The following is a 461,373-nucleotide window of genomic DNA, read 5'->3' on the forward strand; positions in this document are numbered from 1 at the left end:
TTATTTTTAATATTATCATATTGTTTTAATAAAGCTGTTTTAGCTCGTTGAACATCCTGATCTGTATATTTAATTGTTGGTATCTTATCTAGTTCCGAACGCACCAAATTTTCCGTTGCCTTAATATCAGTATCATTTGGAATATTTGCTACAAAATACATGAATCCGGAATCACGTAATCGAAAATGATCAGTACTTATAGAGGCAATATTTTTTGTGTTTACCAGCGATTTATAAAGATATCCGGAGGGATCTGAAGTCAATATCTCGGACAATGCATCTAGTGCAGCATAATCTTTATCAGCATATGGAACCGTATGATAAACTGCCCCAAAGACCTTACTATCTCCTGCTCTTTTTAGCTCGACAAATCTTTCCCCATCCTGTGCTGGCTCTAATGTATAGGTCTTATCCAAAACTCTTGTGGGCTTTGGTATAGATCCGAAGTATTGTCCTATATATTGCAAAAGTTTAGGCTCATTAAATTTTCCTGCAACTACTAATATGGCATTATCTGGCTGATAATATTTTTCATAAAACTTACGTAGCCTGTCTGCTTTTACTCTTTCAATATCTTCTTTACTTCCAATTGTGCTGTTCCCATAGTTGTGCCACAGGTATGCAGCCGAAAGAATTCTCTCCCGTAAAACACCTTCCGGATTATTCTCTCCAATCTCAAATTCATTTCTTACTACAGAGAACTCTTTATCTAAATCTGATTGCAAAATTGTAGCATTAATCATCCTATCTGCTTCCATTTCTAATGCCCAGCGCAAGTTTTCTTCATTGAACGGAAATACTTCATAATAATTGGTCCTGTCATACCAGGTGGTTCCGTTAGCATTACCTCCTTTATCTGAAAGCATTTTCTTGATGTCTCCTAACTTTTTGGTACTCTTAAAAAGCATATGTTCCAGAAGGTGAGCCATTCCTTTCTCTCCGTAACCCTCATGTTTGGAACCTACATTGTAGACTATATTAACGACAACATTACTTTGTGAAGCATCGGGAACCAGAAGAACTTTCATACCATTATTCATGGTATATTGTTTCACACCTTCAATATTTGAGACAAATTTTGGTGTTTGTTGTGCCTGTGCATAAGTCACAACTGATCCTGAGACAGCAGTTGACAGTAGCATTGCCTTAAGTACAATTTTATTCATATATTTTGTGGTTAATCATTATAGATATTAAGTATTTCTTGCGGGGAAGAACTAAAAGACATGGTGCATAAATTATTTTGTTTTAATTGTATTTCGCATGACTAATAAGCTGAGGCAAATTTATTGAGGTGCCATAGTTGTTTTTTTAAAAACAAGCTAACAATTTTTAATAGACTCGCTAACATTATCTAATAGACTTGCCTGAATTATCTGTGTTAAAATTGTTTTAACGAAATAATAAATCATATTTGCTAATATTTAATTCAGGACTCAGTATTTTTAAATGAGAATAGCTGAATATAATAATGTTGCTGTTTTAAGCACGGTTCCTTCTAAACGAGGATTCAAACAGGGCAGATAAGCTTCTGAATAGGCAAGCCTTTCAGATATTTAAAGGTTTAAATCTTATGTAACAGATCGAAGAAAATAATACTAATTACTATATCAATATCTATTGAAGAGAAAAATATTTTATAATTTTAATAACTATAATTCGTGAAAAATATGAAGCCTTATATACCCTTTTTTTTGTTGCTCTCTATTCTTTTTTATTCACAAAATTCTAATGAGCAGATCATCAAAGAGAAAATTAAGGAAATTTCTGCTTTACAGGCAACAAGCAAAACTGAGGAAAAAAGAATCATTTCATTATCTAATGAGCTTTATTATATTTCTAAAAGTGCAGGAAATAAAAGAGGTATGCTTATATCTCTGGAAAGTCAGGCAGTTATATACATGAACAGAGGAGATGCTAATCAAACTTTAAAAGTTACAACTGAAGGGATTACTCTGGCGGAAGAATTAAAGAGTAACCCATGGAAGGCAAGATTTCTTCTTCTTAAAGCACAAGCTCTATTATTTGCTGGTGCTTATACTGATTCCCGTATTAATTTTTCAAAAGCGTATAAAATTACAGATTTAATAGATGATAAAAATATTAGGCACCTGCTAAAATCAATAATTTATACAAATCTTATAAAGTATGCCGAATTTGAATATGACAGAACCGGAAAGAACATATATAAAGACTCTATAGTATATTTTGCAAAAAAAAATTATGAGGAATCATTACAAATCTCAGAAAAAAAATATCCCCTAAAAAAAATCAGCGCTGGGGAGGCAGCAAGATTATTAGGGCAAGCATTTGTGGAGGATTCAAATTATATTGAAGGAGAAAAATACTTTAATATATCTGAGAAATTACTTAAAAATAGGGGTGACAACAGAGTACTGGCAGCATTATATAGTGGCAAGGGGCTATTGGAATTTGGAAAGGGAAATAATGAGAAGGCTTTGAACTACTACCAAATGGCTTTGGATTTGTCAAAGGATTTTCATTATACCGATCTTACCGTTGGGTTATATGAAAATCTTATACTACTTTATAAAAAAACAGGGGATACGAAACAGGAACTCTATTATATGGAAAAGAGCAAAGTTCTAAATGATAGTTTATCTAATATTCACAAAAATGCATTGATTACACAAGGTCGGGATGATATTCATTTGGCCAGAAAAGAACAACTCTCATATTATAAGAATTGGACAATATTTCTGATAATTGGAATCATTTTTCTTGCTTGCCTAATTTCATATTATATCTATAGAAAGAATAAAAGCATAAAAAAGAATGTAGCTAATTATATAGAACTCTCCCCGGAAAAAATTGATATCCATGAGAATAAAATTGCGTTATTACTGGAGATGGCTAAAAGTAATGATAAACAATTTTTAGTTTTTTTTCAGGAAGTATTTTCAGATTTGTATAAAGAACTTTTAAAATTCGATCAGCTTACATCTGCAGATTTAGAAATGTGTGCTTATCTGAAACTGAATATACAGACAAAAGAAATAGCGATGTATAAAAAGGTATCTATAGGGGCTGTAGATAACAGAAAATACCGCATAAGAAAAAAACTGAACCTGTTACCCGAGAGTGACCTGTATAAATGGATTAATACAATTAAATCATAAACGTATGTAAATTGGTATATTCTGATTAGATAGAATTTTTTTTCTATAATATTTACTAATAAGCATATTAAACCAGTATAGTTGCGGATAATTTTTAATATATTTAACTAACTGAAAATTATACCTCGAGTTAGGGAAAACGTGCGAACTATCAGGAGATTAATCTTTAAAAACAAGGTTCAGCTCTTTTTCTGTAAAGATACTTTTCTAAAAGTTATTTTTACCCTCCATATTCTTGTCAAAATTAGCTTTTACATTTTTGTCCTTTCTCGTTTAAAATAAAAATAAGTGGATTCATATGTCCCTATCTTCATTTGTTAATGACAGGAATTGCATTAAAGAAAACAACAACGTCTCTTTATTAAATTTAGAGAAGTAAATATTACAAAAACGAATCTAAGAATGAATCATCATTTGGTTAGGTTGTTTATTTTGTAATTTGTTGATTATCAACGATTGTTAGATATTGTTAGAGTGCTTATTATAAACTGTTATACTCATTTTTTTTAAGCCTTTAGTTTTTCAAATAATTTTGTCCGAGAATTTTAAAAATGGAAAGAAATAGAATTTCGCCAATGAAGAAAATATTATTTTCAATTACAGTTTTCATCTCAGGACTGCATTTTTCACAACAAATTAAATTTGAAGAATATGATCTGCCAAATGGATTACATGTTATTCTTCACCAGGATAATACAGTACCTGTAGTTACAACAGGGGTAATGTATCATGTTGGTTCTAAAGATGAAGTCAGAGGAAGGACTGGTTTTGCACACTTTTTTGAACACCTCTTATTTGAAGGGACGCCAAATATAAAAAGGGGAGAATGGTTTAAAATTGTGGCTTCAAATGGTGGAGATAATAATGCTTCAACCTCGAATGATATAACTTACTATTATGAAACTTTTCCATCTAATAATGAACGATTAGGGCTATGGATGGAAGCAGAGAGAATGTATAATGCTGTGATTAATCAAGTAGGGGTAGATACTCAGAGGGATGTTGTAAAAGAAGAAAAAAGAGTGCGTTTTGATGGGCGACCTTATGGAAATCTATTGATATCTGTTTATAATCATCTTTTTTCCAAGCATCCATATTCCTGGGTACCAATTGGATCAATTGAAGATCTTAATTCTGCAAAATTAGAAGAATTTAAGGACTTTTATGAAAAATACTATATTCCTAATAATGCCACTTTAGTGGTTGCAGGTGATATCAAACCGGAACAAACCAAAAAATGGATTGAAGAATACTATGGAGGAATTCCAAAAGGAATAGTATATCCCAAAAATTATCCTATGGAGGATCCTATTACCCATGAAAAAGAGGTGACTGTTGTTGATCCTAATATCCAGATTCCAGCTTACACTTTTGCATACAGAACACCAAATGGTAAAGAAAGAGACTCTTATATCATTGATATGCTTTTATCTTATCTCAGTATGGGGAGTTCATCAGTTTTATATCAAAAGTTAGTGGATAAGGAAAAAAAAGCGCTAAGTATTGATATTGCTAATACTGCCCATGAAGATTACGGCATACTTGCACTTTTTGTTTATCCAATGGGAGAGGTAACAAGAGCATCTTTACAGAGTGATATTGATGCAGAGATCAAAAAATTACAAACGACTTTAATTTCGCAGGAAGACTATGAAAAACTTCAAAACCAGTTTGAAACTCAGTTTATAAATGAAAACGCAAATCTGGAGGATATTGCGAAGACACTGGCAAAGAACCATATATTGAAAGGGAATACTAATTTAATTAACACAGAAATTGATATCTACAGATCTGTTACCAGGGAAGATATTCAAAAAGCTGCTAAAAAATATCTGAATTCCAACCAAAGAGTAATCATTAATTATATGCCTGAAAGAAAATAATCTTAAAAGGCTATGGTTTTTAAAATGATTAAAGCAATCAATTATACACTAATGAAAAAACAATTGACATATTTAGTAATAGTATTTTTGTTTTCAGGAACGTTTTCTGCACAAAAAAAAGGTACTAGTGCTATGCCTAAACCAGGACCAACACCCGTAGTTAACTTGGTTAAGCCAAAGGTATTCCATTTAAGCAATGGTCTTACAGTAATGGTTGTGGAAAATAGTAAATTACCAAGGGTAAGTTCTAACTTGTTGATATACAGGCCTCTTTTTTATGAGGGGGCATTGAAAGGAATAAGAGATATTATAGCGAAACAGCTTAATAAAGGAACAACAAATAATACTAAAGAGCAGTTTAATAAAAAAATTGATTTCTTAGGTGCTAATCTTAGTTTTTCTGCTAACGGAGCCTCTGCAGGTTCTCTTTCAAAATATTTTCCGGAGGTTTTAGGTTTAATGGCTGATGCAATTATCCATCCAAAATTCTCTCAAGAAGAAATTCAAAACTCTAAAAATAGAACAATTGAGGGTTTAAAATCTGAAGAAAAAGACACCTCTTTAATTATGTCCAGGGTTTCTAATGCTGTGCAATATGGAAAAAATACCTCTAAAGGACAATTTGTAAGTGTGGAATCGGTTAATAAAATTCAGTTAACAGATGTTCAGAATCTCTATAAAAAATATTATACCCCGGATCATGCCTGTTTAGTTATTGTTGGAGATGTAAAATATGAACAAATAAAACCTTTAGTGGAAAAGGTGTTTGATGGCTGGAAAAATTCAGATCCCATAGTTACAACTTTAGAGCGGGCTTCAAATGTGGCAAAAACCGAAATTAATCTTATCGATGTACCTTCTGCAGTACAATCGGTTATTTCAGTAAATAATCTTATTACACTCAAAAAGCAGGATCATAATTATTTTCCGACTGTTATTATGAATTATATTTTAAGTATAAGGCTTAATATGAATCTCCGTGAGAAAAATGGATTTACTTATGGTGCCGGATCCAATTTAAACGTAGATAAATATTTTTCCAATTTTTCTGCTGAAGTAAGTGTAAGAAATGAAGTTACTGATAAAGCGGTAAAGGAAATTATGCATGAGCTTAAAGCTATTGTTACTATAACGCCTGAGGAACTTGAGAATGCTAAAGTTTTGTTAAAAGGGGAATTTATAAGGTCATTAGGAAATCCTAAAATGATAGCTGCTTATGCATTAGAGCAAAAGCTCCTTGATCTTCCTTCAGATTTCTATAGCAATTATCTGAAATCTATTGATAGAGTAACAATGACTGATATTTCTAATGTCATAAAATATACGATTAAGCCAGATCGAAGCCGGATTTTTGTTGTAGGGAAAGCCTCAGATATTTCAACAGGGCTTAAACAACTAGGTTACTCCGTCAAATATTTTGATAAAGAGGCTAATCCTGTAAACAAGTAATGGTGGACTGTGTATTTAACTTTAAATATCAGTTTGGAAAAGTCTGTTTGACCAGAAAATATTATAGTCAGATATATGTTTTTATATACTGAAAATAAAAAAGGTCTACCAAACAAAATAATATAAAATGAAAACAAACGAGTTGATTAAAAAGCTGTTATTGTTTTTCGCTGTTCTGCTATTTATGTGTGGGAAAAGTCAATTTACTTTTTCGGGAAAAATAATAAATGATGAGGGACAAAAACAAAGTGAAGTACAAATACATAATATGAGAACAGGTTATTCTGTAATGAATGATTCAGATGGTAATTTTAGTATTGATGCCCTCCCCGGAGATGAAATAAGGTTAACTTCCAGTCGGTTTTTACGGACTAATATTGTATTAAAAGAAGGGCATTTTAAAAGTAAACAAACCATACAACTCAACCCTTTTGTAAAAGAAATTGCAGGAGTACAGCTCGATAAAAGATCCATGAAAGATAGAGTAGTGGTATTACAGAATAAAATAGGACTGCCCCCACCGCCTAAAAAGCCCCGGGAAGTCCCGCCACCTACTATGAAGCAGGTCGGTGCAATAAAATATTTGCGGAGTAATAGGAATCTCAATAATCTTTATAAAAACCTGTCTGGAGATGCCCGACGTATGCGATCCCTTTATCATTATGAAGATGCTGAAGAAAAGCTAGGTTGGATAAGAGAGAGTCTTGGCAACGATTTCTTTGAAGAAAACAGCATACCAAGCGATCGACAAAAAGAATTTATACATTTTGTAATGGGAAAGGAAGAATTACATATTCCTATTAAAGAAAAAAATATTGATGCTGTAAAATTTGCACTTTCCCGTTATGCACAAGATTTTATAAAATTAATTGAAAAGCATAATTCATAATAACCCTCTGTCATACTTCTATTTATTAGAATGTCGTATTGAAGTACATCTGTTTTAAGGTAAAATATGTGATGTTGAGTAAAAGAGATATGAATTGGGAAACTTAAAATAAGAGTATAAGTGCTGTAAAGCAAGTCCAACCCTAAATGACATTGCTATTCTTTGTAATGGGAATAGACATGTTAGCTGTAGTAATATAATATTTCAGGCATCATTTGTTAATAGGCAAACTCTATTTGGCTTGCCTATTAACAAAAATAATGAAACAAGTCTAATTTATAATTATGCTTTCTAAAAATTTTATATCCTAAGATTCTGGAATAATGATATCTGTACTATGAAAAGGTATTATCTGAAAAAAAGCACAATAAAAAAAAGAGATGAAAAAGAAATTAGCACACTTACAAGAAAGCTCCTTGAAGAAAGAGTATCTGCCTCCCAGCATTGAGGTGGATGTGATTGAACTGGAACAAGGAATAGCGGCGGGATCTGCAGTTGTAGTTCCTACAACTGTTAACGGAGATGTATCTCAAGAATGGGATACAGATACAGATACTACAGGAACATATAATTGGTAATTAAAAAGCAGTATTAATGAAAACACGAGTATTTATAGATCGAGAGAGTAGATTAGCATTTATATTGATTTTATTAAGTATTTTCTTTATATTTTCCTGCCGGGGTAGTGATACCGAAAGTAAACTTACCGAAGGTACTGCTGTTATTAAAGTCAACCTTAACGGTGAAGCTTTTGGAGATGAAAGCTCCTTAAAACAGGCAACTCTAGGAAATAAAGTGACAACACCATTGGAGACTATACAACGAAAAATAACTCCTTTTAATAAGGATTTTGATTTAGTAGCAGAATTATTACCGGTGAGTTCATCTTCATCGGTTAATAACGAGCAAGCCTCCCTGAAAGGGGCTCCTATGGCAATAACAGAAACTATTTTACTTGGAAGTAAAATTAAGTATAAAGTAGTTGTCTATAAGTCAACTGGAGAATATGTTACCGAAAGAGACTATATACATGGACAGGAATCAAGTACTGCAATATTAAATTTAGATGGAGGTAGTAATTATACTTTCATTGCTTATTCCATAAATAGTACTACTACTTTACCTTCAGTAACTTTTTCGGATCTCACAAACAAGACATTAAGTACTTCTATTCTTTCAGAAGTAAATGGTAGTAGTGATTTCATGTATTATCGAACAGATATGCAGGTATCAGGAAATAATCCAAATTATCTGAATATAGTATTGGTACATAAACTAAGTCAAATAACTGCTACAATAGACGCTTCCGCAACAGGGTATAATATTACAGCTGTAAATGCTGGCTTTGATTCACATTACCCTACATACGATGTAGATATAAAGACAGGAACTGTCAGTAGGAAAGGAGCTGTAGGTATTGCTCCTGTTGTATTTTCAACATTAGGAACTCCAGTTATAGTTGGACAGCCAACAATAGTTAATGGTTCTACCCTTACGGGTAACCTTATTCTGTCTTCAATTACAATAGGTCCGCTTGTACAATCCATTGCAAGTAATGCATTGACAGATCTAAAGATTATATCGGGAGTTAAATATAATTTAAAGCTATCAATTCAACCAACGGATATCTATTTGACTTATAATGGGCAAAGTGCAGCGCGTATCAATGGAAAAATATGGATGCGTTATAATCTTGGAGCAGACATGAACTCTAATCCAGACCAGAATCCAAGTGTTGTAGGGCTTCATGGTAATTATTATACATTTGGAAGGAGGCTTCCTATTGCAGGAAAAACGGATACTTCACCAAATAATGATTTTAATAGTTCTCCGGCATCTGATAATGCATGGAATACAGGTACTGAATCTAATCCAGCAAAAACTACAAATGATCCCTGCCCTACAGGTTATCGCGTTCCAACACAGACAGAGTTCCAGGCACTAATTGATGCGACACTTCAAAACAGTGTGGGAACGTGGTCAGCAAGCAATACCAATTATACTGCGGCAACAGTATTAACAAGTAAGAAGAATCGTAATGTAAAAATAGTTTTACCTGCCCAGGGATCATTTGGAGTACATACTTCCACATCAATATGGGGTGTAAAAACTTATACATCAAAATGGCTGGCTAATGATAGAGGATTAAGAGGAATTTATTGGACCAGTACCATTAATAACAATATTTCTTACTTTAGAGCATTAGCTGACGGAGCTTTAATAAGGACAGTCAGTGCAGGAAATGGAGATGTGAAATTTCCGGAAATTAAGCTTTTCGGCCATAGTATCCGCTGTACCTCTCAATAAACAATAATATTTTGATTGCAGACTCTGCAACATTTATTATAAAAAACCAAAACTGAATTATATAATAAATGATAGCTCTATAATATTTAATGTAGTTAAAATGTTATAACAATTGATTTTTTGTTTATAGAAGACAGACTAACTATGTATCATATTTTTATGAATTGACGATCTTATAGGTAGCCTCTAAGAATTAATATTTACGGGCTATCTTTTTAAATCAATGAATATAAAGGATAAGAAATTCACTGCTAATATAATACAACAGATTATATGTTAGAATAAATAGAGAATCTATATACTATTATTAATATTTCAATCATTTTAACCAATAGAAATACCCTTTTAAGAACTGTAATAATACATTTGGAATTAGTTAATCCAAACTATAAATTACAATTAAATATGGTTTAACCATATTATTAAAAAATAATAAAGAATCATCATTTGTTTGTTTGTGAAGGATTAGTAATCTTATGATATTTTTTCATCAGTATCATTTATCAGCTACTAATCTCTGGGAAAATCCTGTTGATTTATTTTCAACAGGTTCCCTTTTAATAATTAAAATAGAAAATGAATAAAATAATAATAAGCTTTCTGTTATTTTTTTATCGGATGTCAGATAAAGAACTAGCAAATCAGTATGTTTTTTCCTGAGTTTAGAGGAAAGAGCTATGACTTTATATTATTTCAGGGCTCAGAGCAGAAAACTATTTTCAGGGGGTAATCCCTGGTGGTGGTAAATTTACATTATCTGTTCCTAAAGAATATGCTCCTTTTAAAGGAATGGGGCGTTGGCTTATTACAGGAACAAAAGAAGGCGGAGGTCTGGATATGTATATTCCCGGGAATGACTTCTCTGTCAGTTGTGATTCGAATAAGCCTGATAATACCAATATTATCTACAAAAATAATTCTGGTAATGCAGAACTAAATGAGCTATTGAAAATACAGGAAAAAATCCTGAGCCGTTATGATTTGATGTTGGCGGCTAAAAATATTTTCACATCTAAAGATCATCATTATCCTGTCTTTTTGGACGAGTATGAAAAGCAAAAAAAAGATTATGAACTATTTCAGCGGTCATTAAATAAACGATCTGACTATATCAGTGAATTTATCCGGATTGTGAATATCACCAATGGTATAGGTACAATGCTTTACACCTAAGAAGAGGAAAAGGCGGATAATATTGCAAACTATATTGCTGAAAATCTGAATTGGGAATCATTGTATACCTCAGGGCATTGGTGGAGTGTAATTAATGGTTGGATAAGTATATTAGATGGTTTTGTTATGCAGATATAAAAATGGGGTTAGGTGCTATTATTATGAGTAGGAATAAGAACCGGATTAAAAGAATTATGAAAATATAAGAGATACAAATTAGAAAAATAATAAAAACACAAAATATCTAATGGAGATTAAAGAGAAAAAAGATTATTATCCTCCGGTAATAGAGATAACAATTATAGAAATGGAATGTGGAATTGCCGCTAATTCTGCAGCTGTTTCGCCTGTAACCGTCGACGGAAATGCAGATCAGGTTCAAACTGACTGGAACGGGAATGACGATACTATAATACACACAGAATATTAAAATAATCAAAGATGAAAAAAAATCTATATGTTACCACTGGTATTACACTACTTTCAGTATTATTTTTTAATGCCTGTCGTAGTACTGATGCAGATAATAGTATTACTAAAGGAGTTGCATCAGTGAATATTAATTTATTAGGGACGAATTTCTCCAACTCATCTTTGGCTCATAATGCTTCTCTGAGTAGAAGTGCAAATTCAGTAGCAGAAATCCAAACACATAGTGTATTGGTTAATCCTAATACGGTTATAATTGCAGAACTTGCACCATCCCTCGATTCTATTTCTACTTTGGCTAAAGTTTCTGATATAAAACCTATGGCGTCAGTATCCGGAAATTCACTTACCTCAGGAATGAAATTTAGGGTAATTGCCTACCGTCAGAGTAATGGAAATTATCATACTCATCAGGATTATACAGTAGGACAGCCAGCTATTCCTATGATGTTGGATAATGGAGCTGCCTATAATATTGTAGTATATTCATATGGGACAACAAGTCTTCCGGCAATTAGCTTAGGAGAACAGGATAATATCAGTAGTGCTTTTGTCAATTATGATGATAACAGCAGGGATTTTATGTATCAAAAAATAAGTTATACGCCGGTTAATGACAATAATAGTCTGGACATTACTTTAAGACACAAGGTAGCACAGATTACAACAATTGTAAAAAATAGCACAAGTCAATGGCCAGGTAATATATATTCTATAAGCGATGCTGTTATATCTCCACATTACAGTAATGGTATTTTTTCTTTAGACACAGGGAATATGTCCGGGCGTAGTCTGAGTACGAATGCTGCAATTACTTTTCCGAAACCAAATGGAACCTCAGTAACAGCAGCGCCGGTATTTGTAAATGCCGATACCAATGGAAAGCTTACCGGTACATTTTTTGCAAAAATAGCAAATGCTTCAGGACCTATCGTTGATGTTCTGGCCTATAATGCCTTTAAAATAACACCCGAAAACAAGAGTAATCTTACGATAAATCTAAGAACATGTCTTGCAAAATTGACCGCAAATTCATGGAGGGATTTAATGTGCCATAATTTAGGTGCAGATCAAAGCGCAGATCCTTTTACACCTTCTGCTGCTATTCATGGTGCGAAATATCAATGGGGAGCACAAACGGACGAAACAGGACGCTATTACTCTCAAAGTGATGATCAGAATCATAGTGAAGCTATTTTAGGCTGGAATACTACTGTAAAACCTGATGGTTCCTGGTCTGAAAGTAATAAAACTGCAAATGATCCCTGCCCTAAAGGTTATCATGTACCAACGCAGGGCGAATGGGAGGCGATTATTGCTCATAATGCGATAACCTATATAGGAAGTAACTGGACAAGCTCATCAACTAACTATAGTAATGGTATTAAAATTGGGAATGATTTATTTCTTCCTATTGCGGGTTTCCGCCGTTATAACAATGGACGGTTAGGAGGAAGAGGATTTAGCGGAGAATATTGGAGCAGTGGGACTTCAGGAGCTAACGGAAGAAACTTGTTAATTACTAATGGCAATAGTACAGCTAATGCAACTGGACCCAAGGCATTAGGTTTGTCTATTCGTTGTATTTCAGATAGATAATACAAACATCTAAGACTGTTTTCCTATAACTATAAGATAGTAAAAAATATTTCATATAAATTATTGTTTGTTCATTATGAAGTTGTCAATATTTAAAGATATCTATGTATATCGTGTTTTTGTGAATTGACAACATTTAGGGTAACCCCTGAATAATAATTCTTAGGGTTACCTTTCTAAAAAACTAATAATAAACCAGGCAATATCTTTGAATTATGTATCTAAATATACGGGTGCATTTCCTGACGCTTAGACGTAATTACTAGAGAAAAAGGATGGAGAATAGTATATAATTCTGTGGTTATTTCATAATTGTGAGAAAAAATATAGATCAGGTTCGAATTGACCCCAATGAAAATAATTATATAATAACATATATATAGAGATTAAGAAAATAAAAATGAAAAAAAATCTATACAGTATCACTGGTATTACAATACTTTCATTACTATTTTTAAATGCTTGTCGTAGTACTGATACAGATAATAGTATTACTAAAGGAGTTGCATCAGTGAATATTAATCTAGTGGGGACAGAGTTCTCCAGTTCCTCTCCTGCTCTTAATGCCTCCTTGAATAAAAATAAGGGTTCAGTATCTGAAATCCGGACACATAGCTTGCTAATTAATCCGGCTACTGTAGTAACAGCAGAACTTGCACCGTCCTCTGATGCTGTCCAGGCAATGGCTTCTGGTATAAGATCAATAGGAGCTATCCCGGGTAATAATCTTGTAACAGGAGTGAAATTTAGGGTAATTGCCTACCGTCAGAGTAATGGAAATTATCATACCCATCAGGATTATACAGTAGGACAGCCAGCTATTCCTATGATGTTGGATAATGGAGCTGCCTATAATATTGTAGTATATTCATATGGAACAACAGGTCTTCCGGCAATTAGCTTAGGAGAACAGAATAATATCAGTAGTGCTTTTGTCAATTATAATGATAACAGCAGGGATTTTATGTATCAAAAAATAAGTTACACTCCGGTTAATGACAGTAATAGCCTTAATATTACTTTAAGACACAAGGTAGCACAGATTACAACTATTGTGAAGTATACAGGTTCAGAGAACATCACTTCAATTAGTGGTAGTATATTAACACCTCATTATAGCGATGGTATCTATTCATTATTATCTGGGATGATGTCAGCTCGTACAATAGCCAGTCCTGAAACGATATTAAATTTCCCGAGTTCTGGATTTCCTGGTAAGATTCAAACTGCTTTTCCCGTATTTATTAATGCAGATACAGGTGGTTTTGCAACAGGTGGATTTTTGACAAATATAACAATAGGAGGAGTCAGTAAAACCATTAATTTGCCTAATTCTTTTAAAATTACTCCGGGAAATAAGAGTAATCTAACCATCAATTTAAACAAATGTGGAGTTTACCTAGGAGCTGGAAATACGCAATGGAATGATTTTATGTGTTATAATTTAGGTGCAGATCAAAGTATGGATCCTTTTACAGCTTCTGCACTTGTACATGGAGATAAGTACCAGTGGGGAGCACAGACCGGCGAAACAGGTTATTATTACTCTCAAAGTGATGACCAGAGCAATAGTGGTGCTATTTTGGACTGGAATACTGTTGGGAAACCCAATGGTTCCTGGTCTGATAGTAGTAAAACACTTAATGATCCTTGCCCTCCAGGGTACAGAGTACCAACCCGAACTGAATGGCAGAATATTATCAATAACAATAAAAATATAGAGCGGGTCGGTTCGTGGGCTAATGATGGAAATTATACTTCGGCGCTCTATTTTAGAGATGCTTCAAATATACGTACCCTAATGTTGCCTACTACAGGATTCCGTGATGCACTCAGCGGGACCCCTCTTTATCGTGGTAATACTGGTTTATACTGGAGCAGTAATGAAAGCACTACTTCTTTCCCTCTTGGTCAATACTCGTATGGACTTTACATAGGTCCCTCAACTTTAAGCACTAGTAATGTTAGTCGCGTACATGGTTTGGCAGTCCGTTGTATAGCAGGATAAATCCTAATGAATAATATTTATTTAATGATCTCAGATGTTCCGGATCCGGGGACTATATAGATAAAAAAGAATCATCATTTGTTTGTGAAGGATTAGTAATCTTATGATATTTTTTCATCAGTATCATTTATCAAATACTAATCTCTGGGGAAATCCTGTTGATTTATTTTCAACAGGTTCCCTTTTAATAATTAAAATAGAAAATGAATAAAATAATAATAAGCTTTCTGTTATTTTTTGTCGGATATCAGATAAAGAGTCAACAAATTAGTATGTATTTTCCTGAATTTAAAGGTAATAGCTATGATTTTGTATTATTTCAGGGCTCAGAGCAGAAGACTGTTTTTCAGGGGGTAATTCCCAACGATGGTAAATTTACATTATCTGTTCCTAAAGAATATGCTCCTTTTAAAGGAATGGGGCGTTGGCTTATTACAGGAACAAAAGAAGGCGGAGGTCTGGATATGTATATTCCCGGGAATGATTTCTCTGTCAGTTGTGATTCGAATAAGCCTGATAATACCAATATTATTTACAAAAATAATTCTGGTAATGCAGAACTAAATGAGCTATCGAAAATACAGGAAAAAATCCTGAGCCGTTATGATTTGATGTTGGCGGCTAAAAATATTTTCACGTCTAAAGATCATCATTATCCTGTCTTTTTGGACGAGTATGAAAAGCAAAAAAAAGATTATGAACTATTTCAGCGGTCATTAAATAAACGATCTGACTATATCAGTGAATTTATCCGGATTGTGAATATCACCAATGGTATAGGTACAATGCTTTACACCCAAGAAGAGGAAAAGGCGGATAATATTGCAAACTATATTGCTGAAAATCTGAATTGGGAATCATTGTATACCTCAGGGCATTGGTGGAGTGTAATTAATGGTTGGATAAGTATCCATACAAATGTATTAAAGGATCAGGAGAGGTTCATAAAAGACTTTGAAATTATAAGTTCAAAGCTTAAAAATGATGATCATTATAAGGACTTTATTTCTAAGGTGGCTTTCTTTCTAAGGGAGAAAAATAATGAAAATTATTTGAAAGTAATAGCACCATTGGTTAAACGTTCCGGTAGGATAAATAGCTATAATGGTTATTTGGAGGAGTATATTAAATACCAATAAAAACAAATTTTATAATACTTGATTATAACTGAATAGATATATGACGTATGAAAAGTCATAAAATTATAGATTTAATACAATTTTCAAAAGTATCAATCAATCCAAATTCATGTTTCAGAATACGATTGACTCTTTCTGCCACGGCATTTTCATAAGGATCCGAGTTTTCGGTCATGTTGATAAGAATATTATTTTTCTTTAGTATTTCTATATACTCTTTACTCTTTACTCTTTACTCTTTACTACAATATTGTAAACCTCTGTCTGAGTGATGAATTAAAGAATGCTTATAGATTCTGTTCTTTATAGCTTTCTTTAAGGCTTTCAATGTATAGCTCGTTTGTAGATTATCACTCAATTCATATCCTACAATTTTTTTCGAATAAGCATCAGTAATCAAATGGAGGTAATAATTTCTCTCTTTAGTTTTCAGATAGGTAATATCTGTTACCCATATCTTCTCTGAAAATTCTGACTCTTTTTCTTTGATTATATTAGAATATTTCTTCATTCAGTGTCTGGAATTCGTTGTTTTTTAATAACTATGCCTTCGAGGAATTAAAAGATAATTTGATTTTAGAATCTTAAATAATTGATCTCTTCCTATTATGAATATTCTCCTTATTAAAATCAGCCTTAAGTCAAACGTAAATTTTTCGGGTGTCTAACTTTGGCATCTTTTTACGAATTGATAAGACCAATTCTATAATCCTTTCTTGATTATTACAGAAGCTTGACTGCTTTGTTCTTTTATAATATGTTTGTTTACTGTATCCAAACAATCGGCAAATATCTTTAATTGAAAAAGTTGCGCATGGTATTATTTCCTGGATTGATTGGAACCAGACTTTCTTACGATTTCAATTTTCAGCACACATTCTGCTATTTCTATAAATTTCCGAAATACTTTAAGCTCCTCCTCCTTTTTGGATAAAGCTGCTTCAAGCTCTTTAATCTTTTGTTTTTATAGATCTTTCATTGGCCTGCTCTTACTTAGTTGCTATGAATAAGTAAAGTTACCATATTTTACTAACCAGCTGGGAATACAAGAATTGCCACGAATATTGTATCGGATTTGTAATTGTGATTTTGTAAATAATCCCGTTTGTATTCGGAAACAATTTGTCTTTTGAATCCCTAGCTGTATTTTGTACGAGGATAGAGTTTTTTTCATAAGAATAACTATTTTATGGTTTGTTACTCAACCTTTTTCAGAATGGTGCAGAGAGAGTTGATTTTAGCCAAATACTTCCTTCTAATTTCATACTTAAATTTTAAATAGTGTTAATCCTAACTTGATTATAACTCTATAAAAGGAGTTTAAACAGGTGAAGAAGAAAAGTTATAAGAGCTTTGAACGCTTAGATAAAACAGTTTTGGGAGAATCCCGTGTATTTATTAAAGAAAACGATTTAGAAGAAATCAGGAAATTAATTTCTGATTCGGAAAATGATATTAGTGAGGATGAGTTAAGAGGTATTGTTACTATTCTTAATACTATTATTCGTTTGGGAATGAAGGAATTTATAATCCGCTGATTTAGCAATGCTTAAAGATGTATATTTAAAAATTAATCAGTAAACCAATAAATTATGATTGTTGATTTGTATATAAGAGTTTCAACTGATGATCAGGCAGATAAAGGTTATTCCCAAAGAGATCAGAATGAAAGACTAAGAAAGTATTGTAAATTAAACAACTTTACCATAGGTCAGGTTATTTATGAAGATCATTCTGCTAAGAATTTCGAAAGGCCTGAATGGATCAAATATTTAAATTATCTAAAAAAGAGAAGCACTAAAACAAATATTGTATTATTTACAAAATGGGACCGCTTCAGTAGAAATGCAGGGGATGCTTATCAAATGATTGGGTTATTAGCTAAGCTTGGAGTAGAACCTCAGGCTATTGAACAGCCTCTCGATTTATCGGTGCCTGAAAATAAAATGATGCTTGCCATCTATTTAGCAACACCAGAGATAGAAAATGACCGTAGAGCTTTAAATACTTACAATGGAATGAGGCGGGCAAAGAAAGAAGGTCGATTGATGGGAAAAGCACCATATGGCTATATCAACAAAAGTAGAGAAGATGGAAGTAAGTATATAGCTTTAAAAGAACCTGAAGCGTCTAATGTGAGATGGGCATTTAATGAGATTGCTAAAGGTGTAATGGCTATTAGTCAGATTCGGAAAAAAATGAATGAAAGAGGAGGAAAAAGACTTGAGAAAACAGCATTTTATATGGCCCTTAGAAATCCCATGTACTGTGGCAAGATTTTCATTGAAAAGAATAAAGAAGAAGAAGCTTATTTCGTACAGGGGCAACATGAAGCATTAATAACCACAGCAGTATTTGATCAGGTTCAGTTTATACTGGATGGAAAAAAGGCAAAGAAGGTTACTAATACAAAATTTCTTTCTGATGAAAATCTACCTTTAAGAGGTTTTTTGATTTGTCCAAATTGTGGCGGTAATATAACAGGTAGTGCTTCAAGAGGAAGGCGTGAAAGATATTACTATTATCATTGCCAGCCTCCATGCAGATTTAGACATAGGGCTGATGCAGCTAATCTAATATTTTTAAACGGACTAAAAGATCTGGAGATTAAAGAATCGTTAAGAGAATATGTCAAAAAGAAATTCCTAGAGAATTATAAGGCTTCTTTAGTAAATCCAGTAGCAGAAAAGAAGAGAATAAGTAAAGAAATTGACATATTGAATAATAAAATTTCGGTTGCCCGAGATAAATTATTCTCGGAGATTATTGAAGATGAAGAATACCTTGAAATTAAGAAAGAGTGTAGAGAACAAATTGAAAAACTTGAGAATAAATTAAGTAAAGATTATGAGCAAACAGATTTAAAAAATATAAGTACAGAGAAACTTCTTGAAAAAGCATTTCATGGATTGATAAATGTCGGTTTTCTCTATGATAGTGGGGATATTGAAACTAAACGTGAAATAATTGGTTCGATATTTCCTGATAAATTAGTGTTCGACGGCATTAATTATCGAACCACTAAAATGGATATTTTAGCTCGTCATATCTTTCAGATTAAGAGTGACTTAGATAAAAATAAAAAAAGGAAAAGCGAACAAATAAGTTGCTTTTCCTGTTTTGTACCCAGTGCCGGAATCGAACCGGCACGCCTCGCGGCACTAGAGTTTGAGTCTAGCGCGTCTACCAATTCCGCCAACTGGGCCACTCGAAATTGTGAGTGCAAATATAGACATATTTTTGTTTCTGAAAAGAGTTTTTTTCAAAAATTAAAAAACAATTTCCTGTCCGTCAAAAGCCAGCTGGATGTGAGATGGCAGCTCTTGATTCATTTCGTCGTGAAAACCAATATGATGGCTCAGGTGAGTAAGGTAAGTTTGCTTTGGCTGAAGCTCCTCTACAAGTTCCAAAATCTGAGGCAAAATAAAATGTGCAGGATGTGGATTGTCCTTTCGCAGGCAGTTAATGATGAAATAATCGAGATTTCTTAGCTTGTCTTTCTCCGTATCCGATATAGCACTGGCATCCGTAATGTATGCTGTATTTTTGAATTTATAGCCGAAAATATCAATTTTATAGTGTGTAACTTCTATAGGAAGGATCTCAGTATCTAAAAGAGTAAAAGGCCTATTATCCAGAAAATGCATTTCAAAAGAAGGCGCTCCCGGATATTTTTCGTCGGAGAAAGCATACGGAAACCGTTTTTTTACTTCGTCTCCTGTACGTGGTCTGCAATAGATGGGCATATCTTTTTTGCTCCGAAAGATAATAGGGCGCATGTCGTCCAGACCAATTACGTGATCGTTATGTTCATGGGTGAGAAGTACAGCGTCCACATTATGCTCCTGTTGGGTAAGCATCTGCTGCCTGAAATCCGGGCCGCAGTCTATTAATATTTTTCTGTCATCATCTGTTGTTACCAAGACTGAAGACCGTAATCTTTTGTCTTTAGGATTCTCCGACAGGCAAACAGGATCAGTACATCCAATAGTCGGAACTCCCTGAGAAGTTCCTGTTCCTAAAAATTTAAGACGCATTTTTTGAAGATGGTATTTATTTTGATAAATTTACAAAAAAATAAAAATGTCCCTAATAAAGCAAATTCTTACCCCAAAGCAAAAGGCTTTAAACATAAACTTAGATCCGTCGGTGTACGGAACTTTCGCGGAAATTGGTGCTGGGCAGGAGACTGTTCGGCACTTTTTTAGGGCAGGTGGTGCATCTAATACGATTGCAAAGGCCATGTCTGCTTACGATAAAGATTTCAGTGATGCGATCTACGGAAAAGAAACAAAAAACAGGTATGTTACCCAGAATCGTCTTAGAAAAATGCTTCGTTATGAAGTTTCTTTGATTGAAGAACGTCTGGACAGAGAAAAAAATCCGGGAAGAAAATTCTTCTCCTATGCCAATACGGTAACAACCATCAATTACGATAAAACCCAAAAAGGACATGGTTGGGTAGGTATACGTTTTCAGTTACACGACAGTGAAGCTTATAACGAAATCGTTATCCATGTAAAATTCAGAGAAAACGATGCAACATTACAGCAGGAAACATTAGGTAATCTTGGTGTGAATCTTATCTATGGGGCTTTTAGATATTCCGATAACCCGAGAAGATTAATAGAATCTTTATACGACGATATCTCAATAGACAAATTAGAATTAGACATGATAGACTTTAGCGGGCCTGCATTTGAGTATGTAGATAACCGTCTAATGTCTCTTCAGTTAGTGAAGATGGGAATGACAGATGCTGTAATTTTCAACTCTGAAGGTAACAATATGCTTCCGGCAGATATTCTGTACAAACAGAATATTTTTGCGGTAAGAGGAAGTTTCCGCCCGGTAACACTGGTGAATGTAGATATGTTCGAGAATGGACTGAAAATGTTCCTTAAAGATAATAATACAACTATTGAAGATACAGAAGTTTTATTCGAAATTACGATTGCCAATTTACGTGCAGCCGGTGATATTGACGAACGCGACTTCCTGGACAGAGTAGACGTACTTGCAAAACTGGGGTACAATGTAATGATCTCCAACTTCTCCGAATACTACAGAATGGTCGATTACTTCAGCAACTATTCCAACGGGAAAATTGGTGTTGCAATGGGAGTAAATAACCTGTTAGATGTCTTTGATGAAGAGTTTTATGAACTACTTCCGGGAGGAATCCTTGAAGCCTTTGGTAAATTCTTCAAAAAAGGAATGCGTGTATACCTTTACCCGTACAAGGATACAACAACAGGAGACTTACTAAACTCTGAAAACCTTAAAGTACACCCGAATCTTAAAGAATTATATAAATATTTCAAATTAAACAAGCGTATTGTAGATATCAATAGCTTTAAACCAGAGTATCTGGAGATTTACTCAAGAGAAATCCTGAAGAAAATTGCCCATTGTGAACATGGTTGGGAAGAACAACTTCCAAATGGAGTTGTAGAGATCATCAAAGAACGCGGAATGTTTGGTTACAAAGAATTAGCTTTCGAAGAATAATGAAAAACTTGAAACAAAGACTTTCCTACTTGCTTGCAGCAGATGAAAGTGTAGAAAACAGACTGAAAAAAGTATGTGTATTACTGGATCAGGAAATAGCTTACTATAACTGGACCGGATTTTATTTCCGAAACGGAGACAAAGAAGAACTTGTATTAGGCCCATATGTTGGTGCTGAAACAGATCATACTGTAATTCCTTTTGGAAAAGGTATTTGCGGGCAGGTAGCTGTTTCCGGAGAAACTTTTGTTGTTCCGGATGTGTACAGTCAGGATAACTATTTGTCTTGCTCTATTGATACCAAATCCGAAATTGTAGTACCAATTTTTAAGGATGGTAAAAACATAGGACAAATCGATATCGATAGTCACACTGTTGATCCGTTTACAGATGAAGATACCGAGCTTTTGGAATGGCTTTGTGGAGAAGTAGCTAAAGTTTTGTAGAATAATAATGTTGGAACTCCGTACAATTTGTGAAAATTGTGGCAAAAAATTTCCACCAGATTCTGAGGAAGCCATGATTTGTACTTTTGAATGTACCTTTTGTAAAAACTGTGTTGAACAGGTTTTGGAAAATGTTTGCCCTAATTGTGGTGGCGGATTTGAGAAAAGACCTGTGCGTCCACGGAGTTTTTTAGAAAAATATCCGGTCAGTGAAAAGGTTATTTTTAAACCTGTTGATCCGGAGAAATTTAAAATTATGTTAGAAAAATACAGAGATATAAAACCTTCAGAAAGATAACGGGAATATTAATGTTTGTTCCATTTCTGTAGATTACAATATTCTTATTAAATATAATCCCCATAGCTTTTAATAGCTGTGGGGATATTTTATTCTGAATCTTATAAGATTGCCTTTAATGAGCTTCTATATCGTAGTGACAAGTTCTTTATAGTAAGCTTCGCATTTCGCAATATGAGTTCCGTACCAGGAGAAAGCTTCTCCGTCTACAATCATAATCTTTTTCTCTGGATATATAGCCCTGAATTCTTCCAGATGCTTTTCCTGAAAAGGGTAGGGCTCCGAAGATAGCATAATGATTTCAGCCTCGTCCAGATCCTGCATTTCGATAACAGGATAACGCTTTTGCTTGGAGAAAATATTTTCAAAACCCAACTGCTGAAGCAAATGATGGATGAAAGTATCACTTCCAATCGTCATATAAGGCTTTTTCCAGATCAAATAAGCGATTTTTATCCTTTTGTCGAGTTTGTACTGGTTGAAAATGTCATAGATCTTCAGATTGAATGCCTGAGCCTTTTCTTTCTGATTAAACATATTTCCAAGGTTTTTCAGAAAATAGTAGTTGTCCTCTATGGTCTCAATATTGGTAACCCATACTTTAAAATCAGGCATAAGAGCTTCAACCTGCTCTTTCATATTCTCTTCCTTGTTGGCGAGAATAAGATCAGGTTTTAAAGCTCTGATTTTTTCGAGATTAATGTTCTTGGTTCCGCCTATAACTTCGATATCTTTTACCTGATCTTTAGGATGGATACAAAATTTTGTCCGTCCTACAATATCCGGAATGCCAAAGTCTAAAAGACTTTCGGTAAGAGAAGGTACCAAAGAAATAATGCGCATGATTGGGTTTTATCCCAAATTTACAAAAGTTTTCCGGTTAGTAAGAGTCCGGCAACGGTGAAGTAAATAATCAATCCGGTAACGTCTACAAGTGTTGCTACAAACGGAGCAGAAGACGTTGCAGGGTCCAGCTTTAATCTCTTTAGCACAAACGGAATCATCGATCCTGAAAGAGTCCCCCATAATACAATAAGAACTAAGGATAAAGAAACACTAAGTGCTACATATAACCAGTGTATTCCGTAATCGAATAATCCTAAATGTTGCCATGTGTAAATTCTGATAAAACCGATTATACCCAAAATTGTCCCCAGACACAATCCGGAAATAATTTCTTTACGCATTACATACCACCAGTCTTTCAGGGTGATTTCTTGAAGTGCCATGGCTCTGATGATAAGTGTTGCAGCCTGAGAACCGGAATTACCTCCACTGGAGATAATAAGCGGTACAAATAAAGCTAATACAACGGCTTTCTGAATTTCATGATCAAAATAACCCATAGCAGAGGCTGTAAGCATTTCCGAAATGAAAAGAATAATAAGCCAGGTAGCCCTTTTCTTAATCATTTCTGTCCAGCTGGTTTGAGTATAGGGAAGATCTAAGGCTTCCAATCCCCCGAATTTTTGAATGTCTTCGGTGGTCTGTTGTTCTATTTCGTCGATGATGTCATCTATGGTTACAATGCCTACAAGGACACCTGCTTCAGTAATAATGGGTAAAGCAGCACGGTCATACTTTTCGAAATAGTGAATAGCATCTTCCTTTGTGGTTGTAGTTGTAATTGCAACAAAATGATTATCAATAAGCTCAGAAACTTTCTGATCCTCATCAGCAAGCAGTAGTGTGCCAATAATCATGTCATCGATTAATCTGTTGTGGTCGTCCACAACATATACGAAGTTCATGGTCTCAGCTTTCTGACCCACTTTCTTTATATGTTGAAAGCAATGCTTTACCGTCCATTCCTTTTTTACCTGAATGTAATAAGGTGTCATCAGACGGGCAATTGAATTCGATTTATAGCCCAGAAGTTTTAGTGCTACCGAACGCTCAGAAGGGTTAAGAAGATTAATAGAGTATTTAATGAGTTCGTCGGGAAAGTCCTCTAATAGCTGAGTTCTGTCATCCGGAGTCATTGCATTAAGAATGTCGGCAACATCATTGCTGCCGATACTGCGTATGGTCTCTTCCTGAAAACTGGGGTCCAGATGCGCAAAAACGTCAGCTTTATATTCTTTCGGAACTTTTAAGAACTCTAACAGTCTTTCATCTGCATGAAGTTCGCTTAGTTTTTCAGCTACATCAGCTGGATTTAGAATTGTTTCCATCACAGCAAAATTTTTCGCTGCAAAAGTAACGTGAATTTGTCAAAAAAGTACTATAATGGAATATTATTTTTCTGTAACCTTAGGAAATGTACACACCAAGCATCTTTCTCTTGCGAAATTCTTTGAACATTTTCTGGATAGCTCCGGTAGTTCCAATTTTCACAGAGTTTTCAGCAGAACCAACAAGTCGTCCGTTTCCGCTATAAGTGTCGTAAGCAACTTCCATTACAAAGTCTCCCATCTTATTATAAGCTTTCATGCTTACAACAACCTGATTGGAAAGTACATACTTTCCTAAACCTACTTTGAAGTATTTTACCTTAGGCACCACGATAAGATCGGCCATGTTGTTATTGCAGAGTGTTTTTAGAGTAGGCACATCTATAGTGTCATAAGGCATCGGAGTATCAATCTTGTTTACCTTTATATTGCCCATGCTGTACATTTTATCTGTTACAGCACTGAAAAATGCCTGGTAAGTAGGCTCCTCTATGCCTTCAAATTCCGGATAGATCTCGGGACTCAGGTAGACTATTTTACCAATCTTACCCAGCTTGATATCATTGTTTACATAACGCAGGCTGTCACCAAAGTTAGCACAGCTAACCAGTAGTCCTGTTGTAATAATCGCTAATGTCCCAAAAAGTAGTACTTTTTTCATCTCTTTTACAGAGTACAAAAATACAGCCAATTACTGAGTTTTTGATAAAAAAGTATAAAGTTTTTTGAATTATTTGAATTTTAATTTTAAAATAGAATCAGTATTGTAAATGAAGAAATTAGTCGTATATTTGCACCCGAATTACATAATAATCATTTAAATAATATTGGAATGTATTTAACTAAAGAAAAGAAGGCTGAGATCTTCGCAAAACACGGACAATCCGCAACTGACACTGGTAGCTCTGAAGGACAAATCGCTTTGTTCACTTTCAGAATCAACCACCTTTCTCAACACCTTAAAAAGAACCATAAAGATTTCGCTACTGAGAAATCATTGGTGAAATTAGTAGGTAAAAGAAAAAGATTGTTAGATTATCTTAAAAATACTGAAATTGAGCGTTACAGAGCAATCATCGCTGAACTAGGTATCAGAAAATAAGATACAAGAAATTCTGTTAAAGCAACTCGTAAGGGTTGCTTTTTTAATTTTGTAACAAAAACACATTTATGAATCTGACCAAAAACAATATAGAAAAACTTAGTGCTTTAGAGAAAATTGCCAACGGTGCAATGTGGTGGATAGGTTCTATACCTTCTCTTATTGTACATACTATTTTCTTTATAGTAAGTTTTGCATTGCCAATTCTGGGCATTGTAGATTTTGATAAAATGCTTTTGGTACTTACCACTGTTGTTTCTCTGGAAGCTATTTATCTCGCTATCTTCATTCAGATGTCTGTTAACAGAAGTTCAGAAAATATTGAAGATTTGAAAGAAGATGTTGAAATTATTCAGGAAGACATCGATGAAATTCAGGAAGATATTGAAGAAATTCAGGAGGATATCGATGAGATCCAGGAAGATGTTGAAGAGATTCAGGAGGATGTAGAGGAGATTAGTGAGGATGACGACGACGAAGATCATAATGGAAGAGCAAGAGCAGTAATGTTGAAAAGTAAGGTCTCCAGTAATAAGTCCGATATCAAAATTCTGAAAGATAAAATAACCGAATTAGAAAACCTTATTGAAAACCTGAAAAAAGAACAGGGGGAATAGTGTATATTTGGTTCTTTCAGAATCCGGTAATATTTGTTTAATGAATTGATTGAGACAGCTAGAAAAGTAGTATGGAAGGGGTGAAAGCTCTCAATAGTACTTATGTTAAGTTGTTGTTATATTGCACCAGCTTTTTCAGCTAAAACAAAACAAATTCATTACCTTTGCGAACGAAAATTTAAAGAGTTTAAATAATAACATACTCAATACGGAGTATAAAGATGTTTTTTTTATGAGTATACCTCAAGCAATTACAGAAAAAATTGTACTAAGAGATGGTCGCGAGATTACCATCGAAACCGGAAAACTTGCAAAGCAGGCAGACGGTTCTGTTGTCGTTAGAATGGGCGACACTATGCTAATGGCTACAGTTGTAGCAAACAAAGAAGCTAATCCAGGAGTGGATTTTCTTCCTCTTACAGTAGATTACAGAGAGAAATTTTATGCTGGTGGAAAGATTCCGGGGAACTTCTTCAGAAGAGAAGCAAGACCTTCGGATCAGGAAATCTTAACAATGCGTTTAGTAGACAGAGTTTTACGTCCACTTTTCCCTGAAGATTTCCATGCTGAGGTTCAGGTAATGATTTCCCTTATTTCTTATGATGGACAATCTATTCCGGATGATTTAGCAGGTCTTGCAGCATCTGCAGCTATTGCTATTACAGATATTCCTTTCAACGGACCAATGTCTGAAGTTAGAGTAGTAAGAATCGACGGAAAGCTTTCAGTTAACCCAAGCTACGAGCAGCTTTCAACAGCTGATATCGACATTATGGTAGGGGCCACAAAAGACTCTATCGTAATGGTAGAAGGGGAAATGAAGGAGATTTCTGAGCAGGAAATGTTAGAAGCGATTAAATTTGCACACGAAGAGATCAAAATTCAGATTGAAGCTCAGGAAAGATTAGCTGCTAAAGTAGGAAAAGCTTTCCCTAAAAGAGAATACAGCCACGAAGATCACGACGAAGAAATTCGTGAAAAAGTATGGAAAGAGTGTTACGATAAAGTATATGAAGTAGCTAAATCTCCATCTAACAAAGAAGAAAGAGGCGAAAAATTCAAAGCTGTTTTAGAAGAATTTTTAGCTCAATATACAGACGAAGAAGAATTAGGACGTGTAACACCTTTTGTTAAAGTATACTACCACGATGTAGAAAAAGAGGCAATGCGTCAGATGATTCTGAACGAAAATATCCGTTTGGATGGTCGTGATCCTAAAACTATCCGTCCGATCTGGTCTGAGGTAGATTACCTTCCGGGAGCTCACGGTTCAGCAGTATTTACAAGAGGAGAAACTCAGTCTCTAACAGCGGTAACTTTAGGTTCTTCTAAAGATGCTAACATGGTAGACAGCGTCATTACTCAACACGATGAGAAATTCTTTTTACATTATAACTTCCCGCCATTCTCTACTGGTGAAGCAAGACCTCTAAGAGGTACTTCCAGAAGAGAAGTTGGTCACGGTAACCTTGCTCAGAGAGCTTTGGCTAACGTTATCCCGGCAGAAGTTCCTTATACTATCCGTATCGTTTCCGATATTTTAGAATCTAATGGTTCTTCTTCTATGGCAACTGTTTGTGCTGGTACACTAGCATTAATGGATGCCGGTATTCAGATTTCACAGCCTGTTTCAGGTATTGCAATGGGATTGATTACAGATCCTAAGTCTGGTAAATGGACGGTTCTTTCTGATATCTTAGGAGATGAAGATCACTTAGGTGATATGGACTTTAAAGTAACAGGTTCAGAAAACGGAATTACTGCTTGTCAGATGGATATTAAAATCCAGGGACTATCTATGGATATCATGGAAAACGCCTTAATGCAAGCTAAAGAAGGACGTCTTCATATTCTTGGTAAAATCCTTGAAACAATTGACACGCCTAGAGCAGATGTTAAACCACACGCTCCGAAAATGGAAATGCTTGAAGTTTCTAAAGACTTCATCGGTGCTATTATCGGGCCTGGAGGTAAAAATATCCAGCAATTACAAAAAGATACAGATACTGTTATCTCTATTGAAGAAATCGGAGAGATCGGTAGAGTTGAAATCGCGGGTACCAACCGTGAGAAGATCAACGAAGCGATTGCAAGAATTAACGATATTACCTTCGTTCCTGTTGTAGGAGAAGTTTACAAAGGTAAAGTTGTTAAGGTAATGGATTTCGGAGCTTTCGTTCAGCTTAAAAAAGGTACTGAAGGTCTTCTTCATATCTCTGAGATCGAATGGAAGAGATTGGATACAGTTCCGTACAAAGAAGGTGATGAAGTAGAAGTGAAATTCATGGGTTATGACGATCGTAAGAAAATGAAGCTTTCAAGAAAAGTACTTCTTCCAAGACCTCCAAAGCCGGAAGGAAAGCCAAAAGCTGAAGCAACAGAAGCTAAAACTGAAGGTGACAAACCTGCAGAACAAGCATAAAAATAGAAATTACATCATAAATGTAGAAAAGGCTGAAATTTATTTCGGCCTTTTTTTGTGATCAATTAAACCACATAGAAGCATAGTCTTTTAGTATTAGATAATAGATAAAGGTATACTCTATATTAGCGTTGAATACTCATAGCCAATGGGTGAAAATTTATTTTCCTGTGTAAAATTTTTATATTGACATATTCTATGTAGCTATATGGTTTTTAAAACCTTACCATTCTTTTATTTTTTATTTGGCGTGAAAGTTGTACCTTATTGCTGAAAAACAAAATATTATGAAAAGAATAGTAAGAGCGGCTTTAGCCTTTTTGATCCCAATTGCAATTGAATTTGTTATAAAAAAGATTACTGAAAAACGTAAAGATAAAAGAGATCAGTCTCCGGCAACTTTACCCAATTCATAATTGATAAAATAAAAATAACTCCTGAAATTTTCAGGAGTTATTTTGTTTCAAAGAATTAATATTTCTTCTAATACTAACTAAATGAAATCATAGAATGTATTCTGTCTCGACAAGATTTTCTGATCATCGGCATTTAACCATTTCTTTAGAATAGTAGCATATACATTCCGGAAATCTTCGGTGTAGATAAGATCCCCGTCATTTAGTTTTTCCAAATTGGACAATGGATTTAGAAGACCCTTTTTCTTTAGTCCGCCGCTCATAAGAAACATCTGATTGGCTGTTCCGTGATCTGTTCCTCCGCTGGCATTCTGAGCTACACGTCTGCCAAATTCAGAGAAGGTAACCAGTAATACATCCTGAAATCTGCCATTGGCTTTAAGATCATTAATAAATGCTTTTACAGCATCATTAATCTGCGTAAATAGATTTTTTTGTGTCTGAAGCTGGTTAACATGAGTATCAAAACTTCCTACAGACAGATAGTATACTTGTGTGTTGATATCTGAATTTATAAGAGAAGCAATGGTTTTAAAATCTTTACCTAATCCTGTGGCAGGATAGGTAGATGAAGCAGGTTTTACCTTTGTATTCTCGAGAATATAAGATGCATTGCTAATGGTATTACCCAAAGTTTGATAGAGGTAATCCACCACCTGCTCATCATGAGAATGAGAATCGTTTAACTTTTTATAAAAAGCCTCATTACTCGAATTAAATAGTCTTTTGGGATCTGTAACCGCTATTGCTTTATTCTGTGAGCCTTTCAAAGCAAGACTCAGCATATCGTCTATTTCCAGAGCTTGAGTTGGATGCGCGCAGGTATGGCAGGCTTCGTCCAGGTAGCGGCCCAACCATCCGGTTTCCCAAAAATCTTTTGAACTGCTGGCAGATTGCCAGATATCCATACTTCTGAAGTGTGATTTGTCAGGATCAGGATAACCTACATTGTTCAGAGCTGCAAGTTCTCCATTATCATATAATTCCTTAAAGAATGTCAGAGACGGATGTATAGACGCTTCATCAGTTAAAGAGAGTGCATCTTCTTTGCGTATAGATATACCATTTCGGTTTTTATAGTACAGGTCATTCCTTACCGGTATAATTGTATTCAGTCCGTCATTACCTCCGCTAAGCTGGAGAACAACAAGTATCTTGTTTTGTATCGGGAGTGCCTGCGGCAATTCCATTGCTTTTAGAAATTTAGGCATCATAAGAGATGCACTGGCTAATGAGCTTATTTTAAGAAAATTTCTACGATTGATCAGCATGATGTCAGGAATTTAGCATAGTTGGTATTCAGGAACAGACATAAGATTGATAACATCTGCTTCAAATGATTTTCCAGAGTATTCTTTAATAACATTTGAAGAAGAAGCAACTTTTTTCTGGAGAAGCAGATCTGCAAGATTCTGATCTTTCAATATAGTCTCTGCCTGCACCCAGTTGATATTTGCTTTTGCATTTTTTAGATTAAAATGTTGCTTTTGCCCCATATAGGTATCATCGTCCTCTTTAGGTTTATATACCATAGGAATAATACCGCTCCATATTTGTGGTATCTGCATTCTTAGCAGTAGGGTACTGCTGTCTATCCAGTTGGTACCACTTGGCCACCCGGCAACATTGGGCGGACGGAAGATAACCTGCCCGAGCAGATTGCCATAATTAATGATAACCTCCGGTTTTTCAAAGCTTAGTGGTAAAGTACGTTGTATGCCTACAAATAATTCTATAGGCGATTTTATTCTGGTACCGATATTATTCTCATTATAGAACCATTTTGATGTGAAAATATGGTCAAATAATTTAGCAATATTATAATTGCTTTTATAAAAGACAGTGGCCATTTCGTCTACAATCTGATCGTTGGCTGTTTCATTCACAAAAAAACGATAGATTTTGGCCGCTATAAATTTGGAAGTCGCTTTTTGTTGCAGAATAATATTCAGGATATCATTTCCGTTAAAATTCCCGGTTTGCCCCAGAAAAATTTTCTCACCATCATCATGAAGCTTTGGTCTTTCCTGGAAAATTCCCATTTTATCATAACCCCATCCTGTGAAAGCTCTTGCAGCTTCCTTTATATCTTTTTCCGTATAATGGCCTCTACCCATTGTAAACAGTTCCATTACCTCGCGCGCAAAGTTCTCATTAGGATGTCCCTTTCTGTTTTGCTGGTTATTCAGGAAGCTTAACATAGATGCCGACTGGCTAATCGCTTTTAGCAGGTCACCAAAATTTCCCAAAGCTTTTTGTCGTACAATGTTCAGTAGATCCTGATTAAAATTACTGTTTTGTATACGGGATGCAAAATGTCCCATCCAGAAAAATGAAACTTTTTCCCGAAGTTGTTGTGGAGAATATGCCATTTTGTCTATCCAGTCCAGAGCGATCTGATTGGTTTGCATATTCAGCAGCTGGTTTCTGAGTTTTCTGGCTTCCGGATTGTTTTTAATATTACTATCTACAAGCAGATTGTTCTCGTCCACTACTTTTATTGCAGGGACATCAGCTTCTGTAGAATCTGCCATAATTTGCTGCCATAGTTTCAGTGTGTCAAAGCTGAGTAAATTAAGACTATCGCTTTTGGGTCCAAAGCCTGCCCGCCACAATAGATGCTTGTTTTTTACAAAATTTGTGAGCATATTGCTTTATTATTTTTGCTATAATTAATATTAAACGTTAAGGTTAAAGATTAAATTGCTTTAAGCTTTTATAAAAATATATAAAAAACAGGTCTTTTTTTAATACTTAAACATGAGTTGGAGCCTGATGTATAAGGGTTTTGTTAATGTTTTGTTAATTTTGGCACGCTTTTTACAGGTGTATGGTAGTAAAATTTAAAAAAATAAATGTTATGAAAATGATTAAGCAAGCAGCTTTAGTAGCTGGTATTTTCGCAGCAGGGTTAGTAAGTGCTCAGAATGCTGATATGAATAATATGCTTAAAGTAGGTGTTAACGGTGGTGTTTCTACCGGGGGTAACACTTCTGCAAACGTAGGGTTTGATTTATCTTACCAAAATATTGTAACTCCTGGTTTCGGATTAGGTATTGCGACAGGATACAACCAATTTTTCGGAAAAACTAAAACTTTTTCGCCAGGCGGAGATGTTAAATACAATGACTTCGGAGTAATTCCGGTTGCTGCATTACTAAGATATTACCCTGCACGTACAGGTTTCTATGGTGGGGCTGACTTAGGTTACGGATTTATTGTAGGTAAAGACAATGTTGCAAAAGATGGTTCTCCTTACAATGCTGAAATGCCAAATGGTGGTTTCTATTTGAAGCCAGAAATTGGTTATCACAACCAAAACTGGAACTTCTTTGTTCACTATACTAAAGTATTTACAGGTAGCAAAGGACAGATTGGTGATGTTAAATTCAACGCCGGAACAATTGGCGCTGGTGTAGCATACAACATTCCATTAGGTAAATAGTTTTTTAATATTTAATAGTAAAAGCTCTCCCTTTTTCGGGGAGAGCTTTTTTGTTGTATAAGAATAAATATGGCTTGAAATTGATTTTGGAGTATGCTGTAATTTGTTTGTAATCAATAATTTGTTTGCTTTTTTAAGGTATGATGTTTTTTTATATTATATGAACAAAATGTTAAGTGCTTTTTTTATATTTTTGGGAAAATAATTATTTAATATGGAGTTAATGAGGTTTCCATTGCACCTTCCTGGTTGGAAAAATGCTGATAATGACGGACTTTCGGTAATTGCAACAGATATTGGAGGTACCAAAACAAACTTAGGATGGTTTGTTTCTGAGAATCATAAAATGGTATTAAAAGAAGAAGCTACCTATCCATCAAGAGATTATAGCTCCTTTAGTGATATCATCAAAGACTTTATCAAAAATTATAAACTGGAACTTCCGGATGTTTTGTCAATCGGAGTTGCAGGACCAGTTGTGGATGGTAAATGTATTACTACAAATCTTCCCTGGTCTCTGGATGTATCGTTATTGAAAAATGAACTTCGTATTAACCGCGTTGAAATGATCAATGACCTAGAGGCTACAGCTTATGGATTAGCCGAGGTAAATGATGGTTATCTGGCAACAATTCACAAAGGAAATCCTAATATCGACGGAAATGTGGCTATTCTTGCTCCCGGGACAGGTCTTGGTGAGGCTGGGTTATTTTGGGATGGTAAAGCTTTAAGACCATTTGCGACAGAAGGTGGACATTCCGAATTTTCCCCAAGAAATAAAACAGAGGTTGAATTTTACGAATATCTGAATTCTATTTATGGTATCGTAAGCTGGGAAACTGTAATTTCAGGTCCTGGAATTTTTAATATTTACAGATTCCTGCGCGATGTAAAAAAACATCCTGAACCGGCATGGCTTACTCAGAAGTTTGAGGAAGAAGGAGACCCGTCAGCGATTATCAGCCATACAGCTATGCGTGAACTGGATCCTACATGTTCTCTTGCAATGGAGATGTTTGTAGACTTTATGGCACGTGAGGCGACTAACCTTGTATTAAAACTAAAAGCAACAGGTGGATTATTATTAGGAGGAGGTATTCCTCCGAAGATTTTTAATTTGCTGAACAAAGATAAATTTCACCAGAATTTTATCGTAAGTGATAAAATGGAACATATACTAAAAGATATTCCGATCTACTTAATCCTGAATAGTAAAACTGCTCTAATGGGAGCTGCTTACTATGGAGCTTATGGAAGAGCATAAAAGGGAAAAATGCAGTTTTTATAGTGATTGTTGAAAACTTATCATAGGATAAGGCAATCGTCTATAAAAAAGGTATACTTTTGCATCAACATAAATTCAATACATGAAAAAGATAGGTTTTCTATTATTAATGACAGCTGGTTTGGCATTTGGACAAACCAAAAAAGTAGTTGGTTCTGATATCCAGTGGTGGGGCTATAAAGTGATGAAGTCTGATGCTTCTTCGCATTATGGTAAAGTAAATCTGAAAAGCGGTAATGTCGTTTTGAAAAACAATCAGGTTGCAGGAGGTACTTTCGTATTAGATATGACGAGTATCAATGCTACTGATGTTGCTGGTGAAGATCAGCAAAAGCTAAACGGACACCTTAAAAATGGTGACTTCTTTGAGGTTGAAAAATTTCCGACTGCAAGCTTTACAATTACTTCTGTAAAAGCTAACAACGATAAAGTTTACAACTATGTAGTAAACGGAAACCTTACTTTAAAAGGTAAAACAGAAGCTATCTCTTTCCCTGCAAAGATTAATAATAGCAAAGGGCAAGTAAGTATCGTGTCTAACAAATTCTCTTTCGACAGACAGAAGTTTGGAGTAAACTATAAAGCTGGTATGAAAGATGTTGTTATCAAAGATGATATTGATATGCTTGTAAAAGTGACTGCGAGATAAATAAAATATAGTTAGTATTTTTAATGAAACGGGAAGTAGCCTCTACTTCCCGTTTTTTTATTATATTTTTGTAAACATGATGCTTACCAGACCACAATTATTGAAGTCGGGAGATACTGTTGCTACCCTTTCTCTTTCATGGGGTGGGGCAGGAACTTTTCCGCACAGATATGAAGCCGGAAAAAAACAATTGGAGGAAGTTTTCGGACTCCATGTTATAAAAACAAGAAATGCTCTGAAGTCAGCTGATTACATTTATAAAAATCCTCAGGCAAGGGCAGAAGATTTAATGGAAGCTTTCTCAGATTCATCCGTAAAAGCCATTATTTCCAATATTGGAGGAGATGATAGTATCAGAACACTGCCTTTTACCGATCTTTCAGTAATCCGTAATAATCCTAAAATATTTCTGGGATTTTCAGATACCACAGTTACCCATATGGCTTGCTACAAAGCAGGGTTAACTTCTTTTTACGGAACATCTGTATTGGTTGGTTTTGCCGAAAATGGAGGTATGCATCAATATCAGATAGAAGATATTAAAAGGACTCTTTTCTCACCAGAACCTGTAGGCCAGATTTTACCTAATCATGACGGATGGACGACCGAGCGTTTAGAATGGGGAGAACCAGAATTGCAGGAAACTGAGCGTAACCTTGTAAAAGATAGTCAATGGAATTTTCTGCAAGGCACAGGAAAGGTTAAAGGGGAGCTGATTGGTGGTTGTGTAGATGTTTTAGAATTTTTGAAAGGAACAGATTTTTGGTTTTCAGAATCTGACTGGGATGGAAAGATTTTATTCATGGAAACCTCAGAAGAGATGATGTCTCCGCTTCAGTTTCGTTGGGCATTAAGAAATTATGCTGCACAGGGTGTTTTCAATAAAATTAGTGGACTGATTTTAGGAAGGCCTTATGATAATAAATATGTTCAGGAGTATAACGAAATACTGTTGCAGGTTATAAGAGACGAGGAAGGTAGGGATGATCTGACTATTGTAACTGAAATGAATTTTGGACATACTTGCCCCGTATTTACAATTCCTTACGGTGTAATGGCAGAAATTGATAACCAAAGAAAAACATTTAGTATTTTAGAGAGCGGCGTAATCTTATAAAGGAGAAGCTTTCGGTTTATATTATATTTGTAGTTAAATGCAACCTCAGGATTCTAAAATAAAACTCTATATCATCAGCGGGCTGGGAGCCAATGCACGTGTATTTGACAAAATAACTTTTAAGGAAGATATTGAGCCTGTTTTTATCGATTGGCTAATGCCGGAAAGGGATGAAGATTTTGATCATTATATTTCCAGGATGGCAGAAAAGATAGACGATAGCAAAGAGTTCTATTTATTAGGTTATTCTTTCGGTGGTGTTTTGGTACAGGAAATTCATAAACTGAAACCTGCAAAAAAGATTGTTATTCTGGGGAGTATTAAATCATGTCATGAGAAATCAAGGTTCTTTAATTGGAATCAGCTATTGCGTTTATACAAAGTAGTTCCGATGAGTTTTTTCTCCAATAAGAAAGCTATTTCCTATGCTTTTTTCCGTAAAGCTAATGACAAAAGGATTGATAAGCTGTATGAATACTTTACGGTCAGACAGCCTTATTATCTAAAATGGTGTATTCATCAGATCTTAAACTGGAAAGGGGAGGAGCAAAAAGAAGTCGTTCAGATTTTGGCTGATAAAGATGTGGTATTCCCTGTAAAAAATTCTGCTCCGGATTATATTATTAAAGGAGCTTCTCATTTGTTCCCCGTCACCAGAGCGAAAGAATTATCGGATATTTTACGGGAAGTTTTTGGTTAATATCTTAGAAATTGATGAGCTTTTCATTGCTTTGATTTAATTATTTCCAAATTTTCAAATTCACCTGTTATAACCCATATTTATCATTGACTACCTGTAGATAAAATGCTAAATTTGTATAAATTCAGATTATGCAATCGATTAGTGTTTTTGAAATTATAAAAGTGGGTATAGGCCCTTCCAGTTCTCATACTATGGGCCCATGGAACGCAGCAGAAATGTTTCTGGATCATATCCGTCGCGAATATAAAATAGCAGATGTAAAAGAAGTTTTTGTAGAATTCTTTGGTTCACTAGCCAAAACGGGAATCGGACACGGTACCGATATTGCCGGAATGATGGGGCTGAGTGGTGAAGATTTTAAATTAATAGATACATCTAAAATAGATGATAAAGTAGCTGAGATAAAAGAATCTCAGAAGTTAAATCTTGGTGGAGAGCATGTGATTCCTTTTGTATATGGACATCACTTAATCTTGAATATGGAAAGAGCTCTGGATTTTCACCCTAACGGAATGATTTTTCGTGCCGTTTTCGATAATGGTGATGAAATATCCAAAGATTATTATTCTGTAGGTGGTGGATTTGTAGCGACGCAGGAAGAAAATTCAATAGAAAATAATTGTGTTCGTACACTGTATCCGTGTCACCATGCCGAAGATATTAAAAAGTATATCGACAAACTAAACCTTAACAGGATTTCGGATCTTATTCTTTTAAACGAAGAATCATGGAGATCAGAAGAGGAAACCCGCAAGCAGGCATTATATATCTGGCAACAGATTAAAGAATGTATTTACAAAGGAGTAAACCGTGAAGGTATTCTTCCGGGCGGATTAAATGTGACGCGTCGTGCTGCAGGTATTAACAGGAAGCTTTTAGGTGATAAAGTTTATAAAAATATAAACGAGTGGTTCCAGTTGGTTGTAGATGCTGAAGAAACATTCAGTACAATTAATAAATGGGTAAGCTGTTTTGCATTAGCAGTAAATGAAGAAAATGCTTCTTTCGGAAGAATTATCACTGCACCTACAAATGGTGCAAGTGGAGTAATTCCTGCAGTTCTGATGTACTCGCAATGTTTTACTGAGCATATTTCAGACGATGATATTGTAAGGTTCTTAGTTGTAGCCGGTGAAATAGGAACACTATTTAAAAAGAATGCAACTATTTCCGCAGCAATGGGAGGTTGCCAGGCAGAGATCGGAGTATCTTCAGCAATGGCAGCAGCCGGATTAACCGAAATTATGGGCGGCTCTCCAAAACAGGTATTGCAGGCGGCAGAAATTGCAATGGAGCATCACTTAGGACTAACATGTGACCCTATTGGTGGACTTGTTCAGATTCCATGTATCGAAAGAAATTCAATGGGAGCTATAAAGGCTATAACAGCCTCTAATATTGCATTGGAATCTAATCCGGATAATGCGAGAGTTTCATTGGATCAGGTTATTAAATCGATGTGGGAGACTGCTTTGGATATGAATACCAAATACAAAGAAACATCGGAAGGAGGGCTTGCTGTAGCAGTAAATGTAGCAGAGTGTTAATAATACAAAGAAGAAAATAATGATGAAAAGATTAAAAGGGGTATTGGTTCTGGCTTTAGGATTTACAGGACTACAGGTTTTTGGACAACAAAATCCTGATATTAAAATTGAAAAATTAAAAGAAAATTTATACGTTTATACAACCTATAATACATTCAAAGGAACTAAATATGCAGCTAATGCGGTATATATGGTAACTGATAAAGGAGTAGTGGTTATAGATTCTCCATGGGGAGAAGATAAATTTAAAAGTTTTACAGACGAGATTTATAAAAAACACGGAAAGAAAGTCATCATGAACATTGCTACTCATTCTCATGATGATAGAGCCGGAGGTTTTGAATATTTTGGTAAACTAGGTGCAAAAACTTATTCTACTAAAATGACAGACTCTATTTTAGCAAAAGAGAATAAGCCAAGAGCGCAGTATACTTTTGATAATAATAAATCCTTTAAAGTAGGTAAGACCGAATTTCAGGTTTATTATCCGGGAAAAGGTCATACAGCAGATAATGTGGTTGTGTGGTTCCCTAAAGACAAAGTATTAGTAGGAGGCTGCATTGTAAAAAGCGGTGATTCGAAAGACCTTGGGTTTATTGGAGAAGCTTATGTAAATGACTGGACACAATCCATACACAACATTCAGCAGAAATTTCCCGATGTTCAGTATGTCGTTGCAGGTCACGATGACTGGAAGGATCAAACATCAATACAACATACACTGGATTTAATCAGTGAATATCAACAAAAACAAAAGGCTTCAAATTAATGAAGCCTTTTTCCTTAATTTAAACTGAACGCTTAGCCAGACAACTATAGCAGCCTGGTTTGGCATTGTGAATATGGATATAGTCAATATCCGTATTTTCTAACCACTGATGCAAAACATTTTTAAGTTCTGTTCCGTTTATAACATCAGCTTGTATCATAGCTTCATTTTTATCATAAGCGCGGAGGGATAAGAGTCTTCTAGTGAGTATATCCGGAATTTCATTTTCCGCTATTTCTTTTGTCCGGGCATTTTCTCGAATAAAAATTGCACCTGCAGAATTATAGGGAGAATTGGTTTTTAAATGCTCAAATGATAATAATAGAACACTTTCTCCAATCTCAGCATCTTCCAGACTAATACGACAGGGAAAAGCATTGGCTTTATTAACTGTTTTTCGGACAATATTACGTTTTGCTAATTCTTCGTCTGACAAAGCAAATAATGGTGAAAATATTTCGTGATCTAGTCCCTGAATTTTAAAATTTGTATTCATTCTTTTTTCTTACAAATTTTGTCCAAAACAGAATGTTTTACAACCCGATTCTTGCTTATTTAGTTGTCTTTTGAAAGCTTTTAAATACTATTTCAGGATCCCTCTTATTTTATTTGCCTTAAGAATTAATTCCTCCAAATATTCATAATTCTCTTTTTCCAGCGCCGATTTGAACTTTCTCAGCTGAGAGATATGTTCATTGAGAACATCCAGCACATTCTCTTTATTTTGTCTGAAGATAGGTACCCACATTTCCGGATGTGATTTTGCCAGACGCACTGTACTTGAAAAACCTGAACTGGCCAGCTGAAAAATAGTATCTTCCTCTTTTTCTTTTTCAAGAACCGTATTGGCAAGTGCATACGAAGTAATGTGTGATATATGGCTGATATAAGCTGTATGGATATCATGATCTTCAGAATTCATATACAATAAATTCATTTCCAGAGCACCATACACTCTTTGTACCAATTCTACAGCATCTTCTGCAGATTCTTCCTGATTACAAATCACCGCCGCTCTACCGGTAAAAGCATCTGCCATTGCAGCAGTCGGGCCACTATTCTCGGTTCCCCACATAGGGTGAGTTGCTACATATCTGGGACGATTCAGATGATTTTTAATAGCCTTTACAATTCCGTCTTTAGTAGAACCTACATCCATTATTGTCTGCTTATCATTTAGCAGATCCAGTATATTAGGAAGAATTATTCGGGCTGCATCTACGGGGATAGCAACAATAATCAGGTCAGCACTTTTTACACCTTCATCAAAAGGAAGATAATCATCTATAATTCCTAATGATTTAGCTTCTTTTAAATGTTCTTCATTTTTGTCAATTCCAATAATTTTAGAGGCAAGCCCTTTCTGTTTTAATTTTAAGGCCATCGATCCGCCGATAAGCCCAGTTCCAATAATACTGATATTCATGATTCTGTTTTCTTTACTATACTAAAAAAATAAACCCTGTCTTATAAGGACAGGGTTTATTAATATTTTGACATATCATTCTTGTCCTAACGGTCGTTAAGATTAGAATAATAATATGCGTTGTTCATTTTCACGAGGCTAAATTAGAAATTAAGGATGAGGTGACAAAATTTTTTATTCAAAAAATATTAGTTCCTTTTAAAATCCGTTTAGAATTCATTTTTACCTGGTAAGATCAAAATAAGCAGCACTTATAAAATTTGAAATATCAGAAGCAACCAAAGAATGCGGATGTATTTTTTCTGTTGCTAAATCTCCGGCTAATCCATGTAAATAGGTGCCTAAAAGGCAGGCTTCGTGAGGTGAATAACCTTGCCCTAAAAGTGAAACAAGTATTCCAGAAAGAGTGTCTCCGGAACCTGCAGTCGCCATTCCCCAATTACCTGTGGAGTTGAAATAGCAATTGCCATCGGATAATATACTGGCGGTGTAAGCTCCTTTTATTAAGATATTGATTTCATATTTTAAGGTGGTAGCTCTTACCTTTTCAATTTTTTCAAAGTCATCCTTCCAATCACCAATCAATCGCTGTAGCTCTTTTGGGTGAGGTGTAAGAATAGCGTTTTTTGGAATATATTGAAAGGGCTTTTTCTGCTTTGACAGAATATTTAAAGCATCGGCATCAATAACAAAATATTGATTAGGATTATCTTTCAGACATTTTAATATTAGCTTTTCTGTTTCTTTGTGCTGACCTGCACCCATACCAATAGCTATAGCCTGATATGTGCTTAAATCCGGAGCTTTGGATAAATACTCTTCACTAGGATCTGTGATACACATAGCTTCTGTTATGCTATTCTGCATAATATTGTAACCACATCTAGGTAAATAAGTAGTGACAAGACCACTGCCAGTTTTTAGTGCTGCCAGGCTACTTAGAACTGTAGCCCCAATTTTTCCGTAGCTGCCCCCCATAATTAATACATGGCCAAAAGTTCCTTTGTGCGAAAATTTTGAAGCTGGTTTTAAGAGCTTTTTTACCATCCTTTTTTCGACGAAATAATAGAAAGAATCAAAACTATCCCGGATGTTTTTATCCAGGTCTATTTTAACAATGGAGAAATCGTCCAACCATTTTTGTGATACTGGGAACAGAAGACCTGCTTTTGGTATCTCAAAAGTAAACACATGATCAGCTTTCATACAGGGATAATCTTCATCCATTGCACGGTCAGCAACAAAGCCTGATGGCAGATCAACCGCAAAAATACTAAGAGGTGAAGAATTTGTAATCTGTTGGAAAACATCTTTCCATTTCTTATCTAAAGGAGTGTGTAAGCCATTTCCGAAAAGTGCATCTATCACTATGGTACCTTCATGAATATCAACAGTAGTGCTTTCATTGAAAAAAGTAACGTTGATACCCATATTTTTTAACCTTTTCTGGTTCTCCAGATTTTCTTTGGAATATTGCTCGGCCTGGAGCAGGAAGATGTTGACTTCGAAATTTTTTCTGAATAAAATTCTGGCTATTGCCAGACCGTCACCACCATTATTTCCTTTTCCACAAAATATACTGAAAACTGGTTGCTGGCCCTTTATTTTATCCAGAATAGCATCGGTGACTGCTTCTGATGCACGTTCCATTAGCTGCCACGGGGATATATTCTGAATCGCAATAGTTTCCTGATCTAGAAGTTTAATCTGATCGGAGTTTAGGATTTTCATAACCTAAAGGTAAGGATTACCTAAAGTAAATCAAATTTTTAATCCAATAAAGCATAGATAAGTTTTCTCAATTAATTGTAGAATTTAACCTGATCTCTTGAATTAAAGTGCCTTATGAAGGTGAGCATAATACTAAATATTAATTTTGACAAGGCTGGAGATTATAAATAAAAATGACCGGAATTTCTTCCGGTCATTTGTTTATGGTTAATTTATCTTTTTGATGTTGATAAACTGAGCATTTTCTTTGCATTTTTCGTACTGTACTTCGTATACAGGTTTTTTGGAAGGATAGAAAAGCAAGTACTTTGGGCAAGGCTGCTTTTGAGCTTCACTTCTGTCAAAGTCTATTTTTCCCTTGCTCACAATACTGTCCTTTAGGAATTTCTCATTCAGGTTTAATGCCTTTAGTTCTTGCTGAAAATCCGGAGAAAGAACAAAGTCTTTCGTAAGGGTTTCCGCAACCACACGGTCATTTGGAAAATAAGAACAACTGGTTCCTTTTTGGTTTAGAATAAAAAATACAATGATGATGCCCGGAATAAGGCCTATTAAATAAAATCTGAATCTCCGCATTTAGAAAATTAAAAGGTTGATATCGTGGTATTGCATTCCGAATTTGTTTGCAATAGCCTGCTTCGTAAGTCTGCCTTTATACATATAAAGGCTCTGCTTCATTTCACTATTTTTTACCAGAACATTTTCGAAACCGCCTTCCTGATCAAAATCCAGTAAGTAGCTTAAGAAGAAATTGCTTATAGCCTTTGTTGTTGTTCTGGACATGCGGGAGGTAAGGTTAGGTAATCCGCAATGGATAACACCGTGCTTTATAAATGTAGGCTTGGAAAGAGTGGTAAGTTCTGATGTTTCGACACTTTTGCCATTGTCTACAGTGACGTCTATAATTACACTGCCCTTTTTCATATGCATTACCATATCCTCGGTAACGATAGGGAACATATTAAGCCTTGGTAATGCTCCGATTACAACATCGGCGCGTCTCAGGCTCTTTTTTAATTCTTTTGGATCGATAATAGAAGTAGGTACTCTGCTGTCTACCATCACATTTAGCCTTCTTAGTTTGGATAAAGAATTATCGAATACTTTTACGCTGGCACCTAATCCAATAGCTGCTTTTGTTGCATATTCACCTACAATTCCGGCACCCACAATTACAACTTCTGTAGGTCTTACTCCTGTGATCCCGCCAAGCATTTGCCCGTTGGTCTGTGCAAGAAGTTCAGAAGAGTAAAGAATAGAAACCGTACCGGCAATCTCTCCGATAAGACGCACAAGAGAATACTGCTTATACTCATCCATAATATATTCGAACGCAATTGCATTGATTTTCTTTTCGGATAATTTCTTGAAGTATTCTTTGGAGCTCAGGTTGATCTGTAATGCAGAGATAATGTAAGAACAAGGCTTAAGGAATTCTATCTCCTCCAGTGTTGGCGGATTGATTTTCAGAATAATATTCTGATTAAATACTTCCTGAGTGTCTGTTGTCATTTCTGCACCTGCCTCAGCGTATTGCAAATCAGTAAAAAAAGAACCTTCTCCTGCACCATTTTCCATAATAATGCGGTGTCCGGCCTGTACTAATACCTGTACTGCATCTGGTGTAAGACATAGTCTTTTTTCGTCAAGACATGTTTCTTTCGGAATTCCGATGCTGAACTTTTTTTCCTTTCGTACAATTTCTAATTTCTCTTCCTTGGGGATGAGTTCTTTTTCTGTGAAAGGTGTAAAAATTGTTGTACCCATTTTCTAACTTTTATATCAATCCTTATAACAAAGATAGGACTATTTAAATTTTATTGTTCTTGTGTTATCAGAATTTGTGATTTCCATTTCGTGGTGCGGTAGATCAGAAATTTCATCCTGAAATATCTCAGGCCATTCAATAATACTAAGGAAGGCATTGTCCAAATAATCTTCGATGCCAATGTCGTATACTTCTTCTAAGTTGCGTAGCCTGTAAAGGTCAAAATGAAAAATTTTGCCTTTTGGGCTCTCGTATTCATTTACAATAGAATAAGTGGGTGAGGTAACTTCGTCGTTACTTCCCAAAGCTTTTACAAGCTGTTGTGTAAATGTCGTCTTTCCTGCTCCAAGATTACCTTTCAGAAACAGGATATTATGCTTCAGATGTTGCTTGATTTTCTCAGCAACCTCCTGCCATTGTTCTATGGAAGAAATTTCAATTTCCAGCATTTTTTATTCTTTAATCCTGCAAATTTGTATTTTTTAATGTTACAAAACAAAAAAGCCAGGTAAATAATTTAACTGGCTTTTATCATTTTGGCTGTAAAGGTGTTTGTTTACAGTATGTTTCGGTATTTTAAATTTTGTCTTGTTTATTTCGGTTCCAAAATAGCAATCGGAATAATTACTTCTTCCAGAGAAATTCCACCATGCTGATAGGTGTCCCTGTAATAGTTGACAAAATGATTGTAATTCTTAGGATAAGCTAAGAAAGTATTGTTCTTGGCAAAAATATATTTAGAACTAAGATTACCTTTTGGTAAGAATAGTTTCTCAGGGAAATCTATTGCCCATACATCTTTATCCTCGTATGTTAAGCTTTTTCCGGTTTTATAACGGATATTGGTAGACGTCTCACGGTCACCAATTACTTTACTTGGTTTTTTTACATAAATAGTACCATGATCCGTTGTGATAACCAATTTGAACTTGTTCTCCGCTGCAAGTCGGATAATCTTCATCAGAGAAGAATTCTCGAACCAGTGTTCAGTTAGTGAACGGAAAGTTTTATCATCACGAATAAGCTGGTCAACGATTACGTTGTCAGTTTTAGCATGAGAAAGAATATCGATAAAGTTGTAAACAATAACTAAAAGGTCATTGTTTTTATGCTGATTAAAATCCTCATAGATTTTTCTCTCAAAGTCAGCATTTAATATTTTTAGATACTTCAGATGTTTGCCGGAAAGTCCTAAACGCTTCATCTGATCTTCCAGAAAGTCTCTCTCATGTTCGTTTTTATTTCCTTCCTCATTATCATTAAACCAGTATTCGGGGAATCTTTTTTCTATTTCTGAAGGAAGCAGCCCCGCAAAGAATGAATTTCTTGCATACTGTGTTGCAGTCGGCAGGATACTGAAATAATAATCTTCCGATGTTTTGTTGTAAAAACGAGTAAACAAAGGCTCTATAACTTTCCACTGATCATAACGCAGGTTATCTATCATCAGAAGAAGTACTTTGTCTTTCTCAACCTCAGGTTTTACTTTCTCTTTAAACAAAGTATGCGACATTAATGGCTTTTCGTTAGAGTTTAGCCAGTCTGCATAGTTGTTCTCAATAAATTTAGCGAACTGAATATTTGCTTCCTCCTTTTGACTAAGTAAAAGGTCTGAAAACTCATTGTTCAGGACTTTATCGAATTTTATCTCCCAGTTCAGAATTTTCTTGTAATATTCTGCCCAATCCTGAAAACTGTTCAGGTAAGAAAGTTCCATACTAAGGTTTCTGAATTCCTGCTGGTATTCCAGTATGGTCTTTTGTTCCACAAGATCTTCGCTCTGAAGATTCTTTTTTAATGACAGCAAAATCTGATTGGGATTTACCGGCTTTAGGATATAGTCCGAAATCTGAGAACCAATAGCCTGCTCCATCAGGTGCTCTTCTTCGCTTTTGGTAACCATTACAATTTTGATAGTGGAGTCTATATTTTTAATCATCGGGATTGCTTCCAATCCTGAAATTCCCGGCATATTCTCATCGATAAGCACCAGCTGATATTTTTCTTTTTCCAGAATTTCCAGCGCCTCATTTACATTGTTTACCGGAGTCAGAGCATAGCCTTTAGCCTCCAGAAATACCATGTGAGGTTTTAGTAAATCGATTTCATCATCTACCCATAATATCTTTCCTGACATAATTTCTTTTTATTTCTTTTTTTATTCTAATAATCTTCTGTGATAGTTAATCTGCCCAAGGTGGTAGCTGAGGTGTGCCGTAAGATGAGTAAAGAAAAACTCGGTACTCATTTTATCTTCGAAAACAACAAGCGGATATTCTTTTTTTAGATAATCTTCATTAAGATTGTTCAGCGTACTCTCTATTACCAGAATGGTATTGTCTATCATCTCTGTTAGTTGAGTTCTTGGGACATCCTTCAGAGAAAATTCAGCTTCTCTATTTCTTATATAACCTGTTTTACCGCTAATAGCACCGATAAAATGGTTGAGGTTTCCTATAAGATGCAGACACAAATTACCCGCAGAGTTGCTGATATGTTGTGATATTTTCCAGATATTTTCTTCTGACTGATAAGATTCGATCTCAGTTTTCAGCTTCAGAAGATCTCTTTTGAAAAGTATTTGTAATGTCTCAATCATCATAACTTTTTTATGCTCTTCAAAAATACGACCAAAAGTTCTTAATTAATAGCTAAAATGACAATTGATTGCGTTAAAAACCGTTAACTCTGTATGGAATTGACTACATTTGTGTAGCTTTTTGATGCTAAAATTTTCTGAATGGTTAATAAACTGAAAATCGTTAATGATCCGGTACACGGATTTATAAAAATTCCTTATGAAATACTTTTTGATGTTATAGAGCATCCATATTTTCAAAGGTTACGCAGAATTTCGCAGACAGGATTACTTTCTTTAGTTTATCCGGGCGCTATGCATACCAGATTTCACCATGCACTGGGAGCAACACATGTAATGTTTACAGCTCTGGAAACTTTGAAAATGAAAGGAACAGAGATATCTCAGGAAGAAGAAAAAGCAGCTTTATTGGCTATACTTTTGCATGATGTAGGCCATGGTCCTTATTCTCATGCATTGGAATCTGTACTGATGAACGATTGCCACCACGAGCGTTTATCCATCCTTTTAATGGAGAAGCTTAATGAACATTTTAATGGTCAGCTGGATTTGGCAATACAGATGTTTCAAGGGAAATACCATCGTAAATTTTTTAATCAACTAGTTTCTTCCCAACTGGACGTGGATCGTTTGGACTATCTGAAACGGGATAGTTTTTATACAGGTGTTACAGAAGGGAATGTAAATACCCAGAGAATTATCTCTATGATGAATGTACATAAAGATGAACTGGTTATTGATGCAAAAGGGATTTATTCTATAGAGAATTTCTTAACAGCCAGGATGTTTATGTACTGGCAGGTTTATTTCCATAAGACATCTGCAGTTGCAGAGCATTTACTTATAAAAGTCCTGAAAAGAGCAAAAGAATTGGCTGCACAGGGCGAGGATCTTATTGCTACAGAAAATCTAAGCTATTTCCTGAAGAAAAATAAATTTGATAAAATGACTGAGGAAGATCTCAGACGCTTTACCGAGATGGATGATTCAGACATTATGTTTGGGCTTAAAAACTGGCAGAACCATTCAGATCTTGTACTTAGCCATTTATGTAAATCAATTACTCAGAGACATTTTCCTAAAAATATTATTTCGGAAAAAGCTTTTGACCAAAAGACTGTGGACAAAATTATCCAAAAGACCAATGAATTCTACGGAATAGATAATGCGGAATGGCTTGTGGATCAAATCGAAAGAACTTTGCTGCCATATGATACGAACAAGCAGCCTATTTTTCTGAAAAGTAAATCCGAAGATGTTTTTGCATTAGATAAGTCCGAAAATCAGATATTAACCCAGCATTTAAAGACGCCCAGCACTAAATATATCTTATCTTTTCCGAGAGAAGTTTTACCTGTTGTAATTCAGGATCTGAAAAGATAAAATTATTCACTTTTTTAGTATCTTTGCAAACTATGGAATTTACTGCAGAGCAAATTGCAAACCTAGTTAAAGGTAAAGTTATAGGGGATCCTGAGACAAAAGTGTCCGGATTTTCTCAGATTGAGGAGGGTAGGAAAGGTAATCTTTCTTTCCTTGCGAATGCTAAGTATTTACCCCTGATGGATAATACTGAGGCCTCGGTCGTTATTATTTCGGAAAATTTAATAGATAAAGATAAAAAATATCCGTCTGCCCTGATTGCTGTGGAAGATGGATATTTAGCTTTTCAGGTATTGATGAATCTGTATCAGGATTTACAGTCAAAAAAGACAGGAATAGAACAACCTGCTTTTATCAGTGAATCTGCTAAAATAATGGATGACGTCTATATCGGAGCATTTACCTATATTTCTCATAAATCTGTTATTGGTGAAGGTTCACAAATCTATCCACAAGTTTACATTGGTAAAAATGTAAAGATTGGTAAAAACTGTCAGATTGATAGTGGTGCCAGAATTTACGATGACTGTGTAATCGGGGACAATTGTGTGATCCATTCCAATACTGTAATCGGTGGAGACGGGTTCGGTTTCCAGCCTACAGCAGATGGTTTCAAAAAAATCCCGCAATTAGGAAATGTAATTGTTGAAGACAATGTAGAAATAGGCGCTGGCTGTACTATAGACAGAGCTACGATTGGTTCCACAATTATAGGTAAAGGAACTAAGCTGGATAACCTTATTCAGATTGCCCATAACGTAAAATTAGGTGAGAACAATGTAATTGCAGCTCAGGCAGGAATTGCAGGCTCAACAACTATCGGCCACTGGAATATGATTGGTGGACAGACAGGAATTGTAGGGCATATTAATATTGGGAACCAGGTGAAAATCCAGGCACAAAGCGGAGTTAATAGCAGTGTTAGCGATCACGAAGTCCTTTACGGATCACCTGCAATTTCGGCAACTGACTTCAGAAGAAGTTATGTACATTTCCGTAATTTCCCGAATATCGTACAAAGAATTAATAATTTAGAAAACATAAACTCAAAAGATAGCACTAATGAGTGATAAGCAAAAGACTTTAAAAGAAGAAGTAACCCTTTCGGGAATTGGACTTCATACCGGTAAGAATGTAATTATGACACTGAAACCTGCAAAAGAAAATACAGGTTTTGTGTTTGTACGTACTGATCTGGAAGGACATCCTACAGTAGAAGCAGATGTTAATTATGTTACCAGTACAGAAAGAGGTACTTCCCTTGAAAAGAAAGGAGTAAGCATTCATACTTCAGAGCACGTTTTAGCAGCGTTGGTAGGGATGGATCTTGATAATGTTATTATCGAACTGGATAGTTCAGAACCTCCTATTTTAGATGGATCATCTAAATACTTTATTGAGGCCATTGAATCTGTTGGCGTAGAAGAGCAGGAACTACAAAGAGATTACCTTGTTATTAAAGAGGTATTGAATTATGTAGATCCAGCTTCAGGCTCAGAGATCACAATAATCCCTGCAGACAACTACGAAATTACCTGTATGGTAGATTTCGGAACTAAAGTTTTGGGGACTCAGAATGCAAGTCTGAAACATATTTCTGAATTTAAAGATGAAATTTCCAGCGCAAGAACATTCAGTTTCTTACACGAATTGGAAATGCTTTTAGATCATGGATTAATTAAAGGTGGAGACATCAGCAATGCTATCGTATATGTTGATAAAGAATTAACACCTGAAACTATAGAAAAATTAAAATTTGCCTTTGGTAAGGAAGATGTTTCTATCAGGCCAAACGGTATATTAGATAATGTTACCCTTAAATATCCAAACGAAGCTGCACGCCACAAATTATTAGACGTTATTGGTGATCTTGCTTTAGTAGGTGTTAAAATAAAAGGTAAAGTTATCGCTAACAAACCAGGGCACTTTGTAAATACACAATTTGCTAAAAAATTAAACAGACAATATAAATTGCAGAAAAAGAAAAATGTGCCGGATTTTGATTTGAAGGCAGATCCTGTTTATGATATAAACGGGATTATGAGACTTCTTCCTCACCGTCCGCCATTCTTATTAGTAGATAAAATCTTAGAATTATCTGACAGCCACGTGGTAGGGTTGAAAAATGTTACCATGAATGAACCTTTCTTTGTAGGACATTTTCCTAAAGAACCAGTAATGCCAGGTGTATTACAAGTGGAAGCTTTAGCACAGGTAGGAGGTATTTTAGTATTGGCTAACGTGCCGGATCCGGAAAATTACTCTACATATTTCATTAAAATGGACAATGTAAAGTTCAAAAGAAAAATTGTTCCGGGAGATACCGTTATTTTCAAGATTGAATTAATGGAACCTATCAGAAGAGGAATTGTTCATATGCAGGGATATGGCTATGTAGGAGATACTGTAGCTATTGAAGCAGAACTAATGGCACAGGTAGCAAAAAATAAAACCGAATAAGTAAGTGATGATACATCAATTAGCCGCTGTAGATAAAAGAGCAAAAATAGGAAGTCAGGTTATTGTAGAACCTTTCACAACCATCGCAGGAGATGTGGAAATCGGGTCAGGAACGTGGATCGGACCAAATGTAACCATTATGGACGGGGCACGTATCGGGAATAATTGTAAAATTTACCCCGGAACTGTAATAGCTGCGGCTCCTCAGGATCTTAAATATGAAGGTGAAGATACACAGGTAATTATCGGAGATAATACCACTATCAGAGAAAATGTAACGGTTAACAAAGGAACAAAAGCACTAGGATATACCAAGCTAGGTAATAACTGTCTTATTATGGCTAATGTACATATCGCACATGACTGTGTCATTGGAGATCATGTTGTATTAGTATACGGAAGTGGTATTGCCGGTCACGTAGAAATAGATGATTATGCATTTATCGGTGGGCTTAGTGCAGTACATCAGTTCTCCAGAATCGGAAAACATGTAATGGTTTCCGGAGGTACTTTGGTAAGAAAAGATATTCCGCCTTATATAAAGGTAGCCAGAGAACCTATTTCGTATGCTGGTATTAACTCTATCGGTTTAAGAAGAAGAGGTTTTACGAACGAGAAAATCTATGAAATCCAGTCTATCTACCGCGCTATCTTCCAGATGAAGAAAAACGCTACTCAGGCAATAGAATATATTGAAAAAGAGCTTCTTCCTACTGCGGAGAGAGATGAGATTATTACTTTTATCCAAAACTCGCCAAGAGGTATTGTAAAAGGATATGGTAATTCTTCAAAAGACTAGAAAAAAGAAACAAAAAAAAATATAAAATACTCAATGGCAACAACTTCAGACATTAAAAAAGGTCTTTGTATTGAATTTAGCAATGATATCTATAAGGTAATTGAATTCCTTCACGTAAAACCAGGAAAAGGTCCTGCTTTCGTAAGAACAAAGCTGAAAAGTGTAACCAACGGAAAGGTGTTAGATAATACATTTTCTGCAGGACACAAGATCGAAGAGGTTAAAGTAATTACCAGAAAATTTCAGTACCTTTATGACGATGAAAATGGCTTCCATTTCATGAACAATGATGACTTCACTCAGATCTATATCAACAAAGAGATGATTGAAAATGCTCAGTTTATGAAAGCTGGTGAAGAGGTTACAATCGTTTTAAAAGAAGCAGATGAAGCTCCGTTATCAGCGGAAATTCCACCAACTGTAACTTTAGAAGTAATTGAAGCTGATCCGGGTGTAAAAGGAAATACAGCGACTAATGCATTGAAAAATGCAATCGTTGAAACAGGTGCAAGAGTACTGGTTCCTTTATTTATTGAACCGGGAGAAAAAATCAGAATCAATACTGAAGACGGTAGCTACATCGAAAGAATTAAATAAGATGAAACTTTGATAGAATGTAGTTGTTGATTACAACTTAACAACTACATTTTATCAGATCTTAAAAAAATATACGAATGAAATTTAAAAAAGCTCAGAACCTGAAGACGATTGCCGATCTTATCGGAGCACGCTACGTTGGTGATGCTGAATTTCAGGTTTTAGGCACTAATGAAATACATCGTGTTACAGCCGGAGATATTGTCTTTGTCAATCATCCAAAATATTATGACAAAGCTTTAAATTCAGCTGCTACTATTGTTCTTATAGATCAGGAAGTAGAATGTCCGGAAGGAAAAGCACTTCTTATTTCTGAGGATCCGTTCCGCGATTTCAACTTAATCAATACCCACTTTACCAGAACTCAGGACTTCAAAGAAGAAAGACATAATCTTGAAGTTGGAGACGCTACTATTATTCACTCTTCTGTAGTAATCGGAAACGATGTGAAAATAGGAGATAACTGTATGATCCATCCTAATGTGGTTATTGGTGACAGAACAGTTATTGGTAATAATGTGATTATCCAGTCAGGAACTGTGTTGGGAGGTGATGCTTTTTATTACCGTAAAACAGCCAAAGGTTTCGAAAAACTTCAGTCTGTTGGACATGTTGTTTTAGAAGACGATGTAGAGATTGGTGTTAACTGTACACTAGACAGAGGTGTTACTGATGTTACACTAATCAGAAAATCTACCAAAATAGATAATCAGGTACAGATAGGACATGATACCATTATTGGTGAACGTTGTCTTATTGCATCACAGGTAGGTATTGCCGGATGTTGTAATATCGGAAACGATGTTACACTATGGGGACAGGTAGGTGTTGCATCTTCTGTAGCAATTGAAGATAAAACAGTTGTTTTGGCAACCTCAGGTGTTTCTAAAGACTTGAAAACAGGTACATATTTCGGTGCTCCTGCTGAACCGGCAAAAGAGTTCTATAAAAAAGCGGTGAAGCTTAGCAGGCTTTAATTAAATTTCAAAAATCTAATAAAAAATATTAATTTTACAAAAAATCAACAATGTCAGTATTAGTAAACAAAGATTCGAAAGTAATCGTACAAGGATTTACCGGTAATGAAGGTACTTTCCATGCAGGTCAAATGATAGAATACGGAACAAATGTAGTAGGTGGTGTAACTCCAGGAAAAGGTGGTTCTGAGCACTTAGGAAAGCCTGTATTCAACACTGTTGCAGAAGCTGTAGAAAAAGCAGGAGCTAATGTAAGTATTATCTTCGTACCACCAGCATTTGCTGCTGATGCAGTAATGGAAGCTGCCGATGCAGGTATCAAAGTAATCGTTTGTATTACTGAAGGTATTCCTGTAGCTGACATGGTAAAAGTTAAGGACTATATCCAGGATAAAGATTGTCGTTTAATCGGTCCAAACTGCCCTGGTATCATTACTTCTGACGAGGCTAAAATTGGTATTATGCCAGGTTTCGTTTTCAAGAAAGGTAAAGTAGGTATTGTATCTAAGTCAGGTACTTTAACATATGAAGCAGCTGATCAGGTTGTAAGAGCTGGATTCGGAGTTTCTACAGCTATCGGTATTGGTGGTGACCCAATCATTGGTACTACTACTAAAGAAGCTTTAGAATTATTCATCAATGACCCTGAAACTGAAGCTGTAGTTATGATCGGTGAGATCGGTGGCCAGTTAGAAGGTGATGCTGCTAAATGGTACAAAGCTTCTGGTTCTACTAAGCCGGTTGTAGGTTTCATCGCAGGTCAGACAGCTCCTAAAGGAAGAACAATGGGGCACGCAGGTGCTATCGTAGGTGGTGATGATGACACAGCTCAGGCTAAAATGAAGATTATGGCAGAATGTGGAATCAACGTAGTAGCTTCTCCTGCTGATATCGGTATTACTGTAGCAAAAGTTTTAAACAAATAATTGTTTGCTAAAAACATAAAAAAAATCCCGAATTTTCGGGATTTTTTTATGCCCTATAGGCAGTGTAGTACATATGTGACAGTCAAAAAGCTTATGTAGTGAAAGTTTTTATTATATTTGCCTCATAAAATTAAAAAAAACAGAATTTTATGAAAAAATTACTTTTTACTTCTGCATTAGCAATATCTACACTTTCGTTTGCTCAGATCGACTTCAACAACACCAGATTTGGAGTTAGTGCAGGGCTTAACCGTTCAGGAGTGAGCAATGCACACAGACCATCAGGTGCAAGATATACTTTTCAGGCAGGTGGATTAGCTTTAATCCCAATAGGAACTGCTAATCAGTTTTTCTTACAGCCAGAGGTATTATTCTATGGTGCTGGTGAAACAGGAAAAGACAGCGATTTTAAAAACGGAGATCGTAATGCTAATGGTTACAATGCAGTATATGCAAATAACTACATCAGTGTTCCGGTATACTTCAAAGCTTATTTCTCTGAAGCACCATCTGAGTTTTTTGCAATGGCAGGTCCAAGATTTAACTTCCTGGTAAATCAGAATGTTAAAAATGTTCCGGCTGACAGACCTTATTATGATCCTGATTATAATGGGGCTAGCAACTTTAATGGTAAAGCGGCAAGTTTTAACTTTGGGATCGGATTAGGAATAGGTTATAGCCTTAAAAGAGAATGGGAATTCACAATTAAGTATGACTTAGGACTTACCAATACTTACAAAGGTTTAGTAAACGAACTAAGCTCTAAGAGCAAGTCTGAACAAGTAGCGAGCGTTGGTGTAAGCTATATCTTCAAATAAGACAAATAACATTAATACATAAAAAAATCCCGGATCACCGGGATTTTTTATTTTATAGACTTATCTGTTGAATTTCAATCTTTCTAACTTCATAATTAGGCTAGCTTCTGATCCATTTCCAAAGCTCTTTTACCGAAGCTTTGTTGCCATACATCAGAATACCCACACGGTAGATTTTCCCTGCTACAAAGATCATAAACAGAGCCGATGTGGCAAGTAATGCCATGGAAAGTAATAATTGCCACATAGGTACACCAAATGGTATTCTGGCAATCATAGCGACTGGTGATGTTAACGGAATTATAGACAGCCAAAAAGCCAGAGGGCCTTCAGGATTATTCATGATGCTAAAGCTGCCATAAAGGCTCAGCATTAGTGGTAAAATCGCAAATAATGTGAATTGCTGGGTTTCTGTTTCATTGTCTACGGCAGAGCCTACAGCTGCATAGATAGAGCTGTAGAAGATGTATCCTAAAAGGAAATAGAAGATAAAAACACCGATAATCGTTACATAATCCATACCTAACAGGCTGTGTGATACCATAGTAAAGATCTCCTGGATATTTCCTAATTTGTCCATTGGTCCGGCAGCAGCAACTGAGTATTTTTGATTGAAAAATATAGCGGCACTTACCGTCATAGCAATCCATATAACAAACTGTGTAAGGGCTACCAGGGTTACACCCAGGATTTTCCCCATCATTAGCTCAAAAGGTTTTACAGAGGAAATAATAATCTCCACAACACGGTTGTTTTTTTCTTCTAATACACTACGCATTACCCGTACACCATACATAATGATAAACATAAATGTAGCATACATCAGGATACCCGCTAATGCAGATTTTACTCCGAAAAGAAAAGCATCATCATCTTGCTTTTTCTCCTTAAGGTTCTCCGTATTCAGTGTGAAATTCTGATTAAGATTCAGGATTTGTGATTCTTTTATACCCAGTTGTTGTATTTTAAGCTTTCTGATTTCATCGGAAATAGACGAAGAAATTTCTTTACGGGAATCGAATCCTATCTGCTTATTTGTATACAGTCTGGTTTGTGTTTCCAGTTTGCTGTAATCATTGTCCTCCAATTTCGGAATTACCAAAATACCGTCTATAGCTTCTGTTTCTGTTAAGGTTTTCTTTATAGTTTCAGCGCTTTTTTCAGATACATACTGGAAAGTAATATCACCAGTATTTTTCATTTTAGAAAAGCCTTGGCTATTATCAGCTACTGCAATGTTATAATGGGTTTTGTTCGCTTTGAACATATAGGTAATTACAGCACCAAATAATAAAAGCAGGATAGGGGCCATAAGGGTAAGTATAACAAAAGATTTTTTCTTTACCTGTGTAAGATATTCTCTTTTGGTAATAAGTATAATATTTTTCATAAGTTCAGTTGTTGGGATGAAATTTGGTTCGGCAGAACCACTTCGTTGAGTTTAAGATTAGAAATTTACTTTACAGCATTAATGAATACCTCATTCATACTAGGGATTTTCTCTTCAAAAACTCTTACTTTACCCGTTTTCAATAGCTCTTCAAGCAGCTCGTTAGTATTGCTTTCATTACGGATCTGGAAGCTTATCAGTCCGTTTTCCTGAATAATACTATCTGGTGTATATCTTGCTTTAAAGCCCTCAAAATTTTCAGACTGGATATCGGTAAGCACTACGTTGAACAAGTTTTGTTTAAACTGCTCGCGAACATCGAATACCTTTCCGTCCAGTATTTTATTAGACTGGTTAATCAGGGCAACATAATCACACATTTCCTCTACAGATTCCATACGGTGTGTAGACAAAATGATTGTTGTTCCCTGCTCTTTCAATTGCAAGATTTTGTCTTTAATCAGATTCGCATTTACAGGGTCAAATCCTGAAAAAGGTTCATCCAGAATTAACAGTTTAGGTTGGTGTAGCACAGTTACAACAAACTGAATCTTTTGTGCCATCCCTTTTGAAAGCTCAGACAATTTTTTCTTCCACCACTGGTCTATGTTCAGCTGCTCGAACCAATATTTAGCCTGTGTAATGGCATCGTGTTTGGACATACCTTTCAGCTCTCCAAAATAGGTAAGCTGGTCGCCAATAGTCATGTTTTTATATAATCCACGCTCTTCCGGCATGTAACCAATCTTTTGAATATGTTCAGGGCTTAATTTTTGTCCGTCTATAAAAATTTCTCCGCTGTCTGGTTGCGTGATTTGGTTGATAATACGGATAAATGATGTTTTTCCGGCACCGTTAGGCCCCAGAAGACCGTAAATACTTCCTGTTGGAACCTCGATACTGAAGTTGTTGAGTGCTACCTTTTTTCCTGCATTATAGGTTTTGGTAACATTTATAGCTTTTAGCATTTTAATTTTTTCTTGTTAGTTTTCTTTTCAGAAATTGTTTCAGGGATTATTTGTAGATATATACTTCTACTTCGCCTTTATCGGTTACTGTTCCGCGGTACATTCCCTCAGTATTGAATGGCATTGCTACATTTCCTTCTTTATCCAGTGCTATAAGACCTCCGTTTCCACCCAGTTTACCAATTTCATCGATACTTTCCTGTGTTGCTTCAGCAACGGGTTTATGGAGATATTTCATACGGTCTGCGGCTGTTTTGGAAGCTACTGTACGGATAAAGAATTCTCCCCATCCTGTCCCGGAAATTCCTACTTGTTCATTGGCATAAGTACCAGCACCAATAATAGGTGAATCACCGATTCGACCATACTTTTTGTTGGTCATACCCCCTGTAGATGTTCCGGCAGCAATATTTCCATTTTTATCCAGTGCTACAGCTCCAACAGTACCAAATTTATGATCGATGATGAAATAGTCAGGATAGTTTTCTTTATTATTCTGACCTGTCTTTTTAGAAGATTCCATGGCTTTAGCTTTTTGCAGGCTGTTCCACGCTTTTTCAGTCCAGAAGTATTTAGGATCTACAATTTCCAGTTTTTGTTCTTTTGCAAATTTCTCTGCTCCGGGACCAGCCATCATAACATGTTCCGATTTATCCATAACAGCTCTTGCTGCCAGAATTGGATTTTTTATAGTGGTAACACCGGCAACAGCACCAGCTTTCTGGTCTTTTCCATTCATAATGGATGCATCGAGTTCATTTCTTCCTTCATTAGTAAAGACAGCACCTTTTCCGGCATTAAACAGAGGAGAGTCCTCCATAACCATAATAGCAGCGGATACTGCATCTAAAGAAGATTTACCGTTTTTGATCTCGGCATATCCCTTTTGTAAGGCTTCTGTAAGTTTTTCGCGGTATTCTTTTTCTTTTTCAGGAGAAAGGTTGGCTTTGGTTATTGTTCCGGCACCTCCGTGGATCACCATCACATACTTTTTCTGGGCAAATGTTAGTGTCCCGAAAACTAATAAAGGAAATATAAACTTCTTCATTATGTAATAAATAACTCCAAATTTACATGAAATTTTCTATTTCTAAAATAATAGGGGGGAGTAATTAATGACTATCTGAATAAAGAATTTCGGGGATCATATACAACCTGTCGGTTTTTTTCTATCTTTGTAGACGACTTTAGGGGTGTCTGCAAATATGCGGGCTGAGATTTTACCCTCAGAACCTGATCCGGATCATACTGGCGTAGGGAAAAGTAAAATGTCTTCATTGGTGCTTTCTGCACTTTTGTGGCCATTCCTGAAGTTTTATATCTAAAATTTTAACAGGAATGGAACTCACAATTAATCACGAGAAAAAACATTACACACATTTACCTTCCACATTGGAAGCGCTAATACATCTGGAAGCCCGCGGCAAGTCCAAAGGTATTGCTGTAGCTGTAAACAATCAGGTTATTCCCAAAACCGACTGGGGCAATACTATTCTTCAGGATAAAGATTCTGTTCTTATTATCACCGCAACACAAGGAGGTTAATACTAAGTAAATAATAAAAGACAGAAAAATGAAGACAATCACACAGGCATCGTTGCCTAATTCTAAAAAAGTATACATCGATGGTCAGCTTTTCCCAATTAAAGTGGCAATGCGTGAGATTTCACTTAGCCCGACCAAGCTTAGTTCGGGAGGTATAGAAGTCAACCCGCCGGTTACGGTATATGATACTTCAGGACCTTATACCGATGATCAGGCAGTTATAGATGTTCGTAAAGGATTACCCAGAATCCGTGAACAATGGATTCTGGACAGATCGGATGTAAAAGTACTGGAAGGTATAACGTCTGAATATGGAAAAAAAAGACTTGCAGATACTAAGTTGGATGATCTGAGATTTGAATACAGTCACAAACCAATGGTTGCCAAAGAAGGAATGAATGTAAGTCAGTTGTATTATGCAAAGAAAGGAATCATTACCCCTGAAATGGAATATGTAGCCATCCGCGAAAATCAGAAAATTGAGCAGTTAGAAACCTCTACCAAAGGAATGGCTGCACAGCACCGCGGCGATAGCTTTGGAGCTAATACTCCCAAAGGGAAAATTACCCCGGAATTTGTACGCAGCGAGATTGCTGCCGGAAGAGCAATTATCCCAAATAATATCAATCATCCTGAGAGCGAGCCTATGATTATTGGGCGTAATTTCCTGGTGAAAATAAATGCCAATATTGGTAACAGTGCTGTTACTTCCAATATCGAAGAGGAAGTAGAAAAAGCAGTATGGGCATGCCGTTGGGGAGCAGATACGATTATGGATTTATCTACCGGAAAAAATATCCACGAAACACGGGAATGGATTATCCGAAATTCTCCGGTTCCTATTGGTACCGTTCCTATTTATCAGGCGCTGGAAAAAGTAAAAGGTGTTGCAGAAAATCTTACATGGGAGATTTTCAGAGATACGCTGATAGAGCAAGCAGAGCAGGGTGTATCATATTTTACAATTCATGCAGGCGTATTGTTGCGCTATATCCATCTTACAGCCAGTCGTGTTACGGGGATTGTTTCACGTGGCGGATCTATTATGGCTAAATGGTGCTTGTTTCATCATCAGGAAAATTTCCTTTACACGCACTTCGAAGAGATTTGCGAAATTATGAAGCGTTATGATGTTGCTTTTTCTTTGGGCGACGGGTTGCGACCGGGTTCTATTGCCGATGCTAATGATGCTGCACAATTTGCAGAGTTGGAAACTTTGGGTGAGCTCACCAAAATTGCATGGAAACACGATGTACAGGTAATGATAGAAGGGCCTGGGCATGTACCGATGCACATGATTAAAGAAAATATGGAGAAGCAGCTTGAAGAATGTGATGAAGCGCCTTTCTATACACTAGGACCATTAACAACAGATATAGCACCTGGTTATGATCATATTACTTCAGCGATAGGTGCTGCCATGATTGGCTGGTATGGCTGTGCAATGTTGTGTTATGTTACGCCAAAGGAGCACTTAGGTTTACCAAACAAGAAAGATGTAAAAGACGGTGTGATTACCTACAAACTTGCGGCTCATGCTGCAGATCTTGCAAAAGGACATCCGGGAGCACAATATAGGGATAATGCGCTGAGCAAAGCCAGATTCGAATTCCGTTGGGAAGATCAGTTCAACCTATCTCTGGATCCGGACACTGCAAGAGAATTCCACGATGAAACTTTACCAGCAGATGGGGCAAAAGTAGCTCATTTCTGCTCGATGTGCGGACCTAAATTCTGTTCAATGAAAATTACTCAGGAGATTCGGGATGCTGCCGAACAAGGAATGAATGAAAAGTCGAAAGAATTTATAGAATCAGGTAAAGAAATCTATTTATGATCATTGTTTTCTCTCCGGAACAGGAAGCAGAACAAGAAACCTTCTGGATCAATGAACTTTTTGCCAATGGACTAAGTTATTTCCATATCCGGAAGTATTGGCTGTCTGATGTTGCCATGCGTGATTACATTAGCCAGGTTGATGAAGATTACAGACATCGACTGGTTTTGCATTCTCATCACAATCTGGCGGAAGAATTTGGTATTATAAGATTGCATTTCAGGGAAGAAAGCAGATTAAACGGAGAACATATAAACTTTCAGGGAAAGTATATTTTGTCTACCTCCACTCATTCTATTGAAGAGTTTAATGCATTGGGTACGGAATGGACTTATGCTTTCTTATCTCCTGTATTTCCGAGCATATCCAAGCAAGGTTATGGAGCTGAGCACAATATTCTGGATGATCTAGAACAAAGAACCAATAAAAATGTTCAGCTAATAGGACTGGGGGGAATAGATGAAAATAATATAGATATAGTATTAAAATCAAGAGCAGATGGTGTGGCTATGCTGGGGAATATCTGGCAAAGTCTACACCCGCTTCAAAGTTTTTTAAGATGCAAAAACAACCTTTAATTCAAATATAGAATTTATGCTGAGCAGATTGCAATATATATCACAAGGAGCTAATGCAGAAGAGCAAGAAAAGAATATCCTGAAAGCTTTGTTAAACGGAGCAGACTGGATTCAGGTACGCTGGAAAAATACTGATGATAAGTCTTTAGAAAAACTATGTGCTAAAATACGGAACTACTGTAGTGATTTCGGAGCTAAATATATTCTAAACGATCATGTTACATTAGCTAAAGAAACGGGTGCAGATGGTGTGCATCTCGGGCTGGCTGATACTCCGGTAGCAGAGGCCAGAAGTATTTTAGGAAATAATAAAATCATTGGGGGAACTGCCAATACAATTCAGGATTTACAACAGCGTATCGATGAGAAATGCGATTATATTGGTTTAGGCCCTTTTCGTTTTACTTCTACAAAAGAGAAACTTAGTCCGGTTTTGGGGCCGGAAGGCTATAAAAATATTTTTAAACATTTTCAGGATCAACAAATCATACTGCCACCAGTATTCGCAATTGGCGGAATTCAGCTGGAAGACATTAAACTATTGCAGGATATAGGCCTGTATGGCGTAGCTGTATCCGGACTGATTGCTAAAAATCCTGAACTAATTTCAACCATTAAAACAATATTCAATGAGTAACTTACAAATAGCAGACAGAATTTATACTTCCAGATTATTTTTGGGAACAGGAAAGTTTGGGAGCATGTCCCAAATGACAAAAGCTGTAAAAGCTTCCGAATCCGAATTGGTAACGATGGCACTAAAGCGTATAGACCATCAGTCGGATTCTGATGATTTATTAACTGCTTTACAATTGCCAAATGTTCATCTTTTGCCCAATACATCCGGAGCCAGAAATGCACAGGAAGCTGTATTGGCAGCACAATTGGCGAGAGAAGCACTGGAAACAAACTGGCTGAAGCTGGAAATACATCCCGATCCCCGATACCTATTGCCGGATCCTATAGAAACACTGAAAGCTACAGAACAGCTGGCTAAATTAGGTTTTATCGTAATGCCTTATATACACGCCGATCCGGTATTGTGTAAAAGGCTGGAAGATGCGGGAACAGCTGTAGTAATGCCCTTAGGCGCACCAATAGGTAGTAATAAAGGTTTGCGAACGTTGGATTTTCTGGAAATTATTATTGAACAAAGTAATGTACCTGTAGTAGTGGATGCTGGTATAGGAGCACCTTCGGATGCTGCAAAAGCAATGGAAATGGGAGCAGATGCCGTTCTGGTAAATACAGCAATTGCTGTTGCCGGTGATCCTGTACAAATGGCTATAGCATTCAAAGAAGCTGTTATAGCTGGCAGAAGAGGTTTTGAAGCCCAACTGGGGGATATACATTCCGGAGCAGTAGCATCCAGTCCGTTAACCTCATTTCTATAAGAACTAATGGCTGTAAGCATAACACGAAGGCACTAAAAGCAATGAATAGGATACTGTTTTTAGATATAAGAAAAACAGTAAACAGCATAGTATGGACAGAAAAATCTTTGATTTTTCCTTTGTGTCCTAAAAGCAATGTTGAAGGTTCATATTAAGTTGTGCCGTTGCGTTACAATTTTCTGAAGAAACTTTTGTGTTTATTACTCTGAATTATAAAAAACGAATACATGAAAACATTTAAAAATACTTTTCTGCAATATGACTGGGATCGGATAAAAGACAAAATTTATACGACTACAGAGCAGCAGGTAGAAAGTGTATTGAATAAGAGGAAAAGAACGATTGAAGATTTTTTGGTATTGCTTTCTCCTGCGGCCGCACCTTATTTGGAGAAAATGGCACAAATAACAAAAAATCTTACTCAAAAGAGATTTGGTAAAGTCATACAAATGTATGCGCCACTTTACCTGAGTAATGAATGTCAGAATATCTGTACCTATTGTGGTTTTAGTCTGGATAACAAAATCAAGCGTAAAACTTTATCCAATACAGAAATTATAATAGAGGCTATGGCACTGAAAACAATGGGGATAAACCATGTTTTATTGGTAAGTGGTGAAGCCAATAAAACGGTAGGAATAGAGTATTTTCTAAATGCTATAAAACTACTCCGCCCGTATTTTGCAAATATCTCTATTGAAGTTCAGCCATTATCGCTTGAAGAATATCAGGCATTACACGATGCCGGTGTGCATTCTGTACTCGTATATCAGGAAACCTATCATGAGGCTGTTTATAAAGAATATCATCCTAAAGGAAAGAAATCTAATTTCGATTTCAGGTTGGATACACCTGACAGGATAGGGCAGGCCGAGTTACATAAAATAGGACTGGGGGTTTTACTCGGGCTGGAAGACTGGCGTGTAGATAGTTTTTTTAATGCCTTGCACATAGACTACCTACAGAAGCAATATTGGCAGACCCGATTTTCAGTTTCTTTTCCCAGACTAAGGCCTGCAGAAGGAATTATCGAACCTAAATTTATTATGAGTGACAGGGATTTGCTACAACTAATCTGTGCTTACCGGATATGGAATGAAGATTTAGAAATTTCGGTTTCTACTAGGGAAAATGAGAACTTCAGAAATAATGTAATCTCATTGGGAGTTACCACTATGAGTGCTGCTTCTAAGACCAATCCGGGTGGTTATGCTGTAGATCCACAATCTCTGGAGCAGTTTGAAACCAGTGATGAAAGAAGCATGGAGGAAGTGAAACACATTATCAGTAATGCGGGATATGATCCTGTAATGAAGGATTGGGATAAAGTTTTTTGAAGTATGAAGTTAGAATTTAGAAGTACGAAATATTTGCATCGTAAATAAATTAAACCACAAAAGTAACAAAAGAACGAAGTTTTGAGTTAAGCTTGGTACAAAAGTTCAAAAAAGGAGATTGTTAATGTGTTCTATGTTTTTGTGCTCTTTAGGTTTTCCACTTTTTAGATAAAAAACTTTTGTAGCTTTTGTGGTTGATATTGATGTATCCCATAATTATTACAATTATTATATGAAAGAAGATTCTATAACCAATGAAGAATTTAACCGTTATAGCCGCCAGATTTTTATTGAAAAAATAGGCGTGACGGGACAGCGAAAAATAAAAAATGCTAAAGTGCTGATTGTAGGAGCAGGAGGTTTGGGAAGTCCGGTTATTCAGTATTTGTCGGCGGCAGGAGTAGGTACTATTGGTGTTGCAGATTTTGATGTTGTAGAATTGCATAATCTGAACCGGCAGGTGATTCATACCGAATCCAATATTGGAAAGTTAAAGACAGAAAGTGCAGCAGATTTTGTTGCAGCCTTTAATTCTTCGGTTAAGTTTATTACTATAAATGAAAAAATAGAACCTGAAAATGTACAGTCTATCTTTCAGGATTATGATTTGATTGTAGATGGCTCAGATAATTTTACCACCCGATATCTGGTGAATGATACCTGCGTAGCACTCGATAAAACTTTGGTTTACGGGAGTATTTTTGGATTCGAAGGGCAGATAGCTGTATTCAATTATAAAGGCAGTAAAAATCTACGGCATCTTTTTCCGGAGCCGCCTAATCCGGATGAGGTTCCCAATTGTGATAAAAATGGAGTACTTGGTCCATTGCCCGGAATTGTAGGAAGCATGATGGCGATGCAGACGCTGAAGATTATTGCAGATCTCCCGGTAATAACCAATCAGCTAACCATAGTAGATACCCTGAACTGGAATTTTTTGAAGATTGGGTTTTAGGAACTGATACAATAATTGATTGTAAACCTTGGCAAGGTTGTTTTAAGCAAAATGCTCCTGTGAATAAACAACAGGAGCATTTCTATATAATTAAGTAAAAATGATTTAAAAAGAGATATCCCAGATACCCGTTTTGCGTTCAAGTTCTATTAAGGCAGCAGCATTATCTGCAAGAGCCTGATAGTAATCTTTTCTTACATCATTGTAAGTTCTTTGTGCATTCAGAACCTCCAGAATAGAGCTTTCACCTCTTTTGTAACTGTAGATAATACCTTCCAGAATACTTTTAGCTTCTGTAAGCATTCCGTTGTGGAACTGCTTTACTTGCTTCTGGGTCGCCATATATTGCTGATAAGCCTGCATTACTTCCGCACGTATACTTTGTTCTACCTGCTGATATTCCAATTGGGACTGGGAGTGTGCCATTTCGGCAATCTTTAGTCCCGCATTTCGGTTATTGGAGAATTTTAACGGAATACTTACACCAAGTTTCACAGCATTTACAGCAGGAGAGGGGGCTATTTCATTTGTTGCTGTTGTATTATGTGATACTCCGGCAGAAAGCCCCAAATCTATTTTACGATTGGCTCTTTCCAGATTAATCTGGCTTTTTGCTACCTGTGTATTCTGGCGGGCAGCTAATAAATCGGCTCTGTCATTCAGTGCCTGTGTGATAAGATCCTCGACACCAAAATCTCTGTTAAAGGCATTGAAATCACCGTCAACATCTCTACCCGTAAGATTGTTATCACTCAGAAATACAGATAATCCTGTTATGGCTTGTTGCTCCGCACTTTCGGCCTGATAGACATCATTGAGAAGAGAAGCGGCTTCCAATTTACTTTGCTTGGAGGATACCAAAGAGATTGTCCCCAGGCGGTATCTGATACTGTCGGATTTTGACAGTTTTAGCATGTTTTTATAAGAATCCTGTTGTACATCCAGGAGAGCCTTGGTTCTTAAGGCCTCGATATAACCTAAGCTAGCGTCTGCACGGAGGTTTCTGAAGAAATCTGATAATAATATCTTACTCAGCTCAGACTGATTTCTGGCAAGGTCCACACGGGCTTTTCTTTTTCCACCCAGCTCCACAGTCCAGCCAAAAGATCCACCGAAAGTATATCCCATATTTTTGGAGATTCCATTGTTGGAGCCCTCCATATCAAATTGTGGATCCGGAAACATATTGGCTGTCTGAATAGAAGCTTCAGCCATGCTTACATTGTATTTCTGTGCAGCATAATTCAGGTTTTTCTTTCCGACAAGATTCAGGTATTCATTAAAGCTTAAAAGCTCTTTTTCCTGTGCTTTTACAATACCCGCCATGCTGAGTAATGTTGCTGTAACTATAGTAAAACGAATATTAAATTTCATCTGTCTCATTTTTAATACGCCGCTTCTCGGCTGGTTGTATAGGTCAGATAGAATGCTAAAGCCTATCATAACCAAGTTCGTTAGGTTTTTATTCAGGCATTTCATCTGTCTCTTTTTTCAAATTTTGTTTTTTTTCAAACCTATGTTCGGCCATATAGTAAATTGCCGGTAGTACAAATAATGTAAGAATTGTAGAGAACATTAGTCCGTACACAATTACCGTCGCCAGAGGACGTTGTACATCCGAACCTATTCCTGTAGCCATGGATGCGGGGAATAAACCTATTACCGCAACAGTAGCAGTCATTAATACAGGTCTGAAACGGTCTCTGGCTCCTTTAATCACGGATTCTTTTAGCTCATGTCCTTTCTTTCGGAGATCATTAATATGTGAAATCATAATAACACCGTTCTGAATAGCAACACCAAACAAGGCAATGAAACCTACCGCAGATGATACATTGAGTGACATTCCGCGTATATTAAGAGCGAGCATTCCGCCGAATAAAGCTAGTGGTACAATAGACATCAGTACCAATGCCTGCTTGAAGTCGCCGAATGCACCATACAATAACAGGAACATAATTGCCAGCGCCAATGGTACAATAAAGGCCAGTCTGGAGTAAGCCCGGTTCTGATTTTCAAACTGACCGCCCCACTTAATGTGGTATTTTTCGTGATCGTATTTGATGTCTTTTTCTATTTTAGCCTGAGCTTCCTTCAGGAAAGAAGAAAGGTCACGGCCTCTCAGGTTTAATTTTACCGTTAGATGCCGCTTGTTCATCTCACGTGTAATAGTACTTTCACCTGTACTTAGCTTTACTTCTGCTACCTGCGACAATGGAATCTTGGCTCCGGAAGCAGAGGTTAACATCAGATTGCCTATTTTATCAGGTGTATCTCTGCTTTCTTCCGTATAACGGCAGGAAATATCATAGACTTTGTTGCCAATGAAGATTTGAGATATGGCTTTTCCTCCTAATGCTACTTCGATAAGGTCTGCTACATCCGATACATTTAATCCGTACTGAGCAATTTTGTCCCGGTCAGCAATAATCTGAAGCTGAGGTAATGGCGGTTCCTGATCGATAGCTAAATCGGCAGAACCGGGAGTTTTATCCAGAGTTGACAATACATTTTCAGCAATTCTTCTGGTTTCCTTAAAGTCATCACCGTAAACTTTTACCACAAGCTCACTATGTGCACCGGATATTTTATCCATTACACCGTCAATCATAGGTTGGGAAAATCCAACAGTAAAGCCGGGCATATCTTTATAATCTTTCGCCAGCTCCTGAATAAGATCGGCTTTGGTTTTTCCTTTAGGCCATTCTTTGTAAGGTTTTATTCCTACAGAAACTTCAAAGTGAGAGGCTGTCCACGGATCGGTTCCGTCGTCATTACGCCCTGCCTGAACCATCATATAAGTGATCTCAGAATGCTTCAGCGTTCTGGCGCGTAATGTATCGCTCATTTCTTTTGCTTTTGCCAGCGATATTCCCGGTGGCAATTGTACCTGTAGCCAGATGGAACCTTCGTCCAGCTCCGGAAGGAAATCTTTTCCCACAGTGTAGGACAATACTCCTGCAGTTGCCAGAACAAGGCTGACTGGTAAAATAACCTTTTTAGGTGCCTGCATAATTTTTTCGATTCTCTTTCCGTAGGCAGTACTTATTTTCTCCAGCCATTTGTTGTGATAAAGCTTCTGAGGCTTTCTATAAATTACATACGCCAGTCCCGGAATAAGAAGAAGCGCTACAGCCAGTGCTCCGAATAAGGCATAACCAACTGTAAAGGCCATCGGTGTAAAAAGTTTTTTCTCTACTCTCTCAAATGCAAATAATGGGAGATAAGCTGTGATAATAATAATGGTGGAAAAGAAAATAGGTTTAGCTACCTCTATCACTCTTTTGGTAATGCTTTTTTCTTCCAGTTCTTCTTCCGGATCATCTTCTCTTTTCTTCAGGATTGTTTCCAGCATTACGATGGCTCCGTCTACAATAATACCGAAATCTATTGCCCCCAGAGAAAGAAGGTTAGCCGGGATATTGGTAAAATGCATTAAGATAAATGCAAATAATAATGAAAGTGGAATTGTGATGGCAACTAATAAAGCTCCTCTCCAGCTTCCAAGGAATATAATAAGAACTATAATAACCAGTACAATTCCTTCGGTTAAAGTATGAGATACAGTATTAAGAGTGGTTTTTACAAGATCCGTTCTGTCCAGGAAAGGATGTATTCTTACCCCTGGCGGAAGGGTTTCATTATTCAGCTCATCAACGGCTTCATGTACGCCTTCCAGTACCTGAGAAGGATTTTGTCCTCTTAACAAAAGTACAATACCTTCTACACTTTCGGAGTAATTGCGTTTTTTATCGCTATAGCCAAGTATACCTTTTCTTTCAAGATTACCATATTTTAGCGTTCCTACATCGTTCAGGAAAACAGGAACACCATTTTCTGTTTTTACAACAATTTTTCCAAGGTCATTCAGATCTTTTACCAGACCAATACCCCGGATAACATAGGAAAGGTCGCCACGCGGAAGCATACTTCCGCCGGCACTTATGTTGTTTTTGGAAATCGTTTCGGTAACTTCGGAAAGAGATAATCCGTATTGTTCCAGCTTATGTGGATCCAGTTCTATCTGAAACTGAGTTGTAATCCCGCCAAAGTTAGTTACATCAGCAATTCCCGAAACTTGCTTAATCCGTGGAATAATAACAAAGTTTTGCAGGTCTGTAAGCTCACGCAGACTATGGTTATCACTTTCGATAATATAACGGTAGACTTCCCCGATAGGAGAAGTGAGAGGATCTAACCCGGGTTGTGCCCCATAAGGAAGATTTACTTCGGCCAGTCTTTCCTGGATTCGTTGTCTTGCCCAGTAATCGTCCACACCATCTTCAAAAACCATTGTAATAATGGATAATCCGAAGGTACTCTTACTACGCATAACGTGCATTCCCGGAAGTCCGTTCAGAGATCTTTCTAACGGGATTGTGATTTGTTGTTCTACTTCTTCAGCTGCCAGTCCCGGAACCTGTGTTACAACCTGAGAGGTAACATCAGCAATATCGGGGTAGGCTTCTACAGATAGCTTGGTCCAGGAGTAATATCCGAAAAATCCCAGTAAAAGGAAGAGTGCCAACATCAGCCATCTCTTCTGTATAGAGAGTGTAAGTAATTGTTTCATGTTTTTAATTTTTGAACCTGATCCTGCAGGATCTGAATTTGACTATTCACCATTCATATATTCACAAGTAAATTGTGAAGGCTGAAAATAGTCTCATGATAAAGATGTTATAGGTTATTTTGCGTCCAGCATATAGATTCCGCCTTCGGTCATAATAACATCGCCAGGCTTTAAACCGGAAGTAATTCTTACCACTTTCTGGTCTGTTTCTCCTGCGACAACTGAACGTTTAGCAAACTGATTTTTACCGGTTTTTATCCATACATATTGGGAACTGTCTTTTTGCATAAGTGCCGTAACCGGAATCATAATAGAATTCACTGGTGTGGTAGAAAAGTTGACAGTAGCATACATTCCCGGTTTTAGTTTTCTATCCGGATTATCGCATTCAATAAGTACTTTTACACTTCGGGTAGCCTCATCTACAATTTCGTTAATATGGTAAACTTTTCCGGTAATGTTTCTGTCCGGATAGGCACTTACCTTTACGGAAACAGGATCTCCGGTATTTACAAAGCGGATATCCTTTTCTTTTACTTCTCCGCTAATCCATACTTTGGATAATTCGGCAATAATAACGACAGGATCTGCATCCCCTTTCAGGAACTGGCCATTAACGATCTGATTAGAAATAATCTCACCATTGATTGGAGACCTTACAATAAGGGGACTACCCAGGCTGCCACCTTTGCTGTTGTATACCTTTAGCGCAGAAGAAGCATTGGAGAGAGAAGTCTTTTTGTTTTTGAAGTCTGTTTCAGCCTCATCAAGTTCCTTTTGGATTCCTACACCGTGTTTCACAAGATCCTGCTGTCTCCGGTAGTTTTTTTCCGCAAGTTGTACATCATTTACAGCATCTGTATAATCTTTCTGGACCGAGAAATAGTCAGATGAAAGAATTTCAAAAATAGGGCTGCCTGCAGAAACATTTTGCCCAAGGCGAACAAATGATTTGGTTATCCTTCCTGAAAAAGGACTTGCAATTTCTGCATAATGATTTGGAATTGCCTGAATTGTACCAGCAGAAACGACACCGTCACTATGTTCCTGTTCGGAAACCGTTTCGGTTTTAATCTTTCTGAAGACAGGATTGCTTTCCGGAACGATAACATTATCGCCTTTTATGATGAGATCCTGATCCTGAGGAGTTTCACTTTTAGAGTCTTTGCAAGAGATTACGAACGCTAAAAGTGCCAATGTTAGTATTGTTCTTCTCATATTTAGTAGTTATTTGTAACAATAGATTGAATTTTTAAATTATCTAGCTTCAAATACCATCTTCAGAGTAACTAAGATAGTTTTTTTCGCTGTTGCAAAGGTATTTTCATCACTTAGAATACCTCGTTAGAAAATCTTTAGAATACTATTAGAAAACTATTAGAAAAAGCTCGTATTTCATGTTAAAACGAGTAGTTTTTATATATCGGCATTCATTCTCCGCAAATGAGATCTATTCGCAGTTTTTGTTTTTATGTTGATTATATAATTGATTTACGAAGTAAAAGATATCGGTGATAACAGAGGTGAGACTGATAAATGATATAAAAACAATCCCTTGTAATGAAGACTACAGGGGATTGTCCTAATATGGAAAGTAAATAAATAATTTTAGTTGATTAATCGTAAAAGGATAGTAAGATTTTAATATTCTGTAAAAACACATAGACGCATAGAGTAAAGCATATAAAATAAAGCTTGATATAGGAAAGTAAACTATCACACATACGCTATGTATGCTATGTTAGTATTGAAGATACCTCTATCTGAATTTTAAAGCTATGTATCTGTGTGGTTTAAGATTCCTTTTCTTTTCATGGAATATTTGACTTGTGACTATAACCATTGCTGGAATTTCCGGATAAACCATTGTTTCACAAACTGAGTCAGTATACAGTATCCGGTAAGAATTCCCAGAAGATAAGGGAAATAGGATAGTGGAAGTGGCTGCATTTTCAGGTATCCTGCTATCGGAGTAAAAGGAATGGAAATCCCAATAAGCATAATCAGACTGGTAAGTGCAACTACCGGAGCTGCTGCCCAACTCTGAATAAAGGGTATTTTTTTTGTTCTGATAATATGTACAATCAGCGTCTGTGACAATAGACCTTCTACAAACCATCCGGTCTGAAAAAGACTTTGGTGTTCCGGAGTGTTGGCTTTGAAGATAAAGAACATGACAGCAAAAGTTATATAATCGAAGATTGAACTTAAAGGACCTATATACAGCATAAATTTCTTGATACTGCCGGCATCCCATTTTTTAGGTTTTTCCAGAAAATCCTTGTCCATCGTATCCCATGGGATAGATGACTGGGAGATATCATAGAGCAGATTTTGGGTAAGTATTTGTAACGGAAGCATAGGCAAGAATGGTAAAAAGGCGCTTGCACCGATCATACTAAACATATTACCAAAATTGCTACTGGCAGTCATCTTTATATATTTGATGATATTTCCAAAAGTTCTTCTACCATAGATAACACCGCTCCGCAAAACCATCAGGTCCTTCTCTAATAATATAATATCGGCACTTTCTTTAGCAATATCAGCCCCGGTATCTACAGAAATACCTACATCAGCTTCCTTAATGGCCGCGGCATCATTAATACCATCTCCCATAAAGCCTACGGTATGTCCTTTTGATTTTAATATTTTTACAATGCGTTGTTTTTGCAATGGACTTACTTTTGCAAAAATTGAATAAAGATCCATATTCTTACTTAGTTCTTCATCTGAGATTTGATCCAGTTTTTCACCCAGCATTATATTGTTGATAGGAATTCCTACATCATGGCATATTTTTTTCGCCACAATATCATTGTCTCCGGTAATTACTTTTACCTCTACGCCCAATTTATGCAATGCTTTGATACTAGGCTCTGCGGAAGGTTTTGCAGGATCCAGAAACCCGATAAATCCAGTAAGGATAAGATTATTTTCATCAGCAACAGAGTAGTTTAGCGGATGATTTCCTTCAAATTCCCGAATGGCAACGAGCAATACACGAAGTCCTTCAGCATTTAGCTTTTCGGACATTTTGAGAATTTTTTGCTTCATAGCATCATCTAGCGGAACAATATTATCATTCTCAATATGCAGGCTGTGATCGTCTCCGGGATCTAAGGCATATTTACATAGAGAAAGCATTTCCTCTACGGCACCCTTAGAAATCATCAGGTGTTTGCCTTTGGAAGTATTCAGAACTACGGACATTCTTCTTCTTTCAAAATCAAAAGGAATTTCGTCCACTTTCATATATAATTCATCGGCTTTCATCAGATTATGTACTTCGGCATGATCCAGAACAGCCTGATCCAAAAGGTTTTTTAGACCTGTTTGATGGAAGCTGTTGAGATAAGCCCATTTTAGTACTTCATCATCATCCATTCCCCGAACGTTGAGGTGGGTTTCCAGTACGATTTTATCCAATGTAAGTGTTCCGGTTTTATCCGTACATAGGATATCCATTGCACCTATATTCTGAATAGCATTCAGCCTTTTTACAATAACTTTCTTTTTGCTCATGTTTACAGCACCTTTTGCAAGGTTAGCCGTAACAATCATAGGCAGCATTTCCGGAGTCAATCCAACTGCAACCGCAATGGCGAACAACAATGCCTGCATCCAATCATCTTTTACAAATCCATTGATCAGGAATATAACTGGCGTCATAATCAGCATAAACCGGATAAGAAGGAAGCTTACTTTATTAACACCAATATCAAAAGATGTTTCAGGTCGTTTTGAAACAAGATTTCTGCTGATGCTCCCGAAGTAAGTGAAGATACCAGTATTCGCTACCACTACAGTGGCAGAACCACTTACGACATTGGTACCCATAAAACATATATTCGGAAGAGTCAGCGGATTTTGCTCTTTAGCATCCCGTATCGCAAAGGCATTTTTTTCAACAGGAAGAGCCTCACCTGTGAGGATAGATTCACTAATAAAAAGGTCTTTACTTTTTAGTATTCTACAGTCCGCAGGCACCATATCACCGGCAGAGAGCAAAACAATATCTCCCGGAACAATATTAGCAATCTCTATCTCTTCGCTATCTTTAAATTTTCGTTTGGTAAGGCAGCTCGTTTTTACCATTTTCTTTAATGCTTCTGCGGCTTTGTTACTGCGGAATTCCTGAATAAATCTAAGAATCGTACTGAACAGCAGCATAATGGCAATAATAATGCAGGTGCTAAAGTCTTTCTCTTCGGAAGGAACTAGTATGGCATCGATGAATAAAGAAATGATAGCAATACAGGCCAGTATATAATTGAATGGATTGAAAAATGAATGGGTAAATTGCTTTAACCATGAAGGCGCTTTCTGTGTTGCAATTTCATTTTTACCATAGATTTTTACACGGTCTTTTACCGTGTTGTCGCTTAGCCCTTCTTCTGAAGTTTCCAGCATAGCATACACCATCTTTTCATTCAATACAGCTGCTTCTTTAAGCTTTACAAGTGCTGCTGAATTAAGATTTTTGTTTGTGGATCTTTTTAACATTGTCTCAGTGCTGTTTTTTAATGTTATAAATCGTTTTCGGTACCTATAATTTCCCAGCTTACCTTAATTACCTTGTCTTCTATAGTAAGTCTGCTGGCTGTTTTTTCCATAAAGCTGTCCTGTGGTACAGAAGCATGAACTTCTGCTGTGATAATAGCATTTTCGGGTGTTCCATTATCATCGCTGGTAAGGGATTTCAGCAGAACCTTGTCATTGCCGCCTAAGGACTGCATAAGGAGCACACGTATATGATTTTCAACCTCTGTTTTGCATTTAATACTAAGCAGGTATTCTGTATAATGGCTTCTGCTGCTGATATTTTTACTAAGTGTTATTCCTAATGGACGCAGAATTAAATGAGTGAGGATAATAAATCCACTGGTAATAGCTGCTTCAAACGGAAGTCCCATTGCACATAAAGCTCCAACTGAAGCCGAGCACCAAATGGTAGCAGCGGTATTAAGACCTCTTACGGTAAGCCCGTCTTTCATAATGACTCCACCACCTAAAAAGCCAATACCGCTAACGATGTATGATGCTATTCTGCCGGTAGCATCGCCACCTATTCTTATAGAGAGCAGTACAAATGCTGCCGATCCAAGACATACCAATGTATTGGTGCGGAGTCCTGCACTTTTCTGGCGCCATTGTCTTTCGAAACCAATGCTGGCTCCCAAAGCAAATGCAATAAAAAGACGAAGTGTAAATTCTAATGTGTTCATAACCTTTCTGTTTTAGCATCCGGCCCAGCTTACAGAAAAGTAAAGTGGCAGAATGCTTAGTTGTTGTAATAATGCGGATCGGTATCCATATCTGTTTTCTTTGCTGCAAAGGTAGTCTGGTGTTTTTGGAAAGGCCGTTAGAAAAATCTTAGAATGTAATTAGAAAACCATTAGAAAATAAAGGATTGTAATTTTTCAAAACTTAGTGAAAAATGTATATTTTTATCTGGGCTTAAGCAATAAAATTATGAACAGAACATATACGATATTGTCATTTCTTTTTACTGTATTATTTGTTAGCCATATTGAAGCTCAGAACAATACTGAACTTCAGAAAATGGCGGATGCTGATCAGAAATCAAGAATGTCAGGAGAGATAAACTGGAAAATCCTGAATAAAGAGGATAGTGTGAGAAGGGAAAGAATTTTCCAACTTATAAAGGAAAATAAAGTACAAACAGCAAAAGACCATCTGAATGCAGGAATTGTTTTTCAACATGGGAATGATACAATAGCCTCAAGGATGGCCGTTCAGAGTTTTGATAAAGCCATAAAACTGGATCCAAGCCTTAATAAATGGTGGTTTGCAGCAGCAGTTGACAGAGATTTGATGCGTCGGGGAAAACCTCAGATTTATGGTACTCAGTTTATAAGAAACAATACAACAAACGGTAAATGGAAGAGATATGATCTGGACCCTTCTAAGGTAACCGACGAACAAAGAAAATATTATAAGGTAGAAACAATTAAAGAGCAGGAAGAGAAAGAAAGGCTGATGAATCTAAAATCCGTTGGACAGTATTATACAAAGGAAAATCCTTCTGTAGATAAACTTGTATTACTGATTAAAGAAGAATTTAAGAAAGGAAAAAATGCTGAATATAATGTCAATGAAGATGAGATCAATAGTTTTGGTTATAAATTATTGAATGAAAATAAAGAGAATGAAGCTTTGGAGATACTTAAGCTGAATACCCAATTGTACCCTAAAGGATGGAATACCTATGATAGCTATGGAGAACTGCTTTTGAAAATGGGAAAAAAAGATGAAGCAAAAAAGAACTACCAAAAATCTCTGAAATTAAATCCTAAGAATGAAAATGCTATAAAAGTTTTAAAAGAGCTGAGCTAAGTAGCTCATATTGCTTAAATACAGGGGATTACTAAAGAATGCATAATTTTTCATAAATTTAATCATTGCTTTTACAGTTATGCAGACAATACACCTTAAAAGAGTTTATGAGAAGCCTTCTCCGGAAGATGGTTACAGAGTTCTGGTGGATAGATTATGGCCAAGAGGAATCTCTAAACCGGAAGCTGATATTGCCGAATGGGATAAAGATTTGGCTCCATCTACAGAGCTCAGAAAATGGTTCCATCATGATCCTGCACTTTGGACAGAATTTTCTGCAAAATATGAAGCCGAATTGCTGGATAAAAACCCTGGTGTTACGTTTCTGAAAAGGTTAGAAAAAGAAGAAGTAATAACCCTGGTATATGCTGCAAAAGATGAGAAACACTGCCATCCTTTAGTATTGAAAAAATATCTGGATGGTATTATCGCAAAAAAAGCTAATCAAAATAAACCACAGCCATAAATGACTGAACATATCGAAAGGATCCAGGCACTCGTTGAAAGTTTTGATGAAGAAACAATGAATGTAATGGATCAGTTAACGACAATTAAACACCTGAAGAAAGGTGAACTTTTGCTGCAGGAAAATGAGATTTGTCGGAAAAGTTATTTTATGGTAAACGGAATTGCCAGAAAGTTTTTTATTCTGGATAATAAAGAGATTACAACAGAGTTCTTTTTCGAAGATGATATTGCTGTATCATTTGAGAGCCTTGTGAATCAGAAACCAAGCAAAGAGGTTATTGAATGTTTGACAGATGTTACTGTTGAAGCAGTGGATTATAATGCTTTTCAGCAAATTAAGAGACAATATCCACAACTGATGGAATATGTGATTCTGATCACCGAATTATATGCTATCTGGCTGGAAGATCGTCTTTTTGATTTTCATGCACGCAGTGCGACAGATCGCTACCTTAATCTGTTGAAAAAATCTCCGGAATATATTCATCATATCAAACTCACCCATATATCCTCTTATTTGGGGATTTCTCTGGAAACCCTTAGCCGAATCAGAGCAAAAATATAATCAAAGATAATGGCAGCACTAGACTCAAACTCTAGCGCTACTATCGTTGCTTCTGCGGATATCAATACTGCATATAAAAACATATAGAAACATAGGATTAATTCTATAAAAGAGCTGATGCATAGGAAAATAAATTTTTACACATAAGCTATGTACTCTATATTAGTATCGAAGATACCTTCATCAGAGATTAGGAGGCTATGTTTCTATGTGGTTGAAAAGATTCTTTTTTGAACTTTCACTAGGTTTTAATCCGATATGTTATTCTTTTGTTTCTTTTGTGGTTATGAATTAAATCTTATAATTCCTGAATTTTTTGACATTTGTCAAAGGCTGGTTGGTTGGTAATCATGATTTTTGCTGCGGAATATTTGCAACATGAAGAAAAGGATTATCGGATTTGATCTGGCCAGGGCTTATGCTATTTTTGGGATGTTTATTGTGAACTTTAATATAGTCTTCGGGAAAGAAGATAATAGTTTCATGAGTAAGTTCCTGACCTTGTTTAGCGGACATTCCAGTACTGTATTTGTTATGTTGGCAGGTATGGGGGTAGCACTGATGACAAATCGGATTTCGGAATATACCGATGAAGACAGAAAAAGATTAAGAATAACAATTCTAAAGCGTGCAGCGTTCCTATTTGTTTTTGGAGTACTTTTTTATCTGTGGTGGCCGGCAGATATCCTGCATTTGTATGGTGGGTATATGAGTATAGGGGCTTTATTGGTATTCATGGATAAAAAGTACTACCTAATAGCTGCTGCTGTTACTGTAGCAGTCTTTCATATACTATTACTATTCATCCCATACGAAACAGGGTGGGATTTTGGAAATTTACAATATCTTGACTTTTGGACTATAAAAGGTTTTCTCCGGAATACATTCTACAATGGATGGAATCCTATATTTCCATGGTTTGCATATTTCGCTGTAGGCTTATATTTAGGGAGGCAGGACTGGACGCAAAAACGAATTCAACGAAAAATGTTTTTAACAGGGCTTGTACTATTCATTTTCATTGAGACAATTCGTTTTGTAAGCCCTTATCTTAATCTTAGTCCAAAGGTTATGGAATTTATCCATTCAGATTATATTCCGCCGTTTTTACCTTTTGTGCTCAATACCCTAAGCTTTGGTATGATGCTTATTGCAGCTTTTATGTATGTAAGTCTCTATATTTCGGATAAGCAATGGGCGATAGATTTGGCTAAAACAGGACAGATGACACTTACACATTATGTATCTCATCTTACGGTTGGTCTTGTTATATTAGCGCTTTTACGGGGTGATTATTATTCAGGAGAATTAGGAGGACAACCACCTTTACAGCCGGTTTATATTTTATTATTCTCTGCAGGTTATTTTATCATTAGTATTTATTTCAGCATCTTTTGGAGTAAGAAGTTTAAACAGGGACCTTTGGAAATGTTGATGCGAAAAATTTCAAACTAAAAAAATTAATGAAGAACGTATTTGATATACTTGAAAATTATATAAAAAAAGTAAAGTTTAATGGAAATATAATGATTGCCGAACGACGTAAGGTATTATACACAGGGGCGTTTGGCAATACTTATCATCCGGAAGAAAAAAGAGAACTGAGCAGAGCCTCAGTTTTTGAGCTTGCGTCTGTCTCCAAACCATTTACAGCTTTTGCCATGTTAAAGGTTTTGGATATATATCATTTGTCTCTGCATACCGACGTAAGGTATTTTCTTCCGGATTTTCCCTATGAAGGAATTTCCGTTTTTCAGCTACTCAATCATACTTCAGGATTGCCGGACTATATGGAATTGTTTGAAGAGTTTTGGGATAAAACGATTATCGCAGATAATAGTGATGTACTAGGACTATTAACAGCCATTCGTCCTAAAGCTTATTTTAATCCTGGCGAACAATGGGATTATTGTAATACAGGTTATGTAATACTAGCTGTAATTCTGGAAAAAATAACAGGATTTACTTTCCCCGAAGTACTACAGAAGTATATTTTCAGACCACTGGATATGAAAAGTACAATGGTATATAACAGGCGGAAAAATCCGCAATTAATTCCTGATTACGCGTTTGGTGTTTTAAGCGATCCGGAAACAGGAAAACTAAAGTTGCCAGATGAAATAAAAGGTGAAGAGTATGTTTATTATCTGGACGGTATACAAGGTGACGGAACGGTTAACTCTACATTGGATGATCTGTTGATATGGAATAATGCGATACTGGAACAGTATTTAGTAGATGAAAAATATCTGAATCTGATGTTTGAACCTACAGTAAATAATGATGGACAAGCATTTCCGTATGGATTAGGATGGGAGCTTGATGAAAAAAAGAACAGTGAAAAACAGGTATATCATACAGGTGGCTGGCCTGGATATTTTACCTATAATTCGTTATATTTGAATAGCGGAATATCCGTCATTCTGCTCTGTAATAAGCCTGACTCTGAAGATATTGAAAAGGAAGTACTTCAAAAGTTGGAAGATACAGTTTTCGGCAGAAAAAGAACCCGAACATTATATTCATAAATACTTTCCAATCGTGCAGCTCATCATAGAAAAATATAATTCTGACTGGAAAAAGCAGTTTGAAGAACTAAAACAGGAACTGGAAGAATTAACAGCTACAGTACATACAGATATTCAGCATATAGGAAGTACATCCGTAGAGGGACTTTCTGCAAAGCCAGTTATCGATATTATGGTAGGTGTTAATTCCGAAGAAGATTTAGATAAAATTCCACTTTTATTATCCGGGAAGCAGTATGTGTATTATGAGAAATATAATGAAGATATGCCTTACCGAAGATTTTTTGTGAGGCTAAAAGCCAAACCTTCCGAATGGTCTTTTCCTGAACAGATTAATAAAGGTGATGACATTCCGGAGAAGCTGCACGATCATCATTTAAGATTAGCCCATATACATGTAATACCTGTGGGCTCGGAACATTGGCTGCGTCATATCGCTTTCCGGGATTACTTGCGGACACATCCTGCTGTACTGACCAAATACCAGAAACTAAAAGAGGAGCTTGGAAAAAAAGAGTGGAAGGATGGGAATGAATATAATGATGCTAAAAATAATTTTATACAAGATGAAGAACAAAAAGCAATCCGCTGGTATAAAGAAAATAGTAACAGAAATTAAACCTTAATGAGGTTTCAAAAACGTAAAAAATGCATTTAGAAAAAGTAAATATACACGAACATAATTATACCCTCGCTATTGCTTATCAAAATGATAAGAAATTGAGAGGAGAACTGAACAGGCTTACACAGCAGGTTTGGGAATTTACCTTTGAAAACTATTATCAGAGTGGTTTTTGGGATGGTAGCTGTATTGCTTATTCCCTGTTCGAAGGAGGGAGGATCGTATCTCATGTTACGGCAAGTCTGTTTGATACTGAGATTAAGGGTGAGAAAAAGAAATTATTACAATTTGGAACTGTAATGACAGATCCGGAATATCAGAATAAAGGACTAAGCCGTTTTCTGATGGAACGGGTTCTGGTCGATTTTAAACAAAAAACAGGTGGGATGCTACTGTTTGCTAATGGTAGTGTACTTGACTTTTATCCGAAATTCGGATTCAGACCGGTAGCAGAATATCAGGCTTTTAAAAATATAACAAATAAAGATTTTTCTACGCCTGTCGGAATACGAAAACTAAACCTGGACAATCGGGAAGATCTGAATTTATTCACAGACTTGGTAGAAAATAATCTGACTAATACCGTTTTACCAGTCCAGGGCAAAGGAATATCATTATTTTATTGTTATGCTTATCCCGACTTTGGATATAAAGATGCTATATACTACATTGAAGAATTAGAAGCTATTGTAGTGGCTAATGTGAAAGAAAAAGTTCTGGAAATTACAGAAGTTTTCAGCAAAAATATGATTGCTCTACAGCAGATTATTGCTGCTTTGGCTCATGAAGAGTTTACTTCTGTACGATTGGGTTTTACACCATTAGAGGAAGGTTTTGAGTATGAGTTGCTGACAAAGGAAGATACGGTGTTGTATGTGTCTGAAGAGTTATATAGTATGTTCGAAGAACAAAAGCTAGTTGTTCCTTTTTTATCACATACATAGTCTCGGAAATAAATAACAGACTAAACGAAATACAGAATTTAAGAAGTAAGAGAAGATGAAGCAAAATATTTATGATAATCCAGAATTTTTTGAGGCTTATAAAGATCTACGGGATCAGGATAAAGGTTTGAACGAATTGTTGGAACAACCCGTTATGAAAAGGCTTATGTATAATGCAAACGGGAAAAGTATTCTGGATATTGGGTGTGGATTCGGACATCAGATTCAGTCTGTACTAGAGCAAAATCCATTTGTTGTTACCGGTATTGATATTTCTGAAAAAATGATAACTGAGGCTAAAAGAAGGCTGGACGATTCCAGAGTATCTTTACAATGTACAGCGATTGAAGACTATATAATAGAGCCGAAAACTTTTGATATTGTTATCAGTTCTATGACATTGCATTATATCGAAGATATCAGACCATTACTTCATAAAGTTTATAAAGGACTAAATAATAAAGGTCAGTTCCTTTTTTCGATAGAACATCCGGTTTGTACAGCTTCGCAAAATGGTTGGGCAGAGGTTAATGCTAGTCCGTCGTGGCTTCTGAGCCAATATGGTAAAGAGGGAATAAGGAAGCAGAATTGGTTTGTAGATGGTGTTATTAAATATCATAGAAAGCTAAGTACACTGGTAAATGAACTATCAGAAGTGGGATTTTGTATCAAAAATATAGAGGAACCAACCCCTGACGAAGCACTTCTTACATTGAGACCTGATTTCAGATTACATGTGGAACGTCCACCAATTGTAATTTTTAATTGTATAAAAGAATAACATTATGGATTTAAAAAAAATAGCACATCAATATGCCAAATCTAGAGTTCTGAATGATTTTATAGAATACGGAGGAGTTGCAGCTGCTATAAAAACATCTGCCGGAAATGTTTATACTGGTATTAGCATAGATACAGCATGCTCTATGGGATTTTGTGCAGAACATAGTGCTGTTGCAGAAATGCTAAAAAATGGAGAATCTGTTATTCAGGCTGTAGTAGCTGTGGACAACCATGGAAATGCTGTCCCACCATGTGGGCGTTGCAGAGAACTGATGAGTCAGCTCTCTAAACAAAACCTTGAAGCTGTTGTAGAAGTAAAAAATGGAATATATAAAAGTCTTGGTGAAATATTGCCGTATGACTGGAAAGAAGATTTAGAAAGAGAATGGTAATGATTACCAATAGATTAATAGAGATAAATGAAAAGAAAAATGCAGGTAACCAGAGAAATTAGCTTTACAGAATTTAGTGATATATACAACCGATATCTTGTGGAAGATTTTCCTGAAGATGAGGTAAAACCACTGTATGTAATAGAAAATGCATTTGTCGCTAATAAATATACTGCTTATGCATTGGAAGAAGATTCTAAGGTGAAAGCCTATGCCTCTTTTATGTGGAAGGATAAAGATTTGTTGTTATTAGATTATTTTGCTGTAACACAGGAAGCAGGCCGTGGAGGCGGGATAGGCTCTATATTTCTTCAGAAACTAGCTCAGAGTATAAAAGCGAAAGGTTTTATTATAGAATGTGAGGCACCGGAAAAAGCAATAAATGAAGAAGAGCGGTTGATAAGAGAAAAAAGAATTGCTTTTTATGAAAGAAACGGCGTGGAAAGGACAACTGTGACAGCAGAAGTTATGGGAGTAGATTTTCGCCTTTTGTATATGCCCATTGAGGCTGGCGTAGAGAGTATAGATATGGAAACAGATTTTCTTAGTATTTATCATAATCTGGATCCGAAAGAGTTCTACCACAAATTTGTGAAAATCATCTCCTAAAAATATAAAAATGTCCAAATCCTCCAATATAAAAGAAATCAGTAATCCACAGGAATTCAAAGAATTTTATCTGAACGATGCCCATCATTCCTTTTGTGAAGAATGTAGTACAATAGAGTATATATACGGGAATGGTTTTTTGGAAGTTATAGCACTGGAAGAGCTGAAGAAGATACAGAAGAAGACATTCGGAGACCGAACAAGAAGAAAGTTCTATAGTATTATATTGCTTACAGATGGAGAGACGGAAGAAACAATCGGGCACAAAAAATACCATTTTGGACCGGGATCTATGTACTTCATTTCTGAAAATCAGCTTTATTCTACAGAAAAATGGGATGAGAATGTAAAAGGTATACTGTGTATGTTCGATGTAGATTATTTTCTGTTATGCATTAAGCACCAGATTAAGCTAAATCAGTTTCCTTTTTTTCAGACAGATCAGAAGCCGTTTATTAAGCTTTCGGAGCGGGAAACCCTGATGATGGAACATCTTTTTTGGAAACTGAATAGTGAGAAGTGCCAGAAATCTACATTCAACGATGATCTTCTGGTAAGGATGTTTCTGAATGTTATTTTATTGGAAGCAGAAAGGATACATCGTAAAACATCTGCTGATGAAACCTTTAATCTTTCCAGACAGGAGCAACTGGTGGCTCAGTTTCAGCTATTTGTGAATCAGTATTTTCTGGATAAAAAACAAGTAAATGAATATGCAGAGCTATTACATGTCCATCCCAACTATCTTAATGATGTAGTAAAGGAAATCACAGGTTTTCCGGCAAGTCATTTTATACAGAAACAGCTTATTCAGGAGGCCAAATCACGTCTGGTACAAACCAGTGATACCGTATCCATGATTGCCACGGAACTTCAGTTTGCAGATGATTCTTATTTCGGACGGTTTTTTAAGAAACAAACTGGACTTACTCCATTACAATATAGAAAAAGACACAAACACTAAATATCTAAAAAACAAAGAATGAATAATTTTTCGAAGCAGGTGACTGCCTTCTGGAAAGAGGAAATGAACGGAGATCTTTGGTATAAAGACGATAGTTTTACACTTATGATTAATGAAGATCTGGAAGAAGACGGCCAGGTTATGTTGCTTGAAAGTGCAGATAAACAAAGTGTAAATGCAGTTGTAACACCTGCTATCATGAAGCGTATAGGCTTGACGGTAAATGATTCTTTATCAGAATCTGCATTCCTTCAACTGTTAAAAAATGCGGGAATATCTCTGCATGGAGCCGATTATATCTACTATTATCAGGAAGAAAATAAAAAGAAACTATTAGAAGCCGAAAGTATTGAAACCATTCGTCGGCTAAATGCTTTGGATGCCGAGGCTTTTGAATATTTTGTTTCATCAGCCTCAGAGCAAGATCTTGATGATGCCTATGTGGAACTGAATCATTGGGTTGTATTTGGCTCCTTCGAAGATGGGAAATTGGTAAGCGCTGCCAGTATGTATCCATGAGGAGATGATGTAAAAATTGCAGATCTGGGAGTACTTACACTACCTAATTACAGAGGAAAAGGACATGCCAGAAACCTGGTGCATACGATTTGTAAATACACTCTCCAGCAAGGTTATGAGCCTCAGTATCGTTGTCAGATTGATAATCATGCCTCTGTAGCACTTGCAGCTGCTTCAGGGCTTACACTATATGGAAAGTGGGATCTTATTGCTTCAGACAGTATTATCTAATTAAAAGAAAAATGAAAACATTAAACGATTGTATACAGGTATATAAAGAGCAACTCGCAAAAAAAGATATTCAGAAAGCCTATCATGGTCTGATGAAATATATGATGAGCCTGAAAGCCAGTTTATCCGGAGTATATGCAGACAGATTTAGCTTCGGAAATATTTCGTTTGGCTACATGGACTTTACTTATTTTCCGTTTCATAATGAATATCTGAGAGAGCAAAAATTACGCTTCGGCATAGTATTTAATCATGAAAAGATGAGGTTCGAGCTATGGCTGATGGGACAAAATGCAGGAGTACAGAAAGCTTATTGGGAGCTTTTGAAAAATACCAGCTGGAATAAGGATAAAAAGAAAATGCCAAGATATTCCATCTTAGAGACTGTATTATCGGATACTCCGGATTTTAATAACCTTAAAGAACTTACCCGGATTATTGAAGTACAGACAGAACATGCGTCAGAAGCTATTATAAAAGAATTGGAGAAACTGGATATAGAGCCTAAAGATTATTAAGGATAAATTTTTTTCTGTTTATAACGGTATCAAAAGGAACATCGATGATGTTGTATCCATAGCGGGTATAGATCTCTTTCATAATTTCGCAAGTGTTTACAGCCTCCTGCCAGCTTTGTTTGCGTTCAGTATCTGTTTCATAAATATCTTTCCAGGGCGGAAGCAAGAAAACGTTTATATGGTAGGGATTAGCACGTATAATTAGCTCAGTTTCCGGGGAGATCGGAATGTTTTCCAATTCCATATAGCCAATGGTGTCCGGTATTCCTCTATCGAAAAATACTAAAGAACCTGCTGATTCCTGAAGCATTTTTTGGTAAGCTTCCAGTGAAGATTTCAACATTAATGCTGCAAAAACAGGTTTATTCTTCCAGGGGAGACCTTCTCCTGCAGACTCAATCTGTTCTTTTATGATTCTGCGGCCTTCTTCTGGAACAGTAAGGTATCCGCTGTTATTTAACTCATTGATAAGGGATGTTTTACCAGAGCCAGGGCCACCGGTAATCACATGAAAATTATTCATTGCTGATAAATTTAAATTGTTTTTAGTTGTAATTAATGATTGTAAAGTATTGTCTGGGCAGATATAAAAGAATTATCTGATGATGCCGGAAATAAAGAAGCGAATAGCTTATCGAAGCACAGGCCAAATATACGATTTTATATTTTCCTATGCCTTAAAAGCTTGCTGGTGATATAATAATCAGTGCTTTTGTGTTTAGCATATGTAATATGTGATTTGTACCATTTTTCCTCCGATTTGTATCAGGATTGAGCCTTAACCTCAGCCTAATTTTGTAGGACTAAATTTTAAAACAATGAACAATACAGACAACAAAATTCAGGAAATTGATTCACTGACTTTATTACAGTTCTATGCGGAATGGTGTTATCCATGCAAGATGATGATGCCGGTTGTAAATACACTGAAAGATAAGCTGGAAGATTGGTTAAATGTACATCAGGTAGATGTGGATGAAGCACAGGATATGGCAATACAATATAGAGTCCGTGCGGTACCAACGTTTGTTGTTCTGAAAAATAACCAGGAGGTATGGCGTAGCTCCGGAGTACTTTCGGAAAAACAATTGGAAGAGCAGTTAATAGCATTACGCTAAAAAACAATTTGATATTTACCCATTTAATGAAGAAACTATGCAATTGATATTTTATGCCATTTTAGTAGGAGCGGGAGCAACCATTTTTATGGATGTTTATGCCGTTATTGTTAAGAAATTGTTTAATATACCTTCTTTGGATTATCGTCTGGTGGGCAGGTGGATTGGGAATTTTAAAAACGGAATATTCTCACACCAAAATATTATGCAGACAAAACCGGTACCGCATGAAAAACTCATCGGCTGGATGGCGCATTATGGAATAGGGATAGCATTTGCATTTGCTTTGTTACTTATCTGGGGGGTAAATTGGTTGGAACATCCTTCGCTTTTTCCGGCTATAATTATTGGTATTAGTACAACATTAGCTCCTTTCTTTATGATGCAGCCCGCATTTGGCTTTGGTATAGCAGCCTCCAAGACACCTAATCCGCGTATTGCAAGAATAAGAAGCTTGTGGGTACACTTTATATACGGTATAGGTTTATATGTTTCTGCTTTGCTTGTAAATGTGGTTTTAATATAATGTAGAAGCGTAAAAGATATGGATAATTTTTTTGATAAAATATATGCTCAGGAGGAATATGCCTATGGTAAAAAGCCCAATGAATATTTGAAAAAACAACTTCTGAAATTAAAACCTGGAAAAATATTATTCCCAGCAGAAGGAGAAGGCAGAAATGCTGTTTTTGCAGCTAAATTAGGATGGGACGTTTATTGTTTTGATATCAGCAAAAATGCTTATAAAAAGGCAATGAAACTGGCAGAGGAAGAGAGCGTAAGTATAAAATATGAAGTTTGTGATGTGGATCAGTTGACCTATCCTAAAGAGAGTTTTGATGTAATTGCATTAATTTTTCCACCGAAGATACAAAAACAGCTGATTTACTTCCTGAAAAACAAAGGATTCATTATCTTTGAGTCGTTCAGCAAGCGTCAGCTGGAATACAATACCGTAAATAAATTTGCGGGAGGTCCTGACGATATTAATCAATTATATTCAACTCAAGAACTGGAAGAAGATTTCAGAGACTTCCGGATTACAGAACTCCGGGAAGAAGAAGTTTTTCTACAGGAAGGTATTTACCATAACGGAGCAGGAAGTGTCATCCGTTTTCTGGGAGAATATGCAGGAAAATAATAAACTCTAATTATATATAATACTCACTAAAATTATGAATGCCAGAAAACTAATTCTTTACATCTCATGCTCTCTGGACGGTTATATTGCACAATCAGGCGATGACCTAAGCTTTTTGGAAAAAGTACAAAGAGAAGGGGAAGATTATGGCTATAATGATTTTACAGCTACAGTAGACGCTGTAATCATGGGAAGAAGGACCTATGACTGGATTCTAAATCAGGGAGTAGATTTTCCGCATTGGGACAAAGAGGCTTATATTATTACCAGAACAGAAAGACCTTCTGAAAATGGGGTAAATTTTTATAATGGAAACCTTAGAGATCTGATTATAAAATTAAAATCTGAAAACGGAAAAAATATATTCTGTGACGGGGGAGCAGAAATAGTGAACGAATTATTAAAAGAAAAGCTTTTTGACGAACTCATTATTTCTGTTATTCCTGTTTTACTGGGCAATGGTATTCGCTTATTTAATGCGGGAATACCTGCTCAGGATTTAGCATTAGTTTCCAGCAAGAGTTTTGAAAGCGGGCTAATGCAGCTACATTATAAAATTAATTAAAACTTTAAGATATGAGTGAATTAATAAGAGAGGCCAATTCGGAAGATTATGGAGATGTAATAAGGGTATGGGAAGCTTCGGTAAGAGCAACTCATCACTTTTTGGATCCTGAAGATATAACATTTTATAAGAGTATTATACCTGAGGCATTGCCCCAGGTAAAACTTTTCATTTATGAGATAGAAGGACAGGCAGCAGGTTTTATGGGAATTTCAGGAAATACACTGGATATGTTGTTTGTTGATCCGGACTATAGGAGAAAAGGAATTGGAAGTAAGCTGTTTCAATATGCACAATCAGCATTTCAGATATCAAGAGTAGATGTCAACGAGCAGAATCAACAAGCCGTAGATTTTTATCTGAAAACCGGATTTGTACAAACGGGCAGACGGGCAACAGATGATTTCGGAAAAGCTTATCCGATATTGGAAATGACCCTTGGTACCGAAAAATAAAAATCCCATGACAGAACACTTTATGAACGAAATAACCAGTTATGGCAAAAAAAGGCGATTGCATCCCTGAAAGTTGCAAATAATCAATAAGATATAAGCTTATTAAAGATAAAAATTAGTATATTTGAAGATAAACCTTTACACAATGAATTCAGTAGTAGTTTTTTAATGGATAAAAAAATAAAGTGCTAGTACACTTTTTCGAAACCTTGAATTTTTTTCTCAGGGTTATCTTTTTGTGAAATTAATAAACTATAAAAATGAAAAAAACAAATACAGCCATATCCGCCACATTATTAGCTATTATATGTGTACAGGGTGGGGCTTCCATTGCAAAACAGCTTTTTCCGGCTATCGGAGCCATAGGAACAGTTACTTTAAGAATAGTACTTTCTGCTATTATTTTAACGTTGATTAACCGGCCTAAATTTTCACAATTTACCCGACAGATGTGGATTTATTGTGGTTTTTACGGAACAGGGCTTGCTGTGATGAATCTTATTTTCTACATGGCTATACAGCGTATACCATTGGGCTTAGCTGTTACAGTAGAATTTGCGGGACCTTTATTTCTGGCACTGGCGCTATCGCGGAAATTATTAGATGTTATCTGGGCTTTATTAGCCTGTGTCGGAATATTACTGATTGTTCCATGGAATAATGATCACATTGATTTACTAGGATTAGGCTTAGCCTTTCTGGCTGGTATGTTCTGGGCATTGTATATTGTAATGGGGGGGAAAGTTGCCAAAATAATGGATGGTAAAGATGCCGTAACTACAGGTATGTTGTTCGCCAGTTTGGTTATTATTCCTTTTACAGTATGGGATGGTGCAGTTTTCAATATTACTCCGATTATCTTTCTGAAAGGTTTGGGTGTTGCTATTTTATCCAGTGCATTACCATTTTCTCTGGAGATGGTAGCCCTAAAGAAGCTGCCGGCGAAAACCTTTAGTATTTTAATGAGTTTGGAACCTGCATTTGCAGCACTTTCAGGACTTGTATTTCTGTCAGAAAGTTTAAGCTTTTTACAATGGATTTCCATAGCCTGTGTAATAATAGCCAGTATCGGAACTACAATTTTTAGTAAAGCTTCTAATCATTAATAAAAAGAAAAAAATGGAAATACAGACTATAGAAACAATAGATACATCACAGATTCTTCAGGTATTCAATGATTCATTTGCCGATTATATGGTGCCAATGAAACTTACTGAAGAACAGCTGGAGTTTAAAATGCGATCCGACAAAACCGATAAAAGTATGTCAGTAATGGTAAAAGACGGGGAAAAGCCTGTTGCTTTTATTCTGCATGGTAAACAAATGATAGACGGAAAATTAGTCGTTTATAATGGTGGTACAGGTGTTATTCCGGAAAGAAGAAAATCCGGATGGGTAAGAGAGATGTACGATCTTATTCTTCCTGTATTGAAAGAGAAAGGAGCGACAACATTAGTATTGGAAGTTATTACTGATAATGCTCCGGCTATCAAGTCTTATCAAAAGTTTGGTTATACCATTAATCGAAAACTTAAATGCTACCGCGGAGAGATTACTTCTGAGGCTGTGCGACAGGAAGCAAAAATCCGTGAAGTTGTAGATTTTGGCTGGAAGAAAATGAAGGCCTTCTGGGATATTCAGCCGACATGGCAGAACTCTGTAAATGTACTGGAAGAGATAAAAGAACATTGTAAAATATTGGGAGCTTTTATAGGTAGACAATTGGTAGGCTACCTTGTCTATAATCCGGAAGCTAAAAAGATATATCAGCTTGCAGTAGCTCCTGAACACAGACGGAAAGGAGTTGGTACACAATTGCTTTCTGTACTAAAAGAAGAAGTTGGTGCCAGTATTTCTATTATTAATGTAGATGAAAACTCAGCTGCTGCTAATAAATTTTTACAAAAATCAGGTTTAAAAGTCTTCATTGAGCAATATGAAATGACAAGAGCTGTATAATTTTGTTAAAACAGTATAATTTTAAATCCCTTTAGAGCCAGACTTTAAAGGGATTCTATTTTATATTTTCTGTATTCCTGGCGTGCAGAAAACAACTGTAAAGGTGGTTTTATGATGTGCCGATGTTACCTGTATTTCTGCATGATGAAGATGAATGACTTTTTCAGTAAGAAATAGTCCTATTCCATGGCCTTTTTCGGTTCTGGAATTTTCGCTTCTGTAAAAAGGCTCGAAAATATGTAGCAGATCTTCCTTTTCTATGGTAACACCTTTATTGGAGAAATCAATGTGCAGATTACCACAATTTATGGTAACATTTACTGCGCAGGAGTGCTCTGGAGAATATTTGCAAGCGTTATCGATAAGATTATTAAATGCTACGCGCAGCAGATATTCATTTCCCTGTAGAGTCAGTTGTTGCTCTTCAACAGCATCGTCGATATGAAGTGCTACTTTATACTTGGGATTTTCCTTTATTGTTCCTGAATAAGATTCCAGAAGAACTTCATCGAGGCGTACTTCAGAAAAACTGATCTCATTAGGGTCATAACTGGCTTTAGCCAAATCCATCAGACTATCGGACAAACGTGTCATATTACGGGCATCTTCCAAAGCAAACTTTATTGTCTGCTGGTATTCCTCCCCGCTAAGTTCCTTTTCAGAGGCCAGTTCCAGTTCTGCTATAATAGCTGCAAGAGGTGTCCGAAGCTCATGTGATATATTGGATACAAAATACTTTTGGGCATCGAAAGAATTCTCCAGCCGTTCCAGCATTCTGTTGAAGCTTTGTGCAAGTTCGTTTAATTCGTCTTTTTCTTTAGTTGTTTTTAGTCTTAGCTGAAGTTTCCCTGCGGTAATATTTTTTACCTGACTCACCATTTCACTTACCGGATTCAGCGCCTTACTTGCAAAGAATATACCTGCGAGATAAACCAGGATAAGGATAATGAAGAATGCGATAATACTAACTGTCAGGAGACTTGTAACATAGGCATGTCCATACTTGTCATAGGAAGCAGCAGTCACAGCATAAGTTTTCCCGGCATAATTGTATGTAATTCCAATAACCTGTAGATTGTCCAGAAAAAAGCTGGTCTTCTTCTTTTTAAAAATACCGGAAAGCATTCCACGGGTCTCCTTTACATAATCTACTTTTGCATCATCATGATAAATAAGATCATAGTCAGAGTCGTATATTGCTACCTGAACTTCATTTAGTGTCCTGTTGTTATTTCTGTATAATTTATGCATTTCCTGTTCGGAAAGTGAACTTTTAAAAAATAAATCAGCTTTGGCTATGGCTTCATTTTGCAATTCCCCATAGAAAGATTTCTCCCGGGCTTCTTTGGAAGAATAGTATACTGTAATACTATAAACACCCAGAAGCATTGCAGTAACCAGTGTGAAAAGTAAAGTAAGCCGGGTCCGTATTTTCATTTTAAAATGTTTTTATGAAATATCCGATTCATAATCTTTTTTCAGAATAAAGCCCATTCCGGCCTTTGTATGAATAAGTTTTACGGCAAAATCCTTGTCTATTTTTTTACGAAGATAGTTAATGTATACATCGATAAAATTGGTTCCGGTATCAAAGTGAGTTTCCCATACTTTCTCGGCAATTTCACTTCGGGAAAGTACACGCTCTGAATTTTCAAGCATAAACTTCAGAAGGTTGAACTCTTTTGGCGTTAGTTTGATCGAAATTTTATCCCTGTTTACAATTTTCTGTTCCAGATTCATTTCAATACCCTCATACCTCAATACAAATACTTTTTGCCGCTGCTGTTGTTGTGAAAAGCGTTTTAACAGTACTTTTATCCGGGCTACAAGTTCACGCATTTCGAAAGGCTTGGTAAGGTAATCATCTGCTCCGGCATCAAAACCTTCCAGCTTATCATCGGTAGTACCCAATGCTGTAAGCATTACTACAGGCAGATTAGGCTTCAATGTTTTTATTTCTTTGCAAAAATCCAAGCCATCCTTTTTAGGTAAAACGATATCGGTAACTACCAGATCAAAATCTTTTTGGGTGGCCAGCTTCATCCCAGTCATACCATCGTATGCCGTACTGACTTCAAACTCGGCTTCTTGTAAGCCTTTTGCTATCAGTCTGGAAAGTCTGTCATCGTCTTCTATGAGTAAAATGTTTGCCATAAGATTGTGGTTATTGTGTTACCAATATTGCAAATATCACAATTCAAAAAGAAAGAAACAAGGATCAAGCGTTCGAAGTTTAGATATAGCGTTGTATATATTTCCTTGTCAGAAATGGATTGTAATCAGGGCAAACTATTAGATTTGTTTGAAAGAGAAAAAAGCTACTGCTGATCAAAAAAATAAATGAAAGATTAAGTGTAAAATTTAGCAGTAGCCTTTGATATAATGCTATGGATATTTTATTCCTGATATTCCTGTGTGTTTCTCATAAACAAGAAGTCCAGAAAACGATCGCATGTTTTAAAAATATTATATACTACCATGAGTATAATTAATTTGAATATATTTTGTTTTTCTGTCATGATTCTGATTTTTAAGGTTATTAAACAGAAAGTTGTCAGACTATTTACTTCTTTTCAGGAACGTTTATTGTAATCTCTACATATTTACTACTTTGGTCACTATTTCTCCCTGCCCAAAACTTCCATGTATGTTCCCCTGCCTGAGTTGGACGAAAAGTAAATTCGTGCTTCTTCTCTTCTTTTTTGTCAGTACATTGTTTTCCATAAATCTGGGAACCAATTACTCCGATATTTGTTATATTATTCAGGTTCTTCAATATACGGAACTGATTGAACGACTGACAGGTATTACTGGTATTATAAGTAACCTGTAACTTGTTAAGTTCTCCTACGGGTTTTATTTCTGAGGCATTTACGTGCGTAGCAGCAAGATAACCATAGGTAATATTATCCCGTTTTTCGATGTCCGAGCAGCTTATAAAACATATACTTAAGTATACTGTAACAAATCCAGGTTTCAGGAGATTTAGCATAAGTGATTTGATGTTCTATTATAAGATGCATAGTTTTTCTAATGGTTGCGTCTGTATTTAAATTTATTAACCAGCATCTATATTAGCTATATTATTTCAGGTTTTAATATGAATTTTGTTTAATATACTTGGTGTTTAGATACTACATAGATTCTACATTTAGTATATACGGACAAATAATTAGATGATTTTTTTGCGTATTCTATATTATTTTCTAAATTTGATGTAGAAGAATCAATAAAAGTGGTGAAACAATAAAAAAATAATAATATGAAATAGAGAAACTAACAACCATCGAAAACTAAAACCAACCATGAAACTTAAAACCTGTATCACCTCTCTGGCTTTGCTGGAAGGTCTTGTCTGTATATCTGCACAAAGTGCTAGGATTATACCGGCTAATACTATTGCAATAGCTCCTACAGACAGTAAAGAGCTTATTATAGAAAAAGCAGCTCATGTAATTCCCACAAAAAATCAGCTAGATGCCTTACGCAATGAATTCATTGCTTTTATACATTTCGGGCCCAATACTTTTACACGTATGGAGTGGGGCAACGGAATGGAAGATCCCAAAATATTTGATCTGAAAGAACTGGATACTGACCAGTGGTGTAAATCATTAAAGGATGCCGGAATGAAAATGGTAATCCTTACCGTAAAACACCATGACGGATTTGTGTTGTGGCAAAGTCGATATACCAATCATGGCATTGCTTCTACCAACTTCAAAAACGGACAAGGCGATATTTTAAAAGACCTTTCCAAATCATGTCAGAAGTATGGGCTTAAGCTTGGTGTATATCTATCTCCTGCCGATTTGTTTCAGATCGAAAATCCAAAAGGACTTTATGGCAATCTTAGCCAGTACACCAAGAGAACAATTCCCCGGGAAGTTCCGGGAAGACCTTTTTCCAATAAAACCAAATTTGAGTTTGAGGTAGATGATTATAATGAATATTTTCTGAATCAGCTCTTCGAAATCCTTACCGAATACGGCCCAATACATGAAGTATGGTTTGATGGCGCTCATCCTAAAACAAAAGGCGGCCAGAAGTACAACTATGAAGCCTGGAAAAAAGTAATACATACACTAGCTCCTAAAGCTGTAATTTTTGGTCAGGGAGATGTCCGCTGGTGTGGCAACGAAGCTGGAGTTACCCGAAAAACAGAATGGAATGTATTGCCTTTTAACAATAAAGATTTAACGGAAATTACCGGATTAACGGATTGGGAAGAAGATAATATCGGAAGACGCGATCGTCTATACAATGGTCATTTCCTCCACTATCAACAGGCAGAAATAGATACATCTATTCGGGAAGGCTGGTTCTACCGGGACGACGTTTACCAGAAAGTAAGAAGCGCTGACGATGTATTCGATATTTATGAGCGTTCTGTGGGTGGTAATGCTACATTATTACTCAATGTTCCACCCAACAGAGAAGGGAAGTTTTCGGATCAGGACGTAAAAGTGCTGAGTGAAACAGGAAAAAGGATACGGGAGACTTATAGCAAAGATCTTTTGAAAAATGCTAAAGGTCCTAAACAAGTTCTGGATCATAATGACACTACCTATTCCTTACTCAATAATAATCAGCTTATCATAGAAACTCCAACCCCTGTAACATTTAACCGAATAGTGTTGCAGGAAGCAGTCTCTACACATAGTGAGCGTGTAGAGAATCATGCTGTGGACGCATGGATAGACGGAGCCTGGAAAGAATTGGCTGCTGCTACCAATATAGGATATAAGCGTATTCTGCGCTTTCCTGGAGTTACAACCCGAAAAATAAGACTACGCATATTGCAGGATCGTGGTAATGTTGCTATTAGTGGTATTTCTGCTCACTATTATAAGATGAGACCTCCACAACTCACTATTTCACAGGACAAAACAGGAAAGGTTTCTATAGAAGAAAAGAAGCAGCCTTTCGATTGGAAAGTTCAGGACAAAAAAGAAGCAAAGGAATCTAATAAAGATTTTGATATCTACTATACGACAGATGGTTCTGAGCCCGGTGTTAATTCATTGAAATATAATGGGCCATTTGAAAAAGAACAAGGAACAGTAAAGGCTGTTGCTATCTTGAAGGGAGAACAGGGAGCCGTACAAGCTGAGGCTGTTAGCATTGCTAAAAATAAATGGAAACTTGCCGAAGTCAAAGACGGAACAAAGAATCATACCGCTGAAGCAGCTTTTGATGCGGATCCCAAAACCTTTTGGCAATCGACCAGTCAGGCGCTTCCGCAAAACCTGAGTGTAGACCTTGGAAGTTTGTATACTTTAACTGGTATGGCATATACACCACAAACTGTATTTGGTGGCGGAATGATGGCTAAAGGTACCGTAGAAGTAAGTATGGACGGAAAGAAATGGGAGCCTGTATCTGCTTTTGAATTTGGAAACCTGGTGAATGACCCTTCCAAGAGGAGCCTTTATTTTAAACAGGCTGTTAAAGCCCGTTATGTAAGGGTGACAGCTCAGGAAGTTGCGGGAAATTCACAGGCGCTGACGATTGCTGAACTCGATTTCTTTTAATCCCAAAAACTGATTGTACAGAACAATATCTTCTTCTGTATAAAGCAAGCTAAATAAATCCGTTAGTATAAATACTAAGGAACATTACGAATGTTTATTTATGATATTCAGATTTGATGTCATAGCTGATGCTGCATCATTTCAGAAAATAATAAAACGATAATTTAAGAGGTGTATTAATGCTCTGATCAGTTATGATCATGGAGCACAGAAACGCTAGTCTTAAAAACTAAATACCAAACTCAAATACCAAAAATATGAAAACACTAACCTGTCGGGCTTCTTATAGCCCGGGGGTTGCTATAGCGTTTTTTCTGTGCTCCTTTGGCGGAGTACAGATGCTTAGCGCACAGCAAACCCCATCTAAAAAAGAAATTCAAAAAAAGAAAGATTCAACTGACAAAGCCAAAGACATCGACGAAGTCGTTATTGTAGGTTATGGTAAGCAGAAGAAGGTCAATCTTACCGGAGCAGTTGCTTCTGTTTCTGCAAAACAGCTGGAAAGTCGACCTATTGCCAATTTAGGGCAGGGACTTCAGGGCTTAATTCCCAACCTTAATATTAATGTAGGAAGTGGTAAGCCGGGACAAGGATCGAGTTTTAATATCAGGGGAACAACTTCTATTAATGGGGGAGATCCGTTAATTCTGGTAGACAATGTACAGATGGACCCGAACCTGATTAATCCTGCAGATGTAGCGACTGTAACAGTACTTAAGGATGCTGCTTCTACAGCTATTTATGGTGTGCGGGGAGCTTATGGTGTAGTATTGATTACGACTAAAACAGGTAAGAAGAATGCGCGTATGGCTGTCAGTTATAACTATGACTATACTTTGAGCCGACCAACAAAAATTTATGGCACCATGAATTCTGTGGACTATATCAAAAGTCACAGGGAAGCCAGTGCTACGGGAGCTGCGACTGGAGCAGGGGCTGCTTCTTCAGAATTTACTGCTGAAGATTTACGAAGAGCAGAATATTACTTACTACATCCTTCCCCTGAAAATGCTGTATATGTGGATCCTGGAAATCCAAGACTTTACAGGTATACCGGAAATACAGATTGGGTAAAAGCACTATTTCCCAGCTGGGCTCCACAAATGACACATAATTTATCATTAAGTGGTGGTAGTGATAAGACTACCTATTACGCTTCTTTGGGATATTTGGATCAAGCCGGAACTTTAGAAGCCTCTAAACAAAAATTTCAGAAATATAATGTGTCTTTTAAATTAGATTCTGAACTGGCTCCATGGCTGGATGTAAATACCAGAATTACTTTTAACAGAACTGATGATAATAATCCTACGGATATTACAATTGCCAGCTCAGAAAGAATTAGTACCGATTTGCGCCCGCTTATGCCTATCAAACATCCGGACGGACATTATTCCGGGCAAGGTAGCTTCACCAATCCTTTTGCAATTTTAGAATATAACGGACGAAATATTAAAAAAGACAACGATATCTGGCTTACCGGTGGAATCAACCTGAAGCCGATGAAGAATGTAAATATTATAGCTGATTATACCTGGAATAATTATACTTTGAACCGTACTACAAATTCTAAGGCATTCAATGAATATGGAGCTAATGGAGTTCTATTAGGGGTATATCCCTGGTCAACTCCAGCAAGGATAACTGAGGAGAATTATAATGACCGCTATCAGGCCATTAATGCATATGCGCAGTATGAAAATACTTTTGGTAAAAAGCATTATGTAAAAGCCATGGTGGGCTATAATCAGGAACTGAAACAGTTTAAGAGCGTTAATGTAAGTGTTAAAAACCTTGTTAACCAGGATTTACCTTCTATTAATCTGAATTATGATCCAAACCCTATAGTTAAAGGAGGAATTAATGACTGGGCAGTTGCGGGTTCGTTCTCCAGAATCAACTATGTATACGATGAAAAATATTTGTTTGAAGTAAATGGGCGTTATGACGGGACTTCAAGATTTGCAAGAGGACATCGTTACTCTTTCCAGCCTTCTGCGTCAGTGGGGTGGCGAATTTCTAAAGAAGGATTCTTCAATCCTTTGAAAAAAGTAATAAACGAGCTAAAAGTAAGAGCATCTTACGGAACATCTGCAAGCCAAAAACTGGATAGAAAAAGGGATGAGAATAATTATCCTTATCTGGCTACTATGGGGGTTAACCTTAGTGACTACATCTTCGGGACAGAACAGAAACCTTATATTGGCGCTCCGGGATTGGTAAGTCCTGATTTTACATGGGAGAAAGTCACATCTCAAAATATAGGCGTTGATTTCTCCATGCTAAATAACAGATTATCTGGTAGTTTCGACTATTACATCCGCGATACTAAAGATATGTTATATGCTGGGGATGCCTTACCAGCAGTATTGGGAACCGGGGTGCCTATCCGGAATTCTGTAGATTTACGAAATAAAGGATTCGAAGCCAGCCTTATTTGGAAAGATCGGTTTGGTGAAGATTTCCGGTATTCAGTAACATTAGGCTTGTCCGATTATCAGGCACGTATTACCAAATTTGGTCAAAATCCCAACGGAAATATAGGAACTTATTATGTAGGGCAAAAGATAGGTGAAATATGGGGTTATGAAACAGATGGCTATTTTAAAACAGATGCTGAAGCACAGAACTGGAATCAAAAATTTCTTTTCGGTGGACAATGGCTGGCCGGAGATATTAAGTTTAAAGACCTGAATGGTGATGGTAAAATAGATCAGGGAGATAATACGCTTTCTAATCCGGGTGACCGTAAGATAATTGGGAACACTACACCGAGATATCAGTACAGTATCAATTTGGATTTTCAGTATAAAAACTTCGATATGACTATCTTTTTACAAGGTGTAGGCCAGTCGGATCGTATGATGGGAGGGACTGCTTTTTGGGGATATACTAGTGAATGGGATGTTCCTACACAGGCACATACCGGACAGTACTGGACCCCAGATAATCCTAATGCTTATTTTCCAAGGCTTAGATTTGGTGGTGGTGGAAATTATCAGACCCAAACCAAATACCTTCAGAGTGCAGCTTATCTCAGAGCAAAACAAATAACGATTGGTTATACCCTTCCACAGGAAGTTCTGGAGAGTATAAAGCTTAAGTATTTAAGGTTTTATATTACCGGTCAAAACCTGTTTACGTTTACCAGTATGTTCCAAAACTTTGATCCGGAGCTTGTTATAACAGGTGGTACATATCCAATTAGTAAATCTATTTCATTCGGAGCTCAGCTTCGGTTCTAAAAATTTAATGTCATGAAACTATATAAAAAACAATTAATCCATACAGTAGTTATTGTAACACTTATTAGTTTGTCTTCCTGTAAGCAAGATGAATTTCTCGACAGATATCCGCAGGATAAATTAACTGAAGATGCGCTCTTCAAAACTGAGAATGATCTAAAACTATATGCTAATCAGTTTTATACAAGTTTACCTGTACAATATTCGGATCAGGACTCTCAGTCGGATAATCAGGTTCCAAATAGTATCAACAGCTTCCTGGCAGGAACAGATCAGGTTCCGGGGGAAAAAGGCGGCTGGTCTGCTGATGATTGGGCTGGTATCAGGGCTTGTAATTACTTTTTGAGAAAAAATGTGGATCCTCAATTAGACCAGAATATAAAAAATAAATACAATGCTGAAGTTCGTTTTTTCAGAGCAATGTATTACTGGGATAAAGTGGTACGATTTGGAGATGTTCCTATTTATGAAACCGATTTGAATAACTTATCACCAGAGCTATATAATCCAAGAGATCCACATAAAAAAGTGATGGATTTTGTATTAAAGGATCTTGATTTTGCTGTTGCCAATCTTCCGGAGGCTGCAGCCGAAAACAGGGTACATAAATATGCAGCTTTAGCCTTGAAGTCAAGAATAGCCTTATGGGAAGGAACTTTCAGGAAATACCATAGTTTGGGAGATGCAGAAACGTTCTTACAGGCTGCAGCAGATGCTTCGCTTCAGGTAATAAATTCAGGGAAATATGAAATCTATTCTACAGGTAAACCTGATGCTGACTACAACAGCTTGTTTATTCAGGAAGATCTGTCTAAAAACAAGGAAAGTATTTTGTCCAGAATATACATTACCAATATCAGTACAACCAATTATAGCAGAGGAGCAGGAAGCGGTAATGGTTATAGTAAGTCTTTAATTGAAAGTTATTTATGTAAAGATGGGAAACCTTTTGCAGTGTCACCTTTGTATGCTGGTGATGATACTCCGGAGAATGAAGTGAAAAACAGAGATCCCCGTTATCCACAGACGATTGCAACTCCAGGTTATATTATGACGATTAATGAAAATGGTTCTACAAGCCAACTGGAAAGACCTAATGTAGGGACCAATGCTACTTCTACAGGTTATCAGATTGTAAAGGGAAGATCCTCGGATGTGAAATTGCAAAATGCTAATCAGGATAATATAGACCGCTTTATTTTCCGTTATGCAGAGGTTTTGCTTAATTATGCAGAAGCCAAAGCAGAATTGGGGCAGCTTATTCAGGATGTGCTGGACATCTCTATTAATAAACTAAGAAAACGTGTAGGCATGCCGGATATGTCACTGGCTAGTCTTACTGCCGATCCCAATACATCTTTTCCAAGTATTAGCCTGCCACTTCAGGAAATAAGAAGAGAACGCCGTGTGGAGCTAGCTGGAGAAGGATTCCGTTTCAGAGATATCTTAAGATGGAGAGCCGGAGAGCTGATTAATAGTTCTAAAACAATAACGGGAATGAAGCTTACAGATGCTTATATGACTACCTATCCAAAAGATGCGAATGGCAAATCTCAGGTAGATAATGTACTGCGGGATGCACAGGGCTATGTTCGTGTATATCCTAATATTGCAACAAGAGCATGGGATAATAAAATGTATTTGTATCCAATGCCTAAAGATCAGTTGTTACTGAATAAGAATTTTAAACAAAATCCTGGCTGGTAGTTTAAACTCCAAAATTATAAAAGAAGGGAAGTAGGATTACTTCCCTTTTTATATACTACATATGTTCTACATTTGCTGTAAATGAACTTGTTAATTCTTTCGGGTATTATTTAGAGTTCTATTTATTTTTATTTTTGAAGAAAGATGTAATAAGTTCCGAAAAGTTCACCATGAATTATAGGTGAGTAGTATGCACCTTTGTAACACTAATTTCAAATATACATATGATGTCAAAAAATGATTTAAAAAACAAAGTAGTTTTAATAGCAGGTGGTGCTAAAAATCTTGGCGGTCTGCTAAGCCGTGATTTCGCTGCTAAAGGGGCAAAACTGGCAATCCATTACAATAGCGACAGCACCAAAACCGATGCGGAAAAAACGTTAGCCGATGTTCAGGCAGCAGGAGCCGAAGCATTTCTGTTTCAGGGTGACCTCACAAAAGTTGAGAATATTACCAAGTTGTTCGATGAGACAGTTTCAAGATTTGGCGGTGTAGATATTGCGATTAACACAGTAGGTATGGTACTGAAAAAACCATTTACCGAAACAACTGAATCAGAATATGATCAGATGTCCGATATCAATTCCAAAGTAGCTTATTTCTTTATTCAGGAATCGGGTAAAAAGCTAAACAACAACGGAAAAATCTGTACTATTGTAACTTCTCTTTTAGCGGCTTATACAGGTTTGTATTCCACTTATGAAGGGATGAAGGCTCCTGTAGAGCATTTTACCAGAGCGGCTTCCAAAGAGTTTGGAGACAGAGGTATTTCTGTAACGGCAGTAGCGCCAGGACCTATGGATACCCCTTTCTTCTACGGACAGGAAAGCTCGGATGCTGTTGCATATCACAAATCGGCTTCGGCTTTAGGAGGTTTAACGGATATTAAAGATATTGCTCCGCTGGTAGAGTTTCTGGTAAGTGATGGTTGGTGGATTACCGGGCAGACTATTTTTGCCAATGGTGGTTATACAACAAGATAACTAAACAGAACAGAGAATTCTTCAAGGTTAGTAAAAAGAATTCTCTGTTTTTAATTTCTGAAAATTATGCTAATAAAAATTATAAATTCAATTCTGATCTTGTTTGCCGTATTTATGGGCTTTAAACAAGGTTCTGCGATGCTTACAGGGAAACCTGAAATGTTAGAATTATTTGGAAAATGGGGTATAGGAAAATCCGGAGTAATGATAAACGGATTGGTCACTATACTATCTGCTGTATTAATTCTTTTTCCAAAAACTTTTATATGGGGAAACTTTCTGATGGGAGCAGGCATATTGCTTATTATCTGTTTTCAGATTTCAGAGAGAGATTTTAAAGGTGCAATTATAGAAGTACCATTCCTGTTGCTTAATCTTTTAATTATTTATTTGCAGCATCCGTTGAAAAATTGAAAACCCGGAAAATTATAAAGTTATGAAAGCTTTATTTGTTTTTAGTATGTGTCTTTCTTTAACAGGCTGTGCACAGCAACAGAAACCAGAATCGATTATAAAACAACAAAACCCAAAAACATACATGATGAATTTATCAATAATTACAAATCCAGAGGTAAGAAAAGCCATTGAAGCATTACAATCCGGTGATCAGAATTGGTATCAGTACTTTACAGATAATCCCAAAATGACGGATGATGGACATGATGTAGACTTTAAATCCTTTTTTGGAAAAGCACTGGGAAATGAAAAATTTCTGAGTATAGATAGAGTAGAGGATGATGGGAAAACTTTATATGGAAATTTTAAAGCCGGACAGTGGGGTACATTTCGTGTATTTTTTAAGTTTCATCAGAATGCCGCCGGAAAATTCGAAAGACTGGATATCGGCCAGGCAAATTAATTTTCGAGCAGCAGATAGGACAAATACACAGTGCTGTGTCTCAGATATTTTTCTTAACAGTTCTTAATGTCTCAAAAGTGAAAAATGAAAATTGAATAATTTTTGCATTCTGATTATGCCCTATTTTAGGGCTTTTTTATTGCTTATTTTTAAATTCTCTATTCAGGGAGATATTGGTTTTATATTAAATTTTTCTTAATACTATTGTGTATGTTAAAATAATTTGTACTTTTGAAGTGAATAAATTTTTTTTATAAAATTTTTTGTGATTTGGTAGGTCCCGGGCAACCGGGACCTTTTTATTTTCAGTCAGAGAAGGACTCTGTAATATTACAAAATCTTTGCTCTTGGGTTTTTATTAAAGGAACAATCCTATACTGTTTTGTATAGCAGCAGGTAAATATTGCATGAATGTATTGTTTTTGGCATTAAAGCACTCTATAATTCATGATCCAAACCAAACTGAATAATCTGATTAATCACCGGCAGTAATTTCTTTCCGGTTGGAGTTAAAGAATATTCTACACGTGGTGGTATTTCCGGAAAAGCATTCTTATTTACAATTCCTTTTTCTGCTAAAAATTTTAGCTGACTTATCAGCATTTTCTCACTGATTCCGACCAACGCTCTTTTCAGTTCACCATACCGGATAACCCGCTCGTTAATCTGATAAATGATGAGCATAGTCCATTTTCCACCAATAATTTCAAGCGTCTTTTTTAAAGGGCAGTTTTGATCCGAAATTTTTATTTCCATTTTATTGTTCTGATAATCAGTAATTTTTTACTCAGGGTTAGTACCTTACTTTTTGGTAAGTACTTGTTTTTTGGTATGTGAATATAGAAATTTGTAAGCAATTATAAAACCTTAAGAAACAGAAATGTTATGTCAAAAAATGTAGAAATTGTACAGTCATATTTTGATGCTGTATCCCGTGGTGATTTTGCAAAAGTAGATACTTTATTTGCGGACGAAATTGTATGGAATCAGCCAGGTAATGGAATTCAGTCGGGGATATATACCGGAAAAGAAGAAGTGTTCAGGCATTTAGGTAATTTTATGAAATGGAGTGCCGGGACTTTTGCTATAGATACTATTGATTATCTTACAGACAATGGATCTTTCGTCGCTGCATCGATTCATTTCGGTGCAGAGAAAGGAAATCAGAAGTTATCTATGAAGGGAATTGATCTGTTAAGGGTAGAGGATAATATGATTAAAGAAGTATGGTTATTTTCGGAAGATATTGAAGCCGAAGATGACTTCTGGAATTATACTGAGAAGAATACTGAAGAATAAAATCAGAATAACAAAGCCGGATACCTATTTTCGGTTTTTTACTTTCTTCTTACGTATCGGTTTATTTTTCACCTCTTTAGCCGGTGGGGCAATCGCTATTATCGAATCTGTCCGGGCTGCTGTTGCACTACTGATGGCGTCTATACCAGACGGAGCTTCCTCGTGTAAAGGACTTAGTTCCAAAATGTTATTGATTTCCTTAAAATAGTAAGATCCGGATAAATCTTTTGGCTCTTTACAATCCGGACTCATCGCCCCGTCACTAGTAACAAGTTCAATAATATTATTTTCTCTTACACGGTAAAGGCCTAAGGCATTGTAACATGAAATACCCGTCTGATAATTGAAATTATCTTCAAACTGTATAAAATGAAACTTAGCCCGCTCATTTGATAGATTAATCCATTTTGCTTTTACCAGAATAGCTTTGCCATTGGGCGCAATATGGTCTATTTTCCATGTCGTTTTTACAAACGGGTTATATTGTGCATAGCTTACAGGAAGTATAGCCAGTATGATTAATATAGTAGTTATGATACCTTTGTTCATAGTAATAGTATGTGAAAATAGCTAAACTTATTTACTTTCTCTTTACAGGGAACAATACCTTATTGCTCATTGAATCCTTATTATTAGAGAAATAAAGTCCCGAAGGTGTTGCTTCCAGCAAAAGTTCGGAAACAGAATAGCTGCCATCGTTGTTGCTGGAATTTATAGTATATACAATCTTACCTTCTGTAAATTTCGGATTTATGGTACAGTCCATATCTGTAATCTCATTTTTTCGCATGGTTTCGGGATTACCAGGTTCATTGATGCTAAAGTCTAATGTGAACTTTTGTGGATTAATGATAAATATAGCTTTTACAGGTTTCTCGGTTTTATCTTTTGTGAAAATCATTCTGTCCGAACTTAGTTTTAGCTCTTGTAGGCATTGCTTTGGATAAGTCTTTTCAGGTGTGGTATTTTGTGCAGACAGCTGATCAATTCCCGCGATGAGCAAGAATAATGACAGGGATTTAAAAAGGATATATTTCATAATAAATGTTTTAGCTGTAGCTAAAGTTAAGCAGAATTTTTTTCTGAACATCAGTAAAATAAAAAAGTCCGATTGTAGTAATCGGACTCCGGCTTCTAATTAGTTTCACATTCATATCAACAGAGAAAGCCTTAATTTTTTATAAAAGTGGCCGGCCTCCAAAAGTCAGCCAACCACTACAAACACAAATGAATGATGATATTTTTATTTCTAACCTTATAAATAATATCAAATATTCAGTAGGTTATAGAAATCCCCGCTCCATTGAAAAGATTTTATTACAGGTAATAAATTGATTATGAAAAAAATATAGCTGCTATACTCTATGTTGTATATATGCTGATTATTAGTTCGGAACGGGGAGAAGAAAATTTTAATTTGTTGGTTCCATATGGTTTACCTTAGTATGGATGATATCGTAGAATACGGGTGGGTTCGTAGCATCAGGTACAATTCTGTAAGTGAACTCAGCATTGGTAAGGACCAAAACTTCTACATCACGGTTGAAAGGAGCTCCTGTACCAGCAACTGTTCCGTTCAGGTTTCTGACTTTTCCGTCTGCGGACAAAGTCCATGCTCCGCTGGATCTTAGTACATCATCTAATCCGAAAATTGTAAACTGCCCGTTTCCTTTGAAGTAAGAATAGCCTACAAAACCTGCCACTCGTGGGTCATTCAGGGCTACAGAATTTCCTGCATTGTCTTTGGCTCCGGTAGTTTCCCAAGGCGTAGATGCCAAAGTTACCTGTCCGTTAGCCGGTTCTGCATGAGAAGTTCTGGTATGGATAATATCATAATAATTTGCAGGATCACTGCTGTCGCTATGGATCCTATACGTGAAAATATCTTTGTTTAGCTCTAGGATCTCTACATCGCGGTCTACAAGAACTCTTCCGTCAGGATTCAATACCTTGATATTTCTTGTTTTCCCTTGTGCATCTACAGTCCATGTTCCTAATGATCTCAGAACATCATTCAGCCCATAAATGGCAAAGTTTCCATCCGCTCTGAAGTAGGCCCAACCGACAAACCCGTTTACCCTTGGATCATTAAGGTCTACATTATTCCCGTTTCTATCCTTCGCTCCTGTAGTTTCCCACGGAGTAGAGGCCAGGATCTGACTTGGCGTTAACGGGATTTCCGGATTGTTATCGTTGTCACGCGAACATGAAATCAGGACCATGGCCAGCGCTGCTGTCCAAACTAAAAATAACTTCTTCATAGTTTTGAAATTTTAAATTGTTTTACAGAAAATGTATACAGCCTTTGCAGGCTATCGATTGTGTTTTTGTTTTACAAATATGTTGGTAATATTTATGGGTTTTGGTAACATTTGTTACAGAAAAGTACTTTTATTTACAAATTGTTTAATTTTATTGCCTTTAATGCGTGTATTTGTACTTGTGCTTCTGAGGAGCTTTATAAAAAATAAGAGAAAGATACTATAATGGTCCATTAATAATGTCCATGTATTATTTTTAGATTTGCTTTTTTTATCTTCGGATAAAATTGTATTTTCTTCTAAATGCGCTTTGTACAGTAAGCACCACAAGTCCTCTTTTTTTCTGTTTCTCATGATTTATACTTTATTGATATTTATAGGTTTAAATGCCATACTTAATCCGGAAAGCGTAAATAATCCACTATAGAATTCCGTATAATGCACATTGGGTAATAGCAATAATATCCCAGCTGTCAGGCTAAGGCTGCCAGTAATAAAATATTGGTAAACACTTTTGGCGACTGACTAAAAAGGGCAGCATAATACAACTGCCCTTAGGTAACTGTTAACAAACAAAAGATGATGATATTAAAATTTGGCTATGCCGTAAAAAGTTAACAGTTGAGGTGTATTTTAGAATTGGTTTGAAAAAACAGGCAACTATATAGTGTACAGTAAGCTAGCTGCCTGATAAAACTTTTACAAGTTTTTGCAAACAAACGAATGAAATATTTTATTGTGCAACACAACGGATACTTGCTCCAAATCCTATTGATCCACTAAGGCTTACAGTAGGTGTGGTAGTATTTAAACCTAGGTTATAATTAGTATTTCTGTCAATACCTGTTCTAGTACTTGATAAATATTTATAGGCTACACCTCGATTTTGAAAGGTATAAACATGTGGTAGATTAGTCCCCCCTGTTGGTGTAAAATATCCCTGAAGAGGTAACGTTAATTTAATACTGCTATTTCTCTTACTTGTTAAAACAAGTCCTGCAGTGTAATTAGTAGTACTATTAGTCCAACTACCGGTAGCACTTCCAGTGGTAGCATCTACTAAATTTTGCAATTCTGTTTGTGTTGGTACACGGTAACCTGTAGGGCATGGATCATTTGCTGTTTTTACTGGAGCAGCTTCTGTTCCACTATTCCAGGCATTAACAGGTGTGTCATAATATCCATAATAATTAGTGGATGTTGTTGCTGTTCCGGAGGCTATTGATGTACTACGCCCAAATTGATAATAATTTCCCATTGTAGTGGCCGAAAGATTATCGGGTGTTGTGGAAGTTGCCCCCAAATTATTTCGCATCCAAATCTTTCCGTTGATTCTGGCGGCTAACTGTCCTTGATGCGTCAAGAATGCATCGGTGGGATTAATGGTAATATTCAGGTTGTATTTTACTCCGGGAGTAATTTTTAAATTATTAAGTACTGTAAGATCAGTTTGAGTCACAGCGCCTATGGTAATAGATTTGAAAACCAATGTCCCTGTAGTTGTATTTGCATTCATTGTCATAGGCATTCCTGTTACAATTGGGGTATTGAGTCCGCTGGCAATATTGATTAAAGCTTCTGCTGTACCTCCTGATTGTGTAATACTTCCGTCAGACAGCTGTACAGTGGCGTTTAGAATATAAGGTCTTATCCATGCACTCAGTGTGGTAATATTATAACCGGTAGCTGAGGCATCTACTTTAGTGGTAATCTGGCTCTGTTTATGTTTCAGTACAATATCCAGATAATTAATACCCTTTCCCGAAACCACCATATCTTTCCTGAAATAAGTGACATCATCAAGCCCTCTTACAGTCAGGCTGGCTGTGGACAAAGTCTTATTTGAAGGATTAGAAAAAGTAATAACAGGGAGGGAGGGGGCATCCCATGCAGAATATGCAATAAAGGTATATTGGCTGCCACCATCCAATGATAATTCCGGAGTACTGGCTTCCTGTCCGTATTTATAATCTCTTTCTGTAACATAATTCCCGGATGCATCAAATACTGCAACTTTATAAGGTGTACCAGCCGGAAGATCTTCCGTATCAGTCGCATTAATGTTATTTTTATTTGAAGCTGTTTTTGTTTGTACTGAAGAAGTTTCAGGTACAAGTTCAGCTACCATTACAAGATCTTTATTCAACTGGATTTCATTTTTTTGTACTTGTAGTCCATTGTTAAAATTTTTATTAACAGAAGCTAAAAGTCCTGGCATTTCCTTTTCAAATTCAGTTCCATTCATATTCATTTTAACTACCGCTTTTCCGCCTTCAATAGGATGGTTTTCGGTATCCGAATTACGACAAGAAGTCAGAATAAGGAGTATCGTAAGCAGTATAATACTGATGTTTTGTATTTTCTTTTCCATAATGTTGGTTGTTATTTCTTCGTATTATTTATCTTTTTGTATTACCAGTCAATGCCTTCGTCTCTTTCAGGATCTGTATCCCATTCGTGGCTTATATTTCCGCTTAGGTCGCCTGGCTTTACCGTAGCAGACCCTGCGGCAATACCTTGTTCCATTCTGATCATTGTTACTTCTAAAGTCGGAGCCATATAAGCGCTCTTTTCTTGTGTTGTTTCGTTGTTGTTCATTTCCTTTTTCATTGTTGTTTATTTTGTTGTTTTATTGTAATACGTTTGTGTTTTTTTTGTTCCGTTTTTCTATGGCAAATCTACCAGCGTTCTGCCGAGAAACTTGTACTGCAAGTCTACTTCAATTTTATAAAATATTGATTTTCAGTTTATTGTATTGGTTATTGCAGTGTGGGTGAAGTGAGCTTAAAAATGATAATCCATCAATTTTTCACCCTGTTTGATACTTATTTTTATGGCTTGATTCTGTTTTTTGTATTGTTCGTTGGGCGAGATTAATCGCTAAATAAATAAGCCTGATCTGTCAGGGTAATTTTGTTTCTGCTCAGCTGTAACAATCCTTTTTCTTCTAACTGTTTTAGTAATCGGGATACAACAACGCGGGCAGTTAATAATTCTTTTGCCAGTTGCTGATGTGTAATGCTAATGGATCTGGATTGCGTGATCTCTGCTTTATTTTTCAGAAAGCTCAGTAAGCGTTCATCTGTTTTTTTAAAAGCAGAATCTATAACATTCAGCAGATCTTCATAGCGGTTCACAAACAGCAGTAAAACATAATCCATCCATTGTGGATATTCTCTTATAAAAAGCTTGGCTTTCTGAATCGGCAGAAAAAAGATTTCGGCCTCTTCTTCTACTTCTACTTTTACTTTGCTGGTCACATTGTACAGGCTGCCCCAGAAGGGCAGCACACAGGTTTCTCCTTTTTTGATGTAATAGAGCAGTATCTCGCGGTCTTCTTCTTCCTTTCGGATTACTTTTAGCAGTCCTTTGGTAACAATAGGAATAGCGTTGGCATAGGCGTTCTCTCTCAGGATAACGGTTCCGGCTTTATAGACTTTCTTTATGCTGTTTTGGTGTAACTGTTCTACAATCTCGGGAGTATATTTAAAGGCTGTAATCTTTCTTAAATTTTCCATGATTGCAGCATTTGTGTGAGTATTCTATTTCGGGTGGTACATTTTTTCTTTTCTTCTTTAGTGGTTTCATTAGTTCATCATATTTATTGTTCAATCTTTATTTGGAAAAATTGGCAGTGTTTTTTTTGCCTAAGCGGTCGCAAAGATGTGGTTGATTTTTAGCGTTGTTTGTAACAAATGTTACTTGTCATTGTTTTATTTTCATTATTTTTTTATGAAAATATATTATTGTGGCATTGGTGTTTTATCATTTGTTAAATAATAAGTGGCTGCTGTCAGAAGATTTTTCATCAAGCCATTCACCCACCAAAGAGAGCATAAGCAGGGTAATCCCTACCAATATGAGTTGGGCATAATTTTTCATTTGTATATGTTTTTTAGGTTTGTTTTTTCAGAATTCCGGGCAAATATTCCCGAAAGAAATGCCCGAAATATGACTAGTGTATCGCGGGATTATTTTTTATAAAATGAAGCTTTTTTATAGCAGAGAGATTCCTAATAACCATAAAAAAATAAAGCTTACACAGGTCAGGATAAATTTGGTATCATTTCTCATCGTATTTGTTATTTGGTTTATACACTAATTGATTTGATCGGTTTTATTTTCTGGTACAAATCTATTCGTGTTATGGAAGAAAGACATTACTGTAATTATACTCCATTGTTTTAATGTGTTGATTTTCAATATGTTTATAAGGGTATTGCAGTGTGTTTGCAGTATAGTGAAAAATGAATAACAGACTGGATTTTTAAACAAAAATTCTGTTTATCTTTAACAATAGTAAAATCATAATGAATGTTGCGTAAGATTTCCGGAGTGAAAATTTTGTTATTTTCATTCCTTTTGTTGGCTCAGAACTACAGGTCTCAGGACTTCTCATTTTTTCCGGAACCGATTAAAACATCTGCCGAATATTATAACAAAGGCGAATTTGCAAAAGCCATGGCTTTTAATGTAGAAGCTTTAAAAAAATATGAAGCACTAAAGGATAAAGAGGGAATGAGTGCTGCATATGCCAATATTGCTTCTTTGCTTTTTTCGGTTGGAAAACTAAAGGAAAGCATGCAGTATCTGGATAATGCCAAAGCGGAAATGAATAAGGATAATGCGCTGTCCCAGACTCGTTTTTATGGTGAATATGCCCGAATCTATACCAAGTTGGGGCTTCCGGATCAGTCGAATGATTATTTTGATAAGGCTTTGCACTATGCCGGGAAAATAAAAGATCCAAGACAACAGATGGTTTCTGTACTGTATCTTTATTTATGGAAACGGTTTAATTTCCTGAGTCAGGAAGATTCACTGCAGGCGATTGAAAAAAAGCTGATCAGAATAATGCCGAGCGCTATTACTTATAGTAAGATAGCTGATCGTTTTATTGAGAAAAAAACGCAGCTGGATTCAGCAGATTATTATCTGAACAAAGCTGTACAGACACCAGATTATGCTATTGTTACAGTACAGGGAATTGTTCAGTTTAGTTATGGTAATCTCTATAATGCAAAAAAGGAATACAGCCAGGCACTTGGTGCTTATCAACAATCATTATCCGCTTTTCAGAAAACAGAATACCGGACACAGATCCGCAATGTATACGATTCTATTGCCAGTACTTATCATTATCTGGATGATCCGAAAATGGCGAATGAATACCTGAAAAAGTACAAAGCCGTGAATGTTACGATTAAAAATGAAGAAAAAGAGGCGGTTACGATGGCTGTAAACAAGCTTTTGCAGGAAGAAAAACATGACAAGCAAAAAGAGAAAAAACAGTTGTACTTTATCTTTGCAGGCTGTATTGTCCTACTTCTTTTAGTGGTTTCCGGAATATTACGGATGCAGCGCTCGAAGCAGTTAAAAAAAGAAAGTCTGCTGGAAGAGCAGACGCTGGAAAATCTAAAACTGAAAAAGCAGCTGAATGCTTCTGCAGATCAGCTGATACAACTGGCGGAAATCAACAGTCCATCTTTTCTGGCGCAGTTTAAAGAAACTTATCCAGATTTTATAGAGCGCTTATTGGCACATGAGCCGGATCTTTCGGAATATGACCTGAAACTCTCAGCTAATATTAGGTTGGGGCTGAGCACAAAACAAATTGCTCAATACGAAATTATTGCTCTGAGAACGGCAGAGAGCCGAAAATACAGACTAAAAAAGAAACTGAAACTGGATTCTGATATCAGTCTGAATAAATGGATATTGGAATTGTAAATGGCAGAGAATCAACTGTAATAGCAGAAGTGTAACAATTGTTACCAAGTTTCCGGAATCTTTGGTTTAATTTTGCAGATGTCTGAAGCAAAGCATTTGCTGTTATATTGCTTTCTAATATCAGATAATTCTGTATTAACCTACCTATAAAAAACTTATAAAAACACAATAATGAATAAAACAGGAATTCTTTTTCTTTTAATATCCGTATTTTCCTTTGGACAACGCTTTCTTCTGGATTCGAAAATAAACGCTATTGTAAAAGATAAAAAAGCAACGGTCGGGGTTTCGGTACTGGGCTTTGAAAATGCTTTTGCTTATAACAAAAACGGGAACGAAAAGCTTCCGATGCAAAGTGTATTCAAATTCCATATTGCCAGTGCGGTTTTGGATCTTGTAGACAAGGGAACTCTTTCTCTGGATCAGAAAATTTTGGTTAAAAAGGAAGACCTGCTCGAAAATACATGGTCGCCATTACGCGATAAATATCCTGCCGGAAACGTGAATGTGCCACTAAGTGAGATTATTGAATATACAGTTGCATTGAGCGATAATAACGGTTGTGATTTTTTACTAAGGCTAATAGGTGGTATGGAGGCTGTTCAGAAATTTATGAATGGCAAAGGTGTGAAAGGTTTTCAGATTAAATATAATGAAGAAGATATGCACAAGGACTGGAACGCACAGTATGAAAATTACAGTACACCTAATTCCGCTGTACAGGTTTTGAAGAAATTTTATAATGGTAAATTGCTTTCCAAAACATCTACAGACTATCTGATGAAAGTTATGCTGGGAACTAAAACCGGATTGAATAAAATGGTTGAGCAGCTGCCCAAAGACACTCCGGTAGCCAGAAAGACTGGTTCTTCAGGTAAGAATAAAGACGGGCTTACAGGGGCTGAAAATGAGATTGGAATTATTACACTACCCAACGGAAATCATTATGCATTGGCTGTATTCGTAGTGAACTCTATGGAATCTGATACCGTCAACTGTAAAATGATTTCGGATATTTCCAAAGCTGTATGGGATGGCTTTAATAAATAGTTTTGGATAGAATGCTGATGCTTCAGTGAAATTGAAAATATTGATTTACAGAGATGTAATTGAAGCAGAATAAGATATATATCAGCGGAAAGCTGATGAGATTATGAGCCTCTGAATTTTAGGATTTGGAGGTTTTTTGTTTTTCTGATTTTAGATCAGACTTTCCGGAGGCGGAGAAAATATGGTGAGTAAAGGCGACAGATGAAAAGCATCATCTACCAGCACAAAAGCCTGGCCCTTTGAATTGGGCTCAAAAAACTTAAGGTAGTCAAAGACCTCCAGAGTTTTCGGAAGCATCTTTTCGTAGACAATAAGAGAAGCGGGATTGGAATGTGGTTCTTCTTCGTTTACCATTACGTCTGTTCTGGGGATTTCCCAGTCCATAACTGCAGCAATGCCGGGCAAAGCTGTAAAGTTCAGGAAACACATTAATGTAACAATACTCCAGAATTTCATCTCACATTCTTAAAAAAACTATTTGTTTTTTCTTCTCATCACCCAGTCCGAAGTCGTAAGATTATAGATCTTTTGGATATCCTTCAGTACTTTCTCGAAGTCTATTTCCAAATCGATAATTTTACCCGTCCTAAGGTCGAACACCCAGCCGTGTACAATAGGATATTCCTCTACAAGGTATCTCTCCTGTACGCAGGCCATTTTAGTCACATTAATACATTGTTCCAGAACATTCAGTTCTACAAGTCTGTCATAACGTCTTTTTTCATCCTCAATGGCATTTAGTTCCGCCTGGTGTAACCGGTACACATCACGGATATTTCTAAGCCACGGATTCAGAAGGCCCAGATCCTGAGGAGTCATTGCTGATTTTACACCGTCGCAGTTGTAATGTCCGCATACTACAATGTGTTTTACTTTAAGATGTTCCACAGCGTACTGAATAACTGCTGTAGAATTCATATCCAGAGTATTCACTACATTGGCTATGGTTCTGTGGATAAACACTTCTCCGGGTTTTACTCCCATCATTTCTTCCGCTGTAACTCTGCTGTCCGAACCACCGATATATAAAAACTCGGGATTTTGGGTTTTAGCAAGTTCCTGAAAGAAATTCGGATCTTCTAAAAGTTTTGATGCCGCCCACTTCTTGTTGTTTTCGAAAATAACTTCGTACGATTGTGTCATAATTTATTTATTAAAAGATTATTACGACGTAATTCGTTTGACTTATTTTCAAACTCAGCAGAGTGAATGAATAAGGCTACAAAATTATAATTTTTGGGTTAATTCTATAAAAAATTAATAGAGTTTATGATTTGTAAAATAATGATTGGATTTTTTTATACCGTCATAGGGAGAAATGTGGGGTGGCAATATCGAAAAAACTGATAACCTTAACGTAACCACTTTGTTCAAAACAGCTTCGGATGCAGACTTACATAATCTAATTTTGTAACAGAATTTAAATTATGTGTCACATGAAAGATGTAATAAAAGCCCATTTTTCGGGATTATTGTTTTACGTATTATTATTTATGAGCAGCCTTATATACGGGCAAATGCCTGCACCCTATAAAGTAAAAGTAGGAGATACAGAGGTAACTGCACTGTTGGATGGTGTGCTTCCTATAGATGCGGAGAAACTTTTCTTTACCAACGAACCCGGAAAGCCAACGCAGTTATTAGAAAATGTATTTATCAAAAACCCTGTAGAAGTTAGTATAAATGCTTATCTGGTAAAAACCAACGGAAAGCTGGTATTAATAGATACCGGGGCCGGAGGATTATTTGGAAATGCAGGCGGAAAATTGGTACAAAGCCTGAAACAAATTGCTGTAACTCCGGAAGAAATCACCGATATCCTGCTTACCCATATCCATGCAGACCATTCCGGCGGGTTACTTATGAAAGGAAAGGTAATATTTCCCAATGCTGTTATACATGTAAATAAAGCAGAAATGGATTTCTGGCTGAATGAAAAGAATGCTAAAAAGGCTGATGAAAAAGCGATGGGAGCAAGTCCACGTACCTTTTCAAACGCGAATGATATGCTAATCCCGTATCTGAAGGCGGGGAAAGTAAAAAGCTTTGAAAAAGAAAAACAGGAAATTGTGCCGCATATTTATACAATGCCTACCGGAGGACATACACCCGGACATACAGTATATGTATTGGAAAGCAAAGGAGAAAAAATGTATTTCTGGGGAGATCTGGTACACATGCAAGGCTTGCAGTTTGCAGAACCTACGCTGGAAAATCATTTTGATGTTGATCACAAATCGGGAATTGAAAATCGTGAAAGATACTATGATGATGCCGCAAAAAATAACTATCTGATCGGAGCTCCCCATATTTCGTACCCGGGAATAGGGCGTGTGAAAAAAGAAGGAAACAAATATGTATGGTATCCGGTACCCTTTAGCCTTACGGGGAGAACTCAGTAATATTGCTGATTAAATATACCTGAGCTGCTTAACTTGAAATTCTGGATTTTGGTTAAGCAGCTTTTATTTTGCTGAAGTATCTTCAGGATGATTGTACTTCATATTCCATAAAGAAAGCTGATTCAGTATTTTCAGAAGTTCGAGTCCTTTTTCACTGAGAAAGTATTCTACTCTTGGCAAAGTTTCTTCATATTCTTCCCGCAGTACAATACCATCTTCTACGAGTTCTTTCAGTTGTTCCGTCAGAACCTTCTTCGAGATAATATCCATTAAGGTGAAGATTTGTCCGAAACGTCTTCTTTTAAGGCCTATTGTATAAATAATAATAGGTTTCCATTTTGTTCCTATTGTAGCCATGGTACGTGTCATGGGGCAGTTGTGGCAAATGAAAATCTCTTTATTCATATTTTATTTTTGTTTTGCGTGGACTATATTGAGATAAGCTTTTGTATAGCCTGCAAGATGCAGATTGCATAATGAAATATGTATACAAAAATAAGAAATACTCCGGAGTTTCTCTGAATAAGAATATTGTATATTAAATTTTTATATCGTAATATTGCGATGTTAAAATAAAAGAATGGGAACTACCAAAACAGAAATTTATACAGATAAACAGAATAAACTGGCTTCCCTTTTCAAAGTCTTAGGCCATCCTGCCAGAATAGCAATATTACAATATATCATTAATCAAAAAGCTTGCATTTGTAATGATTTGGTAGATGAGTTAGGCCTTGCACAGGCTACTATTTCTCAGCATTTGAAAGAGCTGAAAAGTATAGGTATTATACGGGGGGCTATAGAAGGGAAATCGGTTTGTTACTGTATAGAAGAAAATATATGGAAACATTTCCAGGAAGAGTTCAATGCTTTTTTTGACCAAGAAGTTAAAATTAATCAATGCTGTTAAAAGCATTTTTTTAACTATTATTATCGTAATATTGCGATAATGATAACATTTATAAGCCATAGAAAAATATAAATATTATGAAGTTATCAGAAATTAAAGAAATTCTGCCTACACTGGAAAATGTTGAGTTTAAGTTAGAAAATGGAGCATTTGTTCCTGAACATTTTCATGTGACAGAGGTAGGGCAGATTATTAAAAACTTTATCGATTGTGGCGGAGTAATCCGAAATGAAAGAACAGTAAACTTTCAGCTTTGGAATGCAGATGATTATGAACATCGCCTGAAGCCAGATAAATTGTTACATATAATTAAGCTTTCAGAAGATGAATTGGGGATACAGGATGCTGAAATAGAAGTTGAATACCAGAGTGATACTATTGGTAAATACGATTTAGATTTTAACGGAAGAACATTTGTTCTGATAAATAAAACTACAGCATGTCTCGCTCAGGATGCTTGTGGTATTCCTCCCGTTAAACAAAAGAAGAACCTGTCTGACTTATCCGCGAACCAATCCTCTTGTTGTGCTCCGGATTCAGGATGTTGCTAAATTTATAATTGAATTCTCATGTACCAGTCACTATTAGAAAATATTCGAGAAATACAAAAGGTATATAACATTAATGAAGAACGGAAAAATGTATTATTGCCATTAATAAAATTTATTCAAAAGAAGATAAATGATAAACAGCGTATAAATATTAATTTTATCTGCACTCACAATTCCAGAAGAAGCCAACTGTGTCAAATATGGGCACAAACTGCTGCTGCATATTTTAATATTTCGGAAGTGCATTGTTATTCCGGCGGAACTGAAGATTCTCAACTCTTCCATAAAGTTGTGGAAACTATGAAAATTCAAGGATTTAATATTTTGAAAATCTCAGATAGTAATAATCCTGTATATGCTATAAAATATAGTGGCAATACTCTGCCTATCATTGGTTTTTCCAAAAAATATGATAATCCGTTTAATCCTGAAAATTCGTATGCAGCAGTAATGACCTGCTCGCAAGCGGATGAAGGTTGTCCCTTTATAGCTGGGGCAGAAGTCAGAATCCCGATTACCTATAAAGATCCTAAAATATCAGATAATACTCCGGAGCAGACTCAGGTATATGCAGAAAAGAGCTTACAGATAGCAGCAGAAATGTTGTATGTTTTTTCCATGATAAAAGCTAATTTATGCAACCAAAACTAAGACTTATAGATCGCTATATTAAAGATATTTCTTACAGTTTTTCAGAAATCAGTATTGGCTATTTTATACCGGAGGATTCAGGTTTAATAGATAAGTTAAATGTTGCAAAAAATAAGAAGTACAATTTTTAATATTGAAAGTTTAGCGAATAAGCCTACCTTTATTTTGTAAACATCAGAAACAAATAAATAAAAATTTATGAGACGTCATGCAACAGCCGTATGGAACGGTACCATCAAAGAAGGAAAAGGTAATATTACAACACAGAGTACAGTACTAAACCAGACTCAGTACTCATTCAGCAGCCGTTTTGAAGACGGAGTAGGAACAAATCCTGAAGAATTGCTGGCAGCTGCTCATGCTGGCTGCTTTACCATGAAGCTTAGTCTTGATCTTACACAAGCTGGTTTTACTCCGGAAACATTGGAAACTAAATCTGTGGTCAGCCTTGAAAACGGAAAGATTACAAAATCTGAACTAACGCTAACTGCCAAAGTGCCGGGAATATCTGAGGAACAGTTTCAGCAAATTGCCAAAGGAGCAGAAGAAACCTGTCCGGTAAGTGGAGCTTTCAGCTTCGAGATTACACTGAATGCTACCTTACAGAACTAATAGTTTGTAATAATCTTGATAAAAGCCCTGCAAAGATTTGGTCTTGCAGGGCTTTTTATTTCTAAATCTTATCGGATTCAGGCTTTTCTATAAGTCAATTGGCAGATATATAATACAATACTATCTATAATACTTAGTAGTAATTATTTAAATAATCAATCTGAATTCATCTGATGTTTTAATTAATACATCATATCTTTGTGCTATAATTTTTAATAATGGAAAAAAAAGAACGCTTGTCGGATGTTACTACAACCCGTATACAGGAGGATATTCTGAAAGGAAAATATCCTGTAGGGGAGAAGCTTCCCACGGAAAAGGAACTGATGGAAATCTATCAGGTAGGGCGCTCTACGATCAGAGAAGCTGTGAAGCAGCTATCGATATCTAAAATCCTAATCGTAAAGCAAGGCTCAGGAACTTACGTGAATAAAAGTCAGGTGCTAAGTCCTTCGGATATTCTGAAGAAAGCCAAGTTTGATGAGATAAATGATGTGAGACGTCTGGTAGAAGGAGAGCTTATTCAGCGCGCCTGTCAAACAGCAACCAAGAAACAACTGGAGGCTATTGACAAAAGTCTGCAGGAAAAAAAGAAAGCAATTCTGGCAGAGGATAAAGACAGCTGTATTCAGGCAGATATAGCTTTTCACCTGAATGTGGCAAAAGCAGCTAATCATCAGGTATTGCTGTTGCTGTATCAGGGGTTCACGGAAATGATAACCGATTTTTTCCACGAAAGAGAGCCAAAAGGCATCAGTTTTTTTGCCATGAGTTATCATCTGCACGAGCAATTATATATGGCTATCAGAGATAAAAAAGAAAAACAGGCAGCTAAAATTCTTGATAATATATTAAATAACAACTTTTCATTATGACCATTCTTGTTTTTACCCTTATACTGCTTGTCGGGGCTTATATGGCAGGTTTCCTGGGCTCTTTAACAGGCCTTGGTGGCGGTGTAATTATTATTCCACTGCTTACATTAGTTTTTCATGTAGATATACGTTATGCTATCGGCGCGGCATTACTGGCTTCTATAGCGACCTCGTCGGGAGCAGCATCCGCCTATGTAAAAGAAGGAATTACGAATATCCGTTTGGGGATGTTTCTGGAGATTGCTACGACAATAGGTGCTGTAGTGGGAGCTTTTATAGCGATCTATATGCCAACTAATGCAATTGCTGTAATCTTCGGAATGGTTCTTATTTTTTCTGCAGCCATGACGGTAAGAAAGAAACATGAAACAAAACTTACAAAAGGAAGTAAGCTGTCGGAGAAACTAAAGCTAAACAGTACTTATCCTGTTAACGGAGAGAAAGTAAGTTACCAGTTGACCAATGTAGCCGGAGGTTTTTCGCTAATGACGCTTGCAGGTGTTTTGTCTGGGCTTTTAGGCATAGGTTCGGGATCTTTAAAAGTTCTGGCAATGGACAGTACAATGAAAATTCCGTTTAAAGTGAGTACTACTACGAGTAACTTTATGATTGGAGTTACAGCAGCAGCTTCGGCTGTTGTCTATCTTCAGCGTGGATATATGGATCCGGGAATTGCTTTTCCCGTTGTTTTAGGTGTATTGGCTGGAGCCTTGACAGGAGCGAAGATATTGCCTAAGATAAATCCGAAAATACTAAGAGTTATTTTTGCTGTAGCCATAACAGCAGTTGCTATAGAGATGATTATAAACGGTATAAACCATAAATTCTGATGAAAAAGTATTTTTCTGAACATTACTGGGCAGACCAGGATATACAATTACTGGTTGGCAAGATCCTGAGAATGGGAGTTACAATAGCTTCTATTACAGTTTTAGCAGGGGGGATTATGTACCTTATTAATCATGGAGGTGAAGCACTACCTGATTACAGACATTTTGTTGGAGAAGGTAAATCTAATACAACGCTAAGTGGGATTGTATCCGGAGCATTTCATTTACAGGCTGCTCAGCTTATTCAATTAGGCGTTGTTTTCCTGGTAGCTACACCTGTATTTCGTGTCTTTTTCTCATTAATAGGATTTACCATGGAAAAAGATAAGCTATATATTATCATTACCCTTATTGTGCTGGGGGTTATATTCTTTAGTATTTTTAGTGGTGTAAAGGGTTAAGAATAAAACGATTTAATTTAAAAACCTCACAGATTATAAAAATCTGTGAGGTTTTTTATGCTGAAAATACTTACTCAGTATTATTTACAGACGGGCTTTACATCATTGAGAAGAGTAACGAGCATCTTTCCGGGTTCTTCCAACATGATCATATGTGCTGAGTTTTCGAACCATATTCCTTTTTTTACAGGTGCTTTTACTTGCTGCAGCCATTTATACGTAGGTTCGGTTGGTGTAGTATAATCATGTCGGCCCATAAACATAAATACAGGAATAGGGAATTTTTTAACAGAAGTAAAATCCGTATTTACAAATTCCGGAAGTATTTTGCTTAAGGTAAACAGGCTTCCTTTGCCAATAGCATCCGCATCTTGTTCTGTATATTCAGGTGCTAATAATGGAGCCTGAAAAAAGTAAACAGAATTATTCCTATAAGCCGTTAATCCTCCGTAATATTGAGGCCATTTTCGGGCAACAATAATTCTTTCTCTGGTAATAGGCTGCTTGCCGGGATAAGGCGCAATTGTGGCAAGTTCTTTTAAGGCTTTATCATTCTTTAATTTTGTTGCCTGCTCTATAGCATAATTATAACTCAGGCGTTCATTTTCCCGGGTGTTTATTACCTGACCTATTCCTACATAAGCATAGAACAAATCGGGTCTTTTTAGAGCTGCATGCATAGATACGATAGTTCCCCAGCTGTGTCCTACAAGAATAACTTTTTTCTTTTTATATTTTTTTATAATAAACTCAGCAAGCTTTATCGCATCATCAGTGTATTGCTCTATATTAATAGTTTTTCCCAAGGTAAGAGTATCATTGGCATTATAAGTTTTTCCAGCAGCTCTCTGATCGTAATTTACTACAGTAAAGTATTCCTCAATAGGCTTTTGAAACATCCACATTATAGGGGAAACAGGAGATGCCGGACCTCCGTGCACAAATAGTATTACAGGATTTTCTTTATTCTGACCACGAACATATACCCACTGTTTTATACCGCCAATATCTGCTTTGTATCTTTCCTGAATTCCGTTTGGAGAAACAATAGAATCAAGATCTTTGATGATTTCTCTGGCTTTAGTATATTCATTGGATTGCTGATTATTCTGCCCAAAACATATAAAAGAATATGTGAAGAGAATCAGCAGGAAAATATTGTTTCTCATATAAATTGTATTTGTGTGTTATGTGAATTCTATTCAAATATACTTAAATCGGGTTACAGCATATTTTAGTTAATTTGAAAAAAATCTTATCATTTTTATTTAAAGACAACAGTGGGTATTATAATGTTACATTTGGGAATGAAATTAACCAAAGGCCGCGCAGATTTTTAAATCTGCGCGGCCTTCTTCTATTATATAAAATGGAATAGATTACATCTAGTGGGGAAGCTTTTCCTGTAAGAATCCATAAACCCATGTTCCGGCAATGGCACTAAGAAGGGTAACAATAATGACTGTAGCTCCCATTCCGATTTGTGCGAAGAAAGATCCGGGGCAAGCTCCTGTTAGTGCCCAGCCAAGGCCAAAGATCAAACCACCATAGATCTGTCCTTTGCTGAATTTCTTTGGGGCTATGCTAATTGGACTTCCGTCGATTGTCTTTATATTGAATCTTTTAATAATTTGAACGGAAATAATGCCGGTTAATACTGCACTTCCAATTACTTTATACATGAAAAAAGATTGCAGGCGGAACATTTCCTGTATGCGGAACCAACTGATTACCTCTGATTTTATAAATATAATACCGAATAATATACCCACAATCAGATATCTGATATTGGTGGACCATTTATCTGCCGAAGAATTCTCCTTAACACATATCGGTTCAGTCAATTGTACTTTATTGTCTGTATTTTGTTTCATTGTATTTGTGTTTAAAGTGATAAGATGATAGGTAATATTAGATTAGCCATAATAAAACCGCCAATCATAAAACATATTGTGGCAATCAGTGAAGGCCATTGTAAATTAGATAATCCCATTATGGCATGTCCACTGGTACAACCTCCGGCATAGCGAGAGCCGAATCCAACTAAAAATCCACCCACAACTATCATCAGGAAACCTTTTAAAGTAAGAAGGGATGGCCAGTTCAGAATGTCTTCAGGAACCAGATTATTATAATTGGTGATACCATAGCCAGCAAGTTCGGCTTTTAGATCTGGACTGACTTCGATAGGGTGAGGATTGGCCAAAAATACTGAGGCAATTACTCCGCCGAAGAAAATTCCCATAACAAAAACCCAATTCCAGATTTCTTTTTTCCAGTCATATTTAAAAAACGGAATATTGGCCGGAATACAGGATGCACAAATATTACGTAATGTTCCGCTGATACCAAAAGACTTGTTTCCTAAAATAAGCAAGGCAGGAACAGTTAATCCAATTAATGGTCCTGCTATATACCATGGCCATGGTTGTTTAATAAGTTCTAACATTATTCTCTGTATTTTCGTTAATCAATTGAAAATTAATATTATTATTTTTCATTAAATTTATTTGAAATAATCTTCCTACAGTCCGGAACAAGATATTTCGGTCATTATATTATCCTGATCCCCAAGCCAGTCTTTCATACCTCCTGCAAAATTTTTGATGTTTCTAAAGCCATTTTTGACCAAAACGGAATAAGCAATTGCAGAACGGTCACCCGACTGGCAGTGAATAATGACCTGCTTGTCTTTGCTTATTTTATCCAGATTATCTGGTAATGTTCCCAAAAAAACATGATCTGCTCCGGCAATATGTCCGGCTTTGTATTCTGATTCGCTTCGTACATCTACAATCTGTATATCAGGCCGATGTATATATGTTTTCATTTCATCCAGAGAGACAATATCAACTGTTTGAAGCTCAATATCTAAATCATTGATGTTAGAAATATATCCATATATATTATCCAGTCCTACACGCATAAGCTTTCTGGTGAGGTCTTCTATTTGCTGATCATCACAAATCAGAATAAATTCTTCCTGATAGCTGAGTAACCATCCTGCCCATGTGGAAAAAGAGTTGTTTCCCTGAATGTTTAAACTACCGGGAATAAAACCCTGAGCAAAATCCATTTTATTTCGGGCATCTATAATGCTTATACCTTTTTCATAAGTATTTTTAAACTCCTCTTTGTTTAGTTTAGGATGTTTGGGTACAGATATCAGTAACGGACGTTCTGTTTTGTTCAAATGTTTCATCATGGCAAAATACTTCGGTGGTTCCGGCTGAGCATCTAAAAGATTCTCAGCAAATTTTTTTTCGTTTTCTCCATACTGAAATGCCCAGTTTCGGATTTTTTCATAGCCCACAGTAGAGTTATATACCGCTCCAAGAGCTTTCCCGCAGGAAGATCCCGCACCATGGGCCGGCCATACCTGAACGTAGTCTGGTAATGCTGAGAATTTTTTCAGAGACTGAAACATCTGTTGTGCTCCGGCTTCTTTTGTGCCTATAAGTCCGGCAGCCTTTTCCAATAAATCCGGACGGCCAATATCTCCCACGAATACGAAGTCTCCGGTAAATACCATCACAGGTTTCTCCGTAGCCGGATGATCTGTAAGCAAAAAGCTGATGCTTTCGGGGGTATGTCCTGGTGTATGCAATACTTCCAGAGAAAGATTTCCGACACGGATTACATCCCCTTCCTTCAGTCCTGTATGTGGAAACTGGTATTGCCAGTCTTCGCCGCCTTCATCCGAGAGGTACAGTTCTGCAGCTGTTACTTCTGCCAGTTCTCTGGAGCCTGAAAGAAAGTCTGCATGTATGTGGGTTTCTGTAATTTTTGTTATACGGAGATTGTTTTGTCCGGCAATATCCAGATAAATATCAATATCTCTCTGAGGGTCTATTACAATGGCTTCTCCTGTTGCCTGACAGCCGATGATATAGCTTCCCTGTGCTAAACTTTTGTCATAAACATGTTGAAAAAACATAACTTTTATTTTAGATCGTTAATGATTTATTTTTTTAATACTACAAATTTCGGAATAACAATTTCTCTGTACAGCTACTTTTGTCACATAAGCAATACTTAGTTCAGCAGGGCTTCTTTAATGATGATGTAAATACCCATTATCAGTATAAACCATCCAAAAGCGGGCTTTAGCTTTTTACCATCGATTTTAGTTGAAATGTAGCTGCCGACAATTATACCAATAATAGCAAGTCCTGTAATACTCAGGATAAAATTCCAATGAATATTGATGTGTGGCAAAGAAAATAAGAAACCTACCAGCGAATTGATGGCTATAATTACCAGGGATGTTCCGATTGCCGTTTTCATGGAAAGCTTCATAAAGTTAACCAGAGCAGGAATAATTAAAAATCCGCCTCCGGCACCGATAAGACCGGTAAGTATACCGATAAGTACACCTTCGGTAATTACCAAAGGATAACTGAACTGTATTTTCTGTGATGAGATTATTTCTTTATTCTTTTTAATCATACCATATGAAGCAAAAATCATAAGTATGGCAAATAACAGCAATAAGAAAATACTTTTTGTAATCATAAAATCTCCTATGTTAAGTATATTCTGCGGAATAACAGGAATAATATAGGTTCTTGTGAAAAAAACAGAAATAACAGACGGAATACCGAAAACGAAAACGGTTTTAAGATCTACCAGACCTTTTCTGAAATAGGACACGGAACCTGTAAGACTGGTAGCGCCTACGATAAAGAGAGAATATGCCGTTGCAGAAACAGCACCCAGATGAAAAAGGTATACCAGAACCGGAACGGTGAGAATGCTGCCGCCACCACCGATTAATCCCAATGATATTCCTATAAGAACTGAAGCTAAATATCCTGCTGTATCCATTTATTTTTAAGTTTGCTACTGCAAAATTGCATCAACTGGAAAACCTGTACAGCTACTTTAGTCACATAAGGATAATTTTGTTTCTCCCGAGTTGAAGAACACCATTGTCTTCAAGTTGTTTTAAGAGTCGCGAAACAACAGATCTGGCTGTTCCCAATTCATTAGCCAGCTGTTCGTGGGTAATGTTTAGGGTGTCTTTACCGGTAAGTTCTTTCTTTTTGTATAGTAGCGATAGCAAGCGCTCATCAACTTTTTTAAAGGCTATTGAGTTGATAACATCCAGTAATTCTTCAAAACGCTTATGATACAAACGAAAGATATAATCCAGCCACTGTGGGTATTCTTTAATAAATAGAGATACTTTGTCCATAGGCAGGAAAAGGATTTCTGCATCTTCTTCGACTTCAGCTTTAACTTTGCTGGGTTCATTATGCAGACCGCCTAGAAAAGACATAATACAACTTTCTCCGGTTTTGATGTAGTATAATAAAATCTCTCTGCCATCTTCCTCTGTACGGATTACTTTCAAGGTTCCTTTCATTACAATTGGGATAGCCTGAATACAGGAATTTTCATGAAGGATAATAGTTCCGGCATCGTAGTTTTTCTGCATGCCATATTCATACAGCTTTTCAACCAGACCGGGAGAAGACTTAAATGATATTATCTGTTCCAGAGATTCCATTATATTTTAATTCTTTTACAAAGATACTTAGTTTTTTTATGCTTTATCCATCGGCATCTACACAAAATAGTATCAGAAAAATTACAGAATAAACTGTTAATTGTCTTATATTCATTGTTTTCCTGATTTTATTTTCTATTTTTGCTGGCATAATATTCCTTCTGATAGATTATTCCGAAATATTCGCAGAAGTCGTTTATTTTTACAAACACAAACAAATGAACTTTTTACCCAACAATCCTTTCCCGAAAGAGTAGGCTCTTCTTACTATGGAGCCATCCGTGTAATTACGGAATAAAAACAGGCACTGCTTTCGCAGATGCTGTGTTTGCCATTGACTAACGATCAGATATCTGTATATGATAAATGCTGTTGAATTTTCCTGTCGTGCTGTTGGGTAGCATACCTGCTGTAATCATGCTCCATAAGTAATAATTCAAGATAAAAGTTCTATGAAATAAGCTTTAGATATTGATAAAAACACAAACAAATGAAAATGGAAAAACGAAAGACACAATTTATTCTGAAGCGTACAGGCTTTGGAATAACGATTAGTGCAAGCCTATTATTGATCTTATTTGCAATATTCTCTTGTCGCAGCAGCGATGCAGATAACAAAGTAACTGCGGGTGGCACTGCAAATGTGAAGATCAATATAGAAGGGGAAGCTTTTGATGATATTGCAGACCTTGGCGGACAGGCTTCTTTGAGCAAGAATATCTCGCAAGCGGCACCTCTTGTGCAGAGAAAAGAAATTCCTTTTAACAATGATTTTACGTTGGTAGCAGAACTGTCACCTGTGAAAACTTCGGTAAGCAATCAGGCTCAGGCTTCCTTAAGCGGTAATCTCATGGCAGCAACCGGACCAACACCTTTGGGCGCAGGGATCAGATATAAAGTAGTGGTTTTCCGGTCTACAGGAGAATATGTAACAGAGCGGAATTATATTCGAGGTCAGGAAAATAGTACAGCAGATCTTAATTTGGATGGAGGCAGCAGCTATACATTCATTGTTTACTCTGTAAAAAGTCAGACCAATTTACCAGATGTTACCTATACCAATACTTCTAATAAAACATTAGCAACAGCTAGTATTTCGGGATTGGCGAATACAGTAGATTTTATGTACTACCGAAAAGATACATCGGTATCCGGAGATCAGACTAATTATCTGAATGTTGTATTGTTACATAAGCTAAGCCTTATTACAACGACAATAGATGCTTCGGCTACAGGTTATAATATTACCGCTGTTACAGCCAATATAGATTCTCATTATCCATCTTATAATGTTCCTTTGTCGAGTGGTACACCAGCTCAGACCGGAACAGCCGGAACAGCTGCTGTAACATTTCCTACTTTAGGAACGCAGATTATTGTTGCGAATCCTGTCATGCTGAATGGGAATACGACTACAGGTAAATTTACTTTATCTACAATTACTATCGGACCACTGACCCAAACTGTATCGAGTGCAGCATTAACGGGACTTAAAATTACACCAGGGATTATGTACAACCTGAAATTTACATTGAGCCCTGCGGATGTTTATCTGGACAATTATAATGGTCAGAAAGCAGCGCGTATTAACGGAAAAGTATGGATGCGTTATAATCTGGGCGCTGATAACAGTATTAATCCAGATCAGGATCCTATTGTTTCAGGACTTCATGGAGGCTATTATCAGTTTGGGCGTAGTGCTTCTGTAGCAAATGGAACAGAAATATCTTTAAATTCTAATTTTAATGGAAATCCTGCAGCAGCTAATGCCTGGAATAGCGGAACTGAAGCAGCACCTGTAAAGACAGCTAATGATCCGTGCCCGCAAAACTATCGTATACCTACCCAAACTGAATTTCAGGGTCTATTGGATGCTACTGTACAAAGTAATGTAGGAACCTGGTCCACAAGTGATACAAATTATAGCGCTGCTAAAGTCTTAACAAGTAAGAAGAATAATAATGTAAAAATAGTTTTACCTGCTCAGGGGGCTTTTGGCGCCAGAGGTAACGGAGCTCCATATACATGGTTTTGGACTAATCAGAGAGGAAGTAGAGTAAGTTATTGGACCAGTACAAGTAACAGTAGTAACAATACCTCATACTTTGAGGGAAGCAGTACCAGTGCTACGGTTTTTGTTCAAACAGATGGTAATCCGAGTACAAAAGTTTTGTCTAAAACAATCCGCTGTATAGCACAGTAAGATAACTGTCTTTACGATTTAAAAAAACTTCTATAGAATAATAAATAAATGATGATAATGAAAAAACTAAAAACGCAATCTACTTCGGGCTTAAAAGGTTTTGGAGTAACAATAGGTATAACATTATTGCTGATACCATTGGTAATATTTTCTTGTCGCAGCAGCGATGCAGATAACAAAGTAACTGCGGGTGGCACTGCAAATGTGAAGATCAATATAGAAGGGGAAGCTTTTGATGATATTGCAGACCTTGGCGGACAGGCTTCTTTGAGCAAGAATATCTCGCAAGCGGCACCTCTTGTGCAGAGAAAAGAAATTCCTTTTAACAATGATTTTACGTTGGTAGCAGAACTGTCACCTGTGAAAACTTCGGTAAGCAATCAGGCTCAGGCTTCCTTAAGCGGTAATCTCATGGCAGCAACCGGACCAACACCTTTGGGCGCAGGGATCAGATATAAAGTAGTGGTTTTCCGGTCTACAGGAGAATATGTAACAGAGCGAAATTATATTCGAGGTCAGGAAAATAGTACAGCAGATCTTAATTTGGATGGAGGCAGCAGCTATACATTCATTGTTTACTCTGTAAAAAGTCAGACCAATTTACCAGATGTTACCTATACCAATACTTCTAATAAAACATTAGCAACAGCTAGTATTTCGGGATTGGCGAATACAGTAGATTTTATGTACTACCGAAAAGATACATCGGTATCCGGAGATCAGACTAATTATCTGAATGTTGTATTGTTACATAAGCTAAGCCTTATTACAACGACAATAGATGCTTCGGCTACAGGTTATAATATTACCGCTGTTACAGCCAATATAGATTCTCATTATCCATCTTATAATGTTCCTTTGTCGAGTGGTACACCAGCTCAGACGGGAACTGCCGGAACCGCAGCTGTAACATTTCCTACTTTAGGAACGCAGATTATTGTTGCGAATCCTGTCATGCTGAATGGGAATACGACTACAGGTAAATTTACTTTATCTACGATTACCATCGGACCACTGACTCAAACTGTATCGAGTGCAGCATTAACGGGACTTAAAATTACACCGGGGATTATGTACAATCTGAAGTTTACATTGAGCCCTGCGGATGTTTATCTGGACAATTATAATGGTCAGAAAGCAGCACGTATTAATGGGAAAGTATGGATGCGTTATAATCTGGGAGACAATAGAACAGACCCGGATACAGGACCTTTATTTGATCAGTCTAATTTTTATCAGTTTGGTCGTAGTACAGTTGTCGCAACAGGATCTACTCAGACTGCTGAAATAGCAGGGTGGAATACTACTGTGGCAGCAGATAATGCCTGGAATAGCGGAACTGAAGCAGCGCCTGTTAAAACCGGAAACGATCCATGTCCGCAAAATTACCGCATACCAACACGTACAGAGTTACAATCTTTATTAGATGGTACAACAAAAAGTGAGATAGGTACTTTTAGTGATTCACCAACAAATTTTAGTGCTGCAAAAGTTTATACAAGTAACAGGAAAAGTAGTGTTAAGCTTACGTTTCCTGCAATTGGTGCTCGTAATGCTGCTGCCGGAAGAGTAAATAACCGTGGAATCAGTCCGCATGTATGGACCAGTACTGCCAGTGATGCCAGCAATGCCTATGCTAACGGAAGAAATTCAATTGTTACCCATCCTAAAAATACAGGAAATCCAATTCGCTGTATAGCAATATAATATTTGCAAATTGAAATCAAACCAAATTACTTTAATAAAGAAGCTGCTTTAAATGCAGTTTCTTTATTTTTTTAATTACAATTATTATATAACTCTATTAATAGTTATAATTTATATATGCTTAGTCCTGTTTTAAAAGCTTTTCAATAGTATAATCCAGTTCTTTTATTATATTTGGTTCTAATCCTCTTTTAGATAAAGCTATAACTGAGTTTTTACCAATTATTAGATTAGTAGGATAAACGTTTATTTCATAATCATCAATAACTTTCTGTGCGTTGGGTACAATGTTATATTTAAACTTTTTTCGGGATAGAAATTTTTTTACAGCTTTTGGATTTTCAAAAGTCATTGCTAAAAAAACAACATTTTTATTCGAGTATTTGTCGGCAATTTTGTTTAATTCATCCAGTTTAATAATACAAGGAGTACATCTGGTGTACCAAAAATTGATAACTACAACTTTACCTTTAAGATCGTTTAGATTATAAGATTTATTTTTCATATCCACTATAGTGAAGTCTTTTGCTATAGCTCTTTGTAATTCAGATTTTTCAATTAATTTGTAAATATTGTTGCTTTTTATATTCAGATTTTTTTTTGAAATACAGATTTTTTTCGGGGTTTTTATTTCTGTATTTTGAAATATAATTGCAGAAATAGGATTTAATATAAAGATTAAGATCTTTAAAATACTTATTAGATTCATTGTAATTTTGTTTAAAGTTTATAATTTTAAAAGGCAGTATTAATATTCAGCTGTCCAGATTATATTTTTGTTAGATTTTGGAGCTTAATAAGCTTAAGATTTCTGAAGCAAAACTAAAAAAGTAGATTGTGGTATATTTATAACTATTGATAGAACCTCAATATGTAAGGATATAAAATCATTTAAAAATTGGTCACTAACAAATCATAATTGGCAATAGATAAATACTTGTTTGTCCATAATTAAAACTTATTTCAATTTTTTTTCTTGAATTTTGCTATAAATGAAAAATTGGTTAAATAAAAATGGAATTCGGATTGGGTTAAATATTATTCTATTGATAATAATATTTAAAGGACTGTATTCGGATGCGACAAAACCCTATTCGGATGGGAATCCCATAGTATCGAATATATATATAGTTAAAATTTTTTTATTAAATGCTGTAATGTTGCTGGGAGCATTTATAAATAATTTTTTCTTAATTCCCAGATACTTAATTCGTTATAGATGGGTGAAATATATAATATGCGTATTTGTACTATTTTTTTTAACAACTATTTTTAGTAGTGTTTTTTGGAATCATTTAATTAAAATGTATCCTCAAAGCTGCCAGTGTAATTACTCTATATTAGCTATATATATAAATAATAATGATGTAGTCAATCAGTATTTTCGTACTTATCCGAATATTATATTTTATATGCTTGTATTTGCTATAGGGTACTTTATCCAATATGGCTTTCAAAAAGTAATCACAAGAAAGCAAATAGAAGCCCATCAAAGAGAATCTGAATTAATGTTATTGAAATCTCAGGTAAATCCACATTTCCTTTTTAATATAATGAATACTATTTATTCTTTGTCGTTAAAAAAATCTGATAAAGCCCCTCATATTATTTTGAAACTATCAGAAATACTCAGGTATAATTTGTACGAAACCAATACTCCTTTTGTTTCATTGGATAAAGAACTTCGAATTATTGAAAACTATATAGATTTAGAGAAAGCCCGCTTAAAGTATCCTGAAAAAGTATCTTTTATTAATAAGGTAAAAGGAGAAGAAATTGAAATTGCACCATTATTAATTTTACCATTGGTTGAAAATGCTTTTAAACATGGGATTGATAGCAATATAGAGCAAGGATTTATAGAAATTATTGTTTCAGAAAATAATAATAGCTTTAACTTCCAATGTAGAAACAATTATAAAGAAAAAAAGAAAAAACAAGAGCCCGGAGGATTAGGCTTTAAAAATCTCAAAAAAAGGTTAGACTTAATTTATCCCAATCGTCACAGTCTCAATATTGATTCCTCTAAGCAAATTTTTGAAGTAATATTAAAAATACAACTAAAGTGATGAATTGTATTATCGTTGATGATGAGATTTTAGCTCAAGATGTTTTAGAAAATTATATTTCCAGAACACCCATTTTAAATCTTTTAGGAAAGTTTGAAAATGCTTTTGATTTATTTAAATTTTTACACTCAAATACTAACATTGATCTTATTTTTTTAGACATAAAAATGCCTGAAATGTCTGGACTAGAGCTAGTATCTTCTTTAAAAAACATTCCAAACATTATTTATACCACGGCATATCACGATCATGCTCTAGAGGCATTCAATCTTAATGCTATTGATTATTTGCTTAAACCATTTTCTTATGAAAGATTTTTGCAAGGTGTTTCTAAAGCAATGTCAACAAAAAACCTTAGTCAAGAAAATACAATAGCTGTAATGAAAGATGATAAAGTGTTTATTAAAAGTGATAAAAAACTCATTGGGATTAATGTAAATGATATACTTTATGTAGAAAGTCAGAGAAATTATTTTGTTATTTTTATGATTAATAAACAAAAGAGAGTCATTCATAATACACTTATCTATTTAGAAGATGCATTGCAAGGATATGATAATATAATAAGAGTTCATCGATCATTTTTTATAAATATTTCAATGGTAAAAGAGGTTGCAAATAATATTGCAACATTGGAACAGGATATTCATATTCCAATAGGACAAATATATAGAGATCAGGTAATGGCTAAATTAAAGATAATTTAGTTAATGGTCTTAGATAGAGGGTTTCCTTAATTAATATAGAGCATCATTTGGTATTGTGACCACAAGTCTAGAAAAGAGAGTATCTTAAAAATATTGATTTTTTTTATCCAACTATAGCAAGTTTACTATAACTTAATCAGAGTTTAAAACTCTGTTCATCTGCTTTGTACAAGGGCTGCGTATTTTTATATCTGGTAATATATCACATATGAAAAAACTAACTAACTATTTGCTTATCGCTGCAATTACAGGCGTATTCTTTTCATGTTCAGAAAACACAACGGAAAGAGATTCTGAAGGTCTTAAAGCCCAGCTAAATGCTACTGCCATTAACAAAGCTTCTTTAGCTTCAGTAGGAATTAGCAACTGGATGTCTGCTTTGCAGGATAATGTTTCTTTGTCACAAATCTCAGTACCTGGGACTCATGATTCCGGAGCCACAGTAGAATTTCCTTCGGGGACTGCAAAAACCCAGAATCTTACTATTGCCGAACAGCTTAATATTGGTGTTCGCTTTCTGGATATCCGCTGCCGACACATTGATGATTCTTTTGCCATCCACCACGGACCTGTTTATCAGAAGCTGAACTTTGATGATGTACTGAATGCAGTTTATGCATTTTTAGAAAGTCATCCTTCGGAAACTGTTATTATGTCTGTAAAGGAAGAGTATAATGCATCTAATACAACCAGAAGTTTTGAGAAAACATTTGATGCTTATGTTCAAAAAAATCCTTCTAAATGGGATCTGGGAAACAATATTCCTAAATTGGGAGATGTAAGAGGTAAAATAAGACTATTGAGAAGATTCCCTGCAGAAGCAAAGCCTAAAGGAATAGATGCTACAAACTGGGCGGATAATACCACTTTTGAGATCAGTAATGATTCCCCGGTTAAAGTAAAAGTACAGGATAACTATAAAGTAGATAATAATGATACTAAATGGTCTCAGATTCAGAGCGTTCTTAATGAGGCTAAAGCTGATACCAGCGGAAAGTTGTTCATTAATTTCACAAGTGGTTACAAACCTTTAATATTCGGGATTCCAAGTATTCCTACAGTTTCTAATGCCATAAATCCAAAGCTTAAAACCTTCTTTCAGAGTAGTACACAAGGCTCTTATGGCATTCTGCCGATAGATTTTATCAGCGCAGAACTGGCAGAGCCTATCGTTAAAACAAATTTTTCAAACAATCCTTAGAAAATCCCGAATTATTACAAAGCCCTCTTATGAGGGCTTTTTTATGTTATTTCAATAAATCCTTTTCGCTTAATATATTTGAAGCTGAAATTTCTAATCGCAAGTTTTCTCAAATCATTTTTACATAAAATCTGCAGTGTAGGTTCGCTGGTTTCACCTGTTAATACAATGTCCTGAACTTCCAGGATATTTGGTAACTCTATTACTTTTAATACAATTCTTTCTATTTGTTTTTTGTATTTGTAATACTCTTTTAGATTTTGTTTTAATAGCAATGTTCTGTCGAAGAAAGCTCTATTCTGATAATATTGAGGACTGTTTGGATACAAATCTTCAATAGGTTTAACCTTCAGCTGATACTTTTTAGAACTTATCTCTATTTGCTTGTACTTTAGTCCTCTGCCTTTCAGTAAATTCATTGTGTTTTTTATATCCTCTTTTCGTGCCTTTGCTCCGAATATAATGGACTTAACAGCGGTATGATTATAAGTGAGAAGTCCCCAATCTTCAAATGTTATTCTTAATTCATTTTCCTTTTCCCATGCAGTCGATTTATTGCCGATAATGCTTTGAATATTGAGCTGTCCGTTTAAAGCCTGCTGAATTATCTTTGGAACTCTGGAGGTATTGGTGTACTCGATGTCAAACATAAAAGCACAAGGAATATCGGCATTGAAGTTAAAGTCTTTCAGTAAAATATCTGTTTCATATTCAATGGCAAACCCTCTGTGCGAATCGGAATATAAAGCCCATAGAATTTCATTATCCACATCTTTTGAAAGGGAATATACACCTTGGGTTTTTAATAAGCGAACCACTTCCGAATAAGCAGCCTTTAGTTCAGCTTTATTGGTTAAATAGGGTAGGCTCTCAATGAATGACTCATCATTTATTGGATCCATAAACTGCATACTTTCAAATGGATCATTAAGATCTTCATATTTTGATGCGAATAGCTGATTACAGGTTAGTGTAATCAGGTCACGGCCGTAGTTACTTCTATATTTGAAAACTCTCATATAATAATTGACTTAATCTGGTATTAGATTGATTCCTTAAAATTACGTTTAACAATAGAAAATTAAAAAATAATTTTTGAATGCTTATTCTATGATGTTTTAATTATAATGAAAATATATTGAATAATTATTGATAGTATTTGTAATATTTTGGATTATAAATTCAGAATAATCATTTTTTATTTTAAATTTGATTAACACCAAAAAACAAAAACTTTAATATGGAAAACCAGGAAAATGAAGGTTATTCAGGGACAGAAGTAAAACACCCGAAGCAGGAATTTCAGGTAGAAAGGCTGGCTTTTTTCAGTGATGCTATTTTTGCAATAGCGATTACCCTTCTTATTATTGAGTTCAAAGTGCCACATGTGACTAGGGAAAGTACATACACTGAGATACTTGGAGAACTGTCGGAACTGAAGTATAATTTCCTGGCACTGATTTTTAGTTTTGGTTTAATCACAATGTTCTGGATTCGGCACCATTTCCTGTTCAAGCATATTCATAATTACAACGGACCAGTGATCCGGTTGAATATGTTAATTATGCTTACTATTATTTTTTTCCCTTTTACTACGACGTTTTATGCAGATTCGGTTGAAAATTTTGCTGTCTTTACATTGGCATTTCGATTATTTGCACTCAATAACATATTAGCAGCCCTTAGCATTTTTGCTCTTTCTTATTATGTTTTTGTATCGCATACAGAGCTTTCTTATAGTATTCCGGAGCATTATAAGCGTAAGTTTTTTTCAGACAACCTGTTTTTAGCAGGTATGTTTATTTTACTGATTGTACTAACGTTTTTTACAGATAGTACAAAATTGATAGGAGGGATTGCCTGTATTGTTATTCTTATAAAAAATGCTTTGGAGAGGATCTTAAAAATCAATCATGTAAAGTACTCTTGATTCTGAGTTTTGGATATTCTTGTATTTAGTTGTGAATCAATTGATTGTGTTCGGCTTTAAACCGTTTAATTATTTGTCCTTATATTTGCAGCGTAATTATAGTCTTTTCTATCACTATTAATTTCCCTTTTTAGCATACAGGTATTCAGCTGATTTTGCTGTACCGTTTTCTCGTATGTGCCAGGAAATTCCAGAACAAAGGCTCCATTTTTTTATATGTTCAGGTCTATATTCCGTACGATGGTATAAGGAATGTACCTGCTTTTTAACTAATACAATAATGATGAAATTTTCTAATTTTAAAACTACATTTAGTAAGGGCGTTACAGTCCCCAGTTTAATTTTTATAATTGCCGTCTGTGTACTTTCGGCTGTTTTTCCAAAACTTACAGAAGGACTTCTGAACAATGTAAAAGAATTTATTTTTGTTAAACTCAACTGGGTATATGTATGGTCGGTGACCATATTTGTTCTTTTTCTTATTTATCTTATGTTTAGTAAATACGGAAATATCCGGCTAGGCAGAAATGATAGCAAACCTAAATATTCTTTTTTCTCATGGATATCCATGTTGTTTGCTGCAGGTATGGGAATTGGGTTGATGTACTTTAGCGTTGCAGAACCTATGCAGCATTATTCCAACGATATATTTACCGGAAATAATCACATTAACAGAGCCAAAAATGCACAGTTGTATACCTTCTTCCATTGGGGGATTCATGCATGGGCTATTTATGGAGTTGTAGGTCTGGCTTTATCATATTTTGCATACCGTTACAGATTACCTCTTTCTCTGCGGAGCTGTTTTTACCCGTTACTGAAAGATAAAATAAACGGACGATGGGGAAATGCTATTGATGTTTTTGCCCTGTGTAGTACCTTTTTCGGTATTACTACAACATTAGGATTTGGAGTAGTGCAGATTAATTCCGGTTTGCAGACATTGCATATTGTACCCGAGAATAGTTTTATTTATCAGGTTATTATTGTAAGTGTTTTGGTTACTCTTTCTATTATCTCCGCTGTTACAGGAGTAGACAAAGGCGTAAAATTGCTGAGTAATATTAATGTTATCAGTGTAATTGTACTACTTGTATTTGTATTGGCTTTAGGGCCAACAGTCTACCTGATTGGTAGTTTTACAGAAGGATTGGGTAATTATATCAACAACTTCTTTAACCTTACATTCGGTACCCATGTTTACGAAGAAGAGACCCTGCCATGGTTTTATAACTGGACAATTTTGTATTGGGCATGGTGGATTTCATGGTCTCCGTATGTAGGATTATTTATTGCTAAAATATCGAAAGGGAGAACCATTAGAGAATTTATTGCAGCAGTACTTATCCTGCCTACTTTATTTAACTTTATCTGGATGTCCGTTTTCGGAAACAGTGCAATCTGGATAGACCTTCATACAGCCGGCGGAGCACTTAGTCAACTGGCTGGTGATCCGGATGCATTAATGTTCAGGTTTCTGGAGTATATGCCATTCTCCTCAATTGTAAGCTTCTTTGTAATATTAATCATTCTTATTTTCTTTGTTACCTCTGCTGATTCAGGGATGTTTGTGATGAATAGCATTGCGACAAAAAATGCCAAAGTTTCTCCGAAATGGCAAACTGTCTTCTGGGGAGTATTGCTTGCTGTATTGGCTTTATTATTACTAAATGCAGGCGGTCTAAAGGCATTACAGAGTATGACGTTGATTACAGCATTGCCATTCTCCTTTATTATATTGCTGTTTATTGTAAGCCTGATGAAGGCACTTATTATTGATAAAAATTACTACGAACGTGATTTCTCAGCATCTACAGCTCCGTGGTCAGGAGAATACTGGAAAGAACGACTGAAACAGATTATCTCACTGGACGATCGCCAGTCAATAGACCATTTTATAGAAACAACAGCTAAAACAGCTTTTACAGAGTTACAGGCGGAATTTGCGGAGAATGGAACCGAAGCAAAGATCAATACTTATGAAAATCCTACACGGATCGAAATAGAAATTCAGTATGACCTGGTGAATAACTTTGTATACGGAGTGAGAAACCAATCCAGAACAGTATCTGCTTATTTGCTAAATGAAGACAATTTACCAGATGCAGAAGATAACCAGGCGCATTTCCCGATATCCTATTTTGGTGATGCCCGTGAAGGTTATGATGTAAGGCTCTTTACTAAAAACGAACTGATATCTGATGTATTGAAGCATTATGAACGTTTTATAGAGATTATCTCGGAAGAAAGGAACGAAATGTTTATAAGCAGTAATGCAAACAAGAGAATGAAATAGAAGATATTCTATACAATAAAAAAAGCAGGTTATCCGAATAGCCTGCTTTTTTATATAACCAACGTTTTTAATCACTAATTTTTTATGCTGCTTTGGGACTTTATGAATTTTGCAGTCAGATATTTTCTCACAGGTATATCATAAAATTTCAGGCAGATATAAGCCAAAATAATACTGCCTATAACAACTGCTGCTGCTCCCGGAAATGACTGCTGAAATGTAAGGTTACCATTTTTTACCCATGCATAATACAGATAAATAAAAGGATAGTGTACCATATATAAAGGGTAGGAAAGATCTCCGAGGAACTTACAAATACCGTTTGTCAACTGGCTGGTACTTTTTTCCGAAGCTCCAAACCATACTAGAAGCGGAAAAAAAACAACGCAACATACTGTATCGTATAATCCATTCATCCAAAGATGTTCTGCTCCGCCTATACGAGGGATAGCCAGAAGTGTAACAAGAATTAAACTGCATATCCAGAATGCACCTTTTATTTTCAGCGGTTTGAAAATGCGGAAAAGAAGCAATCCGGCAGAAAATGAAAACATAAATCTCAAAAACCCTGCTGTAAATTCAGTTCCGGTTAAAGAGAATCCTGCACAGATATCACCATAAGGTCCAAATATGGCAAAAGCTCCCAGACCTAATCCTGCAGCAATAACCAGAGCTAAAAGTGCTTTTGTAGAAAATCTGCGGATAATTAGTGCATAGAGGATACTACCTATATATTCAAAAAATAAAGACCAGCTAGGCCCATTTAGCGGAAACATCTCACCAAGACCACGGACTTCGGTTCCCGGCGTTGCCGGAATTAAAAGAGCATTGAGAAGCGTTGCCCCAAACAATGATATAGCAGGTACTTTCGATACATCCCACACCGCACAAACCTGTGTATAGAACAAAATTCCACCAATTAAAGCACCCATTACTACCATTGGATGCAAGCGTATAATTCTGCGTTTAATAAAATCTTTAGTCGTCATTGTTCCCCAACGGTCACTATAGGCATAACCCATTACAAAACCCGAAAGAATAAAGAAAAAATCAACGGCAAGGTAACCATGATTAATACGCTGGTCTAAATGACTGGTAGCAAAAGCTTCAAAAATGTGGAAACATACTACGGTAATAGCTGCCACTCCACGCAAACCATCGAGAATATTGTAATGTGGCTTGGTGTCTGCAAAAGCAGCTGTAGAGGATTGAGTGTTTAACATGAAATAAGTTTTGGTTATTAGTTTTCTTTACTTCTCAAAGGTTGAATATTTGAGAACAATAGTAAAATAAACAACCATTTAACTGAAAAGATAAGCAATATATAAATAAAAGCCTGAATTTGAAAGGAAAGGAAAATAATGTACTTGTATGGTTATATCAATCAATGACCGAAATGAAACAAAATGGATTTGTAACAAAGATTCCCGAGCTGAATAAAGGTGAAAAATTACATATCCAATATCTGACGGCTTATGACAAAAGAGATAAAGAAAAGGTAAATACCTGGCTGGGTGTAGATGAGTCTAAAAGAAATTTGGAAAACCTAATAGGTATTTGGAAAACAACCTGAATATACAAAGCCTATCTTTGTACGATATAGAACATAAATACTCCAATTATACATGCTTCCGGATACACTACTCAGGCAAATAGACTTTATTAAAGAAATTGATAAGCTAAAATATATTCAGCGCAGAACAAAACTGTTCAATAGCGATCGTAATGAGAATGATGCTGAACATAGCTGGCATCTGGCTATGATGGCTATAATTTTGGCTGAACACGCTAATGAACCGGTAGATATACTGAAAGTTGTCAAGATGGTGCTGATTCATGATATTGTAGAAATAGACGCAGGTGATACTTTTATCTATGACACACAAAAGAATCACAGTAATACAGATGAAGAAAGGTTAGCCGCCCAGCGTATATTTGGCATATTACCCGATGAACAGACGAAAGAATTGATTGCAATATGGGAAGAGTTTGAAGCTGGTGAAACAGCCGAAGCAAAATTTGCCAGAGCAATGGACAGACTGGAACCTTTGCTGCAAAATACTTCTAATAATGGTGGTACGTGGAATACACCGGGAGTGAATTATACCAAAGTATATGCTAAAAAAGTTGCTATTAAAGACGGAGCTGAAAGCATATGGGAATATGCAGAAGGGCTTATTAATGATAGCGTAGAGAAAGGAATTTTAAAGAAAGAATAAGAAAAAAATCATTTGACTTTTTCAACCCAGATTTAGTATAATTAAGCTTCTTATATTGCATTGTTTGTCTGAGTAATTTTTTAGAAAAGCTCAGTGTAATATATTACAGGTAGCTATTTAATAAAATCAGCATACCAGTGTCCCGATGCTTTTACGGTGCGTTGCTGGGTCTGGAAATCTATATGTACCAAGCCAAATCTGGGATGATAACCTTCCGCCCATTCAAAATTATCCAGGAAAGTCCATACAAAATAACCATTTACATTTACACCTTCCTGTTTTGCTCGTAGTACCTGTTGTAATATATTTTGAATGTATTGCAGTCTTTTGGGGTCGTGTATTACATTATTTTGTAATGTATCCGAAAAGGCAGCACCATTTTCAGTAATAATTAAAGGCGGAATATTTTCGTAGGCCTGAAATTTTTTCAGAATATGATAAATAGATTCCGGATATATTTCCCATTCCATAGCTGTTATTTCTACTTTTCTGTCCTTGGCATTTACAATTTTTGCCTGCAGAAAAGGAACAAACATAGCATAGCGGATAATCTCACGTGTGTAGTTCTGGATACCAATAAAATCCATGTCGAATTTTAGATCTTGCTCGTCATTTTGTTTGATGTATTTCTCTATTCTTCTCAGGGTTTTAATTTCATTCACCGGATATCCCATACCCAGTAAAGGTTCTATAAATAGTCGGTTAAGCAAAAGATCTGCTTTTTTAGCCGCTTTAATGTCTTTTTCCCGATTTGTGTAAGGTTCAACATGTGAGCAGGAAAAAGTAGTACCTACATTGCTTTCAGGTTGTAATGCTTTAATAACTCTTGCTCCGTGGGCTTGTGCCAAAGCAGCATGGTGCGCGGCGGCTAAAAAACCTTCAATGCTTTTTCTGCCGGGAGCGTGTACGCCAAAAAAGTAACCCGCAGCACTGAATACTGTAGGCTCATTTAGTACCATCCAGTTTTTTACACGATCTCCAAAACTCTTTACACAAATAGCAACGTAATCACCAAACCAGTCCTTGACGTCTCTGTTGGTCCAACCGCCTTTTACTTCAAGGCTATGGGGTAAATCCCAGTGGTATAATGTAACCCATGGAGTGATCCCCAGTTCCAGAGAAAGATCAATAAGTTTGTTGTAAAAATCGATTCCGGCCTGATTGATTTGGCCTGTGCCTTCTGGCAGAATTCGGGTCCATGAAACGGAAAATCTGTAATTGCGGATATTCATGCTGTGCATGAGATACAAATCGTCTATATAACGGTTGTAATGGTCGCACGCAATATCGCCTGTATGATTACGGAATATTTTATTTCTTTTTTGTACAAATGTATCCCATACAGAAGGGCCCTTACCATCCAGATTATGTGCACCTTCTATTTGATATGCCGCAGTAGATACTCCCCAAATAAAATCTTTGCCAAAAGCTTCCTTTGTCAATAACATCTATTTGGAGTGGTTTAATAATAACATCTGCATTCCTCTCATTCAGCCGTTTAGTTTTTATGGAACTTCAACGGAGAATAAAACGAACTAAACTGTGTTAGAAACAAGCGGAAGAATAATCTTTGGAAGAAATGTACAATAGTTCTCATCGTGTTAATGTATTTGGTTGCAATACTATATTCACTTTCTACTATAAAATTACATCGTTTTAACTTGCTGTATATTAAGGGAATATTAAATTTTCCGTTATAAGAAATTTATAGGCTTATTGTTTGCAATTGTATTTAATTGGTAATAATTGAATATAAAAAAAGACCACTTTAAGTGGCCTTTCATTTTAATTATTTAGAACTTAACGGTTGCAATCTGCTGTCCACGTTTGTCCGTCTTTTGTATAGAAAATTCTTAATTTATTGCTGTCAATTCTGATATAAGAAGAATCACTAGCTCCTATACTAACTAAAGTATTGTCTCCCTTTTTTTCAAATTCAACACCGTTTAGATCCGGAATTTTATCTGAAAAAGTGAAATTATATCTTGTTCCACTAGCAATTTTAGTCACAAATACGCTTCCGTTGGTATTGTTAATAGTGGTGGAGTTAGTATTATTTCTGTAAGAAATGTTTCCTCTGTATGTTCCTGCAAAAAAATCGTTGTCAGCCGGATCATCACTTCGACTGCAAGAGTAGAAAGATACAATTGTGAAAGCTGTTAATAAAAATATTCCAGCTACTTTAAATAAATTTTTCATAACAATATTTTTTAGGTTAGACCTATAGTAGTTTACAAATAAAATGCCACAGGTAGATAAAATATTGCTATTTGCGATTCAGTCGGTGATTACAATGGTTTATAAATATGAAAAATAAATATATTATCTATTATCTATAAAGGAGCATTATTTTAGTAAGATTAACTATGCTGCTTCTTAATGTGGTTTTTGTTTGCTGCATCTATGGAGTGTGATTGATGGATGTTAATCTCGTTTTTGGTCATTTGTGCTAATGTTACAAAATACTGGTGTAGTTGGTCGAGTTCTTTTTCTGTAAGATCTTCAATATCTACCATTCGGTTGCTGGCATCCTTACTTGCTGCAATCAGTTCATTTAGTTTTAGCTGGATTGCTTTGCTGTCTTTATTTTGCGATTTCTGAATCAGGAAAACCATTAGAAAGGTAATAATGGTGGTTCCGGTATTGATAATCAGCTGCCAGGTCTCTGAGTAATTAAAAAAAGGACCGCTCAGAAGCCAAATGACAACAATAGTTAATGCTATTGTAAAAGCAGAAGAACTGCCTGTAAAGCTGGTTGCCTTATTGGCAAATGTTTCGAAAAAAGCCTTGAATTTCATAACTGGGAATAATTATTCGTTCAAAATTAGTGTTTTTGCAATCTACCTTAAATAGTATATATTAAAATATGAATGTTATGGAGTATTCTGCACTTTTGGAATTACATATAGAGTATTTACTCTATTGTTTTTATATTTAAGGAGGGCCTACTGTAAAAATTACCCGTGCCTGATAATTTGCCGCCGGAACAGTGACCGATACACCGCTTAGTCTTAGCTGTATTCCGATATTATTATAAGCTGCCAGCGCCAGTACAGCCGTAATGCGGAATAGCTCAATATCGGTTTGGGTAAGCGGAATGTAATTATCCTTTCCACCTGTAATGCTACACAATACACAGAGTGTCGTTCCGTCATCTGTGCGTTTGGCAGCTAAAGCTAGTGCATTGTTCCATGTAGGGTTTGGGACATAACGTACAGAAACCTTACCGGTTCCCAGTAATAAAGGAACGCTTATGGTAAGTAAGATCTGGTTGGTGAGACTTTCGTAGGTTCCTGCATAATTAGTTCCTGCTTCAGTAATATGAGGAATATTGACTGTCCAGTCATTGCCTCCAATAATTAAAGTTTGTGCTTTTGTATTATTTGCACCAAGTACTAAAATAAAGAGTAGGAAATATCTAAAGAAAGTTGTACGATGAAATATTGGTTGTGGATGTAATCTCATTTTTCAAAATTTTATTCAGTAATGGTATAAGTAATAACAACCGGTGTATTGCTTTGCGTTATAAGGTTGGAGTAAGTATTAATAACCAGTGATAATGTAAGTTGATGTCCATTGTTGGTTCCGTTACCTGTATAAGCCCCGCCAATGCCACTGATAATAGTAATGGGAGAGGTTGTAAGCGTTACTAAACCTGCAGAGGTTCCCATTGTACCGCCGCCTGCGCCAGTCGCTGCACCAGCTTGTAGTTTTATATCGACACCAGCGATAGTCTGGTTTACAGAAGCTGTTATTCTTCTGCTAAGGCCACCTGCTGCAATGGCAGAAGTATAGTTAATCCATTTAGAGGTATTAGCTGCCGGACTTACAATTGGCCTTCCTGCTTCTGTGGGTGGAACAAAACTAAGTGTAATGTTACCGGCTGGTTCTATATCCATTAAGGTAACAACTGGAAGTGTAACAATTGCTCCCTTGCTTCCTGTCGTTTGAGAGAAAACATGATCGGACATAATTATGGCAATGATAATGAATGAGCAACGGATGACTTTCATTTTGTTTTTTTCGTTTCGTTATACTCTACCTTTACAGCTTCCTGTTGATATCTGACTTCAGTCTGCTGCTTGGTGATATTAATATTAATTTCTTTAGCTTCTGAAGCTTTTAGCGTAAATCTGAAATTGTCTGAAGCTATTTTGTAGCGTTTATTCAGCCCGTTTCTGTATAATTTTACAACCCATTCCCCGGGACGAAGATAGGTGAAGCTAAAGTCTTCCCCTATAGCACACATTTTTCGATAAACCTGATCCCCGCTGGATGCTTCTATAATAATGCTTTCTCCTTTTTTCTCTGATTTTGGAGAGTCCGATACAGGTTGGCTGTCTTTATCGATTTCGTTTAGCCGTACATGTCCTCGAATGTTTGAGGCTCCGGTTAGTCCAAAGTTGAATATATTTTCTTTGTTTGTAAGACTTACGGCAGCTGGCAGATTGATATCGGATATATCATCTATATCCGTTGTGGAGCGGTCTATTTCAAGAAAATAATCTCCCGGGACAATATTTTTAAAGCTGAAATTTCCATCCTTGTCAGTTACTGATAAATGAGTTCCCAGCATAAGTCGTATACCGTCAGTCTTTTTTACACCCAGATTGCTGATATGTCCTGTTAGCGTTGTATATTCGGCAATCTTCTGAATAGGAATATTCATTCGGAGTGTATAACGCAGGGAGAATATAAAATCTTTATTTCCAAGCTCTCCGCGCTGCAGGGCGTAACGTCCGGAAATATCCAGATCGTGGTTGAGGAAAAGACGCTGATGAAAAAGAACTTCGAATAAATTTCGGTCTTTGAAGTACTCTTCCGGGATATAATTGTTCTGATAAAATAAGCTTAGATAATTATTATCTGTGAACCTGCTGGTGATTCGGGCCCCGTAATAAATTTGTCTCTGATTCTTTAAAAGATAACGGGAAGTTAATCCATAACTTCCGAATAGATTAAAAGAAGTCTTGAATTTTTCAAAACTGATATTGGCTGTGTAAAAACTAGAATTACCGCTGAAGCCTGTAAGGTAATTGTCGGTCTTGCCGAATTGTCCTTCCAGATTCAGCTGAAATATTCCTATTTGTTGGTCTATGCTGATTTTAAAGAACTTTTCGTTGTAGTTAAATTGCTTCTGTGGCAAACGATCTTCATATTTTTGAAAGCCATTATAAAACATAATATTTCCAGTTTTCATATAGCGATAATTCAGGCCATACTGGAAAAATTTACGATAAGGAGCTGCCATTAATAAAGTGTCCCGCTGAAAGTTTTTAGCATCCTGTATATAGCTGGCAAATAAATTGAATTTATTCGAAAACCTGTATTGCAGATTTCCATTTATGTTACTGGTGTTGTTGAAGTATCCTGCAAATTTAGGGCTAGCCCTCATGTACATTATACTCCCACTTACTTTTGCATAGTTGGCCTGTGCTTGTAATAGGTAACCTGTCCCTTCGGTAATACTGTTTTTACTGTAGGCAAATTCTCCCTGTAATTCAATATTTTTCAAAACAGTTAGCTTTCCTGCAAGATAAGGAAGATGAGTGTTAGACTCCAGAAGCATGCTACCTGTACTTGGACCCGTGTTGTCTTTTTGTGGTGTTTTATAAAGATAACCAGCAGTCAATTCTGCTGTTCTTTTGAATCTGAATTTCGTATAAATATTAAACTCATCTTTAATATCGCGGAAAAATCTGGGATGATTGTAAAATCCACCTATTGAAATATTTTTGAAATCATAACGAAGCTCTGCACCACGCCCATAACGTGCAAATTCCGTCAGAAAAGATGAGGAATAAGTTTTGTCACCTATATGAAAGAAAAGATTATCATTTTTATAATTAATAAAATATTCCTCATACTGAGTAAATGCACTAAATTCTACAGGGTTAGCAGTTACAGCACGGAATTCCAGTATATCTCTGTTTTCTTTACTCAGGCTGCCTTTTCCGTAGATTTCTCCCTGAAATCCATCGTTGTAAACTCCTCTGTTGCGCATTCCGATAAAGGATACCGAAGCAGATACCGGAAATCGGTAATAGATGTCATCTTCCACAGGATTTACCGATATAATCCTTGTTGTAGAATAGGCTGTGAGGTTCTGTGTATTAGCTGATCGTGCAGATAAGTTCAGGTTCAGGTATTCATTTTTTCCAAGTTTAGGATCAGTAATTTTACTTACAGTGACAATTTTACTTTCTCCCGGTTGTAAAGTCAATTTGGGATCTATATCCATTGTCGTATTCTGTGAGCAGGCAAGAGTTAAATTTTCAGTAACATTTCCATTATTTTTCAAAAGAAATGTAGCATTAACCTTTTCTCCAGCTTTTACAAATTCAGGAATGTTTAAGCTGGTAAGAGAGATTTTTCGCTGTTCAGAGATTACAATCTCTAAAGTCCTGACGAATTCATTATTGCCGGGATTGGTTTTGTCGGTGCCACGTATTGTAAGGGTGTAGACTCCTTTTGGTATTTCGGATGCAATCCTCAAAGCTACCAGATACAAGGAATGTTCTCCGGCATCAATACTCAGATTATCTTTAGTGGTAATGGGTGTGATATAAGGCGTAGAGGATTCGATCCCGATATCATAAACCTTATGTACAGAAGTATTATTTTCTATAGGAAAAGATACAGAGGTGGCTGTTCCCGGTAACAGACTATCTTTTTTATGAATAAATTCTTGAGTTTGTTTTTGTGAAAATAGAAGTGCCGGAAATAGAATGAGAAGATATAACAGTGTTTTTTTAATCATTCTTAATTTCTAATTCTACATTGAGGGCGAAAGCATTTTCATCCTCATCTGTTGCTATAATTGCAGCATTGTATTTATCGGGTGGCAGCTTACTGATATCTATATAAAATGTTTTAGAGGTATCTGGTAGTAATCCCATAGGAAGGCTGGAAAAATTACCTATTTTTTGGCCGCTCTTTTTACTGTATATATCAACAGAGGTTGCTAACTTGCAGTATAAAGCACCATTATTGGCTATAGCAATATTTAAAAAACGTTTATCTGCTTTTTTATCTACTTTTATACCTTCAAATTTAAGCTCCGGTTTTATATTTTCCGTTTTGTAATCCGTAATAATCTGAATAGCATAGCGTACTACTGATGTAATATTTACGCCCATTTTAGCATCACTGGGTTTTATATCGTCTATAGGTTCTACAATAAGAACACTCCAATAGCTGCCAGGATGCTGTATGTTGTCCGGGATCAGAATTTCATAATAAACATCTGTTTTTTCTCTAGCTTTTAGGGCTACTGTATTGGTATTGAGTTTTATCCAATCTGCGTTGGTCTTGCTGTTGGTGTGTATAGAACTATAAGTAATGGTTCCATCGGATTTGTAACTAAAATCCTGTGGAAATATTTTTACATTCTGAGTTGTATTACCTGTATTTTCTATTGCAATCTTTCCCTTGTAGATTTGTCCATTTTCTACTTTATAAGTATGGCTAAGTCCGTTGAGAATGACAAGTCCAGCCTGCATATATCCTAGGTGTAGGATAAAGGCAATAGTAAATAAGATACGCTTTTGCATAAAAAGAATATTAGGGTATATAAAGACATGAAAATTTTAGAAGAAATCGCTAGTGCTATTTCTTCTTGCTGGTGCAACGGAGTTTCTGGCTACTAGTTGTCGGAAATTGTATAAGTTACAGTAGCTACTACAGATGCTTTCGCTTCCAAGTCTCCATAAGAGGCTACTGAACCAGCTGTACTACCATAGTTTAAAGCATAAGTAAGGTTGTGGCCATTATTAACCCCGTCACCTGTATAAGCACTACCTATTCCGGAAATAATTGTTTGGTCTGTAGCACTTAGTATAAGCTGAGCAGCAGGAGTACCACGTGTGCCTCCACCAGAACCAGAGGCAGCTGCAGCTGTTACTTTAATATCAACCCCGGGAACTACTGCTGTCAGTTTTACCGTAACATTTCGGGTAGGATCGGCAATGGATTTTACTGATGAATAATTGAGCCATAAGGTAGTATTTGGACTTGGTGCAACAAGTGGCTGGCCAGCTTCGGTAGGAGCTGTAAATGCTAATGTTATATTTTTGCTTGCGGAAGGTTCTATATCCAGCAATGCTACTTCCGGGATAGTAATTCCAATAGTGTGATTATCAGTATTAGTATCCTGTGCTTTTACATTAACAGATATTGCAATAAGCACAATGGATAATGGTAAGGAATAATTCAGTTTTTTCATATTGTTTGTATTTGATTGTATTGTGAGGTGAATATAATTAATTTTTCATTAATAATTATTTTTTTTTAAATTATATATTCTTTTTTTACTTTATGTATTGTTTATTATTGTTGTGGTAATGTATTATGAGTAAAAATATATTAATTATTTTAGCAAAGGATAAGGAAGCTATAAGCTTTCTATCTGCCTGATCATCGTAGTCATAAAGGGTTGAAACTATATATGAAGCAAAATACCAACTTTTATAATTGCGAAATAAAAGTTCCCTAAAATAGTGGTACAAAAAGGTTATGTTGGAAATTATCCCTAATATTGCAGTACAATTCTGGTATAAGGCAGGCTTTTTCAGCTGCTTGAGATATGCCTGAAAAGAATTTTAATACTAACAATACCCATAAGGACATGCTAATTTAATTTCAATCAACTAAAACATAGAGTGAATCTACTGTTAAATCTATTGTTTAGCAGAAGCATTGCTTAATAATGTAGTGATTGTGAAATTAGTTTCCGTTATTCTGTTTTACCTGTAGTTTATTATTTCAGTTATATGTTTTTTGGTTCACCAATGCCGAAAATTATAATCAGCATTTCTCAGAATTTTATATAATATTTTTTATCAGGTATTCACAAGTACAGGTACTTGCTTTCACAGAAAATAGTACTGCAGATTAAGCTTTGCATTTATGAATAATCAAATCAAATTTTAAAATTCATTATTTAATGAAAGCATATAATAATAACAATAAATTAAGTGAAAATCATAATCAACAAGTATGGGATCAGCTATCCAGTATGGACTGCGAATGGTCCAGACCTGTAAGTTCCGAAATTATTAATGCAGCTCGTGAAGGAGAGTGGGAGGTACGTTTAACCCATGATCCGTTACCGGAAGGCTGGTTGGATAACGTAGTAGGAATGAAAATTCTGTGTCTTGCCTCTGCAGGTGGACAACAGGCACCGATTCTTGCAGCAGCAGGTGCTGAAGTTACTGTCTTTGATATTTCCGAAAACCAACTAGATAAAGATCGTTTGGTTGCAAAACGTGATCATCTTAACCTGGAAATAGTACAGGGAGATATGCGGGATTTGAGTATGTTTGAAAATGAAAGTTTTGACTGCATTTTCCATCCGATATCTAATCTGTATATTCCAGATGTACAGCCAGTATGGAACGAATGCTTCCGAGTTTTAAAGGCAGGAGGAAAATTGCTTAGTAGTTTTTACAATCCGATTTTGTTTGTGGCTGATCGTAATCCGGAATATCTGCAGCAAGGAGTGATAAAACCCCGGTATAAAATCCCGTTTTCAGACCTTACGGATATTGATGAAGAGGCTCTGCAAGCTAAGAAAGAAAAGAATGAAGCCTTAACTTTCGGACACAGTTTGTCCCAATTAATAGGAGGGCAGTTAGAATCCGGATTTCTGATCAAAGGTTTTCACGAGTCTTTTGCACCAGTGCCCAGATTTTTGATTGAGAAGTATATGCCTGGTTTTTTAGCAACCTGGTCTGTAAAGCTGTAAGTCTATACTCTGAGAAGTATATATTATAAAGAGGATGTCTTTTAAAACATCCTCTTTTTTATTAAGATCTGCTTGGATTAAATTTCGAATATAGCATTGAATTTGCTAAAAATCAAAATTGATACGGGCAAATAGATAACGCCCTCCAATACCAAACTGAGAAACCTGTCGGGACGTAAGGAACTGATTCCCGGCAGTAAGACTATTAATATTTGGGTTTTGTGTAGGCTGTATATTAAAAATATTATTGGCACCTACTGTTAACAAAACATTTTTGTTGAATTGATACCCGGCAGACAGATCTGTAACCAGCTTACCTCCCAATACTACGTGTTCATTAGGCCCTGTTACTCCATCCAGATTGGCATCTACAATATTGGCATCGGTAACCTTACCAAAGTAAGCATTTCGTACATAGAAATTAAATTTGTTGACTTTTAAATTATGACCAAGAATAGCTTTGAAACGGGGAACAGCCTCTTCAAAATATATTCTGTTTTCTTCAGAAAAATAGCTGTTTATTTGACTTTGTAGTTGCTCGGATGCTTTAATAGCGCCCACCTTTCGGGTCTGATTAAGATTAATTCCCAGATTGTTTTCCAAAGAAATTCCGGGAGCAAATCGGGAACGCTGAGATACTGTTATGTCTATTCCCTTGGTTTCTGTATCAATAGCATTGGCAAAGAAGTTTGCAGCTTCAGCTCCTACGGAATCAAATATCTGCTGTAGATTTCTCTCCGGAGTTCCGTTAGCAAAATTTCCTTGAGGTCTCGTGAATAAATCGGTAAGGACAACACGATTATCAATTCGCGTAAAGTAGGCATCTACCGTAAATAAAAGGTTTATAGAAGGTATTTTCCAATTGAATCCCGTGCTTACTGATTTAGAAGTTTCCTGCTTCAGCTGAGGAATACCCAATTGTCTTGCCGCATCCGAATCATTGCGGAACGTTCCTACCTGAGTCGTTTTTCCACCATTAATAAGAGTGGAAGTGGAGCTGTAATATAACTGTGCAAGAGAAGGAGCCCGGAATCCTGTAGATCCGGCAAAGCGCCAATTAACCGTTGGCGAAATTCGGATATTGGATGCGAGTTTGTAATTGAACGTTGAGCCAAAGTCTGTGTAGTTTTCATATCGAAGTGCCGCTTCCAGGAAAAGCCAGTCTGTTGCTTCCAATTCTGCGTCAAGATAAGCTGCTACACTATTTCTTCCTTTGGAAACTTCATTTTCGGGGCGATATCCCGGGAATACCTGTGCTCCTCCCGGCCGGGTATTACCGAAAAAGTCCGTAGGAATATCTTTTGCTGCTGTTCTTTCTGTTACCGGATTTCCAAATATATCATATTGCTGATACGAGTTTGCTTTTCCCGGAGTGATGTTGTATTTCTCATGTCGGTATTCACCACCGAAAGCCAAATTCAATCCTTTTAATACATCAAATTTTCTCTGAAAATCAAGATTTAATGTATTTTGAAGAAAGCCAAGACTTCCTGCTTCAAAATATGTTGGAGAGTTTTGCAGTAGCGAAGCATTAAGTGTATTAGCAACACCAAATTTAAAATTGTTTTGACCAAAAGTATTGCTCAGATTAATATTCCAGTCATTCCATTTACCTTTAATTCCTGCTGCAAGAGAATAATCATAAATAGTAGATTCTATTTGAGGCAAGAATCCATTAGGATAGAGGTTTGTAACTGCTCTCGGATTGTTTGGGAAGCGATAAAAGCCACCTGCATTCCCATTTCTCAGACTGTAGCCACCAAACGAGAATACTTTCCATTGATCACTGATTGGAACTTCTGTATTAAAATAGAGCTGAGCACTTCTCAATCGGGATTGCCCGATTCTCATGTTAAAGTCACTGCGTTCAAGACCACGATAAGCAAGTTCCTGAGTAGTATAATCTTTAGATAGTAATTGTTGGAGGGTAGATATGTTGTTAGAACTTTGAATTGCTTGTTTTTCTCCTGCAGAGAAATAATCGACCTTATTGCTGTATTGATGAATATAATTAATAATCTGGTTTGTATTCGGCGTATTGTTTATGTTTTTGTACAGACCATCTATGTTGATATTGTCCTGTGTAGCGCGATAGGATATAGCATTGTATCCATTAAAAAGGTCCGCTTGCTGTTCACCTGCTCTTGAATATGGATCGCGGTATTGTAAAGATGAGGTAAAATTGATAAAGCCTTTCTTGCCAATTTTGGTACCGTAATTAAGGTCTAAGCCTATATTCTCACCATCCACACCACCAGTATGGTTATTGGCAACAGAGGATGCATAACCTCCAAGATATACTTGTCCTGAAAAGCCCAATCGCTTTTTCAGTTCGAGGTTTATAACGCCTGCTATTGCATCAGAACCATATTGTGCAGAAGCTCCATCTCTAAGTACTTCAATCCTTTCTAATGCAAAGGCAGGGATTGCATTCAAGTCAGTGCCTACAGATCCTCTTCCGGGGGTTAGGGTAACATTAACCAGAGACGACTGATGTCTTCTTTTTCCGTTAAGAAGAACAAGTACCTGATCCGGGCCTAATCCACGAATCTGTGCAGGATCTACGAAATCGGTTCCATCATTTACAGTATGAGAGGTAGAGGTAAATGAAGGAACAATAAAATTAAGCGTACTGGATACCGAATTTTGTGGTACTTCTTTCAATGTTTTAGATAGTTCAATGATATCCACAGGTACCGGAGAATTTACAATTGTACGGCTGGAACTCCGGGTTCCGAGAAGTACAACTTCATTTAATGTTTTAGCTTTTTGTAAACTATCCTGTGCAAAGTAAATAGCAGATACAGATGTTAATGAAGTAATAATAGTTTTATGTAATAGTCGTTTCATAAAGTTGATAATAGTTAAGAACTCTCCGATATTTCAGAGCCGTTTTTGTATTGATGATTAATTGTAATGAAAGCCAACAGATATGAAATCAGGCTTTATGGCGCTACTTTTATAAGAAACAAGATAGATTTCCTGTAATGATGGTATGTAGCTTTGGATTTAATAGCAACAGCACATACTGTGCATTATTCCTTTTACTTTAACTAATCGAAGAATAGTAATAGTGCTTAAAAGCAGAGTAACTGGTGTGAAGAAAATACAAGAATAGTAGGGTGCTATAAAAGCTCCTAAAAGTATTAACTCGGTAAACGGAATAAGTAATCGAAGGTTTCTTTTTTGATATTTCATTAATGTGTTTTATTTAACACAAGAACTCAACAAAATGAAAATAGAATACAACATTTTTTCCGAAATATCGGCTTATCTATTTCAGCACCTTGCTTGTTGTTGCAGGTTGCTACTTCTCTTGAAGTTCTTGATAATTATGATGCAAATATATTTCTTTTTTTGAAATAAAAATGCATCATTGAAATAAAATTATACTTTTTTGATAGGATTTTAAGTGTTTGTGACTTTTGGAGTTGACTATCAGTACTTTTAAATATATTAGATTAACGGGAATATTGTTAAAGAGAGATAGGAAAGTACTTGAAATTTGTTACAATTTATTCACATGCTTTAGGTTGTAGATCGAAAATTTTGTGGCAAATTTTCACCGTATTATAGATCATTAAAAAGGCCAGTACTTTTAAAATATTTTGTTTATCTGGTGTCATATCAAAATTATTTAACGGATTAGTACATGGGACTATCCCAGTTTAAATAAGATGTAAAAGCCATAAAAAGGTTGCGTTGCCTGTCTGTAAAATATCTATAGTTTTATTTCTGTATAGATTTTATATATTCTTTAGTGTATTTCTCAGGATATTCCTTAAACCATTTTGAAACTGTTTTCTCACCACACAGCACATAGACTGTATTAATAAGTAATTCTTTCTCTTTATCTGAGAACTCTGAATTTGGTTCCGGATCAATCCTCTTATTCCTTTTAAGAATTGGTGTGTGGTGAATGAAGCGACAGAAAAAACGTTGACAAAATTCGCTATAAACGGAAGTGAACAAAATAAAGCTTCGCCACATCTCTTCTATAATCAGCATGTCATTATTAATATATATTCCCGGCTGAGTACAGATTGCAATATATTTTTTAGTTTCCTGAAAAAGTTCTTCTATTTCGCTCTCAGGAAGATTATACATACAGGAAAAATGAAAGAGAACCTCTTCGTTGCGATAGTCGAGGTAAGAAGAATTCTTCAGAACTTGAGGCAGCATCATAACGTATTAGTTTTTTAGTATTAGATTAAATTTACTTTTCTTTTCTTAAATGCAACTTAGTTGCGAATATAAGTTCTTTATACTTAAATGCAATAATGTCGCATTAATATTTAGATAAATTTAACATTCCGGTTTTCAGAAAAAAAAATTGTTAATCGGACAGATAGATAACCTGAAAAACCGGATTGTATATTTTTACTACTTCATTTTAGAGTATGCTTGAAATCTAAATGCTGCAAGGGACAGGAGGGGCAACAAAAAAAACCTGCTAAAAAGCAGGTTCTTGTAAAGTTGATTTATGTATAACTTAATTGAATAAGTCTTTTACTTTTTCAAAGAAAGTTTTTTCCTTTCCTGTTGGCTTCGGAATCATTTCATCAGATTCCATTTGGTCTTCGAAAAACTCTTTTTGTTCCTTAGATAACTTCTGAGGTGTCCATACATTGATATGAACAAACATGTCACCTTTTCCATAACTGTCGATACTTGGTAGCCCTTTGTTGGCTAAACGAAGAATCTTTCCGGATTGTGTTCCGGCATCGATTTTTACTTTTACTTTTCCACCAACTGTCGGAATTTCTTTAGAAGTTCCAAGTGCAGCTTCAGCAAAAGAAATATACAATTCCTGGTGCAGGTTGTCGCCTTCACGTTTTATAGTATTATCTTCTTCCTCCTCAATAACAACTAGAAGATCCCCAGGGGTACCACCAAAAGGTGCATCATTACCTTTTCCACGAACATTCAGTTGGATACCATCTCTTGCTCCTGCCGGTATGTTGATGCTGATTTCTTCATCATCTTTAATCAGACCATGTTCATTAGCTCCTGAAGGAATTTTGTCTGCAACTTTCCCTAGTCCGTTACAAGTTCCGCAGGTTGTCTGCGTTTGCATCTGTCCGAACATGGTATTCATTATCTTCATTTGTACACCGCTTCCCTGACATGTTGGACATGTTTTAGAAGTTACTCCGGGTGCCAATTTCATTTTCTTTACCTTGATGGTTTTGGTTGTACCATTTACCATTTCGTCAAGGTTTAATTTTATTCTTACTCTGAGGTTGCTTCCTTTTACCTGCTGACGTCCGCCGCCACCAAAACCACCAAAGCCACCAAAATGTCCACCAAATATATCTCCAAACTGACTGAAAATATCATCCATGTTCATTCCGCCGCCAAAGCCGCCTCCGGCTGCTCCGCCAACACCAGCATGACCATACTGGTCATAACGGGCACGTTTATTATCATCGCTTAGAACTTCATAGGCTTCAGCAGCCTCTTTAAAGTTTTCTTCAGCCTCTTTATCACCAGGGTTTTTATCCGGGTGAAACTTTATAGCCATTTTACGGTAAGCCTTCTTGATCTCATCAGCAGAAGCAGATTTGCTAATGCCTAATACCTCATAGTAATCTCTTTTTGTCATTTTCTTACTTCAGAATTATATTGGAATTATGCTCCTACTACTACTTTCGCGAAACGAATTACTTTATCGTGAAGCATATAACCAGTCTCTATAACATCTATGATTTTACCTTTTAAATCGTCTGAAGGAGCAGGGATTTGTGTAATAGCTTCGTGCTTGTCTACATCAAAGCTGTCTCCTGCCTGTACCTCGATAGTAACAAGGCCCTTTTCAGTTAATTTACCTTTAAATTTCTGGTAAATAAGTTCTATACCTTTAAGGTCTTCAGGATTGCCATTTTTAGAAATCTCCTTTATAGCTCTTTCAAAATCGTCTAATACAGCAAGCATGGAAACCATAAGATCCTGATTAGCATATTTGAAAAAGTCCATCTTTTCTTTGTTGGTTCTCTTTTTGTAATTTTCGAACTCAGCATAAAGGCGGATATAACGATCTTTTTCTTCTGCCAATTGGTCTTCAACTGACGGAGTTGCTGACAAATTTTCAGCTGATGTAGTATCGTTGTTCTCTATATTTTCATTTGGCGTAGTCTCTTCTGCCTGTATTTCCTTATTTTCGTCCATTATTGATATATTTTAAAGTCATTTTCACAAAGATAACGCCAAAATATAATTTAGGACATTTCGGCAGACTTTTCCTTTTTAAGTGGATAATAACATGTATAAAACAGGAGCGTTATAAACGCTACAATTCCGAGAATATGCAGCAGCTTTATACCAAAAGAAAGATTGCTAAAGCCTTCAAAAGTATAGGATACCAGCCAAAACAAATTAAGCCCGCATATTAGTACTGCAATACCCCAGGATGTGATCCGTAATGGTAGGCCGATTCTGAAGTTTTTCATAATCTTCTCGGAGCTTACACTAAAGATAAGAGGTATAATAGCAAAGCTTAGCTGTAGGCTCAATATTACCTGGGAGAATATCAATAACGACTCCGATTTGTCATCTCCATAGAGAATGATTACCAAAATAGATGGAATAATAGCCAGTAATCTGGTAATTAGCTGACGGATAAATGGGTTGATTTTAATATTCAGATAACCCTCCATAACAATTTGGCCTGCCAGTGTTCCTGTAACGGTAGAGGATTGGCCAGCGGCAATTAATGCAATAGCAAATGCAATTGGTGCGAAATTATTATTTAAAACAGGAGCCAGCATTTTATAGGCATCAGTAATGGAGCTGAGTTCCTGATTTCCTGAATCATGAAATGTGCTGGCAGCCAGAATAAGAATTGCTGCATTCACAAAGAAGGCGAAATTTAATGATATTGCAGAATCCCAGAAATTGTATTTCAGCGATTCTTTAATGCTTTTTTCATCATCGTTTATTTTACGGGATTGTACAAGGGAGGAGTGGAGGTACAGGTTGTGTGGCATTACTGTAGCACCAATAATTCCTATTGATATGTAAAGTTCTTCAGTACTTAGCTTTTTTGGAACTAACCCACCGGTAATACTGGCAATATCCGGCTGCGAAAGAATAAGCTGGAAAACAAATGCACCGGCAATAATGAAGATTAGTCCAAGGATAAAACTCTCGATTTTTCTTACACCCAGTTTTTGCAGATATAGTATTAATAAAGTGTCTACAAAGGTGATGAGCACTCCCCAGATTAAATCTATTCCGAATAAGAGTTTCAGGCCTAGTGCCATTCCGAGTACCTCTGCCAGATCAGTCGCAATAATGGCTATTTCTGCCAGAATATAAAGAATGAAATTAAGTTTTCGGGGATATATTGTTTTATTAATCTGTGCTAAGTCTTTTCTCTTTACAATACCCAGTCTTGCTGAAAGACTTTGTAATACCAGGGCCATAAGATTAGAAAGGAGAAGCACAAATAATAGTTTATAACCAAATCTGGAACCGGCTTCCAGATCGGTTGCCCAGTTACCAGGATCCATATAGCCAATACTAACTAAAAGTGCGGGACCGAAAAAACTAAGAATCCGTCTCCATCCGGTAAGTTTTTTGGTATCAATTGTTTCGTGTATTTCGTGAAGAGATTTGTCTGTCATTAAAAATGAAAAGTTAGTTTAATCTAACAAAATTACTAAAATAATCTAAAAACAAAGAATTGAACATAAAAAAACCGCTCATAGTGAGCGGTTAAGTATTGTAAATGAGATGCTTATTTTGCAAATCTTACAGCCATTTTTCTGTCAACAGCTCTTTCTTCGTTAGATGCAGTTGCAGCAACTGTAGCATGTTCGCTTCCGTAGCCTTTTGCTTCAAGGATTTGTCCGCCTACACCTAATTTTGTTAACTCAGCTTTGATGAAGTTAGCTCTGTCCTGAGATAGTTTCAGGTTGCTAGCCTCATTTCCTGTTTTATCTGTGTAACCTCCGATTTTAATTTTAGCATCAGGGAAAGCTTTCAGGATGGTTGCTATATTTTGGATTTGTCCTTCAGAACCAGCCTCAAGTTTATCTGCTTTACCAATTACAAAATTAACATTGTCGAAGTTATACCATGTCGTTTTTAGCGCTTCATCATCAGTAGTAGCATATTTTCCGGAGTTCAGGAAGTTAACCATACTTTCTTCCATACCACCTTTGAAACCTTGAAGAGAAGCTCCTTTTACATCAATTGTAGTTGTCTCCTTAGTGGTAGTTGTTGTGCTTGTGTTTGCACTATCCTGAGGTGTAGTATCTGAAGAAGTACTTTCCGTAGTTGTAAGTGTTGTTGTAGAGTTTTCTTTTGCTTTACACTGCTTCCACAGGAACCAGCCGATTAATCCTAAAAGAATCAATGGCAATAACCATTTCCATACTGAGCCACCACCACCATTGTTTCCTGTAGGCGGCGGAGTATATGTATTTCCGGATCTGGTAACTTCAGGAGTTTCTTCATTTCCTGTAAAGACATTTTTAATGTCTTCAATTTTTTCAGTAACAGCCTCTTTTACATCTTCAGCTTTCTCTCCAAGTCCGCTAAAAACACCACCTAAACCTAAAGCGCCTAATGAAAGTCCTGCTGGTAATAAAGAAGAAATCCAGCTCTTTTGGCCGGAAAGAAGATTTGTAAATCCGGATTCGTCCAGATTGTTGTCTGCAGCGTATTTACCAATTGTACCTAAAGTTGCATCAGATGTCAGTCCTAAAAGAGACTGTGCAGATGATTCTTTGATACCGGCAAAACCAGATACAGAAGAAAGAATACCACCAATTTTGTCTCCAAAAAGAGAAGATACAATACCAGATACTACAGAATTGCCACCGCCAGATCCAGATCCCAAACTGGAAAGAATTCCGCTGGAAGCCAGTCCTTTTAGTTGGTCTAATAGTCCGGGAGTGCTACCTGCTTTATCGGCAATACCCCCAACTAATACCGGAAGAAAAGCGCTGATTGCTTTAGATACTCCGGATTCACTTTCTCCAAGCTGAGTAGCTGTCTGGGACACTACGCTAGGTGAAAGATAATTTTTTACAAGATCAATAATGTTTACAGACATAATAGTTTAGTTTAAAAGTTAATATATCAAAAATAAGTAATTTTTTTTCAATTAAATTGCTGAAAATGAAACTTTAAGAATATTTTAATATAGAATCGTGAATTAAAAATAAGCATTTTTCATCTCATTTTTATTGTGAAGGCCGTACTGTATACTGTTCTTTGCTTTGGCAGATCAGCTTATATTTTATAAAAAAAGACACTTCTGAAGAGAAGTGTCTTTTTTTATGATATTTATAGAATTTTATTAATATGCTTTTGCAAATAATACTCTTCTTTTTGATGGCTTACCAGTGATAAGGGAAACGCCGTCTTCCTCTATTGCATCCAGAGGAATACATCTGATGGTAGCTTTGGTTTCGTCCTTAATTTGTTCCTCTTCTTCAGGAGTTCCGTCCCAGTGTGCAGAGATAAATCCTCCTTTCTCTTCTAATACCTTTTTGAATTCTTCATAGGTATCTACTTTGGTAATATGCTCATCTCTGAAAGATTTTGCTTTGTTGAAAATATCCTGCTGAATTGTCTGAAGCAAATCTGTGATATACTGATCCAAACCTTCAATCGGAACAATTTCCTTAGTTAGAGTATCACGGCGTGCTACTTCTACAGTCTGGTTTTCCAGATCTTTAGGACCAATTGCTACTCTTACCGGCACACCTTTTAGTTCGTACTCAGCAAATTTCCAGCCTGGTTTGTATTCGTTTCTGTCATCATATTTTACATAGATTCCTTTTGCTTTTAATTTTGCAATGATATCATCTGCAACATCTCCGATTTGTGCCAGCTGCTCATCCGTTCTGTGGATAGGAACAATAACAACCGGAATTGGAGCTAAGCTAGGAGGAAGTACTAATCCGTTGTCATCGGAGTGTGTCATAATTAACGCTCCCATAAGACGGGTAGAAGTTCCCCATGAAGTTGCCCATGCAAACTCTTGTTTTCCTTCTCTGTTTGTGAATTTTACATCAAATGCTTTTGCAAAGTTTTGTCCCAGAAAGTGAGATGTACCTGCCTGTAATGCTTTTCCATCCTGCATCATTGCTTCGATACAATAGGTTTCATCAGCACCGGCGAATCTTTCACTCTCCGTTTTATAGCCTTGTACAACTGGGATAGCCATAAATCTTTCCGCAAAGTCTGCATATACTCCAAGCATCTTTTCTGTTTCTTCAACAGCTTCATCTCTTGTAGCGTGTGCAGTATGTCCCTCTTGCCACAAAAACTCAGCTGTTCTTAGGAACAGACGTGTTCTCATTTCCCAACGAACAACATTTGCCCATTGGTTAATTAATATAGGCAAATCTCTGTAAGACTGAATCCAGTTTTTATATGTATTCCAGATAATAGCTTCAGAAGTTGGTCTTACAATAAGTTCTTCTTCAAGCTTAGCCTCAGGATCTACGATTAGTTTTCCCGGATTATTAGGATCGCTTTTTAATCTGTAGTGGGTAACCACAGCACATTCTTTGGCAAAGCCTTCTGCATTTTTTTCTTCAGCCTCAAACAAGCTTTTGGGCACGAAAATGGGGAAGTAAGCATTCTGATGGCCTGTTTCTTTGAACATTCTGTCCATCTCATCTCTCATTTTTTCCCAGATTGCATAACCGTATGGTTTAATAACCATACATCCTCTGACACCAGAGTTTTCTGCTAAATCTGCTTTTACCACTAACTCGTTGTACCACTTGCTATAATCTTCAGCTCTTGAAGTTAATTTTGCCATATTGCGTATCTCAATTAATTTAACTTTTTTTAGAAAAAATTATCTAAATAATAAATTGTAATTTTATACCATTGATTTTGTATAATTTGGTATAATTTTAGCAATTCATTTTGCAAATATATTAATAAAATTAAGCTCTGTAATTATCATGAAAAATAAAACTATAATTGGTATGGGCAAACTGCTGAAAAGCAATGTGTTGCTGGGAGCGTCTGCATTGGGACTTTTAACCTCATGCGGTGCTTATATGAACGGATATTCTGAGACAGACGGGGCCTATTATGATCCGAGAAGAGATACTGTACCACAGTATGACACTAGAACAGCCGGTAATCAGGTAGGTGGCTACTATTCATATGGTGACGATGAGGATGAATCTTATGATACTAGTATTGTAAGACAAAGCCAGTACAATCAGAAAAAACAAAAAACAAAATACCAGAACTGGGGTAATAAAAAAACAGATTCCGATTGGGGTGACTTTACCGGAACACAAACCTATTATACTGACAATAGCTTTTATGGCGGTTGGGGCTATCCTTATGGTTGGGGTGGATGGAGATCTCCTTTCTACGGATCATACTATGGTGGAGGCTTAGGTTTTGGCTGGGGTGCTTCTTATGGCTGGGGCTATCCGGGCTGGGGTTGGAACATTGGCTTTGGCTGGGGTGGAGGTTACTACCCAGGCTGGAGTATGGGAGGCTTCTATGATCCATTCTGGGGTTATCCTTACTATGCATACAGACCTCATTATTGGGGAGGTTACTATCGCCCGTGGGCTGGTGGTGGCTATTATGCGCCTAGATATAGAACCAGAGATGCTGATTATATAGACAGAAGCAGAAATGGTTTCCGTAATAATGGAGGTTATAATAATGGAAGTTTCCGTGGAAATAATCGAAATGGATACCAGGACCGTTCTAACAATGGCTTCAGAAATTCTGGTTTCCGTGATCGTTCACAAAATCAGATGCCTCAATCTCAACAAGGTTGGAATAACAGACCTTCTGACTCAGGTTTTAGAAGCAATAATGGCTTCAGTACTGGTGGCAGAGGCGGCGGTGGCTTTGGTGGCGGATCTGCAGGAAGTTCCGGCGGCGGCGGTGGTGGCTTCAGATCTGGAGGAAGAAGATAATCCCACAGTCTTTCCAAATATTACGGATATAGTATAATATTAAATTAGTTAAAGAAAATTAAAGATGCATAAAAAAATAGTTTTGTTAATGAGCCTTCCTGCAGCATTGTTTCTACATGCTCAGGATGTTTCGGAAATTCGCAATACGACCACTGTTTATGGTAATAATATGACACAAGGGTCTGCTAAATATATGGGTATGGCCGGAGCTATGGGAGCAATAGGTGGAGATATTTCTGCGGCTAATGTTAACCCTGCAGGTGTTGGAGTTTATATTACGGGCGATTTTCAGGGAACATTAGGTATCAATTCTTATAAAAATACATCAACATTAAATAATTCGAGCCTTTCATATAAGAAAAATAATACAAATCTTAATCAGTTAGGTGGAGTATTATCATTCCCTCTTTCCGGAAGTAACTGGAAGTTTGTAAATATTGGGATGAGTTATATAAATCAGAATTTGGATGATTATGTAGAAACACCAGGAGATCAAAGTATTTCAAGGAGCGTACAAAGAATGAGACAAGGACAACAATTCACTGATAGTGAAATGTATGATGGTCATGGATATAACAGAACAGGTCATTTAACAAAAACCAACCTTACGGTAGGTGGTAACTATAATAACAAAATCTATGTAGGTATGGGACTTAATTTCCATACTGCGGATCTTGATCAGGGAGATTCTTTCCGAGGAGTTTTTGCTTCAGATAAATCTAGTGTCGTATATGATAAACAGTTTTCACCATATACAGAATCATCTAGTGGATTCTCTATTTCTGCGGGTATTATTGGTAAGGTTACTGAGGAATTCCGTTTAGGAGCATCTTTAGAATCGCCGACATGGTGGAATATAGACAGAGCCTACACACAATATTCTGTTTCTCAGGATAACGGACCTATTACATCAGTTGATATCTATAATGAGCGTAGAGATTTCCGATCTCCGGCAAAAGCTACTTTCAGTGCAGCATTAATTCCATCTAAGGATTTTGCATTTAACGTAGATTATACAATAGGAATCTCTAAGCCTAAATACACAACATCTAGTTCAGTAAATGATCAGTTGAATAATTTCTTTAGTGATTCTTCTAAAAGCCTATCTGAATTTAAAGTTGGAGCTGAATACAGATTTGAGGGATTACGTTTGAGAGCAGGTTATGCTTTTGCAAATAATCCGTTTGATAAAGGATCACTTTTGACTACTAGTGGTACTAAAGAATCTTTTAATAACCTTTATGTAGGCAAAAGAAATACATTAGGTTTGGGGATTGGTTATGACTTCCGCTCGTTCTATATCGATGCGGCATATCAGAACGTGAAATATGATTACAATAACCCATTCCTTGGTGGAAGTTATGCAACATTAGATAAAAGTGTTGTAAGCGGTGGAACAAATCTTGATGCATCAATAGTTTCTTCAGTGAAGAACCAGCAAAACAATATCTTTATCACATTAGGATACAGATTTTAATACAATCTTTACCACATAAAAAAATCCTGCAAAATATTTTGCAGGATTTTTTATATAATGAGTCCTATCGGATATTGTATTTCAGTTTGACTTTTCTGGAATTGTTAGCTGTTGAATAGAAAGTCCATAGCGGATAGTATTCTTTGCTTTCAGCGCTTGCTATATATTTGTCTACAACATTTTCTTTACCTTTTGTAATTTCCTTAGTGGCGAGATTCACACAATAGAGATTAGCTTTATCCATTAGTGATTTTTGATCGGGGTTTAAAGCTTGTTTATTCAATAATGTATTGACAACGGAATTAATAGCTGTTTTTCCAGCTTCACTCTCAACAATTAACAATAAATGTTTACCAAAAGAAACCTTAGAAAGATGAAGTGCATCAGTATAATAATCACTTACAGGAACAGCAATATCGAAAGCTTCGAGTTTTAGTTCATATATTACACCTTTGGCTTTACAGTCTTGTTCATAATATTTCTTTCCTAGTATAAGTTTGTCTACATCAGGAAACTTGTCTATGGTTAACATATATAGCTGCCGGTATGACTGAAATTCTGTACTTGCAGAAAAGAAAGCAGAATTTGAGGAACTCATCCCGGAATATTTAGCAATGATATTATTATATAATTTCAAATAATTGTTCTTTATATCAGCGATATCCTTTATCAGAAATAAATCATTATACCTAAAGCTAGTGTCGAGATTAAGAGGGTTTTCCGCCTTTGTATCGGTACCAGATATTTTGCCGTTTTTGTTTTGTACAAGTTGTCCTATATATAGGTTCTCTTGTAAAAATGACTGATGAACTCTGTCTGTAGACACTGTAATTGTATGGGTTTTCGAATCGCTCCAGATACTGTCTTTTACCAATTCAAAAGAACTTGGTACCAGAATTTTGTTATCTTCTGGTTTTGCTGTCGGATCCGGTTTGAGTTCAGGATTTGTGACAGTGGTTACTTCACGGTCAGAAGAGCAGTTTGCTATCGAAATAGTAAGTAGAAATAAGGCGGTAAATTTTAATAATTTCATGTATTATTGGTTTGTTTCCGTATTAATAAAAAATGCTTTAATCCGTAGTGAATTAAAGCATTCTGGTTACCATCAAAGATAGATATTTTATCTGGCCTTCAGTTACGGGAAACCGTAATTAAGCCTGTAAATTTAGTGGTGATGGAAGAGATGGCCTACATAGGCAATACCTATTCCCAATAGTACTAATGCTATTTTTTCCAAATCCAGTTTGTGGTTTTTATTGCCCTCAAAAATAATAACAGATGATATATGAAGGAAAATACCACTCACAATTGCTAAAATGTAGATTTGATAATCCGGATTAAAATATTGACCCAGAAGCATTCCTAGTGGGGATGCTAATGCAAATAATCCGATTACTGTCCATGCGATTTTTTTATTATAGCTACCGTTAAGCAGGAAGGCTCCCATAACAAAAGATATAGGAATATTATGTACCAGTATTCCCTGTAAATAAGGTGTTACTGTATGTGGCATTTTGCTTAAGGGTATACCTTCTATAAAGGCATGGATGAACATTCCGGCAATCAGTGCCATCGGGAAGATTTGTTTTTCCTCTTCATGGTGATGAAAATGACCGTGTTCAAAACCTTTCGTAAGGCTTTCCAGTATTAATTGCAGAATAACACCACCCAAAATCCACATTCCTATATTGTGTGAAGGGGTTTGGAATACAATCGGAAATACTTCCATAACTGTCATGCTGAGCAAAAAGCCAGCACTGAGTATGAGTAATCTTTTGGCAAACTTCTGTTGTCTGCCAAAGTAAAATCCTAAGGTAATACCTGAAAGGACGCTGAGTATAAGAAGTAAATAAACCATTTATTTTTTCTGGAATAGTATGATACAACGCGGTGAACTTTCGGATAATGTGCCTAGCTGATAATCTCCCCATCTGGTAACGTAAGAAAGCTGATGTTTCTCTGCCAGTGATTTTAATTTTTCAAAGGAGTGAAGCTTTACTTTCTCTTCATAATGGAAATCCTGACCATTATCGCTAAAACGGATGTCTTTTATAACTCTTTTGTTATCAATCCTTTTGTGAATACTAAAAGAAATATTATCTTTTACCGTTAATGATTCAGATACCAAAGTATGTTCTACACAATCTGCATTCAGAAAATCCAAAACAAATAATCCGCCAGGTTTTAAAGCCTGTGCTACAGATTCGAAAACCTTTTCATCATCATCGTCCTGGTCAAAATACCCAAAACTTGTAAAGAGATTCATCACAGCATCTACTTTCTCACCCTGAATAGGATTTCTCATATCGTGTACACGGAAGCTTAGTGTTTCGTTTTCGAATTGTTTATCGAAACCGATACTGGCTTCGGATAAGTCCAGGCCTAATACAGTATAACCTTTTTGATTAAGATATACAGAGTGTCTCCCATGGCCACATGCCAAGTCTATGATCGTAGAATGTTGTGGTAATTTGATTTCAGCCAGTAGCTTATCAATGAAATTTTCGGCTTCAACAAAATCCCTGTCTTTATATAAAATATGATAATATGGGGTATTGAACCAACTTTCGAACCAATCCATTCTGTTTTAATTTTTAATAGTATGCAAATTTATTAAAAAAAAACACTAATATTGCAACATTGTCGCATTAATTTTTACTCATGGGAAAAAGAAATACAAAATCGAAGCAGCTGGTTTTGGATGTTCTGAGATCGGAACCCTGCGCATTGTGTCATGAAGAACTCCAGAACCATCTGCAGGAAACTGTGGACAGGGCTACAATTTACAGAATTCTGAACAGCTTCTGTGAGGACGGAATTGTACATCGTATTGTAAGTGATGAGGGGAAACAATATTTTGCATTGTGTAAATCTTGTGACGGAAAAAACCATAATCATTTTCATTTCCGCTGTATGAAATGTAAAAAGGTAAAATGCATGACGGAAGAGATTAGCGTAAATCTTCCGAAGGATTATCATATAGCTGAAGTTAATGCATTTGTATCCGGTTATTGCCCGAATTGTAAGGAAAAAGAAAAATAGCCGGTTTAAAATGTCTATTTTTGCAAAATACTTACAATATTATGCAAACAGGGGATCTGGAAATACAGGTGAAAACATTTTTTGGACTGGAAAATGTTTTGGCAGAGGAAATTAAAAAATTAGGCGGAAAAAATGTAGAGGTTAAAAACCGCGCAGTAAATTGTGCAGGAGATTTAGGATTTCTATATAAGATTAATTATTCCCTGCGGACAGCACTCAAAATTTTGGTCCCGGTGCTTACATTTAAAGCATTTAACGAAAGTAAATACTACGATAAACTATTTAAGTTTCCATGGGATGAGTATATGGATGCAGATCAGACTTTTGCGATAGATGCAACTGTATATTCTGAACGCTACAGCCACTCTCAGTTTATGACGCTGAAGATGAAAGATGCTATTGTCGATTATTTTGTGGCAAATCACAGAAAGCGTCCGTCTATCGATACAAAAAATCCGGATATAAAATTCCACCTTCATATCGATCGTGAATTAGTTACTATTTCTATGGATAGCAGCGGAGCTCCATTATTTAAGCGTGGTTACAGAAAAGAGCAGACAACAGCTCCTATCAATGAAGTATTGGCTGCAGGAATGCTACAGCTTGCAGGCTGGGATGGAAAAGGAAACTTCTTGGATCCAATGTGTGGATCGGGAACTCTTCTTATAGAAGCCGGAATGGTAGCAATGGATCTACCTGCGCAGATCTTCAGAAAGGAATTCGGTTTTATGAATTGGAAGAACTACGATGCAGAGTTATTTGAAAAAATAAAAGAATTCAGAGTTAACCGGGTAAAGGCTTTTGAAGGTAAGATTGTAGGTTATGATATAAACGAAGATGCATTAGATGTTGCCTGGAAAAATATCAAAGAAGCAGAAATGGATGATATTATTACCGTAAAAAAGAAAAATTTCTTCGATTCAGAAAAAGATATGTTTCCATTGTTAATGGTGTTTAATCCTCCATATGATGAACGTCTGAGTATTTCTGATGAAGACTTTTATAAAAAAATAGGAGATACATTCAAAACTCATTATCCTAACACTTTAGCATGGATGATTTCTGCTGACTTAGAAGCTGTGAAAAAAATAGGTCTTCGTCCGTCCCGAAAAATAAAACTGTTCAACGGAAAATTGGAGTGCCGCTTCCTGCAATATGAAATGTATGAAGGAACCAAAAAAGTCCACAAAATAATAGAAGCATAAGTATATTTTTCAGGTATTTGGCTATATACCTCTGACTAAGAGTTTGTAGCTGATAACTGAGTATGTAAACTAAATAAAATATGAAGATATCCATTGTCGTTGCAATATTTAACCGAAAAGATGAGCTTTTTGAGCTTCTTAATAGTCTGTCTCATCAGACATGTAAAGATTTTGAAGTAATTATTGTAGATGATGGATCCAAAATAGAATTGCAGCCTACGATTGATATGTTCCGGGAAATGCTGACGATCCGGTATTTCAAAAAGGAAAATACAGGCCCGGGTCTTTCCCGTAATTACGGTGCACATCGTGCGGAAGGCGAGTGGCTGGTATTCCTGGATTCGGATGTCATCGTAGAAACAGATTACATAGAACAGGTTTGTAAGAATATTGAGGAATACCCTACAGATGCTTTTGGTGGTGCAGATAAAGCTCATAAAGGCTTTAACCTGCTGCAAAAAGCAATTTCTTATTCCATGACATCTGTGTTTACTACAGGCGGAATCAGAGGAAATAAAAAAGCTGTAAGCAAGTTTCAGCCCCGTAGTTTTAATATGGGAGTTAAAAAGGCTGTGTTTTTGGAAGTAGGTGGTTTTTCTGAGATGAGAATTGGAGAGGATCCGGATTTATCCATGACCTTATGGGAAAAAGGATACCAAACTGCTTTCTTCGATCATATTGGAGTTTATCATAAACGCCGTACCGATTTGGGGAAATTTTCTAAGCAGGTTTATCAGTTCGGTGTGGCGCGTCCGATTCTTAATCAGAGACATACTGCTTATACAAAACTGACATTCTGGTTTCCCAGCGTTTTTTTAGTAGGCTATTGCATTGGAATAATTCATTATTTCTTTGAGCATAACGGCATAATTCTTAGTCTGTATGGGCTTTATACATTTTTAGTTTTTGCTCACGCTACATTTCTTACACGTAATATTTCCATTGGAGCACTTGCGGTAGTTACAACCTATGTGCAGATGTTCTCTTATGGCTATGGTTTTCTGGAGTCTTGGATAAAGCTCAATGTTTTAAGGAAGGAACCCAAAGATGCTTTCCCGAAGCATTTTCATTAGTATTAATAGAATTTCAGATATATACTATAGCCCGTTATCAACGGGCTATATATTTTTATATGTATAGTAGAGTAGTTCTGTTTTTCCTGAAATATAAACAGATACTTTTTATTATATTTGATAGTTATGTTCTTCGTAGTAAGGACTTTAATTGTACTCACCAAAATCATGATCTATTAAAATGGAAAATAATTTTCATCCGGATGCTATCATTATCGGAAGTGGACTGGCAGGATTGGTTGCCGCAATGGAAATTACCAATGCCGGGAAAAAGGTTTTGCTGTTAGATCAGGAAACTGAACAGAATATAGGCGGACAAGCGTTCTGGTCTTTTGGAGGATTATTCCTGATCAATTCCCCGCAGCAGCGAAGAATGGGAATCAAGGATTCTTTTGAACTTGCAAAGCAGGACTGGATGGGAACAGCTGGTTTCGACCGGGAAGAAGATTACTGGCCAAGACAGTGGGCTGAAGCTTATTTGAAATTTGCGGCTCATGATAAATATGAATACATCAGCAAGATGGGGATCAAACTTATGTTTATGGTGGGTTGGGCCGAACGTGGAGATGGCAATGCAAGTGGTCACGGGAATTCTGTGCCCAGGTTTCATGTTAGCTGGGGAACAGGTACCGGTGTTGTAAAACCTTTTGTAGAGAAAGCTTATGAAGCACAGAAAGCGGGACTGCTTCAAATGAAATTCAGACATCAGGTTACAGAATTAATCACAGAAGATAATAGAGTAACTGGTGTTAAAGGCAATGTTCTCGAAGCTGATGATAAAGAAAGAGGATTTGCCACAAACAGAAATGTAATTGGAGTATTTGAATATAAAGCGAAGAATATTATTATAGCATCAGGCGGAATTGGAGCCAATCATGAACTGGTAAGAAAGAACTGGCCTGAAAGATTGGGAGTACCTCCTGAAAATATGATATGTGGAGTTCCTGCGTATGTGGATGGAAAAATGATTGGTATTGCGGAAAATGCAGGAGTTAATATTATCAACAGAGACCGGATGTGGCATTATACAGAAGGGCTGCAAAACTGGAACCCTATCTGGCCCAATCATGGAATAAGAATATTACCGGGGCCATCATCGCTGTGGATTGATGCTAAAGGAAATCGCTTGCCGGCACCTTTTTTACCCGGATTTGATACATTGGGGACACTAAAATATATTCAGGATACTGGCTATGGATATTCCTGGTTTATTTTGACCCAGAAGATTATAAAAAAAGAATTTGCACTTTCGGGATCGGAACAGAACCCTGATATTACAAATAAAGATTACCGTCTTTTTCTGAATCGGATTTTTGGTAAAAAAGCACCAGCTCCTGTCGAAGCCTTTAAAGAACATGGCAGAGACTTTATAGTGTCCGATAATCTGGAAGAACTTGTACAAAAGATGAATGAACTTTCCGAAGATCATCTTCTGGATTATAATAACATCCGACAAATAATAGAAGAAAGGGATCGAGAGTTGGATAATAAGTTCTCAAAAGATACGCAAATCAATTATATAAGAAGTACACGGAAATATTTAGGAGATAAATTAGGCCGTGTAGCAAAACCTCACAAAATACTGGCACCGGAAAATGGTCCTCTTATTGCGGTTCGCCTTAATATTCTGACCCGTAAAACTTTGGGCGGAATAGAAACCAATCTGGATGCTCAGGTATTGGGAAGTGATGGAGAAGTACTAAAAGGACTTTATGCAGTGGGAGAAGCTACCGGATTTGGAGGGGGAGGAATGCATGGATACAGAGCTTTGGAAGGTACTTTCCTTGGAGGTTGTATATTCTCCGGAATGAAAGCAGGCAAGTACATAGGCAGATTATAATCACAATAAAAATGAACGGATCATGAATGCATATTTTAATAACAAAGTAATCTGGATTACAGGTGCATCATCTGGTATCGGTGAGGCCTTGGTAACAGAACTAGCAATGAAAAGCAATGCAAAAATTATTCTTTCATCAAGAAGAGAAGAACAGCTTTATGCAATTGCTCAGAAAGCAGGACTGGATAAAGACAGATATGCGGTAATACCTGTTGACCTGGAAAAATATGCAGATATGCCGATCGCAGCAACAAAAGCTATTGACAAGTTTGGCAGAATTGATATTCTGATTAACAATGCCGGGCTATCACAACGCTCACTTGCAATGGAAACTTCTATAGAGGTAGATAAGCGGCTGATGGACGTAGACTTTATAGGTACTGTCGCTCTTACAAAAGCTGTTGTCCCATATATGATTAAGAATAAAGGCGGACAAATTGTTGTTGTATCCAGTCTTATGGGGCTTTTCGGTGCACCTATGCGGAGCGGTTATGCAGCTGCAAAACATGCTTTGCATGGCTTTTTTGAGGCTTTGAGAGCGGAGCTTTATAATGATAATGTGCTAGTAACGATGATTTGTCCGGGATTTATACAAACCAATATCTCTGTTAATGCGGTTACAGGGACAGGTGCTTCACAAGATACAATGGATGATGCTACTGCCAACGGAATGCCCGTTAACATTTTTGCTCAAAAGATGTTAAAAGCTATAGCCAGACAAAAATATCAAGCAGTTATCGGAGGGAAAGAAAAACTAGGAGTTTATATTAAACGATTTTTCCCCTCGTTATTAGCAAGAATAGTCCGGAAGGCAAAAGTGGTGTAATATTTAGCTTTTCTTCTGAACAAAATTATCGTAAATAGTTTGCAACTGACTAGCTGTTAAAGAAGATGTTTTCTGTAGTTTGTGTCTAAACTCTGATACTTCTTCCGGAGATGCGGGACAGCCTATATTTTCTTTATTTTTATCAAAAGAATTATCCAGTACATTTCCTTTAGCGTCCAATATCACCCAGAAAGGCAGACCTGCTTCCTTTCCCTGATATTTATTCATTAAATCCTGCCCATTGGGATTTTCATATTTCTTGATGTTTTCTCCTATTTCCTGTACGGAAACATAAGTGGGGATATAATTTTTATCAATCAGAGGTTTTACAATATCTGAGTTCAGATTCTTTTCCATTTTCTTGCACCAGCCACACCATGAAGCATGAAAAATAAGCAGAACATTTTTATTTTCCTTCTTTGCCTGAGATAAAGATTTTTCAAGAATCTTATTAGCATCCTCCTGTTGTGCATGTAAAGAGAAGAATAGTCCAATAAATAAAACGGTGATTAATTTTTTTAGTTTCATAGTTATGAATGTGATAAGATGATAGTATACACAAATATATGGTTTTTATAAACGCTCTTTTAACCTTTCATAAATAAGGGATGAAAAACTTTTAACACCAGTTCTTATACTTTCTTCATCGACTTCAAAAGCGGGAGTATGATTCATTGCAATAATTCCTTTTGCTGAATTTGATCCGCCCAGTAAGAAATAAACACCACGTTTTTTTTGCTGGAAATAGGAGAAATCATCATTGAAATAAGGGACCTGTCCATAGTCTCTGGCAACTGCTGTTTTTCCGTAAACCTTTTCTAATGTTTCCGAGGCAAGATTGGTTAAACTTTTATCATTGAAAATTGTTGGGTTTTCCTGTACATAAGAAATAGAAAGAAGCTGATCTTTATAGCCATTTGTCTCTAGAACCAGCTTTATCTGTGGGATAATTTCATTCAGCCTATCGGAGTTTGTTTCATAAATATAAGTTTTCACAGAGAAGCCTTTTCCATCTGAGCTTGAAGTAAAATTTCCGTCTATTATCCTGTAGTTTTTAAAAATGGTATTAGGGTTCGTCAGTCCTATTTTAGGATCGGATATATGTTGTATTTCCCAAGGTTTACTATTATTTTCCGAACGGGATAAAGAAAGAGATATTTTAGTTGAAAGTTCTTTTATTTCTTTATCTGGTAGTGCATTCTTTAATTCAATTTTTACCCTTCTCTGGTAAGCAAAGACTTCTTCAGGTTTAGTCATAATCTGGCCAACAGGTAGCGCTGTTATATGGAGTCCATAGATTTCGTCGGGACTTATTTTAGAAAATAGCCCATTATCAATCATTTTTCTTGCTCCAATGAAGGTTTCTTCTTCCGGTTGGAATATGAAATAGACGGTTCCTTTCAGTTCCCTTTTGTATTTTGAAAGCACTTCGGCTATGCCAAGTCCGATTGCCATATGCACATCATGACCACAGCCATGCCATGCACCTTTATTTTTAGATTTAAAAGATACTTTATCAGTATTATCGCCAGGAAGAGCATCCATATCTGCTCGCCATGCGATTTTTTTCCCTTTTTTTCCTCCTCTAAGGATTCCTACTAAAGAGTGTCCGTATAGATCTTTTTGGACTTCTAATCCTAAATCTAGTAAATACTTTTCCAAAACTTTTTGAGTACGGATTTCCTGACCTGCCAGCTCTGGATTTTCATGAAGATCTCTTCGGACTTCAATAAGTTTATTGAAAATTTTATCAGTTTCAGACTGAATAGATTGGTGAACGGAAATTGCTTTTGCATTTTGTTGAGCATCAACTGAGCAAGCCAGTAGTAAAGGAAATAGAAATTGTATTTTCATATTCAGCATTTTTATCTTTAGGATAAACAAGTTCTAAAGATGCAAAATATTTTCATCTTTACTATTAAATTATTTAAAAGTTTTCAATATAGTTTAAAATTATTTAACCAGAATATAATAAAGATGCTGGTACTGTAAAATTATTCTTGTGATAAAAGAAAAAACTGATTTTAAATCAGTATATATTATAAAAAATCCTATACAGGTACAGGATCAGTTATTTTTTGTTGTGAAGATTTTAAAATCCTAAAATTTTAAGTTTCAGCTGAATAGCAAAGTTATCAGTGAAATTACTGGTTTGGTAATGACCAACACGATAAAAGAACCCAAGATTGAACTGGGTGCTCAGGAAATTATTCCACTCTACACCAACTTCCTGATAAAGTTTGTTTAGTGTTTCAAACTTTATCTGGTGAAATTCTGGGTTTTTAAAGTCTCCTATAATTCCTTTGTAAACAAGGTCAAAGCTGGAGGTGTTTTGTCCGAAGCTTTTAAAATGCCATGGAATACGATGGCTGATGTAGAAAGCTCCAAATTTGTCCTGATAATATTTTCCACTAGGCATAGTTGCAAAACCCAGATAAGTTGTAAGGTTGAAACGGCTCATAAAGCTTTTCTTTCCTTCCGGTGCCAAGCCTCCACCCTCGAATGTTTTCCAGAATGGGAAGTCTCCGCCAACATAACCTCCGTAAACTCTAAGTCCGGTTTGACCTAATATACTTTCCTGTTGGTATAGTGCAAGCAAATCCAGTCGGTTGTATTTTAGATCTGTCCATCCTTTTTCCCAGTTGAAATACAATTCCGGGTAACCCTGTTCTACCATGTCTTTCCCGGTAGGTGTCATAATATACTTACTGTTTGGAGAGTATTTTAGAGTAACAACAGTAGAAAAATTATCATAGATCTTATCCTGCCCTTTATACAGGTAATTGAATAAAGCTTCTTCTTTATATTTTGCAGCTTCTACTTTATACATAAAAGAGTTAATCGGACTGTCCAGGTAAGAAAGCTTAAAACCTCTGTATCTGTAATAGTTTAGAGTTTGAAGTCCGGCACCGGTATTCATAATCTTCATTTTACCTACCCACAGATTCTGTCTGAATCGTCCGGATGCTCCAACATCATCTGTGTAGTCTAAACGAAGTACAGCATCCCTCTCAAGAGTAGTCCTTACATCTATACCTACACGGAATTTCCACTTTCCGTCCCGCACACCATAGCCAACATAGGCATCTGGTGATACATAAGGATTAAAGTTTTCATTAAGTTTCATTCCCAGTCCAAATCTGAAATTTTCATATCTGTTGATGTCGAAAAACCTGTCGATAGGGAAGTCTATAATACCAAAACGGAAGTCTCCTCTTGTAATTCCTGCTAAAAAGTTAAGTTTAAACTCTACTTTTTTAGCCTTAAAGAGGCTGTCCATTTTGTAATAAGTGTTATTATCCCGTTGATCAAAATTATCCTTACGGTATTTAGGAAGTTCAGTACCTGTAGTATTCTTTATAGTATAAGTATAACCTTTGAAATCATCCGGAGTAAGTTTATTGTCAGGTACTTTAAAGTCAAAATAATTGTTTTCTATATAAAAATAGCTGTTGAATTTCTTTTTGCTATCCTTATTTTTAAACGGTACACTACCAATTCTGGATTTCATGTATTCTTTTTCCAGAAACCAACTGTTGTTAATAGGTTTCCATATGGATATGTGTTCCATATCGGTTTTATCTTTACCATGGTCTTCTATTTTGGCTACAGCATAGTTTTCTTTATCAATATAGATATAGCCACTGTATTTACGTTTTCTGGAGAAAGTAATATTGGTCTTTCTAAATCCAATAACATAAGTTTCTCTGCCATTCAGGAGAATAGAATCTGTAAGGTAATAGCGGTATAATGTCCAGTTTTCTTTTTGTATTTCATCAGGGATCTGGCCAATATTAGAACGTAAAGCAATAGCATCGTAGAGTGGGCGCTTTAGCCCGGATACTTTATTGTCCAGGATATCGATATGCTCGCCTTGCTCTTTATTGTATTTATACTCCATAGCGCGTTCCCAAAGGAACATTTTGCTAGTGGTAAGCATATCTTTATAGCTTATATCTTCTATGGAATCTTTGCGCTTTCTTTTAGAAAATTCCGGATTGTCACCCAAGAGCTTTAAAGAATCAATCCTGCGTGCTACATAATTCTGATAATTGGCAATAGAATCTTTGTCAAAGTCTACTGAAAATTTACTGTAAGCTTTAAAGCTGTAGGAATCCTGATTTTTAGGACTGTTCTGCTTAAAGTTCCTATTGGCTTTTGCCAGTATTGCAAGAGCCCGGGGATTACTTCTGTTGCTTAAAACAATTTCCTTGATATTCTTATATGAAGTACTACTATCTGGCTTGGTGGAATTGGTTTTATTCTGAGCAGAATAAAGAACTGGAATAAGCAGTAGCAGTAGTTTTTTCATAAGTCAAATTTATGAAACAAAATTTGATTTATAAAGTATTCTGTATTACCAATTTAACAAGTATTCTATTGTTTTTTTAAGCTTTTCGGGGTTTGGGAGTATTTCTCTTTCAGAATCTATATTAATCGGAATTGCAGGTACATTCTGAGCACCTATCGGAGTAACTGGAGCATCCAGATATCTGAAGCATTCTCTGGAGATTCTGGCACTTAGTGCTTCAGCAAAAGAATTTTGTACTTGTTCTTCGGTTAGTACAATACATTTACCGTGTTTTTTTACAGTTTCATATACATATTCTTCATCCATTGGGACAAGTGTTCGGAGGTCTACGACTTCCACCTGGCCTTCAAAACTTTTAGCAGCCTCTTTCGCCCAATAAATTCCCATTCCATAAGTGATGATACAGATCGATTTTCCTTTGCGGATGTTTTCGTCCGTAGCCGTAATAGTACTTATTGCTTTTCCGAATGGTAAAATATAATCTTCCGCAGGCTCTATGGTTTTTGCATCATCGGTCCCTGGTACTTTAGACCAATACAAGCCTTTATGTTCCAGCATAATTACAGGATTTGGATCATAAAATGCTGCTTTAAACAATCCTTTGAAATCCGCTGCATTACTCGGATATGCAACTTTAATTCCTTTGATATTGGCCAGAATACTTTCAACACTACCACTGTGATACGGCCCGCCGCCACCATAGGCACCAATCGGTACACGGATGATATTATTTACCGGAAATTTTCCTTCACTTAAATAACAGGATTTAGAAATCTCGGTGATCAACTGATTAATTCCCGGATAGATATAATCAGCAAATTGTACTTCTACAATAGGTTTTAGTCCTAATGCGCTCATACCAATCGTAGAACCAATTATATAGGCCTCCTGTATAGCGGTATTGAAAACTCTTTTGGTACCAAACTTAGCTTCCAGCGTAACAGCTTCCCGGAATACACCACCAATACGGCCACCTACATCCTGCCCATAAAGTAATGCTTCGGGGTGTTTGCGCATCAGTTCCTCAATCGCGTGGATAGAGGCATCTACCATTACTATTTTTTGCCCGTTTTCAGGGGTTCTTTCTCCTTTCTCTTCTGTAACAGGAGTAGGAGCAAAAATATGTTTTACAGCATCTTCAGGTTTTGGATCTTCAGCAGCCAAAGCTTTTTCAAAATCCTCACGAACCTGTATTTCTGCATTTTTCTCAATTTCTTTTAACTGATCATCACTGATGCCATTTTCCAAAAGGTACTTCCATAGTTTTTTACCCGGATCATGGGCCTCATGTTTGGCCAGATCGTCCAAAGGACGGTACATTTCTTTTCTTACTCCGGAAGTATGATGACCAATCAGAACAGTTTTAGCACAAACTAAAATTGGTTTTCTTTCGGTGCGAACATAGTCGAAAGCATTTTTCATAGCCAGATAAGACTCCGGAAACTCTGTCCCGTCGATACGCATTCTTTCGATGCCTTTGAATCCGGCAATAAAATCATAAGCATCCTGTGAGCGGGCTTCTTCTGCAGTTACAGAAATTCCCCAATTGTTATCCTGTACCAAGAAAATAATAGGCAATTGGTGTAGTGCTGCAAACTGAAAAGCTTCGCTTACCTCGCCTTCGGTTACACTATTATCACCAAAGCTGCAAACTACAACTGGTGGAGTAGGATATGATTTCAGGCTAAAGTGCTCTATGTACTGTATGCCTTGTGCAATTCCGGTTGTAGGAATTGCCTGCATGCCAGTAGCACTGCTTTGGTGAATCATTTTTGGATAATCATCACTTAGATTGGAAGGATGACTGTAATAAGAGCGGCCGCCAGAGAAAGGATCTTCTGCCTTTGCCAACAGCTGTAACATCAGCTGGTATGGAGTATATCCCATTCCTAAAAGCATACTCTCATCCCGGTAATATGGGCTTACCCAATCATGCTTTTCAAGATGATAGGCTGTTGCTAACTGAATAGCTTCGTGTCCACGGGAAGTGCTATGTACATATTTGCAGATTTGTTTTTTTTCATCATACAAATTAGCGATAGCTCTGGCTTTCATCATGTCTTCAAAAGCCTGTAGTAGTATTTTTTTATCGAGATGTTTTTTAAAGTCAACTTCCATATCTGACAAATATAGATAAATTTACTTAACGATCGTTAGGTAAAATATTTTTGAAAGATTAATGTACTTAAATTTTTGTGAATCAATTTGTTAATTTTTGTTTAAGCTGGGTTTTATACGTTTTGATATGAAAAATGCTTATGTTGAAATACAATGCTGTACAGAAAATCAATTGAACCTGAAACTTTTTTTACTTTCACTTTTTTTGTAATTTTACTCAAATTTCTGATGGATTATGTTCTTGATTTTTGATACAGAAACAACTGGTTTACCCCGAAATTTTAATGCTCCTTTAACTGACTTCGACAACTGGCCGCGCATGGTTCAGATTGCATGGCAGTTACACGATGAGCATGGAAATCTTATAGAGAATCAGGATTATATTATAAAGCCCGAGGGCTACGATATTCCGTTTAATGCATACCGCATTCACGGGATATCTACAGAGATGGCGATGCGTGAAGGTCGCGATCTTAAAGAGGTACTTAACGAGTTCAAGGAAGTACTGAAAAAAACGAAAGTAGTAGCAGGACATAATGTAACCTTTGACTACAGTATTGTAGGATCCGAATTTCTTAGAAAGGAACTGGAGGATAGCCTGAAAGATAAACCTATCGTAGATACGATGGAGTTTGGTACCAACGTATGTCAGCTTCCGGGAGGTAGAGGCGGAAGGTTCAAATCCCCTAAACTGGAGGAACTTTCTGAAAAATTATTCGGACACAAATTCGATGAAGCTCACAATGCTGCAGCCGACGTAAATGCTACAGCACAGGCTTTCTTCGAAATGATGAGACTGGAAGTTTATCCGTTGGATAGAATTTTCTTTGATGATGTACAGATGAAGGCCTTTAAGGATCATAATCCTACTGTCTTCAAGCCTTTCGATATTGTTATCCGAAGACAGGTTGCTGATTCCAAGAAACGGAAGAAAACGGCTGATTTTGGTGATACCGATGATATTGATATCGGGAATTTCTTCCATTTTTATAGCCACAGTATTTACTCAACTTTACAGGCAACGACTGGTTTGGCTGATATGGTTTCCATAGCCGAAAAGAATAATTTTCCGGCTGTAGGGCTTGTTGACCTTGGCAATATGATGGGAGCCTTCAAATTTATAGATGAGGTTGAAAAGTATAACGGAAATCTTAAGCAGAAAAAGCAGGATGCCGAAGCTGCCGAAGAAAAGCCGGATAACTATGATGAAATTAACAGTGCTAAGTTTCTTACTCCTATCTTAGGATTAGAGCTTTATATTTCGGAGCGTTATCAGCAAAGGCAGTTTACTAAAGATGATCCGGACAGAAGAACTCAGGTTGTATTATTGGCTAAAAACTTTGAAGGATATAAAAATCTGGCAAAGCTTTCATCTATAGGATTTAAAGAAGGTTATTATGCCGGAGTTCCAAGGGTTAGCCGTGCACTAATATCACAATATAAAGACAATCTTATTGCATTGACAGGAAGCTTGTCCTGTGAAGTTCCTTCTACCATTCTGGAATTGGGGGAGCAGCGTGGTGAAGAAGTTTTCCAATGGTGGATGAATGAATTTGGTGATGATTTCTATGTGCAGATACAGAATCACCAGATGGATGAAGAAGACTATGTTAATGAGATTTTGCTAAAATTTGCAGATAAGCACAATGTAAAAATACTGGCGCAGAATGAAACTTATTATACCCGGAAATCGGATGCCAAAATCCAGGATATTGTAGCCTGTATTAAAGATGGTGAGAAACTTTCGACACCTGTAGGTAAAGGTTTCGGGAAAAGAAAAGGTCTGAACAGTGAACAGTTTTATCTGAAAAATAGCGAAGAGATTAAGCAGGCTTTCCAGATGTACCCTGATGCTTTTATGGCTTATGATGAATTTCTGAATAAGTTTGAATCTTATAAACTAAAAAGAGATGTTCTCTTACCTAAGTTTGATATTCCTGAGGAATTTCAGGATGTTGAAGACCTGAGTGATGGTGGTAAAAGAGGGGAGATGAACTTCCTGAGACATCTTACCTATGAAGGAGCTCGAAAAAAATATGAAGAAATTACCGATGATATAAGGGAAAGACTAGACTTTGAGCTGGATATTATTGCTAAAACAGGATATCCGGGTTATTTCCTTATTGTGCAGGATTTTTGTAACGAAGCTAAAAATATGGGGGTATCAGTTGGTCCGGGACGGGGATCTGCAGCAGGATCTGCTGTAGCTTACTGTATCGGAATTACTAACGTGGATCCAATTAAATATGATCTCCTTTTTGAGCGTTTTCTTAACCCGGAAAGGATTTCGATGCCCGATATCGATATTGACTTTGATGACGAAGGTCGTGACAGGATTATTAAATGGGTAATCGATAAATATGGACAAAATCAGGTAGCGCAGATTATTACCTATTCGGTACTGGGTGGTAAATCGGCTATTAAAGATGCGGGAAGGGTACTGGATGTGTCTATTCCTGAAACCAACAATATTGCAAAGCTAATTCCGAATACACCGGGGATGAACATTGCGAAAGTGATGAAGTCCGATTTGAAGAAATTCAAGCCGGAAGATCTTCCGCTGGTAGACGAAATAAAAGGAATTCTGAACAATCCGGACGATGGCCGTTTCAATGTACTGGACAGTGCTTACAAGATGGAAGGCTGTATCCGAAATACCGGTATTCACGCCTGTGGAGTAATTATTACACCGGAAGATATCAGTAATCTGGTTCCGGTGACCATTGCGGCAAAAGATGCAGATATTTTGGTGTCTCAGTTTGATAATTCGGTAGCTGAGAGTGCCGGATTGCTGAAAATGGACTTCCTGGGACTTAGGACGCTTACCATTATTAAAGATGCTGTTAAGCTCATTAAAAACAGACACGGAATAGAAATTATTCCGGATGATATACCACTGGATGACGCAAAGACTTATCAGCTCTTTAAAGAAGGTCGTACAATTGGTATTTTCCAGTATGAATCTGCCGGTATGCAAAAGTACATGCGTGAGCTGAAGCCTACGGTATTTGCCGATCTTATTGCCATGAACGCATTGTACCGACCTGGACCTATTAAGTATATACCGAACTTTATCAACCGGAAGCATGGTCTGGAAGAGATTATCTATGACCTCCCGGAGACACAGGAATATCTACAGGAAACCTATGGAATTACGGTATATCAGGAGCAGGTAATGCTACTCTCTCAGAAGCTGGCGAACTTTACCAAAGGTGAGGCCGATACGCTGAGAAAAGCAATGGGTAAAAAGCAAAAAGCGGTACTGGATAAGATGTTCCCCAAATTTATTGAAGGTGGGAAGAAAAATAATCTGGACGAAGAGAAACTTCATAAAATCTGGAAAGACTGGGAAGCCTTTGCAGAATATGCATTTAATAAGTCTCACTCCACATGTTATGCTTATATTGCTTATCATACTGCATATCTGAAAGCCAATTATCCGGCTGAATATATGGCGAGTGTAATGAGTAATAACATTAACAATACTAAGCAGATCACCCTATTCATGGAAGACTGTCAGGCGATGGGTGTAGATGTATTGGGACCATCTGTAAATGAATCTGAATATGAATTTGCTGTAAACGAGAAAGGCCAGATTCGTTTTGGACTTGGAGCTATAAAAGGGATTGGAGAAGGGCCGTCTGAAGCTATTTGTAAGGAAAGAGAGCAAGGTGGAAGGTTTACCGATATCTATAGCCTTTTTGAAAGAATTCCTTCATCACAACTAAATAAAAGAGTAGTGGAAAGTTTAGTATTTGCCGGAGCTTTCGACGAATTAGATTCTTATCACCGTGCCCAGTATTTCGATGTAGATACTGCCGGAAGAACCAATATTGAACGTTTATTAAAATACAGCAACAGTTTCCAGGATAGTAAAAACTCTGTAGAAAACTCTTTATTTGCAGATTTTGCAGATGAGGTTCAGATTGAAAGACCAAAAATAAATCCAGCTCCGGAATGGCAGAATATGCATAAACTGAACCGGGAAAAAGAAGCCATAGGTTTCTACCTTTCTGCACACCCACTGGATGAATTCTATTATCAATATAAGTTTATCCAGGGAGCATTGAGTAAAAAATCGGTGGTCAGCAAAAAACTGGATGAAGAACTGGAAAAAGCTCCTGAAAATGAGAAAGTAGAAGAGCAGGATGATAAGGATGAAGTATCTACAGATATAGATTTCCCTGCTGATATGCTGGAGGTTGACGGAGATGAAATTATTGAAGAGGTAATTAAAAAAGTGGATCCGAGAGGGAAGTTTAATTTCCTGAATCTGGATGAGGTGGATCCTTACAGAGATTTTGTGCTTCAAAGAGATTTTTCTAATCTGACACCGGCAGAAATTTCAAAGTTAAAAGAGAAGAAATTCCGAAGCAAAGGAAATGATAATTCCAAAGAATATATGGTTTCCGGTCTTATTACAGAGTATGTGATAAGGGATGGTTACGAAAGCGGAACCAAGATCGCCTTCATTACGTTGGAAGACTACACAGGGTCATATTCTTTCAGGCTGAATGATAAAGATTATATGCGTCTGAGAGAAAAGCTTGGCGAGCACAGATTTGTAATTTTTAAGATCAAATTTGCCCCTTCCAAAGACTTTGACAGATTGTATGTGAATGTTACTGAGGTTATTGACCTGAAAGAAGCTTTTGACCGATATGCCAATCAGCTTTCTTTAGTGGTGCCATTTAATGAAGTAGATCAGGATGATATAGAATTTTTCAGACGTACTTTTGCCCATAACAAAGGAGTACATAAACTAAGTTTCTATCTGAAAGATCCGGTTGAAAATCATTTTGTAGAACTCAACTCAATGCAGACCTCAGTAGATATAAGTGCTGAGACAATAAAGCTTCTGCACGAGTATAAGAAATATGAATTATTCTTAAACTAATAAATAAAAAATCCTCAGCATTAACTGAGGATTTTTTCTATTTAGATACAGCTTTTTCAGCTGCCAACTTTGCTTGGGTTTGCCATTGAATAACGGCTTTTTGTCTTTCTGTATCGAAAGTATGGTTGTCCTTTAGCGGTTTCTGAAGTTTGCTCTTATGATTCTTTATTCTGGCGTCTAGTTCTTCGTTGGTAAGATATTTTTCATAGACTGGTACAAGGCTTTTCAGCATACTTTGATAGTTTAGTCCGGATTCCAGTGTCTGATAATATATTGGTGAAAGATTTCTGTTGTCCGCAACTCTTAATTTTGTGATGCTTGCGGAAAGATCTTTTTTAAAATTTGCTTCAGATTCTTCCAAACGGATTAGCGATTCTGCTTTTTTAGCTTTAGCAGTTTGACCAAATGTCAGAAGAGAGGCAAAGCAGGTAATTATAATGGGATATTTCATATAGTTTTATATTATTTAGACGATGGATAGTCCATAATTGTTTCTTTCTGAACAGGATATTTTTCATTAATTTTCTTCATGACCTTCTGTCCAAGCTCCATACCCCATACCTGTCCTGCCTGCATAGATTCTTTTGTCATGTCCGGCATTGTTTTTATTACTTTTTGTCCAGTAGATGTTTTATAGAAAGCAATGATATCATCCAGTTCTTTTTCTGTGTAGTATTTGGAATATATAGGAATAAGAAGCTCTTCGAAGTCATTTGTGTTGGCTGTTTCCTTTTTTAATTCGTTCCAGTATTCAGCAGGGACTTGTTTGTAATAGGTTTGATAGGAGTTAATCATATTGTCCATTACCTGATTAGCAACCCCTAATACGTTAGTAAGCTTTAGAAAAGTTTTTATCTTTTCTTTTTTTGCAGGCGAAACTGTTTGTTCCTGAGCAAATGTCAGGCTGCTAGTCATTATTAAAAAAAGTATTGTAATTTTTTTCATTAGTATTTCTTTAAACCAAAAGTACAATAAAAAAAATCCCGACAGAAAAAAATATCTGCCGGGATCCTATAAACATAAATTAAACTATTTACTACTATTTAGTGATTGTGCTTTGGTGTAAAGCCATCCTCACTCATTTCTAATGGCTCATAATCTGCAACCATTTCTTTAGCATAATCTACTTTTCCACCTTTGTTGAAACGTGCAATAATGCTATCGAAGATAGAATATACTACTGGTACAAAGATTAGGGTAAGGAATAATGAAGATGTTAAACCACCTATAATTACCCATGCTAATCCGTTGTTAAGCTCTGCAGCTGCTCCTTGTGCCAATGCAATAGGGATCATACCGAAAACCATCGCAATAGTGGTCATAAGGATTGGACGAAGTCTGGCATGATTGGCCTGAAGCAATGCATTGAATGTATTTTCTCCGGCTTCTTTTCTATGGTTAGCAAAGTCTACCAGCATAATTGCATTCTTACATACAAGACCAATCAACATGATGACCCCAAGAATGGTAAATACGTTCAGAGAGTTATTCGTTAATGCAAGGATTGCTAGTACCCCGATAAGAGATAACGGAACCGAGAACAATACCACAAACGGATATACAAAGCTATCATATAGTGCAACCATTACAAGGTATACCAAGATGATAGCAGCCATAAGGGCGATACCTAGTGTACCGAAACCTTCACTTTGGTTCTCCATATCACCACTCCATACATAGTTAACTCCTGAAGGTCTTTTCAGCTGAGAGAATTTAGCTTCCCACTGCTGTGCAACTGTACCTGTAGGAATACCTACAGTTTGTGCATTGATTGTTACAGAAGGAGATTTATCTCTTCTTTCCAGGAAGCTAGGTCCCGAACCTTCTGTAATAGTAGCGAACTGATCTAGTTTGATCTTTTCTCCTTTACCATTTACAAAGATGATGCTTTTTACATCGTCCACACTTGATCTGTTCAGCTGATTGAAACGGATGTTGATATCATATTCATAGTCACCTGCACGGAATTTACCATCGGTATTTCCACTAAATGCTGTCTGCATTGTCAATCCTACATCCTGAATATTTAATCCAAGAGCAGACATTTTATCACGGTCAATAGCAATATTAATTTCCGGGTTACCACCTTCAGAAGATAATCTTACTTCGGATGCTCCTTTAATTGTTTTTAGTTGTGCCATTGCCTGATTAGCAAATTCATTGATGCTTTTCAGATCCGGTCCTGTTACTACTAATGCCAGTGGAGCTTGTTCCGCACCCATCAGACCTACAGGTACTGTTTTAATTTTAGCACCTACTAATACTTTAGAAAGTTCATTTTTAACCTTGGCAGCATATACAAATGAGTTATCTGCTCTTTTATCTTTACCAACAAGGATCACATCGATCTCTGATTTGTATGCTGTTGCCTGAGCTCCACCGAAACCATCACTTTGCTGACCAACAGTTGTAATCATTTTTACAACTTCTGATTTTTTAGACAAATAGTCTTCAGCTTTCTGTGTCATAAAGTTGGTCTTTTCTACAGACGCATCTTTTGGAAGTTCTATCTGAACAAGGAATTCACCTTTATCGATCTTAGAGAAGAATTCCCCTCCGATAAACTTCATTAACCCAAATGACATGAAGAATAATACAATTACAATAACTACTGTAGAAATCTTTGTCCATCTGTTTTTCAGACACCATTTAAGTAAGTCAGATACCCAGTGCGTGAAGTTGTCCAGTTGTTTCTCGAATCCAAGGATGAATTTTTCGAAAATATTTTTTCCTGTAAGGTGTGTAAGTTTACCAAATCTGGATGATAACCAAGGTACAATCGTAAATGAAGCTAATAATGATAGCAATGTTGCAATAACCACGGTTACACAGAACTGGGAGATAATATTAGATACCAAACCAGTACTCATTGCAATTGGTAGGAATACTACCACAATTACTAATGTAATAGAGGTTACTGTCATTCCGATTTCCGCAGTTGCATCATAAGAAGCTCTTACTTTGTTTTTACCCATCTCCATGTGTCGGTAGATATTTTCCAATACCACAATCGCATCATCCACAAGGATACCTACAACCAGGGAAAGTCCCAGTAAGCTCATTAAGTTCAGCGTATATCCCATTAGTGCCATACCAATAAAGGTTGCAACTAACGATGCCGGAATGGATACCATTACGATGAATGCATTACGGATACTGTGAAGGAATAATAACATTACTACAGCTACAAGGATAATCGCGATGAATAAGTCATGCGTTACATTGTCTGCAGCGGTAAGGGTAAATGTAGAAGTATCGTTTACAACATTAAGCTTTACACCTTGTTGTGCATAATCTTTCTCAATTTTCTCGATCGTTTGTTTTGTCAGTTCACTTACTTCAACGGCATTGGCATCAGACTGCTTCACTACCTGAAGAAGGATCGCAGGCTTTCTGTCAATTCTTGCTACTTTTTCAGCATCTTTCTGCGCATCTTCAACAAAAGCAACATCAGAAAGTCTGATTTGTGCTCCGTCTTTAACACTTATTACAAGATTAGAAAGCTCTTCTACGTTTTTGTATTTTCCGGATAATCTGATAATAGTACTGTTCTCACGGGTTTTTACGTTTCCGGTAGGGAAGTCAACATTGGATGTAAGAATCGCCTGTTGTACCTGTGGAATAGATAGTCCGTAACCTTCCAGTTTATTTTTATCCAGATTTACTTTAATTTCTCTTTCCTGTCCACCAATAAGGTTTACCTGTGCAACACCTTTTACCCTTGATAGTACCGGTTGGATTTTTTTATCCAAAAGGTCATAGAAGGCAACGCTACTCAGGTTAGAGGTAGCACCGGCCGTGATAATAGGAAGGTCACTCAGGGAGAACTTCTGTAATGAAGGTGCTTTTACATCCTTCGGAAAGTCCGCAATAATAGCGTTAATCTTTCTTTGGGCATCATTCAGCGCATAGTCTGTGTCGGCACCAGCATTCAGGGTAATCGTAACAAGTGATAAACTCTCAAATGATTTGGATTCTACTTTCTTTACGTTTTCCAGAGAAGAAACAGCATCTTCAATTTTCTTGGTTACTGTTGTTTCAACCTCGGCAGGCGATGCTCCCGGATAAATGGTAGAAACACTTACTACGTTGATTTCGAATTTCGGGATTAGCTCATACCCCATAGAGGAGTAACCGAGTATCCCACCCAGGGTTAGTATTGTAAACAATACAATAACCAGGGTTGGTCGTTTTATGGATATTTCTGCTAATTTCACGTCTTTTTAATTTTAGTTGTGGCTATTGCCTGCTTCTACTTGATAATAGAAATTTTAGTACCGTCGGTAAGGTTAATCTGGCCGCTGGTAACGACTCTGTCCCCTTCATTTAGTCCGCTGATAATTTCTATTTTATCTCCAAATATTCTTCCGCCTACTACTTTTGTCAGTTTTACAGTGTTGTCTTTTTGTACAACAAATACTTTGTTGTTGCTAACGCCATCTACAAAAGCATTTTTAGGAAGAGTCATATAAGCATGTTGTGTTCCTGTTTCTTTAGCAGAAAAAACAGCTGTACCATACATACCAGCTCTTAGTTCATTGTTTGGATTGTTATCTACCGTAATTTCGATAGGGAAGTTAAGAGAAGCATCAGCTAACGGAGCAATAAACGTAATTCTGCCTGCGAATTCTTTATCAGGATAAACGCTTGCTTTTATTTTGATCTGATCTCCGATTCTTAATTTTGCTACTTCACTTTCGTTTACAGTTACCTGTAGCTTCAGTTTAGAAACATTTACGATTTCAAAAAGCGGAGTTCCTGTAGATACTACAGCACCAGGTTCAACCGTTTTTTTGTTAATATAACCACTGATTAGTGTTCTTACATTGGAATCACCAATCTTAATACCTGCCTGATCCAAAGAGTTCTTAGCATTTTTTAGCTGAAGTCTGGACTGATCAAGTTGCTGCTTGGTTACACCGCCTGTTTTATATGCATTTTCGTAACGCTGATTATCTACAACGGCATTCTGATAAGCAGCCTGAGCTGTAGAATGATCAACTTCCAGTGCATCTTTCTTAATCGTTGCTACAGTCTGTCCTGCGTGTACAAAGTCACCTTCTTTTACTAAAACGCGAATTACTTTTCCGGCGATTTCAGATGAAAGCTGCATATTCTGTAATGGTGCGAATGTTCCGTTTGAAGAATAATCGGCACTAACATGTTCAAAAGAGGCCGTAACTATGTTTACAGGAATTTCAGCATTGCTACTTGCAATAATTGCTGTCTGCTTGTTGGTTTCCTTCTGGTTTTTGCTAATGATATAGGCTCCACCACCCAAAAGTCCTGCAGCTATGAGAATATAAAGTAATGTTTTACCAATTTTCATTTTGTTATAATTTAATAGTTTATTATTTTGTTAAGTTTAATAGCTCGCCTTGAGCTTTATAAAGCTGTACTTCAGCAACTTTGTAATCGTAAAGTGAATTAGAATAGTTGTTTTTTGCCTGTACTAAAGCATTTTCAGCATCTAATAATTCCGTTAAAGTTGCGAGCCCATATTGGTAATTGCTACGGGTGTTGTCCAGTACTGTTTGTGCAAGCTCCATGTTAGCCGTCTGGTTTTTGATAGCATCCAGACTGTTTTCCATTTGTGCTTTGGCATTACGATAATCAAGGCTCATGTTTAGTTTGGTATCTTTCAGATCCTGCTCAAGTGTTTCTAACTGGATTTTCGCCTGATCCACTTTTGATTTGGTAAGGAATCCGTTGAAAATAGGAATATTAAGTGATAAACCTACTGAAGCATAATCTGACCAGTAAACACCCTGGCTTTTACCTGGGCCAATCGGGAATTTAGGACCAAACCCCTGCCATGCATAATTTCCTATTAAAGAAAGAGTAGGATAGTAAGCCGCCTGTGTAGCTTTTACATTATACTGAAGCAATTGCTTTTTCTTTTCCAAAACCCTTACCTCAGTTCTGTTATCTGTATTAATCTGATCCGTAAGTAACTGCGGATTAATTTGTACATCCTCTTTTACCAATGAAATAGGCTCTTCAATAGGCATACCCATGTAGAATTTCAGAGCATTTTCCTGAAGTGTTACCGCATTTTTCAGCTGAGAACGATTGGTTTCCAGGTTGGTAAGATTTACATTGGTACGGTCTAAATCTACTTTTTTAGCCAAACCGTTTTCAAAAAGACTTTTTATAATGTTTCTTGCCTTCAGTGTACTTTCGTAGCTGCTTTGTACAGCTTCCAATTTTTGCTGCTGAGAGAATACTTGGTAGTAAGCAGTAGAAACTTTTTCTATCACTTGCTCTTCTGTCAGCTGTTTGTTGATCTGATAAAACTCTTTTGTAGTCTTAGCAGCCTTTAGCCCAATAAATACCTGTTGGTTGAAAAGAGCTTGTTGAAGGCTTACTCCGATGTTTGAATTCCATTTTTGTCCGAATGGAACCATTACAACAGTTCCGGGTTGGCCTATAAGGTCGCCTGGTAATGGTGTCTTTTGCAGAATAGGATTGTAGTTCAATGCTCCGGTTCCTGTAAGAGTAGGTAGTGCACCGGCTTTGGCTTCAGCAATCTGATATTCCGAATTACGGACATTTAACTGTGCTTTTATGGCATCTGCCTTATTTTGTAATGCGTACTGTATGGCATTTTTTAGGCTTACTGTCTGCTGTGCATTGGCCTGGAAAGCGCCCAACATAAGTAAGAATGCAGCAATACGTACATTATTTTTTCTGTTCATATTTTAGTTTATTATCTTAATTAATAAATATTGTATCCAATATCACTTGCTTTCTTTCCTTAAGAATCTGTTCGAAATCACTGTCACTTAGTTTGAAGGATTCCTGTAGCAGAGGCCTCATACAGGTAGGAAACGATACTAGGGAAGCAATATTCAGCATGAACTGAATCGTTGATATGGGTTTTATAGTTCCTTTTTCTATTTCTGCCTTTAATTCTTTTTCCAGAACTTTGGTTATGGATTCTACATGCTCTTCATCCTTCATGTGTGCACATTTATCGGATGATAGCTGTGTTACAATATAAATTTCCAGAAAAGGATATTTCAGGGCAGATGCCAGTTCGTCATCCAGCCAGCGGCTTAATTTATCCTTGAAAGGAATTTCTGAAAGCAAAATTGCATTGTGGTTTTGATGCATTTGCTCTGTAGCTTCTTCGAATACAACCTTGAAAAGATTGTCCCGTGATCTAAAATAATAATTGATAGAAGTTCTGTTAACTCCCGCAGCATCTGCAATTTCCTGAGTTGTGGCTTTGAAATGACCTTCCCCGAAAAACAGCTGCATGGCAGTTTTCTTGATTAATTCTTCTGTGTCTTCTTTTTTTGATTCAGTTGACATTATAGTTTGACATTTTCGTCGACAAATGTACTTCGAATTTTTTGTTTAACAAAATTGTCAAATTCTTTTTTTATAAAATTTGTGTTAAATTTTTATGAATACTGTCATAAAAAAACTCCTTATGAAGTATAAGGAGTATTATTGACTGCTATTTTGCAGGTGAAAGGAATCTTGTCAAAAAGACGCTATTTTTTCTGATAATTGTATTCGTGAGAGGAGGTAATTCCTTTCGTTTTGTTTTCTGATTCTCTGGCTCTTAGTTTCACACGCCTGATTTTTCCACTGATGGTTTTTGGCAATTCCTGTACGAACTCTATAATACGTGGAATTTTGTAAGGTGCAAGGTGTTCTCTCGAAAAGCTGAATAGTTGCTCCGCTAATTCCTCTGAGGCCTGAATACCGGTTTGCAATATGATGAAGGCTTTAACTTCAAAACCTTTTACAGGGTGGGGCGAACCAACAACTGCGCTTTCCAGGACGGCTTCATGTTCTATAAGAATACTTTCGACCTCAAATGGTCCGATTCGATAATCAGAAGCTTTAATTACATCATCATCTCTGCCTATAAACCATATATAGCCGTCTTCATCTTTATATGCCTTGTCTCCCGTATAATAAAGTCCATGTTTAAATACTTGTTCTTCTTTGTCTTTAGCATATAGATAGCCTTTGAAGACACCATTCATATCGCCTTTGTTCATCTTTATACAAATATTGCCTTCTTCATTCAAAGGTTGTTCTTTTCCATTTTCGTCAGCAATAACCACATCATACTGAAAGGTTGGTTTTCCCATTGATCCGAATTTTATGATATTTCCGGGAAGATTGCCTACAATACAGCTCGTTTCGGTCTGGCCAAAACCATCTCTGATAACTATACCGGTACCGAATTTCCATTGCTCGATAATCTCCGGATTCAGAGGTTCGCCTGCGGCTACGCACTGACGGAGGCTAAAGTGATAGGATTCCAAATCTTCATTAATTAATAAACGGAGTACAGTAGGGGGAGCACAAAGTGTGGTAATCTTATGTTTTTGTATTTGCTCCAATGTTTTAGCAGCATTAAAACGTTCGTTGGTATGAAATGCAAAGATTGTGGAACCTATGTTCCATGGTGCAAAAAAGCTGCTCCATGAATATTTTGCCCATCCGGGCTGCGAAATGTTGTAATGAATATCACCTTCTTTTAATCCAATCCATGATGCAGTAGTGAGATGCCCGAATGGTTGACTGAGTTGTGAATGACATACAATTTTGGGTAATCCTGTAGTTCCGGAGGTGAAGAACATAAATAATGTATCATCCGGAGCTGTATCTGCAGCCTCAGCTTCGGTATTTTCACAAGCAATATCTTCGAGAGAGTACCAGCCTTCGCGATTGCCGTCGACCAGAATTTTCACCTTTATATTTTTACCGATTAATTTCTCGGCTTCATCGGTTTTGTAGGCATTATCCTGATTAGCGAAAACTACAACAGGTAATGTTTTTTCAAAACGGTAAGCAATATCTTTTGATCCCAGTATCCCAGCTGCAGGAATCAGCTGCAGACCTCCCTTAATTACGGCAAGAATAGTTGTCCAGTTTATTGGTTCCAGCATCATCTGTGTGAGAACAATATCATATTGCTGAACCCCTTTGTTGCGCAAAAAGTTTAATATTTGATTACATTCATTACTCAGTGCCCGGAAATTGTATTCCTTTGTATCATTACCATCTGTCCATAGTAATGCTGTCTTTTCCGGTCTTTCGTGTAAATGTATGCCTTCAAAAATTTCTTTTACCCAATTAAAGGTTTCCGGTTTATTGTATTTGATTTCGCTTAGTGCAGTGAAATTTTCTTCTTCAATAAGTTTTTTAACTTTTAAAAAGATCTCCTTCATATTGTTAATTGGTTTGGTTTTTCAATGTTTTAATTTAAGAATTTAAAATAAATTCTCATACTAAATCAGCCAGATAATGTTTGCTATAGAATTAGAGGAATGTGGGTGTAAATTGTAAATGACGGATCAAATACAAGATTTTATTTTATATTTGCCAACTTATATCAAAGTTTTGTGAATTTTTTATTTGACTTTTAAATAGGTTTAATATTTTAGAAGCAGAATTTTATTGTATAGAACAACACCAAATTAAATTTATATTCAAAATGAAAACTATTAAAACAAAAGTAATTCCACTGGCTATTGTCGTATTTGTACTTCTCGTTGTATTTTATAACAACAAAAGTGTAAAGCTCTCTAAAGAAATAGAAAATAGTTACACATACGACGGACAAGTGATAGAGCTGGAGGGGAAATTTAAAGCACCATTTCTAACCAGAACCGGGAATACTATTTCTATGGAGTTTGAAGTCTTTAATGACTTTTATATCATCCAAACAAAGAATAAAGTAATCACCGGAATACGTATGAATTACGGAGAAGGAAAGAATACAGTATTGATTAATGCAGGTAGTGATAACAAATTCGAACAATCGGATGTTGTTATCTTCGATAAAGACGGGAATAAATTAAAAACTTCTGACAAAGTAAAGATTACAGGACGTATTGTTTATCCTCATAAAGGTGTGAAAAAAGAATCATTGGTAAAAGACTATAAAACGGGTAAAGAAACAATGAGAGATGAAGGACAGGATTATAGCTATGAAATAACTGATATAACGGTTCAAAAAGATTAGATTCATAAAAGTATTATATTATGAGCGTTAATTATTTGATATTAATGTTTACCGGGCTGTATTTAGCGGGAACATTTTTTTATTATAAGTATGCAGTAAAGAAGGGAATAGAGTTCAGGTACAAACCTATTACTTTATTAGTTGTAGCTGTCCTTTTTCTGGTTGCATTGTATGGTATTATTGTTGGAAAACAGTTTATTTAGGCATTTTAAATAAAAGATTTAGATGTAAAAAGTACTAAATCTATAAGCTAAAAAAAAATGAGGCAACTTCTTGAAGTTGTCTCATTTTTTATTTCAAAAAAAGAGTGTTTATCTTTTCAGCTTTTTGATCATAAAGGCAAATAAAATTTGCACAATACCTACAAGAATAAATGCAAGAGCTGTATAGATAATTATACTTAAACCACCGAATGCCGGATTAACAATCATAATGATGGCGAAAATAACGCCTATTATTCCGAAGATCAGAGGACTTGCCCATGACTTGGATTGTAGTTCTCTGAGGTTCAGTGCAAAGCCTATACTCATAAAGGAACGGAATAAAATAATAAAACCTACGTATAATGCCAGTACAGTAGCAGACAGCAGGGGAGACGAGATCATAATAATACCGAATAATAAGTCGATAAGTCCACCGGCAAGAGACCAGCCCCAGTTACGGAGATGGGTATTGCTTAATGCATGAATAATTTCGAATAGTCCGCTAATAAGAAAAGTTACAGCGAAAAATATTGAAAGCGTAAGATAAGATTCCATTGGAGTTTTGAAAATCCAGATTCCTACAACGATAAAGAGGATACCCGTGATAAGAGGAAGAAACCAAAGTCTGCCGGGGTTGTTGTAATTGTCCATAGTCATATAAATTTAATTTAGATTATTTGTTTGTGCTTTTGAAGCCTTAATTTAGGAATAATAAATAAAAAATCCTCAAAAAATTGAGGATTTTTTATTTATTCTGAATCGAAAAGTACCCTAGTAAGCAGCTGTAAATCTTTCTTTGATATGCTTAGGGTTTTCTGCTTCGTCTACCAGAACTACAGCTGTATCTGCTACAGATAAGTAAGAATTTCCATCTGCATCAAATACCGGAGTATCCAGACCTGTTCTGTATTTTCCTGTTCTTTCTCCTGGATTTCCCGGATTCATAGCCAATGCAGGGCTAAAGAATGTCCAGTCCAGATCTTGTTCGTTACGGATGATATCCAGATAGTCGCTGGCTGCTTTTGCTCCAGGCTTGTATGCATCCGGGAAGTCTGGTCCGTCAACCACTTTTTTGCCATCGATTAATAAACTACCAGCTCCTCCTACAACAATTAATCTTTTAACACCAGCATCTTTTACTGCCTGTTGGATGCTTTCGGATCCTGCTAAAAAATCATTGTAAAGATTTGGATTTGTCCATCCTGCGTTGTAGGAAGATATTACAACATCATTACCTTTTAGTGCTTCTGCCAGTTGCGCTGTATTGGTTACATCTGCGGCTACAGATTTTACATTTTCAGGAAGCTGGTTTTCATTTGTGTTTCTGGAAATCGCTGTTACTTCGTGATTTCTGTTTGCTAATTCGCTTACGATATGTGAACCAACAAAACCTGTGGCTCCGATTACTGCTACTTTCATCATGTTTTTATTTAAATTGTTTACTGTAATTTTCTAATGTGTATTGTCCTAAAACTTCTTTAGTCTTTTTGTTAATTTCCTCGTAGAGATCCGTCAAATGTTCATTTATCTGCCTTCCTACGGGACATGCCGGATTTGGGGAATTCAGTTTACCTTTCTGATCCTCGCTTACACTGAGGTATATTGCAGCAAGTGTAATTTTCCCTGCATCCGTTGCTAGTTTAGCACCGCCGCCTTTACCTTCTTTGCTCTGTATATAACCAAGAGCTTTCAGATTCTTTATTTCTTTTCTTACAACAACAGGGTTTACATTTATACTTCCTGCTATATATTCAGAACTCATCCATACTTCAGGATTTTTTTCCAAAAGGATAAGGATATGAATAGCTGTTGCAAATCTTAAATTGTTAAGCATTTTTATTATAATGATGATGCAAAGGTAATAAAATATTTTAAACTGTAATATTTTTTGTTACAGAATATTTTTATACATTTGAAAAAAAATTAGAATGAGTACAAAAAGTTTAATTATTGGAATGGCAGCAATGGGAGTGGTAGCACTTGCAAGCTGCAGTAAAAAAGAAACTATAACCACTAAAGAGGTGATTACAAATGAACCAAAAGATCAGGCGGCAGCTAATAAGCAACTGGTATTGGATTTTTATCAAAAAATGTTTGGTGATAAAGATCTGTCGGCAGTAGATCAGTATATAGCACCTGAATATATCCAGCATAATCCTACTGTGGCAGACGGTGCAAAAGCATTTAAAGAAGCTGCTGCAAAATGGTTCCAGGGGGCTCCTAAAACTAAAATAGATGTACAGCATATTGCTGCAGAAGGAGATTTGGTTTTTATACACCTAAAAAATAAAAATGAGGACGGGAGTCTGAAATCAACTATTGATATCTTCAGAATTAAAGATGGTAAAATTGTTGAACACTGGGATGCTCAGGAAGATGTTCCAAAGGAAGCTGCAAATGCACATCCGATGTTTTAACAGATAAATATTTTTGATTTCTGGTAGAAAATAAAGGAGCCGAATCTTAAAGATTCAGCTCCTTCTTTGTTAATTATAGTTTTACGATATCAGTTTAAATGTTCAGAGGCATTTGTTTTTTTAAGAAAAATAATGCCGTCGAAGTAATTACTCAGATTATTGATCTTCTTAGTGTATATGTTTTTTTCATACTTTACCGGATCCATATAAAAGTATCCCCATAGAGCCAAAGAGAAATTTCCTTTCGGATTCCCATTGTTACCTCTAAGGTTTAGGTAAAAATTCTCATTTTTAAATTCTGAAAAATAATTTTGCCAGCTGTCTTTTAATGGAGCAGGAAGCGGATATGCCTGGTATTTGTTGTCATTGGTATCTGTATTATCCAAAGTTGCACTATAAGTACCAGACGCTGTTAATGTTGCCAGTGAATAGTATTTTTCACCAAACTGCTTTTTGAGATAGCCACCCATGCCTAAATCATCAGAAAAAGGGAAAGTAAAAGCTATGTGACCATTATGAGCTATAACTATGACTTTCTTATTATCATAAAGCTGATGGGTTTTAGTAACCATTTCCGCCATCATCTGATCTCTTGAAATATCATAATTTTGCTTGCTTGCCTCATACATCACTTTAAAGCCCAATTTGATGTTTTGTAATGCCAGTTTTGCTTCTGTGGAGATACTAATATTATCTTTATTTACCGTTTCTTCAATATTACTGGCTAATTCGTAGGCTTGAGTACCATTTTTTATAACTGCCGGCATATCGACACGGAAGTTTTTATCATTTCGCTTGCTCCACATATCATCCTGATATTTTGCTTTAGCCAGCAAATCAACTATTAGTACTTTTAGCGTGCTGTTATCTTTAAATTCATTTTCAAGGATTTTAACCGAATTGGATACAAAGTTAAAATCTGCTCCGGTAAGCAAAATCTGATTTTTATTCTTCTTATTGTAATTTCTTACCCATAATAAGAATTCTTCAATTTCTTTAGTCTGCCATATAGAAAGGAGATATTGTTTCATGGCACTTTTAAGATCCGTATCAGAGTTAACAGCTTTATTCAGATAGAACATATCGCCATATGGTGATTCAAAGGATATGATACTGAAATGTTGTTTGGTGATTAAATTTTTAGAGATTGCAGCTCTTATTTCATTGAATTCTTTGGTTCCGTGTGTTCCTTCTCCAAGACCTATAATGGTATTATTCCCAATTTCTTTTGCTATTGGAGCTGCTATTTTCAGGTAATCTTTACCTAAATTCAGCTCGGTTGTTTTTATAGCATTATCTTGAGCTTCTATATAGACCAGTCCGGTTATAAGTGATAGTGCTAAAATATCTTTTTCATGTTGTTTTATAATATAATAGTGTTGGGCAAAAATAAAATGCACCGGACTATTATAATTGTACAAATGGAAACTATTCTTCAAACAGCCAGATATTTTCTTTAGAAATATCAACATTATTGAAAAAAGAGCCAGGATTTACTTTAGTAAGTTCTTTAAAATTCCGGATAAAATGAGACTGGTCATAAAAATCAGCATCTAAAGATAATTCGATAAGGTTGGTGTTATTATTCTTCTGGCTAATTGAGTTTCTGAACTTATTAATTTTTCGGAATTCAGAAGGCGATTTTCCTACATATTTCTGGAACATTTTGTTCAGATATTGTCTCGAAATTTTATTTTTCTTCGCAATTTCTTCTATACTCATTGTGGAATTGATGTCCAAAAGCCAGCTCTCAACATTGGTGAAGTCTTTTTGAATAAGTTTTGAAATCCAATATTTTTCCAACAATTCCAATTGAATATTCCTTTCCTTAGTTAGTAGTACTTTTGTCATTTCAGCTTCATAATCACCAAAAGGATTGAAGTAGCTAAAATCATTTTCGAATAGAGAAGATATATCGTCTATAAAATAGTTGAGACCGGCAGGTTTAAAATAGATTGTAATTTCGTCTACTATCGCATTGACTTTTATTTCTATCGGCGTAATATATTTTTTTACAAGAGTAGAGGTAAACTTGCTCTCTGCAGAAGAAACTGTGATTTGACCTTTTTCCAGTTTTACATCTGAATTCAGATAAGCAGAAACAATGTTGTAATTGTTTGGAAAGGTCTGATAACTAAAAGAATTTTCAATCTCCTGTTTGGAAATAAAATAAAATCCCTCAATGTATTTGTTCAGGATATTATTGTCGGGTTTATAAAATTCTGTTCTTATCTTCATACACTACTGCAACTGTTCAAAATATGTATAACACCTTTTTTGATGAGTTGTAAAAATACAAATATAAAAATGGATAAAAGTATTAATTTGTAGTTTACTGAATGGCTGCTAGAGCAATATATCTTATAGTCTTTTAGTCAGGATTATTGGAGACCAACGGCTAAGAAGATATAGCTAAGATAAATCCATAGTAAGGAAAAGACAACATGAATGATCGTTTCAAATTTTTTCCCTTTCCATAGTACTGGTGAATAAACAAAAAATTGGAAAATTAAACGAACTGTCCAAAATATTCCAAATCCCAGACTAATTGTTTTTCCTAAAGAAGTAGTAATTAATTCTTTTGTATTTGTGAGGCATAATATACCCATTAATAGTACCGTAAGAGTAATGAAAAACGTATGAACAGACATCATTTGCCGGTTTATTAGGCTCAGTGACTGAAGTTCTTTTTTCCAGTGAAAGTATTTAGGAAATATTACATGAACTAGTGCTAAAAAGATCAAAATACTTCCAATTATTTTATAATGAGTTTCCATTGACTTCTAGTATAAATGTGGTTATAAATGGTGTTGACTTTTGTTCTTCTTTTATAATAAATCCAGCTTTCTCAAAGGAGTGCAACCATGTTTTCCGGGAATGAAAATGCATAAATCCTATATTATATGCCCAAAAGTTGTTTAGATCGCGAAGGTGTTCTGTTATGAAAATCTGACCATCAGGTTTTAGAATGCGGCGAAGTTGTCTGAAAAATAATATTCTTTCCTGTTCATCTCTTATTTCGTGGGCAGCAAGGATGGCAAATATCTGGTCGAAAGTTTCATCCTGAAAGGGTAAATAGTCTGTTTTTGCAGAAATAGTTCCGGGATAAGGCGGATAGGCTGCTCTGGCTCTTTTTATAGAAACTTCAGTATGTAATCTGGGATTGTAAAAATCACAAATACTCAATTCAGAGTCTGGACATTTTTGTTTGATTAATTTACTTGTTTCGTCAAAGCCGGCATTTATATTTAGCAGACTTTGTTGTTGTTTACCTGTTTGTATCCAACGAAGCTTATAAAGACCTGACAAATCATAAATATAATATGATACCGCTAAAGATATCATAACAGAAGCTGTGGCGAGAATAATCGTTACGTTTATAACAGTTTGCAAGTCAGAGGACAGCAAGCGGCCGGAAATCGCCAAACAAACCAGTACAACAAATGCTATTACATAGAAATGCCAGTTGAACCGGATAATATTAATGACACCCTGAAAAGGTTTTCTATTTACTTCCATCTCTCCAATACTCCTTTTTTCCAATAATAAGGTATATTCTTTATTTCAAAAGCATTAGCTAGAACCAAACCTTTCAACTGGAGCGAATCCAGAAAATCAAAATGATAATCCTGAATCTGTATAGGTTCCGGTGTCCAGTTCTGTCGGACTCCTTCTATAACAAGTACACTCTTGTCTTCGTTATTATACGTAAAAGTAAAGGGGAGTGGTCCAGCAAACCTTCGGGCTTCTTTCCAGTCATTAAACGGAGAGGTTTCGGGCAAAAGAATGTTTTGATTATTCTTGTTTATAGCCAATGTGAAGTTTGATTTACGGGATTGTATTGATCTTATTTCACTGTTTTCGGACTGGGTAATATCTGTAGTTGTATAATTATAATGGGTAAATATATTGCCGAAAAACTCCATTTTCCGTTTATTGGTTTCAGATTTTATAATGTATAATCCACGAAGCCTTTTGCCTTTTTCATTAGTAAAGCGAACAAATATTCTGTAGCCAATAAGAAAGAAATCATTGCCCATAAATTTTGGAAAGCCTTTAGGGCGAAGTCCGGAAGTCTGTACCATAGCAACCGCAACAAATGCCCATTCATCCTGAAAAGTATCCAGCTCCAAACATTCCGGAATTAGATCCCGCAACTGTTCTTTGGGCACAGCAAAAGTCAATACTACAGAACTTTTAAAAAAAGCTTCTACAGCAAAAGGATGATCTTTCAGTAATTTCATGGTATCGAATGTTTTAGCTTTTTGGATAAAATGAATTCATTATAGAAAATAAGGGCACAAAACATTACGGCAAAAATTATGTTCATTTTTCCCCAAAGAAGTAAATTGGGAATAATAGTGAATTCCAATATATTCATCATCACAATTACCAGTATCTGGAGAATGGCATTTAATCTGGATTTCCAACCCGATATAATCCATATTGCCATTAGTATTTCTGCAAAGCCTATGCATAAAGTGATTGGTTTTGCATATTCCCGTCCCAGAATTTGGGCTATAATTTCCTGATGCCGGGGAACAAGCCCCAGAACTTTGCAGAATAATCCATTTGTCAGCCATACAGCCGCAATGGTGTAAGTTAAGACTTTATGTATAAGTTGTTTATTTAGATTAGTCACCTTGTTGGCTATAAATTATCGTTATACCAAAATATGCAATTTTCAGAAGATATATTGATAAATCTATTTTTTATCCAGCAGCTTTCCCATAAAAATAAAAGCTGAGGATAGGCCAAGGAAAAAGAGGGACAGGAAAAATGCATTTTGGATAACACCCGCAAAGCCTAATATTGAAACATCAACAAAAGGATAAGGATAAAATCCGGACTGATTGCCGCGTAAAAGAATATAGATGAAATAGACGAGAGGATAGGAGAACCATTTTATGGCCATATTATATTTCAGATTTTTCTTTGGTTCATACAGATACCAGAAGAGAATAACCAGGATTGGAATAACGGAGTGCAGTAATTCGTCAACAAGTCTCTGTATTCCCTGAGGGTACCAAAGATGTCTGAGTGCAACCTGATAAACTAATCCTACTACAGCAATGTAAATAGTAAGAAATGTAAGTGTTCCGGGAGCGTTGATTAAAGAAACGGATTTGTTCCGGGAAAAGGAGATAATACTGAAATAAAGAGCTACAAATATGTTGGTAAGAATAGTAAAAAAGCTGAAGAATCTTATTGTAGCTTCAGAAACAGAAACAGTTCTGTTTTCAATCATCAGATAATATTGCGCAATAATGGCAAACCATCCTAATGCAGCAAATATAAAAGCTAAACTTCTCTTCATTGGGATGGTTTATTATAATCTGTATTATGACATTTTTATTTGAGTTCCTTCATATACACCATAGTTGTATCTTTCAACAGGTTTGGGTGGAAGATATTCACATAGTCATGAAGTACTTTATCGGCACGAACTACACCGGAAGCAAAATAATCATTGGATTTACCTTTCACGCTGCCATACAGGCTATATACTTTTCCATTTTTAAAAGGATGAAGCTTTGCATATACAGGATTAAAGGCCAATAACTCGCTTTTCTTTTTATATTCTCCAACATTTACCCAATAAGTTGCTTTGGTGGATTTTGCAAAAACTTCCTCAAAGCTTAGCGGAACCGAGTTCTCATTAGGCAAAGACTGCCATGGATAGCTGGCATTGGCATCTTTAAAGTATTGCGCTGCAAAGCTATTTCCACCCGGAACGAACCATTGGTTTCCGTACATCTCATTACAGATAACTTCCGGTTTGTCTTTTGCCTGTGAAGCCTGAAGTTTTAGTTGATTGTAATTTTTCTCGATAAGGTTATACAGAGAATCTGATTTTTTCTCAATCCCAAATAGCTTTCCGTATAGTTTCAGATAGGCACTTTTTTCCAAAGGCTTTTGTTCCATGTATTCATCAAGGAAGATGATCTTAATACCATTTTTCTTCAGCAGCTCATAAGTATTTTCGAATGAAGCTATATAATTGGTGAAAACAGCATCAGGTTTTAGAGCCAGTATTTTTTCTATATCATATTTTTGTTCAGATCCTACATTCTGGATTTTTCCGGACTGAATAAGCTGTTGAATTTTCTCTGAGAATATATATTCCGGGCTGGATACTCCGACAATTTTATCCTCCAATCCAAGCTCGGTCATATATCCGATAAGTGTTGAATTCAGGAAGATCACTTTTTTTAACGGAAAAACTGATTTTTTTAGCTCAATATCGAATTTTCCTGAGGTAATCCTGAAGTTATCTTTATCTTCTTTAAAATGAAGTCGTTGAGAAATCTGAGTATCTTCTTTTGGAAAATTCTGCTCTGTTTTTTTGCAAGAAAACAGAAAAAATAGGAGACCTGATGACAAAAAAAGTGCTTTCATTCTTCAAAGAAAGAAAAAAAGTACTATATTTGCAAACCTTTAAACGGGTGCGTAGCTCAATTGGATAGAGCGTTAGATTACGGCTCTAAAGGTTGGGGGTTCGACTCCTCCCGCGCTCACGTATAAATATCCCTCTATAGAGAGGGATATTTTGTTTTTTGAATGTTATTAATAAAAAACTGATATCTACTATTATTCACGTTTTCCATTAATATATGCATACATTGCTGTTGCGTGTCCATGTCCCAATTCAAAATCTTTCTTTAACCAGTTGATTATTTCTGTTGCTTTTACTCCTTTTTTGATTTTTCCCTCTTCCACAAAGCCTTTTTCAGCAGCTAGTTTCTCAAAATCTGAACGAGATTTTCCGGTTTTTTCTTCAATATTTTTAATATAAGTTTGAAAAGACATATTATTTATATTTTTTTATTGATTTTGTTTTTATATACTTTTAATTATTATCAAAAATATGTAAAATTTATAATTGATAAATATATAATTGTCAAAATTTTAATTTGAATTATTATAATAATGTTTATTATAATTGGTAATTATTTATTTGAAAATGTTTTCTTTCGTATCTCCGCAACTCCGGCTTTAGTCAGTTTAATAGTAGAGTATTCCCCTTTGGAATCTTTAATGAATTCAACAGTTCTGTTATCATCATCTGATCTGAAAAATTTATTATCTGATTCCGGAAGTAATTCAATATCAAAGTCATTATAATAGAGCTTTCCATTGTCGTTACGAATTTTGATATCTTCATAATCACCCTCAAAATGCTTGTAAAGAGAAAGATTATTACTGACTCTCTTATGATGATATGGGAGTTCAACCTCTTTACCAAAGTATATTGCAGCTAATCCGTATGCAAGCATATATGCCGGAGACTGATTATTGGAAAGAACAGTGATAAACAAACCATCATCTGTATAACGGTTGAAGGAAGTCATTGTCCCAAAAAAACCGCCATCATGTGCGATTAATTGATGTCCTTGATTGTAGAAAGGGTTGACAAGAAAGCCATATCCAAAGTTGTGGTCATTATAGGAGGTAAACATTCGGTTTTTCATTTCTTTTGATAAAATAGATGTCCTGTAAAGAGCTTTGTCCCATAACGCCAAATCTTCAATAGTAGAATAAACACCATCATGTCCAATGTTAAATCCCCAATTGATATATGGATTATGAGCTAACTTATTTTCCGCGTGGTAATAAACTTTTGCTTTTTTCAGAATTATCGAATCATTATTACTAATTCCAGTATTCTTCATTCCTACTTTTTCAAATATATTTTTTTTCAGAAAAACTGCATATTCTTCTCCTGATACTTTTTCAATAATCTTACCTAATAAATAATACCCAATATTACTGTATTCGCTTTTAGTTCCTGGCGAAAATTCATATGGTATTTTTTTTATCTCATTATAGGCGGAATCAGCTGATATGGTGCTTAAAGCCAGTTCTTTAAACCCTAGGGCAAGTCCGGAAGAATGTGATAACAACATATGAATGGTAACACTTTCGGCATTAGGGTAATCTGGGAAAAATTTATTTAATTTGTTATCAAGTGATAATTTTCCTTTTTCTACTAGTTGAAGAATTGCGGTTGCTGTAAATTGCTTTGTTACCGATGCTAATGGGAATTTGGTGTCAGTTGTGTTTTTAATATTCCATTCGTAATCTGCTAAACCATAAGCCTTCCGCAAAAGCACAGCGTCTTTTCTGACAATCAGAACGGTGCCGCTAAATCCATTCACGTCTGCCTGGGCTTGCATATATTTTGATAATTTATTGGAAAGATCGGTCTGATTTTTCGTTAAGTTGAGCTCTTCCTTAATTGTTTTGGTTTGTGAAAAACTGTTGAAGGAGAGAAAGCTAATTCCTAAAAATAATATTGTTTTTGAGTAATTTTTCATTGGGAATAAGTTATTGTTTATCTTTATTACTAAGTAGAATTTTAGTTTTCAAAGTATCTCTTTTTAAGGTAACAGAATTCAATTTTCCATTGCTGAAATCCAATTTCAATAGGTTTGGATAATCTACAATTTTGAACAAACCATTTTTGAGATACAACAGTTCATTATTATTCTTTCCTTTAAAAAAATCCAAAAGTTGAGATTCAACATAAAGACGATTGTTTTTTTCTACTATTTTGGTTTCCATTCCCTGTCCATATAAGAAATCGTCATAAGTTCCGATAAGTTGTTTTTTTAGACTTAATGGTATTTCCTGAATATCTTCATTAGTTGTTTTATTCCAATCCATCAATGTAAGGACATTTCTTCTGGTCTGATTCATGACAGGAAAACGATTTGGCTTTTCACCATTGGCAAGATATACCATGCCATTACCATCTGTCATGGAAGCCAGAATATTACCTCCAACTCCGGTATTAGAACCATTACATGAAAACCAGTCATAGTTACTATAACCAAAAGACTTTTGCCAGCCATAACTCCATCCTCCAACCGCATTTTTAAAAGCCGTTACTTCGGTTATTTTTTTTGCTACCTGATGAGAAATCACTTTATTATTTTTATTACGTAAAGCATTTTGTATTTCGATACAAAGTTTAGCTAAATCTATTGGTGTTGACCACATTCCGGAAGGTGCCACTTGTGGTGTTATTGGTAATCCTGTTCTAATTACTTTTCCATCTTTATCATGAACTAGTGCTACATTTGATAAAAATCCTTTTTCATTAGGCTGAATCATTGTAGTATTCTTCATTCCAAGTGGAGAAAAAATATACTCTTGTGCAAGTTCTGCAATAGATTTATTCAGAGTGTCTTCTAATGCCATTTGGACAATTACATAGCCACCACCACTATATTCAAAACTGGTTCCCGGTGCGAACAAAAATTCAATTTCCTTATCGTATCTTGGTATTTGACCCAAAAGACTTTGCTTTATGGTCGGAATTGTATCTCCCTCATAATGATCTTCAAATCCACCCTGACTTGTACCGGCGGTATGATTCAAAAATTGTTTCCATGTTGGGCTATTATTCTCCGTAAACTTACTTTTTGGCAAATGCCAACGTTTTAAGTACTTATCTATTGGATCACTCAGGTTAATTAAGCCTTTTTCTTCAAGAATGTGGCAAAGAAGTGCTGTTATTGGTTTTGAAATTGATGCTGTAGAAAAGGCAGTATTTTCATTTATCTTTTCTTTAGAGTCCATTGATTTCACTCCTACCTGGCTTGAATATACAATCTTATAATTTTCAAAAACAACAAGGCTAAATCCCGGAAGTTTGTACTTTTCTAATTGTTGATTTATCTTTAGGCTATCTGTAAGAAAATTATAATTCTTTTTTGATGTCATTACATTATTACTCATACTGCAACTCATCATTATGAGTATAACGATCAGTAAATAAAAGCTGTTTTTCATTGTATAGTTTTTTAAGTTAAAAGGGCTTCCAAGCTGTTCTATTTGTGGCTATTTATTTCAGAACTGTATCATAAATTTTATTCAACAGATCTTGTCTCATTTTTGAATTTCTCTGATCGAGAAGTATTATAATTCCCCATTTTTTATGCCTGTTATAGCAGATAATTGAGGACTGCCCCATAGAATCTCCTGATTTCATATAGATTGTATTTTTATCGTCTGTTACAATGTTGAGCCCTAATCCCATTTCTCTTTTTTCATCTTTGTACACGATTCCTTCTGTGATGATAGCAGCTTTACCTACAGCTGTTTGTTTATTAAGGACTGCTTTTAAATACTTAACCATATCGGAAGCAGTAGATTTTACCAATCCTGCTGGTGCTGTAATGTTCCATTTGAAAAATTCCTGAATGCCTCCATCGGGATTGTGAGCAGTTGTTCTATTTTTTACATTAAAATCCTTAGTTAGTGTATTCACCATTTGTAATGGTTTTATTATTTTGGCTTTAATAATTTCATCATAATTTTTGCCATACACTTTTTCGACTATTTGTCCCAGTAAGGTATATCCAATTGTAGAATAACGGTATTTACCATAATCCTTTAGTTCACTGCAATTATTGATTATAGAAGCTAATGTTTGCGCTGTTATACTATTTACAGGCTGTTGTGGATCTTGTTCTATTAATTTTGCAAAATCTATATCAGGTAAACCAGATTGATGTGATGCCAGATCCGAAATTTTAATTTTGTTTCGAAGATTCTGATGCAATACATATTCTTCAGGAAGGAACCGGTCTATGTAATCATCTAACTTTATTTTATGATCCAAAACTGCCTGAGCAATTAAATTTGAAGTCAAGATTTTAGTGATTGACGCAATTTCGAATAGGGAGTTTTTATTAATTTGAATCTGACTTTCTGCATTCAGATTACCATGGCTTGTATAATATTCTTCATTATTATTGATAAAACCAACACTAATTCCGACCTCCGGATTTTTTTTGTAATTATCACTTATTATAGAATCAATCTTTTGGGAAATGTTTTGCCCAAAAGAAAAGCTGCTTATAAATAATAGCGCTGCTAAAAATTTTGATGAAGTTTTCATTGTATCGTATTTGATGTTAAAAATTTATTTCGATACAAAGATGTAGAAGACATTGAAGCCATGCGACCGAGTAAATGCAATCGGTCGAATTTGTGTAAAAAAAAGAGTGCGAATCTTTACAAAAAAGAGTACGAGTAATTACAAGGCACTGATTTACATGTTTTTGCGATAGGTGGTTGGCGTGTTGCCGGTGTGTTTTTTAAAAGCAGTATTAAAAGAAGATTTTGAATTAAAACCAACTTCGTATAAGATTTCAAGGATAGTTACCTTATTTTTTGTTGTGTCTTTTAGAATACCCATAGCACTTTCTATCCTATAGGCATTTACAAAATCATAAAAATGTTGACCTAATTGATGATTGATTAAAAGAGATAATTCCCGGACAGGAATTTCAATTTCACGGGAGATATCCTGAATCGTCAGTGAAGAGTTTAGAAAAGGTTTTTCTTCGGCCATATATTCCTTTAGTCTCAGGAGTTCTTCATTATATTCCTTTTCATGTGCTCCTGAAGGCTCACTGTTTTTTTCTTCTGAAACAATCTCGGAAACAAGTTTTAATTTAGAATCAACATTTCTAAATAACCCCGGGTTGCTTAATGCCTTGAATAGATACCAGCAAATAATAAACAAAACAAGTCCTGTGATACCAATTTTTATCCATTCAGAGATATATGGATAATCGGAAAACTTAAAAATATTTTTTAAAAAGACAATTAAATATAGAAAAGTCAGCACGCTTGTAAACTGAAACAACCAATTGTAGGAATTAATATGGGTTCCGGCATAATTTTCAAGATATAGTTTTTTTGTTTTTCTTAATATCCTGAAAACTGCAATAAGATAAACAACAATCTGAATATGAAAAAGAAGGTGTGTAAACTGTATCTCTATCATATTCTGACGATTTTGGATAAAATCAATTTTAGAAGCAGTGTCTACCGAATAAAAACGGGGCAGTAAAACTAAACTTACAATTAAAAAGGGAAACAGATGTAGTAAATGTCTAGGTCTAAGTTTGAAATCAGAGTAGCAAACCGATACCACATAGAGATAAAAAACCGGAATTTGCAGGAAAGCAAAAGTATTTCTAAACATTCCCAAATTTGAGGGACCATCAGTTATCATATTAAACAAAGGTTCACTGGTATCTATTGCAGTTATTATTAAAAAAGCTGCGAACAGATAATTACTTGTTTTGTACTTTGTTTTAACTGTAACCAGAAATAAGGCAAGAAAAACTGAAATAAACAAAGAAATTATAGTTACAATAATTAATAAATTAATTTTGTCCATTATTTAATAAATTAATTTTGTCCATTATTTAATATTCTTTGTTTATGGTTAGTTTTTATTTATAAATCAGCTTATTTATTGGTTATATTCCAATATGTACAAATATAAAGATTAGATTAACATTATGTAGTTTTTTTATTCTACAGAAAAAATATACAACCTTTTTATAGAAATTCAGATTGAAATATTTTATAATTAGCTGGTATATAAGTAGATGCGATTTCTGATAAGTATACCATTAATTATAGCTCTAAAGGTTGGGGTCTGCTCCTTCCGCGAGCACTCAGAAACAAGAAGACCATTTTTCAATGGTCTTTTTTATTTATATAATAATTAGATATTAAAATAATATTTTAACACCTATGCCAAAACTGATGCTGGTAGAATTAACTTCATTCAGTCTGCTTTTGTAAATATCTCCGTTTGCCATATATAATTTATCTGTTCCTTTTCCTGCTTCTATCTGTGTGTATCTTGCAGATACAAAAGGCTGAACACGTTGGCCTAGCTGATATCCAATACGGAGTCCTGCATCCCAACCTGTTCCTTTGGATCTGTGTTCGAAGCTGACAGGCCTTCTAAGCTCTTCCCGAAGATTCCAATCTGCGGTAGCTGAATATTGGGGGAAATACATACCACTGATGTCGAGATTAACATTCCAATTTTCCTTTTTGAAGTTTGTTTCTAAACCAAGAACTGCACCATGCCATTGAGGCTTATACGTACTTCTCAGTTCTTTTCCGGGAATAAGCGGAGCGTCACCATCCAACATATACAGCTTCTGGTAGCTTCCAAAATATCCTGCATGTGGGCTAAAAGAAAATGTTTGGTTAGACCATAGAAGGTAGGATAATTCCAGACGGGTTTTAATTGTATAACCTTTATCGGCCTGTAGATTGAATTCTGCAGTTTTAAGTGCTCTGTTATCGCCTGCATAATCCGTATCATTTACGGTTCCCGAGGTAATAGCCTGATAACTGAAGTCCCATTTTACCTGGAACCTTGATGAGATTGATACAGCGGAAATAATTCCCATTTCCGGTCCACGTAACTGTTGCCATTTTAATTCAGATAATACATTAGGGTATTGTCCATTCTCGTTGCCTGCAATATTCCAGTTGAGTTTTTCCTGATTCCAGCCAACATATGGCATAATGTAAGATCGTTGCTCTTTTTCCTGAGCGTTTGCCAAAGAGGAGAGAAAACTAAGAAATAGCAGGAGAGACCATTTATTCATAATCATATATAAATAAAGTCTACCCTGTGTGATCAGGGTAGACAATTGTTTAATTAAATGTAGTTATTATTTTGGATATACTGTTCCAATAAATTGCTTATCAGTAGAAGACAGAACAGTATTGCTGCCAACACTGAATCCGTTGGTTGTCAGGTTGCTACTAATGCTATAATGCATAATAGATTGTGTATCATAAGCACTATATTGCGTTTGTGTAGTAGAATATTTTGCAAACAGGTTACTGTCTACTTGTGCTCTTGACCAATAGTTAGGATAACCTCCATAATAGGTATACACTTTTTCTTTATCCCATGGGATAGCAGCTAAAGGATGCTGGTGCTCGTGTATCATACCTAGTGCATGTCCAAATTCATGAATAGTTGTTCTGCTGAATTCTGTATCAGTTGTTGAATCGTTAAACCAACCGAAATTCATTGTTTCAGAATTAGAAGGACGGTTAAGAGCCTGCGTTCCTAAATAGGAATAAGATCCTGCTCCTTGTGTAAAGGTAACCCGGATTTGTGCTGTTCCACTAGTAATAAATTTAAAAGTGATGTTAGCATACTTAGACCATTCCTGGGCATATTGCATTACTTTGCTACGAACTTTGGTTGTTCCACCGTTCAAGCTTACAGTAATTACGCTGCCATTTGGCCATTTTGTACTTTTAATAACAGCTCCTCTTGGGTCAGTTCCTGGAAGATAAACATCTTTACACATGTGTGTGTTTTCGAAGCCGGCAGGGATATCTGCTTTTGGTACGGCTTTCAATTCTGTTAATCCTTGTGGAGTGCTTTCGTCCACATTATCGCTGGTATTACATGATACCAATGCAACCGAGATAAATGATCCAAGTAGGATCTTCTTGTGTAATTCCATAATATTTAGTGTTAAATTTGGTTTATAATTCTTCTGACATTGCTTAATAAAATATGTCAATCCTGTTTTCAGATAATTTACAGTGTAGCTTTATTGAAAGGATAATCTTAATTTAACTTCTACTCCTATCAAGGTTGTATACAATTATGATTAATAAATTTCATTTTAAACTTTTTTATAAGAATATCTTAACTTCTGTAAAAAATTATTTTAATTATTTCAGAATGTATAAATCAGTATAAAATACTTTTTAAAACAGATGATAAAATCGGCTGTTATTGATATAGCTACGTAACAATTCCATTTAGGAGCGTTTGTGCTAAAGGTCTGTACTGATTAATTTTTGCTGAAATTGAAGTGCTTTTTCTCTAAATACACAAATTGGGGGGTGTGTACGATAATATCTCTACCATCAATAGAGGAATGGATGTTTTTTTCATAATAATTAATTAAGCGTGATTTGGTTTTTGATATAATTTTTGTCATATCATGATGCTAATATACAAATTTTTATCAAATACAAAATAAAATATTGCTTTTGTATATAAATAAATAATGAAATGCTAATTGAGATATGATAAAAACCTAGATTTATAGCATGTTGGGGAAGATTGAAAAAATGTAAATATTTCTGAGTTTTTTTTCTAATTACCTGAAAAACATCAACAAAAGTATAGTATAAATTGTCCAATTACGTATAAATTTTATCATAGTTGGGACAAATGTCCTTTTTCTGAATTGTTTTTATTTTGATTTTTGCAACATCAAAATAGCTTTTTTGTATTGTAAATTGTTGTTATGCAATGTTTTGTTGGATTTTGACTGACATTGTGTAGTAAAGAAGTTGTGTGTTGCCAAAAGCTATTGCTTAGAATTATTGAATTAAAATATGATGGACAGGAGAAAAAAAATAATATTAATCTTAGCTTCAATAGGGACTTTTGTAGAGGCATTGGATATTGCAGTGATCAATCTGGCAATTCCTTCAATCCAGGAGCAGTTCCATATTACATCCGAGACTGCACAGTGGTTGCAGACTTTTTATGTTCTTTTCTTTGGCGGATTCCTTATTATTGGCGGAAAGCTTTCGGATCAAATAGGAAGAAAAATGGTGTTTTTATTTGGGGCACTTACTTTTATGCTGGCATCATTAGGAGCCGGGTTGTCTACAAGTTTTGAGGTGTTGGCAGTATTTCGTGCGCTGCAGGGACTGGGGGCTGCATTTATAATGCCTTCTGCTGTATCAATTGTAACGAATACTTTCCTGGCAGAACAAGAACGGAACAGGGCAATGGCAATTTTTGGTTCTTTTGCAGCAATAGGATCGGGGAGCGGCCTTTCTATTGGCGGAATTATAAGCACCTATCTAAGCTGGCATTGGGTCTTCCTGATTAATGTGCCTATTCTTATTATAACATTGGTAGCTGCATATTACTATTTGCCTGCAGATAAGCCCAATAAAGCTGCTAAAACGGACATGGTCTCTGCTGTATTTATAGTGTTAGGATTTCTAAGTTTAACTTATGGTGTACATGAATTGGTACATATCAAAGAAAACCCTGTAATAATTATAGCCTCTTTAGTACTTCCTGTAGTATTTTTGAAATTTGTAATCTACCGGTTGCGGACAGTTTCTTATCCGTTAGTAAACCTGCAGATATTCAGACACAAATCATTGGTTATCTCTAATCTTGCATTTTTTCTTTTAGGTGCTTTTTTCATTGGATTTTTGTTCCTTATTTCATTAATGCTTCAGAAAGATATGAATTATGATGCTGCATCCTCGGGATTAATGCTTGTTCCTTTTAGTATAATGTCTGCGTTGGTTGCCAAATATGCTCTGCCTAATATATCAAAACGTTTAAATTCTTATAGATTAGGTGCTTTAGGATGGGTATTCATGCTTACAGGTGCATTGCTATTACTAGTTTCCGTTTTTACCGGACATCCTTTGGTATTTGTATTGATGGGGGCGGCCTGTATTTCGGGAATAGCAATGACTTTTTGTTTTACCGCTTTATCGGTACTCGGAATTCAGGATGTAGAACCAGCTAATTACGGAGTAGCATCTAGCTTAGGAACGACAAGCTACTTTCTGGGAGCGGGATTGGGATTATCATTTTTAACCCTTATAAGTCAGTTTTTCTCTTCGGAATATGCAGTAGGAGCTTTAAATATAATTATTCTGGTATGTTATGCTCTTTTAGCGGCAGGGATGTTATTCTATAGTATACTGACGAGTACTAAGCAGATAAAAATATTTTCCAGAGCATAATTTTTGCAAAGAGTTCAAGCTTTGTATCGTAACACAAGGATGAAAAAAAGACCACTGAATAGTGGTCTTTTTTTGTTATAAATATCATTTATCATCATGTATCTCATAAATAAAATTTTATTTCTATTTTAATTCAAAATTTATTCAGAATTGAACCTATAGATTTGTAAAATGAAGCTACTAATAATAGAGGACGAAATAGAATTGGCTAAAAGTATAGCTGAATACCTTTCAGAAGAGAACTATCTATGTGAGTTTGCATCAACATATAAAGACGCAATACAAAAAATAGAAAACTTTCACTACGACTGTATTTTGCTGGATATTACTTTGCCTGATGGAAATGGTCTTGCTATTTTAGAAGGATTAAAGGAGCAGAATAAACAAGATGGGGTCATTATTATTTCGGCTAAGAATGCATTGGACGATAAAATAAAAGGACTGCACCTAGGAGCCGATGATTACCTTACAAAGCCCTTTCACCTCTCAGAATTAATGGCCAGAATTTATTCTCTTATCCGCAGAAAACAATTCAGTAACTCCAATGTTATAAAGCAAAACGAATTACAAATTGATCTTCTGGCAAAAACTGTATCTGTAAATGATCAAACAATTGTACTTACCAAAAAAGAATTTGACTTACTCATCTACTTTGTAGGAAATAAAAATAGAGTGATTTCTAAAAGTACATTGGCAGAACATCTTTCCGGAGATTTTGCAGATATGCTGGACAATCATGATTTTGTGTATGCCCACGTTAAAAATCTGAAGAAAAAGCTGTATGATGCTGGATGCGACCAATATTTAAAAACAGTATATGGAACCGGGTACAAATGGGAAGAAACTTCTAAATAGTTGATGTATGAAGCCGTTATTAAGCAAAATTACCAGACCATTTCTAATCTATGTGTTCTTTGTACTCATTATTAGTGTTCCCGTTTATTATTGGGTTGTCGATACAATATGGAAGACTGAATTGGATGAACATAATAAAATCATTGCAGAAAAAACAGCTTATGAGCTCAATCGGCTAAAGCTGACAGATGAAAAACTATCAGAAAGTATAAAACTTTGGAATGATATTCAGCCCGGAACAAATATTCAGAATATCAAAAATAATGATAAGCTAAAGGACAGCATTTTTACCTACGAGAAGCAGAAATCCTATACTAAGGAGTTTAATATTGACCGATTCAGAGCACTTTCTACAATCATTTATGTAAATAATAAGCCATTTCGTTTTACAGTTCAAACCAATATCGAAGAATCTCAGGAAACAATTGTTGTAATTGCGATTACAACATTCTTTTTCTTTATGGCTATCGTTTTGGGATTTTTATTTATCAACAGAAAACTTTCAAATTCTGTATGGAAGCCATTTCGGGATACTTTAGAAAAGCTGAAAAAATTCAATCTGAATCACCAGACCAAAATCGAATTTAATAAGACCGATACTTTGGAGTTTGAAGAATTGAACAGGTCACTAAGTAAATTGATAGAGCATAATATTATGGTTTATAAAACACAGAAAGAATTTACTGAAAATGCCTCACACGAATTACAAACGCCATTGGCTATTTTGAAAAATAAGCTTGACCTTCTGTTGCAAAGCAAGGATCTTACACAAGAGCAATATCAGATTACGGAGGAAATGAATAAAGCGCTTATGAGAAGCGCCAGAATCAATAAGAACCTTTTGCTACTTGCTAAAATAGAGAATAATCAATTCGATAACTCTGAAACGATTCTGTTCAATACACTACTTCATCAGAGTATAGAGACCTTACAAGAACATTTTGATCAGAAAAATATTACAATCCGGGAAAATGTTTCTGAGGAAGTAGAAGTACATGGAAATGGAAGCTTAACAGAAATCCTGATCAATAATCTTATTTTGAATAGCATCCGTCATACTCCGTTTGGTGGTACAATTTCTATAAAACTTACTAATGCTGCTTTTGAAATCTCCAATTCCGGAACAGAGAAGTTGAATACAGATTTACTATTTAAAAGATTTTCATCATTATCATCCCATAAAGGTGGCAGTGGTTTAGGTCTTGCAATTATCAAAGAAATATGTACATTTCATGGGTGGACGGTCGCTTACAAATTTGAAAATAACCAGCATATTTTTTCCATAAACTTATAGAATTCTAAATTTCTTCTAAATCAGGTTACAAATTTGTGTCATTAATAATTTTAAAGACACAAATTCATGCAAAAAAAGATTTTAGGTTTTTCGTTATTTCTTTCATTGGTATTTGTCAATTTCTTGTTTGCACAGATTTCTTCTGTAACAATCTCAGGAATTGTAACCAGTAAGAACAAAACTGCTTTACCATACACTACAGTTACCCTAAAGACCGCGAAGGAAAAGAAGTTTGTATCCGGAACCATTACTAACGAAGAAGGCCGATTTTCTATAGCGGGAATAAAACCTGATAATTATGATCTGGAATTTTCTGTCTCGGGATACAGCTCCCATACCCAATCTGTTTTTATTGGAAGCCTTTCCGAATTTCTTGAGATTCCGTCTGTGGAACTTGAACAAATTAAAAGTGATAAAGAAACAAAAATTGAGGAAGTTGTTTTAACGTCTTCAAAAAAGAATGAAATAAGTAACCAACTTGATAAAAAGACCTATTCTGTAGCAGATAACATTAGCCAAAACGGAGGTTCTGTGCTTCAAAGCATGCAAAATCTACCGGGTATTACCGTTCAGGATGGAAAGGTGCAGCTTCGCGGAAACGACAAAGTAACAGTACTAATTGATGGTAAGCAGACTGCACTGACAGGCTTTGGAAGTCAGTCGGGATTAGATAATATTCCGGCTTCAGCGATTGATAAAATTGAGATTATTAATAATCCTTCTTCAAAATATGATGCAAACGGAAATGCCGGAATCATTAATATTATCATGAAGAAAAATAAACAAAATGGTTGGAATGGTAAGATCGGTTTTACCTATGGTACAGGGTCATTTTGGATAAGAAAAGAAAACCTTCCTACAATAAGACCACAGTATACAATCACACCAAAAATAAATCCTTCGCTGTCATTAAATTACAGAAAAGATAAAATAAATGCTTTTCTGCAGGTTGATAATTTGTACACACAAACACTTAATAAGAACGAGTTTGTAACAAGAGTCTACGACAACGGAACAGTGATCAACTCCCAATTGAAAAGAAACAGAAATACGAATTACCTGACTACAAAAGCAGGAATAGACTGGAATATTGACTCCCAAAATACACTGACAATTTCCGGACTTTATGGAAGCGAAAAAATTATTGACCGCGGAGACCAACCTTTTTTCAATGGAGATCTTTCTCAGCGTCTGCGTCTTTGGCAGTTTTTAGAAGACGAATTAAAGACAACTATAATGGGGACAGCCTCTTATCAGCATAAATTTAAAGAAGCCGGACATGTATTAAATGTTGGATTCAATTATACATTCCATCGGGAAGATGAGAAATATTTTTACGATAATTATTTGCCTAATTCAACAGGAACAGATGCTTTTAAATTACTATCCGATGAACAGGTATATGATTTTAATGTAGATTATGTAAAGCCTTTGAAATACGGACGTATAGAAACCGGAATTAAATTGAGAAACAGAAGTATTCCGACTAATATGAATTTTATTCCGGGAGCGAACTCAGTATTAGATGTCAATGCTGGAGGTTGGGCTACTTATAAAGAGTTGATTCCTGCTGTGTATGGGAATTATGTTTTCGAAAATGCAAAATGGGAAGCAGAACTTGGACTGAGGTTGGAATACGTGAAAATACAGTATGATGTTAACCCGAATCATCCTACTTATAAAAGCGACAGCTATAATTATACACAGCCTTTCCCGAATTTTAGATTAGCCTATAAACTGAATGATCGTAATAAGCTATCTATCTTCTATAACAGAAGAGTAGACCGCCCTAATGAAGTCGACATTCGAATTTTCCCGAAATATGACGATGCAGAGATTATAAAAGTTGGAAATCCCGGTTTGAGACCTCAGTTCACCAATTCAATAGAATTAGGACATAAATATAATTGGGGTAATGGTTATTTGTATTCGGCTTTATACCATCGTTTTGCAAATGGAACGATTACCAGAATTTCCAGTATTGTCCCTGAAAGTACACTCATCTATGCAGTATTCCAAAATGCAGGAAGAAGCTATAATTCCGGATTGGAAATGATTTGGAATCAAAAAGTTTCAAAAGGATATTCTTTTAATGTTAATGGAAATGTGTACAGAAATCAGATCAATGCATTTTCGGTCGAAAACCTGTATCCACAGCCAGTTTTTTTTTCAGCGGAGAAGCAAACAGCCATTTCAGGAAACATAAAATTTAATAATATATTCAAATTTTCAAATGGCCTCGATGCTCAAGTAACAGTTGTTTATCTCGCTCCGGATATTATACCACAGGGAAGAATAAAAACAAGATTCTCAGTAGATGCAGGTATTAAGAAATCTGTGCAAAATGGCAAAGGAGAAATATTCCTGAATGCAACAGATCTTCTAAATACAATGATAATTAAAAAACAAATTCAGGGATCCGGATTTAAATATACAAGTGATGACTATTACGAAACACAGGTGATAAGATTAGGATATAGCTATAAGTTTTAAGCACAGCTATTTGATCTATAATGTTATATAGCTGCAGAAACTCTTAATATATCAAGAAACAGTTTGATTATATTGTGAAAATGTTCTTTAAAATATTTTTATAAGTTCTACCTAAAGGCAGATTATGTCCGTCCTTTAGGTAGACATTGTTAGAGTCGTAAGAGCTAATGGAAGAAGATAAAACAATATAGGATTTGTGAATTCTTATAAATCCGAAATTCTTAAACTTTTCCTCAAAATTGGTCATTCTTTCCAGTATCATATATTTTTTCAAAGGGGTGATAAGGATGATATACTCGCCGAAACCCTGAATCCATCGGATATCTTTTAAGAAAACCTTATTCATGATATAATCGGATTTAAACATAATGAAATCTTTCTGAGGGCTATTACTGGAGAGATTTTTAAACTGTAAAAAATCTTTTGCTTTATTAATTGCTTTATTAAAGGTCTCAAAATCTACAGGCTTTACGAGATAATGGACAACATCCAATTCAAAAGCCTTTACAGCATATTGGGTTTCTAAGGTCAGAAAAATGCAAAGCGGTTTATAGGAAAGTTGCTGCAAGAGCTCAATTCCGTTTATTCCGGGCATATTAATGTCCAGTATAATGAGGTCAACTTTGTTCTCTTCAAGATATATTAATGCTTCCTGTGGATTCTGAAAAGATTTCGATAAATCAATGCCCTCAATTTGCTCACAATATTGCTTTATAATTTGCAGGGCAGGGTATTCATCATCAATATTTACGACAGTCAGGTCATTCATTTAAATTAATTTTTAAAATGGTTTTGTAGTAAAAATTACCATCCTGTTCTGAAAAAAAGTCAAATTTTTCAGGATAGTATTTTTCTAATATACGAATAATAGCCTTGTTGCCTAATCCATTATATCCTGTTTCAACAGGTAAACTTCTGTTTTTATCAATAGAATTAAGAATCTCAAAAACCAAGACAAAATCTTCCGTTTTACATATCAGTTTTATGAAACTATCCGGATTTTCTCCTATTGCAGAATGTTTCAGTGCATTCTCAAAAAGAGTAAGGAAAAGGGATGGTGGAATCTCAATGAGCTCCAGAGTTTCCTTGTTCTGGATATCAAATTCAATATCGAGTTGATTGTTATACTTTAACTGATATAACGCTGCCAGAGCTTCTACAGAAGATAATTCCTGTACTACATTTATTTTTTCTTTGCTGCTGTCGTATATGATATATTGTAAAAGCTTACTAAGCTGCAAAATAGAGTTGGAGGTAGCTACAGAAGGTGTAAAACTGTTGGCATAAATATTATTAAGCGTGTTCAGTAAGAAATGAGGGTTTAATTTTGATCTTAATAAATTAAGATACAACTCGTCTTTCTCTTTTCCAAGGTCGATAACATCTTGTTCGATTAAAAACTTATCTTTCGTAATCCCTAAGAATGAAGCGACCAATATTACAATGCCCTGGTAGATATATACATTATACAGGAAACTGATATGTGAGCCTTCTTTATTGAAATCCATATTAAACAAAGCCGGTTCCCAAAGAATTCTGAATAGGCTGGAAACCAAAAAGCAGATAAGTGCATAAAGAATAAACTCCGGATATTTATTTGAAAGATAGAAATAAGGAACCAGATAATAATAGACCAAATAGTAAACACCAATATTAAAAATACTATTCAAAATAACACTCCAGAGAAGATCTGGCATACTAAGGAAGTAGTTTTCGGTAAAAAATGTCATTAAAATAAAGACAAAAAAGAAAAAAATGTGCTGAAACCTCAGTAAAAGCTTCCAGCGATATTCCATAAGTGATTTTAGGATTTTAGGGTTAAATAAAATCCTTATAATCAGTAATATTATAATTATGTTGGCAATTAAAAACATCTTTATACCTCCCATTTTGGGGATTGCCAAATATAATATCTTTTCTACTCAAAATGCAGTTCGTTGATAAAAATTGCCATTGATTGAAAAATTCCGGAAGCACTTTTCCGAATAAATATATTTGAGAAACTAGAATGTTAACCAAATATTACATGAAAACTAAATTAACATTAACCTTCATTATTGTAACCGTTTTTGCTGGTTTTTCAAAAGGGCAGAGCAAAGATAATTACAATATGTGGTTTCAGTATCTAATGACCGCTCAGGTATCGGATAAAAGTACGCTGACAGCACTTACGCAGTATAGATCTTTTGATTTGGCTTATGATACAAGGCTTTTTTTGCTGAATGCATATCTCGATTATGAGGTTGCAAAAGGCGTAAAACCAGCAGCGGGGGCAATGTTCCTTGTTCTGGAATCTTATAATTCTGATAATACTAAAAGAATACGTTACGAGAAAAGACCTTTCCAACAGGTAACTCTGGAAAGTAATATCGGAAGAACTTCCATTTCCAATAGGTTTCGTGTGGAAGAACGATTCCTAAACAACCCTGATGAATTTATTGTAAGAATCCGTTATCTCCTTTCCATAAGGATTCCCTTTAATCGGAAAGGAGAGAAGGAGAAGCTATATGGAATTCTGAAAAATGAAATTAGAATGAATATGGTGAAAGATGAGCCTTTTGACAGTAATCGTATAACTGCAGGGTTTGGAATGAAGGTAGGAAGGAATTCTGCTATTGAATTGGCTTTTATAAACCAGTTAGAAACAGGGAAAACCAGTAATTATGGATTCTTAGGCTTTAGAAACAATTTTGACTGGAGAAAAAAAGAAAAACAATAACATCATAACGAATTTATAGCTATGCTTACATTTCTTGGTTTTTTAATGATCGCTATTTTCATGGCGCTCATCATGAAGAAAAAAATGACTCCTCTTACTGCTTTGGTTTTGGTACCAGTTCTTATCGCTTTGGTTGCAGGTTTTGGTCCGGAATTAGGTGGAATGATGAAGGAAGGAGTAAAAGAAATTGCACTTACAGGAGTCATGCTCATTTTTGCAATCTTATATTTCAGCTTAATGATCGACACGGGGCTTTTTGAGCCGCTCGTTCAGTTTATCTTAAAAATTGTAGGAGACAATCCTGTGAAAACCACAATAGGAACAGCTTTGCTTACAACATTGGTCTCTTTGGATGGAGATGGCTCCTCTACATATCTTATTGTTGTTGCAGCAATGCTTCCGCTGTATAAAAAACAAGGTATGAACCCTCTGGTACTTACCTGTATTATTATGCTGGCCGGGGGTATCATGAATATTCTTCCTTGGGGTGGGCCTACCGCCCGGGTGATGAGTTCTTTGAAACTTAGTCATACCGAAATTTTTGTTCCGATGATTCCGGTAATGGTTATAGGCATTATATGGGTATTTATTGTGGCCTATATTTTAGGTGTAAAAGAAAAAAAGAGAATACTGAAGTACGGAAAATTTACAAAATACAATAAACAGGATATAGTTGGGGATGAAGATAGTACGCTTCGCAGACCCAAGCTGCTGATTATCAATTTTATCCTTACAATTGTTCTTCTTTCTGTAATGATTCTTGATATTATCCCCTTAGGAGTAGCATTTATGATTGCATTTTGTATTGCAGCAATTATTAATTATCCCAAACTAAAGGATCAGCAGAAAATAATCTCAAAGCATGCAGGTAATGCATTGTCGGTTGCAGGAATGATTTTTGGTGCAGGGATTTTTACAGGAATATTAAATGGTACTGGGATTATGCAGGCAATGGGAAATAGTATGATAGAGATTATTCCTAAGAGCTGGGGCGGATTTCTGAATATTATTACAGCTGTGTTCAGTGTTCCGTTGACATTTTTCCTCACCAATGATGCTTACTATTTTGGAATACTTCCTATTATTACAGCAACGGGAAATCAACTAGGAATTCCACCCGATATTTTAGGAAGAGCAAGTTTGGTAGGACAGGCTTCACACCTTCTGAGTCCGCTGGTGCCTTCTACTTATTTATTAGTTTCTTTGGCGGGGGTTGAATTCTCGGATCATTTGAAGTTTACTTTAAAATGGGCGATAGGTTCTTCAATTGTTATGCTTGTGGGAGCATTGATTCTGGGTATTATTTAGTTTTTAGATAATTTTGTATTCTTATATACTTTAACATGATAACTTTCTAATGGGCTCTGCTTTCCGACAAAAAACATTTTCTGACACATATGTAAGAAGCCTTTCTTTATATATTTTTGCAGCAATTATTTGTGGTGCACTCACGGGTTATTATTTCCCGGAAGTAAGTAAGAAACTAAGAATTGTAAGCTATTATTTCTTTCAGGTTCTGGAGTTATTAATAGTCCCTGTTATTTTTATTGCAACTACTTACGGTGTTAGTTATGTTTTCAGTATCCAAAATGCATTCAGGATTATTGTACAAATGATCTGTTATTTTCTATTGATTACTACAATAAGTATTTTACTGGGGCTTGGTTTTGGTTTTTTACTAAAGCCAGGTGCGGATACAGGAATTGATATAGCTTCTGTCGGTAAATATATTTCAGACTCTCCTGTTATCAGCTACAAAGGTCTGCTGTATATCAACAATTATATGATACTTATTTTGTTGTCAATTGTGGGCGGGATAGTTATTAATTTTTTTAAAAATAAAGACAAGATTCTCCTTCTTTTGGATAACGGTAGAGAGATGCTCTACAAGCTAATAAAGTATTTGTATTTTCTTCTTCCTATTGTTGTCTTCTGTAATATAGCTTATAGTATTTCCGTTTACGGAATCAATACTCTTTTGCCACTGAGCAAGCTTGTTGCAACAGTATATTTAGCATGTATTGTTTTCATTGTAGGAATATTGGGTATAGTATCTTATTTGTTCAAAATTAATCTTTGGGATTTTCTTATCAGTATCAAAGAAGAAATTGTACTTGTTCTGGCAACTTCATCATCAAAGACTGCTTTTCCGATGATTTTTGAAAAAATGGAGTCACAGGGATACAACAGGAAAATTCTTCGCTTTATTATTCCATTAGGATACAATTTTAACCTTGCAGGAGCCTGTATTTATCTCTCAATTGCCTGTATATTTCTTGTGCAATTATATAATATCCATTTAGATTATACAGATTATATCTGGTTATTTATTGTTGTATCAATCGCTTCAAAAACAGCATCGGGTGTCCCCGGATCTGGCTTCTTAGCACTTGTTTTCACCCTTGATAAATTCGGGAAAATTCCGATGTCAGAGATTGCACTGTTGTATAGTATAGATCGTTTTATGAATGAGGCAAGAGCTGTGACCAACTTTATAGGAATTGCTATTGGTGGTGCCATTATTTCGAAAATAAATCAAAAACACGTTAATATATAAATGATACTTTCTGATTTCTCAATCCTTTTAGAAGAGATTCTTCAAAATCCAACAAAGTCTGCAATCATTATTGCCAATTTAATTCTTATTGAAAGTCTTTTGTCAATAGACAATGCAGCTGTTTTGGCAACGATGGTGATGGATTTACCGGAAAAGCAACGGAAAAAAGCACTTAAGTACGGTATATGGGGTGCTTATTTGTTTCGTGGTTTAGCACTTATTTTTGCTTCAGTGCTCATCTCTGTATGGTGGGTAAAACCCTTGGGTGGTTTATATCTCATCTATATTGCTTTGGACTGGTTTATTAAAAAGAATAAAAATTCAGATGGAGAAGAAGAACAGAAAGAGCAACACCCTAAAGAATCCGGATGGCTCTATAGAAATTCTGTAGGTCTTCTAGGCAAATTCTGGACAACGGTAGCATTGGTAGAGGTAATGGATCTGGCATTTTCCATAGATAATGTCTTTGCAGCTGTGGCCTTTTCAAAAAATTTGCTTTTGGTTACAATAGGCGTTTTCATAGGGATTTTAGCCATGAGATTTATTGCACAATGGTTTGTACGCTTAATGCAAAAGTTTCCTTTTTTAGAAACCATTGCTTTTATTGTTATTGCGATTTTAGGTGTTAAGCTTACATTGTCGTTGTACGAACATTTTTACCCAACCACGTCGCTGGCAGAATTTTTAAGTGGACATACAATGGAAGTTCTGATTTCGGCAACTACTGTTCTTTTATTTGTAGTCCCGATTATAACCAGTTATTTATTTGGTTTCCCCAAACGTTCTAAATAAAGACTTCTTTTACAGAAATAAAAAAGACCACCGAAAAGTGGTCTTTTTTATTTGTAATATTTTATCCTTTGGCTTTCTCGTCAGTGAAGAACTGGAAGCTTTCTTTTTTGTTAATGAGCTGCATTGGATATAATGTAGGATTATATTCACCGTTCAATATTTCGTTCAGTGCATGTTTTTTTGATTCACCGAATGCTACAGCCAGAATATTATTTGCTTTATTAATCAAAGGTGCAGTCAGGGTAATACGGAACATCTCCTGAGGTTTCAGGTAATAAGCATCTACCCATTTTTGGTTCTCATTCAGGATGGCTTCACCGGGAAATAAAGAAGCTGTATGACCATCATCTCCCATCCCAAGAAGGATAAAATCAAAAACACCCTCGTTTCCAAGAACACTTCTTATCTGTTGTTCATATACTTTGGCAAACTCTTCAGGTTCTATTCCGTCCTGATACATCGGGAAGATATGATCCTTGTTGACAGGAACTTTAGCCAAAAGCGTTTCAAAGGTCATCCTTGCATTGCTTTTTTCATCATTCAAAGGAACCCATCTTTCGTCTACCCAAAAGAAATAAACTTTATTCCATTCCACTTGCGCTGCATATTCTGAAGTAGCCAATAAGCTGAAAATAGCTTTTGGTGAAGAACCGCCGCTAAGTGCTACAACAAAACGATTATGTTTCTCAATAGATTTTTTTGAAAGGTCAATAAATGTATCTGCTGCTTTTTTATACAGTTTTTCAAGGTCATTAAATACCGTAATATTCATTTCTTTTTTTTAATTATTATAGTTTACACCCACTTATGGCCTTGTCTTTTAACAAGCTCTATGCTATCTTCCGGTCCCCAGCTTCCTGCTGCATAATTAGGGAAAGAAGTGTCTTTATTATTCTTCCAGGATTCCTGTATGGTTTTTACTACATCCCAAGCTTCTTCTACCTGATCGGAACGCATAAACAACGTAAGGTCTCCTAAAAGAGATTCCAGTAATAAGGTTTCATAAGCCTCCGGAGTATCTTCCTGACAGGCAAAGTTGTCGAAAATCATTTCTACAGGCTCTAAAACCAATGAAAGACCTGGTTTTTTTGTCATAAACTGCAGTCTGATATCCATCATCGGCTGAATGTTAATAATGAGTCTGTTGGCTGAAAGTTGGTGCGAGCTGTTTGAAAATGTAGAGTGGGGAAGAGGCTTAAACTGAATGGTAATATAAGAATGCTTTTCCTTCATTTTCTTTCCGGTGCGGACATAGAACGGAACATCTTGCCATCTTTCATTATCCAGATAGAATTTTACAGCAGCAAAAGTCTCTGTATTGGAATCCGGAGCAATTCCATTTTCCTGTCGGTAACCTTTGGATTCTACACCATTGATAATGCCAGGACCATACTGGCCTCTCACTGCATAATGACTAACCTGATCGGGTGAAATTCTGCGGATTGACTTCAGAACATCTACTTTGCGATCTCTGATCTCGCCGGATTCCAGAGAAGCTGGTGGTTCCATGGCTACCATACACAGAATTTGCAGTAAGTGATTCTGTACCATATCTATTAATGCACCTGTCTGCTCATAGAAGGCTCCTCTTGTTTCTACGCCAACCTCTTCGGCTACCGTAATCTGCACAGATTCTATGTAGTTATGATTCCATAAAGGCTCATAAATTGAATTTCCAAATCTGAATGCCAGAATATTCTGTACTGTTTCTTTTCCCAAATAATGGTCGATACGGTAAATCTGCTCTTCTTCGAAAGTTTCACCCAGAAGATTATTAAGTTCAATTGCAGACTGCTTATCGTGGCCGAAAGGTTTCTCGATAATGATTCTATCTTTTGCAGGATCAGAAGCTAATGAAGCATTCTTAATATGATTAGAAATTGTAGCAATAAAATTAGGGGCAATTGATAGATAGAACAATCTGTTACCTCTGGTTCCGTATGTATTGTCTAAATCTTCTAGTTTCTGATTCAGTGCCTGGTAGGAGTCTTCCTGATCCAGTTGATGCTGGAAATAGGTAATGTGGGACTTAAATCCGGACCAGTCTTTAGGAGTTCCTTTTTTTCTGGAAAAATTTTCCAGATTTTCTACAACGTAATTTCTGAAATTTTTATTGGTGTTTTCCGATCTTCCTAAGGCGATAATATTAAATTGTTCAGGCATTCTGCCATCTATATACAAATTATAAAACGCCGGGAACAACTTTCTCTTTGCTAAATCACCTGTTGCTCCGAAAATAATTATAGTTGTCGGATGCAGGACTTTTTCTTCACTCATTATTTCCTGATGTTAGTTGTTTGCAGATTGCCATGAAGTGTGAAAAGTACCTTCCTGATCAATACGTTGATAGGTATGTGCTCCGAAATAATCACGCTGAGCCTGGATAAGATTCACAGGAAGAGATTCTGTTGTATAAGCATCGAAATATCCCAATGCAGTTTGAATACCTAAAGAAGGAATTCCGTTTAATGCAGCGTAGCTGGCTGTTTTTCGCAATGAGCTGATTTTTTCTTTAACGATAGCAGAAATATTTTGATCCAGTAAAATATTGGATAAATCCGGATTTTTGGAATAAGCAGAATAGAATTTTTCCAATAGAACTGATCGGATGATACAACCGCCTCTCCAGATTTTTACAACATCCCGTAACGGGATTTGGAAATCATATTCTTTAGATGCTTTTACCAGTAAAGCCAGACCTTGTGCATAGCTTATCAGCGTAGCCAGATATAAGGCATCCCCAACTTCTTTAATGAATAAATCTGTATTTTCAGGACTTACAATCTCTTTTTCCGAGTATAGTTTAGAAGCCTGAATTCTTTCGTCTTTATAAGCGGACAAAATTCTTGAAGTAACTGCGATATCTATAGTTGGAATAGAAACTCCAATTTCCATAGCTTGTTCGGAAGTCCATTTTCCGGTTCCTTTCGCTCCGGCTTTATCCAGGATCTTATCTACAAGATAACCGCCCGTAAGGGAATCTTTCTGCTGGAAAATATCACGGGTAATTTCAATCAGGAACGAGTTCATTTCTCCATTATTCCACTCTTTGAAAACTTCGTATAATTGGTCGTTGTTTAGGTTTGCTCCTCTTTTAAGCAGGTCATAAGCTTCGCTGATAAGCTGCATAATGGCATACTCAATCCCGTTATGCACCATTTTTACATAGTTTCCGGCAGAACCTTTCCCCATGTATGCAGTACAGGCTTCGTTATCAACTTTTGCAGAAATAGCCTCTAACATTGGCTGAAGAAGGTGGAAAGCTTCCAAATCTCCTCCGGGCATGATGCTGGGACCTGTTCTTGCACCTTTTTCACCTCCCGAAACACCCATTCCCATAAAGTGTAGATTTTTTGCTGCTAAATCAGCAATACGTCTGTTGGTATCTTCGAAATAAGAATTCCCTGCATCTACGACGATATCTCCCGGGCTAAGAAGTGGTGTTATGTTTCCCAAAACTGCATCTACAGGTTTTCCTGCAGGAATCATAAGGATAATTTTTCTTGGGGTTTCCAATGCTGATACAAAATCTTCCAGAGTCGTGCTTCCTTTTACTTTCATTTCGGAAGTAGCGCCAGTCTGTAATTCTTTTACTTTTTCTTCATCCAGGTCAAACCCTGCAATTGAAAAATTATTATCAGCAATATTATAAAGAAGATTGCGCCCCATTACTCCGAGACCAATCATTCCGTAATTATATTTCTCCATTGTTTAAATGTTATATGAATTCTGTTTTTACAGACAATAAAATTACGGAAATGGGGGTGGAGAACAAAATAATAGAATGTGAAATATTATTAATTTCCTGTTAGAGTCTATCTATCATACATCTTCAATTTTTGCAAATGACTCCTCAGTATAGACCTATAATTAGAAATACTTTTTAGTATAGTAAAACGAATCAGTAGCAAACTTAATCGGTAAAGACCACTTTTTAGTGGTCTTTTGATTATTGCTTGAAGGCTGATTATAATTAAGATTATATCAAATTTTTCTTACAGTTTAGTGCCAACATATTGCAGGCCGGAAAGAGCTTCTTTGGTATTTATATTTAATCCTTTTTTCCCTACTTTGGCGCCTCCGGCAGAGATTTCACCATTAGAGCCTACTTTAACACCACCGGCTTTAATCCCATCTTTTCCTACAGAAACATTTCCGTAATCAGATTGGGACATTCCGATACAATTACTTTTGTTGTTAAGTGCGATAGATATTTGCTTTTCTTCTTTATCAAAAACGATACATCCAATATTTACAGCGTATCCCCCAATATTTTGAGGTGGAATATTATAAACTTCTTTCTCTTCATTCGCAGCATTTCTCACTGCATAAAAAGTTGTATTTCCGATAAGATTGCTGACCCATATTTTTTTAGAGATATTCTTGTCCGTAGTTATTACGACATCATTTTGCATCATGTTCCGGACTTTATCAGGTGCAATGATAGCAGATTCTGCATATTTTCCGGTTATACTTTGTCCAAAGCAGATAATTACTCCGCCTAGAAATGTTAATGTTAAAATCTTTTTTTTCATATTCTTAATTTGTTTTTTTGATATTTCCAGCAAACGATGCTTTTTGCAATTATTATACATAATCTGCTTAGCTATACCATTATTTGGTGTTGTTATACAAGATATTTGTGTTTTTTATTATTCAGCAAAAGTGTGAAGATAATATTACAATTTATTTCTGAGACTGTTATTCTATTGTACATTTTTATTTTTTATGGAATATTCGAAATGTTTTAATTGGCTGAGATTTTATTGTAATTGTAGACGCCAAAAAGAGATCGCTCTTTAGCAGTTATCTTATAATGATAGAATAAATCAGTTTAGAGTATTAATTTACACGAGAAAAATAATACTCTTGATACTATTTTGGATTGATGTATCAGTCTTATAATTTTCCTTCTTACTATTGTATTTCTCCACGTTTTCCTTTTTTAATTTCAATGTAATTAACGATACAATGTTGCGATAATGAATATAATTTTTATTTTTGAAACAATATTGCATTAAGGTGATTTTTGAACATCTGAATCAAATACATTGAAAATTATGATAAATATTGAAAATACAAGTAAATCTTACAAGGGAAAATTGGCTGTAGAAAGACTTTCTCTATCCGTGCAGAAAGGAGAAATATATGGATTAATTGGCCCTAACGGTGCAGGGAAGTCTACTACATTGAATATGTTGTTGGGATTTCTAAAACCAGATTCGGGGATAACGCTTCTGGATAATATAAATACTGGAACAAATGCCAAAGAAGCCCGGGAAATTATAGGCTACATTCCTGAAAATGTAAACCTCTATCCCTATTTAACGGGAATAGAAAATCTATATTATTTCTGTCAGCTGGCTGGGAAAAAATACAGCACGGAAGAACTTTCAATTATTCTTTCGGATTGTGGATTACAGATAGATTCGCAAAATAAGAAGACGGAAACATATTCCAAAGGAATGAGGCAAAAAGTAGGAATTGCCATTGCCTATGCCAAAAAAGCCAAAGTATATCTGCTGGATGAACCGGCGAGTGGTCTCGACCCTTCAGCAAGCAATGAACTCTCTGCCTTACTGAAAAAACTGGCGGGAAATGGAGCCGCTATTCTGATGGCTTCACATGATATTTTCAGGATAAGAGAAACATGTAGCCGTATTGGAATTCTTAAAAACGGATTACTGGTGAAGGAAATGTCGGCTTCTGATGTAACAGCCAATGAGCTGGAAAAAATTTATCTCGATTATATGCAAGAATAAAACTATGAAAAATTATTGCAACAAAGATGCGTTTATTTTAAAAGTATTTTTATTTTTGTTACAATGTTGCAATAACAATTAGTTCTTGTAAAAGCTTTATCCTGATATAATAATGATTAAAAGTAAATGAATGATTAAATTAAAAATTACATTTTTAGTCGCTAGACATGAATTCAAAGCATTTCAGGAAAATGGACTGAAGCTGTTTATCGTCTTTTATACATTTATTTTATTAGGAGTTTGGGGGAGCAACTATGTACAGCTTACCGCCGCATCGGCTAAGAATAAGCAAGCTAAAGAGGTAATAGATAGCGAATGGAGAGATCAGAACCGGAACAATCATAGTGCTGCACATTGGGGAACATTTCTTTTTAAGCCTGTCAGCTATTTATCCCTTTTGGAATCGGGTACTAATGTTTATTCAGAAAATCAATATAGAGTAGAAGCTCATAAAAGACCACAAATACACTCCTACAGATTACCAGATCTGGAAGCATTTATGAGACGGCCAGATTTGAATACAGCATTTTTTTTTCAATGGTTTATACCATTGATTATTATTGGATTAGGCTTCTCTTCTGTTTCAGCGGAACGTGAAAAAGGATTTCTAAAGGTATTATCTGTACAAGGTGCCTCATTTGAACAATTATTGGCAGGGAAATTTATGGCTCTTTATACTGCGGTTCTAATGTTCATTGTACCACCATTTGTAATAATGGTTGGCGGGCTTATTTTTGAGGATGAACCTGTCAGTTATTTGATAAGAGCAGGATATTGGATTATTCTATATGCAGTGTATTTTCTGCTTGTTGCAGGCGGAGTTCTGTTGATTTCTGCTTTAAGCCGTTCATCCTGGTCTTCATTAATGGCTAATATTACAGTATGGGTTTTTAGCGTTCTGTTAATTCCAAAATTCAGTACTTCAGTAGCAGATAACCTCTATCCTTTACCTTCCTACCATGAATTTGAGCATAATGTTAAAACAGGTTTCGATAAAGGGCTTGGGAAGGATGGTGATTATACTTCCCGATCTGAAATATACTTGAAAAAGCATCTTAACCAGTTCAACGCAACCAGTATAGATCAGTTACCAGAAAAAATTCGTTTTGCTCTTGACCTTATTCAAGCCGAAGCTTATGAGAATAAAGTAAATGCTTTTTATTCTAAGAAAGTAGAGGAGAAGTTTAATCAACAGCAGAAATTTATGGATTATATGGGTGTTATTAACCCTTTTATAGCAGTACAACAACTTTCTAAGGCATTTGCCGGAACAGATGTACAGCATCATATTGATTTTTTTAATAAAGCCGAAGAATACAGAAATAATATGATGAACAGATTGAATAAAAGAGAGCTTGAAATTGCTGTTTCCGGGAAAGTAAAAGTAAATAACCAAGAGTTTTATAGCTGTTTTCCGGATTTTAACTATCGATACCCTGCCGTAGGATCTGTTATCCGTAATCGTACAATTGCTATTCTGTCATTGTTATTTTGGACTCTGATATTGATTTTCTCTTTCAGATTAATTATTAAGCGAAATTATTTTTAAGATATGAAAGATAAAGTAATGTTGTTAGTATATGAATGGAAACATATTTTTCGACAGCCGACAGTCTGGGTTCTTTTTTTTCTGTTTTTTGTAATTGGAGGCTACGCTATTTATTCCGGGAATGCTTTGACGAATAAAAAGTTGGATGCTATTGACGAGGCAAAGAAAGAATCTGTTAAAGATTATCATAATACCCTGAAGGCTTTTAGTGATACTTTGACTTTTGAGAAAAAGAAGCAGGCAGAAAATGCAGGAAATCCCTATGTAATAGATTATCGATATCCGCGAATGGCTTTTGATTATCCTTATCCATTGACGGGTTTGGCAGCTGGAATAAAAGATGTAACTCCTGTTACGGAGAAGGTCAATTATTATACAGATTATGCTGCCATTGACAGGGAAATAACCAACCCTGCTATTCTTTTTGAGGGGCGCTTGGATCTGGTGTATGTTAATTTATACCTCATTCCTTTGCTCATTATAGTTTTGGTATACAATACTCTTTCTTCGGAAAAAGAAAATGGGATTATTCGAAGAAAGAAAGTTTAAGCTGCATCAGCTTATCTACAAATTCGTATATCAGCTTTATACTAATAGTCATTCCTACCTTAAAGAGTAATCTGCTGCGCAAAAAATCTGTAAAAATTCTTCCTGTGAATAGTAGAATCTGACCAATACAAATCAACGATAATATTCCGATATCCTTTCTGGTAATAGCTTTGTCTACAACAGCCTGAGTAAGTAATGGGATGGCTAATGTTAAGAGAGTAGCGACCAAAAGGGTTAGTATGATAAAGGAAATATTTTTATAATGATTATCTATTCGCTTCAGTAAAGAAAACAGATGTACCGGAGGTTCTGGGGAATTTTCTACCTGATCAAAGGCTTCTGTTGTTTCTAAAAAGATGGCAATTCCTTTATCTCCTTGTCCCGATAATCTCCAATGTTCTATAAAATCGCTGAGAGCATAACGCATATTTTTTCCAAGCGCCGGATTTCCGACATAGGCATGGGTTTCGGTAAGATGCCATAGAACAACAAAATGATTATGATCCCAATGCAGTATACAAGGCAATGGAGCTTTTTCTAATAATACTTCCTGCTTTATTTCCGCAGCAAATGTGTTGAATCCAAGATTTTCTGCTGCATATTTTAATCCGGTTACGGAAGTACCCTGACTGCGGACGTCACACAAATCTCGTAAGATACTTAAGGATAATTCTTTTCCATAATAATTGGTAATCATTTTAAGGCATGTCGGGCCACAGTCCATTGTATCCAGTTGTCGGAAAAATGGATAATGCTCGCCTTCAAAAAAATGCTTAATTCTTTTTAATATTTTAATTTTCATTGGTGGATCTGGAATTATTTACTGGTTAATATATTTTTATGAATTATAGCTTATATTCTAAGTGGCTAAAGTCAAAAATACATTAATGCAATATAGTTGCAATATAGAAAAAATAATCATCTCTAAGAATTTCTTTTCAATAATTAATTAAACTTTGTTGCGTTAATTGAAATTGATTAGTTTTGTAGGTACTAAACACCCAGCCAGATGACAAAAATATTTTCACTCTTAATCCTTTTTGTAAGTATGGCCTTTTCTGGCCAGGAATCAAGGGGTAATTCTGATTTAAAAGATCTTAAAGTAAATCATATATATGTGGTCGTTGATTCCGCTACATTTAATGCTTTAAAACAGAGCAATGAATTAAATACTTTGGCGAATCAGGACAAGGGACTTCCGAATTTTCTTCCGGTAGATAATTCTGCAACGACTATTTATATGAGGTTTAAATCTACCTATTTAGAAATTATGGGGCCTGAGAATAGATTCAAAGAAAAAATTGGATCTATAGGAATCGGATTTTCATGGGATACCTTTAATAATACTCTTGATGCTGTACAAAAAAGCATTCAGGAATCTAAAGATTTGAAATTTCAGAAAAGTGAAGCTAACTGGTCATTTGGAGGTAAAGAAATATTATGGTATACCTTTTTCTATAGCGATTTGAAGGGGAGTATTGCGACTTGGTATGCGATATACAATCCTGTTTTTTTAAACTATTTATTCAATATTAATTATTCTGAATTTAAAAGAGAAGACTTTTTAAAAAAGGTATTTGATCAAAATAAAAAGATTATTGATTTATCAGGTATTGTTATTGACTCTAATGCAAATGATTTTAATAAAATTACGAAAGAGTTTAAAGCGCTAAATATTAAAATTGAAAAACAGAAACCGGGATTGGTCATCTATAAATTAGATTCAGTAACCATTAAGTTGAAGTTAGCAGAAAGAAAAGATAGTATGATTAAAGAGCTTAAATTTATAAATAAAGATAGGACAAAGTTAAATATTAATTTAGGCAATATTCGTATTAAAAATACAGCTAGTAATCAAATCTCAATGATGTTTGAATGAGTCTTTTGTTTAGCTTTTTTTGAAATATCATTGAGATTTGTTATTTTAAATATCCATCAATATAGAACTAGTTTCCGCAAGTGAAATATACTCTCGGTGCAATTTCGGTATATGCGTTGTCTTTAAAAAAAGAGATATAATAGGAACCGGGAGTATCCAGAGCAAAATTCAGTGTACCACTTGTAGCGTTTGTATATTGCCATTTTGCTGAATAATTAGTTCCCGGAGTTTGACCTTGCTTGTATATACCAATCCATGCCTTGGGATCTGTAGATCCGTTACTAAAGGAAACCTGAATTGCTTCGTTGAGTTTATAACTGGTTTTGTTTAATACTACTTTTGCATTATTCTGAAGTATTTTAACCTTGAAAGTACTCCAAACAGCTTTATGATCTGTAGGCCAGATACCTTTTGGTTCAGAAAATTTATCTTTTGAAGTTTCCGGAACCGAAACATTCTTTACTACTGTATTTTTTGGTCCTACAATATAACTGTCACTTACAGAAATATTTCCGTTATCATAATAGAAGATATAATCAATTCTGTCCCGTTCGTCAGATTTAGGAGTCCATGAAGACTGTGCCGGCCATGTAAATCCAGGATAATTTACTTCGTCCGGATACATTACTCTATAACTATCTTTAAAGCCGGCCTTGGAAAGTGTAGCGGTGGAACTCCAGTTGATAACTGTACCCCGATGATCATATAAATTTTTAACTGCCTCTGTCCAGTCCAGATGAGAAGCCTCATTGAAATCTCCACCCAGAATCACTGTTTTACCACTGGCAATATCCTGTTTTGCTCGGGAAAGAAAATCCTGAATTTGCTGAGGTCGTTTAGACTGATCGTTCATTTCTGTAATCTTCGCAATGTCTGTAACAGGAGCTGGTAATTCTTTGAAAGTTACCGGATCATATCCTCTGGGATAGTATACTGCGTAATGTGTATAGTCTAAATGACCAGAATAGATAACAACTTCATTTCCGGGAATAACTTCGGTTACAAGTCGGTGGTATGCACTAAAGGCCGAGTACTCTTTAATAGGATATTTACTCAGAACACCATTGTCATCTCCTCTGGAGGCATAATATGTTTTTCCTTTTGCTTTTAAGGAAGCTACAATACGCTGATCAAAAGAAGTATTATTATAATTTCTAACTTCTGAAAGAGTTACAAAATCAGGTTCACGCTCAGCAATTTCATTTACAATAGCATCATATCCTCCGGAAACCTGGGTTCCTTCCTGCCATATATTGAATTGCAGAACACTAAATGAATAAGTCTGTTCCGGCAATGCTGATTTAGGCTGTAAAGAAGCCGCTGCCTCTAATTCGGAAGTGCTGGCGTGGATCTCCGGTCGGGAGCATGAAATAAGCGATACAACGGCAAGGGTTGCAGAGAATAGATTTTTTTTCATGGTAATAGTAATATTTCGGATTGGTTTTGCTAAAGTATAAAAAATGTTATAGATAATACAAGAAAGTAATACCTAGGGTATTATATCTTTTGCGATTGATTATAAAGTGCACTAAAAATGGCCGGAAGTAATATCCGGCCATTAAAAAAACTAAAAAATAATCCACACAATTTATGATTCGTTTTGTTTAATCTGTGGGTTGTTATTGATTTCTTTATTAGGGATCTGAAATTTGAACTTATCAGGTGCTATATTGAATCTTCCGAAGGTATGGTTAGTTCCCGGATATATCCTTTCCAGCGGTGTACCCAGCCTTTTCATGTCAAACCATGCATAGCCCTCTCCCCAAAGTTCTATTCTTTTCTGAAGGATAATTTCGTTCACAAGCTCACTCCCTGATTTTGAAGACAGAGAATATGTTTTGTCTCTTTGAGAAGTGATTTCGTAAAGAACCTGTCTGGCTTCAGCTTCCCGACCTTGCCTTGCCAGTGCTTCAGCTTCTGTATAGTATAAAGAAGAAGCTCTGAGATAGATATAGTCACCCTCAAACATAGTAGGATCCTTAAACTTCCAGCTCACGTATGGTGGATAGTTTTTTTCAGTTCCATTGAAGGTGTAATCTGCTTTTTGGCTGCCATTGAATACTTTTTTACGGTAATCAGTTCCCGGAATAGCATCATAAAGACGTTTATCTATTAGTTTATAAATTTGTGCAGCTCCGGCATAACCTCTGTTTGTATTATCAAACATGGAGAAAAATGATGCATAATAATTTCCGATACTCATGGTAGATGTCGTGTTATGGAATCCCCATATTACTTCCGGATTATTGATGTTGGAAAAACCGGTAGAGGTGTAATCATTTTCAGTCATCAGTGCTATTCCTTGTTTGCTTTCATTTGCATATTTACTGGCTTTAGCATAATCTCCGGTTTGCAGATATATTTCAGAAGCAATTGCTTTAGCCGTTCTTTGGTCTATCTGTGCTCTGGAAGAGCGTGCATAGCTGCCTAATAGTACGATAGATTCTTCAATATCTTTTGTAATCTGCTGGTATACTTCGGCTACTGTGGATCTTGCAAGTCCCTGACTTTGGTTATTGATTGTAAGTACCAATGGGAGCCCGGGATCTTGTTTATGCTCTTTGTAATCGTTGGCATAGAAGCGGATCAGATAAAAATAGGAATAAGCTCTTAGTGCATGCAGTTGCCCTGCTATAGCTCTGTTAGATGTACTATTATCATTTTTTAAATCATCCAGTAGCTTGTTAATTACAAAAATTCTGGCATAAAAAGTAGTCCACACAAATTCGGCAGCAGAGTTATTTGCATTTGTAGCATCATAATTATAAAACATACCTAAATGCTGATTGGTGGCCTGTATTACATCATTTGACATAAGGTCGGCTCCTGCTTTAATGGCCATAATGCCAAAGTCGGAATGTAGAGTAGTTCCTCCGGCACCATTGCTGCGAAGATCCAGATATATACCGCCCAGAATTTTTTCAGCCTTTGATTGATCATCTTTTAGTTGTTCACCCGAAATATCTCCGTTTGGCAAAGTATTCAGGTCACTGGAGCAACTATTGATAATAGTGCCTATAGATAGTGCTGTAATTAAATATTTTATTGTTTTCATATGTTTTTAAAAATTGAGTTTAAAGCCTAAAGAAACGCTTGAAAGTAATGAATACCTGTATGAATTAGATACGCCTGTTAATGAGGCTCTCGGATCATAGCCTTTTCTTTTGGACCATAGATAAATATTGTTCCCTGTAAGGTATATTTTGAGTGCTGATAAGCCTATCTGCTGTGTGAAATCCTGAGGTAACTGATAAGACAGGGTTATATCCTGAAGACTTACATAATCAGACTTGATCAGGTACAATGTAGAATTTCCGTTTTGGTTAGTCGAGTTAAGGTCTACACGTGGTAATGCAGCATTCGGATTTTCCGGTGTCCATGTCTTATCTAAATCTGTTGAATAGTTGGATGCATAGGTGTCTGAGTGAAATAAGCTTCTGTAGATATCATCATATCCATAGCCTCCGAACTGATAAGCGAAATTAACAGACAAATTGAATCCTTTATATGTGAAATCGGTACCAAAGCCTCCATATACTTTCGGAATAGCCGATTTGCCCGTATTGTAATCAGTTGCTTCCTTGTAATTGTTGGTAATAGTAGTTTCCTCCTTCTTGGTATTAGGATTTATACTTGTACGGTACCATTGTGCATCACCATTATTAGGATCTACACCTGCAAATTTTTTCAAATAGTAAGTGTATCTGTCACCTCCTTCAGTCAGAATAAACAATCCCGAAACCAAGCCGGTGCTTCTTTGTTCCTCAGGAAGTTTGGTTATTTTATTTTTATAATGGGTAGCATTTGCATAAAAACTCCATTGGAATTGCTCTGAGCGCAGAATGTCTACATTTAAATTTGCCTGAACTCCTCTGTTGATCATGTCACCAATATTGCCATATCTGATATATGATCCGGCATTAGAAGGAGGCAAGGGAAGGGTATAGATCATATCCGAGACCTTTCTTTCAAAGTAATCGGCATTCAGACTGATTCTGTTTTTTAAAAGAGAAATTTCAATACCTGCATTCAGGTTTTTCGATGTTTCCCACTTCAAATCTTTATTTCCTTGTTTTCTGAGTGATAAAACCGGTTTACCATCTCCGAAGTTGTTAATTCCGTAGATGTCCTGATAGGCATAATAATCTCTGTCGGCGTTTTCCAGAAGTATATTGTCATTTCCCTGTTGGCCGTATGAAGCCTTTAGCTTCAGTGTATTAATGATACTGTTTTCCTTTAGAAAATCTTCCTTTGCAATATTCCATGCTGCTCCTAAGCCATAAAAATTACCCCATCTGCTGTCAGGGGAGAAGACAGAAGAACCATCCCTACGGATATTGGCATTGAAGAAATATTTATTATCATAATTATAGAGTAGTCTGGAGAAATAACCTTCTACTGCATAATCATAAGCATTTCCGGATAGATCTGTTATTTTTACAGCATTGTCAAAGGATAAAGAATTTGGTAGTACAAGTTGTTGCTTTGTCCCTGAGAACCTTTCGCTTTTTGTTTTATTGAGTTCGTGGCCAACAAGAATATTGAAGCTGTGTTTACCCAGTTTTTTCTGGTAGGTAAGCAATTGCTGATGGTTTAGTGTATTTCTGAATATAGAGCTCATTGTAAGGGTACCTCCAACAGATGCGGAAGTACCTCCAATTGTATTTCCAAATCGCAGATCTTTTATATTTTCTAAATAGGCACCAAAGTTATAGGTGAAATCTAATCCTTTAATGATTTCATAGTTTAAGCCAAGATTGATATTTGTAACATTACTGGTTGTTTGTGATTTGTCCTGCTGAAGATTACCAATAGGGTTTTCATAAACTGCATAAGATCTTGCTGCACCATTTGGGCCTTGGCCATCTCCATAATCATAAAGAGCCTTTCCGTTTTTATCATAAACAATCTGGTAATCATTATTTCTTAAAAATACGGGATAAAAGGGAGCTATATTTCTGGCGAACTGAAACGGATTGGAAAATCCTCCGGTTTCACCAAAATCCTGCTTGCTATGTGTGTAGGATAGACCACTGGTTAGCTTTAATTTACTGGTAATAGCATAGTCCAGATTAGATCTGATCCCAAATCTCTCGAATCCAGAAGAAATAAGGTAACCCTGATCATCAAGATAATTTAATGATGTATAAGATTTTACCTGCTCATTATTAGCTGTAATTCCCACGCTGGCTTCTCTTCTTAAAGCCGGTTTGAAAAGTAACTTTTTCCAATCATCCTGATACAAAAGTTGTGCATCGGGATTAAACTTGCCATCCTGTGATATTAGCCTATTGAAAGGCAGATTATAAACATTGTAGCCCAGTTTGTTCAGTGCCGAAATACCAACTTCGTGAGGAGAGACTCCAGAAGGAACTGCTCCATTTTGCCTTAATCGTGCGATTTCACCAACTCTTGCACGGTTATAAAATGCCGTGTAGTAATCCTTTGGGGATGTGTAAACTGGATAATCTTCGATCGATCTGAAGTTTATTCCTGTTTTTACATCTGCTTCTATACGGAGGCCGTTCGTTTTTCCTCTTTTGGTATTTACGATAATTACCCCGTTAGCCCCTCTGGATCCGTATAAAGCATTGGAAGACGCATCTTCCAAGAAAGAAATACTCTCTATATCGGTTCCCGGGATACTATTCAGATTTCCGTTATACGGAATACCGTCCAATACAATTAATGGATCGCTCGATGCATTGATAGAGCCTATTCCTCTCATTCTTATGGTTGGCTGAGAGCCTGGCTGACCGGAAGATATTACCTGTACACCGGCAACTTTTCCGCCAATTCCCTGTAGAATGTTTCCATTTTGGAGATTCGCAAGATCTTTTGTTTTTAATGATTGTACTGATCCAGTAATTTCTTCCTTCTTTTGTTTACCAAAGGCTACTACCACAACTTCTTTTATGGAATTTTCCTTGGGCAGGCTGTCTCTGGTTTGTGCAAAGCCGTATTCTGCAAACAGAATCAGGGCTAATGCTCCAATTTTACATTGTTTCTTTTTCATTATAATATTAATCTTAGTTTAAATCTTTGAAAAACTTCATGACTTATCTGGTCTCTAATCATTGCTGTAGAAAAGAGATAATAAAGATTCAGCCTCCTTCTGTGAGGGAGGTTGTATCATAAGCGTTGAAGATTGAAATGGGAAAGGAGCTTTTAATATGAGAAAGAACTCGGACTCCTGTTTTTATTACTTCTTCAATAGTGCTTTACATGGAATACATATAGCACATGCATTGAAAAGTGAAATATTTCAGTGTATAATAGTTTTTTGTACAAGGAACTTCTAGAGCAGATACTGTCGAGAAGCTTCCCGGGGCAGAGTCAGATATACTTGTGTTCATAAAAACGGTTTTGATTTTTTTACTGGTTCAAAAGTATTTAATTAATCAAAATTTGTTGATAAGAAAGGATATGATATATATCATATAAAGTCTATCTAATTAGTAGATGTTTGCTTTGGAAATTCTTTTGTTTCACTAAAAAAGCAATAATGTTATAAATTGCAAAAATTATTAAATTTTATTTTGTGTATTTTTTAAATAAAGTCGCTATTTTATTATAATTATTTAATTGCTAAAAACAGGAAAAACTTTGAAAAAAAATGAAATAAATAAGAATTTAAAGTATTCTGTAAGATATCTTTAACAGATTTTGATCTGTGTTTTTTCAAAATTCTCAATACTAATGCTTCTTTTTTATTACAAAAACTCCTCAGATTAGACAATTGTTATTAGTTTCCGGCAATAAGTCCGCCGGAATATTTGTCAAAAAAATCATTTCTGTATACTTCTCCAATAGGAATTTCATGTTCACCAATATAAATAGTATGACTGTCAAAAGATTCAATATGCTGCATGTTTACCACATAAGATTTACTAACACGCAGAAAAAGAGGAGACGAAATCTTTTGATGAATAGTTTTGAGATTCATTGCTGTGATAAGCTTTTGATTTTGTGTATGAATAATGACATAATCTTTAAGACCTTCAATAAACATAATATCGTCAAGCTGAATTTTATAATATCTTTTATCTGCCTTTATCATTAGAGAAGCATCATTGCTGCTCTCAACTGTGTTTTTTACCGTAGCCTGGGAAAACAGTTCTTTGTACGAAATAGCTTTGTCAATCGCTTTTTTTAATCTTTGCTTTTCTACAGGTTTCAACAGATAATCTATAGCATCCAGTTCATAGCTTTTCAGTGCATACTGAGGATAGGCGGTTGTAAAGATAATCAGAGTATCCTCCGGAACCATTTCTGCAAATTCCAATCCCGTTACTTTAGGCATTTGTATATCCAGAAATATCAAATCGGCCTTATTTTCTTTAAGAAAGCTAAGAGCAGTGAGAGCATTAGAAAACTCTCCCAGTATTTCAACGGGAGATACTTCATTAATCAAAGATCTCATCTCTTCTCTTGCCAGTGGCTCATCATCTATTATTATACAGTTCATAAAGATAGGGGGATTGTTAAATTTACAATATATTCTGTTTCTGTTGATATAATATCCAGACTGTACTGATTCTGGTACAGCAATTCCAGTCTTCTTTTAATATTCTTAAGTCCTAAGCCTCCATAATGGTCTTCTTCCAGAGACAAATCCGGACTTACAGAGTTTCGGCAAGTGAAAATTAATCTGGAATTTTCTACAGTAAAATCAATTATAATATAAGTACTATTATCTGCAAGATCTACACTATGTTTAACAGCATTTTCTACAAAAGTGGTAAACAGGTTTGGGGGAATGAAAATATTGTTGAAGGATCGGATATCCTGATTGTGATTGATTACAGCAGTAAAGTTTTCACGCCTTAACTCTTCAAGATTCAGGAAATTAGAAAGTGCATTGATCTCGTCTGTAAGCGGAGTTGTCTTATCATTGTTTTCATAAAGCTGATAACGCAGAAAACTCGAAAGTTTCATAAGTACCTCTGTAGCTTGCTCCGGATTTTTTCTGATCAATGCTTTTACATTATTCAGCATATTGAAAAGGAAGTGCGGATTAATCTGATTTTTTAATACATCCAGTTCCATCGAAAGAGAAAGGTTTTTCAGTTCCGAAATTCGTTCATTATCCTTTATCCATCTTTGGAATAACTTCAAAGTTGTGGTTGTTAAGATAATTGGTGTAGAAATAATGATACCGCCATACAGACTTTTATCTTCCCGAAGTTTAAGCGAAGTGCTGTTATAGATAATATAACTTATAAAAGATAAACTGACAGCAACCAGAATAACAAGCAGAAGCAGATACAGCAGATATTTAGATCTGAAAAAGAAATATGGCACCAGAATATACATGTTGACATAAAACATGGCAATAAATACAGACCAGCCTAGCAAAACCATATAGAATTTATAAATCTGTGAAGAATCTGATGTTAGCTTGGGGTTGCTGCTATAGAATAAAAGGAAAAGTCCGATGTTAAAAATAACATGGCGAATAACCCTGTAGCGATCCTCCACAAGGAATTTAATAAAACCATTGACCTGAATATCCTGAGCATCTTCCATATTCATATTATTAATTTGCAAAACTAAAATATTCAGGAATATTATTTTAAAAATTATACAAACCTCTTATCCTTTTATACTAAATTCTAGATGGAGGTTTTTGTATAAAAAAAACAGGATTTGATATAAAAATAAGAATTGATGTGCTCTGTTTATCTTTTTTTGCTCATTATAATTTAATTGTATGGCCTTAAAGGAATTCACTGATTTATCGAATCTGATCCTGAGTGATAGTGCTTTAACAGAGCAACAGAAAGAAGAAAAAATAATACAGCTTGCAGACCTTACCCGTTTTATAGAATGTTATAACTCTTCTATAAAGGCTTCCGAATACGAGCTAAGGGGAAAAGTAAATGTAATTGTTGATGAAGGTAGAGACAAAGGAATTCTCTTTTGTGATATCAATAGTCTGCACAATACAGTTTCATATACACAATTAGTTGCAGAGGCCAAAAGAAACCATGGCAGAGTTAAGGAATTATGGTTAGTCTTTGTACGGGAAAGAGAAACGGAAGATACGAGTCCTGCATTGGAGTTCATACAACAAGAAAATATAGGCTACATTTTTGACAAGCTTTTTTTATTTGACTTTTTTAAAAAACAAGTTCTTTCCCTGAACTAAAAAATAACAAAACATAATGAAATATAACCTGTTATTACTCATCGTAAATAACAGGTTTGTCTATTTATACCAATGCCTGCTTCTTTAACTTTTGTCCACTGGCTTTTTAAAACAATAATCAATGTTTTTTCAAAAAATTAAAAAGCTTATTTTTGCGACATATTTCGACTTATGTGGAAGTTTATTAAAAGAGTTATTTTTATTGTTATAGTCTTCAATATACTGGCAGTAATCTGGGGACGTTTTTTTAATCCACCCATTACATTTATCCAGCTGGGAGGACTTGCGGAATACGGAAAATTAGACCGCGATTATATTTCGTTCGACGAAATGGGAGATAATGTAAAGCTTGCCGTAATAGCCAGTGAAGATCAGAACTACTTTAAGCACAATGGTTTCGACTTCAAAGCTATCGAAAGGGCAATGAAGCACAATGAAAAGAAAAATAAGAAAACCGTCCAGGGGGGAAGTACAATTTCTCAGCAGACAGCCAAAAATATATTCCTGTGGAACGGGAGAAGCTGGGTGCGTAAAGGTCTGGAGGTTGTTTATACTTTTATTATAGAGCACCTTTGGAATAAGGATATTATCCTGGAACGCTACCTGAACTCTATTGAAATGGGGAGGGGAGTATTTGGTGTAGAGGCTGCTTCTAAATACTATTTTAATAAATCTGCAAAAGATTTAACGAAAAGCGAAGCTGCCTGGATTGCAGCTGTGTTACCAAATCCAAAGAAATATGATCCTAAAAATCCATCGCCGTATTTACAGAAAAAGCACAGCTGGATTATGAAACAAATGGGTTATATGAAGTTAAATTGATATCTTAGCAGTACAGATTATGGGAAGGCTCCTCAGAAGAAACAAAGATAATTTTAACAATATTCTAAAAAAATATTTCGTTTTTAAAAACGAAACAAAGTCTTTAGAACCTCTTAAAGATGTATTTAACAGCATTGTTCAGGAGGATTTCGAGATTTTTTTAGCCTATCTGAAGAACAATCCGGAGATATGCGATAATTTCGGATATTATATCCGGAATCTATTTGACGGAAAACCATTCAACTTATCCCTTACTGAAGCCGGTATCCTTTCGGAAAATGCATTTTATCCGGAATTAAAGAAAAGAATACTAAACAAAATTCTGCCATCTGTAGATAACGAAAATTCTGTTTCTTATCTGGTAGATACCGTTTCTGTACATACCAAAAAAGATCTGGCCTATCTGAAAAATATTTCAGATGCTGAGATGGACGAACTCTTCAGGATTTTAAAAATAGATAATTTTATTAGTAATCCGAAGGTAAAGAAAGAACTGATGTTCTCGATGAATATCCTGGCATGGCGAGTGATTGGTAATGCACTGGACGTAGATGTCGTAAGAATGGCACCAGAATACAGGAATTTTGACAATCCTTTCCTTGCATTGCAGAATGAGCTGGACTTGCTTTTAGAGGAGTTTAAAAATAATCCGGAAATGGAATTGACCTCCAAATCCGAGATTTACAAGCAGATGAAAGTTTACCTGCAGCAATGTCAGGACTTTGTAAGTCTGGCTTTTAAAAATTCTTCAAAATATGGTATTTCCAGTAAGATTAACCAATCATTACTTAAGATTCAGCAGCAGTTACAGCGTATTTACGAGATTTTAAATATTCTGACAGTTGATAGTGACGAAGATAAATTGATAAAGTCTAAACGCTTTTTTTTCAATATTTTAGAATATAAATCACATAAAAATAACATTTCCGAATTGGTAGACGATAGCACACGTATGTTGTCGCACCTTATTACAAATCACACTGCTGAAACAGGAACCCATTACATTACTTCTTCTCGAAGAGATTATTTAGGAATGTTGTGGAAAGCCAGTGCCGGCGGAATTATTATCGGGATGTGTAGTATTCTGAAAGTTTTGTATGGTGATTTGGATACGAGCGAGTTTGGGCACGCAGCAATCTATGCAATGAACTATGCGATGTGTTTTGTAGTTATTTATCTAATGGGGTATACTATTGCTACAAAGCAACCGGCAATGACGGCTGCTACAATGGCAAAGGTACTTTCGGATAAAAATAATAGTCAAAAAAATTATGTCGATTTTGCTCATTTTGTTTCTAAACTTTTCCGTAGTCAGTTTATAGCATTTGTAGGAAACGTATTTTTTACTTTCGGTTCGGCATTGTTATTTGTTTATATTCTGGACATTATTTTTAACTATAATTATGGTACATATAAGGCAGACAAGCTTTTCCTTAGTATTGACATGTTTCGGTCCAAGGCATTGCTTCATGCCAGTATAGCTGGAGTTTTCCTGTTTATATCCGGTATTATATCCGGTAATGTGGGGAATAATTCTGTTTTTTTTCAGATCCCTAAAAGAATTGCTAAAAACCCAATGATCAATTATTTTTTAGGTGACAAAACCGCGAAGAATCTTTCCAAATATTATGCGAAGAATTGGCCTGGTATTATGTCCAATTTTTGGTTTGGGGTATTTTTAGGAATAACAGGACCTATCGGAATATTTTTAGGATTAGATATCGATATCCGACATATTACATTTTCTACAGGTTTTTTTGCAACAGCACTGTATGGTAGAGGATTCTCGGTAGATGCTTATACTTTTTGGGTTTCTTTTTGTACGATTTGGTTAATCGGATTTTTCAATTTTGCTGTAAGTTTTGCATTGTCAATGCTGTTAGCTTTCCGCTCCAGAAAATTGAAATTGGGTGAAGTAAGACAGATTATTGTCGAGATCTTCCGTTATTTCTTCAAGAATCCGCTGAGATTCTTCCTGCCAATCCGTTCAAAACTAGATGGACGTGCAATGGATCTAATGAAGAGTACAAATACTACAAAAACTGAAGGTCACTAATCTTTTCTTCACCAATTACGCCACGGAATTTTTGTAAAAAAAAGGTCTTACGCATTCTGAAATCATTTTTCAGAAGAGGTGATTTAATTTTTATATCCAGCATACCGTTTTTCAGAGAAACACTGGTGATTTCCTGATAGAGAGATTCGTCCAGATAATCTTCAAGAAAATCCCGGATAGCAATAGCTTCCATTTTTTCTTCCAGTCCATATATCTTTATAAAAGACTGAACCAGCTCGGAAGACATATATTCACGTTTCTTTTTTTTCATATACTCATTCTTTTATGTAACCTGTTGGTTTCATAACTCAAAAATCCGGCTTTCCTCATTAATACGTTGTACAATAGATTGTGTACGATCCTTATGAGTATCGGTAATAAAAATTTGTCCGAAATTTTCTTTATTGACAAGTGCTATCAGCTGGCTTACTCTGCTATCATCCAGTTTGTCAAAAATATCATCCAGCAAAAGAATAGGTGATTTTCCGGTGATATCTTTTATCATCTGCATCTGCGCAAGCTTTAGGCTGATCAGAAAAGTTTTCTGCTGTCCCTGTGATCCTGTTTTCTTTAGTGGAAACTGACGCATAAGGAAGATAAGATCATCTTTATGAGTACCTCTCGAGGTATAAGTCAATATTCTGTCTTTCTCCAGATTCTGCACCAGAATTGCTTCGAAATCCTGGTCTGAAAGATCTGACAGGTAATTAATTTCTATATCTTCTTTTCCATCAGAAATCAACTGATAAAACTTCTGTACGATAGGAGAGAACTTCTCATTGAAAGTCTTTCTTTTTTCGTGGATTATATTTCCGGATTTTATCAGATGGTGCTGATAAATGTCCAGAGAATCGGCATCGAAATAACGATTCTTCTGAAAAGCTTTTAATAGAGCATTTCTTTGTTGTATTGTTTTTTGGTATTGGATAATATGAAAAAGATATTCAGTATCAGTCTGAGAAATCATACCATCCAGAAATCTTCTGCGAGCTTCTCCCGAATCGGATATCAGATTATTATCATAAGGAGAAATAATGACTGAAGGCAGAAAACCTATATGGTCAGCAAGCCGCTCATACGACTTATCGTTTTTCTTAATAATCTTCTTGGAGTTGAGAGGTTGCTGAACTTTTATAATATTTTCTTTTTCATCGTCAGCTACCACTGCTTCGATGTTGAAGAACTCTTCACCTTGCAAAATATTGTTCTGATCTGTATTACCCAGAAAACTTTTTCCAACCGAAAGGTAATATAGTGCGTCTAATATATTAGTCTTGCCTACGCCATTGTTTCCAACAAAGCAATTGATTTGTGGTGAAAAGTCAAATTGACGAAAAGCATGATTTTTAAAATTGTTTAAGCGAATAGATTGTATCAGCATAGTTGGAAAAAACTTGGGTAAAGATACGACAATCAGAATAATTTCAGAAGGAGATGAAACAAAAACGGAAGACCGCTAATCGTTTCTACTCCGAAAGAATAATAAGCATCAGACCTTGAAGGCTGAGCAAAATAAATAAGTATAAAACCAATAACTACAGACAGGAAATAGCATAATGCAAAATCCGGTTGTAGAGAAAAAACAGCAATGAGTGATGAAAAAAATAACAGCAAATAAGCCAGATATTTAGTGTTCTGAATACCAATAATCTGGGGGAATGTAGTAACAGTATCATATCGCATATCCCGAATGTCAAAAGGTAAAATAAGCCCCGATACCAAGAGAAAGGTGATGAAAAAAACATCCCATTGTATCACAGGCATTATAAGCCAGGAGTTGATCAGCGCCCATACAAGAGCCACATGAAAGATTTTGATAAACGGAATTTTTCTGATGAATGTATTGAGGAACTGACTATTATATAAAAAACCTAAAATGATGATAAGTAACCATTTAATCAGTGATTCAGGATGATGCCTGTGGATGATTACAGTGACACAAAAGATAAAAGTTATTGTATTGAAGAGCAATACATAACTGAAAAGTTTTTTTGTCATTTGGTATTTTGTATACAAATACCCATTTAGAAAAGTAAGAAATATAAGAAGGATAAGAGCAGAACGGAATGGTATTCGCTCTGTCATAAAAAACAGCGTGAGCAAAGTTCCCATTAAAGAAACATAAATCTGACTGTCTACTATATATTTTTTAAGTAAATTTAACACACATCAAAAATAAATATTTATGCAACGCATTGCCAAAATTTTTAGCCTGTTGTTGGCCATTTTATTGGGGGGCTCATTACACGCCCAGAATTATTATGACCAGCAGTGGAAAAAGATTAATGATAATTATGCAAAAGGAATGGTAAAATCCAATTTGCCTATTGTATTGGATATTCAGAAACAAGCTATGAAAGATAATAACACCATTGAACTAATCAATGCTTTGAAAGCAGAGTTTGTCATAGTTAACCAGACTCGTGACGATGAAAAAAATGATTCTGCGAGTCAGTTTTTTGATAAAATAAAAAAGCAGGAAAAGAATCTGAAAGGAGATGAACTATTAGTATATCGTGCCTTACAGGTGAAGTTTGTTGATGATTATTTCCAGCGCAATCAATGGAAAATTCAAGACAGAACCAATATAGACAATCAGGATTTTGCTCAGATTGAAACATGGTCCAAACTGGATTACAAAAAGTATTTTACTCAGAATTTCGATGATCTTGGAAAGGTTAAAAATGAAATTCGTAAAATATCCATGACCAAATACCAGAAATTATTTGCCAATACACAGGATATTGCTTACTTCCCATCTGTTCAGGACTGGATCACTTTGCAACATATAAACTTTTTAAAAAATAATGTATTATTTACACCAAATGAATTAAAAGCAAATAATGCTAAAATTCTGGAGATTTATAATGATCAGATTGCATCTAATTCGGGAAATCCTAAATTGTTTTATGAATACCTTAAAGCTCAATATGAAGTAAGCTTTGGCCAATTATCAGAAGCGGAAGCCCGTAAAAAATATGAAGTAATTGTGAATTCTTCCACAGATGGAGATTACAAAGTCTATATTCTGAATGATATAGCAGGAAGTCTGGCTTCTGCAACCCCTAAAGAGGCAATGTCTGTTTTGAAGAAAGCAAAGGAAATGTATCCTAAGAGCGAGTTTCAGAATAATATAAAAAATACAGAGAATAGCATTACAGCTCCGGCAATAACGGTAAGCTATGAATCGTTCACATTACCTCAGCAACCCATTCACTTGTCTGTTAATTATAAAAATGCAGATGCCTTTGCTATGAATATTTATCAGGTAACTGATATGAATTCATTTATCAGCCATATTAAAGACAGCTATAAGAATCCTTTGCTAAAGGTTGCAAAGCAACTCGTAAAAAAAGAAAATTATCAGCTGAAAAATACAGGAGATTATAAAAACCATATTTCTTCCATAGAACTATCTGCATTGAAGAATGGGCTTTACATTGCCGAATATATTGTGGAGGGAAAATCTCAGGGAAGCTACTGGTTCTCTGTAACAGATTCCCGTATTATTTATAATAAAATTTCGAATAACAGTGCGAATAATGTATTGAGGCTGATTAGCAGAAATAATGGTGAATCTAAAAAGAATATAGGTCTTAATTTTTATGACTACAGCGAATACAATAAACCTGTAGCTAAATTTTCAGCTAAAACAGACCCACAAGGAATTTTTGTATTTCCGGAAAATAAAACCCGAAATTACAAACGTTATTTGGTTGAAGATTCGGAGAAAAACATCAGCTTTATAGAAGCTTATGGTGGCGATTATTATGACCAGCCAAGGGTTGATGCTACCGAAAAAACAGCTCAGATATTTTTGGACAGAGCTATTTACAGACCTGGACAAACAGTCTATTTCAAGGTAATTAATACCCAGTATAGTAGCAAAAAAGAAACTGTTGTAATTGGGATGAAGCAAAAGATAAAGTTAGTAGATGCTAACGGTGAAGATGTTTCGGAACAGACATTTACAACTAATGAATTTGGTAGCTATAATGGCAACTTTATTTTGCCAAAAGGAAAACTAAATGGCCAGTTTATGCTGGAAACAGATGAAGGCTCTGTAGGGTTCAGAGTAGAAGAATACAAACGTCCGAATTTCGAAATTACTTTTGAGGATATTAAAGGTGAATACAAATTTGGGCAAACCATTCATATGAAAGGTAAGGCTGTTTCGTTTTCAGGAGTTCCGTTAAGCAATGCTACGCTGAATTATGAAATTAAGAAACAGGATATTCGTTACCGTTATTTCTATTGGTTCACACCAACTTCTAATGAAAATTCGATTCTGGGAACTGTTAATACCAATGAAAAAGGTGAATTCGATATTCCTGTTGATCTTAAAAAAGATGATAAGCTAAAAGGAATTCAGGTGAATGAGTATGTGGTAAATGCATCGGTAACCGATATCAATGGTGAGACACAGGAGAATTCTTCAACATTCCGTGTAGCCTCTGTAAGCCATTTTATAGAAGCTGAAGAAGTAAAGCCGGCTTTTGCGAATGAAAATATTAAAGTAAAAGTAGCGACTAAGAATTATAACAATCAGAAATTAGGAAAAAGCTATCAGGCAAAACTAAGTCTTTTAGAAGCTCCGGACCGTATCTTCAGAAATAATTTTGAAGATTTTGTACAAGATATTTCTGTATTTTCTAAAGAGAATTTCATTCAGAAATTCCCACACGATTACTTTGATAAATCCGAATTAGCGAAGAATAGAAAAGAGAAACAAACAGTACTGCAAAAAACAACTGCTGATGAAGAATTTAGTCTTGGGAAATTGGCGGCTGGAACTTACAAACTGGAATTCTATAATATTGAAGGGCAGGATACGATAAAGACAGAGAAAGTTTTCGAAGTATGGGACAGAAAATCTTTAGGTAACGGGCAGAAACCTTTCTTCAGATTAATGAATAATCAGAAAGATTATGCAAGAGGAGAAAAAGCTAAAGTATATCTGTATTCCTCAATCCCTGACGCTAAAGTATATGTGTATGTACAAAACGGAAACGGGGAAACTAAAACCGAAGAAAAATACATTAAAAATGGTGTATTGGAGTACGAAATCGCAATTCCTACAGATTCCGCTATAAAGCAGCTAAACCTTCAGTTTACTTTAGCAGCTTATAATGATATTCAGACACTTTCTACAAACTTGCCGGTTCGTAATGAAACAGAACCAATGAAGATAGAATTGACTACTTTCCGTGATAAAATTCAACCGGGAAGTAAGGAGAGATGGACGGTGAAGATTATCGGAAAGAATAAAGAAAAAGCAGTAGCCGAATTACTGGCCAATATGTATGATATGTCACTGGATCAGTTTGCTGCTAATACTTATGCTTTCAGAAATTTCAATTTTGAAAGATTTATACAGCAAAATTATGGAGTAGGTACAGAAAATCTAAATTCTGTACGCTTTAATAAGCGCGAAAAATATTTGAATGCCAAAACTGTATTTGAACCTTATTTTAACTGGTTCGATCAGTATGAAGCATTAGGTGGACGTGCAACTAATGTCAGACTTAGAGGAGTATCTTCAGTACGAAAAGCTAATGTAGCTTATGAAACTACTATGGATATGGCATTGCCAGCACCTGTAGCTGCTGCTAAAGTAGCAGATTCCTCAAGTAAGAAGGAAATCGAAGAAGTTGTCGTGACCGGATATGGCAAAGCGAAGAAAAAAGAAGATCTGGACAAAGTTCCTGTTCGTGGTAATCTAAATGAAACTGCATTCTTCTATCCAAATTTAAAAACGGATAAAGACGGAAATGTAAGCTTTGAATTTACTTCTCCGGAAGCTTTAACTAAATGGAAATTAATGTTCCTGGCACACGACAAAAATGCCAATGCTGCAACACTGGAACAGACTATTGTTACGCAGAAAGATTTCTCGGTTACACCAAATTATCCAAGATTTCTACGTGAAGGCGATGAAATCAATATGCAAGTGAAGCTGAATAATCTTGTAGAAAAAGCTCTAAGTGGAAGTGTACAGTTACAGATCCTGAATGCTGATACTAATGAAGATATTTCTTCAAAATTCGGAGTGAACAACCTGATTCAGAATTTTGATATCAATGCAACTTCAAGCAAGTCTGTTAACTGGACATTTAAAGTACCAAGTGATGTATCGGGAATTATTATAAAAACAGTTGCAAAAGCAGGACAGTACAGTGATGGCGAGCAGAAAGCTGTTCCGGTATTGCCAAACAGAATGTTGGTGACGGATGCATTACCAATTTTTGTAAAAGAAGGAGAAACCAAGACTTTTGTATTAGATCAGTTGAAATCGAATAACTCAACAACGATTGCCAATGTTTCTAATACATTAGAATTGACAACCAATCCGATTTGGGAAGTACTATTTGCTTTACCAAGCCTGAAAAATGATATTAATAATTCAGCAGATGTTGTATTCAACAAATGGTTCGCAGATGTTATGGCTTCTGAAATATTTAAAGCCAATCCCAGAATGAAGAAGATCTTTGATGAATATCAGGAAAAAGGTTTACTGGAAAGTAATCTGGAGAAAAATCAGGAACTGAAACAACTTCTGTTAGAAGAAACACCATGGGTTTTCAATGCAAAGAATGAAAAACAACAAATGCAAATGATAGCTCGTATTTTCGATGCCAATAATATGCGTAACTCCATATTAGACGACTGGGGTCAGCTAAAACAATTGCAGAACGGAGATGGCGGATTCTCTTGGTATGCAGGTTCTCCAAGCAGTTTCTCAACATCGCTTTATATTCTTAAAAACTTAGGAAAAATAAACGAATGGCTAAAAGAAAAAGGCGGAGTGAAAGATTATCAGAATACTCCACAGGATGAAATGGTAAGTGCACTAACTGCTTATGTAGATCGTGAGATCAACCGTTACTGGAAACCAAAAGATATGAATCCGTGGAATAATCTTGTATTAGACTATCTGGATACACGTCATTATTGGGAAGCTCAGTTCCCGTTAAAGAACACCGGAGCAACACTAAAAACACAGGTTGTTGCTAAAGCTAAGGCAGCAAAGATTACAGATTTCACATTCTATGGATTGTCCAGAGCAGCATTATTGTTTGATAATTATGGTTTAAAAGATGTTTCAGGAAAGTTAATGACTTATTTGAAAGAAACGTCTACAGATACCAAAACGCAAGGGGTATATTGGAAACAGAATCTTGATGCTTGGGGTTGGTATGCTTCAAAAGCCATTAACCATGCATTGGCAATGCAGGCGTTTAATAAGCTAAAACCAAATGATGCTATTATAGAAGACATGAAAATCTGGTTGATTACCCAGAAAGAAGTAAATCATTGGGAGACTAGCCGTGCAACTGCAGAAATTATTTATACTATCATGAATAGTGGTAAGTCTTGGACAACTCCAGAAGCAGATCAAGCAACTGTAATATGGGGAGGAAAGGAAATGACAAAAGCAGATACTCAGGCCACAGGTTATATCAAATCTTCTGTGAAATCTCCGGAACTAGATAAAAAACTAGCTGAAGTAACTGTAACCAAGCCAGGTCCAGGTATTGTTCAGGGAGGTTTGTTCTGGCAGTATTATGAGAATCTTGATAAAATAAAATCTTCTGAAACTTATATTTCTGTTACCAAAGAACTGTATAAAAAAGTGAAAACAGAAAATGGTGAAGAGTTGAAAAAGATTACTGCAGATACGCCACTTCGCGTAGGAGATAAAGTGACAGTAAGAATGATTCTGAATACAGATCGTCCGATGGAATATATTCATATCAAAGATATGAGAGCTGCAGGATTTGAACCAACAGATGTATTATCCGGATATCAGTGGAAGAATAATTTGGGTTATTATCAGTCGACTAAAGATGCATCGACCAACTTCTATATAGAACAGATGCCAAAAGGTAAGTATATTTTCGAATATGATGTTGTTGCTAATATTGCAGGAAAATTCTCTAACGGGATTACAACAATGCAAAATTATTACGCACCTCAGATGAATGCACATACACAGGGAACTAACGTTACTGTAACGCCATAAAATTTAGCTTATACACTTCCTGTAAGCGTTGAGTTTATGGGATTTGACAGCTAAACTAACTTTTAATGGAAAAAAGAGGATTAAAATTTCTCTTTTTTCCATTTTTTTTGTATTATTTTTGTGAAAAATAGAATGATGAGGAACAGATTATCACTGTATGGGATAAGCTTGTTTTTACTCCCTGTTTTGGGATGGGGACAATCGGCTCCCGACTTCAAAGAATTGCTGGAAAGTGCTATTGTACGCGATGCAGATTTAATGATGCAAAAGACTAAAAATAAGGTCACAGAACTTGATCAGCATAAACTTAAAGATATCTTTCTGCCTACACTGGAAATTAGTGGACAGGCGGGTTATCTCAATGCGACAACCCGTCTGAGTTCTCCGGAAATAAATCTGGAACCTTTTCTTACTATTCCAAGCGGACAGTACAGTAACAATCTTAATATTTCAGGATTTTCCGGAATTGCGAAAGCAGATGCCAAAATGTTATTGTATTCCGGCGGAAAAGTAAAATACCTAAATAAGGCATTAGAAGAAAAGAAAAAATCAGAAGATATCTTATTGGAGAAAACACGTGATGAGGTCATCACAACGGTTTCACGTGCTTACGATCAGCTGGCATTAATTCATCAGTCCAAAATTGTTCTGGACGAGAGTAAAAGAAGACTGGATGCCAACAGAAAAACTGCTGATAAAGCTTTGGGTTACGGACTTATAACACCATATGATCATAAGAAGATTGAACTGGCACAAGCAACTCTGGATGCAAAAGTTGTAGAGTATGAAGGAAAAAAAGAACTTCTGCTGACTCAGTTAGAAGTATTAACCGGAGTGGAAAAAGAAAGACTACGTCTGATAAATCCTGTACTGGTTCCGGTAGAAAGTCTGCCATTACAAAAAAGTATCGATGAGAGAGCCGAGATCAGAGCTCTGGACCACGGAATTAATGCTGCGGACTATAAAATAAAAGCAGAAAGAACATGGTGGATTCCTAAAGTTCAGCTTATGGCTTCTTTATACTATATTGGTCTTTATAACAATAGGATTAAAACTTCGGAAAATATTATCCCGGCAATTCCGGAGCTTAATTATCCGGGAAGAAAACTGGATTGGAGACCCAATAACCTGGCTGTATTTCCATTGCTTACAGCGGGTGTAGGTTTCAAATGGGAAATATTTGACGGTAACGAAGGAAAGCATGCGGAAGAACTGGCTAAAGTAAATAAAGAAATTCTGCAGACCCAGAAATATGACGCCACCAGAAAACTGACACTCAATCTGGCCAATAATCAGTCTAATTACGATATTGCCTATGCACAGATTGCTCTGAAAAAGAAGCAGAAAGAATTAGCACAGAATGCATTGGTTCAGGCTGAAAAAGAGTTTCGTTACGGAATGGCAAAATCTACACAGCTAATAGAAGCAGAAAATGATCTGGAAGCCGCAGAGTTGGATTATCAGAACGCAATATTTAATCAGAGAAGAGCAGCGATCGAGCTGATGAAATCTACTCAGGAACTAGATGTAACCAAGCTTTATCAAGGTTTATAAAACGAACATTATGAAAAAAAATATCTACATACCTCTTTTCAGTTTATTTGTTCTCGGAAGTTGCGGAAGCGATAAAGGAGATAAGTCCGAATTTGAAGGGAAAACCAAAAAAGATGTTATTTCTTTTGCACCTAAAGTTACCGGAAGAATCGTGAAAATATTTGTAAGTGAAGGCCAGATGGTAAAAAAAGGCGATACACTGGCACTACTGGATATTCCAGAGGTTACAGCTAAAATTGCACAGGCGAAAGGTGCTGTAAGTGCAGCACAGGCACAAGAGCAAATGGCAAAAAACGGAGCTACTGCAGACCAGATGAAGCAGCTTCAGGCTAAATATAAAGGACTGAAAGAACAGTATGATTTTGCCCAGAAGTCCTTCAGAAGAGCTTCCAATATGTACAGAGACAGCTTGATGTCTCCACAGGCTTATGATGAGGTTTATGCAAAATTACAAGGTGCCAAAGCTCAGTTTGATGCGGTAAATGCAGAACTAGATGATGTAAAAAGAGGAACCCGTTACGAGAAAATAGAAATGGCTTCAGGGCAGGCTTCTCAGGCTCAGGGAGTATTGCAGGAAGCAAATGTAGCTTATTCCGAGCGTTATGTTATTGCAACCAACGATATGGAAGTGGAAACCATCAGCCTTAATCCGGGAGAATTGGCAACAGCAGGTTTTGCATTGTTCAATGGTTATATTCCTTCAAGTACTTATTTCCGTTTTACAATTCCGGAAAGTAAAATAGCTAAATATAAGAAAGGAGAGGAGGTGAAAATGCAGGTTGTCTATAACAAAGAAGAATTGGAAGGAACAATTGTTTACATCAAGCAGCTTACCCGTTATGCGGATATTACAACCGCTTATCCCGACTATCAGCTTCAGGATGCTATCTATGAAATTAAAGTAAAACCAAAGGATATGAAGAAAGCTCAGAATATCCTGGTGAATGCAAATATTATATTGAAATAACAAGGCCTATGAAAGAATTTCTGCGTCTTTTAAAGCGAGAATTTAAGCTTTTCGTAGCCAACGATACCCTGAGGTCAGTATTCTTTCTGGCTCCGATTCTGTATGCTGTCCTATTAGGTTTTGTTTATCAAAGCGGAAAAGTAGAGAATATTCCGGTATTGGTAGTAGACAGAGACAATACACCTTTGTCTAATCAGTTGACGGATATGCTGGATGATAACAGCAGCATAAAAATAATTAAATATATACAGGAACCGCAAAGTATAAAGGATGAAGTTATAAAGAATGAAGCTGCTGCAGTCGTAATGATTCCTGCAAAGTTTGAAGCGGACATGCTGCAGAAAAAATATCCTGAGCTGAATGTTTATGTAAATACAGGGAACGTTCTAACAGCTAATTTCGCCTCCAAAGCACTACAGCTTACTATTGGTACTTTCTCTGCGGGAGCTTCCATGAAAGGACTTCAGAAAATGGGAATGCCAGCCGTTAAAGCTGCTACCCAATACGAGCCTTTTAAAACGAATTATATTACCCTGTTCAATACAACAAGTAACTACCTTATCTTTATGTGGCCGGCGATGCTGGCGGTAGTATTACAGCAGGTAATCCTCTTGGCAATGGCCGTAAGTTTTGCTGCGGAATTCCAGAGGGGATCATTTATTAAAGAATATTATGGAATGCGCCGGTGGGCCTTTCCTATAATGCTAATAAAGGTAATCCCAATATGGTTTTTCTCGATTCTTATTGTAGGTATTTACTACCTTATGCATATGATCTTTAAAGTGCCTATGCCGGAAGGTATTTTCAACTTTATACTGCTCACTGCATTTTTTGTGGGATCAGCATCGTTCCTGGGGGTATTTATCAGTATTCTGATTCCGGATGCCCTGAAGGCTACACAAATTTTAATGGTATTGGCATCACCATCCTTTATTATCAGTGGTTTTACGTGGCCACTCAGTGCAATGCCGGCTGCGGTACAGTTTTTAGCGAATATTATTCCGCTGACACCATTTTTACAGGCCTTCAAAATATTACTGATACAGAAAGGTTCTGTTGAGCTTACATTCCCATATTTGCAACATCTGATCATTCTTTTAGTAGTATATGGTGCATTGGGTTGGATAGCTCTGAAAATAAAGCTATGGAAAATGTTCCGTTACATAAAGCCGGAAGAAATATCTTCTGGGGAGGAACTTTAAAATCAATAAAATTAAAAGGTGAGCTTGCTCACCTTTTTTCATGAGATAGCTCATGAAAATTCATAAACTTTCATAAATACAATAAAAATGACTGAAATAATGTTTAGCTTTATTGGAAAATATGTGCTATGCCAGTTATTGTTACCGAAACATATAATGTGCCAGTAGAAAAAGTCTGGAGGGCTATTACAGACAAAGATGAAATGAAAATCTGGTATTTTGATATTCCTAACTTTATTCTTAAAGAGGGTGCCGTATTCGATTTTTTTGAACCGGGAGATAATAGGAAGTACCTTCACCGCTGCCAGATTTTGGGCTTTGAACCAAATCGGTTCCTAAAGCATACATGGACACATCCGGATCACAGCAAAGGTTCTTCGGAATTATTATGGGAACTGCAGGAAGCAGATAACGGAACAATACTGACTTTAACACATACAGGACTGGATAGCTTTTCCGATGCCGGTGCAGATTTTGCAAAAGAAAATTACCGTGTCGGCTGGAATGAAATTCTGGGTAAATCACTTAAAAATTTTTTAGAAAATAATGGAGATCAGGTTTAATACGCTTACCCCCAATTTATGGACAACGGAATTAGATGAAACAATTGAATTCTATACAACAAACCTAGGTTTTCAGTGTCTGAGAAAAGATGAAGAATGGCAGTGGGCATTGCTGAAAAAAGAAAATGTTGAGATTATGTTTTCTAAACCCAATGAGCAAATTCCTTTTAAAAGCTCAATGTTTTCCGGGTCATTTTATTTTAATATTCAGGATGTAAATCTTCTTTGGGAGCAACTGAAGGATAAAGCAGAAGTATGCTATAACATAGAAGACTTTCCGTGGCAGATGCGGGAATTTGCAATTTATGACAACAACGGTTATATTCTGCAGTTTGGTCAGGATATAGAAACTTTAAAATAATAATAATTTTTTGAAATAAATATGGCTGTACAATCACAAAAAGTAACAGATAATCCTAATGCTAATACTGTTTTTACAGTATGGACTTTTAAAAATACAGATAATATTAAAGAAGCTTTTCAGAGAGTGTGTGCACTGGTTGCCAATCTTAATAATTCAGCAGCAGTGCGTTTTCCAAATGTACGGGTTAGCTGTGTTATGGGAATAGGCTATAATGCGTGGAAAAAACTAGAACTTCAGGAGCCTCTTCCCAAGGAACTTGGGGTTTTTAAGGAGGTAAAAGGAGAAAAACATACTGCAGTTACTACTCCGGGAGATTTACATTTCCACATCAGGGCAGATCAGTTTAGTATTTGTTTTGATATGGCAACAGCGATTTCTGATGTATTATCTCCTGTAGCAGATTGTATAGAAGAAGTACATGGTTTTAGATACTGGGATGGAAGATCTATAATAGGATTTGTAGATGGAACCGAAAATCCGCAGGGTGCAGACCGCGATTTCTTTGCAAAAGTAGGAGAGGAAGATGAAGAGTATGAAGGCGGAAGTTATCTTTTTGTACAGAAGTATATCCATGATATGACAGCATGGAACTCTTTACCTGTACCAGAGCAGGAAAAAGTAATTGGACGCTATAAGGCTAGTGATATTGAAATGACAGATGATGTAAAGCCCGTTAATTCGCACAGTGCTGTATCTAATGTCGGAGACGATTTTAAAGTAGTAAGAGATAATATGCCTTTTCGCACGAGTAGTGAAACCGGAACTTATTTTATCGCTTATGCCAGTACATTCAGTACAGTACAAAAAATGCTTAAAAGTATGTTTATTGGAGATCCTGTAGGGAATTATGACAGGATATTAGATTTTAGTACAGCCAAAACCGGAAGTTTGTTTTTTGTGCCAACAATGGATATGCTTGATGATTTTTCGGGATAAAATTTTGTACTTTTGACTCAATTATAAAAGGGGGATAATAGCCCTGAAAATAAAAATAGGTAAATGAAAAAAAATATAGTTATAGGGCTTATGGCTCTTACACTTTTAGCTTCTTGTAATAAGGAAAAAACAGTTATAAAAAGCATTCAGGAATATAATGCTACAATGCAGGATAAAGGCTATCATTTCGGAGATAAGATAGCTTTACCTTCGGATGTTACCGGAAATGCAGAAAGTATTAGTATTAGTTTCGGAGACAAAGAAAGCAATACATTAACTATCGATCCAAAGTTTTTCACATTAGGAGAGAATGATGTGACATTCAACATCAAAATGAAAGATGGTAAGGTTATCAATCAGGATGCTACAATTAATGTTTTTGCTTCCAAACCGGAGCAAAATCTTACATATGAGCAGGTTGCTGAATATCCACATGATCCTAAAAATTTTGTACAAGGATTCCAGTTGGACGGAAATACGGTTTATGAATCGGATGGGCAGTTCGATCAGTCCAGACTGATTAAATATACACTGGGACAAACTCAGCCAATTGCTGAAGCAAAACCTAACCCAGCTCCCGGAACTCAATTGGTTGAAAAAATATTTTCTGAAGGAAGTACAATAGCTGGAGATAAAGTCTTTCAGTTAGACTGGAAAAATAAAATTGGATTCATTTATAATAAAGCCAATCTGCAGCAAATAGGACAATTTCAGTATCCTACAGAAATGACAGAAGGCTGGGGACTAACTTATGATGGTAAAAATCTGATTGCATCAGATGGTTCTTCTAATATCTATTTCCTGGATGTGAATGACCCGTCTAAAGTTGTCAGAAAAATAGGTGTAGCCGGTTCAGAAATGGCATATGGGCAAATTAATGAACTGGAATACTACAAAGGATTTATTTATGCCAATGTATGGCAACAACCTGTGGTACTAAAAATAGATCCGGCAACAGGAGAAGTAGTTGGAAGATATGATTTCTCTAATTATGTTAAACTGCATACAAAGGGGGCTGATGATGTACTGAATGGTATAGCCTTTAAAGGAGATAATATGCTGGTAACAGGTAAGAACTGGCCAAAGATATACGAAGTAAAATTAAAGTAAGCGAAAGCTTACTTTAATTTTTTCTGCCCATAACCAACCCATTTCGGATTCAAGAGTATTGGTCATTCTAAAGCTGATCTAATAATTCCTCGATATTAACACGTTTCATGTAATCAGGATTTAAAGATTTGTAAATTACAACAGCATTAACGTTTAAGACGTAGACTGCTGGGATAGGTAGTGCATACTGATCTGTCTGATTGATTTGTAGTAAGTCAATTCCCATAGCTTTATAATGAGGGATTACAAAATCCTGTAATTCAAAATCAATTCCTAGTTTTTTAGCGAGCAGATTATCCTTATCAGACAAGATTTGGAAACTGGTCTTTTGCTTTTGCTGCCATTCTGAACTAATATTCGCGAGCTGTGGGGTGATGATAACCAGATTAGCTCCTTTTGTTTCAAACTGATGAAGTTCATTTTGTAGTGCCTGCATTTCCAGGTTGCAGTAAGGGCACCAGCTACCCCTTAAAAATGCAATAACAAGCTTGCCTTTCAATAAGTCTTGTAAACCGAATATTTTACCATCATAGTTAGTAAGCTGAAAATCCGGAAATTTTTCTCCTGTATTAATGCTTTTGCTACCTGTTTGTTTCTCCTCCAGATCCAAAATAGATCTTTGAAAAGCCTGCAGTATTTCTACCGGAACCTGAGATGCTAATGTTTCGTTAAGCTGGGCAATGTTTTTTGCTAAAATATCCATATGATTTTATTTAATTTTGCAAAGATTTATAACTATTTGGAGATAGGCAATAACGCATAAATTTGTCCCTATGGGGTAAAAAAGTCACTTTTATGAATACAAAGGAAAGAGCGATAGAAGAAAAAATATGTCCGTTGGAATTTGCGGTAAATGCCATAAGTGGTAAATGGAAAATTCCTATCGTCTGGCAGATTAATGAGGGTAAAAAGCGTCCCAGCGAATTTATCAAGGGGATTGGTAAAGTAGATAGACGTGTATTGAACCAACAGCTTAAAGAAATGGAGTCAATAGGTCTGCTAACGAAAGTTTCTTATCCGGAATTGCCTCCACGTGTAGAGTATTCTCTGACACCTCTTGGTGAAGATTTGGTAAAAGTATTATGGCAGCTTAACGCCTGGGGAGAAGTATTACTGGAAAAAAGTAATAAGCTGTAAGTACAGATCTTATACAATGGAATTCCTGACATTAGGGATTGTTTTGAAAATGGGTTTGCAATCGAGCTAAACAAGCTTTATCTTTACACCTCGAAAAAAATAAGATATGCACATTGCGGTAACAGGAAATATAGGGGCTGGAAAAACTACGCTCACAACGATGTTGGCTAAACATTACGGATGGGAAGCGCAGTTTGAAGATGTAGATCACAATCCGTATCTGGATGATTTCTACCACGACATGGCTAAATGGGCGTTTAACCTTCAGATCTACTTTTTAGGAAGTCGCTTTAAGCAAATTAAAGAGATTCGTGAAAGTGGTAAAAATGTTATTCAGGACAGAACCATCTATGAAGATGCTCATATATTTGCTGAAAACCTTAATGATATGGGGCTTTTAACTGAACGAGATTTCAATAACTATAAATCGGTATTCAATCTGATGAAAACTTTCGTATCAGCTCCGGATTTATTGATCTATCTGAGAGCCGACATTTCTAAATTAGTGGCTCAGATTGCAAAAAGAGGAAGAGATTATGAAGCAGGAATCAGCATTGATTATCTTTCGAAACTGAATGACAAATACGAAAAATGGATTAAGGGTTATGATGAAGGAAAATTGCTTATCATAGACGTTAATGATATTGATTTTGTAGAAAAACCAGAAGACTTTGGTTTTATCTTAGATAGTATTGATAGTAACCTGAATGGCCTTTTCTAAAAATTAACCAGACAATGGGAATACAAATCTTACATAACAGCAGATGCTCTAAATCCAGAGAAGCATTACAGTATCTGGAAGAACAGAAAATAGACTTTGAACTTATTAATATTATTCAGAATCCGCTGAGTAAAGAAGAGGTAGTATCAGTACTGCAAAAGCTTGGAATAAAAGCTGAAGATCTGGTAAGAAAGAGTGATGCACTGTTTAAAGAAAAATATGCAGGTCAGGAATTAAATGAGGAGGACTGGATTAATGTTTTAGTAGATAATCCGACACTAATCCAAAGACCCATTGTTATAAAAGATAATAAAGCCGTTATTGGCAGGCCATTAGAAAATATAATAGACTTTTTAAAATAAAAAATCAGTCAATTTATACCAAAATAAAATACCCGAAGAATATCTCTTCGGGTATTTTATTTATTATTGCATTTTACCATTATAGTACAAAGGTTTATCATCCTTATCAAAACCTATAATAATAACCTGATAGTTCGTCGGGGTATCATTATTATAAAACTGTATTGCGGAAGGAGCTTTATCCTGAGCTTTTAAATCGGGATTCCAGTACAATACATCACGTGTATCGCTTGGAATAGTCTTATAGGCTTCTTTACTATAATCAGGGTTATAAAACTCTGCTACTTTATCATAACCTAAAATAGTTGCGGTATTATCCATAAAAGGATCTTTTACGGCCGGAGTAGCAGGCTGGGTGTCTCCTCTTCGGGTATATATAGCAACGGCATTTCCAAGAAGACCGGAGCCTTTAATCACTTTTACCATGGCAATATTACTTACAGGGGTGCTATTAATCATGCTGGCATCCATAGGAACTTCATCCATATATAATTTAGCCTGTCCCCCTCTTATATATGGTACGTAATTTCCACTGGAATCCATTTGGAAAGTTAATCCGGCAACTCTGCCTTGTAACCATTGTAATATATTTTGAGAGCTTTGTGCATCCTGATTTTCATTGACAAGATCGAATACCTGTTCATTCATACTTCTGAACATCCCACTACTCAATTTGTCATTAAGTATTCTCTTCTCATCCCTCTTTTTTGCCTTTAGCTGTACTTCTTTGATCAGAATTTCATTGTCATGTATCAACTTCTGATTCTTTTTGTTAGCTATTGCACGAGCTATTTCCGGTGCAGGAGTATCATTTGTAGTCTGACGGTCTTCCAGATGGTATTGTGTAGCCGGTAATGAACTTCTGTAAGTAACAAAATCGACAGTTGGCTCAAAAGCTATTCTAAGATTGGGTGGATTACTAGCTGCTTTGTTTAAAGTATTTAGAAAATAGGTAACCTTTATTGGTTCATCGGTATTTATATTGTGTAACATGAAATAGCCTCCATCATCAGTCTGTACTTCATTAATCACTGTGTTATCAAGCGTTTTGAATATTAGGTTTGCAGAAGTATTTGGAAGAGGTCTGCTGTTGACTGTCAATTTTCCTCTATAGGAAAAATAAGGCTCAGGGTTATACTTTATATCAGGTGTTTTTCCTGCCATTACAGCATTCCAGTCAAAGCGATTCCATTTTTCAGAAATCAGTATACCGTCCAGAGCTTCTGTGTTTGCATTTTTTGTAAAATACTGCGCTGGTGCATTTATTTTTGAAGAAAAATCACCAGTAAGCCATAAGGCACTTAAAATGTTATTTTTCTCAGTATTTTTAGCATCATCACGGACAACCACTGTGTAATTGGAATAATTTTCCTGAGGCGGAACTTCAATTGTATTGTAAGCACGGGCTGTTTTATCGGCTTGTGAATATGAAACAGCAGGTTGAGTTACATGTAGCTGCGAAGGATCTATGAAACATAATCTTTGAGCAACAAGGTTCTCTTTTTCATCAAATACAGCCAGTTGTAGTATACCATTCATCTTATTACTAATAGAAGATGGGATGGTACTTGATGCTTCTTTATTATTGACGCTGATATTGGCTTTATAGGCCAGTAAATTACTGACAGTACCAATAACTTTATAATCCTTCAATCCGGGAAGATTATTGCTTTTCAGTGTATACTGGATACCTTTTGCTGTATTGGCTATTTGTATATGTACACCAGTATCTTTTGCTACAGGTAAATCTATGTTTTGCTTTACACCGTTGTTATCTTCGACAACAACTTGGTATGTTTTTCCTTTTTTGGGTGTAATACTAAATACTCCTATATTTTGGTCTAAACCTTTGAAACTGGTAATTTTTTCAGAGGGGTTGTCTTTGTCCGTTACATAACCATGCCATTCTGATGGGGGAGTACCTTCGGTTTGAAGCCTTACAGCAAATTTGGTAGGCAGGTTTTCTATAAAGGTACCACCTTCAGGATAAGCTTTAGCCGTCCATTTAGAGTCGTTATTAATAACCAGCTTTTGAGGAGAAGCTGGATTGTATACCGGAATAGGCTGTACGAGCTGGAACTCTTCACCAAAATTAGCCATCCATGTAGTATAGGCTCTAACGAAATAAACATCTTCTTTTAATTTTTCAGAAAGATTAATGCTGCCGTTACCCTCACCATTATTGATAGGAAATACCTTTTTAGCAATTATACTTTTATTGCTGTCATACAGTTCAACAAACAAAGAAGATGATATTGTGGACCGGTTATAACCATCAAAAACAAAGGCCTTGAACCACATGTTTTCTCCGGAGATGTATTTCTCTTTATCAAAAAGGAGATAAACTTTTTCCTGAGCATATTTTTGATCGAGTATTTGAATTGCCTGATCAATTTTATTTTGTGCTTTTATATTGTAAATGAAAGATAGACAGATTGAAAGTATAATTCTGTTTTTCATGCTAATAATGGATCTTGATTTTAACTTAGAAATTTAGTGATTTTTCAGATATGTAGCACGAGTTTTTATTTAATATAATAGATGTACATACAGAAATAAAAAACCGGATACTAAAAGCATCCGGTTTATATAAATTATATATTTATCAGGAACTAGATTCCGTCAATAATAGCATTCAATGTAGCACTTGGTCTCATTGCTGCATAAGTTTTTACCTCATCAGTTTTGTAGTAACCATCGATGTTTTGAGGTTGTCCTTGTGCTCCGATTAATTCTTCATTAATCTTAGCCTCATTTTCCTGCATGTTTTGTGCAATTGGCTTGAATTGTGCAGCAATCTCCGCATTTGCAGTCTGGTTAGCCAATGCTTCAGCCCAATACATAGCAAGGTAGAAGTGAGAACCTCTGTTATCAATTTGACCTACTTTTCTTGCTGGAGATTTATCAGTAGCAAGGAATTTAGCGTTAGCTTCATCCAATGCATCTGCTAATACCTGAGATTTAGAATTGTTCTGAGTTTGTGCTAAATGCTCTAAAGAAGCCTGAAGTGCCAGGAATTCACCTAATGAATCCCATCTTAAGTATCCTTCTTCCAAGAACTGCTCAACGTGCTTAGGTGCAGAACCTCCGGCTCCGGTTTCGAATAAACCACCACCATTCATTAACGGAACAATAGAAAGCATTTTTGCAGAAGTTCCAAGCTCAAGAATTGGGAAAAGGTCAGTTAGGTAATCTCTTAATACGTTTCCGGAAACAGAAATTGTATCTTTCCCTTCTCTCGCTCTTCTTAAAGTTTCAGTCATTGCATCCATTACATCAAGAATTCTGATGTCAAGGCCTGTAGTATCATAATCTTTAAGATATTTCTCTACTTTTTTGATGATTTCTCTATCGTGAGCTCTTCCTTTGTCTAACCAGAAAATAGCAGGTGTTTCAGATAGTCTGGATCTGTTTACTGCTAATTTTACCCAGTCCTGGATAGGAGCATCTTTAGTCTGACACATTCTAAAGATATCATCTTTTTCTACTTTCTGAGAAAGAAGAACGCTTCCAGCTTCATCCTGAACCTCTACAGTTCCGTCAGCTTTTACCTGGAAAGTTTTATCATGAGAACCATATTCTTCAGCTTTCTGAGCCATTAAACCTACGTTAGGAACAGAACCCATAGTTGTAGGATCTAATTTTCCGTGAGCTTTCATATCATCAATTACAGCCTGATAGAAACCAGCATAAGAACGATCCGGGATAATAGCAACAGTATCTTCTTCTTTCCCTTCTTTGTTCCACATCTTACCACCACCTCTTACAAGAGCAGCCATAGATGCATCGACAATAATATCAGAAGGAACGTGGAAGTTAGTAATACCTTTATCAGAGTTTACCATAGCAACTCTTGGTCCGTTAGCTAAAGCTGCTTCAATATCAGCTTTGATATCAGCTTCCTGAGCATTTCCTTTGATTTTCTCAAAAAGATCAGCAAGACCATTGTTAGGATTTATATCTAATGACTTGAAAGTCTCAGCATATTTTGTAAATACATTTTTGAAGAAAGTTTCCACAATAGCTCCAAAGATAATAGGATCTGAAATCTTCATCATGGTAGCTTTCAGGTGAGCAGAAAGAAGAACGTTTTTGTTTTTTGCCTCCTCAATAGCTTGCTGAACGAAAACTTTTAATGCATTAAGGTTCATTACAGAAGAATCGATTACCTCACCAGCTTGAAGAGGTGCGAAGTCCTTTAGTACAGTTTCAGAACCATCATTTCCTTTGAATACGATTCTGAATTTAGTAGCGTTTTCTATAGTAGTAGATGTTTCAGTACCATAGAAGTCTCCACTGTTCATATGAGCAACATCTGTTTTGCTATCAGAAGCCCAGTCGCCCATCCTGTGAGGGTTAGCTTTAGCATAGTTCTTAACTGCTTTTGGAGCACGTCTGTCAGAATTTCCTTCTCTTAACACTGGGTTTACAGCACTTCCTAAAACCTTAGCATATTTAGCCTTAATTGCTTTTTCCTCATCATTTTTCGGTTCAGCAGGATAGTTCGGAACAGCAAAACCTTTTCCTTGTAATTCAGCAATAGCTGCATCTAATTGCGGAACAGAAGCTGAAATATTTGGTAACTTAATGATGTTAGTATCAGGTTTGGTTGCTAATTCACCTAATTCTGTCAATGCATCACCGATCTTTTGATCGTCCTTTAAGAATTCCGGGAAATTTGCTAAAATTCTTCCTGCTAAAGAAATATCAGGAACAGCGATTTCGATATCTGCTGATTTTGTAAATGCCTTTACAATTGGTAAAAACGAGTGTGTAGCCAACATAGGCGCTTCATCCGTTAGTGTGTAGTAGATTTTTGATTTTTCTGACATTCTTTTTTGTTTTTTTAAACTTAGTTATAAAAAGAGAGCCCCTCTCTATGATCTATTTTTTAGAGTAACAAATTTACTGTTTTTAGAATGATTTTTAGAACAAATCGCCAAAAATGAAGTACATTTATTGTGATAAAAGAATAAACTAAAAACCAAATGTCTATGAAGATAGCTGTATTAGGGACGGGAAACCTTGGACTTTCCATTATAAAGGGCATTTTAAAGTCCGGTGAGAATTATCAGATTATAGCTACGAGAAGAAATACTAAGTCCATTGCTTTTCTGGAAAAAGATGGTGTTGAAGTAACTTCAGATAATGCTTATGCAATTACACAATCAGATATTGTTATTGTAGCACTTAAACCTTTTAATATTCTGGAAGTATTAAAAGAATACAGGCAGTACTTTACCCCCGACAAAATCCTTGTTTCTATGGCAACAGGAATTAGCATACAGCAAATTCAGGAAGCAATCGAAAATAAAGCTGTTACAACTATGCGTGCAATGCCGAATACAGCTTCGGATGTAGGAGAATCTTTAACTTGTTTGGTATATAATGGACAGGAAAAAGACAAGTTGGAAAGTGTGAAAAGCCTGCTTTCTCATGTTGGAAGCGTTATACAGATCAATGAAGACCTTATGGAAGCAGCAACTGTTTTGGGAGCATGCGGAATTGCTTATGTGCTAAGGTTTATGCGTGCAATGGTGCAAGGGGGAATTCAGATTGGGTTTGATGCTAAGACAGCTGTTCAGATTGTAAACCAGACTGTAAAAGGAGCTGCTGAATTATTAATACAGAATCAGAATCATCCGGAAGACGAAATAGACAAAGTAACGACGCCTAAAGGCTGTACTATTGTTGGTCTTAATGAAATGGAGCATCAGGGCTTTAGCTCATCTCTTATTAAGGGAATAAACGCTTCCTTTCAGAAGATTGAGAAGAAAGCCTAAATTTTATAGTTTGGCTTTTTCCTTCCTTTTCATTTTATAATAGGCCTTTCCTGCGATATAGATAGTCTTTTTTACTTCACAATAAACAATCGTTTTGCTTTGGTTGGTTAGTTGGGTTGTCTTTATAATTTCAATTTCGTTCTGACTTTCAACTTGTTCAATTATTTGTTCAAGCTCTTCTTTTGTGTATGTAAATTCGGCATATAAATCTACATTTCCCGGACGTTTGAAAGATATCTGAGCAGATTTGTCCCATACAACATACTGGTGTCCCAATAGATTAATCAGTTGTACCATTGGGATAGGATCAACTGCCGAAAACATACTTCCACCAAATATGGTTCCCATATAATTTCGGTTTTTATAGCTAATGGGTAATTTAATTTGTACATCGAGTAAGTCAGGAGACACAGATGTGATTCTTGCTGTACTCCTTCTGTACATAGGAGAAAGATTGAATCCCCATTTCATAAGTTTAGGTAACCCTATATACTTGGAACCAATGACTGAAATTTTTTGATAGAAAGACATAAACTGAATATTTTAGTTTAGAAACATTTATATATATAATGCTTTCAAATAAAAGCTAGATAAAATAATGTAAAATATTCCATATGCAATTGAAATTCAGTATTAAATATAATGTCTGGCATATCAAGCTTCCAAAATACAAGCTTATGCATTAAGATATAGATATTGTTATTTCTGTGGTGTGTTTTTTTGTGTGCTTTTCTTGTACTGAAATTTATGATAAATTTAAAATGAACTATCAGTAGAAATTTAGAAGAATTCTGTATTTTTATCTAATAATTAAAAAGACGAAATAATGGCAAACATTACACTAAAAGGAAATGCGATTTCTACAGTAGGAAATCTTCCGAATATTGGAGAACAATTAAAAGACTTTACATTGGTAAATGCTGATTTGTCTGAAAAGACTTTGGCAGATTACAACGGGAAAAAAGTTGTACTGAATATCTTCCCAAGCATTGATACCGGAGTTTGTGCAGCTTCTGCAAGAAAATTCAATCAGGAAGCTTCTAACTTGGATAATACAGTTGTGGTAAACGTTTCTAAAGATTTACCTTTTGCATTAGGTAGATTCTGTGCAGCAGAAGGATTAGATAATGTAGATACATTATCTGACTTCAGAGGACACTTTGGTGACGATTATGGAGTTACTTTAGCAGATTCTCCACTAAAAGGATTATTAAGCCGTGCAGTTGTAGTGGCGGATGAGAACGGAAATGTTGTTTATACAGAGCAGGTTCCCGAAATTGCTCAGGAGCCAAACTATGATGCTGCTCTTGCTGCTTTAAAATAATTTAAGAACAAAAAATCATAAAAAAACGACTTCGCAATTCTTTTTCGGAGTCGTTTTTTTTATCTTAGATGTATGAAACGTTCAGGAACTGCAGACTTACCATTACACTACGGAAAGGTTCCCGCTTGGTTATACGAGCGGATGTCTGCTCTTGGACTTTCTATAGTAGAGGTTATATTGGCAGATTATGGGAAAGAAGAAGTCGTAAGACGGCTGTCCGATCCTTTCTGGTTTCAAAGTTTTGGAGCTGTATTAGGAATGGATTGGCATTCTTCAGGTATTACAACTTCTGTAATGGGTTCTTTAAAAAGAGCTATTAATCCGAATTCCCAAAGTTTAGGACTTTATATATGTGGAGGAAAAGGAAAATATTCCAGAGATACTCCACAGGAGCTGCTTCAGATCGCAGATAAAACCGGACTAAACGGAACAGAATTGGTAAAAGCCAGTAAATTGTCTGCAAAAGTAGATAATACAGCTATTCAAGATGGTTACCAGTTATACCAACATAATTTTGTTGTCACGGATAGTGGCAATTGGTGTGTAATTCAGCAAGGTTTAAACGATGCTGATGGTACAGCAAGGCGCTATCATTGGTTATCGGAAAATCTTACCTCTTTTATAGAAGAACCACATACCGGGATAAATGGAATTTCTAAAGGAACGATTCTAAATCTTACAGCTACAGAAGCCTCAGATAACAGAAAAGGAATTCTCGATATTTCTCATACTGATTCAGCAAAGATTATGCAGGACTTTGCCACGTTGATTCTACCTGCACATCATGATGTAAGAGCTACAGATATAGATCTTAAACGATTGGGAGCATTACTCTATGTTACCAGAGAGCAACAGCCTCAAAACTTTGAAGATCTTCTTATGTTGGAAGGAGTAGGTCCCCGTACCATGCAATCGCTGGCGCTGGTTAGTGAAGTTATTCATGGCGCTCCCTCGCGTTTCAAAGATCCTGCCCGTTTTTCGTTTGCACACGGCGGAAAAGATGGACATCCGTTTCCTGTTCCTATAAAAATCTATGATGAAAGTATTCAGATCCTCCAGAAAGGAATAGAAAAATCTAAACTGGGAAATTCTGATAAGCTGAAATCAATTAATAAATTGCATCAGATTGTACTGGATGCTGAAAAGAACTTTACACCCAATTTTGACATTCAACAGGTCATAGAAGAAGAAAGAAGTGTGTCGTGGCAATATGGTGGAAAGTCTACAATGGGAGACGCTAAGAAGCCAGATACTCCAAAAGCTATACAATTATCATTATTCTAAAAATATTTTTGTTATGAAAGCTGAAGCCGTTATTCCTGTTTTAAGAATGTTTGACTATCAGAAGGCAAAAGAGTTTTATGTAGATTGGTTGGGGTTTGATATTCTGTGGGAACATACATTTGAAGATAATTTTCCTATTTATATGGAAATACAGAGAGCCAATATTAAATTCCACCTTAGTGAACATCATGGTGATGGTACTCCCGGAACCAATATATTTATCTGGTGTAGCGGAATAGAGGATTTTCATAAAGAACTCTCTGCGAAAAACTATAAATATAATAAACCCGGATTGGCAGAAACATTTTACGGAGCATTATCTTTTACAGTCACTGATCCGTTCGGAAATAATATTATCTTTAACCAAAAACTGGAAGAAAATTATGAATCCGATTTATAAAGAAATATATCAGCACTTTATGCTGTCCGATGAAGATATAATTCTGATTGCGGAGAAGCATAAGGTAACAGAAACAGAAAAAGGAAAAATATTTCTGCATGAAGGAGAAACTGCCAACGAATATTATTTATTGGAAAAAGGACTGGTACGTGCTTTTGTATACGATTATGATAACAACGAAATCACAACTGAGTTTTTTACAGAAGGAGATATTGTTATTGTTCCGGCTTCGCTTTTTCAGAGAACTCCTTCTCAGGAAAATCTTCAGACAGTAACGGATTGTACACTGCTGAAAATAGAATTTGACGATTTTCAGCATATTTATCATACCATTCCCGGATTTAGTGAGTGGGGACGTCTTTGGTTCAGTTATCAGGTTTTTTCCATGAAACAGCGTTCTCTGGATATGATTACATTATCCGCAACCAAACGTTATCTGAATCTGATGGAACAAAAGCCAGGTGTAGTCAGATTTGCTCCTCTAAAGCAAATTGCTTCCTATCTTGGTGTAACAGATACTTCTCTTAGCAGAATTCGGAAAGAACTGGTTTCTCATAAAAAAGAATCTTAAAATATTATTGGCATGGACATTTTGTTCATGCTATTATTTTTTTAGCAAATTAGTGCTGTACACAAAAACCAGTAGTATGAGCTAAAATAGATAAAACTCTTTTATATTTCTTGCCCTATGGCAAGTCCATATTATATTATTCACTCTTAATTTTGATAAAGAAATGAGATAGTTTAAACCGACTTAAAACAATTACAAATGAATGCACCAAAATCATTAAAATTAGAAGTCATCATTCCTGCGTACAGGATGCATACCCAGACCTTTCTGAATGTACTGGACGGAATTACAGAAGAAGATGCACTGAAAAGAATTGACGGACGAACCAATCATATCATCTGGATGGCCGGAAACTATGTAAACGTTCGCTATGCTATTGCTCATATACTGGGAGAAGTAACAGAAGATCCGTATCAGGATTTATTTTTTATGGGAAAAGCACTAGATGAAAGCTTTTCTTATCCTTCTCTGAAAGAATTGAAAGACAGCTTTCATGCTGTTTCCCCAAAAGCCTATCAGAAGCTTTTAGAAGCTACTGATGAGCAACTATCCGAAATGTTTCCTATTAATATGAATATCCCTTTTATTAAAGAAGATAAGCTCAACTTTATAGGAATGTGTATCGGACGTCAGGATTACCTATGTGGACAAATGGGATTGATGCGGCGTTTGCTCAATTATCCCGGAATGAAATATGACACGGATAATAATATTCTGTATTAAATATGGAACCGCATAAGGCCGGATATTTGGATATCAATGGTATCCGTTTATACCACGAAATTTACGGAGAAGGGAAACCTTTAGTATTAGTTCATGGCGGAGGATCTTCTATACGACAAGACTTTAAGGAGGTCATTAACAGGCTACATAACGAGCGGAGGCTTATCGGAATAGATTTGCAAAATCATGGAAAATCTGATCACAGAGACGTTCCGGAAACCTTTGAACAGGATGCAAAAGACATTATAGCTGCTCTTGATAAACTGAATATTGAAAAAGCTTCATTCTTTGGCTTTAGTAATGGTGCAACAAGCATTATGAAAATCGCAGAACTTTTCCCCGATAGAGTAGAGAAGATAATTGCTGCATCCGGAGTTTATAAAAGAAAAGGAATGGTGGATGGTTTTTTTGAGGGAATGGAAAATGCTACAATAGAAATAATGCCGGACTACCTTAAGGAGAATTTCTTAAAGCTGACACCGGATGAGGACAAACTTCATAATATGTTTCGGAAAGACAGCCAGAGAATGATAAACTTTGAAGACTGGGATAATAAGACAATACAGAATATTCAGAAACCTGTATTTCTTATTTACGGAGACAGAGATGTGATAAAAATATCTCATGCTGCCGATTTGCATACGCTACTTCCGGATTCGCGGCTGCTGGTACTTCCTACAGGGCATGGTACTTATATGATGGCCGATGAACACGGAAATACAAATAACAGAATGATAGATTTTACACTATTAAAGATCAAAAAATTTTTACAATAACCTTCAAATTTTATTACAATGCCTAAATTAAACCCATACCTCAATTTTGATGGTAAAGCCGAAGAAGCTTTTAATTTTTACAAATCTGTTTTCGGAGGAGAATTCCTTGGTGATATTCATAAAATGGGGAATGCTCCCGGTACCGAAAACTTATCTGAAGAAGCAAAAAACAGAGTAATGCATATTGCATTACCAATAGGAAATGATTTATTAATGGCCTCTGATATTGTTCCGGAATTTGGACAAAGTCTTCAGTTAGGAAACAATAACTATGTCTCTATTTTTCCTGAATCCAGAGATGAAGCAGAAAAACTATTTAAAGGTCTTTCTGAAGGCGGAACTATAGAAATGCCTCTGGAAGACCAGTTCTGGGGAGATTATTTTGGCTGTTTTACAGATAAATTTGATGTAAAATGGATGATTAATTATAGTGGCGATAAAGGCTACGAAAATCAATAATGAATAAACTTGTCAGGGCCTAAAACCCTGACAAGTTTTAATCTGTCAACAACTACATTAAGATAAAAATCAATTTCAGTATTTTAGATAAACTAATTAATTCAAATATCATGGAACAAATCACAATAGAAACAACTGTAAATGCTCCTGTAGAAAAAGTTTGGGATTATTTTAATCAACCAGAACATATTACCCAATGGAATTTTGCTCACGAAAGTTGGTTTTGTCCTTCCTCTGAAAACGATTTGAGAGTAGGCGGGAAGTTCAATAACAGAATGGAAGCCAAAGATGGAAGTTTTGGATTTAACTTTGAGGGAACTTATGATGAGGTCGTTCCTCAGCAGCTAATCAGATATCATATGCCAGATGGTAGGAAGGTTTCCACAACTTTTGAAGTAGTAGAAGACGGGACAAAAATTACCACAGCTTTCGATCCCGAAGCAGAAAATCCTGTTGAAATGCAAAAAGACGGATGGAATGCAATCTTAGGCAGTTTTAGCCAGTACACAGAAACACACTAAAAATAAAAAAATGAATAATGATATTTTTCCATGTCTTTGGTGCAATGGAGACGCGAAGGAATCAGCAGAATTTTATTGCCAGGTATTTGGTGGGAAAATTACAGTAGATACACCTGTTGTAATAAATATAGAATTGTTCGGGCAAAAGCTTATGCTACTGAATGCAGGGCCACAGTTTGAGAAAAATCCTTCGATATCTTTTCTGATAAATTGTGCCTCCGAGGAAGATGTACAACATTACTGGAATATGTTATCTGAAGGCGGAATGGCATTAATGGAACTCGGCTCTTATCCGTGGAGCAAGAAATACGGATGGATTAAAGATAAATATGGCACAACCTGGGAACTCTATTTTGGAGAAATGCAGGAACAAAGAATGGTACCTACGCTAATGTTTATGCATAAAAATAATGGAAAGGCAATGGAAGCAATGGAATTCTATACCAGTACATTTCCGGACTCTAAGATTGAGGGTGTTCTGAAGTATAAAGATGGTGGTGAGAATGCAGAAAATCCTGAAAATGTACAGCATGCTCAGTTTACTATCAATAATTATATGCTAGGTTGTATGGATTCTTCTTTTGACCACAAGTTTGACTTCAATGAAGGAATATCTTTGGTCATGATGACAAATGATCAAAAAGAAACAGATCATCTTTGGAATACATTGATATCCGGAGGAGGAAGGGAGAGTATGTGTGGCTGGTTGAAGGATCAATATGGTGTCAGCTGGCAAATTGTTCCTAAAAAACTAATTGAATTGATGAATGATTCTAATCCTGAAAAATCACAAAAAGTTGTTCAGGCTATGCTTAAAATGCAGAAGATTATAATTACCGATTTGGAGACAGCATATCACTCCTAAATAATTAATTTATAATATTGTATCTCATGGAAAAACTTTTTTATCAGATTCAGATCAATGCTGCTCCAGATAAAATATGGAAAGTATTATGGGATGATGTTACTTATACACAGTGGACATCAGTTTTTTCCGAAGGCTCTTTTTATAAAGGAACTTTGGAAGAGGGAAGTATTGTGAAATTTTTCGATCCTAATAATAATGGTATGTATAGCCGTATTGAAAAAAATGTTCCGAATAAAGAAATGAAATTTCTGCATCTTGGTGAAATTTATGACGGTGTAGAGAAGGCACAAAACTGGGGAGAAGCAACAGAATCTTATATATTGGAAGAAACCGGAAACGGAACAATTCTTAAAGGAGAAATACAGACCCCAGAAGAATTTAAAAGTTTCTTTGAAGATAAGTTTCCGAAAGCATTGGAAATTGTGAAAAGTCTAGCTGAGAAATAGCAACTGAATTTTATAACCTTAAAAGATATATTTATGGAAACCTTAGCATATGAATATGAAATCAATGCTTCACCACAGAAAATCTGGGATATCTTGTGGAGTGAAGCAACCTATAATGAATGGACAAAATTTTTCGGTTCAGATTCTGTTATGAAATCGGATTGGAAAGTAGGCGGACGTACATTATTTGTGAACAGCAAAGGAGACGGAATGGTCTCGACTATTGATAGTCTTAAAGAACCTCATCAGATCGTATTTAAACATTTGGGAATGATATTAAATGGGATTGAAGATCTCCATAGTAAAGAAATTATGGAATGGAGCGGAGCCCAAGAAAAGTATTTTCTTACAAATTTGGGGGATAAGACCAAACTTCATGTTGAGGTTCAGGTAGATGAGAAATGGAAAGATGATATGGATAAAGGATTTATCAAAGGACTCGGATTGGTAAAAGAATTAGCAGAAAAATAAATGAAATTATTATCCATACTCTTTAGTGTATTTATTATAGCCCTGCTCGGAACAAAAATTATTCAGGGAGAATGGAACTGGATTTTTTCAGGTAATCTGGGGATGGCTGTATTTATTATTTTTACAGGGTTTTCTCACTTTAAGTTTCAGAAAGGAATGGCTCTGATGATTCCGGACTTTATTCCTTACAAAATGTTCTGGGTATATTTTACCGGAGTATTGGAAATAGCAGCCGGAATAGGATTAATGTTGCCACAACTGAGAGAAATAACAGCCATTTTGCTTATTGTTTTTTATATTGCTGTATTTATAGCCAATATTAATTCCTCGAAAAAACGGATCAATATTTTTAAAGCTGACTATACGGGCCCGGGAATGACATATTTGTATAAAGAAAGAATACCTATGCAGATTATTCTGATCGCCTGGGCATGGTACTTTGGGATTTATTTACACTAGATAATAAATAAAATTTTGCAGATAAATCATATTGAGTGTAACATTTTGGTGTTATAAATAGTCTTATTAGTAAATAGCTGTTTTTCAGCTAACCTAATCACTAAAATATGAGTTATGAAATTAAACACTAAACTTTTTATAACCGCTCAGGTTGTAATAACTGCTGCAATGATGAATGCACAAAGCGCTACTACTAAATTACCGGGAGATGCTACATTACCATCTACCAAGGCAAATTTAGAACAATTGGTTTCCTACGATAAAGGGAATTTCAAATATAAGGTCGAAGATTATTTTGCACGGCCAAAAGCTTCACAATTTAAAATATCGCCAGATGGACAATTTTTGTCTTACAAAGAAAAAGATAACAACAAGAAGAATCACGTTTATGTTAAAGATCTGAAATCCGGAAAAATAACTAAGGCTATTGAAGAAAAAGAAGATCTGATTAAAAGTTATGGATGGTTAAGCAAAAATCGTCTGTATTTTACTCAGGATAAGGGTGGAAATGAGAATATCCACTTATATGCAGCGGATACTGATGGTAAAAATCTTAAAGATCTTACACCATTTGAAGGTGTGAAGATAGGATTTGCAATGCCTGTAAAAGATACCGACTTTGTTGTGGTTACCATGAATAAAAACAACAAACAAATCTTTGAACCTTTCAAAATAAACTTTGTTACTGGTGAAACGACCCAACTACTGGAAAATAAAGACCCTAAGAATCCTATTAATGATTATATATTCGATAAAGACGGAAATCTTAGAGGATACACAATATTGGTAAACGGATTAACAACTCATACTTATTACAAAGATCTTCAGACAGGAAAATTCAATCTTCTGAAAAAAGCTGACTGGTCGGATACATTCTATATTACCAGCTTCAATGAAAACTCTAAGAACAAAGATGAAGCCTATGTAGTAACTAATCTGGATGGTGATAAAACAAAAATTGTTTTATATGATCTGAAAAAAAATGCTGTGATTAAAGAAGTTTATTCTAATCCGGTATACGATGTGAGCTCTATAAGTCTTGCAGGTAAAAACAGAAATTATGAACTGGATTTTATAAGCTATGAAGGAGAAAGAGAAGAGACTATACCGGTAAGTAAATTCTATAAAGAAGTACACAATCAGTTAAAATCTGAATTTGGAGATAAAGACTTTTCTGTAGTCTCTTCCGATGATAACAATAACAAACTTCTGGTTATTGTAAGCAGTGATAAGCTATATGGAACCTACTACGAATATGATACAAAAACTAAAAAGACTAAACTTTTATATGATCTGATGCCTCAGTTGAAGCCTGAAGATATGGCTGAAATGAGACCTATTACTTTCAAAAGCCGGGACGGACTTACAATACATGGCTATATTACCTTGCCTAAGGCAGCATTGGAAGGTAAAAAAGTACCATTAGTTGTAAATCCTCATGGCGGTCCACAAGGAGTCCGTGATAGCTGGGGCTTCAATCCTGAAACACAATTGTTTGCCAGTCGTGGTTATGCTACATTACAGGTGAACTTCAGAATATCCGGAGGTTATGGAAAAAGCTTCCAGAAAACAGGATATAAGCAAATTGGTAGAAAGGCAATGGATGATGTAGAAGATGGAGTAAAATATGCAATAGAACAAGGTTGGGCAGACAAAGATAAAATCGCTATCTACGGTGGAAGCCATGGTGGTTATGCTACATTAATGGGGCTTATAAAAACACCTGACCTTTATGCATGCGGTGTAGACTATGTAGGGGTTTCCAATATCTTTACATTCTTCGATTCGTTCCCGGAATACTGGAAACCTTACAAAGAAATGGTAAAACAAATCTGGTATGATCTGGATAATCCTGAAGAAGCTAAAATTGCTAAAGAGGTTTCTCCTGTATTCCAGATTGATAAGATAAAGAAACCATTGTTCGTAGTACAGGGAGCCAATGATCCGAGAGTAAACATTAATGAATCGGATCAGATTGTAAAAGGTCTGCGGGCAAAAGGTTTTGATGTTCCGTATATGGTAAAATATGATGAAGGCCATGGATTTGGTAAAGAACCAAACAGAATTGAGCTTTATACCTATATGCTGGGCTTCTTTGCAAAGAATTTTAATAAATAAATCAATTAATAAAGAAACGAAAAGTATCTGCTTTTCGTTTCTTTGGTTATATGCCTCTGAATACAAGAATATAAAACAAAAACATACAAGATATTTTCACTGGAATTTAAACCTTTAAAAACAAGAAAATGAGTCTTACGTTTTTATATTACATTAGTCGTATCGGGAAATAAATTGTTATTTTTGCTTCACAATTCCCATTGTGAAGGACTATTACTACTTTCTCGGTATTTCTGTTGACGCTTCAGACGAAGACGTCAGGAAGGCTTATCGTAAATTATCTCTAAAGTACCATCCTGATAAAAGTGAGAACGATCCTTTTTTCGAAAATCGCTTTAGAGAAGTACAGGAAGCCTACAATACACTAAGTGACGAGGATCGGCGCAGAACCTATGATCATCTTCTGAGTCTTGAACAGAAAAATGCGAAATCTAATCTGCCGCCACGCATAAAGTCTTTTCATGCGAACAAGATTCGTGTGGTAAAAGGAGAAGAAATTATTATTACCTGGCAGACTTTTGATGCTGATGTTGTGAAAATTCACCCCTTTGGACTGGAAAAGTCCTATGGTGAAAAGAAATTTATTGTCAATGATTTTGATACTGAAGGAAGGTTTCAGCTTATACTGAATGCGACAAATACCCTGCTGAATCAAACAGTTGCAAATGGCATTACAATTACAGAGGTTTTTGAAGTAGAAAGAGAAGAATTTCCGGTAGCTGAAGAAAAAGCAGCTGAGGTAAGAAAAGCTACTGAAGAAGAAGAACAGCTTCCAATTTATATAAAATGGGGAATAGCAGCGGCAGCTGTTATTTTAGTGATCCTTTATTTACTGATGAAAAAGCATTAAGCCATTTTCAGACGGCCCGGGCACTTTTTGCAACGCTTTCCTTTTTTGAATTTTTTACAACATTTCTTCTTGTCACAGTACATTTCTTCGGTATGATTAAATGCTGGTGCTAGTGGAGCAACTCTGAAAGGGATGATGTTAGATTTCATGTTGCAAATATAAATTAATTTAGAATAAGTACAAATAAAAATAGCTATTTAAGTACCTGTTCTTTAATATGATTTATATCTGCATTTTGGATATAAGTAATTAAACCCGGATAAAACCAGTGATAATTGTAGCCACCGCGTTTCATCTCTTCGATAGCCTGATCTTTGCTCCAATTCTGAAAAATAATGCGGTACATAGCTATCGTAACTCCGGTTCTGTCACTTCCATGTGCACAATGTACCACAATAGGCTTAGGAGCTGTTTTTAGTATTCTTAAAGCTTCAATTATGTCTTTATCCGACATCTGTGAGGCTTTCATCGGAACACTATACAATTTGCCTTTATATGTGCTTCCTGCTACAGCAATAAGATCTTTGTGCTGACGTCTCAGATCCAGGATAGATGCCATCTGTTTTTCCTGGAAAAAGTGAAAGCCCGCATTATCGGGCTTTTCACTTCTATAAATGCTGTCGTTAACTTTATGCAGATTGTGAAAAGGCTTTTCTGTAACTTTTGTTGCCCAGTTTTCAGGTCGTGGACCTTTCAAACTTCTGGAAGTACAAGCCATTGTACTAAATGCTAAAACTATAACGATTGTTTTTTTCATATTTCTTACATTGGTCCGCCTTGCTCGTCACCACCATCATAATTGTTGTTGATGTCCTTTTTCTTTTTAGGCTGATCAACTTTCTCACCCTGTTTGAAGCGGTAAGACAAAGATATGGAAAACTGTCTTGGCTGCCACTGCATATAATTACGTCTTGTGAAATCATCATTAAAGGTGAAAGACTCCATTCTTCTGGTATTAAATACATCCTGAATATTAAAAGTGATGGTACCATCACCGTTCCAGATTGTTTTAGAAGCTCCCAGATTAAGAGAATACATATCTGATCTGTTTTGACTAGCTGTTTTTTGTGCACCTCTGTATTGTCCCTGTAGCTGTACACTTAGGGTTTTGTCCAGTTTGAAAGTTGTATTCAGTCTCGCACGTGTAGAGAAGCCACTTCCAGTGAAGTCCATTGTTCCGATTTTAGCTTGTCCGGTGGTTTTGTCTATGGTATTATAAGAAGCTATACCTGTGGTTTTATATCCAAACAAATCTAAGCTACCCATGAATTTTAACCATGATAATGGATCGTAAGTGAAATTAAGATCCAAACCATAACGATCGCTGGTTCCAAGGTTTATAGGTTTGGTATAAAAAACATTTTGTCTCTCATCAGGTCTGTATACCAACATCTTATCATCGTCTGTCGTGCGACTGTAATACAGGGTAGGATTTACCGTAAATTTCTTTTTCTGAATGTTGTAACCAACTTCGAAGGAATCTACATAAGAAGGGTTAAGATCTATATTTCCCTCAAAGATATTCTGATTGTTACTATAATTAGGGAAAGGTACCATGAAGAATGCCCTTGGTCTGTCTATCCTACGGGAGTAATTTACCAAAATCTGGTTATCCTTTGCCACATCATAGCTCAAGAATACACTAGGAAAAAGATTATTATAATTTTTGGTCTTATTAATATTGGAACCTGCAAGATTGCTATAATCGATTTTTACATTTGAAAGTTCATCTCTTAGTCCAAGTTGGTATCCGAAATTACCGACTTTACTTTTGAACTGAACATAGAAAGCATTAAAGATTTCCTGATAACTCGTTGTATTATTATAACTTGGAATAAACTGATTATTTGCAGTAGTGTTTACAATATTGTTATAATCATTCTTGTTTGCATCCAGTCGGTAACCAGCTTCTAATTTAGAATTTTCACCAATTGGTAATTCATAATCGGCTTTACCAATAATAGATTTTGTTACAGATCTTCTTTCAGTATTATCGTGGCTTACTAAAGCAGAATCTAATATTTCGGTGATATCAGAGTAATTATTACTGCGATTTCTTTGTACACTTAGTGCTAAGGATAGATTGTGTCCGTTGGTATTAAATTTATGATCTAATCCTAAATCTCCCTGAAAAGCAAGGTTATTACTCCTTCCAACAGAGGTTCTGGTACCTATTGAATTCATGAAATTCCATTGGCGGGAATTAAGATCATATCTGTAGAAATCATTGTAGGTATTTAAAGGTTCTCTGTTATCACCTTCAAAAGTCCTTACTACACCGGATAGACTTAAAGATGTTTTATCCGAAATATCGTAAACAAAACCTCCGGTTACATTATAGTTATTATTATAGGTTTTGTTATTAGAATTTTGTGACTGATACGAAAGTATATCTTTAGGCTGCTCAGTTTGGGTTGAAGGAATAACCGGAAGAACAATATTGTTATAGGTTGTTTCCGTTTCATTTTTACCTTTACTTTCAGTATAGCCACCGCCACCATTTAGAAACCAGGTCCAGTTGTTTTTTCTCCAGCTTAAATTGGCATTTAATGCGGTCCTTGGCATATAACCTAAAGTTCCGGTAACACTACCATTGAAACCAACTTTTTTGTTTTTCTTAAGGATAATATTTAAGATACCCGATGTACCCGATGCTTCAAATTTAGAAGAAGGGTTTGTAATCACTTCTATTTTTTCAATCTGGTCAGCAGGAATACTTTGTAAAGCATTCGCACCATCGTCAATACCTAAAAGCGAAGACGGCTTACCATTGATTAAGAACTTCACATTGGTATTCCCTCTCATGGAAACCGTTCCGTCTGTATCTACAGATACTGATGGAACATTCGTTAGTATATCCTGTAATGTACCTCCTTTACTAATAAGGTCGGTTGATGGATCATATGTTTTTTTATCAAGCTCTACTTTGTATGGCTTAGATGCCGCAGCAGTAATTGTAACACCTTGTATGCTCTGAGTTTTACTGTCTACAGCTTCCTGACCCTTTAAAGCTTCTATCTGAACACTACCAATGTTTCCGGCAGCAGTTATTGTTTTTTCAATCTGAAATGTTTTAAACCCTGGAGTTTCTACCTGTAAAGAGTAAGTTCCGGGAGTAAGATTAAGAGAGTAGTTTCCTTTATCATCCGTCATACTGCCATCAGATAATGCATTATTTGTCTTATTAGCAAATGTAATAGAAGCATAAGGAACAGCAGCACCATTTTTATCAGTTATTTTTCCGGATACAGCTACTTTTTGTTGTTGAGCAAAGGCGAAAGCAGCCGCACTAAATGCGAGCGTTAAGCCCAATGTTCGGGTTACGATTCTCTGTTTGATTTCAGTTTTTATCATTATTTAATTTCTTTTTTATTCAGCCAGTCCTGATAAATCTTGGCATTCTGAACATGCTCATCAGGACTATTGGTGAATTTATGCAAGCCCGGCCTGGAAGGATCGGCTACCATAAATATATAGTCATTGCTTTCTGCATTCAGAACATTTTCTACCGAAGATTTGTTTACCAGGCAAATAGGACCTGGCGGGATACCTATATTTTTATAGGTGTTATAAGGAGAGTCTACAGTAAGATCTTTGTAGTAAACTCTTTTAATTGATTTAGTGAAATTGGCATCTTTGTTTATAGCATAGATTACCGTTGGATCACTTTGTAATTTCATTCCTTTGCGGTAACGGTTCAGATATAAACCCGCAATTCTTTTTTGCTCGTCAGGTTTTCCACCGGATTCTTTCTGAACAATAGAGGCTAATGCATAAACCTGAGTACGGCTAAGGCCTAAATTCTTTTCTTTTGCAAGATTCTCAGGAGTCCAGAAGTCATTATATAGACTTTCAAATTTTTTGAAAAAGTCTTCAGGTGTTACAGTCCAGTAAAAATTGTAGGTATCTGAGAAAAAATAAGGCTTCAAATCTTCAGCGTTGTTCAATCCTTTCTGGCGGGCAATTACATTAAATGCCTTTACAAAAGTCAAAGAGTCAGCCTCCGTTTTTCGGGATACACGACCAATCATCTGATATACATCATCAAAATCCTTTATCCTGAAAGTATTCTCGGTTTGCAACCCTGCTTTAATCATATTGATAAGCTGAGCATTGTCTGCACCTTCTTTAATTTCATAACGTCCGGCCTTTATCTTACTATCCAAGCCTTTGGATTTTGCAATTTGCGTAAAGCTTTCAATATCGCTTAGGTATGGCTTCAAGGAATCTGTTACCTGCTGGAATGTTGCATCGTGGGGTACCAGAATAAATCCGGACTTTTTCACATTGCTGCCATAATTCTTCTTATAAAATTTCCAGCCGAAGAAGCCTGCTACCGAAATGATAGCAAGTGCTGCAATTAAAACTACTTTCTTCATAATGGCTGTTATTTTACTTCTAAATTACCCTTAAACACCTGCTTTGCAGGACCTTCTAACCATATATTACGGAAGCCCTTTTCAGCTTTTTCCGCATATACTTTCAATGTTCCCCCCAGAACTTTGATATGGACAGGTGTTTGATTATGATTTTGCATAAAAGTTAAAGCCGATGCTGTAACTCCTGTTCCACAACTGTAAGTTTCATCTTCTACACCTCTTTCGAATGTTCTTACAAATAGTTCGTTTTCAGAAGTTTGGGTTACAAAGTTTACGTTGATGCCTTCTTTTTTGAAAGTATCATTATTTCTTATTTTTTTTCCTTCTAAATAAACGTCCATATTCTCTACATGTTCTACAAACGCTACATAGTGAGGAGATCCCGTATTCATTACCGTATATTCAGGGAAAGTATTAATATCTTCTACATCAATCATTTTTAATTTTACCAGATCTCCGTTTACTTCTGCTTCATGCAAGCCATCGATAGCCATAAAGCTTGTTTTATCTTCAAAAATCTTCAGGAAATGGGCAAAAGAAACAAGACAACGGCCGCCATTACCACACATAGTACTTTCGTTACCATCTGCGTTGTAATATACCATCCGGAAATCGTATTGATCATCATTTTCCAGAAGGATAAGGCCATCTCCTCCAATACCGAATCTTCTGTCGCAAAGTTGCGCTATAAGCGAAGTGCTTTTTGGGAAGGTAAGATCACGGTTGTCAACCATTACAAAATCATTCCCTGTTCCCTGATATTTATAAAATTCCATAAATGTTATATATAAAAATTGGTAGTTATAGTTTCAAATTAATAACGCGAAATTAGTGAATAATTTATACAAAAAACAGCCACATACTGTGGCTGTTTTTTGTATAAAAATATTTAAATTATCTTCTTCCTCCGGTATTGGAATTGTTATTTCCATTACCCGATCTTTGTTCTGTAGATCCAGAATTTCTGAAACCATTATTGTTCATGTTATTATTAGAACGGGTTTCTACACGAGTTTCAGGGCGTGGCTGGTAATTGTTGTTATTTTGGAAACCATTGTCTCTTCTTCTGCCGTCATTATTTTCAGCTCTGTAACCTTGGTTATTGTTGTTACCATTTCCGTATTGGCTGTTTCGGAATCCATTATTGTTATTAGTATTACCCCAGCTGTTTCCTCTGTTATTGTTGTTGTTCCATGAATTGTTATTTCGGAATCCGTTATTTTGATCTCTTCCGGAAACAATTCTTTTCTCTACGTATATTTTTCTTCTGTTATTATTATAGAAGTATGGTCTTCCACCATCATAATAATAGGAAACACCTCTTCTGTAGTAGTAACCATCATTTCCCCAGTAGCCACCAGGACCATAATAATTATAGTTAGGACCACTGTAGTATACGTTATTCATATAATAACCTCCGTCATAATATGGATTTCTATTATTGTTATAATATCCGTCATTGTATCCATATCCGTCTGTATATACACCACAGGAAGCTAAAGTTCCGATAGTGAAAAGGCTTAGTGCTATTTTTGATAAAAGTTTCATGATGTGTTTAATATAATTGGTTTGATTTATTTTTCTCCTTCTCTTTAATGCTTTTTGACCAGTCGATATAACCCTGTATGGAGATTATAGTAAAGACAATATATTGTATTGCTGTTATACCAAGCTCTTTGTAAATCATCATAGGAATACATATTAAATCTCCTATAATCCAGAACCACCAGCTCTCTACTTTCTTCTCCGCCATTAGCCACATTCCTGCTAAAAATATAGAAGTCGTAAGAATATCCATATAATTAGCCCAGTCTAAATGACTTAAATCCAAAATGATGCCAATCATTGAAAAACCATTGTTAATGTATGGTTTGTAGTAGTAGACAAGTGTTACAAGTGCCATACTAAGGGCAAAAAGAATCGCGCAAATTTTCCATTCTCTTTTTGTCGCACGGGAAACTTCAACGTGAATATGATCTTCCGAGCTTTTGGCCCACTTAATCCACCCATAAATACTCATACTGGTATAATAAAAGTTGATGAGCATATCTCCCCATAATCCGAAATGATATAGAATATATACGTATATAGTTGTACTGATGATACCAGTAGGGTAAACCCATATATTTTTCTTTGCCGAGAAATAGACACTTAACAAGCCAAATATTGCGGCAATAGATTCCAGTAATATTTGTTGCCACGAATAGCTAAGATAAGGAGAAATAAGATAATTGAAAATGTCCATAATGCCCAAAGGTAGAGCTTTTCGAGCTATATTTATAGAAGGTACCTGAAAAATAAAAATTTACATTTTAGTCTTATGTAGAAGGGGAAAGACAAAAACAATGAGTTTTTATTGCTAAAAAAATGTTAACATATTGTAAAAAATTTTTACTTTCGTAAATCTAAAAGAAAAACTGAAAAAATATATGGCGAGTATTTGGGCAAAGAAGCCGCTTAGTGCCTACGAGGCAGATATGAAGAAAAGTGGACTGAAAAAAGTCCTTGGGAAATGGAGCTTAACAGCAATAGGGGTTGGCGCTATTATTGGCGGTGGAATCTTTGTTCTTACAGGAACCGGAGCTTATTATCACGCTGGACCAGCATTGGCAATATCATTTATTATTGCAGGTATAGCCTGTGTTTTTGCCGCCTTGTGTTATGCTGAATTTGCATCTATAATCCCTGTTGAGGGGTCAGCGTATGCTTATGCTTACGGTACTGTAGGCGAAATTTTTGCATGGGCCATGGGGTGGTGTCTCATCCTGGAATATGCCATGGCGAGTATGGCAGTGGCAGTGAGTTGGTCTGGATATTTCACTAAATTCTTAAAGATTTTTGGAGTACACCTCCCGGCATATCTTACGTCGGATCCTGCAAGTTATACAGGAACAGGATTCTCTATGAACTTACCAGCATTTATCCTGGTATTATTGCTTACAGCACTGTTGGTAAAAGGAACTAAAGAAGCTGCGGGAGCAAATAACCTAATTGTATTATTAAAAACAGCTGCGGTAATTTTCGTAATTATTTCCGGAGCTTATATTATCTTCTCCAATACTGATCTTTATACTGCAGTAGATGGTGTTAAAAACTGGAAACCTTTTATTCCGGATGAAACCCTAATCAAGAATTCTGAAGATAAGATGGTCTCAGCCTATGGTATTAAAGGAATTATTTCTGGAGCTGCAGCAATATTCTTTGCATATATCGGTTTCGATGCAGTTTCTACCCAGGCAGGTGAGGCAATCAATCCTAAAAAGGATGTTCCTTTTGCAATTATTACATCATTATTAATCTGTACAGGATTATACATTTGTGTATCTTTAGTATTGACAGGGATGATGCATTATACAGACTTTAACCCGGCAGGAAAATATCCTGAGGCTATTAAAGCTCCTGTAGCATATGCATTCGAAATTGCAGGTAAACACTGGGCAAGTAATATTGTAACGATTGCAGCTACTGTTGGATTGATTTCTGTAGTAATGGTAATGATGATGGGGCAGTCTCGTATCTTTATCGGTATGGCAAAAGATGGATTGATTCCTAAATTCTTCGGCGAACTTCACCCAAAAACCAGAACTCCATACAAAGGAATTATTATATTAGGATTAGTTGTAGCTTTTGTAGCAGCACTTACACCAATTTCCACCTTAGCAGATATGACCAGTTTCGGAACCTTGTTCGCCTTTACACTGGTATGTATTGCAGTATGGGTAATGAGAAAAAAAGAGCCAAACTTAAACAGACCATTCAAAGTTCCTGCTTACAAATTAGTTGTAGCGTTAGGGGTAGTTATTAATATCTATCTGATTTTCAACCTTAGTGCTCACGCTTTGGAATTATCTGCAGGATGGTTAGTGCTTGGTATTTTTGTCTATATATTCTATGGTAAAAACAATAGTAAACTAAATAATCCGGATAAAATAACGGAAGACTAATTAACGTAACCCGCTCCGGCGGGTTTTTTATTGAATTATTATGAGAAAAATATTGTCTTTGGGACTATTATCAGTCTTTTTTCTGGGATTTTCCCAGCAGGTTGAATTCTCAACTTTACTTAAAGATAAGATTAGTATCCGCGCTCTGGAAGTATCAAACGGGAAAGTATGGTACTCTGGTACAGAATCTAAGTTTGGGTTTGTAAGCGTAAATGATACGTTGGAGAAAAAACAAATCCGCGTTTCTGATAAAAATCTTCAGTTTCGTACGCTGGCCCAGGATAAAAAGTATTTATATGCTATTAATATTGAAAGCCCTGCTAACTTTTTCAGAATAGAAAAGCAAAGCCTGAAGGCGGAAAATGTTTTTCAGGATAATGCACCGACAGCATTTTATGATGCCCTGCATTTTACAGAAGGCGGAATAGCTTATGCATTTAGTGATACTGACGAAAGCTTGAAGCTAAAGCTGGCACAGATGGACAAAAAAGGAGAGTGGAGCATACCGGATCATAAGGTACAATTAAATAAAGGCGAAGCAGCATTTGCGGCAAGCAATACTAATATAGCATCTTCTAAAAACTATTTATGGATAGCAACTGGAGGAATATCTTCCAGAATTTTGAGACAAAATCTGAAAACTCAGAAATGGGAAATTTTTAATACACCTTTTGTGCAAGGAAAATCGTCTCAGGGAATGTACTCTATAGATTTTTACGGAGATAAATTTGGAATTGCTGTTGGTGGAGATTATACAGCCCAGAAAGAAAATCAAAATAATATAGCTACTACAACCGATGGCGGAAAAACCTGGGAAATACAAGCTTCTGGTAAAAACGGGGGCTATATGACCTGTGTGAGAATTAAACCCGGATCGGGAGGTAAAGAAATCATAGCAGTAGGAGATCAGCACATTAGCTACTCTACTGATTATGGAAAGACCTGGAAAGTTATTTCTGAAGAAAAAAATATGTATGTTTGTCAATGGCTGGATAAGAATACTGTAGTTGTTGCAGGAAATAATAAGATTCTGAAAATGAAATTCCAGTAATATATTTAAAAATGAATACAATTTATAAAGGTTTATTGGTACTTACTTCTACTGTTGTAATATGGAGTAATTGTAATGCTCAGAAAACAAAGACTAATAATGAAATGTATATGTTGGCCGGGACATATACAGCAAAGGGAAGTAAAGGTGTTTATGTCTATAAACTAAATACGGAAACAGGAGCGTCCAAGTATGTAAGTGAAGTTGCTGTGGAAGATCCTTCCTATCTGGCAATTAGTAAAAATGGTAATTATGTATATACGGTTACCGAAAAAGAGGATCAGCAGAATTCTAAGGTCAATGCATTCTCTTTTGATAAAAAAACGGGTAAGCTAAGCTTTATTAATAGTAAGCCTGCTGGTGGAGGAGCGCCTTGTCATATTAATATATCGCCGGATGGTAAACATGTTGTTACGGCCAATTATATGGGCGGAAGTATTACAGAATACACGATTAATAATAATGGAAGTTTAGGCGATGCTTCACAGAATATTGTATTTTCCGGAAATGGAACCGATAAAGAACGTCAGACGCAGCCCCATCTTCATTATGTAGAGTTTTCACCGGAAGGAAAATATCTTTTTGCTGATGATCTTGGTACGGATAAAATCTATAAGTATCATGTGAATAAAGATACTCCAAAGCTTTTGGCTTCTGATAATTCGTCTTCGGTTAAGGTAAAAGATGGTTCCGGTCCGCGACATTTAGCATTTCATCCTAATGGAAAATATGCATATCTGATTACTGAAATCTCCGGAGATGTTATTGCTTTTAATTATAAAAACGGTACACTGGAAGAATTTCAAACGGTAAAAGCAGATTCATTAAATGCAAAAGGCAGTGCTGATATTCATATCAGCCCAAATGGAAAATTCTTGTATGCTTCCAATAGGCTGAAAGGCGATGGAATAGCTGTTTTTTCGATTGATCAGAAAAACGGAAAGCTTACAAAAGTAGGATATCAGCCAACAGGTATTCACCCCCGCAATTTTGCCATTATCCCAAATGGTAAACTCTTATTGGTAGCTAACAGAGATAGTGACCAAATTCAGGTTTTTAAAATCGATCTTAAAACAGGTTTACTGAATAATACAAATCAGGATATTAAATTAAGTATGCCTGTTTGTATAAAATTTACAAAATAAAAAGAAAATCAGTGGAGTAGCTGTTGTTGCAGTTGCTCTTCTGATATTTTCTCCAAATTTTCATAGTGTACTGTTTGCAATATCTTTGAGATAACCGGATCTTTTTCATTAGAAGCATCCATTGGAATAGAATTAAATGTCATACTCTGTGGACTGAAATTGATTATTTTTTCTTCCTGATAAATTTCATTTCCAATAAAGAAGACTAATTTACCCTCGGTGATTTTCCAGTATGTTTCTCTGGGATCGCCTTTGTAGCAATTGCCAACAGAGCCTTCGTAGTAATTATAAATTGCTGTTCCATCAGCTTTTATGATATAATGTCTTTGCAGGCGACACGCATCAAAATCCTTTTTTACTTTTTTATTATTTTCATAAAATCCTGCTTCTTTAAGCTTCCAAATTCCAGTAACAGCTTCAGGGGAAATTATTTGTTGTGCAAAGCTAAAGAGACTAAAGCCAGTGATTAAAAAACTCAAGATTTTCTTCATAAATTGTGTTTTGAAAAAGGATCACCAAAAATACATTAATTTTATAAATTACAGTAAATCATTATGGATGTTCTGCTCTTAAAATTCCTAATTTAACCGTATCTTTGAGGAAAATTTTTCAGACTATGATCGAGTGGAAAACCGCAAAAGAATACGAAGATATTACTTATAAAAAATGTAATGGTGTAGCAAGGATTGCTTTCAACAGACCAGAAATCCGCAACGCTTTCAGACCAAAGACAACTTCAGAATTATATGATGCTTTTTACGATGCATATGAAGATCCATCAATTGGGGTGGTTTTACTATCCGGAGAAGGGCCTAGTCCAAAAGATGGTGGATGGGCTTTCTGCAGCGGTGGAGATCAAAAAGCACGTGGCCACCAAGGTTATGTAGGAGAAGACGGAAGACACCGTCTGAATATTCTGGAAGTACAACGTTTAATCCGTTTTATGCCTAAAGTCGTTATTGCGGTTGTTCCGGGATGGGCTGTAGGTGGTGGACATTCACTACACGTTGTATGTGATCTTACTTTAGCAAGTGAAGAGCATGCAATTTTCAAACAAACAGATGCCGATGTTACCAGCTTCGATGGTGGTTATGGTTCTGCATACCTGGCTAAAATGGTTGGGCAGAAAAAAGCTCGTGAAATATTCTTCTTAGGTAGAAATTACTCTGCACAGGAAGCGTTTGAGATGGGAATGGTAAATAAAGTTGTCCCTCATGCCGAATTAGAAGATACTGCTTATGAATGGGCACAGGAAATTTTAGCAAAATCACCAACTTCTATTCGTATGCTGAAATTTGCGATGAACCTTACCGATGATGGTATGGTTGGACAGCAGGTTTTTGCAGGTGAGGCTACCCGTTTAGCTTACATGACAGATGAAGCTAAAGAAGGAAGAAATGCTTTCCTTGAAAAAAGAAAACCAGACTTTGGAGAAGATCAATGGATCTCTTAAAATAAGAAGTTAGAGGTTAGAAATAGGATTTAAATATCCAGATTCTAACCTCTATATCTAATATCTAAATATTATGATTGAATGGATAAAAGCAGCTCGTCTGCGAACATTGCCACTTTCCCTTAGTGGTATTATTTTAGGCTCCCTTATTGCAAAATGGAAGCTTAATTCTGTAGGAGAAAGCTGGGATGTATGGGTTTTTGTACTGGCTTTGGTGGTGACGCTTATGTATCAAGTGTTATCTAATTATGCGAATGATTACGGTGATGGTGTAAAAGGTACAGACAAAAAGAGAGTAGGAGAGGCAGAAGCTCGCGCTGTAGCTTCGGGGAAAATAACAGCAAAACAAATGCGTAATGCAGTTATTTTGTTTTCTGTATTGTCATTGGGTTTCACAGTTTTATTATTGTATAAAGCATTCTTTCCGGGACACATTCAGGCATTTTATGTTTTTATAGGTTTAGGGATTACCTGTATTTTTGCGGCGATTGGTTATACAGTAGGAAAAAGACCTTATGGTTACATGGGGTTGGGAGATGTATTTGTATTTATATTTTTCGGATTGGTGTCTGTAATGGGGTCTTACTATCTGTTTACTAAAACATTCGACTGGCAGATGATTTTACCGGCAACAGCTGTAGGATTGTTTAGTGTGGCAGTTCTTAACCTGAATAATATGCGGGATATAGAAAGTGATGCAGAGAGTGGGAAACATACTCTTGCATTAAAAATGGGTTTTAAAAAGGCAATGATCTACGAGATCATCTTGTTACAGCTGCCTCTTATTCTGATTTTAACCTATATGATGGTGTATGAAATCAGAAGTTATTATGCCTATATATTTATTATTCTTTTCCTGCCTTTAATGGCTTTACGAAGAAGGATAATGGAGACTAAGGAACCAAGAAATCTGGATCCTTACCTGAAGCAGGTTGCGATTATGTGTTTTGCAATGAGCTTGCTTACAGGAATAGGTTTGAACCTGATTAAATAAAACCTTATGTTAATTAAAAAATCTGAACCTAAATATCATTCAGAACTATCAGAATTAGCCAAAAAGTCTAAGCGATTTTGGGGCTATTCTGATGATTGGATGGACTTATGGGATGAAGATTTAACATTAACAGAAGAATATATAGCCACCAATGAAGTATGGCATATAGAAAATGAATCTAAAGATATTGCGGGGTTTTATTCTTTTTACAGAGAAGATGAAGATGCTATCCGATTAGATTTTCTATTTGTTAAACCTGAATACATCGGAAGCGGTTATGGGAAATTATTGTTAGACCATTTTCTTTATCAGGTAAAGTTACTGACTGATAAGATAGTTTTGGATGCTGATCCTTGTGCCGAAAAGTTTTATCAGAAATTTGGTTTTAAAACAATAAGAAATAAACCTACAAAAATAGAAGGAAGATTTCTTCCGGTAATGTCAAAAATAATATAAAGTATTATGAAATTCACTTTTTTAGGACAAAACTGTTTTTTGTTCACTTACAAAGGAAAAAATATCCTTTCAGACCCTTTCTATAATTATCAGAAAGAACAGTCAGGATTTGATATTAAAGCACACAAAATTGACTATATTTTGTTAACGCATGCACATGGCGATCATATTGCGGATGTAGAAGAGGTATTAGCCCATTATCCTGAAGCAACTATTATTGGGGTTCCAGAAGTATGTGGTTATTTTAAAAATGCGAAAAATACATGTGATATTAACTTAGGAGGATCTGCAAAAGTTGAAGATCTTAAGATCTCTATGGTGTCTGCTCATCATACCAGTTCTTTTCCGGATGGTACTTATGGTGGTGTACCAGTAGGTTATATCTTCAGACTTCCTGAAGGAAGAAATATGTACTTAGCAGGTGATACAGGGGTAATGGCTGATATGGAATTATTCCCAAGACTTTTTGGTAAAATCGATTTATCTATTCTGCCAGTAGGAAGTCACTATACAATGTGTCCAAGAAAAGCTGCATTTGCTGCAGGTGAATTATTGAAATCTCCAAAAGTAATTGGATGTCATTTTGATACTTTTCCTCCAATTACAATTAATCACGACAGTGCAATGAAGCATTTTGAAGAGAAAAATGTGGAGTTGGTTTTACCGAAACTGGGTGAGGAATTTGAATTTTAAGAAATAAAAAATGGCAAGCTACCTACATCACACCGCTACGACCAATTACCTTTGCTGTGTTCCCACCCTGGAGGATTCTCAGGAGCTGGTTGTGTAGGACTTGCCAGTGCAAATATAGAAATTATTTACGAATCCGGAAGAAAGATCCAAGAAAAAAAGTGTAATGATCCCCGTAAAATGGGATAAATAGCTGATTTATAAATTAATATTTTTATTATTTTTTTCCGAAATCGGACTTCCAACATCTATTATTATTAAAAATATGACGAAAAATCCTGTAGCTATCGGGTTAGTGTTGTTCGGAATTACCATGTTGGCGTTCTTTGTAGTGTACTATTTTTTTGCAAATGCTAGTTATTATAGTACCTCTATGAAGGTAAATGCATTTGGAATGCCTTTTTTGTATGCAGTTGGAGGATTTCTCTCTGTATATTGGTATAGAGGAGCTGGGAAAATAACTTATCCACAGGCTTTTAAACAAGCTTTTGTAACATTATTTATAGGAGGATTTCTTTCTGTAATGTCCATTTTTGCTTTTCTTAATTATGTAGATACTGATGCCAGAGATTTACTAAACCATCAGTATATTCAGACTGAATTAACCAATCTGGATGAAGCTTATGCTAAGCAAAAGTCTGAAGCAGTACATCTTAAAGATCAGAGCAAAATTGGTGAATTAGACAAAAATTATAAAGATGCAAAGCTTGCAAGAGAAGCTGCAATAAAGGAAAATAGAAATTATTTTTCATTTAGTTTTCTTTCTGCCGTTTTTGGAGGCTTTATGTTATTTTATCTACTTTTGTCAATCGTAATAGCAGCGTTTTTGAAGAACAAAAAACGCTACGAATAAAATTAAAAATACTGAATGGATCTTTCTATTATTATCCCGCTTCTTAATGAAGAACAATCTCTTGAAGAGCTTTTTTCCAGAATAGACAATGTATGTAATGAGAATGATTTCTCTTATGAAGTATGGTTTGTGGATGATGGTTCTACCGACAATTCATGGGGCGTTATACAACTGCTTTCTGCATCTCATCCGCAGGTACATGCTATAAGATTTACTCGTAATTATGGTAAATCTCAGGCTTTACATGCTGCTTTTGAGAAAGCTAAAGGTGAAGTTGTAATTACTATGGATGCTGACCTTCAGGACTTCCCGGAAGAGATACCGGGACTGGTAGAAAAACTAAGAGAAGGGAATTACGATATTGTAAGTGGCTGGAAAAAGAAGCGTTTTGATAACGTAATGACTAAGAATATCCCTTCCAAATTATTCAATGCTTCGGCAAGGAAAGTTTCGGGTGTTTTCTTACACGATTTCAACTGCGGATTGAAAGCTTACAAAAAACAAGTTGTCAAAACTGTAGATGTATACGGTGATATGCACCGTTATATTCCGGTATTGGCTGCTCATGCAGGATTTAAAAATATCACTGAAAAAGAAGTAAAGCACCAGGCACGTCCTTATGGTACTTCCAAATTTGGAGCAAACCGTTTTATCAGAGGATTTTTGGATCTGATAACTTTATGGTTCGTAAGCCGATTTGGCGGACGCCCAATGCATTTCTTTGGTGCCGCAGGTACTGTAATGTTTATTATAGGTTTTCTTTCAGCTTTATGGTTGGGGATTTCTAAACTAATAGATGTTGCAAGAGGAATGTATGGACATCTGATTGCAGATAACCCTTGGTTCTATATCGCATTAACAATGATGGTTCTTGGGACTCAGTTGTTTATTGCTGGATTCCTTGGTGAGATGTTGATCAGAACAAATCGCGAGCGCAAAAATTATCATATTGAAGAGATAATTTAATTAAAAATAGCTAAATTCAAACTTCAATTTTTAAACGGATGAAAAAATTACTTTATATATTTCTTGTCATCGGTTTGGTTTCCTGTTCCAAAGTGAAACCAAAGGGGGAGATTGCAACAAAAGATGTGAATATTCAGGATTTTAATAAATTGGATGTCAGTGGGAAATTTAAAATTTTCTATGTGCAGAATCCTAAAAATATGGTTTCCGTAGAAACCTATCCGAATGTCTTTGATAATCTTAAAATTGAAGTAAAAGATAAAACGCTTTATATTTCAGAGAAGAGCAAGACGGAAGGCGTGGATATGTACAATATTATGTTATACTCTAAAAATAATTTAGAAAGTATAGCAATGGCAGATTCAACAGATATTACAATTTCCAGCCAGATGTCGGTACCGGCATTTAAACTGAAGATTAAAGACAATGCTAAATTTATGGGCTCTGTTTTAGCTAATAAAGCAGATATAACTATGACTAATAAAGCAAAAGCAAATCTTTTAGGTAGAACACTGGATGCAAATATTGCGATTAGTGACACTGCAAGTATTATCTCTCCTTACTGGTACATTAACAATCTGAATATAACTTCTAAGAATGGAAATTATTCAGAATTTTCAGTGGATGACGAACTAAACGGAAGTTTGGGAAATACTGCAGAATTAGTATACTATGGTAATCCGCAGAAAAAAATAAAAGTAACTGACAAAGCTAAATTAGAACAAAAACAAAAACCTTAATATATGACGTCATTAGATAAAGCAAAATTGTGGCTAGGAGAAGGTTTCGATGATGAAACGAAAAAAGAAGTTCAGACATTAATAGATAATAATCCAGCTGAACTGGATGATGCTTTTTATAAAAATTTAGAATTCGGAACAGGAGGTATGCGTGGAATTATGGGCGTTGGTACCAACCGTCTGAATAAATATACATTAGGGCAGGCTACTCAGGGGTTAGCAAACTACCTTCATCAACAATTTCCGGGTGAAGAAATTAAAGTGGCTATTGCTTATGATGTTCGCCATAACTCTCCGGAATTCGGAAAGTTAGTTACAGATGTTTTAACAGCAAATGGTATTAAAGTTTTACTATTTAAAGAACACAGACCAACTCCGGAATTGTCTTTTACCGTAAGAGATAAGAAGTGTAATGCTGGTATTGTACTTACAGCATCACATAACCCACCGGAATATAATGGTTATAAAGTATACTGGAATGACGGAGCACAGGTAGTTCCGCCAAATGATAACGGAATTATTTCCGAAGTAGAGAAAACTCAGTTTAATGAGATTAAATTCAACGGAAATGACAATTTAATTGAATGGATAGGGGCTGATCAGGATGATGTTTATATTGATGCTTGTATTGAAAATTCATTATATCAGAACGTTGGCAGAGATTTGCTGAATATAGTTTTCACTTCTATCCACGGAACAACATATACAACTATTCCTAAAGCCCTGGCAAAAGCAGGCTTTACAAGAGTAGATTTGGTTACAGAACAAATGATCCCTAGTGGGAATTTCCCGACAGTAGAATCTCCAAATCCTGAAGAACCAGCTGCGCTTTCTATGGCAATGGATCTGGCTAAGGTTACCAATGCCGACATTGTAATAGGAACAGATCCGGATGGTGACAGATTAGGGATTGCTGTAAGAAATCTTGATGGAGAAATGCAGTTGCTAAATGGAAACCAGACCAATACATTCCTTACTTATTACATTTTAGATCAGTGGAAAAAACAAGGTAGAATTACCGGAAAAGAATTTATTGGATCTACAATCGTAACGTCTGATATTTTCTATGATATTGCTAAGAAATTCGGAGTTGATTGCAAGGTTGGATTAACCGGATTCAAATGGATTGGTAAAATGATCCGTGAAGCAGAAGGACAGGAGAAATTTGTTTGCGGTGGTGAAGAGAGCTTTGGATTTATGACCGGAGATTTTGTTCGTGATAAAGACTCTTGCGGAAGTATTCTTTTAGCTTGCGAAATTGCTGCATGGTGTAAAGCCAACGGTAAAACAATTTATCAGTACCTTATCGATATCTACAAAGATATTGGAATGTATTACGAAGGATTGGTAAACATTACGAAAAAAGGAAAAGATGGAGCAGAGCAGATTAAGCAAATGATGACAGATTTCCGTCAGTCTCCTCCAAAAACTTTAGCAGGATCAGCTGTAGCAGAAGTAAAAGATTTCCAGGAGCAGACAAATCTTGTAATTGCTACGAATGAGAAGTCTGTAATGAATGATATTCCGAAATCTAACGTATTAATCTATTATACGGAAGACGGAACAAAAGTATGTATTCGTCCTTCCGGAACAGAGCCAAAGATTAAATTCTACGTTTCTGTGAAAGATCAAATCTCTTCGGAACAGGATTTTAAAGATAAATTAGTTTCTCTGGAAGCTAAAATCCAGCAGATTAAAACAGACTTGAATTTATAATCAACCAAATAAAAGACCGTTAATCTATAACTGTCCACTAAAAATATGAAAGTATCTAAACTAGCCGCAAACCTTATAGGCTCAGAAATTGTAAAAATAGGAAATGAAGTTAACGATATGAAAGCTAAAGGAGCTGAAATTGCTAACCTTACTATTGGAGATTTAAACTCCAATATTTATCCAATTCCTGCAGGATTAAAAGACGAAATTCAGAAAGCTTATCAGAATAATCTTACCAATTATCCACCAGCAAACGGATTATTAGGACTAAGAACGGCTGTTTCCAAAGATCTTAAATCAAGATGGGGATTAGATTATGCGGCAGGTGATATTTTAATTACTGCGGGATCACGTCCCTTAATTTATGCAGTTTATAAAACCATTGTAGATGAAGGTGATAAAGTAATTTATCCTACACCATCTTGGAACAACAATCATTATGCATACCTTACTTCAGCTAATGCGATAGAAGTAAAAACAACTCAGGAAAACAATTTCCTGCCAACAGCAGATGATTTAAGACCACACTTATCGGGTGCAGTTTTATTGGCTTTATGTTCTCCGCTTAATCCTACAGGGACGATGTTTACCAAAGATCAGCTTTCCGAAATCTGTGAAATGGTATTGGAGGAAAATAAAAAGCGTGGTGCAGACGAGAAGCCTTTATATTTGATGTATGATCAGATTTATTCCAATCTTACTTTTGAAGCAGAACATTTTAATCCGGTTTCTTTATTCCCGGAAATGAAAGAATATACAATCTATATTGATGGTATTTCTAAATGTCTTGCTGCAACAGGAGTACGTGTAGGTTGGGGATTTGGGCCAAGCCTTATTATGGGGAAAATGGCTGCCTTGTTAACGCACGTTGGAGCATGGGCTCCAAAGCCAGAACAGGAGGCTACAGCCAAGTTTTATGAAAACCAGGAAAATGTAGATCATTTTGTTACGGATTTCAAAGATAAATTACAGGCAAGCTTGAAAGTTCTCCACGAAGGAATTCAGGAGATTAAAAATAAAGGATTGGCAGTAGAAAGTATTCAGCCTATGGGTGCTCTATACCTTACAATTAAGCTTGACTTTATTGGTAAAACAAAACCAGACGGAACGAAAATAGATAATTCTTCAGATTTAGTATTCTATTTAATTCAGGAAGGCGGCGTTGCATTAGTACCATTCTCTGCTTTCGGTTGTGAAGTTACGGAACCATGGTTCCGTGCATCAGTAGGAGGTCTTTCTCTTGATGAAATAAAAAACATGTTACCAAAACTGGAACAAGCACTTGCTAAATTAGTATAACTTTAAAATATGAAAGTAATCGCAGTTATTCCTGCACGTTATAATTCTACCAGATTTCCAGGAAAACTAATGGAAATTCTGGAGGATAAAACTGTAATCTCTACAACCTATAAAAATGTTGAAGAAACAGGTTTGTTTGATGATGTTTTTGTGGCTACAGATTCAGAGATTATCTTTGAAGAAGTAACAAGAAACGGAGGCAAGGCTGTAATGACAGGTGAGCATGAAACGGGAAGTGACAGGATAGCAGAAGCGGTTCAGAATATCGATTGCGACATTGTGATTAACGTTCAGGGGGATGAACCTTTTCTGAAAAAAGAACCTCTTGGCCAACTTATAAAAGTATTCGAAAACGATCCTAATGCAGAAATTTCATTAGCTTCGCTGAAAATAAAGCTTCATACTTTTGAAGAAGTACAGAATCCTAATAATGTGAAAGTAATTACCGACAACAACGGTTTTGCACTTTATTTTAGCCGTTCTGTAATTCCTTATCCAAGAGAAGAATCTTTTCAGGCAGAATATTTTAAACATATTGGCGTTTATGCTTTTAGAAAACAGGCATTACTTAACTTTGCCAGACTTCAGCAAAAACCTTTGGAAATAGCTGAAAAAATTGAATGTATCAGATATCTGGAATATGGAATGAAGATAAAACTTCTCGAAACCGATTTTATTGGTGTAGGTATCGATACTCCGGATGATCTGAAAAAGGCTAAGGAGATTATAGCTAATAAAGGCTAATCTCCGGAAATATTAACTTTAAAAATATTTATGAAGAAACTTATTTTAGTTGTACTTGTTGGTGTCTGCCAAATGTTTTTCTCCCAAACAGCGGAGCAAATTATTGAAAAAAACATTCAGAGTACAGGAGGATTAACACAGTGGAAATTGCTTAACTCTATTATGTTACAGGGGAAAGTAGTTTTGGGTGTTAGTGAAGAATATCCTGTTAAAATATTCCAGCAAAGACCTAATCTGAAGAAAACAAGCTTTACCATAAAAGGAAAAGAGTATGCGATTGAAGGTTTTGACGGAGAGAAAGGTTATTCTATGAATTTTGCAACGAATAAGCTGGTAGAAGTAAAAGATTATGTTGCAGAAAGTTTCGATACAGACTTTATAGATTATGATTCTAAAGGATTTGTAGCAAACTATCTGGGCAAAGAAAAAATCGGTAACGTAGATTGCTTTAAAGTAGAATTGGTAAAGAATGTAAACAAAACTGTTTATTACTTCGATGCCAATACGTATATGCTGGTGAGAGAGATTAACAAAACAGATATTCTTACTTATTACGATTACCGTAAAGTAGGGAATTTGTTAATGCCATTCAGAATTGAATCTTCATCCCAGAAAAAAGAAGGAGATTATGTACTTTTGTTTAACAAAATAGAAGTGAATAAAGTATTCCCTAATAATACTTTTAAATTTTAATAAAATATAAATATTATAAGACGAGCATGATTCGCTAATAATTTTAAGGATGAAGACTATCATGCGAGTTCCATCCGACCAAATTTTAAATAAATATTACAGATGAAAAAGTTCTTATTATTTGCATTGTCTGTGGCAGGCGTTCTTTTTATTGCAGCACAAAGCAAGACTATCTATAGCTATAAAGTGGAAGGACTTACAGGTGACGAAATTGATTTCTCTAAATTCAAAGGGAAAAAAATTCTTGTTGTAAACACTGCCTCTAAATGTGGTTTCACACCTCAGTATGCAGACCTGGAAAAGATCTACCAGGATTATAAAGATAAACTGGTTATTGTTGGTTTTCCAGCAAATGATTTTGGACAGCAAGAGCCAGGAACCAATGAAGATATCCATAGTTTCTGTGAGGCTAATTACGGAGTATCTTTCCCTATGGCTGCCAAAGTTTCTGTAAAAGGAGAAGATATTGCACCAATATTTAAATTCCTTACAGAAAAGAAACTAAACGGAGTAAAAGACACTGATATTGCATGGAACTTTACGAAGTTTTTACTGGATGACAAAGGAAAGTTAATTAACTCTTTCCCGAGTAAAGTAAAACCTACAGACGAGGCTATTGTAAAATATCTGAAATAATAAAAGCAAGGCTTTTAAAAAATAACAAACAGCAGACTCAATTGAGTCTGCTGTTTGTTTATAGTATTAGAATATGCCTTTATGTGAATAATAAAAAAAGCAGCCTTTTAAAGCTGCTTTTGGTATTTCTTAGAATGAGAATTTAGGGTTACTTAACCAGTGTAAGTTTATTTCCTCCGGAACTTTCATTCTTTCAGCGATCTTTTTATAACGGTCAGACAAACGACACAGATAATCCTGAGCTTTTGTAAATCCATCCTGTAAACCGGTTAAAGTTTCAATTTTCCAGTACTTAACAAGGTGGTCTATAATAGCAGCATAATCCCATGTAGTATAGACACCAATTTGCTGAGTAATAGCAGAGAAATCGATAAATATATTGCTCTTTGAAGCCTGATCATCCATTAGCATAGCCGGCATAGAAATTTGCTTACGCATCATTCTTTCAAAAGCGGCAATGGCACCATTAGGATCTTTCTTGAAGATTTCTGTCATAAAAGACTTATAAGCATTTTCATGTCTTGCTTCATCACCTGCAATTTGCTTACAGATTTTAGACAGAACGCTATCTCCGGCCTTATCAGCCAGCTTTCCTGTATTTACGTGAGATATTTTGGTAGCTCTTTCCTGGAAAGATGTATAGATAATAGACTGATATGGATCTTTCTCTGCATCCGGATCGAATCCGTTATAGATTAGGCGGTGAATTGTTTGTTCTACCTTTTTCATATCGCAACGTCCACTTAGGTACAGATATTTATTCAGAAGATCACCATGGCGGTTTTCTTCAGCGGTCCATGCTCTGGACCATCTTGCCCAGCCTTTATCGGAAGTTACTTCTTTATCTTCATTGAAAATTAAACTGAAATAAGTCTGGTAGCTAGGTAATGCCTCTTCAGTGATCATATTTCCTACCAATGAGGTGATTACAGTATTGGGAATGTTAGCCGCTCTTTCACGTAATTTTTTAATCTCGTCCAATGCATCCTCCCTTTCCATATCTGGTAAAAAGTCATTAGGCTGCCAACAATCATCCGGATCCATTAATTTATCATCAACGGCCTCTGAAACAAAACTATCCATGGATCTGATCACGTCAAATCTATCATGGTATTCCTGCAATTCTTTCGTATTCATTTTCCTCTTTTCTTTAATGCAAATTTATCTATTATAAATTAATATAGCTATTAAAATTTCCATTATTTGATTGGATATCATTTTTATATTCTGCTTTTGATTTTTATTTTGTTAAAAAATAGGTCTTATGATTGTTTATATTTCAATAATTATGTTTTGCATACAGTTTTTAATTAAAACTTTATAGATATTTATAATATAATTAATTAGCAGAAAATGCTGGATAAAAATTCTTATTTTTGAAAAACTAATAACCAAAACAAACATCATGTTGAATCATTTTAACAAGGCACTGTTGCTTACAATGCTTTCGTCTGCTTCTGTAGCTTATGCTCAAAGGGTTACAGAGGACTTCAATAAAGACTGGAAATTCTTCCAGCCCAGAAACGAAACTTTTAATTTTAACTTCGACAATGGACAGGATTTTAAGCCTTCCAATATAGATCTGTGGGAAAGTGTTACACTTCCTCATACTTTCAACAAAGATGATATGCAGCGGGATAATAATTTTTATACCGGAAATGTATTATACCAGAAGAAATTTACAGTAAGTGACGCGCAAAAAAACAAAAGAACATTTTTGAAGTTTGAAGGAGTAGGAAGCGTTGCGAAGCTTTATATCAACAATAAATTTATTGGAGAGCATAAAGGTGGATATTCTCAGTTTGCTTACGAAATTACCAATTCGGTAAACTATGGTAAAGAAAATGTACTGACAGTTATTGCCAACAATCAGGCTCGCAAAGATGTTATTCCTGTTAATCAGTTTTTATTTCCTATTTATGGTGGTATTTATCGCCCTGTAAGTATGATTACGACTAATAAAACCAATTTTGTAGTAACGGATTATGCTGCACCCGGAATATTTGTTAGTCAGAAAAATGTTTCCTCCAAGAGCGCAGATATAGAAATAAAAGCAAAACTGGAAACTACTGAAAAAACGATTCAGAATGCTATACTGGAGACTTCTGTTATTAATAAAGAAGGTAAAACCGTAGCGGTAGTAAAAAATCCTGTGAGCATAAGTCCGCAGGGGACTACTTATGTTACTCAGAATATTAATCTGAAGAATCCGCATCTTTGGGATGGTGTGCGTGATCCTTACTTGTATACAGTATCTTCCAAAATTATTGTTAATGGTACTGATACAGATGTTTTAAAGCAAAACCTAGGTGTAAGAACCGTAGAGATAATTCCAGGGAAAGGTTTCTTTCTGAACGGAAAACATTACCCAATGCATGGAGTTTCCCGTCATCAGGATGAATGGGGATATGGTTCGGCACTGTCTTATGAGCAGCATAAAAGAGATATGGATCTAATGAAAGAAATGGGCGTTACAACGATCCGTTTGGCTCATTATCAGCAAGCCCCACAGATGTATGAACTGGCAGATCAATACGGTTTTCTTGTATGGGCGGAGATCCCTTTTGTAAATGCAGTTTCTTATCAGGAGAATGACAATGCGAAACAGCAAATGACGGAATTGGTGAAGCAAAATTACAATCACCCTTCCATATATATATGGGGCGTCCATAATGAGGTTTATTCCAAAACCAAAGATGAACAGGTTCCTGTATTGTCGCGCCAGCTAAGTGATATTGCAAAAACAATAGACCCATACCGAATGACAGGAGCTGTAAACGGTTATAATCAGGTAGACAGACCAGAAAATCTTACAACTGATGTTCAGGGGATTAACCACTATTTTGGCTGGTATGGCGGTAAGATTGGTGATCTGGAAAACTGGGCACAAGGACTGGAAAAGAATTTTGCGCAGTATAAAGTAATCCTTACCGAATACGGAGCAGACGGAAATATGGATATTGGTGCTGAGGAGGTAAAACAACCTGCAGATGTGGTTTCCGGGAAATCATTTCCGGAAAATTATCAGACGGAAACCCATATTCAGCAATGGGCGATTATAGAAAAACACCTACAGATTGCGGCCTCTTATGTGTGGAACATGTTTGAATTTGCAGTTCCAATGTGGAATCGTGGTGGTGTAAATGCCCGGAATCTAAAGGGGTTGATTACCTTTGACCGTAAACGTAAAAAAGATTCTTTCTACTGGTATAAGGCCAATTGGAATCCCGAACCAATGATATATCTGGCGAACAGAAGAGATAATATTCGTAAAAGCTCGGTTTCTAAAATTCAGGTGTTTTCTAACTTAAAAGAGGTTAAAATATCGGTTAACGGAAAAGAATATCAGGCTAAAAGTGGTGTGAATGCTAAACATTGGGTAATAGAAAATGCTCAGCTTCAAAAAGGAACAAATACCATTAAAGCTTTTGGTAAATCCGGTGGAAAAGAATTAACCGATGAAATGACATGGACTTTGGAATAAGATCACAATGTAACAATGTATGACGATGTTATATTTTATTATCTGACAACCATCAACTAATAACCAAAAACTAACAACCAACTAATACCATGAAAAAATCAATGTTTAATTTAAGCCTTCTGACCGGGTTTTGTATGAGCGCTATGATGCAGGCTCAGGCATGGACCGGAGAAAAACAGGAGAAGCCTAAGGAAAGGGTCGCGCTGAAATACGGTCCCATCACGCCAGCTCACCGGACAGATGAAGCGATGCAAAAATTCAGAGAATACGGATTAGGGCAGTTCATCCATTGGGGAATTTATGCTATTCCGGGAAATGAATGGAATGGTGTAAGTGCCAGAGGCGGGGCAGCAGCATCTGAATGGATACGTTCCTGGAGTGGCCCAACAGCTCCTAAGGATTGGAAGAATACGTATGATAATCTATACAAACAGTTTAATCCCAAAGATTTTGATGCCAAACGCTGGGCAAAGCAGGCCAAAGATATGGGTGCTAAATATGTAATCTTTACAACAAAGCATCACGATGGTTTTGCTTTATGGCCTACAAAGTATTCTGCTTATAATATTACGAAAACACCTTATAAAAAAGATATTGTAAAGCAGATTGTAGATGCTTATGATGCTGAGGGGATAGATGTATTCTTGTATTTTTCTATTTTGGAATGGAATAATCCGGACTACCTTTATAAAGCACCTCAAACAGCTGAAGAGAAAGCTAAATATTCTAAATTTCTGAAGTATACAGAAAATCAGTTACTGGAGTTATTGAAGAACTATCCACAAATTAAAGGCTTCTGGTTTGATGGAACATGGGATGCTTCTTGGAAAAGTGCTTATGAATTTACCTATAATTTGGAGAAAAAACTTCGCGAAAAACATCCAGGGCTTATTATCGGCAGCCGCTTCCGCAATGACGAAAACCAAAAGCGACACTTCGATACTAATGGAGATTTGCTGGGCGATTATGAGCAGGGTTGGGAACGCAAGCTTCCAAAAAATTATGAATCCCTTAACGGGAACGACTGGGATTGTGTGATGACCATTCCGCCAAATGGCTGGGGTTACATGAAAGATTGGAATGGGATTTATACCAAAACACCAGATGATCTGATCGAAATGTTGATGCGATCACGTTCTATGGGAGGTAATTTTGTTGTTAATTTCGGACCCGATGGTAACGGGAATTTTCACCCTGAAGAGGATAAAATAATGAAGGAGATAGGTGAATGGACAAAAGCAAATGCTGAAGCTATTTATAATGTAGAACATTCTCCGATGTCCCTTTCCAACTATGGTTATTTTACAAAGAAAGGTAATGATACCTATTTAACTGTGTTTAACAGACCTGTTAATCAGATTGTGAGATTAGCAGTTGATAAGAAAGCGACAGAAGTTCCGGCTTCTGCTTCACTGCTTATAGGTAATAGGAAACTGGAATTAAAACAAAGCGATATGGGATTGGATTTGGATAAGAATACATACTATGATATTATCCTTCCAAAAGATTACCAGACAGATAAAGCATTTGTTATAAAAATAGAAATGAAGCAGGGATCTGTGAAAACAGAAAAGCTGATGGATGCAAAAATGTAATAAAATAAAAAAGCGAAAACCCGGGTTTTCGCTTTTTTATTATTTAAAGAAATCTATTGTTAGCTGTTTATCTTCATCCAGTCTTTCAATCAGTTTTTCAAGACTTTCAAACTTTATTTCATCATGAAGATAATCTCTGAAGTATACGGTAATATTTTCTTCGTAGATATCCTGATCAAAATCTAAGATATATACTTCCGTTGTTTTTTTAGTTCCGTTTACTGTAGGATTTGTACCGATGCTCAACATTCCTTTGTGCATTTGTCCGTTAAGTTCTACATCTACGATATAGGCTCCGTTTTTAGGAAGCAGCTTTATAGGATCTACATCTATATTGGCGGTTGGATAGCCAATTGTTCTTCCTATTTTTTTACCTGCTACGACTGTACCACTTACAGGGTAATGGTAACCTAAGAACTCATTAGCTGTTATTATATCTCCTTCAGACAAAGCATTTCTTATTTTTGTAGAGCTTACCGCAAGTTCATTCACAAGAACAGCTTTGGTTTCTTCCACAACAAAATTGTTTTCAGAAGCCATTTTTTCGAGAAGTTCAAAATTTCCGCTTTTATTTTTTCCAAAATGATGATCGTAGCCAATCACAATATGCTTCATATGGAGTTTATCCAGCAGAATCTGTTTTACAAAATCCTCTCCGGAAAGATTTCTGAAGTCATTATTGAATTCCTGAAGGAATATTTTTTGAATTCCAAAACGTTCTAAAAGCTGTAGTTTTTCCTCCAGAGTGTTGAGTAATTTTATTTCAACTTCTGGTTGCAAAACCTTTCGGGGATGCGGCCAAAAAGTGAGCAATGCACTCTCCAGCTGGTGGGTTTCACTATGCTTTTTTAGTTTTTTTATAATTTCCTGATGGCCTTTATGTACTCCGTCGAACATTCCCAACGACATTGTAAGTCCCATTGCATCGCTATATTCAGCTATATTTTTTACAATTTTCAAGGTGAAAAATTTTAGGCATTACAAATATGATAAAAATCTTTTTCACAGACAATGCAGATATGAGGAATATCACTATATTTGCACTCAAGAAAAAAATTAGAAATGGCAAACCAAATTCAGGGAAAAATTGCACAGATTATCGGACCGGTAATCGACGTGGTATTTCAGGAAGTAGAGGAACTACCAAACATTTATGACGCACTTGAAGTTGTCAGAGAAGGCCAGAAAGGTCTGATCTTAGAAGTTGAACAACACATCGGTGAGGATACAGTGAGATGTATCGCTATGGATGCAACAGACGGACTTCAAAGAGGACAATCTGTAATAGGACATGGAAGACAAATTACTATGCCTATTGGTGAAGAAGTAAATGGTAGATTGTTCAACGTGGTAGGAGATGCTATCGACGGACTTCAGGAATTATCTAAAGACAATGGTTTGCCAATCCACAGAGAAGCACCTAAATTCGATCAGTTATCAACTTCTGCTGAAGTACTATATACAGGTATCAAAGTAATCGACCTTATCGAGCCTTATGCAAAAGGTGGTAAAATTGGTTTGTTCGGTGGTGCTGGTGTAGGTAAAACAGTATTGATCCAGGAATTGATTAATAACATCGCTAAAGGACACGGTGGTCTTTCTGTATTCGCAGGAGTAGGTGAAAGAACAAGAGAAGGGAATGACCTTCTTCGAGAGATGTTAGAGTCTGGTATTATTAAATATGGTGACGAGTTCATGCACTCTATGGAGAACGGTGGATGGGATCTTTCTAAAGTTGACAGTGAGTTGATGAAAGAATCTAAAGCTGCTTTCGTTTTCGGACAGATGAACGAGCCACCAGGTGCAAGAGCACGTGTAGCCCTTTCTGGTCTTACTTTAGCTGAATACTACCGTGATGGTGGTGAAAGCGGACAAGGTAGAGACGTTCTTTTCTTCGTAGACAATATCTTCCGTTTTACACAGGCTGGTTCTGAGGTATCTGCACTTCTTGGTCGTATGCCTTCAGCGGTAGGTTACCAACCAACTCTAGCTTCTGAGATGGGTGCGATGCAGGAGAGAATTACTTCAACTAAAAACGGATCTATTACATCTGTACAGGCGGTTTACGTACCTGCGGATGACTTAACTGACCCGGCTCCGGCTACAACATTTGCTCACTTAGATGCAACAACTGTATTGGACAGAAAAATTGCTTCATTAGGTATTTATCCGGCTGTAGATCCATTGGCATCTACTTCAAGAATCCTTGCTCCGGAAATTATCGGTGAAGAACACTATAACTGTGCTCAGAGAGTAAAAGAAATTCTTCAGAGATATAAAGCTCTTCAGGATATCATTGCTATCCTTGGTATGGAAGAACTTTCTGAAGAAGATAAATTATCAGTTTACCGTGCAAGAAAAGTACAGAGATTCTTATCTCAGCCTTTCCACGTTGCTGAGCAGTTTACAGGTATTCCAGGTGTATTAGTAGACATCAAAAATACAATCAAAGGATTTAACATGATTATCGATGGTGAGTTAGATCACCTTCCGGAAGCAGCTTTCAACCTTAAAGGTTCTATCGAAGATGCTATCGAAGCCGGAGAGAAAATGTTAGCTGAGAACAAATAATATTGCTAATTGCTGATAGCCCATAGCTATTAGCTGGTAGCCTAAAGCAATTAAAAATGATTATAAAAATATTAACCCCGGAATCTGTAGTGTTTGAAGGACAAGTAGATTCAGTTCTGGTACCAGGTATCAGTGGTGATTTCCACATCATGAAAAATCACGCATCAATTGTTTCTGCACTGAAGGAAGGTGATGTTAGAATTTTCTCAGCTGGAATTTCAGATAACTATGCTAAGAATTTTGAGACCGTAAGTGCTGACAAAGGTGAGTTTGCTTACAAAATCAAAAGCGGAGTAATAGAGTTTAATAACGACAACGGAATTATTCTTTGTGAATGTTAATTCCCTTGTTTAAGGATGAAAAAATCCCGGATCAGCAGTGATTCGGGATTTTTTATTGTTATAAATAGTTAAATGGCACGCCCTTGGCTATATACACGGGTATTCTTTTATATATTTGCAAAATTATTTTATAAAAGGAATGCTGGTTCTGACGATGTGAAATCTTATGATGAAAAAACTACTATTTTGTTCGTTAACCTGTGTGATGCTTGTGAAGGTAAACGGGCAGCTAAAACTAACAGGTAAAATAACGGACACCAAATCTAGAAAACCTATTGCTGAAGCTTTGCTTAGTAATCAAAACAATACTGCAAAAACAGACAGTAACGGACTTTTTGAACTTGTCGTTCAGGACAGTATCGGTATGATCTCTGTTGAAAAGAAAGACTTTTTATTGCAGGATGTACCTTTTGATTTTCATAAAACATCCATACTGGATATTGCACTGGTATCATCTGTGAAAACAGAACAGAAGAATATTGAAGGTGTTGTAATCAGTGGAAAGAAAAAGTATAAGAATAAAAAAGAAAATCCTGCCTATGCAATTCTGAATGAAGTATGGAAGCGCAAGTACAGAAATGCTTTTGATTCGTATGATAATTATAAATATGACGAATACCAAAAGCTGGAAGCGTCCCTGAATAATCTTGACAGTACTTTTACCCAGAAGAAGATTTTCAAAGGGATGGAGTTCATGTTCAAAAATGTAGATACAGCTGCCGTTACCGGAAAAGCTTATGTACCGATTTATATGAACGAGCAAATTTCTACCTTTTATAAGAGAAACAAACCTTCTTCATCTGAAAAAAAAGTATTAGTAGCTGAAAAAGCTTCAGGTTTTGAAGATTATCAATTCATGGTTCAGACCATTCAGAACCTTTATAAGGACTTCAATATTTATGACAATACGTTAAACTTTTTCGATAAAGGTTTTCCAAGTCCGCTTTCTACAGACGGATTTAGTATATACGAGTACGAATTGATGCCGGATAATGTTGTAGATGGAGAGCCATGTTTTACGATAAAATACTATCCTAAGAATACAGCTGCACTTGCTTTCAGAGGCGTTATATTTATAGCGAAATCATCTTATGCCGTTAAAAAAGTATCGTTGAATTCTGCAAAGAATATGGATGTAAACTTTGTTCGTGGTGTAAATGCTGAATTAACCTATTATATTATCGATGAAAAGTCTTTCAGACCGGAGAAGTCGCATATAATGATAGATATGTCCTTATTGAATAAAAAAGCGAATTCCAAAGGTCTTTATGTAGATCGTACTATTTCTTATACAAACTTTGAAGTTAATAAACCTGAAATATCAGCTGAAGTAGATAAAAAAGCTGAGATAGGAAACCCTGAAGTTTATAAGAAAGATGATGCTTTCTGGCAAGCTAACCGCCAGGTTCCATTAACCAAAATGGATTCTGTGACCTATAATAACCTCGAAAAATTATGGCAGGTACCTAAATTTAAGACTGCAATAAAAGTAGCGGAAATGTTAGGTTCTGGTTTTTATAATGTAGGCAAAGCGATCGATATAGGTAATCTTTATTCCGTATACGGGCGTAATGATGTTGAAGGGCCACGTGTAAGATTGGGACTAAGAACTTTCTTTACTCGTAATGATATGTGGAGACTGGAAGGTTACGGCGCTTATGGATTTAAAGATCATAAATTCAAATATGGTATAGGCGGGCGCTATATGTTTGATAAAAACAACCGTTTTACAATTGGTTATGGCTTCAAAAATGATATCCAGCAATTGGGTGTAGAAGCAATAGGGGATACCAACAGTAGTGTGGGTATGAGAAGATCATTTGCATCTTCATCTATTGCGAGTACCGGAAGCAATGTCTATCTGAGTAAGGTTGTAGAAAATAACCTCTACTTTTCGATAGAGCCTTTTCGTAATTTCCAGATTACGCTGGACGGAAGCTACAGAGAAATTACAGCCGCAGATCCGCAGCTATTTAGAATTAACTATATTAATAGAAACGGTATAGAAAAAAGTCAGGTAAATGATGCCAGAGCATCGTTGGTATTAACTTACCGCCCGGGAGCCAGATTTGCAGAATATGGAGTAGACAGAAATACGATAAAAACATTATCTCCGACATTTACTTTACGTTATACGAAAGGGATACCCGGGTTTTTCAAGTCTGATTTCAACTATGATAAATTACAGTTCTCATACAGACATCCAATTCTTATTGGTAATATGGGACGATCAGATGTTAGCTTTGAAGCAGGTACCATCTTCGGATCTGTACCATTATCTTTAATGAATGTTCTTCCGGGGAACCAGTCCTACTTTAGTATTCCAAATACCTTTGCCCAGCTTAATTTCTATGAATTTGTAACAGATTCTTACTCTACATTATTCTGGGAGCACCATTTTAATGGATGGATTTTCAACAAAATTCCGTTACTGAAGAAGCTAAAACTTCGTGAAGTGGCTTTCTTTAGAGGAGCATGGGGTAGTCTGAAGCATGATAATGTGGTTATGAACAGATCCAACATTTTCTATACAGCTCCTAAAGATCATATTTACTATGAGTATGGTTTCGGAATAGAAAATATTGGTTTTGGTAACTTCCGTATGTTCCGAATAGATTTCAACTGGAGAGGGAACTACCTGGACAGACCCGATGCACGTAAGTTTGGTGTGAAGATTGGAATGCAGTTCGGATTCTAAGATATATAAAACGAAAATAATTTTGAGTATATAAAACTCGCAGGCTTTCAAAACCTGCGAGTTTTTTTATGAGTGATATTGTATTTGGGCATGTATGATTTCTTATTAGTTTTCCTGTTTTTTCAGTCATAGTTCCTATCTTTAAGACTTCAAATTTTGAGAACACATTATGCATCAATATTTAAAAGTAATTTCTTTAGCGGCATGTATTTCTTTATCTGCACAGCAGATTGAAAACCCTGCCGGACTTTCTGGATTTGCACAAAAACTTAAAGAAAATAATAAAATTACCAATATCTTATTTTTAGGAGATTCACATATTCAGGCTGGATGGATTCCGGAAGTTTTGAGAGAAAAATTTACCGAAAAATATGGCTATGCTGGGAGAGGATTGGTATTCCCTTATGCGGTAGCCAATTCCAACGGACCATTAGATATTACATCAGTCTCTAATCAGGCATGGCAGACATTCCGTTTGGTATATGATCAGGATGTTTTCAACCAGATGGGAGCCTTAGGGTTTGTTATGGGGAACAATAAAGATTCTTTTATAGAAATAGGCTTTAATAATCCTAATGATGCTTTCGATGAAGTAAGAATACTAAACGATAAGCAAATGGCAGGGGAGAGTTTTACTATTTATGAAACCAGTGCTCCTCTTAATTCTTATGTTGGCAAAAGGAAGACTATTGTATCATATACAGTCCAGCAGGGAGAAACTTTTCCGGAACTGGCTGCAAAATTTAATACAACAACTACAAGGTTAGCTCAGCTAAATGGAAATGGAATTAAATTCCCACAGCCCGGACAGGTGATAAAAGCGGAACAGACAGAACCTGATTTTAATCCCGATTTTGAACAAAAATTGGCCATAGCAGGGCAAGGGAAGTATACGGAAGGAGAAACTGTTTTTAATTATCCAAAAGCAACAAGGAACTTTCTGATGCGTACAAATGCTTCTAAAGGAAACATTTTATATGGTTTTCAGTTCCTTCGAAAAAATGCTGCTTCAGGTATTATTTTCAATAGTGTAGGGGTGAATGGAGCTACTTATGCTGACTTTTTAAAATATCCGCTGCAGCTGGAAGAGCTGAAGCAGGTAAATCCGGATGTGGTTATGATTTCGCTGGGAACAAATGAATCTTTGAGTACTGTTACAAAAGAAGAATTCCAAAAGAGTGCACAAGATCTGATACAAGCTTTCAGAAAAGATAATCCTGCATTACCCATTCTTTTGATCTCTCCTACAGATAATAAACTAAAAGGGGATCGTATACAAGAAATTGTTTCATGGATAAAAGAAATAAGCACTCAGAATAATACCGCTTTTCTGAGTATGTACGATGCTACAGGGGGAAGAGGTTACTTTGTTAGGTCTTTAGCCAGAAAAGAAGCCAATGGAGATGGGGTTCATTTTCTGAAGCCTGGATATACCCAACAAGCAGAAATGATCTGGAAGGCGCTGAATGAAGCCTTAAAATAAGTTAGAATTTAGAATTACGAAGTACGATCTATAAATATAAAAACAGCCTGTTTCATTTTGAAACAGGCTGTTTTTATATTTTAAATTTAGAAGTGAAAATTTCGTACTTCTAATTTCTGACTTCGTACTTTATTTAATTCCTAAAAGCTCTACTTCGAAAATCAAAGTACTGTTAGGTCCTATTTCTTTTGAAATTTGCTCGTTTCCGTATGCTAAATGTGGCGGAATAACCAATTTCCATTTGCTGCCTGTAGACATTAGCTGTAAAGCCTCAGTCCATCCTTCAATAACTCTGTTTAAAGGAAACGTAGCTGGCTTTCTTCTTTCTACAGAACTGTCGAAAACCTGACCAGTGATCGTTGTACCATGATAATGGCAAATAACAGAATCTTTAACACCAGGCTTTTTTCCTTCAGAAGCTTCTAATATTTCATACTGAAGGCCACTTTCCAAGGTTACAACACCTTCTTTTGCTCCAAATTCAGCCTGAAATTCCTGACCTTCTTTTAGATTCTTCTCAGCTAAAGCTTTCTTCTTTTTCGATAATAAATCTGCTACGCCCATATTTTTATTTTTTTAGACTGCGAATTTAGTGAAAAACAATTAATCAATTAGAACTATAAATATATACAGCTATTCCTCTAATTTTCTTTTAACATTGGTTTTTGTAAGCTGAGCACTATCTGTTATATTTCTTAAAAAGCCTATTAATTCGTATGAAACAGTAGGAGGAAACATTGATTTGAAATACTTTCGAATACCATTATAGTATAATATAATAGTTCGTATAGGAGCATCTGCTCCCAAGATATCTGGAAATTCCCAAGATCTTATATTAGACGTTTCCAATATTTTTAATAAGTTATTATATTCTTTTTGGGTTAGTTTTCCTTCAAACTGTCCATTTTTTGAAGAGTCAGAATAATGTTTTATATCTAAATAGATATTTCTGTCTTTATCGATTTCTAAAGCTATTATAGGGCAAGTACCATAACATCTGGTAGAATGAAAAATAACTTTTTCAAAGCTTATGGATTTGTCAATATTATATTCTTGTTTTACAAACTTTATAGATTCCTTTGTATTAAAGAATTTTTGGGATAAAGAATCCAAGGGCTTTAAAATTAAAAATGCTTTATCTACATTTTCAATTTTGAAATCATGCTTTTCTAAATGCTCTACTTTGTAGTCTTCTCTAGAACTAGTATATACTGAATAAAAGCGTAGAGTGTCTTTTTGAATTTTTATTTTTAATTGACTTTCCTTACTTATGGTACTCATTACATTAAAATTATAATGTTCTCCTTTAATAGTTAGAACATCATTATTTTTTGAAATCCATGTACCATAAAGTTTTTCACTCTCTTGAGCATCTATTTGTTTAAAAGCAAGAATAAAAATTAAAAATATAAATTTTAGTATTTGCTTCATTGTCATTAAATATTTTAGAACTGCAGATAAATTGGTAATACCTGTTCAGATGACTTAAAGTAACCATATAGTATAAGGAAAGCAAAGAAGATGAGAATATAGTATGCCAAAGATACTTTACCAACTTTATCTATTACTTTATCTGCATAACCATCTGGTATAAAATGGATACACATTGCCAGAGCTATCATCCATAATACTTCCTTATAATTGTCGTAGAAAGGGCCCCAAACTCCGGCATCGAAGTTATAGAAGATCTGATGGATCATAGACATTGCAATGTCGAAATTTTCAGCTTTAAAGAAGATCCAGCAGAAACAGACAAAGTGGAAGGTTATAACAACCATAATGGCGTTATACCATTTAGAATTATTAAATCCTGCAAAAGCCTTTCCGGTAAGCATCATCCATATTTTATGAATACCTAATGACACACCATGCATCGCACCCCAGATAATAAAGTTCCAGCTGGCACCATGCCAGAAACCACCTAGTAACATTGTTGTCAGTAAGTTGAAATTGGCAGCAATACCTTTTGGATTTTTATTAATCAACGGTGGAAGAACAAAGATTAACAATAACATAGCTGAAACCCCGCCGGCCCACATATAGGATAGATGGAACAGATTAACAGACATCAGGAAAGTACCTGCCAGGAATAATACAACAAAGATATAAGAACCTACAGTTGCATTTCTGTTACCTCCTAGCGGGATATACAAATAATCTCTCAGCCATGAAGACAGGGAAATATGCCATCTTCTCCAGAATTCGGTAATACTCTTACTCTGATAAGGAGAAAGGAAGTTTGTCGGTATTTTAAAGCCTAACCACAATGCAACACCTATTGCAACATCACTATAACCACTAAAGTCACAGTAAATAACCATCGCATAGCCGTATACTGCAAAAAGGTTTTCTACACCGGCATGCAAGGATGGATTATCGAATATATAATTAACCAGGTTAAGCGTAATATAATCCGATATGACAAGTTTTTTTATCAGACCTGAAATAATGAGGTAAAATCCTTTTGCAAAGTCCCTTTCCGATATAACATAAGATTGGTTAATCTGCGGTACAAAGTCATGCGCCCGTACAATTGGCCCCATCACAAGTTTTGGGAAGAAGGATAGGAATAATAAATAATCTGAAAACTTCGTAGCAGGTTTAAACTCGCCACGGTATACATCCAATGTATAACTAAGGTTTTCGAAAGTATAAAAAGAGATCCCTACAGGTAATAAAATATTCAGGGGGTTGAATCCTGTATGGAATAATTCGTTGGATACATTAATAAAGAAATTGGTATACTTAAAATAGAAAAGCATTCCAAGGTTGAAGACTATACTACAGATAAGTAATATGGTCTTTTTCTTCTTATCCGGTGTTTTGTATATAGCATTAGAGAGAACAAAGTCTACAATAGCAGACAGTATTACCAGTAATACAAAGGCTCCACTCGCTTTATAGAAAAAGTAAAGCGAGAAGAAACAAAACATATATCTTCTGGGCTTAGGATATTTTCTAAGAAAATAAAACAGAACAATAAATAAAAAGAAGAAATAAACGAAAAATCCATTATTAAAAAGCAAAGGATTCTCTTTGTCATATAAAAACTGATGAAGGAAGGCTCCTAAATCGAAATCAGCCAGTAATTTCTCAAACATTTGTAGTGCTTATTTTTTCTTTAAATACTTTTTATAATCATTCTGGATAGCATGGTAGATTTTTTCTGCCAGTATATCAGCTCCTTTACCATTCGGATGGACATAATCTTTATTAGCCAGTGGAGGAGTTTCATTTGCCCATTTTACAATAGAGTTGGTCCCACCCATAGATTCAAACTGATTGTAGAATGTAAATCCGTTTTCAATAGCTAATTGAGCCTGTGTCTCCAATAGGTTAGGCAATCCTTTTGCTGTTTTATAAGCACCATCATATCGGAAAGCTCTGTCCGCAGAACTTACGACAAGGAAATCGGCATCGGAAAAACCATTTTTTAATTTAGCCAGAACCGGCTTCATTAATTTAGCATAGTAGCTATAATCAGTATCGTTAGGACGGAAAAGAAGATTCACCCCGTACTGAAGTACAATAAGGTCGTAGTGATTATTTTCCTGGATAGCTTTAATAAAGTCTTCATCCAGTTTGTTCAGTTCCACACCGGTAATACCTCTGAAAGAGAAGTTATCTACAAAGATACCTTTCTGGCTTTCGAAACTTACACCATATATAGGTGTAGATCCTGCATTACCTTTTAGTTTTATCTGGTGGGAAGAATCGGTAATAGATTCTTTATTTACACTTGCGTTTCCGCCAAGGCTAAGCTCTGTACCATTTACAGATACACTTCCGCCTCCTCTTCCGTAAATAACAGATTTGGTAATAGGTGTAGCTAAAGAATCATTTTTAATAGTATTATCGGTATAAGAACCAGAACCATCTCCGGTAAAATAATGCCCGGAGAGGTACATATTGGTAGCTCCTTTGGTCTTAAAGCTGGTATCATTCCATCCGGATGCAGAAGTGGTTGCAGTTTGTCTGAACCCTGCCACATTAGAAGAAATAGGAAGATAACCTACACCATAACCTCCGTATTCCTGTTGTAATAGTTTACGTAATGTCTGGGTAAGTAAGTCACCTTCGATCATACTATCTCCAAAATAAGCAATTCGGATTTTTACATTTTCACCCTTTTTCAGCCTGTTCAGCTTCTCCATGAATTTAGGAAGCGAACTATGCTCACCCTTATTAAAATTGGTGATGAATTCAGGTTTTTTGTAAAGATCAAAATCCTGCTCTGTAGTTTCCTTTACATTTATTTTTGGCTGTGAAGCTAAAGAATCAGCTTTTTGCTTTTCCTTATTAGGGAAAACATCAGCAATTAAATTAATGCGGTCAAATGGTTCCCAGCTAAGGCTGAAAACCTTGAAAATTATGGAAACTAGTAGATAAATGAAAAAACATGCAGAGACTAACGCGAGTACTCTTTTATTTTGATTTTTCAAAGAATGTGTTTTAAATTATTAAATAGTATCTAGCAAACAGATGCCAAATATAAAAATAATTTTACACAAAACAGAGACATATTAGTCTGAAAGTCCGAATTTGTTGATGATTGAGTTGATCCGTTGTTTCCAGGTTTCTGGTTGAGTGGAGTATCCTGCGGATGCGATCGCTTTGACCCAAGCGTTGTGATTGTCTGTCCCTTTTAGTTGGGAGTAGTATTTTTTTCTGGAAAGAAGATCACAGAATGCTCTGTAACTTTCTTTTACTGAATTGAAGCTTTTGTACTTAGAACTGTTGACTGTGTTTTTGCCTACAATACCGAAGTGGTTATTTAAAGCTTTACTGTTTTTACTTGTTCCACCTCCCGATTCTACGAAGGCTACTGCTAAAATAATCGAACTGGGTATACCATATTCTTTTGAAAGTGTCGCTGCCATGTCTTTATTCTCTTTGATGTAAGAATTCTGCGCTTTGGCATTGAATGAAATGAAAGTTAATACTAAACTTATGACGACTACTTTAATATTAATAAAATGTTTCATAAATATTAAATTTGAGTGCGAAGGTAGTTTTTCAAGTCTCCGGTCTCAAATTTTTAAGAAATTTTAACATTTTTTCAGGGTTCTTTGTACTCTATTTTCTTTTTTTTGTTAAAAATTTTAACATTTATTTTGTTATGTAATACATTTAATTCGATAAATGATTGATTATCAAGGCATTTTCGATCCGAGCATCCTGACGTTTTGTACACACCCGGCTCTGCTTGGACGATTGGAGTCTCTTCTCTGAAATTTTTTATGAAGTCAGGATAAGCATCTTTTAATAATTTTTCTAATCTGTTTTTTATAATTGGGTGATTAAAAAATCCGGCTTCTTTTGGATACTCATTTTCAAAGTTTTTCAAGAAAAATAGTTCCGGTTTCTTTCCATTTCCGGGTACAGCTGTAAGAATATGTGTGTAAACCTTAGGTAAATGATTTCCTTTGATTCCGAGATTAGAAATAATACTTTTTACGTCAGTATCATAATTAATCTTCATTTTTTCTCCGTTGAAGTTTAAATACAGATCATCTTTCTGATGCTCATATTCAAACGGAACAACAAGCACATATCCATTATAGGTCCCTTTGGAAGTTACTGAGTAATAAGCAATTCCATTTTTGTCGTACGCCGCAAAATTAACCTCATAATTCTTAGATCTGTTCAGTTTAGTGATATTGATCTCATGCTGAATATTAAGGTCGTTTTTAGCTACAAACTTTCCGGTAATGATCTGGTCATTAATGCCGTGCACCACATTGTTTCTCAGGAAATCAGCTTCCTGAGGGGCTGTCTTACAGGCAGTGAAAGTTGTACATAAGATAAATGAAAAAGCTATATAGGTAACTTTTCTCATCATTGAGATATATACTGCAATAATAGCATTTTTCATCGAAATAATAATAGTTTTAAGGCATGAAAAAAGCTGAAAGTATACTTTCAGCTTTTTATATTGAATTATAGCTTACTATTAAATAGGCTTGAAACTTAGTCCTTGTTCTTGTAAAAGCTTCTGCTCCTGCTCTTTATAGTATCCGCTAACCAATTTGTCGTGGATAGCTTCAAAAGCAGCAAGTGTTTCATTGATTTCAGCATCTGTATGAGAAGCGGTAGGAATAAGTCTTAAAAGGATCATTCCTTTAGGAATTACCGGATATACAACAACAGAAGTAAATATACGGTAGTTCTCTCTAAGATCTTTAACCAATAAGGTAGCCTCTACAGGAGTTCCCTGCATCATAACAGGAGTTACACATGTATTGGTATCACCTATGTTAAAGCCTCTGTCTTTTAATCCTTTTTGTAATTTATTTACATTTTCCCAAAGCTTAGCCTTTATTTCCGGTCTGGTTCTCAGTAGTTCCAATCTTTTTAATCCTCCAATTACCATAGGCATTGTAAGAGACTTCGCAAAGATCTGCGAACGAAGATTAAACTTCAGATAACGGATAATTTCTTTATCTCCTGCTAAAAATGCACCAAAACCAGCCATAGACTTAGCAAAAGTAGAGAAGTATACATCAATCTGATCCTGACATCCCTGTTCTTCACCTGCTCCAGCCCCAGTTTTACCTAAAGTACCAAAACCATGAGCATCATCTACTAATAGGCGGAAGTTGTATTTGGATTTTAATTCGCAGATCTCTTTAATTTTTCCCTGCTGTCCCCTCATACCAAAAACCCCCTCAGTAATTACTAAAATACCACCATTATTTTCCTGTGCTACTTTAGTCGCTCTTTGAAGATTTTTTTCAAGACTTTCCATATCATTGTGCTTGTATGTAAATCTCTTACCAGAATGTAGTCTTACACCGTCTACAATACAAGCATGAGAATCCATATCATATACAATAACATCATTTCTGTTTACCAGGGCATCTATAGTAGAAACCATTCCCTGATATCCGAAATTCAATAGATATGCGCTTTCTTTTTGAACGAATTCAGCGAGTTCTTTTTCCAGCTGAAGGTGCTGGTCAGTTTCTCCGGACATTGCTCTTGCGCCCATAGGATAGAACATTCCATACTCTGCAGCAGCTTTTGCATCAGCTTCTTTTACTTCCGGATGATTACATAATCCTAAATAATCATTAGCACTCCAAAAGATAACCTCTTTTCCCTGAAACTGCATTCTTGGACCGATAGGTCCTTCTAGTCTTGGGAAAATAAAGTAACCTTCTCCATAATCGGCAAATTGCCCTAATGGACCTGGATTTTGCTTGATTCTTTCAAAAATATCCATTTAATTGTGGTTTTTTATTAAAAAGTCTCCCGATGTAGTATCGGGAGAAAAGTTATATTAAATTATTACAATAATTATTTGATGTATTCTGTTTTGAAGACCTCTTCGTAATTGTGTACACAGTTACGGTTAAATCCCTGAGATTCCATCCACCCGTCATTATATACCTTAGTAATATAACGGGAACCGTGATCCGGGAATATAAGTACAACAAGGTCATCTTTAGAAAATTCATGGGTTTCTGCATATTGTTTCAGAGCCTGAACAACAGCACCTGTGGTATAACCACCCATAATTCCTTCTTTTAATGCAATATCTCTTGTGGCATATGCCGAGTTTTCATCATTTACACGAACAAATTCATCTACCTGATCAAATAATAAAGCTCCGGGAATAAGATTCTTTCCCAAACCTTCTATCTGATAAGAGTGAATTTCATCTTTGTCTATTTCTCCAGTTTCATGGTAAGTCTTCAGAATAGAACCATCTGCATCTACACCAATTACTTTAATATCAGAATTCTGCTCCTTTAAGAATTTTGCAGATCCGGATAAAGTTCCTCCGGTACCACAACATGCAAAAATATGAGTTATTTTTCCCTCTGTCTGTTCCCAGATTTCAGGACCTGTGTTCTGATAGTGAGCTTCAATGTTTAATTCATTGAAGTATTGGTTAATATAGATTGAATTTGGAGTTTCCGAAGCGACTTTTTTTGCTACTTCATAATAAGACCTCGGGTCATCTGCCGGTACACTGGCAGGGCAAACATATACTGTTGCTCCCAAAGCTTTCAAGTAAGCAATTTTTTCTGGTTTAGTTTTGTCACTAACAGCAAGTATACACTTGTAACCTTTTATAATACTAACCATTGCGATTGAAAAGCCTGTATTTCCTGAAGTAGTTTCTACAATTGTAGCACCTGGCTTTAGGATACCCTTTTTCTCCGCAGCCTCTATGATATGGATCGCAATCCTATCTTTTGTTGAGTGTCCGGGATTATAGGATTCTAGTTTAGCATATACTGTAGCCGGAATGTGGTTCGTTACACGGTTTAACCTAACCATGGGAGTGTTCCCGATTAAACCAAGAATGTTATCGAATACATTAGTCATTATATATCATTTTTCTCTAATAAGAACTATCTGCAAAAATATAAAAATATTTGGTTTCAATATGTCAAAATTATGCCAAAATCTACGATTTAAAATTCAAAGATTAAAAAAAACTTAAAAAGCATTAATTTATAGTGATTTATAGAAATCCTAATTCTTGTCATGTTTTACCTGAAATGAAAAAAAACTGCAAAAAGTATTTTAAAAACCTTAATTTCGCAACACAATTTAAAATTTTAGCATGAAGGAATGGACATTTAGGAAATGGAATACCTTTTTAGGATGGGGAATTTTTGTGGTCGCCGCAATTACTTACCTGTCCACAATTGAGCCAAATCTCAGTTTCTGGGATTGTGGAGAATATATATCTTCTGCAGTAAAATTGCAGGTAACACACGCTCCGGGAGCAGCTCTCTTCCAATTGATAGGCGCAGTTGTAGCAATGTTTGCATTTGGAGACGGACATCATTATGGAACAGTTATTAATGCTATGTCCGCTTTATGCAGCGCCCTCACCATATTATTTTTATTTTGGACAATTACACATCTGGTAAGAAGAATTCTAAACAAAGAAATGGATGAACTTACAGGTAATCAGATAGTAGGTGTCCTTTTTTCCGGAATTATAGGAGCATTGGCTTTTACTTTCAGTGATACATTCTGGTTTTCTGCAGTAGAAGGAGAGGTATATGCCATGTCCAGTATGTTTATTGCTTTACTTTTATGGTTGATCTGTAAATGGGAAAACGAATTTAATGAAAGTGATAATGAAAGATGGATTATTCTTATCTTCTTTGTAACAGGGCTTTCTGTTGGGGTACATATGATGTGTATGCTAGCCGTTCCCGCAATATGCCTTATTTATTATTCAAGAAAATATACTTTTACCTGGAAAAGCTTTATCATAGCTAATGTGGTGACGCTTGTTATTTTAGGATTAGTATTCAAAGGAGTATTTCCTTTTATAATGGCTATGTTCGCAAAAAGTGAAATAACTTTCGTTAATGGTTTTGGTTTACCTTTTAATTCAGGGATAATATTCGCTTTCATTGTATTGGCAGGACTTTCTTATCTGGCAATAAGCTATGCAAGAAAGAAGAAAAACAGTATTTTTCAGACAATTGCTTTAAGCCTTGTTTACATGATTATTGGTTTTTCTTGTTGGATGGTAATTCCTATTCGTGCAATGGCAAATCCGGCAATTAACCTGAATGATCCCGACAATGCTATTGGAATGTTGGATTATTATAACCGTGTACAGTATGGGGACTGGCCAACGTCTTATGGTGAGAATTATACAGCTTACCTGGATTATAATGGGATGGAAAAAAATGAAGACGGAAGTTATAAAACAAAGAAAACTGGTGATATATATGAGAAAGATGATAAAACCGGACGTTATGTTTTAGTAGGACAAAGAGATAACATTGTTTTCAATAAAAGCCATGTAGGCTTCTTTCCGAGAATGTTCAATAGTGATAAAGATGTAATGTCTAATTATATCTCTATGTATGGAGCGCCGGACTTTACATTCAATTATAGCAACCCTGATGTTTCCGATGATCCTCAGGCTCATAAAATATTTGATGAACTAAAAAAGAAATATAACGACGGATCTATAAAGGTGGATGATTATATGCAGGTGAAGAATTATAACCTGATCAACATCCAAAAGCCTTCTTTCAGTCAGAATTTTGATTATTTCGTTAGTTTCCAGAATGGTTACTATTTTGTAAGATACCTGATGTGGAATTTTGTCGGAAGACAGAACGATCTACAGGGGCAGATGGAAAATACAAACGGAAACTGGATCAGTGGTATTTCATTTATTGATAATACAATGCATGGTGACCAGAGCAAAATGCCGGCATATTATAAGAATGAATCTACTGTAGTATTTTTCTTCCTTCCGCTTCTTTTAGGTTTAGTAGGATTCTTCTTCCAGCTAAACAAAGATTTTGGGCGATTTTATGCAATCCTTTCTCTGTTTGTTATTACGAGTATAGGCATTGTTTACTATACGGGTGTTAAACCTTTTGAACCACGTGAGCGTGACTATGCGATGGTAGGTTCGTTCTATGCTTTTGCAATCTGGATCGGATTAGGAGCTGCTGCAGTTTTCTATTTTCTGGATCAGAAAGTAAAGAATAGCAAAGCTAACTGGGTTGCAGGTATTATCCTTTTAGGAATTCCATTTATGATGGGCTTCCAGAATTATAGAGTACACGACAGAAGCCATAAATATGCTGCTTATGACTATGCATATTCATTCCTGAAATCGCTACCAAAAGAAACAATTATGATTTCTTATGGAGATAATGATACTTATCCTGTATGGGGAATCCAGCAGACAGAAGGGTTCAGAAATGATGTAAGAGTTGCCCACCAGGCTCTTCTTACAACACCTTGGTTTATCGATCAGATGATGCGTAAGGTGGATAATTCTAATCCGATACCATTATCTATGTCTCATGAAAATTATAAAGAGGGTGTAAATGATCAGGTATATGTAATGTCCAAAGAAGACTGGAATGCTATTTATAAAAACCTTGAATCTCAGGGAGCTCCGGGTACTGTATTGTCATCATTCAGAAAATACCTTGTACAGGATTCTATGACGATGAAGGACGCAGTAAACTTCCTGAAAATGAAATCTGAGGATAAAGACACTGTATTGAAATTTATCTTTGGTGATGATAAATATGAAAAATTAAACTTTCTTCCGGTTAGTAAATTTGTCCTTCCTGTTAATGTAAACAATGCTGTAAAAGCAGGAATTATTAAGCCTCAGGAAGCTGGATTGGCAGTAGATCATATCACAATAGATTATGCAAAATCTTCTATTATGAAGAATAATGTATTCTTGTTAGATCTATTAGCTACATTCGATTGGAAACGCCCGATTAGCTTCTCTGCTGGAGGTGTATACGATGCAGCGAATATTTTCTTTCTGGGTGATTATTTACAATTCGATGGATTCTCTTATCGTTTGGTTCCAGTTAAAACGGAAACAAATAACAGAGGCGATATGGGAAGGGTAGATGCAGACGACCTTTATAATGTGGTGAAAAACTATAAGTGGGGTAACTTCAAAGATCTGTATAACCACTATGATGAAACTGCTACTCAGAATATCATCAGCTACAGAATGAGTGCTTCTCGTGCAGCTCAGGAGTTAGTAGCAAAAGGTGATAAGAAGAGAGCTTTAGAATTATTAGACCTTGCATCGACAGAAATTCCGGTAGCTAAATATAATGATCCGCGTTCTTTAGCTGAGATAGTTTACGGTTATATTGTTGCCGGTCAGGAACAGAAAGGTCTTAAATTGGCTGAAGAACTGAAAAAGAATATTTTTAATGAGTACGATTATTTCAGTAACCTGGATCCGTCACAGCAGAAGTTTGTGAGAAAACAACTTTCTCTACAACCATATCTATATTCTGTTGTTGTAAGTACAGTAAGTGATGCTTATGAAGAGATGGGACAGAAAGATAAAGCCTACCAGTATATTGTAAACTCAATTACACCTGTAGATAAGAGATTCTCGGACTTTGTTAAAGGACTTCAGGCTATGGGTAAAGAAAAGGCGTATAAAGAATCTGAAAATGTACAGAAGATTACACCTTTCTACGAATATCTTTTCAATGTAATGAAGCCTTATGATTCAACTTACTCCAAAGAAAAAATGGATCAGATCACAAGTCAGGTGATTAAAGCTACGCAATAAAAAAATAAAATATTCAAATAATAAAAACTACCACATTGTGGTAGTTTTTATTATTTTTAATGATATAAAAGTCCAAAAATACACGGAATGACTTTAAAAGAAATTCTGGATCAGATATGGGTAATGCCAGAAGAATCCAGACAAGAACTTCAAAAACATATTCATGAAGTTAGCTTTCCAAAAGGTTATAACCTAATGGGAATCGACAAGGTAGAAACCTCAGTTTACTTTGTTAAAAAAGGAATTGTCCGAGCCTATGTGTTACAGGACGGTAATGAGATTACTTTTTGGTTTGGAAAAGAAGGTAATACTGTTATTTCTATGCGGAGTTATGTTGAAAATAAACCTGGTTATGAGAATATTGAACTCCTGGAAGTTTGCGAACTATATGAGCTAAAAATAGACAGTTTAAGAAAGCTTTATCAGCAAGATATTCATATTGCCAACTGGGGAAGAAGGCTTGCAGAACAGGAGCTTATAAAGACTGAGGAAAGGCTTATATCCAGACAGGTTCGGGCGGCTGGCGAGCGTTATAGAGATCTGATGAAGCAACATCCGGAATTTCTGCAGAGAATACAGTTGGGATATATAGCTTCTTATTTAGGAATTACCCAGGTAAGTCTTAGCAGGATTCGGGCAGAAATCAGATGATTTTTTATCATATGTAAATTTTTTTTCAAAATGCATGTATTAATTTTGTGCCGCTAAATTTTAAAAAATGAATTGGATAATTTTAATTATTGCAGGGATCTGTGAAGTTGCGTTTGCATCGTGTCTGGGAAAAGCAAAAGAAACAACCGGAGTCGAGTCTTATTGGTGGTATGGCGGATTCTTTGTGACGGTAACCATTAGTATGCTTCTTCTGATGAAAGCAACACAAACCTTACCGATTGGTACAGCTTACGCAGTATGGACAGGAATAGGTGCTGTCGGAACGGTAATTGTAGGAATCTTTATTTTTAAAGAGCCTGCAAGCTTCTGGAGAATCTTCTTTCTGTTTACATTAATAGGATCTCTTATCGGACTAAAAGCAGTTTCACACTAATTCTTTTACTAATCATAACAGGCTGTTTATAACAAAATACTTTCGTAAATTTGAAGAAGATTTTGTAAGCATGGAAAAGTACTGCGCATTTCTCCGTGGTGTAAATGTAAAAGGGACTAATATGAAGATGGCGGAAGTCTGTAAAGTCTTTCAGAATGCAGGAGTAAAAGATGTTTCTTCGGTTTTGGCATCAGGTAATATTATTTTTTCTTCCGCAGATTCCGTAGAGAATCTGAAAACAAAACTGGAAAAAGAACTTTCAGATTATTTCGATTATGAAGCTTTTCTTTTTATCAGGAATGAAGCTGAAATAACAACTATTTTTAGTAGTTCACCTTTTATTTCTTCACCAGAGTATCATAACTATATTTTCATAACAACAGAAGGAACAGAAGATGTTTTGATGCAGTTTTTTGATGATGCAGTATATAAGGAAAATGAGCAGGCTGAAATTGTTCGTACAAATTTCTACTGGCAGACTCCTAAAGGAAATACACTGAATTCAGATTTTGGCAAAATTCTTGGAAAGAAATCACTTAAAGACAGGCTCACAAGTCGAAACATTAATACGATAGAAAAAATACTAAAAAAGATGCTGTAAGACAAGTAATATTATAGAGTTTCATATTTAAAACTTTAAATATGAAACTCTATAAATATATTAATCAGGTAGTTTGATTTTGAAAAAAATTAATACCCCTGCTCTATACGCTTTAGGTCTTTGTTGTCTTTTATGTTGAAATTAAAATTCTGAAAATCGGGATCTCTTGATGTTTCTAATTCAAAACCTTTTAATTCTGCAATTTCGATATTAAGATTTTCTCCGATAAAATCTAATACATGTCCTCCATATTTTCTGTCCGTGGAAAGAAAATGAAAATGAAAGCCTGTAACATTTATTCCATTCAGATACTCAGGAATATAATAGCCTACCAACACGCCCTCTTTTTCAGGGAAATCAAAGATTTTTTGAGTATCAAATATAGAAGTTAAGACAGGAAAAGGTTCATTTTTTACAGGTGGAAATGCTCTTGTTCTTACATTATAAAAATTTCCTGAAATCTTAATAGAGTACATGGCGTTTTTGTTTGAAAGTGCTTGGCTTATTTTATATAACAATAATTTCTCCTCCGTTCTTTTTTCAATAGTAAGATTAATGTCAGGTCTAAAAAAAGTAACAAATGATAATGATGTCTTAAATTCATTGTCAGACTCTATAGTCTCACCGGTCGCCTTAGTCTGGTATACTTTTCCATCTAATATAGTTAGTTCTCCATCCAATAGATCAGGCGCTCCCAACCCAAAATCGCCTTTCAGTTTTAAATCTTTCAAAGAAAGAGAACCTTTATACAAACCTCCTACAAAAGCGTCTGCTATTCCATATTGAAAGAGTTTGTTATACACAATAGATGCTTTTTTACTATCCAAGATATAATGTTTTGATTTAGAATTTTGACCAACGAGTTGTTGTACGCTCAGTTGGCTTACTAAAAGAAAGAAAATATAAAAACGTAATTTATTCATTTCGTTCTGTGATTTATCTTTGTCCTCCTATTGAAAGACCTCCGTCTACTAAGATACTCTCACCTGTTATAAAAGAAGCTGAAGGACTGCTTAACCATAATACAAGTTCCGCTACTTCTTCTGGGGTTGCAAAACGTCCGATTGGAGCATGTTTTTTATAGGGTTCTATTGCTTTTTCAGCATTCTCCCCCAGGAAAAAACGATCAAACATTGGTGTGCGGATATAGCCTGGCTGAATATTATTTATACGAATGCCTTCAGTAGCAGTTTCAACAGCCAAAGCTCTGATCATACCATCCAAAGCAGCTTTGCTTGCAGAATATACGCTAGATCCTGCAGATGCTCCTTTTGCCAGCCATGAAGATGTATTAACAATAGTTCCGGGTGTTCCTTGCTTTTTAAATTGTTCAATTTCATATTTGCATGCAAGCCATATACCTTTCGTATTAATATTCATTACCTGATCAAATTCTTCTTCAGAAGTCTGCTCAATAAGAGAAAAATGACCTTCGATTCCAGCATTGTTAAAAGCAATATCTAATTTTCCAAAATGTTTTATAGTCTCACTGATAAGATGCTGAACTTCTTCTCTTTTTGAAACATCGGTTTGAATAAATTGAATGTCAGGAGCTATTTGTTGCAATATCTCCATAGCTTTGATACCTTGTTCCGCTCTCCGTCCAGCTATAACTACTTTTATACCGTTTTCTAAAAACAGCTTTGCTGTTGCTAATCCAATACCCGTTGTGCCGCCTGTAATAAGAGCAGTTTTTCCTTTTAAATTTTTTTGTGTCATTGTCTTATAATTTTAATTAAGACAAAGTTCAGAGTACCAGATAAAAATTAAACTATGTAAAACAAACAGAAGATTATGAAATTGAAATAATGTTTCTCCTGAATTGGGAAGGTGAACTCCCGGTTTGTTTTTTAAAGAAAATGATGAAATTTGAGGAATTTTCAAAACCAAGGCAATACGAAATTTCACTAATGTTCCAGCTACTGAATTGTAATAATGATTTTGCTTCTTTTATTGTGCGCTCAGCTATCCATTGAGTAGTTGTTTTGCCTGTGATTTGTTTCAATGCCCGGTTTAAATGATTGGTGTGTATACAAAGTTGTCTAGCAAATTCATGTGCCTTTTTTAATGATATTACCCGGTCAGGTGAATCGATAAAAAATTGGGAATCTAATAATTCCAGAAATAATGCACTAATGCGTTCAGAAGCATTTGAATGCTGTTGAAGCGTTTTGGATGGTTGCATCTTTATAGTTTCATGCATTATAATCTGTACATAGCTCCTTAGCAAATCATATTTATGATGATAATCAGACTGAATTTCGTTCAGCATATTCTCATATAAAGGTTTAAGTAATTTTAGGCTATTATCATCGGGGAAAAATACATGGTTGTCTCCCGCTCTGAATAAAGCTGATTGTGACAGGCCTTCATTTTTTAATGTTGGATTTACAAAATCTTCTGTAAAAAGACAAAAATAACCAGTCTGTTTTTGCGAAGTAGGTTCCCAGGAATAAGGAACTAAAGGGTTCATGAATGCAATAGAAGGTCTGTCAATATTTATTAATTTATCAGCATAATGAATGACCCCAGTACCCTCTGAAATTAATGAAATCTTATAAAAATCTCTTCGGTAAACAGGGGGCAGGTGATGGCTGCACATAAAATCTTCTCTACGGTATACATTAAATTGTCCTGTCTTAGCATGCTGTTGCCCATGTAAAGCATAAAATTCATTTAATGACTCTTTAGGTATCATAGAATAAAGTTAAATAAATTCTATTTAATATTCTGATAATTAGTGTTATTAAGTATGGATACGATAGGGAAGCTCTATGAAAGCTGCCGGAAATTAATTTCCGATTCTGTAATTTTATGAGTAATTTTACTGAAATTTTTAATTAAAATAAAAGATGATTCAGGCTTTAGATAAGATCAAACATAAAGATTCTAAGAACTTCTTTCTTATTGCAGGACCTTGTGCTATAGAAAGCGAAGATCTGGCTATGGAAGTAGCAGAAAGAGTAGTTCAGCTTACCAATCAATTCAATATTCCATATATATTCAAAGGTTCTTTTAAAAAAGCCAACCGTTCACGCGTTGATAGCTTTACCGGGATAGGAGATATTAAAGCGCTTGAAATTTTGAAAAAAGTAGGGGAGAAGTATGATATTCCTACAACAACTGATATTCATGAAAATGAACATGCAGCATTAGCCGCTCAGTATGTAGATGTATTACAGATTCCTGCTTTCTTAGTGCGTCAGACAGATTTATTGATAGCAGCTGCCGTAACAGGTAAAGCTGTAACACTGAAGAAAGGACAATTCCTTTCTGCGGAATCTATGAAGTTTGCTGTAGACAAAGTAAAAGATTCAGGTAATGATAAAATAGCACTGATTGAAAGAGGAAACTCTTTTGGTTATACTGATTTGGTTGTAGACTTCCGCGGGATTCCTACAATGCGTCAGTATGCGCCTACAATATTAGATATTACCCACTCGTTACAGCAACCTAATCAAAGTTCTGGTGTTACAGGCGGAAGACCAGAGTTAATAGAAACTATTGCTAAAGCTGGTATTGCAGTTGGTGCAGACGGGATCTTTATCGAAACCCATCCTAACCCTGCTGTGGCAAAATCAGATGGTGCAAACATGCTAAAATTAGATTATTTGGAAGCTTTACTGGAAAAGCTAACAAGAGTACGCGAAGCAATTTTGTAAAGCATTTTTGAAATAAAAAAGCCGGAAGATAACTTCCGGCTTTTTTTATAAAATAGTGCTAATTTTTTATTTTTTCTCCAGCTTTTTGTACTGGTCGTCTATAATAGTGGCGATAGCATCTTTCAGAATTTTTGCATCTTCTTCTTTATTAAAGTCAAGTCCGCAAAAAGTTGAACCATTTACAGTAAAATGTAAATTAAGATAGTATGTACCTGCTACAAGCATTGCCAATATTGCTCTATATTCTTTAGATTGTTCTTTAAAAAGAGGATCTATAACCTGGTCTAACAGCGGGTTTCCTACGGCCTCTCTGTCATCTGCAAGTTTTCTCAGAGATGGTCTGGTTTCTGAGATACCCCATAAAATAATTTTTTGATATTCTTTGTTTTTGGCTAAAGTCTCATATTGCTTCAGAATCATATTGGTTGTGATTTCCTGTCCACCATCAGAAAAACCGGAAGTCATTATTTCCTGATCATCTACATTAGCCCAGAAGTCCTGTGATTTTATATACTCATCAATAAGCTTATCTGTACTTCCAAAATAAGAATAGATTAGTTTTTTATCCAGTCCTGCAACGGTTGCAATTTTGGAAACTTTTAACTCAGAATATCCCTTTGTTGCCAGAATTTTTCCAACAGCGTTTAATAATTTTTGTTTAGTTTTTTCCTTATTTCTTATTGGACCGTCTACTACTTTTCTTGCCATATTCTTATTATTCTAAATTATATTCCTGAGTGTAAAAATATGAAAAATAACTTTTTATAATGGATATTATAAAAAAAAACACTCCTTAAGGAGTGTTTTTTTTATTTTATAAGGGTATAATCAATATAATAATTTGCATCCCATTCCACCGGGTTTTTGTCCTTTAATTTTACTGTTTTCCACTCCTCAGAAGGTGTTATAACAGTTTTGGAATTCTTTAAACGAACAGGCAATTTAAAATCTTTTACAGTGTTTACCCATCTGAAAGATAATTTTTTACCATCCTGCTTATATTCCAGTTTCGGAATATTGGTAGTAGTAAGGTACTGACTAAACACTGTTGAGAAGTCTATACCGGATTTTTGATTGATATAATCCTGTACCTGCTTGCCAGTAACAGTTTGATGATAAAAATCTTTTCCTAAGCCTCTGAGAATCTGACGGAATTTTTCATCATCGTTAATCACCTGGCGGATTGTATGAAGCATACTTGCCCCTTTATAATACATATCTCCACTGCCATGTGCTCTCACACCGTAAGCCGGAATAATTGGCTCATCGTTCTGGATGTTGTGTCTCTGGCCAATAAGATATTTGTTCCCATCTTCTTTGCCGAAGACGAAATCTGAATAAAGAGTTTCTGAATAACATGTGAAACTTTCGTGTACCCACATATCAGCCGTATCTTGTGCTGTAATATTATTTGCAAACCATTCGTGTCCACTTTCATGGATAATAATAAAGTCAAACTTTAATCCAACTCCTGTACCAGAAAGATCTCTTCCCAAATACCCGTTTTGATATTTGTTTCCATAGGCTACAGCACTCTGGTGCTCCATTCCCAGGTGAGGGGTTTCAACAAGTTTATAACCATCTTCATAGAAAGGATAAGGGCCAAACCAGTGCTCAAAAGCTTTCAGCATAGGTTTTACCTGCTCAAACTGCTTTTTAGCTTTATCAAGATTCTCTTTAATAACGTAATAATCTAAAGATAACTTTCCTTTTTCGCCATCAAAACTATCTCCGAAGTGAACATAATTTCCAACATAAGGCGTAATGCTGTAATCGTTAATTGGATTTTTAACTTCCCAAACCGAAACGTTTTTACCATTTTCAGTTCTTTGTTCTATAAGGCGTCCGTTAGATACACCCGTAAGATCCTTAGGGCTGATAACGGTAAAAGTTACACCATTGTCTGGCTCGTCTCCCCAATAGTCTTTTATAGGTAACCATACGCTGGTTCCAATACCCTCGGTAGCTGTGGTCATCCATGGTTTTCCGGAGGCATCCTTCGCGAAAACCCAACCTCCATCCCACGGAGCTCTTTTAGCAACAATAGGATTTCCTTCAAAATCTATGCTGATAAAGTGATCATCCCCCTTTTTAAAGCTTCCTTTGGTTTGAATGAAGAGGAAATTTCCGTCTCTTTTCTGAGAGGAAATTTCAAAGTCACTCATCACATTAGAAACCCTCATAGGCTGTTGGATGTCTATTTGAAATGTCGGGTTATTTACATCTTTTGTAATACTGAAGCTAATTCTGTTACTGCCTTTTACACTTTTTTGTGCAAAATTGGGTTCAGCCTCAATATCATATTTTTTTACATCCCAAAAATCTCTGTATTTTGTATTAGATCCGAACAGAGAATCTTGTTTTGTAAACACATGTTCTTTTTCTCCAAAAGCATTCTTATTTTGAGAATACCCGAGAACTCCTGATAATAGAAGTGCAGAGATTATAATTTTTTTCATAGTGATGTGAGATGTTTAGTTTTCTATCTTAGGTAGATTGGTTTCCGGAGTTTCTTTATTCTTTGCTCTTTTCTTCATTCTTTTTTCCATAAGTCTGGACATAAATATACTTATTTCATATAGAACAAGCAGAGGTAAAGCTGCTGCCATCATACTCAATACGTCAGCAGGTGTAATAATAGCTGCAACAACCATGATAACCACAATTGCATGTCTTCTGTAAGTGGTTAAGAATTTAGGTGTAAGAATTCCGATGGACGTAAGCATATATACAACAATAGGGAAAAGGAAAATAACCGCCATTCCTAATACTACCTGCAGGAAAATAGTAATGTAGCTGGAAAGGTCAATGTCTACACGAATTGTATCTGAAATATGAAAGAAATAACCAAAGTTGATTACAAAAGGCATCACCAAAAAGTATCCGCTAAGTGCCCCCAGCATAAACATTAACCATGTACTGTTGATTACAAAAATTGAATTTTTTCTTTCGTTTTCATGTAGCCCGGGGCTGATAAATTTCCATAATTCCCATACGATATAAGGGAATGCAATCATAATACCTCCAACAATAGAAACCGCCATCATTACATTGAACTGTTCAAATAATCTTCTTACTTGGATTGGAAATTTTTCTGGTAGATCAATTGTATCATGTCCGAACACCATTTGTGAAAAGTGGTTTACCACTTTAAAGGTTAAAAAATCTGGTTTTGTTGGACCAAATAAAATATGATCCATAACCCAGTTAATATTGAATCCAATAGCAAAACCACCAATAGCAATAGCCAGGATGGAACGTATTAAATGCCCTCTTAATTCACCAATATGCCCCAAAAAGGACATTTCTTTTTCTTTAGTTTCGCTCATTGTTTAAATAATACCTTCATCTAATAATTTATGAATGTCGATAATTCCGGAATACATTCCGTTTTCTGTTACGACAAGTTGACCAATATTGTTGGATTTCAAAATTTCCATGGCATTTTTTGCCAGAGAATTTCTGTCAATAGTTTTAGGGTTTTTACTCATAATTTGCTGAGCTGTAATACCAGAAACATCCTCATTCTGCATAAGCATTCTGCGTAAATCTCCATCTGTTATAACACCGATTATATCATTTCCGCTGGTAACCACAGTAATTCCATGTTTAGAAGCACTGATAGAAATAATGATTTCCCGGATATTGGCACTCTCATGTACTTCAGGCTTATTATCCGAAAGGAATTGAGCAACTGTAGCTGTAAGATTTTTGCCCAATGATCCACCAGGGTGGTACTTAGCAAAATCAGTATCCTTAAAGCCTCTTAGCTCCATCAGACATATTGCTAAAGCATCTCCCAGCGCCATCTGAACAGTAGTGCTGCTGGTAGGAGCCAGTTGATTAGGACAGGCCTCCTGCTCAACGGCAGAACTAATGATAATATCTGAAGATTCGGCTAGCTTACTGTTTAGATTTCCAGTCATACCAATAAGGCATGAAGAATAATTTTTCAGGAAAGGAGCCAAGGATGCAATTTCGGGAGAATTTCCGGAATTTGATATGCATAGAACAACATCTTCTTTAGCCAGTAAACCAAGGTCTCCATGTATTGCTTCGGCAGCATGCAGAAACTGAGTAGGAGTGCCTGTGGAATTTAAAGTTGCCACTATCTTGTTGGCAACGTGAGCACTTTTGCCAATGCCCACAACGACAAGCTTGCCTTTGGTTTCATAAATTTTCTCAACAGTCTGAATAAAATTTTCATTTAGTGAATTTTTTGTCTTTTCCAGTTCCTGAATCTCTATGGAAAAGGTCTTTCGAGCAAGGCTTAGAATTTCTTCGGTTTTCAATGTAGATATTGCTTTGTTATATTAATTTCATTATCTTTGATAAGATGCAAATTTAGTAAACTTAAATCAAAGGATGAATACAAAATCTGCGAACATAGCGGAGTCATTGAAAAAGTATTTTGGCTTTACAACATTCAAAGGGTATCAGGAACAGATTATATCTTCACTTTTAGAAGGGAGTGATGTCTTTGTTCTGATGCCAACAGGTGGAGGTAAATCATTATGCTACCAGTTGCCGGCATTAATGAGCGAGGGAACAGCTATTGTGGTTTCACCACTAATAGCACTAATGAAAAATCAGGTAGATGCGGTTAACGGGCTTTCCTCTGAAGAGGGAGTAGCACACGTTCTTAATTCTTCGTTGAACAAAACTCAGACGAAAACCGTGATGGATGATATCCGGAACGGAAGAACAAAGCTGCTTTATGTAGCTCCGGAATCGTTGATTAAAGAGGAATATATAGATTTCTTTAAAGAGGTTCCTATTTCTTTCTTTGCAATAGACGAGGCGCACTGTATTTCAGAATGGGGACATGATTTCCGTCCGGAATACAGAAATTTAAAAAGTATTATCGATAAAATTGCGGATGTTCCTGTTATTGCACTAACGGCTACAGCAACTCCAAAAGTTCAGGATGATATTCAGAAAACACTTGGCATGACGAATGCTCTTGTATATAAAGAGTCTTTCAACAGGCCCAACTTATTTTATGAAGTACGTCCGAAAGTAAACATCGATAAAGAAATTGTTAAATTCATCAAAGCCCAAAATGGTAAATCAGGGATTGTTTACTGTCTCAGCAGAAGAAAAGTTGAAGAATTTGCACAGCTGCTTCAGGTAAACGGACTGAATGCATTACCATATCATGCGGGTTTAGATGCCAAAACACGTGTTACCAATCAGGACAAATTCCTGATGGAAGAGGTAGATGTTATTGTAGCAACTATAGCATTCGGGATGGGAATTGATAAGCCGGATGTAAGATTTGTAATTCATTACGACATACCAAAAAGCTTAGAAAGTTATTATCAGGAAACTGGACGTGCCGGAAGGGACGGGGGAGAAGGACATTGTATTGCCTTTTACGATCCGAAGGACATTGAAAAACTTGAAAAGTTTCTGGCTCAGAAACCAGTTTCGGAAAGAGAGATTGGTTTACAGCTGCTTAACGAAGTAGTGGGATATGTTGAAACATCCATGAGTCGCCGTCAGTACCTGCTGTATTATTTTGGTGAAAAGTTTGATCCGGTAAACGGAGCTGGAGCCAAGATGTGTGATAATTCAGTAAACCCGCCTGTATTAAAAGATGCAAGTGAGGATTTGACGAAAATTTTAAGCCTGGTAAATGATCTGGGGCAGAAATTCAGAGCAAAAGATCTAGTAGCAGTAATTGCAGGTAAAGAAAATGCTGTAACCAAGTCGTATAAACTTGAAAACAATCACCACTTTGGTAGTGGTAAGGACAAGGAGGATAATTACTGGAAATCTATTATCCGACAGGCAGTAGTTCAGGATTTTTTATTAAAAGATATTGAAACCTACGGGGTACTAAAGCTTACGAAAAAAGGCTTAGATTGTATCGACGGTAAGTTGAAATCGAAATTTGAAATAGCAGAAGACAGAGTATATAACCTGGCAGAAACTGCCAAAATATCCTCTGAAGTTACATTAGGAAATACAGCGCGTGGACTGGACGATAAATTGTTCAGCTTACTAAAAGAGGTAAGGAAGAAAGTCGCCCAGAAAAATAATATTCCGCCATATACAGTATTCCAGGATCCGAGTTTGGAGGATATGACAGTACAATATCCTATTAGTATAGATGAGATTTCTAAGATATACGGAGTAGGAGAAGGAAAAGCTAAAAAATTCGGAAAGGAATTTGCGGATTTTATAAAAAAATATGTTGAGGAAAACGATATCGACCGTCCGGACGATATGGTACTAAAGCAGGTAGCAAATAAATCCAGTCATAAGGTTTTTATTATTCAGAATACGGATAAGAAAATTGATTTGGAAGATATTGCTAAAGCTAAAAATCTGACAATGGACGAACTGCTTTCCGAAATGGAGAGTATCGTCTATCAGGGAACGAAACTAAATATCGACTATTATATCGATGAGAATTTTGATGAGGATATTGTAGAAGGGTTTATGGAATTTATGATGGAGTCTGAGAGCGATAGTATGAAGACTTTATGCACTGAATTTTCTGACGAACTTTCCGACGAGGAAATCCGAATGCTGCGTATAAAATTTATTAGCGATGTAGCGAACTAAAAGCAGGAAAAATGAAGCTTATTGAAATTATGTTTATTCTTCCTGATCTCAGACCAGATCAGGAGGAATATACTGTTTCAATGCTACTGAAATATTTGCCAAGAGATATCTTTCGCCCTTCAGTTCTATTACTAAATAAAGGAAAGCATTATTATAACCTGAATGCACTTCGGGAGTATGTAGAGGTTATTGATCTGCAGGTAGAGAAAATCAGAAATTCTTTAACTGTCATTCTGAGACAGATTAAAAAACGAAATCCCGATATTGTTTTCTGTAATGCAAAAGAGCTAAATGTTTATTTTGCATACTTTTCTTACTTCTTCCCGCATACTAAGTTTATCACAAAAATGACTGAAGGATTCTCCAGACAATTGTTCAGGAGGAGTCTGCGTTTTTTCTATAGATTTTATAATAATTATGATAAGATTATTATACCCTCTGAGGATACACGTAACGATCTTATTCATACTTTTAAAATTGACCCCCGTAAACTGGCGAAAATTCATAATTCTGTAGATTTTGATCAGATGGATAATAAATTCTCTGATGTCCGGAAACCTCATTTTTTTGACGATGAATACAAGAATATTGTTACAATGGGAGATTCTTCATCTACAGAAGGATTCGAGCATTTGTTGCAGGTATTTAAACATCTTGAAAATGAAAAGGTGAGACTTCATATATTAACCAATGAAATAAGCAAAGAAAAAATACAGCAGGCAAAAAATAACCTGAATCTGAATAATGTGATTTTTCATAGCACAATGAGTAATTCTTATGCCTGTGTCAAATATTCAGATTTATTTATCCTTTCGTCTAAATGTGATGACTCAGTAAATACATTATTGGAAGCCGGATGTTGCGGTACTTATGTTTTAGCAGATAGCAAATTAAACGGTCTTTCGGAAATTATTCAGTCAAAAGTGAACGGAGAAATGTTAAATATTGAGAAACATGAAAGCTTTGCGAAACAAATCTTGGAATCACTGTATAGTGATAAATCCCCTGAATTAATAAGGTATTCCATGGAAAGTAGATTTTCTAAAGAAAATATTTTAAAACAATATTTTGATATTTTGGAAGAAACATATAATATTCGATAAAATTGTTGTACCTTGCCTGCATTATTTAACAGAAATCAATAGGATGTTCATTACGTTTTTTGATTACTTTAAATCATATTTTATCAACAATTTTAATTTTTTATAATGAACATTTTTATTTCAAACATTAACTATTCAGTTAAGGAATCTCAATTAGAAGAACTTTTTGCTTCATATGGTGCTATTCAGTCTGCTAAAATTATCATGGATAGAGAGACTGGTCGTTCTCGTGGTTTTGGTTTTGTTGAAATGCCAAACAATGATGAAGCTAACACAGCTATTGAATCTTTAAACGGAGCTTTGTTTCAAGGTAAAAACCTTAACGTTTCTGAAGCTAGACCTAAAGAAGAAAAACCTAGAAGATCATTTAATAATAATAGATACTAGTAAAAGACGACAATTGTCGTGTCGTGACCGGAAGAGTGATCTTCCGGTTTTTTTATTTTAAAATTTAAAATAAGGTATTCTTTGTTTTATAATAATAAAAAACACCCTGAATTTTCAAAACTCAGGGTGTTTGTATATTCTTTTATGTAAAAAAATTATCCTGCTGATTTCTTCTCAGCTTTTTTCTTTTTAGATTTCTCTTTCTTCTTTTTCTTTTCTTTCTCTGGTTTTGCTTTTTTAGCTTCTTCCTCTTTTACAGAAACAGGCTCAGCAATAATACTTGTAGTATAAGGCTTTAGATGCTGATCGGTTAAAAGCTCTAATCTGATCATTTCAGCTAGTAAAAGTTCAGGAGATGCATGGTAATATTCTTCTATAAACAATCTTAGCAGCTGCTGGTAGTATTGTTCCTTAGAAACTTTTACTTCATAACGGTGAAGCCTGCCAAAAGGTTTTACTTTCAAAAATCCTTTTTCAACCAATATTTTCAATACTGTTGCTACAGTATTGTGATGTGGTCTAGGCTCCGGATATGCTTCCATAATATCCTTAAGAAACCCTCTTTCTATTGTCCATAACGCATGCATTAGCGTTTCCTCTGCCGGAGTAAGGCTCTTCATAAAAATTATTTTACCCAAAAGTAGGGATTAATTCCAATAAACAAAAGCTATGGAAAAGATTATTCCGATAACAGCACCTGAAAATACCTCACTCAGCGTATGTCTTTTCAGGATAAGGCGCGTGATAGCAATGATTACAGTAAGTCCGCCCCAGATAAACCCTAAAGCTGGTGAAAGCTGATAAAAAAGTGCTGCGACAAAGAAATTAAGAGCTGTATGCATAGAACTTTTAATCCAGAAGTTACTCAACATCATTACGCACAAGAGTCCTGTTAGGTAATAAAAAGCAGCAGGTATGGTTTTGCCTGTAATAAGATTTACAACAATAAATAGTAGTAATAAAGCGATGATATAGTAGTAAAGGCTATTTCTTTGTTTTCTGTTGGAAACATCCATGTTCGTAAACTTTCCTTTCTTTACATTATAATAGATATATCCTAATATAGGAACTGCAAAGATGAGGACAGCTTTCCCTATAAATAACCATGCTTCTCCGCTTTCCATCGTATTGAATGCGTAATATAAAAGAAAGAATAAAAACGAAAATACAGGATTAAATAAGTTGGAAATAAAAGAAGAAAGTTTTTCGATCATAGAGTTTTTCATAGACTGTATAAAAAGCAAATGTAATCTTTAATTACGAAATGATAATAATGAAGCATAAAAAGTGGAAAAAGCTTTCAGTGAGCTGGTGCTTAAAACCTGATAAATATCACTAATTGTACTGTGAAAACGGGAATGCATAAGCTGAATTTTATGCATTGAATATCCTTTAAAAATTTGTAAATTTACACTCCAAAATTTCTGAAAAATCTAATAAAAGTTATATGAACACACAACAGTTTGTCAATCGCCATATTAGCATGAGCGAAAAAGACAAATCCGAAATGTTACAAAAAATTGGTGTAGGGAGTGTTGAAGAACTAATTTCACAAACAATTCCGCAGCAGATTCGTTTAAACAAAGATCTGGATATTTCTCCGGCACTTTCAGAATACGAAATGTTGCAGCATTCCAAAGCTCTGGCGAGCCAGAATGCACAATTCGATAACTATATCGGTTACGGATACCATGATACTATTTTGCCACCGGCTATTCAGAGAAATATTTTTGAAAATCCAGGTTGGTATACAGCATATACGCCATATCAGGCTGAGATAGCACAGGGACGTCTTGAGGCGCTTCTTAACTATCAGACTGTGATGGCTGAACTAACAGGATTGCCATTATCCAATGCATCTTTGTTAGATGAAAGTACAGCAGCAGCAGAAGCAATGCACATGTTCTTTGCAAACAGAACAAAAGAACAGAAGAAAGGAGGTGTAAATAAGTTCTTCGTTTCGGATCTTGTAATGCCACAAACTATTGCGGTTCTTACAACTAAAGCTTCAGGATTAGATATTGAAATCGTGATAGGAAATCACGAGACAATGCAATTAGATAATACATTCTATGGTGCATTACTTCAGTATCCTGGTAAAAATGGAGTAGTTGTAGATTATACAGATCTTATTTCTACATACAAAACTCTTGCTGTACAGGTTGCTGTTGCATGTGATCCGCTAGCTTTGGTTAAATTAAAATCCCCAGCTGAAATGGGTGCAGATTGTGCTGTTGGTACATCTCAGCGTTTCGGTGTTCCTATGGGATACGGAGGTCCTCATGCAGCTTTCTTTACTTGTAAAGAAGATTATAAGAGAGATATTCCGGGAAGAATTATTGGTGTTTCTCAGGATATGTATGGTAAGCCAGCATTAAGAATGGCTTTACAAACAAGAGAGCAGCATATTAAGCGTGAAAGAGCTACATCTAACATTTGTACAGCGCAAGTTTTACTAGCTGTAATGGCAGGTATGTACGCTGTTTACCATGGACCAAAAGGATTAGAATTTATAGCTAATCAGGTACACTACAAAGCGAATACTTTACGAGGAGCTTTAGAGAGATTAGGATATGAGGTTGTAAAACACCCTATTTTTGATACAGTTAAATTCAAATTATCTGAAGAAGATAAACATAAATTAAAAACGCAGCTGGAAGAAGCAGGAATTAACCTGAACTACTTTACACCTGAGTTTGTAAGTGCTTCATTAAACGAAACATCTACTTTGGTTAAATTACAATCATTAGTAGATGAATTGGCAAGATTTAAAGGTGCTGAGACATTTGTACTTGAAATCAAAGAAGAATGTTCTATTCCTGAGAACCTGGTAAGAAGACATGAAGTGCTTAAAGATGATGTTTTCAATAGTTATCATACAGAAACGGCATTAATGCGTTATATCAAAAAATTAGAGAGAAAAGACCTTTCTTTAACGCATTCTATGATTTCTTTAGGATCTTGTACAATGAAGTTGAATGCAGCGGCAGAGATGCTTCCGCTTTCATGGAGCGAATGGGGATCTGTTCATCCGTTTGTACCAAAAGGGCAAGCTTTAGGTTATCAGCAGCTAATTGAAGAGTTAGAAAGAGATCTTGCTGAAATTACAGGATTTGCAGCTACTTCGCTTCAGCCAAATTCAGGAGCTCAGGGTGAATATGCAGGATTAATGGTTATCCGTGAGTACCACAGATCCAGAGGAGATTTCCACAGAGATGTAGTTGTAATTCCTCAGTCTGCTCATGGTACTAACCCGGCATCTGCAGCTATGGCAGGTATGAAGGTTGTAGTAGTGAAAAACCTTGAAAACGGAGAAATTGATTTTGAAGATCTAAAACTAAAAGTAGAGCAGAATAAAGAGAATTTATCTGCAATTATGATTACATATCCATCTACTTATGGATTCTTTGATGTAAACGTAAAAGAAATTACGCAACTTATCCATGACAATGGAGGTCAGGTATATATGGATGGTGCAAATATGAATGCTCAGGTAGGATTTACAAGTCCAGGAAACATTGGTGCAGACGTTTGTCACTTGAACTTACATAAGACATTTGCTATTCCTCACGGAGGCGGAGGTCCTGGTGTTGGCCCAATCTGTGTGGCTGAACACTTAGTGCCATTCCTTCCTTCTAACCCTAATATTAAAACAGGAGGAGAAAAAGCAATTGATGCAATTTCTGCAGCACCTTATGGTTCTTCTTTAATTTTGAATATATCTTATGCATATATCAAAATGCTAGGAGCTCATGGGCTTAGAAAAGCTACAGAACATGCAATCCTTAATGCTAACTACCTTAAAAATATTTTAAAGGAGCATTATCCAATCCTATACAGTAATCAGAATGACAGAGTCGCTCACGAATGTATCGTAGATTTCAGACAATTCAAATCTTTAGGGATCGAAGTTGCTGATATTGCGAAACGTCTTATGGATTACGGATTCCATGCACCTACAGTTTCATTCCCGGTAGCAGGTACTCTAATGATAGAGCCTACTGAAAGTGAGAGTAAAGCTGAAATCGATCGTTTTGCAGAGGCATTAATCTCTATCAGAAAAGAGATCGATGAGATTGCAGAAGGAGTTGCAGATGCAGAAAATAATGTACTGAAAAATGCACCACACACAATGGAACTTGTTATTTCTGATGCATGGGACAAGCCATATGCAAGAGAAAAAGCAGCATATCCGTTAGAATGGGTGAGAGAGAATAAATTCTTTGCCACAGTTTCCAGAATTGATGAAGCTTATGGTGATAGAAATTTAATTTGTACTTGTACACCAATCGAAGCCTATATGTAATTTATACATAAAAATAATGAAGCCTCAAACTTAGTTTGGGGCTTTTTTATTTGTATTTATATCTTAAAGTAGTGAAAATATCTTTGCTATTATAATTTATAATCATTCTAAAAATTTTATATTTTTAATGTTTAATATTTATTTTGCTTATAAAAAATAAATAAAATTATTTACAGCATGTGAAAATAATTTTAATACAAATCTGAATATAAGCTTTGTAGTTGATTGTTTTATAATTCTATTTTAAAGAAATCTCAAGTGTTTTTAAATGTATGTTTGTTGATTATCAGTAATTTATGGTTTTATTATATGATAATTAAATATTGAAATCATTCCAATAAAATTGAATTATATTACATTTTTAATAAAATGATTGAAATTGAATAAAATCAATACTTATTAAGCGTTAAAATTATTCAATATGTATATAAATATTATTTTATAGATATAATTCGTAATTTCGTGTCTGAAAACTGAGGACTATGAAGAATTATGGATTGTACAGACCTGAATTTGAATTTGACTCTTGTGGTGTTGGCTTCGTCGCTAATATTAAGGGAGTTAAGAGCCATAAAGTTGTTGCAGATGCAATAACAATGCTGGAGAACATGGAGCACAGAGGGGCTACCGGCTACGAAAGTAATACCGGAGACGGAGCAGGTATACAAATCCAGATTCCACATGAACTACTGGAAGAAGAAGCTTCCACTTATGGAATAGATTTGCCCCGGCTGGGAGACTATGGAGTAGGAATGTTCTTCTTTCCTAAAAATGTGGCACTTATTGATGAATGCAAAAATATTATTCAGCATGCCGCAGACAGGTTGGAACTAAATGTTTTGGGGTACAGACCTGTTCCTGTAAACAATATTGAACTTGGTGAACTTGCTAAGGAAGTAGAACCAATAATGGAAATGATTTTCATCGAAAAGCCTTTTGGAATCGATGATGAAAATGGTTTTGAAAAAAAACTCTTTGTTTTTCGCAATTATATCAGTAATCAGATTAATAATGTTCTGCAAAATGACCCTATTGGTTTTTATGTAGCATCGCTTTCATGTAGAAAGCTTGTTTACAAAGGACAATTGAGAAGTATACAGATCAGACACTATTTCAAAGATTTAACCAATCCCAAACTTACTTCTGCTTTTGGTATGGTGCATTCTCGTTTTGCGACTAATACGTCACCTACATGGAGTCTTGCACAGCCTTTTAGATATTTGGCACATAACGGAGAAATTAATACTGTACAGGGAAATCTTAACTGGTTAAAATCGTCTCAAAAAACTTTTACAAGCCCTTATTTTACCGCTCAGGAAATAGATATGCTTTTGCCACTAGTTGTTCCTGATCAGTCAGATTCAGCATATCTGGATAATATGGTAGAAATGTTGGTGCATGCAGGCAGATCTTTACCACATGTTATGATGATGCTTATTCCTGAAGCGTGGGATGGTAATGAGATCATGGAAGATTACAAAAAGCATTTCTATGAATTCCATGCCTGTGTAATGGAGCCGTGGGATGGACCAGCTTCTATCTCATTTACAGATGGCAAAATTATCGGAGCTACTTTGGATAGAAACGGATTGCGACCTTCCAGATTTTGTGTTACTTCCGATGATATGGTGGTTATGGCATCGGAGTCTGGTGCATTGCCTGTGGATCCTGCTAAAATTATAAAAAGCGGGCGTCTTCAGCCCGGAAAAATGTTTTTGGTAGACCTTGCTAAAGGTAAAATTATCAGTGACGAAGAACTTAAAAAAGAAATATGCACTTCTCAGCCTTACAAAGAATGGCTGGATAGTCAGAAAATACGCTTAGAAGAACTACCTGCGCCGAGAATACGCTTTACCATGCTGCAGGCAGATGATATTTTTAAATATCAGCAAGCATTTGGTTATACACGTGAAGATGTAGATCAGGTTATTAAACCTATGGCGCTTACCGGAAAAGAACCTATTGGCTCTATGGGATTCGATGCCCCATTGGCTGTACTTAGCGAAAAGCCACAGCATTTAAGCTCGTATTTCAAACAGTTATTTGCACAGGTAACCAATCCGCCGATAGATCCTATCCGAGAGCGTATGGTGATGTCTTTGGCTACAATTATTGGAGGAAATGGAAATGTTCTTTCTGAGGATAAAAACTTTGCACATTCTATAACGCTAAAACAACCTATTCTTAATAATGAACAGCTGGAAAAACTTAGGAGTATAGATACTGGGAATTTTCAGGCGAAAACGCTTCATACTTATTTCAAAGCTGACGGAAATCCGGGTAGCTTGAAAAGAGGTATTGATCGTATATGTAGATACGCTATGGATGCAGTGGAAGATGGTTTCGATGTTCTGATTCTTTCAGACAGGGCTATAGATTCCGACCATGTTGCAATTCCTACATTGCTGGCTTGTTCTGCAGTTCATCATCATCTGGTAAGAAAAGGAGCCCGACGAAAAATAGGCATTGTAATAGAAGCCGGAGATATTTGGGAAGTACACCATTTTGCTGCATTATTAGGTTTTGGCGCTACGGCAATTAATCCATATCTGGCTTTAGCTTCCATCAGGCAGTTACATTTAGCAGGAGAGATTGAAGGTGATCTGGAACAACTGAAAAAGAATTATTTAAAATCTGTCGGAGACGGATTGTTAAAGATCTTTTCTAAGATGGGAATTTCAACTTTACAGTCTTATCAGGGATCTCAGATATTTGAAATAGTAGGCATTAATAAAATGGTTGTGAATAGCTGTTTTACAGGAGCTATATCGAGAATTGAGGGAATTGGATTTGATGAGATTGCCAAAGAAGCACTTATTAAACATAACAATGCTTTCCGTCCGGTAATGAAACAGGAAGTGTTGCAGGAAGGCGGAGTTTATCAATGGAAAAAAACAGGGGAATATCACCAATATAATCCGAATACAGTTCATTTATTACAACAAGCAACATGGAAAAATGATTATGAAATTTTCAAAAAATATTCCAGAGCAGTTAATATAGGAAATGATGCGCCAGTAAGCTTAAGAGCATTACTGGAACTAAAAAATGACCGTGAAACAATAACTATTGAAGAAGTAGAACCTATAGAAAATATACTAAAACGTTTTGCTACAGGAGCGATGTCCTTTGGTTCTATTTCCTGGGAAGCCCATACAACTTTGGCAATTGCAATGAATCGCATCGGAGCAAAAAGCAATACCGGAGAGGGAGGAGAAGATGAACAACGATATGATTTGCTACAAAATGGAGATAGTATGCGTTCTGCTATTAAGCAAGTTGCCTCAGGGCGATTCGGCGTAACCAGCAGATATCTTGCTGAAGCAGAAGAAATCCAGATAAAAATGGCGCAAGGTGCTAAGCCTGGAGAAGGAGGACAACTACCGGGAGATAAAGTAGACAGCTGGATTGGGAAAACCCGTCATGCTACTCCGGGAGTAGGCTTAATTTCTCCGCCGCCACACCACGATATTTATTCAATAGAAGATTTAGCGCAACTGATCTTTGATTTGAAGAATGCGAACAGACATGCACGAATTAGCGTTAAACTTGTTTCAAAAGCAGGAGTCGGAACTATTGCGTCTGGTGTAGCAAAAGCGAAAGCTGATCATATTTTAATATCAGGTTATGATGGTGGTACCGGTGCATCTCCTGTAAGTTCTGTAAGGCATGCAGGGTTACCATGGGAGCTAGGATTGGCAGAAACACACCAAACCTTAATTAAAAATAAACTAAGACAACGGGTAACAATTCAAACGGATGGTCAGATAAAGACTGGTAGAGATATTGTTATTGCTACATTACTGGGGGCTGAAGAATGGGGAATAGCAACATCGGCACTTATTGTACAGGGATGTATTCTGATGCGTAAATGTCATCTAAACACATGTCCTGTAGGTATTGCTACGCAAAATCCTGATTTAAGAGCAAAATTCTCTGGCAGCGCGGATCATTTGGTTAACTATTTCAAATTTCTGGCTACGGAAGTAAGAGAGCTGATGGCGGCTTTAGGATTCAGAACAATAGATGAAATGGTAGGGCAGTATCAGTGTTTGACTAAAAAAGAAAAACTAAAACATTGGAAACATCAGAATATAAATCTTAATGATTTCCTGCAAAAAGTTGAAAATGATTTACCATTGGTGAAATCAGAAGATCAGGATAATGAATTGGATGATTCTATATCCTGGAAGATGCTTGAAGCAGCTGAGGAAGCATTGCAGAATACATCTAATGTCAGAGTTTTCTTTGAAGTTAAAAATACGGACAGGGCAATTGGTACTATATTATCCCATGAAATTACCAAGAAGTATAAATCCGAAGGAATGGAGGAAGATTCATTGGTATTCGACTTCAAGGGAACTGCAGGGCAAAGCTATGGCGCTTTCTGTAATAAGGGACTTACAATGATTTTAGAAGGAGATGCCAATGACTATTTTGGTAAAGGTCTTTCTGGTGCGAAGCTAGCTGTAAGATTGCCTAAAGAATCTAAAATTAAAGCACATGAAAACAGTATTATTGGTAATGTGGCTTTATACGGAGCAACTAGCGGAAAAGCTTTTATTAATGGAATGGCAGGAGAACGTTTTTGTGTCCGCAATTCCGGAGCAACAGCTGTAGTCGAAGGAGTAGGTGATCACGGGTGCGAATATATGACAGGAGGGACAGTTGTTATTTTGGGGGATGTCGGAAGAAATTTTGGAGCAGGGATGAGTGGAGGAATCGCGTATGTGTGGGATATTAATAAATCTCTGGATAAAAATTTTAATCCGGATATGGCAGATCTTGAGTCTTTGGAGGAATCTGATATTCAGTTAATCAAACAATTAATAGAGGAGCATGTTGCCATTACAGGAAGTGAGATAGGTCAGTATTTACTGAGTGATTTTGAACAAGCATTGGGATACTTTGTAAAGGTATATCCAAGAGATTATAAAAAAGCTTTACAAAAGCAAAAAGAAAACAAAGAAATTAATTAGCAGCAATGGGAAAGACAGACGGATTTTTATTATATGAGAGAGAATTACCGGTAAAAGAACTGGCAGAAAGCAGGGTGAAACACTATCAGGAATTCCAACATTTGCCATCTGCTGAATTATTAAATAATCAAGCAGCCCGTTGCATGAACTGTGGAATACCTTTTTGCCAGAGTGGTTGCCCGTTGGGGAATGTGATTCCGGAGTTTAATGATGCAGTATACAATAATCAATGGAAGAAAGCATATGATATACTTTCTACAACCAATAATTTCCCTGAATTTACCGGAAGAATCTGCCCGGCACCTTGTGAAGGATCATGTGTGCTTGGAATAAATGAATTACCGGTAACCATAGAAGAGATTGAAAAAAATATTATAGAAACAGCTTTCAGGGAAGGCTATGTAAAGCCTCAGATTGCCATTAGCAGAACAGGGAAAAAGGTAGCTGTAGTAGGATCAGGTCCTTCCGGGCTGGCTGCAGCAGATCAGTTAAATAAGATGGGGCACTTAGTGACTGTTTTCGAGAGGGATTCGGAAGCAGGAGGATTGTTGAGGTTTGGAATCCCAGATTTTAAGCTGGATAAGAAAATTGTAGAAAGGAGAATCAGATTAATGGAGCAGGAAGGTGTTGTTTTCAAAACTAACACTAATGTTGGAACAGATTATTCTGCGGAAGAACTTGACCGTAATTTTGATGCTGTTGTATTGGCGTTAGGTAGTACAATTCCAAGAGATTTACCTATTCCGAACAGAGAGGCAAAAGGTATTTATTTTGCCATGGAGTTCCTGAAGCAAAGTAACAAAAGAGTAAGCAATATAGGATTTCTTGAAGAGGAAATTAATGTCAGTGGAAAAAAGGTGCTTGTAATAGGTGGTGGAGATACAGGTTCGGACTGTATAGGCACCTCTAACAGACAAGGAGCGGAACAGATTCTACAGATTGAGATTATGCCGATGCCACCAATGCAAAGGGATGAAACAATGCCATGGCCTATGTTTCCAATGGTTCTGAAAACAACGACTTCTCATGATGAGGGTTGTGATAGGAAATGGATGATTAACTGTAAAGAGTTTCTGAAAGATGAACAGGGAAATCTGAAAGGAGTAAGAGCTACAGAAGTAGAGTGGGCGAAAGATCCGGTAACGAAGCGTTATACATCTTTTGTAGAAAAGCAAGGATCAGAGTTTATTATTGACTGTGATTATGCTTTTCTGGCAATGGGATTTTTACATGTACAGCATAAAGGATTAGTTGAAGCTTTAGATATTCAGTTAGATCCAAGACTCAATCTTATTGGTAATGATACTGAATATAAAACGAATCAGGATAAAATTTTTACTTGCGGTGATGCCAGAAGAGGGCAATCTTTAGTGGTGTGGGCGATTACCGAAGGACGTAAATGCGCAGAGAAGGTGAATATATATATGAAGGAAGATTAAACTATTTTTCACACAAATGAGGCCGTATACCATTGGTAATACGGCCTTTTTTATCTTTTCTTGTTTGTGAATGGAAAGATTTTTCAGATAATTATTTTCTTAATAAATCTTTTATACAATCTCTGTTGAATATAGGAAATAAAAACTGAAACCCTGTATTAGTGAATTTAGCAGAATTTGTTGTAATACCTGTTAAAACTGTTCCTTCTGCCATTTCACCTCTCATCATCTTTAAAATAAATGCAGGGATTTTGAGAGGTATAAAAATAGTTCTGTATTTAGTTTTCGCAATTTTAATGATAGCTTGGTGATATGAAATAGCATGCGGAGCTGTAATATTATAAGTTCCTTCTACAGATTCATTTTTAATAGCATGGAGATAGGCACGTGTAATATCGTCCAAATGCAGCCAACTCATTCTTTGCTTACCATTTCCAAGGATAGGAGCTATTCTAAAGCTTAAAGGCCTCAGAAACTCTTTTAAAGCACCTTCTTTAGGAGACATTACAACACCGGTTCTCATAATCACTAACCTTTTTCCCGTATCAGCAACAGGCTTTATGCTTTCTTCCCATTTTTGGCATATATTGGCAAGAAACCCCTTTCCTTTAGGAGCAGTTTCATCAAAGGTCATACGGTTGTCATAATCACCACCATAGTAATTAATACCTGAAGCAGAAATTACAGCTTTAACTTTATTAGGGATTTCTTTAAGGCTTTTGCATAGAAGTTCAGAGCTTTTGATTCTGCTATTTTCTATTTCCTTTTTTTGGGATTTTGTCCATCTTTTTTTACCAATATTTTCTCCAGCCAGATGTACAATATAATCGGCTTCTTCAATAGCTTTTTTATCAATTTCTCCTGTGGACGGATTCCAGCCTGCAAATTGAATATTAGTACTTCCTTTGTTTTTGTCGGGGGTTCGGGAAAGAAGAATTACGTTATAATCTTCTTCCACGAGAAGCTGAGCGAGATGATTTCCGATCAAACCGCTTCCGCCCGTAATTACTACAGTCTCCATTAAATTTCTTTTTTTATTCAGATTATATAACGGGATAAATCCAAAAATATTGAGTTATAATCCGTTACAGTCAGTGAAGTTAATGAAAAAATAAATACATATTTGTTATGAATATTAATTTTATTTAATGGTTTTTGTGAATGATTATTAATATGTGTGGGTATAATTTTTATTAAATATAATTAATAAAAGAATTAAAATAAGCAATAGAAATCTGATTGATTTATTTTTTTACTAAATTGATTGTTTATTTAATAAAAGGCATAAACATATATTATATAAGGAATAGGTGCAATTTTCTGGATTAAAAATTCTTTTTCTTTAAAATTAGATTTAATTTTGGTACCGAAATGAATTTGAATACGATTTATACAACCAAGAGGGCTGGAGTACAGGAAAGCACAACTGCATCCAGAAGTGCTTATCAAAGAGATTTTGACAGAATTATTTTTTCTTCGGCATTTAGAAGGCTTCAGAATAAGACACAAGTTTTCCCGTTGCCCGGAAGCGTTTTTGTACATAACAGATTAACTCATTCTCTGGAAGTAGCTTCTGTAGGACGTTCTCTGGGAAGTATAATAGGAGAACATATTGCTGAAAACTTCGCAGCTGATCTGGGAGAAGAAAGTAGCCTATTTTATCAGTATAATCTGAATAATGTTATTGCTGCAGCTTGCCTTTGTCATGATATTGGTAATCCTGCCTTTGGGCATTCAGGAGAAGATGCTATTGCAAGTTATTTTGAAAGAAATGAAAGTTCTCTAAAGCCTCACTTTTCTGAGAGAGAGTGGAATGATCTGATTAATTTTGAAGGAAATGCTAATGCGATAAGAGTTTTAACCCAGCAGCAAATAGGCAAGAGTGAAGGAGGACTAATGCTGACAAATACAACACTAGCTTCTATTGCAAAATATCCTTGTGAATCATCTGCTAAAGATTTTAGTAAAAAGGATCTTCAGCGCAAGAAGTTTGGATTTTTCCAGAGTGAAGAAAAAACTTTCGAAGATATTGCTTCATCTGTCAATCTGATTAAGACTTCAGAATCTCCGGTTATCTACAAAAGACATCCGTTTGTATGGTTGGTAGAGGCTGCAGATGATATTTGTTATAATATCATCGATATGGAGGATGCACACCGCCTGGGAATTGTAAAAACTGAACCTTGTGAAGAGCTTTTTACTACACTTATAGAATCTGTAAATTCTGATGACATGCTAAGAGTCAGACAAAACCTTGACCAGATCACCAATGAGAACGAAAGAATTTCTTATTTACGAGCTAAGGTAATAAACTCTCTGATTTCGAAAACAAAAGAAATTTATATTAAGAATATTCCACAAATCCTGGATGGAAGTCTCAACAAATCGCTTTTAGGAATTTTTGGAGAAGAGTGTGATGCTTTAAAAAAAATAGAGAAATATTCTATCGAAAATATCTACCGTCACCGGGCAGTCGTAGAAATTGAAAATGCAGGATATAATGTAATGTACGAATTACTTAACCATTTTATTCCTTCAATTCTAAAAAATAAATCGGACAGAAAAAACTATGATAAAATGGCACTACGCCTTCTGCCTAAGCAATTTGTCTATGAAGGAGTCTCCGATTACCAGAAAGTATTGGGTATTATAGATTATGTATCAGGTATGACGGATAATTATGCAACTGATATCTATCGAAAAATTAAAGGTATTGATATCGGAATGACAGTATAATTCTTAAATGAAATATAAATAAAGTAAGAAGATCAGAGAATATTCTCTGATCTTTTTTGTCCGGTTATGTTATCATTTCGTCATAACACAAATGCAACTAATCAAGTAATTTTTGTACCAGATTATCAAAGACCTCTCTTTGCAAAAAATTTAAGCTATGAGAAAAGGTCTTTTGATCACTTTTTATTGTATGATCCAATTTTTTTATTGGGCAAATGCACAATCCGGAATCTCCGGAGAACTGAAAACGGAATATATACCTTATTCCAATTACATCCGTCCGGAAGACAGCACAAAAACTAATTCAAAAAGTAACTTTCGCCGAATACAAATGAATCTTAGTATTCCTTTGTCTGTGAAGAAAACAGAGGATGGTAAGCTAAAAGCGTGGTCGCTGTTAGTAAGTGGTTCTTATGCTAAGTTGTCTCATAAAGACTATGCTACACAACTATTCCCGGATCAGATGCTGAACGCGCAGATTGGATTGCAGCATATAAGGCCTTTAGGAGGGAAATGGAGCATGATGATCATGGGAACGGTTGGTGTCTATACTGATTTGGAAAATGTGGACAAGAATGATATCCTGGGGCAGGGAGGTGTAGTATTTATAAAGCAGTTTAATCCTAATCTGGCTTTTGGGTTTGGACCAGGAGTAACGACAGCTTTCGGAGTTCCGATGATTATGCCTTTCATTTATTTAGACTGGAAAACAGGTACTAAATTTAAGATTAGCGTCAAATTTCCGGAAGAGGCAACTGTTGGCTATCAGTTTTCTGATATGTTTGCTTTAAAAGCTGTAGTAGGATTAGACGGTATGGTAGTAGAGAGAAAAAAAGAAGATAAATCAATACTACTAGGTTATCAGCAGATAACAGCAGGATTAAGACCTGAAATAAAAATCGGGAAATCATTAAGCCTGCGTATTACTGGTGGAAGTGTGCTTGTAAGATCTTTTAATGAGAATGACCGTAGTCTGAAAAGTATCTTTAAAGAGAAAAAACAAAAAGATCCGAGTTTTACCAACTCATTCTATGCAGCTGTAGCGCTGCGATGGAATCTGCCATAGACAGATTATTATTTACTAATGAGCTTCTTATAGACAACCTGATTAAGTAATTCTTCTTTACGGGTTCTGGATATAGGAAGCTCAGTTTTATTAATATACAGACGACCTCCGGAAATCATTTCTATGTGAGTGATATTAATTAAAAACGATTTATGAATCCTGAAAAAATGCTCTGCCGAAAGTGATTCTTCAATAGCTTTCATTGTCTGATGGATTACGATAGATTTTTCTTTAAAATGCAGTTTAGTATAGTTTTGCATACTTTCAACATAAAGAATATCCACCCAGGAAACTTTTATAAAAGTATCTCCTTGTCGGACATATAAAAAAGGATCTTCCAACTGAACATTTTTTTTCATTTTTTCAGCCATAATAAATTGCTGCTGAGCTTTATTTACAGCCTGATAAAAACGGTTAAAAGTTATAGGCTTCAAAAGATAATCGACTACTTGTAATCTATAGCCCTCCAAAGCATATTCCGAATAAGCTGTTGTAAGAATACATAATGGTGGATTTTCCAGTTGTTCTAAAAATTCAAGCCCCGTTAAATAGGGCATATTGATATCCAGAAAAATAAGATCAATCTGGTTTTCCTGCATTTTAGTATTTGCTTCCAACGCTGTTGCACAGGTAGCTGTAACTTCTAAAAATTCTATCTGGTCTGCCATATCTTTAAGATGAAATCTTGCCAATGGTTCATCATCTATAATCAGGCATTTCATTTTAGGTAAAGTATAATTATTGGTCATTTTCGTTGGATAATTTTAGTTTTAAGGATACTTTATAGACGTTTCCTTCTGATTCAATTTTAAGGTCATGAGTGTCCGGATACTGAAGCTTTAATCGCTTTTCTACATTTTGCAAACCAATTCCGTGAGCTCCGTCTTTCTTTCTGCTCACCACTAAATCCGAATAAGAGTTTTCTATATAAAAGCTAAGCAGACCTTCTTTTTCTATACATGAAATATTTATATAGCCAGTCTGCCCCGGAAGTCTGCAGACATATTTAAAGGCATTTTCAATAAACGGAACAAGAAGAAGGGGTACAATAAGTGCTTTTTTATTTTCAATCAGCCATTCTGCTTTTACATCCAATTCATTTCCCCATCTCAGTTTCTCTACCTCCACTAAATCCTGTAGATACTGAATTTCCTTGTCTAATACTACCAAATTCTGATTGCAGTGATAAAGTTGGTACCGAAGTATATCTGAAAATTTTAACAAAAGAAAAGAAGCCAATTCAGTATTGTTTTTCATAAGAATATGAATATGATTCAGAATGTTGAACATTACATGTGGATTGATCTGATCCTGTAATAACTTTAACTGGTTTTCCAGGTGTGCTTGTTGAAGAAGGATATGATCCCGTTCTATTTTTCCGTGTTCCTGATAAAACTTTATTCCGCAGGCAGTACCATTTATAAGAAGTGATGCAGAAATAGAGAGATAAAAACCTTTCCAGAGGATAGGAATTTGATCCGAAAAATTTGCAGGTAAAGGAGTATTTGTATCGACATGAATGTAAGTAAAAATCAATGAAAATAGGATGCTGAGTGAAAGAATGATCAGGATTGCCTGTATAAGAAACCATTTCATTCTTTTAGCTCTCAGAGCTTTTGGAAGAAGCTTGACTGTTAAAAGCTGAGTAAAAGCAAAAGAGCTAACTAAAATAGCACAGGTTTGAAATAAAGCATTTAATTTTCCGTCTGTTGCCTGGAAATTTAGCCAGAGGAAAACGCCAAAAGCAAACCAGAATATTATAGTAAATACATACTTCCTTATAGTAAAAGGTTTTATCATAAATAATGTAGAGTAGGTTTATAAAAAAATAGAAACTACAAATCCGTAGTTTCTAATTGGTAAAGATAATTTAAGTTTTTAGAATAAGAAGTAGCCAATGCCAAGGGAGAAACTATGGGGCTTGGATTTAAATTCTTTGCTAACATTAGAAAGACCGGTTTCATATCTCAAGTCTATTGTAAAGTTTTTATAATCCAGTCCGATACCCCCGGTAATTCCGATATTGGATTTGTCAAATTTTCTAAAGCTTTCCTGTAAGGCTTTAGAAGCTGAAAGATTATCACTAAATGCGTAGCTGTATACACCTCCTGCAAATACTCTTACGTTATAGTCTTTATCATTAATAACTTTGTAACCAATTACTATAGGAATATTGATTGATTTCCATTTTAGCTTTTGAGAACCTTCGCTACCAGTGTCATAAGATGTTCTTTTTTGATTATATAGGGCTTCCCCCTGTACGTATAAACTACCAAGATCAACCCGAGCCATAGCTCCCAAATGATAGCCATAATCGTATTTTCCGGTTAAGCCTGATGAGGTAGATACCCTAGTGAAGTTTCCGCCTCCTTTTACACCTAAATGGAAAATAGAAGGTTGTTGTTGTGCGCTTACTTCTACAGAGCAGGTAATACATGCTAATAATACAGTGAGTCCTAAAATTCGTTGTTTCATTGTAAATGTTGTTTAAATCTGACGCAAAACAACGAAGAAGGCTATTGATACTAAATTTTATTTGATGAATGGTAATGGTAAAAGGATAAGCTGCTAAAATAAAAAGCTATCTAGAATTTAGATAGCTTGTGAGTTTTATGTATGACAGTATAATTTTAGCTTTTTTCGTATGGGAAGTTTCTTGAAACCTTTCTCATCATTCTTTCAATTAATAGATCTGTGGAGCTAAAAATATCATCATCCATAGATTTAGCAAATCTCCATATCATTTCCCCATCATTGGCATTATTTAGTAACAGGGTTAATGTTCCAGAACCTGTTTTACTTCCAAGACCTCCAAATAAAACTGTAGTTACAATGGCGCCAGCTTCACTTCTGGTTTGTATAGTTTCAAATTTTCCACCTAATACAGCATCGACTCCCAAAGCTTTTGCAACTTCATCTTTTGTAAAATCATCCATGTGGCTTAGCATACCTGCTTTCTTTAATAATGTATTGGTCTTTTCTATATCCTGAAAAGAAACGGTGTAATTTTTATTTTTTCTTAAAAGAAATGTATACATACTGGATTGTATGTTTTTTGCCATTGTTTTCTCTTGCTCTTTATTAGTCTCTTCACTATAGTTTTTTGGAAGCTTCTTATAGGTAATCCTTGTTTCAAAGGGGAGAATTGCTATTTGCTTATGAGACTGTGCCAATTCCTTAAGATTAGGTGCTTCAAAAATTTGTTTTGATGATTGTGCAGAATAGCTTAGAATGGCTAGTGAAAATAAAATAATAAAAAGTTTTTTCATAAAATAGTTTTAAAATTTGAATGGTGCGAAAATAATAAAAAAATCAACAATTGGTGAAAAATTAATTTTAGAATTTTGTCTACTACTTTAGATAAAAAAACCGGCTTATGATGCCGGTTTCATTTTAAGTAATTCTTTTAATAGATTAATCTGGTTTTTTGTTCTGTCCAGATTATGGGTAGGATACTTTGTTTTGTAATAGGTATCTCCATTTAAAAAATCGGTTAAGAAGCGGACAGCCTGTATAAATACTACCACCTGACCTGCATAATCCAGATTATCTCTTTCTGCATTTGTTAGTGAACCTGATGTGTGAGAAAGAAAACCTTCTTTTACGGCATCATAATATTCTCTACTGAATACATTCTCAGGATTAGGGTCATCCTCTTCTTTTAGATTGGTATATGACCTTACCATATCACCAAAATCATACAGAATAGTTGCAGGCATTAGTGTATCCAGATCTATTACACTGCGCCCCTTATGGGTATTACTATCGAAGAGTATATTACTAATCTTAGGGTCGGCATGTACAATCCGTAATGGAAAACTTCCGTCTTTCTGATTTTTGATAAATAAATTCGGAAGAATCAAATATTCATTAACGAACTTTACCTCCTCAGAAGCTTCATTTTTTCTTTCCTTAGAAGCTTTTTCCAAAGAAATTTTGTAATCATTAATTCTTTTTTCAAAGTCTATAAAACCCGGAATCGATGATTCAATCAGATTTGGATCAAGGTTCAGAATTTTAGAATAAAAAACACTTAATGTTTTCGCAGCTTCATAAGCTTGGGCACTGTCTTTTACTTTTGTAACACAATAAGTATTAGGAATAAACTTCGTCATCCTCCAGTAATCCTCATTGTCATCTATGGTTAGAAATTCGCCCTCCAGATTCGGAACAGTTTCAAGAATTTCATATTCATATCCTGCAGACTGAAGATGTTTATTTACCACATCTATAGAATGCATAATTACCTCCGGTTTACGAAAGATATGATGATTTATTTTCTGTAAAATATACTGTTGTGTATCGTTGTCATTAATATCTACACGTAATGTAGTATTAATGTGTCCATCATTAATAGGAATGATGGACACTTTATTTTCATCTTTTATATCTATAAAAGATTGTAAAATCTTAATGTAGTTGTTCATAGTTTACCATAGCGAAGCCGGGTAGTAGCCATTATCCACCATTTCCTGAACGGATTTGATAACGAAGTCTTTGTCTTCAGGATAGGTTACACCAAACCATTTATCCTGTGACGATTCAACAACAACTTTTAAGCCCTCATTATGGATCATATCGTCAATAACAAAAGGAATGAAAAGTTCTGCTTTCTCCGAGCTTAGGTTAGTTAAAAATTGATCGAATTCAGTTTCTAAAACCTGGAATACAGAAGTATCCAAAATCCAGAAGTTCATAGAAACCTGTGTGTCAGGAGCTAATTCTGTTTTGTTTCCGGCATCATCTGTGTGGATGATTTTTCCGTTTTCTTCAGAAATATTGGTGTGCTCTACTACTTTTTTCAGTAAACCATTTTCGGTTGTACAAACACCACGGGATACACTTCCGTTATCACTTAGCGTTGCTGAAAGAGGGTAGGCTACCATTCCATACTGATGCACATTAATTTGTCCTGAATTGATCAGCTGATAAGCTTTTTCAAAGGCCTTTCTGTTGTAATAGTCATCGGCATTAATTACCACAAAAGGATTTTTAATAACATCCTTAGCAGTTAAAATAGCGTGACCTGTACCCCAAGGTTTTACTCTGTTTTCCAGTCTGTTTTTGTGCTTTTCTGGTAAAAGAGAATCAAGAGCCTGGATCACAAAATCCAGCTTTATGCCGGCTTTGTCAGCAACACCTTGGAAATGATCTTTGGTTTCCTGATTAAAGTAGTCATTGATGACAAGTACAAGCTGATCAAAACCAGCGTTCTTAGCATCATAAATAGAATATTCCATCAGGCACTCACCTGAAGGACCCATTGGGTCTACTTGTTTTTTTCCTTTGTATCTGCTGCCCAGGCCACCTGCCAGGACAAGTAAAGTTGCATTAGTTTTAGTAGTCGTCATTTATTGCAAATGTATTTTTAGCATTCTTCCATTTACCGTTTGTAAAATCAGGAATTTCCTGAACGGCACCGTTTTCAGCGATAGACTTTTCACTAAGAGGAGTAATGGAATACCATGTAGCTAGATCATAAACGTCTAGTGGGAATGCTTCATTTCTTTTAATACATTCTACAAACGTATTATCTAAGAAGTAATCCATACCGCCATGACCTGCACCAACAGCTTTCTGTTCATGCTTCTTCCACATAGGGTGATCGTATTCTTTAATCCATTTTTCTGAACTATCCCATCTGTGAGAATGGTTCATAATCTTCTCGAAGTAAATAAATCCTTGTGCTGCTTCTCCCCAGCCGAAATCTTCCCAAAGACCTTCTGTACCTTGAACTTTGAATCCTAAGTTATATGGTCTTTGTAAGCTGGTATCGTGAGTTAATACAATAGTTTCTCCGTTGTGACACTGGATCTGAGTGGTAACAATATCTCCTTGTTTCCATTCTACTTTTGCATTAGGGTGGCTTTCTCCGCCTTTATCCACGATGTATTTATGTAATCCTCTTGCTTTGGATGCAAAAGATGATAATCTTAATAATCTATTTCCACGGTTAATATCCATCATTGTATGCAATGGACCAACACCATGAGTAGGGTAAAGTTCCCCGTTTCTGTTTTTATAGTGATTAGTTCTCCACTTTGCTTCACTAAATGCTTTTTCTCCGAACTCAACACCATCCCCGTTTTTACCATTGATACCACTGTTGAATAAAACTGGTCTTAAGTCGTGCTGGTAGCCTCCTGTTCCGTGAACAAGCTCTCCGAACATTCCTTTCCTTACCATATTCAGAATAGCCATTACATCACGTCTGTAGCATACGTTTTCTAATGCCATTAATGGAACTCCGGTCTGTTCAGATACTTTTACATAATCCCAACATTCATCCAGTGTTATAGCACCGGAAACTTCCATTCCAACAATTTTACCAGCTTTCATAGCCGCTACGCCATGTTCGTGGTGCCATTCCCATGGAGAGGATACAAAAACAGCATCGATGTTTTTATCTTTAAGCATGTTCTTGTAATCGTAATTACCATTTCCAAAAACTTTAGCAGGCTTCTTGCCATTCTTTTTCAGAATTTCCTGTGCACGTCCAACCATGTAAGGATCCGGATCTGCAAATGCTACAATCTCCACATCATCACGTCTTGCCATATTTTCTACGTGAGTTTGTCCACGCAAACCAACAGCGATAAAAGCTATTCTTACTTTTTTAGGGTTGAAATCGAAAATGTTGAATAAAGTGCTCGAGGGAATTAAGGCGCCCATTCCTGCCATAGAACTGGTCTTGATAAAGTCTCTTCTGTTAAATGAGTTATTCATATTTATAAGTTATTAGTTCTTCTTAGTTTTTAAAGGCATAAATATATAAAAAAACTCCCAGAAAAACCGGGAGTTTCTATATTGATAACAGAAATTATTAATTATTTTACTTGATCTACAACAGCTTTGAAAGCTTCAGGGTGGTTCATTGCTAAGTCAGCAAGAACTTTTCTGTTAAGCTCGATGTTGTTTCTCTTAAGATCCCCCATAAATTTGGAGTAAGAAACACCGTGCTCTCTACATCCAGCGTTAATTCTGGTAATCCATAGGGAACGGAAATTTCTTTTCTTTTCTTTTCTACCACGGTAAGCATATTGCATTGCTTTTTCTACCGCGTTTTTAGCTACAGTCCAAACGTTCTTTCTTCTACCGAAAAAACCTTTAGCCTGCTTCATGATTTTTTTTCTGCGTGCTCTACTGGCAACCGCGTTTACTGATCTAGGCATAATTTTAATTGTTTTTTTGAAGAGGGCGGTAACATTATATTACTCTTAATGGGCTCCGCTTCAGGGTTAACTTGTTTTGAATTTGTTAGAATTCTTATAAACCGATATTAGATTTATAAAAACTACTTGATTGCTAATTGTCTAAGTACGCTTTTTGTATCCACTGCACTAACTAGACCTGTTTGCGTAAGATTTCTCTTTTGCTTAGTTTCTTTTTTAGTCAAGATGTGGCTTTTATAAGCGTGCTTTCTTTTGATCTTTCCAGAACCGGTAAGAACAAAACGCTTCTTAGCTCCTGATTTAGTTTTTAATTTAGGCATTGTTTTGCTTTTTTATATTTTGTTATCAATATCTTTTTATCAATGTAGCAATGTAATAACCTATCAACGTAACAATGGTTATTGGTACATCGTTGTATTACTATACTGTTACACTATCCTTATTTTGCAGGTTTCTTTGGACTCATCATCATGATCATCCTTTTACCTTCAAGTTTAGGAAGCTGGTCTACCTTTCCAACATGCTCTAGTTCCTGAGCAAGTTTAAGAAGAAGGATTTCTCCTTGATCTTTGAAGATAATAGATCTCCCTTTGAAGAATACGTAAGTCTTAAGCTTAGCTCCCTCTTCAAGGAATTTCTCAGCATGTTTCTTCTTGAATTCGTAATCGTGATCATCGGTCTGAGGGCCGAAACGAATCTCCTTTACAACAACTTTAACTTGCTTAGCCTTTAGTTCTTTTTGTTTTTTCTTTTGTTCGTATAAGAATTTCTTATAGTCCAAAATACGACAAATATAAGGCTCTGCTTTATCAGAGATTGCCACAAGATCCAATTCCTGCTCTTCAGCCATTTTACGTGCAACAGCAGTTGGATATACTCCCGGCTCTACATTGTCACCCACCAAGCGGACTTCTCTCACTTTGATATTTTCGTTAATCATATGCGCATCTTCCTTTTTGCGCATCGGTGGTCTGTTGTTTGGTCTTCTTAGTGCTATGGTCTTATTTATTTAAATGGTTAGCTATTTCTTTCTTTACGTGTAGTACAAAATCGTCTACCGACATAACGCCCAAATCTCCTTCGCCTCTTCTTCTTACAGAAACGCTTCCGTCTTGAGCCTCATTTTCGCCTACAACAAGCATATATGGGATTTTCTTAAGTTCTGCATCACGGATTTTCTTACCCGTTTTCTCATTCCTTTCGTCAATCAGACCGCAAATATCGTGAATTTCTAACAATTGCGAAACTTTTTTTGCATAATCTACATATTTTTCGCTGATTGGTAAAATGATAAATTGCTCAGGACTAAGCCATAACGGGAAATCTCCGGCTGTATTCTCTATAAGTATTGCAATGAATCTTTCCATAGACCCGAACGGAGCACGGTGAATCATTACCGGTCTGTGCTTATCATTATCAGAACCTGTATACCAAAGGTCAAAACGCTCAGGTAAATTATAATCTACCTGAATGGTTCCAAGCTGCCAGCTTCTGCCTAATGCATCTTTCACCATAAAATCTAGTTTTGGTCCGTAGAATGCAGCTTCACCGTATTCTATAACTGTTTTTAATCCTTTTTGGTTTGCAGCATTGATAATTGCATGTTCCGCCTTTTCCCAGTTTTCTTCAGAACCAATATACTTCTCTCTGTTTTCTTTGTCTCTTAAAGAAATCTGAGCTGTAAAATCAGCAAATCCTAAAGAAGAGAAAACATAAAGTACTAAATCAATTACTTTTTCGAATTCTTCCAATAACTGATCCGGAGTACAGAAAAGGTGAGCATCATCCTGAGTAAATCCTCTAACTCTGGTTAAGCCGTGAAGTTCTCCACTTTGCTCGTATCTGTAAACTGTACCAAACTCAGCATAACGCTTTGGAAGGTCTTTATAAGACCATTGCTGTGCTTTGTAAATCTCACAGTGGTGGGGGCAGTTCATTGGTTTTAATAAAAACTCTTCTCCTTCGTGTGGAGTTTTAATCGGTTGGAAACTATCTGCTCCGTATTTCTCCCAGTGACCAGAAGTTACATATAAGTCTTTGTGACCGATATGCGGAGAGATAACGAATTCATATCCTTGTTTTTTCTGTGCAGCAGAAAGGAAGTTTTCTAGTTTCTTTCTAAGAGCAGCTCCTTTTGGTAACCATAATGGTAAACCAGCACCTACTTTTTCTGAGAAAGCAAAAATTCCTAATTCTTTACCTAGTTTACGGTGGTCACGACGTTTTGCTTCCTCCAGACGCTCCAGATATTCTGTTAAGTCTTTTTGCTTAGGGAACGTAATTCCATATACACGAGTTAGCTGTTTGTTCTTTTCGTCACCACGCCAGTAAGCACCAGCAGCGTTTAGAATTTTTGCCGCCTTTACAATTCCGGTTGCCGGAATGTGGCCACCACGACATAAGTCGAAGAAATTATCGTGAGAGCAGAAAGTAATTTCGCCATCAGTTAAATTTTCGATTAGCTCGGTTTTGTAAGGGTTATCTTTATAAGTTTCTAATGCTTCAGCTTTGGAAACAGGATATAGATTAAAGGTTGAGTTCTTTTTTGCATTCTCCAGCATTTTCTTTTCGACTTTTTCGAAATCTTTTTCAGAGAATGTCTGGTCACCGAAATCTACATCGTAGTAGAAACCGTTTTCAATCGCAGGCCCAATAGTTAGCTTCGCATCCGGATAGAAATCCAGAATAGCCTGAGCTAAAAGGTGAGCAGAGGAATGCCAGAACGCTTTTTTACCCATATCGTCGTTCCAGGTAAAAAGCTGAACCGTGGCATCTTCCGTTATTGGCGTGGTCACTTCTGTCTGTGTTCCATTTACCAATGCCGAAATAGTGTTACGTGCTAATCCTTCACTAATGGATTGCGCCACCTGTAGCGGAGTTACCGCTGCCTCGAATTCTTTAATGCTTCCGTCCGGAAGTGTGATCTTTATCATAGTAAAAAAATGTACGCAAAATTACAAAAAAATGAGAAAAAATCAGCTACAGTTTTCTATTCTTTACTTTTTGTCTGATAATTTCTACAACATCTATGTGTGTAGCTTTGGCTTCGGCCCAGCTCTGAATGTCTATATATACTAAAGTTCGCTTATGGAAAGGGTTCTGGTTGTATACGTTAAGGGTGTTGTAAAACGCTGTGAAAATTTTCTCCTGCTCCGAAAAGAAAACTTCATTTATTTTCTGGAAAAACTCACTTATACTAAAATGAATTTCACTTGCGTTCTTCATTTTAGCCACAAAACGATGAGTTTGTTTCGCGAATTCATCGTAATCCTCATCCATTCCGGATTCGTATTTTGCCATCAGAATTAAAACTCTTGTATGAAATGCCAGGTCTTCTTGTATACTGGAACCTTTAGCCTGCAATATTTTTTGTCCGTATTCTATAGTCTCTTTATATTTTTTAGAACCAAAATATAGAGCTGCAATTTTCAGATATAGTATAAGAAGATGATGATCATCTATTTTGTCCCGGAATTTCTCCATCTTCAGTTCGACTTCAGGAATAAGTTTGGTGCCAATGAAAAATTCTCCTTTTATAAAATGGATATTCATCTGAGTATTATAAACATTCAGAAAAGTAAGAGATTGCAAATTCTCATTAGTTGTAAAGTGTCCTGAATTGGTTGTTTCTCGGAATTTTTCAAACCAGCCTTCCAGTTTATTTACCTGCCCGTTTAGGAAGAGGATCTTCATCAGATTAGTATTCCCTTTAATATACCATACCGGGTGGTTACTTATCATTTCAGGATTTTCATAAAATAATTCCACCCATTTCTGAGAGTATTTATAGGCATGTTTATAATCCTGAAGCAAAAGATGCTTCCATACATGGGCTTTGTAAAACCACAGTTTTTCTCTGAAATTCAGTTTAGAAAAGCTTATTTTCCGTATTTGCTCATTAAACTGATGGATAATACTTTCCTTGTCGGTATCATTCTGAGCATAACCGTTTTTAAGCATTTCGCTGTATAGCTTCAGTGATAGATTGGAGAGTTCTGTGGAATAAGAATTCTGAATACTGAGTTCATGGGACTGGGCAATAAGCTCATCAGCGCGTCCTTCTATACTTCGTGTAATATATTGGGATTCTATAACTTTTTCCAGATCTATAATATCTATGGCCAATGTCTTTTCATCCAGATCAAAAGCTGTTTGTTTTGCCTTATCCAATATCTTCAATGCCTGGCGGTGAAGGCCTTTCTGATACAGAATGGTGGCGAAATCCAATTGCTCCCGCAGTTGTATCCTATTGTTCTGAAGGCTTGGGTTCATGCGCAGGCTCACCAATATTTGTTTATACAAGTGTGCTTTAAGATTAGAAAGCTGCTGTTTGGTAGATATTTTTTTTGAAATGATGATGTCTTCATCATATTCTTTCATTTTTTCCATTTCGGAAAACAAGAGAAGAAATTTGGCATCTACATTTATTCCTAAACGGTTAACATAAAGCTTAAATTGCCTTTTTTCTGATGTAGAAAGCGACTTTATCAGTACGAAAAGAAAATCTTTTTGCAAATCTGCCATTGTAAAAAATGAAAGTTTATTTAGTTGATAATCAGTTTTTTATAAAAAGTTTTCAATGAAATGGATATTGTAGTTTTTAGTGAATCTGAAAAACCGATAATAGTGAATTCATCTACTTTTGAGTCAAAATTAATTAAAACTTCATTATGAAAGCCGAGAAGATTGAAATTTTTGACACTACCTTACGTGATGGGGAACAAGTCCCGGGTTGTAAATTGAATGTAGAACAAAAGTTAGTTATCGCAGAAAAACTCGATGAGCTCGGTGTAGATATTATCGAAGCAGGTTTTCCTATTTCCAGTCCCGGTGACTTTCATTCTGTAACCGAGATTGCAAAGTTAGTAAGAAATGCTAAAGTATGTGCACTTTCCCGTGCTCATAAAAAAGATATAGAATCTGCTGCTCAGGCACTGAAATTTGCTAAAAGACCAAGAATTCATACAGGTATAGGAGTTTCTGAATCGCATCTAAAATATAAATTCAATATTACATTGGAGCAGGCTATCGAGCGTGCTGTAGGAGCAGTAAGCTTTGCTAAAGGCTTTGTTGAAGATGTGGAGTTTTTTGCTGAAGATGCCGGAAGAACAGATAATGCTCATTTAGCACGTGTATGTGAAGCGGTAATTAAAGCCGGAGCTACAGTACTGAATATTCCGGATACTACTGGATATTGTTTGCCAGAGGAATATGGAGCTAAAATAAAATACCTGAAAGAAAATGTAAAGGGTATTGATAATGTAATTATCTCTTGCCACTGCCATAATGATCTTGGGTTGGCGACAGCTAATTCTATAGCAGGAGCAATAAACGGGGCAAGACAAATTGAATGTACAATCAACGGAATAGGAGAAAGAGCAGGGAATACCGCTCTTGAAGAAGTGGTAATGATCTTACAACAACATAGAGACCTTCATTTAGCCACAGATATTAATTCCAGAATGCTAACAGAACTTAGTCAGTTAACTTCGGATATGATGGGAATGGTTGTGCAGCCCAATAAAGCTATTGTAGGTGCTAATGCTTTTGCACACAGTTCCGGGATTCACCAAGATGGTGTGATCAAAAACCGTGAAACTTACGAAATTATTAATCCGGAAGATGTTGGGGTAACTGAATCTTCAATTATTCTTACAGCCAGAAGCGGGCGTTCTGCATTGGCTTACAGATATAAAAATATTGGTTTTGATATTACTAAAAATGAATTGGATGTTTTATACTCTGAATTCTTAAAAGTAGCCGACAGCAAGAAAGAAGTAAATGATGAAGATTTGAATGTTATAATGAATGTATATAGCCAAAGTGCCAATTATGAACGCAGATAAGAAGACATTATTCGATAAAGTCTGGGATGCCCATGTTGTAGATACGGTACCAGATGGACCTCAGATTATTTATATCGACAGACACCTGATCCATGAAGTAACAAGCCCGCAGGCTTTTGCAGAGTTGGAAACTAAAGGAGTACAGGTATTCCGTCCTAAACAAATTACGGCAACTGCCGATCATAATGTACCTACGCTGGATCAGGATCAGCCAATAAAGGATGATCTTTCCAGAACTCAGGTAGAGCAATTGACAGAGAATTGCAAAAAAAATAATGTAGAGTTATATGGCTTAGGCCATCCATACCAAGGAATTGTACACATTATTGCTCCTGAATTGGGAATTACCCAGCCAGGGATGAGCATTGTATGTGGAGATAGCCATACATCTACTCACGGTGCTTTTGGTGCTATTGCTTTCGGTATTGGTACGAGTCAGGTAGCGCAGGTTTTTGCCAGTCAGTGTCTGTTACTGAACAAACCTAAATCTATGCGTGTTACCGTAGATGGTAAACTGAATAAAGATGTACAGCCAAAAGATGTCATTCTGTATATTATTTCTAAAATAGGAACAGATGCCGGAACAGGTTATTTCTGTGAATATGCCGGAAATGTTTTTGAGGAAATGTCTATGGAAGGGCGTATGACGGTATGTAACATGAGTATAGAAATGGGAGCCCGTGGCGGAATGATTGCACCGGATGAAACTACTTTCGCTTATGTAAAAGGCCGCAAGTTTGCGCCTGAAGGTGAAGAATGGGTGAAAAAAGTAGCCTATTGGAAAACTTTGAAGTCCGATGAAGGAGCAATATTTGATGAGGAATTTCACTTCAATGCAGAAGATATTCGTCCAATGATTACTTACGGGACCAATCCGGGAATGGGAATTTCTGTGAATGAAAATGTTCCGACTCCTGTAACTGAATCTGAAGCGAAAGCTCTTAAATATATGGGATTACAAGCGGGGCAATCTGCCAGCGATATTCCTGTGAATTATGTATTTATTGGTAGTTGTACCAATGCAAGAATCGAAGATTTCCGTTCAGTTGCAGAATATATTAAAGGAAAGAGAAAGGCTGAAAATATTAATGCACTTATTGTTCCGGGATCACAACAGGTTGTAACGCAAATTTATGATGAAGGACTGGATAAAGTATTTACAGAAGCCGGTTTCCAAATCCGTCAGCCTGGTTGCTCAGCTTGTCTGGCAATGAATGATGATAAAATCCCTGAAGGTGAATATTGTGTTTCTACATCGAACAGAAACTTTGAAGGAAGACAGGGGCAAGGAGCCAGAACTATACTAGCGAGTCCGCTAACTGCGGCTAAGGTAGCTGTAGAGGGGAGAATTTTAATTTCTAAAAATTAAGAAAAATGCAGAAGCTTACACATATTACTTCAACAGCAATTCCTTTACCAACGGAAAATATAGATACAGACCAGATTATTCCTGCAAGATTCCTGAAAAGTATTGACAAGAATGGCTTTGGACAAAATGTTTTCAGAGACTGGAGATTTGATAAAGAAAATAATCCAAATACAGATTTTGTTCTGAATAATCCAGAGTATTCCGGAGAAATACTAGTAGCAGGTAACAATTTTGGTTGCGGAAGCAGTCGCGAGCATGCTGCATGGGCTCTAACAGGATATGGGTTTAAAGTAGTTGTATCCAGCTATTTTGCTGATATCTTCAGAGGCAATGCCTTGAATAACGGATTGCTGCCTGTAAAGGTATCTGAAGAATTCCTGAAAGAATTATTACAAACCATAACTAATAACCCTGAAACCGAAATTTCAGTGGACGTAGAGAAGCAAACTATAACCTTTAACCATAAATCCGAAAGCTTCGATCTAGACTCTTACAAAAAGATATGTTTGATGAACGGCTATGACGATATTGATTTCTTGATCAGCAAAAGAGATAAGATCGACGCTTTCGAAAAAAACTTACAAAACACATTCTAATGAGCGAAATGAAAATTGCTGTACTTGCTGGTGACGGAATAGGACCGGAAGTAGTAAATGAAAGTATTAAAGTATTAAATGCCGTTTCTGAAGTATACGGTTGCAAATTTCAGTTTCAGGAGGCTATAGTTGGTGCTGAAGCTATTTTCCAGACGGGAAATCCGTTACCGGATGAAACACTGGATATCTGCAAGAACTCAGATGCAGTATTGTTTGGTGCAATTGGTGATCCGCACTTTGATAATAATCCGGAAGCAAAAGTACGTCCGGAGCAAGGATTGCTAAAGCTAAGAAAAGAGCTGGGACTATTTGCTAACCTGCGACCTGTAAAAATCTTTGACAAGGTAGCAGAAAGCAGCCCATTGAAAAAAGAGATTATCGACGGAACAGATATGGTAATTTACCGTGAACTGATCAGCGGTATCTATTTCGGTGAGAAATTCACGGAAGAGAATGGTGAATATGCATATGATGTTTGCCAATATAACAGAACAGATATTGAAAGAATTGCACATCTTGCATTTCAGGCAGCTCAGAAGCGTCGTAAGAAGCTTACATTAATCGATAAAGCAAATGTATTGGATACGTCCAGATTATGGCGTAAAGTATGTCAGGAGATAGCTCCTCAGTATGAAGATGTTGCTTTAGATTACATCTTTGTGGATAATGCAGCAATGCAAATGATCCTGAATCCGAAACAGTTTGACGTTATTCTGACGGAAAATATGTTCGGAGATATTATCTCGGATGAAGCAAGTGTTATTGGTGGATCTATTGGTCTAATGCCATCCGCATCGGTAGGAGAGTCTAACTCGATGTTCGAGCCAATTCACGGATCTTATCCGCAAGCTAAAGGAAAAGGAATTGCCAATCCGTTAGCATCTATTTTAAGCGCAGCAATGATGCTGGACCACCTTGGGTGGGATGTTGCTGCCAGAACGATTGAGAAAGCTGTAGAAAAAGCTATAGCAGAGGGTTTTGTAACCCAGGATCTCAATACAACAAAATCTTATTCTACATCAGAAGTAGGAAGTTTTGTAGCGGAGTTTATCCGTAATACACAGCATGGTAGTTATTACAACTACGAAAACATTCAAATTGGAAAATCTACGATAGTTTAAATATTAAAGTTGATTTATTATTAGGGTTTATTTTTTGAAAGGCCTCCGACATGTTCGGGGGTCTTTCTACTTTTAATGGTTTTTGTATTCTAAAGATTGCTATCAATTTAAAAATAAAACCTCATAGGTCTCTGGGATCTATGAGGTTTATTGTGTTTTTTTGATTTAATTTTTTTAATAAAGAAATAGAAGGACAATTGTGGATGGAAAAGCATATATGCATAATATTGTCCATATTAAATCCCAATAATTTACATTACGGTTATAGCGAGGATAAAACCTTCCAATAGGATAATCTTTACCTACTATTATTGGGTATGTTTTTAAGGTCATCCTGATAAAGGCTCGGCTTGATTGTACAAAAATATAAGCTAGAATTGGGAAATATAAAGTAGTTAAATTATTTAAACCGGAAGGCATTTGATGTCCCTGATTATTTTTAATCATTAAAAAAGCTATCAATGCTAATAGTAAGCAGATAAATAAAATAGATAAGTTAATTTTTAGAATATTAATGCGATTGTATGATAATATTACAATTGTATAGCCGATGCCAAGCACTATCATAATATTTCCTTTGTTTTCAGCTATAATTCCACAAACTAATAAACAGATAGGTATTATTATAGTAATTAAATAATCCCAAAAGCTAACCTTTTTTATTTTTAATTTTCTTTTCACTTTAATTTTTTAATTGTTGTAGAACAGAATATTTTTTTGTCTCAATATTAAAACTGTTTTTCCTAAAATTTTCATGAGTTATTTGTTAGCGGGCTAAATTACTAAAAAAGCCAATGCTATTAGCATTGGCTAGATATGTTTTTGTGAATGTACCTTTTCAAGATTTCAAACCTAGGAGAGGATGTATTTTAAAGAATAATTCCTTTTAGTTCTCCGGTTTTATCCTCTATTTTATAATTCAGAGCTTTAGCCAAAACAAAAATATCATTCAGGTTATGCACCAGCTGTTCATGTCCTTCTTGCTCCAGTTTCTTCTGATCAACACTTTTTACCATGTTTTGTTTAGCTGATTCCATAATTCCGTTAATACTTTTCTGGTCAAATCTATTCATGGCATAATCATCCATAAAATGGATTTTTACATCCGGATAGATTTTAATTTCAGCTCTCGGAAGTTCTGTAATTACCAATTTTTTGTTAATGGTATCTACGTCTATTTTCATCTGCTTCAGATCGTAAGTTACCTGCGCTTTAGCGGTTGTATACAGTACCATTTCCTTAGGAAGGATGTCGTAGCCACCAAATTTAAAAGCGGCACTTTTATGCGTCTGAAAGCTTGAGAAATTCTGCTCTAAAACCACCATTTTATTCATTTTGCTAATCTGATTAGTGATCAGATAATAATCCTGGTTAATGGCTTCAGCTTTTTTCTCTTTGCAACCGCGCCATACGGAAACAACAAGAAGGGTAGAGAGTATACCTATTAAAATACCTATGTAAGTTGGAGTTCTTCTCAAAGAAAAAATGTTTTAATGATTATTGATGAAATAGAGTTTAAGAAGAAGATTTTGCTTTGTTTATAATGTTCAATAAATCTTTTTCCAAAAATCCTGTTTCCGGGGCTTCTGTAATTCTTCCGATTTCTTTACCATCTTTTTTTATAATAAAAGTAGGAACGTGAGTAACGTTGTAAAGCTTCTCATCTTCATGCGGGCTTTTTTTCTCACGGTCTAATGCAAAAATCTGCACTTTGTCTACAGGATATTTTAACTCCTGAAGTATTTTAATAAATCTTGGAAATTCTCGGTGGCTATCCGGACACCATGAACCAATAAATATGGTGATGTCGTAAGAAGATATGTTTTCTTTTTCCAGTTTTTTTATAGAAGGCTGATCAACAACATAAGGCGTGTATTCTTCGTTATACCATGCTTTAAATGGCTTTTTGTTGAATTGTTCCATGTTCTGTTGCCCGATGAGTAATACGCCTCTTTCGTTTTTAATACGCTGATTAATTTCGCTTGTCTGAGCGTTTACAGAATATGTAGATAAAGCCATAAAGGCCAAAGTCGCTATGAATATTTTTTTCATTGGTGAGATAGATTATTGAACAAATATAAGCAATGTCTTATGTTAAAATATGAATAGTGAATTGCGAATTTTGAAATATATTGATGTACAATTCAAAATTCAAATACTTCCGATATATAGAATATTTCGTGCCAAACTTTCGGTCAATAAAAAAGCCTGAAAAAATCAGGCTTTATTTTCTATCTGGTAATGTCTCTTCCGATAACAAGTTTCTGAATTTCAGAAGTTCCTTCACCTATCGTACAAAGCTTGGAATCCCTGTAGTATTTCTCAGCAGGGAAGTCCTTGGTGTAGCCATAACCTCCAAAGATCTGTACAGCTTCATTTGCTATTTTTACGCACGCCTCGGAAGCATATAGTTTAGCCATAGCTCCTTCACGAGTCATTTTTTGTTTATTGTTTTTCAAATAAGCAGCACGTTGAATCAATAATTCTGATGCATCAATTTCAGTAACCATATCTGCCAGTTTGAAGTTTATTGCCTGGAAATCAGCAATTGCCTGACCGAATTGCTTTCTCTCTTTAGCATATTTTAATGCAGCTTTATAAGCACCTTTGGCAATACCTAAGCTAAGAGCTGCAATGGAAATTCTTCCGCCATCTAATATTTTCAGTGCTTGCTTAAAGCCTTCACCAACTTCGCCTAAACGGTGGCTGTCTGGTACCCTTACATTATCGAAAATTAATTCGGCTGTTTCAGATGCACGCATTCCCAGTTTATTTTCCTTTTTTCCTGATGTAAAACCAGGCATGCCCTTTTCAAGAACAAAAGCCGTTGCATTATTAGGAGCACCTTTCTCTCCGGTACGAGTCATTACTACAGCAATGTCACCAGAAATAGCGTGGGTAATAAAGTTTTTAGCACCATTAATGATCCAGTCATCACCATCTCTTACAGCTGTAGTAGACATTCCTCCTGCGTCGGAACCTGTATTGTGTTCAGTAAGTCCCCAAGCTCCGATTACTTTTCCTGAAGCTAATTGAGGTAACCATTTCATTCTCTGTTCTTCATTTGCAAATTCATAAATATGATTGGTGCAAAGTGAATTATGAGCAGCAACAGAAAGCCCTATAGAAGGATCTACCTGAGAAATTTCGTCTACAATAGCTACGTATTCATCGTAAGAAAGTCCGGAACCTCCATATTTTTCAGGAACTACAATTCCCATAAAGCCCATTTCACCAAGCTGATGAAATAAATCTTTTGGAAAATGCTGAGATTCATCCCAGTCCATAATATGAGGGCGGATATTTTTTTCAGCAAAATCACGTGCTGTTTCAGCAATCATTTTCAGGTTTTCTGAAGTTTCGAAATTCATAGGTGTCTATTTTTCTCAAATATAATGAAAAACATAAGAAAATTGTATTTTTTTAATACGCCTGATATTCAGTGTTTTATTTTCTTTCGCTAATAGTGGGAACACCTTTATTTAGTTCCAGTATATGTTTTACACAGGAAGGTACTTCATCATCGTAATGGCTGATAAAGAGCATACTGATATTGCTGCTTCGATGGATTTGCTCCAAAAGATGAGTAATTGTAGTGATCTGAGAATCATCCAGTCCCTGGCAAGGCTCGTCTAAAGCGAGCATAACCGGATCTTTTATAAGAGCTCTTGCAATCAGTACCAATCGTTGTTCTCCGCTGGACAAAAAAGATAGTAATTTTGTTGCTTTACTTTCCAGAGAAAAGAAATTAAGCCATTCTTTTACTTTTAATGCCTGTTGTTCATTTAGTTTTCTGAACAAGCCGATAGTGTCGAAGAATCCGGATCCAATAGCTTGTTCAACAGTTGTATTGCGGTCAAAAAAGTTATAAAGTTCCGGTGATACAAATCCAATTTTCTTTTTAATGTCCCAAATACTTTCTCCACTTCCTCTTTTTTTTCCAAACAGATAGATTTGCTGCGAGTAGGCTTGTGGATTATCACCATTAATGAGGCTAAGTAAAGTAGATTTTCCGGCACCGTTATGCCCTTTTATCTGCCAGCATTCACCAGGGTTTACTTGCCAATTGATATTGTTTAGGATGATATTGTTATTGTACTGAATGGTTACATTTTCCATCCGAATCAGTGGTACGTCAACAGAAGGATTTTGAATGACAGGTAGAGGTTTGTTGAATCCAGTCTGTTGTGTTTCAGTAAATTTAAGTCGATTTATGCTGTTGTATTCTGTAATGCCACCGTCGGACATTTCTGCGAAATGAGTAATGCAGTCTGGAATGTTATGATGGTCTGTGATCAGGATAATTTTTACATTTTCACTGGCTAGCTGATTGATAATTGTATGTAATTCTTTTCTGCTTAGAACATCAAGTCCTGTGAAAACTTTATCCAGAATCAGGATTTCAGGATTACTCAGCAAATGGCTGATAAGCTGCATTTTTTTTAGCTCACCATTTGAGAGTTGTATTAAAGGCGCTTGTGCTCTATGTGTTAACTGAAATCTGTCCAGCCATTTGTTTATAGATTCTGTATTGCCTTTTTTCAATAGTTCATCTGTAAGGGTTGCTGAATCCTCAGCATCACTGGTGTTGAATCGCTGCTGGTAATAAAAATCAGAGACGTTGGACTTATTTTTTAGCGTATATGTACTGGTGATATAAGCAATTTTGGGTTTTGTTAGTTCGTTATTTTTTCTATATTCTATGGTTCCGGTATGCAAAATTTGTCCCTTTAAAGCCATTGCTAAAAGTGATTTTCCGCTCCCGCTAGGCCCAAGTATGGCAAGATGTTCTCCGGAATTTAAAGTAAAGTCAATGTTGTTTAATAAGCTATCGTTGCCCCTTTTAACGGACACGTTTTTTAGTATAATACTGTTCATTGGTTGTTGGTTATTAGTTGGTTGCTTAGTAGTATAAGCGAATGGTTATACGAATTTACGTATTTGTAATCGTATTACTTCAGATACCACAGCATTTTTTCAATATCTTTTGGTTTTGCATTCAGTTTTTTCAGAATATCATTTTTATCCGAAACTGAAGTACGGTAAAATATTATTTTGTCTGCATGAAACCTGAAATAGGGATGTCTTTTTAGTGTGGATTCATCTGCTGTTAGTATATCAATTTTATTAACCTTACTGATATCTAATTTAGCTTCCTGAATTAGCTTTAGTGCTAAATCCTTATCAATGTTATAGGTCTCCAGTATTTGTTCTTTTTGGGCGAAACCACCTAGTTTTTTTCTAAACCCAAGAAGGCTGGCGGCAGCTTTTTCATCAAAACCATAATCACGAAGCTGTTGGAAAGATATAGTATTAATATCCGGCTCTGTAATTTGTTTAAGGGTTAATTTTGATATAGGCTGATTAATGCGAATCCATGGTTTTAATTCTTCAAACTTTTCAGCAGAGATCATATAACACCTTTCTAGATCCGCAAGAGTTTTAAAACTTCCTTTTAATATTTTTTCTTTATAGTTCAGTATACCCTGTACCTGTTTTTCTGAGAAGCCCAGATCTTTCCACTCCTTTGCTGTAAGTGTATTGGGATCAAATATGCTTTTAGGTTTTATCAGAGGCTTTGTCGTAATTTTTTGCTGAGGGAATAATAAAAAGGGCTCCAGTTGTAGGAATTGTGATTCGCTGATGATAAAACACTCCTTAAATTTCTCTTTAGACAAAAAGCTCCCACCTAAGTACTTTTTATATTTTAAAATAGATTCAGATTGACGTTCCGAAAATCCTAAATTAACCCAGTCTTGTGCATTGTAATTGTCAGGATTGAATTTCCCTCTGATTGTAAGTTTTTTATCTTTCTTTTTGTAATCCGGATTTTTGTCTGTAGCTGTTTCCGGAAGTAATATATAAAGGCTAAGTTCAGCGAATTTATCTTTACTTATAGCAAAGCATTCAGATAGCTGTTCTTTGGAAGTAAAGTTTCCTTTGCAGATTTTTTCTTTATAATTCAGAATGATTGCTGTCTGCTTTGGTGTGAATCCCAGCTTGTCCCATTGTTCGTGATTAAGATCATTAGGGTTAAATGCTTTAAGAGCAAGAGTAGGTTTATCAGCAGGAATAAATTCTATGGCATCGGAAGGTTGCTGGATTTTGTATTTTTTATAAAAATGAAAAGATACTTCTAAAATAAGCACCAAAAGTCCTAAAACAGCTAATCCAATAAACTGTTTCTTTCTCATGTGAAATGAGAGCAAGGATTTCATATTTTATTATTTAATATTATTTCTCTTTAAAGATAAATATTTTTTATTAAATGAGTGTTTTTGCATTTTAAATTAAATGTAATTAATTTATTGTGTGTAAATAATGATTGTTAGTTGGTTTTTCAGTTGTGCTAAGTCAAGTCCTGTAATAAAACCATGAGGATTATAAAATAAAAGACCTGCCATAGAAAGCAGGACATTATTATTTAATATGAATAGTATTTTTTTACTTTATTCATTTTCAGTTAAAGATTCTTTTAGCTTTAGTAGTTCTGCTTTTACAAACTCCAATCGGTCTATTAATTCAACCGTCTTTTCAACCTTAGGAGATGTACTTAAGGCTGTTTTAGCACCTTCCAAAGTGTAGCCTTTTTCCTTTACCAAGTGATAAATGACTTTCAGATTTTTAATATCCTCGGGAGTAAAATAACGGTTCCCTTTCTTATTTTTTTTCGGTTTTATAATAGTAAACTCTTGCTCCCAATAGCGAATAAGAGAGGTGTTTACATTAAAAGCTTTGGCAACTTCTCCAATAGAATAATATAGTTTTTCCGGCAGTTCTACTTTCATAATTTCTTGTTAAAGCAAAGGTAAATATTTTTTCGTGATGTAATGCCTTCGTGATTATTTATAGTTTATGTAATAGTTTAAGTTTTTGAGTACTGAAACATTTAATTTTTATTGATTTTGTTGGTCTAAGAATATTTAATTATGTTAAATTGTTGTAATAATAATATTTTGTATATTGCCCCAGTGTAATTAACCAAATCAAAAAAATCTATGAAAAAAAGTTTATGCAAGGCATTATGTCTTTGCCTATTACCCGTGGGCGCAAGTTTGTTCGCACAGAACAAGTTTAAAATTGGCCTGGATGCCGGATATACGTACAGTGTATTAAATGGCAATGTTTCAAATTTAGTAGATACAAAATACTCTGGCCGTTATGGTTTTGGAGTAAATCTTTTCGGAGAATATATGATCTGGAAGTCTATTTTTATGTCTACAGGGGTTTCCTTTCTGCAAAAGAATTATAAATATGAAAGAACAGGAACCCGTTCCGGACAGTATACCGATTACAAGAACAATTTCCTTTCTTTCCCTTTACTAGTTGGGGCTTATATTCTGAATAATCCACACGAAAGTAAAGGCGTATGGATTAAAGTAGCAGGTGGTATGTATACAGAATACTGGCTAAATATGAAGAGAGAGGGGCAGTATCCTGTTTTTGGAGGATTGCAACCTGATGGTACTTTTCCTTATGTAAAGGTATCGGATACTTACGACTTTAAAAAGAATGAAAATCAGTTGAATCGTTTTGGTTATGGGCTTCAGGGACAGGCTCAGTTAGGTTATTCTTTTGATAAGTTCGATGTATATGGTGCTTATAATTATCAGTATGGTTTATCGGATATCAGCAAAACAAACACAGATAAAGAACAAAAGGCAACGACCCGTTCTTATATGATTTCTGTAGGTGTATCTTATAAATTCGATTAACCCTTATCAACCAAATAACTATTTAAATTATGAAAAGAAATTTTATAAAAATACCAGTTTTGGCTTTAGTTTTGGCTCTGTCAACTTTAGCACTAAACTCATGTGTGAAAGACGAAGAAACTTCGATAACTGAGCCTACACGGTATACGAGTGGGGATGTAAAATCTTATGCCGATCTTTTTAAAGTATTCTGGACAGTAATGGATCAGCGCTATAACTATTTCTATGAGCAAAAAAGAGCCGATGGAATGGATTGGAATGCTATATACCGTGAATACTATCCAAAGTTTGCAGCACTGAAAACCTTTGGTAAGAGTACGGATAATGATAAAGATATTAACGATGACAAGCTGAAAGCTGCACAATATTTCACTGATATTGTAAATCCTATTATAGATCAACATTTTTATGTTGATATAAAGTTGCCTGCATCGAATAATAATGTTGTTTCTACGTATAGATTTAGCGGAGGAATGAAAAACAAAAGAAATAATATTTATCCTTTTAGTGCGAAGTATGGTTATATGAAGGATAGACTTGCTGGAAATGCTTTGATGTTAGATAACTTCTTATTAGCCGGGAATTTAAAATCTAATCCAGATATCTATTACTTTAGTTTTGCCCAGTTTGCTCTGACATCAAATTTAAAAATTGATCTGTTAGACAAGTATTTGACTCCGGATACAGGTAATGGATTATTATTAACAACTGCTGATATTGATGCTTCAAAAGAATTGAGTTCAATTAAAGATGCTACTTTTAGAAATAAAGTAAGAGATTTTACGGTAAATATTCTAAATCAATGGAATTCTTTCCCTGCTTCAGCAGAAGTAAAGGCTTTTAATGATCAGATTGCTCCTTTTAAAACCACGGAGGTTGTATCTGATGCTTTTCTGGATGTAACCCAAAAAGCATTGACAAAATCTAAAAATTTGGTGGCGTACAATAGTGGTGCAACTTATGCACCTGTTTTAACAGCAGAAAGTCTTCCTTATATTCAATGGTTTGTATCCAAAATGGGAACACATGTGCAATGGGGGTATAGATTACCTCAGTTTCAGGATGCTGCTCAGGGAATAATTAATAAGGCTCCACTTTATAAAAATTTCTTTAACCCGCTGAAAAAAGGTGATATTAAGAAAATTATTATAGACCTTAGAGGTAATGGTGGTGGAGCTATTGTTGATGCTCGATTCTTTACAGATCGTTTTATTACGAAACCTGCTGTTTGGGGTTATCAAAGAACAAAAGAAGGGAATGGCCAATTTAATTATACCCCATGGGTTCCAATGCAGGCTAATCCACATCAGTTTGGTCTTCCGTCTAATATTCCGATTGTAATTTTAACAGATAAAGGAAGTGCCAGTATGTCTGAAATGTCGACAATGATGATCAAAACTCAAGGATCACAGGTGATTTCAGTAGGTGATTATAGTGCAGGAGCTACTGCTGGTTTAGGATCTCCGGATGATTTTAATGGTGGTACCAGAGATCAAATCGCAGGTTATCTTACTTTCTATATGCCGCTAATGGCAGCTAAAGATGCCAGCGGACAGGTCATAGAAGGCGTAGGAGTAAAACCAGATATTTTTGTAACACCTCCTACAGATGCAGAGGTAGCAGCAATGCAAAGTTCACCATCAACTTTTGTAGATAGGGTGATTAATGAAGCTGTGAAATATTTATCTGGAAAGTAAATGTATATAAACAAAAAACCGCCTCAAAAGGGCGGTTTTTATTTTTAATAAGCTATTTCCATTTTTATTTTTTTGCCTTTTAGCTTTTCGGTAGCTAATTTCTTTAGTAATGCTGAAACTTTCTTTCGGGATACAGCAACATAAGAAGTGGTATCTTTTACTTCAATTAGTCCGACATCATCTTTTTCCAATTCCCCCTTCTTGATAAGGTATCCGACAATATCTACTTTGTTTACTTTATCTTTTTTACCGGCACTGATATAAATGGTCTGGAAAGCCGTTTGTTGTGGGATTTTGTTTTCACCTTCTACATTTTCAACAGGAATATCCTTCTCTAAAAAAGGAAAATTATCATCTTCTTTCATAATAAGGTAAGCAAAACCTTTGGCATTCATTCTTGCAGTACGGCCATTTCTGTGAATAAAAGCATCTTCTTTAGGTGGAAGTTGATAATGTACAATAGATTCTACTTCAGGAATGTCAAGCCCACGTGCGGCTAAATCCGTTGTGATAAGAATTTTTGTAGAATCATTACGGAATTTTAGTAACGCTCGTTCTCTTTCATCCTGTTCCATACCACCATGGAAAGTTTCTCTTTCAATTCCTTTGTCTTTTAAAAGTTCCGATATTCTGTCCACAGCTTCTCTGTGGTTACAAAATATCAATGTTCTTTTATTGCCAATTTTGCATATTAGATGAAAAAGAGCATCTAGTTTTTCTTCGGCAGTTGTAATAACTTTTTTAAACTGAATATCCGGTTTTACCTCATTTAGTTTTAAAAAATCAATTGTCTTTTCATCTTTTAATCCTGTGAAAGCAGGAATTTCTTCCATTGCAGTAGCAGAAGTTAAAATCCTTTGAGACAGATTTTTCATTGATTCTATAATGAAGCTCATTTCTTCCTGAAAGCCGAATTCAAGAGATTTATCGAACTCGTCTAAAATCAAAGTACTGATTGAAGAAGGATTGAAACTATTGTTTCTAAGGTGATCTGCAATTCTTCCCGGTGTTCCTATTAATAGAGCAGGAGCTTCAGTCAAGCTGTTTACTTCAGTCTTTTTATCGTGTCCTCCATAACAAACGGTTACTTTGTAATCGGTTTTCATTGCTTTGAAGACTTGTTCTATCTGCAATGCCAATTCTCTTGCCGGTACCAAAACTAAAGCCTGAATTCCTGACTTGTCTTTTTTTAGATTTCGAAGTACAGGAAATAAGAAAGCCAGTGTTTTTCCTGAACCTGTAGGAGAGAGAAGAACCACGTCATTTTTATTTTCTGTGGCTTTGTATGTGGATTTTTGCATCTGATTCATATCCTGAATCTGCAATTTTTTATAAATCGATTCTAAATTCATGCTGCAAAGATAGGTTTTTGAATACTCAGATTTCAGATCATTTATAAAAATGAATGTTTTTGGAAGCGTTGAATAGTTTAATTTACAATGAATAAGAGATCTCAGGTGCCCGGAACAATACAGTGGTTTTTTTATGATCTTATCAGCTTATAATTCAGTTAATTACTCCGCTGTAAAAAAACTTTAAAATACAAGGTTATATTATAAAATAAGTTGTATTTTTGCACCACTTTTTGTGGGTATAACTTTGGCAAAGTAAATATAATTACTTAACAACTTCCGGAATTTCTGCAGTCACATTAAGCCAAAGAGCAGAGGAGGACGGAATACAAAATTTTTTAGAAAATGTCAAAAGAGACAAATTCAGCAGAGGTTCTTTTGAACCAAAACGTAGCACCAGAACAATTTGACTGGGAATCTTTCGAAAGTGGATTAAATGCAGAGGACAGAAAAGAAAAGAACGAACTAGAAGAAATCTACAAAGGATCTCTTAACGATCTTGAAGATAACGACGTTCTTGTAGGTAAAGTAGTAAGATTAACAGACAAAGAAGCGATTGTTGACATCAACTTCAAATCTGAAGGTGTTATTTCTCTTAACGAATTCCGTTACAACCAAGGTTTACAAGTAGGTGACGAGGTTGAAGTAATGGTTGACAGAAGAGAAGACAAGTCTGGACAGTTACAACTTTCTCACAAGAAAGCTAGAACTCTTAGAGCTTGGGATAAAGTAAATGAATACCACGAGTCTGGAGAAATCGTTAACGGTTTCGTTAAATCTAGAACTAAAGGTGGTATGATTGTAGATGTATTCGGTATCGAAGCATTCTTACCAGGTTCTCAGATCGATGTTAAGCCTATTAAAGATTACGATCAGTTTGTAGGTAAAACAATGGAATTCAAAATTGTTAAGATCAACCACGAATTCAAAAACGTTGTTGTTTCTCATAAAGCTCTTATTGAAGCTGATATCGAAGGTCAGAAAAAAGAGATCATCGCTCAACTTGAAAAAGGTCAAGTACTTGAAGGTACTGTTAAGAACATTACTTCTTACGGTGTATTCATCGATCTTGGTGGTGTTGACGGTCTTATCCACATTACAGACCTTTCTTGGTCTAGAGTTAACCATCCTTCAGAAATTCTTGAAGATGGACAAACTGTTAAAGTGGTTATCCTTGACTTTGATGATGAGAAAACAAGAATTCAGTTAGGTATGAAGCAGCTTGAAGCACACCCTTGGGATGCTTTAGATGCTAACCTAAAAGTTGGAGATAAAGTAAAAGGTAAAGTAGTAGTTCTTGCTGACTATGGTGCTTTCGTTGAAATCGCTCCAGGTGTAGAAGGTCTTATCCACGTATCTGAAATGTCATGGTCTACTCACTTAAGAAGTGCAGGTGATTTCGTGAAAATCGGTGATGAAGTTGAAGCTGAAGTATTAACTATCGACAGAGAAGATAGAAAAATTTCTTTAGGTATCAAGCAATTAACTCAGGATCCATGGGCTAACATCCAGGAAAAATACCCTGTAGGTTCTCAGCACAAAGGTACTGTAAGAAACTTCACTAACTTTGGTGTATTCGTAGAGTTAGAAGAAGGTATCGACGGTCTAATCTATATCTCTGATCTTTCTTGGACTAAGAAAATCAAGCATCCTTCTGAGTTCTGTAACGTAGGAGATACTCTAGATGTTGTAGTATTAGAACTTGACTTAGATAACAGGAGAATTTCTTTAGGTCACAAGCAATTACAAGAAAATCCTTGGGATAAATTCGAAACTAAATATGCTGAAGGAACTGTACACGCAGGTAAAGCAGTAGATGTATTCGATAAAGGAGCTAATGTACAGTTTGAAGATGCTGAGGTTGAAGCTTTCGCTCCAGCAAGACTTTTAGAGAAAGAAGATGGTTCTAAGATCAAGAAAGGTGAAGAAGCTGACTTCAAAGTAATTGAATTCAACAAAGAATTCAAGAGAGTTGTAGTTTCTCACACTGGTATCTTCAGAGAAGAGGAAAGAAAGAACATTAAAGAGTCTAAATCTATTTCTTCAAACAACAATAACGAAGAAAAAGCAACTCTTGGAGACATCGATGCTCTTGCAGAATTGAAAAGAAAAATGGAAGAAGGTAAATAATCCTGAATTCATTTCTTAATTATAGCCCGCCTCTTTTAAGAGGTGGGTTTTTTATTTGTATTAAACACTGCTGGATAGGTACAATAGGTCTGTAAGATTTAGTCTCACGCTTTTCAAAAATAAAAACCGCCTAAAATTAGGCGGTTTCATTGTTGAAATAATAAAATTATTAATTATTGTGCTGGTCTTACGCATCTTATAGAGGCATTGTGTACCGAGTTTCTGTTTGTTTTAGTCCAGGCATCACTTCCGTTAGTTAGCACCTGATGATACCATGTTCCTTCAGGCATATGGAAGCTTGCTTTGGTACCCGGGGTATCGTTCGCTTCATATTCCATAGTTCCGGAATTGAGTACTCCTGCTGGTAAGGCGTTAAAGCCTACCTGATTAGATTTTATATTGTCAATTTTGCCACGTCCCATTGCCCATAGTCCATCGGCTTTGTTGTCCCGATCTTCACCGCATTTCATTACACTTCCGAGCAAGGCAGAACTTACCTGGTATTCAGAGGTTATGGCACTGAAAAGACTAGTCCAGTTAGCGTCGCTTGCAGCATTCCATCCTGCAGGACACCATGTTTGGGCTTGTGTAGCTTTATTGGTTGGGTAAAATCTACCATAGATAGCCCCTGTAGGATCATTCGGATTAGCAATTCCTATAGTATTTCTTGTGTTTTCGTTTACACCGTCATATCCATCCCAGTTAAGGTTTTCCATAAACCATTCGCTGTTTCCGTATTTTTTATAAGCATAAGATTTTCCGTCTCGTGGATCGGTAAAAGTTCCCGTTTTTGTGCTGTAATCGCAGTACTGATTCTTGGAAGCTAATTGGTTTGCCGGCATAAGATCCGGTTGAGGAGAGGATGTGCTTATTCCTTTCAGCGGAAGAGGTAAGGTAAGATCCGGACATGGTTTACTGAAAGGAGTTACAAGATAAAGATTATCATTGCAAGGTGGAGTTTGGTAGTTTCCACTATTGATCATACTGTCTAATTTCTGCTGGTAATATGAATCTAAAACCAATCCCCATTTCGAATATAAATTACGTAGGTCATAACCGGATATCTGAACTATTTTCTGTAAGAAATAGAACTTTCTGGCTTCGTTATCGCCTCCGCTTTCTTTTTCTTCTCTTGTAATCCTGTGGAGTGTTTTAATAAGATCGTCTCCGAAAAGAACCCGTAATTGTTCTAAAAAGAATAGTCGGCTTTCATTTACATTTTGGTATACAGTTCCAATATCTGCACTCCAATAGTCTCTGGTGGTACGTTTAAACCAGTCGTTATGGAATTTGTCTACCCAGATATTTTCCGTCCATTTTTGCCAGTTGTTTCCCTGGAAATGGCGCACAGATGCGAAAGTATAAAAGTTAACTGTGGTTTCTGTGTATTCAGAAGGTTTGTAGGCTCCCTGTTGGTTTTGGTGACCAATTTCATGAGAAATTCCCCAGCCATTATTGATGAGGTTGGTCTCCATAAGTAGTCGGTCCATAGCGGCTTCGTCATTGCCATTGAATCCGGTGCCCCAGTCTGTTGCGTACATATATCCGGTGCCTACCTGTGTCATTAGGTATTTTACCCCATTGCTCATTGGTTGGTGAAGAGGATTTGGATCATTGGCGTTCAGTCCGCTAATCTGGATTTCAGCATCGAGTATTCCGTCGAAAGCTGTAAGCCAGTTAGGTATAGAAACAGGATAACCTTTGTAAGCGTCTGGCATCAGATATTTATCTACTTTATCCTTATTTACAACAACTATAATATCTTTGGATTTAAACATGACATCCTGAATAGTTGACTGGGCAACCTGATTTTTGAAGTCAGTAATGTTTGTTGCTCCCAGTTCGTAATAAGGGTGATTAATATAACCGCTGGTCGGATCTAATGTTATCCTGACCTTTCCTGTAGTATTTCCTTTTTCAGATACATAACGAAAATAAATAATACCACCTTTATGTTGTGTAGGGGGGATTATATTTTCCCCAACTTTCAGGGGAATTTCAACAACATTGCTTCCGTCTTTTACTCTGGTTCCAATTACAACACTGGGCATGGCACCGTCTGAAGCAGGTAGAGTGTTTTCCAATGTTAGTTTCAGAGATTTGTCGGCAGGAAGGTAATAGCCTGTAGTGGTGTGGTCGAATTTTAACTGGACCTGCCTTAATCTTGTCCTTTCGTAATTAGAACTTCCAATTTGCAGTAACTCGAAGACGTTGGGTGGGTTGTTGTTCTGAAGCGTGGCTTCCGGATTTAGTTCATTGCTCATAAAATGGTCGGCAGACCTGCAGCTGTAACAGAATGCTAAGAGCCATAGCATTGCTACTGCAGTAGAAATGTTTCTCATATTAGTTTAATTTGGTGGTTATTAGTTGTTTATGCTAATATAAATGTTTTTTATTTAACAACAATGGATTTTTTTTATGAAAATGATTTTTTTATTTAAGTATCATTTTGTTTTTTGTATAATATCGCGTTAAATACGATTAATAATATAAATTGATAGAAAAATGATAATATGCATATTGATATTTCTTTGATACTAAATGCGTAAATTTGCGCCCGCGTAACGAAAAAATTATGGAGAAGAAAAATATACTGAAGGGTGTTTTATTTGTCGGAGTAGGAGCTAGTATCTACGGAATGCTTGCAACCTTTGTTAAACTGGCATACAATGACGGTTATACAACTGCAGAAGTGACTACTTCACAGTTTATGTGGGGAATTATCGGGCTTTTGCTTCTTAATGTTATTCAGACTGTAGCATCAAATAAAGAGCTTCCTGCACCTAAAAAAGGAGATATAAGAAAACTAATGCTTGCCGGGACTTCTCTGGGTGGGACAAGTCTTTTCTATTATCTGTCAGTGCAATATATTAATGTTTCTATTGCAATTGTATTATTAATGCAATCGGTATGGTTTAGTGTAGTGGTAGAAAGTTTTATAAACAAGAAACTGCCTACAGCCCGTAAAGTATTGGCGACTATTATTGTACTTGTAGGAACCGTTTTGGCAACCAATCTTATTAATATGGATGTAAAGCTGGATGTCAGAGGTGTTTTTTGGGGACTTATGGCGGCAGGATCTTACACGCTTACTATGTTTACCTCTAATACAATCGCAACATATCTGCCTGCATTTCGTAAGAGTTTTATACAGCTGTTAGGAGGAGCAGTTATTGTTTTTATTTTCCTGTTCTTCTCTCAGATAGGACCATTGCACTTTGATGCTTTAAAAGGAATTTATACTCACTTTAGTAGTAATATGGAAGGGATTCGTCCGTTTGATTATTCTATACTATGGACTTATGGGTTGTTTTTAGCTGTTTTCGGAACAATTTTGCCTCCTATTTTATTTAATATAGGTTTTCCGAATTCAGGATTAGGATTGGGAAGTATCGTATCTTCTCTGGAGCTTCCAGTTTCTGTTACTATGGCTTTTGTTCTGTTAGGTGAAGAGGTATTGCTTATTCAATGGGCAGGTATTGCACTTATACTTTTTGCAATTGTTCTGATGAATTTGCCTTCCCGTAAAAAAGAACAGGTATTGGCATAGTTCAACGGTTAAATAATATAAATATAGAAGACACCTAGGCTTTACGCTTAGGTGTCTTTATTTTAATAGTGTTTTTGGGATTGCTAAAGAGAGATTTTTTCTGATTTAAATTAGCAAAGTTGTTCGTCGTGCTGTGAGAGATCCAGTCCAATTTTTTCTGATTCCTCTGATACTCTTAGTGGTATTATTGCATTCGATATTTTGTATAGCAGCAGAGAACCAAAGAAAGAGAATAGGGATACAAGAATCAGGGCTGTCATATGATGTAAGAAAACGCTGATTCCACCGTGTAAAAGGCTTGCATTGTCACCATGTGCGAAAATAGCCGTTAGTATCATTCCCATGATTCCGCCAATACCGTGGCAGGCAAATACATCGAGTGTGTCATCAATTCGTTTTAGTTTGCTCCAGTTCACCATAGTATTAGATATTATTGCTGTTATAAAGCCTATAAATAAGCTTTCACGGATGCTTACAAAACCTGCAGCAGGTGTTATGGCTACAAGTCCTACAACGGCTCCAATACAAGCTCCTAATACAGAAACTTTTCTTCCGTTTATACGATCAAAGAATATCCAGGTCATCATTGCAGATGCAGAAGCAATCGTTGTAGTACCAAAAGCTAAAGCTGCTGTTGCATTAGCGGCCAATGCGGATCCGGCATTGAAGCCAAACCAGCCAAACCATAACATACCGGTTCCGAGTAATACAAAAGCAGTATTGGAAGGCTCATGATGTGGTCTTTTTCTTTTTCCTAAAACCATGGCACCAGCAAGGGCCGCAAAGCCTGCACTCATGTGGACAACAGTACCTCCGGCAAAGTCTTTTACACCAAAGTATTTGTTCAGGAGTCCATCCGGATACCATATCATATGACATAATGGTGTATAGATGAATAGGCTGAAAAGGACGATGAAGAGTAAATATGAAATGAAACGAACTCTTTCTGCAAATGATCCGGTAATCAATGCAGGAGTGATAACTGCAAATTTCATCTGAAATAATGCGAATAGCAGGAACGGGATTGTAGAAGCCAGATTTTTATGTGGTAAAGTACTTACGCCGTCAAAGAAAAAATACTCGAAAGGATTTCCTATGATGCCATATTTTACACCATTGATTTCGAAACCAATGGAGCTTCCAAAGGATAGTGAAAATCCTACTATAATCCAGATAAGTGATACCACTCCAAGAGAAATAAAGCTTTGGAGCATGGTAGAAAGTATGTTCTTTCTGCCTACCATACCGCCGTAAAAGAAGGAAAGCCCAGGTGTCATTAATAGCACTAATCCCGAGGCCGTTAGTATCCAAGCGGTATCTGCGCTATTAATATTACTTTCTGGTAAAAAGTTTTGCATATTAATTTGATCTGTATTGCTTCCGACTAATGCACCTAGTGAAATAATACAGATAATAACAAAAGAAATGACCCAGCGTTTCTCAATTTTCATATTTAATAGGTATTTGGTGTGTCAAATATAGGGGTAAAAATTAAAATATTATATTTATTTTCAATTTAACCCTTGTTTTTTTATGGTTATATTCATATTTGTTATGTTTTTAAATTATTTATTGTTCCGTTTTATAGGGGTGTTGTGATTGTTTTGTGTGTTTAGGATATATAGTTCTGAAAACTAGTTTGCGAAACATTATTTATTGAATATATGTGTAATTAGACCTGATTTTGTGTATTTGTATTTTATTTCAGGATTTTTTTGTTATAACTATTTCACAAATCAATAGTTTTTATATTTTTATCAAAATTTAATCATGCAGCAACTTCCGCTATCTTCCAAGCTGAAATATATCTTTTCTATTCCGGTTATTATATCAGCATTAGGCTATTTTGTCGATATCTATGATTTATTACTTTTTGGTATTGTAAGGATCCCTAGTTTAAAAGATCTGGGCTTAAATCCGGATGTGGATGGAACTTTTATCCTGAATTGCCAGATGGTAGGCTTACTGATTGGTGGTGTTTTCTGGGGTGTTTTTGGAGATAAAAAAGGAAGGCTCTCCGTTTTGTTCGGTTCTATACTAGTATATTCGCTGGCTAATATTGCCTGTGGATTTCTCCCATATTTTCCTAAGACAAATCTGGTATATACTTATGCATTACTGCGTTTTGTTGCGGGTGTAGGTCTGGCAGGGGAATTAGGAGCCGGAATTACATTAGTGTCGGAAAGTTTGCCTAAAGAGTTGCGCGCAATAGGGACGTCTGTAGTCGCAGGATTTGGACTGATGGGTGCTGTGGTTGCCCAGTTGACAGTTGAACTGTCCGGAGGGTGGAATATATCTTATATTATTGGTGGTGGTTTAGGAATTCTACTTTTATTTTTAAGAATTAGTGTTTCTGAATCGGGGATTTATAAAAATATTAAACATCAGTCTGTTTCCAAAGGGAATTTTCTCTCCTTTTTTACCAATAAAGACAGGCTGATAAGGTATCTGAAATGTATTGCTGTTGGACTACCAACCTGGTATTGTATTGGTATTTTAGCTGTATTAGCCAATCAATTCGCACCAGAGTTAGGAATTAAAGAAATCAATCCCGGAAAAGCAATTATGTGGGGCTATGTAGGTATTTCAGTCGGAGATCTTATGAGTGGATTTATTTCGCAAATGCTAAAGTCCCGTAAGAAAGCTATTTTTTATATGTTGCTTTTCACTATTGTAGGTGTGGGAATAATGTTATTTGGAAATACCAATACAGAGACAAAGTATTATGCGTTCTGTGTATGGCTAGGGCTTGGTACGGGTTATTGGGCGATGTTTGTTACGCTGGCAGCAGAACAGTTTGGTACCAATATCCGAAATACAGCAACAACTACGGTACCTAATATGGTAAGAGGTTTGGTTCCGGTGATGATTCTGGCTTTCGATCTTTTCAAAAAAGATTTCTCTGTTATTATAAGTGCAGCAATTGTAGGTGCTGTTGTGTTTGGATTGGCATTTTATTCAACGCTTACTATCTCCGAAACACACAATAAGGACTTGGATTTTACTGAATAGTTAATCTTAAAGCTGATGAATTCAAAATTAAATAGCTTATCAAACGTATTGTAAACTTAGTATAAGCAATATCACTTTGATCCTGTTTTTAAGAGTATTAATAATCATAATATTGAGTAAAATATAAACGAGCTCTTTTATTTCTTTTCCATTTTTTCATAATTTTATACTTATGAAAAAGATTAAAACTGTTTTTATGGCTTTAGGTATAGCATTGTGTACATCTGTTGCTGCACAGGAACTGAAGCCTTTGGATGCCTATCTCACGACGGTCAACTATCCGTATCCTGAGAATTATATAAAATTCGAATCTCAGGGGCAGAATCTGGAGATGGTATATATGGATGTAAAGCCAGTAACGGCTAATGGTAAAACAATTGTGCTGTTGCATGGCAAGAACTTTAATGCTGCATATTGGAAGAAAACAGCAGAGGTTCTCCTGAAAGAAGGTTTCAGAGTGATTATGCCAGATCAGATAGGTTTTGGGAAATCCAGCAAGCCTCACGATTATCAGTTTTCCTTTTCTCAGCTGGCTTATAATACCAAGCTTATTTTAGATAAGCTAAAAATAGATAAAGCGATTATCCTTGGTCATTCTATGGGGGGAATGGTAGCGACAAGGTTTACTTTGCAATACCCGGAACGTGTAGAAAAATTGGTGTTAGAAAATCCTATAGGACTGGAAGATTATAAGACATTTGCAGGTTATGAAACTATTGATGAAGCCTACAAAGAGGAACTGAAAAATACAGTGGAGACTTACAGGAATTATCAGCTGAAGTTCTATTATGACAATAAATGGAAAGAAGAATACCAGCCATGGCTGAATATGCTTGCGGGTTGGACGCTTCATAAGGATTATCCTAAGGTGGCATGGGATGCCGCTTTAACCACGGATATGATCTATAACCAGCCGGTATGTTATGAGTTTCAGAATATCATAAGGCCTACATTGCTCATTATTGGTACCAGAGACAGAACAGCAATAGGAAAAGCCCGTGCGTCAAAAGAATTGCAGGATAAAATGGGCTTATATAATGAACTGGGTAAAAAGACACAGGAAAAAATTCCGGGTTCAAAATTGGTAGAACTGGATAATGTAGGACATCTTCCGCATATTGAAGTTTTTGATCAGTTTGTCGGAGCTTTATTACCTTTTATAAAAGAATAAATACAACAGCCACTTTATAAAGTGGCTGTATTTTTTCTCAGTAACAAAATGGTGACCAGGGCTATGCCTGAAAAAGCAATAAGTGAAAGGCCTAGGTTTTGTATCAGGCCTGTCGCTACTAGTCCCAGACCTATTAAAATATAATAAATAAGTCCAAAAACAGCACCTGCCGATCCGGTTTCATTTTTATATCTGAATAGTGCTGTGCTTAATATATTTGGAATAGCTATTCCGTAAGCCATAACAATAAAACAGAATGGGATTAGGAACCAGATCTTTTCTTCTATAACTCCTATTATAGTGGCAGCAATAAAAGCGACGAAAGTGCCGGTTCTTATAAGTATTTCGGATCCGAATCCTTTTTTTATGAGTCTTTTGTTTGCTAAAGCTCCAATAAGTGCTCCTGTAGCCAGAATAAAGCCGCTATAACCAAAATCAGTAGTACTAAAACCTTCTTTCTTAAAAATAAAAGGAGCAAGCGAGTAGTAGGAGAATAACATAACATTAAAGCTCATCACTAACATACTGTCTCTCCATATATAACGGTCATTCAGCATCTTTTTCAGTAACAGAAGAGTTGATTTAATATTTATATGTTTGTTTGGGGTAACAGTCTCTGCAAGGTTTTGTTGTGAGAGAAGGATAAGTATAATTGCCAGGATAAATAATAGCCCGAAAATGCCCATGTATCCGAAGCTGGAAGAAATTGCAGAACCTGTAAGCATTCCGACAACCGGACTGATAGAAAGTCCTATTCCTACAAAAGAGAAAGCTTTTCCGATTTGCTCTTTATCATAAAGGTCGCGTAATATAGTCTGGGTAACGACAGAGCCAACAGCAATACCAAATGCTGAAATAATTCTTGCCAAAAGCAATATTTCAAAGCTTTTAGAGATGAGAGCCAGGATGGTACCTGTGCTGTAGCTGAATAATCCGTATATCATCGATTTTTTGCGACCAATACGGTCGCATTGTATCCCCCAGAAGATGACTCCGGCTGCAAAGGCTATAAAATAAAAACTGATGGTAAATGTTGCCGTTTCTTCGTTTACACTAAATTCCCTTGCTATTAAGGGGAGTGCCGGGCTGTAAATGGTTTCTACAAATTGGGGAAACATGACGAGCAATATCAGTATCCAGAGAGCATTTGTTTTTTTCATTATTTTTTTGACAAATTTCCTTCAATATTTTACTATATTTATAATGATATAAAAACTAAAAATATCAAAATAAGGACATGGCTTTTTTACACCAGAATGATGAATTTAATGCAGATGACAGGCATGAAAACGTAACAGGTATTGCCTCGGACATGGTAATGCATGATTCAGGATTTCATAGTCATCGGGAAAAAGTACAGCTTTTGTATGCTCCATCGGGATGTATGACGGTTATTACACTTGAAAAGCAGCTTATTCTACCACCATCCAAATTGTTGTGGATACCAGCGGGAGAAGAACACAGGGTTACATTTAGAAACGTGGTGGCCTATCGTTCAGTATATTTCTCCGAGAAATATGTAAAGGAGAATGGTTTCTCGGGAGGTATACAGGTACGAAATGTAAATCCGCTATTACGAGAAATTATTGAGAGAATTTGCTTCTGGTCTTGGGAGATGAAGGAAAGGGATAAGACAAATATCCTGTCTGTATTTTGGGAGGAGCTTAAAACGGCTCAAAAAGAAGCTTTAGATTTCTCTGTGCCTAAAGATTCGAGATTACAGAAGAAAGTGGAAGAATGGGCATTAAGAATTTCTCAGCCACCGTTTCTGAAAGTTTTATCTACTGAAGTAGGAGCAAGCGAAAAGACAATTAGCAGAATTTTTATAAAAGAAACCGGCATGTCTTATCAGGAATGGAGACTGCAATGGTGTTTACACAGATCGATAGAGTTGCTTTCAGAGGGCAAAACTGTAGGAGAAACAGCTTTTGAACTTAGCTTTTCATCCGATAGTGCATTTATCGACTTTTTTAAAAAGCAAACAGGCGCCACGCCTTTACAATATATGATGCAGTAATGTGATTTTAGACACAAGACGCGAGATACATGACACAAGATATTAATCTTTGTCGTGATTGGTTATTTAAAGGGAATAGGTTATTAAATGAGTTGTTGCTTTTCAAGCTCAGCAAAGGCTATTAAAACACCGGCTACTTGTATATTTTCTCTTTTGTACTCTTCCAGACTGAAATACTTAACGGCTTCTATTTCAGCGCCAGGCTGTATCATTTTATCCAAATGAACCAGAAAACAATCCTGCTCCATTTGTAAATGATCTTCACCGTATGCAGGAGCCGAAATATGAGTGAAAAAGTTTAGTTCTTCTACTTTTAAATGTAGATTCAGTTCTTCTTGTAGTTCCCGAATAAGGGCTTCTTTTGAGTTTTCACCGACATCTATTTTTCCGCCCGGAAGATACCAGGCTTGTTTATTTTTACTAAATGCGAGAAGTAGTTTTTTATCTTTTAATGTGATTAGTCCTGCAGTTGGAAGCTGTTTCATATTCAATTTGTGTGAATGGTTATAGCTGTTGGTTTTAGGTGATGCTGCCAAAGAAAAAACCTTCCCAAATTGAGAAGGTTTTATATTGTAGTAAGCAAAGATTATCTAGCGCCGTGAGCTCTATCTTTAATTCTTGCTTTCTTACCTCTAAGGTCACGGAAGTAGTAGATTCTAGCTCTTCTAACTTTACCTTTTCTGTTAACTTCAATTTTCTGAAGTGCAGGCATGTTAATAGGGAATACTCTTTCAACACCTACATCACCGCTCATTTTACGGATAGTAAAAGTTTTAGTAGCACCTGTTCCTCTTAACTGAATAACAACACCTTTAAAGAACTGAGTTCTGGTTTTGTTACCTTCCTTAATTTCGTAATACACAGTAATGGTATCACCAGCTTTGAATTCAGGGAATTCTTTTTTTGTAATGTACTTGTCTTGTACGTACTTAATTAAATCCATTGTTAATTAAAAATAAATAATTACATCAAACAACATTCACGTCTATCGTCAGAGGTTGATTAACAGGTTGCAAATTTAGAACAATTTTTCAAATCTGCAAAATAAATTATAAATGATTTACAACTACGGCGTTAAAATATATGATTTTAAAACACTGTTAAATAGTAACTTATATTTCTTTTTGTAAATGCATAATGATCCAATGCTATTACAGGAAGAAAAAAATATGCTTTTGTTTATATAATTCTGTGATGGATTTTAATTTCAAATCCATCAATTTGAGCCATTTCATTATCAAAAGGCATGAGAGGTTTGTATATATTTGTTATTATAGAACAATGATAATATGCATAATTTTTATACTATATATATAAGGATACAGATTTTACTGTTTTTTTGCTTTTGCTGTTTTTTGCATGGCCAGGATTCATGGGTTATTGAGGCTAATAATATAGATCAGAAGCATTACACCGGGATTAGTGTTTCCAACGGAATGATCGGGGTTGTTTCTTCTCCGGAACCTCTGAAAGTGAGTCAGGTAATTCTTGCAGGAGTCTATGACCAGTATGGACGTGGCAGAACCAGTAATTTTCTTTCCGGTTTCAATTTACTGGATCTTAATCTTACAATTAATAGAGAGCTTATAAACCTGAATAATATATCCAATTACAGACAGAAACTGGATATGAAAAAGGCTTCTTTTGCGGGTAGTTTTGACTATAAGGATATTGCAACAGTAGAGTATAGTTATATAGCAATAAGGAATCTTCCTAATAATGTGATGCTTAATGTAAGCATTAAAGCGAAAAAGAAGATTACTTTTGATGCTGAAAGCGAATTAAAACTGCCTCCGGGATTTAAAGAAAATCAGCAGTTTTATAGTGAAATTGCACCGCCACATGCCAAAATTCCGCTTCTGACCTCTCTTGCTAAAAGTCCTACCGGAAGGATTACAATGGCAGCAACTAATACGTTTGTATTCCCTGAGAAACAGGACGAGCAGCCTAAACTTACCTATTATAAAAAGGATAATGAACAACATGCAATGAAGTTTTCTCGGGAGTTGCAGGCTTCCCAGGTTTATACTTTCTCGCTTGTGGGAACACTTATATCTTCTGCTCAGGTTCAGGATCCTCTTAATTATGCCGAACGCCTTAGTATATATTCTAATTTGCAGGATGTTACAAAAATAAAAGCAAAGCATGAAGCAGAGTGGGAAAAACTTTGGGAAGGAGATATTGAGATAGAGGGAGATCCGCAGGTACAGCAGGATGTACATAATATGTTATATCATTTGTACTCTTTTTCGCGTGAAGGAAGTGATACATCGCTATCGCCTGTAGGACTTAGTGGTGTCGGATACAATGGTCATATCTTTTGGGATACCGAGCTATTTATGTTCAAAACTTTATTGTTTTTTAAGCCTGAAATAGCTAAAAGCCTTATCGATTATCGGTTCAACAGACTGAAAGCTGCCGAAGATAATGCCAGAATATATGGTTACAAAGGAGCAATGTATCCTTGGGAAAGTGCTGTTTCGGGGGAGGAAGAAACGCCTGTATGGGCGCTAACAGGTACATATGAACATCATATTACCGGAGATATAGCTTTTGCAGCATGGCATTATTACCTGTATACTAAGGATATACAATGGTTGAAAGAAAAAGGATGGCCTATGCTGGAAAAAACAGCAAAATTTTGGGAGAGCCGCGTGGAGAAAAAGAATGGTAAGTATCATATTCTGAATGTGGTAGCGGCTGATGAATGGGCGGAAAATGTAGATAATAATGCCTATACCAATGCAATTGCAAAACTCAACTTTGAATACGCAAATGAAGCAGCGAGAATATTGAAATTGCCTGTGAATAAGAACTGGGAGAATATTGCTAATAACCTGATGTTTTCGAAGTTAGAAAACGGGGTTACAAGAGAACATGATAGTTATACCGGACAAAAAATAAAACAGGCAGATGTTAATCTGCTGGCTTATCCTTTGGGGATTATCAATTCTAAAGAGCAGATACTAAAAGACCTATTATACTATCAAGATAAGGTTCCGCATGAAAAAACGCCTGCTATGACGAAGTCTGTTTTTGCCTTATTACATAGCAAATTAGGTAACGGAAAAGAAGCATATAAATGGTTTAAAGAATCTTATAAACCAAATCTTCTGCCTCCATTCAGGGTATTGGCAGAAACAGCAGAAGGTGATAATCCTTATTTTATAACCGGTGCAGGTGGAACTTTACAGGCAGTAATTATGGGATTTGCAGGAGTCGATTTTGGATCGGCAGGAACAATTGTACAGACTAAAAATGCACTGCCACCACATTGGAAAAAGATTACAGTAAAAGGAATCGGAATGCAAAAACAAACTTATTCCAATACTTCTGTAAGGTAAGAAAAAATCCTTTCGAAAAATCGAAAGACTATATTTGGATTTATTAATTTTTCAGACAGAATTTTAGGGCGTAAAAACTTCAAATTTTCCGTCCTCAAAAAAGAAAACAATTCGTTTTATAGCTCTTTCCTGATTTTCAGCACTTTGCATCGGAGCGAATATTTCCTCAATAGCTAATCGCTGAGAATCGACCGGAATGCTTTCCTCTGTACCTTTTATCGGTATATCCGATTCTCCGGAAGATGGGGTTTCTTGCACTTCCGATTCTTCAGTTATTGGTTGGGAAAAATCGGGTGCTAAAGTGAATAAATCGAGTGGGGAAGAAGTTTCTTCCTCCTCCCCCCGAATGTTAATTTCCTCGACAGAATTATCAGTTTCTTCAGTTTCCGGAACAGCTTGTTTCGTCATATCTCCCTGTCCATCGATTAACCAGTCCCATTGTATCTCCGGAAATCTGTTTTTAATCTTTACAATAAAATCCAGAGAAGCTTTATTTCTTCCGGAAGTTATATGCGAAATGCTGGAACGAGGTACATCGATAGTGTCGGCAAATTCTGAAGGAGAATAGTCGTAATGGTCGATGATTTTTTTAATTCTGTCTGAAATTTCCATAATTACAAATGTAAAACAAATTTTAGAATTGTAAAATACAAACGTAAACAAATTTAAAATATTAAAATTCATATTTGTAAACAGTAATTAAATATCTGATTTACAATATTTTATACAATTGAATTTACAATAATCAACAATTTTAATCGCTAAACAACGAATTTTAACTCAAATTTTGGACGAAATAAAAATTCAGGATATTTTTATTTTTGCAGGACTATACTTCTACAAAATTTAAGATCTTAACTTTAACTTTAGTAAATAAGTGTAAATATACTGTAATTTAACTAGTTACGTATATGTAATAATGTGAATTTGAGATGTTAATTTTGAATAATAAACCGTTTTACAATAGAAAATTGTTGAATTTTCCAAGTATTATCAATCTGATAAGCAATATTATTGAGCTCTATACTGCTAATTACTATTTCCTATTTCCTGTTTCATACTATAGACTTTCTCCGGATAAAACAGATTGATAAGCCCCTGTATTATGCTAATATACTTTCGAAAAGCAAAACAAGGGATATGTCTGGTGCCTAATACTCTGTATGATTGCTATAACAAACAGAATCAGCTTAACCGATACAGCCTCATAATTGGAATATGTAATAAGAATTCAAGGCTTTAAACGGGCTTATTTTGGAAGCTTATTCAAAGCTGTATGTTCCTGTATCAATTTATGTTGTTAAATACCTGTTAAACATAGCATACCTGTATCTCTCACAGTGCAATAGATAATCTGATATACGCTAATTGTCTACAGTATTACAGAATAATTGCAGATATTAGTATAAACGTTTAAATACGACTGATAAATACCTTAATGATTGATCTTTGTTCGTTTTTCGGCTGTTGAGGATGAGATTAAAGATGCAGCAATACTAACGCCTAAAATACCTAAGATAATTAGCAAGGAATGCGTTGTTTTAAAGCCCCAGTCTTCCAGTTGGTGATGAAAGATCATCTTTAATCCGATAAATGTAAGCAGGAAAGCCAGACCGGTTTTTAAATACTTGAATTTATCTACAATATTGGCCAGAAGGAAGAACATAGATCTAAGTCCTATAATGGCAAATATGTTGGAAAAGAATACAATATAGGGGTCCTTAGTTACTGAGAAAATAGCGGGGATAGAATCCACGGCAAAAATAAGATCGGTAAACTCTATGATTAACAGTACCAGAAATAAAGGTGTCATTTTTTTAATTCCGTCCACTACTACAAAGAACTTGTTTCCTTCGAATTTATTATGGACTTTAAAGTATTTATTGGCAAACTTGACTACTGGATGCTTTTCGGTATCTATATGCTCTTCTTCTTTGCTAAAGAACATTCTGAGACCAGTAAAGACAAGAAATGCTCCAAATACGTACATAATCCACTCGAATCGACTGATAAGAGATGCTCCTACAAAGATAAAGATGAAACGCATGATAATAGCGCCCAAAATTCCCCAGATAAGTACTTTGTGGTAATTCTTTTCAGCCACCTTAAAGGATCCGAAGATGAGAAGGATTACAAAAATATTGTCGATGGATAAGGCATATTCTACAATATAGCCAGTGATATATTCCAGAGCTAGGTTCTTGTCATAAAGCTCTAAGCTGGTTTCAAAATCACCCGGGATTATCTTGACAGGGTGGTGGTGTTTGGCTATAACTTGCTGCAGCCTTTCCATACTGTCAATATTGTGTAGGTAGTGCCCGAATTGCATTAGGAAAAAATAGAATCCAAGAGCCACACAAATAACGAATATACTCATCAGGATTGCCTGTTTCAGCGATACTGATTTGTTGTTATTTTCTTTGTTTTTGCTCTTTTTACTGAATAATCCCAGATCGATAACCAGGATTAATAATACGATGGCTAAGAAGCCTATGATAAATAAAAGTTCTCCACTCATTTTTTAGTACAATGTAATGCGCAAAGATAGTCTAAAAACCAATAATTTATATCGTTTTACAAATGTGAACTTAAGTTTTTTTTAAGAATTTTAAAAAGAGGGTTTGTTTAACTATTATATCCACATTTATGAATATTTGTCTTTAAAATAGGCTTAAAGTAAATATGAAAAAAGACTTTATATAAATATTTTTAAAAACTGATTGTTAGTAAGTTACATTTTTTGATTATTTTTTCGTTAACGAGAAAAGTTATCAACAGACATTTTGTCAAATCAAAGTGTTTAACAATTCTCAGATGTAAATTTTAATAAGAGATAAAAATACCCTAAATTTGGAGCAGAAAATAAAAATGTAAATGGCATCAGTTTTTGAATACTTCACAAATGTAAACTTCTCAAATCGCTATATTTTGCCTCAAAAATTATTTTCCTTCCTACAGGAAAATTACAGCGATTATATATCAGAGGTAGGTAAGTCGGTTTTAGGACAACCTGTCTATCAGTTTTCAATAGGTAACGGACCTGTTAATGTTCTGGCTTGGTCTCAGATGCATGGAAACGAATCTACTGCTACACTGGCAATGCTGGACTTGCTTTACTCGCTGGATCAGAATACTGAACTAAAAGACAGACTTTTTAGTAAAATAACATTGGATTTTATCTTTATGCTGAATCCGGATGGTTCGGAAAAATGGACCAGACGCAATGCTTTGGATATCGATATGAACAGAGACTTTCTAAAAGAATCGAGCCCTGAGATTAAAATTCTGAAAAAGATAGCTAAAGAGAAGAAATACGATTATGCACTAAATCTGCATGATCAGAGAACGATCTTTACAACAGACGGAGTAAACCCTGCAACTTTGTCTTTCCTGGCTCCTTCTTTCGATCAGGATAGATCACTGAATGAAAACCGAAAAAAGAGTATGGCAATTATTGCACATATTTATTCGGATCTGAAAAATAAAATGCCTGATCGTATCGGACGTTATACTGATGAATTTTATCCAACATCAACCGGAGACAATTTTATGCTGGCAGGTATTCCTACAGTATTGTTTGAAGGTGGACACTCGGAAGATGATTACCTGAGAAAAGAAACCCGTAAATATTATACACTGGCATTGTATGATGCATTGGCAGCAATGTCTATTATTCCTGGTCAGACACTGGGCTATGAAACCTACTTCGATATTCCGGAAAACCAGCAAACCCACTATGATCTTATTTACAGAAATGTAAAACTGAATACAGATTTCGATTGTGTATTGGATGTAGCTGTGCAGTATAAAGAGGTGATTAATGAAGGTGATGAGGAGATCTCCTTTGTTCCTTTTGTTACTGAAGTCGGAGATATAGGCAAGAAGAAAGCCTGGAAAGAAATCGATGCAACCGGAAAGAAATTTATATCAGAAAAAAAATATCCAAAGTTGGATGAAGAAGTAAACTTCAGTCTTGGGTAATGATTATTCATATTTTGGGAGCTTCAGGTTCCGGGGTTACAACACTGGGAAATTATATCAGTGAGAAACTAGGTTGGAAGTATCTGGATTCAGATGATTTTTTCTGGGAGAAGACAAATGTACCTTATACGGCGAAAAGAGATCCCAAAAGCAGAGATGCAGAAATTTTAAAATTGTTAAAAAGCGGGGAGTCCATAATTTTCGGTGGGAGCTGTATCAGCTGGTCACCGGAAATTCATTCCTGTTTTGATAAAATTGTTTTTCTATTTGTACCGCCGGAGAGCAGAATGCTTAGGGTAAAGAAGCGGGAGGCGGAAAGATATGGTGAGAAAATCTTCACAGATCCGGAGATCCAAAAGATGCATAATGACTTTATTGCGTTTTGTAAAGATTACGACGAAATGAAAGGAATTGCCAACCGTACCATAAAGGCTCACCGTAAATGGCTGGAGAATCAGACTGTTGAAATTACTGAAATTTCGGGAGATTTTCCGACCATAGAAATCGCAGAAAAATTACTTTCCAAATGGCAGTTACTTCATTAAAAAGCCGTAATTTAGTGGCTTAAAATAATTTTGTCAATCTAAAAACTAAAATATGAATCAATTCGATGTAGCCGTTATTGGCTCAGGTCCCGGTGGATATGTCGCAGCAATCAGATGTGCGCAATTAGGTTTTAAAACCGTAATTATTGAAAAGTATTCTACCCTGGGCGGGACTTGCCTAAACGTTGGATGTATTCCGTCTAAAGCATTACTAGATTCTTCTGAGCATTTTGAAAATGCAAAACACACTTTCGCTACTCACGGTATTCTTATCGATGAGCCTAAAGTAGACATTGCACAAATGATCAGTCGTAAAAATGATGTTGTAGACCAGACTACCAAAGGAATTAACTTCCTTATGGATAAAAACAAAATCACTGTATTACAGGGACTAGGAAGTTTTGAATCTGCAACTCAGATTAAAGTAACAAAAGCTGACGGATCTTCTGAGGTTATCGAAGCTAAGAATACAATTATCGCAACAGGTTCCAAGCCTTCTTCATTGCCCTTCATTACATTGGATAAAGAAAGAGTGATTACTTCTACAGAAGCATTAAACCTTAAAGAAGTGCCTAAGCACCTTATCGTAATCGGTGGTGGTGTTATCGGCCTTGAATTGGGTTCTGTATACCTTCGTTTAGGAAGTGATGTTACTGTTGTAGAATATCTGGATAAAATTATCCCTGGAATGGATGGTACTTTATCTAAAGAATTACAGAAAACTCTGAAAAAGCAAGGAATGAAGTTTATGCTTTCTACTGCTGTTTCAGGAGTTGAAAGAAATGGAGATACTGTAAAAGTTACAGCTAAAGATAAAAAAGGAGAGGATGTAGTTGTTGAAGGTGACTACTGCCTTGTATCTGTAGGACGTCGTCCATATACAGATGGTCTTGGTCTTGAGAAAGCAGGTGTAGAACTTGATGAAAGAGGAAGAGTAAAGACTAACGATCATTTGCAGACAAACGTTCCAAATATTTACGCTATCGGGGATGTTGTAAAAGGAGCGATGCTTGCACACAAAGCTGAAGAAGAAGGTGTCTTTGTAGCTGAAACTTTAGCAGGAGAAAAACCACACGTTAACTATAACCTTATTCCGGGTGTTGTTTATACATGGCCTGAGGTTGCTGGTGTAGGTAAAACTGAAGAGCAATTAAAAGAAGCTGGTGTTGCTTACAAAACCGGATCTTTCCCAATGCGTGCATTAGGACGTTCCAGAGCAAGTATGGATACTGATGGGGTAATCAAGATTCTTGCTGATGAGAAGACTGACGAAATCCTTGGTGTACATATGATCGGAGCAAGAGCTGCAGATATGATTGCTGAAGCTGTAGTTGCAATGGAGTTCCGTGCTTCTGCAGAGGATATCGCAAGAATATCTCATGCACACCCAACTTATACTGAAGCGATTAAAGAAGCTGCTTTAGATGCTACAGGTAAGCGTTCAATTCACATGTAAGATTATCTTTAATCATAAATAAAAAAAAGCAATCCAAAAGGATTGCTTTTTTGTTTTTTAAGGATGTTGTTGCTGTTTCGAAGGATCATCATAATTAACCATCCACGAGATTCCAAACTTATCTGTCCACATCCCAAAGTAGGCACCCCAAAAAGTATCTTGTAAAGGCATTGTTACTTGTCCACCTGCAGAGAGCCCGTTAAATATTTTTTCTGCTTCTTCCCTGGAACCGGTATTTACAGAAAGCTGGATATTGTTACCCTTAACAAATTTCCCTTCTTTACATGTATTATCAGTTACATCGGAGCCCATAAGTACGGTTTCTTGCGAAATAGGAAGGGCAATATGCATTATTTTATTTTTATCTGCTTCATTAACGGGATATTCCTCGCTAGGTGGCATATCCGAGAATTTTCCTACATAGGGAAACTCACCACCAAAAACAGATTTATAAAACTCAAAGGCCTCCAGGCAATTTCCTTCAAAATTAAGATAAACGTTAATTTGTGCCATATCAATTATTTAATTATTCTCAAATTTAGATTTTTATGAAGGCAGAAATAATAATAATTTTCATAAATTTTTGTTAAAAATATCAGGACAAGGTTATGGCTATCAGAAAGTCCTGAATTTATCATAGAAAGCGCTTGCTTTTACCGGGGCAATATTAAATTGTATACCCACAGTTATGCCGCGGAAATATTTTTCCTTATTTAATGGAATTGCATAGCCGCCAGTTAACCACATTACATTGAAGAGGCTAAGTCCTATATTTGGCTCTGCAGCATAAGGAGATACAGACATCCCGTACATAAAAATGGCATTATTATAATATGCGTGTACCTCCGGAAGAATTTTAGCATTTCCGTTTACCGGAGTATAAATAGCCCCAGCACCAATATTAAAATACCCCTGATTGGAGGAAGTAGAGGTTCTGTATTCAAAGCTTAGCTTCAGACTGTTTCTGTCTGTATATTTATACCCAACGCCAATAGCTGTCTGATCAATAAACTGAGCTTTAGTAAAATAAAGAGCTCCGAAGAGCAAAAAAACAGAGAGTAATGCAGAATATTTCATGACAGATGTTTACTCAAAATTAAATAAAGTTTTTCTTCCGTAAAAGAAAGCCTATTTTTGCATAAAAATAAAGTATGCAAATCGGGAAGAAACAATATTTATCAGTCTCCGGGAAATCTGAAGCCGGACTTCAATTAAAGGATGAATCAGGGAATGAAATTTTTCTTTCCAAACTTTTTGCAGATCCTGCTTCGGAAATAGGTGATGAGGTCTCAGTATTCGTTTATCAGGAAGAAGGAGAATTAAAGGCTACAACCGAAATTTCTTACTGCGAGGTAGGAGAATATGCTGTACTACGTGCTGTACAGACGCTTCCTAGTGGTGCTTTTATGGACTGGGGAATTATAAAAGATCTATTTGTTCCATACAAGCAGCAGAAAGGTAAGATTATTGAAGAAAAAAGATATCTTGTCCATGTTTATATAGACGAGGCTACAGGGCTTATTACAGGAACTACAAAATTTAAAAGAAATCCTCAGTATGAGAATCTGGATCTTAAGAAAGGAGAAAAGGTTGATCTGATCCTGATTAATGAAACGGAACTTGGATGGAATGTAGTTGTTAACAAAAAATATATAGGACTTGTATATGCTTCTGATGTGTACAAGAAATTATATCCGCTGAACGAAGAAATAGGCTATATTAAAGCAATAAGAGAGGATGGGAAGATAGATGTTACTTTACAGCCTGAAGGCTTTGAAAATATAGACAATTTCCGTCAGGAGATTCTGGATGCTCTGGACGATCACGGAGGCCTGCTTTACCTTTCTGATAAATCTTCTCCTGAAGAGATTAAGGACAAGTTACAGATGAGTAAAAAGAACTTTAAAAAGGCTATTGGTGGATTATACAAAGAAGGAGTTATTGAAATTCTGGAAGATAAGATCCGTTTGAAATAATAATAGAACATATTATAAAAAAGCTGTCTCAAAAGTATTGAAGACAGCTTTTTTATGGCTTAATAAATTTAAGCTTATTAATTATTACCAGAATTACTCCGGATAAACTCCGATGGCGTCTTGTTGGTGTATTTCTTAAACATTCTGTTGAAATAGGTAACATTATTAAAGCCACAGCTATAGCTGCACTCGGAGATTGTTTTATCCTGAACCATTAGAAGACAAGCCTTATTAATACGGTAGCGGTTGACAAACTCTGTAAAAGTAATGTGTGTTGCTTTTTTAAAAAAATTACAGAATGCAGGGAGGGTAAGGTTAGCCAGCTTTGCGATATCTTCTATATTTATCTCTTTATCGTAATGGTGTTCTACATAGGTGAAGATATTCTCCAGCCTTGTCTTATTTTTAGAGATTATGGTATAAGGCATAATTTCCTTATTTAGCAACTCGTATTCCTCACACATAGAAAGTTCGAAGAGAATTTCCAAGAGCAGTAAATATCTTTTATAGCCTTCAGATTCCAGGAGTTTTTTTAGTTTTGGCAGTAGTGCCTTTTTTGTATCCGTGCTATAAAGGATACCATATTTAGAGCGTTCCAGTAAATCTTTAACAGCTCTGGTTTCTGTTTCCTGCTGAGGAAAGTGTAAAATATCTTCTCTGAACTGAAGTACTATTTCCTCATGCGGATCAACAGAATTCAATCCAAATCCTGAATGGGGGATGTTTGATCCTATCAGTACAAGATCACCGTTTGTATAATTGCTTTTATGGTAACCTACATGCCGTGTACCACTTCCAGAAATTACACAAACCAGTTCTATCTCCGGATGATAATGATATTCCCATTTAAACTCAGAAATAGGAGAGTTATTATGAAGCGTCCGGAACGAGCTTTTTTCACTTGGAATAATTCTTTCAAAACTAACTTTCATTCAATTAATCACATTTATTCGCTAAAAATAATAATTATATTAATATAGTTCAAATATTTATTTATTGTGTTAAATTAACGTTAACACAAATGCTTCTATCTTAGTCACCAGGAAATTATTTAATGAATAACAGGTGCAAATTATTTCTGAAGAATATTGATGTACCGGTATTTTATTTTATAAAATATTAATCCTGGAAAACAGGATATTAAAAAACTGGTAAATGAAAAACTTCAATATAAAGGCCGTTTTATTTCTTAACTACTTTGTTTTTGCAATTTTGCTGAATTCTGTAGGGACAGTTATTTTGCAGGTGCAGCAAAACTTCGGAATTTCAAAATCTTCGGCGAGTGTTCTGGAAGGATTTAAAGATCTTCCTATTGCAATCTGTTCTTTTATTTTAGCTTCATTCTTGCCTAAAATAGGAATAAAAAAAGCAATGCTTACAGCACTTTTTCTGGTGAGTTGTATGTGCTTCGTTATGCCTTTTACTAATGATTTCTGGTTTTTCAAATTACTTTTTACAATAGTCGGCGTTTCCTTTGCCCTTATCAAAATTTCGGTTTTTACTTCTATCGGCCTTGTTACCAATACAGATAAAGAGCATTCCAGCTTTATGGGGTTTCTGGAAGGTTTTTTTATGATAGGAGTGTTGGCGGGCAATGTGTTATTCAGTTTATTTATAGATGATCATAATCCGAAGTCTACCCACTGGCTGAATGTATATTGGGTATTGGGAGTACTTTCGTCTTTGTCTTTTATATTTCTTTTCTTTTCAAAACTAAATGAAAAAGAAGCGAAAAGTGGAACAACAGATTTAATAGGAGATATAAAGAACAGTATTAGTCTTTTCAGTTATAAAAAGGTTCTATTCTTTCTTCTTTGTGCTTTCCTTTTCGTTTTGGTAGAGCAAAGTTTCCAGACCTGGACACCAACATTCTATAAAGAAATACTAAAGGTACCCACATCCATGAGTATACAGGCGGGTGCTGTATTGGCAGGAGCATTTGCACTTGGACGATTCTTATCCGGATTCTTTTCTAAAAAATTTAGTTGGATTTATGTTGTTTCTTTTTGTGTGGTAGGTTTTGCAATCAGTTTGTTATTGGTATTACCCCTGACGCACAGTGCTGCCATCGACACCAATACAACATGGATGAATGCTCCTCTTGTAGTTTATCTATTTCCTTTAATGGGGGGCCTGCTGGCGCCAATTTATCCAAGTATCAATTCCGTAATTCTGGCTTCTATCCCGAAGTATTTACACAGTGCAATGTCCGGACTTATCGTTGTCTTTTCGGCAATAGGTGGTACAATAGGATCAATTATAACAGGTTTTGTTTTCCAGGAATTCAGTGGACAAAGAGCCTTTTATCTTTCTCTTATACCATTGACACTGTTGATTATCTCCGCAATTTTCATGAACAGATTAAAAATACAAACAAATAAAAAATAAATACAGATATGAACAGCCAATTATATATCAATGAAATTCAACCTCTGTTTGATGATGTTCAGAGATCCAGAATTTTTAAAGATCAGAAAACAATGACGGATGTTATTCCTTTGTTTTCTGTATCTGATATTAATAAGAAATATGAGGAAGAAAAGCAGAAAGAAGGATTTGATCTAAGATCTTTTGTACTGTCAAACTTTGATTTTATAGGAGAAAAGGCTGTAAAGAAAGAAGATATGCTGCCTATAGAAGAGCATATTGAAAAGCTTTGGGATGAGCTTACCCATACAGCTTTCGAAAATGAAGGGACGCTTCTGAAACTTCCAAAACCTTATATTGTTCCTGGGGGACGTTTTAACGAATTTTTCTATTGGGATAGCTATTTTGTAATGCTTGGATTACAAGTTTCGGGGAGAGTAGAGATGATGAAAAACATTGTTGAGAATTGCTCCTACCTGATCCACGAATTCGGATTTGTACCGAATGCCAGCAGAACACATTTTCTTAGTCGCTCCCAACCACCATATTTTTCTCTGATGCTCGATTTACTGGTTGAAAGCACAAATGATGAAAAAATATACAGCAAGTATCACAGTACACTGGAAAAAGAATATCTATTCTGGATGGATGGCGAAGAGGGACTGGAAAATGATTCTGCCATTAAAAGGGTGATCAAAACAAGGGAAGGGGATATATTAAACCGTTATTATGATTCCGAAAACACACCTCGCCCCGAAAGCTATCTCATAGATATTGAAGATCAAAATAATATTTCCGGAGAAGAATTTTTCAGAAATATAAGAAGTGCCTGTGAGTCCGGCTGGGATTTTTCCAGCAGATGGTTCGAGGATGAAGCGACTATACAAACTATAGAAACACTGAATTTGGCCGAGGTTGATCTTAATTGCCTGTTGTGGCATTTGGAAAAGACATTGGTTAAATCTTCAGAGCTTATGGGAATGAATGATAAGGCTGAATATTATGTCCAAAGAGCTGAAAAAAGAAAGCAATGTATAGATCTTTATTTCTGGGATGAAAATGCTGGAATCTACAGAGATTATCATATAAAGAAGCATAGAAAAACATCTTCCGAACACATTGCAACATTATATCCTTTATTCCTTGGACTTGCAAATGAGAAGCAGGCAAAAGCCGTATCGAAAATCATTACTGAAAAGTTTCTTTATCAGGGTGGTTTGGTTACAACAACAAAAGAAACGGGTCAGCAATGGGACCTGCCAAATGCCTGGGCTCCGTATCAGTGGCTAGGCTTTTTGGGAATGAAAAATTATGGATATACACAATTGGCAGATACAATAAAGAATAATTGGAGTACTAATGTAGAAAGGGTTTATAATAATACTGGTAAGTTGATGGAGAAGTATAATGCACTGGATACCAAAACAATTGCCGGAGGTGGTGAATATCCTAATCAGGATGGATTTGGCTGGACAAACGGCGTTTATCTGAAGTTAAAACGAAACTAAAAAAATCAATGATATGAAGAAAAGATCAATATTTCTGATGACCGGTGTCGCCATGTTTTATTTTCATAATGCATACGGACAGGAAACGGTTAAAGATTCCACGAAAGTATCATCAATAGATCAGGTGGTTATTACAGGTAATTCTAACCCTAAAAAGAAAATAGAATCCAGTACCGCAATTTCTACTTTTAGTGCTAAAGAGATTCAGAAGCAGAATCCTATAAGTGCTGCCGCTTTATTACAGAGAGTGCCAGGCTTTGCCGTAGAAACATCGGGTGGAGAAGTAGGGAACAACCTTTTTGCAAGAGGAATTCCTTCCGCCGGAGCTTATGAATTTGTTCAGGTACAGGAAGATGGTTTACCTGTTTTTGAAGATGGGGCTTTGCAATTTGCCAATGCCGATATGTTTTTTAGAGTAGATAATACGGTAAGCCGATTGGAAGCACTGAGAGGGGGTTCCGGTTCTATTTATGCCAACAACTCGCCCGGAGGACTTATTAACTTTATTTCTAAAGAAGGAACAAATACTTTTAAAGGAACAGCGAAGCTGGAAACGGGTTCTTATGGACTGATGCGCACTGATGTTAATGTTGGTGGGGCTTTGATACAAGACAAATTATTCTTTAATGTTGGTGGATTTTACAGAGTAGATAATGGACTACGGAAAACAGGATTTAAAGCAAATGAAGGAGGTCAGATTAAAATGAATCTGAAATATGTTTTCGATAAAGGATATGTAAAAGCGTATTACAAAAAACTGGATGACAGAAATACATTCTATCTGCCAATTCCTTTAATACAAAATGGAAACGACCTGAAAGGTTTTCCCGGCTTCGATCCTAACTACGGAACTTACAGTTACAGATCTATTAGTCAGTTTAATATTCCGCAGGCCGGAGGAGGATTTTTCCAAAGAAACCTGGAAGATGGCATTCACCCGAAGGTAGATGTAATAGGAGTAGAGTTTAAATATGATTTGGGGAACAATTTTACCGTGCTTAATAAGACCAGGTATACGAATATTAATATGAACTATACCGGAATATTCCCTGCTGGCGGACCGCAATTAGCTGCCGATTTTGCTAAAAATAAAGGAATTGATGCAAACAATTATCAGTATTCTTCAGTTAGCAACGGTCAGTCCGTTAGTCCACAGTATGTTCAGGAATTAGGTTTCTGGGCGATCGACAAACAGATGCGAAACTTTGTGAACGACTTGCAATTCAATTATAAGTTTGATAAAGGGAATATTACCGCCGGTTTTTATAAATCCAACTGGAAATCCCACCAATACTGGAACTGGAGCAATATCCTGACAACAGCGACGGACAAACCGGAATTGCTCAATCTTGTAGATAAATCACTAAGCCCTACGGATAATGGATATTCTAAGACTTACAATGGTGTTAGTAGTATGTCTTTCCTTATCAGAGATTCTCAGATCCAGGGAAGCCTGAATAATATCTATTTAAATGTAGACTACAACGTTACAGATGATTTGAGTTTAAATGGAGGGATTCGCTACAGCCGTGATTTTTACAAAGGTTATGGTGTAGGTACAACAACAGCTAATCTCAATAATTCTGGTTTAACAACAGATGGTACACACAGTTTTGCAACTACTACTGCGGATGATAATATGGCGGTCCTTGGAAATAAGTATACATACTGGAATTATGACATTAGTAAAGTGTCTTATACTTTGGCTACAAATTATAAAATCAATAGAGAAAATGCAGTATATGCGCGTTTTTCCAGTGGATTCAGATCACCAAATGAAGAAGCTTATCACAACAACATGGCAAATTTAGGTATAATAAAACCTGTATTAACCAATCAGCTGGAAGTTGGTTACAAATATTATTCCCGTACTTTTGATATAGCTGTAATTCCTTTTTACTCAACGCTGAAAAACCTGTCATTTACAGACATCTATTCTAACGGAGTTTCCGAAAATAAATTTGCCAATACTTCTAACCTTGGGGTAGAGCTGGAAGGTTACGCCCGCTTGTTTAGCAATGTACTGGAAGTTACATTTAACGGAACAATTCAGAATCCGAAGTATAGAAATTTTACCGGAAGAAATGCAGATGGATCAACATTTGACTACAATGGTAATGTAGTAAGAAGAATTCCTAAATTTTATTTCAATATTTCTCCGGCTGTTAATATTACTAAAGAATGGAGAGCTTATATCAGCTATAACTATTATGGAAAACGTTTCCAGGATGAAAAGAATATTCAGGTTTTGCCTTCTTTTAGCGAATTTGGAGCCGGAATGTCTTATCAGTTAGGTAAAATACGTTTTGCAATAGATGGAACCAATATATTTAATACTATTGGTATTACCGAAGGAGACCCAAGAGCAGGATCTCCAACCGGGGACGGAATTATTATGGCAAGACCAATTATGGGTGCTGCAGTAAGAGGATCTATTACCTTGGACTTTTAGATCAGTTTTACAACTGCCTAAGCTAGGGATACCTATATTTAGACACAAGTAAATGATTTGGCCTGGTTTTTACCAGGCCATTTTTATAGAACTTTTGTCCTGATTATGAATATTTTTAGGTGTTTTTAGATAAGGACAGGGAGCACAAACAATTTATATTTGTTGTTTTTCCATTAGCTAAAAGTTCTATTGGGGTTATTTGGTATATGGAGAAATGTAATTCTATATAAAAGATTAGTATGTACAGAAGGGTAAGAATTATTGTGACATTAGGTTTATTGTGGTTTTCAGGTGGATGTTTAAAAGCGCAGATTAGCCCGCCGGGATTGGGAGAAGCCAATACCGCTTTTTGGGGAGCTTTCGGAATTCGTCGTAAACTGGATTCTTTAGGAAAAAAACAAGCGCTCAGTTATATTGCAATTGGACGAAAGAGTAGTCCGGACAATGATAATCTATTTTCAAAGCAAGCTATTTTTGTAGCCAATCATGAAGTATTCAATTCATTTGCTCCTCATCAGCAATACAGCTATGCCATAAGCTATCGTAGACAAAATGAATATCAGAGTATAGAACCTTATGAAAAAGAAGGGGTAGAACAAGAATTCAGACTTTACGGAAGATATGCTTATACATTTAATGTTGGAAGTCAATGGAAGTGGAAGAATACCATCCGTCAGGAATTCAGAAAATTTTTTGATGCCGATTTTCATAATGCTGAAGAGAACTTTCAGCTGAGAACAAGACTGAAAAGTCAGTTGACATATAATTTATCTGAGAAAAACAGTCAAAAGCTGGCATTAAGCGTAGAGACACTATTTTCTACAAGTTATATGAACGAACCAGAAACCCACTGGGCTCCTTTTGCTTATAAAGAAATGCGTATAGCTCTTTATTATATGTTCAATATTCCCAATTCTCCTTTCTCAATGGACATCGGTTATATGGATGATTTGATCAGTGGAAGTCATAGTGCTTCTAAAGGTGGCGTACATTATTTAGCAGCAGATTTAATCTGGAACCTTCCCTATAAAAAGAGCGGTATAGAATAAATTCTAGAAATTAGAATTTGGTTGGATGATTTCACCTAAATTGTTGATGGCCGAAAATGTATATTTTTTGTCATTGCAGCCAGATAACATTCTCTGTACATTTGCATCAAAGACAATGGAAGCATGAAGCAGATATCTAACGACAGAGTAATGAAAAATATAGTGTTACTCATATTACCACAGGTACAGTTATTGGATGTAGCGGGGCCTTGTGATGTATTTACATCAGCAAATATTTTTCTGGCAGATCAAAAGCCCGGTTCTGGCTATAAAGTATTTCTTGTTTCAGGAATAAGAGATAAAATGATAACCTCGAGTTCCGGAGTAGCGCTAAGCTGTAGTCATACAATTTACGACATAGACTTTCCTGTAGATACACTATTAATAGCAGGCACTTCGCTTTCAGTTTTGGATGAAATAGATCCGGAAATATACCATTGTTTGCAGGATAATGTAGCTGGAGTAAGAAGAATGGGATCGGTTTGTATTGGAGCTTTTGTATTAGCAAAAGCTGGTTTACTAAATGGAAAGCAAGTAACAACTCACTGGAAATATGCTGATACACTACAGAATTCTTATCCGGAATTAGATGTTAATGTTAATCCATTTTTTATCAGGGATCAGCAATTGTATACATCAGGCGGAGTAACCTCCGGAATGGATCTCGCTTTGGCATTATTGGAGGAAGATTTTGGTAAACCTTTGGCAGCAGAAGTTGCACGACACCTTGTATTGCATCTGCGAAGATCTGGCGTCCAGTCTCAGTTTGGAAATGCTCTGCCCGATTATGATATAATGAGTTCTTTTGTAAAGGAGGTACGGAACATGCTTAAACAAAATCTGAGTAAGAATATCACAATTGAAGATATGGCTGAAAATATGAATATGAGTGTCCGCAATTTTTCCAGAGTTTTTCTAAAAGAATCGGGAATAACACCGGGGCATTTTTTAGAAAAAATGAGACTGGATCAGGCAAAAAATATGCTGGAATATACAGCGATGAGCATTGATACAATTGCTGAAAAATGTGGTTTTAGCAGTGCCGTTTCACTCCGAAGACTTTTTATAAAGCATATTTCCATGTCTCCTGCTCAGTACAGAAAGGCTTTCAACGGAGCAGAGTAATTACATTACATTTTTTTGATTTCATAGTATAGCCGACGATCGTAGATCTTCGGAAAGCAAAAGCTATGTCCGATTCTGAAAACATTAATATTAAATAATACAATTATGGAACAAGTACAAAATGCTAAAATGATGAATGTTGCATTTCTGGTTTATGATCAGGTAGAAATGTTAGACCTGAATGGGCCTCTGGATGTTTTTGTAAAAGCAAACGTGATTCGCCCCGGAAGTTATAACAATTATACCGTAGGAAGAACAAAAGATGCTGTGCGTGCCGAGGCCAATACGATGTCTATTATTCCTGCTTACGATATACATACCTGTCCGGAGCCTGATATGATTGTTGTTCCGGGCGCTAATCCGGAACAGATTATGAAGCTTCTTCAGGATCCGGAATTCCAGGAAACAGCATTACAATGGGTAAAGAATAAATATAAAAACGGTACGGAAATTTTTACAGTATGTACGGGGAGCATGTTATTATCAAATACCGGGATACTGGCTAACTATGATATTACAACACATAGTATGCTAATAGATACTCTGGAGCAACATAATCCGGAAAGTAATATAAAGAGAGGAGTACGATATGTGGACCAAGGTCAGTTAATAACTACTGCAGGTATTACGGCCGGAATAGATGCAGCGCTTTATCTTATAGGCAAGCACTATGGGCAGGAAATGGTGGATACCATTATAGAGCTATTCGAGTATCAGCAAAAGAAATAGATGCAGTGTATTAATAAAAAAACCGCTTTATTTAAGCGGTTTTTTATTTTGGAAATCTTTCAGAACTTTTGCTTCATCCGGAGTTTTTAGTTTTGTGACATCGTTAGCAAGATCATTTGGAACCGTCATAGAAAGTACATATTGTACAATCTGCCATTTTCCGTTTTCCTTAATCAGAACACCAGATCCTCTGCAAAGGCTCATATTTTTAGTGTCCAAAACTTCATCTACCCATGCTGTATTGCCGTCTTTAGAAAAAGAAATATGGCGGTCCACAGCTGTGAAATCCCATGCTCTGCCACGATCGAAATAAGGTTTGGCAAAACCTATAAATTCTGATTTTGTCCAACGCTCGGTAGCATCAGTTCCGATATAAATGGATTTATCATGTAGTAATCCGAAATAGCCATTAAAGTCTGCTTTTGCAGCCGCCTGATGCCAGCTGGTCATTAATTTGTCAATTTGCTGTTCTGCTTTTTGTGCTTTTGCAGTAAAAATACAAAGCATAAAAGCCAAAAGGAAAGTTAGTTTTTTCATAATCAGAAAGTTCAATTCAAATATATCAAATTTTATCTTATTGTGCTTAACAATGTCCTAATACTTAAAGGGTAACTATTAATTTAATTGTGTTGTTTATGCTTTTAAAAAGTATCTGATTTAAAAAATTAGAGAATCATAGAAAGCTGAATACGTTTCCGTTGGGAATCTATCTCTACAACTTTTACCTGCACATGCTGATGTAGTTTTACCACTTCACTGACATCAGAAACGAAGCCTTCTTTCAGTTGCGAAATATGCACGAGTCCGCTTTCTTTAATACCGATGTCTACAAAACAGCCAAATGCTGTAATATTGTTAACGATGCCTGGCAGAATCATTCCGGTTTTTACATCCTCCAGTTTACGGATATTCTTATCAAATTCGAATACTTTAGCTGCTTTTCGGGGATCTAATCCTGGTTTTTCCAGTTCTTTCAGAATATCCTGAATTCCTAAAATACCTGTATGATCCGTAATGTAATTCTCAGATTTTACCAGAGCAATTTTTTCTTTATTGCCAATAAAGTCACTCAGTGAAATGTTGAGATCCTTAGCCATTTTCTCTACAATAGAGTAGGCTTCCGGGTGAACAGAAGAATTATCGAGTGGGTTTTCCGCTTCCCTGATGCGTAAAAATCCTGCAGCCTGCTGAAAAGCTTTTTCACCAAGTCGCGGAACTTTCTTTAAAGATTTTCTGTTTGCGAAGGCCCCGTTTTCACTACGGAAGTTTACAATATTTTCTGCCATTTTCTCTCCAATTCCCGAAACGTAGCTTAGCAAGGATTTACTGGCTGTATTTAGATTAATTCCTACGGAGTTTACGCAACGCATAACAGTAGAGTCGAGTTCTTCTTTTAATAAAGTCTGATCCACATCATGCTGGTATTGTCCAACCCCAATAGATTTAGGATCGATCTTTACCAGTTCTGCCAACGGATCAGAAAGTCTTCGGCCAATAGACACAGCACCTCTTACCGTAACATCGTAGCTTGGGAATTCCTCTCTTGCAATTTTGGAAGCTGAATAAACCGACGCTCCGGCTTCGGAGACCACAAAAACCTGTAAAGGTCTGTCAAATGCTATTTTTTTGATAAAGAATTCCGTTTCACGGGAAGCTGTTCCGTTTCCGATGGATATAGCTTCTATATTGTAGGCATTCACCATCGACCGAATTTTTTTCATAGCAGTTCCGGTTTCATTTTGTGGTGCGTGCGGGTATATATTTTCATTATGAAGCAAATCTCCTTTTTCGTCCAGACAAACAATTTTACATCCCGTTCTGTAGCCGGGATCTATGGCTAAAATTCTTTTTTCACCTAAAGGCGAAGCGAGTAGTAGCTGGCGTAGATTTTCTGCAAAAACCTCAATAGCTTTGATATCGGCTTTTAGTTTTGCCTCCTGCAATACTTCATTAGAAATAGCGGGTTCGAGCAATCTTTTGTAAGCATCCTTTGCAGCCAGTTTTATCTGATCAGCACATTCATTATTGCTTCTGATCATTGCTTTTTCTATAATCTGAAGAGCTTCGTCTTTATCAGCATCTATACTGAATTTTATAAATCCTTCGGCCTCAGCACGCAACATTGCCAGAAGTCGGTGCGAAGGGATTCTGGAGATACTTTCTTTCCAGTCAAAGTACTGAGAAAACTTCTGTGCAGCTTCCTCATCTTTTTTAGCCTTGACAACTTTGGAAGAAATCTCGGCTTTGTATTGATATAATTTTCTCAGTTGTTTCCGGATGAAAAGATGTTCGTTCATCCACTCAGCTATAATATCACGTGCTCCCTGTAAAGCATCTTCCTCTGAGGAAACATTATCCGAAAGATAGCGGGAAGAAGATGCGGTAAGGTCTGACGCATTCTGAGCCATAATGATTTTTGCCAGAGGTTCTAATCCTAAAGCTCTTGCTGTATCGGCTTTTGTTTTCTTTTTCTTTTTATAAGGAAGGTAAAGATCTTCAAGATACTGAAGATCAAAAGAAGACTCTATTTTAGACCGTAATTCTTCGGTTAAAGAATCCTGTTCTTCTATAGATTTTAAGATAGACTCCTTACGTTTAACGATTTCATCGTACTGTTTAGAAAGCTTAGCGATTTGTTCAATTTGTACTTCGTCCAGATTTCCTGTTCTGTCTTTTCTGTAGCGTGCTATAAAAGGAATAGTACAATCTTCTGAAAGAAGTTGTAATGTAGTTTCAATTCCTTTTGCAGGAGCTGATATATGTTGCTGAATATATTCGATTTTTGTCATATTAAATAGAAAGAACCGCTAAGATAAGAGAAGTATAGGGGATTTAAAGAATTTAGAATTAAAAAAACGAGAAGCATTCTACCTCTCGTTTTTTATGACTGAAATCTTTTGGCTAAATAGAATTGTGCCTAGAAAATATGCTTATAATTAGATTTTATAGTGTCCAGTACTTCATTTACACGGCCACCAAGCATTAATTTGGTCATAGATTTTGCCATACCGATAATCTGACCAGCGTCTACCTTCGGCGGCATTGCCAGTGCATTTGGATTGGTAAAAACATTTAGGAGATAAGGACCGTTATGCTCGAAAGCTTGTTTTACAGCAGCTTCAACATCTCCAACATTATGGATGTTTTCTCCAATAATTCCCATTGCATCTGCAACTTTGGCAAAATCAGGATTAATCATATCTGTCTGATTATCCGGAAGACCGGCAACCTGCATTTCCAGCCGAACCATTCCTAATGCTCTGTTGTTGAATACAATAATTTTAACGGGAAGATTGTACTGATGAATGGTTGCTAAATCACCTAATAACATGGAAATTCCACCATCACCACACATGGCTACAACTTGTCTTTCAGGATGGGAGAGTGCTGCCCCTATTGCCATTGGCATTGCATTGGCCATGGAACCATGATTAAATGAACCCAGCATTTTTCTTTTACCGGTTGCTTTTATAAAGCGAGCTCCCCATACACAGGTCATTCCGGTATCTACGGTAAAAATAGTATCATCATTGGCATTATTACAGATTGTAGAAGCCAGGAATTCAGGCTGGATATTATCTTCCAATCCGGAATCCTTAACATAAGTCTCCAGGTTTTCTTTTACTTTCTCATAATATTTCAGCTGTTCATCAAGGAAATCCGAATCATCCTTAGCATTTATAAGAGGCAAAAGCGCTTTGATCGTTTCTTTAGCATCTCCACAGAGCCCTAAATCGACTCTTGCACGTCGGCCTAAACGTTCCGGAGCTAAGTCAATCTGTGCAATTTTATTTTTCTCAGGCATAAAAGCCTGATAAGGGAAATCGGTACCAAATAGCAAAATTAAATCAGAATCACACATACTGTTATAGGCAGAGGGGAGTCCTAGTAGTCCCGTCATTCCGACTTCATTCGGATTGTCATGCTGCATGGACATCTTTCCACGGAAAGAATAGCCTACAGGAGCTTTCAGATGTTGTGACAGCTGAACAACTTCTGCATGTGCATTCTCGGCTCCTATACCACAGAAAATGGTTATTTTTTTGTTTTCATTAATGAGATCCGCAAGCTGCTGTAATTCCTGATCATTAGGGCGGATTAAAGGTTGGGTAAAGAAAAAACGATTGGAAGTTACATTTTCTTTAGCTTTTAGTTCGGAAACATCTCCGGGAAGCCCCACAACAGCAACACCCTTTTTAGAGATAGCATGCTGGATAGCCGTTTGCAAAATTCTGGGAGCCTGTTCCGGTGTCATAATCATCTGATTGTAAACACTGCAATCGTCAAATAATTTGATGGTGTTGGTTTCCTGAAAATAGTCCATTCCCATTTCATTGGTATTAATGGTGGAAGCAATAACAAGCATTGGAGCATGTCCGCGATGTGCATCGTAAACACCATTGATAAGGTGTACATGCCCCGGACCACAACTTCCTGCACAACAAGCTAAGCCATCCAATTCGGCTTCAGCTGCTGCTGCATAAGCACCAACTTCTTCATGCCGGACATGTATCCATTTTATTTTTCCGTTTTTACGGACAGCATCATTCAAATGATTGAGGCTATCTCCAGTAACAGCATAAATACGTTTAATACCTGCATCAACAAGCATATCGACCATTTGCTCGGCAATATTTTTTTCCATAATGTTTTGTTTTGATGGTTTCTAACAAAGCTACAGCCTTTTTATTTATCAGTATTTATTAAAATTATTCATGTAATACTTTCGTGTTATAAACGGAATATTTGCAGGATACAGATTCTTAGCCGTTTCTTTATTGATTCAGGATAATTTTAGATTTATTTTATATTACCCTATAAAAAGCACAATCCTCTAAATGTTTACACAAATAGAGGATGGCTCACAGCTAGTTTTACACAAAATTAAAACCAATAATATATTTAATCTTCAAAGACGAATTTTCGTTTTTCATTCCTTTTCGGTATCCCATGGATCTTGTCGTACAAATAAGCCAGGACGGTAGGTTTTTTATAAATTCTGCTATATCTGTATCTGGTATTGAAGTGTCTCAGATGTATTTTATAGGCATCGTACCCGATTACAATAAGTAAACATAGACTGATGACATAAAATACTCTGAACTCCAGATAGTAATAGGTAAGACCAGAGAATACGGCTCCCGCTACATAGGCAATCATAATACTGATAAGCACTTTTGCTCTGGCAATAAGTTCCGGATTCTTTCTGTACTTTTTATGAGTAAACATAGAAAATAAGATTCCAAGGTCGGTTGTTGTACCTGTAAGGTGGGTTGTTTTTATCGAGAAGTTGGAAATACTTGCAGTAAGACCGTTTTGTAAACCTGTTGCGAATAACATTAGTGCAACCAGATATTCGGTTTCTTCCAGTGTTTTTTGATAATAAAACTGCCCGTAAATACCTACAAATAACAGACACATAATTTCCAGCACAATTGGCATTGCATGTGCAAAATACTTGCTCTTTTTGTTGAAATTTATGACAATAAGGTTGGATAAAAAGCTTCCGAAGAAGAATAGGAAAATCCATCCTCCAACAACTGCAGCTTTAGCCCAGCTTCCCTTACTTATTTCAGCAGCCAGAATAGCATAGTGTCCCGTTACATTTGAGGTAAATGAGAGAAATATCAATAAAGAGGCTATATTTATAGTACCGGCCGTAAAAGCTGTCAGCGTCCCCAGCCTGATATTATCTCCCAGTGTCCTGCTGCTACTATAATTCCTTAACATTTGTGCGTTTTTTAATCGTTATTATTTAGCTTCCTGTGCTTGCGAATATCTCCGCAAGTCTTCCTCTTTCCGGTAAGCTCTGAGGAACTTCAACGGAAATTTCTGTGTATTGCAATTCTTTACATTTTCTGATGTAAGGAATAATACTGAATTTTCCTTTTCCTTTGCTTCTTACAGAAGGAGAGTAGTAAGCTTCCTGAATGTTTGTTGCTTTTACATAATTGTTGAATGTTCTTTGGAAACTTCCTGTGAAAACATCACATACAATTTTGTCAATCAGGTGTGAGTATTTGTTTCGAATAATTTCATAAGCATCACAGAATTCCTGTGGTCTTATTTTATTGAAAATTGTGTTTTTGTTTGTGAACAGGAGATCTCTTATAGAGTCACTCATGTCGTATCCGGAAACAAACAGTATGTTATATTGAGTATTATCTTGTAAAGCGTTTTTTTCCTGTAATACTCTTTTCAATATATTTAATGATTCTAGTGAGTAATCGGTGGCTATTAAAATGGTCTTGCTCATAACTTTGGGGTTTGGTTCTGTATTATCTTATTTTGATGATACAAAACTATACCCACCGTATTAGAAAGACTTTGGAAACAAATTAAAATGTGATTAACGAGATTAAAATGAGATTAGAATTTTAATTTTGATAAATTTTTGAAAGCTGTATAAAGATAAAAACCTTACAATTTTGTAAGGTTTTTTAATATGTAAATATAGGCGCTCACAGAGCGATAGATTAGCTTATTTAAGCTTGTTTTTCCTCGTTTTGTGTACTATAGAAATTAGGAAAGCGAAGTTGTACTGTAGTGCCTTGATTTTCATGTGAGGTTACAATCAGTTCTCCGTGGTGTATTCTTACAATATTCCGTGCAAGAGGAAGACCAATTCCATAGCCTTCATAATTTTTGGTATTAGATGCCCTGAAGAAAGGGTCATAAATTTTGTTCATCTCCTGTTCCGGAATACCAATTCCGGAATCTTTTATAATAATGTAAACATCTGTGTCTGTTGCGCCTAGAGAAACTTTTACCTGCTGGAAGTTAGAATATTTGCATCCGTTACTGATGATGTTTGCCAGAGCGAGATGCAATAGCTGTTCATTCCCCTGTACTTTAAGCTTTTTGGGATTATCAGGAAGCATACTGATATCAAGGAATATGTTATTTCGGGGATCGATTCTTTTCAGTGTTTCAATAACATCCCAAAGCAACTGATCGGTTCTTACCTTATCAAACTTCTGGATTTTACCATCAAATCCGGTCTGGGCGATCATTAATAAGGCTTTGATTTTTTTATCAAGCTTTTCCGCTTCATTTAGAATAATCTCCAATGTATCTTTGTATTCTTCTGTGGTTCTGTTAATGGAAAGTGCAACATCTGCTTCTCCCATAATAGAAGTGAGGGGAGTTCTTAATTCATGTGAAACATTTCCGATAAGATGATTTTGAGTTTCGAAAGAAGTCTCAATACGGTTTAGCATATCGTTGAAAGTTTCAACCAACTCGTTAAGCTCCTTATTACCAGGCTGAGGTCCTAGTCGGAGGTGTAAATTTTCGGAGCTGATTTCTTTTACCTTACCTGTAATCTTTAATATCGGCTTGAATAAAGTTTTGGATAAATAAAAAGAAAATATCATACTAAAGAATAAGGAAAGTACAATACATGTAATAAGGGTTCTTTTTAGATATTCCAGATAATAGGCCACATAGTGATTTTTCGCAGAGGCAATCGCTATGTAATTTTTATCATCAACCCTGAAAGTCTGTCCGATGTAATAAAACTCCTTATCATTATGATTGGCTTCTCCGTTCTTCACAATATTTCTGAAAAAAGAAGAGGGGATATGAACTTTCTGAGAAATTTTGCTGAAGTTAGAATCTTTCGGAACTGCAAAAACATAATCTTTTTCCATCGGGAGTTCCTCATCGTTCAGGCTGCTGAGAATATAGTTTTCCGGAAGGTCCAAGTGTTCTTTGCTTTTTTCTATTTGTACAATAGTTGTTGTACGGATTTTAAGTAGTTCATAAAACCGTTGGTGAGAAAAGTTGACAATAGAAAAGTAAACTAAACCACTAAAAAGAATAATAATACTGGTAAATACTAGCATTAAGAGTATCATGGTTTTTGTCTGATTTGTGATAACTTTTTTAAACATCTGCTACGGTCTTTTTAGTACATAACCCATTCCAATAACTGTATGGATTAGTTTATTATCCGGATTATCCAGTTTCTTTCTAAGATAGTTTACATAAACATCCACAACATTGGTTCCCAGCTCATAGTTTACACCCCATACCGCATCCAGAATTTCCACACGGGAAATAACTTTTTCCGGGTTATTAAGGAAATAAACCAGTAGTTTATATTCTGTAGAAGTGAGATTAACCTCTTCGCCACCCCGTGTTACCTTTTTAGTGTAATCATTCACCACAAGATCAGAAAATCTGTAAATATGCTCTTCATCAGCTTCTGGTTCAGGTGTTTCCGGAATAGTGTTATTACCACTTCTTCTCAGTAATGATTTTATACGGGCGACAAGCTCAATAAACTTGAAAGGTTTTACCAGATAATCATCGCCACCACTTTCCAGTCCGAGCACTATATTTTCTGAAGTTCCGAGAGCTGTAAGAAAAAGAATTGGTACCTGTTTATTGGTTTTTCTGATCTCTTTGCATACATCCAGACCATTCATTTCAGGGAGCATAATATCCAGGATTACAAGATCAAAATCATTAGCTTCCACCAGCTGTACACCAGTACGCCCGTCAAAAGCCACTGAAATTTCATAACCTTTTTCCTGAAGTCCTTTCTTTATAAATGATACCACACTGGTCTCGTCTTCGATCAGAATAATTTTTTCCATAAGCAATGAATGTTACAAAAATATAAAAATTGAAACGCAAACAAAACCCGGACGCAAATGATATTTGGTGATGAGACCTAAAATATAACCAAAGAAAGAAACAGCTAGTCCTTTTTCACAAGTAAAATCCAGTCTTCTTCCAGAATTTTGTATCCTTGATTGTAAATAAACCGGTATTCTGAGCCATTTTTATAGGTAATAATTTGAGTAATAAAGTTAAAGTCAAAACCTAATGATAATAGTTTTTGATGGGAAATTTTCGTTTTTCCGTCTTTATTGGCATTAATCAGGATGCGGTAATTTTTTCTTAACCGGTTATTAATGTTCCGCATCAGGTTGGTGTTGTCTTTATTTTGTCTGTTGTTATAGGCATTCCGACATCCGTCCGAACAGAATTTTTTATCCGATCGGCCTGATATTTTTTCATCACATTCCAGACAGAATTGCATGTTTTTTTATTTAATCATTTCAAATATAGTATTTTATTATTTTAATTAATCTTTTGTAGTTTAAATAATTATGATTTTTGACAATAAAAAAGGATGTAAAATAAAAATCGTAACTTTTTGATATATAAATTTTTAGATTTAGTTAAACGATTACAAATGACTATAAATATTTTTTTACCGCTTAAAACATTGCGTAACTTTCATCTTTGCTACAGAAAATCAACTAAGTTTAATTTTAAAATCATACAAACATGTCACTAAGAAACAAAGTTATTTTATTCGGACACACAGGTAAAGACGTAGAAGTAACCCAGTTCGAAAAAGGGATTAAAGCTTCCGTTAGTTTAGCAACCAATGATTATTATACCAATACTCAGGGCGAAAAGATTGAAGAAACCCAATGGCATAATCTTATTGTTTACGGCAAATTGGCAGAAGTATTTGAGAAGTATGTTACCAAAGGCAAAGAGATTGCAATAGAGGGAAAGCTGACCTACAGAAGCTATGAAGATAAAGACGGAAATATGCGCTATATTACCGAAATCAGAGTAGAAGAACTTCTGATGATGAAATAATTAATAATATTCAGCCTGTTGGATGTCTATTACATTTATTTGCCACATTATGCTTATTTTTGTGCTTTAGAGAAAAGATAAAGAATGAAGCCTAGTCTAGCAAAAGGAACACGCGACTTTACAGCACAGGAAGTTTCCCGCAGGAAATATATTATTAATACATTACAAAAGAATTTTGAGCTTTTTGGTTTCCAACCTTTGGAAACGCCAAGCTTTGAAAACTTGTCAACCCTTACTGGTAAATACGGAGAAGAGGGAGACCGTCTAATTTTCAAAATATTGAGTTCAGGTAATTATACGGAGAAAGTGAACGAAAATGATTGGCAGAATAAAGATGCTAAAAAATTAACTTCACAAATTTCTGATAAGGCTTTGCGTTACGACCTTACAGTACCGTTTGCAAGATTCGTTGCGATGAATCATGGGCAGTTGACTTTTCCTTTTAAGCGTTATCAAATTCAACCGGTATGGCGTGCAGATCGTCCACAGAAAGGAAGATTCAGAGAATTCTACCAGTGTGATGCTGATGTTGTAGGTTCCGAAAGCCTTTGGCAGGAAGTAGAACTGGTGCAGTTATATTTCAAAGCTTTTAAAGAGCTTGGTGTTCCGGTAGCTATTCAAATGAATAACCGTAAAATTCTTTCCGGTCTTGCGGAATATGCAGGAATAACAGAGCAGCTAATTGACTTTACAGTAGCACTGGACAAACTGGACAAAATCGGTAAAGATGGTGTAACCAAAGAAATGCAGGAAAAAGGTATTTCAGATGTAGCTATTGAAAAACTAGACTTTCTTTTTCATCAGAAAAATAATGCATTAGAAAACCTTCAGGAACTAAAAGTAAAGTTTGAAGGTGTGGAAGTAGGCATTCAGGGAGTTACGGAACTGGAATTTGTTTTGTCTAAAGCTATGGAATTAGGAATAGACAGTCAGGATTTGGTATTCAATATCACCCTAGCCAGAGGATTAGATTATTATACAGGCGCTATCTTTGAAGTAAAAGCGAAAGGAGTAGAAATGGGTTCTATTGGCGGCGGTGGTCGTTATAACAACCTGACAGAAGTTTTTGGAGTAAAGAATATACCAGGAATCGGCATTTCCTTCGGCCTGGACAGAACTTACCTAGTAATGGAAGAATTAGGTCTGTTCCCGGAGAATGCTACTGTAAAAGTAGAGTATCTTTTTGCTAATTACGGAGAAGATGAAGCAATAGAAGCGATGAAGCTTATTGCAAAACTTAGAGAAAAAGGAATTTCTGCAGAACTCTATCCGGAAGCAGCAAAATTGAAAAAACAATTTGCATATGCTGAGAAAAAAGAGATTCCACATCTTGTTTTTCTGGGTAAAGATGAAATTGAAAATGCCCGAATCACAATAAAAAATCTGGCATCAGGAGAGCAGGAAACAATTGAACAATCCGAATTTCTTAAATAAATAAAACCACCTTAAGGTGGTTTTTTGTTGCATAATATTAATGAAAAATTCATTTTAAATATTCTTACTGATTTTTAAAATGGTTATATTTGGTTTATTAATAATTCTAAATAATCTAAACTATGTTAACTATTTTGCAATCGTACGATTCTTCGTACTATGACAACTCAGGCTCCGCAGCTGCAGGAGCAATTTTCGGAATCGGTTTTCTGATTTTTTATATTCTTGTCTATGTAGCCGTTTGCTTTTGCTGGTATAAGACATTTCAAAAAGCAGGAAGAGAAGATGCGTGGGCAGCATTTATACCTTTTTATAATCTTATTGTCCTTGTGCAGATTATTAAAAAACCAACTTGGTGGTTTATTTTATTCTTTATTCCGTTTGTCAATTTATACGCTTTATTTATTGCTGGGGATAAACTGGCAAAAGGTTTTGGAAAAGGAGAAAATAGTACTATATGGGGAGTTATAGCAATATTTACTTCACTATTTGTTAATATGATTGTTCATGCTTTCGGTAGTGATCCATTTGACTCTTCTTTAATTCCGGATGAAACCGCTTAGCAGTATAAAGTAAAAATAATGGAAACCGCTGATTCAGCGGTTTTTTATTAACTTTAAACACCAAACTTATTACAATATGAAAAATGCAGTTTCATCTTTATTTATGATTGCTGTACTGGTACTTTCCTGTAAGAAACAGGAAAAAGTACAGGGAACAGATATACCAAAAGGATATAGCCTGATTATACTAAAACAAGATTCTGTTATTTACAGTGATTCTATAAAGGCTACAGATTCACTTACCATTGCTTATTCAGACAGAATTTTAGTTTTTCCGGATATAAAAGAAAAAGCTATTCTGGATTCATTATATCCGTTTATAAAGCCTGTAAGTTATTCCAAACCGGATTTGGAGGCAGCTGCTAAAAAAGCCGCTGAGGGTCTTTTTACTAAAATCAAAAAGGATTATCTGGCCGGAGGTGTAGTTCTTGGAAATAAATGGTACGAGGATAATTCTATGCGTCTGAGAAGCTTTACCAATAATTATCTTTCTATAGAATATACATGGGCAAGTTATATGGGGGGAGCTCATGATAACTATGGCTTTATGGAAAAGGTTTTTGATTTAAAAAGTAACAGACAACTAGTACTGTCAGATATTACCTCGATGCCTAAAAGCAAGCTTGAAAAACTACTGATGAAAAATGTAGATAAAATACCTACAGGAACAGAGAATGGGGAAGGAGCTGTAAAAGTTTCAGATGGATTGTTATTCGATAAAGTAACAGTAAATGATAACTTCTATTTTGATGATAAAAATCTGTATTTCCATTATAGTCCCTATGAAATAGCAGCTTTTGCCGCCGGAGATATTACAATTCCTGTTTCGTGGAAAGAATTGGAAGGAACCATTAATCCGGAATTTATGAAAAGAATGAAAATTAATACGAAATAGACCTTTTATGCAAAATTACCAGAATCATAAACGTTATTATCTGCCACATCATTTTATATTTTATCCAGTAGGACTTATTCTGTTCGGTATATCTCTTTATCATATGGGATATTCATTGGGGAATAATAATGGCGAGTTCTGGATGTGGTTTGTACTTTCGGGAACAATCTTCCTAATTATATGGGTCGCTTTTATGATGAGACAGCATTATGCACTGACATTGCAAAACAGAATTGTTGTAGATGAGGTGAAGTTCAGGTACTTTCGGTTAACCGGAAAAAATATAGATGATATTGGCTATATATTCAGCGATTCTCAATTATTTGCATTAAGATTTGCTAACGATAATGAATTTTCAGGACTTGTAGAGGAGGTTATCTCAGAGGATCTGAACGCAGACCAGATTAAGAAACGTATAAAAAACTGGAAAGCAGATAACAGAAGAGTTTAAAGAAACTAAAAGACTTCACAGAGATGGAGTCTTTTTTTGTACCTTTGGCCTTTCAAAATCATGGACGCAGTATTTATCATCAATCCGTTTTCGGCAAAAAAAAATTATAAAGATTTTTTAGAAAAGCTTCAGCAAAAATATCCTGAGGCTAATTTTATGATTTCTAAGTCGATAGAAGATACTCATCGGTTTATTGATGAGAATTTTGCTTCCACAGAAGTTTTTGTGGCTGTAGGTGGGGATGGTACTATTTCTACCGTTGCCCAAAAACTAATTAATACAGACAAAATTTTGGCTGTTTTTCCTGCCGGTTCAGGAAATGGTTTTTCTAATGAAACCAATTTCACCAAAAATATAGACGCCCTTCTTCAAAAGATTAAGCAGAAGAAGTTTCATAAGATTGACACTTTTACCGTAAATGGTAATTTGTCTATTAATGTATCGGGAACTGGATTTGATGGAGAGGTTATTAAAAAATTTGAGAAAACCAGTCGTGGTTTTACCAATTACATTAAGGTTACTGTAAAGACCTTTTTTATTTTCAAATCTATTAAGGTAGAATTTGAAGATAAATACAAGCAGTATAACGGAAATTACCTGATGTTGAATGTAGCCAATACACGTCAGTTTGGGAATAATGCTTATATCGCTCCTCATGCTGATTATAGTGATGGCCTTGTAGATATAGTATTGGTTAAAAAATTCCCGTTATGGCATTCTTTAGCATTTGCATTCAGAATGTTTACAAAAAACCTGAAAGAAAACGAATACCTGACTTACTTTCCGGTATCTGACCTGAAATTTAGTGTCAGAAATTCTAAAGCCTGGCATTTGGACGGAGAAGGAGTAGAAATTGATTCTCCGATAGAAATAAAAGTTTTACCTCATAGCCTTAATATATTAGTCGATTAATCGATTAGCTACAAGATTATCTCAGATTTTCTAGTTGTTGAAAGACAGGAAGCATTTGTTTTCCTCTTTCAGATAGTGTGTATTCTATATGCAGAGGTTTTAATTTAATAGTATTTTTAATCAACAGCCCTTCAGCTTCTAATTCCTTTAGTGCTGTGGCAATACTTTGTTTATTAGATCCTTCAATTTGTCTCAGTAAACTACTAAACCTTAGTGGTCCTTCTATTGCCAGCCGAAAAATCTGTGGCTTCCATTTTCCTGATAATAGCTTCAAAAGTTCTTCTGCAGGACAACATTCATGATTTTTATTGTTACTATTAGTAGTCATATTTTTTTGACTTATTGCTATTTAAGATTAACTGCTACAATTTTGTATAACAGAAATCAAAAATAAATAAATTAAATTTCATGATATGACAGAAAATAAAAATAATCCGCTTTTATGTAACCCTGATACCGGAATATGTGAACTTCCAGTAACGGAAATTGATACTGATTATAAAGGAATATATACCAAGGATAAGCCTCTTCAGCTTATTTATTTTACGGATCCTATTTGTTCTTCCTGTTGGGGGATCGAACCACAGCTGAGAAAACTAAAACTGGAATATGGAAGTATTTTGGATATAGAATACCATATGGGTGGACTGTTACCTAATTGGAGCTATGACAGTGGAGGTATTAGTAAACCTTCGGATGTAGCACATCATTGGGATGAAGTTAGCCTGTATTATGATATGCCTATTGATGGAGATGTGTGGCTGGAAGATCCTCTGAGTTCATCTTATCCGCCTTCTATTGCTTTTAAAGTAGCAGAGATACAGAATAAAGATAAAGCTATCGCTTTTTTAAGAATTCTAAGAGAGCTGGTTTTCCTGAAGAAAAAGAATATTGCCAAATGGGAATTTATTGCCATAGCAGCCGAAGAAGCTGGATTGGATATTGTAAAGCTAAAAACGGATTTTGAAGGAGTTGGTCAAAAACTTTTTGAAGCAGATTTACAGCTGGCAAGAGATTATGGTGTTAGAGGGTTTCCGACCATATTTATACAGAATAAATTGGGAGAGAGGGAAATGATCTATGGTACTAAACCATATTCATTTTTTGAAACAGCAATCCTAAAACTTAATTCTGCTATTGCTAAAGAACAATATAATAAAAACCATGAAGCTCTTTTCTCCAAATACAATTCGTTAACTGCCAGAGAATTTTCTGAATTGTCCGGAATATCCCGTAATGAGAGCGAGGAATATCTGAATGAGCTTACTGATAAAGGCATTTTGGAAAAATTAATGACTAAAAATGGCTCTTTGTGGATTAGAAAATCTTCAGATAAAATATAAACAAGAATGGATTTAATTATTTAGTTTTCAGTTATTTGGAATTCAGATGTGGAAATTTACTAAATGCAATATAGTTGCAGTATATCATAAACGGCCTTTAAATCGAAAAATTCTATAAAATTATTGTAACAATTTGAACTAAATTTGGACTCTTTAGTCATATTGAGACTTTAATCAATTTAATTCTAATTTTATAATGAAGAAGAGAAACATGTTTTTGCTTACCATGCTTACAGTAGGAAGCATGGCTTTTGCTCAAGACAATTTGGTAAACAGCCTAAAAAACAATCAATCTGAAAATCCGGATTTTAAATTTACAGTAGTTAAGGAGTTAGGGAATACTTCTATTAAAAACCAGGGATCCTCAGGAACCTGTTGGAGCTACTCCGGAAACTCTTTCCTTGAGTCTGAAATGATAAGAATGGGAAAACCAGCTGTAGATTTAGCTGAAATCTTTACAGCCCGTAATGCTTATCATGATAAAGCTAAGCAATATGTATTGTTTGGTGGTGCTATTTCTTGGGGAGATGGCGGTGAATTACATGATGTAATTAATATGTACAAAAAGTATGGTGCTGTTCCTCAGGAAGTTTATTCAGGACTTCAGGCAGGACAAACCAAAAATAATTTTGGGGAAATGCAAAGTGTTATCAAGTCTATGCTTGATGCTTATGTAAAAAATCCTCAGGGTAAACTTTCTGCAAATTGGCTAACAAATGTAGATAATGTACTAGACAGCTACCTTGGAGAATACCCAAAAGAGTTTACTTACAAAGGAAAGCGTTATACGCCACAGACTTTTGCTAAGGATGTAGTAGGAATTAATCCTGACGATTATGTAGAGCTTACTTCTTACAAAGATTATCCTTATTATCAGCGTTTTGTTGCTCCAATCCCGGACAACTGGAGCCATGATAGTATGTGGAATATTCCGATGGATGATCTGACTAAGATTGTTGACAATGCTGTAGACAAAGGTTATACAGTAGGTTGGGCAACAGATGTTTCCGAACCATATTTTTCTTATAAAAACGGTGTGGCTTACGTTCCGGATGTTGACCTGAATAATATCGACGCTCAAACAAAAGCTAATCTTTTTAAAGGCCCAAGACCTGATAAAAAAATTACTGAAGATATGCGTCAGGAAGCACTTAATAATCTTACAACAACTGATGACCACGGTATGCAGATTGTAGGACTTGCTAAAGACCAGACAGGTAAAGAATATTACATGGTGAAAAATTCATGGGGCGTGACTAACGATTATCAAGGATATTTATATGTAACAAGACCATATGTACAGTATAAGTCTACAGGTATTCTTGTGCACAAGAATGCAATACCAAAGGATATTCTGAATAAATTGAAACCCAATACAAACATCGGATTATAATCATCCGTAAGTTGTTACAGAATAAAGAAAATGCCGGAAGTTTTGTCTTCCGGCATTTTTTAATAAAACCCATAGAATTTTAAAAACTGTAAGGTTTATCTAATTGATGCTGTTTTATATTTTGTACTACTTAAAACGTAGACTTTCTTCTTTTGTTGTGTATCAAAACTGAAAAAAGATATTTTTCTAGAATACCGTTGCTGCCAGCTGTATACGGGCATATTTCAGAGCCGGATTCCACATGGCCATCATAGAAACCGGAAGGGTGTAATGTTCAGTAATCTTCACATCTTTGCTTGCTCTTATTCCTACATTTACAATCTGGAAGCTACTTTGTCCATTGCCATACAGGAAATTTCTGTCATTCAGTGCGAATCCTGCTCCTACAAAAGCATTAAGGCTCACCTTTTTGCTCTGGATAACAGGATAGCTCACCTGAACATAAGTAGAGTACTTGTTTTTATCATATTCTCCGTCAGGTTTCAGAACAACTTCTCCTGCATTAGCACCACCATAGAGCATGATATCGGCTTCTATATTTAACGGGAATTTCGGACCAAAAGTATAGTTTGTTCTCAGGTCGATAATGTGAGCTGTTCTCCTTCTGGAATAACTGAAAATATCGTTTGCTGCAACAGCCGTATTAATATTCCTTGAGTTATATAAATCCCAAAGACCTATATAAAAATTCTTATTGGAATACTGAACATAGTAATTGATTTCTTTATAATGAGTACCATCACTGTCATTGGCAAGAGCCGATGCTCCCCAGATTCCAATTTTCCAGTTTTTATTTTTATCCAGGGCATAGGAGAGGTTACCCATTACTACAGGTTTATCTGTAATAATAAGTCCACGCCAAAGGTGATTGTTCTGTATATTGGCTGTAAAATCCAGTCTGCCTGCCTTTTCTTCAGTTTTTAATGAGTCTGTGTTTTGAGCAGAAACTCCCACGATGCCTGAAAAAATCAGACAAAGTCTTAATAAGTTTTCTTTCATCTTATTTAGTGTGTGTTAATTAGTCAGATGCAAAATTTATTTTAAAATTCCGAAAAATAAAGCTGCCAGAACGGCTCCTATAACTGGTCCTAAAATTGGAATCCATGCGTAGCTCCATTGGCTGCTGCCTTTTATAGGTAAAATAGCATGCATGATTCTTGGTCCCAGATCTCTTGCCGGATTTATGGCATAACCGGTTGTACCTCCTAAAGATAAACCTATAGCCCATACTAAGAATGCTACCGGAACTGCTCCTACAGTACCAAGACCTATTTTGGCATCCGGAGTATTCGGGATAGAGATATTAGCATCGCTGATATAGAAGACAACGAAAACAAGTACAAAAGTCCCGATAATTTCACTGATTATATTTGAAACTGGTTTTGCAATTGCCGGACTTGTACTAAAGCAAGCTAGTTTAGCTCCTTCGTCTTCGGTAATAGCAAAATGATCTTTGTGGAATAGCCATACCAGAAACGCTCCGGACATAGCCCCGATCATCTGAGCTGCAATATAAGAAGGAACTGATTCCCATGGGAATTTTCCGGCTATTGCCAGTCCGATTGTAACTGCAGGATTAAGATGTGCCCCGCTGACGGGGCCGGCAACTGTTACCCCTACAAAAACGGCTAATGCCCATGCTGTGGTAATAACAATCCATCCTGAATTATTGCCTTTGGTATCTTTTAGAAGAACATTTGCTACTACGCCGTTCCCAAGAAGAATAAGTAGCATTGTACCTATAATTTCTGCTGTAAATGGTGTCATGTTGTGTACTTTTTCGGTTATTAATTATTCTTCTATCCAGGCCTGAGAACGTTTTACAGCTTTGTGCCAGAAGCTGACCATATTGTCGATTTTGCTTTTGTCCTCCTTAGGCGTAAACTCTTTTTCTATAATCCATTGAGACTGGATCTCATCTATACTTTCCCAGAAGCCTACTGCCAGACCAGCCAGATAAGCTGCACCAAGTGCTGTAGTTTCAAGAGTCTTAGGACGAATAATTTTAAATCCGAAAAGGTCTGATTGGATTTGCATTAACATGTTACTGGCAGATGCTCCTCCGTCTACACGAAGTTCTGTACTTTGAGTTCCAGCATCTGCTTCCATAGCTTTTACAATATCGTAAACCTGAAAAGCGATTCCTTCTAAAGTAGCTCTGGCAATATGACCATCTGTTGTACCACGTGTTATACCAACAATAGTTCCGCGAGCATACTGATCCCAGTAAGGAGCACCAAGTCCGGTAAGAGCTGGTACGAAATATACACCACCATTATCTTCTACAGTTTCTGCAAGTTTATTGACTTCAGACGAATCATTGATAATCTTTAATCCGTCTCTTAGCCACTGTATTGCAGCACCTCCTACAAATACACTGCCTTCCAACGCATAGCTAACTTCTCCGTTAATTTTCCATGCCACTGTAGTTAACAGATTGTTTTTAGAATATACAGCTTCATTGCCAGTATTCATCAATAGAAAACATCCAGTACCATATGTGTTTTTTACCATTCCCGGCTTTGTACACATTTGTCCGAATAATGCAGCCTGCTGATCTCCGGCAATACCTGCAATCGGAATTTTAGTTGAGAAAAGGGTAGTAGAGGTTTCACCATACACTTCACTGCTTTGCTTTACTTCAGGAAGTATTGCACGGGGAATATTGAATAATTTTAATAAATCATCATCCCAGTCCATAGTACGGATATTAAACATCATAGTTCTGCTGGCATTGGAAACATCTGTAATAAACATCTTTCCTCTTGTCAGTTTCCATGTTAGCCAGGTATCAACAGTACCGAAACATAGATCTCCGGCTTCTGCTTTTTCTCTTGCGCCTTCAACATTATCCAATATCCATTTTAGCTTTGTGGCAGAAAAGTAAGCATCCAGAACAAGTCCTGTTTTTTGTTTAATCTCATCAGTGTGTCCCTGGGATTTTAATTCGTCGCAATATCTGGATGTTCTTCTGTCCTGCCATACAATAGCATTATAAATAGGTTCACTGGTATGTCTGTCCCATACTACAGTTGTCTCTCTTTGATTGGTAATACCGATAGCAGCGACTTCCAGTCCTGATATTCCGGCTTTAGCTATAACTTCTGCAGCTACAGAAATCTGAGAAGACCAGATTTCGTTTGGGTCGTGTTCTACCCATCCCGGAGTGGGGAATATCTGCTCAAAACTTTTTTGCGATACGAATTTTATTTCTCCGCTTTTGTTAAAAAGGATTGCCCGTGATGAGGTTGTTCCTTGGTCTAGTGCTAAAATTAGTTTTTCGTTCATCATAGTGTACTTATTTAGAGTTTTTCATTTCGTTGGTGTTATAGGGTACAAGAAGATATTCTTTAGCGAGTGAAATGAAACTTTCAGTTTCGTTTTCTACTTTTTCAGCATCCCAGCCGAGTTCCTGAGCAAAAATTTCTGCTACTTTTCGTGCTGAATCTATGGCTGCTCTGGCATCTAAGAAAAGAAGACGGACTCTTCTGGCCAGCACATCCTCTATAGTTTCAGCCATTTCATTTCGGATTGCCCATACAACTTCGGCAATTGTAAATTCATTGTTCGGATGTATTCTCTCGGCATATTCAGGCTTTTCCTGTTGCAATGCTTTTATAGCCGGGATATCCGAACCATAAATGTACAAGTGATTACTTCTGTCAACATCTTTTGCCGGGATATTTCCGTGGATAGAAAGATCTTTAGTTTTAGAAGGAACTTTTTTCAGATTGTGAACTTCTATTGCTTTATCTATAGTATCTTCCGCCATTTGTCGGTAAGTAGTCCATTTTCCGCCGGTAATGGTTACAAGTCCGGTTTCGGCTACAATAACTTTATGACTTCGGGATACTTCTTTTGTACTTTTACCTCCATCTTTTGGTGCTGCTAGAGGACGTAGACCTGCAAATACAGAAAGTACATCTTCTTTGGTTGGTTTTTTAGACAGATATTGTCGTGCAGTTTTCAAAACGAAATCAATTTCGGATTCCAGAGCTTTCGGTTCGAAACTCGGTTCGTCCACTAATGTGTCTGTAGTCCCGATTAAGGCTCTCTCATGCCATGGAACAACGAAAAGAACACGTCCGTCAGATGTTTTAGGGATCATAATAGCATCATTACTTTTCAGGAATGATTTATCTAATACGAAATGGATTCCCTGGCTAGGAACAACAAATTTTCCGTGTTTAGGATTACTCATGTTCAGGATATCGTTGGTGAAAACTCCTGTTGCATTAACTACAGCTTTCGCTTTTATTTCGTAACGTTCTTTAGTGAACTGATCTTCAACTATTACTCCTGTAATTTTATTACTTTCGTTTTTCAGAAGACCTACAACCTTCGTATAATTAATTACAGTACCGCCTTTTTCTACGATAGTCTGGGCAAGGTTAATGGCAAGACGGGAATCGTCAAACTGTCCATCCTGATATACAACTCCGCTGGCAAGACCCTTTTGTTCTATAGTCGGAAGTTTTTCTACGGTTTGTGCTTTATTGATATATCTGGTTTTACCCAGGCTAAGTTTCCCTGCCAGAAAATCGTAAACAGATAATCCTATTTTATAATATATACCGCCCCACCAGTTATAATTAGGAATAATAAAAGACTGATTTTTAACAAGGTGAGCGGCATTTTTCGCCAGAAGTCCTCTTTCATACAGGGCTTCCTTCACAAGGTCTATGTTTCCCTGTGCCAGGTATCTCACACCACCATGCACAAGTTTGGTACTCCGGCTCGAAGTAGCTTTTGCAAAATCATGGGATTCCAGTAACAAAGTTCTGAAACCTCTCGTTGTAGCATCCAGAGCAGATCCTAGCCCGCTGGCGCCACCTCCGATAATTATAAAGTCCCATTCCTGATCTTGTGAAACTTTTGTAAGCTCTTCTTTTCGTTTCATTTTGTTTCGTTTTATTTGCTTTTTGTAAAAATATGAAATTTTTCGAAACCAAAAACATTTAGATGAAAATTTTTTTTATATTTTTGGTTAAATTTAAAATGCTGTAGTAATGATAGCCCGCCACAATAACATTCTTAAAGAACTGGAGAAGAAAGAATATGTACTGGTACAAGATCTTTGTGAGAAATATAATGTTTCGTCCGTAACAATCCGAAAGGATCTGAGCTATCTTGAAGGTTTGGGATTATTGCACAGAACCCACGGTGGAGCAAGTAAGCAGTCACGTTTTGCCTATGAGAAAAACGTAAATGAAAAAGAAAACATCAACGTAGAGATCAAGCAGGCTATAGCCAGAAAAGCAGCGAATATTATTGATGAAAATGATTCTGTTATATTAGCTTCCGGAACAACTATACATTATTTGGCTCGCACAATGGGAAGTTTTCAGAAGCTTACAGTTCTTACTTCTTCTTTACGTGTAGCATTAGAGTTGTGTATGATGCCGAATATCAATATTATTCAGCTAGGCGGGGAGGTAAGAAAAAGTTCTACTTCTATTGTCGGGGCTATTTCGGAATCGGTATTAAAACAATTTTCCTGTCACAAACTCTTTTTAGGTGTTGACGGAATTGATCTTGAATTTGGTATTAGTTGCTCCAGTGCAGCTGAAGCTCATCTGAATCAGGCTATGATAGAATGTGCGGAGAAAGTTATTGTCTTGGCAGATTCGTCTAAAATCAATAAAAAGGGTTTCGGCAAAATTGCTGATTTGGATAGGGTAGATACCATTATTACGGATAAGGGAATTGACCTTGAGACGAAAGAACGCCTTGAAGATATGGGGGTTACAGTGATTATTTCTGATTAAGATTAAATTTAAAATAAAATTAATCTTGATTATGTTCTGAATACAGGTGTAATGATTAATTTACTGTTATCTTACTGATAAATAAATAATTAATATTTGTGCATTCACTTTTTCCATTGATAATAGTTAATGTTTCTTAATAAAAACATAAGAAAACCTTAATGTAACACGGGGCCGTACTGTTCTAATTTTGCATTCAGAATTAAAATGGATGCCATGAAAGTATTTAAAATCCCTGTCTCGGTGACTTATTTTACAAGCCGGGGGCTATTAATTGGAGCAATATCGGCCTCACCGATATTGTTTGCCCAAAAGAAAGACAGTTTAAAAGAGAAGTCCATAGACGAGGTTGTCGTTGTGGGATACGGAACACAGAAAAAGAGTAAAGTATCAGGTGCTGTTTCAGAAGCGTCACTGGATAAACTTACTTCCAGATCTTTGTCCGGTGTAGGTGAAGTTCTTCAAGGGAAAGCACCGGGGGTAACAGTGGTAAATGAAGGGGGAGATCCCAATGGTTCACCAAAGGTTAATATTCGTGGTTTAGGCGGGATTAACGGAGAGACACCTCTTTATGTTGTAGATGGTGTTGTTTTCAATGGTACACCTGCTATTAACCCCAACGATATTCAGGATATATCCGTGCTTAAAGATGCTTCTGCAGCAATCTACGGAGCCAGATCTTCGGGTGGTGTTATTCTTATTACGACCAAGAAAGGTAAAAAAGGTAATATTACGGTAGATTTTGATGTTAAGTTTGGTGTAAACCAGGCATGGAGACTAAAGGAATCTTTAAATGCAGCGGAGTTTCAGGATGTAATGTATAAGGCCTATGAAAATGCGGGTAAGCTTGGCAGCCTGCCTTTAGCTTTCAATGCAGAGAAATACCCTGACGGTAGAGTAACCAGAACAGACTGGATGAAAGAAATTTTCCGTACCGGAACAATCCAGGAGTACAATGTTAATCTAAGTGGTGGAAACGATAAGTCCAGATTTTTTGTGGGAATGAATCACAGAAACCTGGAAGGTATCTTACTCAATACACAGGCAAAAAGATACAACTTCAGAGTAAATTCTGAACATAAAGTAAAAGACTGGTTAACTATCGGAGAGAACATGTACTATAATTACTCCGACGGAAATACAGCAGATACAAAGAGTGGTTATACGGGAGCGCTTGTAGCAGCCATGTATTACCCACCAAATGTTCCGGTATATACACCTACAGGAGCATTTTCCGGTTTACCGATTGATGTTGCCGGAGGTTACGGGGATATGATCAATCCGGTGGCTTACCTTCAAAGGATTAGTATAAAAAATCCTACACACGAAATTTTAATCAATCCTTATGCAGAAATTACTTTAGCTAAAAATTTAAAGTTCAGATCTAACTTCTCTCAGACATTCAAAATCGGAACGATTAAAAACTTTACATCCAGAGTACTGGAAATAGGAAAGATATTTGATACCAATAATTTAGAATATCAGTCTAATAACTCTTCTACCTCTCTTGCAGAGCAGCTTCTTACCTATAAATTTTCTGCAGGCAAACATAATTTCGATTTCTTAGGTGGTTTTACTTTCCAGAAGACAATTGATGAAGGTTTCATGGCCAGAGCTTATGATTTCAGAAGTGAAGCAGAAGTATTCCGTTACCTTCAGAATGCAGCAGATACCAATAAAGACCTTTCCAGTTATAGGTATCAGCAGGCATTAGTTTCTTATCTGGCAAGGATTAACTATGATTATGCTGGTAAATATATCATCAGTGTATTGGGAAGAAGAGACGGATCCTCATTAGTTGCCAAACAAAACAGATTTGCTAATTATTATGCAGTTTCAGGCGCATGGGTAATGTCTAAAGAAAACTTTATGCAGGATATTGCGTGGCTTTCGAATCTTAAACTTAGAGGAAGTTATGGTATTCTGGGTAACCTTGGCGGGATTTCTTCACAGGCAGTAAATCCGTTAATGATAAGAGATAATAATATTATTTTCGGACAGGATCCTTCCCAGAACATTGCTTACTATGCTACAACACGTCCTAATCCAAACTTGAAATGGGGAAAATCTGAACAAACCAATTTTGGATTGGATGCTTCATTCCTGAACAACAGCCTTTCCTTACAGTTTGATTATTTCATTAAAAACTCCAAGGATCAGATTTTTAATGTAAGCCTTCCAAGTACAGCAACTTATACGAATCAGTATATCAATGCCGGATTATTCCAGGATAAAGGTTATGAATTAGGAATTAATTACAACAGCAAAAATACCGGAGATTTCAGTTACTCGATAGGCGCTACTTTCAGTCAGCTAAAAAATACAGTTAAACAACTGGCAGATGTAAACGAAATCTTTATTAATGACAATGCTGTAAGAGGAGTGTTGAAGCCTACGCGTATACGAGTAGGAGAGTCACTTTATTCTTATTACGGATATAAGACAGATGGTATTTTCCGTTCACAGGAAGAGATCAATAATTATAAAGATGCCAATGGTGCTCTTATTCAGCCTAATGCAAAGCCAGGTGATATTAAATTCCTGAAAAAAGAAGGAAATACCGGAACCCTTAGTAACAATGATTTTGTGAACCTTGGGAATCCTTATCCTAAATTCTCTTATGGATTGTCTTATAATATGACCTGGAAAAACTTTGATCTGAATGTATTCTTTCAGGGAGTATATGGGAATAAAATATTCAACGGTCTGAAATTTATTTCATTAAACCCGGGCGGAACAGGACAGAATTATAACATGGACAGAGATATTCTGAATGCATGGACTCCGGAAAATATGAATACCAATATTCCGAAACTTGTACAGGGTGATCCTTCCGGAAACTACTCCAAAGTGTCAGACTTCTATGTAGAAGACGGATCTTATCTGAGACTGAAAAACCTTACAATAGGTTATTCATTACCTAAAGAGATTTACAGCAAAATCAATATAAACAGATTAAGAATTTATATGACAGCTAATAACCTGTTTACCATTACTAAATACAAAGGTTTTGATCCTGAAGTAGGAATGAATTCTTATGGTGTAGACACAGGAAGATATCCGCAGGCTCGTTCATTTATTTTCGGTATAGAAATCGGGTTATAATTTTAAAAAGTAAAAAGATGAAATTTTTCAATAAAATAGTTTTAGTATCGGGAATATCTGTAGCATTGCTGTCATGTACAAGCGAACTGGATGTTCAGCCGGAAGGAACTCCGACAGAAGCGAGTTTCTGGAAAACGGAAAACGACCTTGTAACAGGAGCAAATGCGATGTATAAACCTTTGTATGATAGTGAGTTTTATGGCAGAGGATTTTTCTGGTTTATCAATGCCAGCGATGATATGGTAACAGGAAGAGCAAAAAGTGAGGCTGATAATGCGAAGAACTTTAGCAGTAATTATATCGCAGCAGGAGATTTGGAAACCCAGTGGAATAAGAGATATACAGTTATCGGTATTGCCAATCGCGTTATCCGTAATATAGACAATATTCAGGCTGCAACGGCTGTAAAAAACAAATATCTGGGCGAAGCTTTATTCATGAGCAGCAGAATGTATTTCGAATTAGCATACAGCTATGGTAATGAGAAAGCTGGGGTCCCAATTATAGACCGTACAAAAGAACCGGATCCAAATCCAATTCCGAGAGCTGCTAACGTAATGGAAAACTACAATTACATTATAAATGATCTGAAAAAGGCAGCAGAACTACTACCAGCTCAGGAAGAGCTTGCTGCTAAAGATTTCGGAAGACCTCATAAAGCTGCTGCATGGGCTCTTATGGCCAAAGTATATCTTTTCCTGAAAGACTGGAAGAATGCGGCATATTGGGCAAATGAGGTAATGACTAAAGGAAACAGAAATCTGCTTAACAATTATGCTGATGTTTTCAAAGCGGAGAATAATTATAGTTCCGAGTATATCTGGTCGATACCAAGTACGCCAAAGTTCAATGCTGTAGGAAGTATTCTTCCAGGAGTAATGCTTGAAAATAAAGGCTGGGGTGAATACAATGGTTGGGGATATTTCCAGCCAACCAAAGAGCTTTTTACAGAATATGAAGCAGGAGATAAAAGAAGAGATGTAACGATCCTGAAAGCAGGAGATAAGTTTACATTCAACGGAAAAGAAAGAAGTTATGCTTCTTCTAACTCTCTTACAGGTTATCAGTTCAATAAATACATGGATGCTTTCAAATATCCTTTAAATAGCGGCCACGTAAGTGCAAATGGAGATTATCCATGTACAGATCTTGCAGTGCCAATTATGCGTTATGCAGAAGTAATTCTTATAAAAGCAGAAGCAATGTTAATGATGGGGCAAAATGCTGATCAGGAAATTAATATGATCAGAAAGCGTGCTGGTTTAACCCCGAAAAGTGGATGTACAATGGCAGATTTGAAACATGAAAGACGTTGTGAACTGGCAGGCGAATGGGCAGACAGACACAGAGATCTGGTACGCTGGGGTGATGCTAAAGATACTTATGCTAAACCTTTACATGGTGCAGATGGTAAGGAGGTATGGGCTTCAAGAAACTTCAACCCGGCAGTGCACAATGTGTGGGCAGTCCCACAAGTTGAAATTGTAAACAGCCACGGAGTAATAAAGCAAAATGAAGGCTGGTAATTTTTTAATATAACACATATACTATATCATTGCAGGAACTCCTACAATGATATAGTTTTTTTAATAGTACTATGAAACAAGCAAAAAAAATATGGGCGATACTGGCTTTGGCAGTATTTGCAAACACTCAGGCACAGAATTATCTAAATTATAATGTAGGAAATGCACATTCGCATAATGACTATATGCAGGAGGTTCCTTTCTGGCAGGCTTATTATGCTAATTTTGGTTCCATAGAGGCAGATGTTTTTTTGGTAAAAGGTAAATTGTGGGTTGCCCATACCGAGAAAGAATTATCACCTGAACGGACATTGGAGAGTCTTTATCTCGATAATATATCCAAGCAGATTAAACTGAATAACGGACATATTTATCCGGATACAAATAAAAAATTACAACTGCTTATTGATGTTAAACAGGATTATAAAACGACACTGGATGCATTAGTTAAGACATTACAAAAATATCCTGAGATTACGAATAATCAGAGCATTAAGATTGTTATTACAGGAGGCAGACCACAGCCACAGGAATTTAAAAATTATCCTGCTTATTTGCTTTTCGATGGTGATCTTGATAAAAATTATACCACAGAAGAGCTGAAAAGAATAGGAATGTTCAGCGCAGACTTACAGGGGTTGGTAAAATGGAATGGGAAAGGTATTCCGAGAGATGAAGAAACGGCAAGAGTAAAAAGTGCTGTAGAAAAAGCACATAAGCAGCAAAAGCCAATGCGTTTTTACGGAGCTCCGGATTTTCCGAATGCGTGGGTTAATTTTATGGACTTAGGTGTAGATTACATCAATACAGATCATATTCCTGACCTTAAAAAGTTTATGAATACCATTCCTAAGAATTTTTATAAAAACCAGAAGGAATACAGCATTTATAAGCCTACTTACGAAACAGACGGTGTAAATAAAAAAGTGAAGAATGTAATTCTTCTTATTCCGGACGGGACCTCATTGCCACAGTATTATGCTGCATTTACAGCGAATAAAGGAAAACTAAATGTTTTCAATATGAAAGCAACAGGATTGTCCAAAACCAATTCTTCCAACGCTTATATTACCGATTCAGCACCAGGTTCTACTGCTTTTGCTACAGGTGTAAAAACAAAAAATACATTTGTAGGTGTTGATGATGATGGTAAAGCTTTAGCACAGATTCCGGATATCATTGCTGCGAAGGGAATGTCTTCAGGTTTAATTTCTACCGGAGATGTTACCGATGCTACACCAGCAGATTTTTATGCGCATTCTGACAATAGAAATAGTTCCGAACCTATTTTGAAAGATTTCGTAAGCTCTAAAACCAAAATACTTATTGGTGGACCAACGAGTGGGCTTACAGAAGATAATCTTAAAAAAATAAAAGAGGCTAAAATCGATTTATATAAAGATTTGAAATCCGTAAAGAGCATTAATAACCGTACTTTGGTTATCGATCCTTTAGCTTCACAAAGAATAACCAATGGAAGAGGCAGCTGGCTTGCAGATGCTTTTGATCTTACTTTAAACGATCTGAAAATGAATAAAAATGGCTTCTTTATGATGGTAGAAGCTTCCCAGACTGATGGTGGCGGACATAGTAATAATCTGGAGCAATTGGTGACTGAGTTATTGGATTTCGATCATGTTGTAGGAAAAGCAATGAAATTTGCGGATGAAAATAAAGAGACGCTTGTTGTTGTTTTAGGAGATCATGAAACCGGAGGTTTGACTTTGTTGGATGGTAGTCTGAAAGATGGTTGGGTGTTCGGAAACTTTAGTACAAACGATCATACTTCCATTCCTTCCAGCGTGTTTGCTTATGGTCCTAATTCTAAGGAGTTTACAGGTTTGTTTGAGAATACGGAAATTTTCAACAAAATTTTAGCTGCTTACGGAATTCGGAAATAAGTAGTTTATTCATTAATTTTAGGCAATAAAACTAAATAAACATGGACAGAAGAGATTTTCTGAAAAAATCAGGGATGGTACTGGGAGGCCTTGGGGTTTCTACAGTTATACATCCGTCGATTTTGAAAGCAATGAATATTAAGCCTGCAAAGGGATCTACATTTTACGATGCAGAGCATGTGGTAATCCTTATGCAAGAGAACAGATCATTCGATCATTGCTTCGGAACATTACGAGGAGTAAGAGGATTTATGGATAAATATGCCTTCCGTAAGCCTGATGGAAAAAGTGTTTTCTTCCAGAAGGATAAAGCCGGAAAGACCTACGCTCCATTTAACTTAGATATTAAAAATACCAGAGCAACCTGGATGAGTTCTTTGCCTCATTCATGGACAAATCAGCAAAATGCTCTTAATAAAGGGAAGTATGACCAATGGTTGCTGGCAAAAAGATCCGGAGTAAAAGAATATCAGGATTTGCCGCTTACTTTAGGCTTTTATAACCGAAATGACCTTCCATTCTATTATCAGCTAGCTGATGCTTTTACAGTTTTCGATCAGTATTTCTGTTCTTCCCTTACCGGGACTACGCCTAACAGGCTTTTCCATTGGACAGGAACAATCAGATCTGAAAAGAGTGGTGATGTACAGGCGCATGTAGTTAATGATACTGTAGATTACAGCAGAAATGTACACTGGAAAACTTTCCCGGAAATGCTGGAAGAAAATGATATTTCATGGAGAATATATCAGAATGAAATCAGTCTTTCCAAAGGAATGGGAGGAGAGCAGGAGGCTTACTTGTCCAACTTTACAGATAATCCAATAGAATGGTTTTCTCAGTTCAATGTAAAATTCTCGCCTAAGCACCATGAATTTGTACAGAAAAAAATTGCTGAGCTTAAAGATAAGTTGAGTAAAAATCCTGATAACAAAGATCGGTTAGAAAAAGAACTTCGTTATTACGAAGAAGATCTGAAAAATTTTGATCCTAAAAACTGGGAAAAGCTTTCTCAAAAAGAAAAAAATCTTCATAACAAAGCATTTACTATTAATTCAGGAGATCCTGATTTCTGGAGTCTTGAAGAGATAGATCCTGTAAACGGTGAAAAGATGTATTTGCCAAAAGGAGATGTTCTGTTTCAGTTCCGAAAAGATGTAAACGAAGGCAAGCTTCCGGCTGTGTCATGGTTGGTTGCACCGGAACGATTCTCAGATCACCCGTCTTCTCAGTGGTACGGAGCATGGTTCATATCAGAAGTCATGAATATTCTGACGAAGAATCCTGAAGTATGGAAGAAGACTATTTTTATTTTGAACTATGATGAGAACGATGGTTATTTTGATCACGTTGTTCCGTTTTTACCGCCTAATAATCCGCAACAGCAGCCTGATATTCATGGAGAAGCAGGCGCTGAATATGTAGATTTTAAGCAAAAATATTTTTCAACAGAAAAACTATATAGCTCAGAAAAAATGGAAAGTCCTGTAGGATTAGGATACAGAGTTCCAATGGTTGTTGCTTCTCCATGGACAATGGGAGGTTATGTAAATTCTGAAGTATCCGATCATACATCTGTTTTGCAGTTTTTAGAGCATTTCCTGAACAAAAAGAAAAAGAAAAATCTCCACGTAGAGAATATCAGTGACTGGAGAAGAGAAGTCTGCGGAGACCTTACTTCAGCTTTCAATCAGGAAAAAAGCAAAAATCTTAAATTAGATTTCTTGCAGGAAAAGGTTTTTGTAGAAAGTATAAATGCTGCAAAAGAAAAACCAGTTCCAAATAATTTTGTCGCATTGAGTGATGCTGAACAAAATGCCCAATCTCAGTATTTCCCGAAGCAGGAGAAAGGACTAAAGCCTTCTAATCCATTACCATATCATTTTGAAGTTAATTTTAACAGCAAGGGTATTGATATGCAAAACCATACCGAGAAAGCAACACCTGTAATGGTGTATAACCGTAAAAAATTAAATGAGGATAAAGACTTTTTATTCCCGTATACGATGTTTAAAAAACAGAATTTCAATCATGCTGTATCTGCGGAAAATGAGTATGATTGGGACGTTTTTGGGCCAAATGGTTTTTACCGGAATTTTGAAGGAAATTCAGCTCCGAAAGTGGAAGTGAAACTTACCCAAAATAGCAATGGTGATGTTGAGGTAGTGTTTACTTCGGCTGCTGTAAAAGAGATTGTATTGGAAAATGCTTATACTAAGCAGACTCAGAAGATAGATCCGGCAAAGACACCAAAAGTATTAATTCCGTCTTCTAAAATAGGAGGCTGGTACGATCTTAAGGTTTCTACCGGAAGTAATAACTGGATCTTTGCAGGTAGAGCAGAGACAGGTAAGGTTTCTTCTACAGATCCACACTGGGCTTAGAATGGTATTACAATTTTCTGCAAAACTATATTTTCTTATCAAATAAGGTAATTTGAGGTTAAAATCTCAAATTACCTTTTCATACTCTTTTTTTTGTAAATAAAAAATGGCCTGATCACCTTTATTATTATAGTTTAATTCTTTCGCAGATTGTTCGTAATCAGCAATTTCAGCTGGGGAGAAAAAGTCATCTGGCTTTCTAAATTCTTTTGATTCCTCATCAATTAGAGAAATGTCTTTTTTATATAGTTCACTACCCCAGAATTGCATAGAATTAGAATCATAAACTATATTGGTAACTGTAAAGCCTACTTCCTTAGCCATTATATTAATACTCTTTTCTGTATGAATAAAAAAATGCCGTGGGGCATCCAGTTGAACCCAATCTCGCTGATAAACTGACCATGCATTATTAACTACAGGTATTCTAATCATCAAATAGCCATTGTTTTTCAGAAGCTTATAAGATTTAGCAAGTTCATTCATTGGTTCTTCCATATGTTCAAAGACATGATGCATCATTAATAAATCGTAGCTATCATTCTTTAATTCACTCAAATCATTTTGTAGTACTTTCACATTGTGGCCATGTTGATATTCTTGAGGAATAAATCTATCCACACCCTGAATGTTCTTAAAACCATAATTGAACATTTCACAGATCAACTTACCTCTACCACAACCGATGTCCAATATCCGTTGGGTAGGAAGTATGTTAAGTGGTTGTAATTGATCTAAAATTTCGTGTCTGTGCTTTCTTATTCTATATTTTTTGAATAGCCTTTTTAGAATAGCTTTGAGGCCTGTAATAGGTGGGACATATTGCTTAAAAGAATAATAATACTCAGGATAATAACTCGCAATATCTTTGGGTATTTCTAATATTTGGATCGTCTGGCAATTGCTACATTGAGCATATGGAAATTCCTTTCGAATGCCAAACATCATTTCTCTGGCATTAAATGTATTTTCTAGGTTTGCGCCGCAAATCTTGCATTTTTTTATTGTCATTTTATCGAAATATTATATACGAAAATAAAAGTACATAAATATCTTAATAGTTAACTATGGTAATTATGCTAAATTTAAATAAATTTCACCTAAATAGGAAAGTATAATTGTTGAATTAATTTTATATAAACTTAATTCAATGGAAAAAACAACTTTTGCATAAATTTTATAAATTAAATATAATATGTAAGAGATGTGCATTCTTTTGGAATATTTTTATTTAAAATTTCAGGCTTCAAATTTCAAACTTCTTTATATTTGCCTGTACAATTTTTAAATGATGAAGAAAATACTTTTATTCGTATTGGTATCAGCATATAGCTTTGCGCAGGATACAGTTGAATATAACTTTCCCAAAATAAAATCAGGGATTTCTATTCCGGTCGTTATTCCGATGGCAGAAATCAACAGATTAATTAACCAGTCTATTAATGGCGTAATTTATGAGGATAAATCCTATACGGATAACAATAATGACCAGTTTAAAACAAGAGTTGAAAAAAATGGAAACATTGTTATACAAGGGCTAACCAATAACCGTATTATGATCTCTGTACCTCTGAAGATATGGGCAGAAAAGGGGTATGGTACTTTAGGCTATTATGCTTATCAGTCGACAAACTTTAGTGTGGTAATGAATTTTATATCCAATATCAGTTTTAATAATAACTGGACACTGAATACGGCAACTACAACAGCTGGTTTTGTATGGAAAGAAAAACCTGTATTGGACTATGGTAAAGTAAAGATTCCTATATCATCACTTATAGAAAGCACGCTAACAAAGCAACAGCAGAAATTTACCGGGGTTATAGACAAACAGGTAAAGGAAAAAATGAATATGCAGCCTTATCTGGTAATGGCGTGGAACCAGTTTGTAAATCCTATCAATATCTCCGAAGAATATCATACATGGTTGAAGATTAGCCCGCAAAGTCTTTCTGCAACACCCCTAAAAGTGTATGCTAACCAAATTTCTGCAACACTGGGAGTAGATTTGTATTCTGAAACATTCACAGGAAATCAACCAGCTGCCGGTGCAAGTGTAACTACAGTGCCTGGTTTTGTAACCAAACCCGCAATAGATAATGTTTTTAAGCTGCAGACTACAGCGAATATTCCATTTACAGAAGCTACGAGACTAGCAGAACAACAGTTTTTACACAAAGAATTTACCTTCAGAGAAGGGAAGTCTAAGATTGTGATTGAAAGTATAAAAGTATACGGAAAAGACGAGAAGGTAGTAATAGAGGCGGAGACAAGCGGAACGGTTAACGGTACTTCCGTTATTACCGGCACACCTACCTATGATCCTGTAAAAAAGAAAATTGTGTTCACTGATACAAAGTTCAATCTGAAAACAAGCAATATTTTTCAGAAAACACTTGTATTCCTTTTTAAAGGAAAGATTGTTAATATGATTGAAAAAGAATATGGTATTCCTACATTGGAGATGGAAAAGAGTTCTCGTAAGAGTATTGAAGAAAGCCTAAACAAAGAATATTATAAAGGACTATTTATAAAAGGAAAGGTAATAGATTTCAGACCATCTGATTTTGTAGTAGGAAATAGCAGTATAACAGCAATTATAGATACTAAAGCAAATGCTCAGTTAATGATATCAGGACTTAGTTTCTAAGCTTAAAATATTACAAATGCAAGAATGGCCGGATATTTTTCCGGTCATTTTTATTTTTATATCCCTGTAAAAGTTAGCCTAAGCATTCGTTATATTGCCTGAAGTTATTATTGGTGCATATTTGAACAAATATCAGCATATCCATTATAAAAATGCCTATTTTAGCGCAACTAAAAAACTCAATTTATACTATACAGGTCATTTATGAAGAAAGTCGTATTTTTGTGTACAGTATTATTAACCTTATTAAACTGTAAAACTTTGGATTTAAAAGAAATCAATTTAGACAAAGCTGCTTATGAGCAATTGCCGGAGGGGCTTTATGGAAATTTGAAGACAACAAAAGGAGATATCCTTGTTAAATTTAACGATAAAGAATCACCAGTAACAGTTGCTAACTTCGTAGGATTAGCAGAAGGAAAAATAGAAAACTCGGCAAAGAAGAAAGGAGAACCTTTCTATAACGGGACTATTTTCCACAGAGTAATCAAAGATTTTATGATTCAGGGCGGAGACCCTAAGGGAACAGGAATGGGTGATCCTGGTTATAAATTCGATGATGAGAAAAACGACCTTAAGCATACGGGAAAAGGTATTCTTTCTATGGCTAATTCTGGTCCTAATACCAACGGATCTCAGTTCTTTATTACTGAAGTGGCAACACCTTGGTTAGACGGAAAACACACGATTTTTGGTAAAGTGATAAAAGGAGAGCAGGTTATAGATGATGTAGCTAATATAGAAAAAGGCGCTCAGGACAAACCAAAAACTGACATTGTATTGGAGAAGGTGACCATCTTTACAAAAGGTGATGCCTATAAGCACTACGATGCGGCTAAACTTTTCAATGAAGGAAAATCTAAGATCACTGAAAACAACAAAGTATTCGTTCAGAAGAAAGAAGAGGAAGCTAAAAAGAAATTAGAAGAGCTAAAGAGCGGAATGACAACTACTGCTAGTGGTTTGATGTATAAAATTACAAAAACTACAGATGGCGCCCAGCCAGTTGCAGGAAATACCGTTTCTGTTCACTACACAGGTAAATTAACAAGCGGACAGGTTTTCGATTCATCAATTTCAAGAAACGAGCCTATCGAATTCCCAGTAGGAACTGGACGTGTAATTAAAGGCTGGGATGAAGGTATTCTTTTACTAAAAGAAGGAGAAGAAGCTACATTCCTTATTCCACCAGATTTAGGTTACGGAGCAAGAGGTGCCGGAGGTGTTATCCCACCAAATGCATGGTTAATCTTCGAAGTTAAATTAGTGAAAGCTAAAGCATAACATCAGATAAATAAAAAAGGAAGCAATTAGCTTCCTTTTTTTATTTTACATTTATTTATCTTCTTCCGTCGTTTCTGTAGTAGTATTGTGGGATTACATTTATTTGTATCAGGTCATTTTCACCTTGTATCGATTTTAGCTGCCCAACCATACGCTTGTTGTTGTCCCAATCAGAATAATAATCTAGTGTAACATTACCCACTTTTTTTAGTTTTCCTTTTCTTCCCCAGATATCATTATCAAAATATTCAAAGTTTATATTTCCGATTTGTTTGAAGAAAAGATCACGGTTCCAGATATCGTTCTTGTGGAAGTATTCAAATCCTATTCTTCCTATGTTTTTAATCATATTATTGCGCCCCCAGATATCGTTGTCACTATAATATTCTATAGGATATTTTCCATATCTGTATCTTATGTTATCATTGGATGAGCGATCAAAATCATCTCTTTGCTGAAAATTGTTTCTTCTGTTAGGCTGGTATCTTAGAAGTTGCCCATAGGAGTCAACTGTAATTACAGCATCTTCTGTATAAAGATCAACAGACAAGATTGCAGAATTTTGCTCGGAAATGTTCACATCAAGTCCTTTTAGCTGTTGCCCCCATACACTAACAGATGTATAGAGTAGTGCGGCTGTAAATAGTAATCTTAATTTCATGTGAGAAAGTGTTTGTTTAAGGTTTATTTTATAACTGAATAATTACGTATTCATGTCTTTTATCCCAACACATAAATTATGCCGCAAAATTCATTTCTGAAAAAAAATAATGATAAGTCTGAAAGTATAAAGAATAACCTTTGTTTTAGGCTGTTTAATCCAATACTTACAAAATTGTTAGTAACATACATTAAGCGATGTATTAGGAATCGCAGAGAGATCATTATAATTTTGATATAAGAAAATAAGTGCTGTATGAAATGATTTGCAGTACAAATAAAATTATCAGAATGAAGTTAACAACACAAGTGAAAGCAGCTGCAGATCACATGCAGAATGTACAGGTATTTGATGCTAAAGATGCTTTAGATATGAGTCGCAAAAGCTATGAAAGTATGGCTGCCCAGTTCGGTGCTAGAAAAGAAGCAGTAAAAGTAATTGAAGAATTTGATATTGACAACGGAACACATAATATTCCCGTCAGAGTATACCGCCCGGAAGGTATAGATGCACAGAGCTCATCAGCTATTATTTACACTCATGGAGGCTGGTTTGTTGCTGGTAGTTTCGAAACGCATGATGCATTGGTAAGAAAGTTGGCTAATGCCACAAAATCCGTTGTTATTTTTCCGGATTATCGATTAGCACCAGAAAATCCTTTCCCGGCCGGATTAGATGATTGTATTAGCATAACCAATTGGGTTTATGACAATGCAGATACATTAAAAATTGATCAGAACAGAATTGGTATTGTAGGAGATAGTGCTGGCGGAGCATTGGCAATTGCTATTGTAAGTGAGCTGGGAGAGAAATTAAAGTTTCAGGTACTCATATATCCCGCAACAGATAATAAACTTAATTCTGAATCATGGCAGACTTATGCAAACGGGCCAGTTCTTTCATTAGAAGGCGGAGTACAGGCATGGGAATGGTATTTACAAAAAGAAGAAGATAAACAAAATCCTTTAGCAGTCCCTGCTTTAATTAAAGATTTCAAAAAGACACCTCCAACACTTATATTATTAGCAGGGCACGATCCTTTGCATGATGATGGGAAAATACTGGAGGAAAGTCTAAGAACATCCGGAGTAGAAACTGAAGTTGTTGTTTATGAAGAAATGATACACGGTTTTATGCATATGGATTCTATTTTAATTGAAACCAAAGATGCAGTAGAAAAGATTTCTACATTTATAATCAGCCATATAGCTTAGCATCAGTAGCTATATCCGATAAATAAAAGTGCAGAATAATTAGTAGTAGTGACCGGAAGAGATTTCGGTCATTTTTATATGTTGTAATTGCGATTGAAAAAGGATGTTGCTTTTTGTCTTTCGGCTTTTTTTTACATTCTTTGTTGTTACTTTTGTAGTGATACAGAAAGATTACATTAGTTTGCACCTTATCCCACGCGTATAGAAAATGAAAAATTTGAAACTAAAGACAGATCCGAAAGTCAATGATAAATTCAATAACTATCCGGAATTAATCCGTGAAAAGATGCAGTTTCTAAGGGAACTGGTGATTGAAACCGCCAGAGAAACTGATAGAGTAGATGCATTGGAGGAAGCTCTAAAATGGGGTGAGCCGAGCTTTGTTACCAAAAATGGAAGTACACTTCGGATGGACTGGAAAGAAAAATTTCCGGAACAATATGCGATGTACTTTCAGTGTAGTAGCAGATTGGTAGATACTTTTCGTATGGTATTTGGGCACCAGTTTAAGTATGAGGGTAAAAGAGCTATTATTTTCCAACTCAATGAAAGAGTTCCCGTAGAAGAATTAAAAGAATGCATAAAAGCAACTCTGCTTTATCATGATGTAAAACACCTCCAAACATTAGGAATTTAAACCAACTCAACTAGCTCATTAATAAGCAGAAATCTCAATTGTTAAGACAGACGTTCACCGCATTTCTTACAATAGCGGGCATCCGAATCATTTTCAGAATTTCCGCATCGCTGGCAGGCCAGATCATTTTTTAACGCTCTTTTTTGCCGAAACTCCGAAGTAACAATCCCGGTAGGAACTGCGATAATGCTATAACCACAGAGCATTACTACAATGGAAAGGAATTTTCCTATAGGTGTAACAGGAGAGATATCTCCATAGCCTACCGTAGTAATAGTTACAACAGCCCAATAGATGCTGGTAGGTATACTGGTAAAGCCATTTACACCACCTTCTACTACATACATCAGGGCGCCGATAATAACGATAAAAATGGAAAGGAATAACAGGAAAATGTAAATTTTCCGGGAGCTATGTTTTAGAGCCGAGGTAATATAACGGCCATCCTTCATATAATCCAGAAGATTGAAAATTCGGAAAACCCTTAGAAGTCTCAGTAACCTGATAACAATTAGATAATGTGTAGTAGGGAAAATTAGTCCAAGATAAAACGGAGCAATAGAGAGGAAGTCAATGATTCCGTTAAAACTGAAAATGTACTCTCTTTTATCCTTTATACACGCAATTCGGAGAATATATTCTATGGTAAAAAGTATGGTTACAAAAAATTCAATACGATACAGATTCCGAATCATTCTAAGACTTAGTGTGGGCACTGTTTCCAGCATCACAATAACTGTACTAAGCAGAATGACAGTCAATAATATAATATCGAAAGTTTTTCCGGCTCTGGTATTCGATAGATATATGATTTTATAAACCTTTTCCAACCATCCCTCTTGTGGAGTCAAATCATATTCCGGTTTTAGTCTTATTTTTCTCATCTGTAGCAAAATTAATATCTTCGTGTCATTCTTACAGAAATAAATGGATGAAAGTCTATTTCATTCTGTAGAAAACAAAAAAATATTATTAAATAACGGATGAAAGTTAAAGAAATAATTTCGATTACAGAAAAACAATGGCCTTTGCAACAGGCAGAAGATTTTGATAATGTAGGATTATTATGTGGAAACCCGGATCGGGAAGTTACAGGAATATTGTTATGTCATGATGCTCTGGGGGAGGTTGTAGATGAAGCTATAGAAACCAATTGCAATCTTATTATCTGTTTTCATCCGATTATCTTCTCAGGGTTAAAATCTTTAACCGGAAGAAATTATGTTGAAAGAAGTGTTATGAAGGCATTAGAAAATAAAATTGCCATCTATGCCATTCATACAGTTTTGGATAATGACCTGTTTGGAGTTAATTACAGAATATGTAAAGAATTAGGTCTGGAGAATATGAGGGTCCTGATGCCAAAGCAAAAACAACTTTCTTATCTTAGTGTTTATGTACCAAAAGATAATGCTAATGAGGTAGAACAGGCTATTTTTGACGCCGGAGCCGGACAAATAGGCTTCTATGATCAGTGTAGATTCAAGCTTAATGGAGAAGGAAGTTTCCGCCCTTTAGATGGAGCTAATCCGAAAATAGGCAGTATAGAGCAAAGAGAATATGTAGAAGAAGTACAGCTATCATTTGTTTTTGAGGCCTATAAAAAGAACAAGATTCTTGAAGCTATGAAAGCGGCACATCCATACGAAGAGGTAGCTTACCAGATCTATAGTTTGGAAAATGATAATCAGTATGAAGGCTTGGGACAATATGGAGAGTTGAAAGAAGAAACAGATGCCATTACTTTTTTAACCTTTGTAAAAGAAAAATTTGGACTGGATGTAATCCGTCATTCCAAAATTCCGAATAGAAAAATAAAAAGAGTAGGAGTACTAGGAGGAAGCGGAGCTTCGGGAATTAAAGCCGCAATAGGTGCCGGATGCGATATATACCTCTCCGGAGATTTTAAATATCACGATTTTTTTCTCGCTGAAAATAAGATTATACTGGCAGATATAGGCCATTTTGAATCCGAGCAATTCGTTGTTGAACAATTATATGAATTTTTCTCCGAAAAATTTACTAAATTTGCAATCTTAAAGACGAATATAAAAACGAATCCCGTAAATTATTTCTTATAGATATGGCTAAAAAAGCACAAGAAATTAGTGTAGAAGACAAACTTCGCGCATTATACGATCTGCAAATCATTGATTCCCGACTTGACGAAATCCGTAACACAAGAGGTGAATTACCAATTGAGGTAGAAGATTTGGAAATCGAAATCGAAGGTCTTAACAAAAGAGCAGCTAAATTTAGCAGTGAGATCAAAGATCTTCAGGATCAGATCAAAGCTAAGAAAGAAGCTGGAAGTCATGCTCAGAATTTAATTGAAAAATATAAATCTCAGCAAGATAACGTAAGAAACAATAAAGAATTCGAGGCCCTTGGTAAAGAGATTGAATTCCAGGAGTTGGAAATTCAGTTAGCTGATAAAAAAATCAGAGAATTCAATGCTAAAATCGATCATAAAAATGAAGTTTTAGCTGAAGTAAATGCTAAAATCGACGAACTAACTAACCATCTTAACTTCAAGAAAAATGAATTAGATGGTTTAGTATCTGAAACTCAGAAAGAAGAAGAATATCTTTTAGAGAAATCTAAAGAATTTTCTGAAAAAATTGATGATAGACTTTTATCTTCTTACAATAGAATCAGAACAAGCTCTTCAAACGGTTTAGCAGTAGTAGGTATCGAAAGAGGTGCTGCTAAAGGTTCTTACTTCACTATTCCACCACAAAAGCAACTTGAAATCGCTCAGAGAAAGAGAATTATCATCGATGAGTACTCAGGTAAAATCCTTGTTGACGACGAGTTGGTAATGGAAGAACAGGAGAAAATGAAAACTATTATCAACTTCTAAGAAGTTAGATATAAAATATTTACAAATCCATTCATTAAAAGTGAATGGATTTTTTTATTTTCGTAGGATTTATGGGAGGTAATATAATTTACAGGTAAAAACTGAAACGTGTAATATATAGGTAACCAAACAACTTATCAACTAATTAAAATAAACCGTACATGAAATTAAAGCATACTGCAGTTGCTCTGGCTGCACCATTATTAATGAATGCGCAAAATGTGATGACTCCGGAAAAATTATGGACACTAGGCAAATTCTCTGTTCAGGCTGTTGCGCCGGATCAGTCTTCTCTGATTTATAAAGTAGGCATTACAGATCTGAAAACTGAGAAAACAAATGCAAAGTCTTATTTTCTGGATCTTCTGAATAATTCTGCAAAGCAAATTGACTTTGGAAAAAAAGCAATTATTCAATGGGATAAAAACGGTCTTTATGCTACAGAAGGTGGAGTAATCTATATTTCTAAAGATAAAGGAAATACATGGGCAGAATTCTATAAAATAGGAGACGATGCAGATAACATTGTAGTATCTCCGGACGGAAAGAAGGTAGCATTCAGTAAAGAAGTTCAGGTTGAAACTATTCTTGGAAAAGATAAGTACAAAGACACCTCAAAGTCTACAGCCCAGATTTATACAGACCTTAACAACCGTCATTGGGATACCTGGTACGAAGGTAAAATGTCTCATGTATTTGTTGTGAATACTTCTGAAGAAGCTGCAAAAGCAAAAGATCTTCTTGAAGGAAAGAAATTTATGTCTCCGCAACAACCTTTTGGTGGTGCTGAAGATTTCGTATGGAGTCCGGATAGCAGCCGGTTGTTATACGTAACAAAAGAAAAGTACGGTGCAGAATATGCACAGAGTACCAATACAGATATTTTTGCTTATGATCTTGCAGGTGGCCAGACAGAAAACCTTACAAAAGGAATGATGGGCTACGATGTAAGCCCTAAATTCAGCCCGGATGGTAAGTACCTTACATGGCAAAGTATGCGTGCAGACGGATACGAAGCAGATAAGAATGATATCGTAATCATGGACTGGAAAACCAAAAAGAAAACCAACCTTACTCAAAATTGGGACGATAGTGTGGATGGAGGTTTCTATTGGTCCAAAGATGCAAAAACGATCTACTTCAATGCAGCATATAGAGGAGTAAGACAATTATTCAGCGTTAATTCTCAGAATGCTAAAATTGCACAGGTAACAAAAGATAAATTTGATGTTAGCGGAATTTTTGCAGAAACTAAAAACGGATTACTAGTAACCAGAACAGATTTTAACCACAGTCCTGATTTGTTTAATGTTTCCTTAAAGAGTGGAGAATTTACACAGATCACCGACGTTAATAAAGATAACTACGCTGCAATTACACCAAGTAAGAGTGAGTTGAAAATGGTGAAAACGTCTGACGGTAAAGAAATGGGAGTATGGTTTATCTATCCACCGAATTTCGATCCGAATAAAAAATATGCAACATTACTATATTGCCAGGGAGGTCCGCAATCTGCACTTACTCAGACTTTCAGCCAGCGTTGGAATATGGCTCTTATGGTAGCAAATGATTATATTATCGTTGCGCCGAACAGACGTGGTATGCCAGGTTGGGGAGTGAAATGGAATGCTGATATCAGTAAAGATTGGGGAGGACAGCCAATGAGAGATTATCTGGCTGCTGCTGACTTTGCGAAAACACTTCCATATGTAGATGGAGAGAGAATGGGAGCTGTAGGAGCAAGCTACGGTGGTTACTCAGTATTTATGCTGGCAGGTATTCATGAAAACAGATTCAAAACATTTATTGCCCACGATGGTCTTTTTGATATGAAGTCATGGTATGGCACTACCGAAGAGTTATGGTTTGCCAATCATGAAATTGGAGGTTCTTACTGGGAAAAACCAGATGCACCTGCATACACGACATACAACCCAAGTAATTATGTAGGAAAATGGAATAAGCCTATTATGATTGTACAGGGGGGTATAGACTTCAGAGTATCTTACGAGCAAGGACAGGAAGCTTTCCAGGCTGCTAAATTAAAAGGGTTGAAAGCTAAAATGGTTTATTTCCCTAATGAAAACCACTGGGTACTTCATCCGCATAATGCTCTTGTATGGCAACGCGAGTTCTTTGGATGGTTGAAAGAAACATTATAATATGGATTTATTAGTTATCATTATTATTGCTGCAACAGCATTAGTAAGTTTTAAAGGTTTTAACGACAGAGGATTTTTTTCTCAGTATATGTTCCAGGTAGGAGCTATTCAGCGAAATAAAGAATATATACGCTTGTTGACATCAGGATTTCTGCATGCCGATATTATGCACTTGTTGTTTAACATGCTTACATTATATTTCTTTAGCGGAATTGTAATTGATTATTTTGGAAAGGTAGGCTTTGTACTGATTTATTTCGGAGCAATTATTGCCGGAAATCTTTTCAGTATGTTTATCTACAAGAATAATCCAATGTATTCGGCTATCGGAGCAAGTGGAGGTGTTTCAGGTATTTTGTTTGCAGCGATTGCCATGAACCCATATTTGGGCATAGGCTTCTTCTTTATACCAATTCCTATTCCCGGATATATCTTCGGAGCTTTATATTTCGGTTATTCTGTTTATATGATGCTTAATCCAAAAGAATGGGACAATCTGGGACATGCTGCGCACTTAGGAGGTTCAGTTGTAGGGCTTGTTTATGCTTTTATAAGCTTCCCCATGAATACGCTGGAGCATATTTTCCAGATTCTTATCATGTCTTTACCATTATTGTATCTGGCATTCAGAATATTATTTAATAAAGGCGGTATTCGATAGAATATCATATTATACAACAAAAATGCCCTGCTTAGCGGGGCATTTTTATGTGTAATATTATCCTTGTAAAGGATATTAAAATACTGAGATTATTAATCTTATAGGTTTCTAAAACCTATAAGGTTTGCTTTGATGGATAAAAAATAGCCGGAATTTTTCCGGCTTTTAATTTATAATAAATATTTTTTATTAGCTGAGTCTTTTTCTCTTTTTAGAGGCGAATTTTAATACCGTGTATCCGCCGAATCCAGCAAGGGTAGAGGCTACAAGAATGGCAAACTTAGCTTCATCCTGGATATCCTGATGTCCTTTAAATGACAGAATTGCTATGAAAATAGACATTGTAAATCCTATGGCAGCAAGTAAGCCGACACCTACCATTTGTGACCATTTAGAATGTTGGGGTAGTTTACTGATTCCTAATTTAACTGCTATAAAGCTAAAGAATAAAATTCCGACTAATTTCCCAATAATTAAACCTCCAATAATACCGGCTCCGAAACTGGTAAATAATCCATCCACCATTCCTTTTTGAAAAACAATATTGGTATTGGCCAGTGCGAAAATTGGCATAATTAAATAATTAACCGGAGTGTGTAGCATACCTTCCAGTTTTTCCAGAGGAGAGATTTCTGTTTCAGAAGCGTTCGTAGGTATTGTAAAGGCCAACAAAACACCTGCAATAGTAGCATGGATACCAGAATGGTGCATGCAGTACCATAAGGCCGCACCCGGAATCAGATAGAAAATATGTTTTTTAACACCGAGCTTATTGAATAATACAAGAAGTACTAAAATACCTCCTGATATTAGTAAGTAACTCCAGTGCAGCTGTTCTGTATAGAATATTGCAATAACAAGAATAGCTCCTAAATCGTCAACAATAGCTAATGCAGCAAGAAATATCTTAATAGAAGCAGGAACGCGATTGGACAACATAGAGATAATGGCTAAAGAAAAAGCTATATCTGTTGCCATTGGAATTCCCCATCCTTTTGCATATTCAGTTCCGTTGTTAAAAAACGCATAAATAAGTGCCGGAACAAGCATTCCTCCGATGGCTGCAAAAATAGGAAGGGAAGCATTTTTAATATTGGAAAGTTCACCTTCCAGCATTTCCCGTTTAATTTCCAGACCTACCAACAGGAAAAATACAGACATAAGGCCATCATTAATCCATTCTGCTACAGAATAGGGGCCGAGATGACTGTCCAGAATATTCTGAAATCCTGTCCCTAATGAGGAATTAGCGATGAATAAGGATACAAGTACGCATAAAATAAGGATAATGCCAGATGACTGGCTGCTTTCGAAAAATTTTTTAAAATATTGAGTTAACTTCATACATTGTTTTTACAGACGTCTGACCTTAGTAACATTCTTAATCGCTTTAAGATGTTTAAGTGTTTCGTCCAGTTGGGATTTATTTCTGACTTCGAGTACGATATTTCCTGTAAAGATACCATCATTGGATTCAATAGAGAAACTCTTCATGTCCAGGTTCATATTATTGGAAATAATTGTAGAGATATCATTAATCATACCTTGTCTGTCCAGACCTTCTATTTCTATTTTCGCACGGTTGGTAAAGCGCTCCGCATTTACCCATTTGGCAGTAAGAACACGGTAGTCGTAGTTAGCACGTAGGTTGATAGCATTCGGGCAGTTTTCGTTATGCACCTTTATACCATCATTAATTGTAATAAATCCGAAGATCTTATCGCCAGGAAGTACACTACAGCATTTTGCAAAACTGTAATCCATTTTTTGTTCGTCCTTACCAAAAACGATCATATCCAGATCAGAGGCCGGTTCTGGAGCAACAAATTCCTGTTTTGGCGTTTTACGGAATTTTTGTAAAAGATTACTAATCATTCCTTTTCCGTCGACATACTTTTTCAGATCCGAAGCATCCAGTACACCACTTTGGAAATTCAGGAATAATTCCTGAGAGGTTTTATAATTAAAGAACTTTTGTAATTTGTTGATTTCATCATCAGTATACGCAATCTTAGCATGGCGCATTTTACGCTGCAAAATTTCTTTTCCTTCATCTACCATCTCACTTTTGTGAGAGTTGAGAGCTGCTTTAATTTTAGCTTTAGCCTTAGATGTTACAACAAAGTCCAGCCAGTCAGCTTTTGGTTTCTGGTTGTTACTGGTTAAAATATCAATTTGATCACCATTAGCCAGCACATAAGAAATAGGAACCAATTTTCCGTTTACTTTGGCTCCGAGACATTTCATTCCTAAATCGGTGTGAACCGAAAAAGCAAAATCCAGAGCTGTGGATCCTGACGGAAGGAGCTTGATTTCTCCTTTAGGCGTGAAGACAAAAACCTCCTTACTATAAAGGTTTAGTTTGATGCTGTCCAGAAGTTCGTTGGTGGAAAGCGACTGTTGTCCTTCCAAAACCTCACGGATCTGAGTAACCCATTGTTCAAAGTTACGGTCATCGTTGTTCTTCTTATAACCTTCTTTGTATTTATAGTGCGCAGCAACACCTTTTTCTGCCACTTCATCCATTCGCTCGCTTCGGATCTGTACTTCGATCCATTTACTGTCCGGACCTAATACTGTAAGGTGCAAACTTTCGTAACCGGTAGAACGCGGCTGAGATATCCAGTCCCGCATTCGGGCAGGGTTGCTGTGGTAAAGATCGGTAACAATAGAGTAGATCTTCCAGGCAAGGAATTTCTCGTTTTTAGCATCCGATTTATAAATAATTCTGATGGCATAGTTGTCATAGACCTCCTCAAAGCTTACATTCTGCTTCAGCATTTTACGGTAAATACTACTAATAGCTTTTGCACGGCCTTTTATGGAGAAGTTTAGTCCTTCTTCTTTGAGTTTCTCAGAAACCTCTTTTGTAAATTCAGCAATATATTTCTCCCGGCTTTCCTTTGCCAGAATTAATTTCTCTGTAATTTCATTGTAAATATCCGGATTATTGTATTTCAGCGAAAGATCCTCTAACTCCGATTTTATATTATACAAACCCAGTCTGTGTGCCAGCGGAGCATAGATATAAACTGTTTCTGAAGCAATTTTCTTTTGCTTATCAGCGCGCATACTATCCAGTGTACGCATGTTGTGAAGACGGTCGGCAATCTTGATAAGAATTACCCGAAAATCTTCGGACAAAGTCATAAGGAGTTTACGGTAATTTTCCGACTGAACCGAAATATTCTGGTGGTTCATAATCGAAATCTTAGTTAGCCCCTGTACGATATCCGCAATTTTTTTTCCAAACAGTTTTTCAAGATCTTCATAAGTGTAATCAGAATCCTCGATAACATCGTGCAAAAGCGCCGATGCAATACTTGTTGCACCAAGGCCTATTTCATTAGCTACAATTTTTGCTACTTCAATAGGATGGTATATATAAGGCTCGCCTGTTTTACGTCGCTGATCCTTGTGGGCATCCAAAGCGATATCGAATGCTTTACGAATAAGTTTGTTCTGGTCCTCATCAAGTGTTCGGTATGTATTAGAAATCAGGTCCTTATATCGGGCTAAGATTTCTTTATTTTCTTGTTCTAGGTCGTAAACCATTTCCTTCATCAATTAAGTTACACTAAAATACTATTTTTTAGGGTAAAATCATAATATTTTTGAAGAATAGACACGGTTGAAAATCGCTATCTTTGGGTAAATTAAATTTATGAGGAAGACATTCATAATCGGTTTAGTTATAAGTCAGACAGTTGCAGCTCAAAATATATCTCAAAGACTTGAAGCTGAAACAAAAAAAATGACAGGGTCAGAAAATATGCTGGCAGCTAACTTATCGTTTTATGTAGCTGATGAAAATGGAAATGTAGTTTACGAATATCAAGGGAATAAGGGCTTGTCTACTGCCAGTACACAGAAGATCTTTACCGCTATTGCTGCTTTAGATAAATTAGGACCTTCTTTTACTTTTAAAACACAGGCATCTTATAGCGGACAGCTACAAAGCAGCACATTGCAGGGTAACTTGTATCTCACGTCTAATGGGGATCCTACATTAGGAAGCTGGCGCTATGAAGGTTATAAGCCGGAGAATTTCAAAGCAAAGCTGTTGGCAGCTGTACAAGATAAAGGGATAAAAGCCATTGAAGGAGACCTTATACTGGACGATTCTTATTTCGATTTGCAGACAACCCCCGGAGGCTGGCCATGGAATGATATGGGAAATTATTATGGCGCAGGCGTGTGGGGAATAAGCTGGAACGAAAATCAGTTTGATATGAGTGTAGCTGGAGGAAAAGATATTAAAAACTTTAACTATACTCCGGTAAATGTAAATTGGGTCAGTGAAGTAAAAGCCGAAGGAAGCGGGGATAATAGTATTATTTATACAGCACCATTCTCGGATTTTGGATTAATAAACGGCAGACTGCCGGCAGGTAAAACAACTGTAGTTTCCGGAGCTTTACCTAATCCACCTTTAGTACTGGGAACTGAAATCAAAAAATGGTTTTCGGAGAAAGGAATTACAATCAAAGGAAAGGTTCTGACCTATAATACTGAAAAAATTAAGGGCAACGAAATCTCTCAGACTCCCGTGAATAATGTATTCTTTACCTATCAGTCACCAACGCTGGACAAGATTATTTACTGGTTTCTTCAGAAAAGCGTAAACTTGTATGGTGAAACACTGGTGAAAACTTTCTCGAGACAAAAAACAAAGAATACATCTTTTGATTCCGGAATTAGTGAACTGAAGCAGTACTGGCGGGATAAAGGTATAGCTTCGGCAATGATTAATTTTGCAGATGGAAGTGGGCTTTCGCCACAGAATTATGTGTCGGCAAAAGCTGAAGTTCAGGCTCTTTTATATGCACAGAAACAGCCGTGGTTTGATGCTTTTTATAAAGCACTTCCAACTTATAACGGGATGAAAATGAAGAGTGGAACTATAAAAGCCAGTAAAGCATATACAGGCTATCACCAGAGTAAATCGGGCAAGAAATATGTATTCTCCATGATTATTAATAATTATTCGGGAGGAAATATAAACAGTCTGATGTATAAAGTTTTAGATGAATTAAAATAACAATTTGAAGAAAAAGAAATTCTTTTCGCAGTTTGCTAACTGGGCAGTATATGTACTCCTCAGTTTTATTGTATTAGGATCTATTCTGGCATCTGCGATACTTATTAATTACCTGCGTAAAGAGGAAATACACCGGATTAAGCTCTTTGCACAGGCACAAAAACTACTAAATGAAGATTCTGTACAGGATCCACAGGTGCAGCTTTTACTGCTGAATATTCTGGATGATAATAAAAGTATTCCGGTTATTGTTGCAGACAGGTTTAACAATCCGGTAAATATGCTGAATTTACCACAGGATGTAACAGACAATCCGGGTAAAGTAAAAAATCTGCTTTCCGAAATGGAGCAGTCTTATAAACCTTTGGAAATAGAAATGCCGGATGGTAATGTCCAGTATATTTATTATACCAACTCCAGACTCATGAATAACCTTCGCTATTATCCTTTAGCTTTAGGTGGAGTGATTATAGCTTATGTACTATTCTCCTTTTGGTTTTTGAGAACGGTACAACGAAGTGATGAAGGTTTCCTTTGGGTGGGATTGGCCAAAGAAACAGCCCATCAGATTGGAACTCCGTTATCGTCAATGATAGGCTGGTTAGAAATTTTGCGTTTGGAAAATGAAGATAGTGTAGGTGTAAAGGAAATTGAAAAAGATATACAGCGGCTTACAACAATTTCCGAACGTTTTTCCAAGATAGGTTCTGTTCCGGAGCTTAACGATCTTAATCTGAAAGAAACGATTGAACAAAATCATGAATACCTGAAAACCAGAATCTCTAATAAAATTAATTTTTCGCTCCAGTTGCCTGGTGGTGAAATTCTGATTCCACACAGCAGAATTCTGATAAACTGGGTTATAGAAAATATTGTGAAAAATGCTGTTGATGCGATGAAGGGAATAGGAGATCTTAATATGCAGATTTCAGAAAAAGGAGATAGTATTTTTATTGATATCAAAGACAACGGTTCCGGAATGACAAAGACACAGATCAGAAATGCTTTTAAACCGGGATATTCAACAAAGAAAAGAGGCTGGGGGCTTGGGCTTTCTCTCGCAAAAAGGGTAATCAAAGATTATCATAATGGCGATATTAAGATATTACAAACCGAAGTCGGGAAGGGTTCAACTTTCAGAATTATACTATCCAGAAGTAAAGATGCATAGGATTATTTAATTACGAATTACCTTTGCTAATTATTAAAGATTACAAAATCTTAATGATAATCGCAGTTTTCAATTAAAACTAAATTCGTAATTATGTATAGAATTTAATTTTAGTAAAAATGAAGAAGTATTTCATAGGTGCATTATCAATTTTTAGTTTTATGGCTATGGCACAAACTCAGATTATTGCGCATCGTGGTTTCTGGAAGACAGAAGGATCTGCCCAGAATTCAATCCATGCATTAAAAGGAGCGCAAAAGCTTAAAGTTTATGGATCAGAGTTTGATGTTCGTCTTTCAAAAGACGGTGTTGCAGTGATTAATCACGATGAGGATATTAATAAAATAGCTATTGCAGCAACAGATTTTAAAGAACTTAGAAAGGAAAAGCTAGCAGATGGTGAAGTGATTCCTACTCTGGATGAATACCTTAAACAAGGGAAGAAGGATCCGGCTGTACAGATGATTCTTGAAATAAAACCATTGGCTTCCGAAGCATTTGAAAAAGAAGCTGTAGAAAAGAGTTTGGTACTGGTGAAAAAAAATAAAATGGAGAGCCAGACTCAGTATATTTCTTTTAGTCTATTTATCTGTAAGGAACTGAAACGTTTGGATCCAAAAGCAAAAGTACAGTATCTGAAAGGAGATCTTTCACCGAAAGAAATTAAAGATCTGGGAATAGACGGAATAGATTATCACTACAGTGTATTCGAAAAGAATCCGATCTGGTTAAAAGAAGCAAAAGATCTAAAACTAATCACAAATGCGTGGACAGTAGACAATCCGGATATTTTCCTAAAATTAAAAGCTCAAGGAATAGATTTTGTAACCACCAATACACCAGATGTTTTTCAGAAACTATAAAAAGCTATAAAGCAATATATGAATAACAAGAAATATTTTATCAATATAAATAAACACTAAATTTATGGATAAAAAAGTAATACTGACATATTATGATATTGAAGGTAATACTTCAGTAGAAACATTATGGGCAGAATTCAAGGAAGATATAAAATATCAAATAAAGAATATTCCATTTTTTGCGCCTAATATAGCTTTTAATGATATTATTACTGTTGAGGAAGAAAATGGTAATCTACATTTTGATGAAATTATTAATGCATCAGAACATAGTACTATACAAATTGTATTTTTTAATGAAAAGGAAATAGATAAGGTTATTAAAGATATTGAATTATTGAATTGTTCTTGGGAAGGTATGTATAACCAGAAACTCTTAGCCATTGATATCCCCCCAAATGTAAACTATTCTATTATAAAAGAGTATTTAACTACTCAATTTAATAGTAATATTATTGATTTTAAAGAGTCTTGTTTATCAGAGACACATTATAAACAA

At 35.9% G+C, this 461,373-nt stretch carries 409 protein-coding genes, 2 tRNA genes, 1 other RNA gene, 2 pseudogenes and 2 riboswitches (1 of these 416 only partly in view); of the genes and pseudogenes, 224 read left to right on the plus strand and 190 right to left on the minus strand.

Annotation, left to right across the window (positions count from 1 at the left end):
* Positions 1-1,166, minus strand: a 1,166-nt coding sequence (locus C8J95_RS08590; RefSeq protein WP_146165450.1) for a pitrilysin family protein, incomplete at its 3' end; no start/stop codon positions are given.
* A 504-nt stretch (positions 1,167-1,670) separates the two neighbouring features.
* Between C8J95_RS08590 and C8J95_RS08595 the strand changes: the two genes are divergently transcribed.
* The 11 genes from C8J95_RS08595 (at position 1,671) to C8J95_RS08645 (ending at position 16,016) form a co-directional block, all read left to right on the plus strand.
* Positions 1,671-3,140, plus strand: a complete 1,470-nt coding sequence (locus tag C8J95_RS08595; protein WP_107807987.1) for a hypothetical protein — start codon at positions 1,671-1,673, stop codon at positions 3,138-3,140.
* A gap of 575 nt (positions 3,141-3,715) precedes the next feature.
* Positions 3,716-5,023 carry a pitrilysin family protein gene (locus C8J95_RS08600; RefSeq protein WP_107808322.1) on the plus strand — a complete coding sequence of 436 codons (1,308 nt, stop codon included), beginning with the start codon at positions 3,716-3,718 and terminating at the stop codon, positions 5,021-5,023.
* Between the two features lie 51 nt (positions 5,024-5,074).
* Positions 5,075-6,472 carry a pitrilysin family protein gene (locus C8J95_RS08605; RefSeq protein WP_078721370.1) on the plus strand — a complete coding sequence of 466 codons (1,398 nt, stop codon included), beginning with the start codon at positions 5,075-5,077 and terminating at the stop codon, positions 6,470-6,472.
* A 127-nt stretch (positions 6,473-6,599) separates the two neighbouring features.
* The gene (locus C8J95_RS08610) at positions 6,600-7,361 is read left to right on the plus strand and encodes a hypothetical protein (protein ID WP_078721092.1); all 762 of its coding nucleotides are present in this window, start codon (positions 6,600-6,602) and stop codon (positions 7,359-7,361) included.
* 416 nt (positions 7,362-7,777) lie between these two features.
* Positions 7,778-7,939, plus strand: coding sequence for a hypothetical protein (locus C8J95_RS08615; protein WP_244892989.1), 162 nt, complete (start codon positions 7,778-7,780; stop codon positions 7,937-7,939).
* A 16-nt stretch (positions 7,940-7,955) separates the two neighbouring features.
* Positions 7,956-9,668 carry an FISUMP domain-containing protein gene (locus tag C8J95_RS08620; protein WP_107807988.1) on the plus strand — a complete coding sequence of 571 codons (1,713 nt, stop codon included), beginning with the start codon at positions 7,956-7,958 and terminating at the stop codon, positions 9,666-9,668.
* Between the two features lie 789 nt (positions 9,669-10,457).
* Complete coding sequence (locus tag C8J95_RS08625; RefSeq protein WP_107807989.1) at positions 10,458-10,841, plus strand: hypothetical protein; 384 nt, start codon at positions 10,458-10,460, stop codon at positions 10,839-10,841.
* Positions 10,842-11,088: 247 nt separating this feature from the next.
* Entirely contained in the window at positions 11,089-11,271 is a 183-nt protein-coding gene (locus tag C8J95_RS08630; RefSeq protein WP_107807990.1) for a hypothetical protein, read from the plus strand.
* Positions 11,272-11,282: 11 nt separating this feature from the next.
* Positions 11,283-12,869, plus strand: a complete 1,587-nt coding sequence (locus C8J95_RS08635) for an FISUMP domain-containing protein (RefSeq protein ID WP_107807991.1) — start codon at positions 11,283-11,285, stop codon at positions 12,867-12,869.
* A gap of 400 nt (positions 12,870-13,269) precedes the next feature.
* Positions 13,270-14,877 (plus strand): FISUMP domain-containing protein, encoded by a 1,608-nt coding sequence (locus tag C8J95_RS08640; protein WP_107807992.1) that lies wholly within the window; start codon positions 13,270-13,272, stop codon positions 14,875-14,877.
* 203 nt (positions 14,878-15,080) lie between these two features.
* On the plus strand, positions 15,081-16,016 hold the full coding sequence (locus C8J95_RS08645; RefSeq protein ID WP_255412750.1) for an alkyl hydroperoxide reductase: 936 nt from the start codon (positions 15,081-15,083) through the stop codon (positions 16,014-16,016).
* A gap of 79 nt (positions 16,017-16,095) precedes the next feature.
* Here the strand turns inward: C8J95_RS08645 and C8J95_RS08650 are convergent.
* Positions 16,096-17,138 (minus strand): annotated as a pseudogene (locus C8J95_RS08650) (IS3 family transposase); the annotation flags it as partial.
* A 206-nt stretch (positions 17,139-17,344) separates the two neighbouring features.
* Here C8J95_RS08650 and C8J95_RS18595 point away from each other — a divergent pair.
* Together C8J95_RS18595 and C8J95_RS18935 are read left to right on the plus strand one after the other, a co-directional pair.
* On the plus strand, positions 17,345-17,554 hold the full coding sequence (locus C8J95_RS18595; protein WP_131828270.1) for a hypothetical protein: 210 nt from the start codon (positions 17,345-17,347) through the stop codon (positions 17,552-17,554).
* A gap of 54 nt (positions 17,555-17,608) precedes the next feature.
* Positions 17,609-18,385, plus strand: a pseudogene (locus C8J95_RS18935) (recombinase family protein); the annotation flags it as partial.
* Positions 18,386-19,139: 754 nt separating this feature from the next.
* Here C8J95_RS18935 and C8J95_RS08660 read toward each other — a convergent pair.
* Both C8J95_RS08660 and C8J95_RS08665 read right to left on the minus strand, forming a co-directional pair.
* Positions 19,140-19,221 (minus strand) — tRNA-Leu (locus C8J95_RS08660).
* Between the two features lie 64 nt (positions 19,222-19,285).
* Positions 19,286-20,053, minus strand: coding sequence for an MBL fold metallo-hydrolase (locus C8J95_RS08665; protein ID WP_107807994.1), 768 nt, complete (start codon positions 20,051-20,053; stop codon positions 19,286-19,288).
* Positions 20,054-20,099: 46 nt separating this feature from the next.
* Here C8J95_RS08665 and C8J95_RS08670 point away from each other — a divergent pair, with 46 nt between their 5' ends.
* Genes C8J95_RS08670 through C8J95_RS08680 form a run of 3 tightly spaced genes read left to right on the plus strand, consistent with a single transcriptional unit; the run spans position 20,100 to position 22,271 of the window.
* Entirely contained in the window at positions 20,100-21,527 is a 1,428-nt protein-coding gene (locus C8J95_RS08670; RefSeq protein WP_107807995.1) for a nicotinate-nucleotide adenylyltransferase, read from the plus strand.
* Positions 21,527-21,973 (plus strand): GAF domain-containing protein, encoded by a 447-nt coding sequence (locus tag C8J95_RS08675; protein WP_034869827.1) that lies wholly within the window; start codon positions 21,527-21,529, stop codon positions 21,971-21,973. Before C8J95_RS08670 ends, C8J95_RS08675 begins: the two co-directional genes overlap by 1 nt.
* 7 nt (positions 21,974-21,980) lie before the next feature.
* Entirely contained in the window at positions 21,981-22,271 is a 291-nt protein-coding gene (locus tag C8J95_RS08680; protein WP_107807996.1) for a DUF1272 domain-containing protein, read from the plus strand.
* 126 nt (positions 22,272-22,397) lie between these two features.
* Here the strand turns inward: C8J95_RS08680 and C8J95_RS08685 are convergent, their stop codons facing one another.
* The 3 genes from C8J95_RS08685 to C8J95_RS08695 all read right to left on the minus strand — a co-directional run bounded on the left by C8J95_RS08685 (position 22,398) and on the right by C8J95_RS08695 (position 25,106).
* The gene (locus tag C8J95_RS08685) at positions 22,398-23,114 is read right to left on the minus strand and encodes an ABC transporter substrate-binding protein (RefSeq protein ID WP_107807997.1); all 717 of its coding nucleotides are present in this window, start codon (positions 23,112-23,114) and stop codon (positions 22,398-22,400) included.
* Between the two features lie 20 nt (positions 23,115-23,134).
* Complete coding sequence (gene mgtE / locus C8J95_RS08690) at positions 23,135-24,445, minus strand: magnesium transporter (protein WP_045184424.1); 1,311 nt, start codon at positions 24,443-24,445, stop codon at positions 23,135-23,137.
* A gap of 79 nt (positions 24,446-24,524) precedes the next feature.
* On the minus strand, positions 24,525-25,106 hold the full coding sequence (locus C8J95_RS08695; RefSeq protein ID WP_255412751.1) for a pyruvate decarboxylase: 582 nt from the start codon (positions 25,104-25,106) through the stop codon (positions 24,525-24,527).
* Between the two features lie 171 nt (positions 25,107-25,277).
* Between C8J95_RS08695 and rpsO the strand changes: the two genes are divergently transcribed.
* From rpsO to C8J95_RS18940, 4 genes are all read left to right on the plus strand, one after another.
* Positions 25,278-25,547 carry a 30S ribosomal protein S15 gene (rpsO, locus tag C8J95_RS08700; protein ID WP_034869866.1) on the plus strand — a complete coding sequence of 90 codons (270 nt, stop codon included), beginning with the start codon at positions 25,278-25,280 and terminating at the stop codon, positions 25,545-25,547.
* Between the two features lie 68 nt (positions 25,548-25,615).
* Positions 25,616-26,164: a DUF1003 domain-containing protein gene (locus C8J95_RS08705; RefSeq protein ID WP_107807999.1), complete on the plus strand. Its 549-nt coding sequence runs from the start codon at positions 25,616-25,618 to the stop codon at positions 26,162-26,164.
* A 232-nt stretch (positions 26,165-26,396) separates the two neighbouring features.
* Complete coding sequence (locus C8J95_RS08710; protein ID WP_107808000.1) at positions 26,397-28,586, plus strand: polyribonucleotide nucleotidyltransferase; 2,190 nt, start codon at positions 26,397-26,399, stop codon at positions 28,584-28,586.
* Positions 28,587-28,873: 287 nt separating this feature from the next.
* Positions 28,874-29,002: a hypothetical protein gene (locus tag C8J95_RS18940; protein ID WP_255412752.1), complete on the plus strand. Its 129-nt coding sequence runs from the start codon at positions 28,874-28,876 to the stop codon at positions 29,000-29,002.
* Positions 29,003-29,079: 77 nt separating this feature from the next.
* On the opposite strand, the gene C8J95_RS08715 is transcribed toward C8J95_RS18940, so the two are convergent.
* Entirely contained in the window at positions 29,080-30,273 is a 1,194-nt protein-coding gene (locus C8J95_RS08715) for a DUF1501 domain-containing protein (RefSeq protein WP_107808001.1), read from the minus strand.
* 12 nt (positions 30,274-30,285) lie between these two features.
* Entirely contained in the window at positions 30,286-31,650 is a 1,365-nt protein-coding gene (locus C8J95_RS08720; RefSeq protein WP_107808002.1) for a DUF1800 family protein, read from the minus strand.
* 212 nt (positions 31,651-31,862) lie between these two features.
* On the opposite strand from C8J95_RS08720, the gene C8J95_RS08725 reads away from it, so the two are divergent.
* The 7 genes from C8J95_RS08725 to C8J95_RS08755 all read left to right on the plus strand — a co-directional run bounded on the left by C8J95_RS08725 (position 31,863) and on the right by C8J95_RS08755 (position 38,517).
* Positions 31,863-32,447 carry a hypothetical protein gene (locus C8J95_RS08725; RefSeq protein ID WP_107808323.1) on the plus strand — a complete coding sequence of 195 codons (585 nt, stop codon included), beginning with the start codon at positions 31,863-31,865 and terminating at the stop codon, positions 32,445-32,447.
* A gap of 223 nt (positions 32,448-32,670) precedes the next feature.
* Entirely contained in the window at positions 32,671-33,711 is a 1,041-nt protein-coding gene (glk, locus tag C8J95_RS08730; RefSeq protein ID WP_223200293.1) for a glucokinase, read from the plus strand.
* 103 nt (positions 33,712-33,814) lie between these two features.
* Positions 33,815-34,381 (plus strand): YceI family protein, encoded by a 567-nt coding sequence (locus C8J95_RS08735; protein WP_107808003.1) that lies wholly within the window; start codon positions 33,815-33,817, stop codon positions 34,379-34,381.
* Between the two features lie 76 nt (positions 34,382-34,457).
* On the plus strand, positions 34,458-35,498 hold the full coding sequence (locus C8J95_RS08740) for a S66 peptidase family protein (protein ID WP_107808004.1): 1,041 nt from the start codon (positions 34,458-34,460) through the stop codon (positions 35,496-35,498).
* 37 nt (positions 35,499-35,535) lie between these two features.
* Positions 35,536-36,198: an alpha/beta hydrolase gene (locus tag C8J95_RS08745; RefSeq protein WP_107808005.1), complete on the plus strand. Its 663-nt coding sequence runs from the start codon at positions 35,536-35,538 to the stop codon at positions 36,196-36,198.
* A gap of 131 nt (positions 36,199-36,329) precedes the next feature.
* Positions 36,330-37,748, plus strand: coding sequence for an L-serine ammonia-lyase (locus tag C8J95_RS08750; RefSeq protein WP_107808006.1), 1,419 nt, complete (start codon positions 36,330-36,332; stop codon positions 37,746-37,748).
* A gap of 19 nt (positions 37,749-37,767) precedes the next feature.
* The gene (locus tag C8J95_RS08755; RefSeq protein ID WP_107808007.1) at positions 37,768-38,517 is read left to right on the plus strand and encodes a subclass B1 metallo-beta-lactamase BlaB-28; all 750 of its coding nucleotides are present in this window, start codon (positions 37,768-37,770) and stop codon (positions 38,515-38,517) included.
* 19 nt (positions 38,518-38,536) lie between these two features.
* Here C8J95_RS08755 and C8J95_RS08760 read toward each other — a convergent pair whose 3' ends face one another.
* The 8 genes from C8J95_RS08760 to C8J95_RS08795 form a co-directional block, all read right to left on the minus strand.
* Positions 38,537-39,013 carry a DUF1203 domain-containing protein gene (locus C8J95_RS08760; protein WP_107808008.1) on the minus strand — a complete coding sequence of 159 codons (477 nt, stop codon included), beginning with the start codon at positions 39,011-39,013 and terminating at the stop codon, positions 38,537-38,539.
* Between the two features lie 87 nt (positions 39,014-39,100).
* On the minus strand, positions 39,101-39,943 hold the full coding sequence (locus C8J95_RS08765) for a prephenate dehydrogenase (RefSeq protein WP_107808009.1): 843 nt from the start codon (positions 39,941-39,943) through the stop codon (positions 39,101-39,103).
* A 222-nt stretch (positions 39,944-40,165) separates the two neighbouring features.
* A complete protein-coding gene (locus C8J95_RS08770; protein WP_107808010.1) occupies positions 40,166-41,674 on the minus strand; it encodes an NAD(P)H-hydrate dehydratase in 1,509 nt (502 codons plus the stop codon).
* A 207-nt stretch (positions 41,675-41,881) separates the two neighbouring features.
* Positions 41,882-42,250, minus strand: a complete 369-nt coding sequence (locus C8J95_RS08775; RefSeq protein ID WP_034869804.1) for a hypothetical protein — start codon at positions 42,248-42,250, stop codon at positions 41,882-41,884.
* Positions 42,251-43,441 carry an alanine dehydrogenase gene (locus C8J95_RS08780; RefSeq protein WP_059154948.1) on the minus strand — a complete coding sequence of 397 codons (1,191 nt, stop codon included), beginning with the start codon at positions 43,439-43,441 and terminating at the stop codon, positions 42,251-42,253. It abuts the gene before it with no gap.
* Positions 43,442-43,480: 39 nt separating this feature from the next.
* Positions 43,481-43,891 (minus strand): tRNA (adenosine(37)-N6)-threonylcarbamoyltransferase complex ATPase subunit type 1 TsaE, encoded by a 411-nt coding sequence (tsaE, locus tag C8J95_RS08785; protein WP_078795350.1) that lies wholly within the window; start codon positions 43,889-43,891, stop codon positions 43,481-43,483.
* Positions 43,892-44,034: 143 nt separating this feature from the next.
* Complete coding sequence (locus C8J95_RS08790; protein ID WP_059154949.1) at positions 44,035-45,579, minus strand: PglZ domain-containing protein; 1,545 nt, start codon at positions 45,577-45,579, stop codon at positions 44,035-44,037.
* 21 nt (positions 45,580-45,600) lie between these two features.
* Positions 45,601-46,041, minus strand: a complete 441-nt coding sequence (locus tag C8J95_RS08795) for a DUF1572 family protein (RefSeq protein WP_107808011.1) — start codon at positions 46,039-46,041, stop codon at positions 45,601-45,603.
* Between the two features lie 141 nt (positions 46,042-46,182).
* Here C8J95_RS08795 and C8J95_RS08800 point away from each other — a divergent pair, with 141 nt between their 5' ends.
* The 8 genes from C8J95_RS08800 to C8J95_RS08835 all read left to right on the plus strand — a co-directional run bounded on the left by C8J95_RS08800 (position 46,183) and on the right by C8J95_RS08835 (position 54,001).
* Complete coding sequence (locus C8J95_RS08800) at positions 46,183-47,424, plus strand: HD domain-containing protein (protein ID WP_107808012.1); 1,242 nt, start codon at positions 46,183-46,185, stop codon at positions 47,422-47,424.
* 32 nt (positions 47,425-47,456) lie between these two features.
* Complete coding sequence (gene lpxD, locus C8J95_RS08805) at positions 47,457-48,494, plus strand: UDP-3-O-(3-hydroxymyristoyl)glucosamine N-acyltransferase (RefSeq protein WP_107808013.1); 1,038 nt, start codon at positions 47,457-47,459, stop codon at positions 48,492-48,494.
* Positions 48,487-49,884 carry a bifunctional UDP-3-O-[3-hydroxymyristoyl] N-acetylglucosamine deacetylase/3-hydroxyacyl-ACP dehydratase gene (locus C8J95_RS08810; protein ID WP_034869797.1) on the plus strand — a complete coding sequence of 466 codons (1,398 nt, stop codon included), beginning with the start codon at positions 48,487-48,489 and terminating at the stop codon, positions 49,882-49,884. The genes lpxD and C8J95_RS08810 overlap by 8 nt, the downstream gene beginning before the upstream one ends.
* Before the next feature lie 7 nt (positions 49,885-49,891).
* Complete coding sequence (gene lpxA, locus C8J95_RS08815; protein ID WP_107808014.1) at positions 49,892-50,683, plus strand: acyl-ACP--UDP-N-acetylglucosamine O-acyltransferase; 792 nt, start codon at positions 49,892-49,894, stop codon at positions 50,681-50,683.
* A gap of 33 nt (positions 50,684-50,716) precedes the next feature.
* A complete protein-coding gene (efp, locus tag C8J95_RS08820; RefSeq protein WP_107808015.1) occupies positions 50,717-51,280 on the plus strand; it encodes an elongation factor P in 564 nt (187 codons plus the stop codon).
* Between the two features lie 77 nt (positions 51,281-51,357).
* Positions 51,358-52,257, plus strand: coding sequence for a UDP-3-O-(3-hydroxymyristoyl)glucosamine N-acyltransferase (locus tag C8J95_RS08825; RefSeq protein ID WP_107808016.1), 900 nt, complete (start codon positions 51,358-51,360; stop codon positions 52,255-52,257).
* Between the two features lie 50 nt (positions 52,258-52,307).
* Positions 52,308-53,183, plus strand: coding sequence for a succinate--CoA ligase subunit alpha (gene sucD, locus C8J95_RS08830; protein ID WP_059324822.1), 876 nt, complete (start codon positions 52,308-52,310; stop codon positions 53,181-53,183).
* 149 nt (positions 53,184-53,332) lie between these two features.
* A complete protein-coding gene (locus C8J95_RS08835) occupies positions 53,333-54,001 on the plus strand; it encodes a porin family protein (RefSeq protein ID WP_107808017.1) in 669 nt (222 codons plus the stop codon).
* Positions 54,002-54,101: 100 nt separating this feature from the next.
* Here C8J95_RS08835 and C8J95_RS08840 read toward each other — a convergent pair whose 3' ends face one another.
* From C8J95_RS08840 to C8J95_RS08850, 3 genes are all read right to left on the minus strand, one after another.
* A complete protein-coding gene (locus C8J95_RS08840; RefSeq protein WP_107808018.1) occupies positions 54,102-55,391 on the minus strand; it encodes an ABC transporter permease in 1,290 nt (429 codons plus the stop codon).
* Positions 55,392-55,456: 65 nt separating this feature from the next.
* Entirely contained in the window at positions 55,457-56,359 is a 903-nt protein-coding gene (locus tag C8J95_RS08845) for an ABC transporter ATP-binding protein (RefSeq protein ID WP_107808019.1), read from the minus strand.
* Positions 56,360-56,405: 46 nt separating this feature from the next.
* The gene (locus tag C8J95_RS08850; RefSeq protein ID WP_107808020.1) at positions 56,406-57,407 is read right to left on the minus strand and encodes an isoaspartyl peptidase/L-asparaginase family protein; all 1,002 of its coding nucleotides are present in this window, start codon (positions 57,405-57,407) and stop codon (positions 56,406-56,408) included.
* 131 nt (positions 57,408-57,538) lie between these two features.
* Positions 57,539-57,636, plus strand: a riboswitch (TPP riboswitch).
* Positions 57,637-57,697: 61 nt separating this feature from the next.
* Between C8J95_RS08850 and thiS the strand changes: the two genes are divergently transcribed.
* From thiS to C8J95_RS08885, 7 genes are all read left to right on the plus strand, one after another.
* Positions 57,698-57,904, plus strand: a complete 207-nt coding sequence (gene thiS, locus C8J95_RS08855; RefSeq protein WP_059345333.1) for a sulfur carrier protein ThiS — start codon at positions 57,698-57,700, stop codon at positions 57,902-57,904.
* A 28-nt stretch (positions 57,905-57,932) separates the two neighbouring features.
* Entirely contained in the window at positions 57,933-59,741 is a 1,809-nt protein-coding gene (gene thiC, locus C8J95_RS08860; protein WP_107808021.1) for a phosphomethylpyrimidine synthase ThiC, read from the plus strand.
* A complete protein-coding gene (locus C8J95_RS08865; RefSeq protein WP_107808022.1) occupies positions 59,738-60,319 on the plus strand; it encodes a thiamine phosphate synthase in 582 nt (193 codons plus the stop codon). Before thiC ends, C8J95_RS08865 begins: the two co-directional genes overlap by 4 nt.
* 16 nt (positions 60,320-60,335) lie before the next feature.
* A complete protein-coding gene (locus C8J95_RS08870) occupies positions 60,336-60,956 on the plus strand; it encodes a thiamine phosphate synthase (protein ID WP_107808023.1) in 621 nt (206 codons plus the stop codon).
* Positions 60,949-61,713, plus strand: a complete 765-nt coding sequence (locus C8J95_RS08875; RefSeq protein WP_107808024.1) for a thiazole synthase — start codon at positions 60,949-60,951, stop codon at positions 61,711-61,713. Before C8J95_RS08870 ends, C8J95_RS08875 begins: the two co-directional genes overlap by 8 nt.
* A gap of 227 nt (positions 61,714-61,940) precedes the next feature.
* Positions 61,941-63,050, plus strand: a complete 1,110-nt coding sequence (gene thiH, locus C8J95_RS08880) for a 2-iminoacetate synthase ThiH (protein WP_107808025.1) — start codon at positions 61,941-61,943, stop codon at positions 63,048-63,050.
* A 232-nt stretch (positions 63,051-63,282) separates the two neighbouring features.
* Positions 63,283-64,005, plus strand: coding sequence for a HesA/MoeB/ThiF family protein (locus tag C8J95_RS08885; protein ID WP_185124594.1), 723 nt, complete (start codon positions 63,283-63,285; stop codon positions 64,003-64,005).
* Positions 64,006-64,110: 105 nt separating this feature from the next.
* Here C8J95_RS08885 and C8J95_RS08890 read toward each other — a convergent pair whose 3' ends face one another.
* The 5 genes from C8J95_RS08890 to C8J95_RS08910 all read right to left on the minus strand — a co-directional run bounded on the left by C8J95_RS08890 (position 64,111) and on the right by C8J95_RS08910 (position 73,806).
* Positions 64,111-65,379 (minus strand): TolC family protein, encoded by a 1,269-nt coding sequence (locus C8J95_RS08890; protein WP_255412754.1) that lies wholly within the window; start codon positions 65,377-65,379, stop codon positions 64,111-64,113.
* A gap of 88 nt (positions 65,380-65,467) precedes the next feature.
* Positions 65,468-68,578, minus strand: a complete 3,111-nt coding sequence (locus tag C8J95_RS08895) for an efflux RND transporter permease subunit (RefSeq protein WP_107808028.1) — start codon at positions 68,576-68,578, stop codon at positions 65,468-65,470.
* Between the two features lie 114 nt (positions 68,579-68,692).
* Positions 68,693-69,796, minus strand: coding sequence for an efflux RND transporter periplasmic adaptor subunit (locus C8J95_RS08900; protein WP_107808029.1), 1,104 nt, complete (start codon positions 69,794-69,796; stop codon positions 68,693-68,695).
* Positions 69,797-70,411: 615 nt separating this feature from the next.
* Positions 70,412-73,084 (minus strand): magnesium-translocating P-type ATPase, encoded by a 2,673-nt coding sequence (gene mgtA / locus C8J95_RS08905; protein ID WP_107808030.1) that lies wholly within the window; start codon positions 73,082-73,084, stop codon positions 70,412-70,414.
* Positions 73,085-73,107: 23 nt separating this feature from the next.
* A complete protein-coding gene (locus C8J95_RS08910) occupies positions 73,108-73,806 on the minus strand; it encodes an MgtC/SapB family protein (RefSeq protein ID WP_059324854.1) in 699 nt (232 codons plus the stop codon).
* A gap of 247 nt (positions 73,807-74,053) precedes the next feature.
* Here C8J95_RS08910 and C8J95_RS08915 point away from each other — a divergent pair, with 247 nt between their 5' ends.
* From C8J95_RS08915 to C8J95_RS08975, 14 genes are all read left to right on the plus strand, one after another.
* Complete coding sequence (locus tag C8J95_RS08915) at positions 74,054-74,938, plus strand: tetratricopeptide repeat protein (RefSeq protein ID WP_107808324.1); 885 nt, start codon at positions 74,054-74,056, stop codon at positions 74,936-74,938.
* Between the two features lie 79 nt (positions 74,939-75,017).
* Entirely contained in the window at positions 75,018-75,404 is a 387-nt protein-coding gene (locus C8J95_RS08920) for a DUF488 domain-containing protein (RefSeq protein ID WP_107808031.1), read from the plus strand.
* Positions 75,405-75,971: a Crp/Fnr family transcriptional regulator gene (locus tag C8J95_RS08925; protein WP_107808032.1), complete on the plus strand. Its 567-nt coding sequence runs from the start codon at positions 75,405-75,407 to the stop codon at positions 75,969-75,971.
* Positions 75,972-76,349: 378 nt separating this feature from the next.
* A complete protein-coding gene (locus C8J95_RS08930; protein WP_107808033.1) occupies positions 76,350-77,426 on the plus strand; it encodes a DUF418 domain-containing protein in 1,077 nt (358 codons plus the stop codon).
* 8 nt (positions 77,427-77,434) lie between these two features.
* Complete coding sequence (locus C8J95_RS08935) at positions 77,435-78,499, plus strand: serine hydrolase (RefSeq protein WP_107808034.1); 1,065 nt, start codon at positions 77,435-77,437, stop codon at positions 78,497-78,499.
* Between the two features lie 13 nt (positions 78,500-78,512).
* Positions 78,513-79,118: a GrpB family protein gene (locus tag C8J95_RS08940; RefSeq protein ID WP_107808035.1), complete on the plus strand. Its 606-nt coding sequence runs from the start codon at positions 78,513-78,515 to the stop codon at positions 79,116-79,118.
* Between the two features lie 29 nt (positions 79,119-79,147).
* Positions 79,148-80,065: a GNAT family N-acetyltransferase gene (locus tag C8J95_RS08945; RefSeq protein WP_107808036.1), complete on the plus strand. Its 918-nt coding sequence runs from the start codon at positions 79,148-79,150 to the stop codon at positions 80,063-80,065.
* A gap of 55 nt (positions 80,066-80,120) precedes the next feature.
* On the plus strand, positions 80,121-80,846 hold the full coding sequence (locus tag C8J95_RS08950) for a bifunctional 2-polyprenyl-6-hydroxyphenol methylase/3-demethylubiquinol 3-O-methyltransferase UbiG (protein WP_107808037.1): 726 nt from the start codon (positions 80,121-80,123) through the stop codon (positions 80,844-80,846).
* A 4-nt stretch (positions 80,847-80,850) separates the two neighbouring features.
* Complete coding sequence (locus C8J95_RS08955) at positions 80,851-81,240, plus strand: cytidine deaminase (protein WP_107808038.1); 390 nt, start codon at positions 80,851-80,853, stop codon at positions 81,238-81,240.
* 27 nt (positions 81,241-81,267) lie between these two features.
* Entirely contained in the window at positions 81,268-81,849 is a 582-nt protein-coding gene (locus C8J95_RS08960) for a GNAT family N-acetyltransferase (protein WP_255412755.1), read from the plus strand.
* Positions 81,850-81,859: 10 nt separating this feature from the next.
* A complete protein-coding gene (locus C8J95_RS08965) occupies positions 81,860-82,813 on the plus strand; it encodes an AraC family transcriptional regulator (protein ID WP_107808039.1) in 954 nt (317 codons plus the stop codon).
* A gap of 18 nt (positions 82,814-82,831) precedes the next feature.
* The gene (locus tag C8J95_RS08970) at positions 82,832-83,332 is read left to right on the plus strand and encodes a hypothetical protein (RefSeq protein WP_255412756.1); all 501 of its coding nucleotides are present in this window, start codon (positions 82,832-82,834) and stop codon (positions 83,330-83,332) included.
* Between the two features lie 24 nt (positions 83,333-83,356).
* A complete protein-coding gene (locus tag C8J95_RS18945; protein WP_255412777.1) occupies positions 83,357-83,563 on the plus strand; it encodes a GNAT family N-acetyltransferase in 207 nt (68 codons plus the stop codon).
* Positions 83,564-83,574: 11 nt separating this feature from the next.
* Entirely contained in the window at positions 83,575-84,081 is a 507-nt protein-coding gene (locus tag C8J95_RS08975) for a hypothetical protein (protein WP_107808040.1), read from the plus strand.
* Here C8J95_RS08975 and C8J95_RS08980 read toward each other — a convergent pair.
* Positions 84,068-84,604 (minus strand): AAA family ATPase, encoded by a 537-nt coding sequence (locus C8J95_RS08980; protein ID WP_107808041.1) that lies wholly within the window; start codon positions 84,602-84,604, stop codon positions 84,068-84,070. The two genes, C8J95_RS08975 and C8J95_RS08980, sit on opposite strands and share 14 nt — an antisense overlap.
* A gap of 295 nt (positions 84,605-84,899) precedes the next feature.
* Between C8J95_RS08980 and C8J95_RS08985 the strand changes: the two genes are divergently transcribed.
* The 7 genes from C8J95_RS08985 (at position 84,900) to C8J95_RS09015 (ending at position 89,319) form a co-directional block, all read left to right on the plus strand.
* The gene (locus tag C8J95_RS08985; protein WP_059324878.1) at positions 84,900-85,199 is read left to right on the plus strand and encodes a co-chaperone YbbN; all 300 of its coding nucleotides are present in this window, start codon (positions 84,900-84,902) and stop codon (positions 85,197-85,199) included.
* Between the two features lie 37 nt (positions 85,200-85,236).
* A complete protein-coding gene (locus C8J95_RS08990; RefSeq protein ID WP_107808042.1) occupies positions 85,237-85,725 on the plus strand; it encodes a DUF2938 domain-containing protein in 489 nt (162 codons plus the stop codon).
* An 18-nt stretch (positions 85,726-85,743) separates the two neighbouring features.
* A complete protein-coding gene (locus tag C8J95_RS08995; RefSeq protein WP_107808043.1) occupies positions 85,744-86,340 on the plus strand; it encodes a bifunctional 2-polyprenyl-6-hydroxyphenol methylase/3-demethylubiquinol 3-O-methyltransferase UbiG in 597 nt (198 codons plus the stop codon).
* Between the two features lie 34 nt (positions 86,341-86,374).
* Entirely contained in the window at positions 86,375-86,905 is a 531-nt protein-coding gene (locus C8J95_RS09000) for a dihydrofolate reductase family protein (RefSeq protein WP_107808044.1), read from the plus strand.
* An 11-nt stretch (positions 86,906-86,916) separates the two neighbouring features.
* Positions 86,917-87,360 carry a GNAT family N-acetyltransferase gene (locus C8J95_RS09005; RefSeq protein ID WP_107808045.1) on the plus strand — a complete coding sequence of 148 codons (444 nt, stop codon included), beginning with the start codon at positions 86,917-86,919 and terminating at the stop codon, positions 87,358-87,360.
* A 260-nt stretch (positions 87,361-87,620) separates the two neighbouring features.
* Positions 87,621-88,466 (plus strand): DMT family transporter, encoded by an 846-nt coding sequence (locus C8J95_RS09010; RefSeq protein ID WP_107808046.1) that lies wholly within the window; start codon positions 87,621-87,623, stop codon positions 88,464-88,466.
* Between the two features lie 13 nt (positions 88,467-88,479).
* Entirely contained in the window at positions 88,480-89,319 is an 840-nt protein-coding gene (locus C8J95_RS09015; protein WP_107808047.1) for a GNAT family N-acetyltransferase, read from the plus strand.
* A 60-nt stretch (positions 89,320-89,379) separates the two neighbouring features.
* Here the strand turns inward: C8J95_RS09015 and C8J95_RS09020 are convergent, their stop codons facing one another.
* From C8J95_RS09020 to C8J95_RS09030, 4 genes are all read right to left on the minus strand, one after another.
* Positions 89,380-90,756, minus strand: coding sequence for an ATP-binding protein (locus C8J95_RS09020; protein WP_107808048.1), 1,377 nt, complete (start codon positions 90,754-90,756; stop codon positions 89,380-89,382).
* 12 nt (positions 90,757-90,768) lie between these two features.
* Positions 90,769-91,473 carry a response regulator transcription factor gene (locus C8J95_RS09025; RefSeq protein ID WP_107808049.1) on the minus strand — a complete coding sequence of 235 codons (705 nt, stop codon included), beginning with the start codon at positions 91,471-91,473 and terminating at the stop codon, positions 90,769-90,771.
* Between the two features lie 242 nt (positions 91,474-91,715).
* Positions 91,716-91,838 carry a hypothetical protein gene (locus tag C8J95_RS18950; protein WP_021347971.1) on the minus strand — a complete coding sequence of 41 codons (123 nt, stop codon included), beginning with the start codon at positions 91,836-91,838 and terminating at the stop codon, positions 91,716-91,718.
* 44 nt (positions 91,839-91,882) lie between these two features.
* Positions 91,883-92,311: a hypothetical protein gene (locus tag C8J95_RS09030; RefSeq protein WP_107808050.1), complete on the minus strand. Its 429-nt coding sequence runs from the start codon at positions 92,309-92,311 to the stop codon at positions 91,883-91,885.
* A 313-nt stretch (positions 92,312-92,624) separates the two neighbouring features.
* Here C8J95_RS09030 and C8J95_RS09035 point away from each other — a divergent pair, with 313 nt between their 5' ends.
* From C8J95_RS09035 to C8J95_RS09060, 6 genes are all read left to right on the plus strand, one after another.
* A complete protein-coding gene (locus tag C8J95_RS09035; protein WP_107808051.1) occupies positions 92,625-94,853 on the plus strand; it encodes an alpha-L-fucosidase in 2,229 nt (742 codons plus the stop codon).
* A 257-nt stretch (positions 94,854-95,110) separates the two neighbouring features.
* On the plus strand, positions 95,111-98,098 hold the full coding sequence (locus tag C8J95_RS09040; protein WP_107808052.1) for a TonB-dependent receptor: 2,988 nt from the start codon (positions 95,111-95,113) through the stop codon (positions 98,096-98,098).
* Between the two features lie 12 nt (positions 98,099-98,110).
* Positions 98,111-99,805, plus strand: a complete 1,695-nt coding sequence (locus tag C8J95_RS09045; RefSeq protein ID WP_107808053.1) for a RagB/SusD family nutrient uptake outer membrane protein — start codon at positions 98,111-98,113, stop codon at positions 99,803-99,805.
* A gap of 227 nt (positions 99,806-100,032) precedes the next feature.
* Positions 100,033-100,788, plus strand: a complete 756-nt coding sequence (locus C8J95_RS09050; RefSeq protein ID WP_107808054.1) for an SDR family oxidoreductase — start codon at positions 100,033-100,035, stop codon at positions 100,786-100,788.
* A gap of 66 nt (positions 100,789-100,854) precedes the next feature.
* Complete coding sequence (locus C8J95_RS09055; protein WP_107808055.1) at positions 100,855-101,202, plus strand: DoxX family protein; 348 nt, start codon at positions 100,855-100,857, stop codon at positions 101,200-101,202.
* A gap of 22 nt (positions 101,203-101,224) precedes the next feature.
* On the plus strand, positions 101,225-101,647 hold the full coding sequence (locus C8J95_RS09060; protein ID WP_107808056.1) for a hypothetical protein: 423 nt from the start codon (positions 101,225-101,227) through the stop codon (positions 101,645-101,647).
* A 438-nt stretch (positions 101,648-102,085) separates the two neighbouring features.
* Here C8J95_RS09060 and C8J95_RS09065 read toward each other — a convergent pair whose 3' ends face one another.
* A complete protein-coding gene (locus tag C8J95_RS09065) occupies positions 102,086-102,403 on the minus strand; it encodes a helix-turn-helix domain-containing protein (protein ID WP_107808057.1) in 318 nt (105 codons plus the stop codon).
* 129 nt (positions 102,404-102,532) lie between these two features.
* On the opposite strand from C8J95_RS09065, the gene C8J95_RS09070 reads away from it, so the two are divergent.
* The gene (locus C8J95_RS09070) at positions 102,533-102,946 is read left to right on the plus strand and encodes a nuclear transport factor 2 family protein (protein WP_107808058.1); all 414 of its coding nucleotides are present in this window, start codon (positions 102,533-102,535) and stop codon (positions 102,944-102,946) included.
* Positions 102,947-102,970: 24 nt separating this feature from the next.
* Here C8J95_RS09070 and C8J95_RS09075 read toward each other — a convergent pair whose 3' ends face one another.
* The 6 genes from C8J95_RS09075 to C8J95_RS09105 all read right to left on the minus strand — a co-directional run bounded on the left by C8J95_RS09075 (position 102,971) and on the right by C8J95_RS09105 (position 108,725).
* Positions 102,971-103,495 carry a hypothetical protein gene (locus C8J95_RS09075; RefSeq protein ID WP_255412757.1) on the minus strand — a complete coding sequence of 175 codons (525 nt, stop codon included), beginning with the start codon at positions 103,493-103,495 and terminating at the stop codon, positions 102,971-102,973.
* A gap of 31 nt (positions 103,496-103,526) precedes the next feature.
* Positions 103,527-103,985 carry a hypothetical protein gene (locus tag C8J95_RS09080; RefSeq protein ID WP_107808326.1) on the minus strand — a complete coding sequence of 153 codons (459 nt, stop codon included), beginning with the start codon at positions 103,983-103,985 and terminating at the stop codon, positions 103,527-103,529.
* Positions 103,986-104,358: 373 nt separating this feature from the next.
* On the minus strand, positions 104,359-105,207 hold the full coding sequence (locus tag C8J95_RS09085; protein ID WP_107808059.1) for a DUF4822 domain-containing protein: 849 nt from the start codon (positions 105,205-105,207) through the stop codon (positions 104,359-104,361).
* A gap of 733 nt (positions 105,208-105,940) precedes the next feature.
* On the minus strand, positions 105,941-107,578 hold the full coding sequence (locus tag C8J95_RS09095; protein WP_107808061.1) for an FISUMP domain-containing protein: 1,638 nt from the start codon (positions 107,576-107,578) through the stop codon (positions 105,941-105,943).
* Between the two features lie 41 nt (positions 107,579-107,619).
* Positions 107,620-107,817: a hypothetical protein gene (locus tag C8J95_RS09100; protein ID WP_107808062.1), complete on the minus strand. Its 198-nt coding sequence runs from the start codon at positions 107,815-107,817 to the stop codon at positions 107,620-107,622.
* Between the two features lie 263 nt (positions 107,818-108,080).
* Positions 108,081-108,725 carry a Crp/Fnr family transcriptional regulator gene (locus tag C8J95_RS09105; RefSeq protein WP_107808063.1) on the minus strand — a complete coding sequence of 215 codons (645 nt, stop codon included), beginning with the start codon at positions 108,723-108,725 and terminating at the stop codon, positions 108,081-108,083.
* Between the two features lie 796 nt (positions 108,726-109,521).
* Between C8J95_RS09105 and C8J95_RS09110 the strand changes: the two genes are divergently transcribed.
* Together C8J95_RS09110 and bla-A are read left to right on the plus strand one after the other, a co-directional pair.
* On the plus strand, positions 109,522-110,937 hold the full coding sequence (locus C8J95_RS09110) for a lipopolysaccharide assembly protein LapB (RefSeq protein ID WP_107808064.1): 1,416 nt from the start codon (positions 109,522-109,524) through the stop codon (positions 110,935-110,937).
* A gap of 171 nt (positions 110,938-111,108) precedes the next feature.
* Positions 111,109-111,987, plus strand: a complete 879-nt coding sequence (gene bla-A / locus C8J95_RS09115; RefSeq protein WP_107808065.1) for a CGA/CIA family class A beta-lactamase — start codon at positions 111,109-111,111, stop codon at positions 111,985-111,987.
* A 150-nt stretch (positions 111,988-112,137) separates the two neighbouring features.
* Here bla-A and C8J95_RS09120 read toward each other — a convergent pair whose 3' ends face one another.
* Positions 112,138-112,443, minus strand: a complete 306-nt coding sequence (locus tag C8J95_RS09120) for a hypothetical protein (protein ID WP_059324899.1) — start codon at positions 112,441-112,443, stop codon at positions 112,138-112,140.
* Between the two features lie 18 nt (positions 112,444-112,461).
* Entirely contained in the window at positions 112,462-113,130 is a 669-nt protein-coding gene (locus tag C8J95_RS09125) for a carbonic anhydrase (protein ID WP_107808066.1), read from the minus strand.
* A gap of 293 nt (positions 113,131-113,423) precedes the next feature.
* Here C8J95_RS09125 and C8J95_RS09130 point away from each other — a divergent pair, with 293 nt between their 5' ends.
* Positions 113,424-114,389: an MBL fold metallo-hydrolase gene (locus C8J95_RS09130; protein WP_107808067.1), complete on the plus strand. Its 966-nt coding sequence runs from the start codon at positions 113,424-113,426 to the stop codon at positions 114,387-114,389.
* Positions 114,390-114,452: 63 nt separating this feature from the next.
* Here C8J95_RS09130 and C8J95_RS09135 read toward each other — a convergent pair whose 3' ends face one another.
* The gene (locus C8J95_RS09135; protein ID WP_255412758.1) at positions 114,453-114,794 is read right to left on the minus strand and encodes a helix-turn-helix domain-containing protein; all 342 of its coding nucleotides are present in this window, start codon (positions 114,792-114,794) and stop codon (positions 114,453-114,455) included.
* Positions 114,795-114,969: 175 nt separating this feature from the next.
* On the opposite strand from C8J95_RS09135, the gene C8J95_RS09140 reads away from it, so the two are divergent.
* The 7 genes from C8J95_RS09140 (at position 114,970) to C8J95_RS09170 (ending at position 119,219) form a co-directional block, all read left to right on the plus strand.
* On the plus strand, positions 114,970-115,299 hold the full coding sequence (locus tag C8J95_RS09140; protein WP_107808069.1) for a helix-turn-helix transcriptional regulator: 330 nt from the start codon (positions 114,970-114,972) through the stop codon (positions 115,297-115,299).
* Positions 115,300-115,376: 77 nt separating this feature from the next.
* Positions 115,377-115,850 (plus strand): DUF6428 family protein, encoded by a 474-nt coding sequence (locus C8J95_RS09145; protein WP_107808070.1) that lies wholly within the window; start codon positions 115,377-115,379, stop codon positions 115,848-115,850.
* 18 nt (positions 115,851-115,868) lie between these two features.
* Positions 115,869-116,501, plus strand: coding sequence for a low molecular weight phosphatase family protein (locus tag C8J95_RS09150; RefSeq protein ID WP_107808071.1), 633 nt, complete (start codon positions 115,869-115,871; stop codon positions 116,499-116,501).
* 198 nt (positions 116,502-116,699) lie between these two features.
* Positions 116,700-117,113: an OsmC family protein gene (locus C8J95_RS09155; protein ID WP_059324910.1), complete on the plus strand. Its 414-nt coding sequence runs from the start codon at positions 116,700-116,702 to the stop codon at positions 117,111-117,113.
* Between the two features lie 218 nt (positions 117,114-117,331).
* A complete protein-coding gene (locus C8J95_RS09160; RefSeq protein WP_107808072.1) occupies positions 117,332-117,988 on the plus strand; it encodes a FadR/GntR family transcriptional regulator in 657 nt (218 codons plus the stop codon).
* A complete protein-coding gene (locus C8J95_RS09165) occupies positions 117,985-118,818 on the plus strand; it encodes a sulfite exporter TauE/SafE family protein (RefSeq protein WP_107808073.1) in 834 nt (277 codons plus the stop codon). Before C8J95_RS09160 ends, C8J95_RS09165 begins: the two co-directional genes overlap by 4 nt.
* Positions 118,818-119,219: a DUF1634 domain-containing protein gene (locus C8J95_RS09170; RefSeq protein WP_059324912.1), complete on the plus strand. Its 402-nt coding sequence runs from the start codon at positions 118,818-118,820 to the stop codon at positions 119,217-119,219. Before C8J95_RS09165 ends, C8J95_RS09170 begins: the two co-directional genes overlap by 1 nt.
* A gap of 80 nt (positions 119,220-119,299) precedes the next feature.
* On the opposite strand, the gene C8J95_RS09175 is transcribed toward C8J95_RS09170, so the two are convergent.
* The 6 genes from C8J95_RS09175 to C8J95_RS09200 all read right to left on the minus strand — a co-directional run bounded on the left by C8J95_RS09175 (position 119,300) and on the right by C8J95_RS09200 (position 124,731).
* Positions 119,300-120,388 (minus strand): alpha/beta hydrolase, encoded by a 1,089-nt coding sequence (locus C8J95_RS09175; protein WP_107808074.1) that lies wholly within the window; start codon positions 120,386-120,388, stop codon positions 119,300-119,302.
* Positions 120,389-120,604: 216 nt separating this feature from the next.
* The gene (locus C8J95_RS09180; protein WP_107808075.1) at positions 120,605-121,093 is read right to left on the minus strand and encodes a DUF6691 family protein; all 489 of its coding nucleotides are present in this window, start codon (positions 121,091-121,093) and stop codon (positions 120,605-120,607) included.
* An 11-nt stretch (positions 121,094-121,104) separates the two neighbouring features.
* On the minus strand, positions 121,105-121,668 hold the full coding sequence (locus C8J95_RS09185; protein WP_107808076.1) for a YeeE/YedE family protein: 564 nt from the start codon (positions 121,666-121,668) through the stop codon (positions 121,105-121,107).
* Between the two features lie 75 nt (positions 121,669-121,743).
* On the minus strand, positions 121,744-123,156 hold the full coding sequence (locus C8J95_RS09190) for a rhodanese-like domain-containing protein (protein ID WP_107808077.1): 1,413 nt from the start codon (positions 123,154-123,156) through the stop codon (positions 121,744-121,746).
* A 98-nt stretch (positions 123,157-123,254) separates the two neighbouring features.
* Positions 123,255-124,046, minus strand: coding sequence for a sulfite exporter TauE/SafE family protein (locus C8J95_RS09195; RefSeq protein ID WP_107808078.1), 792 nt, complete (start codon positions 124,044-124,046; stop codon positions 123,255-123,257).
* A gap of 61 nt (positions 124,047-124,107) precedes the next feature.
* Entirely contained in the window at positions 124,108-124,731 is a 624-nt protein-coding gene (locus C8J95_RS09200) for a Crp/Fnr family transcriptional regulator (protein WP_107808079.1), read from the minus strand.
* Positions 124,732-125,227: 496 nt separating this feature from the next.
* On the opposite strand from C8J95_RS09200, the gene C8J95_RS09205 reads away from it, so the two are divergent.
* Together C8J95_RS09205 and C8J95_RS09210 are read left to right on the plus strand one after the other, a co-directional pair.
* Positions 125,228-126,934 carry an FISUMP domain-containing protein gene (locus tag C8J95_RS09205; protein ID WP_255412759.1) on the plus strand — a complete coding sequence of 569 codons (1,707 nt, stop codon included), beginning with the start codon at positions 125,228-125,230 and terminating at the stop codon, positions 126,932-126,934.
* Between the two features lie 57 nt (positions 126,935-126,991).
* Positions 126,992-128,641 (plus strand): FISUMP domain-containing protein, encoded by a 1,650-nt coding sequence (locus tag C8J95_RS09210; protein ID WP_255412760.1) that lies wholly within the window; start codon positions 126,992-126,994, stop codon positions 128,639-128,641.
* 121 nt (positions 128,642-128,762) lie between these two features.
* Here the strand turns inward: C8J95_RS09210 and C8J95_RS09215 are convergent, their stop codons facing one another.
* Entirely contained in the window at positions 128,763-129,350 is a 588-nt protein-coding gene (locus C8J95_RS09215; protein WP_107808081.1) for a peroxiredoxin, read from the minus strand.
* A gap of 283 nt (positions 129,351-129,633) precedes the next feature.
* On the opposite strand from C8J95_RS09215, the gene C8J95_RS09220 reads away from it, so the two are divergent.
* From C8J95_RS09220 to C8J95_RS09230, 3 genes are all read left to right on the plus strand, one after another.
* Positions 129,634-130,710: a sensor histidine kinase gene (locus C8J95_RS09220; RefSeq protein WP_107808082.1), complete on the plus strand. Its 1,077-nt coding sequence runs from the start codon at positions 129,634-129,636 to the stop codon at positions 130,708-130,710.
* Entirely contained in the window at positions 130,710-131,417 is a 708-nt protein-coding gene (locus C8J95_RS09225; protein WP_107808083.1) for a LytTR family DNA-binding domain-containing protein, read from the plus strand. Before C8J95_RS09220 ends, C8J95_RS09225 begins: the two co-directional genes overlap by 1 nt.
* A gap of 208 nt (positions 131,418-131,625) precedes the next feature.
* Entirely contained in the window at positions 131,626-132,618 is a 993-nt protein-coding gene (locus tag C8J95_RS09230; protein ID WP_107808084.1) for a phosphatidylinositol-specific phospholipase C, read from the plus strand.
* Between the two features lie 41 nt (positions 132,619-132,659).
* Here the strand turns inward: C8J95_RS09230 and C8J95_RS09235 are convergent, their stop codons facing one another.
* Positions 132,660-133,637 (minus strand): DUF2971 domain-containing protein, encoded by a 978-nt coding sequence (locus tag C8J95_RS09235; RefSeq protein ID WP_107808085.1) that lies wholly within the window; start codon positions 133,635-133,637, stop codon positions 132,660-132,662.
* A gap of 221 nt (positions 133,638-133,858) precedes the next feature.
* Between C8J95_RS09235 and C8J95_RS09240 the strand changes: the two genes are divergently transcribed.
* Entirely contained in the window at positions 133,859-134,548 is a 690-nt protein-coding gene (locus tag C8J95_RS09240) for a TMEM175 family protein (protein ID WP_107808086.1), read from the plus strand.
* 280 nt (positions 134,549-134,828) lie between these two features.
* A complete protein-coding gene (locus tag C8J95_RS09245; protein WP_107808087.1) occupies positions 134,829-136,844 on the plus strand; it encodes a BCCT family transporter in 2,016 nt (671 codons plus the stop codon).
* Between the two features lie 74 nt (positions 136,845-136,918).
* Here the strand turns inward: C8J95_RS09245 and C8J95_RS09250 are convergent, their stop codons facing one another.
* The gene (locus C8J95_RS09250) at positions 136,919-138,067 is read right to left on the minus strand and encodes an acyltransferase (RefSeq protein WP_107808088.1); all 1,149 of its coding nucleotides are present in this window, start codon (positions 138,065-138,067) and stop codon (positions 136,919-136,921) included.
* A gap of 119 nt (positions 138,068-138,186) precedes the next feature.
* Here C8J95_RS09250 and C8J95_RS09255 point away from each other — a divergent pair, with 119 nt between their 5' ends.
* A complete protein-coding gene (locus C8J95_RS09255; RefSeq protein ID WP_107808089.1) occupies positions 138,187-138,417 on the plus strand; it encodes a hypothetical protein in 231 nt (76 codons plus the stop codon).
* Positions 138,418-138,469: 52 nt separating this feature from the next.
* Positions 138,470-139,063, plus strand: coding sequence for an HD family hydrolase (locus C8J95_RS09260; protein ID WP_107808090.1), 594 nt, complete (start codon positions 138,470-138,472; stop codon positions 139,061-139,063).
* Between the two features lie 113 nt (positions 139,064-139,176).
* Here C8J95_RS09260 and C8J95_RS09265 read toward each other — a convergent pair whose 3' ends face one another.
* The 8 genes from C8J95_RS09265 to C8J95_RS09300 all read right to left on the minus strand — a co-directional run bounded on the left by C8J95_RS09265 (position 139,177) and on the right by C8J95_RS09300 (position 147,287).
* The gene (locus C8J95_RS09265; protein ID WP_107808091.1) at positions 139,177-140,511 is read right to left on the minus strand and encodes a GH1 family beta-glucosidase; all 1,335 of its coding nucleotides are present in this window, start codon (positions 140,509-140,511) and stop codon (positions 139,177-139,179) included.
* A 352-nt stretch (positions 140,512-140,863) separates the two neighbouring features.
* Positions 140,864-141,262: a hypothetical protein gene (locus C8J95_RS09270; RefSeq protein WP_107808092.1), complete on the minus strand. Its 399-nt coding sequence runs from the start codon at positions 141,260-141,262 to the stop codon at positions 140,864-140,866.
* 161 nt (positions 141,263-141,423) lie between these two features.
* Complete coding sequence (locus tag C8J95_RS09275; protein ID WP_107808093.1) at positions 141,424-141,861, minus strand: low affinity iron permease family protein; 438 nt, start codon at positions 141,859-141,861, stop codon at positions 141,424-141,426.
* Between the two features lie 136 nt (positions 141,862-141,997).
* Positions 141,998-142,528, minus strand: a complete 531-nt coding sequence (locus C8J95_RS09280; protein ID WP_255412761.1) for a hypothetical protein — start codon at positions 142,526-142,528, stop codon at positions 141,998-142,000.
* 11 nt (positions 142,529-142,539) lie between these two features.
* Complete coding sequence (locus tag C8J95_RS09285) at positions 142,540-143,076, minus strand: hypothetical protein (RefSeq protein WP_107808094.1); 537 nt, start codon at positions 143,074-143,076, stop codon at positions 142,540-142,542.
* Positions 143,073-145,823: a hypothetical protein gene (locus C8J95_RS09290; protein WP_107808095.1), complete on the minus strand. Its 2,751-nt coding sequence runs from the start codon at positions 145,821-145,823 to the stop codon at positions 143,073-143,075. Before C8J95_RS09290 ends, C8J95_RS09285 begins: the two co-directional genes overlap by 4 nt.
* A complete protein-coding gene (locus tag C8J95_RS09295; RefSeq protein WP_107808096.1) occupies positions 145,816-146,616 on the minus strand; it encodes a WxL protein host-binding domain-containing protein in 801 nt (266 codons plus the stop codon). Before C8J95_RS09295 ends, C8J95_RS09290 begins: the two co-directional genes overlap by 8 nt.
* Before the next feature lie 92 nt (positions 146,617-146,708).
* Positions 146,709-147,287 (minus strand): hypothetical protein, encoded by a 579-nt coding sequence (locus C8J95_RS09300; RefSeq protein ID WP_107808097.1) that lies wholly within the window; start codon positions 147,285-147,287, stop codon positions 146,709-146,711.
* A 720-nt stretch (positions 147,288-148,007) separates the two neighbouring features.
* Between C8J95_RS09300 and C8J95_RS09305 the strand changes: the two genes are divergently transcribed.
* On the plus strand, positions 148,008-148,808 hold the full coding sequence (locus C8J95_RS09305; protein WP_107808098.1) for a class I SAM-dependent methyltransferase: 801 nt from the start codon (positions 148,008-148,010) through the stop codon (positions 148,806-148,808).
* A 105-nt stretch (positions 148,809-148,913) separates the two neighbouring features.
* On the opposite strand, the gene C8J95_RS09310 is transcribed toward C8J95_RS09305, so the two are convergent.
* The 7 genes from C8J95_RS09310 to proS form a co-directional block, all read right to left on the minus strand.
* A complete protein-coding gene (locus C8J95_RS09310) occupies positions 148,914-151,658 on the minus strand; it encodes a TonB-dependent siderophore receptor (protein ID WP_107808099.1) in 2,745 nt (914 codons plus the stop codon).
* Positions 151,659-152,049: 391 nt separating this feature from the next.
* Positions 152,050-152,145, minus strand: a riboswitch (SAM-I-IV-variant riboswitch).
* A gap of 392 nt (positions 152,146-152,537) precedes the next feature.
* Positions 152,538-152,993, minus strand: coding sequence for a hypothetical protein (locus tag C8J95_RS09315; protein ID WP_255412762.1), 456 nt, complete (start codon positions 152,991-152,993; stop codon positions 152,538-152,540).
* Positions 152,994-153,300: 307 nt separating this feature from the next.
* Positions 153,301-154,413 (minus strand): molecular chaperone DnaJ, encoded by a 1,113-nt coding sequence (dnaJ, locus tag C8J95_RS09320; protein WP_107808100.1) that lies wholly within the window; start codon positions 154,411-154,413, stop codon positions 153,301-153,303.
* Positions 154,414-154,439: 26 nt separating this feature from the next.
* On the minus strand, positions 154,440-154,976 hold the full coding sequence (locus C8J95_RS09325; protein WP_107808101.1) for a nucleotide exchange factor GrpE: 537 nt from the start codon (positions 154,974-154,976) through the stop codon (positions 154,440-154,442).
* A 50-nt stretch (positions 154,977-155,026) separates the two neighbouring features.
* Complete coding sequence (locus tag C8J95_RS09330) at positions 155,027-156,433, minus strand: Nramp family divalent metal transporter (RefSeq protein ID WP_107808102.1); 1,407 nt, start codon at positions 156,431-156,433, stop codon at positions 155,027-155,029.
* Between the two features lie 113 nt (positions 156,434-156,546).
* On the minus strand, positions 156,547-157,869 hold the full coding sequence (locus C8J95_RS09335; RefSeq protein ID WP_107808103.1) for an OmpA family protein: 1,323 nt from the start codon (positions 157,867-157,869) through the stop codon (positions 156,547-156,549).
* Between the two features lie 246 nt (positions 157,870-158,115).
* Positions 158,116-159,591 carry a proline--tRNA ligase gene (proS, locus tag C8J95_RS09340; protein ID WP_107808104.1) on the minus strand — a complete coding sequence of 492 codons (1,476 nt, stop codon included), beginning with the start codon at positions 159,589-159,591 and terminating at the stop codon, positions 158,116-158,118.
* Positions 159,592-159,763: 172 nt separating this feature from the next.
* Between proS and C8J95_RS09345 the strand changes: the two genes are divergently transcribed.
* Both C8J95_RS09345 and C8J95_RS09350 read left to right on the plus strand, forming a co-directional pair.
* A complete protein-coding gene (locus tag C8J95_RS09345) occupies positions 159,764-160,726 on the plus strand; it encodes a vitellogenin ii (protein ID WP_255412763.1) in 963 nt (320 codons plus the stop codon).
* 64 nt (positions 160,727-160,790) lie between these two features.
* Positions 160,791-162,203, plus strand: a complete 1,413-nt coding sequence (locus tag C8J95_RS09350) for an OmpP1/FadL family transporter (RefSeq protein WP_255412764.1) — start codon at positions 160,791-160,793, stop codon at positions 162,201-162,203.
* 64 nt (positions 162,204-162,267) lie between these two features.
* On the opposite strand, the gene C8J95_RS09355 is transcribed toward C8J95_RS09350, so the two are convergent.
* The 3 genes from C8J95_RS09355 to C8J95_RS09365 all read right to left on the minus strand — a co-directional run bounded on the left by C8J95_RS09355 (position 162,268) and on the right by C8J95_RS09365 (position 164,784).
* Positions 162,268-163,236 carry a hypothetical protein gene (locus tag C8J95_RS09355; protein WP_107808107.1) on the minus strand — a complete coding sequence of 323 codons (969 nt, stop codon included), beginning with the start codon at positions 163,234-163,236 and terminating at the stop codon, positions 162,268-162,270.
* 132 nt (positions 163,237-163,368) lie between these two features.
* Positions 163,369-164,061, minus strand: a complete 693-nt coding sequence (locus tag C8J95_RS09360) for a ZIP family metal transporter (RefSeq protein ID WP_107808108.1) — start codon at positions 164,059-164,061, stop codon at positions 163,369-163,371.
* Positions 164,062-164,784, minus strand: coding sequence for a bifunctional 2-polyprenyl-6-hydroxyphenol methylase/3-demethylubiquinol 3-O-methyltransferase UbiG (locus C8J95_RS09365; RefSeq protein WP_107808109.1), 723 nt, complete (start codon positions 164,782-164,784; stop codon positions 164,062-164,064). It abuts the gene before it with no gap.
* An 80-nt stretch (positions 164,785-164,864) separates the two neighbouring features.
* On the opposite strand from C8J95_RS09365, the gene C8J95_RS09370 reads away from it, so the two are divergent.
* The 5 genes from C8J95_RS09370 (at position 164,865) to C8J95_RS09390 (ending at position 170,189) form a co-directional block, all read left to right on the plus strand.
* A complete protein-coding gene (locus C8J95_RS09370; protein ID WP_107808110.1) occupies positions 164,865-165,245 on the plus strand; it encodes a Fur family transcriptional regulator in 381 nt (126 codons plus the stop codon).
* A gap of 41 nt (positions 165,246-165,286) precedes the next feature.
* Complete coding sequence (locus C8J95_RS09375; RefSeq protein WP_107808111.1) at positions 165,287-166,450, plus strand: class I SAM-dependent RNA methyltransferase; 1,164 nt, start codon at positions 165,287-165,289, stop codon at positions 166,448-166,450.
* 80 nt (positions 166,451-166,530) lie between these two features.
* Positions 166,531-167,523, plus strand: a complete 993-nt coding sequence (locus C8J95_RS09380; protein ID WP_107808112.1) for a glycosyltransferase family 2 protein — start codon at positions 166,531-166,533, stop codon at positions 167,521-167,523.
* 181 nt (positions 167,524-167,704) lie between these two features.
* The gene (locus C8J95_RS09385; protein WP_107808113.1) at positions 167,705-169,363 is read left to right on the plus strand and encodes an FAD-binding dehydrogenase; all 1,659 of its coding nucleotides are present in this window, start codon (positions 167,705-167,707) and stop codon (positions 169,361-169,363) included.
* 22 nt (positions 169,364-169,385) lie between these two features.
* Positions 169,386-170,189 (plus strand): SDR family oxidoreductase, encoded by an 804-nt coding sequence (locus C8J95_RS09390; protein WP_107808114.1) that lies wholly within the window; start codon positions 169,386-169,388, stop codon positions 170,187-170,189.
* Positions 170,190-170,192: 3 nt separating this feature from the next.
* On the opposite strand, the gene C8J95_RS09395 is transcribed toward C8J95_RS09390, so the two are convergent.
* The 4 genes from C8J95_RS09395 to C8J95_RS09410 form a co-directional block, all read right to left on the minus strand.
* The gene (locus tag C8J95_RS09395) at positions 170,193-170,717 is read right to left on the minus strand and encodes a thioredoxin family protein (RefSeq protein ID WP_107808115.1); all 525 of its coding nucleotides are present in this window, start codon (positions 170,715-170,717) and stop codon (positions 170,193-170,195) included.
* Between the two features lie 45 nt (positions 170,718-170,762).
* Positions 170,763-172,043: a M20 family metallopeptidase gene (locus C8J95_RS09400; RefSeq protein WP_107808330.1), complete on the minus strand. Its 1,281-nt coding sequence runs from the start codon at positions 172,041-172,043 to the stop codon at positions 170,763-170,765.
* Positions 172,044-172,281: 238 nt separating this feature from the next.
* Positions 172,282-174,501 carry a hypothetical protein gene (locus C8J95_RS09405; RefSeq protein WP_107808116.1) on the minus strand — a complete coding sequence of 740 codons (2,220 nt, stop codon included), beginning with the start codon at positions 174,499-174,501 and terminating at the stop codon, positions 172,282-172,284.
* Between the two features lie 45 nt (positions 174,502-174,546).
* Positions 174,547-176,619 (minus strand): thiamine pyrophosphate-dependent enzyme, encoded by a 2,073-nt coding sequence (locus tag C8J95_RS09410; protein WP_107808117.1) that lies wholly within the window; start codon positions 176,617-176,619, stop codon positions 174,547-174,549.
* A gap of 235 nt (positions 176,620-176,854) precedes the next feature.
* On the opposite strand from C8J95_RS09410, the gene dnaE reads away from it, so the two are divergent.
* The gene (gene dnaE / locus C8J95_RS09415) at positions 176,855-181,516 is read left to right on the plus strand and encodes a DNA polymerase III subunit alpha (protein ID WP_107808118.1); all 4,662 of its coding nucleotides are present in this window, start codon (positions 176,855-176,857) and stop codon (positions 181,514-181,516) included.
* A gap of 37 nt (positions 181,517-181,553) precedes the next feature.
* On the opposite strand, the gene C8J95_RS09420 is transcribed toward dnaE, so the two are convergent.
* The 7 genes from C8J95_RS09420 to C8J95_RS09450 all read right to left on the minus strand — a co-directional run bounded on the left by C8J95_RS09420 (position 181,554) and on the right by C8J95_RS09450 (position 190,713).
* Positions 181,554-181,967 carry a hypothetical protein gene (locus tag C8J95_RS09420; protein ID WP_059345413.1) on the minus strand — a complete coding sequence of 138 codons (414 nt, stop codon included), beginning with the start codon at positions 181,965-181,967 and terminating at the stop codon, positions 181,554-181,556.
* 11 nt (positions 181,968-181,978) lie between these two features.
* The gene (locus C8J95_RS09425; RefSeq protein ID WP_255412765.1) at positions 181,979-182,431 is read right to left on the minus strand and encodes a DUF2059 domain-containing protein; all 453 of its coding nucleotides are present in this window, start codon (positions 182,429-182,431) and stop codon (positions 181,979-181,981) included.
* A 128-nt stretch (positions 182,432-182,559) separates the two neighbouring features.
* Positions 182,560-185,733: an efflux RND transporter permease subunit gene (locus tag C8J95_RS09430; protein ID WP_107808120.1), complete on the minus strand. Its 3,174-nt coding sequence runs from the start codon at positions 185,731-185,733 to the stop codon at positions 182,560-182,562.
* Between the two features lie 35 nt (positions 185,734-185,768).
* Positions 185,769-186,845, minus strand: coding sequence for an efflux RND transporter periplasmic adaptor subunit (locus tag C8J95_RS09435; protein WP_107808121.1), 1,077 nt, complete (start codon positions 186,843-186,845; stop codon positions 185,769-185,771).
* Positions 186,846-186,867: 22 nt separating this feature from the next.
* Entirely contained in the window at positions 186,868-188,214 is a 1,347-nt protein-coding gene (locus tag C8J95_RS09440; RefSeq protein WP_078721200.1) for a TolC family protein, read from the minus strand.
* Between the two features lie 16 nt (positions 188,215-188,230).
* Positions 188,231-188,833 (minus strand): TetR/AcrR family transcriptional regulator, encoded by a 603-nt coding sequence (locus tag C8J95_RS09445; RefSeq protein ID WP_059323966.1) that lies wholly within the window; start codon positions 188,831-188,833, stop codon positions 188,231-188,233.
* A gap of 185 nt (positions 188,834-189,018) precedes the next feature.
* Complete coding sequence (locus tag C8J95_RS09450; RefSeq protein ID WP_107808122.1) at positions 189,019-190,713, minus strand: acyl-CoA synthetase; 1,695 nt, start codon at positions 190,711-190,713, stop codon at positions 189,019-189,021.
* Positions 190,714-190,979: 266 nt separating this feature from the next.
* Between C8J95_RS09450 and C8J95_RS09455 the strand changes: the two genes are divergently transcribed.
* Both C8J95_RS09455 and C8J95_RS09460 read left to right on the plus strand, forming a co-directional pair.
* Complete coding sequence (locus C8J95_RS09455) at positions 190,980-191,510, plus strand: hypothetical protein (protein WP_107808123.1); 531 nt, start codon at positions 190,980-190,982, stop codon at positions 191,508-191,510.
* Positions 191,511-191,530: 20 nt separating this feature from the next.
* A complete protein-coding gene (locus tag C8J95_RS09460; protein ID WP_059323969.1) occupies positions 191,531-191,713 on the plus strand; it encodes a hypothetical protein in 183 nt (60 codons plus the stop codon).
* Between the two features lie 108 nt (positions 191,714-191,821).
* Here the strand turns inward: C8J95_RS09460 and C8J95_RS09465 are convergent, their stop codons facing one another.
* The 3 genes from C8J95_RS09465 to C8J95_RS09475 all read right to left on the minus strand — a co-directional run bounded on the left by C8J95_RS09465 (position 191,822) and on the right by C8J95_RS09475 (position 193,547).
* Positions 191,822-192,364 carry an HdeD family acid-resistance protein gene (locus tag C8J95_RS09465; RefSeq protein ID WP_236900601.1) on the minus strand — a complete coding sequence of 181 codons (543 nt, stop codon included), beginning with the start codon at positions 192,362-192,364 and terminating at the stop codon, positions 191,822-191,824.
* A gap of 120 nt (positions 192,365-192,484) precedes the next feature.
* Positions 192,485-193,132, minus strand: a complete 648-nt coding sequence (locus tag C8J95_RS09470; RefSeq protein WP_221407240.1) for an NAD(P)-dependent oxidoreductase — start codon at positions 193,130-193,132, stop codon at positions 192,485-192,487.
* 7 nt (positions 193,133-193,139) lie between these two features.
* On the minus strand, positions 193,140-193,547 hold the full coding sequence (locus tag C8J95_RS09475; protein WP_107808125.1) for an Rrf2 family transcriptional regulator: 408 nt from the start codon (positions 193,545-193,547) through the stop codon (positions 193,140-193,142).
* Positions 193,548-193,641: 94 nt separating this feature from the next.
* On the opposite strand from C8J95_RS09475, the gene C8J95_RS09480 reads away from it, so the two are divergent.
* Complete coding sequence (locus tag C8J95_RS09480) at positions 193,642-194,130, plus strand: ester cyclase (RefSeq protein WP_107808126.1); 489 nt, start codon at positions 193,642-193,644, stop codon at positions 194,128-194,130.
* An 89-nt stretch (positions 194,131-194,219) separates the two neighbouring features.
* Here the strand turns inward: C8J95_RS09480 and C8J95_RS09485 are convergent, their stop codons facing one another.
* The 7 genes from C8J95_RS09485 to C8J95_RS09520 all read right to left on the minus strand — a co-directional run bounded on the left by C8J95_RS09485 (position 194,220) and on the right by C8J95_RS09520 (position 200,529).
* On the minus strand, positions 194,220-195,569 hold the full coding sequence (locus tag C8J95_RS09485) for an erythromycin esterase family protein (RefSeq protein WP_255412766.1): 1,350 nt from the start codon (positions 195,567-195,569) through the stop codon (positions 194,220-194,222).
* Complete coding sequence (locus tag C8J95_RS09490) at positions 195,559-196,368, minus strand: AraC family transcriptional regulator (protein WP_107808127.1); 810 nt, start codon at positions 196,366-196,368, stop codon at positions 195,559-195,561. Before C8J95_RS09490 ends, C8J95_RS09485 begins: the two co-directional genes overlap by 11 nt.
* Positions 196,369-196,890: 522 nt before the next feature.
* Positions 196,891-197,649, minus strand: coding sequence for a class I SAM-dependent methyltransferase (locus C8J95_RS09500; RefSeq protein WP_107808332.1), 759 nt, complete (start codon positions 197,647-197,649; stop codon positions 196,891-196,893).
* A complete protein-coding gene (locus tag C8J95_RS09505; protein ID WP_107808129.1) occupies positions 197,640-198,374 on the minus strand; it encodes a DUF2071 domain-containing protein in 735 nt (244 codons plus the stop codon). Before C8J95_RS09505 ends, C8J95_RS09500 begins: the two co-directional genes overlap by 10 nt.
* Positions 198,371-198,772 carry a DoxX-like family protein gene (locus tag C8J95_RS09510; RefSeq protein WP_107808130.1) on the minus strand — a complete coding sequence of 134 codons (402 nt, stop codon included), beginning with the start codon at positions 198,770-198,772 and terminating at the stop codon, positions 198,371-198,373. Before C8J95_RS09510 ends, C8J95_RS09505 begins: the two co-directional genes overlap by 4 nt.
* A 63-nt stretch (positions 198,773-198,835) precedes the next feature.
* A complete protein-coding gene (locus C8J95_RS09515; protein WP_107808131.1) occupies positions 198,836-199,447 on the minus strand; it encodes a Pr6Pr family membrane protein in 612 nt (203 codons plus the stop codon).
* Positions 199,448-199,482: 35 nt separating this feature from the next.
* Positions 199,483-200,529, minus strand: a complete 1,047-nt coding sequence (locus C8J95_RS09520) for an ABC transporter substrate-binding protein (protein ID WP_107808132.1) — start codon at positions 200,527-200,529, stop codon at positions 199,483-199,485.
* A gap of 45 nt (positions 200,530-200,574) precedes the next feature.
* Here C8J95_RS09520 and C8J95_RS09525 point away from each other — a divergent pair.
* Positions 200,575-200,648, plus strand: a tRNA-Arg gene (locus tag C8J95_RS09525).
* Between the two features lie 73 nt (positions 200,649-200,721).
* Here the strand turns inward: C8J95_RS09525 and C8J95_RS09530 are convergent.
* The 7 genes from C8J95_RS09530 to C8J95_RS09560 all read right to left on the minus strand — a co-directional run bounded on the left by C8J95_RS09530 (position 200,722) and on the right by C8J95_RS09560 (position 208,448).
* Entirely contained in the window at positions 200,722-200,940 is a 219-nt protein-coding gene (locus tag C8J95_RS09530) for a DUF4287 domain-containing protein (protein WP_107808133.1), read from the minus strand.
* A gap of 140 nt (positions 200,941-201,080) precedes the next feature.
* Positions 201,081-202,448: a serine hydrolase gene (locus C8J95_RS09535; protein WP_107808134.1), complete on the minus strand. Its 1,368-nt coding sequence runs from the start codon at positions 202,446-202,448 to the stop codon at positions 201,081-201,083.
* Between the two features lie 10 nt (positions 202,449-202,458).
* Positions 202,459-203,928 carry a serine hydrolase gene (locus tag C8J95_RS09540; protein ID WP_107808135.1) on the minus strand — a complete coding sequence of 490 codons (1,470 nt, stop codon included), beginning with the start codon at positions 203,926-203,928 and terminating at the stop codon, positions 202,459-202,461.
* A gap of 52 nt (positions 203,929-203,980) precedes the next feature.
* On the minus strand, positions 203,981-205,039 hold the full coding sequence (locus C8J95_RS09545; protein ID WP_107808136.1) for a serine hydrolase: 1,059 nt from the start codon (positions 205,037-205,039) through the stop codon (positions 203,981-203,983).
* 153 nt (positions 205,040-205,192) lie between these two features.
* Entirely contained in the window at positions 205,193-205,933 is a 741-nt protein-coding gene (locus C8J95_RS09550; RefSeq protein ID WP_255412767.1) for an AraC family transcriptional regulator, read from the minus strand.
* A gap of 739 nt (positions 205,934-206,672) precedes the next feature.
* A complete protein-coding gene (locus C8J95_RS09555; protein ID WP_255412768.1) occupies positions 206,673-207,569 on the minus strand; it encodes an omptin family outer membrane protease in 897 nt (298 codons plus the stop codon).
* Positions 207,570-207,635: 66 nt separating this feature from the next.
* Positions 207,636-208,448 (minus strand): M12 family metallopeptidase, encoded by an 813-nt coding sequence (locus tag C8J95_RS09560; protein ID WP_107808139.1) that lies wholly within the window; start codon positions 208,446-208,448, stop codon positions 207,636-207,638.
* Between the two features lie 889 nt (positions 208,449-209,337).
* Between C8J95_RS09560 and C8J95_RS09565 the strand changes: the two genes are divergently transcribed.
* The 4 genes from C8J95_RS09565 to C8J95_RS09580 all read left to right on the plus strand — a co-directional run bounded on the left by C8J95_RS09565 (position 209,338) and on the right by C8J95_RS09580 (position 215,365).
* Complete coding sequence (locus C8J95_RS09565) at positions 209,338-210,723, plus strand: MFS transporter (RefSeq protein WP_107808140.1); 1,386 nt, start codon at positions 209,338-209,340, stop codon at positions 210,721-210,723.
* Between the two features lie 171 nt (positions 210,724-210,894).
* Entirely contained in the window at positions 210,895-211,578 is a 684-nt protein-coding gene (locus C8J95_RS09570) for a response regulator transcription factor (protein WP_107808141.1), read from the plus strand.
* A gap of 7 nt (positions 211,579-211,585) precedes the next feature.
* Positions 211,586-212,872 carry a HAMP domain-containing sensor histidine kinase gene (locus tag C8J95_RS09575; RefSeq protein WP_107808142.1) on the plus strand — a complete coding sequence of 429 codons (1,287 nt, stop codon included), beginning with the start codon at positions 211,586-211,588 and terminating at the stop codon, positions 212,870-212,872.
* A gap of 66 nt (positions 212,873-212,938) precedes the next feature.
* Positions 212,939-215,365, plus strand: a complete 2,427-nt coding sequence (locus tag C8J95_RS09580; RefSeq protein WP_107808143.1) for a TonB-dependent receptor domain-containing protein — start codon at positions 212,939-212,941, stop codon at positions 215,363-215,365.
* A gap of 67 nt (positions 215,366-215,432) precedes the next feature.
* On the opposite strand, the gene C8J95_RS09585 is transcribed toward C8J95_RS09580, so the two are convergent.
* Both C8J95_RS09585 and C8J95_RS09590 read right to left on the minus strand, forming a co-directional pair.
* Positions 215,433-216,134 (minus strand): LytTR family DNA-binding domain-containing protein, encoded by a 702-nt coding sequence (locus C8J95_RS09585; RefSeq protein WP_107808144.1) that lies wholly within the window; start codon positions 216,132-216,134, stop codon positions 215,433-215,435.
* Positions 216,127-217,062, minus strand: a complete 936-nt coding sequence (locus tag C8J95_RS09590) for a sensor histidine kinase (protein ID WP_255412769.1) — start codon at positions 217,060-217,062, stop codon at positions 216,127-216,129. Before C8J95_RS09590 ends, C8J95_RS09585 begins: the two co-directional genes overlap by 8 nt.
* 329 nt (positions 217,063-217,391) lie before the next feature.
* Here C8J95_RS09590 and C8J95_RS09595 point away from each other — a divergent pair, with 329 nt between their 5' ends.
* The 4 genes from C8J95_RS09595 to C8J95_RS09610 are packed head-to-tail and all read left to right on the plus strand — an operon-like array spanning position 217,392 to position 221,433.
* On the plus strand, positions 217,392-218,084 hold the full coding sequence (locus tag C8J95_RS09595; RefSeq protein ID WP_107808145.1) for a DUF2490 domain-containing protein: 693 nt from the start codon (positions 217,392-217,394) through the stop codon (positions 218,082-218,084).
* A gap of 21 nt (positions 218,085-218,105) precedes the next feature.
* A complete protein-coding gene (locus C8J95_RS09600; protein WP_107808146.1) occupies positions 218,106-219,392 on the plus strand; it encodes a CitMHS family transporter in 1,287 nt (428 codons plus the stop codon).
* A 49-nt stretch (positions 219,393-219,441) separates the two neighbouring features.
* Positions 219,442-220,641 carry a cation:dicarboxylate symporter family transporter gene (locus C8J95_RS09605; protein ID WP_107808147.1) on the plus strand — a complete coding sequence of 400 codons (1,200 nt, stop codon included), beginning with the start codon at positions 219,442-219,444 and terminating at the stop codon, positions 220,639-220,641.
* A complete protein-coding gene (locus C8J95_RS09610) occupies positions 220,642-221,433 on the plus strand; it encodes a TerC family protein (protein ID WP_059322463.1) in 792 nt (263 codons plus the stop codon).
* A 61-nt stretch (positions 221,434-221,494) separates the two neighbouring features.
* On the opposite strand, the gene pgl is transcribed toward C8J95_RS09610, so the two are convergent.
* From pgl to C8J95_RS09630, 4 genes are all read right to left on the minus strand, one after another.
* Positions 221,495-222,205, minus strand: a complete 711-nt coding sequence (pgl, locus tag C8J95_RS09615) for a 6-phosphogluconolactonase (RefSeq protein WP_107808148.1) — start codon at positions 222,203-222,205, stop codon at positions 221,495-221,497.
* Between the two features lie 23 nt (positions 222,206-222,228).
* Complete coding sequence (gene zwf, locus C8J95_RS09620; protein ID WP_107808149.1) at positions 222,229-223,710, minus strand: glucose-6-phosphate dehydrogenase; 1,482 nt, start codon at positions 223,708-223,710, stop codon at positions 222,229-222,231.
* A 12-nt stretch (positions 223,711-223,722) separates the two neighbouring features.
* The gene (gene gndA / locus C8J95_RS09625; protein WP_107808150.1) at positions 223,723-225,141 is read right to left on the minus strand and encodes an NADP-dependent phosphogluconate dehydrogenase; all 1,419 of its coding nucleotides are present in this window, start codon (positions 225,139-225,141) and stop codon (positions 223,723-223,725) included.
* 287 nt (positions 225,142-225,428) lie between these two features.
* Positions 225,429-225,968 (minus strand): hypothetical protein, encoded by a 540-nt coding sequence (locus tag C8J95_RS09630; protein ID WP_107808334.1) that lies wholly within the window; start codon positions 225,966-225,968, stop codon positions 225,429-225,431.
* 525 nt (positions 225,969-226,493) lie between these two features.
* On the opposite strand from C8J95_RS09630, the gene C8J95_RS09635 reads away from it, so the two are divergent.
* The 3 genes from C8J95_RS09635 to C8J95_RS09645 all read left to right on the plus strand — a co-directional run bounded on the left by C8J95_RS09635 (position 226,494) and on the right by C8J95_RS09645 (position 229,293).
* Positions 226,494-227,195 carry an ABC transporter ATP-binding protein gene (locus C8J95_RS09635; protein WP_107808151.1) on the plus strand — a complete coding sequence of 234 codons (702 nt, stop codon included), beginning with the start codon at positions 226,494-226,496 and terminating at the stop codon, positions 227,193-227,195.
* Positions 227,196-227,325: 130 nt separating this feature from the next.
* Complete coding sequence (locus C8J95_RS09640) at positions 227,326-228,744, plus strand: DUF3526 domain-containing protein (protein WP_107808152.1); 1,419 nt, start codon at positions 227,326-227,328, stop codon at positions 228,742-228,744.
* Positions 228,745-228,747: 3 nt separating this feature from the next.
* Positions 228,748-229,293 carry a hypothetical protein gene (locus tag C8J95_RS09645; protein WP_107808153.1) on the plus strand — a complete coding sequence of 182 codons (546 nt, stop codon included), beginning with the start codon at positions 228,748-228,750 and terminating at the stop codon, positions 229,291-229,293.
* Here C8J95_RS09645 and C8J95_RS09650 read toward each other — a convergent pair.
* Positions 229,271-230,095 (minus strand): cysteine peptidase family C39 domain-containing protein, encoded by an 825-nt coding sequence (locus C8J95_RS09650; RefSeq protein WP_107808154.1) that lies wholly within the window; start codon positions 230,093-230,095, stop codon positions 229,271-229,273. The two genes, C8J95_RS09645 and C8J95_RS09650, sit on opposite strands and share 23 nt — an antisense overlap.
* A 207-nt stretch (positions 230,096-230,302) precedes the next feature.
* Between C8J95_RS09650 and C8J95_RS09655 the strand changes: the two genes are divergently transcribed.
* Positions 230,303-231,172 carry a DUF5829 family protein gene (locus C8J95_RS09655; RefSeq protein ID WP_107808155.1) on the plus strand — a complete coding sequence of 290 codons (870 nt, stop codon included), beginning with the start codon at positions 230,303-230,305 and terminating at the stop codon, positions 231,170-231,172.
* A 67-nt stretch (positions 231,173-231,239) separates the two neighbouring features.
* Here the strand turns inward: C8J95_RS09655 and C8J95_RS09660 are convergent, their stop codons facing one another.
* The 5 genes from C8J95_RS09660 to C8J95_RS09680 all read right to left on the minus strand — a co-directional run bounded on the left by C8J95_RS09660 (position 231,240) and on the right by C8J95_RS09680 (position 239,707).
* Positions 231,240-232,589 (minus strand): endonuclease/exonuclease/phosphatase family protein, encoded by a 1,350-nt coding sequence (locus C8J95_RS09660; RefSeq protein WP_107808156.1) that lies wholly within the window; start codon positions 232,587-232,589, stop codon positions 231,240-231,242.
* A 171-nt stretch (positions 232,590-232,760) separates the two neighbouring features.
* Positions 232,761-234,227, minus strand: a complete 1,467-nt coding sequence (locus C8J95_RS09665; RefSeq protein ID WP_107808157.1) for a RagB/SusD family nutrient uptake outer membrane protein — start codon at positions 234,225-234,227, stop codon at positions 232,761-232,763.
* A gap of 6 nt (positions 234,228-234,233) precedes the next feature.
* Positions 234,234-237,188 carry a SusC/RagA family TonB-linked outer membrane protein gene (locus tag C8J95_RS09670; RefSeq protein WP_107808158.1) on the minus strand — a complete coding sequence of 985 codons (2,955 nt, stop codon included), beginning with the start codon at positions 237,186-237,188 and terminating at the stop codon, positions 234,234-234,236.
* Positions 237,189-237,917: 729 nt separating this feature from the next.
* A complete protein-coding gene (locus tag C8J95_RS09675) occupies positions 237,918-238,640 on the minus strand; it encodes a LytTR family DNA-binding domain-containing protein (protein WP_107808159.1) in 723 nt (240 codons plus the stop codon).
* Positions 238,637-239,707 (minus strand): sensor histidine kinase, encoded by a 1,071-nt coding sequence (locus tag C8J95_RS09680; protein ID WP_255412770.1) that lies wholly within the window; start codon positions 239,705-239,707, stop codon positions 238,637-238,639. The genes C8J95_RS09675 and C8J95_RS09680 overlap by 4 nt, the downstream gene beginning before the upstream one ends.
* 178 nt (positions 239,708-239,885) lie before the next feature.
* On the opposite strand from C8J95_RS09680, the gene C8J95_RS09685 reads away from it, so the two are divergent.
* From C8J95_RS09685 to C8J95_RS09695, 3 genes are all read left to right on the plus strand, one after another.
* A complete protein-coding gene (locus C8J95_RS09685; RefSeq protein ID WP_107808160.1) occupies positions 239,886-240,323 on the plus strand; it encodes a hypothetical protein in 438 nt (145 codons plus the stop codon).
* Between the two features lie 171 nt (positions 240,324-240,494).
* On the plus strand, positions 240,495-241,145 hold the full coding sequence (gene mtgA, locus C8J95_RS09690) for a monofunctional biosynthetic peptidoglycan transglycosylase (RefSeq protein WP_034871176.1): 651 nt from the start codon (positions 240,495-240,497) through the stop codon (positions 241,143-241,145).
* A 19-nt stretch (positions 241,146-241,164) separates the two neighbouring features.
* Positions 241,165-243,201, plus strand: coding sequence for a recombinase (locus C8J95_RS09695; RefSeq protein ID WP_107808161.1), 2,037 nt, complete (start codon positions 241,165-241,167; stop codon positions 243,199-243,201).
* Here the strand turns inward: C8J95_RS09695 and C8J95_RS09700 are convergent.
* Genes C8J95_RS09700 through C8J95_RS09710 form a run of 3 tightly spaced genes read right to left on the minus strand, consistent with a single transcriptional unit; the run spans position 243,179 to position 245,199 of the window.
* A complete protein-coding gene (locus C8J95_RS09700) occupies positions 243,179-243,472 on the minus strand; it encodes a hypothetical protein (RefSeq protein WP_107808162.1) in 294 nt (97 codons plus the stop codon). The genes C8J95_RS09695 and C8J95_RS09700 overlap by 23 nt on opposite strands.
* Before the next feature lie 30 nt (positions 243,473-243,502).
* Complete coding sequence (locus C8J95_RS09705) at positions 243,503-244,582, minus strand: DNA replication/repair protein RecF (protein WP_107808163.1); 1,080 nt, start codon at positions 244,580-244,582, stop codon at positions 243,503-243,505.
* Between the two features lie 32 nt (positions 244,583-244,614).
* The gene (locus C8J95_RS09710) at positions 244,615-245,199 is read right to left on the minus strand and encodes a hypothetical protein (RefSeq protein ID WP_255412771.1); all 585 of its coding nucleotides are present in this window, start codon (positions 245,197-245,199) and stop codon (positions 244,615-244,617) included.
* 187 nt (positions 245,200-245,386) lie between these two features.
* Here C8J95_RS09710 and C8J95_RS09715 point away from each other — a divergent pair, with 187 nt between their 5' ends.
* From C8J95_RS09715 to C8J95_RS09750, 8 genes are all read left to right on the plus strand, one after another.
* Complete coding sequence (locus tag C8J95_RS09715; RefSeq protein ID WP_107808165.1) at positions 245,387-251,224, plus strand: alpha-2-macroglobulin; 5,838 nt, start codon at positions 245,387-245,389, stop codon at positions 251,222-251,224.
* A 135-nt stretch (positions 251,225-251,359) separates the two neighbouring features.
* Complete coding sequence (locus C8J95_RS09720) at positions 251,360-252,778, plus strand: TolC family protein (protein ID WP_107808166.1); 1,419 nt, start codon at positions 251,360-251,362, stop codon at positions 252,776-252,778.
* Between the two features lie 10 nt (positions 252,779-252,788).
* Complete coding sequence (locus C8J95_RS09725) at positions 252,789-253,745, plus strand: HlyD family secretion protein (protein WP_107808167.1); 957 nt, start codon at positions 252,789-252,791, stop codon at positions 253,743-253,745.
* A gap of 8 nt (positions 253,746-253,753) precedes the next feature.
* A complete protein-coding gene (locus C8J95_RS09730) occupies positions 253,754-254,947 on the plus strand; it encodes an ABC transporter permease (protein WP_107808168.1) in 1,194 nt (397 codons plus the stop codon).
* A gap of 128 nt (positions 254,948-255,075) precedes the next feature.
* Positions 255,076-255,510 (plus strand): SRPBCC domain-containing protein, encoded by a 435-nt coding sequence (locus C8J95_RS09735; RefSeq protein ID WP_059322437.1) that lies wholly within the window; start codon positions 255,076-255,078, stop codon positions 255,508-255,510.
* Positions 255,494-255,871 (plus strand): VOC family protein, encoded by a 378-nt coding sequence (locus C8J95_RS09740; RefSeq protein WP_107808169.1) that lies wholly within the window; start codon positions 255,494-255,496, stop codon positions 255,869-255,871. The genes C8J95_RS09735 and C8J95_RS09740 overlap by 17 nt, the downstream gene beginning before the upstream one ends.
* Positions 255,872-255,892: 21 nt before the next feature.
* A complete protein-coding gene (locus C8J95_RS09745; protein WP_107808170.1) occupies positions 255,893-256,810 on the plus strand; it encodes a Dyp-type peroxidase in 918 nt (305 codons plus the stop codon).
* 63 nt (positions 256,811-256,873) lie between these two features.
* Complete coding sequence (locus C8J95_RS09750) at positions 256,874-257,920, plus strand: glutaminyl-peptide cyclotransferase (protein ID WP_107808171.1); 1,047 nt, start codon at positions 256,874-256,876, stop codon at positions 257,918-257,920.
* Between the two features lie 67 nt (positions 257,921-257,987).
* Here C8J95_RS09750 and C8J95_RS09755 read toward each other — a convergent pair whose 3' ends face one another.
* A complete protein-coding gene (locus C8J95_RS09755) occupies positions 257,988-258,623 on the minus strand; it encodes a peroxiredoxin family protein (protein ID WP_107808172.1) in 636 nt (211 codons plus the stop codon).
* 92 nt (positions 258,624-258,715) lie between these two features.
* Between C8J95_RS09755 and C8J95_RS09760 the strand changes: the two genes are divergently transcribed.
* The 3 genes from C8J95_RS09760 (at position 258,716) to arsC (ending at position 260,140) form a co-directional block, all read left to right on the plus strand.
* The gene (locus C8J95_RS09760) at positions 258,716-259,057 is read left to right on the plus strand and encodes a helix-turn-helix domain-containing protein (protein WP_059322432.1); all 342 of its coding nucleotides are present in this window, start codon (positions 258,716-258,718) and stop codon (positions 259,055-259,057) included.
* Between the two features lie 106 nt (positions 259,058-259,163).
* Positions 259,164-259,778, plus strand: a complete 615-nt coding sequence (locus C8J95_RS09765; RefSeq protein WP_009090550.1) for a deoxynucleoside kinase — start codon at positions 259,164-259,166, stop codon at positions 259,776-259,778.
* A 14-nt stretch (positions 259,779-259,792) separates the two neighbouring features.
* Entirely contained in the window at positions 259,793-260,140 is a 348-nt protein-coding gene (arsC, locus tag C8J95_RS09770; RefSeq protein ID WP_107808173.1) for an arsenate reductase (glutaredoxin), read from the plus strand.
* A 63-nt stretch (positions 260,141-260,203) separates the two neighbouring features.
* Here the strand turns inward: arsC and C8J95_RS09775 are convergent, their stop codons facing one another.
* Both C8J95_RS09775 and C8J95_RS09780 read right to left on the minus strand, forming a co-directional pair.
* Positions 260,204-262,600, minus strand: a complete 2,397-nt coding sequence (locus C8J95_RS09775) for a hypothetical protein (protein WP_107808174.1) — start codon at positions 262,598-262,600, stop codon at positions 260,204-260,206.
* A 152-nt stretch (positions 262,601-262,752) separates the two neighbouring features.
* Positions 262,753-264,972, minus strand: coding sequence for an NADP-dependent isocitrate dehydrogenase (locus C8J95_RS09780; RefSeq protein ID WP_107808175.1), 2,220 nt, complete (start codon positions 264,970-264,972; stop codon positions 262,753-262,755).
* Positions 264,973-265,134: 162 nt separating this feature from the next.
* On the opposite strand from C8J95_RS09780, the gene proC reads away from it, so the two are divergent.
* Positions 265,135-265,923, plus strand: a complete 789-nt coding sequence (proC, locus tag C8J95_RS09785; protein ID WP_107808176.1) for a pyrroline-5-carboxylate reductase — start codon at positions 265,135-265,137, stop codon at positions 265,921-265,923.
* Between the two features lie 3 nt (positions 265,924-265,926).
* Here the strand turns inward: proC and C8J95_RS09790 are convergent, their stop codons facing one another.
* Complete coding sequence (locus C8J95_RS09790) at positions 265,927-266,454, minus strand: DUF4442 domain-containing protein (protein WP_107808177.1); 528 nt, start codon at positions 266,452-266,454, stop codon at positions 265,927-265,929.
* A 295-nt stretch (positions 266,455-266,749) separates the two neighbouring features.
* Here C8J95_RS09790 and tpx point away from each other — a divergent pair, with 295 nt between their 5' ends.
* The 14 genes from tpx to C8J95_RS09860 all read left to right on the plus strand — a co-directional run bounded on the left by tpx (position 266,750) and on the right by C8J95_RS09860 (position 277,193).
* Entirely contained in the window at positions 266,750-267,247 is a 498-nt protein-coding gene (tpx, locus tag C8J95_RS09795; protein ID WP_059322426.1) for a thiol peroxidase, read from the plus strand.
* A gap of 72 nt (positions 267,248-267,319) precedes the next feature.
* Positions 267,320-268,531, plus strand: coding sequence for a DUF763 domain-containing protein (locus C8J95_RS09800; RefSeq protein WP_107808178.1), 1,212 nt, complete (start codon positions 267,320-267,322; stop codon positions 268,529-268,531).
* 13 nt (positions 268,532-268,544) lie between these two features.
* Entirely contained in the window at positions 268,545-268,931 is a 387-nt protein-coding gene (locus C8J95_RS09805) for a glyoxalase superfamily protein (protein WP_107808179.1), read from the plus strand.
* Positions 268,915-269,502 carry a Crp/Fnr family transcriptional regulator gene (locus C8J95_RS09810; RefSeq protein WP_107808180.1) on the plus strand — a complete coding sequence of 196 codons (588 nt, stop codon included), beginning with the start codon at positions 268,915-268,917 and terminating at the stop codon, positions 269,500-269,502. Before C8J95_RS09805 ends, C8J95_RS09810 begins: the two co-directional genes overlap by 17 nt.
* Positions 269,503-269,700: 198 nt before the next feature.
* Complete coding sequence (locus C8J95_RS09815) at positions 269,701-270,225, plus strand: DinB family protein (RefSeq protein WP_107808181.1); 525 nt, start codon at positions 269,701-269,703, stop codon at positions 270,223-270,225.
* A gap of 2 nt (positions 270,226-270,227) precedes the next feature.
* On the plus strand, positions 270,228-271,001 hold the full coding sequence (locus tag C8J95_RS09820; RefSeq protein ID WP_107808182.1) for an alpha/beta fold hydrolase: 774 nt from the start codon (positions 270,228-270,230) through the stop codon (positions 270,999-271,001).
* A gap of 18 nt (positions 271,002-271,019) precedes the next feature.
* Entirely contained in the window at positions 271,020-271,460 is a 441-nt protein-coding gene (locus C8J95_RS09825; RefSeq protein WP_107808183.1) for a VOC family protein, read from the plus strand.
* A 110-nt stretch (positions 271,461-271,570) separates the two neighbouring features.
* On the plus strand, positions 271,571-271,981 hold the full coding sequence (locus tag C8J95_RS09830; protein ID WP_107808184.1) for an SRPBCC family protein: 411 nt from the start codon (positions 271,571-271,573) through the stop codon (positions 271,979-271,981).
* Positions 271,982-271,991: 10 nt separating this feature from the next.
* A complete protein-coding gene (locus C8J95_RS09835; protein WP_107808185.1) occupies positions 271,992-272,846 on the plus strand; it encodes a VOC family protein in 855 nt (284 codons plus the stop codon).
* Between the two features lie 26 nt (positions 272,847-272,872).
* Positions 272,873-273,295, plus strand: coding sequence for an ATPase (locus tag C8J95_RS09840; RefSeq protein WP_107808186.1), 423 nt, complete (start codon positions 272,873-272,875; stop codon positions 273,293-273,295).
* 33 nt (positions 273,296-273,328) lie between these two features.
* Positions 273,329-273,766, plus strand: a complete 438-nt coding sequence (locus C8J95_RS09845) for an SRPBCC domain-containing protein (RefSeq protein WP_107808187.1) — start codon at positions 273,329-273,331, stop codon at positions 273,764-273,766.
* Positions 273,767-274,225: a DoxX family protein gene (locus C8J95_RS09850; RefSeq protein ID WP_107808188.1), complete on the plus strand. Its 459-nt coding sequence runs from the start codon at positions 273,767-273,769 to the stop codon at positions 274,223-274,225.
* A gap of 114 nt (positions 274,226-274,339) precedes the next feature.
* Positions 274,340-276,343, plus strand: a complete 2,004-nt coding sequence (locus C8J95_RS09855) for a S9 family peptidase (RefSeq protein ID WP_107808189.1) — start codon at positions 274,340-274,342, stop codon at positions 276,341-276,343.
* Between the two features lie 202 nt (positions 276,344-276,545).
* Positions 276,546-277,193: a J domain-containing protein gene (locus C8J95_RS09860; RefSeq protein WP_107808190.1), complete on the plus strand. Its 648-nt coding sequence runs from the start codon at positions 276,546-276,548 to the stop codon at positions 277,191-277,193.
* A gap of 193 nt (positions 277,194-277,386) precedes the next feature.
* Here C8J95_RS09860 and C8J95_RS09865 read toward each other — a convergent pair whose 3' ends face one another.
* The 6 genes from C8J95_RS09865 to pnuC form a co-directional block, all read right to left on the minus strand.
* A complete protein-coding gene (locus C8J95_RS09865) occupies positions 277,387-277,950 on the minus strand; it encodes a tyrosine-protein phosphatase (protein WP_107808191.1) in 564 nt (187 codons plus the stop codon).
* A gap of 5 nt (positions 277,951-277,955) precedes the next feature.
* Positions 277,956-280,547 (minus strand): TonB-dependent receptor, encoded by a 2,592-nt coding sequence (locus C8J95_RS09870; protein WP_107808192.1) that lies wholly within the window; start codon positions 280,545-280,547, stop codon positions 277,956-277,958.
* A complete protein-coding gene (gene mltG / locus C8J95_RS09875) occupies positions 280,547-281,572 on the minus strand; it encodes an endolytic transglycosylase MltG (RefSeq protein WP_107808193.1) in 1,026 nt (341 codons plus the stop codon). Before mltG ends, C8J95_RS09870 begins: the two co-directional genes overlap by 1 nt.
* 8 nt (positions 281,573-281,580) lie before the next feature.
* Positions 281,581-282,348 (minus strand): diaminopimelate epimerase, encoded by a 768-nt coding sequence (gene dapF / locus C8J95_RS09880; protein WP_107808194.1) that lies wholly within the window; start codon positions 282,346-282,348, stop codon positions 281,581-281,583.
* Positions 282,349-282,466: 118 nt separating this feature from the next.
* On the minus strand, positions 282,467-283,120 hold the full coding sequence (locus tag C8J95_RS09885; RefSeq protein WP_107808195.1) for a translation initiation factor IF-2: 654 nt from the start codon (positions 283,118-283,120) through the stop codon (positions 282,467-282,469).
* Between the two features lie 7 nt (positions 283,121-283,127).
* Positions 283,128-283,817 (minus strand): nicotinamide riboside transporter PnuC, encoded by a 690-nt coding sequence (pnuC, locus tag C8J95_RS09890; RefSeq protein ID WP_107808196.1) that lies wholly within the window; start codon positions 283,815-283,817, stop codon positions 283,128-283,130.
* A 184-nt stretch (positions 283,818-284,001) separates the two neighbouring features.
* Between pnuC and C8J95_RS09895 the strand changes: the two genes are divergently transcribed.
* The 3 genes from C8J95_RS09895 to C8J95_RS09905 are packed head-to-tail and all read left to right on the plus strand — an operon-like array spanning position 284,002 to position 287,712.
* Positions 284,002-285,516 (plus strand): amino acid permease, encoded by a 1,515-nt coding sequence (locus tag C8J95_RS09895; protein ID WP_107808197.1) that lies wholly within the window; start codon positions 284,002-284,004, stop codon positions 285,514-285,516.
* Positions 285,517-285,556: 40 nt separating this feature from the next.
* A complete protein-coding gene (locus tag C8J95_RS09900) occupies positions 285,557-286,567 on the plus strand; it encodes a glycosyl hydrolase (protein ID WP_185124596.1) in 1,011 nt (336 codons plus the stop codon).
* Between the two features lie 11 nt (positions 286,568-286,578).
* A complete protein-coding gene (locus C8J95_RS09905) occupies positions 286,579-287,712 on the plus strand; it encodes a lactonase family protein (protein WP_107808198.1) in 1,134 nt (377 codons plus the stop codon).
* A gap of 8 nt (positions 287,713-287,720) precedes the next feature.
* Here C8J95_RS09905 and C8J95_RS09910 read toward each other — a convergent pair whose 3' ends face one another.
* Complete coding sequence (locus C8J95_RS09910) at positions 287,721-288,203, minus strand: lipocalin family protein (RefSeq protein ID WP_107808199.1); 483 nt, start codon at positions 288,201-288,203, stop codon at positions 287,721-287,723.
* Positions 288,204-288,328: 125 nt separating this feature from the next.
* Between C8J95_RS09910 and C8J95_RS09915 the strand changes: the two genes are divergently transcribed.
* The 4 genes from C8J95_RS09915 (at position 288,329) to C8J95_RS09930 (ending at position 291,308) form a co-directional block, all read left to right on the plus strand.
* Entirely contained in the window at positions 288,329-289,165 is an 837-nt protein-coding gene (locus C8J95_RS09915; RefSeq protein ID WP_016198645.1) for a 1,4-dihydroxy-2-naphthoyl-CoA synthase, read from the plus strand.
* Positions 289,166-289,238: 73 nt separating this feature from the next.
* On the plus strand, positions 289,239-290,159 hold the full coding sequence (menA, locus tag C8J95_RS09920; RefSeq protein WP_107808200.1) for a 1,4-dihydroxy-2-naphthoate octaprenyltransferase: 921 nt from the start codon (positions 289,239-289,241) through the stop codon (positions 290,157-290,159).
* Positions 290,160-290,165: 6 nt separating this feature from the next.
* Entirely contained in the window at positions 290,166-290,615 is a 450-nt protein-coding gene (locus tag C8J95_RS09925; protein ID WP_107808201.1) for a GNAT family N-acetyltransferase, read from the plus strand.
* Positions 290,616-290,621: 6 nt separating this feature from the next.
* A complete protein-coding gene (locus tag C8J95_RS09930; protein ID WP_107808202.1) occupies positions 290,622-291,308 on the plus strand; it encodes a metal-dependent hydrolase in 687 nt (228 codons plus the stop codon).
* Between the two features lie 8 nt (positions 291,309-291,316).
* Here C8J95_RS09930 and ffs read toward each other — a convergent pair.
* Positions 291,317-291,414: signal recognition particle sRNA small type (gene ffs / locus C8J95_RS09935), an RNA gene on the minus strand.
* A 156-nt stretch (positions 291,415-291,570) separates the two neighbouring features.
* On the opposite strand from ffs, the gene C8J95_RS09940 reads away from it, so the two are divergent.
* The 8 genes from C8J95_RS09940 to C8J95_RS09975 all read left to right on the plus strand — a co-directional run bounded on the left by C8J95_RS09940 (position 291,571) and on the right by C8J95_RS09975 (position 298,952).
* Positions 291,571-292,158, plus strand: a complete 588-nt coding sequence (locus C8J95_RS09940; RefSeq protein ID WP_107808203.1) for a DUF4199 domain-containing protein — start codon at positions 291,571-291,573, stop codon at positions 292,156-292,158.
* 15 nt (positions 292,159-292,173) lie between these two features.
* Positions 292,174-293,124 (plus strand): glycosyltransferase family 2 protein, encoded by a 951-nt coding sequence (locus C8J95_RS09945; protein ID WP_065082666.1) that lies wholly within the window; start codon positions 292,174-292,176, stop codon positions 293,122-293,124.
* A gap of 38 nt (positions 293,125-293,162) precedes the next feature.
* Positions 293,163-293,864, plus strand: coding sequence for a GIN domain-containing protein (locus tag C8J95_RS09950; protein WP_107808204.1), 702 nt, complete (start codon positions 293,163-293,165; stop codon positions 293,862-293,864).
* A 3-nt stretch (positions 293,865-293,867) separates the two neighbouring features.
* Positions 293,868-295,580 carry a phospho-sugar mutase gene (locus C8J95_RS09955; RefSeq protein WP_107808205.1) on the plus strand — a complete coding sequence of 571 codons (1,713 nt, stop codon included), beginning with the start codon at positions 293,868-293,870 and terminating at the stop codon, positions 295,578-295,580.
* Positions 295,581-295,625: 45 nt separating this feature from the next.
* Complete coding sequence (locus C8J95_RS09960) at positions 295,626-296,879, plus strand: pyridoxal phosphate-dependent aminotransferase (protein WP_107808206.1); 1,254 nt, start codon at positions 295,626-295,628, stop codon at positions 296,877-296,879.
* Between the two features lie 9 nt (positions 296,880-296,888).
* The gene (gene kdsB, locus C8J95_RS09965; protein ID WP_107808207.1) at positions 296,889-297,623 is read left to right on the plus strand and encodes a 3-deoxy-manno-octulosonate cytidylyltransferase; all 735 of its coding nucleotides are present in this window, start codon (positions 296,889-296,891) and stop codon (positions 297,621-297,623) included.
* 30 nt (positions 297,624-297,653) lie between these two features.
* Positions 297,654-298,316: a hypothetical protein gene (locus C8J95_RS09970; protein WP_059322392.1), complete on the plus strand. Its 663-nt coding sequence runs from the start codon at positions 297,654-297,656 to the stop codon at positions 298,314-298,316.
* Between the two features lie 102 nt (positions 298,317-298,418).
* A complete protein-coding gene (locus C8J95_RS09975) occupies positions 298,419-298,952 on the plus strand; it encodes a glutathione peroxidase (protein ID WP_059322391.1) in 534 nt (177 codons plus the stop codon).
* A 129-nt stretch (positions 298,953-299,081) separates the two neighbouring features.
* On the opposite strand, the gene C8J95_RS09980 is transcribed toward C8J95_RS09975, so the two are convergent.
* A complete protein-coding gene (locus C8J95_RS09980; protein WP_045178950.1) occupies positions 299,082-300,089 on the minus strand; it encodes an acyl-ACP desaturase in 1,008 nt (335 codons plus the stop codon).
* A 268-nt stretch (positions 300,090-300,357) separates the two neighbouring features.
* Between C8J95_RS09980 and C8J95_RS09985 the strand changes: the two genes are divergently transcribed.
* Positions 300,358-302,436, plus strand: coding sequence for a glycoside hydrolase family 2 protein (locus C8J95_RS09985; RefSeq protein WP_107808208.1), 2,079 nt, complete (start codon positions 300,358-300,360; stop codon positions 302,434-302,436).
* A gap of 89 nt (positions 302,437-302,525) precedes the next feature.
* Positions 302,526-304,031: an alpha-L-fucosidase gene (locus C8J95_RS09990; protein WP_107808209.1), complete on the plus strand. Its 1,506-nt coding sequence runs from the start codon at positions 302,526-302,528 to the stop codon at positions 304,029-304,031.
* Between the two features lie 39 nt (positions 304,032-304,070).
* Here C8J95_RS09990 and C8J95_RS09995 read toward each other — a convergent pair whose 3' ends face one another.
* Positions 304,071-304,991 (minus strand): bifunctional riboflavin kinase/FAD synthetase, encoded by a 921-nt coding sequence (locus tag C8J95_RS09995; RefSeq protein WP_107808210.1) that lies wholly within the window; start codon positions 304,989-304,991, stop codon positions 304,071-304,073.
* A gap of 102 nt (positions 304,992-305,093) precedes the next feature.
* Between C8J95_RS09995 and atpD the strand changes: the two genes are divergently transcribed.
* The 4 genes from atpD (at position 305,094) to C8J95_RS10015 (ending at position 311,124) form a co-directional block, all read left to right on the plus strand.
* Positions 305,094-306,602, plus strand: a complete 1,509-nt coding sequence (gene atpD / locus C8J95_RS10000; RefSeq protein WP_009090660.1) for a F0F1 ATP synthase subunit beta — start codon at positions 305,094-305,096, stop codon at positions 306,600-306,602.
* Positions 306,603-306,658: 56 nt separating this feature from the next.
* Positions 306,659-306,943: a F0F1 ATP synthase subunit epsilon gene (locus C8J95_RS10005; protein ID WP_009090662.1), complete on the plus strand. Its 285-nt coding sequence runs from the start codon at positions 306,659-306,661 to the stop codon at positions 306,941-306,943.
* 169 nt (positions 306,944-307,112) lie between these two features.
* The gene (locus C8J95_RS10010) at positions 307,113-309,641 is read left to right on the plus strand and encodes a DUF5686 family protein (RefSeq protein ID WP_255412772.1); all 2,529 of its coding nucleotides are present in this window, start codon (positions 307,113-307,115) and stop codon (positions 309,639-309,641) included.
* A 169-nt stretch (positions 309,642-309,810) separates the two neighbouring features.
* Positions 309,811-311,124 (plus strand): GDSL-type esterase/lipase family protein, encoded by a 1,314-nt coding sequence (locus C8J95_RS10015; protein WP_107808212.1) that lies wholly within the window; start codon positions 309,811-309,813, stop codon positions 311,122-311,124.
* Between the two features lie 129 nt (positions 311,125-311,253).
* Here the strand turns inward: C8J95_RS10015 and C8J95_RS10020 are convergent, their stop codons facing one another.
* The 8 genes from C8J95_RS10020 to C8J95_RS10055 form a co-directional block, all read right to left on the minus strand.
* Positions 311,254-311,688, minus strand: a complete 435-nt coding sequence (locus C8J95_RS10020) for an FKBP-type peptidyl-prolyl cis-trans isomerase (RefSeq protein ID WP_107808213.1) — start codon at positions 311,686-311,688, stop codon at positions 311,254-311,256.
* A gap of 69 nt (positions 311,689-311,757) precedes the next feature.
* Complete coding sequence (locus C8J95_RS10025) at positions 311,758-312,555, minus strand: DUF6438 domain-containing protein (RefSeq protein WP_146165451.1); 798 nt, start codon at positions 312,553-312,555, stop codon at positions 311,758-311,760.
* A 14-nt stretch (positions 312,556-312,569) separates the two neighbouring features.
* The gene (locus C8J95_RS10030) at positions 312,570-314,225 is read right to left on the minus strand and encodes an MBOAT family protein (protein WP_107808215.1); all 1,656 of its coding nucleotides are present in this window, start codon (positions 314,223-314,225) and stop codon (positions 312,570-312,572) included.
* Positions 314,226-314,234: 9 nt separating this feature from the next.
* Positions 314,235-315,566, minus strand: coding sequence for a hypothetical protein (locus tag C8J95_RS10035; RefSeq protein ID WP_059322384.1), 1,332 nt, complete (start codon positions 315,564-315,566; stop codon positions 314,235-314,237).
* 81 nt (positions 315,567-315,647) lie between these two features.
* Positions 315,648-316,109: a glucosaminidase domain-containing protein gene (locus C8J95_RS10040; RefSeq protein WP_059322383.1), complete on the minus strand. Its 462-nt coding sequence runs from the start codon at positions 316,107-316,109 to the stop codon at positions 315,648-315,650.
* A gap of 74 nt (positions 316,110-316,183) precedes the next feature.
* Positions 316,184-316,999, minus strand: coding sequence for a hypothetical protein (locus tag C8J95_RS10045; protein ID WP_107808216.1), 816 nt, complete (start codon positions 316,997-316,999; stop codon positions 316,184-316,186).
* Between the two features lie 78 nt (positions 317,000-317,077).
* Positions 317,078-318,349: an aminotransferase class I/II-fold pyridoxal phosphate-dependent enzyme gene (locus C8J95_RS10050; protein ID WP_107808217.1), complete on the minus strand. Its 1,272-nt coding sequence runs from the start codon at positions 318,347-318,349 to the stop codon at positions 317,078-317,080.
* A gap of 74 nt (positions 318,350-318,423) precedes the next feature.
* Positions 318,424-319,461, minus strand: a complete 1,038-nt coding sequence (locus C8J95_RS10055; RefSeq protein ID WP_078772621.1) for a PLP-dependent cysteine synthase family protein — start codon at positions 319,459-319,461, stop codon at positions 318,424-318,426.
* Positions 319,462-319,702: 241 nt separating this feature from the next.
* Here C8J95_RS10055 and C8J95_RS10060 point away from each other — a divergent pair, with 241 nt between their 5' ends.
* The 4 genes from C8J95_RS10060 (at position 319,703) to C8J95_RS10075 (ending at position 324,834) form a co-directional block, all read left to right on the plus strand.
* Positions 319,703-323,188 (plus strand): DUF2723 domain-containing protein, encoded by a 3,486-nt coding sequence (locus C8J95_RS10060; protein WP_107808218.1) that lies wholly within the window; start codon positions 319,703-319,705, stop codon positions 323,186-323,188.
* Positions 323,189-323,275: 87 nt separating this feature from the next.
* Positions 323,276-323,839, plus strand: a complete 564-nt coding sequence (locus tag C8J95_RS10065; protein ID WP_107808219.1) for a Crp/Fnr family transcriptional regulator — start codon at positions 323,276-323,278, stop codon at positions 323,837-323,839.
* A 67-nt stretch (positions 323,840-323,906) separates the two neighbouring features.
* Positions 323,907-324,233: a multidrug efflux SMR transporter gene (locus tag C8J95_RS10070; protein ID WP_009085924.1), complete on the plus strand. Its 327-nt coding sequence runs from the start codon at positions 323,907-323,909 to the stop codon at positions 324,231-324,233.
* A gap of 70 nt (positions 324,234-324,303) precedes the next feature.
* Positions 324,304-324,834, plus strand: a complete 531-nt coding sequence (locus tag C8J95_RS10075; protein ID WP_107808220.1) for a DUF1697 domain-containing protein — start codon at positions 324,304-324,306, stop codon at positions 324,832-324,834.
* Between the two features lie 89 nt (positions 324,835-324,923).
* Here the strand turns inward: C8J95_RS10075 and budA are convergent, their stop codons facing one another.
* The 3 genes from budA to C8J95_RS10090 all read right to left on the minus strand — a co-directional run bounded on the left by budA (position 324,924) and on the right by C8J95_RS10090 (position 327,532).
* Positions 324,924-325,757, minus strand: coding sequence for an acetolactate decarboxylase (gene budA / locus C8J95_RS10080; RefSeq protein ID WP_107808221.1), 834 nt, complete (start codon positions 325,755-325,757; stop codon positions 324,924-324,926).
* Positions 325,758-325,770: 13 nt separating this feature from the next.
* Positions 325,771-326,553, minus strand: coding sequence for an SDR family NAD(P)-dependent oxidoreductase (locus tag C8J95_RS10085; RefSeq protein ID WP_107808222.1), 783 nt, complete (start codon positions 326,551-326,553; stop codon positions 325,771-325,773).
* 73 nt (positions 326,554-326,626) lie between these two features.
* Positions 326,627-327,532, minus strand: coding sequence for an AraC family transcriptional regulator (locus C8J95_RS10090; RefSeq protein WP_107808223.1), 906 nt, complete (start codon positions 327,530-327,532; stop codon positions 326,627-326,629).
* A gap of 154 nt (positions 327,533-327,686) precedes the next feature.
* Between C8J95_RS10090 and kdsA the strand changes: the two genes are divergently transcribed.
* Positions 327,687-328,496, plus strand: coding sequence for a 3-deoxy-8-phosphooctulonate synthase (kdsA, locus tag C8J95_RS10095; protein ID WP_078772618.1), 810 nt, complete (start codon positions 327,687-327,689; stop codon positions 328,494-328,496).
* A gap of 66 nt (positions 328,497-328,562) precedes the next feature.
* On the opposite strand, the gene C8J95_RS10100 is transcribed toward kdsA, so the two are convergent.
* The 4 genes from C8J95_RS10100 to C8J95_RS10115 all read right to left on the minus strand — a co-directional run bounded on the left by C8J95_RS10100 (position 328,563) and on the right by C8J95_RS10115 (position 332,788).
* Positions 328,563-329,204: a TetR/AcrR family transcriptional regulator gene (locus C8J95_RS10100; RefSeq protein WP_107808224.1), complete on the minus strand. Its 642-nt coding sequence runs from the start codon at positions 329,202-329,204 to the stop codon at positions 328,563-328,565.
* Between the two features lie 101 nt (positions 329,205-329,305).
* The gene (locus C8J95_RS10105; RefSeq protein ID WP_107808225.1) at positions 329,306-330,955 is read right to left on the minus strand and encodes a M1 family metallopeptidase; all 1,650 of its coding nucleotides are present in this window, start codon (positions 330,953-330,955) and stop codon (positions 329,306-329,308) included.
* Positions 330,956-330,970: 15 nt separating this feature from the next.
* Positions 330,971-331,825, minus strand: a complete 855-nt coding sequence (tatC, locus tag C8J95_RS10110) for a twin-arginine translocase subunit TatC (RefSeq protein ID WP_107808226.1) — start codon at positions 331,823-331,825, stop codon at positions 330,971-330,973.
* Between the two features lie 3 nt (positions 331,826-331,828).
* Positions 331,829-332,788: an SIS domain-containing protein gene (locus C8J95_RS10115; RefSeq protein WP_107808227.1), complete on the minus strand. Its 960-nt coding sequence runs from the start codon at positions 332,786-332,788 to the stop codon at positions 331,829-331,831.
* A gap of 73 nt (positions 332,789-332,861) precedes the next feature.
* Here C8J95_RS10115 and recQ point away from each other — a divergent pair, with 73 nt between their 5' ends.
* From recQ to C8J95_RS10130, 3 genes are all read left to right on the plus strand, one after another.
* Positions 332,862-335,069, plus strand: coding sequence for a DNA helicase RecQ (gene recQ, locus C8J95_RS10120; protein WP_107808228.1), 2,208 nt, complete (start codon positions 332,862-332,864; stop codon positions 335,067-335,069).
* 11 nt (positions 335,070-335,080) lie between these two features.
* The gene (locus C8J95_RS10125; protein ID WP_107808229.1) at positions 335,081-336,172 is read left to right on the plus strand and encodes a glycosyltransferase; all 1,092 of its coding nucleotides are present in this window, start codon (positions 335,081-335,083) and stop codon (positions 336,170-336,172) included.
* Positions 336,173-336,277: 105 nt separating this feature from the next.
* On the plus strand, positions 336,278-336,559 hold the full coding sequence (locus tag C8J95_RS10130; RefSeq protein ID WP_009085940.1) for an RNA-binding protein: 282 nt from the start codon (positions 336,278-336,280) through the stop codon (positions 336,557-336,559).
* Positions 336,560-336,714: 155 nt separating this feature from the next.
* Here C8J95_RS10130 and C8J95_RS10135 read toward each other — a convergent pair whose 3' ends face one another.
* Positions 336,715-337,179, minus strand: coding sequence for a BlaI/MecI/CopY family transcriptional regulator (locus C8J95_RS10135; RefSeq protein WP_107808230.1), 465 nt, complete (start codon positions 337,177-337,179; stop codon positions 336,715-336,717).
* 27 nt (positions 337,180-337,206) lie between these two features.
* The gene (locus C8J95_RS10140) at positions 337,207-337,773 is read right to left on the minus strand and encodes a phosphatase PAP2 family protein (RefSeq protein ID WP_107808337.1); all 567 of its coding nucleotides are present in this window, start codon (positions 337,771-337,773) and stop codon (positions 337,207-337,209) included.
* A 233-nt stretch (positions 337,774-338,006) separates the two neighbouring features.
* Here C8J95_RS10140 and gcvP point away from each other — a divergent pair, with 233 nt between their 5' ends.
* The 3 genes from gcvP (at position 338,007) to C8J95_RS10155 (ending at position 347,283) form a co-directional block, all read left to right on the plus strand.
* Positions 338,007-340,865, plus strand: a complete 2,859-nt coding sequence (gene gcvP, locus C8J95_RS10145) for an aminomethyl-transferring glycine dehydrogenase (RefSeq protein ID WP_107808231.1) — start codon at positions 338,007-338,009, stop codon at positions 340,863-340,865.
* Between the two features lie 482 nt (positions 340,866-341,347).
* The gene (gene gltB, locus C8J95_RS10150) at positions 341,348-345,844 is read left to right on the plus strand and encodes a glutamate synthase large subunit (RefSeq protein WP_107808232.1); all 4,497 of its coding nucleotides are present in this window, start codon (positions 341,348-341,350) and stop codon (positions 345,842-345,844) included.
* Between the two features lie 5 nt (positions 345,845-345,849).
* A complete protein-coding gene (locus tag C8J95_RS10155) occupies positions 345,850-347,283 on the plus strand; it encodes a glutamate synthase subunit beta (protein WP_107808233.1) in 1,434 nt (477 codons plus the stop codon).
* A 91-nt stretch (positions 347,284-347,374) separates the two neighbouring features.
* Here the strand turns inward: C8J95_RS10155 and C8J95_RS10160 are convergent, their stop codons facing one another.
* Positions 347,375-348,304 carry a TIGR01777 family oxidoreductase gene (locus C8J95_RS10160; RefSeq protein WP_107808234.1) on the minus strand — a complete coding sequence of 310 codons (930 nt, stop codon included), beginning with the start codon at positions 348,302-348,304 and terminating at the stop codon, positions 347,375-347,377.
* 350 nt (positions 348,305-348,654) lie between these two features.
* On the opposite strand from C8J95_RS10160, the gene dgt reads away from it, so the two are divergent.
* Together dgt and C8J95_RS10170 are read left to right on the plus strand one after the other, a co-directional pair.
* On the plus strand, positions 348,655-350,019 hold the full coding sequence (gene dgt / locus C8J95_RS10165; RefSeq protein ID WP_107808235.1) for a dGTP triphosphohydrolase: 1,365 nt from the start codon (positions 348,655-348,657) through the stop codon (positions 350,017-350,019).
* Positions 350,020-350,176: 157 nt separating this feature from the next.
* Entirely contained in the window at positions 350,177-351,085 is a 909-nt protein-coding gene (locus C8J95_RS10170; RefSeq protein ID WP_107808236.1) for a DUF6268 family outer membrane beta-barrel protein, read from the plus strand.
* 8 nt (positions 351,086-351,093) lie between these two features.
* Here C8J95_RS10170 and C8J95_RS10175 read toward each other — a convergent pair whose 3' ends face one another.
* The 12 genes from C8J95_RS10175 to C8J95_RS10230 form a co-directional block, all read right to left on the minus strand.
* Complete coding sequence (locus tag C8J95_RS10175; protein ID WP_065082692.1) at positions 351,094-351,834, minus strand: LytTR family DNA-binding domain-containing protein; 741 nt, start codon at positions 351,832-351,834, stop codon at positions 351,094-351,096.
* The gene (locus C8J95_RS10180) at positions 351,824-352,885 is read right to left on the minus strand and encodes a sensor histidine kinase (protein ID WP_107808237.1); all 1,062 of its coding nucleotides are present in this window, start codon (positions 352,883-352,885) and stop codon (positions 351,824-351,826) included. Before C8J95_RS10180 ends, C8J95_RS10175 begins: the two co-directional genes overlap by 11 nt.
* A 78-nt stretch (positions 352,886-352,963) precedes the next feature.
* Positions 352,964-353,560, minus strand: coding sequence for a porin family protein (locus C8J95_RS10185; RefSeq protein ID WP_107808238.1), 597 nt, complete (start codon positions 353,558-353,560; stop codon positions 352,964-352,966).
* 155 nt (positions 353,561-353,715) lie between these two features.
* Entirely contained in the window at positions 353,716-354,354 is a 639-nt protein-coding gene (locus tag C8J95_RS10190; RefSeq protein WP_107808239.1) for a hypothetical protein, read from the minus strand.
* Positions 354,355-354,459: 105 nt separating this feature from the next.
* Positions 354,460-355,512, minus strand: a complete 1,053-nt coding sequence (locus C8J95_RS10195; protein ID WP_107808240.1) for a phosphotransferase enzyme family protein — start codon at positions 355,510-355,512, stop codon at positions 354,460-354,462.
* Positions 355,513-355,515: 3 nt separating this feature from the next.
* Complete coding sequence (locus C8J95_RS10200) at positions 355,516-356,436, minus strand: sugar phosphate nucleotidyltransferase (RefSeq protein ID WP_107808241.1); 921 nt, start codon at positions 356,434-356,436, stop codon at positions 355,516-355,518.
* Positions 356,423-357,811, minus strand: a complete 1,389-nt coding sequence (locus tag C8J95_RS10205) for a Gfo/Idh/MocA family protein (RefSeq protein WP_059156338.1) — start codon at positions 357,809-357,811, stop codon at positions 356,423-356,425. The genes C8J95_RS10200 and C8J95_RS10205 overlap by 14 nt, the downstream gene beginning before the upstream one ends.
* A 101-nt stretch (positions 357,812-357,912) precedes the next feature.
* Entirely contained in the window at positions 357,913-358,257 is a 345-nt protein-coding gene (rplT, locus tag C8J95_RS10210; protein WP_009085968.1) for a 50S ribosomal protein L20, read from the minus strand.
* Positions 358,258-358,379: 122 nt separating this feature from the next.
* Positions 358,380-358,577: a 50S ribosomal protein L35 gene (rpmI, locus tag C8J95_RS10215; RefSeq protein ID WP_009085970.1), complete on the minus strand. Its 198-nt coding sequence runs from the start codon at positions 358,575-358,577 to the stop codon at positions 358,380-358,382.
* Between the two features lie 119 nt (positions 358,578-358,696).
* Entirely contained in the window at positions 358,697-359,221 is a 525-nt protein-coding gene (gene infC, locus C8J95_RS10220) for a translation initiation factor IF-3 (protein WP_009085972.1), read from the minus strand.
* Between the two features lie 37 nt (positions 359,222-359,258).
* Positions 359,259-361,190: a threonine--tRNA ligase gene (gene thrS, locus C8J95_RS10225; protein WP_034870291.1), complete on the minus strand. Its 1,932-nt coding sequence runs from the start codon at positions 361,188-361,190 to the stop codon at positions 359,259-359,261.
* Positions 361,191-361,236: 46 nt separating this feature from the next.
* Complete coding sequence (locus C8J95_RS10230; protein ID WP_107808242.1) at positions 361,237-362,781, minus strand: hypothetical protein; 1,545 nt, start codon at positions 362,779-362,781, stop codon at positions 361,237-361,239.
* 146 nt (positions 362,782-362,927) lie between these two features.
* Here C8J95_RS10230 and C8J95_RS10235 point away from each other — a divergent pair, with 146 nt between their 5' ends.
* The 4 genes from C8J95_RS10235 to leuB are packed head-to-tail and all read left to right on the plus strand — an operon-like array spanning position 362,928 to position 367,189.
* Positions 362,928-364,103 (plus strand): 2-isopropylmalate synthase, encoded by a 1,176-nt coding sequence (locus C8J95_RS10235; protein ID WP_107808243.1) that lies wholly within the window; start codon positions 362,928-362,930, stop codon positions 364,101-364,103.
* Positions 364,090-365,472, plus strand: a complete 1,383-nt coding sequence (leuC, locus tag C8J95_RS10240) for a 3-isopropylmalate dehydratase large subunit (protein ID WP_107808338.1) — start codon at positions 364,090-364,092, stop codon at positions 365,470-365,472. The genes C8J95_RS10235 and leuC overlap by 14 nt, the downstream gene beginning before the upstream one ends.
* A 5-nt stretch (positions 365,473-365,477) precedes the next feature.
* Positions 365,478-366,068 (plus strand): 3-isopropylmalate dehydratase small subunit, encoded by a 591-nt coding sequence (gene leuD / locus C8J95_RS10245; protein ID WP_107808244.1) that lies wholly within the window; start codon positions 365,478-365,480, stop codon positions 366,066-366,068.
* Positions 366,068-367,189: a 3-isopropylmalate dehydrogenase gene (gene leuB, locus C8J95_RS10250; protein WP_107808245.1), complete on the plus strand. Its 1,122-nt coding sequence runs from the start codon at positions 366,068-366,070 to the stop codon at positions 367,187-367,189. Before leuD ends, leuB begins: the two co-directional genes overlap by 1 nt.
* A gap of 174 nt (positions 367,190-367,363) precedes the next feature.
* Here leuB and C8J95_RS18600 read toward each other — a convergent pair whose 3' ends face one another.
* From C8J95_RS18600 to C8J95_RS10285, 7 genes are all read right to left on the minus strand, one after another.
* Entirely contained in the window at positions 367,364-367,870 is a 507-nt protein-coding gene (locus C8J95_RS18600) for a hypothetical protein (RefSeq protein ID WP_146165452.1), read from the minus strand.
* 188 nt (positions 367,871-368,058) lie between these two features.
* On the minus strand, positions 368,059-368,667 hold the full coding sequence (locus C8J95_RS10260; protein WP_065082701.1) for a DUF4230 domain-containing protein: 609 nt from the start codon (positions 368,665-368,667) through the stop codon (positions 368,059-368,061).
* A gap of 37 nt (positions 368,668-368,704) precedes the next feature.
* On the minus strand, positions 368,705-369,241 hold the full coding sequence (locus tag C8J95_RS10265) for a thioredoxin family protein (RefSeq protein WP_107808247.1): 537 nt from the start codon (positions 369,239-369,241) through the stop codon (positions 368,705-368,707).
* A 179-nt stretch (positions 369,242-369,420) separates the two neighbouring features.
* On the minus strand, positions 369,421-370,560 hold the full coding sequence (locus C8J95_RS10270) for an acyl-CoA dehydrogenase family protein (RefSeq protein ID WP_059156345.1): 1,140 nt from the start codon (positions 370,558-370,560) through the stop codon (positions 369,421-369,423).
* Between the two features lie 76 nt (positions 370,561-370,636).
* The gene (locus C8J95_RS10275) at positions 370,637-372,067 is read right to left on the minus strand and encodes an ATP-binding cassette domain-containing protein (protein WP_107808248.1); all 1,431 of its coding nucleotides are present in this window, start codon (positions 372,065-372,067) and stop codon (positions 370,637-370,639) included.
* Between the two features lie 74 nt (positions 372,068-372,141).
* Positions 372,142-373,407, minus strand: a complete 1,266-nt coding sequence (locus tag C8J95_RS10280; RefSeq protein ID WP_255412773.1) for a helix-hairpin-helix domain-containing protein — start codon at positions 373,405-373,407, stop codon at positions 372,142-372,144.
* Positions 373,408-373,638: 231 nt separating this feature from the next.
* Entirely contained in the window at positions 373,639-373,977 is a 339-nt protein-coding gene (locus C8J95_RS10285; protein ID WP_078402159.1) for a MerR family transcriptional regulator, read from the minus strand.
* Positions 373,978-374,187: 210 nt separating this feature from the next.
* Here C8J95_RS10285 and C8J95_RS10290 point away from each other — a divergent pair, with 210 nt between their 5' ends.
* Together C8J95_RS10290 and C8J95_RS10295 are read left to right on the plus strand one after the other, a co-directional pair.
* Positions 374,188-374,904 carry an outer membrane beta-barrel protein gene (locus C8J95_RS10290; RefSeq protein ID WP_107808250.1) on the plus strand — a complete coding sequence of 239 codons (717 nt, stop codon included), beginning with the start codon at positions 374,188-374,190 and terminating at the stop codon, positions 374,902-374,904.
* Positions 374,905-374,933: 29 nt separating this feature from the next.
* A complete protein-coding gene (locus tag C8J95_RS10295) occupies positions 374,934-376,601 on the plus strand; it encodes a S41 family peptidase (RefSeq protein WP_107808251.1) in 1,668 nt (555 codons plus the stop codon).
* 44 nt (positions 376,602-376,645) lie between these two features.
* On the opposite strand, the gene C8J95_RS10300 is transcribed toward C8J95_RS10295, so the two are convergent.
* Positions 376,646-377,953, minus strand: a complete 1,308-nt coding sequence (locus C8J95_RS10300; protein ID WP_107808252.1) for a DEAD/DEAH box helicase — start codon at positions 377,951-377,953, stop codon at positions 376,646-376,648.
* Between the two features lie 345 nt (positions 377,954-378,298).
* Between C8J95_RS10300 and rpsA the strand changes: the two genes are divergently transcribed.
* Complete coding sequence (gene rpsA, locus C8J95_RS10305) at positions 378,299-380,083, plus strand: 30S ribosomal protein S1 (RefSeq protein ID WP_059322314.1); 1,785 nt, start codon at positions 378,299-378,301, stop codon at positions 380,081-380,083.
* Positions 380,084-380,256: 173 nt separating this feature from the next.
* Here rpsA and C8J95_RS10310 read toward each other — a convergent pair whose 3' ends face one another.
* Positions 380,257-382,425 (minus strand): M60 family metallopeptidase, encoded by a 2,169-nt coding sequence (locus tag C8J95_RS10310; RefSeq protein WP_107808253.1) that lies wholly within the window; start codon positions 382,423-382,425, stop codon positions 380,257-380,259.
* A gap of 233 nt (positions 382,426-382,658) precedes the next feature.
* On the opposite strand from C8J95_RS10310, the gene C8J95_RS10315 reads away from it, so the two are divergent.
* On the plus strand, positions 382,659-383,633 hold the full coding sequence (locus C8J95_RS10315) for a DMT family transporter (protein WP_107808254.1): 975 nt from the start codon (positions 382,659-382,661) through the stop codon (positions 383,631-383,633).
* 110 nt (positions 383,634-383,743) lie between these two features.
* On the opposite strand, the gene C8J95_RS10320 is transcribed toward C8J95_RS10315, so the two are convergent.
* Positions 383,744-385,084 carry an ammonium transporter gene (locus C8J95_RS10320; protein ID WP_107808255.1) on the minus strand — a complete coding sequence of 447 codons (1,341 nt, stop codon included), beginning with the start codon at positions 385,082-385,084 and terminating at the stop codon, positions 383,744-383,746.
* 319 nt (positions 385,085-385,403) lie between these two features.
* Here C8J95_RS10320 and C8J95_RS10325 point away from each other — a divergent pair, with 319 nt between their 5' ends.
* Positions 385,404-386,645: an MFS transporter gene (locus tag C8J95_RS10325; protein ID WP_107808256.1), complete on the plus strand. Its 1,242-nt coding sequence runs from the start codon at positions 385,404-385,406 to the stop codon at positions 386,643-386,645.
* Positions 386,646-386,817: 172 nt separating this feature from the next.
* Entirely contained in the window at positions 386,818-387,816 is a 999-nt protein-coding gene (locus tag C8J95_RS10330; protein ID WP_107808257.1) for an alpha/beta fold hydrolase, read from the plus strand.
* 14 nt (positions 387,817-387,830) lie between these two features.
* Here C8J95_RS10330 and C8J95_RS10335 read toward each other — a convergent pair whose 3' ends face one another.
* On the minus strand, positions 387,831-388,976 hold the full coding sequence (locus C8J95_RS10335; protein ID WP_107808258.1) for a multidrug effflux MFS transporter: 1,146 nt from the start codon (positions 388,974-388,976) through the stop codon (positions 387,831-387,833).
* A 77-nt stretch (positions 388,977-389,053) separates the two neighbouring features.
* Here C8J95_RS10335 and C8J95_RS10340 point away from each other — a divergent pair, with 77 nt between their 5' ends.
* Entirely contained in the window at positions 389,054-389,833 is a 780-nt protein-coding gene (locus C8J95_RS10340; RefSeq protein ID WP_107808259.1) for a helix-turn-helix domain-containing protein, read from the plus strand.
* 83 nt (positions 389,834-389,916) lie between these two features.
* Here the strand turns inward: C8J95_RS10340 and C8J95_RS10345 are convergent, their stop codons facing one another.
* Positions 389,917-390,318, minus strand: a complete 402-nt coding sequence (locus tag C8J95_RS10345) for an NUDIX domain-containing protein (RefSeq protein ID WP_107808260.1) — start codon at positions 390,316-390,318, stop codon at positions 389,917-389,919.
* Positions 390,319-390,419: 101 nt separating this feature from the next.
* Entirely contained in the window at positions 390,420-390,776 is a 357-nt protein-coding gene (gene rplS / locus C8J95_RS10350) for a 50S ribosomal protein L19 (protein ID WP_009086043.1), read from the minus strand.
* 412 nt (positions 390,777-391,188) lie between these two features.
* Between rplS and C8J95_RS10355 the strand changes: the two genes are divergently transcribed.
* Positions 391,189-393,177, plus strand: a complete 1,989-nt coding sequence (locus C8J95_RS10355; RefSeq protein WP_255412774.1) for a glycoside hydrolase family 65 protein — start codon at positions 391,189-391,191, stop codon at positions 393,175-393,177.
* Positions 393,178-393,240: 63 nt separating this feature from the next.
* Here C8J95_RS10355 and C8J95_RS10360 read toward each other — a convergent pair whose 3' ends face one another.
* Together C8J95_RS10360 and C8J95_RS10365 are read right to left on the minus strand one after the other, a co-directional pair.
* Entirely contained in the window at positions 393,241-393,789 is a 549-nt protein-coding gene (locus C8J95_RS10360; RefSeq protein WP_107808262.1) for a helix-turn-helix domain-containing protein, read from the minus strand.
* Between the two features lie 823 nt (positions 393,790-394,612).
* The gene (locus C8J95_RS10365) at positions 394,613-395,695 is read right to left on the minus strand and encodes a TerC/Alx family metal homeostasis membrane protein (protein WP_107808263.1); all 1,083 of its coding nucleotides are present in this window, start codon (positions 395,693-395,695) and stop codon (positions 394,613-394,615) included.
* Positions 395,696-396,051: 356 nt separating this feature from the next.
* Here C8J95_RS10365 and C8J95_RS10370 point away from each other — a divergent pair, with 356 nt between their 5' ends.
* From C8J95_RS10370 to lpdA, 3 genes are read left to right on the plus strand one after another with little or no spacing between them, the layout of a single operon-like run.
* The gene (locus C8J95_RS10370) at positions 396,052-397,158 is read left to right on the plus strand and encodes a M14 family zinc carboxypeptidase (RefSeq protein ID WP_107808264.1); all 1,107 of its coding nucleotides are present in this window, start codon (positions 396,052-396,054) and stop codon (positions 397,156-397,158) included.
* Positions 397,158-397,703 (plus strand): shikimate kinase, encoded by a 546-nt coding sequence (locus C8J95_RS10375; RefSeq protein WP_107808265.1) that lies wholly within the window; start codon positions 397,158-397,160, stop codon positions 397,701-397,703. The genes C8J95_RS10370 and C8J95_RS10375 overlap by 1 nt, the downstream gene beginning before the upstream one ends.
* A gap of 52 nt (positions 397,704-397,755) precedes the next feature.
* Positions 397,756-399,159 (plus strand): dihydrolipoyl dehydrogenase, encoded by a 1,404-nt coding sequence (gene lpdA, locus C8J95_RS10380; protein WP_078402140.1) that lies wholly within the window; start codon positions 397,756-397,758, stop codon positions 399,157-399,159.
* Between the two features lie 57 nt (positions 399,160-399,216).
* Here the strand turns inward: lpdA and C8J95_RS10385 are convergent, their stop codons facing one another.
* Both C8J95_RS10385 and C8J95_RS10390 read right to left on the minus strand, forming a co-directional pair.
* The gene (locus tag C8J95_RS10385) at positions 399,217-399,672 is read right to left on the minus strand and encodes a VOC family protein (RefSeq protein ID WP_107808266.1); all 456 of its coding nucleotides are present in this window, start codon (positions 399,670-399,672) and stop codon (positions 399,217-399,219) included.
* A gap of 102 nt (positions 399,673-399,774) precedes the next feature.
* The gene (locus tag C8J95_RS10390; RefSeq protein ID WP_107808267.1) at positions 399,775-400,236 is read right to left on the minus strand and encodes a hypothetical protein; all 462 of its coding nucleotides are present in this window, start codon (positions 400,234-400,236) and stop codon (positions 399,775-399,777) included.
* 74 nt (positions 400,237-400,310) lie between these two features.
* On the opposite strand from C8J95_RS10390, the gene C8J95_RS10395 reads away from it, so the two are divergent.
* Complete coding sequence (locus C8J95_RS10395) at positions 400,311-401,135, plus strand: S1 RNA-binding domain-containing protein (protein WP_107808268.1); 825 nt, start codon at positions 400,311-400,313, stop codon at positions 401,133-401,135.
* A gap of 77 nt (positions 401,136-401,212) precedes the next feature.
* Here the strand turns inward: C8J95_RS10395 and C8J95_RS10400 are convergent, their stop codons facing one another.
* Complete coding sequence (locus tag C8J95_RS10400) at positions 401,213-402,067, minus strand: AraC family transcriptional regulator (RefSeq protein WP_107808269.1); 855 nt, start codon at positions 402,065-402,067, stop codon at positions 401,213-401,215.
* Positions 402,068-402,290: 223 nt separating this feature from the next.
* Between C8J95_RS10400 and C8J95_RS10405 the strand changes: the two genes are divergently transcribed.
* The 6 genes from C8J95_RS10405 to C8J95_RS10430 all read left to right on the plus strand — a co-directional run bounded on the left by C8J95_RS10405 (position 402,291) and on the right by C8J95_RS10430 (position 410,365).
* Complete coding sequence (locus C8J95_RS10405; protein ID WP_107808270.1) at positions 402,291-403,523, plus strand: sugar MFS transporter; 1,233 nt, start codon at positions 402,291-402,293, stop codon at positions 403,521-403,523.
* A gap of 8 nt (positions 403,524-403,531) precedes the next feature.
* Entirely contained in the window at positions 403,532-405,010 is a 1,479-nt protein-coding gene (locus tag C8J95_RS10410) for a trehalase family glycosidase (RefSeq protein WP_107808271.1), read from the plus strand.
* Positions 405,011-405,023: 13 nt separating this feature from the next.
* Positions 405,024-407,462, plus strand: a complete 2,439-nt coding sequence (locus C8J95_RS10415) for a TonB-dependent receptor (protein ID WP_107808272.1) — start codon at positions 405,024-405,026, stop codon at positions 407,460-407,462.
* A 239-nt stretch (positions 407,463-407,701) separates the two neighbouring features.
* Positions 407,702-408,511, plus strand: coding sequence for a DUF2490 domain-containing protein (locus tag C8J95_RS10420; RefSeq protein ID WP_107808273.1), 810 nt, complete (start codon positions 407,702-407,704; stop codon positions 408,509-408,511).
* 123 nt (positions 408,512-408,634) lie between these two features.
* Positions 408,635-409,636 (plus strand): GlxA family transcriptional regulator, encoded by a 1,002-nt coding sequence (locus C8J95_RS10425; protein WP_107808274.1) that lies wholly within the window; start codon positions 408,635-408,637, stop codon positions 409,634-409,636.
* 105 nt (positions 409,637-409,741) lie between these two features.
* Positions 409,742-410,365: a DJ-1/PfpI family protein gene (locus C8J95_RS10430; protein WP_107808275.1), complete on the plus strand. Its 624-nt coding sequence runs from the start codon at positions 409,742-409,744 to the stop codon at positions 410,363-410,365.
* A 27-nt stretch (positions 410,366-410,392) separates the two neighbouring features.
* On the opposite strand, the gene C8J95_RS10435 is transcribed toward C8J95_RS10430, so the two are convergent.
* The 8 genes from C8J95_RS10435 to C8J95_RS10470 form a co-directional block, all read right to left on the minus strand.
* Positions 410,393-410,902, minus strand: a complete 510-nt coding sequence (locus C8J95_RS10435) for a nuclear transport factor 2 family protein (protein WP_107808276.1) — start codon at positions 410,900-410,902, stop codon at positions 410,393-410,395.
* 128 nt (positions 410,903-411,030) lie between these two features.
* A complete protein-coding gene (locus C8J95_RS10440; protein ID WP_107808277.1) occupies positions 411,031-413,154 on the minus strand; it encodes a Tex family protein in 2,124 nt (707 codons plus the stop codon).
* 128 nt (positions 413,155-413,282) lie between these two features.
* Positions 413,283-415,010 (minus strand): thiamine pyrophosphate-dependent enzyme, encoded by a 1,728-nt coding sequence (locus C8J95_RS10445; protein ID WP_107808278.1) that lies wholly within the window; start codon positions 415,008-415,010, stop codon positions 413,283-413,285.
* 257 nt (positions 415,011-415,267) lie between these two features.
* Positions 415,268-416,095, minus strand: coding sequence for a YoaK family protein (locus C8J95_RS10450; protein WP_107808279.1), 828 nt, complete (start codon positions 416,093-416,095; stop codon positions 415,268-415,270).
* A 25-nt stretch (positions 416,096-416,120) separates the two neighbouring features.
* Positions 416,121-416,621 (minus strand): hypothetical protein, encoded by a 501-nt coding sequence (locus C8J95_RS10455; protein WP_107808280.1) that lies wholly within the window; start codon positions 416,619-416,621, stop codon positions 416,121-416,123.
* Between the two features lie 229 nt (positions 416,622-416,850).
* Positions 416,851-418,212, minus strand: a complete 1,362-nt coding sequence (locus C8J95_RS10460; protein ID WP_255412775.1) for a HAMP domain-containing sensor histidine kinase — start codon at positions 418,210-418,212, stop codon at positions 416,851-416,853.
* Between the two features lie 51 nt (positions 418,213-418,263).
* Entirely contained in the window at positions 418,264-418,968 is a 705-nt protein-coding gene (locus tag C8J95_RS10465) for a response regulator transcription factor (protein ID WP_107808282.1), read from the minus strand.
* 104 nt (positions 418,969-419,072) lie between these two features.
* Positions 419,073-419,417: a hypothetical protein gene (locus C8J95_RS10470; protein ID WP_107808283.1), complete on the minus strand. Its 345-nt coding sequence runs from the start codon at positions 419,415-419,417 to the stop codon at positions 419,073-419,075.
* Positions 419,418-419,668: 251 nt separating this feature from the next.
* On the opposite strand from C8J95_RS10470, the gene C8J95_RS10475 reads away from it, so the two are divergent.
* From C8J95_RS10475 to C8J95_RS10500, 6 genes are all read left to right on the plus strand, one after another.
* Entirely contained in the window at positions 419,669-419,992 is a 324-nt protein-coding gene (locus C8J95_RS10475; protein ID WP_034870345.1) for a single-stranded DNA-binding protein, read from the plus strand.
* A gap of 84 nt (positions 419,993-420,076) precedes the next feature.
* Positions 420,077-421,426 carry a histidine--tRNA ligase gene (hisS, locus tag C8J95_RS10480; RefSeq protein WP_107808284.1) on the plus strand — a complete coding sequence of 450 codons (1,350 nt, stop codon included), beginning with the start codon at positions 420,077-420,079 and terminating at the stop codon, positions 421,424-421,426.
* Positions 421,427-421,548: 122 nt separating this feature from the next.
* Positions 421,549-421,989: a DUF5684 domain-containing protein gene (locus C8J95_RS10485; RefSeq protein ID WP_107808285.1), complete on the plus strand. Its 441-nt coding sequence runs from the start codon at positions 421,549-421,551 to the stop codon at positions 421,987-421,989.
* Positions 421,990-422,065: 76 nt separating this feature from the next.
* Complete coding sequence (locus C8J95_RS10490; protein WP_107808286.1) at positions 422,066-422,884, plus strand: RsiV family protein; 819 nt, start codon at positions 422,066-422,068, stop codon at positions 422,882-422,884.
* Positions 422,885-422,891: 7 nt separating this feature from the next.
* Positions 422,892-423,335, plus strand: coding sequence for a DUF6526 family protein (locus C8J95_RS10495; RefSeq protein WP_107808287.1), 444 nt, complete (start codon positions 422,892-422,894; stop codon positions 423,333-423,335).
* A 60-nt stretch (positions 423,336-423,395) separates the two neighbouring features.
* Positions 423,396-424,247: a diacylglycerol kinase family protein gene (locus C8J95_RS10500; RefSeq protein WP_107808288.1), complete on the plus strand. Its 852-nt coding sequence runs from the start codon at positions 423,396-423,398 to the stop codon at positions 424,245-424,247.
* 16 nt (positions 424,248-424,263) lie between these two features.
* Here the strand turns inward: C8J95_RS10500 and C8J95_RS10505 are convergent, their stop codons facing one another.
* Entirely contained in the window at positions 424,264-424,575 is a 312-nt protein-coding gene (locus C8J95_RS10505) for a helix-turn-helix domain-containing protein (RefSeq protein WP_078402118.1), read from the minus strand.
* 85 nt (positions 424,576-424,660) lie between these two features.
* Between C8J95_RS10505 and C8J95_RS10510 the strand changes: the two genes are divergently transcribed.
* Positions 424,661-425,590 (plus strand): DsbA family protein, encoded by a 930-nt coding sequence (locus C8J95_RS10510; protein ID WP_107808289.1) that lies wholly within the window; start codon positions 424,661-424,663, stop codon positions 425,588-425,590.
* Between the two features lie 211 nt (positions 425,591-425,801).
* Positions 425,802-426,983, plus strand: coding sequence for an aminopeptidase C (locus C8J95_RS10515; protein ID WP_107808290.1), 1,182 nt, complete (start codon positions 425,802-425,804; stop codon positions 426,981-426,983).
* Positions 426,984-427,169: 186 nt separating this feature from the next.
* Here the strand turns inward: C8J95_RS10515 and C8J95_RS10520 are convergent, their stop codons facing one another.
* From C8J95_RS10520 to C8J95_RS10535, 4 genes are read right to left on the minus strand one after another with little or no spacing between them, the layout of a single operon-like run.
* Positions 427,170-427,982 (minus strand): hypothetical protein, encoded by an 813-nt coding sequence (locus tag C8J95_RS10520; protein ID WP_107808291.1) that lies wholly within the window; start codon positions 427,980-427,982, stop codon positions 427,170-427,172.
* A 36-nt stretch (positions 427,983-428,018) separates the two neighbouring features.
* Positions 428,019-428,750 (minus strand): MIP/aquaporin family protein, encoded by a 732-nt coding sequence (locus C8J95_RS10525; RefSeq protein WP_107808292.1) that lies wholly within the window; start codon positions 428,748-428,750, stop codon positions 428,019-428,021.
* Positions 428,751-428,774: 24 nt separating this feature from the next.
* Positions 428,775-430,271 carry a glycerol kinase GlpK gene (glpK, locus tag C8J95_RS10530; RefSeq protein WP_107808293.1) on the minus strand — a complete coding sequence of 499 codons (1,497 nt, stop codon included), beginning with the start codon at positions 430,269-430,271 and terminating at the stop codon, positions 428,775-428,777.
* 10 nt (positions 430,272-430,281) lie between these two features.
* A complete protein-coding gene (locus C8J95_RS10535; RefSeq protein ID WP_107808294.1) occupies positions 430,282-431,883 on the minus strand; it encodes a glycerol-3-phosphate dehydrogenase/oxidase in 1,602 nt (533 codons plus the stop codon).
* A gap of 109 nt (positions 431,884-431,992) precedes the next feature.
* On the opposite strand from C8J95_RS10535, the gene C8J95_RS10540 reads away from it, so the two are divergent.
* The 5 genes from C8J95_RS10540 (at position 431,993) to C8J95_RS10560 (ending at position 441,667) form a co-directional block, all read left to right on the plus strand.
* Positions 431,993-432,751, plus strand: coding sequence for a DeoR/GlpR family DNA-binding transcription regulator (locus tag C8J95_RS10540; protein ID WP_034870355.1), 759 nt, complete (start codon positions 431,993-431,995; stop codon positions 432,749-432,751).
* A 207-nt stretch (positions 432,752-432,958) separates the two neighbouring features.
* Positions 432,959-435,856 (plus strand): TonB-dependent receptor, encoded by a 2,898-nt coding sequence (locus C8J95_RS10545; protein ID WP_107808295.1) that lies wholly within the window; start codon positions 432,959-432,961, stop codon positions 435,854-435,856.
* Positions 435,857-435,873: 17 nt separating this feature from the next.
* Entirely contained in the window at positions 435,874-437,382 is a 1,509-nt protein-coding gene (locus C8J95_RS10550; RefSeq protein ID WP_107808296.1) for a RagB/SusD family nutrient uptake outer membrane protein, read from the plus strand.
* A 71-nt stretch (positions 437,383-437,453) separates the two neighbouring features.
* Positions 437,454-439,283: an alkaline phosphatase gene (locus C8J95_RS10555; protein WP_107808297.1), complete on the plus strand. Its 1,830-nt coding sequence runs from the start codon at positions 437,454-437,456 to the stop codon at positions 439,281-439,283.
* Positions 439,284-439,324: 41 nt separating this feature from the next.
* Positions 439,325-441,667: a phosphocholine-specific phospholipase C gene (locus C8J95_RS10560; protein WP_107808298.1), complete on the plus strand. Its 2,343-nt coding sequence runs from the start codon at positions 439,325-439,327 to the stop codon at positions 441,665-441,667.
* A 66-nt stretch (positions 441,668-441,733) separates the two neighbouring features.
* Here C8J95_RS10560 and C8J95_RS10565 read toward each other — a convergent pair whose 3' ends face one another.
* A complete protein-coding gene (locus tag C8J95_RS10565; protein ID WP_107808299.1) occupies positions 441,734-442,678 on the minus strand; it encodes a class I SAM-dependent methyltransferase in 945 nt (314 codons plus the stop codon).
* A gap of 280 nt (positions 442,679-442,958) precedes the next feature.
* Between C8J95_RS10565 and C8J95_RS10570 the strand changes: the two genes are divergently transcribed.
* Both C8J95_RS10570 and C8J95_RS10575 read left to right on the plus strand, forming a co-directional pair.
* Positions 442,959-444,317 carry a DUF4403 family protein gene (locus tag C8J95_RS10570; RefSeq protein ID WP_059322222.1) on the plus strand — a complete coding sequence of 453 codons (1,359 nt, stop codon included), beginning with the start codon at positions 442,959-442,961 and terminating at the stop codon, positions 444,315-444,317.
* 204 nt (positions 444,318-444,521) lie between these two features.
* The gene (locus tag C8J95_RS10575) at positions 444,522-445,601 is read left to right on the plus strand and encodes a peptidylprolyl isomerase (RefSeq protein ID WP_107808300.1); all 1,080 of its coding nucleotides are present in this window, start codon (positions 444,522-444,524) and stop codon (positions 445,599-445,601) included.
* Between the two features lie 55 nt (positions 445,602-445,656).
* Here the strand turns inward: C8J95_RS10575 and C8J95_RS10580 are convergent, their stop codons facing one another.
* The gene (locus tag C8J95_RS10580) at positions 445,657-446,262 is read right to left on the minus strand and encodes a hypothetical protein (RefSeq protein ID WP_107808301.1); all 606 of its coding nucleotides are present in this window, start codon (positions 446,260-446,262) and stop codon (positions 445,657-445,659) included.
* A 290-nt stretch (positions 446,263-446,552) separates the two neighbouring features.
* On the opposite strand from C8J95_RS10580, the gene C8J95_RS10585 reads away from it, so the two are divergent.
* Together C8J95_RS10585 and C8J95_RS10590 are read left to right on the plus strand one after the other, a co-directional pair.
* Positions 446,553-447,476, plus strand: coding sequence for an alpha/beta hydrolase (locus C8J95_RS10585; protein WP_107808302.1), 924 nt, complete (start codon positions 446,553-446,555; stop codon positions 447,474-447,476).
* Positions 447,477-447,684: 208 nt separating this feature from the next.
* Positions 447,685-448,113 carry a DUF1801 domain-containing protein gene (locus C8J95_RS10590; RefSeq protein ID WP_107808303.1) on the plus strand — a complete coding sequence of 143 codons (429 nt, stop codon included), beginning with the start codon at positions 447,685-447,687 and terminating at the stop codon, positions 448,111-448,113.
* Positions 448,114-448,154: 41 nt separating this feature from the next.
* On the opposite strand, the gene C8J95_RS10595 is transcribed toward C8J95_RS10590, so the two are convergent.
* A complete protein-coding gene (locus C8J95_RS10595; RefSeq protein WP_107808304.1) occupies positions 448,155-448,997 on the minus strand; it encodes an ion transporter in 843 nt (280 codons plus the stop codon).
* 99 nt (positions 448,998-449,096) lie between these two features.
* On the opposite strand from C8J95_RS10595, the gene C8J95_RS10600 reads away from it, so the two are divergent.
* The 4 genes from C8J95_RS10600 to C8J95_RS10615 all read left to right on the plus strand — a co-directional run bounded on the left by C8J95_RS10600 (position 449,097) and on the right by C8J95_RS10615 (position 453,799).
* Positions 449,097-450,194: a Nif3-like dinuclear metal center hexameric protein gene (locus tag C8J95_RS10600; protein WP_107808305.1), complete on the plus strand. Its 1,098-nt coding sequence runs from the start codon at positions 449,097-449,099 to the stop codon at positions 450,192-450,194.
* A 2-nt stretch (positions 450,195-450,196) separates the two neighbouring features.
* Positions 450,197-450,976, plus strand: a complete 780-nt coding sequence (locus tag C8J95_RS10605) for a zinc ribbon domain-containing protein (protein ID WP_059156400.1) — start codon at positions 450,197-450,199, stop codon at positions 450,974-450,976.
* A gap of 161 nt (positions 450,977-451,137) precedes the next feature.
* Positions 451,138-453,138, plus strand: coding sequence for a S9 family peptidase (locus tag C8J95_RS10610; protein WP_107808306.1), 2,001 nt, complete (start codon positions 451,138-451,140; stop codon positions 453,136-453,138).
* 1 nt (position 453,139) lies between these two features.
* Positions 453,140-453,799, plus strand: coding sequence for a rhomboid family intramembrane serine protease (locus tag C8J95_RS10615; RefSeq protein WP_034870367.1), 660 nt, complete (start codon positions 453,140-453,142; stop codon positions 453,797-453,799).
* 189 nt (positions 453,800-453,988) lie between these two features.
* Here the strand turns inward: C8J95_RS10615 and nhaA are convergent, their stop codons facing one another.
* Together nhaA and C8J95_RS10625 are read right to left on the minus strand one after the other, a co-directional pair.
* Entirely contained in the window at positions 453,989-455,143 is a 1,155-nt protein-coding gene (gene nhaA, locus C8J95_RS10620) for a Na+/H+ antiporter NhaA (protein ID WP_107808307.1), read from the minus strand.
* Between the two features lie 9 nt (positions 455,144-455,152).
* On the minus strand, positions 455,153-457,354 hold the full coding sequence (locus tag C8J95_RS10625) for a bifunctional (p)ppGpp synthetase/guanosine-3',5'-bis(diphosphate) 3'-pyrophosphohydrolase (RefSeq protein WP_078781313.1): 2,202 nt from the start codon (positions 457,352-457,354) through the stop codon (positions 455,153-455,155).
* 109 nt (positions 457,355-457,463) lie between these two features.
* On the opposite strand from C8J95_RS10625, the gene dacB reads away from it, so the two are divergent.
* The 4 genes from dacB to C8J95_RS10645 all read left to right on the plus strand — a co-directional run.
* Complete coding sequence (gene dacB / locus C8J95_RS10630; protein ID WP_107808308.1) at positions 457,464-458,840, plus strand: D-alanyl-D-alanine carboxypeptidase/D-alanyl-D-alanine-endopeptidase; 1,377 nt, start codon at positions 457,464-457,466, stop codon at positions 458,838-458,840.
* A gap of 4 nt (positions 458,841-458,844) precedes the next feature.
* Positions 458,845-460,011: a HAMP domain-containing sensor histidine kinase gene (locus C8J95_RS10635; RefSeq protein WP_059156404.1), complete on the plus strand. Its 1,167-nt coding sequence runs from the start codon at positions 458,845-458,847 to the stop codon at positions 460,009-460,011.
* Between the two features lie 119 nt (positions 460,012-460,130).
* Positions 460,131-460,874: a glycerophosphodiester phosphodiesterase family protein gene (locus C8J95_RS10640; protein ID WP_107808309.1), complete on the plus strand. Its 744-nt coding sequence runs from the start codon at positions 460,131-460,133 to the stop codon at positions 460,872-460,874.
* A 64-nt stretch (positions 460,875-460,938) separates the two neighbouring features.
* Positions 460,939-461,373, plus strand: partial view of a DUF4265 domain-containing protein gene (locus C8J95_RS10645; protein WP_107808310.1) — the 5' portion only. It continues 12 nt past the right edge of the window; only the first 435 of its 447 coding nucleotides appear in the window; the start codon lies at positions 460,939-460,941; the stop codon falls past the right edge of the window.

It is taken from the genome of Elizabethkingia sp. YR214 (assembly GCF_003058195.1).
GTDB lineage: Bacteria > Bacteroidota > Bacteroidia > Flavobacteriales > Weeksellaceae > Elizabethkingia.

Excerpts from the sequence above, each read along its gene's own strand:
- C8J95_RS08595 (WP_107807987.1), top strand. The coding sequence starts at position 1,671 with ATGAAGCCTTATATACCCTTTTTTTTGTTGCTCTCTATTCTTTTTTAT.
- C8J95_RS08600 (WP_107808322.1), top strand. The coding sequence starts at position 3,716 with ATGAAGAAAATATTATTTTCAATTACAGTTTTCATCTCAGGACTGCAT.
- C8J95_RS08605 (WP_078721370.1), top strand. The coding sequence starts at position 5,075 with ATGAAAAAACAATTGACATATTTAGTAATAGTATTTTTGTTTTCAGGA.
- C8J95_RS08610 (WP_078721092.1), top strand. The coding sequence starts at position 6,600 with ATGAAAACAAACGAGTTGATTAAAAAGCTGTTATTGTTTTTCGCTGTT.
- C8J95_RS08620 (WP_107807988.1), top strand. The coding sequence starts at position 7,956 with ATGAAAACACGAGTATTTATAGATCGAGAGAGTAGATTAGCATTTATA.
- C8J95_RS08625 (WP_107807989.1), top strand. The coding sequence starts at position 10,458 with ATGGGGCGTTGGCTTATTACAGGAACAAAAGAAGGCGGAGGTCTGGAT.
- C8J95_RS08630 (WP_107807990.1), top strand. The coding sequence starts at position 11,089 with ATGGAGATTAAAGAGAAAAAAGATTATTATCCTCCGGTAATAGAGATA.
- C8J95_RS08635 (WP_107807991.1), top strand. The coding sequence starts at position 11,283 with ATGAAAAAAAATCTATATGTTACCACTGGTATTACACTACTTTCAGTA.
- C8J95_RS08640 (WP_107807992.1), top strand. The coding sequence starts at position 13,270 with ATGAAAAAAAATCTATACAGTATCACTGGTATTACAATACTTTCATTA.
- C8J95_RS08645 (WP_255412750.1), top strand. The coding sequence starts at position 15,081 with ATGAATAAAATAATAATAAGCTTTCTGTTATTTTTTGTCGGATATCAG.
- C8J95_RS08665 (WP_107807994.1), bottom strand. The coding sequence starts at position 20,053 with ATGCGTCTTAAATTTTTAGGAACAGGAACTTCTCAGGGAGTTCCGACT.
- C8J95_RS08670 (WP_107807995.1), top strand. The coding sequence starts at position 20,100 with ATGTCCCTAATAAAGCAAATTCTTACCCCAAAGCAAAAGGCTTTAAAC.
- C8J95_RS08675 (WP_034869827.1), top strand. The coding sequence starts at position 21,527 with ATGAAAAACTTGAAACAAAGACTTTCCTACTTGCTTGCAGCAGATGAA.
- C8J95_RS08680 (WP_107807996.1), top strand. The coding sequence starts at position 21,981 with ATGTTGGAACTCCGTACAATTTGTGAAAATTGTGGCAAAAAATTTCCA.
- C8J95_RS08685 (WP_107807997.1), bottom strand. The coding sequence starts at position 23,114 with ATGCGCATTATTTCTTTGGTACCTTCTCTTACCGAAAGTCTTTTAGAC.
- mgtE (WP_045184424.1), bottom strand. The coding sequence starts at position 24,445 with ATGGAAACAATTCTAAATCCAGCTGATGTAGCTGAAAAACTAAGCGAA.
- C8J95_RS08695 (WP_255412751.1), bottom strand. The coding sequence starts at position 25,106 with ATGAAAAAAGTACTACTTTTTGGGACATTAGCGATTATTACAACAGGA.
- rpsO (WP_034869866.1), top strand. The coding sequence starts at position 25,278 with ATGTATTTAACTAAAGAAAAGAAGGCTGAGATCTTCGCAAAACACGGA.
- C8J95_RS08705 (WP_107807999.1), top strand. The coding sequence starts at position 25,616 with ATGAATCTGACCAAAAACAATATAGAAAAACTTAGTGCTTTAGAGAAA.
- C8J95_RS08710 (WP_107808000.1), top strand. The coding sequence starts at position 26,397 with ATGAGTATACCTCAAGCAATTACAGAAAAAATTGTACTAAGAGATGGT.
- C8J95_RS18940 (WP_255412752.1), top strand. The coding sequence starts at position 28,874 with ATGAAAAGAATAGTAAGAGCGGCTTTAGCCTTTTTGATCCCAATTGCA.
- C8J95_RS08715 (WP_107808001.1), bottom strand. The coding sequence starts at position 30,273 with ATGCTGATCAATCGTAGAAATTTTCTTAAAATAAGCTCATTAGCCAGT.
- C8J95_RS08720 (WP_107808002.1), bottom strand. The coding sequence starts at position 31,650 with ATGCTCACAAATTTTGTAAAAAACAAGCATCTATTGTGGCGGGCAGGC.
- C8J95_RS08725 (WP_107808323.1), top strand. The coding sequence starts at position 31,863 with ATGAAAATGATTAAGCAAGCAGCTTTAGTAGCTGGTATTTTCGCAGCA.
- glk (WP_223200293.1), top strand. The coding sequence starts at position 32,671 with ATGAGGTTTCCATTGCACCTTCCTGGTTGGAAAAATGCTGATAATGAC.
- C8J95_RS08735 (WP_107808003.1), top strand. The coding sequence starts at position 33,815 with ATGAAAAAGATAGGTTTTCTATTATTAATGACAGCTGGTTTGGCATTT.
- C8J95_RS08740 (WP_107808004.1), top strand. The coding sequence starts at position 34,458 with ATGATGCTTACCAGACCACAATTATTGAAGTCGGGAGATACTGTTGCT.
- C8J95_RS08745 (WP_107808005.1), top strand. The coding sequence starts at position 35,536 with ATGCAACCTCAGGATTCTAAAATAAAACTCTATATCATCAGCGGGCTG.
- C8J95_RS08750 (WP_107808006.1), top strand. The coding sequence starts at position 36,330 with ATGCAATCGATTAGTGTTTTTGAAATTATAAAAGTGGGTATAGGCCCT.
- C8J95_RS08755 (WP_107808007.1), top strand. The coding sequence starts at position 37,768 with ATGATGAAAAGATTAAAAGGGGTATTGGTTCTGGCTTTAGGATTTACA.
- C8J95_RS08760 (WP_107808008.1), bottom strand. The coding sequence starts at position 39,013 with ATGAATACAAATTTTAAAATTCAGGGACTAGATCACGAAATATTTTCA.
- C8J95_RS08765 (WP_107808009.1), bottom strand. The coding sequence starts at position 39,943 with ATGAATATCAGTATTATTGGAACTGGGCTTATCGGCGGATCGATGGCC.
- C8J95_RS08770 (WP_107808010.1), bottom strand. The coding sequence starts at position 41,674 with ATGAAAATCCTAAACTCCGATCAGATTAAACTTCTAGATCAGGAAACT.
- C8J95_RS08775 (WP_034869804.1), bottom strand. The coding sequence starts at position 42,250 with ATGCGGAGATTCAGATTTTATTTAATAGGCCTTATTCCGGGCATCATC.
- C8J95_RS08780 (WP_059154948.1), bottom strand. The coding sequence starts at position 43,441 with ATGGGTACAACAATTTTTACACCTTTCACAGAAAAAGAACTCATCCCC.
- tsaE (WP_078795350.1), bottom strand. The coding sequence starts at position 43,891 with ATGCTGGAAATTGAAATTTCTTCCATAGAACAATGGCAGGAGGTTGCT.
- C8J95_RS08790 (WP_059154949.1), bottom strand. The coding sequence starts at position 45,579 with ATGTCAGGAAAGATATTATGGGTAGATGATGAAATCGATTTACTAAAA.
- C8J95_RS08795 (WP_107808011.1), bottom strand. The coding sequence starts at position 46,041 with ATGATTGAGACATTACAAATACTTTTCAAAAGAGATCTTCTGAAGCTG.
- C8J95_RS08800 (WP_107808012.1), top strand. The coding sequence starts at position 46,183 with ATGGTTAATAAACTGAAAATCGTTAATGATCCGGTACACGGATTTATA.
- lpxD (WP_107808013.1), top strand. The coding sequence starts at position 47,457 with ATGGAATTTACTGCAGAGCAAATTGCAAACCTAGTTAAAGGTAAAGTT.
- C8J95_RS08810 (WP_034869797.1), top strand. The coding sequence starts at position 48,487 with ATGAGTGATAAGCAAAAGACTTTAAAAGAAGAAGTAACCCTTTCGGGA.
- lpxA (WP_107808014.1), top strand. The coding sequence starts at position 49,892 with ATGATACATCAATTAGCCGCTGTAGATAAAAGAGCAAAAATAGGAAGT.
- efp (WP_107808015.1), top strand. The coding sequence starts at position 50,717 with ATGGCAACAACTTCAGACATTAAAAAAGGTCTTTGTATTGAATTTAGC.
- C8J95_RS08825 (WP_107808016.1), top strand. The coding sequence starts at position 51,358 with ATGAAATTTAAAAAAGCTCAGAACCTGAAGACGATTGCCGATCTTATC.
- sucD (WP_059324822.1), top strand. The coding sequence starts at position 52,308 with ATGTCAGTATTAGTAAACAAAGATTCGAAAGTAATCGTACAAGGATTT.
- C8J95_RS08835 (WP_107808017.1), top strand. The coding sequence starts at position 53,333 with ATGAAAAAATTACTTTTTACTTCTGCATTAGCAATATCTACACTTTCG.
- C8J95_RS08840 (WP_107808018.1), bottom strand. The coding sequence starts at position 55,391 with ATGAAAAATATTATACTTATTACCAAAAGAGAATATCTTACACAGGTA.
- C8J95_RS08845 (WP_107808019.1), bottom strand. The coding sequence starts at position 56,359 with ATGCTAAAAGCTATAAATGTTACCAAAACCTATAATGCAGGAAAAAAG.
- C8J95_RS08850 (WP_107808020.1), bottom strand. The coding sequence starts at position 57,407 with ATGAAGAAGTTTATATTTCCTTTATTAGTTTTCGGGACACTAACATTT.
- thiS (WP_059345333.1), top strand. The coding sequence starts at position 57,698 with ATGGAACTCACAATTAATCACGAGAAAAAACATTACACACATTTACCT.
- thiC (WP_107808021.1), top strand. The coding sequence starts at position 57,933 with ATGAAGACAATCACACAGGCATCGTTGCCTAATTCTAAAAAAGTATAC.
- C8J95_RS08865 (WP_107808022.1), top strand. The coding sequence starts at position 59,738 with ATGATCATTGTTTTCTCTCCGGAACAGGAAGCAGAACAAGAAACCTTC.
- C8J95_RS08870 (WP_107808023.1), top strand. The coding sequence starts at position 60,336 with ATGCTGAGCAGATTGCAATATATATCACAAGGAGCTAATGCAGAAGAG.
- C8J95_RS08875 (WP_107808024.1), top strand. The coding sequence starts at position 60,949 with ATGAGTAACTTACAAATAGCAGACAGAATTTATACTTCCAGATTATTT.
- thiH (WP_107808025.1), top strand. The coding sequence starts at position 61,941 with ATGAAAACATTTAAAAATACTTTTCTGCAATATGACTGGGATCGGATA.
- C8J95_RS08885 (WP_185124594.1), top strand. The coding sequence starts at position 63,283 with ATGAAAGAAGATTCTATAACCAATGAAGAATTTAACCGTTATAGCCGC.
- C8J95_RS08890 (WP_255412754.1), bottom strand. The coding sequence starts at position 65,379 with ATGAAATTTAATATTCGTTTTACTATAGTTACAGCAACATTACTCAGC.
- C8J95_RS08895 (WP_107808028.1), bottom strand. The coding sequence starts at position 68,578 with ATGAAACAATTACTTACACTCTCTATACAGAAGAGATGGCTGATGTTG.
- C8J95_RS08900 (WP_107808029.1), bottom strand. The coding sequence starts at position 69,796 with ATGAGAAGAACAATACTAACATTGGCACTTTTAGCGTTCGTAATCTCT.
- mgtA (WP_107808030.1), bottom strand. The coding sequence starts at position 73,084 with ATGTTAAAAAGATCCACAAACAAAAATCTTAATTCAGCAGCACTTGTA.
- C8J95_RS08910 (WP_059324854.1), bottom strand. The coding sequence starts at position 73,806 with ATGAACACATTAGAATTTACACTTCGTCTTTTTATTGCATTTGCTTTG.
- C8J95_RS08915 (WP_107808324.1), top strand. The coding sequence starts at position 74,054 with ATGAACAGAACATATACGATATTGTCATTTCTTTTTACTGTATTATTT.
- C8J95_RS08920 (WP_107808031.1), top strand. The coding sequence starts at position 75,018 with ATGCAGACAATACACCTTAAAAGAGTTTATGAGAAGCCTTCTCCGGAA.
- C8J95_RS08925 (WP_107808032.1), top strand. The coding sequence starts at position 75,405 with ATGACTGAACATATCGAAAGGATCCAGGCACTCGTTGAAAGTTTTGAT.
- C8J95_RS08930 (WP_107808033.1), top strand. The coding sequence starts at position 76,350 with ATGAAGAAAAGGATTATCGGATTTGATCTGGCCAGGGCTTATGCTATT.
- C8J95_RS08935 (WP_107808034.1), top strand. The coding sequence starts at position 77,435 with ATGAAGAACGTATTTGATATACTTGAAAATTATATAAAAAAAGTAAAG.
- C8J95_RS08945 (WP_107808036.1), top strand. The coding sequence starts at position 79,148 with ATGCATTTAGAAAAAGTAAATATACACGAACATAATTATACCCTCGCT.
- C8J95_RS08950 (WP_107808037.1), top strand. The coding sequence starts at position 80,121 with ATGAAGCAAAATATTTATGATAATCCAGAATTTTTTGAGGCTTATAAA.
- C8J95_RS08955 (WP_107808038.1), top strand. The coding sequence starts at position 80,851 with ATGGATTTAAAAAAAATAGCACATCAATATGCCAAATCTAGAGTTCTG.
- C8J95_RS08960 (WP_255412755.1), top strand. The coding sequence starts at position 81,268 with ATGAAAAGAAAAATGCAGGTAACCAGAGAAATTAGCTTTACAGAATTT.
- C8J95_RS08965 (WP_107808039.1), top strand. The coding sequence starts at position 81,860 with ATGTCCAAATCCTCCAATATAAAAGAAATCAGTAATCCACAGGAATTC.
- C8J95_RS08970 (WP_255412756.1), top strand. The coding sequence starts at position 82,832 with ATGAATAATTTTTCGAAGCAGGTGACTGCCTTCTGGAAAGAGGAAATG.
- C8J95_RS08975 (WP_107808040.1), top strand. The coding sequence starts at position 83,575 with ATGAAAACATTAAACGATTGTATACAGGTATATAAAGAGCAACTCGCA.
- C8J95_RS08980 (WP_107808041.1), bottom strand. The coding sequence starts at position 84,604 with ATGAATAATTTTCATGTGATTACCGGTGGCCCTGGCTCTGGTAAAACA.
- C8J95_RS08985 (WP_059324878.1), top strand. The coding sequence starts at position 84,900 with ATGAACAATACAGACAACAAAATTCAGGAAATTGATTCACTGACTTTA.
- C8J95_RS08990 (WP_107808042.1), top strand. The coding sequence starts at position 85,237 with ATGCAATTGATATTTTATGCCATTTTAGTAGGAGCGGGAGCAACCATT.
- C8J95_RS08995 (WP_107808043.1), top strand. The coding sequence starts at position 85,744 with ATGGATAATTTTTTTGATAAAATATATGCTCAGGAGGAATATGCCTAT.
- C8J95_RS09000 (WP_107808044.1), top strand. The coding sequence starts at position 86,375 with ATGAATGCCAGAAAACTAATTCTTTACATCTCATGCTCTCTGGACGGT.
- C8J95_RS09005 (WP_107808045.1), top strand. The coding sequence starts at position 86,917 with ATGAGTGAATTAATAAGAGAGGCCAATTCGGAAGATTATGGAGATGTA.
- C8J95_RS09010 (WP_107808046.1), top strand. The coding sequence starts at position 87,621 with ATGAAAAAAACAAATACAGCCATATCCGCCACATTATTAGCTATTATA.
- C8J95_RS09015 (WP_107808047.1), top strand. The coding sequence starts at position 88,480 with ATGGAAATACAGACTATAGAAACAATAGATACATCACAGATTCTTCAG.
- C8J95_RS09020 (WP_107808048.1), bottom strand. The coding sequence starts at position 90,756 with ATGAAAATACGGACCCGGCTTACTTTACTTTTCACACTGGTTACTGCA.
- C8J95_RS09025 (WP_107808049.1), bottom strand. The coding sequence starts at position 91,473 with ATGGCAAACATTTTACTCATAGAAGACGATGACAGACTTTCCAGACTG.
- C8J95_RS18950 (WP_021347971.1), bottom strand. The coding sequence starts at position 91,838 with ATGACAGAAAAACAAAATATATTCAAATTAATTATACTCATGGTAGTA.
- C8J95_RS09030 (WP_107808050.1), bottom strand. The coding sequence starts at position 92,311 with ATGCTAAATCTCCTGAAACCTGGATTTGTTACAGTATACTTAAGTATA.
- C8J95_RS09035 (WP_107808051.1), top strand. The coding sequence starts at position 92,625 with ATGAAACTTAAAACCTGTATCACCTCTCTGGCTTTGCTGGAAGGTCTT.
- C8J95_RS09040 (WP_107808052.1), top strand. The coding sequence starts at position 95,111 with ATGAAAACACTAACCTGTCGGGCTTCTTATAGCCCGGGGGTTGCTATA.
- C8J95_RS09045 (WP_107808053.1), top strand. The coding sequence starts at position 98,111 with ATGAAACTATATAAAAAACAATTAATCCATACAGTAGTTATTGTAACA.
- C8J95_RS09050 (WP_107808054.1), top strand. The coding sequence starts at position 100,033 with ATGTCAAAAAATGATTTAAAAAACAAAGTAGTTTTAATAGCAGGTGGT.
- C8J95_RS09055 (WP_107808055.1), top strand. The coding sequence starts at position 100,855 with ATGCTAATAAAAATTATAAATTCAATTCTGATCTTGTTTGCCGTATTT.
- C8J95_RS09060 (WP_107808056.1), top strand. The coding sequence starts at position 101,225 with ATGAAAGCTTTATTTGTTTTTAGTATGTGTCTTTCTTTAACAGGCTGT.
- C8J95_RS09065 (WP_107808057.1), bottom strand. The coding sequence starts at position 102,403 with ATGGAAATAAAAATTTCGGATCAAAACTGCCCTTTAAAAAAGACGCTT.
- C8J95_RS09070 (WP_107808058.1), top strand. The coding sequence starts at position 102,533 with ATGTCAAAAAATGTAGAAATTGTACAGTCATATTTTGATGCTGTATCC.
- C8J95_RS09075 (WP_255412757.1), bottom strand. The coding sequence starts at position 103,495 with ATGAACAAAGGTATCATAACTACTATATTAATCATACTGGCTATACTT.
- C8J95_RS09080 (WP_107808326.1), bottom strand. The coding sequence starts at position 103,985 with ATGAAATATATCCTTTTTAAATCCCTGTCATTATTCTTGCTCATCGCG.
- C8J95_RS09085 (WP_107808059.1), bottom strand. The coding sequence starts at position 105,207 with ATGAAGAAGTTATTTTTAGTTTGGACAGCAGCGCTGGCCATGGTCCTG.
- C8J95_RS09095 (WP_107808061.1), bottom strand. The coding sequence starts at position 107,578 with ATGGAAAAGAAAATACAAAACATCAGTATTATACTGCTTACGATACTC.
- C8J95_RS09100 (WP_107808062.1), bottom strand. The coding sequence starts at position 107,817 with ATGAAAAAGGAAATGAACAACAACGAAACAACACAAGAAAAGAGCGCT.
- C8J95_RS09105 (WP_107808063.1), bottom strand. The coding sequence starts at position 108,725 with ATGGAAAATTTAAGAAAGATTACAGCCTTTAAATATACTCCCGAGATT.
- C8J95_RS09110 (WP_107808064.1), top strand. The coding sequence starts at position 109,522 with ATGTTGCGTAAGATTTCCGGAGTGAAAATTTTGTTATTTTCATTCCTT.
- bla-A (WP_107808065.1), top strand. The coding sequence starts at position 111,109 with ATGAATAAAACAGGAATTCTTTTTCTTTTAATATCCGTATTTTCCTTT.
- C8J95_RS09120 (WP_059324899.1), bottom strand. The coding sequence starts at position 112,443 with ATGAAATTCTGGAGTATTGTTACATTAATGTGTTTCCTGAACTTTACA.
- C8J95_RS09125 (WP_107808066.1), bottom strand. The coding sequence starts at position 113,130 with ATGACACAATCGTACGAAGTTATTTTCGAAAACAACAAGAAGTGGGCG.
- C8J95_RS09130 (WP_107808067.1), top strand. The coding sequence starts at position 113,424 with ATGAAAGATGTAATAAAAGCCCATTTTTCGGGATTATTGTTTTACGTA.
- C8J95_RS09135 (WP_255412758.1), bottom strand. The coding sequence starts at position 114,794 with ATGAATAAAGAGATTTTCATTTGCCACAACTGCCCCATGACACGTACC.
- C8J95_RS09140 (WP_107808069.1), top strand. The coding sequence starts at position 114,970 with ATGGGAACTACCAAAACAGAAATTTATACAGATAAACAGAATAAACTG.
- C8J95_RS09145 (WP_107808070.1), top strand. The coding sequence starts at position 115,377 with ATGAAGTTATCAGAAATTAAAGAAATTCTGCCTACACTGGAAAATGTT.
- C8J95_RS09150 (WP_107808071.1), top strand. The coding sequence starts at position 115,869 with ATGTACCAGTCACTATTAGAAAATATTCGAGAAATACAAAAGGTATAT.
- C8J95_RS09155 (WP_059324910.1), top strand. The coding sequence starts at position 116,700 with ATGAGACGTCATGCAACAGCCGTATGGAACGGTACCATCAAAGAAGGA.
- C8J95_RS09160 (WP_107808072.1), top strand. The coding sequence starts at position 117,332 with ATGGAAAAAAAAGAACGCTTGTCGGATGTTACTACAACCCGTATACAG.
- C8J95_RS09165 (WP_107808073.1), top strand. The coding sequence starts at position 117,985 with ATGACCATTCTTGTTTTTACCCTTATACTGCTTGTCGGGGCTTATATG.
- C8J95_RS09170 (WP_059324912.1), top strand. The coding sequence starts at position 118,818 with ATGAAAAAGTATTTTTCTGAACATTACTGGGCAGACCAGGATATACAA.
- C8J95_RS09175 (WP_107808074.1), bottom strand. The coding sequence starts at position 120,388 with ATGAGAAACAATATTTTCCTGCTGATTCTCTTCACATATTCTTTTATA.
- C8J95_RS09180 (WP_107808075.1), bottom strand. The coding sequence starts at position 121,093 with ATGAAACAAAATACAGACAATAAAGTACAATTGACTGAACCGATATGT.
- C8J95_RS09185 (WP_107808076.1), bottom strand. The coding sequence starts at position 121,668 with ATGTTAGAACTTATTAAACAACCATGGCCATGGTATATAGCAGGACCA.
- C8J95_RS09190 (WP_107808077.1), bottom strand. The coding sequence starts at position 123,156 with ATGTTTTTTCAACATGTTTATGACAAAAGTTTAGCACAGGGAAGCTAT.
- C8J95_RS09195 (WP_107808078.1), bottom strand. The coding sequence starts at position 124,046 with ATGGATACAGCAGGATATTTAGCTTCAGTTCTTATAGGAATATCATTG.
- C8J95_RS09200 (WP_107808079.1), bottom strand. The coding sequence starts at position 124,731 with ATGGAATCTCTGGAACAGATAATATCATTTAAGTCTTCTCCCGGTCTG.
- C8J95_RS09205 (WP_255412759.1), top strand. The coding sequence starts at position 125,228 with ATGGAAAAACGAAAGACACAATTTATTCTGAAGCGTACAGGCTTTGGA.
- C8J95_RS09210 (WP_255412760.1), top strand. The coding sequence starts at position 126,992 with ATGAAAAAACTAAAAACGCAATCTACTTCGGGCTTAAAAGGTTTTGGA.
- C8J95_RS09215 (WP_107808081.1), bottom strand. The coding sequence starts at position 129,350 with ATGAATCTAATAAGTATTTTAAAGATCTTAATCTTTATATTAAATCCT.
- C8J95_RS09220 (WP_107808082.1), top strand. The coding sequence starts at position 129,634 with ATGAAAAATTGGTTAAATAAAAATGGAATTCGGATTGGGTTAAATATT.
- C8J95_RS09225 (WP_107808083.1), top strand. The coding sequence starts at position 130,710 with ATGAATTGTATTATCGTTGATGATGAGATTTTAGCTCAAGATGTTTTA.
- C8J95_RS09230 (WP_107808084.1), top strand. The coding sequence starts at position 131,626 with ATGAAAAAACTAACTAACTATTTGCTTATCGCTGCAATTACAGGCGTA.
- C8J95_RS09235 (WP_107808085.1), bottom strand. The coding sequence starts at position 133,637 with ATGAGAGTTTTCAAATATAGAAGTAACTACGGCCGTGACCTGATTACA.
- C8J95_RS09240 (WP_107808086.1), top strand. The coding sequence starts at position 133,859 with ATGGAAAACCAGGAAAATGAAGGTTATTCAGGGACAGAAGTAAAACAC.
- C8J95_RS09245 (WP_107808087.1), top strand. The coding sequence starts at position 134,829 with ATGATGAAATTTTCTAATTTTAAAACTACATTTAGTAAGGGCGTTACA.
- C8J95_RS09250 (WP_107808088.1), bottom strand. The coding sequence starts at position 138,067 with ATGTTAAACACTCAATCCTCTACAGCTGCTTTTGCAGACACCAAGCCA.
- C8J95_RS09260 (WP_107808090.1), top strand. The coding sequence starts at position 138,470 with ATGCTTCCGGATACACTACTCAGGCAAATAGACTTTATTAAAGAAATT.
- C8J95_RS09265 (WP_107808091.1), bottom strand. The coding sequence starts at position 140,511 with ATGTTATTGACAAAGGAAGCTTTTGGCAAAGATTTTATTTGGGGAGTA.
- C8J95_RS09270 (WP_107808092.1), bottom strand. The coding sequence starts at position 141,262 with ATGAAAAATTTATTTAAAGTAGCTGGAATATTTTTATTAACAGCTTTC.
- C8J95_RS09275 (WP_107808093.1), bottom strand. The coding sequence starts at position 141,861 with ATGAAATTCAAGGCTTTTTTCGAAACATTTGCCAATAAGGCAACCAGC.
- C8J95_RS09280 (WP_255412761.1), bottom strand. The coding sequence starts at position 142,528 with ATGAGATTACATCCACAACCAATATTTCATCGTACAACTTTCTTTAGA.
- C8J95_RS09285 (WP_107808094.1), bottom strand. The coding sequence starts at position 143,076 with ATGAAAGTCATCCGTTGCTCATTCATTATCATTGCCATAATTATGTCC.
- C8J95_RS09290 (WP_107808095.1), bottom strand. The coding sequence starts at position 145,823 with ATGATTAAAAAAACACTGTTATATCTTCTCATTCTATTTCCGGCACTT.
- C8J95_RS09295 (WP_107808096.1), bottom strand. The coding sequence starts at position 146,616 with ATGCAAAAGCGTATCTTATTTACTATTGCCTTTATCCTACACCTAGGA.
- C8J95_RS09300 (WP_107808097.1), bottom strand. The coding sequence starts at position 147,287 with ATGAAAAAACTGAATTATTCCTTACCATTATCCATTGTGCTTATTGCA.
- C8J95_RS09305 (WP_107808098.1), top strand. The coding sequence starts at position 148,008 with ATGAAAGCATATAATAATAACAATAAATTAAGTGAAAATCATAATCAA.
- C8J95_RS09310 (WP_107808099.1), bottom strand. The coding sequence starts at position 151,658 with ATGAAACGACTATTACATAAAACTATTATTACTTCATTAACATCTGTA.
- C8J95_RS09315 (WP_255412762.1), bottom strand. The coding sequence starts at position 152,993 with ATGATGCTGCCTCAAGTTCTGAAGAATTCTTCTTACCTCGACTATCGC.
- dnaJ (WP_107808100.1), bottom strand. The coding sequence starts at position 154,413 with ATGACAAAAAGAGATTACTATGAGGTATTAGGCATTAGCAAATCTGCT.
- C8J95_RS09325 (WP_107808101.1), bottom strand. The coding sequence starts at position 154,976 with ATGGACGAAAATAAGGAAATACAGGCAGAAGAGACTACGCCAAATGAA.
- C8J95_RS09330 (WP_107808102.1), bottom strand. The coding sequence starts at position 156,433 with ATGACAGACAAATCTCTTCACGAAATACACGAAACAATTGATACCAAA.
- C8J95_RS09335 (WP_107808103.1), bottom strand. The coding sequence starts at position 157,869 with ATGTCTGTAAACATTATTGATCTTGTAAAAAATTATCTTTCACCTAGC.
- proS (WP_107808104.1), bottom strand. The coding sequence starts at position 159,591 with ATGGCAAAATTAACTTCAAGAGCTGAAGATTATAGCAAGTGGTACAAC.
- C8J95_RS09345 (WP_255412763.1), top strand. The coding sequence starts at position 159,764 with ATGGGCAAACTGCTGAAAAGCAATGTGTTGCTGGGAGCGTCTGCATTG.
- C8J95_RS09350 (WP_255412764.1), top strand. The coding sequence starts at position 160,791 with ATGCATAAAAAAATAGTTTTGTTAATGAGCCTTCCTGCAGCATTGTTT.
- C8J95_RS09355 (WP_107808107.1), bottom strand. The coding sequence starts at position 163,236 with ATGAAATTATTAAAATTTACCGCCTTATTTCTACTTACTATTTCGATA.
- C8J95_RS09360 (WP_107808108.1), bottom strand. The coding sequence starts at position 164,061 with ATGGTTTATTTACTTCTTATACTCAGCGTCCTTTCAGGTATTACCTTA.
- C8J95_RS09365 (WP_107808109.1), bottom strand. The coding sequence starts at position 164,784 with ATGGATTGGTTCGAAAGTTGGTTCAATACCCCATATTATCATATTTTA.
- C8J95_RS09370 (WP_107808110.1), top strand. The coding sequence starts at position 164,865 with ATGGGAAAAAGAAATACAAAATCGAAGCAGCTGGTTTTGGATGTTCTG.
- C8J95_RS09375 (WP_107808111.1), top strand. The coding sequence starts at position 165,287 with ATGCAAACAGGGGATCTGGAAATACAGGTGAAAACATTTTTTGGACTG.
- C8J95_RS09380 (WP_107808112.1), top strand. The coding sequence starts at position 166,531 with ATGAAGATATCCATTGTCGTTGCAATATTTAACCGAAAAGATGAGCTT.
- C8J95_RS09385 (WP_107808113.1), top strand. The coding sequence starts at position 167,705 with ATGGAAAATAATTTTCATCCGGATGCTATCATTATCGGAAGTGGACTG.
- C8J95_RS09390 (WP_107808114.1), top strand. The coding sequence starts at position 169,386 with ATGAATGCATATTTTAATAACAAAGTAATCTGGATTACAGGTGCATCA.
- C8J95_RS09395 (WP_107808115.1), bottom strand. The coding sequence starts at position 170,717 with ATGAAACTAAAAAAATTAATCACCGTTTTATTTATTGGACTATTCTTC.
- C8J95_RS09400 (WP_107808330.1), bottom strand. The coding sequence starts at position 172,043 with ATGAAAATACAATTTCTATTTCCTTTACTACTGGCTTGCTCAGTTGAT.
- C8J95_RS09405 (WP_107808116.1), bottom strand. The coding sequence starts at position 174,501 with ATGAAAAAACTACTGCTACTGCTTATTCCAGTTCTTTATTCTGCTCAG.
- C8J95_RS09410 (WP_107808117.1), bottom strand. The coding sequence starts at position 176,619 with ATGGAAGTTGACTTTAAAAAACATCTCGATAAAAAAATACTACTACAG.
- dnaE (WP_107808118.1), top strand. The coding sequence starts at position 176,855 with ATGTTCTTGATTTTTGATACAGAAACAACTGGTTTACCCCGAAATTTT.
- C8J95_RS09420 (WP_059345413.1), bottom strand. The coding sequence starts at position 181,967 with ATGAAATATCCCATTATAATTACCTGCTTTGCCTCTCTTCTGACATTT.
- C8J95_RS09425 (WP_255412765.1), bottom strand. The coding sequence starts at position 182,431 with ATGACTAGCAGCCTGACATTTGCTCAGGAACAAACAGTTTCGCCTGCA.
- C8J95_RS09435 (WP_107808121.1), bottom strand. The coding sequence starts at position 186,845 with ATGAAAATTGGTAAAACATTACTTTATATTCTCATAGCTGCAGGACTT.
- C8J95_RS09440 (WP_078721200.1), bottom strand. The coding sequence starts at position 188,214 with ATGAACAGAAAAAATAATGTACGTATTGCTGCATTCTTACTTATGTTG.
- C8J95_RS09445 (WP_059323966.1), bottom strand. The coding sequence starts at position 188,833 with ATGTCAACTGAATCAAAAAAAGAAGACACAGAAGAATTAATCAAGAAA.
- C8J95_RS09450 (WP_107808122.1), bottom strand. The coding sequence starts at position 190,713 with ATGAAGGAGATCTTTTTAAAAGTTAAAAAACTTATTGAAGAAGAAAAT.
- C8J95_RS09455 (WP_107808123.1), top strand. The coding sequence starts at position 190,980 with ATGAAAACTATTAAAACAAAAGTAATTCCACTGGCTATTGTCGTATTT.
- C8J95_RS09460 (WP_059323969.1), top strand. The coding sequence starts at position 191,531 with ATGAGCGTTAATTATTTGATATTAATGTTTACCGGGCTGTATTTAGCG.
- C8J95_RS09465 (WP_236900601.1), bottom strand. The coding sequence starts at position 192,364 with ATGGACAATTACAACAACCCCGGCAGACTTTGGTTTCTTCCTCTTATC.
- C8J95_RS09470 (WP_221407240.1), bottom strand. The coding sequence starts at position 193,132 with ATGAAAGTAGCAGTAATCGGAGCCACAGGTTTTGTTGGTTCACATATC.
- C8J95_RS09475 (WP_107808125.1), bottom strand. The coding sequence starts at position 193,547 with ATGCTTAACAATTTAAGATTTGCAACAGCTATTCATATCCTTATCCTT.
- C8J95_RS09480 (WP_107808126.1), top strand. The coding sequence starts at position 193,642 with ATGAGTACAAAAAGTTTAATTATTGGAATGGCAGCAATGGGAGTGGTA.
- C8J95_RS09490 (WP_107808127.1), bottom strand. The coding sequence starts at position 196,368 with ATGAAGATAAGAACAGAATTTTATAAACCCGACAATAATATCCTGAAC.
- C8J95_RS09500 (WP_107808332.1), bottom strand. The coding sequence starts at position 197,649 with ATGGAAGTAAATAGAAAACCTTTTCAGGGTGTCATTAATATTATCCGG.
- C8J95_RS09505 (WP_107808129.1), bottom strand. The coding sequence starts at position 198,374 with ATGAAATTACTGAAAGATCATCCTTTTGCTGTAGAAGCTTTTTTTAAA.
- C8J95_RS09515 (WP_107808131.1), bottom strand. The coding sequence starts at position 199,447 with ATGAAGAGAAGTTTAGCTTTTATATTTGCTGCATTAGGATGGTTTGCC.
- C8J95_RS09520 (WP_107808132.1), bottom strand. The coding sequence starts at position 200,529 with ATGAAAGCACTTTTTTTGTCATCAGGTCTCCTATTTTTTCTGTTTTCT.
- C8J95_RS09530 (WP_107808133.1), bottom strand. The coding sequence starts at position 200,940 with ATGTCTTTTCAAACTTATATTAAAAATATTGAAGAAAAAACCGGAAAA.
- C8J95_RS09535 (WP_107808134.1), bottom strand. The coding sequence starts at position 202,448 with ATGAAAAATTACTCAAAAACAATATTATTTTTAGGAATTAGCTTTCTC.
- C8J95_RS09540 (WP_107808135.1), bottom strand. The coding sequence starts at position 203,928 with ATGAAAAACAGCTTTTATTTACTGATCGTTATACTCATAATGATGAGT.
- C8J95_RS09545 (WP_107808136.1), bottom strand. The coding sequence starts at position 205,039 with ATGAAAACTTCATCAAAATTTTTAGCAGCGCTATTATTTATAAGCAGC.
- C8J95_RS09550 (WP_255412767.1), bottom strand. The coding sequence starts at position 205,933 with ATGATAGAGATACAGTTTACACACCTTCTTTTTCATATTCAGATTGTT.
- C8J95_RS09555 (WP_255412768.1), bottom strand. The coding sequence starts at position 207,569 with ATGAATAAATGGTCTCTCCTGCTATTTCTTAGTTTTCTCTCCTCTTTG.
- C8J95_RS09560 (WP_107808139.1), bottom strand. The coding sequence starts at position 208,448 with ATGGAATTACACAAGAAGATCCTACTTGGATCATTTATCTCGGTTGCA.
- C8J95_RS09565 (WP_107808140.1), top strand. The coding sequence starts at position 209,338 with ATGATGGACAGGAGAAAAAAAATAATATTAATCTTAGCTTCAATAGGG.
- C8J95_RS09570 (WP_107808141.1), top strand. The coding sequence starts at position 210,895 with ATGAAGCTACTAATAATAGAGGACGAAATAGAATTGGCTAAAAGTATA.
- C8J95_RS09575 (WP_107808142.1), top strand. The coding sequence starts at position 211,586 with ATGAAGCCGTTATTAAGCAAAATTACCAGACCATTTCTAATCTATGTG.
- C8J95_RS09580 (WP_107808143.1), top strand. The coding sequence starts at position 212,939 with ATGCAAAAAAAGATTTTAGGTTTTTCGTTATTTCTTTCATTGGTATTT.
- C8J95_RS09585 (WP_107808144.1), bottom strand. The coding sequence starts at position 216,134 with ATGAATGACCTGACTGTCGTAAATATTGATGATGAATACCCTGCCCTG.
- C8J95_RS09590 (WP_255412769.1), bottom strand. The coding sequence starts at position 217,062 with ATGCCAGATCTTCTCTGGAGTGTTATTTTGAATAGTATTTTTAATATT.
- C8J95_RS09595 (WP_107808145.1), top strand. The coding sequence starts at position 217,392 with ATGAAAACTAAATTAACATTAACCTTCATTATTGTAACCGTTTTTGCT.
- C8J95_RS09600 (WP_107808146.1), top strand. The coding sequence starts at position 218,106 with ATGCTTACATTTCTTGGTTTTTTAATGATCGCTATTTTCATGGCGCTC.
- C8J95_RS09605 (WP_107808147.1), top strand. The coding sequence starts at position 219,442 with ATGGGCTCTGCTTTCCGACAAAAAACATTTTCTGACACATATGTAAGA.
- C8J95_RS09610 (WP_059322463.1), top strand. The coding sequence starts at position 220,642 with ATGATACTTTCTGATTTCTCAATCCTTTTAGAAGAGATTCTTCAAAAT.
- pgl (WP_107808148.1), bottom strand. The coding sequence starts at position 222,205 with ATGAATATTACGGTATTTAATGACCTTGAAAAACTGTATAAAAAAGCA.
- zwf (WP_107808149.1), bottom strand. The coding sequence starts at position 223,710 with ATGAGTGAAGAAAAAGTCCTGCATCCGACAACTATAATTATTTTCGGA.
- gndA (WP_107808150.1), bottom strand. The coding sequence starts at position 225,141 with ATGGAGAAATATAATTACGGAATGATTGGTCTCGGAGTAATGGGGCGC.
- C8J95_RS09630 (WP_107808334.1), bottom strand. The coding sequence starts at position 225,968 with ATGAAAAAAAAGATTTTAACATTAACATTTCTAGGCGGAGTAATTATC.
- C8J95_RS09635 (WP_107808151.1), top strand. The coding sequence starts at position 226,494 with ATGATAAATATTGAAAATACAAGTAAATCTTACAAGGGAAAATTGGCT.
- C8J95_RS09640 (WP_107808152.1), top strand. The coding sequence starts at position 227,326 with ATGATTAAATTAAAAATTACATTTTTAGTCGCTAGACATGAATTCAAA.
- C8J95_RS09645 (WP_107808153.1), top strand. The coding sequence starts at position 228,748 with ATGAAAGATAAAGTAATGTTGTTAGTATATGAATGGAAACATATTTTT.
- C8J95_RS09650 (WP_107808154.1), bottom strand. The coding sequence starts at position 230,095 with ATGAAAATTAAAATATTAAAAAGAATTAAGCATTTTTTTGAAGGCGAG.
- C8J95_RS09655 (WP_107808155.1), top strand. The coding sequence starts at position 230,303 with ATGACAAAAATATTTTCACTCTTAATCCTTTTTGTAAGTATGGCCTTT.
- C8J95_RS09660 (WP_107808156.1), bottom strand. The coding sequence starts at position 232,589 with ATGAAAAAAAATCTATTCTCTGCAACCCTTGCCGTTGTATCGCTTATT.
- C8J95_RS09665 (WP_107808157.1), bottom strand. The coding sequence starts at position 234,227 with ATGAAAACAATAAAATATTTAATTACAGCACTATCTATAGGCACTATT.
- C8J95_RS09670 (WP_107808158.1), bottom strand. The coding sequence starts at position 237,188 with ATGAAAAAGAAACAATGTAAAATTGGAGCATTAGCCCTGATTCTGTTT.
- C8J95_RS09675 (WP_107808159.1), bottom strand. The coding sequence starts at position 238,640 with ATGAACTGTATAATAATAGATGATGAGCCACTGGCAAGAGAAGAGATG.
- C8J95_RS09680 (WP_255412770.1), bottom strand. The coding sequence starts at position 239,707 with ATGAATATGGAAGATGCTCAGGATATTCAGGTCAATGGTTTTATTAAA.
- C8J95_RS09685 (WP_107808160.1), top strand. The coding sequence starts at position 239,886 with ATGGCCTTAAAGGAATTCACTGATTTATCGAATCTGATCCTGAGTGAT.
- mtgA (WP_034871176.1), top strand. The coding sequence starts at position 240,495 with ATGTGGAAGTTTATTAAAAGAGTTATTTTTATTGTTATAGTCTTCAAT.
- C8J95_RS09695 (WP_107808161.1), top strand. The coding sequence starts at position 241,165 with ATGGGAAGGCTCCTCAGAAGAAACAAAGATAATTTTAACAATATTCTA.
- C8J95_RS09700 (WP_107808162.1), bottom strand. The coding sequence starts at position 243,472 with ATGAAAAAAAAGAAACGTGAATATATGTCTTCCGAGCTGGTTCAGTCT.
- C8J95_RS09705 (WP_107808163.1), bottom strand. The coding sequence starts at position 244,582 with ATGCTGATACAATCTATTCGCTTAAACAATTTTAAAAATCATGCTTTT.
- C8J95_RS09710 (WP_255412771.1), bottom strand. The coding sequence starts at position 245,199 with ATGACAAAAAAACTTTTCAGTTATGTATTGCTCTTCAATACAATAACT.
- C8J95_RS09715 (WP_107808165.1), top strand. The coding sequence starts at position 245,387 with ATGCAACGCATTGCCAAAATTTTTAGCCTGTTGTTGGCCATTTTATTG.
- C8J95_RS09720 (WP_107808166.1), top strand. The coding sequence starts at position 251,360 with ATGAGGAACAGATTATCACTGTATGGGATAAGCTTGTTTTTACTCCCT.
- C8J95_RS09725 (WP_107808167.1), top strand. The coding sequence starts at position 252,789 with ATGAAAAAAAATATCTACATACCTCTTTTCAGTTTATTTGTTCTCGGA.
- C8J95_RS09730 (WP_107808168.1), top strand. The coding sequence starts at position 253,754 with ATGAAAGAATTTCTGCGTCTTTTAAAGCGAGAATTTAAGCTTTTCGTA.
- C8J95_RS09735 (WP_059322437.1), top strand. The coding sequence starts at position 255,076 with ATGCCAGTTATTGTTACCGAAACATATAATGTGCCAGTAGAAAAAGTC.
- C8J95_RS09740 (WP_107808169.1), top strand. The coding sequence starts at position 255,494 with ATGGAGATCAGGTTTAATACGCTTACCCCCAATTTATGGACAACGGAA.
- C8J95_RS09745 (WP_107808170.1), top strand. The coding sequence starts at position 255,893 with ATGGCTGTACAATCACAAAAAGTAACAGATAATCCTAATGCTAATACT.
- C8J95_RS09750 (WP_107808171.1), top strand. The coding sequence starts at position 256,874 with ATGAAAAAAAATATAGTTATAGGGCTTATGGCTCTTACACTTTTAGCT.
- C8J95_RS09755 (WP_107808172.1), bottom strand. The coding sequence starts at position 258,623 with ATGGATATTTTAGCAAAAAACATTGCCCAGCTTAACGAAACATTAGCA.
- C8J95_RS09760 (WP_059322432.1), top strand. The coding sequence starts at position 258,716 with ATGAATACAAAGGAAAGAGCGATAGAAGAAAAAATATGTCCGTTGGAA.
- C8J95_RS09765 (WP_009090550.1), top strand. The coding sequence starts at position 259,164 with ATGCACATTGCGGTAACAGGAAATATAGGGGCTGGAAAAACTACGCTC.
- arsC (WP_107808173.1), top strand. The coding sequence starts at position 259,793 with ATGGGAATACAAATCTTACATAACAGCAGATGCTCTAAATCCAGAGAA.
- C8J95_RS09775 (WP_107808174.1), bottom strand. The coding sequence starts at position 262,600 with ATGAAAAACAGAATTATACTTTCAATCTGTCTATCTTTCATTTACAAT.
- C8J95_RS09780 (WP_107808175.1), bottom strand. The coding sequence starts at position 264,972 with ATGTCAGAAAAATCAAAAATCTACTACACACTAACGGATGAAGCGCCT.
- proC (WP_107808176.1), top strand. The coding sequence starts at position 265,135 with ATGAAGATAGCTGTATTAGGGACGGGAAACCTTGGACTTTCCATTATA.
- C8J95_RS09790 (WP_107808177.1), bottom strand. The coding sequence starts at position 266,454 with ATGTCTTTCTATCAAAAAATTTCAGTCATTGGTTCCAAGTATATAGGG.
- tpx (WP_059322426.1), top strand. The coding sequence starts at position 266,750 with ATGGCAAACATTACACTAAAAGGAAATGCGATTTCTACAGTAGGAAAT.
- C8J95_RS09800 (WP_107808178.1), top strand. The coding sequence starts at position 267,320 with ATGAAACGTTCAGGAACTGCAGACTTACCATTACACTACGGAAAGGTT.
- C8J95_RS09805 (WP_107808179.1), top strand. The coding sequence starts at position 268,545 with ATGAAAGCTGAAGCCGTTATTCCTGTTTTAAGAATGTTTGACTATCAG.
- C8J95_RS09810 (WP_107808180.1), top strand. The coding sequence starts at position 268,915 with ATGAATCCGATTTATAAAGAAATATATCAGCACTTTATGCTGTCCGAT.
- C8J95_RS09815 (WP_107808181.1), top strand. The coding sequence starts at position 269,701 with ATGAATGCACCAAAATCATTAAAATTAGAAGTCATCATTCCTGCGTAC.
- C8J95_RS09820 (WP_107808182.1), top strand. The coding sequence starts at position 270,228 with ATGGAACCGCATAAGGCCGGATATTTGGATATCAATGGTATCCGTTTA.
- C8J95_RS09825 (WP_107808183.1), top strand. The coding sequence starts at position 271,020 with ATGCCTAAATTAAACCCATACCTCAATTTTGATGGTAAAGCCGAAGAA.
- C8J95_RS09830 (WP_107808184.1), top strand. The coding sequence starts at position 271,571 with ATGGAACAAATCACAATAGAAACAACTGTAAATGCTCCTGTAGAAAAA.
- C8J95_RS09835 (WP_107808185.1), top strand. The coding sequence starts at position 271,992 with ATGAATAATGATATTTTTCCATGTCTTTGGTGCAATGGAGACGCGAAG.
- C8J95_RS09840 (WP_107808186.1), top strand. The coding sequence starts at position 272,873 with ATGGAAAAACTTTTTTATCAGATTCAGATCAATGCTGCTCCAGATAAA.
- C8J95_RS09845 (WP_107808187.1), top strand. The coding sequence starts at position 273,329 with ATGGAAACCTTAGCATATGAATATGAAATCAATGCTTCACCACAGAAA.
- C8J95_RS09850 (WP_107808188.1), top strand. The coding sequence starts at position 273,767 with ATGAAATTATTATCCATACTCTTTAGTGTATTTATTATAGCCCTGCTC.
- C8J95_RS09855 (WP_107808189.1), top strand. The coding sequence starts at position 274,340 with ATGAAATTAAACACTAAACTTTTTATAACCGCTCAGGTTGTAATAACT.
- C8J95_RS09865 (WP_107808191.1), bottom strand. The coding sequence starts at position 277,950 with ATGAAAAAAACAATCGTTATAGTTTTAGCATTTAGTACAATGGCTTGT.
- C8J95_RS09870 (WP_107808192.1), bottom strand. The coding sequence starts at position 280,547 with ATGATAAAAACTGAAATCAAACAGAGAATCGTAACCCGAACATTGGGC.
- mltG (WP_107808193.1), bottom strand. The coding sequence starts at position 281,572 with ATGAAGAAAGTAGTTTTAATTGCAGCACTTGCTATCATTTCGGTAGCA.
- dapF (WP_107808194.1), bottom strand. The coding sequence starts at position 282,348 with ATGGAATTTTATAAATATCAGGGAACAGGGAATGATTTTGTAATGGTT.
- C8J95_RS09885 (WP_107808195.1), bottom strand. The coding sequence starts at position 283,120 with ATGAAACTTTTATCAAAAATAGCACTAAGCCTTTTCACTATCGGAACT.
- pnuC (WP_107808196.1), bottom strand. The coding sequence starts at position 283,817 with ATGGACATTTTCAATTATCTTATTTCTCCTTATCTTAGCTATTCGTGG.
- C8J95_RS09895 (WP_107808197.1), top strand. The coding sequence starts at position 284,002 with ATGGCGAGTATTTGGGCAAAGAAGCCGCTTAGTGCCTACGAGGCAGAT.
- C8J95_RS09900 (WP_185124596.1), top strand. The coding sequence starts at position 285,557 with ATGAGAAAAATATTGTCTTTGGGACTATTATCAGTCTTTTTTCTGGGA.
- C8J95_RS09905 (WP_107808198.1), top strand. The coding sequence starts at position 286,579 with ATGAATACAATTTATAAAGGTTTATTGGTACTTACTTCTACTGTTGTA.
- C8J95_RS09910 (WP_107808199.1), bottom strand. The coding sequence starts at position 288,203 with ATGAAGAAAATCTTGAGTTTTTTAATCACTGGCTTTAGTCTCTTTAGC.
- C8J95_RS09915 (WP_016198645.1), top strand. The coding sequence starts at position 288,329 with ATGATCGAGTGGAAAACCGCAAAAGAATACGAAGATATTACTTATAAA.
- menA (WP_107808200.1), top strand. The coding sequence starts at position 289,239 with ATGATTGAATGGATAAAAGCAGCTCGTCTGCGAACATTGCCACTTTCC.
- C8J95_RS09925 (WP_107808201.1), top strand. The coding sequence starts at position 290,166 with ATGTTAATTAAAAAATCTGAACCTAAATATCATTCAGAACTATCAGAA.
- C8J95_RS09930 (WP_107808202.1), top strand. The coding sequence starts at position 290,622 with ATGAAATTCACTTTTTTAGGACAAAACTGTTTTTTGTTCACTTACAAA.
- C8J95_RS09940 (WP_107808203.1), top strand. The coding sequence starts at position 291,571 with ATGACGAAAAATCCTGTAGCTATCGGGTTAGTGTTGTTCGGAATTACC.
- C8J95_RS09945 (WP_065082666.1), top strand. The coding sequence starts at position 292,174 with ATGGATCTTTCTATTATTATCCCGCTTCTTAATGAAGAACAATCTCTT.
- C8J95_RS09950 (WP_107808204.1), top strand. The coding sequence starts at position 293,163 with ATGAAAAAATTACTTTATATATTTCTTGTCATCGGTTTGGTTTCCTGT.
- C8J95_RS09955 (WP_107808205.1), top strand. The coding sequence starts at position 293,868 with ATGACGTCATTAGATAAAGCAAAATTGTGGCTAGGAGAAGGTTTCGAT.
- C8J95_RS09960 (WP_107808206.1), top strand. The coding sequence starts at position 295,626 with ATGAAAGTATCTAAACTAGCCGCAAACCTTATAGGCTCAGAAATTGTA.
- kdsB (WP_107808207.1), top strand. The coding sequence starts at position 296,889 with ATGAAAGTAATCGCAGTTATTCCTGCACGTTATAATTCTACCAGATTT.
- C8J95_RS09970 (WP_059322392.1), top strand. The coding sequence starts at position 297,654 with ATGAAGAAACTTATTTTAGTTGTACTTGTTGGTGTCTGCCAAATGTTT.
- C8J95_RS09975 (WP_059322391.1), top strand. The coding sequence starts at position 298,419 with ATGAAAAAGTTCTTATTATTTGCATTGTCTGTGGCAGGCGTTCTTTTT.
- C8J95_RS09980 (WP_045178950.1), bottom strand. The coding sequence starts at position 300,089 with ATGAATACGAAAGAATTGCAGGAATACCATGATAGATTTGACGTGATC.
- C8J95_RS09985 (WP_107808208.1), top strand. The coding sequence starts at position 300,358 with ATGTTGAATCATTTTAACAAGGCACTGTTGCTTACAATGCTTTCGTCT.
- C8J95_RS09990 (WP_107808209.1), top strand. The coding sequence starts at position 302,526 with ATGAAAAAATCAATGTTTAATTTAAGCCTTCTGACCGGGTTTTGTATG.
- atpD (WP_009090660.1), top strand. The coding sequence starts at position 305,094 with ATGGCAAACCAAATTCAGGGAAAAATTGCACAGATTATCGGACCGGTA.
- C8J95_RS10005 (WP_009090662.1), top strand. The coding sequence starts at position 306,659 with ATGATTATAAAAATATTAACCCCGGAATCTGTAGTGTTTGAAGGACAA.
- C8J95_RS10010 (WP_255412772.1), top strand. The coding sequence starts at position 307,113 with ATGAAAAAACTACTATTTTGTTCGTTAACCTGTGTGATGCTTGTGAAG.
- C8J95_RS10015 (WP_107808212.1), top strand. The coding sequence starts at position 309,811 with ATGCATCAATATTTAAAAGTAATTTCTTTAGCGGCATGTATTTCTTTA.
- C8J95_RS10020 (WP_107808213.1), bottom strand. The coding sequence starts at position 311,688 with ATGGGCGTAGCAGATTTATTATCGAAAAAGAAGAAAGCTTTAGCTGAG.
- C8J95_RS10025 (WP_146165451.1), bottom strand. The coding sequence starts at position 312,555 with ATGAAGCAAATACTAAAATTTATATTTTTAATTTTTATTCTTGCTTTT.
- C8J95_RS10030 (WP_107808215.1), bottom strand. The coding sequence starts at position 314,225 with ATGTTTGAGAAATTACTGGCTGATTTCGATTTAGGAGCCTTCCTTCAT.
- C8J95_RS10040 (WP_059322383.1), bottom strand. The coding sequence starts at position 316,109 with ATGAAACATTTTATTAATATTAAAGTAGTCGTCATAAGTTTAGTATTA.
- C8J95_RS10045 (WP_107808216.1), bottom strand. The coding sequence starts at position 316,999 with ATGAAAAATGCTATTATTGCAGTATATATCTCAATGATGAGAAAAGTT.
- C8J95_RS10050 (WP_107808217.1), bottom strand. The coding sequence starts at position 318,349 with ATGGATATTTTTGAAAGAATCAAGCAAAATCCAGGTCCATTAGGGCAA.
- C8J95_RS10055 (WP_078772621.1), bottom strand. The coding sequence starts at position 319,461 with ATGACTAATGTATTCGATAACATTCTTGGTTTAATCGGGAACACTCCC.
- C8J95_RS10060 (WP_107808218.1), top strand. The coding sequence starts at position 319,703 with ATGAAGGAATGGACATTTAGGAAATGGAATACCTTTTTAGGATGGGGA.
- C8J95_RS10065 (WP_107808219.1), top strand. The coding sequence starts at position 323,276 with ATGACTTTAAAAGAAATTCTGGATCAGATATGGGTAATGCCAGAAGAA.
- C8J95_RS10070 (WP_009085924.1), top strand. The coding sequence starts at position 323,907 with ATGAATTGGATAATTTTAATTATTGCAGGGATCTGTGAAGTTGCGTTT.
- C8J95_RS10075 (WP_107808220.1), top strand. The coding sequence starts at position 324,304 with ATGGAAAAGTACTGCGCATTTCTCCGTGGTGTAAATGTAAAAGGGACT.
- budA (WP_107808221.1), bottom strand. The coding sequence starts at position 325,757 with ATGAATAAATTACGTTTTTATATTTTCTTTCTTTTAGTAAGCCAACTG.
- C8J95_RS10085 (WP_107808222.1), bottom strand. The coding sequence starts at position 326,553 with ATGACACAAAAAAATTTAAAAGGAAAAACTGCTCTTATTACAGGCGGC.
- C8J95_RS10090 (WP_107808223.1), bottom strand. The coding sequence starts at position 327,532 with ATGATACCTAAAGAGTCATTAAATGAATTTTATGCTTTACATGGGCAA.
- kdsA (WP_078772618.1), top strand. The coding sequence starts at position 327,687 with ATGATTCAGGCTTTAGATAAGATCAAACATAAAGATTCTAAGAACTTC.
- C8J95_RS10100 (WP_107808224.1), bottom strand. The coding sequence starts at position 329,204 with ATGGCAAGAAAAGTAGTAGACGGTCCAATAAGAAATAAGGAAAAAACT.
- C8J95_RS10105 (WP_107808225.1), bottom strand. The coding sequence starts at position 330,955 with ATGAAAAAAATTATAATCTCTGCACTTCTATTATCAGGAGTTCTCGGG.
- tatC (WP_107808226.1), bottom strand. The coding sequence starts at position 331,825 with ATGAGCGAAACTAAAGAAAAAGAAATGTCCTTTTTGGGGCATATTGGT.
- recQ (WP_107808228.1), top strand. The coding sequence starts at position 332,862 with ATGAATACAAAATCTGCGAACATAGCGGAGTCATTGAAAAAGTATTTT.
- C8J95_RS10125 (WP_107808229.1), top strand. The coding sequence starts at position 335,081 with ATGAAGCTTATTGAAATTATGTTTATTCTTCCTGATCTCAGACCAGAT.
- C8J95_RS10130 (WP_009085940.1), top strand. The coding sequence starts at position 336,278 with ATGAACATTTTTATTTCAAACATTAACTATTCAGTTAAGGAATCTCAA.
- C8J95_RS10135 (WP_107808230.1), bottom strand. The coding sequence starts at position 337,179 with ATGAAGAGCCTTACTCCGGCAGAGGAAACGCTAATGCATGCGTTATGG.
- C8J95_RS10140 (WP_107808337.1), bottom strand. The coding sequence starts at position 337,773 with ATGATCGAAAAACTTTCTTCTTTTATTTCCAACTTATTTAATCCTGTA.
- gcvP (WP_107808231.1), top strand. The coding sequence starts at position 338,007 with ATGAACACACAACAGTTTGTCAATCGCCATATTAGCATGAGCGAAAAA.
- gltB (WP_107808232.1), top strand. The coding sequence starts at position 341,348 with ATGAAGAATTATGGATTGTACAGACCTGAATTTGAATTTGACTCTTGT.
- C8J95_RS10155 (WP_107808233.1), top strand. The coding sequence starts at position 345,850 with ATGGGAAAGACAGACGGATTTTTATTATATGAGAGAGAATTACCGGTA.
- C8J95_RS10160 (WP_107808234.1), bottom strand. The coding sequence starts at position 348,304 with ATGGAGACTGTAGTAATTACGGGCGGAAGCGGTTTGATCGGAAATCAT.
- dgt (WP_107808235.1), top strand. The coding sequence starts at position 348,655 with ATGAATTTGAATACGATTTATACAACCAAGAGGGCTGGAGTACAGGAA.
- C8J95_RS10170 (WP_107808236.1), top strand. The coding sequence starts at position 350,177 with ATGAGAAAAGGTCTTTTGATCACTTTTTATTGTATGATCCAATTTTTT.
- C8J95_RS10175 (WP_065082692.1), bottom strand. The coding sequence starts at position 351,834 with ATGACCAATAATTATACTTTACCTAAAATGAAATGCCTGATTATAGAT.
- C8J95_RS10180 (WP_107808237.1), bottom strand. The coding sequence starts at position 352,885 with ATGATAAAACCTTTTACTATAAGGAAGTATGTATTTACTATAATATTC.
- C8J95_RS10185 (WP_107808238.1), bottom strand. The coding sequence starts at position 353,560 with ATGAAACAACGAATTTTAGGACTCACTGTATTATTAGCATGTATTACC.
- C8J95_RS10190 (WP_107808239.1), bottom strand. The coding sequence starts at position 354,354 with ATGAAAAAACTTTTTATTATTTTATTTTCACTAGCCATTCTAAGCTAT.
- C8J95_RS10195 (WP_107808240.1), bottom strand. The coding sequence starts at position 355,512 with ATGAACAACTACATTAAGATTTTACAATCTTTTATAGATATAAAAGAT.
- C8J95_RS10200 (WP_107808241.1), bottom strand. The coding sequence starts at position 356,436 with ATGACGACTACTAAAACTAATGCAACTTTACTTGTCCTGGCAGGTGGC.
- C8J95_RS10205 (WP_059156338.1), bottom strand. The coding sequence starts at position 357,811 with ATGAATAACTCATTTAACAGAAGAGACTTTATCAAGACCAGTTCTATG.
- rplT (WP_009085968.1), bottom strand. The coding sequence starts at position 358,257 with ATGCCTAGATCAGTAAACGCGGTTGCCAGTAGAGCACGCAGAAAAAAA.
- rpmI (WP_009085970.1), bottom strand. The coding sequence starts at position 358,577 with ATGCCTAAATTAAAAACTAAATCAGGAGCTAAGAAGCGTTTTGTTCTT.
- infC (WP_009085972.1), bottom strand. The coding sequence starts at position 359,221 with ATGCGCAAAAAGGAAGATGCGCATATGATTAACGAAAATATCAAAGTG.
- thrS (WP_034870291.1), bottom strand. The coding sequence starts at position 361,190 with ATGATAAAGATCACACTTCCGGACGGAAGCATTAAAGAATTCGAGGCA.
- C8J95_RS10230 (WP_107808242.1), bottom strand. The coding sequence starts at position 362,781 with ATGGCAGATTTGCAAAAAGATTTTCTTTTCGTACTGATAAAGTCGCTT.
- C8J95_RS10235 (WP_107808243.1), top strand. The coding sequence starts at position 362,928 with ATGAAAGCCGAGAAGATTGAAATTTTTGACACTACCTTACGTGATGGG.
- leuC (WP_107808338.1), top strand. The coding sequence starts at position 364,090 with ATGAACGCAGATAAGAAGACATTATTCGATAAAGTCTGGGATGCCCAT.
- leuD (WP_107808244.1), top strand. The coding sequence starts at position 365,478 with ATGCAGAAGCTTACACATATTACTTCAACAGCAATTCCTTTACCAACG.
- leuB (WP_107808245.1), top strand. The coding sequence starts at position 366,068 with ATGAGCGAAATGAAAATTGCTGTACTTGCTGGTGACGGAATAGGACCG.
- C8J95_RS10265 (WP_107808247.1), bottom strand. The coding sequence starts at position 369,241 with ATGAAAAAAATATTCATAGCGACTTTGGCCTTTATGGCTTTATCTACA.
- C8J95_RS10270 (WP_059156345.1), bottom strand. The coding sequence starts at position 370,560 with ATGAATTTCGAAACTTCAGAAAACCTGAAAATGATTGCTGAAACAGCA.
- C8J95_RS10275 (WP_107808248.1), bottom strand. The coding sequence starts at position 372,067 with ATGAACAGTATTATACTAAAAAACGTGTCCGTTAAAAGGGGCAACGAT.
- C8J95_RS10280 (WP_255412773.1), bottom strand. The coding sequence starts at position 373,407 with ATGAAATCCTTGCTCTCATTTCACATGAGAAAGAAACAGTTTATTGGA.
- C8J95_RS10285 (WP_078402159.1), bottom strand. The coding sequence starts at position 373,977 with ATGAAAGTAGAACTGCCGGAAAAACTATATTATTCTATTGGAGAAGTT.
- C8J95_RS10290 (WP_107808250.1), top strand. The coding sequence starts at position 374,188 with ATGAAAAAAAGTTTATGCAAGGCATTATGTCTTTGCCTATTACCCGTG.
- C8J95_RS10295 (WP_107808251.1), top strand. The coding sequence starts at position 374,934 with ATGAAAAGAAATTTTATAAAAATACCAGTTTTGGCTTTAGTTTTGGCT.
- C8J95_RS10300 (WP_107808252.1), bottom strand. The coding sequence starts at position 377,953 with ATGAATTTAGAATCGATTTATAAAAAATTGCAGATTCAGGATATGAAT.
- rpsA (WP_059322314.1), top strand. The coding sequence starts at position 378,299 with ATGTCAAAAGAGACAAATTCAGCAGAGGTTCTTTTGAACCAAAACGTA.
- C8J95_RS10310 (WP_107808253.1), bottom strand. The coding sequence starts at position 382,425 with ATGAGAAACATTTCTACTGCAGTAGCAATGCTATGGCTCTTAGCATTC.
- C8J95_RS10315 (WP_107808254.1), top strand. The coding sequence starts at position 382,659 with ATGGAGAAGAAAAATATACTGAAGGGTGTTTTATTTGTCGGAGTAGGA.
- C8J95_RS10320 (WP_107808255.1), bottom strand. The coding sequence starts at position 385,084 with ATGAAAATTGAGAAACGCTGGGTCATTTCTTTTGTTATTATCTGTATT.
- C8J95_RS10325 (WP_107808256.1), top strand. The coding sequence starts at position 385,404 with ATGCAGCAACTTCCGCTATCTTCCAAGCTGAAATATATCTTTTCTATT.
- C8J95_RS10330 (WP_107808257.1), top strand. The coding sequence starts at position 386,818 with ATGAAAAAGATTAAAACTGTTTTTATGGCTTTAGGTATAGCATTGTGT.
- C8J95_RS10335 (WP_107808258.1), bottom strand. The coding sequence starts at position 388,976 with ATGAAAAAAACAAATGCTCTCTGGATACTGATATTGCTCGTCATGTTT.
- C8J95_RS10340 (WP_107808259.1), top strand. The coding sequence starts at position 389,054 with ATGGCTTTTTTACACCAGAATGATGAATTTAATGCAGATGACAGGCAT.
- C8J95_RS10345 (WP_107808260.1), bottom strand. The coding sequence starts at position 390,318 with ATGAAACAGCTTCCAACTGCAGGACTAATCACATTAAAAGATAAAAAA.
- rplS (WP_009086043.1), bottom strand. The coding sequence starts at position 390,776 with ATGGATTTAATTAAGTACGTACAAGACAAGTACATTACAAAAAAAGAA.
- C8J95_RS10360 (WP_107808262.1), bottom strand. The coding sequence starts at position 393,789 with ATGGAAATTTCAGACAGAATTAAAAAAATCATCGACCATTACGACTAT.
- C8J95_RS10365 (WP_107808263.1), bottom strand. The coding sequence starts at position 395,695 with ATGAGTGGAGAACTTTTATTTATCATAGGCTTCTTAGCCATCGTATTA.
- C8J95_RS10370 (WP_107808264.1), top strand. The coding sequence starts at position 396,052 with ATGGCATCAGTTTTTGAATACTTCACAAATGTAAACTTCTCAAATCGC.
- C8J95_RS10375 (WP_107808265.1), top strand. The coding sequence starts at position 397,158 with ATGATTATTCATATTTTGGGAGCTTCAGGTTCCGGGGTTACAACACTG.
- lpdA (WP_078402140.1), top strand. The coding sequence starts at position 397,756 with ATGAATCAATTCGATGTAGCCGTTATTGGCTCAGGTCCCGGTGGATAT.
- C8J95_RS10385 (WP_107808266.1), bottom strand. The coding sequence starts at position 399,672 with ATGGCACAAATTAACGTTTATCTTAATTTTGAAGGAAATTGCCTGGAG.
- C8J95_RS10390 (WP_107808267.1), bottom strand. The coding sequence starts at position 400,236 with ATGAAATATTCTGCATTACTCTCTGTTTTTTTGCTCTTCGGAGCTCTT.
- C8J95_RS10395 (WP_107808268.1), top strand. The coding sequence starts at position 400,311 with ATGCAAATCGGGAAGAAACAATATTTATCAGTCTCCGGGAAATCTGAA.
- C8J95_RS10400 (WP_107808269.1), bottom strand. The coding sequence starts at position 402,067 with ATGAAAGTTAGTTTTGAAAGAATTATTCCAAGTGAAAAAAGCTCGTTC.
- C8J95_RS10405 (WP_107808270.1), top strand. The coding sequence starts at position 402,291 with ATGAAAAACTTCAATATAAAGGCCGTTTTATTTCTTAACTACTTTGTT.
- C8J95_RS10410 (WP_107808271.1), top strand. The coding sequence starts at position 403,532 with ATGAACAGCCAATTATATATCAATGAAATTCAACCTCTGTTTGATGAT.
- C8J95_RS10415 (WP_107808272.1), top strand. The coding sequence starts at position 405,024 with ATGAAGAAAAGATCAATATTTCTGATGACCGGTGTCGCCATGTTTTAT.
- C8J95_RS10420 (WP_107808273.1), top strand. The coding sequence starts at position 407,702 with ATGTACAGAAGGGTAAGAATTATTGTGACATTAGGTTTATTGTGGTTT.
- C8J95_RS10425 (WP_107808274.1), top strand. The coding sequence starts at position 408,635 with ATGAAGCAGATATCTAACGACAGAGTAATGAAAAATATAGTGTTACTC.
- C8J95_RS10430 (WP_107808275.1), top strand. The coding sequence starts at position 409,742 with ATGGAACAAGTACAAAATGCTAAAATGATGAATGTTGCATTTCTGGTT.
- C8J95_RS10435 (WP_107808276.1), bottom strand. The coding sequence starts at position 410,902 with ATGAAAAAACTAACTTTCCTTTTGGCTTTTATGCTTTGTATTTTTACT.
- C8J95_RS10440 (WP_107808277.1), bottom strand. The coding sequence starts at position 413,154 with ATGACAAAAATCGAATATATTCAGCAACATATATCAGCTCCTGCAAAA.
- C8J95_RS10445 (WP_107808278.1), bottom strand. The coding sequence starts at position 415,010 with ATGGAAAAAAATATTGCCGAGCAAATGGTCGATATGCTTGTTGATGCA.
- C8J95_RS10450 (WP_107808279.1), bottom strand. The coding sequence starts at position 416,095 with ATGTTAAGGAATTATAGTAGCAGCAGGACACTGGGAGATAATATCAGG.
- C8J95_RS10455 (WP_107808280.1), bottom strand. The coding sequence starts at position 416,621 with ATGAGCAAGACCATTTTAATAGCCACCGATTACTCACTAGAATCATTA.
- C8J95_RS10460 (WP_255412775.1), bottom strand. The coding sequence starts at position 418,212 with ATGCTAGTATTTACCAGTATTATTATTCTTTTTAGTGGTTTAGTTTAC.
- C8J95_RS10465 (WP_107808282.1), bottom strand. The coding sequence starts at position 418,968 with ATGGAAAAAATTATTCTGATCGAAGACGAGACCAGTGTGGTATCATTT.
- C8J95_RS10470 (WP_107808283.1), bottom strand. The coding sequence starts at position 419,417 with ATGCAATTCTGTCTGGAATGTGATGAAAAAATATCAGGCCGATCGGAT.
- C8J95_RS10475 (WP_034870345.1), top strand. The coding sequence starts at position 419,669 with ATGTCACTAAGAAACAAAGTTATTTTATTCGGACACACAGGTAAAGAC.
- hisS (WP_107808284.1), top strand. The coding sequence starts at position 420,077 with ATGAAGCCTAGTCTAGCAAAAGGAACACGCGACTTTACAGCACAGGAA.
- C8J95_RS10485 (WP_107808285.1), top strand. The coding sequence starts at position 421,549 with ATGTTAACTATTTTGCAATCGTACGATTCTTCGTACTATGACAACTCA.
- C8J95_RS10490 (WP_107808286.1), top strand. The coding sequence starts at position 422,066 with ATGAAAAATGCAGTTTCATCTTTATTTATGATTGCTGTACTGGTACTT.
- C8J95_RS10495 (WP_107808287.1), top strand. The coding sequence starts at position 422,892 with ATGCAAAATTACCAGAATCATAAACGTTATTATCTGCCACATCATTTT.
- C8J95_RS10500 (WP_107808288.1), top strand. The coding sequence starts at position 423,396 with ATGGACGCAGTATTTATCATCAATCCGTTTTCGGCAAAAAAAAATTAT.
- C8J95_RS10505 (WP_078402118.1), bottom strand. The coding sequence starts at position 424,575 with ATGACTACTAATAGTAACAATAAAAATCATGAATGTTGTCCTGCAGAA.
- C8J95_RS10510 (WP_107808289.1), top strand. The coding sequence starts at position 424,661 with ATGACAGAAAATAAAAATAATCCGCTTTTATGTAACCCTGATACCGGA.
- C8J95_RS10515 (WP_107808290.1), top strand. The coding sequence starts at position 425,802 with ATGTTTTTGCTTACCATGCTTACAGTAGGAAGCATGGCTTTTGCTCAA.
- C8J95_RS10520 (WP_107808291.1), bottom strand. The coding sequence starts at position 427,982 with ATGAAAGAAAACTTATTAAGACTTTGTCTGATTTTTTCAGGCATCGTG.
- C8J95_RS10525 (WP_107808292.1), bottom strand. The coding sequence starts at position 428,750 with ATGACACCATTTACAGCAGAAATTATAGGTACAATGCTACTTATTCTT.
- glpK (WP_107808293.1), bottom strand. The coding sequence starts at position 430,271 with ATGAACGAAAAACTAATTTTAGCACTAGACCAAGGAACAACCTCATCA.
- C8J95_RS10535 (WP_107808294.1), bottom strand. The coding sequence starts at position 431,883 with ATGAAACGAAAAGAAGAGCTTACAAAAGTTTCACAAGATCAGGAATGG.
- C8J95_RS10540 (WP_034870355.1), top strand. The coding sequence starts at position 431,993 with ATGATAGCCCGCCACAATAACATTCTTAAAGAACTGGAGAAGAAAGAA.
- C8J95_RS10545 (WP_107808295.1), top strand. The coding sequence starts at position 432,959 with ATGGATGCCATGAAAGTATTTAAAATCCCTGTCTCGGTGACTTATTTT.
- C8J95_RS10550 (WP_107808296.1), top strand. The coding sequence starts at position 435,874 with ATGAAATTTTTCAATAAAATAGTTTTAGTATCGGGAATATCTGTAGCA.
- C8J95_RS10555 (WP_107808297.1), top strand. The coding sequence starts at position 437,454 with ATGAAACAAGCAAAAAAAATATGGGCGATACTGGCTTTGGCAGTATTT.
- C8J95_RS10560 (WP_107808298.1), top strand. The coding sequence starts at position 439,325 with ATGGACAGAAGAGATTTTCTGAAAAAATCAGGGATGGTACTGGGAGGC.
- C8J95_RS10565 (WP_107808299.1), bottom strand. The coding sequence starts at position 442,678 with ATGACAATAAAAAAATGCAAGATTTGCGGCGCAAACCTAGAAAATACA.
- C8J95_RS10570 (WP_059322222.1), top strand. The coding sequence starts at position 442,959 with ATGAAGAAAATACTTTTATTCGTATTGGTATCAGCATATAGCTTTGCG.
- C8J95_RS10575 (WP_107808300.1), top strand. The coding sequence starts at position 444,522 with ATGAAGAAAGTCGTATTTTTGTGTACAGTATTATTAACCTTATTAAAC.
- C8J95_RS10580 (WP_107808301.1), bottom strand. The coding sequence starts at position 446,262 with ATGAAATTAAGATTACTATTTACAGCCGCACTACTCTATACATCTGTT.
- C8J95_RS10585 (WP_107808302.1), top strand. The coding sequence starts at position 446,553 with ATGAAGTTAACAACACAAGTGAAAGCAGCTGCAGATCACATGCAGAAT.
- C8J95_RS10590 (WP_107808303.1), top strand. The coding sequence starts at position 447,685 with ATGAAAAATTTGAAACTAAAGACAGATCCGAAAGTCAATGATAAATTC.
- C8J95_RS10595 (WP_107808304.1), bottom strand. The coding sequence starts at position 448,997 with ATGAGAAAAATAAGACTAAAACCGGAATATGATTTGACTCCACAAGAG.
- C8J95_RS10600 (WP_107808305.1), top strand. The coding sequence starts at position 449,097 with ATGAAAGTTAAAGAAATAATTTCGATTACAGAAAAACAATGGCCTTTG.
- C8J95_RS10605 (WP_059156400.1), top strand. The coding sequence starts at position 450,197 with ATGGCTAAAAAAGCACAAGAAATTAGTGTAGAAGACAAACTTCGCGCA.
- C8J95_RS10610 (WP_107808306.1), top strand. The coding sequence starts at position 451,138 with ATGAAATTAAAGCATACTGCAGTTGCTCTGGCTGCACCATTATTAATG.
- C8J95_RS10615 (WP_034870367.1), top strand. The coding sequence starts at position 453,140 with ATGGATTTATTAGTTATCATTATTATTGCTGCAACAGCATTAGTAAGT.
- nhaA (WP_107808307.1), bottom strand. The coding sequence starts at position 455,143 with ATGAAGTTAACTCAATATTTTAAAAAATTTTTCGAAAGCAGCCAGTCA.
- C8J95_RS10625 (WP_078781313.1), bottom strand. The coding sequence starts at position 457,354 with ATGGTTTACGACCTAGAACAAGAAAATAAAGAAATCTTAGCCCGATAT.
- dacB (WP_107808308.1), top strand. The coding sequence starts at position 457,464 with ATGAGGAAGACATTCATAATCGGTTTAGTTATAAGTCAGACAGTTGCA.
- C8J95_RS10640 (WP_107808309.1), top strand. The coding sequence starts at position 460,131 with ATGAAGAAGTATTTCATAGGTGCATTATCAATTTTTAGTTTTATGGCT.